General features: G+C 54.9%; 385 protein-coding genes, 15 tRNA genes, 10 rRNA genes, 1 pseudogene and 3 riboswitches (2 of these 414 cut by a window edge). Of the genes and pseudogenes, 268 read left to right on the top strand and 143 right to left on the bottom strand.

What is annotated here, in order from left to right; translation table 11 throughout:
* Positions 1-159: the 5' portion of a YihD family protein gene (locus tag RCF31_RS13140; protein WP_021186428.1), read on the bottom strand. The gene continues 117 nt to the left of window position 1, outside the view; only the first 159 of its 276 coding nucleotides appear in the window; the start codon lies at positions 157-159; its stop codon lies off the left edge, out of view.
* Between the two features lie 71 nt (positions 160-230).
* Here RCF31_RS13140 and mobA point away from each other — a divergent pair, with 71 nt between their 5' ends.
* Entirely contained in the window at positions 231-806 is a 576-nt protein-coding gene (mobA, locus tag RCF31_RS13135; protein ID WP_416410910.1) for a molybdenum cofactor guanylyltransferase MobA, read from the top strand.
* A complete protein-coding gene (gene mobB, locus RCF31_RS13130) occupies positions 803-1,315 on the top strand; it encodes a molybdopterin-guanine dinucleotide biosynthesis protein MobB (RefSeq protein WP_416410908.1) in 513 nt (170 codons plus the stop codon). Before mobA ends, mobB begins: the two co-directional genes overlap by 4 nt.
* A 67-nt stretch (positions 1,316-1,382) precedes the next feature.
* On the opposite strand, the gene rrf (RCF31_RS13125) is transcribed toward mobB, so the two are convergent.
* From rrf (RCF31_RS13125) to RCF31_RS13110, 4 genes are all read right to left on the bottom strand, one after another.
* Positions 1,383-1,498: ribosomal RNA gene (gene rrf / locus RCF31_RS13125) — 5S ribosomal RNA — on the bottom strand.
* Between the two features lie 106 nt (positions 1,499-1,604).
* Positions 1,605-4,509, bottom strand: a 23S ribosomal RNA gene (locus RCF31_RS13120).
* Between the two features lie 216 nt (positions 4,510-4,725).
* Positions 4,726-4,800, bottom strand: a tRNA-Glu gene (locus RCF31_RS13115).
* 89 nt (positions 4,801-4,889) lie between these two features.
* Positions 4,890-6,431: ribosomal RNA gene (locus RCF31_RS13110) — 16S ribosomal RNA — on the bottom strand.
* A gap of 530 nt (positions 6,432-6,961) precedes the next feature.
* On the opposite strand from RCF31_RS13110, the gene mdtD reads away from it, so the two are divergent.
* A complete protein-coding gene (gene mdtD, locus RCF31_RS13105; protein ID WP_299455789.1) occupies positions 6,962-8,365 on the top strand; it encodes a multidrug transporter subunit MdtD in 1,404 nt (467 codons plus the stop codon).
* Here the strand turns inward: mdtD and rbsR are convergent.
* The 6 genes from rbsR to rbsD form a co-directional block, all read right to left on the bottom strand.
* Positions 8,362-9,354: a ribose operon transcriptional repressor RbsR gene (gene rbsR, locus RCF31_RS13100; protein WP_416410906.1), complete on the bottom strand. Its 993-nt coding sequence runs from the start codon at positions 9,352-9,354 to the stop codon at positions 8,362-8,364. The genes mdtD and rbsR overlap by 4 nt on opposite strands.
* 4 nt (positions 9,355-9,358) lie before the next feature.
* A complete protein-coding gene (gene rbsK / locus RCF31_RS13095) occupies positions 9,359-10,288 on the bottom strand; it encodes a ribokinase (RefSeq protein WP_416410904.1) in 930 nt (309 codons plus the stop codon).
* Between the two features lie 64 nt (positions 10,289-10,352).
* Positions 10,353-11,228, bottom strand: coding sequence for a ribose ABC transporter substrate-binding protein RbsB (gene rbsB / locus RCF31_RS13090; RefSeq protein WP_416410902.1), 876 nt, complete (start codon positions 11,226-11,228; stop codon positions 10,353-10,355).
* A gap of 26 nt (positions 11,229-11,254) precedes the next feature.
* Positions 11,255-12,226: a ribose ABC transporter permease gene (rbsC, locus tag RCF31_RS13085; RefSeq protein WP_299455783.1), complete on the bottom strand. Its 972-nt coding sequence runs from the start codon at positions 12,224-12,226 to the stop codon at positions 11,255-11,257.
* On the bottom strand, positions 12,223-13,731 hold the full coding sequence (gene rbsA / locus RCF31_RS13080) for a ribose ABC transporter ATP-binding protein RbsA (RefSeq protein WP_416410899.1): 1,509 nt from the start codon (positions 13,729-13,731) through the stop codon (positions 12,223-12,225). The genes rbsC and rbsA overlap by 4 nt, the downstream gene beginning before the upstream one ends.
* A gap of 7 nt (positions 13,732-13,738) precedes the next feature.
* Positions 13,739-14,158, bottom strand: a complete 420-nt coding sequence (gene rbsD, locus RCF31_RS13075) for a D-ribose pyranase (RefSeq protein WP_416410898.1) — start codon at positions 14,156-14,158, stop codon at positions 13,739-13,741.
* A gap of 314 nt (positions 14,159-14,472) precedes the next feature.
* On the opposite strand from rbsD, the gene RCF31_RS13070 reads away from it, so the two are divergent.
* Positions 14,473-15,909, top strand: coding sequence for a carbohydrate-binding protein (locus RCF31_RS13070; protein WP_416410896.1), 1,437 nt, complete (start codon positions 14,473-14,475; stop codon positions 15,907-15,909).
* 34 nt (positions 15,910-15,943) lie between these two features.
* Here RCF31_RS13070 and RCF31_RS13065 read toward each other — a convergent pair whose 3' ends face one another.
* Positions 15,944-16,339 carry a YgiW/YdeI family stress tolerance OB fold protein gene (locus tag RCF31_RS13065; RefSeq protein WP_299455775.1) on the bottom strand — a complete coding sequence of 132 codons (396 nt, stop codon included), beginning with the start codon at positions 16,337-16,339 and terminating at the stop codon, positions 15,944-15,946.
* Between the two features lie 183 nt (positions 16,340-16,522).
* Between RCF31_RS13065 and qseB the strand changes: the two genes are divergently transcribed.
* The gene (gene qseB, locus RCF31_RS13060) at positions 16,523-17,185 is read left to right on the top strand and encodes a quorum sensing response regulator transcription factor QseB (protein ID WP_416410893.1); all 663 of its coding nucleotides are present in this window, start codon (positions 16,523-16,525) and stop codon (positions 17,183-17,185) included.
* A complete protein-coding gene (qseC, locus tag RCF31_RS13055; protein WP_416410891.1) occupies positions 17,182-18,513 on the top strand; it encodes a quorum sensing histidine kinase QseC in 1,332 nt (443 codons plus the stop codon). Before qseB ends, qseC begins: the two co-directional genes overlap by 4 nt.
* Positions 18,514-18,531: 18 nt before the next feature.
* Here the strand turns inward: qseC and kup are convergent, their stop codons facing one another.
* Positions 18,532-20,400, bottom strand: a complete 1,869-nt coding sequence (gene kup, locus RCF31_RS13050) for a low affinity potassium transporter Kup (protein ID WP_084878093.1) — start codon at positions 20,398-20,400, stop codon at positions 18,532-18,534.
* A 299-nt stretch (positions 20,401-20,699) separates the two neighbouring features.
* Between kup and ravA the strand changes: the two genes are divergently transcribed.
* From ravA to RCF31_RS12930, 24 genes are all read left to right on the top strand, one after another.
* The gene (gene ravA, locus RCF31_RS13045) at positions 20,700-22,196 is read left to right on the top strand and encodes an ATPase RavA (protein ID WP_416410889.1); all 1,497 of its coding nucleotides are present in this window, start codon (positions 20,700-20,702) and stop codon (positions 22,194-22,196) included.
* Positions 22,193-23,653: an ATPase RavA stimulator ViaA gene (gene viaA, locus RCF31_RS13040; RefSeq protein WP_416410887.1), complete on the top strand. Its 1,461-nt coding sequence runs from the start codon at positions 22,193-22,195 to the stop codon at positions 23,651-23,653. Before ravA ends, viaA begins: the two co-directional genes overlap by 4 nt.
* Positions 23,654-23,720: 67 nt before the next feature.
* Positions 23,721-25,844, top strand: coding sequence for a 5-histidylcysteine sulfoxide synthase (gene ovoA / locus RCF31_RS13035; protein WP_416410885.1), 2,124 nt, complete (start codon positions 23,721-23,723; stop codon positions 25,842-25,844).
* 104 nt (positions 25,845-25,948) lie between these two features.
* Entirely contained in the window at positions 25,949-26,410 is a 462-nt protein-coding gene (asnC, locus tag RCF31_RS13030) for a transcriptional regulator AsnC (protein WP_013511092.1), read from the top strand.
* 156 nt (positions 26,411-26,566) lie between these two features.
* A complete protein-coding gene (gene mioC / locus RCF31_RS13025; protein ID WP_416410882.1) occupies positions 26,567-27,007 on the top strand; it encodes an FMN-binding protein MioC in 441 nt (146 codons plus the stop codon).
* A gap of 440 nt (positions 27,008-27,447) precedes the next feature.
* On the top strand, positions 27,448-29,337 hold the full coding sequence (gene mnmG, locus RCF31_RS13020; RefSeq protein WP_299455765.1) for a tRNA uridine-5-carboxymethylaminomethyl(34) synthesis enzyme MnmG: 1,890 nt from the start codon (positions 27,448-27,450) through the stop codon (positions 29,335-29,337).
* A gap of 47 nt (positions 29,338-29,384) precedes the next feature.
* Positions 29,385-30,002: a 16S rRNA (guanine(527)-N(7))-methyltransferase RsmG gene (gene rsmG, locus RCF31_RS13015; protein ID WP_313684289.1), complete on the top strand. Its 618-nt coding sequence runs from the start codon at positions 29,385-29,387 to the stop codon at positions 30,000-30,002.
* Positions 30,003-30,715: 713 nt separating this feature from the next.
* Positions 30,716-31,096: a F0F1 ATP synthase subunit I gene (gene atpI, locus RCF31_RS13010; RefSeq protein ID WP_313684287.1), complete on the top strand. Its 381-nt coding sequence runs from the start codon at positions 30,716-30,718 to the stop codon at positions 31,094-31,096.
* An 8-nt stretch (positions 31,097-31,104) separates the two neighbouring features.
* Entirely contained in the window at positions 31,105-31,923 is an 819-nt protein-coding gene (atpB, locus tag RCF31_RS13005; RefSeq protein WP_013511097.1) for a F0F1 ATP synthase subunit A, read from the top strand.
* A gap of 49 nt (positions 31,924-31,972) precedes the next feature.
* On the top strand, positions 31,973-32,212 hold the full coding sequence (gene atpE / locus RCF31_RS13000) for a F0F1 ATP synthase subunit C (RefSeq protein ID WP_003849523.1): 240 nt from the start codon (positions 31,973-31,975) through the stop codon (positions 32,210-32,212).
* 107 nt (positions 32,213-32,319) lie between these two features.
* Positions 32,320-32,790 carry a F0F1 ATP synthase subunit B gene (atpF, locus tag RCF31_RS12995; RefSeq protein ID WP_084878108.1) on the top strand — a complete coding sequence of 157 codons (471 nt, stop codon included), beginning with the start codon at positions 32,320-32,322 and terminating at the stop codon, positions 32,788-32,790.
* A 14-nt stretch (positions 32,791-32,804) separates the two neighbouring features.
* On the top strand, positions 32,805-33,338 hold the full coding sequence (gene atpH, locus RCF31_RS12990) for a F0F1 ATP synthase subunit delta (RefSeq protein ID WP_299455745.1): 534 nt from the start codon (positions 32,805-32,807) through the stop codon (positions 33,336-33,338).
* A 14-nt stretch (positions 33,339-33,352) separates the two neighbouring features.
* Positions 33,353-34,894: a F0F1 ATP synthase subunit alpha gene (gene atpA / locus RCF31_RS12985; RefSeq protein WP_084878112.1), complete on the top strand. Its 1,542-nt coding sequence runs from the start codon at positions 33,353-33,355 to the stop codon at positions 34,892-34,894.
* Between the two features lie 52 nt (positions 34,895-34,946).
* Positions 34,947-35,813 (top strand): F0F1 ATP synthase subunit gamma, encoded by an 867-nt coding sequence (atpG, locus tag RCF31_RS12980; protein WP_084878114.1) that lies wholly within the window; start codon positions 34,947-34,949, stop codon positions 35,811-35,813.
* 30 nt (positions 35,814-35,843) lie between these two features.
* On the top strand, positions 35,844-37,241 hold the full coding sequence (gene atpD / locus RCF31_RS12975) for a F0F1 ATP synthase subunit beta (protein ID WP_084878116.1): 1,398 nt from the start codon (positions 35,844-35,846) through the stop codon (positions 37,239-37,241).
* A 24-nt stretch (positions 37,242-37,265) separates the two neighbouring features.
* Positions 37,266-37,685 (top strand): F0F1 ATP synthase subunit epsilon, encoded by a 420-nt coding sequence (locus RCF31_RS12970; protein WP_416410870.1) that lies wholly within the window; start codon positions 37,266-37,268, stop codon positions 37,683-37,685.
* 245 nt (positions 37,686-37,930) lie between these two features.
* Positions 37,931-39,301 (top strand): bifunctional UDP-N-acetylglucosamine diphosphorylase/glucosamine-1-phosphate N-acetyltransferase GlmU, encoded by a 1,371-nt coding sequence (gene glmU, locus RCF31_RS12965; RefSeq protein ID WP_416410868.1) that lies wholly within the window; start codon positions 37,931-37,933, stop codon positions 39,299-39,301.
* Positions 39,302-39,445: 144 nt separating this feature from the next.
* The gene (gene glmS / locus RCF31_RS12960; RefSeq protein ID WP_299455738.1) at positions 39,446-41,275 is read left to right on the top strand and encodes a glutamine--fructose-6-phosphate transaminase (isomerizing); all 1,830 of its coding nucleotides are present in this window, start codon (positions 39,446-39,448) and stop codon (positions 41,273-41,275) included.
* Between the two features lie 176 nt (positions 41,276-41,451).
* Positions 41,452-42,495: a phosphate ABC transporter substrate-binding protein PstS gene (pstS, locus tag RCF31_RS12955; protein ID WP_416410865.1), complete on the top strand. Its 1,044-nt coding sequence runs from the start codon at positions 41,452-41,454 to the stop codon at positions 42,493-42,495.
* Between the two features lie 91 nt (positions 42,496-42,586).
* The gene (gene pstC / locus RCF31_RS12950; RefSeq protein WP_299455734.1) at positions 42,587-43,549 is read left to right on the top strand and encodes a phosphate ABC transporter permease PstC; all 963 of its coding nucleotides are present in this window, start codon (positions 42,587-42,589) and stop codon (positions 43,547-43,549) included.
* On the top strand, positions 43,546-44,433 hold the full coding sequence (gene pstA, locus RCF31_RS12945) for a phosphate ABC transporter permease PstA (RefSeq protein WP_299455732.1): 888 nt from the start codon (positions 43,546-43,548) through the stop codon (positions 44,431-44,433). Before pstC ends, pstA begins: the two co-directional genes overlap by 4 nt.
* Before the next feature lie 44 nt (positions 44,434-44,477).
* Entirely contained in the window at positions 44,478-45,251 is a 774-nt protein-coding gene (gene pstB / locus RCF31_RS12940) for a phosphate ABC transporter ATP-binding protein PstB (protein ID WP_084878133.1), read from the top strand.
* Between the two features lie 17 nt (positions 45,252-45,268).
* Positions 45,269-46,003 carry a phosphate signaling complex protein PhoU gene (phoU, locus tag RCF31_RS12935; protein ID WP_208716984.1) on the top strand — a complete coding sequence of 245 codons (735 nt, stop codon included), beginning with the start codon at positions 45,269-45,271 and terminating at the stop codon, positions 46,001-46,003.
* A 106-nt stretch (positions 46,004-46,109) separates the two neighbouring features.
* Positions 46,110-47,351: an MFS transporter gene (locus RCF31_RS12930; protein ID WP_313685516.1), complete on the top strand. Its 1,242-nt coding sequence runs from the start codon at positions 46,110-46,112 to the stop codon at positions 47,349-47,351.
* A 42-nt stretch (positions 47,352-47,393) separates the two neighbouring features.
* Here the strand turns inward: RCF31_RS12930 and yieH are convergent, their stop codons facing one another.
* On the bottom strand, positions 47,394-48,053 hold the full coding sequence (gene yieH, locus RCF31_RS12925) for a 6-phosphogluconate phosphatase (RefSeq protein ID WP_416410862.1): 660 nt from the start codon (positions 48,051-48,053) through the stop codon (positions 47,394-47,396).
* A 140-nt stretch (positions 48,054-48,193) separates the two neighbouring features.
* On the opposite strand from yieH, the gene RCF31_RS12920 reads away from it, so the two are divergent.
* Positions 48,194-49,507, top strand: a complete 1,314-nt coding sequence (locus RCF31_RS12920; RefSeq protein ID WP_299455724.1) for an NCS2 family permease — start codon at positions 48,194-48,196, stop codon at positions 49,505-49,507.
* 32 nt (positions 49,508-49,539) lie between these two features.
* Here RCF31_RS12920 and RCF31_RS12915 read toward each other — a convergent pair whose 3' ends face one another.
* Positions 49,540-50,298, bottom strand: a complete 759-nt coding sequence (locus tag RCF31_RS12915; protein WP_416410859.1) for a 4'-phosphopantetheinyl transferase family protein — start codon at positions 50,296-50,298, stop codon at positions 49,540-49,542.
* Positions 50,299-50,599: 301 nt separating this feature from the next.
* Here RCF31_RS12915 and RCF31_RS12910 point away from each other — a divergent pair, with 301 nt between their 5' ends.
* On the top strand, positions 50,600-51,109 hold the full coding sequence (locus RCF31_RS12910; protein WP_416410857.1) for a flavin reductase family protein: 510 nt from the start codon (positions 50,600-50,602) through the stop codon (positions 51,107-51,109).
* 92 nt (positions 51,110-51,201) lie between these two features.
* Here the strand turns inward: RCF31_RS12910 and RCF31_RS12905 are convergent, their stop codons facing one another.
* From RCF31_RS12905 to rpmH, 6 genes are all read right to left on the bottom strand, one after another.
* The gene (locus RCF31_RS12905) at positions 51,202-51,792 is read right to left on the bottom strand and encodes a malonic semialdehyde reductase (protein WP_299455718.1); all 591 of its coding nucleotides are present in this window, start codon (positions 51,790-51,792) and stop codon (positions 51,202-51,204) included.
* 229 nt (positions 51,793-52,021) lie between these two features.
* Entirely contained in the window at positions 52,022-53,386 is a 1,365-nt protein-coding gene (mnmE, locus tag RCF31_RS12900; protein WP_416410855.1) for a tRNA uridine-5-carboxymethylaminomethyl(34) synthesis GTPase MnmE, read from the bottom strand.
* Positions 53,387-53,467: 81 nt separating this feature from the next.
* The gene (yidC, locus tag RCF31_RS12895) at positions 53,468-55,114 is read right to left on the bottom strand and encodes a membrane protein insertase YidC (RefSeq protein ID WP_299455715.1); all 1,647 of its coding nucleotides are present in this window, start codon (positions 55,112-55,114) and stop codon (positions 53,468-53,470) included.
* Positions 55,115-55,116: 2 nt separating this feature from the next.
* Positions 55,117-55,374: a membrane protein insertion efficiency factor YidD gene (gene yidD, locus RCF31_RS12890; protein WP_084878154.1), complete on the bottom strand. Its 258-nt coding sequence runs from the start codon at positions 55,372-55,374 to the stop codon at positions 55,117-55,119.
* Positions 55,338-55,697, bottom strand: a complete 360-nt coding sequence (gene rnpA, locus RCF31_RS12885; protein WP_036625704.1) for a ribonuclease P protein component — start codon at positions 55,695-55,697, stop codon at positions 55,338-55,340. Before rnpA ends, yidD begins: the two co-directional genes overlap by 37 nt.
* A 15-nt stretch (positions 55,698-55,712) precedes the next feature.
* Positions 55,713-55,853 (bottom strand): 50S ribosomal protein L34, encoded by a 141-nt coding sequence (rpmH, locus tag RCF31_RS12880; RefSeq protein WP_003849659.1) that lies wholly within the window; start codon positions 55,851-55,853, stop codon positions 55,713-55,715.
* Between the two features lie 603 nt (positions 55,854-56,456).
* Here rpmH and dnaA point away from each other — a divergent pair.
* The 15 genes from dnaA (at position 56,457) to RCF31_RS12805 (ending at position 74,086) form a co-directional block, all read left to right on the top strand.
* On the top strand, positions 56,457-57,857 hold the full coding sequence (dnaA, locus tag RCF31_RS12875) for a chromosomal replication initiator protein DnaA (protein ID WP_084878156.1): 1,401 nt from the start codon (positions 56,457-56,459) through the stop codon (positions 57,855-57,857).
* 4 nt (positions 57,858-57,861) lie between these two features.
* On the top strand, positions 57,862-58,962 hold the full coding sequence (gene dnaN, locus RCF31_RS12870) for a DNA polymerase III subunit beta (protein WP_299455660.1): 1,101 nt from the start codon (positions 57,862-57,864) through the stop codon (positions 58,960-58,962).
* Positions 58,963-59,049: 87 nt separating this feature from the next.
* The gene (recF, locus tag RCF31_RS12865) at positions 59,050-60,135 is read left to right on the top strand and encodes a DNA replication/repair protein RecF (protein ID WP_299455658.1); all 1,086 of its coding nucleotides are present in this window, start codon (positions 59,050-59,052) and stop codon (positions 60,133-60,135) included.
* Positions 60,136-60,152: 17 nt separating this feature from the next.
* Positions 60,153-62,561, top strand: a complete 2,409-nt coding sequence (gyrB, locus tag RCF31_RS12860; RefSeq protein WP_299455656.1) for a DNA topoisomerase (ATP-hydrolyzing) subunit B — start codon at positions 60,153-60,155, stop codon at positions 62,559-62,561.
* Between the two features lie 198 nt (positions 62,562-62,759).
* A complete protein-coding gene (locus RCF31_RS12855; RefSeq protein WP_416410840.1) occupies positions 62,760-63,959 on the top strand; it encodes a PfkB family carbohydrate kinase in 1,200 nt (399 codons plus the stop codon).
* Positions 63,960-63,995: 36 nt separating this feature from the next.
* Complete coding sequence (locus tag RCF31_RS12850; RefSeq protein ID WP_416410839.1) at positions 63,996-64,922, top strand: dihydrodipicolinate synthase family protein; 927 nt, start codon at positions 63,996-63,998, stop codon at positions 64,920-64,922.
* 115 nt (positions 64,923-65,037) lie between these two features.
* A complete protein-coding gene (locus RCF31_RS12845; protein ID WP_416410837.1) occupies positions 65,038-65,532 on the top strand; it encodes a YhcH/YjgK/YiaL family protein in 495 nt (164 codons plus the stop codon).
* Positions 65,529-66,815, top strand: coding sequence for an MFS transporter (locus RCF31_RS12840; RefSeq protein ID WP_299455650.1), 1,287 nt, complete (start codon positions 65,529-65,531; stop codon positions 66,813-66,815). Before RCF31_RS12845 ends, RCF31_RS12840 begins: the two co-directional genes overlap by 4 nt.
* Positions 66,816-66,904: 89 nt before the next feature.
* Positions 66,905-67,714 carry a sugar-phosphatase gene (gene yidA, locus RCF31_RS12835; protein ID WP_416410834.1) on the top strand — a complete coding sequence of 270 codons (810 nt, stop codon included), beginning with the start codon at positions 66,905-66,907 and terminating at the stop codon, positions 67,712-67,714.
* A gap of 222 nt (positions 67,715-67,936) precedes the next feature.
* Entirely contained in the window at positions 67,937-68,635 is a 699-nt protein-coding gene (locus RCF31_RS12830; protein ID WP_084878172.1) for a FadR/GntR family transcriptional regulator, read from the top strand.
* Positions 68,632-69,504 (top strand): 2-dehydro-3-deoxygalactonokinase, encoded by an 873-nt coding sequence (locus tag RCF31_RS12825; RefSeq protein ID WP_416410832.1) that lies wholly within the window; start codon positions 68,632-68,634, stop codon positions 69,502-69,504. Before RCF31_RS12830 ends, RCF31_RS12825 begins: the two co-directional genes overlap by 4 nt.
* Positions 69,488-70,105 (top strand): 2-dehydro-3-deoxy-6-phosphogalactonate aldolase, encoded by a 618-nt coding sequence (locus RCF31_RS12820; protein WP_208717003.1) that lies wholly within the window; start codon positions 69,488-69,490, stop codon positions 70,103-70,105. The genes RCF31_RS12825 and RCF31_RS12820 overlap by 17 nt, the downstream gene beginning before the upstream one ends.
* Positions 70,102-71,250, top strand: a complete 1,149-nt coding sequence (dgoD, locus tag RCF31_RS12815) for a galactonate dehydratase (protein WP_299455644.1) — start codon at positions 70,102-70,104, stop codon at positions 71,248-71,250. The genes RCF31_RS12820 and dgoD overlap by 4 nt, the downstream gene beginning before the upstream one ends.
* 196 nt (positions 71,251-71,446) lie before the next feature.
* On the top strand, positions 71,447-72,739 hold the full coding sequence (locus RCF31_RS12810) for an MFS transporter (RefSeq protein WP_416410829.1): 1,293 nt from the start codon (positions 71,447-71,449) through the stop codon (positions 72,737-72,739).
* An 84-nt stretch (positions 72,740-72,823) separates the two neighbouring features.
* Positions 72,824-74,086: a DUF3748 domain-containing protein gene (locus RCF31_RS12805; protein WP_416410827.1), complete on the top strand. Its 1,263-nt coding sequence runs from the start codon at positions 72,824-72,826 to the stop codon at positions 74,084-74,086.
* On the opposite strand, the gene RCF31_RS12800 is transcribed toward RCF31_RS12805, so the two are convergent.
* Positions 74,064-74,423 carry a YceK/YidQ family lipoprotein gene (locus tag RCF31_RS12800; RefSeq protein WP_299455640.1) on the bottom strand — a complete coding sequence of 120 codons (360 nt, stop codon included), beginning with the start codon at positions 74,421-74,423 and terminating at the stop codon, positions 74,064-74,066. The two genes, RCF31_RS12805 and RCF31_RS12800, sit on opposite strands and share 23 nt — an antisense overlap.
* A gap of 283 nt (positions 74,424-74,706) precedes the next feature.
* On the opposite strand from RCF31_RS12800, the gene ibpA reads away from it, so the two are divergent.
* Positions 74,707-75,123 carry a small heat shock chaperone IbpA gene (gene ibpA, locus RCF31_RS12795; protein ID WP_299455638.1) on the top strand — a complete coding sequence of 139 codons (417 nt, stop codon included), beginning with the start codon at positions 74,707-74,709 and terminating at the stop codon, positions 75,121-75,123.
* A 64-nt stretch (positions 75,124-75,187) separates the two neighbouring features.
* Here ibpA and RCF31_RS12790 read toward each other — a convergent pair whose 3' ends face one another.
* From RCF31_RS12790 to RCF31_RS12745, 10 genes are all read right to left on the bottom strand, one after another.
* Positions 75,188-76,060: a hypothetical protein gene (locus RCF31_RS12790; RefSeq protein WP_416410825.1), complete on the bottom strand. Its 873-nt coding sequence runs from the start codon at positions 76,058-76,060 to the stop codon at positions 75,188-75,190.
* A gap of 19 nt (positions 76,061-76,079) precedes the next feature.
* On the bottom strand, positions 76,080-76,397 hold the full coding sequence (locus tag RCF31_RS12785; protein WP_416410823.1) for a hypothetical protein: 318 nt from the start codon (positions 76,395-76,397) through the stop codon (positions 76,080-76,082).
* Positions 76,390-76,884 carry a hypothetical protein gene (locus tag RCF31_RS12780; protein WP_416410821.1) on the bottom strand — a complete coding sequence of 165 codons (495 nt, stop codon included), beginning with the start codon at positions 76,882-76,884 and terminating at the stop codon, positions 76,390-76,392. Before RCF31_RS12780 ends, RCF31_RS12785 begins: the two co-directional genes overlap by 8 nt.
* Positions 76,841-77,143: a hypothetical protein gene (locus RCF31_RS12775; protein WP_416410819.1), complete on the bottom strand. Its 303-nt coding sequence runs from the start codon at positions 77,141-77,143 to the stop codon at positions 76,841-76,843. The genes RCF31_RS12780 and RCF31_RS12775 overlap by 44 nt, the downstream gene beginning before the upstream one ends.
* A gap of 215 nt (positions 77,144-77,358) precedes the next feature.
* The gene (locus RCF31_RS12770; protein WP_416410817.1) at positions 77,359-78,264 is read right to left on the bottom strand and encodes an EamA family transporter; all 906 of its coding nucleotides are present in this window, start codon (positions 78,262-78,264) and stop codon (positions 77,359-77,361) included.
* Between the two features lie 20 nt (positions 78,265-78,284).
* Complete coding sequence (locus tag RCF31_RS12765; RefSeq protein ID WP_299455625.1) at positions 78,285-78,785, bottom strand: YbaK/EbsC family protein; 501 nt, start codon at positions 78,783-78,785, stop codon at positions 78,285-78,287.
* A gap of 28 nt (positions 78,786-78,813) precedes the next feature.
* The gene (locus tag RCF31_RS12760; protein ID WP_313684026.1) at positions 78,814-79,614 is read right to left on the bottom strand and encodes a 2OG-Fe(II) oxygenase; all 801 of its coding nucleotides are present in this window, start codon (positions 79,612-79,614) and stop codon (positions 78,814-78,816) included.
* Between the two features lie 6 nt (positions 79,615-79,620).
* Complete coding sequence (locus RCF31_RS12755) at positions 79,621-80,328, bottom strand: class II glutamine amidotransferase (protein WP_313684024.1); 708 nt, start codon at positions 80,326-80,328, stop codon at positions 79,621-79,623.
* Entirely contained in the window at positions 80,316-81,593 is a 1,278-nt protein-coding gene (locus RCF31_RS12750; RefSeq protein ID WP_416410814.1) for an ATP-grasp domain-containing protein, read from the bottom strand. Before RCF31_RS12750 ends, RCF31_RS12755 begins: the two co-directional genes overlap by 13 nt.
* A 17-nt stretch (positions 81,594-81,610) precedes the next feature.
* Positions 81,611-83,077, bottom strand: a complete 1,467-nt coding sequence (locus RCF31_RS12745; RefSeq protein WP_416410812.1) for a hypothetical protein — start codon at positions 83,075-83,077, stop codon at positions 81,611-81,613.
* 219 nt (positions 83,078-83,296) lie between these two features.
* Here RCF31_RS12745 and RCF31_RS12740 point away from each other — a divergent pair, with 219 nt between their 5' ends.
* Positions 83,297-84,751: a PLP-dependent aminotransferase family protein gene (locus RCF31_RS12740; protein WP_416413255.1), complete on the top strand. Its 1,455-nt coding sequence runs from the start codon at positions 83,297-83,299 to the stop codon at positions 84,749-84,751.
* On the opposite strand, the gene RCF31_RS12735 is transcribed toward RCF31_RS12740, so the two are convergent.
* The 9 genes from RCF31_RS12735 to RCF31_RS12695 all read right to left on the bottom strand — a co-directional run bounded on the left by RCF31_RS12735 (position 84,748) and on the right by RCF31_RS12695 (position 93,923).
* Entirely contained in the window at positions 84,748-85,995 is a 1,248-nt protein-coding gene (locus RCF31_RS12735) for a valine--pyruvate transaminase (RefSeq protein WP_084878203.1), read from the bottom strand. The two genes, RCF31_RS12740 and RCF31_RS12735, sit on opposite strands and share 4 nt — an antisense overlap.
* A gap of 93 nt (positions 85,996-86,088) precedes the next feature.
* Positions 86,089-87,072, bottom strand: coding sequence for a glyoxylate/hydroxypyruvate reductase GhrB (ghrB, locus tag RCF31_RS12730; protein WP_416410810.1), 984 nt, complete (start codon positions 87,070-87,072; stop codon positions 86,089-86,091).
* Between the two features lie 69 nt (positions 87,073-87,141).
* Positions 87,142-88,422: an MFS transporter gene (locus tag RCF31_RS12725; protein ID WP_299455613.1), complete on the bottom strand. Its 1,281-nt coding sequence runs from the start codon at positions 88,420-88,422 to the stop codon at positions 87,142-87,144.
* Between the two features lie 62 nt (positions 88,423-88,484).
* Positions 88,485-89,429 (bottom strand): sugar kinase, encoded by a 945-nt coding sequence (locus RCF31_RS12720; RefSeq protein WP_416413254.1) that lies wholly within the window; start codon positions 89,427-89,429, stop codon positions 88,485-88,487.
* 13 nt (positions 89,430-89,442) lie between these two features.
* Positions 89,443-90,189: a sugar phosphate isomerase/epimerase family protein gene (locus RCF31_RS12715; protein WP_299455609.1), complete on the bottom strand. Its 747-nt coding sequence runs from the start codon at positions 90,187-90,189 to the stop codon at positions 89,443-89,445.
* A 162-nt stretch (positions 90,190-90,351) separates the two neighbouring features.
* Positions 90,352-91,377 (bottom strand): LacI family DNA-binding transcriptional regulator, encoded by a 1,026-nt coding sequence (locus RCF31_RS12710; RefSeq protein WP_084878209.1) that lies wholly within the window; start codon positions 91,375-91,377, stop codon positions 90,352-90,354.
* A gap of 66 nt (positions 91,378-91,443) precedes the next feature.
* A complete protein-coding gene (locus RCF31_RS12705) occupies positions 91,444-92,439 on the bottom strand; it encodes a LacI family DNA-binding transcriptional regulator (protein ID WP_313684010.1) in 996 nt (331 codons plus the stop codon).
* A gap of 152 nt (positions 92,440-92,591) precedes the next feature.
* On the bottom strand, positions 92,592-93,254 hold the full coding sequence (locus RCF31_RS12700; RefSeq protein ID WP_208717024.1) for an OmpA family lipoprotein: 663 nt from the start codon (positions 93,252-93,254) through the stop codon (positions 92,592-92,594).
* A 108-nt stretch (positions 93,255-93,362) separates the two neighbouring features.
* The gene (locus RCF31_RS12695) at positions 93,363-93,923 is read right to left on the bottom strand and encodes a DNA-3-methyladenine glycosylase I (RefSeq protein ID WP_416410806.1); all 561 of its coding nucleotides are present in this window, start codon (positions 93,921-93,923) and stop codon (positions 93,363-93,365) included.
* A 144-nt stretch (positions 93,924-94,067) separates the two neighbouring features.
* Between RCF31_RS12695 and RCF31_RS12690 the strand changes: the two genes are divergently transcribed.
* From RCF31_RS12690 to RCF31_RS12675, 4 genes are all read left to right on the top strand, one after another.
* Positions 94,068-94,769 carry an autotransporter gene (locus tag RCF31_RS12690; RefSeq protein WP_416410804.1) on the top strand — a complete coding sequence of 234 codons (702 nt, stop codon included), beginning with the start codon at positions 94,068-94,070 and terminating at the stop codon, positions 94,767-94,769.
* A 113-nt stretch (positions 94,770-94,882) separates the two neighbouring features.
* Complete coding sequence (gene dnaT, locus RCF31_RS12685; RefSeq protein WP_299455598.1) at positions 94,883-95,419, top strand: primosomal protein DnaT; 537 nt, start codon at positions 94,883-94,885, stop codon at positions 95,417-95,419.
* Positions 95,419-96,159, top strand: coding sequence for a DNA replication protein DnaC (gene dnaC / locus RCF31_RS12680; RefSeq protein WP_084878225.1), 741 nt, complete (start codon positions 95,419-95,421; stop codon positions 96,157-96,159). The genes dnaT and dnaC overlap by 1 nt, the downstream gene beginning before the upstream one ends.
* Positions 96,160-96,276: 117 nt before the next feature.
* Positions 96,277-97,410 carry an ROK family protein gene (locus tag RCF31_RS12675; protein WP_416410801.1) on the top strand — a complete coding sequence of 378 codons (1,134 nt, stop codon included), beginning with the start codon at positions 96,277-96,279 and terminating at the stop codon, positions 97,408-97,410.
* A 93-nt stretch (positions 97,411-97,503) separates the two neighbouring features.
* Here the strand turns inward: RCF31_RS12675 and RCF31_RS12670 are convergent, their stop codons facing one another.
* Complete coding sequence (locus RCF31_RS12670; RefSeq protein ID WP_299455594.1) at positions 97,504-98,967, bottom strand: sugar porter family MFS transporter; 1,464 nt, start codon at positions 98,965-98,967, stop codon at positions 97,504-97,506.
* A 403-nt stretch (positions 98,968-99,370) separates the two neighbouring features.
* On the opposite strand from RCF31_RS12670, the gene RCF31_RS12665 reads away from it, so the two are divergent.
* Positions 99,371-100,363 (top strand): LacI family DNA-binding transcriptional regulator, encoded by a 993-nt coding sequence (locus RCF31_RS12665; protein WP_208717030.1) that lies wholly within the window; start codon positions 99,371-99,373, stop codon positions 100,361-100,363.
* 48 nt (positions 100,364-100,411) lie between these two features.
* On the opposite strand, the gene RCF31_RS12660 is transcribed toward RCF31_RS12665, so the two are convergent.
* Positions 100,412-101,446 carry an acyltransferase family protein gene (locus RCF31_RS12660; RefSeq protein ID WP_416410798.1) on the bottom strand — a complete coding sequence of 345 codons (1,035 nt, stop codon included), beginning with the start codon at positions 101,444-101,446 and terminating at the stop codon, positions 100,412-100,414.
* 237 nt (positions 101,447-101,683) lie between these two features.
* Positions 101,684-102,817, bottom strand: a complete 1,134-nt coding sequence (locus RCF31_RS12655; protein WP_299455589.1) for an EpsG family protein — start codon at positions 102,815-102,817, stop codon at positions 101,684-101,686.
* A 442-nt stretch (positions 102,818-103,259) separates the two neighbouring features.
* Between RCF31_RS12655 and RCF31_RS12650 the strand changes: the two genes are divergently transcribed.
* From RCF31_RS12650 to RCF31_RS12600, 11 genes and pseudogenes are all read left to right on the top strand, one after another.
* Complete coding sequence (locus RCF31_RS12650) at positions 103,260-104,000, top strand: alpha/beta hydrolase (RefSeq protein ID WP_310616225.1); 741 nt, start codon at positions 103,260-103,262, stop codon at positions 103,998-104,000.
* 130 nt (positions 104,001-104,130) lie between these two features.
* Complete coding sequence (locus RCF31_RS12645) at positions 104,131-104,568, top strand: DcrB-related protein (protein WP_416410794.1); 438 nt, start codon at positions 104,131-104,133, stop codon at positions 104,566-104,568.
* 17 nt (positions 104,569-104,585) lie between these two features.
* Positions 104,586-108,674, top strand: coding sequence for an RHS repeat-associated core domain-containing protein (locus tag RCF31_RS12640; RefSeq protein ID WP_416410792.1), 4,089 nt, complete (start codon positions 104,586-104,588; stop codon positions 108,672-108,674).
* Positions 108,675-108,998, top strand: a complete 324-nt coding sequence (locus RCF31_RS12635) for a hypothetical protein (RefSeq protein WP_299455581.1) — start codon at positions 108,675-108,677, stop codon at positions 108,996-108,998.
* A 289-nt stretch (positions 108,999-109,287) separates the two neighbouring features.
* Entirely contained in the window at positions 109,288-109,626 is a 339-nt protein-coding gene (locus RCF31_RS12630) for a hypothetical protein (RefSeq protein ID WP_416410789.1), read from the top strand.
* A complete protein-coding gene (locus RCF31_RS12625; protein WP_416410787.1) occupies positions 109,584-110,123 on the top strand; it encodes an Imm15 family immunity protein in 540 nt (179 codons plus the stop codon). Before RCF31_RS12630 ends, RCF31_RS12625 begins: the two co-directional genes overlap by 43 nt.
* A 184-nt stretch (positions 110,124-110,307) precedes the next feature.
* Entirely contained in the window at positions 110,308-110,961 is a 654-nt protein-coding gene (locus RCF31_RS12620; RefSeq protein WP_416410785.1) for an RHS repeat-associated core domain-containing protein, read from the top strand.
* A gap of 10 nt (positions 110,962-110,971) precedes the next feature.
* The gene (locus tag RCF31_RS12615; RefSeq protein WP_299455575.1) at positions 110,972-111,361 is read left to right on the top strand and encodes a hypothetical protein; all 390 of its coding nucleotides are present in this window, start codon (positions 110,972-110,974) and stop codon (positions 111,359-111,361) included.
* Between the two features lie 55 nt (positions 111,362-111,416).
* Positions 111,417-112,007: pseudogene (locus tag RCF31_RS12610) on the top strand (RHS repeat-associated core domain-containing protein); the annotation flags it as partial.
* Between the two features lie 12 nt (positions 112,008-112,019).
* Positions 112,020-112,232, top strand: coding sequence for a hypothetical protein (locus tag RCF31_RS12605; protein ID WP_208713479.1), 213 nt, complete (start codon positions 112,020-112,022; stop codon positions 112,230-112,232).
* Between the two features lie 262 nt (positions 112,233-112,494).
* On the top strand, positions 112,495-112,890 hold the full coding sequence (locus RCF31_RS12600; RefSeq protein WP_299455569.1) for a helix-turn-helix domain-containing protein: 396 nt from the start codon (positions 112,495-112,497) through the stop codon (positions 112,888-112,890).
* On the opposite strand, the gene RCF31_RS12595 is transcribed toward RCF31_RS12600, so the two are convergent.
* The 6 genes from RCF31_RS12595 to xylF form a co-directional block, all read right to left on the bottom strand.
* Positions 112,850-113,698, bottom strand: a complete 849-nt coding sequence (locus RCF31_RS12595; protein WP_416410782.1) for an AraC family transcriptional regulator — start codon at positions 113,696-113,698, stop codon at positions 112,850-112,852. The two genes, RCF31_RS12600 and RCF31_RS12595, sit on opposite strands and share 41 nt — an antisense overlap.
* A gap of 27 nt (positions 113,699-113,725) precedes the next feature.
* Positions 113,726-113,820: transfer RNA gene (locus tag RCF31_RS12590), tRNA-Sec, on the bottom strand.
* A 61-nt stretch (positions 113,821-113,881) separates the two neighbouring features.
* A complete protein-coding gene (gene xylR / locus RCF31_RS12585; protein ID WP_299455565.1) occupies positions 113,882-115,060 on the bottom strand; it encodes a D-xylose utilization transcriptional activator XylR in 1,179 nt (392 codons plus the stop codon).
* A 93-nt stretch (positions 115,061-115,153) separates the two neighbouring features.
* Entirely contained in the window at positions 115,154-116,335 is a 1,182-nt protein-coding gene (xylH, locus tag RCF31_RS12580) for a xylose ABC transporter permease XylH (RefSeq protein WP_299455563.1), read from the bottom strand.
* Positions 116,328-117,854, bottom strand: a complete 1,527-nt coding sequence (locus RCF31_RS12575) for a xylose ABC transporter ATP-binding protein (RefSeq protein ID WP_299455561.1) — start codon at positions 117,852-117,854, stop codon at positions 116,328-116,330. Before RCF31_RS12575 ends, xylH begins: the two co-directional genes overlap by 8 nt.
* Before the next feature lie 20 nt (positions 117,855-117,874).
* A complete protein-coding gene (gene xylF / locus RCF31_RS12570) occupies positions 117,875-118,867 on the bottom strand; it encodes a D-xylose ABC transporter substrate-binding protein (protein ID WP_416410778.1) in 993 nt (330 codons plus the stop codon).
* A gap of 369 nt (positions 118,868-119,236) precedes the next feature.
* On the opposite strand from xylF, the gene xylA reads away from it, so the two are divergent.
* The 3 genes from xylA (at position 119,237) to RCF31_RS12555 (ending at position 123,131) form a co-directional block, all read left to right on the top strand.
* On the top strand, positions 119,237-120,559 hold the full coding sequence (gene xylA, locus RCF31_RS12565) for a xylose isomerase (protein WP_084871626.1): 1,323 nt from the start codon (positions 119,237-119,239) through the stop codon (positions 120,557-120,559).
* Positions 120,560-120,576: 17 nt separating this feature from the next.
* On the top strand, positions 120,577-122,019 hold the full coding sequence (xylB, locus tag RCF31_RS12560) for a xylulokinase (RefSeq protein ID WP_416410776.1): 1,443 nt from the start codon (positions 120,577-120,579) through the stop codon (positions 122,017-122,019).
* Positions 122,020-122,198: 179 nt separating this feature from the next.
* Positions 122,199-123,131, top strand: coding sequence for a GlxA family transcriptional regulator (locus RCF31_RS12555; RefSeq protein WP_299455555.1), 933 nt, complete (start codon positions 122,199-122,201; stop codon positions 123,129-123,131).
* Here RCF31_RS12555 and RCF31_RS12550 read toward each other — a convergent pair.
* Positions 123,116-124,111 carry an acyltransferase gene (locus RCF31_RS12550; RefSeq protein WP_416410773.1) on the bottom strand — a complete coding sequence of 332 codons (996 nt, stop codon included), beginning with the start codon at positions 124,109-124,111 and terminating at the stop codon, positions 123,116-123,118. The two genes, RCF31_RS12555 and RCF31_RS12550, sit on opposite strands and share 16 nt — an antisense overlap.
* A 193-nt stretch (positions 124,112-124,304) precedes the next feature.
* On the opposite strand from RCF31_RS12550, the gene glyQ reads away from it, so the two are divergent.
* Positions 124,305-125,216 carry a glycine--tRNA ligase subunit alpha gene (gene glyQ / locus RCF31_RS12545; RefSeq protein WP_084871630.1) on the top strand — a complete coding sequence of 304 codons (912 nt, stop codon included), beginning with the start codon at positions 124,305-124,307 and terminating at the stop codon, positions 125,214-125,216.
* 9 nt (positions 125,217-125,225) lie between these two features.
* On the top strand, positions 125,226-127,295 hold the full coding sequence (gene glyS, locus RCF31_RS12540) for a glycine--tRNA ligase subunit beta (RefSeq protein WP_416410771.1): 2,070 nt from the start codon (positions 125,226-125,228) through the stop codon (positions 127,293-127,295).
* Between the two features lie 85 nt (positions 127,296-127,380).
* Here the strand turns inward: glyS and selB are convergent, their stop codons facing one another.
* Genes selB through fdnG form a run of 7 tightly spaced genes read right to left on the bottom strand, consistent with a single transcriptional unit; the run spans position 127,381 to position 136,802 of the window.
* On the bottom strand, positions 127,381-129,225 hold the full coding sequence (gene selB, locus RCF31_RS12535; RefSeq protein WP_416410769.1) for a selenocysteine-specific translation elongation factor: 1,845 nt from the start codon (positions 129,223-129,225) through the stop codon (positions 127,381-127,383).
* Complete coding sequence (gene selA / locus RCF31_RS12530; RefSeq protein ID WP_416410767.1) at positions 129,222-130,601, bottom strand: L-seryl-tRNA(Sec) selenium transferase; 1,380 nt, start codon at positions 130,599-130,601, stop codon at positions 129,222-129,224. The genes selB and selA overlap by 4 nt, the downstream gene beginning before the upstream one ends.
* A 10-nt stretch (positions 130,602-130,611) precedes the next feature.
* A complete protein-coding gene (locus tag RCF31_RS12525) occupies positions 130,612-131,223 on the bottom strand; it encodes a glutathione S-transferase (RefSeq protein ID WP_416410765.1) in 612 nt (203 codons plus the stop codon).
* 50 nt (positions 131,224-131,273) lie between these two features.
* The gene (fdhE, locus tag RCF31_RS12520) at positions 131,274-132,203 is read right to left on the bottom strand and encodes a formate dehydrogenase accessory protein FdhE (RefSeq protein WP_084871637.1); all 930 of its coding nucleotides are present in this window, start codon (positions 132,201-132,203) and stop codon (positions 131,274-131,276) included.
* Positions 132,203-132,844 (bottom strand): formate dehydrogenase cytochrome b556 subunit, encoded by a 642-nt coding sequence (gene fdoI, locus RCF31_RS12515; RefSeq protein ID WP_332667358.1) that lies wholly within the window; start codon positions 132,842-132,844, stop codon positions 132,203-132,205. The genes fdhE and fdoI overlap by 1 nt, the downstream gene beginning before the upstream one ends.
* Positions 132,844-133,743: a formate dehydrogenase subunit beta gene (fdxH, locus tag RCF31_RS12510; protein WP_416410762.1), complete on the bottom strand. Its 900-nt coding sequence runs from the start codon at positions 133,741-133,743 to the stop codon at positions 132,844-132,846. The genes fdoI and fdxH overlap by 1 nt, the downstream gene beginning before the upstream one ends.
* A gap of 11 nt (positions 133,744-133,754) precedes the next feature.
* The gene (gene fdnG / locus RCF31_RS12505) at positions 133,755-136,802 is read right to left on the bottom strand and encodes a formate dehydrogenase-N subunit alpha (RefSeq protein ID WP_416410760.1); all 3,048 of its coding nucleotides are present in this window, start codon (positions 136,800-136,802) and stop codon (positions 133,755-133,757) included.
* Between the two features lie 141 nt (positions 136,803-136,943).
* On the opposite strand from fdnG, the gene fdhD reads away from it, so the two are divergent.
* Positions 136,944-137,768 (top strand): formate dehydrogenase accessory sulfurtransferase FdhD, encoded by an 825-nt coding sequence (gene fdhD, locus RCF31_RS12500; protein ID WP_299455539.1) that lies wholly within the window; start codon positions 136,944-136,946, stop codon positions 137,766-137,768.
* On the opposite strand, the gene RCF31_RS12495 is transcribed toward fdhD, so the two are convergent.
* Complete coding sequence (locus RCF31_RS12495; protein ID WP_416410758.1) at positions 137,765-138,541, bottom strand: DeoR/GlpR family DNA-binding transcription regulator; 777 nt, start codon at positions 138,539-138,541, stop codon at positions 137,765-137,767. The genes fdhD and RCF31_RS12495 overlap by 4 nt on opposite strands.
* Positions 138,542-138,715: 174 nt before the next feature.
* On the opposite strand from RCF31_RS12495, the gene RCF31_RS12490 reads away from it, so the two are divergent.
* Entirely contained in the window at positions 138,716-140,056 is a 1,341-nt protein-coding gene (locus RCF31_RS12490; protein WP_416410756.1) for an aspartate aminotransferase family protein, read from the top strand.
* 50 nt (positions 140,057-140,106) lie between these two features.
* Here RCF31_RS12490 and RCF31_RS12485 read toward each other — a convergent pair whose 3' ends face one another.
* Complete coding sequence (locus tag RCF31_RS12485) at positions 140,107-140,937, bottom strand: hypothetical protein (RefSeq protein WP_416410754.1); 831 nt, start codon at positions 140,935-140,937, stop codon at positions 140,107-140,109.
* A gap of 500 nt (positions 140,938-141,437) precedes the next feature.
* Between RCF31_RS12485 and sodA the strand changes: the two genes are divergently transcribed.
* A complete protein-coding gene (gene sodA, locus RCF31_RS12480) occupies positions 141,438-142,055 on the top strand; it encodes a superoxide dismutase [Mn] (protein ID WP_313683448.1) in 618 nt (205 codons plus the stop codon).
* A gap of 184 nt (positions 142,056-142,239) precedes the next feature.
* Complete coding sequence (locus RCF31_RS12475) at positions 142,240-143,208, top strand: VirK/YbjX family protein (RefSeq protein ID WP_416410751.1); 969 nt, start codon at positions 142,240-142,242, stop codon at positions 143,206-143,208.
* Between the two features lie 6 nt (positions 143,209-143,214).
* On the opposite strand, the gene RCF31_RS12470 is transcribed toward RCF31_RS12475, so the two are convergent.
* The 12 genes from RCF31_RS12470 to RCF31_RS12415 form a co-directional block, all read right to left on the bottom strand.
* The gene (locus RCF31_RS12470; protein ID WP_313683450.1) at positions 143,215-143,577 is read right to left on the bottom strand and encodes a YibL family ribosome-associated protein; all 363 of its coding nucleotides are present in this window, start codon (positions 143,575-143,577) and stop codon (positions 143,215-143,217) included.
* Between the two features lie 82 nt (positions 143,578-143,659).
* Positions 143,660-144,205, bottom strand: coding sequence for a mannitol operon repressor MtlR (gene mtlR / locus RCF31_RS12465; protein WP_299455527.1), 546 nt, complete (start codon positions 144,203-144,205; stop codon positions 143,660-143,662).
* 32 nt (positions 144,206-144,237) lie between these two features.
* Complete coding sequence (gene mtlD, locus RCF31_RS12460) at positions 144,238-145,386, bottom strand: mannitol-1-phosphate 5-dehydrogenase (protein WP_299455525.1); 1,149 nt, start codon at positions 145,384-145,386, stop codon at positions 144,238-144,240.
* 92 nt (positions 145,387-145,478) lie between these two features.
* Complete coding sequence (locus RCF31_RS12455) at positions 145,479-147,413, bottom strand: PTS mannitol transporter subunit IICBA (RefSeq protein ID WP_416410748.1); 1,935 nt, start codon at positions 147,411-147,413, stop codon at positions 145,479-145,481.
* 443 nt (positions 147,414-147,856) lie between these two features.
* Positions 147,857-148,573, bottom strand: a complete 717-nt coding sequence (locus RCF31_RS12450) for a DUF3053 domain-containing protein (protein ID WP_299455521.1) — start codon at positions 148,571-148,573, stop codon at positions 147,857-147,859.
* 219 nt (positions 148,574-148,792) lie between these two features.
* Entirely contained in the window at positions 148,793-150,391 is a 1,599-nt protein-coding gene (locus RCF31_RS12445; protein ID WP_416410746.1) for a gamma-glutamyltransferase family protein, read from the bottom strand.
* Positions 150,392-150,400: 9 nt separating this feature from the next.
* On the bottom strand, positions 150,401-151,282 hold the full coding sequence (locus tag RCF31_RS12440; protein WP_416410743.1) for an ABC transporter permease: 882 nt from the start codon (positions 151,280-151,282) through the stop codon (positions 150,401-150,403).
* Between the two features lie 2 nt (positions 151,283-151,284).
* Entirely contained in the window at positions 151,285-152,226 is a 942-nt protein-coding gene (locus tag RCF31_RS12435) for an ABC transporter permease (RefSeq protein ID WP_310617530.1), read from the bottom strand.
* A 17-nt stretch (positions 152,227-152,243) separates the two neighbouring features.
* Positions 152,244-153,716, bottom strand: coding sequence for an ABC transporter substrate-binding protein (locus tag RCF31_RS12430; RefSeq protein ID WP_416413253.1), 1,473 nt, complete (start codon positions 153,714-153,716; stop codon positions 152,244-152,246).
* A 53-nt stretch (positions 153,717-153,769) separates the two neighbouring features.
* Complete coding sequence (locus RCF31_RS12425) at positions 153,770-154,831, bottom strand: oligopeptide/dipeptide ABC transporter ATP-binding protein (RefSeq protein ID WP_313683455.1); 1,062 nt, start codon at positions 154,829-154,831, stop codon at positions 153,770-153,772.
* Positions 154,828-155,823, bottom strand: a complete 996-nt coding sequence (locus RCF31_RS12420; protein ID WP_416410741.1) for an ABC transporter ATP-binding protein — start codon at positions 155,821-155,823, stop codon at positions 154,828-154,830. Before RCF31_RS12420 ends, RCF31_RS12425 begins: the two co-directional genes overlap by 4 nt.
* Positions 155,820-156,542, bottom strand: coding sequence for a FadR/GntR family transcriptional regulator (locus tag RCF31_RS12415; RefSeq protein WP_416410739.1), 723 nt, complete (start codon positions 156,540-156,542; stop codon positions 155,820-155,822). The genes RCF31_RS12420 and RCF31_RS12415 overlap by 4 nt, the downstream gene beginning before the upstream one ends.
* Positions 156,543-157,026: 484 nt before the next feature.
* A riboswitch (guanidine-I (ykkC/yxkD leader) is annotated at positions 157,027-157,121 on the top strand.
* 62 nt (positions 157,122-157,183) lie between these two features.
* Between RCF31_RS12415 and RCF31_RS12410 the strand changes: the two genes are divergently transcribed.
* The 7 genes from RCF31_RS12410 to RCF31_RS12380 all read left to right on the top strand — a co-directional run bounded on the left by RCF31_RS12410 (position 157,184) and on the right by RCF31_RS12380 (position 165,425).
* Positions 157,184-158,242, top strand: a complete 1,059-nt coding sequence (locus tag RCF31_RS12410) for a putative urea ABC transporter substrate-binding protein (protein WP_416410737.1) — start codon at positions 157,184-157,186, stop codon at positions 158,240-158,242.
* Between the two features lie 15 nt (positions 158,243-158,257).
* Positions 158,258-159,070, top strand: a complete 813-nt coding sequence (locus RCF31_RS12405) for an ABC transporter permease (protein ID WP_084871657.1) — start codon at positions 158,258-158,260, stop codon at positions 159,068-159,070.
* 10 nt (positions 159,071-159,080) lie between these two features.
* Positions 159,081-159,842 carry an ABC transporter ATP-binding protein gene (locus tag RCF31_RS12400; protein WP_299455508.1) on the top strand — a complete coding sequence of 254 codons (762 nt, stop codon included), beginning with the start codon at positions 159,081-159,083 and terminating at the stop codon, positions 159,840-159,842.
* 11 nt (positions 159,843-159,853) lie between these two features.
* Entirely contained in the window at positions 159,854-160,564 is a 711-nt protein-coding gene (locus RCF31_RS12395; RefSeq protein ID WP_416410734.1) for an urea amidolyase associated protein UAAP1, read from the top strand.
* Positions 160,564-161,199, top strand: a complete 636-nt coding sequence (locus RCF31_RS12390; protein WP_299455504.1) for an urea amidolyase associated protein UAAP2 — start codon at positions 160,564-160,566, stop codon at positions 161,197-161,199. Before RCF31_RS12395 ends, RCF31_RS12390 begins: the two co-directional genes overlap by 1 nt.
* Before the next feature lie 79 nt (positions 161,200-161,278).
* The gene (uca, locus tag RCF31_RS12385) at positions 161,279-164,878 is read left to right on the top strand and encodes an urea carboxylase (RefSeq protein WP_416410732.1); all 3,600 of its coding nucleotides are present in this window, start codon (positions 161,279-161,281) and stop codon (positions 164,876-164,878) included.
* A 250-nt stretch (positions 164,879-165,128) separates the two neighbouring features.
* On the top strand, positions 165,129-165,425 hold the full coding sequence (locus RCF31_RS12380; RefSeq protein ID WP_084871662.1) for an HTH-type transcriptional regulator: 297 nt from the start codon (positions 165,129-165,131) through the stop codon (positions 165,423-165,425).
* 43 nt (positions 165,426-165,468) lie between these two features.
* Here RCF31_RS12380 and RCF31_RS12375 read toward each other — a convergent pair whose 3' ends face one another.
* Positions 165,469-166,062 carry an HD domain-containing protein gene (locus RCF31_RS12375; protein ID WP_299455498.1) on the bottom strand — a complete coding sequence of 198 codons (594 nt, stop codon included), beginning with the start codon at positions 166,060-166,062 and terminating at the stop codon, positions 165,469-165,471.
* A 61-nt stretch (positions 166,063-166,123) separates the two neighbouring features.
* On the opposite strand from RCF31_RS12375, the gene RCF31_RS12370 reads away from it, so the two are divergent.
* The 22 genes from RCF31_RS12370 to RCF31_RS12265 all read left to right on the top strand — a co-directional run bounded on the left by RCF31_RS12370 (position 166,124) and on the right by RCF31_RS12265 (position 192,089).
* Positions 166,124-166,588 (top strand): MarR family winged helix-turn-helix transcriptional regulator, encoded by a 465-nt coding sequence (locus RCF31_RS12370; RefSeq protein ID WP_084871664.1) that lies wholly within the window; start codon positions 166,124-166,126, stop codon positions 166,586-166,588.
* 91 nt (positions 166,589-166,679) lie between these two features.
* On the top strand, positions 166,680-167,108 hold the full coding sequence (locus RCF31_RS12365; RefSeq protein ID WP_299455496.1) for an organic hydroperoxide resistance protein: 429 nt from the start codon (positions 166,680-166,682) through the stop codon (positions 167,106-167,108).
* A gap of 158 nt (positions 167,109-167,266) precedes the next feature.
* On the top strand, positions 167,267-168,109 hold the full coding sequence (locus RCF31_RS12360; RefSeq protein ID WP_416410728.1) for a DUF3289 family protein: 843 nt from the start codon (positions 167,267-167,269) through the stop codon (positions 168,107-168,109).
* Positions 168,109-168,555: a DUF943 family protein gene (locus RCF31_RS12355; protein WP_416410726.1), complete on the top strand. Its 447-nt coding sequence runs from the start codon at positions 168,109-168,111 to the stop codon at positions 168,553-168,555. Before RCF31_RS12360 ends, RCF31_RS12355 begins: the two co-directional genes overlap by 1 nt.
* A gap of 185 nt (positions 168,556-168,740) precedes the next feature.
* Positions 168,741-169,625, top strand: a complete 885-nt coding sequence (locus RCF31_RS12350; protein ID WP_416410724.1) for a DUF3289 family protein — start codon at positions 168,741-168,743, stop codon at positions 169,623-169,625.
* Positions 169,625-170,050: a DUF943 family protein gene (locus RCF31_RS12345; RefSeq protein ID WP_416410722.1), complete on the top strand. Its 426-nt coding sequence runs from the start codon at positions 169,625-169,627 to the stop codon at positions 170,048-170,050. The genes RCF31_RS12350 and RCF31_RS12345 overlap by 1 nt, the downstream gene beginning before the upstream one ends.
* A 228-nt stretch (positions 170,051-170,278) precedes the next feature.
* The gene (locus tag RCF31_RS12340; RefSeq protein ID WP_299455494.1) at positions 170,279-171,121 is read left to right on the top strand and encodes a DUF3289 family protein; all 843 of its coding nucleotides are present in this window, start codon (positions 170,279-170,281) and stop codon (positions 171,119-171,121) included.
* Positions 171,121-171,567 (top strand): DUF943 family protein, encoded by a 447-nt coding sequence (locus RCF31_RS12335; RefSeq protein ID WP_416410720.1) that lies wholly within the window; start codon positions 171,121-171,123, stop codon positions 171,565-171,567. Before RCF31_RS12340 ends, RCF31_RS12335 begins: the two co-directional genes overlap by 1 nt.
* A 232-nt stretch (positions 171,568-171,799) precedes the next feature.
* On the top strand, positions 171,800-173,494 hold the full coding sequence (eptB, locus tag RCF31_RS12330; RefSeq protein WP_416410718.1) for a kdo(2)-lipid A phosphoethanolamine 7''-transferase: 1,695 nt from the start codon (positions 171,800-171,802) through the stop codon (positions 173,492-173,494).
* Positions 173,495-173,619: 125 nt separating this feature from the next.
* Positions 173,620-173,696: transfer RNA gene (locus RCF31_RS12325), tRNA-Pro, on the top strand.
* Between the two features lie 752 nt (positions 173,697-174,448).
* Positions 174,449-176,059 carry a dipeptide ABC transporter periplasmic-binding protein DppA gene (dppA, locus tag RCF31_RS12320; RefSeq protein WP_299455488.1) on the top strand — a complete coding sequence of 537 codons (1,611 nt, stop codon included), beginning with the start codon at positions 174,449-174,451 and terminating at the stop codon, positions 176,057-176,059.
* Positions 176,060-176,259: 200 nt separating this feature from the next.
* Positions 176,260-177,279 (top strand): dipeptide ABC transporter permease DppB, encoded by a 1,020-nt coding sequence (gene dppB, locus RCF31_RS12315; RefSeq protein WP_084871670.1) that lies wholly within the window; start codon positions 176,260-176,262, stop codon positions 177,277-177,279.
* A 9-nt stretch (positions 177,280-177,288) separates the two neighbouring features.
* The gene (gene dppC / locus RCF31_RS12310) at positions 177,289-178,191 is read left to right on the top strand and encodes a dipeptide ABC transporter permease DppC (RefSeq protein WP_416410715.1); all 903 of its coding nucleotides are present in this window, start codon (positions 177,289-177,291) and stop codon (positions 178,189-178,191) included.
* A gap of 12 nt (positions 178,192-178,203) precedes the next feature.
* Positions 178,204-179,190, top strand: a complete 987-nt coding sequence (dppD, locus tag RCF31_RS12305; protein ID WP_416410713.1) for a dipeptide ABC transporter ATP-binding protein — start codon at positions 178,204-178,206, stop codon at positions 179,188-179,190.
* Positions 179,180-180,190, top strand: coding sequence for a dipeptide ABC transporter ATP-binding subunit DppF (gene dppF, locus RCF31_RS12300; protein WP_299455481.1), 1,011 nt, complete (start codon positions 179,180-179,182; stop codon positions 180,188-180,190). Before dppD ends, dppF begins: the two co-directional genes overlap by 11 nt.
* A gap of 473 nt (positions 180,191-180,663) precedes the next feature.
* Complete coding sequence (gene bcsO / locus RCF31_RS12295) at positions 180,664-181,374, top strand: cellulose biosynthesis protein BcsO (protein WP_416410711.1); 711 nt, start codon at positions 180,664-180,666, stop codon at positions 181,372-181,374.
* Positions 181,365-182,165, top strand: coding sequence for a cellulose biosynthesis protein BcsQ (gene bcsQ / locus RCF31_RS12290; RefSeq protein WP_299455477.1), 801 nt, complete (start codon positions 181,365-181,367; stop codon positions 182,163-182,165). Before bcsO ends, bcsQ (RCF31_RS12290) begins: the two co-directional genes overlap by 10 nt.
* A 54-nt stretch (positions 182,166-182,219) precedes the next feature.
* Entirely contained in the window at positions 182,220-184,325 is a 2,106-nt protein-coding gene (gene bcsA / locus RCF31_RS12285) for a UDP-forming cellulose synthase catalytic subunit (protein ID WP_299455475.1), read from the top strand.
* Positions 184,322-186,814, top strand: a complete 2,493-nt coding sequence (gene bcsB / locus RCF31_RS12280) for a cellulose biosynthesis cyclic di-GMP-binding regulatory protein BcsB (protein ID WP_416410708.1) — start codon at positions 184,322-184,324, stop codon at positions 186,812-186,814. The genes bcsA (RCF31_RS12285) and bcsB (RCF31_RS12280) overlap by 4 nt, the downstream gene beginning before the upstream one ends.
* 11 nt (positions 186,815-186,825) lie before the next feature.
* A complete protein-coding gene (locus tag RCF31_RS12275; RefSeq protein WP_416410706.1) occupies positions 186,826-190,629 on the top strand; it encodes a cellulose synthase subunit BcsC-related outer membrane protein in 3,804 nt (1,267 codons plus the stop codon).
* Complete coding sequence (gene bcsD, locus RCF31_RS12270) at positions 190,629-191,075, top strand: cellulose biosynthesis protein BcsD (RefSeq protein WP_299455468.1); 447 nt, start codon at positions 190,629-190,631, stop codon at positions 191,073-191,075. Before RCF31_RS12275 ends, bcsD begins: the two co-directional genes overlap by 1 nt.
* Positions 191,076-191,084: 9 nt before the next feature.
* Positions 191,085-192,089, top strand: a complete 1,005-nt coding sequence (locus tag RCF31_RS12265; protein WP_416410703.1) for a glycosyl hydrolase family 8 — start codon at positions 191,085-191,087, stop codon at positions 192,087-192,089.
* A gap of 670 nt (positions 192,090-192,759) precedes the next feature.
* On the opposite strand, the gene bcsC is transcribed toward RCF31_RS12265, so the two are convergent.
* Genes bcsC through bcsR form a run of 5 tightly spaced genes read right to left on the bottom strand, consistent with a single transcriptional unit; the run spans position 192,760 to position 201,898 of the window.
* Complete coding sequence (gene bcsC / locus RCF31_RS12260; protein WP_416410701.1) at positions 192,760-196,068, bottom strand: cellulose synthase complex outer membrane protein BcsC; 3,309 nt, start codon at positions 196,066-196,068, stop codon at positions 192,760-192,762.
* Positions 196,061-198,358, bottom strand: a complete 2,298-nt coding sequence (gene bcsB, locus RCF31_RS12255) for a cellulose biosynthesis cyclic di-GMP-binding regulatory protein BcsB (protein ID WP_416410699.1) — start codon at positions 198,356-198,358, stop codon at positions 196,061-196,063. The genes bcsC and bcsB (RCF31_RS12255) overlap by 8 nt, the downstream gene beginning before the upstream one ends.
* Before the next feature lie 11 nt (positions 198,359-198,369).
* Positions 198,370-200,976, bottom strand: a complete 2,607-nt coding sequence (bcsA, locus tag RCF31_RS12250; RefSeq protein WP_416410697.1) for a UDP-forming cellulose synthase catalytic subunit — start codon at positions 200,974-200,976, stop codon at positions 198,370-198,372.
* Entirely contained in the window at positions 200,973-201,704 is a 732-nt protein-coding gene (gene bcsQ / locus RCF31_RS12245; protein WP_416410695.1) for a cellulose biosynthesis protein BcsQ, read from the bottom strand. Before bcsQ (RCF31_RS12245) ends, bcsA (RCF31_RS12250) begins: the two co-directional genes overlap by 4 nt.
* Positions 201,704-201,898 (bottom strand): cellulose biosynthesis protein BcsR, encoded by a 195-nt coding sequence (bcsR, locus tag RCF31_RS12240; protein ID WP_416410693.1) that lies wholly within the window; start codon positions 201,896-201,898, stop codon positions 201,704-201,706. The genes bcsQ (RCF31_RS12245) and bcsR overlap by 1 nt, the downstream gene beginning before the upstream one ends.
* A 199-nt stretch (positions 201,899-202,097) precedes the next feature.
* Between bcsR and bcsE the strand changes: the two genes are divergently transcribed.
* The 6 genes from bcsE (at position 202,098) to RCF31_RS12210 (ending at position 210,947) form a co-directional block, all read left to right on the top strand.
* Complete coding sequence (bcsE, locus tag RCF31_RS12235; RefSeq protein ID WP_416410691.1) at positions 202,098-203,645, top strand: cellulose biosynthesis protein BcsE; 1,548 nt, start codon at positions 202,098-202,100, stop codon at positions 203,643-203,645.
* Positions 203,645-203,833 (top strand): cellulose biosynthesis protein BcsF, encoded by a 189-nt coding sequence (gene bcsF / locus RCF31_RS12230; RefSeq protein ID WP_084871687.1) that lies wholly within the window; start codon positions 203,645-203,647, stop codon positions 203,831-203,833. The genes bcsE and bcsF overlap by 1 nt, the downstream gene beginning before the upstream one ends.
* Entirely contained in the window at positions 203,833-205,470 is a 1,638-nt protein-coding gene (gene bcsG / locus RCF31_RS12225; RefSeq protein WP_299455452.1) for a cellulose biosynthesis protein BcsG, read from the top strand. The genes bcsF and bcsG overlap by 1 nt, the downstream gene beginning before the upstream one ends.
* 194 nt (positions 205,471-205,664) lie before the next feature.
* Entirely contained in the window at positions 205,665-207,677 is a 2,013-nt protein-coding gene (gene hmsP / locus RCF31_RS12220) for a biofilm formation regulator HmsP (protein WP_416413252.1), read from the top strand.
* 229 nt (positions 207,678-207,906) lie between these two features.
* Positions 207,907-209,193: a dicarboxylate/amino acid:cation symporter gene (locus RCF31_RS12215; RefSeq protein WP_299455451.1), complete on the top strand. Its 1,287-nt coding sequence runs from the start codon at positions 207,907-207,909 to the stop codon at positions 209,191-209,193.
* 245 nt (positions 209,194-209,438) lie between these two features.
* A complete protein-coding gene (locus RCF31_RS12210; protein ID WP_416410688.1) occupies positions 209,439-210,947 on the top strand; it encodes a M16 family metallopeptidase in 1,509 nt (502 codons plus the stop codon).
* 3 nt (positions 210,948-210,950) lie between these two features.
* Here the strand turns inward: RCF31_RS12210 and RCF31_RS12205 are convergent, their stop codons facing one another.
* Together RCF31_RS12205 and RCF31_RS12200 are read right to left on the bottom strand one after the other, a co-directional pair.
* Entirely contained in the window at positions 210,951-211,823 is an 873-nt protein-coding gene (locus RCF31_RS12205) for an alpha/beta hydrolase (RefSeq protein ID WP_416410686.1), read from the bottom strand.
* A gap of 366 nt (positions 211,824-212,189) precedes the next feature.
* Positions 212,190-213,122: a sugar kinase gene (locus RCF31_RS12200; protein ID WP_416410684.1), complete on the bottom strand. Its 933-nt coding sequence runs from the start codon at positions 213,120-213,122 to the stop codon at positions 212,190-212,192.
* Positions 213,123-213,404: 282 nt separating this feature from the next.
* On the opposite strand from RCF31_RS12200, the gene pdeH reads away from it, so the two are divergent.
* Complete coding sequence (pdeH, locus tag RCF31_RS12195; protein ID WP_299455443.1) at positions 213,405-214,178, top strand: cyclic-guanylate-specific phosphodiesterase; 774 nt, start codon at positions 213,405-213,407, stop codon at positions 214,176-214,178.
* A 62-nt stretch (positions 214,179-214,240) separates the two neighbouring features.
* Positions 214,241-216,301 carry an AsmA family protein gene (locus tag RCF31_RS12190; RefSeq protein ID WP_416410681.1) on the top strand — a complete coding sequence of 687 codons (2,061 nt, stop codon included), beginning with the start codon at positions 214,241-214,243 and terminating at the stop codon, positions 216,299-216,301.
* Here RCF31_RS12190 and ppiC read toward each other — a convergent pair whose 3' ends face one another.
* Entirely contained in the window at positions 216,302-216,583 is a 282-nt protein-coding gene (gene ppiC, locus RCF31_RS12185) for a peptidylprolyl isomerase PpiC (RefSeq protein WP_084871696.1), read from the bottom strand.
* 75 nt (positions 216,584-216,658) lie between these two features.
* Here ppiC and rep point away from each other — a divergent pair, with 75 nt between their 5' ends.
* Complete coding sequence (gene rep / locus RCF31_RS12180) at positions 216,659-218,683, top strand: DNA helicase Rep (RefSeq protein ID WP_416410679.1); 2,025 nt, start codon at positions 216,659-216,661, stop codon at positions 218,681-218,683.
* 36 nt (positions 218,684-218,719) lie between these two features.
* Here rep and ppx read toward each other — a convergent pair whose 3' ends face one another.
* Together ppx and rhlB are read right to left on the bottom strand one after the other, a co-directional pair.
* Positions 218,720-220,204, bottom strand: coding sequence for an exopolyphosphatase (ppx, locus tag RCF31_RS12175; protein WP_299455795.1), 1,485 nt, complete (start codon positions 220,202-220,204; stop codon positions 218,720-218,722).
* Positions 220,205-220,211: 7 nt separating this feature from the next.
* Positions 220,212-221,507 (bottom strand): ATP-dependent RNA helicase RhlB, encoded by a 1,296-nt coding sequence (gene rhlB, locus RCF31_RS12170; RefSeq protein WP_084871699.1) that lies wholly within the window; start codon positions 221,505-221,507, stop codon positions 220,212-220,214.
* A gap of 117 nt (positions 221,508-221,624) precedes the next feature.
* Here rhlB and trxA point away from each other — a divergent pair, with 117 nt between their 5' ends.
* From trxA to RCF31_RS12090, 16 genes are all read left to right on the top strand, one after another.
* Positions 221,625-221,957 (top strand): thioredoxin TrxA, encoded by a 333-nt coding sequence (gene trxA / locus RCF31_RS12165; protein WP_021183775.1) that lies wholly within the window; start codon positions 221,625-221,627, stop codon positions 221,955-221,957.
* A 347-nt stretch (positions 221,958-222,304) separates the two neighbouring features.
* The gene (rho, locus tag RCF31_RS12160) at positions 222,305-223,564 is read left to right on the top strand and encodes a transcription termination factor Rho (RefSeq protein WP_013507337.1); all 1,260 of its coding nucleotides are present in this window, start codon (positions 222,305-222,307) and stop codon (positions 223,562-223,564) included.
* 275 nt (positions 223,565-223,839) lie between these two features.
* Positions 223,840-224,916 (top strand): UDP-N-acetylglucosamine--undecaprenyl-phosphate N-acetylglucosaminephosphotransferase, encoded by a 1,077-nt coding sequence (gene wecA, locus RCF31_RS12155; protein WP_299455429.1) that lies wholly within the window; start codon positions 223,840-223,842, stop codon positions 224,914-224,916.
* A 31-nt stretch (positions 224,917-224,947) separates the two neighbouring features.
* Positions 224,948-225,997 carry an ECA polysaccharide chain length modulation protein gene (wzzE, locus tag RCF31_RS12150; protein ID WP_416410675.1) on the top strand — a complete coding sequence of 350 codons (1,050 nt, stop codon included), beginning with the start codon at positions 224,948-224,950 and terminating at the stop codon, positions 225,995-225,997.
* Positions 225,998-226,007: 10 nt separating this feature from the next.
* The gene (wecB, locus tag RCF31_RS12145; protein ID WP_299455425.1) at positions 226,008-227,132 is read left to right on the top strand and encodes a non-hydrolyzing UDP-N-acetylglucosamine 2-epimerase; all 1,125 of its coding nucleotides are present in this window, start codon (positions 226,008-226,010) and stop codon (positions 227,130-227,132) included.
* A 2-nt stretch (positions 227,133-227,134) separates the two neighbouring features.
* Entirely contained in the window at positions 227,135-228,394 is a 1,260-nt protein-coding gene (gene wecC / locus RCF31_RS12140) for a UDP-N-acetyl-D-mannosamine dehydrogenase (protein ID WP_416410673.1), read from the top strand.
* 21 nt (positions 228,395-228,415) lie between these two features.
* Positions 228,416-229,123, top strand: a complete 708-nt coding sequence (gene rffC, locus RCF31_RS12135; protein ID WP_416410671.1) for a dTDP-4-amino-4,6-dideoxy-D-galactose acyltransferase — start codon at positions 228,416-228,418, stop codon at positions 229,121-229,123.
* Positions 229,110-230,240, top strand: a complete 1,131-nt coding sequence (gene rffA / locus RCF31_RS12130) for a dTDP-4-amino-4,6-dideoxygalactose transaminase (RefSeq protein ID WP_416410669.1) — start codon at positions 229,110-229,112, stop codon at positions 230,238-230,240. Before rffC ends, rffA begins: the two co-directional genes overlap by 14 nt.
* Positions 230,240-231,493 carry a lipid III flippase WzxE gene (wzxE, locus tag RCF31_RS12125; protein WP_416410667.1) on the top strand — a complete coding sequence of 418 codons (1,254 nt, stop codon included), beginning with the start codon at positions 230,240-230,242 and terminating at the stop codon, positions 231,491-231,493. Before rffA ends, wzxE begins: the two co-directional genes overlap by 1 nt.
* On the top strand, positions 231,490-232,560 hold the full coding sequence (locus tag RCF31_RS12120) for a TDP-N-acetylfucosamine:lipid II N-acetylfucosaminyltransferase (RefSeq protein ID WP_416410665.1): 1,071 nt from the start codon (positions 231,490-231,492) through the stop codon (positions 232,558-232,560). The genes wzxE and RCF31_RS12120 overlap by 4 nt, the downstream gene beginning before the upstream one ends.
* Complete coding sequence (wzyE, locus tag RCF31_RS12115; protein ID WP_313684695.1) at positions 232,557-233,900, top strand: ECA oligosaccharide polymerase; 1,344 nt, start codon at positions 232,557-232,559, stop codon at positions 233,898-233,900. The genes RCF31_RS12120 and wzyE overlap by 4 nt, the downstream gene beginning before the upstream one ends.
* 39 nt (positions 233,901-233,939) lie before the next feature.
* Positions 233,940-234,674, top strand: coding sequence for a lipopolysaccharide N-acetylmannosaminouronosyltransferase (wecG, locus tag RCF31_RS12110; protein WP_416413251.1), 735 nt, complete (start codon positions 233,940-233,942; stop codon positions 234,672-234,674).
* Positions 234,675-234,832: 158 nt separating this feature from the next.
* A tRNA-Arg gene (locus tag RCF31_RS12105) sits at positions 234,833-234,909 on the top strand.
* Between the two features lie 64 nt (positions 234,910-234,973).
* Positions 234,974-235,049, top strand: a tRNA-His gene (locus tag RCF31_RS12100).
* A gap of 16 nt (positions 235,050-235,065) precedes the next feature.
* Positions 235,066-235,152, top strand: a tRNA-Leu gene (locus tag RCF31_RS12095).
* 26 nt (positions 235,153-235,178) lie between these two features.
* Positions 235,179-235,255, top strand: a tRNA-Pro gene (locus RCF31_RS12090).
* Between the two features lie 575 nt (positions 235,256-235,830).
* Here RCF31_RS12090 and hemY read toward each other — a convergent pair.
* Genes hemY through hemC form a run of 4 tightly spaced genes read right to left on the bottom strand, consistent with a single transcriptional unit; the run spans position 235,831 to position 239,868 of the window.
* Positions 235,831-237,027, bottom strand: a complete 1,197-nt coding sequence (gene hemY / locus RCF31_RS12085; protein WP_416410662.1) for a protoheme IX biogenesis protein HemY — start codon at positions 237,025-237,027, stop codon at positions 235,831-235,833.
* Between the two features lie 2 nt (positions 237,028-237,029).
* Positions 237,030-238,163 (bottom strand): uroporphyrinogen-III C-methyltransferase, encoded by a 1,134-nt coding sequence (hemX, locus tag RCF31_RS12080; protein WP_299455413.1) that lies wholly within the window; start codon positions 238,161-238,163, stop codon positions 237,030-237,032.
* 23 nt (positions 238,164-238,186) lie between these two features.
* Entirely contained in the window at positions 238,187-238,927 is a 741-nt protein-coding gene (gene hemD / locus RCF31_RS12075) for a uroporphyrinogen-III synthase (protein ID WP_416410660.1), read from the bottom strand.
* Positions 238,924-239,868 (bottom strand): hydroxymethylbilane synthase, encoded by a 945-nt coding sequence (hemC, locus tag RCF31_RS12070; RefSeq protein WP_299455410.1) that lies wholly within the window; start codon positions 239,866-239,868, stop codon positions 238,924-238,926. Before hemC ends, hemD begins: the two co-directional genes overlap by 4 nt.
* 283 nt (positions 239,869-240,151) lie before the next feature.
* On the opposite strand from hemC, the gene RCF31_RS12065 reads away from it, so the two are divergent.
* The 10 genes from RCF31_RS12065 (at position 240,152) to RCF31_RS12020 (ending at position 250,854) form a co-directional block, all read left to right on the top strand.
* Positions 240,152-242,710, top strand: coding sequence for a class I adenylate cyclase (locus RCF31_RS12065; protein ID WP_299455408.1), 2,559 nt, complete (start codon positions 240,152-240,154; stop codon positions 242,708-242,710).
* A gap of 121 nt (positions 242,711-242,831) precedes the next feature.
* A complete protein-coding gene (gene lptM, locus RCF31_RS12060) occupies positions 242,832-243,035 on the top strand; it encodes an LPS translocon maturation chaperone LptM (RefSeq protein ID WP_299455406.1) in 204 nt (67 codons plus the stop codon).
* A 30-nt stretch (positions 243,036-243,065) separates the two neighbouring features.
* Positions 243,066-243,890 carry a diaminopimelate epimerase gene (gene dapF, locus RCF31_RS12055; RefSeq protein ID WP_416410657.1) on the top strand — a complete coding sequence of 275 codons (825 nt, stop codon included), beginning with the start codon at positions 243,066-243,068 and terminating at the stop codon, positions 243,888-243,890.
* Positions 243,887-244,591, top strand: a complete 705-nt coding sequence (locus RCF31_RS12050; protein ID WP_313689032.1) for a DUF484 domain-containing protein — start codon at positions 243,887-243,889, stop codon at positions 244,589-244,591. Before dapF ends, RCF31_RS12050 begins: the two co-directional genes overlap by 4 nt.
* Positions 244,588-245,496: a tyrosine recombinase XerC gene (gene xerC / locus RCF31_RS12045; protein ID WP_084871717.1), complete on the top strand. Its 909-nt coding sequence runs from the start codon at positions 244,588-244,590 to the stop codon at positions 245,494-245,496. The genes RCF31_RS12050 and xerC overlap by 4 nt, the downstream gene beginning before the upstream one ends.
* A complete protein-coding gene (yigB, locus tag RCF31_RS12040; RefSeq protein ID WP_416410654.1) occupies positions 245,496-246,212 on the top strand; it encodes a 5-amino-6-(5-phospho-D-ribitylamino)uracil phosphatase YigB in 717 nt (238 codons plus the stop codon). Before xerC ends, yigB begins: the two co-directional genes overlap by 1 nt.
* 55 nt (positions 246,213-246,267) lie before the next feature.
* Positions 246,268-248,430: a DNA helicase II gene (gene uvrD / locus RCF31_RS12035; RefSeq protein WP_416410652.1), complete on the top strand. Its 2,163-nt coding sequence runs from the start codon at positions 246,268-246,270 to the stop codon at positions 248,428-248,430.
* Between the two features lie 75 nt (positions 248,431-248,505).
* Positions 248,506-248,562 (top strand): YsgD/CorL family protein, encoded by a 57-nt coding sequence (gene ysgD / locus RCF31_RS12030; protein WP_367187768.1) that lies wholly within the window; start codon positions 248,506-248,508, stop codon positions 248,560-248,562.
* Between the two features lie 186 nt (positions 248,563-248,748).
* Entirely contained in the window at positions 248,749-249,702 is a 954-nt protein-coding gene (gene corA / locus RCF31_RS12025) for a magnesium/cobalt transporter CorA (RefSeq protein WP_299455395.1), read from the top strand.
* 99 nt (positions 249,703-249,801) lie between these two features.
* Positions 249,802-250,854, top strand: coding sequence for an AbrB family transcriptional regulator (locus tag RCF31_RS12020; protein WP_416410650.1), 1,053 nt, complete (start codon positions 249,802-249,804; stop codon positions 250,852-250,854).
* On the opposite strand, the gene rarD is transcribed toward RCF31_RS12020, so the two are convergent.
* Complete coding sequence (gene rarD, locus RCF31_RS12015) at positions 250,825-251,724, bottom strand: EamA family transporter RarD (RefSeq protein WP_416413249.1); 900 nt, start codon at positions 251,722-251,724, stop codon at positions 250,825-250,827. The genes RCF31_RS12020 and rarD overlap by 30 nt on opposite strands.
* Positions 251,725-251,768: 44 nt before the next feature.
* Complete coding sequence (locus RCF31_RS12010) at positions 251,769-252,239, bottom strand: thioesterase family protein (RefSeq protein ID WP_299455391.1); 471 nt, start codon at positions 252,237-252,239, stop codon at positions 251,769-251,771.
* Between the two features lie 190 nt (positions 252,240-252,429).
* Between RCF31_RS12010 and pldA the strand changes: the two genes are divergently transcribed.
* The 3 genes from pldA to rhtC are packed head-to-tail and all read left to right on the top strand — an operon-like array spanning position 252,430 to position 255,789.
* Positions 252,430-253,308 (top strand): phospholipase A, encoded by an 879-nt coding sequence (gene pldA, locus RCF31_RS12005; RefSeq protein ID WP_299455389.1) that lies wholly within the window; start codon positions 252,430-252,432, stop codon positions 253,306-253,308.
* Between the two features lie 21 nt (positions 253,309-253,329).
* Entirely contained in the window at positions 253,330-255,153 is a 1,824-nt protein-coding gene (gene recQ / locus RCF31_RS12000) for an ATP-dependent DNA helicase RecQ (RefSeq protein WP_299455386.1), read from the top strand.
* Positions 255,154-255,165: 12 nt separating this feature from the next.
* Complete coding sequence (gene rhtC, locus RCF31_RS11995) at positions 255,166-255,789, top strand: threonine export protein RhtC (protein WP_416410647.1); 624 nt, start codon at positions 255,166-255,168, stop codon at positions 255,787-255,789.
* A 71-nt stretch (positions 255,790-255,860) separates the two neighbouring features.
* Here the strand turns inward: rhtC and rhtB are convergent, their stop codons facing one another.
* Positions 255,861-256,484 (bottom strand): homoserine/homoserine lactone efflux protein, encoded by a 624-nt coding sequence (gene rhtB, locus RCF31_RS11990; RefSeq protein WP_313683528.1) that lies wholly within the window; start codon positions 256,482-256,484, stop codon positions 255,861-255,863.
* A 104-nt stretch (positions 256,485-256,588) separates the two neighbouring features.
* On the opposite strand from rhtB, the gene pldB reads away from it, so the two are divergent.
* The 3 genes from pldB (at position 256,589) to RCF31_RS11975 (ending at position 259,457) form a co-directional block, all read left to right on the top strand.
* On the top strand, positions 256,589-257,581 hold the full coding sequence (gene pldB / locus RCF31_RS11985) for a lysophospholipase L2 (protein ID WP_416410645.1): 993 nt from the start codon (positions 256,589-256,591) through the stop codon (positions 257,579-257,581).
* A gap of 31 nt (positions 257,582-257,612) precedes the next feature.
* Complete coding sequence (yigL, locus tag RCF31_RS11980; protein WP_084871728.1) at positions 257,613-258,413, top strand: sugar/pyridoxal phosphate phosphatase YigL; 801 nt, start codon at positions 257,613-257,615, stop codon at positions 258,411-258,413.
* A 177-nt stretch (positions 258,414-258,590) separates the two neighbouring features.
* Entirely contained in the window at positions 258,591-259,457 is an 867-nt protein-coding gene (locus tag RCF31_RS11975) for a carboxylate/amino acid/amine transporter (RefSeq protein WP_299455377.1), read from the top strand.
* Here the strand turns inward: RCF31_RS11975 and RCF31_RS11970 are convergent.
* Both RCF31_RS11970 and metR read right to left on the bottom strand, forming a co-directional pair.
* Entirely contained in the window at positions 259,454-259,933 is a 480-nt protein-coding gene (locus RCF31_RS11970; RefSeq protein WP_416410642.1) for a DUF1456 family protein, read from the bottom strand. The two genes, RCF31_RS11975 and RCF31_RS11970, sit on opposite strands and share 4 nt — an antisense overlap.
* A gap of 53 nt (positions 259,934-259,986) precedes the next feature.
* Positions 259,987-260,919: an HTH-type transcriptional regulator MetR gene (gene metR, locus RCF31_RS11965; protein ID WP_299455373.1), complete on the bottom strand. Its 933-nt coding sequence runs from the start codon at positions 260,917-260,919 to the stop codon at positions 259,987-259,989.
* A 142-nt stretch (positions 260,920-261,061) separates the two neighbouring features.
* Here metR and metE point away from each other — a divergent pair, with 142 nt between their 5' ends.
* Complete coding sequence (metE, locus tag RCF31_RS11960; RefSeq protein WP_416410639.1) at positions 261,062-263,332, top strand: 5-methyltetrahydropteroyltriglutamate--homocysteine S-methyltransferase; 2,271 nt, start codon at positions 261,062-261,064, stop codon at positions 263,330-263,332.
* Positions 263,333-263,388: 56 nt separating this feature from the next.
* On the opposite strand, the gene RCF31_RS11955 is transcribed toward metE, so the two are convergent.
* Entirely contained in the window at positions 263,389-264,225 is an 837-nt protein-coding gene (locus tag RCF31_RS11955; RefSeq protein ID WP_299455369.1) for a dienelactone hydrolase family protein, read from the bottom strand.
* 301 nt (positions 264,226-264,526) lie between these two features.
* Here RCF31_RS11955 and udp point away from each other — a divergent pair, with 301 nt between their 5' ends.
* The 10 genes from udp to tatD all read left to right on the top strand — a co-directional run bounded on the left by udp (position 264,527) and on the right by tatD (position 273,861).
* The gene (udp, locus tag RCF31_RS11950) at positions 264,527-265,288 is read left to right on the top strand and encodes a uridine phosphorylase (RefSeq protein ID WP_084871734.1); all 762 of its coding nucleotides are present in this window, start codon (positions 264,527-264,529) and stop codon (positions 265,286-265,288) included.
* Positions 265,289-265,373: 85 nt separating this feature from the next.
* The gene (locus RCF31_RS11945; protein WP_416410637.1) at positions 265,374-266,633 is read left to right on the top strand and encodes a tetratricopeptide repeat protein; all 1,260 of its coding nucleotides are present in this window, start codon (positions 265,374-265,376) and stop codon (positions 266,631-266,633) included.
* Positions 266,634-266,716: 83 nt separating this feature from the next.
* The gene (gene rmuC / locus RCF31_RS11940; RefSeq protein WP_416410635.1) at positions 266,717-268,231 is read left to right on the top strand and encodes a DNA recombination protein RmuC; all 1,515 of its coding nucleotides are present in this window, start codon (positions 266,717-266,719) and stop codon (positions 268,229-268,231) included.
* 75 nt (positions 268,232-268,306) lie between these two features.
* Positions 268,307-269,065, top strand: a complete 759-nt coding sequence (ubiE, locus tag RCF31_RS11935; protein ID WP_084871737.1) for a bifunctional demethylmenaquinone methyltransferase/2-methoxy-6-polyprenyl-1,4-benzoquinol methylase UbiE — start codon at positions 268,307-268,309, stop codon at positions 269,063-269,065.
* Positions 269,066-269,077: 12 nt separating this feature from the next.
* Positions 269,078-269,683, top strand: coding sequence for a ubiquinone biosynthesis protein UbiJ (gene ubiJ / locus RCF31_RS11930; protein WP_416410633.1), 606 nt, complete (start codon positions 269,078-269,080; stop codon positions 269,681-269,683).
* Positions 269,680-271,317, top strand: a complete 1,638-nt coding sequence (gene ubiB / locus RCF31_RS11925; RefSeq protein WP_299455358.1) for a ubiquinone biosynthesis regulatory protein kinase UbiB — start codon at positions 269,680-269,682, stop codon at positions 271,315-271,317. Before ubiJ ends, ubiB begins: the two co-directional genes overlap by 4 nt.
* Positions 271,318-271,427: 110 nt before the next feature.
* The gene (tatA, locus tag RCF31_RS11920) at positions 271,428-271,682 is read left to right on the top strand and encodes a Sec-independent protein translocase subunit TatA (protein WP_084871739.1); all 255 of its coding nucleotides are present in this window, start codon (positions 271,428-271,430) and stop codon (positions 271,680-271,682) included.
* A gap of 2 nt (positions 271,683-271,684) precedes the next feature.
* Positions 271,685-272,212 (top strand): Sec-independent protein translocase protein TatB, encoded by a 528-nt coding sequence (tatB, locus tag RCF31_RS11915; RefSeq protein WP_313683539.1) that lies wholly within the window; start codon positions 271,685-271,687, stop codon positions 272,210-272,212.
* 2 nt (positions 272,213-272,214) lie between these two features.
* Positions 272,215-272,991 (top strand): Sec-independent protein translocase subunit TatC, encoded by a 777-nt coding sequence (tatC, locus tag RCF31_RS11910; protein ID WP_310617298.1) that lies wholly within the window; start codon positions 272,215-272,217, stop codon positions 272,989-272,991.
* An 87-nt stretch (positions 272,992-273,078) separates the two neighbouring features.
* A complete protein-coding gene (tatD, locus tag RCF31_RS11905; protein ID WP_416410629.1) occupies positions 273,079-273,861 on the top strand; it encodes a 3'-5' ssDNA/RNA exonuclease TatD in 783 nt (260 codons plus the stop codon).
* Here tatD and rfaH read toward each other — a convergent pair.
* Positions 273,858-274,346 carry a transcription/translation regulatory transformer protein RfaH gene (rfaH, locus tag RCF31_RS11900; RefSeq protein WP_208713605.1) on the bottom strand — a complete coding sequence of 163 codons (489 nt, stop codon included), beginning with the start codon at positions 274,344-274,346 and terminating at the stop codon, positions 273,858-273,860. The two genes, tatD and rfaH, sit on opposite strands and share 4 nt — an antisense overlap.
* Before the next feature lie 208 nt (positions 274,347-274,554).
* Here rfaH and pepE point away from each other — a divergent pair, with 208 nt between their 5' ends.
* The 3 genes from pepE to fre all read left to right on the top strand — a co-directional run bounded on the left by pepE (position 274,555) and on the right by fre (position 277,589).
* Complete coding sequence (gene pepE / locus RCF31_RS11895) at positions 274,555-275,286, top strand: dipeptidase PepE (protein WP_416410627.1); 732 nt, start codon at positions 274,555-274,557, stop codon at positions 275,284-275,286.
* A gap of 74 nt (positions 275,287-275,360) precedes the next feature.
* Positions 275,361-276,845 carry a 4-hydroxy-3-polyprenylbenzoate decarboxylase gene (gene ubiD, locus RCF31_RS11890; protein ID WP_208713607.1) on the top strand — a complete coding sequence of 495 codons (1,485 nt, stop codon included), beginning with the start codon at positions 275,361-275,363 and terminating at the stop codon, positions 276,843-276,845.
* 42 nt (positions 276,846-276,887) lie between these two features.
* Entirely contained in the window at positions 276,888-277,589 is a 702-nt protein-coding gene (gene fre, locus RCF31_RS11885) for an NAD(P)H-flavin reductase (RefSeq protein ID WP_416410624.1), read from the top strand.
* Positions 277,590-277,641: 52 nt separating this feature from the next.
* Here the strand turns inward: fre and fadA are convergent, their stop codons facing one another.
* Together fadA and fadB are read right to left on the bottom strand one after the other, a co-directional pair.
* The gene (gene fadA, locus RCF31_RS11880) at positions 277,642-278,805 is read right to left on the bottom strand and encodes an acetyl-CoA C-acyltransferase FadA (RefSeq protein ID WP_416410622.1); all 1,164 of its coding nucleotides are present in this window, start codon (positions 278,803-278,805) and stop codon (positions 277,642-277,644) included.
* A gap of 10 nt (positions 278,806-278,815) precedes the next feature.
* Positions 278,816-280,999: a fatty acid oxidation complex subunit alpha FadB gene (gene fadB / locus RCF31_RS11875; protein WP_416410620.1), complete on the bottom strand. Its 2,184-nt coding sequence runs from the start codon at positions 280,997-280,999 to the stop codon at positions 278,816-278,818.
* A gap of 187 nt (positions 281,000-281,186) precedes the next feature.
* Here fadB and pepQ point away from each other — a divergent pair, with 187 nt between their 5' ends.
* From pepQ to birA, 10 genes are all read left to right on the top strand, one after another.
* On the top strand, positions 281,187-282,518 hold the full coding sequence (gene pepQ, locus RCF31_RS11870) for a Xaa-Pro dipeptidase (RefSeq protein WP_313683543.1): 1,332 nt from the start codon (positions 281,187-281,189) through the stop codon (positions 282,516-282,518).
* Complete coding sequence (locus tag RCF31_RS11865; protein ID WP_416410617.1) at positions 282,518-283,135, top strand: IMPACT family protein; 618 nt, start codon at positions 282,518-282,520, stop codon at positions 283,133-283,135. The genes pepQ and RCF31_RS11865 overlap by 1 nt, the downstream gene beginning before the upstream one ends.
* 28 nt (positions 283,136-283,163) lie before the next feature.
* Positions 283,164-284,615: a Trk system potassium transporter TrkH gene (gene trkH, locus RCF31_RS11860; RefSeq protein ID WP_084871748.1), complete on the top strand. Its 1,452-nt coding sequence runs from the start codon at positions 283,164-283,166 to the stop codon at positions 284,613-284,615.
* Positions 284,616-284,632: 17 nt separating this feature from the next.
* Positions 284,633-285,169 (top strand): menaquinone-dependent protoporphyrinogen IX dehydrogenase, encoded by a 537-nt coding sequence (hemG, locus tag RCF31_RS11855; RefSeq protein WP_416410615.1) that lies wholly within the window; start codon positions 284,633-284,635, stop codon positions 285,167-285,169.
* A gap of 383 nt (positions 285,170-285,552) precedes the next feature.
* A 16S ribosomal RNA gene (locus RCF31_RS11850) occupies positions 285,553-287,094 on the top strand.
* Between the two features lie 89 nt (positions 287,095-287,183).
* A tRNA-Glu gene (locus RCF31_RS11845) sits at positions 287,184-287,258 on the top strand.
* 216 nt (positions 287,259-287,474) lie between these two features.
* Positions 287,475-290,379: ribosomal RNA gene (locus RCF31_RS11840) — 23S ribosomal RNA — on the top strand.
* Positions 290,380-290,485: 106 nt separating this feature from the next.
* Positions 290,486-290,601 (top strand): 5S ribosomal RNA (gene rrf / locus RCF31_RS11835).
* A gap of 149 nt (positions 290,602-290,750) precedes the next feature.
* Positions 290,751-291,788 (top strand): UDP-N-acetylmuramate dehydrogenase, encoded by a 1,038-nt coding sequence (gene murB / locus RCF31_RS11830; protein WP_416410613.1) that lies wholly within the window; start codon positions 290,751-290,753, stop codon positions 291,786-291,788.
* On the top strand, positions 291,785-292,747 hold the full coding sequence (gene birA, locus RCF31_RS11825) for a bifunctional biotin--[acetyl-CoA-carboxylase] ligase/biotin operon repressor BirA (RefSeq protein ID WP_416410611.1): 963 nt from the start codon (positions 291,785-291,787) through the stop codon (positions 292,745-292,747). The genes murB and birA overlap by 4 nt, the downstream gene beginning before the upstream one ends.
* A gap of 81 nt (positions 292,748-292,828) precedes the next feature.
* On the opposite strand, the gene coaA is transcribed toward birA, so the two are convergent.
* Positions 292,829-293,779: a type I pantothenate kinase gene (gene coaA, locus RCF31_RS11820; RefSeq protein WP_416410609.1), complete on the bottom strand. Its 951-nt coding sequence runs from the start codon at positions 293,777-293,779 to the stop codon at positions 292,829-292,831.
* Between the two features lie 529 nt (positions 293,780-294,308).
* Between coaA and RCF31_RS11815 the strand changes: the two genes are divergently transcribed.
* The 13 genes from RCF31_RS11815 to rpoC all read left to right on the top strand — a co-directional run bounded on the left by RCF31_RS11815 (position 294,309) and on the right by rpoC (position 308,495).
* A tRNA-Thr gene (locus RCF31_RS11815) sits at positions 294,309-294,384 on the top strand.
* Between the two features lie 7 nt (positions 294,385-294,391).
* Positions 294,392-294,476, top strand: a tRNA-Tyr gene (locus RCF31_RS11810).
* A 192-nt stretch (positions 294,477-294,668) separates the two neighbouring features.
* Positions 294,669-294,743 (top strand) — tRNA-Gly (locus RCF31_RS11805).
* A 5-nt stretch (positions 294,744-294,748) separates the two neighbouring features.
* Positions 294,749-294,824: transfer RNA gene (locus RCF31_RS11800), tRNA-Thr, on the top strand.
* Between the two features lie 107 nt (positions 294,825-294,931).
* Positions 294,932-296,116: an elongation factor Tu gene (gene tuf, locus RCF31_RS11795; protein WP_084877335.1), complete on the top strand. Its 1,185-nt coding sequence runs from the start codon at positions 294,932-294,934 to the stop codon at positions 296,114-296,116.
* A 228-nt stretch (positions 296,117-296,344) separates the two neighbouring features.
* A complete protein-coding gene (secE, locus tag RCF31_RS11790; protein ID WP_208713618.1) occupies positions 296,345-296,728 on the top strand; it encodes a preprotein translocase subunit SecE in 384 nt (127 codons plus the stop codon).
* 1 nt (position 296,729) lies between these two features.
* Positions 296,730-297,275, top strand: a complete 546-nt coding sequence (gene nusG, locus RCF31_RS11785) for a transcription termination/antitermination protein NusG (RefSeq protein ID WP_013507400.1) — start codon at positions 296,730-296,732, stop codon at positions 297,273-297,275.
* 145 nt (positions 297,276-297,420) lie between these two features.
* Positions 297,421-297,849 carry a 50S ribosomal protein L11 gene (rplK, locus tag RCF31_RS11780; protein ID WP_013507401.1) on the top strand — a complete coding sequence of 143 codons (429 nt, stop codon included), beginning with the start codon at positions 297,421-297,423 and terminating at the stop codon, positions 297,847-297,849.
* Positions 297,850-297,852: 3 nt separating this feature from the next.
* Entirely contained in the window at positions 297,853-298,557 is a 705-nt protein-coding gene (rplA, locus tag RCF31_RS11775; RefSeq protein WP_416410605.1) for a 50S ribosomal protein L1, read from the top strand.
* Positions 298,558-298,910: 353 nt separating this feature from the next.
* Positions 298,911-299,408 (top strand): 50S ribosomal protein L10, encoded by a 498-nt coding sequence (gene rplJ, locus RCF31_RS11770; RefSeq protein WP_084871753.1) that lies wholly within the window; start codon positions 298,911-298,913, stop codon positions 299,406-299,408.
* Positions 299,409-299,471: 63 nt separating this feature from the next.
* Positions 299,472-299,834 (top strand): 50S ribosomal protein L7/L12, encoded by a 363-nt coding sequence (gene rplL / locus RCF31_RS11765; RefSeq protein ID WP_299455316.1) that lies wholly within the window; start codon positions 299,472-299,474, stop codon positions 299,832-299,834.
* A 327-nt stretch (positions 299,835-300,161) separates the two neighbouring features.
* Positions 300,162-304,190 (top strand): DNA-directed RNA polymerase subunit beta, encoded by a 4,029-nt coding sequence (rpoB, locus tag RCF31_RS11760; RefSeq protein ID WP_416410602.1) that lies wholly within the window; start codon positions 300,162-300,164, stop codon positions 304,188-304,190.
* An 81-nt stretch (positions 304,191-304,271) separates the two neighbouring features.
* Complete coding sequence (gene rpoC, locus RCF31_RS11755; RefSeq protein ID WP_208713622.1) at positions 304,272-308,495, top strand: DNA-directed RNA polymerase subunit beta'; 4,224 nt, start codon at positions 304,272-304,274, stop codon at positions 308,493-308,495.
* 58 nt (positions 308,496-308,553) lie between these two features.
* On the opposite strand, the gene RCF31_RS11750 is transcribed toward rpoC, so the two are convergent.
* Positions 308,554-308,742, bottom strand: coding sequence for a DUF1127 domain-containing protein (locus RCF31_RS11750; protein ID WP_084871757.1), 189 nt, complete (start codon positions 308,740-308,742; stop codon positions 308,554-308,556).
* Between the two features lie 174 nt (positions 308,743-308,916).
* Between RCF31_RS11750 and RCF31_RS11745 the strand changes: the two genes are divergently transcribed.
* Positions 308,917-310,356 carry a PLP-dependent aminotransferase family protein gene (locus tag RCF31_RS11745; protein ID WP_299455310.1) on the top strand — a complete coding sequence of 480 codons (1,440 nt, stop codon included), beginning with the start codon at positions 308,917-308,919 and terminating at the stop codon, positions 310,354-310,356.
* 51 nt (positions 310,357-310,407) lie between these two features.
* On the opposite strand, the gene thiE is transcribed toward RCF31_RS11745, so the two are convergent.
* From thiE to rsd, 3 genes are all read right to left on the bottom strand, one after another.
* Complete coding sequence (gene thiE / locus RCF31_RS11740; protein ID WP_416410599.1) at positions 310,408-311,043, bottom strand: thiamine phosphate synthase; 636 nt, start codon at positions 311,041-311,043, stop codon at positions 310,408-310,410.
* Entirely contained in the window at positions 311,040-312,965 is a 1,926-nt protein-coding gene (gene thiC, locus RCF31_RS11735; RefSeq protein WP_416410597.1) for a phosphomethylpyrimidine synthase ThiC, read from the bottom strand. Before thiC ends, thiE begins: the two co-directional genes overlap by 4 nt.
* Before the next feature lie 79 nt (positions 312,966-313,044).
* A riboswitch (TPP riboswitch) is annotated at positions 313,045-313,145 on the bottom strand.
* A gap of 92 nt (positions 313,146-313,237) precedes the next feature.
* Complete coding sequence (gene rsd / locus RCF31_RS11730) at positions 313,238-313,744, bottom strand: sigma D regulator (protein WP_416410595.1); 507 nt, start codon at positions 313,742-313,744, stop codon at positions 313,238-313,240.
* 63 nt (positions 313,745-313,807) lie between these two features.
* On the opposite strand from rsd, the gene nudC reads away from it, so the two are divergent.
* The 6 genes from nudC (at position 313,808) to RCF31_RS11700 (ending at position 318,209) form a co-directional block, all read left to right on the top strand.
* Positions 313,808-314,581 (top strand): NAD(+) diphosphatase, encoded by a 774-nt coding sequence (nudC, locus tag RCF31_RS11725; RefSeq protein WP_416410593.1) that lies wholly within the window; start codon positions 313,808-313,810, stop codon positions 314,579-314,581.
* 39 nt (positions 314,582-314,620) lie between these two features.
* A complete protein-coding gene (gene hemE / locus RCF31_RS11720) occupies positions 314,621-315,688 on the top strand; it encodes a uroporphyrinogen decarboxylase (protein WP_084871763.1) in 1,068 nt (355 codons plus the stop codon).
* Between the two features lie 2 nt (positions 315,689-315,690).
* Complete coding sequence (gene nfi, locus RCF31_RS11715) at positions 315,691-316,359, top strand: deoxyribonuclease V (protein ID WP_416410591.1); 669 nt, start codon at positions 315,691-315,693, stop codon at positions 316,357-316,359.
* 62 nt (positions 316,360-316,421) lie between these two features.
* Positions 316,422-317,012 (top strand): YjaG family protein, encoded by a 591-nt coding sequence (locus RCF31_RS11710; RefSeq protein ID WP_299455291.1) that lies wholly within the window; start codon positions 316,422-316,424, stop codon positions 317,010-317,012.
* A 188-nt stretch (positions 317,013-317,200) separates the two neighbouring features.
* Positions 317,201-317,473 (top strand): nucleoid-associated protein HU-alpha, encoded by a 273-nt coding sequence (gene hupA, locus RCF31_RS11705; protein WP_013507416.1) that lies wholly within the window; start codon positions 317,201-317,203, stop codon positions 317,471-317,473.
* A gap of 67 nt (positions 317,474-317,540) precedes the next feature.
* Entirely contained in the window at positions 317,541-318,209 is a 669-nt protein-coding gene (locus RCF31_RS11700; RefSeq protein ID WP_416410588.1) for a DUF1481 domain-containing protein, read from the top strand.
* Positions 318,210-318,245: 36 nt separating this feature from the next.
* Here RCF31_RS11700 and purD read toward each other — a convergent pair whose 3' ends face one another.
* Positions 318,246-319,526 carry a phosphoribosylamine--glycine ligase gene (purD, locus tag RCF31_RS11695; RefSeq protein ID WP_313689960.1) on the bottom strand — a complete coding sequence of 427 codons (1,281 nt, stop codon included), beginning with the start codon at positions 319,524-319,526 and terminating at the stop codon, positions 318,246-318,248.
* An 18-nt stretch (positions 319,527-319,544) separates the two neighbouring features.
* The gene (gene purH, locus RCF31_RS11690) at positions 319,545-321,134 is read right to left on the bottom strand and encodes a bifunctional phosphoribosylaminoimidazolecarboxamide formyltransferase/IMP cyclohydrolase (RefSeq protein WP_313689958.1); all 1,590 of its coding nucleotides are present in this window, start codon (positions 321,132-321,134) and stop codon (positions 319,545-319,547) included.
* 603 nt (positions 321,135-321,737) lie between these two features.
* Here purH and RCF31_RS11685 point away from each other — a divergent pair.
* The 7 genes from RCF31_RS11685 (at position 321,738) to rrf (RCF31_RS11655) (ending at position 327,217) form a co-directional block, all read left to right on the top strand.
* Positions 321,738-323,279: ribosomal RNA gene (locus RCF31_RS11685) — 16S ribosomal RNA — on the top strand.
* A 73-nt stretch (positions 323,280-323,352) separates the two neighbouring features.
* A tRNA-Ile gene (locus RCF31_RS11680) sits at positions 323,353-323,429 on the top strand.
* Positions 323,430-323,580: 151 nt separating this feature from the next.
* A tRNA-Ala gene (locus RCF31_RS11675) sits at positions 323,581-323,656 on the top strand.
* 196 nt (positions 323,657-323,852) lie between these two features.
* Positions 323,853-326,756, top strand: a 23S ribosomal RNA gene (locus tag RCF31_RS11670).
* Positions 326,757-326,862: 106 nt separating this feature from the next.
* Positions 326,863-326,978, top strand: a 5S ribosomal RNA gene (gene rrf, locus RCF31_RS11665).
* Positions 326,979-326,992: 14 nt separating this feature from the next.
* Positions 326,993-327,068 (top strand) — tRNA-Thr (locus RCF31_RS11660).
* Between the two features lie 33 nt (positions 327,069-327,101).
* Positions 327,102-327,217, top strand: a 5S ribosomal RNA gene (gene rrf / locus RCF31_RS11655).
* Between the two features lie 116 nt (positions 327,218-327,333).
* Here the strand turns inward: rrf (RCF31_RS11655) and RCF31_RS11650 are convergent.
* A complete protein-coding gene (locus RCF31_RS11650; RefSeq protein WP_416410586.1) occupies positions 327,334-328,659 on the bottom strand; it encodes a carbohydrate porin in 1,326 nt (441 codons plus the stop codon).
* A 480-nt stretch (positions 328,660-329,139) separates the two neighbouring features.
* On the opposite strand from RCF31_RS11650, the gene metA reads away from it, so the two are divergent.
* From metA to aceK, 4 genes are all read left to right on the top strand, one after another.
* Positions 329,140-330,069, top strand: coding sequence for a homoserine O-acetyltransferase MetA (gene metA, locus RCF31_RS11645; protein WP_310618074.1), 930 nt, complete (start codon positions 329,140-329,142; stop codon positions 330,067-330,069).
* 263 nt (positions 330,070-330,332) lie between these two features.
* On the top strand, positions 330,333-331,931 hold the full coding sequence (aceB, locus tag RCF31_RS11640; RefSeq protein ID WP_416410583.1) for a malate synthase A: 1,599 nt from the start codon (positions 330,333-330,335) through the stop codon (positions 331,929-331,931).
* Positions 331,932-331,948: 17 nt separating this feature from the next.
* Positions 331,949-333,253: an isocitrate lyase gene (aceA, locus tag RCF31_RS11635; protein ID WP_084871772.1), complete on the top strand. Its 1,305-nt coding sequence runs from the start codon at positions 331,949-331,951 to the stop codon at positions 333,251-333,253.
* 48 nt (positions 333,254-333,301) lie between these two features.
* Positions 333,302-335,035: a bifunctional isocitrate dehydrogenase kinase/phosphatase gene (gene aceK / locus RCF31_RS11630; RefSeq protein WP_416410581.1), complete on the top strand. Its 1,734-nt coding sequence runs from the start codon at positions 333,302-333,304 to the stop codon at positions 335,033-335,035.
* Here aceK and iclR read toward each other — a convergent pair.
* Positions 335,032-335,862 (bottom strand): glyoxylate bypass operon transcriptional repressor IclR, encoded by an 831-nt coding sequence (gene iclR / locus RCF31_RS11625; RefSeq protein ID WP_416410579.1) that lies wholly within the window; start codon positions 335,860-335,862, stop codon positions 335,032-335,034. The two genes, aceK and iclR, sit on opposite strands and share 4 nt — an antisense overlap.
* 246 nt (positions 335,863-336,108) lie before the next feature.
* Between iclR and metH the strand changes: the two genes are divergently transcribed.
* Entirely contained in the window at positions 336,109-339,744 is a 3,636-nt protein-coding gene (gene metH, locus RCF31_RS11620) for a methionine synthase (RefSeq protein ID WP_416413248.1), read from the top strand.
* 104 nt (positions 339,745-339,848) lie between these two features.
* On the opposite strand, the gene RCF31_RS11615 is transcribed toward metH, so the two are convergent.
* The 5 genes from RCF31_RS11615 to pgi all read right to left on the bottom strand — a co-directional run bounded on the left by RCF31_RS11615 (position 339,849) and on the right by pgi (position 345,879).
* Entirely contained in the window at positions 339,849-341,942 is a 2,094-nt protein-coding gene (locus RCF31_RS11615; protein ID WP_416410577.1) for a YjbH domain-containing protein, read from the bottom strand.
* On the bottom strand, positions 341,942-342,679 hold the full coding sequence (locus RCF31_RS11610; protein ID WP_416410575.1) for a capsule biosynthesis GfcC family protein: 738 nt from the start codon (positions 342,677-342,679) through the stop codon (positions 341,942-341,944). The genes RCF31_RS11615 and RCF31_RS11610 overlap by 1 nt, the downstream gene beginning before the upstream one ends.
* Entirely contained in the window at positions 342,676-343,323 is a 648-nt protein-coding gene (locus RCF31_RS11605) for a YjbF family lipoprotein (protein WP_416410573.1), read from the bottom strand. The genes RCF31_RS11610 and RCF31_RS11605 overlap by 4 nt, the downstream gene beginning before the upstream one ends.
* A 75-nt stretch (positions 343,324-343,398) precedes the next feature.
* A complete protein-coding gene (gene yjbE, locus RCF31_RS11600; protein ID WP_084871778.1) occupies positions 343,399-343,647 on the bottom strand; it encodes an exopolysaccharide production protein YjbE in 249 nt (82 codons plus the stop codon).
* Between the two features lie 585 nt (positions 343,648-344,232).
* Complete coding sequence (pgi, locus tag RCF31_RS11595; protein ID WP_416410570.1) at positions 344,233-345,879, bottom strand: glucose-6-phosphate isomerase; 1,647 nt, start codon at positions 345,877-345,879, stop codon at positions 344,233-344,235.
* A gap of 419 nt (positions 345,880-346,298) precedes the next feature.
* A riboswitch (Lysine riboswitch) is annotated at positions 346,299-346,493 on the top strand.
* A 113-nt stretch (positions 346,494-346,606) separates the two neighbouring features.
* On the opposite strand from pgi, the gene lysC reads away from it, so the two are divergent.
* Positions 346,607-347,962, top strand: a complete 1,356-nt coding sequence (gene lysC, locus RCF31_RS11590) for a lysine-sensitive aspartokinase 3 (protein ID WP_416410568.1) — start codon at positions 346,607-346,609, stop codon at positions 347,960-347,962.
* Between the two features lie 129 nt (positions 347,963-348,091).
* Positions 348,092-349,009 carry a ketopantoate/pantoate/pantothenate transporter PanS gene (gene panS / locus RCF31_RS11585; RefSeq protein ID WP_313685818.1) on the top strand — a complete coding sequence of 306 codons (918 nt, stop codon included), beginning with the start codon at positions 348,092-348,094 and terminating at the stop codon, positions 349,007-349,009.
* A gap of 51 nt (positions 349,010-349,060) precedes the next feature.
* Here panS and RCF31_RS11580 read toward each other — a convergent pair whose 3' ends face one another.
* Positions 349,061-349,654 (bottom strand): YhgN family NAAT transporter, encoded by a 594-nt coding sequence (locus RCF31_RS11580; RefSeq protein WP_416410566.1) that lies wholly within the window; start codon positions 349,652-349,654, stop codon positions 349,061-349,063.
* 212 nt (positions 349,655-349,866) lie between these two features.
* Between RCF31_RS11580 and asd the strand changes: the two genes are divergently transcribed.
* Complete coding sequence (gene asd, locus RCF31_RS11575; protein WP_313685814.1) at positions 349,867-350,976, top strand: aspartate-semialdehyde dehydrogenase; 1,110 nt, start codon at positions 349,867-349,869, stop codon at positions 350,974-350,976.
* A gap of 67 nt (positions 350,977-351,043) precedes the next feature.
* Here asd and RCF31_RS11570 read toward each other — a convergent pair whose 3' ends face one another.
* The gene (locus RCF31_RS11570) at positions 351,044-351,220 is read right to left on the bottom strand and encodes a hypothetical protein (RefSeq protein ID WP_416410564.1); all 177 of its coding nucleotides are present in this window, start codon (positions 351,218-351,220) and stop codon (positions 351,044-351,046) included.
* A 109-nt stretch (positions 351,221-351,329) separates the two neighbouring features.
* Here RCF31_RS11570 and glgB point away from each other — a divergent pair, with 109 nt between their 5' ends.
* From glgB to glgP, 5 genes are all read left to right on the top strand, one after another.
* Positions 351,330-353,513, top strand: coding sequence for a 1,4-alpha-glucan branching enzyme (glgB, locus tag RCF31_RS11565; protein WP_416410562.1), 2,184 nt, complete (start codon positions 351,330-351,332; stop codon positions 353,511-353,513).
* Positions 353,513-355,492, top strand: a complete 1,980-nt coding sequence (gene glgX / locus RCF31_RS11560) for a glycogen debranching protein GlgX (RefSeq protein WP_416410559.1) — start codon at positions 353,513-353,515, stop codon at positions 355,490-355,492. Before glgB ends, glgX begins: the two co-directional genes overlap by 1 nt.
* 10 nt (positions 355,493-355,502) lie before the next feature.
* Positions 355,503-356,798, top strand: a complete 1,296-nt coding sequence (glgC, locus tag RCF31_RS11555; protein ID WP_416410557.1) for a glucose-1-phosphate adenylyltransferase — start codon at positions 355,503-355,505, stop codon at positions 356,796-356,798.
* Between the two features lie 61 nt (positions 356,799-356,859).
* Positions 356,860-358,293, top strand: coding sequence for a glycogen synthase GlgA (gene glgA / locus RCF31_RS11550; protein ID WP_416410555.1), 1,434 nt, complete (start codon positions 356,860-356,862; stop codon positions 358,291-358,293).
* Positions 358,294-358,314: 21 nt separating this feature from the next.
* On the top strand, positions 358,315-360,762 hold the full coding sequence (gene glgP, locus RCF31_RS11545) for a glycogen phosphorylase (protein ID WP_416410554.1): 2,448 nt from the start codon (positions 358,315-358,317) through the stop codon (positions 360,760-360,762).
* A 37-nt stretch (positions 360,763-360,799) separates the two neighbouring features.
* Here the strand turns inward: glgP and RCF31_RS11540 are convergent, their stop codons facing one another.
* Both RCF31_RS11540 and RCF31_RS11535 read right to left on the bottom strand, forming a co-directional pair.
* Positions 360,800-361,357: a DcrB family lipoprotein gene (locus RCF31_RS11540; RefSeq protein ID WP_416410552.1), complete on the bottom strand. Its 558-nt coding sequence runs from the start codon at positions 361,355-361,357 to the stop codon at positions 360,800-360,802.
* A 117-nt stretch (positions 361,358-361,474) separates the two neighbouring features.
* Positions 361,475-362,140: a 7-cyano-7-deazaguanine/7-aminomethyl-7-deazaguanine transporter gene (locus RCF31_RS11535; RefSeq protein ID WP_084871790.1), complete on the bottom strand. Its 666-nt coding sequence runs from the start codon at positions 362,138-362,140 to the stop codon at positions 361,475-361,477.
* A gap of 193 nt (positions 362,141-362,333) precedes the next feature.
* On the opposite strand from RCF31_RS11535, the gene tusA reads away from it, so the two are divergent.
* Positions 362,334-362,585, top strand: a complete 252-nt coding sequence (gene tusA, locus RCF31_RS11530; RefSeq protein ID WP_416410550.1) for a sulfurtransferase TusA — start codon at positions 362,334-362,336, stop codon at positions 362,583-362,585.
* Positions 362,586-362,604: 19 nt separating this feature from the next.
* Here the strand turns inward: tusA and RCF31_RS11525 are convergent, their stop codons facing one another.
* On the bottom strand, positions 362,605-364,866 hold the full coding sequence (locus RCF31_RS11525) for a zinc/cadmium/mercury/lead-transporting ATPase (protein WP_416410548.1): 2,262 nt from the start codon (positions 364,864-364,866) through the stop codon (positions 362,605-362,607).
* A gap of 93 nt (positions 364,867-364,959) precedes the next feature.
* On the bottom strand, positions 364,960-365,589 hold the full coding sequence (locus RCF31_RS11520) for a lysoplasmalogenase (RefSeq protein WP_313687070.1): 630 nt from the start codon (positions 365,587-365,589) through the stop codon (positions 364,960-364,962).
* Between the two features lie 165 nt (positions 365,590-365,754).
* Between RCF31_RS11520 and RCF31_RS11515 the strand changes: the two genes are divergently transcribed.
* Positions 365,755-366,111: a DUF2500 domain-containing protein gene (locus tag RCF31_RS11515; RefSeq protein ID WP_313687072.1), complete on the top strand. Its 357-nt coding sequence runs from the start codon at positions 365,755-365,757 to the stop codon at positions 366,109-366,111.
* Between the two features lie 18 nt (positions 366,112-366,129).
* Here RCF31_RS11515 and RCF31_RS11510 read toward each other — a convergent pair whose 3' ends face one another.
* Together RCF31_RS11510 and rsmD are read right to left on the bottom strand one after the other, a co-directional pair.
* On the bottom strand, positions 366,130-366,399 hold the full coding sequence (locus RCF31_RS11510; RefSeq protein WP_416410545.1) for a DUF1145 family protein: 270 nt from the start codon (positions 366,397-366,399) through the stop codon (positions 366,130-366,132).
* On the bottom strand, positions 366,399-366,989 hold the full coding sequence (gene rsmD, locus RCF31_RS11505) for a 16S rRNA (guanine(966)-N(2))-methyltransferase (RefSeq protein ID WP_416410542.1): 591 nt from the start codon (positions 366,987-366,989) through the stop codon (positions 366,399-366,401). The genes RCF31_RS11510 and rsmD overlap by 1 nt, the downstream gene beginning before the upstream one ends.
* A gap of 230 nt (positions 366,990-367,219) precedes the next feature.
* Between rsmD and ftsY the strand changes: the two genes are divergently transcribed.
* The 4 genes from ftsY to rpoH all read left to right on the top strand — a co-directional run bounded on the left by ftsY (position 367,220) and on the right by rpoH (position 371,347).
* On the top strand, positions 367,220-368,593 hold the full coding sequence (gene ftsY, locus RCF31_RS11500; protein WP_416410540.1) for a signal recognition particle-docking protein FtsY: 1,374 nt from the start codon (positions 367,220-367,222) through the stop codon (positions 368,591-368,593).
* Between the two features lie 5 nt (positions 368,594-368,598).
* The gene (ftsE, locus tag RCF31_RS11495) at positions 368,599-369,267 is read left to right on the top strand and encodes a cell division ATP-binding protein FtsE (RefSeq protein WP_084871797.1); all 669 of its coding nucleotides are present in this window, start codon (positions 368,599-368,601) and stop codon (positions 369,265-369,267) included.
* Positions 369,257-370,240 (top strand): permease-like cell division protein FtsX, encoded by a 984-nt coding sequence (gene ftsX / locus RCF31_RS11490; RefSeq protein WP_416413247.1) that lies wholly within the window; start codon positions 369,257-369,259, stop codon positions 370,238-370,240. The genes ftsE and ftsX overlap by 11 nt, the downstream gene beginning before the upstream one ends.
* Positions 370,241-370,489: 249 nt before the next feature.
* Positions 370,490-371,347, top strand: a complete 858-nt coding sequence (rpoH, locus tag RCF31_RS11485; protein ID WP_416410537.1) for an RNA polymerase sigma factor RpoH — start codon at positions 370,490-370,492, stop codon at positions 371,345-371,347.
* A 53-nt stretch (positions 371,348-371,400) separates the two neighbouring features.
* On the opposite strand, the gene panM is transcribed toward rpoH, so the two are convergent.
* The gene (gene panM, locus RCF31_RS11480; protein ID WP_416410535.1) at positions 371,401-371,787 is read right to left on the bottom strand and encodes an aspartate 1-decarboxylase autocleavage activator PanM; all 387 of its coding nucleotides are present in this window, start codon (positions 371,785-371,787) and stop codon (positions 371,401-371,403) included.
* A 404-nt stretch (positions 371,788-372,191) separates the two neighbouring features.
* Between panM and RCF31_RS11475 the strand changes: the two genes are divergently transcribed.
* The 10 genes from RCF31_RS11475 to ugpQ all read left to right on the top strand — a co-directional run bounded on the left by RCF31_RS11475 (position 372,192) and on the right by ugpQ (position 382,193).
* Complete coding sequence (locus tag RCF31_RS11475) at positions 372,192-373,319, top strand: branched-chain amino acid ABC transporter substrate-binding protein (protein WP_313688800.1); 1,128 nt, start codon at positions 372,192-372,194, stop codon at positions 373,317-373,319.
* A gap of 119 nt (positions 373,320-373,438) precedes the next feature.
* Positions 373,439-374,365 (top strand): high-affinity branched-chain amino acid ABC transporter permease LivH, encoded by a 927-nt coding sequence (gene livH, locus RCF31_RS11470; RefSeq protein ID WP_084871802.1) that lies wholly within the window; start codon positions 373,439-373,441, stop codon positions 374,363-374,365.
* Complete coding sequence (locus tag RCF31_RS11465; protein ID WP_416410532.1) at positions 374,362-375,633, top strand: high-affinity branched-chain amino acid ABC transporter permease LivM; 1,272 nt, start codon at positions 374,362-374,364, stop codon at positions 375,631-375,633. Before livH ends, RCF31_RS11465 begins: the two co-directional genes overlap by 4 nt.
* Positions 375,630-376,397, top strand: coding sequence for a high-affinity branched-chain amino acid ABC transporter ATP-binding protein LivG (livG, locus tag RCF31_RS11460; protein WP_299447195.1), 768 nt, complete (start codon positions 375,630-375,632; stop codon positions 376,395-376,397). Before RCF31_RS11465 ends, livG begins: the two co-directional genes overlap by 4 nt.
* Position 376,398: 1 nt before the next feature.
* Entirely contained in the window at positions 376,399-377,112 is a 714-nt protein-coding gene (gene livF / locus RCF31_RS11455; protein WP_084871805.1) for a high-affinity branched-chain amino acid ABC transporter ATP-binding protein LivF, read from the top strand.
* 158 nt (positions 377,113-377,270) lie between these two features.
* Positions 377,271-378,587, top strand: a complete 1,317-nt coding sequence (gene ugpB, locus RCF31_RS11450; RefSeq protein WP_416410529.1) for a sn-glycerol-3-phosphate ABC transporter substrate-binding protein UgpB — start codon at positions 377,271-377,273, stop codon at positions 378,585-378,587.
* 61 nt (positions 378,588-378,648) lie between these two features.
* The gene (gene ugpA, locus RCF31_RS11445; RefSeq protein WP_416410527.1) at positions 378,649-379,536 is read left to right on the top strand and encodes a sn-glycerol-3-phosphate ABC transporter permease UgpA; all 888 of its coding nucleotides are present in this window, start codon (positions 378,649-378,651) and stop codon (positions 379,534-379,536) included.
* Entirely contained in the window at positions 379,533-380,378 is an 846-nt protein-coding gene (ugpE, locus tag RCF31_RS11440; protein WP_208713669.1) for a sn-glycerol-3-phosphate ABC transporter permease UgpE, read from the top strand. Before ugpA ends, ugpE begins: the two co-directional genes overlap by 4 nt.
* Position 380,379: 1 nt before the next feature.
* Positions 380,380-381,453 (top strand): sn-glycerol-3-phosphate import ATP-binding protein UgpC, encoded by a 1,074-nt coding sequence (locus RCF31_RS11435; protein ID WP_299447208.1) that lies wholly within the window; start codon positions 380,380-380,382, stop codon positions 381,451-381,453.
* Positions 381,450-382,193 (top strand): glycerophosphodiester phosphodiesterase, encoded by a 744-nt coding sequence (gene ugpQ, locus RCF31_RS11430; protein ID WP_416410525.1) that lies wholly within the window; start codon positions 381,450-381,452, stop codon positions 382,191-382,193. The genes RCF31_RS11435 and ugpQ overlap by 4 nt, the downstream gene beginning before the upstream one ends.
* Here ugpQ and RCF31_RS11425 read toward each other — a convergent pair.
* Positions 382,190-382,465, bottom strand: a complete 276-nt coding sequence (locus tag RCF31_RS11425; RefSeq protein WP_416410523.1) for a DUF2756 domain-containing protein — start codon at positions 382,463-382,465, stop codon at positions 382,190-382,192. The genes ugpQ and RCF31_RS11425 overlap by 4 nt on opposite strands.
* A gap of 204 nt (positions 382,466-382,669) precedes the next feature.
* Between RCF31_RS11425 and ggt the strand changes: the two genes are divergently transcribed.
* Positions 382,670-384,421 (top strand): gamma-glutamyltransferase, encoded by a 1,752-nt coding sequence (gene ggt, locus RCF31_RS11420; protein WP_416410521.1) that lies wholly within the window; start codon positions 382,670-382,672, stop codon positions 384,419-384,421.
* Positions 384,422-384,512: 91 nt separating this feature from the next.
* Here the strand turns inward: ggt and RCF31_RS11415 are convergent, their stop codons facing one another.
* The gene (locus RCF31_RS11415) at positions 384,513-385,007 is read right to left on the bottom strand and encodes a GNAT family N-acetyltransferase (protein WP_416410519.1); all 495 of its coding nucleotides are present in this window, start codon (positions 385,005-385,007) and stop codon (positions 384,513-384,515) included.
* A gap of 328 nt (positions 385,008-385,335) precedes the next feature.
* Here RCF31_RS11415 and gntR point away from each other — a divergent pair, with 328 nt between their 5' ends.
* The 3 genes from gntR to gntU all read left to right on the top strand — a co-directional run bounded on the left by gntR (position 385,336) and on the right by gntU (position 388,351).
* On the top strand, positions 385,336-386,331 hold the full coding sequence (gntR, locus tag RCF31_RS11410) for a gluconate operon transcriptional repressor GntR (RefSeq protein WP_299447223.1): 996 nt from the start codon (positions 385,336-385,338) through the stop codon (positions 386,329-386,331).
* 140 nt (positions 386,332-386,471) lie between these two features.
* Positions 386,472-387,008, top strand: a complete 537-nt coding sequence (gene gntK / locus RCF31_RS11405) for a gluconokinase (protein WP_084871815.1) — start codon at positions 386,472-386,474, stop codon at positions 387,006-387,008.
* 2 nt (positions 387,009-387,010) lie between these two features.
* Complete coding sequence (gene gntU, locus RCF31_RS11400; protein ID WP_299447227.1) at positions 387,011-388,351, top strand: gluconate transporter; 1,341 nt, start codon at positions 387,011-387,013, stop codon at positions 388,349-388,351.
* A 70-nt stretch (positions 388,352-388,421) separates the two neighbouring features.
* Here the strand turns inward: gntU and RCF31_RS11395 are convergent, their stop codons facing one another.
* From RCF31_RS11395 to RCF31_RS11370, 6 genes are all read right to left on the bottom strand, one after another.
* Positions 388,422-390,047, bottom strand: coding sequence for a Na/Pi cotransporter family protein (locus tag RCF31_RS11395; RefSeq protein WP_416410515.1), 1,626 nt, complete (start codon positions 390,045-390,047; stop codon positions 388,422-388,424).
* A gap of 108 nt (positions 390,048-390,155) precedes the next feature.
* Positions 390,156-391,148, bottom strand: a complete 993-nt coding sequence (locus tag RCF31_RS11390) for an ABC transporter ATP-binding protein (protein ID WP_416410513.1) — start codon at positions 391,146-391,148, stop codon at positions 390,156-390,158.
* 2 nt (positions 391,149-391,150) lie between these two features.
* Positions 391,151-391,936 (bottom strand): ABC transporter permease, encoded by a 786-nt coding sequence (locus RCF31_RS11385; protein WP_299447235.1) that lies wholly within the window; start codon positions 391,934-391,936, stop codon positions 391,151-391,153.
* A gap of 10 nt (positions 391,937-391,946) precedes the next feature.
* Entirely contained in the window at positions 391,947-392,792 is an 846-nt protein-coding gene (locus tag RCF31_RS11380; RefSeq protein ID WP_084871820.1) for an ABC transporter permease, read from the bottom strand.
* Positions 392,782-393,600 (bottom strand): alkaline phosphatase family protein, encoded by an 819-nt coding sequence (locus RCF31_RS11375; RefSeq protein ID WP_416410510.1) that lies wholly within the window; start codon positions 393,598-393,600, stop codon positions 392,782-392,784. The genes RCF31_RS11380 and RCF31_RS11375 overlap by 11 nt, the downstream gene beginning before the upstream one ends.
* Positions 393,601-393,610: 10 nt before the next feature.
* On the bottom strand, positions 393,611-394,672 hold the full coding sequence (locus tag RCF31_RS11370; RefSeq protein ID WP_084871822.1) for an ABC transporter substrate-binding protein: 1,062 nt from the start codon (positions 394,670-394,672) through the stop codon (positions 393,611-393,613).
* 225 nt (positions 394,673-394,897) lie between these two features.
* Between RCF31_RS11370 and RCF31_RS11365 the strand changes: the two genes are divergently transcribed.
* The 4 genes from RCF31_RS11365 (at position 394,898) to ubiA (ending at position 397,617) form a co-directional block, all read left to right on the top strand.
* The gene (locus RCF31_RS11365; RefSeq protein WP_299458270.1) at positions 394,898-395,596 is read left to right on the top strand and encodes a UTRA domain-containing protein; all 699 of its coding nucleotides are present in this window, start codon (positions 394,898-394,900) and stop codon (positions 395,594-395,596) included.
* 70 nt (positions 395,597-395,666) lie between these two features.
* Positions 395,667-396,077, top strand: coding sequence for a phosphate-starvation-inducible protein PsiE (gene psiE / locus RCF31_RS11360; RefSeq protein ID WP_084871824.1), 411 nt, complete (start codon positions 395,667-395,669; stop codon positions 396,075-396,077).
* 131 nt (positions 396,078-396,208) lie between these two features.
* Positions 396,209-396,727, top strand: a complete 519-nt coding sequence (gene ubiC / locus RCF31_RS11355; RefSeq protein WP_416410507.1) for a chorismate lyase — start codon at positions 396,209-396,211, stop codon at positions 396,725-396,727.
* A gap of 5 nt (positions 396,728-396,732) precedes the next feature.
* The gene (ubiA, locus tag RCF31_RS11350; protein ID WP_313683596.1) at positions 396,733-397,617 is read left to right on the top strand and encodes a 4-hydroxybenzoate octaprenyltransferase; all 885 of its coding nucleotides are present in this window, start codon (positions 396,733-396,735) and stop codon (positions 397,615-397,617) included.
* A 70-nt stretch (positions 397,618-397,687) separates the two neighbouring features.
* Here the strand turns inward: ubiA and plsB are convergent, their stop codons facing one another.
* Positions 397,688-400,111: a glycerol-3-phosphate 1-O-acyltransferase PlsB gene (gene plsB / locus RCF31_RS11345; RefSeq protein ID WP_416413246.1), complete on the bottom strand. Its 2,424-nt coding sequence runs from the start codon at positions 400,109-400,111 to the stop codon at positions 397,688-397,690.
* A gap of 126 nt (positions 400,112-400,237) precedes the next feature.
* On the opposite strand from plsB, the gene RCF31_RS11340 reads away from it, so the two are divergent.
* The 4 genes from RCF31_RS11340 (at position 400,238) to RCF31_RS11325 (ending at position 403,120) form a co-directional block, all read left to right on the top strand.
* A complete protein-coding gene (locus tag RCF31_RS11340; protein WP_299458262.1) occupies positions 400,238-400,606 on the top strand; it encodes a diacylglycerol kinase in 369 nt (122 codons plus the stop codon).
* A 105-nt stretch (positions 400,607-400,711) separates the two neighbouring features.
* Positions 400,712-401,326, top strand: coding sequence for a transcriptional repressor LexA (gene lexA / locus RCF31_RS11335; protein ID WP_013507486.1), 615 nt, complete (start codon positions 400,712-400,714; stop codon positions 401,324-401,326).
* A 92-nt stretch (positions 401,327-401,418) separates the two neighbouring features.
* Complete coding sequence (dinF, locus tag RCF31_RS11330; RefSeq protein ID WP_416410504.1) at positions 401,419-402,750, top strand: MATE family efflux transporter DinF; 1,332 nt, start codon at positions 401,419-401,421, stop codon at positions 402,748-402,750.
* A 157-nt stretch (positions 402,751-402,907) separates the two neighbouring features.
* Positions 402,908-403,120 (top strand): CsbD family protein, encoded by a 213-nt coding sequence (locus RCF31_RS11325; RefSeq protein ID WP_299458256.1) that lies wholly within the window; start codon positions 402,908-402,910, stop codon positions 403,118-403,120.
* A 69-nt stretch (positions 403,121-403,189) separates the two neighbouring features.
* Here RCF31_RS11325 and zur read toward each other — a convergent pair whose 3' ends face one another.
* Positions 403,190-403,711 (bottom strand): zinc uptake transcriptional repressor Zur, encoded by a 522-nt coding sequence (gene zur / locus RCF31_RS11320; RefSeq protein WP_416410502.1) that lies wholly within the window; start codon positions 403,709-403,711, stop codon positions 403,190-403,192.
* A gap of 449 nt (positions 403,712-404,160) precedes the next feature.
* Here zur and RCF31_RS11315 point away from each other — a divergent pair, with 449 nt between their 5' ends.
* The 3 genes from RCF31_RS11315 (at position 404,161) to pspG (ending at position 406,988) form a co-directional block, all read left to right on the top strand.
* Complete coding sequence (locus RCF31_RS11315) at positions 404,161-405,411, top strand: conjugal transfer protein TraF (protein WP_416410500.1); 1,251 nt, start codon at positions 404,161-404,163, stop codon at positions 405,409-405,411.
* 98 nt (positions 405,412-405,509) lie between these two features.
* A complete protein-coding gene (gene dusA, locus RCF31_RS11310; RefSeq protein ID WP_299458250.1) occupies positions 405,510-406,505 on the top strand; it encodes a tRNA dihydrouridine(20/20a) synthase DusA in 996 nt (331 codons plus the stop codon).
* 216 nt (positions 406,506-406,721) lie between these two features.
* Positions 406,722-406,988 (top strand): envelope stress response protein PspG, encoded by a 267-nt coding sequence (gene pspG / locus RCF31_RS11305; protein WP_299458248.1) that lies wholly within the window; start codon positions 406,722-406,724, stop codon positions 406,986-406,988.
* A gap of 192 nt (positions 406,989-407,180) precedes the next feature.
* Here pspG and RCF31_RS11300 read toward each other — a convergent pair whose 3' ends face one another.
* Complete coding sequence (locus tag RCF31_RS11300) at positions 407,181-408,164, bottom strand: quinone oxidoreductase (protein ID WP_416410497.1); 984 nt, start codon at positions 408,162-408,164, stop codon at positions 407,181-407,183.
* A 74-nt stretch (positions 408,165-408,238) separates the two neighbouring features.
* On the opposite strand from RCF31_RS11300, the gene dnaB reads away from it, so the two are divergent.
* From dnaB to RCF31_RS11265, 7 genes are all read left to right on the top strand, one after another.
* On the top strand, positions 408,239-409,645 hold the full coding sequence (dnaB, locus tag RCF31_RS11295; RefSeq protein ID WP_084871836.1) for a replicative DNA helicase: 1,407 nt from the start codon (positions 408,239-408,241) through the stop codon (positions 409,643-409,645).
* A gap of 128 nt (positions 409,646-409,773) precedes the next feature.
* Complete coding sequence (locus RCF31_RS11290) at positions 409,774-410,265, top strand: Lrp/AsnC family transcriptional regulator (RefSeq protein WP_084871837.1); 492 nt, start codon at positions 409,774-409,776, stop codon at positions 410,263-410,265.
* A 228-nt stretch (positions 410,266-410,493) separates the two neighbouring features.
* Positions 410,494-411,108 (top strand): YitT family protein, encoded by a 615-nt coding sequence (locus RCF31_RS11285; RefSeq protein ID WP_299458239.1) that lies wholly within the window; start codon positions 410,494-410,496, stop codon positions 411,106-411,108.
* Positions 411,109-411,156: 48 nt separating this feature from the next.
* Positions 411,157-412,350, top strand: coding sequence for an amino acid aminotransferase (locus tag RCF31_RS11280; protein ID WP_299458237.1), 1,194 nt, complete (start codon positions 411,157-411,159; stop codon positions 412,348-412,350).
* Between the two features lie 261 nt (positions 412,351-412,611).
* Positions 412,612-414,822, top strand: a complete 2,211-nt coding sequence (locus RCF31_RS11275; RefSeq protein WP_416410494.1) for a hypothetical protein — start codon at positions 412,612-412,614, stop codon at positions 414,820-414,822.
* 136 nt (positions 414,823-414,958) lie between these two features.
* Complete coding sequence (locus tag RCF31_RS11270) at positions 414,959-415,381, top strand: secondary thiamine-phosphate synthase enzyme YjbQ (protein ID WP_084871840.1); 423 nt, start codon at positions 414,959-414,961, stop codon at positions 415,379-415,381.
* Positions 415,378-415,728 (top strand): MmcQ/YjbR family DNA-binding protein, encoded by a 351-nt coding sequence (locus RCF31_RS11265; RefSeq protein ID WP_299458235.1) that lies wholly within the window; start codon positions 415,378-415,380, stop codon positions 415,726-415,728. The genes RCF31_RS11270 and RCF31_RS11265 overlap by 4 nt, the downstream gene beginning before the upstream one ends.
* On the opposite strand, the gene RCF31_RS11260 is transcribed toward RCF31_RS11265, so the two are convergent.
* Positions 415,725-416,789: an NAD(P)-dependent alcohol dehydrogenase gene (locus RCF31_RS11260; RefSeq protein ID WP_084871842.1), complete on the bottom strand. Its 1,065-nt coding sequence runs from the start codon at positions 416,787-416,789 to the stop codon at positions 415,725-415,727. The genes RCF31_RS11265 and RCF31_RS11260 overlap by 4 nt on opposite strands.
* 223 nt (positions 416,790-417,012) lie before the next feature.
* On the bottom strand, positions 417,013-419,841 hold the full coding sequence (gene uvrA / locus RCF31_RS11255) for an excinuclease ABC subunit UvrA (RefSeq protein WP_299458230.1): 2,829 nt from the start codon (positions 419,839-419,841) through the stop codon (positions 417,013-417,015).
* 214 nt (positions 419,842-420,055) lie between these two features.
* Here uvrA and ssb1 point away from each other — a divergent pair, with 214 nt between their 5' ends.
* A complete protein-coding gene (ssb1, locus tag RCF31_RS11250; RefSeq protein ID WP_416410490.1) occupies positions 420,056-420,610 on the top strand; it encodes a single-stranded DNA-binding protein SSB1 in 555 nt (184 codons plus the stop codon).
* Between the two features lie 123 nt (positions 420,611-420,733).
* Here ssb1 and RCF31_RS11245 read toward each other — a convergent pair whose 3' ends face one another.
* Entirely contained in the window at positions 420,734-420,943 is a 210-nt protein-coding gene (locus RCF31_RS11245; RefSeq protein ID WP_013512484.1) for a YdgH/BhsA/McbA-like domain containing protein, read from the bottom strand.
* 293 nt (positions 420,944-421,236) lie between these two features.
* Here RCF31_RS11245 and RCF31_RS11240 point away from each other — a divergent pair, with 293 nt between their 5' ends.
* Positions 421,237-422,370 carry an L-dopachrome tautomerase-related protein gene (locus RCF31_RS11240; protein ID WP_416410487.1) on the top strand — a complete coding sequence of 378 codons (1,134 nt, stop codon included), beginning with the start codon at positions 421,237-421,239 and terminating at the stop codon, positions 422,368-422,370.
* Here the strand turns inward: RCF31_RS11240 and RCF31_RS11235 are convergent.
* Complete coding sequence (locus tag RCF31_RS11235; protein WP_299458339.1) at positions 422,360-422,899, bottom strand: isochorismatase family protein; 540 nt, start codon at positions 422,897-422,899, stop codon at positions 422,360-422,362. The genes RCF31_RS11240 and RCF31_RS11235 overlap by 11 nt on opposite strands.
* Positions 422,900-423,027: 128 nt before the next feature.
* Here RCF31_RS11235 and RCF31_RS11230 point away from each other — a divergent pair, with 128 nt between their 5' ends.
* Positions 423,028-423,858, top strand: a complete 831-nt coding sequence (locus tag RCF31_RS11230) for an AraC family ligand binding domain-containing protein (protein ID WP_416410485.1) — start codon at positions 423,028-423,030, stop codon at positions 423,856-423,858.
* 72 nt (positions 423,859-423,930) lie between these two features.
* Positions 423,931-424,890 carry a DMT family transporter gene (locus RCF31_RS11225; protein ID WP_416410483.1) on the top strand — a complete coding sequence of 320 codons (960 nt, stop codon included), beginning with the start codon at positions 423,931-423,933 and terminating at the stop codon, positions 424,888-424,890.
* 896 nt (positions 424,891-425,786) lie between these two features.
* Here RCF31_RS11225 and RCF31_RS11220 read toward each other — a convergent pair.
* Complete coding sequence (locus RCF31_RS11220) at positions 425,787-426,182, bottom strand: transposase (protein WP_084871852.1); 396 nt, start codon at positions 426,180-426,182, stop codon at positions 425,787-425,789.
* Between the two features lie 526 nt (positions 426,183-426,708).
* Here RCF31_RS11220 and RCF31_RS11215 point away from each other — a divergent pair.
* Both RCF31_RS11215 and RCF31_RS11210 read left to right on the top strand, forming a co-directional pair.
* Entirely contained in the window at positions 426,709-427,965 is a 1,257-nt protein-coding gene (locus RCF31_RS11215; protein WP_416410480.1) for an oligosaccharide flippase family protein, read from the top strand.
* An 8-nt stretch (positions 427,966-427,973) separates the two neighbouring features.
* Positions 427,974-428,924 carry an ATP-grasp fold amidoligase family protein gene (locus RCF31_RS11210; RefSeq protein ID WP_416410478.1) on the top strand — a complete coding sequence of 317 codons (951 nt, stop codon included), beginning with the start codon at positions 427,974-427,976 and terminating at the stop codon, positions 428,922-428,924.
* A 54-nt stretch (positions 428,925-428,978) separates the two neighbouring features.
* Here RCF31_RS11210 and RCF31_RS11205 read toward each other — a convergent pair whose 3' ends face one another.
* The gene (locus RCF31_RS11205) at positions 428,979-429,260 is read right to left on the bottom strand and encodes a YjcB family protein (protein ID WP_084871855.1); all 282 of its coding nucleotides are present in this window, start codon (positions 429,258-429,260) and stop codon (positions 428,979-428,981) included.
* Between the two features lie 307 nt (positions 429,261-429,567).
* Positions 429,568-429,996, bottom strand: a complete 429-nt coding sequence (gene soxS, locus RCF31_RS11200) for a superoxide response transcriptional regulator SoxS (protein ID WP_084871856.1) — start codon at positions 429,994-429,996, stop codon at positions 429,568-429,570.
* A gap of 83 nt (positions 429,997-430,079) precedes the next feature.
* Here soxS and soxR point away from each other — a divergent pair, with 83 nt between their 5' ends.
* The 4 genes from soxR (at position 430,080) to RCF31_RS11180 (ending at position 434,619) form a co-directional block, all read left to right on the top strand.
* Complete coding sequence (soxR, locus tag RCF31_RS11195; protein WP_084871857.1) at positions 430,080-430,556, top strand: redox-sensitive transcriptional activator SoxR; 477 nt, start codon at positions 430,080-430,082, stop codon at positions 430,554-430,556.
* A gap of 50 nt (positions 430,557-430,606) precedes the next feature.
* Complete coding sequence (locus RCF31_RS11190) at positions 430,607-431,272, top strand: glutathione S-transferase family protein (protein WP_416413244.1); 666 nt, start codon at positions 430,607-430,609, stop codon at positions 431,270-431,272.
* Positions 431,273-431,480: 208 nt separating this feature from the next.
* Entirely contained in the window at positions 431,481-432,830 is a 1,350-nt protein-coding gene (locus tag RCF31_RS11185; RefSeq protein ID WP_416410475.1) for an NCS2 family permease, read from the top strand.
* A 139-nt stretch (positions 432,831-432,969) separates the two neighbouring features.
* Complete coding sequence (locus RCF31_RS11180; protein WP_416410473.1) at positions 432,970-434,619, top strand: Na+/H+ antiporter; 1,650 nt, start codon at positions 432,970-432,972, stop codon at positions 434,617-434,619.
* A gap of 15 nt (positions 434,620-434,634) precedes the next feature.
* Here the strand turns inward: RCF31_RS11180 and RCF31_RS11175 are convergent, their stop codons facing one another.
* Complete coding sequence (locus RCF31_RS11175; protein ID WP_299458199.1) at positions 434,635-435,537, bottom strand: LysR family transcriptional regulator; 903 nt, start codon at positions 435,535-435,537, stop codon at positions 434,635-434,637.
* A 106-nt stretch (positions 435,538-435,643) separates the two neighbouring features.
* Here RCF31_RS11175 and RCF31_RS11170 point away from each other — a divergent pair, with 106 nt between their 5' ends.
* From RCF31_RS11170 to RCF31_RS11160, 3 genes are all read left to right on the top strand, one after another.
* Positions 435,644-436,069, top strand: a complete 426-nt coding sequence (locus tag RCF31_RS11170) for a CidA/LrgA family protein (RefSeq protein WP_416410470.1) — start codon at positions 435,644-435,646, stop codon at positions 436,067-436,069.
* On the top strand, positions 436,062-436,757 hold the full coding sequence (locus RCF31_RS11165; protein WP_416410468.1) for an LrgB family protein: 696 nt from the start codon (positions 436,062-436,064) through the stop codon (positions 436,755-436,757). Before RCF31_RS11170 ends, RCF31_RS11165 begins: the two co-directional genes overlap by 8 nt.
* Positions 436,758-436,889: 132 nt before the next feature.
* A complete protein-coding gene (locus tag RCF31_RS11160; RefSeq protein ID WP_084871864.1) occupies positions 436,890-437,435 on the top strand; it encodes a YfaZ family outer membrane protein in 546 nt (181 codons plus the stop codon).
* A gap of 41 nt (positions 437,436-437,476) precedes the next feature.
* Here the strand turns inward: RCF31_RS11160 and RCF31_RS11155 are convergent, their stop codons facing one another.
* The 3 genes from RCF31_RS11155 to acs all read right to left on the bottom strand — a co-directional run bounded on the left by RCF31_RS11155 (position 437,477) and on the right by acs (position 441,654).
* Positions 437,477-439,126: a cation acetate symporter gene (locus tag RCF31_RS11155; protein WP_416410466.1), complete on the bottom strand. Its 1,650-nt coding sequence runs from the start codon at positions 439,124-439,126 to the stop codon at positions 437,477-437,479.
* On the bottom strand, positions 439,123-439,452 hold the full coding sequence (locus tag RCF31_RS11150; protein ID WP_084871866.1) for a DUF485 domain-containing protein: 330 nt from the start codon (positions 439,450-439,452) through the stop codon (positions 439,123-439,125). Before RCF31_RS11150 ends, RCF31_RS11155 begins: the two co-directional genes overlap by 4 nt.
* A gap of 246 nt (positions 439,453-439,698) precedes the next feature.
* Complete coding sequence (acs, locus tag RCF31_RS11145) at positions 439,699-441,654, bottom strand: acetate--CoA ligase (protein ID WP_416410464.1); 1,956 nt, start codon at positions 441,652-441,654, stop codon at positions 439,699-439,701.
* A gap of 571 nt (positions 441,655-442,225) precedes the next feature.
* Here acs and gltP point away from each other — a divergent pair.
* The 5 genes from gltP to RCF31_RS11120 all read left to right on the top strand — a co-directional run bounded on the left by gltP (position 442,226) and on the right by RCF31_RS11120 (position 454,370).
* Positions 442,226-443,521, top strand: coding sequence for a glutamate/aspartate:proton symporter GltP (gene gltP, locus RCF31_RS11140; protein ID WP_310618010.1), 1,296 nt, complete (start codon positions 442,226-442,228; stop codon positions 443,519-443,521).
* A gap of 145 nt (positions 443,522-443,666) precedes the next feature.
* The gene (gene murQ / locus RCF31_RS11135) at positions 443,667-444,578 is read left to right on the top strand and encodes an N-acetylmuramic acid 6-phosphate etherase (protein ID WP_416410461.1); all 912 of its coding nucleotides are present in this window, start codon (positions 443,667-443,669) and stop codon (positions 444,576-444,578) included.
* The gene (gene murP / locus RCF31_RS11130; RefSeq protein WP_416410459.1) at positions 444,578-446,002 is read left to right on the top strand and encodes a PTS N-acetylmuramic acid transporter subunit IIBC; all 1,425 of its coding nucleotides are present in this window, start codon (positions 444,578-444,580) and stop codon (positions 446,000-446,002) included. Before murQ ends, murP begins: the two co-directional genes overlap by 1 nt.
* Positions 446,003-446,461: 459 nt before the next feature.
* Positions 446,462-452,647, top strand: a complete 6,186-nt coding sequence (locus RCF31_RS11125) for an autotransporter outer membrane beta-barrel domain-containing protein (protein WP_416410457.1) — start codon at positions 446,462-446,464, stop codon at positions 452,645-452,647.
* Between the two features lie 190 nt (positions 452,648-452,837).
* Positions 452,838-454,370 carry a methyl-accepting chemotaxis protein gene (locus RCF31_RS11120; RefSeq protein ID WP_416410454.1) on the top strand — a complete coding sequence of 511 codons (1,533 nt, stop codon included), beginning with the start codon at positions 452,838-452,840 and terminating at the stop codon, positions 454,368-454,370.
* On the opposite strand, the gene RCF31_RS11115 is transcribed toward RCF31_RS11120, so the two are convergent.
* Positions 454,367-455,326, bottom strand: coding sequence for an AraC family transcriptional regulator (locus RCF31_RS11115; RefSeq protein ID WP_299458181.1), 960 nt, complete (start codon positions 455,324-455,326; stop codon positions 454,367-454,369). The two genes, RCF31_RS11120 and RCF31_RS11115, sit on opposite strands and share 4 nt — an antisense overlap.
* A 103-nt stretch (positions 455,327-455,429) precedes the next feature.
* Here RCF31_RS11115 and RCF31_RS11110 point away from each other — a divergent pair, with 103 nt between their 5' ends.
* The 4 genes from RCF31_RS11110 (at position 455,430) to RCF31_RS11095 (ending at position 460,154) form a co-directional block, all read left to right on the top strand.
* A complete protein-coding gene (locus tag RCF31_RS11110; RefSeq protein ID WP_299458179.1) occupies positions 455,430-456,617 on the top strand; it encodes an MFS transporter in 1,188 nt (395 codons plus the stop codon).
* 297 nt (positions 456,618-456,914) lie between these two features.
* Positions 456,915-457,124, top strand: a complete 210-nt coding sequence (locus RCF31_RS11105) for a DUF1471 domain-containing protein (RefSeq protein WP_084871874.1) — start codon at positions 456,915-456,917, stop codon at positions 457,122-457,124.
* A gap of 208 nt (positions 457,125-457,332) precedes the next feature.
* Positions 457,333-458,388: a YncE family protein gene (locus RCF31_RS11100; RefSeq protein WP_416410451.1), complete on the top strand. Its 1,056-nt coding sequence runs from the start codon at positions 457,333-457,335 to the stop codon at positions 458,386-458,388.
* 122 nt (positions 458,389-458,510) lie between these two features.
* Positions 458,511-460,154, top strand: a complete 1,644-nt coding sequence (locus RCF31_RS11095) for a dihydroxyacetone kinase subunit DhaK (protein WP_416410449.1) — start codon at positions 458,511-458,513, stop codon at positions 460,152-460,154.
* Between the two features lie 46 nt (positions 460,155-460,200).
* Here the strand turns inward: RCF31_RS11095 and sbmA are convergent, their stop codons facing one another.
* Positions 460,201-461,373 carry the 3' portion of a peptide antibiotic transporter SbmA gene (gene sbmA / locus RCF31_RS11090; protein ID WP_084871877.1) on the bottom strand. The gene runs 63 nt beyond the window's last position, so only the last 1,173 of its 1,236 coding nucleotides appear in the window; its start codon lies beyond the right edge, outside the window — the gene reads right to left on this strand; it ends in the stop codon at positions 460,201-460,203.

Below are 461,373 nucleotides of genomic sequence, written 5' to 3'. Positions count from 1 at the left end.
ATGGTAAATCAATATGTCGTCAGTTAATTCACTTAATGGGCCACTGAAACCTGATTCCTGTGCCAGTTTTTGTAAAAATGCCAACAGGTTAAGATCAGACTCTTTCTGCCAGGCTGGTTGCAGGAGTTCGAGTAGTTCGTTGAGACGGTGGTATTTCATCATTCATTCCTTTATGCAGGTGTTGGGCTGCCGACCTGTAAGTATCGTCCACTATGAGTAAGGAGACGAAAATGACAGCATTAACCGGCGTGATTCTGGCTGGCGGCCAGGGACGCCGTATGGGGGGTGAGGATAAAGGATTGATGCTTTTGCGGGGTGAGCCCCTTTATCAACACGTTCTGCGCCGTTTTCGGCCGCAGGTCAATATTGTGTTGATAAGTGCCAATCGTAACATTGATCGTTATCAGGCAAGCGGTTGTCAGATTGTTACCGATTCACTGGCGGATTATCCCGGCCCACTGGCAGGTATTCTAAGCGGCTTACGCCACAGCAAAACCGAGTGGGTTGCATTCTGTGCCTGTGACACCCCATGGATTCCTGACGATTTCGTCGCACGTCTATGGCAACAAAAAGCCGATGCATCAGCGGTGTGGGTTAAATCCTCTCTGCGCGATCATCCAGCACTGGCTTTGGTGAATCGTTGTTTAGCGGATAATCTCGAAGCCAGCCTGTTAAGCGGAGAACGCCGGCTGATGCGGTTCCTGCAGGAAAATGGCGGACATGCCGTGACCTTTGCAGATCCTGAATCAGCGTTTCGTAATATCAATACACCTGACGATCTGCGGGATGAGGAGATGTCATCATGACGATACCTTTGCTGGCGATCGCCGCCTGGAGCGGAACAGGTAAAACCACGTTGTTAGAGAAGGTCATTCCCTTACTGAAAGCTCAGGGGATTCGTCCAGGCCTGATTAAGCACACACATCATCATATGGATATCGATACGCCGGGAAAAGATAGTTATTTGCTGCGAAAAGCGGGTGCCGCTCAGGTGATCGTTGCCAGCAATCAACGCTGGGCTTTGATGTGCGAGACACCTGATGAGCCGTTAAACCTGGAACAACTGGCATCGTGTATGGATAAATCGATGCTGGATTTGGTACTGGTTGAGGGTTTTAAAGATGAGCCTATTGCAAAGATCGTACTTTGGCGAGCAGGTGTTAAAGGCGAGATGGAGGATTTACTTGATGAACATGTCATCGCGGTGGCAAGTGATGCTGATCTGGAACTTCCGATAACATCTCTGGATATTAATCAGCCAGAACAAATTGCTGAATTCATTGGCCAATGGCTTACTTCGCTGCGTAATTCATGATCTTTTTCTGATTCAAAGACGTAAAAAAGCCCTGAACTTTCGTTCAGGGCTTCTTCACTTGATTAATGCCTGGCAGTTCCCTACTCTCGCATGGGGAGACCCCACACTACCATCGGCGCTACGGCGTTTCACTTCTGAGTTCGGCATGGGGTCAGGTGGGACCACCGCGCTACAGCCGCCAGGCAAATTCTGTTTATCCGTACCGCCCTCTCAGGCCGCACGAATCTATCCGGATGAATCAAGCTGAAAATCTTCTCTGGTCTCTCAACCAAAACGCCTCTGGCGTTGTAAGGTTAAGCCTCACGGGTCATTAGTACCGGTTAGCTCAATGCATCGCTGCACTTACACATCCGGCCTATCAACGTCGTCGTCTTCAACGTCCCTTCAGGACTCTCAAGGAGTCAGGGAGAACTCATCTCGGGGCAAGTTTCGTGCTTAGATGCTTTCAGCACTTATCTTTTCCGCACTTAGCTACCGGGCAATGCCATTGGCATGACAACCCGAACACCAGTGGTGCGTTCACTCCGGTCCTCTCGTACTAGGAGCAACCCCCCTCAATTCTCCAGCGCCCACGGCAGATAGGGACCGAACTGTCTCACGACGTTCTAAACCCAGCTCGCGTACCACTTTAAACGGCGAACAGCCGTACCCTTGGGACCTACTTCAGCCCCAGGATGTGATGAGCCGACATCGAGGTGCCAAACACCGCCGTCGATATGAACTCTTGGGCGGTATCAGCCTGTTATCCCCGGAGTACCTTTTATCCGTTGAGCGATGGCCCTTCCATTCAGAACCACCGGATCACTATGACCTGCTTTCGCACCTGCTCGAGCCGTCACTCTCGCAGTCAAGCTGGCTTATGCCATTGCACTAACCTCCTGATGTCCGACCAGGATTAGCCAACCTTCGTGCTCCTCCGTTACGCTTTGGGAGGAGACCGCCCCAGTCAAACTACCCACCAGACACTGTCCGCAGCCCGGATCACGGGCCTACGTTAGAACATCAAACATTAAAGGGTGGTATTTCAAGGTCGGCTCCACGCAGACTGGCGTCCACGCTTCAAAGCCTCCCACCTATCCTACACATCAAGGCTCAATGTTCAGTGTCAAGCTATAGTAAAGGTTCACGGGGTCTTTCCGTCTTGCCGCGGGTACACTGCATCTTCACAGCGATTTCAATTTCACTGAGTCTCGGGTGGAGACAGCCTGGCCATCATTACGCCATTCGTGCAGGTCGGAACTTACCCGACAAGGAATTTCGCTACCTTAGGACCGTTATAGTTACGGCCGCCGTTTACCGGGGCTTCGATCAAGAGCTTCTCCTTACGGATAACCCCATCAATTAACCTTCCGGCACCGGGCAGGCGTCACACCGTATACGTCCACTTTCGTGTTTGCACAGTGCTGTGTTTTTAATAAACAGTTGCAGCCAGCTGGTATCTTCGACTGGCTTCAGCTCCGGGAGCTAGTCCCTTCACCTAATGCCAGCGTGCCTTCTCCCGAAGTTACGGCACCATTTTGCCTAGTTCCTTCACCCGAGTTCTCTCAAGCGCCTTGGTATTCTCTACCTGACCACCTGTGTCGGTTTGGGGTACGATTTCGTGTTACCTGGAGCTTAGAGGCTTTTCCTGGAAGCAGGGCATCAGTTACTTCACCACCGTAGTGGCTCGTCATCACGCCTCAGTGTTAAAGAAGACCGGATTTGCCTGGTCTTCACACCTACACGCTTAAACCGGGACAACCGTCGCCCGGATAACCTAGCCTTCTCCGTCCCCCCTTCGCAGTAACACCAAGTACAGGAATATTAACCTGTTTCCCATCGACTACGCTTTTCAGCCTCGCCTTAGGGGTCGACTCACCCTGCCCCGATTAACGTTGGACAGGAACCCTTGGTCTTCCGGCGAGCGGGCTTTTCACCCGCTTTATCGTTACTTATGTCAGCATTCGCACTTCTGATACCTCCAGCAGACCTCACAGTCCACCTTCAGCGGCTTACAGAACGCTCCCCTACCCAACAACACATAAGTGTCGCTGCCGCAGCTTCGGTGCATGGTTTAGCCCCGTTACATCTTCCGCGCAGGCCGACTCGACCAGTGAGCTATTACGCTTTCTTTAAATGATGGCTGCTTCTAAGCCAACATCCTGGCTGTCTGTGCCTTCCCACATCGTTTCCCACTTAACCATGACTTTGGGACCTTAGCTGGCGGTCTGGGTTGTTTCCCTCTTCACGACGGACGTTAGCACCCGCCGTGTGTCTCCCGTGATAACATTCTCCGGTATTCGCAGTTTGCATCGGGTTGGTAAGCCGGGATGGCCCCCTAGCCGAAACAGTGCTCTACCCCCGGAGATGAGTTCACGAGGCGCTACCTAAATAGCTTTCGGGGAGAACCAGCTATCTCCCGGTTTGATTGGCCTTTCACCCCCAGCCACAGGTCATCCGCTAATTTTTCAACATTAGTCGGTTCGGTCCTCCAGTTAGTGTTACCCAACCTTCAACCTGCCCATGGCTAGATCACCGGGTTTCGGGTCTATACCCTGCAACTTAACGCCCAATTAAGACTCGGTTTCCCTTCGGCTCCCCTATGCGGTTAACCTTGCTACAGAATATAAGTCGCTGACCCATTATACAAAAGGTACGCAGTCACACCCCAAAGGGTGCTCCCACTGCTTGTACGTACACGGTTTCAGGTTCTGTTTCACTCCCCTCGCCGGGGTTCTTTTCGCCTTTCCCTCACGGTACTGGTTCACTATCGGTCAGTCAGGAGTATTTAGCCTTGGAGGATGGTCCCCCCATATTCAGACAGGATACCACGTGTCCCGCCCTACTCGTCGGACTCACAGTCCGTGCATTTTCGTGTACGGGGCTGTCACCCTGTATCGCGCGACTTTCCAGACGCTTCCACTAACACACAAACTGATTCAGGTCCTGGGCTGTTCCCCGTTCGCTCGCCGCTACTGGGGGAATCTCGGTTGATTTCTTTTCCTCGGGGTACTTAGATGTTTCAGTTCCCCCGGTTCGCCTCGTTAACCTATGTATTCAGTTAACGATAGTGCACAAGTGCACTGGGTTTCCCCATTCGGACATCGCCGGCTGTTGCGGTTCATATCACCTTGCCGGCGCTTTTCGCAGATTAGCACGTCCTTCATCGCCTCTGACTGCCAGGGCATCCACCGTGTACGCTTAGTCGCTTAACCTCACAACCCACAGGCGTTTTGCAACGCTTATGAATCGTAAGCTTTTGAGAGACTCGAACGCGCCGCTTTCATTTCTTATTACGGAGAAATGAAACAACGCGTCGTTTCAAATTTTCAGCTTGTTCCGGATTGTTAAAGAGCAAATATCTCAAACGTGACTCGTAAGCCAGTTTTGAGATACTGAGCAGCGACACCTTTCACCTGTCACCAAGCAAGTGGCGTCCCCTAGGGGATTCGAACCCCTGTTGCCGCCGTGAAAGGGCGGAGTCCTAACCGCTAGACGAAGGGGACACGAATGTGTCACGACTTCGCAGCCGTCTTGCTCATTACGTTTTCATCAGACAATCTGTGTGAGCACTTCGAAGGAAGGTATCTTCAGGTAAGGAGGTGATCCAACCGCAGGTTCCCCTACGGTTACCTTGTTACGACTTCACCCCAGTCATGAATCACAAAGTGGTAAGCGCCCTCCCGAAGGTTAAGCTACCTACTTCTTTTGCAACCCACTCCCATGGTGTGACGGGCGGTGTGTACAAGGCCCGGGAACGTATTCACCGTAGCATTCTGATCTACGATTACTAGCGATTCCGACTTCATGGAGTCGAGTTGCAGACTCCAATCCGGACTACGACGCACTTTATGAGGTCCGCTTGCTCTCGCGAGGTCGCTTCTCTTTGTATGCGCCATTGTAGCACGTGTGTAGCCCTGGCCGTAAGGGCCATGATGACTTGACGTCATCCCCACCTTCCTCCGGTTTATCACCGGCAGTCTCCTTTGAGTTCCCGACCGAATCGCTGGCAACAAAGGATAAGGGTTGCGCTCGTTGCGGGACTTAACCCAACATTTCACAACACGAGCTGACGACAGCCATGCAGCACCTGTCTCACGGTTCCCGAAGGCACTAAGGCATCTCTGCCAAATTCCGTGGATGTCAAGGCCAGGTAAGGTTCTTCGCGTTGCATCGAATTAAACCACATGCTCCACCGCTTGTGCGGGCCCCCGTCAATTCATTTGAGTTTTAACCTTGCGGCCGTACTCCCCAGGCGGTCGACTTAACGCGTTAGCTCCGGAAGCCACGCCTCAAGGGCACAACCTCCAAGTCGACATCGTTTACGGCGTGGACTACCAGGGTATCTAATCCTGTTTGCTCCCCACGCTTTCGCACCTGAGCGTCAGTCTTCGTCCAGGGGGCCGCCTTCGCCACCGGTATTCCTCCAGATCTCTACGCATTTCACCGCTACACCTGGAATTCTACCCCCCTCTACGAGACTCAAGCCTGCCAGTTTCGAATGCAGTTCCCAGGTTAAGCCCGGGGATTTCACATCCGACTTGACAGACCGCCTGCGTGCGCTTTACGCCCAGTAATTCCGATTAACGCTTGCACCCTCCGTATTACCGCGGCTGCTGGCACGGAGTTAGCCGGTGCTTCTTCTGCGGGTAACGTCAATGCATGAAGCTATTCACTTCACACCCTTCCTCCCCGCTGAAAGTACTTTACAACCCGAAGGCCTTCTTCATACACGCGGCATGGCTGCATCAGGCTTGCGCCCATTGTGCAATATTCCCCACTGCTGCCTCCCGTAGGAGTCTGGACCGTGTCTCAGTTCCAGTGTGGCTGGTCATCCTCTCAGACCAGCTAGGGATCGTCGCCTAGGTGAGCCGTTACCCCACCTACTAGCTAATCCCATCTGGGTTCATCCGATGGTGTGAGGCCCGAAGGTCCCCCACTTTGGTCTTGCGACGTTATGCGGTATTAGCTACCGTTTCCAGTAGTTATCCCCCTCCATCGGGCAGATCCCCAGACATTACTCACCCGTCCGCCACTCGTCACCCGGGGAGCAAGCTCCCCTGTGCTACCGTTCGACTTGCATGTGTTAGGCCTGCCGCCAGCGTTCAATCTGAGCCATGATCAAACTCTTCAATTTAAAGTTTGATGCTCAAAGAATTAAACTTCGTAATGAATTACGTGTTCACTCTTGAGACTTGATATTTTTTAAGTCCGTGGACTTTTGATATCAATCCTGCGAGTGCCCACACAGATTGTCTGATAAATTGTTAAAGAGCAGTGCGGGCAGCGGGTTAACCGTCTGTCGCGAGGTGGCGTATATTACGCTTTCCTCCTTCAGAGTCAATCACTTTTTTCAGCGATTTTCTCCGGCGGGATGAATCACTTCGTCCCTTGCTGACCCGTCTGCGTTGCCGCTTTGCCGTGTCAGTGGAGGCGCATTATAGGGAGATAATTCTGAGTGACAAGCGTTTATTGCAAAAAATTGACTGAGCGCTACTTTTTTAGCCGAACGAGTAAAAAGAAGACATTTTGCGATGAAGAAACACCCTAAACAGCCTCCTGCGCGGCACAAATCATCGTAATGCTGTTTAATGGCGGTGCTATCCTGTTTGTCCAATCGCAGTTTTCCCCTGCTGCAAACAGAATTTTATTAAAGAAGGACTTTAAATGATTCGCTCCGCGCGCAGTATGGCCGGGTTGCCCTGGATCGCCGCTATGGCATTTTTCATGCAATCGCTTGATGCCACCATCCTCAACACCGCGCTTCCTGCCATCGCAACCAGTCTTGAACGTTCCCCACTTGCCATGCAATCCGCCGTCATTAGCTACACATTAACTGTCGCAATGCTGATTCCCGTCAGTGGCTGGCTGGCCGATCGCTTCGGCACGCGCAAAATATTTATCCTGGCGGTTTCATTATTCACGTTGGGTTCACTGGCCTGCGCCTTATCAGGCAGCCTGGGCATGCTGGTATTCTCGCGGGTGGTTCAGGGGATTGGCGGGGCGATGATGATGCCGGTCGCACGACTGGCGCTGTTACGTGCCTATCCACGCAGTGAACTGTTGCCAGTCCTCAACTTTGTTACCATGCCCGGCCTGGTTGGACCGATTCTCGGGCCAATGCTGGGCGGCTTACTGGTTACCTATGCCAGCTGGCATTGGATCTTCCTGATTAACATTCCCATCGGTCTGCTCGGCATCTTTTATGCCCGAAAATACATGCCGGATTTCACCACACCGAAACGCCGCTTCGACTTTGGTGGTTTTGTGTTGTTCGGCGTAGGCCTGGTACTGATCTCTATCGGTATCGAACTGTTTGGTGAACGTATTGTGTCGCCGTGGCAGGCAACCGGGGTGTTGTTTGCCGGTGTGTTATTGCTTCTTCTATATATTGTTCATGCGCGTCACCATCCGGCACCGCTGATCAGCCTGCCGATGTTTAAAACCCGCACGTTTTCCATCGGCATCATTGGCAATATCGCTTCACGTCTGGGTACCGGTTGTATTCCGTTCCTGATGCCACTGATGCTACAGGTTGGATTTGGTTATCCAGCGATTATTGCCGGTTGTATGATGGGGCCAACCGCTATCGGCTCATTACTGGCGAAATCCACCGTCACCCAGGTGTTGCGTCGCTTTGGTTACCGCCACACGCTGGTCGGCATTTCGGTGATTATCGGTATTTTGATCGCCAGCTTCTCACTGCAATCACCAGGTGGAAGTGTGGCAATGCTGCTGCTGGCGTTATTCGTGCTGGGGATGGCAATGTCGACACAATTCACCGCCATGAACACCATCACTCTGGCCGATTTGAATGATGAGAATGCCAGCGGCGGTAATAGCGTGCTGGCAGTAACGCAGCAGTTGTCGATCAGTTTTGGTGTCGCGGTAAGTGCAGCGGTGTTGCGCTTTTATCAGGAATTTGGCGGCACCACAGTGCAGCATTTCCACGCCACCTTTCTTACCATGGGAGTGATCACCGTATTGGCCGCCTTTACCTTTATGTGGCTACGCAATGGCGATGGCCGTCATTTAATCACCAACCGTGATAAAAAGAAGAAAGGCGTTTAAACCGAACCTCGCTCCACCAGCTCCGGCGTCAGGACCAGCGTTTGCTGACTGGCGTCGGGATCGCTCATACGATGAATCAGCGTATCAATCGCCAGTTCACCCAACTCATCTTTCGGTTGATGGATGGTACTCAGCGGCGGCGTCAGATAACGCGACAGTTCAATGTTATCGTATCCCATCACGGCGATATCCTGCGGCACACGCAATCCGGCCTGGAACAGCGCGTGATAAACGCCGACCGCCATCGCATCGTTGCTGGTAAATACCGCCTCCGGCAGTGGGTCCAGGGTCAGCAGCTGGTTCATGGCATTAAAACCACCCTGAAACTCAAAATCACTGTCAACCACATACCCCGGCAATACCGGCAATCCGCTGCCAGACATGGCTTTATGGAAGCCATCCAGACGCAGCCGCGCCGGTGTTTTATCCTGCGGACCGGCAATGCAGGCGATACGGCGATAGCCACGATCGATCAGATGCTGCGTCGCCAGCTCGCCGCCTAACAGCGCGTTATCCTGAATAATGTCGCCACGTCCTTCAAAGGGTGCCCAGTCCATCATCACCATCGGAATCGACGGATAACGATTCAGGATATCTGCCGACGGCAGATGAGTTTCGGTACACATAATCAGCAGGCCATCAACGCGCTTCTGCAACAGCGTTTCCAGGCTGCGATTCATGCGCTCCTCATCCCCTTCGGTATTGCACAGAATCAAACTATAGCCTCGCTCATAGCAGCTATTCTCCACACCGCGCACCACTTCTGAATAGAAGGGGTTGCTGCTGGCCGTCAATAACATACCAATGGTGCGTGTCTGATTGATTTTGAGGCTGCGCGCCAGCGCGGAGGGAGCGTAATTAAGCGTGCGAATGGCCTGATCCACCTTTTCGCGCACCTGCTCGCTGACAAAGCGATTGTTATTAATGACATGCGAAACTGTGGAGGTTGAGACGCCCGCCAGACGGGCGACATCTTTCATGGTAGCCAAGCGCTTATCCCTGTTGTTGCAGGAAGGCATCAATCTCAGTACGCCAGGGTACCGAGGGCTGCGCACCAGGACGGGTAACGGCTATCGCCGCTGCCGCATGGGCAAAACGTACCGCATCATGTATCGCAACACCTTCGAGACGGGCAGTAATAAAAGCACCGTTAAAAGTATCGCCAGCAGCGATGGTATCCACAGCCTGCACGCTGAAGCCCGGAATGCGCACACCATCGCCCTGCTCACTCAGCCAGACACCGCGGCGTCCCAGCGTAATCAACACGGTTTGAATACCTTTGGCATGCAACGCTGCGGCGGCACGTGCGGCATCTTCATCACTTTTTACCGCGATGCCGGTCAGAATCTCTGCTTCAGTTTCATTCGGGGTGATGATATCGATAAGCCGAAGCAGTTCATCGGAAAGCTGCGTCGCCGGAGCCGGATTGAGTATCACCTGCGTCTGCTGCGCTTTGGCAATTTTCGCCGCTGCCAGCACGCTTTCCAGTGGGGATTCCAGTTGCATCAACAACGCGTCCGCGTCTGCGATAACCTTTTGATGACGCGCCACGCAAGCCGGCGTTAATGCCGCATTGGCACCTGAATAAATGCCGATATTGTTTTCACCTTCGCCATTCACGAAGATCATTGCCACGCCGGTGGCTTCTTCCGCCACGGTTTCTACCGGAGCGGTATCGATACGGTCCTGCTGCAGCTGCTGACGAATGCGTTCGCCAATGTCATCTGCACCAACGCAGGCAATAAAGGCGATATCGGCACCGGCTCGTCCGGCCGCTACCGCCTGATTAGCCCCTTTACCGCCAAAGGCAACCTGATACTGTTTCCCGATCACCGTTTCGCCCGGACGTGGGAAGTGGGCGAGATTGAGGATGTGATCGGCATTGATGCTGCCGAGTACGGCCAGTTTTGCGCTTTTGCTCATAGGGAGTGATCCATCAAGAGTGCGCCACCCAACGGTGGCGCGTTGCCCTGCTTTTCTTCGCGTGTTATTTGGTAACCAGTTTCAGATCGACCGGATTGATCGACTGTACTTTTTCACCTTTCAATACTTTATCCGCAGTCTCTACGCCGATGATACCAATCTTATCAGGCATCTGTGCGACAGTGGCGGTCAGTTTACCCGCTTCAACGGCTTTCACACCGTCTGCGGTGCCGTCAAAGCCCACCACCACCACGTCGGTTTTACCGGCGGTCTGCAATGCACGCAGTGCGCCCAATGCCATTTCATCGTTCTGCGCGAACACCGCCTGCACATCCGGATGCGCCTGCAGCAGGTTCTGCATCACGTTCAGGCCTTTAGTACGGTCAAAATCAGCCGGCTGGCTGGCAAGAATATTGAATTTGTGTGCATCGGCAGCCTGTTTAAAACCATCACCACGCTCACGCGCTGCTGAGGTACCGGCAATGCCCTGCAATTCGATGATTTTCGCGCCATCACCGACTTTCTTCGCAATAAAGTCACCTGCCATCTTGCCGCCAAAGCGGTTATCAGATGCCACATGGCTCACCACCGTACCCTGTGACGCCACGCGGTCGAGGGTAATCACCGGGATGTTTGCCTGGTTGGCCATCTTCACGGCATTGCCCACGGCGTCAGAATCGGTTGGGTTGATCAGCAGCAGCTTAGTACCACGAACGGTGAGGTCCTGCACGTTCGCCAGTTCTTTCGCCGGGTTGTTCTGCGAATCCAGCACCACCAGGTTATAACCCAGTTTGTCAGCTTCTTTCTGTGCGCCATCTTTCAGCGCAACAAAGAATGGGTTGTTCAGCGTCGAAACCACCAGAGCGATAGTATCCTTCGCCATCGCGCTGGCACTCAGAGTGGCGCCAAGAATGACGGCCAATGCGGTTAACTTTTTCATTAATGAATCCTGTGTGAAGGTCAGAGTTATTTACTGCTTTTGTTATCCACCAGCACTGCCAGCAGAATGACGACTGCTTTAACAATCATTTGGTAGTAAGAGGAGACGCCCAACAGATTGAGTCCATTGTTGAGGAAGCCGAGAATCAGTGCCCCGATCAGCGTCCCCATAATGCGACCTTTCCCGCCCGCCAGGCTGGTTCCGCCCAGAACAACAGCGGCGATCGCATCCAGTTCATAACCGGTACCCGCAGTTGGCTGTGCGGATGACAGGCGCGCCACCTCGATGGTGCCCGCCAGCGCAGCCAGCATGCCGCACAGTGAATAAACGATGATTTTGACGCGGTTAACGTTAATCCCGGACAAACGCGTTGCCGCTTCGTTGCCGCCCAGCGCATAGATATAACGACCCAGGCGTGTGTGGTGCAGCATGTACCAGGCAAGCCCGAATACGACTGCCATCAGCCATACTGGCGTCGGAATACCCAGCGGGCGACCAATACCGAACCAGCCAAACAAATCGGCGTTGTCACTAAAGCCGGTATTGATTGGGCTGCCATCGGTGTAAACCATGGTGACGCCGCGCAACAGCAACATCATCACCAGCGTGGCGATAAATGCCTGCACTTTGCCGCGTGCCACAATGGTGCCGGTAACCCCGCCGATCACCGCGCCAAGCGCCAGCGCAGCAACGACTGCCACCAGCGCATTCACTTCGTGGCCGACGATCGAGGCAGCAACCGCACCGGTCAGCGCCAGCAGCGAGCCAACCGAAAGATCAATGCCGGACGTCAGGATCACCAACGTCATCCCCACCGCCATGATGGCGTTCACCGAAGTCTGCTGCAGAATGTTGAACAGGTTGGCGACGGTAAAGAAATTCGGACTGAGGCTGGCAACCACGGCAATCAGCACAATCAGCGCGATCAGCGATTTCTGCTCCAGCAACCAAGCTTTGCTGAACCAGCGACGGCTGGCGGGTAAGGTTTGGGTACTCATACAACTAACTCCTCGCTGTGTTGCTTACCGACTGCTGCCGCCATCAGGGATTCCTGGGTAGCCTGCTCACGGGTAAATTCGCCACTCAGATGGCCTTCATGCATCACCAGAATGCGGTCACTCATGCCCAGCACTTCCGGCATTTCGGACGATACCAGGATGATGCTCAGCCCATCGGCTTTAAACTGATTGATTAACTGATAGATTTCTTTTTTGGCACCAACATCAACGCCACGCGTCGGCTCATCAAGGATCAGCACATTCGGTCGCGTCATCAGCCCACGGGCAATCGCCACTTTTTGCTGATTCCCCCCGGAAAGCAGGCCAATCGGCTGCTCCATTGAAGGGGTTTTGACGTTGAACAGGCGGATGAAATCGCCGACTGCCAGCTGTTCTTCAGCGTGCTTCAGGCTACCGTTGCCACGGCTGAAATAGCGCAATGCGGTCAGCGACATGTTTTCTTTCACCGACATGCCCAACACCAGGCCATCGCGTTTACGATCTTCAGAGATATAAACGATGCCATTTGCCAGGCCATCCTGCGGTGCGCGCGTCACGACTTCACGGCCATCAAGCATCACCTTGCCGCCGCTACGTGGCAGTGCGCCGTATAGCAGCTTCATCAATTCGGTACGGCCCGCACCCATCAGACCAGAAACGCCGAGGATTTCCCCTTTGCGCAGGGTGAAGCTGACTTCATGCACCCCTGGGCCACTCAGGTTTTCCACCTGCAAACGTACCGCGCCTGGCGCCTGGTCAAGATGCGGGTATTGCTCTTCCAGCTTGCGCCCGACCATCATCTCAATCAGGCTATCTTCGCTGAGTTCGCTGACCGTACGTTCGGCAATAAACTGACCATCACGGAATACCGTGACGTCATCGCAAATCTCGAAAATTTCTTTCATACGGTGGGAGATATAGACAATGCCGCAGCCCTGCGCCTTCAGTTCATTAATGACGCGGAATAGCGACAGCGTTTCGGTATCGGTCAGCGCATCAGTCGGTTCATCCATAATGATCACCCGCGACTGAAAACTGAGTACCTTGGCGATTTCCACCATTTGCTGGTCACCAATCGACAAATCACCCACCAGCTTATGGCTGTTGAAACGCAGGTTGAGGCGTTGCAGCAGCGTATCCGCTTCGGCATACATCTTTTTCCACTCGATGCGCCCAAAACGGTTAACAAATTCACGCCCAAGGAAGATGTTCTCCGCGACCGTCAGTTGCGGGATCAGGTTCAGTTCCTGGTGAATAATACCGATGCCGGCTTCCTGTGATGCTTTCGGCCCGGAGAAGGTGGTTTCCTGGCCCAGCCACTGTAGCGATCCCGCATCCATGCTGTAGATACCCGTCAACACCTTCATCATGGTGGATTTACCGGCACCGTTTTCCCCGACCAGCGCCATGACACGCCCAGGCATGACCGACAGCGATGCGCCTTTCAGGGCTTTCACACCGGGAAATGACTTTTCAATCCCTTTGAGTTGCAATAACGGTTGCATAGCGACCTCAGAAGGTAACGCCCGCGCTCAGGATGACATTCGCATACGGAGAACACTCTCCGCTGCGAATGACCGCCTGACTACGCTGAGTCTGTTGTTTGAACTGTTCATGACTGATGTAACTAACGGCAATGGTATTTCCCTGGTGCTGTTGCAAGGCTTCGAGCACGGCGAGCAGTGCACTGTGGAGCTGCGGATTGTGTTGCTTAATCTCTTCCGCCATCAGAGCGCTTTCGACCTGCATCTCTTCTGTTACCACCTCAACAACCTGTAAAAACTCGGGCGTACCCGGCGTCAGCGCCAGATCGATACGTTGCGGCCCCAGCGGAATGGGTAACCCCGCATCAGCAATCGTCAGCGTATCCGTGTGTCCCAGACGGGCAATCACATGAGAGATTTCAGCGTTTAACAAGCGACCTTTCTTCATTTCTTCCACTCCACAGCGAAACGTTTCGCTGACCGGAGTGTATAAAATGTACATCGCAACTCAATGGCGACATCACGGAAATGTGATCGCCATCGAAACGTTTCGCTTGTACCGGGGAAAATTTGAGTTAAGCAGGGAAAAGCTGAGTTCTTTTACCTTCGACTAAAGAACTTCCCTGGTTTTCAGAAGAAATTTCTTACTTAGCCTTATGTCACTATGTTTTCTGATGTATCCGGATATGTCATTTCGCACAAAACCCCATACTTAACAACCATCCGTTGGCTGTAAATACAGATGAATCTATCTAAAGGACGATGATGAATTTCAAGGTGAAAACACTCGGAAGTTTGATTGCCCTCTCGCTCTTAACCGTCAATGTGCCTGTGGCAAAAGCGCATAACGATCAGGGAGATAAAGCACGCACACCGAACGTACATTTCAGCACCCATCCCAACATGCAGAGCAGCAAAATGCTCAGCGCTTTGACGGCAAGCATGGAAGTGCAGGAGATGACAAATGAAGCTCCCCCCTGGTACTGGGCTTACCAGGGCTGGTATATGAGTGAAGGCGGTTTTTATTTTGGTCTCCAGCCAAATGGTGAGTATGGCAAAACCGCACTGTTCAGCATTTTCGGCAAAGGCACCCAAAGCAACGTTGAATCCTGTAAACGTGGTGCAGATTCAACCGACCCCGATACCGGTATGAGTTGCCATATTCCTTATGACTGGGAAGTTGGCCATAAATATACCTTCAATGTGAAACGCACCGGACAGGATGCTGCGCAAAGTCTGACAACCTGGCAAGGTTCCGTCACCGATCAGACTACCGGTCAAGAGACCATCATCGGTATTGTATCCGTACCTGCTCGTTGGTCAGATCTGCAACCAAGCCTGTTGGGCTGGGCTGAGTGGTTTTTGAATGGAGAACTCACCTGCGCGCAACGTACCAATTTTGTTGTTAAGTACAATGACGTCTCGGGTGTGTATTCCGATACCTCAACCCCATGGCAGAGCTATATCTCCGATTCGAACCCCAATACTTGTGCAACCTATGACATGACCGGTACGTATCCGACAGAAGTCATTATGAGCGCCGGAGGAACATTTGACGGAGACAACAATTCCGGTGGCAACACCGATAACGCGCCTGTCGCGGTGGTTCCGGCCGACTTTAGCGTCATCAGCTCATCTGATGGCTCGATTGTCCGCGAGCTGGATGCTTCCGGCAGTAAAAATGCCGATTCATACAGTTGGAAAGTCGTAGGAGGCAAGGGCAGCTTCTGGCTGCAGGAAGAAGAAAAGGGTAGCTGGGTAAGCGCATTAGGACAGGCTAAGGTTCGCGCCCTCTTCCCAGCAAATTCCAGCGGTACCGCCATCTATGAATTAACCGTGACCAAAAATGGCAAACAAGACACGAAGCGCGTGACTATAACGGTCACTGCACCGGAAAATCCGACCACACCGGAGCAGCCGGGCACCGAGTTTCCGGAATGGCAAGCGGGTACCCCGTATGTAGCAGGGGACAAAGTAACCTATGAAGGGATCAAATACGTCGCGAAATACTGGACGCTATCCAAACCCGGTTATAGCGACGCCTGGAAACTGGCCTATCCAGGCCAGATAACAGAATGGAAACCATCGATGGCCTATTCCGGCGGCGATATCGTCACTTATCAGGGCAAAACTTACAAGGCGGCCTACTGGACGCAGGGCAACATACCGGGACAGCATTCCGTCTGGCTGGTGCAATAACGGAAAGGGGCTGCCACGCAGCCCCTGCTGGAGGTTACGGCAGTTTTCTCACCTGTTTCACATCCAGTTCAATGGCGTTGAAATCTTTATCCAGCTCACCCGTCAGTTCCACCCGATCTTTGGGTGAAAGGGTTTGCCCATTCCAGTGCTTGTGATCAATTTCGACCTTCATGCTGCCGGTCTCATCGCGGAACAGGTAATCCTCCTTGCCAATTTGCTTCTCCAGAGAGCCGCGTACGGTGATCCAGCTATCGTCCTTCATCTCTTCAGCCTGCTTCACCGTCACTACGCTGGTGTTACCAGCCTGAAAGCCACCAGCCTGGCTTGGTACGGCTGGCGCATTCGGATCAACAAATCCACCCTGTTGTGCCGCCAGAACCGGCGTGGCAACCAGCGCCACGATCGCGAAAAGTGCTGCATGCTTTTTCATTTGATTCACCTCTTTTCCATGAAATGTACGGGATACGCAGGCTATTTCACCATAAGGTTCTTAACAGGATCTTAAGGCTGATCAATTGATTAAAATTGGTGAAAAACAGGAAAAATGTCGCTATTTCTCCTGTACATGCGCAACTCTGCTTCGTATAACACCAGCAGAAAAGGAGGATTTTATATGCGGATTTTATTGATTGAGGACGACGGGATCATTGGCGATGGACTGAAAGTCGGCCTGACCAAACTCGGTTTTAGTGTGGACTGGTTTGTTTCCGGTGATGCGGGATTTCAGGCGCTGGCATCTGCCCCCTGGGATGCGGTGATCCTTGATTTGTCTCTGCCCGAACGGGATGGACTCGATATTCTGCGCCAGTGGCGTCAGCAGGGGCAGGATGTGCCGGTGTTGATCCTGACTGCACGGGATGCACTCGATCAGCGGGTTCAGGGTTTGCAGCTGGGTGCTGATGATTACCTCTGCAAACCCTTTGCCCTGACGGAAGTGGCGGCACGTTTACAGGCGTTGATTCGCCGCCGGCATGGCCAGTTTCAACCTGAATTGCGCCACGGCAAGCTAGTGATGTCCCCCGCCAGCCATAGCGTGCTGTATGACGGAGAGCCGGTAACGCTTAAAAGCCGCGAGCTGGCGCTGCTGGAGTTATTCCTGCGTAATCCTGGCCGGGTGTTGACGCGTAACCAGCTGGAGGAAAAGCTCTATAGCTGGGAAGACGATGTCTCCAGTAATGCGGTCGAAGTCCACATCCACCATCTGCGCAAAAAACTTGGCAGCCAGTTTATCCGCACCGTGCATGGTGTCGGCTACACGCTGGGAGCAGCAGAATGAGCCTGTTCCTGCGCCTCGCCATCGGCTTTGTCTTGATGATTATCCTGTGCTGGGGCAGCGCCAGCCTGAGTGCCTGGCACCAGACACGCGACACCGTTAATGAACTGTTCGATACCCAGCAGATGCTGTTTGCCAAACGCCTGTTAGCGCTCGATCCGGCCACGCTGCATGAAGCCACTCTGCCAAAAAACAAAGCGCTCCTGAGTAAGCATCGGGGTAAACAGGATGACGATGCGCTGGCCTTCGCCATTTTTAGTCACGACGGCAAACTCCTGCTGAATGATGGCGAAAACGGCCGCGATTTACAGTTTGATGACCGGCGCGATGGTTTTCGCGATGGAAATCTGCGGGATGATGATGACAGCTGGCGTCTGCTGTGGCTGACTTCTCCGGATCAACGCTATCGTGTGGTGGTGGGTCAGGAGAAGGATTATCGCGATGATATGACACGCAATTTGGCACAAAGCAGCATCATGCCATGGTTATTCGCACTGCCGTTTATGTTGGTGTTGCTGCTGGGGCTGGTGTGGTTCGAATTACGTCCGTTGCAACGCCTCACCCGCTCACTCCACCAGCGTGCCGCTGATGATGCCACGCCGTTGCCGCTTGCGCGGTTGCCGAAAGAAGTGCAACCGCTGGTTCAGGCGTTAAACGGTCTGTTCAGCCGCATGGCTGAGATGGTCCAGCGTGAACGACGTTTTACTTCAGATGCCGCCCACGAGCTGCGCACGCCACTGGCGGCACTGCGGGTGCAAAGTGAAGTGATCCAGCTGGCGGATGACGATGACGCGATGCGCAACCGTGCGCTACAGCAACTGGATGCCGGGATCTTACGTGCGACCCGGCTGGTGGATCAGCTGCTTACACTGTCCCGCGTGGAGGCGGACGATCTGCGTAGCGAGTTTCAGCCCGTCGCCCTGACTCCATTACTGCAAACCTTGCTGGCCGAGCATTATGCGCAGGCAGAACAGCACAATATCGGACTTCAGCTGCACGTGATCGCCGAGCCGGTGATGAACGGTCATCAGCTGTTGTTGTCATTGATGGTCCGTAATTTGCTGGATAACGCGCTGCGTTATACCCCCGGCGGCAGCCTGGTAGAGGTCAGACTGGCTGCTCGTACCCTCACCATTGACGATAATGGTCCGGGTGTGAGCGATGCGCAGTTAGCGCGGTTGGGGGAACGCTTCTGGCGACCTCCCGGACAAACGCAAACTGGCAGCGGGCTGGGCTTATCCATTGTGAAGAATATCGCGCAGCTGCATGGTATTCGTGTGGTATTTAGTCAGCGAGAAGCAGGGGGATTGCGCGTCACGCTCAGCTGGTAAGCGGACGCGCAAAGGGTGTCAGATCTCGACCTGAGTTCCCAGTTCAATCACCCGGTTCGGCGGAATTTCAAACTGATCCGGCGCGCGCAGCGCATTGCGTTGTAGCGCGAGGAACAGCTTACCGCGCAGACGCAGATACCATGGCCGGTCGCCAATGATCAGTGATTCATGCGACATAAAGAACGAGGTTTCCATCATGCGGCAGTTCAGGCCTTCCAGCCCGCAGCGGTGGAAAATCTCTTCCACATTCGGCGTTTCACGCCAGCCATAACTGGCGACCACTCGCCAGAAAGTCGGTGACAGCTGCTCAATCGTCACCCGTCGAACGTTATGCACGTAAGGCGCATCTTCGGTACGCAGCGTCAGCAGGACAACACGTTCATGCAACACTTTGTTGTGCTTGAGGTTATGCAGCATCGCAAACGGGATGACGTTTAACGCACGCGACATATACACCGCGGTGCCCGGCACACGCACCGGCGGTGATTTCTCCAGTGAAGCAATCATCGCTTCGAGAGAATTGCCGTGTTCATGCATACGGCGCAGCAGGCGGAAACGCTCGCTTTTCCAGGTGGTCATTACGATAAACATCACCAGCGCCAGGGAGAGCGGCAGCCAGCCGCCGGAGAAGATTTTCACCAGGTTGGCGGAGAACAGCGACACATCGATACAGAGCAACGAAACCAGAATGAAACTGACCAGAATTTTATTCCAGTGCCAGTTTTTGATCGCCACGGTGCAGGACAGAATGGTGGTCAGCACCATGGTGCCGGTTACCGCGATACCGTACGCTGCCGCCAGATTGCTGGAGTGTTCAAAGCTGACGATGACAATCAGCACAGCGAAATAGAGCAGCCAGTTGATCACCGGAACGTAGATCTGGCCGGACTCCATCTCAGAGGTGTGAATAATACGCATCGGTGGCAGATAGCCGAGGCGCACCGCCTGACGCGTCAGCGAGAACACGCCGGAAATAACCGCCTGCGAGGCAATCACCGTCGCCAGCGTGGCGAGAATCAGCAGCGGAATCAGCGCCCAGTCCGGGGCCAGCAGGAAGAAGGGGTTTTTGATGGCTTCAGGATGAGACAGCAGCAATGCGCCCTGACCAAAGTAATTCAGCACCAACGACGGCAGCACCACCGCGAACCATGCCACGCGAATCGGCAATTTACCGAAGTGCCCCATATCGGCGTATAACGCCTCCACACCGGTGATCGACAGCACCACAGCGCCCAGCGCAAAGAAGGAGACGGTTTTATAATGCACAAAGAAGTACACCGCATGTGATGGGTTAAGCGCCTGCAGCACTTCCGGGTTTTTGATGATGCTATCCGCACCAAGTACCGCCAGTACGATAAACCACAGCAGCATCACCGGAGCAAACAGTTTGCCGACAATACCGGTACCGTGTTTCTGGATGATAAACAGCAGGGTTAAGACAGTAATCGACAGTGGAACAATCCAGGGATCGAGCGAAGGAGCGGCAATTTCCAGGCCTTCTATCGCCGACATCACCGAGATCGCCGGGGTGATCACCACTTCACCATAGAAGAAGCTGCCACCAATTAACCCCATGATCACCAGAATTGCCGTGGCTCTGGCACCGGTATTACGTCCCGCCAGCGACATGAGCGTCAGAATCCCACCTTCACCGGCGTTATCCGCACGCATCACGTAGCTGATGTATTTCAGCGACACCACCAAAATCAGCAGCCAGAAAATCAGGGAAAGAAAGCCAAATACCGCTTCGCGTTCCACACCAAAGCCAAACTGGCCGGAGAGACATTCACGTAAGGTATAAAGCGGGCTGGTACCAATATCGCCGTACACCACGCCGATGGCGGCCAGAGTGACTGCGCCTAGGGACTGCTTGTTTTCCGAGCTCATAGAGTTATCTTTTGTTGGAGTCGATCAGGCGGTTCGCCGACCGCTCTGGCCATCAAAAAGCGCACAGTATGCACATATTCCCAAAAAAACCTACCCTTACTAACATACAACATGGCGTCAGCAACGCGTTTTTTCGCTGCAAAAAACCGCAAAAAGGGGCCGAAACAGGCGAGAGGCCTCGCCTCAACCTTCTGAAACAAAAAAGCTGACGGCTATCAACGCTTTCACGCATGATAAACAGTAGAGTAATGCGCTCGCCAGCATGCGTGGCACAGGATCAGAAGGACAATGATGTGATTATGGCTCAACCCCATCTTTTGGCAGAAAGAATTTCTCGCCTGAGCAACGCCTTAGAAAAAGGGTTGTATGAACGGCATCATGCGATCCGCCTCTGCCTGCTGGCTGCGCTGAGCGGTGAAAGCGTCTTTTTGCTTGGGCCGCCTGGCATTGCCAAAAGCCTGATTGCCCGCCGCCTGAAGTACGCTTTCCAGCATGCCCGCGCGTTTGAATACCTGATGACGCGTTTCTCCACTCCAGAAGAAGTTTTTGGTCCCCTTTCCATTCAGGCGTTAAAAGATGAAGGGCGTTATCAGCGCCTGACCAAAGGTTATCTGCCGGATGCCGAAATCGTCTTTCTGGATGAGATCTGGAAAGCTGGCCCGGCGATTCTTAATACCCTGCTCACCGCCATTAACGAACGTCGCTTCCGCAATGGTGATAGCGAAGAAAAAATCCCGATGCGCCTGCTGGTCACCGCCTCCAACGAACTGCCTGAAGCTGACAGCGGGCTGGAAGCCTTGTATGACCGCATGCTGATTCGCCTGTGGCTCGATAACGTGCACGAGAAGCAGAATTTCCGCAGCATGCTGACCCACCAGCAGGATGAAAACAGCAATCCGGTGGCCGATTCACTGTGCATCAGTGATGAAGAGTACCATCAGTGGCAGAAAGGCATCAGCCAGGTGAGCCTGCCGGATCATGTGTTTGAACTGATTTATCAGTTGCGTCAGCAGCTGGAAAATCTGCCCGATGCACCTTATATCTCCGATCGTCGCTGGAAAAAAGCCATCCATCTGTTGCAGGCCAGTGCCTTCTACAGTGGCCGCGTGTCGATTGCTCCGCTGGATCTGATCCTGCTGAAAGATTGTCTGTGGCACGACGTGACCTCAATGAAACTGCTGGATCGTGAAATCGATGCGCTGATGACGCAGCATGCCTGGCAACAGCAACCGATGCTGATGAAACTTCAGCAGATCAAAGCGCGTCGGCTGGCGCTGCAACAGCAGCAAAGCGTGGCGCAGGCACTGACGCTGGAAAAGCACAGCGGCATGTTTAGCCGTAAACCTCATTACGAGTTGCCCGCCTCCCTCAGCGACGAACAGCTGACACTGATGTTGCAACAGCCGCTGATGCTGCATGACATGCAGGTCAGCCATGTGTTGATCAGCCATGAAGCACTGAACCAATGGCTACTGAAAGGCGGTGAAATCCGTGGCAAGCTCAACGGCATCGGTTTTGCTCAGACCCTCGATCTGCTGGTGGATGCGCAACATTGCCTGACGTTACGTGACGTGAGCCTGCAGGCAACGCGTCTGACGTTGCCCGGTGCCAGTACCAGCAATGAAATGCCGCAGGAAATCATTGATGAGTTTGATGCGCTGGATAACCAGCTGCGCGCTCAGCGCACGTTGTTCAGCCAGCATCAGCGCTGTCTGTTTATCAGCGACGACTGGCTGGCACGTATTGAAACCAGCCTGCAGGATGTGGCGGAACAGCTGAAACAGGCGCGGAAATGATCTCGCTGGAGGCGCTGAGCACGCTGCTGTCGATTGGCGAAACCGAGCTAATCGAAGAGTTAATTCTGGCTCTGCTCGCGTCGCCGCAGCTGGCGATGTTTTTTGAGAAATTCCCCCGCCTGAAACAGGCAATGATGCGTGACCTGCCGCGCTGGCGCTCTGAAATCGTTGAACAGATGAAAACCACCGCGGTGCCAGAGGCTTTGGGCCAGGAATTTCAGCTGTTCCAGCAGGCGCAACTGCTGAACCCGCATGAATTCAGCCAGCAGCTACCCGCGATCATGACGCAGCTAAAAAGCCTGCCGTCACCCTTTATTGAAGAAGCCAGCAAACTGCTGCTGCATACCGACAGCAACCAGCTAAGCAACGCGCAGCACACCCTATTCCTGCAACGCTGGCGGCTTAGCCTGACGCTACAAACCCTGACGCTGAACCAACAATTGCTCGAGCAACAGCGCGAACGCCTGATGGCGGAACTGCAACAACGCATGGCGTTGAGCGGCCAGCTGGCACCCATTCTTACTGATGATGATGAAGCCGCTGCCGGACGCTTATGGGATATGAGCAAAGCGCCGTTGCAGCATGGTGATTACGAGTTGATCGTGCAGTACGGCGATTTTCTTGCTCAGCAGCCGGAGCTGATGAAGCTGGCGCAACAGCTGGGACGCAGCCGTGAAGCAAAGGCGGTGCCGTCGCAGGATGCACCACTGGAAGAGCAACACCTGCTGGTACGCGAACCCGATAACGTGCCGGAAGAAGTCAGCGGCATTCATCAGAGCGATGATGTACTGCGCCTGTTGCCGCCCGAACTGGCCACGCTGAGCATTAGCGAGCTGGAGCTGGAGTTTTATCGCCGCCTGGTCGAGAAGCGTCTGCTGACCTACCGCTTGCAGGGTGAGGCCTGGCATGAAAAAGTCAGCCTGCGACCGGTCAGCCACCAGCAACATGAAGAACAACCGCGTGGCCCCTTTATCGTCTGTGTCGATACCTCCGGTTCCATGGGCGGTTTTAATGAACGCTGTGCCAAAGCCTTTTGTCTGGCGCTACTGAAAGTCGCGCTGGCAGACAAGCGTCGTTGCTACATCATGCTGTTCGCCCATGAAGTGATTGGCTATGAACTGACCGCCGATAACGGCATCGAACAGGCAATACGTTTTCTCAGCCAGCGTTTTCGTGGCGGCACCGATCTGGCCGCCTGTCTGGCGGCAGTGGTGGCGCGTATGGAAGGCAGCCTGTGGCAGGAAGCCGATGCGGTGATCGTTTCCGATTTTATCGCGCAGCGTTTACCGGAAGAAATTGTTAACGCCGTCAAACAACGCCAGCGCCATAATCAGCAACGTTTTCATGCTGTGGCGATGTCTGCGCATGGCAAACCCGGTATTCTGCGTATTTTCAATCATATCTGGCGCTTTGATACCGGCCTGAAAAGCCGCCTGCTGCGGCGCTGGAAGCGTTAAGTCATCTGGCGGAAATGCTTATTTGCTATAGTGATAAGTTCTCACATTGAGCAAACTGGAGCACACCGTGACCACCGCCCTGCCAACACCAACCCGCACGCTGCGGCTCTCCGGCCAGAATTCAGAACAAAAACGCGCCGAACTGCTGGACTACTTCCTGCAAACCTGGAACCTGTATGAAAGCCTGTTCGATTGTCTTGCCGACGAACGTGCTTTTTTCAATAAAGCCATTTCACTGCGCCATCCGCTGATCTTCTATTTTGGCCACACGGCGACTTTCTACATCAATAAGCTGATGGCAGGTCGTTATCTTGATCAGCGTGTAGACGATCGTATTGAAGCGATGATGGCGATCGGCGTGGATGAAATGAGCTGGGACGATCTCGACGACAGCCATTACGCCTGGCCGACCGTGGCGGAAGTGCGCGATTATCGCGGCAAGGTCAAAAACCTGGTCAGCGAATTTATCCAGACCATGCCGCTGGAACTCCCTGTCGACTGGGATAGCCCGGCATGGGTGATTCTGATGGGTATCGAACACGAGCGCATTCATCTGGAAACCTCCAGCGTGCTGATGCGCCAGCTGCCAATCGAGTGGGTAAAACCGCAGCCGCACTGGCCTGTCTGCCCGCAGGCACGGCACGATCGCAGCCAGGTCCCTGCTAACACCTTGATTGCGATGCCCGGTGGCCGCGTGCAACAGGGCAAAACCGACGATACCTACGGCTGGGATAACGAATATGGCAGCAAGGTAACAGAGCTAAAACCGTTTAAAGCCAGCAGGATGCTGGTCAGCAACGCGGAATTTTTTACTTTCGTCGCCGCTGGCGGTTACCAGCAACGGCGCTGGTGGGATGACGAAGGTTGGGGCTGGCGCGAATTTTCCGCCGCGCAGATGCCAACTTTCTGGGTTGGCGATATTCAGCAACCCGATCAGCTAAAACTGCGTCTGATGACGGAAGAAGTAGCAATGCCCTGGGACTGGCCCGCTGAGGTTAATCAGCTGGAAGCCGCGGCGTTTTGTCGCTGGCTGGCAGAAGAAACCGGCAAAGCCATCCAGCTTCCCTGTGAAGCCGAGTGGATGCAGCTACGTGAATTAGTCAGTGGCGATCAGCCTGACTGGATCGACGCACCTGGTAATATCAATCTGGCGTACTGGGCTTCTTCCTGCCCGGTCGATCGCTGCAACCAGGGCGAGTTTTTCGATATCGTCGGTAACGTCTGGCAATGGACCACCACGCCCATCAATGGTTTTGAAGGCTTTAAGGTGCATCCTCTGTACGATGACTTCTCCACTCCAACCTTTGATGGCAAACATGCGTTAATCAAAGGTGGCAGCTGGATTTCTACCGGTAACGAAGCGCTGAAATCTTCACGCTATGCCTTCCGACGTCACTTCTTCCAGCACGCCGGTTTCCGTTATGTGGTTTCTTCCCACCAGGAAACCATGGCGCTGAACCCGTACGAAACCGACAGCATGGTGTCACAGTATCTCGATTTCCAGTACGGCCCCTGCTACTACGGCGTACCTAATTATGCGGAAAATCTGGTCTCACTGCTGTTGCCGCATTGTACACAGCGTGGACAGGCGCTGGATATCGGCTGTGCCACCGGCCGTGCCAGCTTTGAACTGGCACGCCACTTCGAGCAGGTGGTCGGCATGGATTATTCGGCACGCTTTATTGATGTGGCGCTGCAACTGACTTCCGGTGAGGATTTCCGCTATGTGGTGCCGGAGGAGGGTGAGCTGGTGGAGTATCGCCAGGTGCGCCTGAAAGAGTTTGGTCTGTCTGATGAACAGGCACAGCGCATTCAGTTCGTGCAGGGTGATGCCTGTAACCTGAAGCCGCAGCCGAATCGCTACGATTTGGTACTGGCATCAAATCTGCTTGATCGCCTGCGCCAGCCGAAACGTTTCCTGCAGGATATCGCGCCAATGATTCGCTCAGGCGGCCTGCTGGTGTTGTCATCGCCTTATACCTGGCTGGAAGATTTCACACCGAAGGAAAACTGGCTGGGTGGCGTGCGGGAAAACGGCGAAGCACTGACAACCTATCAGGCGCTGCAACGTTTACTGCGTGACGAATTTGAAGAGATCGCAGCACCGCAGGATGTCCCTTTCGTCATTCGTGAGACGGCACGTAAGTTCCAGCACACGCTGGCACAGGTCACGCTGTGGCGTAAGCGTTAAAAGCGTGCAGACAGCGGCAGCTCCGTTGTCTGCGCCTTGCCTGCTCCGCCATTTTGCTGCACATTCTCCTCTGTTCACTGAAGACGAGTTTAAGAGGGAAGGAAATGGCGGAACATGTGCAGCTGGATAACCTGGATCGCGGCATTTTAAATGCGTTGCTGGAGAATGCCCGCACCGCTTATGCCGAGCTGGCCAAACAGTTCAATGTCAGTCCTGGCACGATCCACGTACGCGTTGAGAAGATGCGTCAGGCTGGCATCATTCTCGGTACCAGAGTCGAGATCGATCCGCGCCAGCTGGGTTTTGACGTCTGTTGCTTCATTGGCATTATCCTGAAAAGCGCCCGTGACTACCCCGCCGCTCTCAGCAAGCTGGAAGCGCTGGATGAAGTAGTCGAAGCCTGGTACACCACCGGTCACTACAGCATCTTTATTAAGGTCATGTGCCGTTCCATTGATGCCCTGCAACAGGTGCTGATCAACAAGATCCAGACCATAGACGAAATTCAGTCCACTGAAACCCTGATCTCCCTGCAAAATCCGATCATGCGCACCATCAAACCCTGATCCCCTTCCTTTCCTGTGCACAAACTTATCCCAGGCAGATCTCACCTGGGATGCAGCCTGGCAGCCAGTGCTTTTCGTTATTAACCCTGTTTTCCACAGGTGGATCACGGCTTGATCACAGCGTACAATGCTCGCCTTTGAGTTCCGGAGAGCATCATGGCCGATATCACGTTAATCACTGGCAGTACCCTGGGCAGCGCCGAATATGTCGCCGAACATCTGGAAGAAAAGCTCCAGGATGCAGGCTTTTCTTCCGAGGTGCTGCATGGACCGGAACTGGATGAAGTGCCACAGCAAGGTATCTGGCTGATAGTGACGTCAACACACGGTGCCGGTGAGCTGCCTGATAACCTGCTGCCCTTTTATGAAGCATTAAAAGAAACGCAGCCGGATCTCTCCGCCGTTCGTTTTGGTGCAGTGGGTATTGGCAACCATGAATACGATCTGTTTTGTGGCGCGATCAGGCTGCTGGAAGATCAACTGAACCAGCTGGGTGCCAAACGTGTTGGCGATCGCCTTGAGATCGACGTGCTGGAACATGAGATTCCGGAAGATCCGGCCGAAGTGTGGCTGTCAAGCTGGCAAACACAGTTATAAGACGATCCGGGCTGGTTGGGGATCGTGAAATCAGGGCGATCTCCAGAGGATTCCGCTGTTTTATGCTTTTTATTTCCCGATCCCCTGTGGATAACATAGCCTGAATCATGCGTATAACCGGTAGTTATCCCGATAATAACCGATGATGCTTTTCTGAGCTGTGGATAACCAGTCATTTTGATCTCAGCTTATACGGATCAGGATCACCGATCATTCACAGCAAACGATCCTGACCAACATGCTGTTGCTTAAGTGCTTTTTCAGGTTATCAACAGAGAACCGCGATCCTAATAAGAGATCTAACAGGAAGATCATCCAAAGAATAAAGATCCTTTCTTTTAAACCTCAGGATCCCGCGACTTTCACCGCAGACAGAATTTCAGTAGAATCCACCGCCCAGGGCAATGATCCCTGTCCGAACATTAACGAGGTACCACTTCATGTTTTATCCAGATCCTTTTGACGTCATCGTAATTGGTGGTGGTCATGCGGGCACAGAGGCCGCGATGGCAGCTGCCCGAATGGGTCAGCAAACCCTGTTACTCACCCATGACATTGATAAGCTGGGACAAATGTCCTGCAACCCGGCAATCGGTGGTATCGGCAAAGGACACCTGGTGAAGGAAGTGGATGCCCTCGGCGGTTTGATGGCAACGGCAATCGACAAAGCGGGTATCCAGTTTAGGATACTAAACGCGAGCAAAGGCCCGGCCGTGCGTGCGACCCGTGCACAGGCTGACCGTGTACTGTATCGTCAGGCAGTGCGTTCTGCGCTGGAGAATCAGCCTAACCTGATGATCTTCCAGCAGGCAGTTGATGATCTGATTGTGGAAAACGATCGTGTCGTCGGCGCTGTAACGCAGATGGGCCTGAAATTCCGTGCTAAAACCGTAGTGCTGACTGTCGGGACATTCCTCGACGGCAAAATTCATATTGGTATGGATAATTACAGCGGTGGTCGCGCAGGTGATCCGCCGTCGATCCCGTTGTCCAAACGCCTGCGCGCACTGCCGCTGCGTGTTGGTCGTCTGAAGACCGGTACTCCGCCACGTATTGACGCGCGCACCATTGACTTCACCCAGCTGTCACCGCAGCACGGCGATGACCCAATGCCGGTGTTTTCATTCATGGGCAATGTCAGCCAGCACCCACAACAGGTGCCATGCTGGATCACCCATACCAATGAACAAACCCATGATGTGATCCGCAACAACCTCGATCGCAGCCCAATGTATGCCGGGGTTATCGAAGGGATCGGTCCACGTTATTGCCCGTCGATCGAAGACAAAGTGATGCGCTTTGCCGATCGTAACTCGCATCAGATCTTCCTTGAGCCGGAAGGCCTGACCAGCAACGAAATCTATCCGAACGGTATTTCTACCAGCCTGCCATTCGATGTGCAGATGCAGATCGTCCGTTCGATGAAAGGCCTGGAAAACGCGAAGATTGTGCGTCCGGGCTATGCCATCGAGTATGACTTTTTCGACCCGCGTGATCTGAAACTGACGCTGGAAAGCAAATATATCCAGGGCTTGTTCTTCGCGGGCCAGATCAACGGCACCACCGGCTACGAAGAAGCGGCGGCACAGGGTCTGCTGGCGGGTCTGAACGCGGCTCGTCAATCCGCCGATAAAGAAGGCTGGGCGCCGCGCCGCGATCAGGCTTATATGGGTGTGCTGGTTGATGACCTGTGCACGCTGGGAACCAAAGAACCGTACCGCATGTTTACCTCACGCGCGGAATATCGTCTGATGCTGCGTGAAGACAACGCGGATTTGCGTCTGACTGAAACCGGTCGCGAGCTGGGTCTGGTGGATGATGCGCGTTGGGCGCGTTACAACCAGAAACTGGAAGCAATTGAGCTGGAACGTCAACGTCTGCGCGATTTGTGGGTGCATCCAAAATCCGACAACGTAGCGGAAGTGAACAGCATCACCAGCTCGCCGCTGACCAAAGAAGCCAGTGGTGAAGATTTGCTGCGTCGTCCGGAAATGACCTATGCGTTGCTGACCTCGCTGAACAGCTATGGCCCGGCGCTGGCCGATGAACAGGCAGCAGAGCAGGTCGAAATCCAGGTGAAATACGAAGGTTACATTGCGCGTCAGCAGGAAGAAATTGATCGCCAGCAGCGCAATGAAAACACCTTGTTGCCTGCCACGCTTGATTACCGTCAGGTGTCGGGTCTGTCGAATGAAGTGATTGCGAAACTCAACGATCATAAACCCAGCTCGATTGGCCAGGCGTCACGCATTTCTGGCATTACGCCAGCTGCCATCTCCATTTTGCTGATTTACCTGAAAAAACAGGGTCTGCTGCGTAAAAGCGCCTGATTGATCACGGGGCGGGCCAGCTCGCCCCCGTTAATGGAATTCTCGTCGTGATTAACAAACTCTCCGCGCTGCTGAAAGCGGCAAACATTTCTCTCTCCGATCAACAAAAACAACAGCTGGTTGGTTATGTTGAGTTGCTGCATAAATGGAATAAAGCCTACAACCTGACATCCGTACGCGATCCGCAGCAAATGCTGGTACGCCATATTCTCGATAGCATCGTGGTGGAGCCGCATTTACAGGGCGATCGCTTTATTGATGTGGGCACCGGGCCGGGATTACCGGGTATTCCGCTGGCGATTGTGCGTCCACAGGCACAGTTCACGCTACTGGATAGTCTTGGCAAGCGTGTTCGTTTTCTGCGTCAGGTGCAACATGAGTTAGGGCTTACTAACGTGACGCCAGTGCAGAGCCGCGTTGAGGAGTTTCCGGCGGAGCCGCCATTTGATGGGGTGATCAGCCGTGCTTTCGCTTCGCTTGAGGATATGGTGAACTGGTGCCATCATCTTCCTTCGGCACAGGGACATTTCTATGCCCTGAAAGGGGTACGACCGGATGATGAAATAAACACCTTACCGGCGGGTTTTGTGGTAGAGCAGGTTTATCCGTTACAGGTGCCTGAGCTGGAAGGGGAACGTCATCTGGTGGTGATCGCCCGTCAATAGCCCCGAAAATGGTATGGATTAAGACCAATCTATACCATTTGAGTTATCCCAGGCGCTGTATAAAAAATCAGCAATCAAACAACAGGCGATGAAGAGATTTATTCAGCAGGGCAGGGGAAGCGAGTTAACATTCCTGGCGGAAATTATCCGAAAAGCTCTGTTACATTTAACGTTTAATTCACATTTCATTATCAGTTAGATCACTTATCTGGGTGTATTTACGTTAAACAATAGTCACGCCAGAAAATATAACTCAGCAATAAATCGGCGTGCGTAATATCAGTTTTGCGATTTTATTACGCTGTCAGATGTCAATAGAGTGTTTTTATCGTTAATCCAGTCGATGTGGTCTAAATATAATTTTATCTTTCTGATAACTGGACTTTTTTGCCCAATCTGAAATGGGTATTTTTTTGTTCAAAACAAAATCACATTATGTCCATATGCTTATAATGTGATCTGAAGCACGCTTTAAAAGCAAGTGGCAGGCGCAATTTCACCTCATGAAACCATCATTCTTCGATGTGAATCTTTTGAGAAATAGCCCTCCGGAAAGAAATTTAAATAATTGTTCACCTTTTCGCTACTTAGCGATTGAAATCGCAGGTGCGGCCCGTATAATTTGCACGGCTTTTGCTGCTTGACTCAAATGAGTAAAGGCAGTCTTATACGACACGCGACATACCCCATTCGGGGCAGGAGAGTTCAGCACCATGTCAGTGTCTCTTTACAGTGTAAAATTAGCCCGAACCGTGCTGCTTTTTCAGCTGGTGACTTTTGTCGTAATCGGTGCGTTGTTTGCCCTGAAAGATGCCATCTGGGGTGCCTCCGCCATCGCGGGTGGGCTGGCAGCCTGGCTGCCGAATGTGTTGTTTATGTTTTTAGCCTGGCGCCTGCAGGGGCAAACACCGGCCAAAGGGCGTGTAGCCTGGAGCTTCGCCTTCGGTGAAGTATTAAAGGTGTTCGCCACCATTATTTTTCTCATTGTGGCGTTGGGTGTGTTTGGGGCGGTCTTCTGGCCAGTCGCAATCACCTGGTTATCGGTGCTGGTGGTGCAGATCGTCGCACCGGCTGTAATTAACAACAAAGGGTAAGAGGCATCATGGCTGCAGGAGAAATCTCTACTCCGCAAGAATACATAGGTCACCACCTGAATAACCTTCAGCTGGACCTGCGTACTTTCGAGTTAGTGAATCCGCACGACGCTCCCGCGACGTTCTGGGTATTAAATATCGATTCCATGTTTTTCTCTCTGGTGCTGGGACTTATCTTCCTGGTGTTGTTCCGTAAAGTGGCCAAAAGCGCCACCAGCGGTGTGCCAGGGAAATTACAAGCGGCTATCGAACTGGTTGTCGGTTTCGTTGATAACAACGTACGCGACATGTACCACGGTAAAAGCAAACTTATCGCCCCGCTGGCTCTGACGATTTTTGTCTGGGTCTTCCTGATGAACTTCATGGATCTGCTGCCTATCGACCTGCTGCCGTTTATCGGTGAGCACTATTTAGGCCTGCCGGCGCTGCGCGTCGTGCCGTCTGCGGACGTGAACATCACGCTGTCTATGGCGCTGGGCGTATTTATTTTGATTCTGTTCTACAGCATCAAAATGAAAGGTGTAGGTGGCTTCGCCAAAGAGCTGACGCTGCAGCCTTTTAATCACCCGATCTTCATCCCCATCAACCTGATTCTTGAAGGTGTTAGCCTGCTGTCCAAACCGGTTTCACTCGGTCTGCGACTGTTCGGCAACATGTATGCGGGTGAGCTGATCTTTATCCTGATTGCCGGTCTGCTGCCGTGGTGGTCGCAATGGGTGTTGAATGTGCCGTGGGCCATTTTCCACATCCTGATCATTTCGCTGCAGGCTTTCATTTTCATGGTCCTCACGATCGTCTATCTGTCGATGGCATCTGAAGAACATTGATTTTTATCTCAACTACTTAGCTTTTAACTGAAACAAACTGGAGACTGTCATGGAAAACCTGAATATGGATCTGCTGTACATGGCTGCCGCTGTGATGATGGGCCTGGCGGCAATCGGTGCTGCGATCGGTATCGGCATCCTCGGTGGAAAATTCCTGGAAGGCGCAGCGCGTCAGCCGGACCTGATTCCTCTGCTGCGCACGCAGTTCTTTGTTGTAATGGGTCTGGTGGATGCAATCCCGATGATCGCTGTTGGTCTGGGTCTCTACGTGATGTTTGCTGTCGCCTAAGCCTGATAGCCTTTGTTTCTCATGACACCCGATGTGGTGAGAAACGGATTCTGCCGCTTATCATTGATAACGGCAGAGCAAGTTAACTTAATAAGAGGCATTGTGCTGTGAACATTAATGCAACAATCCTCGGCCAGGCCATCGCGTTCATCCTGTTTGTCGCGTTCTGCATGAAGTACGTATGGCCGCCGATTATGGCTGCCATCGAAAAGCGCCAGAAAGAAATTGCTGATGGCCTTGCTTCTGCTGAACGCGCGAAGAAAGATTTGGATCTCGCGCAGGCCAATGCGACCGACCAGCTGAAAAAAGCCAAAGAAGAAGCCCAGGTCATTATCGAGCAGGCGAACAAACGCCGTGCACAGATTCTGGACGAAGTGAAAACTGAAGCTGAGACTGAACGTAACCGCATCGTGGCGCAGGCGCAGGCAGAAATCGAAGCCGAGCGTTCACGTGTCCGCGAAGAGCTGCGTAAGCAAGTCGCGTTGCTGGCATTAGCTGGCGCCGAGAAGATCATCGAACGTTCCGTAGATGAAGCTGCTAACAGCGACATCGTTGATAAACTGGTCGCTGAACTGTAAGGAGGGAGGGGCTGATGTCTGATCTGATTACTGTAGCTCGCCCCTACGCCAAAGCAGCTTTTGACTTTGCTGTTGAGCATCAAAGTATCGAGCGCTGGCAAAACATGCTGGCGTTTGCCGCAGAAGTGGCTGGCAACGAACAGATGGCAGATCTCCTTTCCGGTGCCTTAGCACCGGAAGCCTTATCTGCTTCTTTCATCGCAGTCTGTGGTGATCAACTGGATGAATACGCTCAGAACCTGATTAAGGTGATGGCGGAAAACGGACGTTTGACAGCGCTTCCAGATGTACTGGAACAGTTCATTCAACTGCGTGACGCTCACGAAGCGACGGCCGAAGTTGATGTGATTTCTGCCAGTACGCTGAGCGACGGCCAGCTGACGAAAATCAGCGCCGCGATGGAAAAACGTCTGTCACGCAAAGTTAAGCTGAATTGCAAAATTGATAAGTCTGTAATGGCAGGCGTGGTCATCCGTGCGGGTGATCTGGTGATTGATGGCAGCGTTCGCGGCCGTCTTGAGCGTCTGGCAGACGCCTTGCAGTCTTAAGGGGACTGGAGCATATGCAACTGAATTCCACCGAAATCAGCGAACTGATCAAGCAGCGCATTGCTCAGTTCAATGTCGTGAGCGAAGCTCACAATGAAGGTACTATTGTTTCTGTAAGTGACGGTATCATCCGCGTACACGGCCTGGCCGATGTGATGCAGGGTGAGATGATTGCCCTGCCGGGTAACCGTTACGCTATCGCCCTGAACCTCGAGCGTGACTCTGTAGGTGCGGTGGTGATGGGTCCGTATGCTGACCTCGCCGAAGGCATGAAGGTTAAGTGTACTGGCCGTATTCTGGAAGTGCCGGTTGGTCGTGGCCTGCTGGGTCGCGTTGTGAACACCCTGGGTGCTCCAATCGACGGTAAAGGCGCAATCGAAAACGACGGCTTCTCGCCGGTTGAAGTGATTGCTCCGGGCGTTATCGATCGTCAGTCTGTTGATGAGCCAGTTCAGACTGGTTACAAATCTGTCGATGCGATGATTCCAATCGGCCGTGGCCAGCGTGAGCTGATCATCGGTGACCGTCAGACCGGTAAAACGGCAATGGCTATCGACGCCATCATCAACCAGCGCGATTCAGGCATCAAATGCGTGTACGTCGCGATCGGTCAGAAAGCTTCTACCATCTCTAACGTGGTACGTAAGCTGGAAGAACACGGTGCACTGGCTAACACCATCGTGGTTGTGGCTTCTGCTTCTGAATCTGCTGCACTGCAATACCTGGCGCCGTATGCCGGTTGCGCAATGGGCGAATACTTCCGTGACCGTGGTGAAGATGCGCTGATCGTATACGATGACCTGTCTAAGCAGGCTGTTGCTTACCGTCAGATTTCTCTGCTGCTCCGTCGTCCGCCGGGTCGTGAAGCGTTCCCTGGCGACGTGTTCTACCTCCACTCTCGTCTGCTGGAGCGTGCATCACGCGTTACCGCTGATTACGTTGAGCGTTTCACCAATGGTGAAGTGAAAGGTAAGACCGGTTCTCTGACTGCACTGCCGATCATCGAAACCCAGGCGGGTGACGTTTCTGCGTTCGTTCCGACCAACGTGATTTCAATCACCGATGGTCAGATCTTCCTGGAATCTAACCTGTTCAACTCCGGTATTCGTCCGGCAGTTAACCCGGGGATCTCAGTATCTCGTGTGGGTGGTGCAGCGCAGACCAAGATCATCAAGAAACTGTCCGGTGGTATCCGTACCGCTCTGGCACAGTATCGTGAACTGGCAGCATTCTCTCAGTTTGCTTCTGATCTGGACGATGCAACCCGTAAACAGCTGAGCCACGGTCAGAAAGTGACCGAGCTGCTGAAACAGAAACAGTATGCGCCGATGTCAATCGCGCAGCAGGGTCTGGTGCTGTTTGCCGCAGAGCGTGGCTTCCTGAACGACGTTGAGCTGGCAAAAATTGGTAGCTTTGAAGCAGCGCTGCTGGCGTTTGCAGACCGTGACCACGCCGAGCTGATGGCTGAAATCAACCAGTCTGGTAACTTCAACAACGAAATCGAAGAGAAGCTGAAAGGCCTCCTCGAAACGTTTAAAGCAACCCAGTCCTGGTAATGTCTGGCGGCTTGTCTGAAAAGGCAGGCCGCAAGGCTTTGAGGAGAAGCTAATGGCCGGCGCAAAAGAAATACGATCCAAAATCGGAAGCGTGAAAAACACGCAGAAGATTACCAAAGCAATGGAAATGGTCGCCGCCTCCAAGATGCGTAAAACGCAGGAACGCATGGCGGCCAGTCGTCCGTATGCAGATACCATGCGCAAAGTGATTGGTCACCTTGCGTTAGGTAATCTGGAATACAAGCACCCTTACCTGGATGAGCGTGACGTTAAGCGCGTCGGCTACCTGGTCGTTTCGACTGACCGCGGGCTTTGTGGTGGTTTGAACATTAACCTGTTCAAAAAAGTGCTGGCAGAAATGAAAGCCTGGACTGATAAAGGCGTACAGAGCGATCTGGCGATTATCGGTTCCAAGGGGCTGGGTTTCTTCGGCTCTGTGGGTGGCAACATCGTGGCGCAGGTTACAGGCATGGGCGATAAGCCTTCACTGTCTGAATTGATCGGCCCGGTAAAAGTGATGTTGCAGGCTTATGATGAAGGCCGCATCGACAAGCTGTATGTCGTCAGCAACAAGTTTAATAACACCATGTCTCAGACTCCGACCATTACCCAACTGCTGCCGTTACCGCCAGCGGAAGGTGAAGAAGAGATGAAGGCGAAGACCTGGGATTACCTGTACGAACCCGATCCGAAAGCGCTGCTGGATACCCTGCTGCGTCGTTATGTCGAATCGCAGGTTTATCAGGGTGTGGTGGAAAACCTGGCCAGTGAGCAGGCCGCACGTATGGTTGCGATGAAAGCTGCAACCGATAACGGCGGAAATCTGATCAAAGAGCTGCAGTTGGTTTACAACAAAGCTCGTCAGGCCAGCATCACCCAGGAACTTACCGAGATCGTCTCGGGGGCCTCCGCGGTTTAACCAGGTTTGGAATTAGGTAGAGGATTCAAGATGGCAGCTGGAAAGATTGTCCAGATTATCGGCGCCGTAGTTGACGTCGAATTCCCTCAGGACGCAGTACCGCAAGTGTACAGCGCCCTTGAGGTTAAGAATGGTGATGCTCGTCTGGTGCTGGAAGTTCAGCAGCAGCTGGGTGGTGGCGTGGTTCGTACCATCGCCATGGGTACTTCTGACGGCCTGAAGCGCGGTCTGGAAGTCACCGACCTGAAAAAACCGATCCAGGTACCGGTTGGTAAAGCAACCCTCGGCCGTATCATGAACGTGCTGGGCGAGCCGATCGACATGAAAGGCGACCTGAAAGAAGAAGACGGCAGCGCAGTAGAGGTTTCCTCTATTCACCGTGCAGCACCTTCTTATGAAGAACAGTCTAACTCGCAGGAACTGCTGGAAACCGGCATCAAGGTTATCGACCTGATGTGTCCGTTCGCTAAGGGCGGTAAAGTCGGTCTGTTCGGTGGTGCGGGTGTAGGTAAAACCGTAAACATGATGGAGCTGATCCGTAACATCGCGGCTGAGCACTCAGGTTACTCGGTATTTGCCGGTGTGGGTGAGCGTACTCGTGAGGGTAACGACTTCTACCACGAAATGACTGACTCCAACGTTATCGATAAAGTAGCGCTGGTGTATGGCCAGATGAACGAGCCGCCGGGTAACCGTCTGCGCGTAGCACTGACCGGTCTGACCATGGCGGAAAAATTCCGTGATGAAGGCCGTGACGTACTGCTGTTCATCGACAACATCTATCGTTACACCCTGGCCGGTACAGAAGTCTCTGCACTGCTGGGTCGTATGCCTTCAGCGGTAGGTTATCAGCCGACTCTGGCTGAAGAGATGGGTGTGTTGCAGGAGCGTATTACCTCCACCAAGACCGGTTCAATCACTTCCGTACAGGCCGTTTACGTTCCTGCGGATGACTTGACTGACCCGTCTCCGGCGACCACCTTCGCCCACCTGGACTCAACTGTAACCCTGAGCCGTCAGATCGCTTCTCTGGGTATCTACCCGGCCGTTGACCCGCTGGATTCCACCAGCCGTCAGCTGGATCCGCTGGTTGTTGGTCAGGAGCACTACGATGTAGCGCGTGGCGTACAGTCACTGCTGCAACGTTACCAGGAACTGAAAGACATCATCGCCATCCTCGGTATGGACGAGCTGTCTGAAGACGACAAACTGCTGGTGGCACGTGCGCGTAAGATTCAGCGCTTCCTGTCTCAGCCGTTCTTCGTTGCTGAAGTGTTCACCGGTTCTCCAGGTAAGTACGTATCGCTGAAAGACACCATCCGTGGCTTCAAAGGCATCATGGAAGGTGAATTCGACCATCTGCCAGAGCAGGCTTTCTACATGGTTGGCGCGATCGACGAAGCCGTGGAAAAAGCGAAGAAACTGTAATTTCGGTTTCCCGGGAGGAATGATATGGCTATGACTTATCACCTGGATGTGGTCAGCGCGGAGCAACAAATGTTCTCCGGTCTGGTGCAGAAGATCCAGGTGTCAGGTAGCGAAGGTGAACTGGGGATTTTCCCGGGTCATGCCCCGCTCCTGACTGCCATCAAGCCTGGTATGATTCGCATCGTTAAACAGCACGGCGAAGAGGAGTATATCTACCTCTCTGGCGGCGTGCTGGAAGTACAGCCGAACAGCACCACCGTTCTGGCCGACACCGCGATTCGTGGTGAAGACCTGGATGAGGCACGTGCGCTGGAAGCGAAACGTAAAGCAGAAGAGCATATGAGCAGCAGCCACGGTGATGTGGACTACGCTACGGCCTCTGCCGAACTGGCGAAAGCTATCGCAAAACTGCGTGTTATCGAGCTGACCAAAAAAGCGATGTAATCAGGCTTTATGCGTCACGAAATGCCAGCCCTTAGGGCTGGCATTTTTTTTATCTGCAATTCTGATAGAACAAAACAACGCGATGAATCGCGGCGCTACGGTATCGTGCACTTTTACACATACCGTAGCGGCGCAATTTATTGCACACTGACTTTCGTCATCCTCTAATTTCGATCCGAGAAAAATGTAGTAATCTCAGGGGTAAACCTTAAACTTTCGAAAGCTAAAACAGAGTCAGGATGGTTATGTCTACAACTGCGATGAGTGTGGTGATTCTTGCTGCTGGCAAGGGCACCCGTATGTATTCCGATCTCCCCAAAGTTCTGCATACCCTGGCAGGAAAACCGATGGTTCAGCATGTGATTGACGCCGCCACCGGGCTGGGCGCACAGCAAATTCATCTGGTGTATGGTCATGGCGGTGATCAACTCAAAGCGCAACTTGCCGGGAACACCCTGAACTGGGTACTTCAGGCACAGCAGCTGGGAACCGGACACGCGATGCAGCAGGCGGCTCCTTATTTCGCCGATGACGAAGATATTCTGATGTTGTACGGCGATGTGCCGCTGATCTCGCAGGAAACTTTGCAGCGTCTGCGCGCCGCCAAACCAGCTGGCGGCATTGGGCTACTGACGGTAGTTCTCGACAATCCCACCGGTTATGGTCGCATCGTACGTGAACACGACACCATCACCGGCATCGTGGAACAAAAAGATGCTTCGGCAGAACAGCTGAAAATTCAGGAAATCAACACCGGTATCCTGGTTGCCAACGGCGGCGATCTCAAACGCTGGCTTTCTCAGCTGAACAGCAATAATGCTCAGGGCGAGTTTTATATCACCGACATTATTGCCATGGCGCATCAGGAAGGTCGTGTCGTGCAGGCGGTCCATCCGGCGCGGATCAGCGAAACCGACGGTGTGAACAATCGTGTGCAACTGGCCGCGCTGGAGCGTGCATATCAGACTGAGCAGGCCGAGAGATTGTTGCTGGCTGGCGTCATGTTGCGCGATCCGGCACGTTTTGATCTACGCGGTACGTTGCAGCACGGGCGCGATGTCGAAATCGATACCAATGTGATCATCGAAGGTAACGTGACGCTGGGCGATCGCGTGAAAATTGCGGCGGGTTGCATCATCAAAAACAGCGTGATTGCCGATGACTGTGAAATCAGCGCGTATTCGGTGATCGAAGATGCCAGCCTGGCGGCGGCTTGTACCGTCGGCCCGTTTGCCCGCCTGCGTCCTGGCAGCGAGCTGGGTGAGAAGGCGCACGTGGGTAACTTCGTTGAAATGAAAAAAGCCAGCCTCGGTAAAGGCTCGAAGGCCGGGCATCTCTCTTATCTGGGTGATGCGGAGATCGGCGAGGATGTGAATATCGGTGCGGGTACCATCACCTGCAATTACGATGGCGCGAACAAATCGAAAACCATCATTGGCGATAACGTCTTTGTTGGCTCCGACACGCAGCTGGTTGCCCCGGTGACCATTGCCAGTGGCGCGACTATCGCCGCAGGCACCACGGTGATGAAAGACGTTACCGCTGCGGTTCTGGTTTATAACCGTAAAGAACAGAACCAGAAAGCAGGCTGGCAGCGTCCGGTGAAGAAAAAGTAATTTTTAATGGCCGGCAAAGACCGGCCTGTTAGCAGTAAATATAACTCTATCCCCACTCTCTACAAGGCTCGGGGAACCGGCAATGCCGGATATCAGGTCAGATGACAACGCAATGGCCGAAAGCCATGAAGTCAGGAAACTATTATGTGTGGAATTGTTGGTGCAGTAGCACAGCGCGACATTGCAGAGATTCTGCTGGAAGGTCTGCGTCGTCTCGAATATCGCGGTTACGATTCGGCTGGTCTGGCCGTCGTTGACGCCCAAGGCCATGTGACGCGTCTGCGTCGTCTCGGCAAAGTGCAGAAGCTGGCAGAGGCGGCGGAAGAACAGCCGTTGATTGGTGGCACCGGTATCGCTCACACCCGCTGGGCAACGCATGGTGAACCCTCAGAAGCGAATGCGCATCCGCATATTTCTGAGCACATCATCATTGTGCATAACGGCATCATTGAGAACCATGAGCCGCTGCGTGCACAACTGATTGAACGCGGCTACCAGTTTGCCTCAGAAACCGACACCGAAGTGGTGGCGCATTTGGTGCACTGGGAGCAGAAGCAGGGCGGTTCGCTGCGTGAAGTGGTATTGCGGGTCATTCCGCAGCTGCGTGGTGCTTATGGCATGGTGATCATGGACAGCCGCGATCCGTCGCTGCTGGTGGCTGCCCGTTCCGGTAGCCCGCTGGTGGTCGGTCGTGGCATGGGCGAAAACTTTATCGCCTCTGATCAATTGGCATTGCTGCCGGTGACGCGTCGCTTCATCTATCTGGAAGAGGGCGATATCGCTGAGATCACTCGCCGCGAAGTGACGATTGTCGATCGCAGTGGCAAACCGGTTAATCGCGCCGAGATCGAATCCAATGTGCAGTACGATGCCGGTGACAAAGGCGTGTATCGTCATTACATGCAGAAAGAGATTTATGAACAGCCGATGGCGATCAAAAACACCTTAACCGGTCGTTTCAGCCACGGTGAGGTCGATCTTAGTGAACTTGGCCCGCAGGCTGAAACCCTGCTGAGCAAAGTTGAGCATATCCAGATTATCGCCTGCGGTACGTCATACAACTCCGGTATGGTGTCGCGTTACTGGTTCGAGTCGCTGGCCAACATTCCCTGTGATGTCGAAATCGCTTCTGAATTCCGCTATCGCAAATCTGCCGTACGTAAAAACAGCCTGCTGATCACGCTGTCGCAGTCAGGTGAGACGGCAGATACGCTGGCCGCGCTGCGTCTGTCGAAAGAGCTGGGCTACCTCGGTTCGCTGGCGATCTGTAACGTCGCGGGTTCGTCGCTGGTGCGGGAATCCGATCTGGCGCTGATGACCAAAGCGGGCACCGAAATCGGTGTGGCTTCTACCAAAGCCTTTACCACGCAGCTTACGGTATTGCTGATGCTGGTAGCGAAACTGGGTCGTCTGCACGGTATGTCTGCCGACACCGAGCACGACATTGTGCACGCGTTGCAGGCGCTGCCGAGCCGTATTGAGCAGATGCTGGCGCAGGACAAGGTGATCGAAAGTCTGGCAGAAGGTTTCTCTGACAAACACCACGCCCTGTTCCTCGGCCGTGGCGATCAGTACCCGATTGCTATGGAAGGGGCACTGAAGCTCAAAGAGATCTCCTACATCCACGCGGAAGCCTATGCTGCCGGTGAGCTGAAGCACGGGCCGCTGGCGCTAATTGATGCCGATATGCCAGTGATTGTGGTGGCACCGAACAATGAGTTACTGGAAAAGCTGAAGTCTAATATTGAAGAGGTGCGCGCGCGCGGTGGTTTGCTGTACGTGTTCGCCGATCAGGATGCGGGTTTCAGCGACAGCGAAGGCATGAAGATTATCTCACTGCCGCACGTAGAAGAGGTGATTGCGCCGATCTTCTATACCGTGCCGCTGCAACTTCTTTCGTACCATGTGGCGTTGATTAAAGGTACTGATGTTGATCAGCCACGTAACCTGGCGAAATCAGTTACTGTCGAATAATCAGCAGGAAAAGCGGGGCCTGTCAGGTCCCGCTTCATTTTTAAACGATGTCATAAAACTGTCATATTTCGTACATTTGACTGTAATCAAACTGTCCTATTTTCCCTCCAGCAGCAATCAATGACTCCTACTAAAATGGCATAGAGCCTGATTTTTTTAACTCCCCTGGAGGGAACATGACACTGATGCGTAGCACCGTAGCCCGAATCCTCGCCGCCACCTTCGCAGTAAGCGCGGTCTCTGCTTTTGCAGCAACCGATCTGACTGGCGCAGGCGGGACGTTCCCGGCACCGGTTTATGCCAAGTGGGCAGCAGAATACCAGCAAGCCACCGGTAGCAAAATCAACTATCAGGGTATTGGTTCTTCAGGCGGCGTGAAGCAAATCATCGCCAAAACCGTCGATTTCGGTGCGTCAGATGCGCCGATGAAAGATGAAGATCTGCAAAAAAATGGCCTGTTCCAGTTCCCGACCGTAATCGGTGGCGTGGTACTGACAGTTAACATCCCTGGTATTAAATCTGGTCAGCTGACCCTCGACGGCAAAACCGTTGGTGACATCTACCTGGGTAACATCAAAAAGTGGAACGATCCGGCAATCACCAAGCTGAACCCGGGCGTGAAACTGCCTGACACCAACATCAACGTGGTACGCCGCGCTGATGGTTCCGGTACTTCTTTCGTTTTCACCAGCTACCTGTCTAAAGTGAACGAAGAGTGGAACAGCAAAATCGGTAAAGGTAACACCGTAAACTGGCCGACCGGTCTGGGCGGTAAAGGTAACGACGGCGTGGCTGCATTCGTTCAGCGTCTGCCGGGTTCAATTGGCTACGTAGAATATGCGTATGCTAAGCAGAACAACCTGACCTATACCAAACTGATGGATGCTGACGGTAAAGCGGTATCGCCGAGCGAAACCAGCTTCTCTAACGCGGCGAAAGGCGCGAACTGGAGCGAAACCTTTGCTCAGGACCTGACTTTCCAGAAAGGCGCAGATGCATGGCCGATCTCCTCAACCACGTTCATCCTGGTTTACAAAGATCAGGCGAATGCTGAGAAAGGTAGCGAAGTGCTGAAGTTCTTCGACTGGGCTTACAAACACGGTTCTAAAACGGCGACCAGCCTGGATTACGCCGCTCTGCCAGACAGCGTAACCGCGCAGATCCGTTCTGCCTGGAAAGCCAACATCAAAGACAGTTCAGGCAAAGCGCTGTTCGAATAACTGATAGACCTGGCCAGCCGCAATGCTGGCCTACCCAATGGGCGGCATGATGATCATGTCGCCCTGTCATTCCCTGAGAACAGAGACTTCTATGGCTGCCACTAAGCCGACGTTTAAAGCCCCTGGCAAACAAGGTGACATGATTTTCGGCGCGCTGGTTAAACTCTCCGCGCTGATTGTGTTGTTGCTGCTGGGTGGCATCATCGTCTCCCTGATTTTCTCCTCCTGGCCCAGCATCCAGAAATTTGGCTTCTCCTTCCTGTGGACCAAAACCTGGGATGCGCCCAATGAAGAATTTGGTGCGCTGGTGCCGATTTACGGCACTGTCGTGACCTCACTGATTGCGTTGATCATCGCCGTTCCGGTGAGCTTTGGTATCGCCCTGTTCCTGACGGAACTGGCACCAGGCTGGCTGCGTCGTCCACTTGGTACGGCGATTGAACTGCTGGCGGCCATCCCCAGTATCGTTTACGGCATGTGGGGCCTGTTTATTTTCGCACCGCTGTTTGCGCAATATTTCCAGACGCCGGTGGGTGACATCATGTCGAATATCCCGATTGTCGGCGCGCTGTTTTCCGGTCCGGCATTTGGCATCGGCATCCTCGCCGCAGGTGTGATTCTGGCTATTATGATCATCCCTTATATCGCTTCGGTGATGCGTGATGTGTTTGAGCAGACGCCGGTGATGATGAAAGAGTCAGCCTATGGTATCGGCTGCACCACCTGGGAAGTGATCTGGCGCATCGTGCTGCCGTTCACCAAAAACGGGGTTATCGGTGGCGTGATGCTCGGCCTGGGTCGTGCCTTGGGTGAAACCATGGCGGTCACCTTTATTATCGGTAACACCTACCAGCTCGACAGCGCTTCGCTGTTTATGCCAGGCAACAGCATCACCTCGGCGCTGGCGAACGAATTCGCTGAAGCGGAATCCGGCGTGCATGTGGCGGCACTGATGGAACTGGGGCTGATCCTGTTTGTTATCACCTTTATCGTGCTGGCGATCTCCAAACTGATGATCCTGCGTCTGGCGAAGAGTGAAGGAGCCCGTTCATGACAACGATTGAATTGCAGGCGCGCGCCGAGCTGGAAGCCTCACGTCGTAAAATGCAGGCATGGCGCAGTACCAAAAATAAAATTGCGCTGACGTTGTCGTTACTGACGATGGCGTTTGGCCTGTTCTGGCTGGTGTGGATTCTGTTCACTACCGTTTCGCGCGGTATCGATGGCTTATCCTGGTCGCTGTTTACTGAATCGACCCCACCGCCCAATACCGCAGGTGGTGGTTTGGCGAACGCCTTGGCCGGTAGCGGTTTATTGATTTTCTGGTCAACCTTCGTCGGGACGCCGCTGGGCATCATGGCGGGGATTTACCTTGCGGAATATGGCCGCAAGCACTGGCTGGCGGAAGTGATTCGTTTTATTAACGACATCCTGTTATCCGCACCGTCGATTGTGGTGGGTCTGTTCGTTTACACCATTGTGGTGGCGCAGATGCAGCACTTCTCCGGTTGGGCTGGTGTGGTGGCGCTGGCGCTGTTGCAGATCCCGATTGTGATCCGCACCACCGAGAACATGCTGCGTCTGGTGCCTGACAGCATGCGTGAGGCAGCTTATGCCCTGGGTACGCCGAAGTGGAGGATGATTTCAGCTATCACCCTGAAGGCGTCAGTCTCGGGCATTATGACCGGTGTGCTGCTGGCGATTGCGCGTATTGCGGGTGAAACCGCGCCGCTACTGTTTACTGCGCTGTCGAACCAGTTCTGGAGCACCGACATGATGCAGCCGATCGCCAACCTGCCGGTGACCATCTTCAAATTCGCCATGAGCCCGTTTGCGGAATGGCAGAGTCTGGCGTGGGCGGGTGTGCTGATCATTACCCTGTGCGTGTTGCTGCTGAACATCCTGGCGCGTGTGATTTTCTCCAAGAGCAAACACTAATTTCCCGGCGCGGCTTCGGCGGCGCGGTACATGAGAGACGAGCAATGAGTATGGCAACTTCTTCTGCCGGCAAAATTCAGGTGCGCAATCTGAACTTCCATTACGGGAAATTCCATGCGCTGAAAAATATCAATCTGGACATCGCAAAAAACCAGGTCACCGCATTTATCGGGCCGTCGGGCTGCGGTAAATCGACCCTGCTGCGTACCTTCAACAAAATGTACTCGCTCTACCCGGAGCAGCGTGCAGAAGGTGAAATTCTGCTGGATGGCGACAACATTCTGGCATCGAGCCAGGATATCGCCCTGCTGCGCGCCCGCGTTGGCATGGTGTTCCAGAAGCCGACGCCGTTCCCGATGTCGATTTATGACAACATCGCCTTTGGCGTGCGTCTGTTTGAAAAGCTGTCGCGTGCTGATATGGATGAGCGCGTGCAGTGGGCGTTGAGCAAAGCAGCGCTGTGGAATGAAACCAAAGACAAGCTGCATCAGAGTGGTTACAGTCTCTCCGGCGGTCAGCAGCAACGTCTGTGCATTGCACGCGGCATTGCGATTCGCCCGGAAGTGCTGCTGCTGGATGAGCCTTGTTCGGCGCTGGACCCGATTTCAACCGGTCGTATCGAAGAACTGATCACCGAGCTGAAGCAAGACTACACCGTGGTGATCGTAACCCATAACATGCAGCAGGCGGCGCGTTGTTCTGATCACACCGCGTTTATGTATCTGGGTGAGCTGATTGAATTCAGCGATACCGATACGCTGTTTACCAAGCCCGCGCAAAAACAGACAGAAGACTACATTACCGGTCGTTACGGCTGATTTGACAGGAGACGCACATGGATAATTTAAATCTGAACAAACATATCTCCGGTCAGTTCAACGCGGAGCTGGAGCACATTCGCACTCAGGTGATGATCATGGGTGGCATGGTTGAGCAGCAGCTCACCGACGCCATTACCGCGATGCATAACCAGGATGGCGAACTGGCACAGCGCGTTATCGACGGTGATCAGAAGGTCAATATGATGGAAGTGGAGATTGATGAAGCCTGCGTGCGCATCATCGCCAAACGCCAGCCTACCGCCAGCGACCTGCGCCTGGTGATGGCAATCATCAAGACCATTTCTGAGCTGGAACGCATCGGTGACGTGGCGGAAAAAATCAGCCGCACTGCACTGGAGAAATTTGGTCAGCAACATCTGCCGCTGCTGGTGAGCCTGGAATCACTTGGCCATCATACCGTGCAGATGCTGCATGACGTGCTGGATGCGTTTGCCCGCATGGATCTTAATGCGGCGATCCAGATCTACCGTGAAGATAAGAAGGTGGATAAAGAGTACGAGGGCATTGTACGTCAGCTGATGACCTACATGATGGAAGATCCGCGTACCATTCCAAGTGTACTGACCGCCCTGTTCTGCGCACGTGCCATCGAGCGTATCGGTGACCGTTGCCAGAATATCTGCGAAATCATCTTCTACTTCGTGAAGGGACAGGATTTCCGTCACGTTGGTGGCGACAAGCTGGATGAGCTGCTGTCCGGCGATGATGGCACCAACAAACCGTCCTGATAGCCTGATGGCTGCCTGCATTAGCGGCAGCCATCTTCATTTCTGATTGGTCTCACGGCGTTCCGCTCTTTATACTTGGTGCACTTTTTATTACAAGGTGTTGCTGATGTCACCCCTCTCCCCCAAAAAGAAACAGAGCGTCACCCCGGCCAAAGCGATGCTGGCGGCGGTCAGTGGCTATGCGATGGACGGATTCGATCTGCTGATTCTTGGCTTCATGTTACCGGCGATTAGCGTGTCGCTGGCACTCGATCCTTCACAGGCAGGATCGCTGGTCACCTGGACGCTGATTGGAGCCGTGGTGGGTGGCATTGTCTTTGGTCATCTCAGCGACCGTTTTGGCCGCATCCGCATTCTGACCGTCACTATTCTGATGTTTTCCATTTTCACCGGGTTATGCGCAGTGGCGCAGGGCTACTGGGATTTGCTGGCGTACCGTACTCTGGCAGGGATGGGGCTGGGTGGCGAGTTTGGTATCGGCATGGCGCTTATCGCTGAAGCCTGGCCGCAGGAGAAGCGTAATCGCGCCTCCGCATGGGTAGGCATCGGCTGGCAGCTGGGTGTGCTGCTGGCAGCCTTTATTACCCCGCCACTGCTGAGTGTGATTGGCTGGCGCGGTATGTTCCTGGTGGGGCTGTTGCCCGCGCTGGTGTCGTTTGTGATTCGCCGCAGCATGGGGGAACCGGAAGGATTTACCCGTCATGTGGCGAAAACGCCGCAATTGTCGTTTGCCGCACGTATCCGTTTGCTGTTTAGCGACCGGGCCACCAGCAAGGCAAGCCTGGGTATCTTTATCCTCTGCTCGGTACAGAACTTTGGTTATTACGGTCTGATGATTTGGATGCCGAGTTATCTCTCCTCCAGCTTCGGCTTCAGTCTGACCAAATCCGGTCTGTGGACCGCTGTCACCGTGGTGGGGATGACGTTCGGTATCTGGCTGTTTGGCGTACTGGCGGACCGCTTCGCGCGCTGGAAAATCTTCCTGTTGTATCAATTTGGCGCGGTAGTGATGGTAGTGATTTACGCTCAGCTGCGTGATCCCACCGTGATGCTGTTTACCGGTGCGCTGATGGGGATGTTCGTGAATGGCATGATTGGCGGCTACGGCGCGTTAATTTCCGATACTTTCCCGCCACAGGCTCGCGCCACGGCGCAGAACGTGTTGTTTAACCTCGGGCGTGGTGTGGGGGGTTTTGGGCCGCTGGTTATTGGTTTACTGGCTGCGAAAATATCATTCGCTGCGGCGATTACGCTGCTGGCGCTGATTTATCTGCTGGATATTGTGGCAACGCTGTTTTTGCTGCCGAAGAAGCAGGGTAATGAGGATTCACTGGGCGCGATTGGCTGATGCCACGGCGCGATTTTTCGCGCCGTGATGGGTTACTGGGCGTTACACCAGCGCCCAACCCCGCGCCTGCCACAATGCTGGCAACTGCGCCATATCATCAAAACGGGTCACCAGCGGGTGATCAAGTTCCGGGTTATGCGCATCCGCGCAGTAATAAAACACCGGAATACCGGCGGCGATGCCAGCGCGGGCACCTGCTTCCGAATCATCCACCAGAATGCATTTCTCTATCGGCACCTGCATTTGCTCCGCCGCGTGATACATCAGTTCCGGGTCTGGTTTCCAGTGATTGATGTCATAACCGCTGTAAAGATTCTCAGCGAAGTACGGCAGCATGCCGGTCAGACCGAGGGAATGCTGCATTTTCTTCACTGTGCCATTCGATACCACACACATCGGCACTTTAACCTGCTCCACCAGCGCTTTCGCCCCGGCGATAGGCTCCAGCTGCAAGTCAAACAGCCGGGCCACTTCGGCGCGGTAGGTGGTTTCCACTTCATCGATGGGGAGTTCGGCCTGATGTTCCGCTGCCACATCACGGATGATGTCGTACAGTTTTACCCCTTTGTATTTTTCGAACATCTGCTGGAGCGATAGCTCGATACCGTAGCGGGCAAAGGTGTTGACGTAAGATTGCGTACAGATCACCTCGCTGTCGACCAGCGTGCCGTCACAATCAAAAAAAATACATTCAACTGACATCGCACATCATCCTTTTGGTAAACAATTAGCTGTCACTCTAACCCACTGCGCGCGTCGAGCAAACGCTTGCGAAAAATCAGTGTGCTGGGCCGGTAAAATCTATAGGATACGCGCGTTAAATTTTTCAGCAGGATAATGCTATGAACAAGCAGGGTCTGTTGCAGCGCATTTTTAAGTTGCAGGAACACGGTACTACCGTGCGCACGGAAGTGATCGCCGGTTTCACCACCTTTCTGACGATGGTGTACATCGTCTTCGTTAACCCGCAAATCCTTGGTGCCGCGGGTATGAATACCCAGGCGGTGTTTGTCACCACCTGTCTGATTGCCGCATTTGGCAGCATCCTGATGGGGCTGGTGGCTAATCTGCCGGTCGCACTGGCACCGGCGATGGGGCTGAATGCCTTCTTTGCCTTTGTCGTGGTCGGCGCGATGGGGTATTCGTGGCAGATCGGTATGGGGGCAATCTTCTGGGGCGCGCTGGGGTTATTAATCCTCACGTTGTTGCGCGTGCGTTACTGGATGATTGCCAATATCCCGCTGAGCCTGCGCGTGGGCATCACGGCCGGTATCGGGCTGTTCATCGCCATGATGGGGCTGAAAAATGCGGGTATCATCGTGCCAAATGCCGATACGCTGGTCACCGTGGGTAACCTGACCTCGCATAGCGTGTTGCTGGGCGCGCTTGGCTTTTTCATCATCGCCATTCTGGCTTCACGTAATATCCATGCGGCGGTGCTGGTGTCGATTGTGGTGACCACTGTGATTGGCCTGCTGCTGGGCGATGTGAAGTTTACCGGCGTGTTCGCGACACCACCCTCTGTGGGCTCCGTGGTGGGTCAGGTCGATATCAAAGGTGCACTGAATATCGGGATGGCCGGGGTGATTTTCTCGTTCATGCTGGTCAACCTGTTTGACTCCTCCGGCACGCTGATTGGCGTAACCGACAAAGCCGGGCTGACCGATGAAAAAGGCACCTTCCCGCGGATGAAGCAGGCGTTGTTTGTTGACAGCGTCAGCTCAGTGGCCGGGTCGCTGATTGGTACTTCATCGGTTACCGCTTATATCGAAAGTTCTTCGGGCGTGGCGATTGGTGGCCGTACCGGGCTGATGGCGGTGATCACCGGTATCCTGTTCCTGCTGGTGATGTTTCTGTCACCGCTGGCGGCGATGGTGCCCGCCTACGCGGCTGCGGGCGCTTTGATCTACGTCGGCGTACTGATGACGGCGTCATTGTCACGTGTGCGCTGGGACGATCTTACTGAAGCGGTTCCGGCGTTTGTCACCGCAGTGATGATGCCGTTCAGTTTCTCGATTACGGAAGGCATTGCGCTGGGCTTTATCGCTTACTGCGTGATGAAGCTGGGAACGGGGCGCTGGCGGGAAATCAGCCCGTGCGTGGTGGTGGTGGCGCTGTTGTTTGTACTGAAAATCGTGTTTGTTGACGCCCACTAAAACTAAACAGGCCGCATAAGCGGCCTGTCTTATTATGGATGACCGATTTCCTGCGGTGTAGTGCGTTCGCTCGGTAAACTGGTCAGACGCAAGGTGCGTGGACCGATATTTGGTTTACTCATCTCCACATCGCGTAGCGGCTGCCATTGATAGTCGCCATCAATTTCCCACAACCGAAGTCGTTCCGTACCGGGTGACAAAGCGCATGACCAAACCAGCGTCGGTTCGGCATCGCACACGGCCTGAATATCCGGGAACACGCTGGAGCGCAGGCGTCCTGCGGCGGGATGGAGCCGCAATGAATCGATACCGCTTTCCGCTTCGCCGGTGAGTTTGAGAATGCTCTGGCGTAGCGTCCAGATCTGCGTCACCGCTTCCATAAAATCCTGCTGCGCATTAATCCAGGCTTTCTCCCCGGAAGAGAGATCCTGGGTGAGGGCATCCTGCGTCTGACGACTGTGGGCGCGCACGATTTCCATATCCAGCCCGGCCCGGCCACCTTCTTCAGCCAGCAGAACACCCACCATATTTCCGGCATAGGCGATGCTGAAATCAGGCAGGGCGGAATCGGCAAAACAGGGCCGACCGCTGCTGGTGGTCACAAGCAGCGGCAGTTCATTGATACCGTAAATACGCAACATCAGCTGTGCCAGCAGCTCACGAGCGGCAAGAAAGCGGCCACGGCGCTTATCGGGCAGACGTTGCGCGCTATTAATTACATCCTGTGGAACCCGCATTGTCTCAGAGGAGAGGGGCGGGTTACCCATCCAACGAACAAAATGACTAGCCATCTGTCGCTCCGTGAAAATGGTCGGATAATCATCACAGCTATTGTAAGAATTTTCTCATGTCTTTGCATCCGGCATTACGTGGAATCCCTGAATTTCAGATAACGCCGAACATCATGACCATGCGCTGAGGCCGCGCCAGTAGCCATATCATCCAGCTTATTTGCTGATAAATGCCTGATTAGATGCTGAATGGGGCGATGTAGTGTAGGATTTGGGCATTAAAAAAGCAGGCTGATGAGAAAATTATAATTGCCGAATTTCAGCTGTGCTTCATCGCAGAATCATGCACGTCGGAGTTTTTATGTCAGTTACTTCATCTTCCCAGGAATCGATCTCACTCGATGACTTTCGTTTTGGTATGCGCCGCCTGAGTGCAGGCGTCTCACTGGTCACCACACAATCAGGCGATGAGAAATTTGGTCTGATTGCGTCGTCGGTCAGCTCACTGGCGGCAGAACCGCCCAGCCTGTTGGTTTGCATCAACCAAAGCTCCTCCAGCCATGCGGGTTTTCTGCAGGCAGGATATTTTGCGGTTAACGTGCTGCGTGAGCACCATGCCGAGCTTTGCGCGCAGTTCAGTCAGCCATCACGTCGCGCTGAGCGCTTTCAGCACGGCGACTGGCAAACCCTGACTACCGGCGCGCCGGTGCTGGCGGATGCGCTGGTGAGTTTTGATTGTCATCTGGAAAAAGTGGTGGACTGGCATACACATAGCGTGTTGCTGGCGCGGATTGTGGGCATTAATTTGCCGGGCGAAGCGGCAGAACCGATGGTCTACTTCAACAGCGGCTTTCATTCGCTGAGTCTGTAGCGGCGCGATTTATCGCGCAAATTCAGGCCGTCCCTGCAATTCTGAAAAACAGCGCGATAAATCGCGCTGCTACGAATTCGTGCACGCTTTACTCAGGCAAATTTGCAGACATCGTCAAAACCGAGGCGTGGCAGACGCGGATGCAGTTTGCTCGCTTCGCCATAACCGAGGTTGATCAGCAAATTAACCTGCCATTTGCTGTTGCTGAAGAAAGCTTCATTGATTTTGGCCGGATCAAAACCCGACATCGGGCCAGCATCCAGCCCCAATGAGCGTGCCGCCAGAATCAGATAACCCGCCTGCAAACTGCTGTTGCGAAATGCAGTCTCTTTAACCAGCTCCGGATTGCTGGTGAACCAGCTACGCGCATCACCGTGTGGAAACAGCTTAGGCAGATTTTCATAGAACTCCGCATCGGAGGCGACGATAACCGTCACTGGAGCTGCCATGGTTTTTTCCAGGTTGCCGGAAGAGAGCGCGGGTTTCAGCTTTTCTTTCCCTTCCTGGGAGGTGACAAACACAAAGCGGCCCGGTGAGCAGTTGGCAGAAGTCGGACCGAGCGCCGTCAGCGCGTAGAGTTGCTTTAACAGGTCCTGTGAAATCGGTTTGTTTTGCCAGTAGCTGTGGGTGCGGGCTTCATTGAACAGCGCATTCAGGGCGAGGCTGTCGAGCGGTGTACTCATGTTTCTCTCCTTTTCAGGCATCAAATTGAGCCTAATGTTTAGCATGAATAGAGGAATGACCGGGATCCGTTGGTGCACTTTGCGCACCCAGTGGGATCGTTATACTGCAAAGGCAGGGGGGAGCCAAATAACAAAACGGCATCGTCTGCTGTTTTGTTTACTGAGCAGGAGGAGAGGAAAAGGGCATTGTCAGGTGAGAGAAACCCGCTGATGCGGGTATCCCGTCAGATCATTTCCCAATACAAAAACTGGAGAAAATCCGCCCCAGCAGGTCATCCGAGGTGAACTCGCCGGTTATTTCGCTCAGGGCCTGTTGCGCCAAACGCAGTTCCTCGGCCAGCAGTTCACCCGCCCAGGCTCCCAGCAGCTGATCTTTGCCCTGTTGCAGGTGAGTCGCTGCTAACTCCAGCGCCTGCAAATGACGACGGCGGGCGAGGAAGCCGCCTTCCATATTGCCGCTGAAGCCCATGGTCTGTTTCAGATGGTCGCGCAAGGTATCGATGCCTTCACCCGTGCGAGCGGACAGGCGAATAAGCGAGTGACCATTCACTTCGGACAGGCCTAGGGTTTCGCCTGTCATGTCGGCTTTGTTGCGTACCACGGTGATCGGCAGTTCCGCGGGCAGACGCGACACGAAATCGGGCCAGATGGTGGCGGCTTCGGTGGCCTCGGTGGTGGTGCCATCCACCATAAACAGTACGCGATCGGCCTGTTCAATCTCCTGCCACGCCCGTTCAATACCGATGCGTTCAACTTCGTCGCTGGCATCGCGTAAGCCAGCGGTATCGATGATATGCAGTGGCATGCCGTCGATATGAATATGTTCGCGCAGCACGTCACGCGTGGTACCGGCGATATCGGTGACGATAGCGGCTTCGCGTCCGGCTAATGCATTCAGAAGACTGGATTTTCCGGCGTTGGGACGGCCAGCAATCACCACTTTCATCCCTTCACGCAACAGGCTGCCCTGGCGGGCTTCGGCTCGCACGCCATTCAGGTCGCCGATCACCGCATTGAGCTGTGCTTCAATTTTTCCGTCAGAGAGGAAATCGATCTCTTCATCCGGAAAATCGATGGCCGCTTCCACATAGATACGCAGGTAAGTGAGTGCTTCCACAAGGGCGTTAATACGCACGGAAAATGCGCCCTGTAACGAATTCACCGCCGAACGTGCTGCCTGCTCGGAACTGGCATCGATCAGGTCAGCAATGGCTTCTGCCTGGGCCAGATCGAGTTTGTCATTCAGAAAAGCGCGTTCGGAGAATTCACCCGGCTGAGCAATGCGCACGCCGGGCAGCGCCACAATGCGCTTTAGCAGCAGGTCGAGAATCACCGGACCGCCGTGGCCCTGCAACTCCAGCACGTCTTCACCGGTAAAAGAATTGGGGCCGGGGAACCACAGCGCAATACCCTGATCCAGCACGCTGCCATCGGCATCGGTAAACGGCAGATAGTCGGCATAGCGCGGTTTCGGCAGTTTACCCAGCACGGCTTGCGCGATGTCGGCCGCTTTTGCTCCGGAGATACGCAGAATGCCGACGCCGCCACGGCCGGGTGGCGTTGCCTGGGCGACGATGGTATCGCTATGGCTCATAATTGACTCTCGTTTCAAAAAAAAACAGGGCGACATAAATGCCGCCCCGATGTTTACGTCCTTGCTCGCAGGAGCTGGGCGTTACGCTTTCTTCTTGTCGCGGCTATGCAGACCACGTTTTTCCAGGCCGCGATAAATCAACTGCTGCTGGAGAATGGTTACCAGGTTGCTGACGATGTAGTACAGCACCAGACCTGACGGGAACCACAGGAAGAACACGGTAAAGATAACCGGCATGTAAGTCATGATCTTCTGCTGCATCGGATCGGTCACGGTGGTCGGTGACATCTTCTGAATGAAGAACATGGTGATACCCATGATAACCGGCAGGATGTAGTACGGATCCTGCGCGGACAGGTCATGAATCCACAGAATAAACGGCGCGTGACGCAGTTCAACCGAGCCAGACAGCATGTAGTACAGGGCAAGGAAGATTGGCATCTGAATCACCAGCGGCAGACAGCCGCCGAGCGGGTTCACTTTCTCCGCTTTGTACAGCGCCATCATCTCCTGGCTCATCTTCTGCTTATCATCGCCCAGACGCTCACGCATCGCCTGAATCTTCGGCTGCAGCATGCGCATCTTCGCCATCGAAGTGTACTGCGCTTTGGTCAGCGGGTACATGATGCCACGAACGATGAAGGTGATAACGATGATGGAGAAGCCCCAGTTACCGATAAAGCTGTGGATGAACTTCAACAGCTTGAACAGCGGCTGAGAGATGAACCACAACCAACCGTAATCCACCGTCAGATCCAAGTGAGGCGCGATAGCTGCCATCTGGTCCTGAATTTCCGGGCCAACCCACAGGGTCGCGCCGAGATTCTGCTGCGCGCCAGGTGCGACGGTGACCGGTGCTGATTTATAACCGATGGCGGCAACGCCGTTACCCAGATTGCTGGTGTACAGGGTGTTGGTGCCTTCGGTACGCGGTACCCATGCAGTAGCAAAGTACTGTTGCAGCATCGCTACCCAGCCATTGCTGGTGGTGGTGTTCAGGTTCTCGTTATCATTGATGGTGTCGAATTTATATTTTTCGTATTTCGCATCGCTGGTTGAGTACGCTGCACCGCGGAAGGTATGCAGAGCAAAGTTGTTGCTACCGGTATCACGGTGCTTCGGCACTTCGATGGTCTGTTTCAGCTGACCAAACATCGCCACTTCCAGCGGTTGCTCGCTGGTGTTGTTGATGTTGTAGTCAACATTCACGGCGAATTCACCGCGTTTGAACACGAAGGTTTTGGTGTAAACCACACCATTTTCGCCAGTCCAGGTGAGCGGTACGCGCAGCTCAGTCTGGCCTTCCGCCATCTCAAAGTGATCCTGAGTGGTGGTGAAAAGTGGACGTGCGCCATTGTTCGGGTTATCCGGACCGTTACGGCCGGTTAAGCCGCTCTGTGCCTGATAGATGAACGCTGGGGTGGTTTCAAGCAGCTGGAATGGTGCATCCGAACCCAGTTTGTCCGGGTAAGTCAGCAGTGAAGCCTGCTCGATGTCGCCACCGCGGGTGTTGATGTTCAATGACAGGACATCAGTCTTAACGGTGATCGTTTTGCCCTGGCCGCTGCCGGGAACGCCGGAAGAGGCGGCATCACCCGCTGTGCTGTTGGTCGTCTGCGTGGTCTGGGTTTGCTGCGGCTGCGGAGCATGGTCCGTTTGCCAGGCTTGCCAGATCATAAAAGACACGAACAGAAAAGCGATGAGAAAGAGATTGCGTTGCGAATCCATCGTTAATGTTCTCTGGTATCAAAGGTTTTTGGCGGCACAGGATCGTCGCCACCCGGGTTCAAAGGGTGGCATTTTAATACGCGTTTAATCGTCAACCAACTGCCTTTTATTACCCCAAAGCGACGCAATGCCTCAATCCCATACTGCGAACAGGAGGGATTGAACCGGCAATGAGGTCCCAGCAGTGGGCTGATGGCGCGTTGATACACGCGTATCAGGGCGATCAGGAGCCGCGAGCCAGGCGACAGTGACGACGCCATAATTTCTCCAACGCTTCCGCCAGCGCACGATTATCCAGGTCAGCAACCCCTTTTTTAGCCACGACCACAAAATCCATCGCGGGTAGTTCATGCTGGCGCAGACGAAAGCTTTCGCGGGTCAATCGCTTGATCCGGTTACGTTCATGGGCGCGTTTTACATGTTTTTTGGCGACGGTGAGACCGATGCGGGGATGCCCCAGCGAATTAAGGCGGCCGAGGATGGTGATTTGCGGCGTGCCAGCCCTTTGTGGCTGCTGGAAGACGAAAGTGAAATGAGTGGGAGTTAACAAACGTAACTCCCTGGGAAATGCGAGCTTAACCACGAGGGTTAGCTTTTATTACTTAGAAACGGTCAGACGAGAACGGCCTTTAGCACGACGACGTGCCAGAACCTGACGACCATTTTTTGTAGCCATACGTGCACGGAAGCCGTGAGAACGGTTGCGCTTCAGTACGGACGGTTGAAAAGTGCGTTTCATGGCGGTTTCTACCTAAACTTGAAAATTTTCACTGGGTGACGCGTATTCGGGCCAGTAAAACGACCGACGCCTCAATGTGTCTTTAATAAAGAGGCGGGATTGTAATAATTGTACAGTCCAGAGTCAATTTACTTCGCTGGTCGCGGTACCAGGAAAACCCGGATACAGCCCGCTGTTTCCGGGCATTGGGCTAAACGCGACAACGCCGGGGTGGAGAATTATACGGGCTATACGGCAAAGCGCAAGGATCGCGCAGGATCTTCTTGCGATCAAGGCGCGGATTTTTTGCACAGAAAACGAGACTCCGCCAGAAAATTTGCAGCTTTCATCCTGATCCCCGCTCGCTTTTCCGCCAGAAGGCGTAAACTCTTTAGCGCGCCACTGCCCTGTGGATAAATTGGATCAAAACTGTGTAGAAAGGGAAGATCTCTGTGCCGCTTTGCGCTATGATCCGCCCTTCCGCTGACGATCCGCACTGCGATCGACGGGGAGACTACCGCGGATAGCGGTCGCGGGCGCTTTCTGATCGCCTGTGTCAAAAAACGAACGTTTCTTTTATTAGCGCCTAAAATTCTTATCGATTTTGTACGAGTGGAGTCCGCCGTGTCACTTACGCTTTGGCAACAGTGTCTTGCCCGTTTGCAGGATGAGCTTCCTGCCACCGAATTCAGCATGTGGATTCGTCCGCTGCAGGCTGAATTGAACGACAATACGCTCGCCTTGTATGCACCAAATCGGTTTGTACTCGACTGGGTTCGGGATAAATATCTCAACAGTATCAATGGGCTGCTGAATGAATTCTGCGGTGCGGATGTGCCGTTACTGCGTTTTGAGGTCGGCACGCGTCCGGTGGCGCAGGTCGCTACCAGCCAGCCTGCGATGGCCAGCGTCAGCGCGCCCGCGCCGGCACAAAACCGCCCGGCTCCGGCGCAAACGCTGCGTCCCAGCTGGGATTCTGTGCCTGCTCCGGCCGATGTGACTTACCGTTCCAACGTCAATAACCGCCACAACTTTGACAACTTTGTCGAAGGTAAATCTAACCAGCTGGCGCGCGCGGCGGCACGTCAGGTGGCTGACAATCCGGGCGGTGCTTACAACCCGCTGTTCCTGTATGGTGGCACCGGTCTGGGCAAAACCCACCTGTTACATGCGGTGGGGAATGGCATCATGGCGCGTAAGCCCAATGCCAAAGTGGTCTATATGCATTCCGAGCGCTTTGTGCAGGATATGGTGAAAGCCCTGCAAAACAACGCCATTGAAGAGTTCAAACGTTACTATCGTTCTGTCGATGCCCTGCTGATCGATGATATCCAGTTCTTTGCCAATAAAGAGCGTTCGCAGGAGGAGTTTTTCCACACCTTCAATGCGCTGCTGGAAGGCAATCAACAGATCATCCTGACGTCGGATCGTTACCCGAAAGAGATCAACGGGGTGGAAGATCGTCTCAAGTCGCGTTTTGGCTGGGGACTGACGGTGGCGATCGAGCCGCCGGAGCTGGAAACGCGCGTCGCTATCCTGATGAAGAAAGCCGATGAAAACGACATCCGCCTGCCGGGTGAAGTGGCGTTCTTTATTGCTAAGCGTCTGCGTTCCAACGTCCGTGAGCTGGAAGGCGCGCTGAACCGCGTGATTGCCAACGCCAACTTTACCGGTCGCGCCATTACTATCGACTTCGTACGTGAAGCGCTGCGCGATCTGCTGGCGTTGCAGGAAAAGCTGGTCACCATCGACAATATTCAGAAGACGGTGGCGGAGTATTACAAAATTAAAGTGGCCGATTTGCTGTCCAAGCGCCGTTCGCGCTCGGTAGCGCGTCCGCGCCAGATGGCGATGGCGATGGCGAAAGAGCTAACCAACCATAGCCTGCCGGAAATTGGTGATGCGTTTGGTGGCCGTGACCATACCACCGTGCTACACGCCTGCCGTAAAATCGAGCAGCTGCGTGAAGAAAGCCACGACATCAAAGAAGATTTCTCTAACCTCATTCGAACCTTATCTTCCTGACGCTATGAAATTTATTGTTGAACGTGAGCAGTTGCTGAAACCGCTGCAACAGGTCAGCGGTCCGCTCGGTGGGCGTCCGACGCTGCCGATCCTCGGAAATTTACTGCTGCAGGTAAATGACGGCACTTTGTTGCTGACCGGCACCGATCTGGAAATGGAGATGGTGGCCCGCGTTGCGTTAACGCAGCCGCATGAACCTGGTGCAACCACCGTCCCGGCGCGTAAATTCCTCGATATTTGTCGTGGTTTGCCGGATGGTGCTGAGATCTCCCTGACACTGGAAGGCGACAGAATGCTGGTGCGTTCTGGGCGTAGCCGTTTCTCGCTTTCCACGCTGCCTGCCAGTGACTTCCCGAATCTGGATGACTGGCAGAGTGAAGTAGAATTTACCCTGCCGCAGGCCACGCTGAAGCGTCTGATCGAAGCGACACAGTTTTCGATGGCGCATCAGGACGTACGTTACTACCTCAACGGCATGTTGTTTGAAACCGAAGGGGAAGAACTGCGCACCGTGGCGACCGACGGCCACCGTCTGGCGGTTTGCTCGATGCCGATAGGCCAGGCGCTGCCTGACCATTCGGTGATCGTACCGCGTAAAGGGGTGATTGAGCTGGTTCGTCTGCTCGACGGCGGCGAAACGCCGTTACAGGTCCAGATTGGCAGCAGCAACATCCGTGCGCATGTCGGCGATTTTATCTTTACATCGAAGCTGGTTGATGGCCGTTTCCCGGATTATCGCCGCGTATTGCCGAAGAATCCCGACAAAGCGCTGGAAGCCGGTTGCGATCTGCTCAAGCAGGCGTTTGCCCGTGCGGCGATCCTGTCGAACGAGAAATTCCGCGGTGTTCGTATCTATATCACCGAAAATCAGCTGAAAATCACCGCCAACAACCCGGAACAGGAAGAAGCGGAAGAGATGCTGGATGTCAGCTACAACGGCAGCGAACTGGAGATCGGTTTCAACGTCAGTTACGTGCTGGATGTGCTGAATGCGCTAAAGTGTGAAAACGTCCGCCTGCTGCTGACTGATTCCGTCTCCAGCGTGCAGATCGAAGACGTCGCCAGTCCCGCAGCGGCCTATGTTGTGATGCCTATGCGTTTGTAGGGTCGGCATTTATGCCGATCTGGCTGAGGTTTGCACCATCCCGGGAGCCATTAGTGGCTCCCTCTACGCTGATCCCCGGACCACTTCATGGCTTTAACCCGCCTCCTGATTAAAGATTTTCGCAACATCGAGCAGGCCGATCTGACCTTAGCGCCAGGATTTAACTTCCTCGTAGGTGCCAACGGCAGCGGCAAAACCAGCGTGCTTGAGGCTATTTATACCCTGGGGCATGGTCGTGCTTTTCGCAGCCTGCAAGCCGGGCGCGTGATACGCCACGATCAACAGGCTTTTGTGTTACATGGCCGTATCGAGGGCAGTGAGCGCGAGCTGGCGGTTGGACTCACCAAAAATCGCGCCGGGGAAAGCAAGGTGCGTATTGATGGCAGCGACGGCCATAAAGTGGCTGAACTGGCGCAATTGCTGCCGATGCAGTTAATCACCCCTGAGGGGTTTACTTTGCTCAACGGCGGCCCCAAATACCGTAGAGCCTATATCGACTGGGGCTGTTTTCATGCTGCCCCCGGTTTTTTCCATGCCTGGAGCAATCTGCGTCGTTTGCTAAAGCAACGCAATGCCGCACTGCGTCAGGTCACGCGTTACAGCCAGATTCGCCCGTGGGATCAGGAGCTGGTGCCGCTGGCGGAGCAAATCAGCGCCTGGCGAGCTGAATACAGCGAAGCGATTTCCAGCGAAATCACCGCCACCTGCGCCCAGTTTTTGCCGGAATTTGAACTGGCGTTCTCCTTCCAGCGTGGCTGGGACAAGGAAAGCGACTACGGCGAACTGCTGGAGCGCAATTTCGAGCGCGATCGCGCGCTGACATACACCGCCAGCGGCCCGCACAAAGCGGATTTCCGTATTCGTGCCGAAGGGACGCCGGTAGAAGATTTACTCTCACGCGGCCAGTTAAAACTGCTGATGTGCGCACTGCGCCTGGCGCAAGGGGAATACCTGACGCGCAGCAGTGGACGTCGCTGCCTGTACCTGATTGATGACTTTGCTTCGGAGCTGGATGACGTGCGTCGTCGCCTGTTAGCGGAGCGTTTAAAAGCCACTCAGGCTCAGGTATTCGTCAGTGCCATCGGTGTCGAGCATGTAATCGACATGAGCGACGAAAAGGGCAAGATGTTCCGCGTGGAACAGGGTAAAATAGCAGTTCAACCTGAAGATTAAATGAGCGAGAAACGTTGATGTCGAATTCTTATGACTCCTCAAGTATCAAAGTTCTGAAAGGGCTTGATGCGGTACGCAAACGCCCTGGCATGTATATCGGCGATACGGATGACGGCACCGGTCTGCATCACATGGTATTCGAGGTCGTGGATAACGCCATTGACGAAGCGCTCGCCGGTTACTGTAGTGACATTATGGTGACCATCCATGCCGATAACTCGGTATCGGTGCAGGATGATGGCCGTGGTATCCCAACGGGTATTCACCCGGAAGAGGGCGTATCGGCGGCTGAAGTCATCATGACAGTACTGCATGCGGGCGGTAAGTTCGACGACAACTCCTATAAAGTTTCCGGTGGTCTGCACGGCGTGGGTGTTTCCGTGGTTAACGCCCTGTCGCAGAAACTGGAACTGACCATTCGTCGCGATGGCAAAGTGCATCAGCAAACCTACGTACACGGCGTGCCACAGGCACCGCTGGCCGTGGTGGGTGACACCGATGCCACCGGTACACGCGTGCGTTTCTGGCCGAGCCATGAAACCTTCACCAATGTGACGGAATTTGAGTACGACATCCTGGCAAAACGCCTGCGTGAACTGTCGTTCCTCAATTCTGGCGTGTCGATTCGCCTTGAAGACAAGCGCGATGATAAAAACGACCATTACCACTATGAAGGGGGTATCAAGGCGTTTGTTGAATACCTCAACCGCAACAAAAACCCGATTCACCCCAATGTGTTCTATTTCTCTACCGAGAAGGACGGGATTGGTGTGGAAGTGGCGTTGCAGTGGAATGATGGTTTCCAGGAAAACATCTACTGCTTCACCAACAACATTCCGCAGCGTGATGGCGGTACTCACCTTGCGGGCTTCCGTGCGGCGATGACGCGTACCCTGAATGCCTATATGGACAAAGAAGGTTACAGCAAAAAAGCCAAAGTCAGCGCCACCGGCGATGACGCGCGTGAAGGTCTGATTGCCGTGGTATCGGTAAAAGTACCGGACCCGAAATTCTCCTCGCAGACCAAAGACAAGCTGGTTTCCTCAGAAGTGAAATCGGCGGTTGAACAGCAGATGAACGAACTGCTGGCTGAGTACCTGCTGGAAAACCCGTCTGACGCGAAAATCGTCGTCGGTAAAATTATTGATGCAGCGCGTGCACGTGAAGCGGCACGCCGTGCCCGTGAAATGACCCGCCGTAAAGGCGCGCTGGATCTGGCTGGTCTGCCGGGCAAACTGGCGGATTGTCAGGAACGCGACCCGGCGCTGTCCGAAATCTACCTGGTGGAGGGTGACTCCGCAGGCGGTTCAGCCAAACAGGGCCGTAACCGTAAGAACCAGGCGATTCTGCCGCTGAAAGGTAAAATCCTTAACGTTGAGAAAGCGCGTTTCGACAAGATGCTTTCCTCGCAGGAAGTGGCCACGCTTATCACCGCGCTGGGCTGCGGCATTGGCCGTGACGAATACAACCCGGACAAACTGCGTTACCACAGCATCATCATCATGACCGATGCGGACGTCGACGGCTCGCACATTCGTACCCTGCTGTTGACCTTCTTCTATCGTCAGATGCCGGAAATCGTGGAACGCGGTCATGTCTACATTGCTCAGCCGCCGCTGTATAAAGTGAAGAAGGGCAAGCAGGAGCAGTACATCAAAGACGACGAAGCGATGGATCAGTATCAAATCGCGATCGCTCTGGATGGTGCGACCCTGCACACCAACGCCAGTGCCCCGGCACTGGGTGGCGAGCCGCTGGAAAATCTGGTGGCGAGCTTCAACAGCACGCAGCGCATGATCAAACGTATGGAGCGCCGCTATCCGCTCGCGCTGCTGCGTAGCCTGATTTACCACCCAACCCTGAGCGATCTCAGCGATGAAGCCGCTGTTAAAGGCTGGCTGGATGGGCTGGTGGCGTACCTGACCGAGCGCGAAGCGCACGGCAGCACCTACGTCGCGCAGGTGCGTGCTAACCGTGAGCAGAACCTGTTCGAGCCGGTGCTGCGCGTGCGTACCCATGGCGTGGATACCGATTATCCGCTGGACAGCGAATTCATCGGTGGTCCGGAATACCGCAAAATCTGCGAGCTCGGCGAGAAGCTGCGTGGTCTGATCGAGGAAGACGCCTTTATCGAACGTGGCGAGCGTCGTCAACCGGTGACCAGTTTCGAACAGGCGATTGAATGGCTGGTGAAAGAGTCGCGTCGTGGTCTGTCAGTACAGCGTTACAAAGGTCTGGGCGAGATGAACCCGGAGCAGCTGTGGGAAACTACCATGGACCCGGACAGCCGCCGCATGCTGCGCGTCACCATCAAAGACGCCATCGCTGCCGACCAGCTGTTCACCACGCTGATGGGCGATGCGGTTGAACCGCGCCGCGCCTTCATCGAAGAGAACGCGCTGAAAGCGGCCAATATCGATATCTGATATGCCCAAACCCTTCCCAGCCGGGAAGGGTTTTTTGTTTCTGCCTCCGTTGTTACCCGCCTGACATTTCCTTTTTTGCTTAAAAAACATCTGCGTTAGCTTTTGTTTGCTTCCGTTTTTTCCCGTGCGCTGCGATCCGTGTCACTTACATCTGCGGGCTGCTCCCTTACGCTTTTGGCGAAGCGGAGGGGATGACGCATGTTTCTGGAAGAACGACGCAACCAAATACTGAAATGGCTGGATGAACACGATCGTGTCACGGTGAACGGGCTGGCAAGTCAGCTTGGCGTGACGCGCGAAACCATTCGTACCGATCTCGGCGCACTGGCGCGTGAAGGGTTGGTACAGCGCTGCTATGGCGGGGCCATCGCGCTGCGCCGCAACCTGCAGGAAAAGCTGATCAGCGGAAGCGGCGGTAATTTTGAAGTGCTGCTGGAGCGGTTGCAGGCGCGACAAACGGTCGCCAAAGTCTCAGAAAAGAACGGAAAAGTGTGCATTCTGGGCGCGTTCAACGTGGATATCGTAGCGAAAGTGGCGCGCTTCCCCCGGGGCGGCGAGTCGCTGCTGGCGCTGGGCAGTACCCTCGGACCGGGGGGCAAAGGTGCTAACCAGGCGATGGCCGCCAGCTGTGCCGGTACGCGGGTGCATTTTGTCGCCAAGGTCGGCATTGATCAGTTCAGCAAATTTGCCTTCGACCACCTTTCTGCCTCCGGTATTCACTCGTTCCGTTTGTATCAGACCGATCGCGAGCCAACCGGTAGCGCCATCATTTACGTCTCGCAGGAGAATGGCGAGAACATGATCGCCATCTATTCCGGCGCGAACAAAACCTTCACCGACGACGAAATTGCTGAACTGACCCATGAGTTGTCGGATGCCAGCGTGTTGTTGCTGCAACTGGAAAACAACTTCGAGGCGACGCGTAGCGCCATCCGCCTCGCCCATACGCTGGGTGTGCGGGTGATTATGAACCCGGCACCGTTTTCCGCCGAGGTGCTGAGTTGTCTGGCAATGATCGATGTGCTGACCCCCAACGAGACTGAAGCCTCGCTGCTGTCAGGCATTGAAATCGTCGATCTTGCCAGTGCGCGCGCAGCGGCCCAGGCCATCGTTCAGCTCGGTGCTCGCCGCGTCATCATCACCATGGGTTCACGTGGTGCGTTACTGCTTGATAATCAACAATTTAATCATATTCCCGCTTTCCCGGCGCTGAGCGTTGACACCACCGGTGCAGGCGATGCCTTTAACGGTGCGCTGGCTGCCGCGCTGGCGCAGGGGCAAAGCCTGTTGCAGGCCGCCACCTGGGCATCCGCCTTTGCGGCGCTGGCTGTGGAACGTGAAGGTGCCAGCAATATGCCGGATCGACAACAGGTTATGGCCCGACTTCATCAACGATAACAAATCACAGCGGTGGAACCGCTGGCAGGAGAGATCATGAAAAAAATCGAAGGCATTGTGCCGGTTATGCTTACCCCGTTTACCGCCGACAACCAGGTTGATTACCCAGGACTGGAGCGACTGATTAACTGGTATCTGGCGGAAGGCGTCGATGCGCTGTTTGCCGTGTGTCAGTCAAGCGAGATGCAGTTCCTCAGCCTTGAGGAACGTGTGGAGCTGGCGAAGTTTGTGGTGGAAAAAGTGCAGGGCCGTGTACCGGTGATTGCCTCTGGCCATATCAGCGATGATCTGGCTGAACAAACCACGGAGTTGCAGTCGATGGCGAACACCGGCATTGATGCGCTGGTGCTGGTCACCAACCACCTCGACCCGAAAAACGAAGGCAGCGCCACTTTCTACGCGCACCTCAATCATCTGCTCAACGCGCTGCCAGTTTCCATGCCACTCGGCCTGTACGAGTGCCCGGCCCCGTACCGTCGTCTGCTGAGCGATGAAGAGTTCAGCTTCTGCGCCAACAGCGGCCGTTTCGTGGTGCTGAAAGACGTGAGCTGCGATCTGCCGACCGTGACCCGCCGCGTACAGCTGGCCGAAGGCACACCGCTGGCGGTGATCAACGCCAACGCCGCCATCGCCTGGCCAGCCATGCAGGCCGGTTCCAAAGGCTTCAGCGGCGTCTTCACCAACTTCCATCCGGGCCTGTATCACTGGCTTTACCACCACGGTGCGCAGCAGGCGGAGAAAGCCCATGAGCTGTCGCTGTTCCTGTCGCTCAGTGCGGTAACGGAAACTCTCGGTTATCCGAAAAACGCCAAAATCTACCATCAGCGCCTCGGCACTTTTGCCAGTGAACATTGCCGCGTCAACAAAGACAACGTGCTGGAGAAATTCTGGGGACTGGGCGTACTGCTCGAACAGATCCGCGATGGCAGCCAGATTTGGCAGCAGCGTATCGAAAACCTCTGAGGAGAATGTGTAGCGGCGCGATTTATCGCGCCTGTTATTCGACAAAACCCGCGCGATAAATCGCGCCGCTACGGCTGTACCTGAACCCACTAACGATAACGACAGGGAAAACACCATGATTGTATGTGATAGCCAGGACTGGGCGCGCGAGCGCCATGCTTTCCACCCCATCGTCGATCAGGCACTGCGCTGGATTGCCGATACCGATTTCAGCCAGCTGGCGACCGGCAAGTACGACCTGCTGCCGGATAACCAGATGTTCTGCCTGGTGCAGGAGATGGAGACCGAACCGGCCAGCGATCGTCGCGCCGAGTCGCATTTTAACTACGTTGATATCCAGTACCTGCTGGCCGGGCGCGAGAATATTGGCGTGGCACGTGTGCATCCCCGGCATGTCATCATCGAAGATCTGCGTGCGGAACGCGACGTGGTGTTTTATCAGGAGACGATTGATGAATCGATGATCACCCTGACGCCGGGCATGTTCGCGCTGTTTTTCCCGCATGATGTTCATCGTCCTTGCTGCGCCGCGCCTGAAGCGCAGCCGATCCGTAAGGCAGTGATCAAAATTCATCTCAACCTGTTCACTTCACCGGGGGCGATGCAATGAAAACCTCTGTGAATACGCTGTCCGGCGCAGCGGTGGCACAACCCACGCTAGTGGGGAAATTGCGCTGGGGCATTATCACCATCCTGCTGCTGGCGGCGGTGGTGAACTACCTTGATCGCGCTAACCTGAGTATCGCCAACACCACCATCGCGGCCGAATTTGGTTTCTCGCAAACCGAGATGGGCTTGTTGTTATCCGCGTTTCTCTGGCCTTACGCGCTGGCTAACCTGCCGGCAGGCTGGCTGGTGGATAAGTTTGGTCCGAAGAAAATGTTCTCCTGGGCGCTGGGGTTATGGTCAGGGTTTACCGTGCTGGCTGCCTTTGTGAACAGCTATAGCTTCTTCTATGGCCTGCGCATGATGCTGGGTATCTCTGAATCCCCGTTCTTTACCTCTGGTATCAAAATCACCCATCGCTGGTTTGGTGAAAACGAACGTGGTTTGCCCACCGCGATCATCAATACCGGTTCGCAGATCGCCAACGCCATTGCGCCGCCGATCCTCACCGTGCTGCTGCTGACCTTTGGCTGGCGTGGCATGTTTGTTGCCATCGGTCTGATGGGAATTCCTTTGCTGCTGGCGTGGTGGAAATTCTATCGCGATCCTGAAGCACGCGAAGATGCGTTGCTGCATGCCGGTCAGCGCAGCGAGGCCGCGCCGGAAGAGAAAGCCCAGGCGAGCTGGGGCGCGTTGTTCCGCCACAGCACCACCTGGTTTATGGTGATCGGTAACTTCTCCATCATGTTCACCATCTGGGTTTATCTCACCTGGCTGCCGGGCTATCTGGAAAAATCCCTTGGCTTCAGCCTGAAAGCCACCGGCTGGATCGCCTCGATTCCTTTCCTGTGCGGCATTCTGGGTGTGCTGGTCGGCGGTATGTTGTCGGATCGCCTGGTGCGCAGCGGCGTTCGCGCCATCACCGCGCGTAAAATCCCGGTGGTGACCGGTGCGGCGCTGGCAGCCTGCTTTGTGGCACCGATTCCTTTTGTCGACAGTACGCCGCTGGCGATTACCCTGCTGGCACTCGGTTATTTCTGTTCGCAGATGCCGCAGGGCGCGCTCTGGACGCTGGCGACGGACATCGCGCCAAAATCACAGGTGGCGTCTCTGGGGGCGATCCAGAACTTCGGTGGTTTCCTCGGTGCGGCGATGGCGCCGATTGTCACCGGCATCATCCTCGATACCACCGGCAAGTTCACCAATGTATTCCTGCTGGGCGCGGCATTGCTGATGATTGGCGCGCTGAGTTACGGCCTGTTTGTGCGTAAACCACTGGGGAACTGATACGCAAGGTGCCGTTTGTGTCGATAAACTGGTCAATGTGAGCTGAATCGCGCTAGCATGGATGCAAACCCTGAATTAACGAGGACGTTATGGCGATAAAACTGATTGCGATTGATATGGACGGCACCCTGCTTAATCCGTACCACCTCATCACCCCGGCAGTAAAATCGGCGATTGGGCGTGCACGCGACAAAGGCGTTGCGATCGTACTGGCAACAGGCCGCCCTTTTGTCGGTGTCGAGCGCTATCTGCAGGAGCTGGATTTGCGTCAACCGGGTCAGTACTGCATCAGCAATAACGGTGCGCTGGTGCAACGCGCCGATAGCGGTGAGAGCGTGGCAGAAGTGACGCTGAGTTTTGATGATTTTCGCTATGTCGAACAGCTGGCGCGTGAACTTGGCGTGCATTTCCATGCTTTCGACCACTCCTCGCTGTATACGCCGAACAAAGACCTCAGTGAATACACCATCCATGAAGCCAGCCTGACTGGCATTCCGGTGCGCTATCGTGCCGTGGAAGAGATGGACCCGGCGACGCGCTTCCCGAAACTGATGATGATCGACAAGCCCGAACTGCTGGATAAAGCGATTACCGCACTGCCAGCACGCGCCCGCGACAGCTACACCATTTTGAAAAGCGCGCCTTATTACCTCGAAATCCTCGATCCGCGCGTTAACAAAGGCTATGGCGTCAAAATGCTGGCGGAAAAACTCGGCCTGCAACAGTCAGAAGTGATGGCGATTGGCGATCAGGAAAATGACCTGGCGATGATTGAGTACGCCGGAACCGGCGTGGCGATGGGTAACGCGATTGATTCAGTGAAAAGCATCGCGCAGTTCGTCACCAAAACCAATATGGAAGATGGCGTTGCCTACGCTATCGAAGAGTTAGTGCTGTAACCTGTCTCACATACTGTAGCGGCGCGATTTATCGCGCCGCTACCGCTTTGCTCTCTGACTTTTCCCACTTATCCCCGTTATGCATCTGCGTATGTGTTGTCTATTTTGTGATCCATATTGTAGTACGAGATTGGTTGATGGTACTACAATCTGCACCAGAGGTTGAGACGGTGCAGATTGTAGTACTCTGAGGGTACACCGCCTTTCATTGAATGGAACATCATGACGCAAGAACAATTGAGCAAAACCGAGCGCATCATCCTGACGCTGGGGGAAGAGATTGTGGCAGGGAAGTTTGCACCGGGCGGCGCGTTGCCCGCCGAAGCTGAACTCTGTGAACGCTTTGCTACCTCGCGCAACATCATCCGTGAAGTATTTCGTTCGCTGATGGCCAAACGCCTGGTGGAGATGAAGCGCTATCGCGGCGCGTTTGTCACCGCGCGTAACCAGTGGAATTACCTCGATAGCGATGTCCTGCAATGGGCGCTGGCGCACGATCAGGACCCGCGTCTGATTGCCGCAATGAACGAAGTCCGTGTGCTGGTGGAGCCGCAGATTGCGCGCTGGTCTGCCGAGCGCGCCACCTCCAACGATTTAGCGGCGATTGAACAGGCATTTAACGACATGGTGGCGAATCACCTCGATCGGGATGCCTTTAACGAGGCGGACATTCGCTACCACGAAGCGGTGCTGGCCTCGGTGCATAACCCGGTTTTGCAGCAGCTCAACGTGGCGATCAGCCAGCTGCAAAAGGCGGTGTTCGCCAAAACCTACATGCCGGACGAAGGCAATATGCCGCGCACCCTGGCCGAGCACAAAGCGCTGTTTGACGCGATTCGCCATCAGGATGCGAACGCTGCCGAACAGGCCGCTAAAGCGATGATCGCCAGCTCAACGGCACGACTAAAGGAGTTTATGTGACCAGCTATATCGCGATTGACTGGGGATCCACCAATCTACGCGCCTGGCGTTATCAGCAGGGGGAATGCATCGATGAACGTCGTTCCGAAGCGGGTGTGACCCGCCTGAACGGGCGCACCCCGGCTGAGGTCTTTGCCAGCGTCACCGCAGGCTGGCCGGTGGATGAGGTGCCGGTGGTGATGGCCGGTATGGTCGGCAGCAATGCCGGCTGGCTTTCGGTGCCATATCTGAGCTGTCCGGTGGCGCTGAGCGCACTGGCAGGCCGCCTGACCCGCGTGGAGGATAAAGCGTGGATCGTGCCGGGATTGTGCGTCGAACGTGTGGACAACTACAACGTAATGCGCGGTGAGGAAACGCAGCTGTTGGGCGCACTGGCCCTGCATCCGGCGTCGTTGTATGTGATGCCCGGCACGCATGCCAAGTGGGTGCAGATGGAACAGGACCGCGTCATCGACTTCCGTACCGTGATGACCGGGGAGCTTCATCATCTGCTGCTGACGCAATCCCTGATTGGCGCGGGCCTGCCACAGCAGGAAGACAATGCGACTGCTTTCCGCGCGGGCCTCGATATCGGCAGCCATGACCGCTCGATTCTGGCGCGTTTGTTTGAAGTGCGTGCGGCGCATGTGCTGGGCGCGCGCGACCGTCGCCATATCAGCGATTTCCTGTCTGGCCTGCTGATCGGCCATGAAGTGGCGCAGATGACGGCAACCACAGCGGCACAACCGATCACCATTATTGCTGGCAGCGCGCTGGCGCAGCGTTACCAGCAGGCGCTGCATTTTATCGGACATGATTCAGTCACGCTGGAAGGTGACCGTGCCTTCCAGCACGGAATAAGGAGCATTGCCCATGAACTGGCAAACTAAGTTACCGCTGATCGCCATCCTGCGTGGCATCAGGCCGGAAGAGGCCGAGGCACACGTTGGCGCACTCATTGAGGCGGGTTTTGATGCCATCGAAATCCCACTTAACTCACCGGACTGGGCCAGCAGCATTGGCGCGATGGTGAACACCTTTGGCGATAAAGCGCTGATCGGTGCCGGTACGGTGCTGACGCCCGCCCAGGTGGATCAACTGGCAACGCTTAACAGTAAGCTGGTGGTGACGCCGAATACCGACGCGGCGGTGATTCGCCAGGCGGTGGCCTGCGGCATGACGGTGGCTGCCGGATGCGCGACGGCCACCGAAGCCTTTACCGCCCTGCAGGCTGGCGCACAGGCGCTGAAAATCTTCCCATCATCGGCGTTCGGTCCCGGTTACATCAAAGCATTGAAAGCGGTGCTACCGCCGGAAGTGCCGGTGTTTGCCGTCGGCGGTGTGACGCCAGAAAACCTGCATGAATTCCTTGCCGCGGGCTGTATCGGTGCGGGCTTAGGCAGCGATCTCTATCGCGCCGGTCAGCCGTTGACGCGTACCGTGGAGAAGGCCCGCGCATTTATTGCTGCTTATAAGGACGCTGTACGATGAAAATTACCAAACTGACGACTTACCGCCTGCCCCCGCGCTGGATGTTCCTGAAAATCGAGACCGATGAAGGCATCGTCGGCTGGGGTGAGCCGGTGATTGAAGGCCGCGCGCGCAGTGTCGAGGCGGCGGTGCATGAGCTGTCGGAGTATCTGGTGGGTCAGGACCCGGCACGCATCAACGATTTATGGCAGGTGATGTACCGTGGTGGTTTTTATCGCGGCGGCCCGATTCTGATGAGCGCCATCGCCGGTATCGATCAGGCGTTGTGGGACATCAAAGGCAAGGCGCTTGGCGTGCCGGTGTATCAGTTGCTGGGTGGTCTGGTGCGTGACAGCATCAAAGCCTACAGCTGGGTCGGTGGTGATCGCCCGGCGGAAGTGATCGATGGCATCAAAAAACTGCGCACCATTGGCTTCGACACCTTCAAGCTGAACGGCTGTGAAGAGATGGGGATCATTGATAATTCACGTAAAATTGATGCAGCGGTCAATACCGTGGCGCAGATTCGTGAAGCCTTTGGCAAGGATATTGAGTTTGGCCTCGATTTCCACGGTCGCGTCAGTGCGCCGATGGCGAAAGTGTTGATTAAAGAGCTGGAACCTTACCGTCCGCTGTTTATTGAGGAACCGGTACTGGCGGAGCAGGCGGAATATTATCCGCGTCTGGCCGCGCAAACCCATCTGCCGATTGCGGCCGGTGAGCGCATGTTCTCACGCTTCGAATTCAAACGTGTGCTGGATGCCGGTGGCCTGGCAATTCTGCAACCGGACCTGTCCCATGCGGGCGGCATCACCGAATGCTTTAAGATCGCGGCCATGGCGGAATCTTACGATGTGGCGCTGGCTCCGCACTGTCCACTCGGACCGATTGCACTGGCGGCCTGCCTGCATGTCGATTTCGTCTCACGTAATGCGGTGTTCCAGGAGCAGAGCATGGGCATTCACTATAATCAGGGCGCAGAACTGCTCGATTACGTGATCAATAAAGACGATTTTAAAATGGATGACGGCCATTTCTATCCATTAAATAAACCGGGTCTTGGCGTAGAAATTAATGAAGAGCTGGTCATTGAGCGCAGTAAAAATGCGCCGGACTGGCGTAATCCATTGTGGCGCTTCCCGGATGGTTCTGTCGCTGAATGGTAATTTGATTACGCTCTGAATTTATTAAATCTCTGATAACGATGTGCCGGTAAATAAGGCGCAGGGCCTCGTTCACGCTTTATTTATTGTCACCACCGGCGCGCAGCCTTATCCGGCTGTGCAGGATAGCTGCGTGCCTTATTTGCCGCCATGGGCGGTTATTACCGATATTGATACCCTACGTATCCGGAGAAACACCATGGATCTCTCTGCCGTTCAGGCCCGACCGACGCGCCGCCGTTATATCACGTTATTGATGATATTTATTACGGTGGTAATTTGTTATGTCGATCGCGCTAATTTAGCCGTCGCTTCAGCTCATATTCAGCAGGAATTTGGTATCACCAAAGCGGAAATGGGTTATGTCTTTTCCGCCTTCGCCTGGTTATATACGCTGTGCCAGATTCCCGGTGGCTGGTTTCTCGATCGCGTTGGCTCACGCTTAACCTATTTTATTGCTATCTGCGGCTGGTCGATCGCCACCTTATGCCAGGGCTTTGCCGGTGGTTTATTGTCGCTGATCGGCCTGCGCGCCATTACCGGCGTCTTCGAAGCCCCGGCGTTTCCGACCAATAACCGTCTGGTGACCAGCTGGTTCCCGGAGCACGAACGCGCCTCGGCGGTGGGTTTCTACACTTCCGGCCAGTTTGTTGGTCTGGCATTCCTGACGCCGCTGCTGATCTGGATTCAGGAGCTGTTGAGCTGGCATTGGGTGTTTATCCTCACCGGAGCAATTGGCCTGGTCTGGTCACTGGTGTGGATTAAGGTTTATCAGGCACCGAGCCAGAGCAAAGGCATCAACCAGGCCGAGCTGGACTATATTCGTGAAGGCGGCGCTATGGTGGAAGGGGATGCGCCCACTGAGAAGAAAACCCGCAGCCGGGTGACCGCTGCCGACTGGAAACTGGTGTTCCACCGTAAACTGTGCGGCGTTTATCTCGGCCAGTTTGCCGTGACCTCAACCCTGTGGTTCTTCCTGACCTGGTTCCCGAACTACCTGACGCAGGAAAAACACATCGGCGCGCTGACGGCGGGCTTTATGACCACCGTCCCTTTCCTCGCCGCTTTTGTCGGGGTGATTCTTTCCGGCATCGTGGCGGACCGACTGGTGCGCAGTGGCCGTTCACTGGGTTTTGCACGTAAAACGCCGATTATCTGTGGCCTGCTGATCTCCACCTGCATTATGGGAGCCAACTATACCAACGACCCGATGTGGATTATGGCGCTAATGGCGCTGGCGTTCTTCGGTAACGGCTTCGCGTCAATTACCTGGTCATTGGTTTCGTCGCTGGCCCCGGTACGGCTGATTGGCCTGACTGGCGGTATGTTTAACTTTATCGGTGGCCTGGGTGGCATCAGCGTACCGCTGGTGGTGGGGTATCTGGCGCAGGATTACGGTTTCGCCCCGGCGCTGGTCTATATCTCGGTGGTGGCGCTGATCGGTGCACTTTCTTATATCCTACTGGTTGGTGATGTGAAGCGCGTCGGTTGATGGCGTTGCGCCCTGCCGGAGCACTGGCCCGGCAGGGCAGAATCGCGTAGTTTGTCTGGCAACTGTTGGATGTAAGGTTGCCCCATGTCAGAAAAACAACTCACCTTTGCAGAACGTCATCACCAGCTCACCAATATCAACGTCTGGACTGCCGACAGCCAATGGCTGGCGTTTGATGTCCGGCCTTCCGGTGCTTCCTTTACCAGCCTGACCATTGAGCGCGTTAATGTGCAGAGCGGCGCTGTGGAAGTGCTGTATCAGGCACGCGACGGTGCTTATGTTGGCGTGGTCACGGTCAGCCCGGATCTGCCGCCACGCTACGTTTGCATTCACGGCCCGGAACGTCCCGATGCGCACTGGCATTACGATTTCCACCATCGTCGTGGCGTGATTGTGCAGCGAGGTATCGCGGAAAATCTCGATGCCTGTGATATCACCGCGCCCTACACACCAGGCGCGCTGCGCGGCGGTTCCCATGTCCATGTCTTCAGCCCGGATGGTTCACGTCTCAGCTTCACTTATAACGATCATGTGATGCATGAAAAGGATGTGCGCGATGACCTGCGCAACGTCGGTGTTGCTGTGCCACTGCATCCGGTGTGTCCGCCAAAGCAGCATCCACGCGAATACGAAGGCAGCCATTATTGTGTGCTGGTCAGCCAGACACAGCGCTGCCCGCAGCCGGGTAGCGACCAAATCGATCGGGCGTATGAGGAGTGCTGGATTGGCGATCGTGGCTATCAAAAGCCAGACGGCAGCTGGCAGCGCTGGGCCATTGCGTTTATTGGTGATACGCGGGCAGCCAGTGGCGACAAAGTGCCGGAGGTGTTTGTGGCGGATTTGCCGGATGCGCTGGCAGATTACGCGAAGCCGGGAACGGTGCCGCTACAGGGAACCGTGGATAAATTGCCTGCGCCACCGGCCGGGGTTCAGCAGCGTCGCGTGACCCAGAGCAAAGGGCTGGCTTTACAGCCGCGTCATTGGTTGCGCGCTGCGCCGGACGGTAGTGCCATTGCTTTTCTGCTGGCGGATGACAACGGCGTGGTGCAGCTGTGGACAGTCTCCCCCAACGGTGGGATGCCGCGGCAGATAACGCAGCTGGAAAGCAGCATTCAGTCAGCCTTTAGCTGGCATCCTGGCGGGGAGGCGCTCGCCTTTATCTGCGATAACAGCGTGATGCGCTGCGCGTGGACATCAGGTAAATGCACCCGACTGACGCCGCGCAGTGAACTGCCGCCATCCGGTGACGCGGTGGTCTGGTCGCCAGATGGGCAGAAGATTGCGTATATGCGAGAAGTTAACGGCTGGCGACAGCTGTTCTGCGTCACTGCGCTTCCGCGGGCATAGCGGCAGCGGTAGACAGGCTGGCCTGGGTACCGGCCAGCTTCTCGCTTTGCCGCACGCGCTCACGCGGTGAGTCGATCGATTTGTCATCATCGTGGCGGAAGTAATCCCACGGCAGCAGGATGGTATCCATTACCGCTGAGAACGGCAGATCAATCGCGACCAGCGGTTTCATTGCCCAGCTGGTGTGATCATCGGTCAGCATTTCCGCGCTGGCGCGGGTGCCGGGGTAATAACCCTGGCTGGCGCCAGTATGGGACATGACGCTGGAACAACCGGAGGTGGTACATGCACAGCAGACCAACAGGCCTGGCAGCGAAAAGCGTTTCATTATATTCATCGTCTTCATCCCTTCAGTCATGGCATGGCCCTGGCTGGAGTGTGTCACCTGCGTCGCATCACTCTGGGGTGATGTCCTGATTCTCAGGCGAATAATTTCCTGAGTGTATGCTATTTCATCAGAATTGCTGCAAGAAAATCCTGATGAAAACTTGAAAGCGACAAAACCGCACCCACTTTTAGGATAAGGTCACGCTGCTTTTGCCGACAGGGAGAGCAACGGGCCGCACAACCTGTCCATGGTGGAAGGTTGCCAAAACTTGCTGAATATCAGGAGTCCTAATATGCGTAATTTTGATCTCTCTCCGCTTTATCGTTCTGCTATTGGTTTCGATCGTCTGTTTAACCTGCTGGAATCCAATCAGAACCAGGCCAATGGTGGCTACCCTCCGTATAACGTCGAGCTGGTAGACGAAAACCACTACCGTATCACCATTGCCGTAGCGGGCTTTGCTCAAACTGAGCTGGATATCACCTCACACGACAATATGCTGGTTGTGCGCGGCGCGCATCCTGAGGAACAACAGGAACGCAAATACCTGTACCAGGGCATCGCCGAGCGTAACTTTGAGCGAAAATTCCAGCTGGCAGACCATATCATCGTGCGCGATGCGCGCCTCGAAAATGGCCTGTTAAGCATCGATCTGGAACGCATCGTCCCCGAAGAGGCGAAACCGCGTCGGATTGAAATTTTGAAATAAGAGTCAGCGTTAACTGTCACCTTCAGAACCGCAATCCTGTCAAAGGACTGCGGTTCTTTTCCCACTAAATAAGCGCTTTATTTATTGATTTTTCATTAAGCGTCTTGCACGTCGCACAACCATGAAACCCTAATGCTATCATCACTTCCTCAGAAAATAATTGTTCGCTGTGTTGATTTATTTTGATTATTTTGCTGATGATTTCGCTTTTGGTATTCGTCTTGAGAATATGCCATGCGGTGATGATTTTATAATCCTCAATAGACATTTTATTTTCCTGGAGCAGTTTTTCTTTGAGGTGAGAAGCATAACCATATTTATTTATTGTCTTTCTGTAAGTTTGAAAAAAAGACAACGCTTCTTCAATATATTTTCCATCCTCTTCATCTGTTGAAGATTGCAGCAGATTATTGCTTGAAACTGATTCCTTACCACTGTTTGCGTGGTGGCTTTTTTTAATCGGACTCATATGAACCCGAAAGAAAGCATTTGCCTGGGCATAGTAAGCTTCTTCATTCCGGTTAAAAGTATCGATGTTGTTAATGAAATATTGTCGATATTCTTCTATTCTGTGCTCAGGGATTTCAACAGGGATGGTGAAGTTGTTATAGTCTGACAGCAGATTTGGACAATCTTTATAATAATGATAAGTTAGCCTGTCCTGATAGAAAATCACCCTTTGCTTACGTGAATGAAACTCGGATTTTCTCTGATTCATTATTTTTATGTTGTCAGCAGTTTCTGTATTAAGGATGTCGTTCACCGCAAGCGTCATCGTCATTACCTTAAGTTCAGGTGAACTGAATATTTTTTCTTTTGTATGTGATGCTATTATTGTATGAATCGCTTTACTGGCAGAGAGAGATCTTTCATAGGGTATATCAAGGATGCCACCAATCTTAATTAAAGAATATTTTGTGATATATACAAGAGGCATTTTAATTCCCTGTCGATAATTACTTCTCTGGAGTGGAGTGAATAATATTATTATTAATTAACTGGTCAACGAAGGATTCCTGGTAGTATTGAGGATCGATTTTATTGATAATCTCCTCAATTAAATCAGTTTCCTCACTCTCCGTAGCGACAATCCGGTATAAGGTTTCAGAGATATCTTTGGTAAGTAATGAGGTTTTAGGTTCGGAACTCAAACGACTTAATAACTCGAGCATGGCATAACTTTTAGCGGGTATCTTAATTGATACGGTCTCGTAAAGATCGCGAGAATCTTTAATTGCGTTGCTCTTCATTTTTTCGATTTGATTTTTAATCATTTTTATTCACCAGTTTCTGCTCAATAAGTTGTTTGCAAAAATTATGTTCATCAGAGTGCTTTTCTAACGCGATCTCTTCTTTGCTGAGAATGTCAGTATATTGATCCTGCTCTGACAATTTGAAGTTATTATACTTATAGAGAATTTCATGCTTGATTTCCGCCCTGGCAACTTCAAATATCCAGCTTTCCTCCAGGTCATTACAGCCATCAATGATATTTTGCGAGGATAACTTATCAGCTTCAATCGCTAATAACACTTGGCTATCAAATTCGGTTACTTCAGACTTCAGTTTTTCAATTAAAATCTTTCTGATGATATTGTTGAGAATGGCCGACCTTGTTGTATCAATTTTAAGTGCCAATTCATCGATGAATTTAAGGTCTGCCCGATGTATTTTTAAATTCATTTTTTGTGGAGGTGCCGGCAATACAATTGTACTGTCAGCTGAATTGCTTAATATTTTGTCTTTGTTTATTTTTAGCATTTTTTTTACCATAATGAAAAAATGAAGTCATAAGCAGATCGTCGGTTAATGCGACGCTTGCCCCTTTTTTTTTCTGTAAAGACACTAACTGTTTTTTCAGTGAATCGGTGCATTGAATGGCTAACGCCAGTGCCTTCTCATCTAATATCAATCTCTCGCTGTTATCGCTAAAGGAGCCAAGTGACATTACTAAATTAATCACTTCCAGAGATATATTTCTTTCCGACATTCTCTTTTGCAGATGACATGATATTTTCACGGCTTCACCTCGTCAGTTTTCAGCATAATGGCACCAAAAGTGATATTGTAAAAGTACAATTTGTACCTCAATATTTAATTGTATGTTTTTAAAGGTTATTTAATTTTTTCGACGAGGCGCAGTGATCTGCTGAGAGCGACAGGAAAGACAACTGTGGGGACGGGGAATGTGATTCGGGGTGGCAGGGTTACATACCCCGACACCCCTGCGATGCGTCAGGTCCTCACCAGAAATCGCTGGCTCACCATCCCACCGAACACATTGATCAGCAGACCAAAAATAATCACCGATGCTCCGAGCATCTGCTGTGCCGACAGGGTTTCCCCCAAAATCAACGCGGCACTGAGAATCCCCACCACCGGTACCAGCAGCGACAGCGGTGCCACGCGCCAGGTTTCGTAGCGACTCAGCAGATTGCCCCAGATCGCGTATCCGATAATGGTGGCGATAAAGGCGAGGTAAATCAGCGCCAGCACGGTTTGCAGCGAGATATTCATCAGGCTGCTGACAATTGTCTCTTGCCCTTCAAACCACCATGAACAGGCAAAGAACGGCACCATCGGCACCAGCGCACTCCATACCACCAGCGACATCACCGGTACTTTGCGGTTACGCAGAATAATCTTGTTGGTGATATTGCCCAATCCCCACGACAGCGCCGCCGCCAGCGTCAGCATCATGGTGGTGAGCGTAATGCCTGCGGTGGTTTGCCCCTCCATCCCGGCGGTTGCCAGGGTAAACATGCCGAGGGTCGCCACCAGAATGCCGACGATATGGTTCCAGCGCAGTTTCTCCGCCAGCAGCAATGCGCCGAGTATCAGGGTGAAAAAGGCCTGCGCCTGCACCACCAGCGATGCCAGCCCGGCTGGCATACCCAGCTTGATGGCGAGGAACAGAAAGGCGAACTGACCAAAACTGATGGTCATGCCATACACCACCAGCCAGCGCAGCGGAATGGCCGGGCGTTTAACGAAAAAGATCGCCGGGAATGCCACCAGAGTAAAACGCAGTCCTGCCAGCAAAAAGGGGGGCATGCCATGCAGCCCCAGCTTAATCACCACAAAATTGACGCCCCAGGCGAGTACCACACACAGGGCTAATAAGAGATCTTTGACTGACATAAAAATTCCTTCTGCCGCGATCAGGCGGTGGCCGTCACGGGGGTGGCGATCTCTGCGCAGCAGTCATCGCCGATAACACGAAAATAATCATTCACATCCAGCGCCACTGAACGTTCCAGCAACCCGGCGTTAAACCACAGCGTACCGACATCACGCAGGCGTGAATCCACACGCAGCGCCAGCCGGTCATCAAAACTAAAGGGAGGCACCGCGCCCATCACGCACTGTGTCAGCTCCTGGGCTTTTTCCGCGGCGGCAAAGCTCGATTTTTTGCCGCCGATGGCACGGGCGGCGCTTTTGAAGTTAATTTTGCAATCACCCGGCACAATCGCCAGCAGGTAACGGGCCTCCGCGCCCTCCGGCATCGTCACTTCCAGTACCATCGCCTTTGCGGCCTGATTCAGCTCGTTACCACGGATGGCGCTGATGACATCGGTCTGACCGATGGCCTCGTGCTCAATCACACGATAATCCGCCTGATGCTGCTCCAGTTGGGTGATCACTTTCTCAAAGGTTGTCATCTTTTCTCCTCGTATGACGGGCCTCGGGTTAACTCCAGGCAATCGCGTGCTTCATCTTTTTGTCGGTGAGACCAAAGAAGAAGCCCATGGTGATGCGCGTATCGCCTTCCACCCGATCAATTTCATGATAAAAAGCAGGATTAAACAGATAGATATCGCCACTGCGCGGCGAAAATTCGCAGGTTTCGCAATGCTCAACCACGCCACTCTGGTAACCGAGTTCGCCGGGCGTTTTAAAGCGCTCGTCCACCGGCTGCCATTTCTTATTAAAGATGCGTAATTCACCCCCGGCGTTGCATTCCTGGAGGCACACTACGCAACTCAGTTGATGCAAAATATCGGTCACGGCCAGGCCGCTGCCCGCCGCATCGCGTACGATGTTGTCGTTATGCAGCGGATTTGCGACGCCATTGGCATGGAAGCGCACAATCGAACCTGCGTAATCGCCGTGTTGTGGATCGGTGGCGGTTTGCAGGCTTTCCAGCCGCAATGCGTGTTTCACCCAGTTGTAAACCTGGTCACGCAGGCAGTGCAGCGACGGCGGTAATGCGGGCTGGATATCACGCAGTTCGGTGAAATAGTTTTCCGGCGCAGCGGTATGCTTCGCCAGATAGGGGCCAAGAGTGGTCAGTGCACCGTTGGGGTAGTGGGATACCCGCACCTTTTCGCGGCAAAGTTGCAGGTCATCCACCGCCGCTTCACGCACTTCCGGGGTCAGGAAATTACGCAGCACCAGCAGCGGTACGCGCGCAGTAACAATGTCATCCAGCCAGGTACTTTCTACAAACATTTTGGGGCTAATAACGCGTATCTGATTGAAAATGGCCATGCTTGTTCACTCCGACAAAGGAATTTCATGAAGTTCATGGTTGCTCATACGACGCCAGGTGGACGCCGCGCCCAGTGCTGCAATGGGTTCAGAAGAGATAAACGTGCTGTTGTTATGCTGACAGTGGTGCAGGGTGAAGTAATCCGGGTAGGGGGTGTCATCGGGATGCCATTGCCACGCCCAGGCTTTCTCGCGGGTGACAAAAATGGCATTGGCCGCGCTGCCGCCCGGGGCCACCTGCGCCATCTTGTTGCGCAGATAATCGCGGGTGAAATCGGCAGGTGTGGCGCGATCAACCATATATTCCAGGTATTCCGCCGAGTCAAAGCGTGACTCCGTCATGCCGAGCTGCTGATACACTGTCGGCAGAAAGCCGTTGTGCATCATGTGCCACTGCGTCTGGCCGCTGGTACGCCATAGCGGATGGGAAAATTCGATGCCCTGATTTTTGCTCAGCGTGGCATGACGCACATGTACCGCGAGAAAGCGGCCACGCAGACGATCCACATCAATACCCGGCAGCGCATCGGCAAAAGTGCCGGTGCCGTGCAGCGTGCGAATATGACCCTGTTCCCGCCACAACAAGCCCCAGCCGTTCGGATGTTGTTTGATCGGGCCATCATGGGTGGCGGTTTCTCCACAGCTCATCGCGCGCGCCGCCTCCAGTACCGCTGCGGCATCAAACTGTCCGTGCGCCAGAATCATTCTGCACATAGTAAATCCCCCCGGGTGGCAAAGGACGTGACATCGAGAATTTGATGGAAGGTCGCCAGCACGTCGTCGCGGCTGTTGCCCGGCAGACGAAAGGTGGCGAGGATGCCCGCATGGCGGGTTAAATCAGCGTACAGTGAAGAGCGCGGCGAGACTTCAAGCGCAGGCAGATTGAGCGGTGGCAATAGCTGGCCGCGCTGCTGTTGGGCGATCCAGTGTTCCGCCTGACGATATTGCAGCGGCTGGCGTAAACGTAAGCGTCCTACCACCTGAGCGGCCTGGCAGAAACGCAGCTCAGGCATGCCGCGTCCCGCTTCGATGTGAAAGGCAATCTCGGCCCAGTTAATGCCGGTTACTTCCTCGACCAGATTCACCACACCCATCCCCGACAGACGGAAACCCATTTCGAGAAAATGCGGCTCGCCATTGACCACAATGAAATCGATATGAAAGGCCCCCTGACGGTAGCCAAAGGTTTCGCAGCAGAAACTCATCAGGCTGGTGAAGGAAGCTGGCAACTGTTGTGCCGCCATCGCCACATGCCCGGATTCGTAAAAGCTGATGCTACCGTCCTGATCGTTGTGAAGTTCGATCACCTTCTGGCAGCAGGTCAGCGCCACCGCGTGACCGTTATCCACCACCCCCTGGAGCGAATATTCATCGCCGCACAGCCAGCTTTCGACGATAAAGCCGGAGAAACCGCGCCCGCCGTAATTCATGGTATCGACCAGTTTATTGATCACGGTGTCGAGCTGGCTGGCCTGTTCCACCAGCCAGATACCGAGGCCGCCACCGCCATCAACCGGCTTGATCACGCACGGATAAAGCAGCGCCTCACGCGCATCGCGGATACTGAGCGGGGAAGCGAAGAAACGGAATTCCGGCTGCGGGAAACGCGGCCAGGCTTTGCGCAGCGCCATGCGTTGCGCATATTTATCCGGGGGAATAAAACCGGGACCGGCATCCGGGCCAGCCAGCATCTCGCGTACCCGTCCGGCGGAGACGTTGTAGGCTTCAAATCCCGCCAGCACCACCTGGGGATGCTCCAGCAGCCCGGCACGCAGGCAGGCCTGCAACACATCCCAGGGGTTTTCTGGTCGGTCAAGCCGCACGATCAGATCGAACGGCAGCGTAAAGCTGAGCGACTGGTAATCGATAAAATCGCCCATCTCCGCCAGCACGGTAAAATAGCCTTCGCGTTTCGCCACGGCGCAGTACGGGTTTTGCCCGTCACGGGTCGCGCCAATCTGCAGGAATATCTTTCTCATCGCTTAGCCTTACCGGGTCAGCGCCCGGAAATCACTTCTGTGACGATGTCCTGCAGGACACCATTGTTCACCTGAATCACCGCTTTGTGTGGATCGAAGCGCAACACGCGCGACAGGGCATCGTGCTGCTGGTTATCCAGCAGCGAACTCACCTGCGTGCTGCGCCAGCAATGGCGCATCTGGGTGATGGTCAGGCCGGACAGTTGCTCCAGCTGTTGTGCCAGCTGGATATCGTTGCTGTCACCCGCCAGCAGCGCCCGCACGGCCTGCTCCTGGGGGGGATGCGGCAGCTGGTGTAACCAGGCCGGCAGCTGCCTGCCGCCGGCGATAAATGGGGAATAAATCATGCACACCAGCTGGGTTTCATTGAGGCCAAAGGCCTGTTCCGCGAACTGCGCAGCGCGCTGACGCGCCCGGGCGATGGCCTCATCATCCTGATAACGCGCTGCCATCTCCTCAATCAGCTGGGGTGGGAAATCCTTTTGCTGCATCAACCCCAGCGCAAAGCGCACATATTCGCGAATGCCTTCGGCGTAGCTACGCTGCAACAGCGTTTCCGCGCGCAGACCGCGAATATGTGCCATTAAGGTGGGATTGCCGCAGTCCGATTCGGAAAAACTGAACATCAGTTCATCGAAGCGGAAATGCATAAACTCCGTCAGCAGCGCCCAGTGCGCGCCCACTTCATAGGCGGTGTCCTGATAGATATTGAAGAACAGCGGGTCGCGGGCCAGCTGCCAGGTGATGCGGTGCGCCGGTGTGACCTGATCGTCGCCGTAGATATCAGCAAAATAACGTTCAGCGACGCCATCAAGGGTTTGCAGAAAGCCGCTAAAGCCGCGTGATTTATCCGCCACTGGCGCATTAAACAGTCGTGACAGATGGCGCGCCCACGCGAGGTAAGCGGTTTGTTCCTGCGGGGAATCGCCGGTGATGATCATATCCACCCCGCCATCGTAGTGCGCAGCAAGGCCAAAGGAGTTCACCATGCTGAGGTTGCAGGCGTTACAGAAGGTGGAACGCGCATCGGCGCGGAAGCGGTGGCCATTCATCAGCACATCGTTGCGATTTTGCTGGCGCACCGCTTCCGGCATCGGCAAATGACGGGCAAAAGGACGAATCTGTAATCCGTCGGTCACCAGACATTCGGTAAAGTCATCGTTGTGGATATGCAGCGCGCGATAGACGCGATCGATGTTCTCCATCACGCTGTCGTTCATCGCCGCATGGCGGTTGGTACTGATGCGCAGCTGGAAGGTGCTACCGTGCTGTTGCCAGATCAGCCCCTGGATGTAGCGCACATACGCCACCATGTAGCTGCTGTCTTTGCCACCGCCATAGGCGAGTAGCACACGGTTGTTTTCGGGATGATGCGTATCGGGTAAAGCGGCGAGCAAACGGCGGGAACAGGCCTGGGCTGATTCGAGAATGGCGTTGGACAGGTATCCTTCAATTTCTCTCATCATGGTGGACAGATTATTCATTTTTCACTTTTTCCTTTGGCTAATAAAATCGCAGTCGCCTTGAAGTCGACAACCTTGCTCACGGGCCACGAAGGTGTTACGGAATGAATGTCTCGGTCTTATGCTGTGTGGCTGTTGGCTTGCCACCGCTGCGCATCGTTATTTAAGAGATGCAGCCTAAACTACTTTGAATGTAATCTGATGGATACGCACAGATCAGCACGATATGGGGTGGAACAGATGGCGGGTGAGACGGAAGAACAGGAGAGTCAGAGCAGTCGTTACCGTCAGATAGCAGAACAGATCAAACAGGCGATTCACAGCGGTTCTCTGCCGCCAGACAGCCGTCTGCCTTCGGTACGCACCCTGGCGACGCAGTACCATGTCAGCATGACCACCGCGCTAAAAACATTACGCACCCTTGAGGATGAGCATTATGCGGTGGCGCGTCCTAAGTCCGGCTTTTTTGTTGCGCCGCGTAAAGCGGACAAAAAATTGCCGCTGGTTCCGCACGAGCAGCCGCGCGAAATCGCACCGCTGGATGAGCAGACTGAGCTGCATCTGGCGATGGTCGGCTCGGATTGTCGGGTACGACTGGACCTGGCAAACGGCGATATCTCGCTGTATCCGGTAAAGAAAATTGGCCTGCTGATGCGCCAGATGGGCTACAGCAAACCTGCGCTGCTGGGCAACACCGTCAAGGGCACTGGCTATGCGCCGCTCAAAGCGGAGATCGCCCGCCGCGCGGTGGATTATGGCTGCAACATCAACGCCGATGACATCCTAATCACCAATGGCTGCATCGAGGCAATCTCGCTGTCGCTGCGCGCCACCACACGGCCAGGCGATATCGTGGCGGTGGAATCGCCGTGCTACTTCGTGCTACTGCAAATGTTGCACAACCTTAATCTGCGGGTGATTGAAGTGGAAGCTGGCGCGGAAGGTTACGTCAACGTGGAAAAACTGACGTCGCTGTTCCAGCGCAAAGCGGTGCAGGCGTATCTGAGTATTAACAACATCAACAACCCGCTGGGCAAAAGTATTCCCAACGAACAGAAGGCTTATATTGCGCGTCAGGCGGATGAAAACGATGTGGTGATTATTGAGGATGATATCTTCGGTGACACCGCGTTTGGTGAACGCCGTCCGTTCCCGATGCGCGCCTTCAGCCCGAACGTTATTTTGTGCAGCGGCTTCTCAAAAACCGTGGCACCCGGCATCCGCATTGGCTGGGTGCACAGCGCCAACTACATGCGCAAAATCGCCTCGTTAAAATACACTTCAACCATGGGCACCTCGGTGCTGTCGCAGGCGGCAATTGCCGAACTGCTGCGCAACGGCGGTTACGATGCCCATCTACGTAAGCTGCGCCGCGAGCTGGCGAACCAAATCCGCCAGATGCGCCAGGCGGTGCTGCGCTATTTTCCTGCGGGCACGCGGGTGTCTGATCCGGAAGGCGGTTATGTGTTGTGGGTTGAGATGCCGGTGCAGGCGCTGAATGTGCGTGCGCTGTTTCTCAAGGCGCGCAATGCCGGGATTGGCATCGCACCGGGGCATATATTCGCCACCGATCACCGCTACGACCACTGTTTTCGGCTCAACGCCGGGTTTGGCTGGAATGCGGAAGTGGAGCAGGCAATTCGCCAGCTGGCACAGTGGTGCCAGCTGTCATTGTTAGAAGCAAAGCAGGATTAAGCGCGCCAGGCGTCTTCGAGTTCTTCCGCCAGAATCTGCACCGCGCGTTCAATATTCTCCGCGTCCGGTACATAATTCATGCGCATACATTGGTGGGTATGCGGCCATTCCTGCTCCAGGCCGGGGAAGAAGAAGTGGCCAGGCACCATCAGCACGCCGCGTGCTTTCAGGCGCTGATACAGGGCTTCGGTGGAGATCGGCAAATCGCGGAACCACAACCAGAGGAAAATCGCCCCTTCCGGTTTATGAATCAGGCAGCGATCTTCCGGTAAATAGCGGCGAATGATAGCGATCGTTTCGCTCACTTTGTGCTGATAAAACGGTTTGATCACCTCTTCCGACAGACGCAATAAATCCCCACGCACAATCATCTCGTTGGCGATCGCCGGGCCGATGCTGCCTGGTGCCAGGCTGATAATACCGTTCATGTTGCCAATGGCGCTGATGGTCTTTTCATCGGCAACGATAATGCCGCAACGCGCACCGGGCAGGCCAAGTTTTGACAGACTCATGCACAGGATGATGTTGGGATTCCACAGCGGGCGTGCTTCGCTAAAGATAATGCCGGGGAAGGGCACACCGTAGGCGTTATCAATCAGCAGCGGCACCTGGTGCTGTTGTGCCAGGGCATCCAGCTGTAACAGTTCATCATCGGTGATCACGTTGCCGGTGGGATTGGTCGGGCGTGATACGCAGATCAGACCAACCTCGTCATTCAGCGGCAAATGGTCAAAATCGACGTGGTATTTAAACTGGCCTTCCGGCAGCAGTTCGATGTTCGGTTTCGCGGAAACAAACAAGCCTTCTTCCAGCCCGGCATCGGCGTAACCGAGGTATTCCGGGGCCAGCGGGAACAGTACGCGTTTTTTGCTGCCGTCGGCGCGGTGTCCGGCGAACAGGTTAAACAGATAGAAAAACGCGCTCTGGCTGCCGTTGGTGAGCGCGATATTCTGCGCCGTTAATGGCCAGCCGAACTCCTCGCGCAGCATGGCTGCCAGCGCATCGAGCAGCAAAGCCTTGCCGCGCGGGCCGTCGTAATTGCACAGCGCCTCGCTCAGCTTGCCTTCCTGATGCATCTGCTGCAAAAGCTGGTGGAAATAGTCGTTAATGGCCGGGATTTGCGCCGGATTCCCGCCGCCAAGCATGATGGTGCCGGGGGTTCGCAACCCTTCACCCATATCTTCCATCAGACGTGAGATACCGGAATGTTGCGTAAATTTGTCGCCGAACTGTGAAAAAGACATAGCAGGTTAAAACTTTGTGATGACTGATTGAGGACAACCATAGCGCCCGCAACATGCAGGCGCAATGGTCAGGCGGGGAAAAGGTGCAAAGCCTTATTTCACAACCTCAGGATTGACACAATTCTTCTCGATTTTGCCGGTCAGCGCGGCGATCAGGTTATCCACTGCATCACTCAGCATGCCGTAGCGGGTTTCATGGGTGGCGGAACCGATGTGCGGCAGCGTCACCACATTCGGCAGCTTCAGCAGTGCGGAATCGGCAGGGACAGGCTCCTGCTCGAACACGTCCAGACCCGCGGCGTGAATGGTGCCGTCCTGTAACGCCGTGATCAGCGCTTGCTCATCGACCACCGGACCGCGTCCAGCGTTGATCAGAATGGCGCTCGGCTTCATCATTTTCAGCTGTGCGGTGCTGATCATATGATGTGTCTGTTCAGTCAGCGGCAGGCTGATGCAGACAAAATCGCTTTCCTTCAGCAGCGTCTCCAGGTTGCAGGCGCGGGCGCCAAAACGGGTTTCCGCTTCGCTATGCTGACGGCGTGCGTTGTACAGAATCTTCATACCGAAGCCGAAATGCGCGCGCTGCGCCAGCGCCAGTCCGATGCGGCCCATGCCGAGGATACCGAGGGTTTTGTGATGCACATCGACGCCGTATTTCTCCGGGCCAATGCTTTTCTGCCACTGACCGGCTTTCACCCAGGCATCCAGTTCCGTTACGCGGCGGGCGCTGCTCAGCACCAGTGCCATCATGGTGTCGGCCACAGTTTCGGTCAGCACCGTGGGTGTGTGCATCAATACCACACCACGCTGGTTTAACGCCGCGACATCAAAGTTGTCATAGCCGACAGAGATGGTTGAACAGGCGCGCAAGGCAGGCATTTTTGCCAGAAGGTCCGCATTCACTTTACCGCCTGAACCCAGTAAGCCCTGAGCCTGTTGAAACTGGGCTGCGTATTGATTGACGGTTTCCGGGGAAATGTCGTTGACTTCGGTGACAGTGAAGTGCGCGTCGAGTTTCGCGTACAGTTCTTCCGGCAGGCTTTTCTGACCCTTATAAACAATCACAGCAGGTTTCATCTTTTGCTCCCTGTAGAACGAGTGACGGGCGACCAGCGTCGCCCGGAAAAGTCATTTCAGCTTACGCTTTCAGGCGTGTTTTGCCCCGTGCAACGGCGGCGTTTTGTTTTCAGCGGGTTTGACGACCAGCGTCAGCCAGACTGACGCCAGCAGGGCTGCCCCCATAAAAATGTAAGAGGCCGATGGGTTGCCGGTTGCGCCATTAAGATAACCCACAATCCATGAGCCGACGAATGAACCGAGTGCGCCCATGCTATTAATCAGAGCCATCGCGCCGCCTGCCACATTACGCGGCAGCATTTCCGGGATGATGGCGAAGAACGGACCGTAAGGGGCATACATCGCACCACCGGCAATCACCAGCAACGCATACGACAGCCAGAAATGGCTGGAACCCACCAGATACGAACCGAGGAAGGCCAGCGCGCCAATCAGCAGCAGCGGCCAGACAAACAGTTTACGGTTCTGCATTTTATCCGAGGCCCACGACACCACGATCATCGCGATGGTGGCGACCAGATAAGGTACCGCCGACAACCAGCCCGCTTCCACCATCCCCATCTGCGTACCGTTACGCAGGATGGAGGGCAGCCACAGCACGAAGCCATATACGCCGATGCTCCAGGCAAAATATTGCAGGCATAACAGCACAACATTACGGTTACGGAAGGCTTCGCCGTAATTACGCACCGCTTTGATGCCTTCCTGCTCTTTCTGCAACTGTGCCTGCAACGCGGCTTTTTCGCTGTCGCTCATCCATTTCGCCTGAGCCGGTTTGTCCTGCACCAGGAACCACCAGGCGACGGCCCAGATCACCGCCGGAATCCCTTCGAAGATAAACATCTCACGCCAGCCAAAGGAATCGATCAGATAGCCCGACACCACCGACATCCACAGCACCGTCACCGGGTTACCAAGGATCAGAAAGGTGTTGGCGCGTGAACGTTCGGATTTGGTGAACCAGTTGCTGATGTAAATCAGCATCGCGGGCATCACCGCCGCTTCCACCACGCCGAGCACAAAACGGATGGCCGCCAGCATCGGAATATTGCTCACTACCCCGGTCAGCGAGGCGCACAGCCCCCACAGCACCAGGCAGCAGAAAATCAGTTTTTTCACGCTGCGGCGTTCGGCATACACCGCCCCAGGGATCTGGAAAAAGAAGTAGCCAAGGAAGAACAACGCGCCGAGCAGCGATGACATGCCTTTGGTGATGCCGAGGTCGTCGTTAATGCCTGCGGCCGAGGCGAAGCTAAAGTTCGCGCGATCGAGATACGCCAGACTGTAGGTGATAAACACGATGGGCATGATAAACCACCAGCGTTTTGGCGCGATTGTCTGCGTTTTCATACGTTTATCCTCTGTTCGTAACGGCGCGATTTATCGCGCCACTGCATGTGTTTGTGCAGGTATCAGTAATCGCCAAGGGTGGCGCGTGTCGGCAGCCCTTCGCTGTCGCCCGCGACCTGAATAGCCAGCGAGCCGATTCTGTTGCCGCGCAGGATCGCCTGCGGCAGCGTTTTGCCCTCCAGCAGGGCGCTGATCAGGCCGACGGCAAAGCCATCACCGGCACCGACGGTATCGACCACCTTGTCAACGCGAATCGGGGCCACCAGGCCTTTGTCACCGTCGGCAGTTTTGAACCATGCACCATCGCTGCCGGTTTTGATCACCACCGCTCTGACGCCTTTATCCAGGTAGAAATCAGCGATGGCTTCCGGCTGGCGATAGCCGGTGAGAATCAATCCCTCGCGCTCACCCGGCAGCACCCAGTCGGCGTACTCCGCCAGCAGGTTCAGCTGTTTACGCATCTCATCTTCACTGCGCCACAACACCGGCCGCAGGTTGGGATCGAAGGAGATGGTTTTGCCCTGCGCGCGCATCTCTTTGGCGGCATGTTTGCAGAGCGCCAGCGAGGACTCGGAAATCGCTGCCGACACGCCACTCAGATGCAGATGGCGCGCATGGCCGAAATAGCTGGCATTGAAATCATCCGGCGACAGATGGCTGGCGGCGGAACCGGCACGGAAGTACTCCACTTCAGGGTCGGAGCCATCATCGACGCGGGATTTGAGCTGAAAACCGGTGCGATAACGCGTATCAACGGTGACGCAGCGATGATCAACCGCCTCTTTTGCCAGCTGTTGCAGGGTAAAGCGACCAAAGCTGTCGTCACCCACCCGGCTCACCCAACCCACCTGCAATCCCAGGCGCGCCAGACCAATTGCCACGTTAAGTTCGGCACCGGCGATGCGTTTGGTAAAACGTTCGGCAGCGGCCAGATCGCCAGTTTGCTCCGCGATAAACATCGCCATCGCTTCACCAATGGTCACCACATCCAGTTGCGTCGGGGTCATCATTGTCAGCTCCTTAGCAGGCGCGCAGCAGGTCAACGTAGTGACGCGTTACCGCCACTAAATCGTCGCCTTCCAACGGGAATTCGATACCGCGAGGTACATCACCGGGCAGCGCCTGTAACAGGGCGCGCCAGTCTTCGGGGCTGTCATCCAGCGCGATGGCGCGGAAACTGGGGTGATGAGGCACGGCAGTTTTGACATGCACGTAGCCGACATAGCGGCTCAGCTGCTGTGCCGCCTGCATGGCGTCTTCGCCGGTCCAGTGCCAGTTCGCCATATCAAAGGTCATGTGCAGCGGCAGCGCGGCGTCAAAGGCGTGATGGAAAAAGCGCTGCATCGGGGCCAGTTTGCAATCGGCGGTTTGATCGTTTTCTACCACCAGTTTGACCGGGGATGCGTTCAGTACCGCAAGTAAGGCGTCGAAGTGTGGCTCGACATAATGGCCGAGCGACAGTTTCAGGCGCTGTGCCCCGAGCTGCCCGGCTTCGCGCAGCAGTTGTGCCAGATGGGGGTTCAGCGCGCCATCAGCCAGATACAGCGTTTCCGGTGCGGAATAGCACACACTCAGACCCTGCTGAGCAATCGCCTCACCCAGCGCGGGTAGCTGGCTAATCTCATCAGCACCGAATAATTCGCGGCGGATTTCCACACCATCCGCCCCTGCCTGCTTAATCAGCGGCAGCAGCGCAGCCTGACCGCCCAGTTCCGCTACTTTGGTGGTGCCGTAAGCGGCGGTAACAACGATAATTTCTGGTTTCATCTCATCTCTCCGGGCGTAAACAGCATGCCAAACGTTATAAAAACGTTAGATGGAACCGGTTCCAAAGAAAAGCGACAGATCACGGAAGTATGATCCTGCTCACGAAGTGGGCCGTGGGGGATTGTAGCGGTGCGATTTATCGCGCGGGTTTTAACGAATAAATTAACGCAGCCGCTGGCTGGAGCCGCGCACAATCAGTTCGCCGGAAAATACCTGCTCGGAAATCGGTTGATCGTCGCCTTCAATACGCGCGATAACCTTTTCCAGCGCGGCATAGCCGATCTGCCAGGTAGGTTGTTTCAGGGTGGTGATGCCAGGTCCGGCCAGCGCAGCCCATTCCAGCTCATCGAAGCCAAGCAGGCCGATGGATTCGCCCCAGTTGAGGTTAAGACGTTGCATTGCGCGCGCCACCTGCAACGTCAGCGCGCCGTTGGCGGCGACGATGGCACAGCGTTTTCCGGCATGACGCTGGCGGAAATCGCGTAGCGCCGCATCCATCAGGGCGGGCTGATGCAGGGCAACTTCGGTGTTTTCTGCCTGCACCGCAGGTTGCGATTGCGCGGTGCTAAAGAACGCCGCCAGGCGCTCGCGACGGGTGTTGACGCTACCCAGCGGCTCGCTGAGGAACAGCAGCGCTTCATAACCGTTATCCAGCAGGTGCTGCGTGGCCTGATGCGCCGCTTCCGGGTTATTCAGCCCGACTACGTCACAGGCGAAATCAGGGATTTTGCGGTCAATCAGTACCATCGGCAGCATGGATTGTTGTAGCTGGCGCAGCACGTCTTCACGCATGCCGACCGCATTCACCACAATGCCTTCCACCTGATAGCTGCTCAGCAGTTGCAGGTAATGCTGCTCCAGATCCACTTCATTGTTGGTATTACACATCAGCAGGGTAAAACCGTGGCTGCGGCAGGCGGCTTCAATACCGCTCAGCACATCAACGGAATAGGGATTGGTGATGTCCGCAATGATCAGGCCAATCAGGCGGGTACGTCCTCGTTTCAACCCGCGCGCCATTTGGCTGGGGCGATAATCGAGTTCAGCAATGGCCTGTTCAATACGCGCTTTCAGGTCGGGCGACAGCAGATTCTGCTCGCCATTCAGATAGCGGGAAACGCTGGTTTTCCCGGTCTTTGCCGTACGGGCAACATCACTGATAGTCGCGCGTGGCGGCCTGGTCTTCATTGCATATACCTGAATCAAAAGAAACAAGCGAAGACTACCACAGGAACACCGCTGCGCAACAACCGGCTAGTCAGAAGTGAGGAGCAGACGCGGTTGCCACAGGGCCTGCACTTGTTCAGGGGGGGTGCCGTCCAGCAATTGCAGCACCATCTCGGCAATCTTTTCGCCAACATGTTGCTGTGAGCATTGCAGGATGGCATTGACCGGGTGATCGATAATCGAATCATGCGGCAGCCCGTCATAAACAAACAACGGAATGGCCTGCGGCCCGCTGAGCCGCCCGGCCTGTTGCAATGCTATGGCGGCACCTTCTCCCAGCGGGCTGCAATCGGTAATGATCGCCTGCGGTTGAGGGGCGCTCGCCAGCCAGGCCGAGGTTTGCTGATAACCCGCACGACGTGAGGGAGCTACGGTAGCAAGCTTCGGCACAGGAACCGGCGGCTGGTGCGATGCGATGGCATCGAGGAACCCCTGGCGGCGGTCGCGCACAAAAGAGCTGGGTTCGTTGCTGCCAATCCACCCCAGCCGGGTCAGCCCCTTTGCCAGAAAGTGTTCTGTCGCCAGCTTTACCCCGGCGTGATTATCGTAGTCAAACCAGGCATAGGGCTGCGCCAGCTGGCTACGTCCCAGCGACAGGAAGCGGAAACCTTTCTGTTGCAGACGTTGCAGGCGGATGTCGTCGGGGGTGGTATGGGTGACGATCAGCGCATCCATGGCGCGGCTGCGCAGCATACGCAGCGTGCGCTGCTGGTCCTGGGGTTTATCGGCCAGCATCAGCAGATCAATGTCTTCACGGGCCAGGCGTTGATCAATGGTTTGCAGCATGCCGGTGAAATGGCTATCGCTTAGCGGCAATACGCTATCGGGTATCACCAGCCCGACGGTGTTGGTACGGCCGGTCTTCAGTTGGCGAGCCGCGGCATTGGGACGATAGCCGCGTCGGCTGGCTTCTTCTTCAATACGTTTGCGCGTGTCTTCAGCCACATCATCATAGCCATTCAGTGCACGACTCACGGTAGTAACGGAAAGTCCGAGGACGGAGGCGATGGCTTTCAGCGACATGATGGGCTTCCATTGATCAATTTTTGATCAAGCTAACATAAAGAAATCGGCGGCTCTACGGGGGGATAATATTTGAGGGCAGGGGCAGCAGCAAGCGTCAAAAGTGGAGTAAAAACGTGCGAAATGGGCCTGACAGCGCAGGCCCAAAAGACTTATCCCAGCGGGGTGAGGGTGATCTCGACGCGGCGGTTCTGCGCCTTGCCGGCTTCGGTGCTGTTGCTGGCAATCGGGTTATCCGGCCCCATGCCCTGGGTACGCAGGCGGCTGGCTTCGACGCCCTGCACAATCAGCGCGCTGGCAACGCTTTCCGCACGCTGCTGCGACAGACGCATATTCAGGGCGCGGGTACCGGTGCTGTCAGTAAAGCCAACCACATTGACGGCGGTTTTTGGATACTCTTTCAGTACCATTGCCACGCCGGTCAGAGTATTGGCACCCGCCGGTTTCAGGTTGCTGCTGCTGGAATCGAAGGTGACATTGTTTGGCATATTCAGCACGATGTTGTCACCCTGGCGCGTGACGCTGACGCCGGTGCCACGCATTTTGTCGCGCAGTTTGGCTTCCTGCACATCCATGTAATAACCGATACCGCCTCCCAGCGCTGCGCCGGAAGCCGCGCCAATCAGCGCCCCTTTACCGCGATCTTTTTTCGAGGATGACAGCATGCCGACGCCCGCGCCCAGCACGGCTCCGAGGCCCGCGCCAATGCCGGATTTACCTGCCTGTGATTCGCCGGTGTAAGGGTTGGTGGTACAGCCAGATAATGCCAGGCTGCCGCTCAGTAACAAGGCCAGTGCAACAGTGTGCTTATTCATAAAAGTCCCTTCGATTTAAATGGGGGGAAAAACCCAAAACGGTGCTGATTATGCCGTTAAATCATGAGGGAAAGCGTGAGAATAAGTCTTAAATTGTAAAGAATCGCCTCATATGTTGGCAGGATGGCAGAAACAATCAGTTTGATGATCATTAATCAGGCCGCAGGCTTGCATATAGGAATAGCAAATCGTAGGGCCGATGAATTTAAAACCACGCTTCTTCAACGCTTTAGACATTGCTATGGCAGCATCGGAGGTGGTGGGAGCCTGCTTGTAATCGGGGAAATGGTGCAAAACTGGCGTGTCATCGACAAATCCCCAGATAAAGCGAGAAAAGTCTTCACCGCTCGCCTCCATGGTGAGGAACGCACGCGCATTCACAATAATGGCTGACAGTTTGGCGCGTTGACGAATCAGGCCGCTGTCCTGCATCAGACGATCGAGATCGGCTTCATCCATCGCAGCCACTGCCTGTGGGTCAAACTGATGAAAAGCACGCTGATAATTTGCGCGTTTTTTTAACACGGTAATCCATGAAAGCCCGGCCTGTTGTCCTTCCAGACACAGCATTTCAAATAAGGCACGCTTATCAGTTTGCGGCACGCCCCATTCGGTGTCGTGGTACGCCAGATAGAGCGGATCCTGTGTTACCCAGCCACATCGTTGCATCGCAGTGCTCCTAAAGCATGAGGAAAATACTTCTCTTTCCTTGACGTATTCAATAATCGGTTAATAGTTAATCAAAGGGCGCCGATAACTGTTTTATCCAATACCTAAACGCCCGGTTCCTATCTGGCTCGTCAGGAGTCCTTCATGTTGCAGAAAAGTCAGCGGTCAGGCCAGCACATTCTTGCGCTGGCTCTTGTTGGTGTGTGGCTATCTGCCTGCGCCCTGCCTGCCCGGGCATGGGATGAGGGCAGCCAGCAGAACACGACCAGCGCGAGCTCGCCTGATTATGACGCCATCCTGGCGGAAAAAATTTCCCAGAATCACCTGACATTGACCGGCAACAACGATCGAGGCCTGATGGATGCGGCGCTTAACCCACCTGATGGGGCGATCATTAACCTCCATACCGAAGCCGCCAGCGTTGGCGCGAATCCGTTTGCTAACCGCCTCTCGGCTGGCTGGCAAATGCCGATGAGTGAGACAATATCCACCGGGCCGATTGCGCAATACGCGGTCGATCCCTCGTCTCTCAACTGCCCGCAATGTGAATTTATCGATCGTAACAACCCTGACCAGGTCGCCTCGCTGGGCTGGCGTGTTGATTCCAGCCTTGGCTGGATAGCGCCCTACGCACAGATTAGCTACAGTCATCAATTGGGTGAGATGAATTTTACGCCACGCAGTGATGAGGGGATCGGCAGGGAAAACAACTGGATGGATGTCAGTGTGGGTGCCAATATGCCGCTGGGGCAGCATCTGTCAGCGTTTGCCTCATTCTCACAAACCGGGGCGATGAGCAGCGGTGAGCAGTTCATTTATAGCCTTGGTGTCAGCGCCAGCTTTTAATCTGCGATGACCTTTTTTGGCGATTCCACGCGCTAAAACAGGTACACTGCAACCTTAGCGCCGGGCGGCATATCCGCTCCGTTGCACTGGGCTAGTCAACGTCAGGTTTCTTCATGTCAGTCAAAATCTTAACTTCAACGCTGGTCGGGCTGGATGGCTTTTGTCAGGATCCGCTCGCGGTACTGCAACAGGCGGAAAACGGCACGCTGGCAGTGCTGCATCACAACGCACCGGCATTTTATGCGCTGACGCCACAGCGGCTGGCGCAATTGCTGGCGCTGGAAGCCGCGGCACAGCAACCCAATGATGTCATGCTGGATGACAGCATGTTTGACACCCCCAGCGCGCCCATTGCGGCCCCGGTGGGGAAATTTGCCATGTATGCGGGCTGGCTGCCGGACAACGATTTTCAGCGCCAGGCGGCCATCTGGGGCATCGCGCTGAGCGAACCGGTGACGGCGGCTGAGCTGGCCACTTTTATTGCTTACTGGCAGGCTGAGGGACGTTTGTTCCATCATGTGCAGTGGCAGCAAAAGCTGGCGCGTAGCGTACAGATGAACCGGGCGGCCAACGGCGGACAGCCGAAGCGCGATATCACCCGGATCAGCAATACTGATTATGATATTCCCGATGGTTTTCGAGGTGAATGATGAAAACGCCGAACGATCTTTTCAGCCGCCTGAAAAAACTGATGCCGCATGAGGTGAAACCAAAATTCACCAGCGGTGAAGAATTGCTGGCCTGGAATCAAGAGCAGGGCCGTTTACGCTCCGAAGCCATTGTGCGTGAGAATCGTGCGATGAAGATGCAGCGTATTATGGGCCGCTCCGGCATCCGCGAACTGCATATGAATTGCTCGTTCGACAATTATCGGGTGGAAAATGAAGGGCAACGCAAAGCCTTGAGCCTGGCGCGTGAGTACGCGGCGGGTTTCGATAACAGCATTTCCAGCTTTGTGTTTTCCGGCCGCCCTGGTACCGGCAAAAACCATCTGGCTGCGGCTATCGGGAATGACCTGATTTTGCGCGGCAAAAGCGTGCTGATTGTGACCGTAGCGGATTTGATGTCGAGCATGAAAGGCACCTTCAGTGGCGGCAGCGATATCACCGAAGAACGCCTGTTGCAGGATCTCAGTAATGTCGATCTGCTGGTGATCGACGAGATCGGCATGCAAAGCGAATCACGCTATGAAAAAGTGATCATTAACCAGATTGTCGATCGCCGATCCTCGTCCAAACGCCCGACGGGTATGTTGTCGAACCTCGACCCCGCTGGTATGAACACGCTGCTGGGCGAGCGCGTGATGGACCGTATGCGCCTCGGCAACAGCCTGTGGGTGCGCTTCGACTGGGAAAGCTACCGCAGCCGCGTGCGCGGCGATGAATACTGATTCGCCTGCCTCACTTCATCAGGGTGCGCCACGTCAAAAATGCCAGCAAAGTCCGAGATAAAGCGCACCCGGACACTGCTACACTGAACCTCTTCCATTTTGCCGGGTGAGAAAGGCATGAAAGCGATGGGTAAAGGGCCGGCATTATTACGACTGAATAACCTGAAGCGGGTCATGACGCAGCTGCGTCAGACGCGGATAACCTCCCGCCAGGATCTGGCTCTGGCATTAAACCTCAGCAAAAATACCGTTTCGCTGATTGTGGATGATCTGCTGGAACTGGGGGTGATTACCGAACTGGGTCCGGTCAGTGTTGCCTCTGCCGGGCGTCCGAAGATTGAAATATCACTCAGGCCGGAAAAGCTGAAAAGCGCCGGTATCATGGTGGAACGCCAGACGATTCATTGGCAGGTATGTGATTATTTCTCGCAGGTGATTGCCGAACAGACCTGGCGCACCAAAACGGATGACCCCGCCGTGCTGTTGCAGGAGCTGACGGAGTGCTGCCAGACGCTGGTCGCCGCCCATCCTGAGTTAATTGGTATCGCGCTCGGATTCCCAGGCATCGTTGATCCACAACGTGGCTGGATGCATTTCTCTTCCCATCTTGGCTGGCAGGATATTGATCTGCTGACGCCACTCAAAGCTGAAATCAGCCTGCCTTTACGCATCATGAATAATGTTAAAGCGGCGGCGCTGTTGCCGGTGCAGCAACTGGCGCTGGATAAAAATCAGAGTCATTTTTATCTGCGCATTGCGGAAGGTATTGGCGGGGCGCTGGTACAGCAGGGCGAAGTGTTTACCGGCAGCAGCTGGACCGCAGGAGAAGTGGGCCATTTGACGGTGCAGCCGAATGGGGCGCGTTGCAGCTGCGGGCGTCTTGGCTGCCTGGAAGCGCTGGTAAGCCAGCCTGCGATTCAGCATCAGCTGGCCCAGCGAAAACCGGGTCTGCGCTGGCAAAATCGCGAGAGCGAACCGGCAATGGTCAGTGCGGTGATGAGTGAGGCTGGCGCGCAACTTGGCAGCGCGTTGAGCCAGGTGATGCTGCTGCTCAATCCCGCCAGCATTATGGTGGATGCGCCGTGGAATGCGTCCCCCGCCTTTGTTCAGGCGGTGCAGCAGACGGCGCAGGCGCGCACGCTGGCCTTTACCTTTGCCCATACCGCGCTGCATTTTCTGCCGCAGCGTATCGATCCAGCCAATGGTCTGGCGCTGGCGGTGATTGAGCAGTATGAGCAGCGGATGGGGTGACGCTTTAAACAATGCGCGATAAATCGCGCCGCTACCGGATTGTGCAATCATTTGTAGCGGCGCGATTTATCGCGCTATTTTCTGGCGGTAAATTTAATGCCGTGGAATATTCAGTGACTCAGCGGATTTGCTGCTGCTGGTGGCGGCTGGCAATTCTGCATCCACATTGAATTTTTCCAGCACCAGACCGTGGATTTTCTCCAGCGATACTCCCGCCGTTTCCGGCAGATAGCGGAAGGTGAAGAAGTACATACCCAGCGAGAAAATCGCGAACAGCAGCAGCGGGAAACCACCATGGAACATATCGATCAACATCGGGCTGCTGTTCATGATCGGGAAGGTGGAACTGATGATAAAGTTCGCCATCGACATCGCGCAGATGGAGATCCCGACACAGATGGAGCGGATTTCGGTCGGGAAAATCTCGCCCAGCACCGTCCAGACAATCTGGCCCCAGGTCATGCCGAAGAAAATCATATAGGCGAACAGACCAATCACCGGCAGCAGGCCTGGCAGATGATAATAGAAGGCGATAAACGAGTAGGCCAGGAAGATGCAGGAGGTGATAGCCCCGAGCAGCAGCAGCTTACGACGCCCCACTTTATCGATCAGCGTCATCCCCACCAGTACGCCTATAAACTGACAAACGGACAGCCAGAAGGTTTGCAGCAGCGCCGAATCCACACTGCCAGAGACATTTTTCAGCAGCGTTGGCCCAAAATACTGAATCACGTTAATGCCGCTGATTTGGTTACCCACTGCCAGACCAATACCGATCACCAGCAATGGCACCGTGGTTTTATCGAGGCGAAAACGTGCCTTGTGCTGACGTGCTGCCTCGTCGGAGAACGAGTGTTTGATTTCGCTGAACACGCTTTCCGCATGTTCGCGGTTGGAGATTTTGGTCAGTGTGTCCAGGGCGGCATCGTATTTGCCTTTTAGCACGTTCCAGCGCGGTGATTCCGGGATAAAGGCGATAAAGAAGATAAACAACGCGCAGGGCACCAGTGCGGTCGCCAGAATATAGCGCCAGCCCATAGCGATCATCGCTTCCGGCAGCATCGATTTGGTGATGAAGTAGTTAGTCAGCAGTACCACCGATTGCCCGCCGACGCAGCACACCGCATACAGCGCGGTGGTGCGACCACGAAACTTTGATGGTGACAGCTCCGCCAGATAGATAGGCGAGATCACCGAAGCGAGTCCGATTGCCAGGCCACCGATGATGCGGAAAAGCACAAATATCGTGAAATTGTGGGCGATGGCGGTGCCGATCACCGAAACGGTAAACAGCAAGGCGGTAATGGCGAGAGATTTTTTGCGTCCCAGCACATCGCTCAGGCGCGGGGCGATAAAACAACCCACCAGACTCCCGAGCAGAATGTTAGAGACTGCCCAGCCCGTTTCAGCGGGTGTCAGCTGGAAGTATTCACTTAAAGGTTCGATTGCACCTGAGATAATGGAAGAGTCATACCCCATCAGCAACCCGCCAAATGCGGCGACGGTGCAGCAGAGAATGACATACCTCATGTTGTAGCGTTTTTGTCTGGAATCCATGGTTATAGCCCCTTGTCTCTACCGCCTGAACGTTGCATGTCCAGAAAGAGGAATGTTGTAGGTTGTCGATGTTCCGTGTATTCACGCAGGGTACTCACAGTGAAATATATTTTCTAAATGGATATTTTTGGATCATTTTTTCCGAAATATGTGAGCGGGGTTGCGAAAATTGTTGTCGTGGATAAGTGGGGGTAAGATTTATGCAGATGAAATGATAGGTTTTTTGTCATTACCTTCTGGCCGGGATGTTGCGCTTGTTACTTTTTACTGGAATTTCTCTGAAATTTTTATTCTGAAATGAGCGACTTTACCCTGTCGCTCATTGCGCCAGGGTGCGGTTTCATTTTTTGCCGGGCAGCAGGCATAATACGTTGATTGAAAGGCCGTCTTTGCGGACATCGCGATGAAAACGCAGCGCATCACCCTGGATGATATTGCCACCCTGGCGGGGGTCACCAAGATGACGGTGAGCCGATATTTACGCACGCCGGAAAAAGTGAAAACGGAAACGGCCGACAAAATTGCCAGCGTTATTGCTGAAATCGGCTACACGCCTGATCCGGACAACCTTGCCCTGAGCAGCGCCAGTCCGCCACGCATTGGTGTGCTGATCCCTTCCTTTAATAATCAAATCTTTGCCGATTTGCTGGCCGGGATTGAATCCGTGACCAGTGCGCAAGGCTACCAAACGCTGGTGGTCAATTATGATTACAACCCGCAGCGGGAAGAGGAGCAGATTGCCACGGTGCTGGCATTGAATATCAAAGGTCTTATTCTCACCGAGTCTGTGCACACCATCCGTGCGGAAAAATACCTGAAAGCGGCCACCATTCCGGTGGCGGAAGTGATGGGACTGACCGAAACGCGCGATCGCATCAATGTCGGGTTCGATAACTATCGTGCGGGCTATGACATGACGGCGATGCTGCTGGCGAGTGGCAAAAAGCGTGTGATCTATTTTGGTTCCATGTCAGACCGGCGTGATGAGCAACGTTATGCTGGTTATTGTGATGCGGTGGCCGCGGCGGGGCTGCCCGCCGGGCGCATTGTGCCAAACAAGGTGTCATCGGTATCGATTGGTACCGGCATGATGACGCTGGCGCGCCAGCTCTATCCGGAGATGGATGCGATTCTCTGTACTAACGATGACCTCGCGGTTGGCGTATTGCAGGAGTGCCATGCAGCGGGGATTGCGGTGCCACAGTCGATGGCAATTGCCGGTTTTCATGGGCTGGAGATTGGTCAGGTCACTACGCCACGTCTGGCCAGCGTGATTACGCCACGCTTTGAAATGGGCAAAGTGGCTACCGAAATCGTGATTAAAAAGATCAACCACCTGCCGACCATCGAGCAGGTCAATCTGCACTATCGGCTCTCGATGGGTGCCACCATCTGAAAAAGTAAAAACCCCGTTCAGTAGTGAACGGGGTTATTGTTTACAACATCAGTCGCGAGCGGTGCTGCCCGCAATGGGAGGTGGCGTATGATGTGCCCGTTTCAGGAAGCGGCTTTCCAGCAGGTTCCACGAGGTATAAGCCAGCGCCACGGTAATCACAATCGTCATCAGCAGGCCGAGGAAGGCGTTAGCGTTGAAGACGCCAAAGTGCTGCAACACCTGAATAATCGGCCAGTGATAAAGGTACATCCCGTAAGACATGTCACCGTACTGGCTGATTTTGATCTCGCTACACAGGTTGGTGCAGAACAGAATCACCACCGACGAGAAGGCGATCGGCTCCACCAGGAAGGAGTAATCGGTGCCTTTGAACAGCAGAAACACCACCAGTGAAATAATGGTGATTTCTTTCAGACGATCAAACGTGGGCTGATGGGTCGCCAGCAGGCTGCCAAAGAAGAAGTAGGAAGAGAGCGAAATGAACTGTTTCGCCAGCGTATCGGCTTTGGCTCCGGTATACACTGCCGTGAAGTAAAAGAACCAGGCACAGGAAATGATGAAAATTGCTCCCCAGACTTTCAACGGGTTTTTCTTCATCAGCGGCAGAACGAAGGGCAACAGCACGTAGAGACTCAGCTCAGCCTTAATCGTCCACAGGGAGCCATCCAGCGGCTGGTTCGGGTTGCTGGTGAACACGCCCGGCAGGGATGGCTGGATGAAGTTGAGGAACGAGAAGTTCGCTATCAGATACTTGATAGTTTCTTTGTTTTTCAGAAAATCGACAATGGGCAGCGTCGTCAGGCACAGACCGATCACGAAGCACATAATCACCACGAATATATACGCGGGTAAAATTCGTTGCGCACGCTTAATAAAATAAGAGGTGAGTGATTTACTTCTTAAGTAACTTTTTGCAATAAGAAAACCACTTATTGCGAAAAATCCTTTTACGGCAAAATCACTATTCAGAAAGTGAGCAAGGAAACGAATGTCAGGATTTCTGGTGACTTCTGCCGAATGCACCAGTAACACGATAAAGGCGAGCGATAGTCGGACGATGTCGAAGTTATTTTTTTCGTTCATATCTGCATTCTTTCATTGAGTGACGTTGCGCCAGTGAAATCATTAATAAACTTCACGTGAGTTGTTAGGAATAATCCGATCACTGCTGACGCAGATGTTCAGCTATTAGAGTTTTAAAAGATTCAAAATGCAAGCAATGCCCCGAACAGCAAAGATATTCGGACTTTCCTTATGTGTCTATCGGGGTATTCTTAAATAGAAGCGCAGCGCTGACGCAGTTAACGTCAGCGCATTTTTTTAGCGGAACAGCTGGAAGGTACGAGAAACCTGGTAGCCGGTGATCGACTGCTTACTTGAAATAGTATTGTAATAAAGATAGTAAAGAACCATTAATACCGTCACGCCCACCGCCAAAACCTTCATGAATTTCTTCGTTTCCCAGATGCACAGGGAAATAAGGACCGGTTCTACCTGCAATAAATAGTTGGCCAGGCGTCCGCCAGACGCATAATCCTGCAGAGCCATCCTCAAACCACTACCAATCGCAAAGGTAATGACCAGGATGTAGTAAAGACGGAATTTCTCATCTTCAAAATTCTTTATTTTGTCGCTCAGCAGCAGGAAGCTAAAGATGAAGACGAAGCCAATATTTTTCAGGTTGGAAAGGGTGATGATGCCCTGTTCCTGTGCGGAGTCCTGGTTGGCGTAGCCCATTGCCCTGTCGCCTAACGAACCCAGATGGCTGGAGAGGGCAGAGATTAACGCCGAGCTGCCCATGAAGGCCAGTGGCAGGCTGGCTAACACGATAAGTATCGGGATGTACTTATGTTTCTTCACAATCAGCGCTATCGGCACCAGTAACGCAACAATACCGGTGGCGTGGCTGATAAACGACAGAATAAAGGTGGTTACCATTCCGGATTTACTTCTGCGCGCGAAATGATAAACAAAACCCATTAAAAATGCCGAACACAAACCAAAGCGAATCTGGTTCATGTCTTTATTGATAAACAGGTGTGCAGAGTACACAGCCAGGGCGACTAAGGGGATCGGCGTCAGCTTGCGGAAATAATGCGCATTGACGCAGACGGCAATCACGGTAAAGACAAAGATAAAGATGTCTGGATTGGCGGTAAATATTCGGGTAATGCCCGCAATGGCATAAATAGCCGGTTCATAGCGGAAGTTGATAACCGCATTCCAGAAGCCATCGATAATAATCTGATCGATAAACTGTGAGAAGAACTGGCGATACTGTAAATCATCCAGACCGGTGCCAAGACCACGAATTCCACCAAAGGTAAAAAGCACGACCACGGCAACAAAATAAAGATATAATCTGAGTCGTGCTGTGTTTTCATCTTTACTAAGCATGACTTCAACAATTGCCACAAAGGTCAATGTCAGGCTTATGATCCAGTAAATTCCCATGGTCACAGATTCTTATAGTTTAAAATTTACTTATAACATAGGGTGTTGTTAACGTAAACATGAGAAAAGTCTAATTTTTTCTGGTCCATAATTATATTGGGTGAAAATGCACACCAATATTTGCTACCTTTCTCTGTAGATTCATTTGGACTTATTATAAAGTCAGGTTTTTTCTTCTGGGATTGGATTCTGCTGCAGAGGGCGTGCCGTTGTGGTGAGCTGTCGGAGCGCTTGTTGTTGTTTTCATTCAGGATTTGGAGCCAGAAAGATGAAGTCGATTTTTTTATCCGCATTGATTTCCCTGATTTATCTTCCCAGCGCATTTGCCAATAAGGAAATTCCGATCTGGCCAAATGAAGTGTCAGGAAATAATACATTTATTAACTTTAGTAAGAACCTGGCAGATAATAATCGTGCTGTCACAAAGGTGGAATCACCGGAAATGATTTATGTTCCACCGGCCGGGGAAAATAATCATTCGGCGGTGCTTATCATTCCGGGTGGGGGATTTTCTTATATTATGGAAGATCTCGAAGGGCTGGATGTGGCAAAGGTCCTGAGTAAAAAAGGCTATTCCTCGTTCGTGCTGCTTTACCGCATGCCACACGGTGGATCAGAGGTTAACCGCAATGATGCTTTTGCCGATGTTCAGCGCGCCATGCGCCTGATTCGCGCCAATGCTGACCAATACCAGGTCGCGCCGAATCAGATTGGCGTGATGGGCTTTTCGGCCGGTGCCTTCCTGGCGGCCAATGTCAGCAACGATCCTGATGCCAGCAATTACCCGGCAAAGGATGAGCAGGACAAGGTTTCTGCGCGTCCTGATTTTGCTGCGTTGATCTATCCGGTGCTGTCGCTGAAAGATGGCGTCACTCATAACGGCACGCGTGCGGCGATGTATGGCAAAGATATCAGTGATGACGTCAAACAACGTTATTCACAGGAAAACCGGGTATCCGCCCATACGCCTCCCACTTTCCTTGCCCAGGCGCTGAATGATGGCACAGCCTCGCCACAGAACACCTTGCGGATGTTTGACGCGTTGCGCAAAAACAAGGTGCCGGTTGAGCTGCATCTGTTTCAGCTGGGAGGTCATGGTTTTGGCATCGTGAAGAAACAGGACATTCCGGCAAAAAACTGGCCGACGCTGTTTAGTGACTGGCAGGCAAACCTGGTGAAGTAAGGGAATTTACAACAGCGCGATTTATCGCGCTGTACCAGGCAGCAGAAAATTCAGTACCAGCTTAAAATGTGGTCAATAGCGACTTCATATGAGAGACTCCCTTACGTTTTAAGCATAGGGAATGCGCTCAATGAACGACTCAACTCAATTTTGCCTCTTCACAGAAGGCCTGATTGCGCTGCCTGACGGCTATCAGGATCGTACAGTCAATGTCTTTACGGTAACAGGTGCGGGCTTACCCGCGTTCAATATCTCCCGCGATACGCTCCACGCTGATGAAGCGCTGGATACGTATATTGATCGTCAACTGGCACTGATGGCGCAGCATCTGCAGGGCTGGAAACAGTTACAACGTGCCTCCGCTGCGCTTGGCGAGAATCTCCTGTCGGGCGAAATCATCCACGCCAGTTACCTGCGTGATGGCAGATGCGTCTGGCAGCAGCAGGCGGTTTTCACCCCGGACAACAGCAGAGTGCTGGTGTTCACCATGACTTCGATGGATGTACTGAGCGATACGGATACATCGCGTTTTGCCTCCCTGCTCAGGAGCTTCCGTTTTCACGCTTAACGATAAGGAATGTTGTTATGTTTGAAGCTGCACGCGTCGGGGACGACATCGGGCATTCTCATGCCCTTGCAGGCATGATTGGTGGCACGCTGATTGGCGGATTGATTGCGGCGGTCGGGGGGATTGCCTCGGGCGCACTAATGATTGCCGGGCTGGGCGCAGCCTGTCTCGGCGTGGGTGTTCTGCTGATCGGTGCCAGCGTGGCGGTTGGCTGGATCACGGGGGAACTGGCGACGGCAGCCCGCGATGGTATTGCCGAAGCCGGTGCCGCCAGCATGTCAAAAGAAGGCACCATCACCACCGGCTCGGCCGATGTTTTTATCAATGGTCAGCCTGCGGCGGTCGCCACTTACAGCGAAGTGGACTGTTCTGACGACGGTTCCGAGCAGATGGCGGAAGGATCGTCCAGCGTCTTTATCAACGGCATGCCCGCCGCGCGTCTCGGGGACCATACCACCTGCGATGCAAAGGTGATGACCGGTTCCGCCAATGTGTTTATCGGTGGTGCTGCACAGCAGACCCTGCCGATCGAACCTGAAGTCCCTGAATGGTTGTATAAATTCTCGGATCTGACGCTGCTGTTTGCCGGATTCGCCGGTGGCTGGGGCGGCCTGGCCGGCAAGACCGGTGCGCTGAGCAAATTACTGAGCAGGTTGCCGGGCATCAACAAACTTGCGCGTATTGCCTGCCGGGCCGGGATGCTGATGACCGGCGCCGCAGCGGCAGGGATTATTGCCCGCCCGGTGGATATCGTCAGCGGCCAGAAGTTTCTCAGCGGTGATGACGAGCTGGATTTTGTGCTGCCTTCCCGCCTGCCGGTGCGCTGGCAGCGCTACTGGCGCAGCGGTAATCCCGGCGACAGCGTGCTGGGCCGGGGCTGGAATCTGTTCTGGGAAACCCGGCTGCAGCATTATCAGGATGGCCTGGTATGGCGCGCGCCCTCCGGCGACTTCATTTCTTTTCCCCGGGTCCCTCGGGGCCATCGCACCTGGTGTGCCGATGAAAAACAGTGGCTGGAACATCACCAGGATGACAGCTGGTCACTCTATGACATCAGCGGCGAGCGCTGGCACTTCCCGGCGTTATCCGATGATGAATCTTCCCTGCCGCTGCGTCTGAGTGATCGCGGTGGCAATGACATTCTGTTCACCTGGAACGCCGATCGCACCCTGCATGCCTTAACGGACAGCGCGGGGCAAACCGTGGTTTGTCGTTATAACGCGGGCCGCCTGACGGGTGCCTGGCTGGATGACGAGGTGTGCCTGGTCAGTTACGCTTACGATGATCAGCACCAGCTTGTTTGCGTAACCGGCCGGGGCGGTAGCGTGCGCCGTCGTTTTCAATGGCGTGACGGGCTGATGATCGCCCATGAGGATGCCAACGGCCTGCTGAGTGAATATCGCTGGCAGGAGATTGACGGCCTGCCGCGTGTGGTCGCCTTTCGCCACAACGGCGGCGAACAGCTCGAATTCAGCTACGATTTTGCCGCAGGCACGCGGCGGGCGCTGCGTGACGATGGCGCGCAGGCGCACTGGCTGATTGATGACGACGACAATGTTGCCCGCTTCACCGATTTTGATGGTCGCCAGACCACCCTGATCTACGCAGACGGCGAGCTGAGTGATGTTATCCTGCCGGGTGGCGCAATGCGTCGCAGCAGCTGGGATAAATACGGCCGCATGACTTCAGAGACCGATCCGGCCGGACGCCGGACGGAATATCACTGGCATCGCCAGACCGATCTGATCACCCGTATCCAGCATCCCGACCAGACCAGCACACAAAGCCTTTACGATGCGGCCGGACGCCTGCTGTCGGAAACCGACGTCTCCGGCCATGCCACGGTTTATCACTACCCGGACGATGAAGAAACGCTGCCGGAAAGTGTGACCGATGCGACAGGCGGCGTGGTGCAACTGGCGTGGAATCGTCAGGGCTTGCTGACGCAGCGCACCGACTGCTCCGGCAGCGTCACCCGTTTCAGCTATGACCGTTTCGGCCAGCTTCTCCGCAGCGAAGACGCGGAAGGCAACGTGACGCAGCGCGAGTGGAACAACGCCGGGCAGCTGTGCACCCTGATTCATCCCGACGACACCCGTGAAACGCTGATATGGAACCCGCGCGGTCAGCTGAGCGGCTGGCGCGACACGCTGGACAGTGAAATCCGCTGGGCTTACAACCCTGCGGGTCTGCCCGTCAGCCAGACCGATCGGCTCGGACGTACCCGGCGCTGGCATTATGATCCGCGCGGCAACCTGCTGCGGCTGGAGAACGGCAACGGGGGTGAATACCGTTTTGACTATGACGCCGTCGGTCGTCCGCTGCGTGAAGTGCGCCCGGATGAAACCGAACGGCTGTGGCAGTGGGACGAGCGCGGCCTGCTCAGCGCCATGCGGGAAGACGGTATGCCCGGCCCGGATGGCGGACTGCCGCGTCGTATTCAGCAGTTTCGCTATGACGACAGCGGCCTGCTGACCGGACGCAGCCATTGCCATGCCGGATATCGTTACCGGCATGACCGTGCCGGTCAGCTGGTTAGCGTGACGCGTACGCCCACAGAGGAAGGGGCGGCGCTGGGTATTGAAGCGGATGAAATCCTTTTCCGGCGCGATGCGTCAGGCCGTCTGCTGAGTGAATCAGGCCGCAGCGGCACGCTGGATTATCAGTGGGATGAACTGAACAACCTCAGCGGGCTGACGCTGCCGGACGGGCAGCAGCTTAGCTGGCTGCATTACGGCTCCGGCCACGTCAGCGCCATCCGTTTTAACCGGCAGCTGGTGAGTGAATTTACCCGTGACCGGCTGCACCGGGAAACCCGGCGCAGCCAGGGGGCGCGCTGGCAGAGCCGGGAGTACGACAGCCTCGGTCGCCGCACCCGGCAGCAGAGCGCGGTGACAGACGGGGTGGCGCTGCCGGAAAAAGATATCCTGTCGCGCGCCTTCCGCTACTGCGCGCGGGGTGAGCTGGCGGGTATCCACGACACGCTGCGCGGCCAGGTGGACTACGGTTATGACGCCGAAGGCCGCCTGCTGAAACATTACGAAGCCCGGCAGGGCCACGCCAGCCGGCGGTTCCGCTACGATGCTGCCGACAACCTGGTGGATGAGGAGCAGGCTTCCGTCGCGGTGAGGGATAACCGTCTGCGGCAGTGGCAGCAGCTGTTTATGAAGTACGACGCGTGGGGCAACCTCATCCGTCGCCGCAGCGGCCAGTATGAGCAGCATTTTACTTACGACGCGGAAAACCGGCTGATAACCGCCGGTGGCAGCGGCCCGCAGGGCCGGTTTACCGCGCACTATCATTACGACGCGCTGGGCAGACGTACGCGCAAGGTGGTGAACAGCGGACAGGGTGAGCAGGAAACGTGCTTCCTGTGGCAGGGGTATCGCCTGTTACAGGAGCAGCAGGCGAACGGCAGCCGCCAGACCTATGTTTATGACCCGGCGGAGACCTGGAGCCCGCTGGCGCGCATTGACCATCGGCAGGATGCAGAACAGGGAGAGACAGTCTGGTTCAGCACGGACCTGAACGGCGCGCCGCTGGAAGTGACGGATGCAGAGGGTACGGTGCGCTGGAGCGGGCAGTATGGCAGCTTTGGCGAGGTGAGCAGACAGACGGAAGGGTTTTACCGTCTGCCGGGGAGCGCGTCGCTGCACCATCAGCCGCTGCGCTACGCCGGGCAGTACGCGGACCGGGAAACGGGACTGCATTATAATCTGTTCCGGTATTATGACCCGCAGGTGGGACGGTTTACGGTGCAGGACCCGGTGGGTCTGGCGGGGGGCTGGAATCTTTATCAGTATGCGCCGAATCCGCTGGGGTGGATGGATCCGCTCGGATTGAGCTTTATAGATATTATTGGAGATGCAGCTCAAAAGACTGGAAAGAAATATCAAGGGGCTGAAATTTTTAAAATTTCTTCCAAAGTAAAAATCGGGAATGTTACGTTTAAAAATGGAGACTATTTCTACATGGATAATATGCATAAGGATCATTATGAGACATTCTCTGCATTGGATAAGTCTAAGGGTGTCTTTAATTTGGATGGTTCTTATAATGAACGAAAATCTGCTAAAGCAACGAAAAGAAAGGGGCCGGGGTGTTAGATGAATATTCTTCTTAAAGAAGAGATACTTAAAAATAGAGACGATCTGATTGAAGGCACTTTTTGTTATTCATTGTTTGAAGATGCATTATTCGAACAGGCTTTATTGGATGATTTAATCTATGGCTGTGAATTATTTATAAAAGAAAATGGGCGTGAGGCAGAGATAAATGAATTTTTATCCTGGATGGTTAATTGTGTTGATCAATGCTTTTTATCACACAAAGATGAAAGCGATCTTTACAAAATTAAGAACTACTCATCAGAAATAGAAAGAAAATGGATAAATGTATGGAAACCAAAAATTAAAGAGATGAATAATTAGTTATTCTTCAAACTGTGTTTCGCCTGTCCTCCACCATGAAAGTTAACTAAAACATGAAAGTTAACTAAAAGTTCAGAGCCAGGTATTGGCAGGCTATGCGGTTATAATGGTGGAAGTGCAGGCAGGGAAGGTCACAGCGTGTCGAGCGTGCATAGGGCAAAACGTGCGTCGGGGACTACGAGTTAATGTGCAGCAGTATGCAGGCAAAAATGGCCATGAAAAAATAATTAAATTAGCAGGTTAACCACGCTAAAAAGTATGATGGCACCGGAATCGTCCCTATGACCCGGTGGGTCTGGCGGGGGGAGAAAATCTCTACGCTTATGCGCCGAATCCGTTCAGCTGGATCGATCCGCTGGGGTTAGCAAAATTTGTATGTTCAGGAACACCAAAGGATGCGCAAAAGAAAGTTAACAGAGGTCAGGGACCTAAAGATATCAAACGGATTGATGAGCCAGAACAAAGTGTGCCTGGGAATCAATGGCATGCCCATCAGATAAAGCCCGAAAAAGGTAAACACCCGGCATTAAATCAGGACGGCTCAACTCATGATGGCCCTCCGTCATTTACTAAGAAGACTTTAAAATGGCTTCAGGACCATGGCTGGAACGTGGAGGAATGGTTATGAGTATATTTGAAAAAGAAATGGAAAAACTCAAAAAAAAAGAAGGGCTTGATAACCTTTCTGTTTTTTTTGCTGATTATGAAACCTTTGAGGAAATACCATTATTTTCGAGATGGAAGAATATTTCGTTCTTATCAAAGTTAACGTTTAACGAAAAGAATAAGGTCTTGCTTGAGAGTTCTCTCAAGATGGTGGATTTTTGTCAGAAAGAAGCTGTTAAATATTTACGGGAAGACGAGTTAGATGATTACTTTATTTGTACAACATTAACGGGCTGGGATGACTATGATGAAATAAACTGTCTGAATGCTAATTTTTTTATTTCAAGAAAAAAAGACTGGCTGTTAACTCACTTGAATTTATCTAAAAATAATTCAATCGAGGAAAATCTTATTAGTGAGTATTTATTGTCCTTTTCCAGGCTGGATTTCGATGTCGTTTGCTCAAACGAATTCGAGCATAATAAAAGGGTTTTCGTAGTTAATAGACTACCAGTCTAAGTGGTCTGGCTATCTCACTTTCTGTGGCAGAGATGGTGTCTGCTACAGGAACGGCAGCCGCCAGACCTATGTTTATGACCCGGCGGAGACCTGGAGCCCGCTGGCGCGCATTGACCATCAGCAGGATGCAGAACAGGGAGAGACAGTCTGGTTCAGCACGGACCTGAACGGCGCGCCGCTGGAAGTGACGGATGCAGAGGGTACGGTGCGCTGGAGCGGGCAGTATGGCAGCTTTGGCGAGGTGAGCAGACAGACGGAAGGGTTTTACCGTCTGCCGGGGAGCGCGTCGCTGCACCATCAGCCGCTGCGCTACGCGGGCCAGTACGCGGACCGGGAAACGGGACTGCATTATAATTTGTTCCGGTATTATGACCCGCAGGTGGGACGGTTTACGGTGCAGGACCCGATAGGGCTGGCGGGAGGCTGGAATCTTTATCAGTATGCGCCGAATCCGTACAGTTGGATCGATCCGTTAGGTCTGAATGCATGTGGTCCAAATAAGAAGACTACATTTGAAGGGGTAAGCCGCCGTGATGCATTCAGGCAGGCTAAACGTGATGCAGGAATACCGAATAGCCAACATCCTGTAGATATATCTAAACCTGAATTGTTGGATGGGAATGGAAAAGTCATCATGGGAGAAAATGGCCAGGTTGTTAAAACAAGACAGTATGAATTTAACAATAATAATGGTGAACGCGTATTTATACAGGAGCATAGCTTGGGCCATTTCAAAGCAACTAAGGGGCATGGTTTAGAGCCACACTTCAACATTAGGCCATCTGATAACTTGAAAACCGGGGACTTCCCGGGTACACATGGCCATTATAATTTCTGAGTGAGGACTTATGAATATTTTAGATTTAGTTGAAAGCAATCCCTTTTTAAAATCCCTATACCCTAATGGAATTCTAGGTGACCTATTAATTGGTGATGTTACTTTTGGTTCTGGTGGTCATATAGGGTTGACAATACACACTAAGGAAAAACCATGTGTTGAAACAAAAAAATGGGGGGTGTGGGGAAAGGATTTCAACGTTGTCAGCATAAAGCTTAATGCATGTAACCCAGGTGATGTGGTTGTTTCTAATTGGTATTGTGCTGATTTTATGCCTGCGGTTATAGAAAAGGGTGAGGAATCCTTGTTTGTCTTTTCTCAGGAATCAGGAAGTTTTTCGTTTAAGTTACATGTTGAATTCTTTATTTTTCAGGGGTGTTCCGCTTATCTTATTAGTTAGTATAAATACCACCTATTGAGATTACATTTCATACTGCTATTGATTCATCCTTTGAAGACTTTTAAACGCCAGGCAGCAGGCGAACGGCAACCGGCAGACCTATGTTTATGACCCGGCAGAAACCTGGAGCCCGCTGGCGCGAATCGACCATCAGCAGGATGCAGAACAGGGAGAGACAGTCTGGTTCAGCACTGACCTGAACGGCGCGTCGCTGCGCCATCAGCCGCTGCGCTACGCCGGCCAGTACGCGGACCGGGAGACCGGACTGCATTATAATCTGTTCCGGTATTATGACCCGCAGGTGGGACGGTTTACGGTCCAGGACCCGGTGGGTCTGGCGGGAGGAGAAAATCTCTACGCGTATGCACCGAACCCGTTCAGCTGGATAGATCCGTCAGGTCTCAGCAGGTGCAAACCTTCATCGCCTGGTTCAATGCAAAAGGAAGTTGAGCGAGGGCAGGCTCCGAGGGAAATACAGCGTGTTGACAGGGGGCATATACTCGGCCAGGAAGCTCACGTTCATTATTCAGATGGAACATCCTCTAATATGAGCGGTGGTATTCACGATGCTCATCGTGGTATACCGAATCCAACTAAAAAAGCTCGTATATGGCTTAGTAGTCATGGATGGACGCCACCAGATTAAACACGAGGCACTATGAAAATTTATGGATATGAAAATGAAGACAGTGACTTAGTCAGTCTTCAGGAAATGTCATTGCAGGTAAGTGTTGATGAATTAAAGGAATTATCAAGATTTATCACACACACAATTAACCTGATGGAGGAGCATGGTGATAAATTTGGAGATGAACATTTTTCAGACTTTATAAAATCTACAAAACATCCAGATATTATTATTACCAGATGAAAAATAAGCCGGAAGTGATCTGAATGATCCTTCCGGCTTTTTATTCTAGCCGTCCGCCGTCCGCCGTCCGCCGTCAGGAGCAGGCCAGTCTCCATGAAGAGATACTCAGATCTATCACACAAACCCCCCACCACATCCCAAACTGGCGAGTTAGCGTTATTTATTGGCCTTACGCATAAACATAGCCATTTGCGGTTTTTTTATAATCCTCCTGACTGACCGGATTCAGGCCCGGTTTTGCCTGACAGCATCGGGAGGAAGTATGGATATTAACGTGACCTTCATGCATCAGTTGCTGATCTGGATTGAAGCGAATATCGAGCAAAAACTGATTCTGGAGACCGTTGCCCAGCGGGCGGGGTATTCGCAGTGGCACCTGCAACGTCTGTTTCGCCGTTATACCGGTCTGGCGCTGGGCGCTTATATTCGTGAGAGGAAGTTAACCGCCTCGGTGATTGAACTGCTCAGTGGCAACACACCGTTGATGCACATCGCTTTGCAGTTCGGTTTTGATTCGCAGCAAACCTATTGCCGCACGTTCCGCCGCATGTTCAATCTACCCCCCGGCGCGTTTCGCCGTAAATATCAGCACAGTCTGCCGCCTATGGACGGCCCGGCTAGTCTGCTGATGCTGCATTCGCACGGACAGCAGGCGTAGCAAAGTATTTGCCCGGTGTTGATCCAAAAGCGTTGCGGAACGCACTGATATAACTGCTGACATTTTCAAATCCGACCTGCCATGCCACCTGCTGCACACTCTTTCCGGCGGCGAGTTCCTGCAATGATTTCAGTAAACGCGCAACCTGACGATATTTTGCCAGGCTCATGCCTGTGGCGCTGGCCCAGTGACGGCTCAGGCTGCGCGGGCTGAGTCCGGCCCAGCGCGCCAGCTCCGGTCCGGTACGCGCGTCGGATGGGTCATCCATCAGCTGGCGGGCAATCTGCAACAAGCGAGGGTCCTCAGGAAGCGGTAAGGTGAGCGGCTGAACCGATGCCTGGTAGAGTTCATCAAGAAAGACCTCGCTTAGCCGGTTGTAACGATCGCTGCCCCACAGGTCCGGGGATAAGGTCGCCAGCCTTTCGGCCAGTGGCTCCAGCAGTGCCGGGCAGGCTAATAGCACCGGACTATCCGGTAAGGGTGAGGCCAGCGCCTCATCAATCAGCACCGTCCAGCCTGTCACGCGGCCCGGCCCGACGATGGCGTGTTCAAAGTGCGGCGGAATCCAGCCTACCAGCCGCGGCGGATTGGCGAAGATGCCAGAGGGCGTGTTGACCGTCATTAACCCCTGTTTCAGGCAGTAAAGCTGCCCGGCGGCATGCTGATGCGTGCGGCTTTCGCGATCCAGCTCTTTGGATAGTGACACGGCAATGACTTTGGGCGCATCCGGCTGCATCAACCGTTGGCGTAAATCGTCTTTGCGTGGGTCGCCAGCGAAGGGGATGTTATCGGCAGGGTTGAATAGCATGAGGTGTCCTGGGTGGAGAAGGTAAAGTGGCGGAAGATCACAGGAGTCGAACCTGCCCGGGACCGCTGGCGGCCCCAACCGGATTTGAAATCCGGCCGCCTCACCGGAGACGACGATCTTCCTTTACCGTAGCCGCAGAATTATAGCGGCAAACGGGGCAACGTTGTTGATCTTAGCCGTGCGTCACAGCACGTTTTCACCGTTATGTTGCCGGTACTCCTTCGGCGTCGTGGCATAACTTTTCTTAAATACCGAGTAGAAATATTGCAGCGAAGGGTAGCCGCACATCTGTGAGATTTCATTGATGCTGAGGGAGGAACTGGCTAGCAGCTCGCGCGCCTTCTCCAGTTTTTCGCGGTGAATCATGGCATGAATGGTATCGCCCGTTTCATCGCGGAAGCGTTTTTCCAGATTGGAACGTGAAATGCCGATGGCATCCAGCACCTGTTCCACCTTGATACCTTTACAGGCGTTAAAGCGGATGTAATGCATCGCCTGAATCACTGCCGGGTCACGTAACGAACGAAAATCGGTAGAACGGCGGGCAATCACTTTTACCGGCGGCACCAGGATACGTTGTAGCGGTAGCGACTGTTTATCCAGCAAGCGATGCAGCAGCTTGGCGGCCTGATAACCCATCTGACGTGTGCCCTGTGCGACGGAAGAAAGCGCCACGCGCGACAGGTAACGGGTGAGTTCTTCATTGTCGATGCCGATAACCGTGAGTTTCTCTGGCACTGGAATCTTCAGATGCTCACATGCCTGCAACAGATGGCGCGCGCGTGCATCGGTGACGGCGATAATGCCGGTCTGCTGCGGCAGCGTTTGCAGCCAGTCCGCCAGGCGGTTCTGCGCGTGTTGCCAGTTTTCTGGGGCCGTTTCCATCCCCTGATATACCACCCCTTGATAACGCTCCCGTGCCACCAACTGGCGGAAGGCATGTTCACGCTCCTGCGCCCAGCGTTTACCGCTGGCGGCGGGCAGGCCGTAAAAAGCGAAGCGGTTAATACCTTTTTCTTTCAGATGCAAAAAGGCACTCTCCACCAGCGCGGCGTTATCGGTGGCGATGTAATGCACCGGTGGGTAGTCCTGTTGCTGATGATAGGAGCCACCCACGCCGACAATCGGCACAGACACATTCGCCAGCAGCTTTTCAATTGAGCTGTCGTCGTAATCGGCGATCACCCCGTCGCCCAGCCACTCACGAATGTTATCGATGCGGCAGCGAAAATCCTCTTCAATGAAGATGTCCCAGTCGGTTTGCGACGCCTGTAAATATTCACCTACGCCTTCAACAACCTGGCGGTCATAGACCTTATTGGCGTTGAACAGCAACGTAATGCGATAGCGTTTTTCATGCATAGTGGCGTGTTCCCTTAAACCCTCAGCGCATTGCATAACACGGCTGGCCGGGGAGCAGAAAGAATTTGCGCCACATTGTGATCGCTCACGCGATTACACCCGACGCCGGGTAGCGGTATCCATCCACACTGCCAGCAGCAGAATCGCGCCTTTGACGATGTACTGCCAGAAGGTCGGTACGTCCATCATGCTCATGCCGTTATCCAGCGATGCCATGATAAATGCCCCCATCACCGCACCCGCGACAGACCCGACACCTCCCGCCAGGCTGGTACCGCCGATGACACAGGCGGCGATGGCATCCAGCTCCGCAATGTTACCCGCAGAGGGAGAACCCGCGCCCAGTCGCGAACTCAGGATCAAACCGGCAATCGCCACCATCACACCATTGATAGCAAACACCGCCAGCTTGGTACGTGCCACGTTGATCCCGGAAAGCCGGGCGGCATCCAGGTTGCCGCCAATGGCGTAAATACGGCGGCCAAAGGCGGTGCGCGTTGCCATAAACATGCCACCCAGCAACAGTAACGCCAGCAGCAGCACCGGGGTCGGTACGCCACGATAATCATTCAGCAGCCATATTGCCCCCAGCACCAGAACGGCGGTGATTGCCTGACGTGCAACGGCACCACTCGCGGCGGGTTGTGACAAGCCCAGACGCTGACGGCGCAGGCGCAAACGCCACTGCCAGAGGATAAACAGTGCCAGACCGGCAAAGCCGAAACCAAATCCGACCCCGCCAGGCAGGTAGCTTTGCCCAATCTGCGACATCGCCGGGCTGGTGGGCGCAACGGTGGTGCCGTCGGTGATCCCCACCAGGATGCCACGAAACGCCAGCATGCCCGCCAGGGTAACGATAAAAGAGGGAACTTTACGATAGGCGACCCACCAGCCATTCCAGGTGCCGAGCAACAGCCCCATCACCAGGGTAACCACGATGGTGAGCGGCAGCGGCCAGCCGAGCCAGACATCAAAAATCGCCGCCGCACCGCCGAGCAGGCCCATCATCGAACCGACCGAGAGATCGATCTCTGCCGAAATAATGACAAACACCATTCCCACCGCAAGGATGCCGGTGATGGCAGTCTGGCGCAGCAGGTTGGAGACGTTACGCGGACTGAGCCAGGCACCGTCGGTGGTCCAGGTGAAGAACAGCGCAATCAACACGATGGCACCCAGCATCACCAGCACCTGCAAATTCGGCAGCGGGAATTTGCCCGGAGCGCTTTTACCCGGCGTGGTAAGGCCGCGTTCTGTACTTTCGGTCTTAAGCATAGTGTTCACTCCGCAGGGCGGCTTCCATCACCTGCTCCTGAGTCAGGTTGTCGTTAATCAGATCGGCTTTGATTTGTCCTTCGTGCATCACCAAAACCCGATCGCTCAGGCCCAGCACTTCGGGCAGCTCGGACGAAATGACAATGACGGCAATCCCTTGCTGCACCAGCGCATTGATCAGCAGATAGATCTCCTGACGTGCGCCGACATCGATGCCGCGTGTTGGCTCATCGAGAATCAGAATCTGTGGATTCAGCAGCAGGCATTTGGCGAGAATCGCTTTCTGCTGGTTACCGCCACTCAGGCGGCCAATCGGCAATTCGGGAGAGGAGGTTTTCACACGCAGACGGACAATGGCATCGTTGATCGCCTGTTGTTCCAGCGCCTCATCCAGTGTGGAAAGCCGCTGGCTGAACTGGTCCAATGCCGCCAGGGTGATGTTTTTGCCCACCCCCATCAGCGGCACAATGCCGTCCTTTTTACGATCTTCCGGCACCATGGCGATGCCATGCGCAATGGCGTCCCGGCAGTCACGGATGTGTACTTTTTTGCCGTTGAGGGTGATGTCGCCCTGCCAGCGACCGGGCCAGACGCCAAACAGGCACTGGACGGTTTCGGTGCGCCCAGCCCCCACCAGCCCGGCGATACCCAGAATTTCACCGCGCTTCAGGCTGAAAGAGACGTTATTCACCCGGCGGATATGGCGATTGACGGGATGCCAGGCGGTCAGATTCTCCACCTGCAAAAGGGTCTCGCCGATATCATGCGGCGTGTGGGGATAGAGCGCGGTCAGCTCGCGTCCCACCATCATGGTGATGATGTCATCCTCACTCAGGCCAGCCGCCGCACGCGTGGCGATATGCTGTCCATCGCGGATCACACAGATGGTGTCCGAAATTGCTTTGACCTCGTTGAGTTTGTGCGAGATATAGATGCAGGCGATACCATGCTCGCGCAGGTTTTTGATGATGCTGAGCAGCACCTCGGTTTCCTGCTCGGTCAGGGAGGAGGTGGGTTCATCGAGGATCAGCAGGCGCACCTGTTTATTCAGGGCGCGGGCAATCTCCACCAGCTGTTGCTGGCCCAAACCCAGCTCACCCACGCGCGTGTCGGGCGAAACATTCAGTTTGACCCGCTCCAGCAGCTGCTGGCAGCGCAGGGTCATGGTTTCGTCATCCACCATGCCGTAGCGCCCCAGTTCAGCACCAAGGAAAATGTTTTCCATCACCGTCAACTGACGCACCAGCGCCAGCTCCTGATGGATAATCACAATCCCTTTGCGTTCGGTATCGCGGATAGTCTGTGCCTGGATTTCATCGCCAGCAAAATGGATACTGCCGTCAAAGTCCCCGTGCGGGTAAAGCCCGCACAGGATCTTCATCAGTGTCGATTTTCCCGAGCCGTTTTCGCCGCACAGCGACATCACTTCACCCGCTTCCAGCCGCAGGCTAACGTCATCCACCGCTTTCACCGCGCCGAAGCGCTTAGTGATATGGTTCATTTCCAGCAACATCGACATCTCTCCTTCGCGGGCTGCGCTTAGAGTTCGCTCTGCTTATGGAAGCCGTCTTTGATTACGGTGCTTTCGATATTGCTTTTGTTGACCGGAATTGGCGTCAGCAAGCGTGACGGCACATCTTTCAGGCCATTATTGAGTTTGCCGTTGCTGGCCGGGGTCTGACCGTTGCCGAGTTCAACCGCGATTTTGGCGGCTTCGGTGGCAAGCTGGGTGATGGGTTTATATACCGTCATGGTTTGTGTGCCATTCATGATGCGTTTGATGGCGGCCAGGTCGGCATCCTGTCCGGAGATCGCCACTTTACCTGCCAGGCCCTGCGCGCTCAGCGCCTGAATGGCACCGCCTGCGGTAGCATCGTTTGAGGCCACGACCGCATCAATATGGTTGCTGTTGGCGGTAAGGGCGTTTTCCATAATTTTCAACGCATTTTCTGGCAGCCAGGCATCAACCCACTGATCGCCCACCACTTTGATACTGCCGTTATCAATATAGGGTTTTAACACCTTCATTTGTCCGGCGCGGAACAGGCGCGCGTTATTATCAACCGGTGAGCCACCCATCAGAAAATAATTCCCTTTTGGCACCTGCTGCACAATACTTTCGGCCTGAAGTTCGCCCACTTTTTCATTATCAAAAGAGATATAAAAATCAATGTCGGCGTTATTTATCATGCGGTCATAGGCCAGAACCTTAATGCCTTCACGCTTCGCTTCCGCTACCACGTTACTTAATACCTGGCCGTTATAAGGGATGATCACCAATACATCGACGCCGCGGTTGATCATATTTTCAATTTGCGACATCTGGGTTTCTTCGTTGCCGTTGGCGGACTGGACAAATACGGTCGCTCCCAACGTTTCCGCCTGTTTCACGAATATATCACGGTCTTTCTGCCAGCGTTCCAGACGTAAGTCATCAATCGCCATACCGATTTTCACTTCTTTCGCTACGCCAGCGTGGCTTATCAGGGCCAGCGCCGCGCAGACGGCTAACAACGTTTTTTTCATGTTCATGGTGTTCATCCTGTAGGGGTGGAGGCTGTTTTCGTTGTTTAAGGTTTGAGGCTATGAACAGGGCGGTTGAATTGTTGACCTGAGATTCCGGCAACATCAATTACTGATTTTTATCCAGCTATTACGTTTTTTGGTTTATTTGCGATTTTTTGAGCGCGATCGATATTTGGCGGTTTTCAGAGGAATGGATTGCAAGGCAGCTGCGAGAAGGCGTGCAATGAAAATAACGACATTATTTTGCGAGCTGACGCACAAATAATAATTATCTTAAGTTAAGAGTGAAATATCGTAATTGAGAAGCGGCATAACGCATTACCACAATAATGACTCAAAGCTGACCACTCGGGTCCTCATGCTAAGGAGCAAAAAATGCACGCCTATTTCGACCAGCTTGATCGCGTTCGTTATGAGGGAGCCGCTACCCGCAATCCTCTGGCGTTTCGTCATTACAATCCTGATGAAGTGATTCTTGGTAAAACCATGGCGGAGCATCTGCGTTTTGCCGCCTGCTACTGGCATACCTTCTGCTGGAACGGCGCAGATATGTTTGGTGTCGGTGCCTTTGATCGCCCCTGGCAGAAGAATGGTGATGCACTCGAACTGGCGAAACAGAAGGCCGACGTGGCTTTTGAGTTCTTCCATAAGCTCAACGTACCTTATTACTGCTTCCACGATGTCGATGTCTCGCCGGAAGGCGACTCGCTGAAAAGCTATCGCGAAAACTTTGCGGTGATGACCGATAAACTGCTGGAAAAACAGCAGGAAACCGGCGTGAAACTGTTGTGGGGCACCGCCAACTGCTTCACCCATCCACGCTACGGCGCAGGCGCAGCCACCAGTCCGGATCCGGAAATTTTTGCCTGGGCCGCCAGCCAGGTGTGCAGCGCCATGCAGGCGACGCAAACCCTCGGCGGTGAAAACTATGTGCTGTGGGGCGGCCGCGAAGGTTATGAAACCCTGCTGAATACCGACCTGCGCCAGGAACGTGAGCAGATTGGCCGCTTTATGCAGATGGTGGTGGACCATAAACATAAAATCGGTTTCCAGGGCATGTTGCTGATCGAGCCGAAACCGCAGGAACCGACCAAACACCAATATGACTACGATGTGGCGACGGTATATGGCTTCCTGAAGCAGTTCGGGCTGGAGAAAGAGATTAAAGTTAACGTGGAAGCTAACCACGCCACGCTGGCGGGCCACTCCTTCCACCATGAAATTGCCACTGCCATTGCGCTGGGGATTTTCGGTTCGGTGGATGCCAACCGTGGCGATATCCAGTGCGGCTGGGACACCGACCAGTTCCCGATCAGCGTGGAAGAGAATGCGCTGGTGATGTACGAAATCATCAAAGCGGGCGGATTCACCACTGGCGGCTTAAACTTTGATGCCAAAGTTCGGCGTCAGAGCACCGATAAATATGACCTGTTCTACGGCCATATTGGCGCAATGGATACCATGGCGCTGGCGCTGAAAGTGGCGGCGCGGATGGTAGCGGATGGCGAGCTGGATAAGCGTGTCGCACAGCGCTACAGCGGCTGGAACGGGGAGTTTGGTCAGCAGATCCTCAAAGGGGAATTTTCCCTCGCCTCGCTGGCGGAACATGCCGGGCAGCAGCAATTTAATCCGCAGCATCGCAGCGGACGCCAGGAGCAGCTGGAAAACCTGGTGAATCACTACCTTTTTGATTTTTAACCCTTCGGGAGAGCAGCATGGTTATCGGGATCGATTTAGGCACCTCCGGCGTTAAAGTGGCATTGCTGGATGCGCTGGGGCAGGTGGTTGCTGTGACAAGCGCACCATTGCAGGTGTCGCGCCCGCATCCGCTATGGAGCGAGCAGGATCCCGAAAGCTGGTGGCTCGCCACGGACCAGGCAATGCAGGCACTGGCGCAACAGCACGATTTAAGCGGCGTGCAGGCGATTGGGCTGAGTGGCCAGATGCACGGTGCCACCTTGCTGGATGCCCGGTTTCGGGTACTGCGTCCGGCGATTCTCTGGAACGACGGGCGCAGCGCTGAGCAGTGCCGCCAGCTGGAGCAGCAGGTGCCGGATGCACGTACCATCACCGGCAACCTCATGATGCCTGGCTTTACTGCACCCAAGCTGCTGTGGGTGCAGCAACATGAACCTGAGATTTTTGCGCAGATCGCTAAGGTCTTACTTCCCAAGGATTATCTGCGCTGGCGATTAAGCGGTGATTTTGCCACGGATATGTCGGATGCGGCCGGGACCCTGTGGCTCGATGTAGCGAAACGCGACTGGAGCGATAAGTTACTCACCGCCTGCGGGCTGGATCGTCGCCAGATGCCACAGCTGTTTGAAGGCAACCAGGTGACCGGTACATTGCAGCCAGAGATTGCCCAACGCTGGGGAATGCAGCCGGTGCCGCTGGTAGCAGGTGGCGGTGATAACGCAGCGGGAGCGGTGGGCGTCGGTATGGTAGAGCCGGGGCAGGGTATGTTGTCGCTCGGCACTTCGGGCGTCTATTTCCTGGTGAGCGATGGCTATCTCAGCAATCCACAGCGGGCGGTACACAGCTTTTGTCATGCGCTACCGCAGCGCTGGCATTTGATGTCCGTGATCCTCAGTGCAGCCTCCTGTCTGGACTGGGCGGCAAAACTCACTGGCTGTGAGGATGTGCCGCAACTACTGTCTGAAGCCGAACAGGCGCGCAGCGATGTTTCACCAGTATGGTTCCTGCCTTATCTTTCCGGCGAGCGGACACCGCATAACAACCCGCAGGCGCAGGGGGCATTTTTTGGCCTGACGCATCAGCACGGCAGGCCGGAACTGGCGCGTGCGGTGCTGGAAGGAGTGGGATTTGCCCTGGCGGAAGGAATGGATGCGGTACATGAATGTGGCGTGCAACCACAAACGGTGATGCTGATTGGTGGCGGCGCGCGTAGCGCTTACTGGCGGCAGATGCTGGCAGATATCAGCGGCCTGACGCTGGATTATTGCCACGGCGGCGAAGTGGGACCTGCGCTGGGTGCGGCACGGCTGGCGCAGCTGGCGGTTGCTCCCGATAGCGCGTTGCCAATGCCGGAGCTGGCGCAACGTCATCAACCGGATGCGGCCAGACATCGGGCCTATCAATCGCAGCGTGAAGTCTTTGCCCGCCTGTATCAGCAACTGCAACCGCTGATGTCCTGATAAGTCAGATTAATGGCCGGAATTGGCATGGGTCAGGCGATAAAGTCAGGTAAGATAGACCCTGGCGTAGCGGTGCGATTTATCGCGCATGTCTTTGGCAGCAAGTGCCCAGCCCGAAAAGACGCGCGATAAATCGCGCCGTTACGGTTTGATGCGAGATCTACCACCGGAGTCTGGCCATGCCGCAACCTGTGTTCTTCCTGACTCTGCCTGGGGTGATGGTGCTCGATCTCACCGGTCCGGCAGAAACTTTCCAGCTGGCTGGCGGCCACTTCGTGCTGCACTATATCGGGCCGCAGACCCGCGTCACCTGTTCCACCCAAATGACCATCAGCGACATCGCGCCGCTGCCCGATCGCTTGCCTGCCGACAGCCTGCTGGTGGTGCCTGGCGTGCACGATTCACGTACCTGCTACGACACCCCCGCCGCCGCCATTGCGCGTGACTGGTTGCGTCAGCAACAGGCCGATATTCAGGCTCAGCGTATCACCCTGGTGTGCGTCTGTTCCGGTTCGCTGCTGGCAGCACAAGCTGGATTGCTGGATGGCGTGCAGTGCACCACGCATCATGACGTGTTGCCCCGTTTACAGGCGGCGGCCCCGGCTGCGCTGGTAAAAGAAAACCGGGTGTTTATTGAAGATGGCGGCATCTGGAGCAGCGCCGGGATTACCGCCGGTATCGACCTCTCACTCCACTTGATTAACCGGCTATGTGGCGCGCGTCAGGCGCTGGCGGTGGCGCGTGAGATGGTGGTGTGGTTCCGGCGTTCTGGTGATGACCCGCAACTCTCGCCGTGGCTGCGCTATCGTAACCATCTGCACCCGGCGATTCACCGCGCGCAGGATGTGATGATTGCCCACCCGGAGTATGACTGGTCGCTGCCTGCGCTGGCGGAGCGGGCCCATGTCAGCGAGCGGCATCTGACGCGTCTGTTCCGCCAGCATCTGGGTATTAGCGTGCGCGAATACCACGAACAGCTGCGGCTGGTGATTGCCCGTCAGCGTCAGCAGCAGGGCGAAGCCGCAGAAAAAGCCGCGCTGGCCGCGGGTTTCTCCTCTGCACGTCAGCTGCGTCGGGCGCTGCAACGCTGGGACGATCAGCTCACCAGATGATGTTTATCGATCCGCTTCAACAATATCGCCAGCAGCAAACTGCCGATTAGCGTCACGCCAAACACCCACGGCAGGTCAAGCCATGGATTTGCCATATCATCGTAATGGTGGGTTCGCAGAAAATGGATGAACAACGCATGAAAGCCATAAATGGGCAGAGAGTAGCGTGCAATGGTCCCCATTAGCGGTAACGTGCGGCGATTCAGGGTGTTTTTGCAAAATACCAGCAGGCTGATCGCTGCAATAAATACCAGCGGTCCGCAGTAGAGATACCAGGTATCGTTGAACGCGCCGTTTATCAGCAGCATCTGTTTGGTGCCGAGAGTGATGCCAATGACGCAGGCGATAAAACCCAGTGCCGCCAGTGGAGTGGCGCCCGGTTTTTCCGTATCCATACAACCAATGGCCCGCCCCAGCAGTGCATACAGCAGGTAATAAATGCTGTCACCGCTGACATACAAATTCACCGGCAGCCAGTGAAACGGCCCTACCGACTGGCTGATTGTGTTGGGATTCGCCAGCACCGCCAACACCGCGACTAACAACGCCACGTAGCGCGGCTGCACGGTTTTCACCTGTATCAGCGGAGAAAGCAGGTAGATACCGATAATCGCAAAGAAAAACCACAGGTGATAGAACACCGGTTTTTGTAGCAGCTTCAGTAGCGAGCGACCTTCGCTAATCGGCGTCAGCCAGGTGATATAGGCCAGCGCCACCGCGCTGTAGAACAGCAGGCACAGCACGATGCGTAGCATATGCCGCCCCTGGGCACTGCGTTCACCAAAGAACAGATAACCTGAAATCATAAAGAACAGTGGCACGCAGACGCGTGATGCTGAATTGAGCACGTTAGCCACATCCCAACTGATGCCTGTTACCGCCAGCGGCCCGGTGATGTACCAGGTGGTGGTATGAATGACGATCACCATCAGGCAGGCGATGGCACGTAAGTTGTCGATCCAATTGATTTTTTGCGGCATGGCTTCCCCGAGCACAGAACGTCCATGCCCGGAAGGGTAGTCAGCGACAGGCGCGCCAACAACCTTTGGGCCTGAAATTCAGAGCCATCTGGCCACTGGTACCGCCGTCAGGATTTCCGGCTGCACAATGCGCGGTCAAAGGGTATACTGTCGCACTCTTTTTTAATCCACCCGTATCGCGTGCGAATTCAACATGCAAAAGTTTGATACCAAGACCTTTCAGGGCCTGATCCTGACCTTGCAGGATTACTGGGCGCGTCAGGGCTGCACCATTGTCCAACCGCTGGACATGGAAGTGGGCGCTGGCACCTCTCACCCGATGACTTGCCTGCGTGCATTGGGCCCGGAGCCGATTGCCGCCGCTTATGTGCAGCCATCCCGCCGTCCTACCGATGGACGCTACGGTGAAAACCCGAACCGTTTACAGCACTACTATCAGTTCCAGGTGATCATCAAGCCTTCGCCGGACAACATTCAGGAGCTGTACCTTGGGTCGCTGAAAGAGCTGGGTATTGATCCGACGGTGCACGACATTCGCTTCGTTGAAGATAACTGGGAAAACCCGACGCTGGGTGCCTGGGGTCTCGGCTGGGAAGTGTGGCTCAACGGCATGGAAGTGACGCAGTTTACTTACTTTCAGCAGGTGGGCGGCCTCGAGTGTAAGCCGGTGACCGGTGAGATCACTTACGGTCTGGAGCGTCTGGCGATGTATATCCAGAGCGTGGACAGCGTCTACGATCTGACCTGGAGCGACGGCCCGCTGGGCAAAACCACTTACGGTGATGTATTCCATCAGAACGAAGTGGAACAGTCGACCTACAACTTCGAATACGCCGATGTGGATTTTCTCTTCACCTGCTTCGAGCAGTACGAGAAAGAAGCGCAGCACCTGCTGGCGCTGGAAAAACCGCTGCCGCTGCCTGCGTATGAGCGCATCCTGAAAGCCGCGCACAGCTTTAACCTGCTGGACGCGCGTAAGGCGATCTCGGTGACCGAACGTCAGCGTTACATTCTGCGCATCCGTACCCTGACCAAAGCCGTGGCTGAAGCCTACTACGCCTCGCGCGAGGCGATGGGCTTCCCGATGTGCAATAACAACAAGTAAGAGGCAGCCATGACCGATAAAACTTTCCTGGTGGAAATTGGCACCGAAGAGTTGCCTCCGAAAGCGCTGCGCAGCCTGGCGGAATCCTTTGCTGCGCATGTGACTGCTGAACTGGATGCTGCTGGCCTGGCGCACGGTGAAGTCAGCTGGTTTGCGGCTCCGCGTCGTCTGGCACTGAAAGTAGCCCAGCTGGCGGCGGCACAACCGGATCGCGAAGTTGAAAAACGTGGCCCAGCGATTGCGGCGGCTTTTGATGCTGACGGCAATGCCACCAAAGCGGCAGAAGGCTGGGCACGCGGCAACGGTATCACCGTCGATCAGGCGGAACGTCTTAACACCGATAAAGGCGAATGGCTGGTGTATCGCGCCCAGGTGAAAGGCGAAAGCGCTCAGGCGCTGCTGCCTGCCATGGTAGCGACCGCACTGAGCAAGCTGCCGATCCCGAAACTGATGCGCTGGGGTGCCAGCGACGTGCAATTTGTGCGTCCGGTACACACCGTGACACTGCTGCTGGGTGCGGAGCTGATTCCGGCTACCATCCTTGGCATTCAGTCTGACCGCGTGATCCGTGGGCATCGTTTTATGGGCGAGCCGGAAATCACCCTCGACAATGCCGATCAATACCCGCAGCTGCTGCTGGAACGTGGCAAGGTGATGGCGGACTACGAAGCGCGTAAAGCACAGATCAAAGCGGATGCCGAAAAAGCGGCGCTGTTGCTGGGTGGCAATGCTGACCTGAGCGATAGCCTGCTGGAAGAAGTCACCTCGCTGGTGGAATGGCCGGTAGTGCTGACCGCCACCTTCGAAGAGAAATTCCTCGCGGTTCCGGCTGAAGCGCTGGTGTATACCATGAAAGGTGACCAGAAATACTTCCCGGTTTACGCTGACGACGGCAAACTGCTGCCGAACTTTATCTTTGTTGCCAACATTGAATCCAGCGATCCGCAGCAGATCATCTCCGGTAACGAGAAGGTGGTCCGTCCGCGTCTGGCTGATGCTGAATTCTTCTTTAACACCGACCGTAAAAAGCGTCTGGAAGATCATCTGCCGCGTCTGGAAACGGTGCTGTTCCAGAAAGAGTTGGGTACGTTGCGTGATAAAACCGACCGCATTCAGGCGCTGGCTGGCTGGATCGCCGCGCAGATCGGTGCCGATGTGAACCATGCAACCCGTGCTGGCCTGCTGTCCAAATGCGACCTGATGACCAACATGGTGTTTGAATTTACCGACACCCAGGGTGTGATGGGCATGCACTACGCGCGACATGATGGCGAAGCGGAAGATGTGGCCGTGGCGCTGAACGAGCAGTATCAGCCGCGTTTTGCCGGTGATGATCTGCCGTCTAACCCGGTTGCCTGCGCCGTGGCGATTGCCGACAAAATGGATACCCTCGCGGGCATCTTCGGGATTGGTCAGCATCCGAAAGGCGATAAAGACCCGTTCGCGCTGCGCCGTGCTGCGCTGGGCGTGCTGCGTATTATCGTCGAGAAGAACCTGCCGCTCGATCTGCAAACCCTGACGGAAGAAGCGGTGCGCCTCTACGGCAGCAAACTGAGCAATGCTAAGGTCGTGGATGATGTGATCGACTTTATGCTGGGCCGTTTCCGTACCTGGTATCAGGAAGAAGGCCATAGCGTAGACACCATTCAGGCGGTACTGGCTCGTCGCCCGACCCGTCCGGCAGATTTCGATGCGCGTATGAAAGCGGTTTCGCACTTCCGTACTCTGGAAGCGGCGGCAACGCTGGCGGCTGCCAACAAGCGTGTTTCTAACATCCTGGCGAAATCAACCGAAACGCTGAACGACAGCGTGCAGGCTTCGTTGCTGAAAGAGAACGAAGAGATCAAGCTGGCGACCTTCGTCACGGCGCTCAGCAGTAAACTGCAACCGTACTTCGCAGAAGGCCGCTATCAGGATGCGTTGATCGAGCTGGCGCAGCTGCGCGAAGCGGTCGATAACTTCTTCGATAAAGTGATGGTGAACGCGGATGATCAGGCAGTGCGGATTAACCGTCTGACACTGCTGGCCCAGCTGCGCGAGCTGTTCCTGCAAGTAGCGGATATTTCGCTGTTGCAGTAAGGCGCACCAGTCGGTAATTGAAAGGGACGAGAAATCGTCCCTTTTTTATGCGATCTTCGCGCCACTACAAAGTTGTGCATGTCAGTTACGTATTAAACAACCGCGCATCACGCAGCAGATGTTCATTACCACGGCGGCGGGTAAAACCGCTGCGGTCAAAAAACTCCAGAATTTGCACCGCCACTTTACGCCCGGTGCCAAGCTGGTTGCGGAAATCAGCCGCCGAAGTGCTGCCGCCGTGAGCGGCACGTTGGCGAATGAGATCGGCGAAGATCTGCACCTGCGAAGTCAGGTAGTAGCGATCGCGCACGATCGCGGTGACGTGGCCGAGGCGTGCCGCCGTCAGCAACAGGGTGCGAATCTCCTGTTCATCCTGCTGGAGGCTGGTGGCAATATCGCGTACCCAGAGCGGCTGGTCAGTGAACAGCGGGCCAACCTGTTGCCACAACGCTTCTTCCTGCGGGTTAAAACGGGGTTCGAAATGGGGTTGGTGCAGCCAGCCATTGCGTTGCTGAATCCGCCCCTGTGCCAGCGTCTGATCAATCAGCGCCAGCACCAGTTCTGCCGGGGCATGCGGGAGGGCGATACGACGCAGACGGTCGTGGCCGATACCCGGTTGCTCGGGATGCTGCTGATGAAAATGGGCCAGCGCGTCGAGTAGCGCTTGCTGCCAGCGGCTGGCCTGATCCGGGTCCATGAATGCCTGATTTAAGCGCACCGGCGCGATGGCGGTCAGCAGGGTCTCCATTGCCGCTGGCGTGAGCTGGCGCGCCCAGGAAAATTCACTGTAGTCAGCAGGCTGATGTGCAAGGTGGGCACGCAGACTGGCTTCATCATCCTCCGCCAGCGCCAGCTGTTGCAGCCAGGCCAGATAGTCAGGATGCCGCTTGCCGCGCTTTTTGCTGTTCAGCAGAACCACCCGACCACCCCCCAGCGTTTGCTGTGTATTACTGTCGCGGATGATCAGGCGGTCATTGTCTGCCAACCATAGTGGGCTAGTCAGTACCAGCTCGGCGAGTTGGTCGCTGAGTGGTGTTATGCGTCCGGTAACATGGCTGGCGGCATGATGAAGATGTACCGGCTGTGAAGCGCTATGCAGCGGCTGTAACAGCGATAACGCCACGGTGAGTCGCGTACTGCCGTGATCCTGTTGCTGGCTCAGCAGCCAGTCACCACGGCTGATCTGCGCTTTTTCCACCTCACCAGCAATATTCAGTGCAATGCGTTGCCCGGCCTGCGCCTGGGGGACGGACTGATTCTGCGCATGCAAGGCGCGCACGCGTACCGGCTGATTGACTCCGGTCAGCCACAGGGTATCACCGATGCTGACTTCTCCCGCCAGCGCGGTACCGGTGACCACCAGGCCAGTCCCTTTCAGGGTAAAGGCGCGGTCAATGGCAAGGCGAAAACGCTGCCGGGGTATAAAGGGCGGTTCTGGCAGCGCGATTAGATGCTGGCGCAATGCGTCAATGCCCTGCCGGGTCGTGCTGCTGGTGACAAACTGCGCCGCATCTGGCCAGCCTAGTTGCTGCGTTAACTGCGCCACCTGTTGCTGCACTTCTTCAATACGGGCCGCGTCTGCGCGATCCGCTTTGGTCAGCGCGACGCTGAGTGGTGGCTGCCCGGCCAGGCTGAGCAGCTGCAAATGTTCACGGGTTTGCGGCATCACGCCATCGTCGCAGGCCACCACCAGTAGCGCGTGATGAATACCGCCAATCCCCGCCAGCATGTTGGCGAGAAACTTTTCATGGCCCGGAACATCAATAAAACCGATCACCCGGCCATCAGGCTGTGGCCAGTAGGCGTAACCCAGGTCGATGGTCATGCCACGCCGTTGTTCTTCTGGCAGACGATCGGCATTGATGCCGGTCAGAGCCTGGAGCAGTGCGGTTTTGCCGTGATCGACATGTCCGGCGGTGGCGATAATCATGGTACTAAGGCTCTGATAAAGGCCGATTCGTCGCTGAGGCAGCGCAGGTCAAGCCACAGTTTGCCATCCTGCAGGCGACCAATCACCGGTTGTGGCAGGGTGCGCCAGCGCTGTGCCAGCGCATTCAGGGTGCCACCCTGACCATCGCGCGGGCTAAAGGTGATGGCAACGCTGGGCAAACGCTCCACTGGTAGCGATCCACTACCGATTTGTGACGAACAAGGGGCGATTGCCAGCGAAAAATCATGACCAAAGGCATCTTCCAGCGCGGGTATCAGCCGTTCGGCCTGTTGCAGGATGTCATCTGCGGGTCGGGTCAACAGCTGCAATGTCGGCAGCGTTTCACGCAGCTTTTCCGGGTGACGGTAAAGTTGTAGCGTGGCCTCCAGTGCCGCCAGCGTCATTTTATCCACGCGCAACGCGCGTTTGAGAGGATGCTGTTGCAACCGGGCAATCAATGCTTTTTTACCGACAATTATCCCGGCCTGTGGCCCACCCAGCAGTTTATCGCCGGAAAAACTTACCAGGCTGACACCAGCGGCAATCAGCTGCTGTGGCATCGGTTCGGCTGGCAGGCCGTAAGCGGTCATGTCGATCAGCGATCCGCTGCCGAGATCGGTGATCACCGGCAATTGATGTTCTGCGCCGAGCGCCACCAGATCCGCCTCGGTCACCGCATGGGTGAAACCCTGGATCTGATAGTTACTGGTGTGAACTTTCATTAACAAGCCACTATCGTCGGTGATTGCGGCGCGATAATCTTTCAGATGGGTACGGTTAGTGGTACCGACTTCCACCAGACGGCATCCGGCCTGGCGCATCACGTCAGGAATGCGGAATGCGCCCCCAATTTCCACCAGTTCACCACGCGAGACCACCACTTCACGCCCGGCAGCAAGAGCGGAGAGCATCAGAAGTACCGCCGCCGCGTTGTTGTTGACGATGCAGGCATCTTCCGCGCCGGTCAGTTCGCACAGCAGGGCCGCAACGGCACGATCGCGATGGCCGCGAGCGGCATCATCCAGCGCGTATTCCAGCGTCACCGGCTGGCGCAGGCAGTGCGTGACGGCATTGATGGCGGCCTCGCTCAATTGGGCGCGGCCCAGATTGGTGTGTAATACGGTTCCGGTCAGATTGAACACCGGACGCAACGCGCTCTGGCGCTGCTGCCGGGATCGGCGCAATGCTTCATCCGGCCAGTTAGCATGCCAGTCGGGCAAAGCCTGATACTGCTGGATGTGTTCGCGGGCTTCCTGTTGCATGGCGCGTAGCTGACGTGTGGCAAAAGCCGTACCTGCATCATCAATCAGCGCCTGCAACGCGGGCTCGCGCAGCAGGCTATCAATAGCAGGCAGCTGGCTAAACAATGTTTTCATCGGGCAACTTTTAGCTGGTAGGCGGGACGGTGCGGGCAAAACTTTCCCGCTGGAACAGGTTCTCCGCCAATTTGATTAATGCCGGGCGATTCACACACCAGTTTGGCACCACGCGGCGGAAGTTGAGGTAACCAATCATGCAACCGGTAGCGATATCTGCCAGATTGAGGGTGTCGCTATGCAGCAGATCGCGCTGGGCGGCAGCGGTTTCCAGCGCATCAAGGCCGCGCAGGATTTTTTCCCGATTGCGCAGCAGTACCTCTTCGGATTGCTGGTCTCCCGGGCGCATTTTTTCACGCACAATCACCAGCGCGGCATCGCTGATGCCATCGGCCAGTTTTTCCAGCTGGCGGATTTGCAATGCACGCAGGGGATCTTTGGGCAGCAATGCCGGAGCTTCACCTCGCAGTTCGATAGCTTCGGCGATCAGCGAAGAATCAAACCAGGTCAGATGGTTGTCATCCACCAGCGCCGGGACTTTGCCCAGCGGATTGTAATGCGGTACATGGCTATCGGCATTCCACGGTGATTCATTGACGAATTCAAAGACGATGCCTTTTTCCAGCAGGATCACCGAAATTTTCCGGACAAAAGGACTGGTGTAGCTGCCTATCAGTTTCATCGAACGCCTCCGTGGTTGTCGCGGCACGCAGAAAGAGTAATGGCGAAGGCTTACCCTTCGCCTGGAAACAGAAACGGATTCAGGCTACTGCGCGCAAAACCTTCCTGCTCCATACGCGCATCCAGCACCAGAGAAGCGAGGTCATCGGCCACCGGTTCTACGGCGGGGTCCTTCTCCTGATACAGCATCTTCAGGTAAGTCCCACAATCGCCACAACTTTCGGCTTTGACCGCTGCCATCTCGCTATCCAGCGACCAGTAATGCAAATCCCTTGTCTGTTCGCAATTAGAACATTTACTGCGTACCACATACCATTCGCTTTCGCACAGATTGCAATGCAGATAACGCAATCCCTGCTGTCCGACATCCATATGCACCACGCTGGCCACCGGTACGCTGGCGCATACCGGGCAGAACTGACGATGCTCGCCATATTCGGCACGGGCTTTGCCCGGGATTAGCGCCGCCATCTGCGCCCAGTAAATGGACAATGCCGCCCAGATAAACGGCGACTTGTCGTTACTGACCTGCGCAAAGTTGCCTTCCAGCAACGCGGTAGCGAGGGTTTCCAGCTCGGTCGCGGAGGCTTTCTCCAGATTTTCCAGCACTGCCAGCGCCTGGCCACTCATCTCCGGTTTCAGCTCAGCGATTAACGAATGTAGCAGCCGCTGCCAGTGGGCATCGCGTGGGTAGGTGTGAATATCCAGCGGCGGGATACCCTGCTCGGCGCATTGCTCCAGCCGCGCGCGTAAATCGATCTGCAACGGATGGTCGTACAGCACGATTTCCTGCGCCTGGGCGATTACGGCGGCAAAGCGCAGATAATCGCCGAGCGGATTTTTCGCGGCCAGATCGCGCAAACGGGCTGCCCGACGGCTATATAAATTTTTCAGCCGGGGGAAAAGTAACGGCGGAATTTTATCCGCCGTGTTCTTATCGCTTTTCTCCAGCTGGTCCTGCGGGATAATGCGAATACTCATCAGGGGCGTTTTTCCTGTTGTGTTTGGCGTTGGCGCTGCTCGCGATACCAGCGTGGGTGATGTTTCTTCGCCCACGCGGCAGGGACCCAGCCTTCAACCATCGCGGTGATGGTGCCTTTGACCCACAGGGCGGCGTAAATATGCACCATAATCACGATAATCAGCGCCACGGCTGAGACCGAATGCACCACCAGCGCGGCGCGAATCAGCGGAATGGAGAAGGCTCCGGCGAAGTACGGTCGCCAAATCACAATTCCACTCGCCAGCAGCATGACTAAGCTGATGATAGCAGCCCAGAACACACACTTCTGCCCGAAGTTGTATTTGCCGGTATCGCCGACCTCCTCATTACGCGCGATTTTATGAATATTTTTCGCCCATATCAGGTCGTCACGGTTGATCAGGTTATGCCGCCAGTAACGCAAGAACATGATGAGAAAGGCAGCAAACATAATCACGCCAACAAAAGGATGCAGAATCCGCGCCAGTTGTGGTGTGCCCAACACGTGCATCAGCCAGTTGAACGACGGGAAAAAGAAACCCAGTCCACTCAGGGCAGCAAAGACAAAGCAAAACGCCACAATCCAGTGATTGATGCGTTCGGGTGCGCTGTAGCGCACCAGGCGATCGCGCTTTTTCATCATTTGCGCTCCTCTTTATCGTCATGCAGGTTGTCGTCTTCGTCGTCCACCCGGTTCGGTCCGATGCCGACGTAGTGGAACACCGCCGCCGCGAAGGTGGCGGCAAAACCGACCGCCGCCAGCGGTTTCCAGATGCCTTTCCAGAAGGTGACAGCGGGGCTGATGCTCGGGTTTTCCGGCAGGCCGTGATACAGCTGCGGCTTGTTGGCGTGGTGCAGCACATACATCACGTGTGTACCGCCCACCCCGGCGGGATCGTACAAACCGGCATGGTCGTAACCGCGTGTTTTCAGTTCCTCCACACGTTCCCCGGCGAGGGTTTGCATATCGGCTTTGGCTCCGAAATGAATCGCCCCGGTCGGGCAGGTTTTCACGCAGGCCGGTTCCTGGCCGACGGTGACACGATCGACGCATAGCGTGCATTTATACACGCGGTTGTCGTCTTTATTGAGACGCGGCACGTCGAACGGACAACCGGCGATGCAGTAACCACAGCCGATGCACTGCTCGGACTGAAAATCGACAATGCCGTTGGCGTACTGAATGATCGCCCCTTCCGAAGGACAGGCTTTCAGGCAGCCAGGATCGGCGCAATGCATGCAGCCATCTTTGCGGATCAGCCACTCCAGTTTGCCGTTTTCCTCGACTTCGGAAAAACGCATCACCGTCCAGGATTTGGCGGTCAAATCCGCCGGGTTGTCGTACACCCCGACGTTATGACCGATCTCATCACGGATGTCGTTCCACTCCGAACAGGCCACCTGGCAGGCTTTGCAGCCGATGCAGGTGGTGACATCAATCAGCTTCGCCACCTCCTGCTGATGGTTGCGCGCCTGCGGCGGTGGCGTGACGCCGTTGGTGGCGGAGCGGCGGATAATGTCTTGCGATTGATAAGCCATATTCGTTCTCCTTACACCTTCTCGACGTTAACGAGGAATGCCTTAAATTCTGGCGTTTGCGTATTGGCGTCGCCGACAAACGGCGTCAGGGTATTGGCGATAAAACCTTTCTTCGCTACGCCCTGATAACCCCAGTGAATCGGAATGCCGATGGTATCCACAGTTTTGCCATCCACCTGCAACGGACGCAGACGTTTGGTGACCACCGCTTTGGCTTTGATATAGCCGCGATTCGAGCTGACCTTCACCGTGTCACCCTGAGCAATGCCCAGCTTGTTCGCCAGCACCTCGCCAATCTCCACAAACTGTTCCGGCTGTGCGATGGCGTTGAGCCGTGCGTGTTTGGTCCAGAAGTGGAAATGTTCGGTGAGACGATAGGTGGTGCCGACATACGGGAACTGTTCGGCTTTGCCCATCGCCGCCAGATCGTCCTTAAACACGCGCGCCGCCGGGTTCGATACCACGTTGGGGTGCAGCGGGTTGGTGCCGATCGGCGTTTCAAACGGTTCGTAATGTTCCGGGAACGGACCTTCCGCCATTTTGTCGAGTGCGAACAGATGGCCCATACCATCGGGTTGCATGATGAACGGACCGACATTGCTGCCAGGTGCGGCGGCGCTGTAGTCCGGGATATCCATACCGGCCCACTTGCTGCCATCCCACTTCAGCAACTGACGTTTGGCATCCCACGGATTGCCCTGCGGATCGGCGGAAGCGCGGTTATACAGGATGCGGCGATTGAGCGGCCATGCCCAGCTCCAGTTCAGTGTGTTGCCGAGGCCGGACGGATCGGCGTTGTCGCGCCGCGCCATCTGGTTGCCCTCCGGCGTCCAGCTACCGGCGAAAATCCAGCAGCCGCTGCTGGTGCTGCCGTCATCTTTCAGATGGGCAAAGGTACTGAGCTGCTGACCTTTTTTCACCAGCAGGGTGCCTTTGTCATCGACGATATCCGCCAGCGCTTTGCCGTTGCTCTCCATCGCCACCTCTTCCGACGCCGGGTTATCTGGCGTCAGGTAGTTCCAGGTCATGTTCAGCACCGGCTCCGGCGCAACACCGCCCTGGTGCGCATACATCTCACGCAGTCGCAGGTAGATACCCGCCAGAATTTCGCCATCGTTGCGTGATTCACCCGGACCGTCCTGACCTTTCCAGTGCCACTGCAACCAGCGGCCGGAGTTCACGATCGAGCCGTTCTCCTCGGCAAAGCAGGTGGAGGGCAGGCGGAACACCTCGGTCTGAATCTGCGCTGGATCGACGTCGTTAAATTCGCCGTGATTCTGCCAGAAGGTCGAGGTTTCGGTGTTGAGCGGGTCGATGGTGACGAGGAACTTCAGCTTCGACAGCGAAGCAATCACTTTGCGCTTGTTCGGGAACGAGGCCACCGGGTTGAAGCCCTGGCACAGATAACCGTTCACTTTCCCCTGTGCCATCATTTCGAAGTATTGCAGCACGTCGTAGCCTTTGTCCCACTTCGGCAACCAGTCAAAGCCCCAGCTGTTCTCTGCCTGCGCTTTGTCGCCAAAGAAGGCTTTCATCATGCTTACGAAGAATTTCGGGTAGTTGCTCCAGTAGTTCACCTGGCCCGGCAGCGCAGTTTTCGGCGTGTTGGCGGTGAGATAGGTTTGCAGATCGGTCTGCTTCTCAGAAGGCAGCGTCATATAACCCGGCAGGCTTTGCGACAGCAGGCCGAGGTCGGTCAGCCCCTGGATATTGGAGTGACCACGCAGCGCATTGACGCCACCGCCTGCCATCCCCATATTGCCGAGCAGCAGCTGAATCATCGCCATGGTGCGGATGTTCTGCGCGCCGATGGAGTGCTGGGTCCAGCCGAGGGCATACAGGAAGGAAGTGGTGCGATCTTTTGCGCTGGTCTCGCCAATCAGCTCGCAGACATGCAGGAAATCGGCCTTCGGCGTGCCGCAGATGCGCTCGACAATCTCTGGCGTGTAGCGGCTGACATGCTGTTTCAGCAGGTTCCAGACGCAGCGCGGATGGCTCAGGCTGTCGTCGCGTTTGGCGAAGCCATCATCGCCCAGCTCGTAGTTCCAGCTGGTTTTGTCGTATTTACGGTTTTCAGCGTCGTAACCGCTGAATAACCCTTCTTCGAAGGTAAAATCTTCGCGCACGATCAGGCTGGCATTGGTGTACGCCTGCACATATTCATGCTGGATTTTGTCGTTTTCCATCAGCCAGCGCAGCACACCCGACAGGAAAGCAATGTCGGAGCCGGAGCGAATGGGCGTATAGAAATCCGCCACCGATGCGGTGCGCGTAAAGCGCGGATCGATGACAATCAGTTTGGCTTTGTTAAAGATTTTGGCTTCCATTGCCCAGCGGAAACCGACGGGATGCGCTTCAGCCGCATTACCGCCCATCACCACGATCAGGTTGGCATTACGGATGTCGACCCAGTGGTTGGTCATCGCACCGCGACCAAATGTTGGAGCAAGACTTGCTACCGTTGGTCCGTGTCAGACGCGTGCCTGGTTGTCGACCGCCAGCATACCGAGCGATCGGGTCATTTTCTGGGTGAGATAGCCGGTTTCATTGCTGGACGCCGAGGCGCACAACATGCCGGTGGTGAGCCAGCGGTTAACAGTCACGCCAGCAGCGTTTTGCGCCTCAAAATGGGCGTCGCGGTCCGCTTTCATCAGCTTCGCAATGCGATCAAACGCATCGTCCCAGCTGATGCGCTGCCATTTATCCGAGCCTGGCGCGCGATATTCCGGGTAGTGCAGGCGGCTGTCGCTATGGACGAAATCCAGCAGGCCAGCGCCTTTCGGGCACAAGGCTCCGCGGCTGACCGGATGATCCGGGTCCCCTTCAATATGGAAGAGGGTTTCTTTGGCGTTTCTCGCGCCATCGCCGAGGCTGTACATTAACAGGCCACAGCCGACTGAGCAGTAAGTGCAGGTGTTACGGGTTTCGCGGGCGCGCAACAACTTGTATTGCCGCGTTTCCGCCAGCGCTACCTCTGGCGTAAAGCCGAGGAGTGCTGCCGTTGTCCCTGCCATACCGCCCGCGCAGATTTTGAAGAATTTTCTTCTGCTGACGTTCATGGATAATCCTTGATTCGACATTACTACATTTTATTTTTGCGGAGCGCTGGTTAGCGGTTCAAAATGACCCAACTAAGACTGCGAGTATAGCGGCTAAATATTACCACTGCTTTTGTAAGGTTGTTGTGCGAGGCGAAGAAAGTGACACAGAAAGATCAGAAAAGTCCCAGCAATGTGAGTGAGATCGCAGGTGCGAGCCAGGCGCAGGTGTGGCAGCGGCGCGACATCACCCATGCGGAGCCGGACTGGCTGGCGCAGGAAGTTCCGGTGGCGCTGGTCTACAACGGTATTTCCCATGTGGTGATGATGGCGACCCCCAGCGATCTTGAAGCCTTTGCGCTCGGTTTTTCGCTGTCGGAAGGGATTATCGATACGCCGCAGGAAATTTTCGGTCTTGATGTGGTGCCGGGCTGCAATGGCATTGAAGTACAAATCGAGCTATCCAGCCGTCGCTTTATGGCGCTGAAAGAACAGCGTCGCGCGATGGCAGGGCGCACCGGTTGCGGCGTCTGTGGTGTCGAGCAGCTGGATCAGATCGGCAAACCGATCACCCCCTTACCCTTTACCCAGACCTTTTCCCTCGACCATCTGGATGCCGGGTTAGCGCGGCTGCGTGATTTCCAGCCGGTGGGCGAACTGACCGGCTGCACCCACGCGGCGGCATGGATGTCACCCACGGGTGAACTGCGCGGTGGCTGTGAAGATGTGGGTCGGCATGTGGCGCTGGATAAACTGCTGGGCTATCGCAGCAAAGCCGACTGGCAGCAGGGCGCGGTGCTGGTGTCCAGCCGCGCCAGCTATGAGATGGTGCAGAAGTCAGCGATGTGTGGTGTCGAGATTCTGTTTGCGGTGTCGGCAGCGACTCAGCTGGCAGTGGATGTGGCACAGCGCAGCAACTTAACGCTGGTTGGCTTCAGCAAGCCAGGCCGCGCCACCATCTATACCCATCCGCAGCGGCTGCGTTAAACCACCTGTACCTGCGGCAGCACCTGTTGCAGGGCATTGAGCGCGCCAGGTTTGCCCTGGCCCGCATCGCAAATCAGCAAATCTACCTCGGCAATCGAGGCGTATTGGGTGCGGCTCACGACGCCGAGTTTACTGTGATCCGCCAGCAGGATGGTGTGACTGGCCTGCTGAACCATCGCGCGTGCAATCGCCGCTTCGTGCGGATGGAAGCTGGTGGCTCCCTGTCTGGACTCAATTCCCACCGGAGACAGCAGCGCTACGTCGGCACGATAACGATAAATCTCGCCCACCGTCATTTCGCCGCGCGTCTGCTGTGCACCGGCAGACATCATGCCACCCAGCAAAATCACCTGATTATTCAGTGTTTCATGTTCTTCGGCGGCACTCAGCGCCAGCGCCGCTTGCAGGCTGTTGGTGATGATGGTCAGCCCGGACATGGTGCGTAACTCTTCGGCCAGCAGGGTGGTGGTGGTGCCGGAATCGAGGAACAGCGTCTGGCCGGGTTGCAGATGCTGCACCGCCGCGATGGCAATGGCACGTTTCTCTTTGGCCTGGGCGCTGCGCCGTTCGCGCAGCGGTGCTTCTGGCTGGCTATCCATCGCCACCAGGCCGCCATGGACGCGGCGCGCCACCCCCTGCGCTTCCAGCTCGATAATGTCGCGCCGCGCGGTTTCCCGCGAAATACCCAGCTCTTTGATCACGCGCTCGGTACTGACCTGATGATGCGTGGTCAGCAGTGCGCGGATGCGATGTAAACGGGTTTCCTGCAACATGACATTTCCCTGTGGCGAGTTCAGCGTGGGCCTAAGATTACCTGAGCTTCATCGTTCCGTCATGTGTATTTGGTTGTATTTGTGTATTTGGTTGCATTTCTCGCCAAAACCGGCATGATATCTGTAAACGGTTATTACGCATGCACCCCTTTCACCTTCGCAACGGGAGTTACCATGGCTACACGTTCCACCATCATGGATACCAACAGTTTTCGTGCTGAACATGCCGACGGCCTGGATGCCGATACGCGCAAACTGACCGATAAACGCAGCAAAGTGCTGGGCGAGTCGTATCGCCTGTTCTACCGTAAGCCGGTACATCTGGTGCGCGGTGAAGGGCAGTATCTGTGGGATGCCGCAGGTAACAAATATCTCGATGTGTACAACAACGTGGCGAGCATCGGCCATTGCCATCCGGCAGTGATTGAGGCGGTGAATCAGCAAATGAAGATGCTGAACACCCATACCCGTTATCTGCACGAACGTATCCTGGATTACAGCGAAGAACTGCTGGCGACCACCCCGGATGCCATCGACCGTGCGATGTATATGTGTACCGGTTCGGAAGCCAATGACCTGGCGATTCGCATTGCGCGTTCGTTCAGCGGTGGCACCGGCATTATCGTTTCGCAGGAGGCTTACCACGGCACCAGCGACCTCACTTCTGGCGCGTCACCGGCGCTGGGCACCGGCCAGCCGCTGGCGGCGACCACCCGTCTGGTGCCACCGCCAGATCACTATCGTGTCAATGCGCCTGATCTCGGCGAGTGGTTTGCCAACGAAATTCAGAAGCAAATCGACGGCATGAAAGCGCACGGCATCAAGTTCGCCGGTTTCCTCGCTGACTCCATTTTCTCCTCTGACGGCGTGCTGCCAAACCCGCCGGGTTTCCTGCAGAAAGCAGTGGATGTGGTACACGCTAACGGCGGTATTTTTATCGCGGATGAAGTGCAGCCTGGCTTTGCCCGTACCGGTGATGCGTTCTGGGGCTTCGCCCGTCACGGTGTGGTGCCGGATGTGGTCACCACCGGTAAACCGATGGGCAACGGCATTCCGGTGTCTGGCCTGCTGGCAAAAAGTGATGTGCTGGCGGCATTCAGCGATGAAATTCCTTACTTCAACACCTTTGGTGGCAACCCGGTGGCGATGGCAGCCGCGCAGGCGGTGCTGAAAGTGATCAAGGAAGAGGGTTTGCAGGAGCATAGCCGTATTGTCGGCGCGAAGTTGCAGGCCGAGCTGGCGAAGCTGATGGACCGTCATGAATCGATTGGCGACGTGCGCGGCGCGGGCCTGTTTATCGGTTTCGAATTGGTCAGCGATCGCAGCAGCAAAACGCCAGACAAGGCACTGGCACTGGATTTGATTGAGAAGCTGCGTGATCACCATGTGCTGACTTCGGTCGCTGGCCCGTACGGTAACGTGCTGAAACTGCGTCCGCCGTTGGCGTTCCAGGAAAGCGATATCGACTGGCTGGTTGGTGCGCTGGATAAATCGCTGACTGAGCTGGGTCGGTAAAGTTAAAGGTGCGCAATGTATGACATTGCGCACCTTTGGTATGATGAATGTCAGTGCTTAAATTCTAATAAGGCATTAATCATTTCATCAATTTTTTTAAAAGAAGACTGAAAATAGGCATGCCATTTTCTTGCTGTGTGTGGGCCAAAATCGGATCGTTTCTTCATTCTGTTGGCAATGTCATCTTTATATCTTTTTAAGTGCTGGATTTCATCCGTTAACCGATGAACTATTTTCCTCATTGCATCTATATTTTGTGGTGAAAAAACGTTGGAGCGAGCGTTTTCCATCATCAGATTGTTAAATGATGTTGTTATTTTCTCTCCCTTCGATATCGCCATTTTTAGCGAGTGAAAAAAATAACTTTTTATGCCGCCAGGACCAGCGGTCACTTTCAATTTCATATAATTATTAAATAATATTTCTCTTACGGAATCTCTGAAGCTGGTGGCAACGGCGAAAATGCTATGAGGCTCAATTTTTAAATTATCGGAGAACATTTCACCCTTACTTGTTACGACATTTATCTCCATCGTTGTCATGTTATCTAATTGATCCCATGCCGGGTTTCTGAATGACGCGTTGGAAGATATCGCATTGTTTATTAATTCACTTTCAGGATGTCGCATTGTACCGGCAGCCGCGGTCAACCCTGTGGTGCTGGATGCAAACCAAGACGAAAAGGCAGCCACTGCCGTTCCCAGCAAAGAGATCCCGGTTAATGCCACGACGGCTCGGCATACTTTGCTGGAAGATATACCTTCTGAAATATTACTCACTTTATTTATATTATTTTTTAATAGTAGTTTGTCGCTATAACTCGTTGTATCAATAGTGGTTGTCTGATATGGATGGGTGAACCCATGGATAAAATTAATCATAAAATACAACCTCGTATTTTTATTGTTTGGCGGTGACAATCAAAAACGAATATCGTTGTCGATTCATTGATGCAGATTAATCTTTTCTTCAAAAGAGATCGTGATCATCTTGTCAGGATAAATCATATTTTTACTTTCATGAGGGATGATATGATTAGCCAAAAATGACAAAAGAGATTTCTGCAGGATGGTTAACTATGATTCTCCTTTAACCTTAAATGAATCCTGAAATATTATGATTTTTTGATGTAAAAACCTTTCCGCTGAAGGTTATGCCGCAATCTTCCTGGCCCTCCATGCCTGATCCGCTCAACACTGTGTCAGTCGCCGTCAGCTACCTCGCCTTCTGTGCGCACCTTTTGCCAGATTCATCAAATCCTTATCATTACTAAGGCATTGATAACCCTTTTCCGGATCTTGAATTTAACTATAATGATCCAACTGCTTACGCGGCACGCCAGCGAGGTTGTGCTGCTCAAACACTAATGGAGAGGAAGAACATGAGTTATTCACTGCCATCCCTGCCTTACGCATACGACGCACTGGAACCGCATTTCGACAAGCAGACGATGGAAATCCATCACACCAAACACCACCAGGCCTATATCAACAACGCTAACGCCGCGCTGGAAGGGACTGAATTCGCCGATCTGCCGGTTGATGAGCTGATCACCAAACTGGATCAGCTGCCGGCTGACAAAAAAGGCCCACTGCGTAACAACGCGGGCGGCCACGCTAACCACAGCCTGTTCTGGAAAGGCCTGAAAACCGGCACTACCCTGCAGGGCGAACTGAAAGCCGCCATCGAAAAAGATTTCGGCAGCGTAGAAAAATTCCAGGAAGAGTTCGAGAAAGCGGCTGCGACCCGTTTCGGCTCTGGCTGGGCGTGGTTAGTGAAAAAAGGCGACAAACTGGCGGTAGTTTCTACTGCTAACCAGGACAACCCGCTGATGGGCGAAGCGATCGCTGGCGTTTCTGGCTTCCCGATCATTGGTCTGGATGTGTGGGAACACGCTTACTACCTGAAGTATCAGAACAAACGTCCTGACTACATCAAGGCGTTCTGGAACGTGGTTAACTGGGACGAAGCAGCAGCACGCTTCGCTTCTGCTAAGTAATTAGCACCTGAATACCGCAACCGGTGGCCATGGCCGCCGGTTTTTTTTAAACGAAACTTAAACCAATCTTCAACAAAACTGATATTCCCGCCAGTGATTGCAACGTGTCGAAACTTATTAACTCGTCGTTGATAATTTGGGGCATATACTTGCGCCAATTAGTCCTGCAAAAGCTCAAATAATCATGTCTACGATAATTACTTCTGAGACGAATAATGATTCGTCAGCATCACTTTTTCTGCAATTAATAAGCGGAAAGTTTGTGCCAAATAAATTATGGCGTAGCAAAAATTTCCGTTTTAAATTTGCCTTAAGATCTCTTGTTTATCCTGTTACTACCCATCGTTATCTGCATGAACTGGCGGCACTGCCTCAGTTGCCGCAAATGTTAACGGTGCAGGGGTTGCTACCCGCTAAGCTCCATCGTCCTTATCTGCGCGCGGGTTTTAGCGTGGCGCAGCGGGCGCAAGCCATTCTCGATCACTATCATCTGATGGCTGGCCTGGAAAACACCGCCCTGCGCCAGATGCTGCAAAGCCCCGGTGACAATTTACTGGCGGGTTTTAAAGGCAAGAATGGCGAATCTTTCACGATTCACTGCTGCCCGGGGCGCTTCGACCGTGAAGGCGAAATTACGCTGGAATTGCATTTTGAAGAGAAGTTAATCGCGTCTCTGTCTTTCTCTATTTTTAATGAGAATCAACAACGCAGTTTATTAATTGGCGGTTTGCAGGGACCACGTAAACATATTTCTAATGATGTGATTCGTGATGCGACCAAGGCGGCACACGGTTTATTCCCTAAACGTCTGCTGATGGAAGCGGTATTTATTCTCGCAGAACAATGCGGCGTGCAGGCCATCAGCGCAGTGGGGGATACCACCCACGTCTTCCGCAGCCTGCGTTATCGTCACAGCAAGGGCGATCACTTCTTTGCCAGCTACAGTGAATTCTGGCAGTCGTTAGGTGGTGAAGCACGGGCGGATGGGATATTTACGCTGCCGCTGCATATGCCGCGTAAGGCGCTGGAAGAGATTGCCAGCAAGAAACGTGCGGAGTATCGCCGTCGCTATGAACTGCTGGATAACCTGACGCAACAGGCATTGCTGGCATCAGGTGTGGAAGGGGTACGCGACGTGACTCACGCCGCGTAACCGCAATCAGAACGGCTGCTTCGCGTAGCCGGTCATGACTTTCAGCCCCATCTCACGTCCGAGTGCGGTCATCGGGTGCACCACCACCAGGCCGCGCACGCTTTTCTTCAGCGCACCCATATTGGCCTGTTCTTTTTTGGTGATCTCACGGCTGAATGGCAGTTTTTGCAGCTGCTGCGCTTCTTTGCTCAGCTTCTCAACACGGACACCGCGCAGGCGTTCAATCTCCACCACCAGTGCTTCTTTTTCTTTCAGCAGCGCACCGAGTTTCTCAGCATCACCTGCTTCCAGCAGCTGTGGTTCTTTGCGGTTCAGGGCATCCAGCTGATCGCTAAGACGTTTGATCTCAGCTTTTTCTTGTTCTTTCATCGGGAAAACTCGTTAAGGAAAACAGGGAAAGGATACACCATAACGACACGGCTGTTGCGCGATTTATCGCGCGGTTAATACCTCAAACCGCTGGCTTCTTGAACGCTTGCTTATGGGAAATACGGGAAATCAGCTCGGTGAGAGACAACACCATGGTGGAGCGCACCATCTGCAAATAACGCTGCTGCTGCATGGCGCGCAGTTCTTCATCATCGCGCGTGAAATCGGGTTGGGGCGGCCAGGCGACGACGCAGTGCAGTTCGCGAAAAGGGCCGAGAATCTCGTCATCGGTAAAACGATACTCAAAGGTGTCGTGGTTTAACTCTTCGCGCAGTGCCAGCAGTAATTCACAATCTTCATATTCATGACGATTGATCACGCCAAGACCGTAAATCAGTTTCAGGCGGACTGACATCTCGCCGAGCGGACCATTGCCGAGCAGCAAGGGTTCGACGGCGTATTTCACGGCGTAATCATCCTTGCGGAAAACCTGCAAAACCAGCAGGTTAACCGCTTCAGTCAACAGCTCAACGGCGGCGATCAGAAAGCTTCTCACCGAACGACCGGCGTTCAGGCGCTCAAGCACCCGGTTTTCAAAAGCTTGCTTCTCTTCCATTATTGCCTGCATCGTTCAAATACCGCCGTGTTGCGTGGCGCGCATTATGCCATAGCGTTATAAGCACTCACCACTGAGGTGACGACTTCACTGTTGCTATCCAGCCCGGAAATTTGTGCCAGGGTTGCCTGCGGGCCTTTTTCCGCCAGCAGCGCTTCCAGCTCCTGGGCCTGCGGGTCCTGCGCGCTGCGGTAATGCATCGCGGCGGCAATGCCCTGCACCAGGTTGGCATGCGGCAGCTGATATTCCAGCGTGCCCAGCGTCGGTTTGATCAGACGATCGCCCGCGCTGAGTTTACGCAGCGGCTGACGGCCCACGCGCTCAACGTCATCTTTCAGGTACGGGTTTTCAAAACGGCTGAGGATTTTCTGGATGTAGGCGGCGTGTTTATCCGCATCAAAGCCATAGCGCTTGATCAGCACCGCACCGCTTTCTTCCATCGCACCCTGCACCACGGCACGGATTTTCTGGTCAAGGATGGCATCGCGGATGGTGGCGTGACCGGCCAGCTGGCCGAGGTAGGCGGTAATCGCGTGGCCGGTGTTCAGGGTGAACAGCTTACGCTCGACAAACGCCATCAGGTTATCGGTCAGTTCCATACCCGGAATATTCGGCAGTTCGCCTTTGAACTGGGTTTTATCGACGATCCACTCGCTGAAGGTTTCTACCGTGACTTCCAGCGGGTCATTGCTGCCGGCTTCTGACGGCGGCACGATGCGGTCTACAGCGGAATCCACAAAGCCAACATGCTGTTCAACCCAGGCATGATACTGCTCCGGCAGCGCTTTCAGCACATGTTGTTTCAGTTGGCTGGTGCCGCGCACCATGTTTTCACAGGCAATAATATTCAGCGGACGGACATTACCGTTGTCGCGGCGGTAGGCCAGCCCTTTGGCGACACCACTGGCGATGCGCTCCAGAATTTGCGGACCAACCGCCGTGGTAACGATATCAACCTCAGCAATCAGCGTCACGATATCCTCGCTGGCGCTGCTCACCGCGCTCACACCTTTCACAATCTCGACTTTCGCCTGCTCGCCAACCACATGAACCGGATACTCATGACGGGCGTTAAGGGCATCGAGCACTACCTGATTGACATCCGCGAATACCAGCTCGATACCGGCATCAGCCAGCAGCTTACCGATAAAACCACGGCCAATGTTACCTGCTCCGAAATGTAACGCTTTCATAATTTGACCCATATCAAATGACGATGGGGCGGGCATGTCCGCCCCGGAACGTGGGGACGGGCATGCCCGCCCCAGGGAAAAGTAGTTATCTATCAGGCGGTGGTTTTGCTGCCAGACAGCAGATCCAGCACATCCTGTACGCTGGTGGTATTCGCCAGCTTCTCAATCACGCTTTCGTCGTCCAGCGCGTTGGTCAGGCTGGTGATCACCTGGATGTGTTCGTTATTGCGTGCTGCAATGCCGATCACCAGGCGCGCCACTTCATCCACTTCTTCGCCAAACTTCACGCCCGCCGGATACTGGCAGAATACCACGCCCGTTTTCAACACGCGGTCTTTGGCTTCCACCGTGCCGTGCGGTACTGCAATCGACTCACCGAGGTAGGTCGGGGTCAGTTTTTCACGCTCCAGCATGGCATCAACGTATTCCGGCTGCACGTAGCCGCCTTTCACCAATTGCTCACCGGCAAAGCGAATCGCCTGCTCTTTGTTGCTGGCGCTCAGGCCGAGGAACACGTTGTTGGCACCCAGTTTGAACAGATGGGCGTTACCGGCGTCGAAGCTGTCAGCCAGGGTGGTCTGTACGGTTTCGCGATGTGCTTCGCTGCGATTCGCCGCCACCAGACGCTCAGTCAGGTTGGTGTACAGCGCGCTGTCGAGGAAGTTGTTCAGCGAAATATGCTGAGCCTGCGGTGCCTGGCGCATAGCACGCTCAGTCAGATCGCGGTGGGTAATCACCAGGTCCACATCACCCGGCAGGGCGTTGATGGCGCTGTTGGTCACCGAAATATTGCTCAGACCGGCATCCTGCACTTTCTTACGCAGCACGCCTGCACCCATCGCGCTGGAACCCATACCGGCATCGCAGGCCACAATGATTTTGCGTACGTGGTTCAGGTCAACGCTCATCGCATCACCGGCAACCGGTGCACCCGCCACGCTCTGGCCTTTGGACTGCGCTTTCATGTCCTGCATACGTTTGGTTGCCGCTTCGATGTCGTCGTCTTCTTTCACTTTGCTGGTTTTCAGCAGGATAGAAGAGATAACGAAGGAGACAGCAAACGCCGCGATGATAGCGGTGATGTTAGCGAAGTAAGTGCCTTTCGGCGTCATTGCCAGCACGGCGAGGATTGAACCCGGAGAAGCCGGGGACACCAGGCCGCCGTGCAGCACGGTCAGCGTGAACACGCCAGTCATACCACCGAGGATCACCGCCAGCAGCAGACGCGGTGCCATCAGCACGTACGGGAAGTAAATTTCGTGGATACCGCCGAGGAAGTGGATGATTGCTGCACCACCGGCTGATTGTTTGGCGCTACCGCGACCAAAAATCATATACGCCACCAGCACACCCATACCCGGGCCTGGGTTGGCTTCGATCAGGAAGAAAATGGATTTGCCCACTTCGCTCGCCTGCTGGATGCCCAGCGGAGAGAAGATACCGTGGTTAATGGCGTTGTTGAGGAACAGGATTTTCGCCGGTTCAACAAAGATGGAGGTCAGCGGCAGCAGGTTGTTCTGCACCATCAGATTCACGCCTGCGGCGAGAATGTGGGACAGGCCTTCAACCAAAGGACCGATACCGATAAACGCCAGCAGCGCCAGCAGCATACCGATGATACCGGCGGAGAAGTTGTTAACCAGCATCTCGAAGCCGCTTTTGATCTTGCCATCAACGGCACGGTCAAAATGTTTGATCGCCCAGCCGCCCAGCGGACCGGCAATCATCGAGCCGAGGAACATCGGCATGTCGGCACCGACAATCACACCCATAGTGGTGATTGCGCCAACCACACCGCCACGGTCGCCACCCACCAGACGACCACCGGTGAAACCAATCAGCAATGGCAGCAGATAGGTGATCATCGGGCCGACGAGTTTCGCCAGCGTCGCGTTGGGGATCCAACCGGTTGGAATGAACAGTGCAGTGATGATACCCCAGGCGATAAACGCACCGATGTTAGGCATCACCATATTACTCAGAAAGCGACCAAAGCTTTGAACTTTGACCTTCACTGATGAGGACATAAACCCACCCCTTATTGAGACGCGCCGCAATAAGAGAGCGCGTTTGTTTTTGTTAAGACGTTACGGCGGGGGCCGTGGCATTACTGTATGCAGGCGGACTCTAGCACTAGTTTATGACGCTGCGTAGGGTACGGAATAAGTGTGATTTAGATCACGCTAATTTGGGGGGTGCAGGGTGCTATTTGGTGATGTTGATCACAAAAAGACAGTGTAAGAAAAGTACGATGCCGAATATTTAACCAAATCAGGGTGATAAATGTGACGATAGTCACTTTTTGGTGGGTGTGGTTTGTTTCATAAATGTGATGGTGATCACAAACAATTTATGGTCGAAAATGCGCCAGATCACACAATGCCGGGGGTGGGGTAGAGCAGAAAAGGGGAATGTAAGGAAGTGACAAAAGTCTGAAAAGCGGGTAATCCATGATTACCCGCCTGACGTTTTACTGAAAACCGCTCTGCACGGCATTCTGTGCCTGGGTCAGCGCCTGGGCATTGCTGGAAAGGGTGGTCATCAGCGCGTTGTACTGTGTCGCCTGATCCTGGGTGGGGAATTGCACGCCGCCATTATTAAAGGTGACACGCGTACCCTGCGATTGCAGATAGTCACCGGTCTGGACTGCGGCCTGGCTCAGCGCCTGCAATTGCGGCAGCAGTGGCATCAGGGTGCTGGCGGGTTGCGTCACCACTTTGGTGAAGACGCTGTCATACACTTTTTTCAGGTCGTCCGGCTGTTTCAGGGCGGCGTGGCTGCTGTCAGCCTGCATTTTGGCGGCCTGAATCTGCTGGGTCAGCACACCCAGATTGCCGCTGGCCTGGCGCAGTGTGTCACGGCGCGTCAGGTAATCCTGGGGTACGCGAATCGCGGCCAGCTCATCAACGACCGGGCGCATGCCCTGTTCGACCGCCTGATTGACCTGCTGAGAGAAGCCATAAAGGATGGCGTAATCGCTGGCATAGTTACCGAAGGTTTGTTTCTGGTTTTCGCTCAGGCTGGGCAGATGCTCGCCGCTGCGCATCACGGTGTTCTGGAGAAAATCAGTAAAGGCTTTGCGTTGATCGCCTTCTTTGTCGCCGCAGGCGGTAAGTTGCAGCACGGCAAGCAACGTAATCATCAACATGCCGCTACGCATCCAGATGCGGGAAATTCCTGACGCCATATTTCAACTCCTGTCAGTGATCATGGCTTATCCCCGCCACGCTTCTGTTGCGGGGAATAGATTTAATTCGGTGGGAAAGGTTCTCAAGGATAGAACAATGGCATGGAGCGCACAACGGGCGGGATAATCTAAAAACTGCGCGATAAATCGCGCCGCTACAAATACGTGCAGTGAGTCGTAGCGGCGCAATTTATTGCGTGGGGTGTTGCGTGGTCGGCGTCAGTACACCAGCGCCTGCCCATCCTTGCGACTTTCAGTCGCCGCGATATAAAACCCCTGCGGGTCGCGCACAACCACCTGCGCACCGCCGAAGTTATAACCTTGCAACGGATCCTCCACCGCAATCTTGTGGCCCATCGCGCGCAGCGCGGCGAGGACATTGCGATCCATGCCTGCTTCAACAATCACCTCGCGGCCCTGTACCACACGCCAGCGTGGTGCATCAATCGCAGCCTGCGGGTTCTGTTTGTGCAGCATAATACGTAGCGCCATCTGCAAATGCCCCTGCGCCTGCATCGGGCCGCCCATCACCCCGAATGACATCAGCGGCTGGCCGTCACCATCCAGCGCAAACGCCGGGATGATGGTGTGGAACGGACGTTTGCCTCCGGCAACCACATTCGGATGAGCAGGGTCGAGTGAGAAACCTGCGCCACGGTTTTGCAGGCTGATGCCGGTATCAGGCACCACCACGCCGGAACCGAAGCCCATAAAGTTGGACTGAATAAATGACACCATCATGCCGCTGGCATCGGCGGTCGAGAGATACACGGTGCCGCTCTGCTGCGGTGAACCGAAAGTAAAATCTCCCGCTTTATCCGGGTCGATCAGTGCAGCGCGCTGTTTCAGGTAGCTGTCGCTCAGCAGCAAATCCGCCGGGAATTCCAGGTGATCTTCATCGGTGATGTAACGGTCCAGATCCACCAGCGCCAGCTTCATCGCTTCAATCGACAGATGCAGCCACGGCACGCTGTCCGGTGCATAGCGACCGATATCCCAATGCTCCAGAATGCCGAGGGCAATCAGGGTGGCGATGCCCTGGCCGTTTGGCGGCAGCTCCTGCACCGAACCACCGGCAAACGGATGCGACAGCAGTTGCACCCAATCGGCGCGATGATGGTTGAGATCTTCCAGCGTCAGCGCCGCGCCGTGTTCGGCGGCGAAGGCGGTCATCTGTTGCGCCAGCTCGCCGCGATAGAAGGCTTCACCGTTGGTTTCGGCGATTTTCTGCAAGGTGGCGGCCTGCGCCGGATTGCGGAACAGCTCACCGGCGCGCGGCGGGCGGCCATCCGGCGCAAAGCAGGCGCAGAAGCCGGGCTGATCCTTCAGTTTGTTGTAGCCACGCTGCCACAACTGACCAATCAGTGGCGATACCGGAAAGCCGTCGCGGGCGTACTCAATCGCCGGTTGCGCCAGCGTGGTGAGCGGCAGGGTGCCGAAGCGTTCCGCCAGCGCCACCCAGGCCGACACTGCGCCAGGCACGGTGACCGCCTCCCAGCCGATTTCTGGCATGGTTTGCTGCCCGGCAAAGCGTTCCGGGTTCCACGCCGCCGGGGCGCGCCCGGAAGCATTCAGGCCGTGCAACTCCTTGCCATCCCAGATAATGGCGAACGCATCGCTGCCGAGACCGTTGCCGGTCGGCTCCAGCACCGTCAGCGCCATGGCGCTGGCAATCGCCGCATCGACGGCATTGCCGCCCAGCTGCAACATGCGGATACCGGCCTGCGCTGCCAGCGGCTGCGAGGTGGCGACGGCGTTGCGTCCCATCATTGGTACACGGTGGGAGGCGTAACTGACGTTGTAATCCAAATCACTCATAACCTTTCCTTAATGTGAGTCATTGCGCGGATCGAGCGCGTCGCGCAGTCCGTCGCCCAGCAGGTTGAAGCCCTGCACGGTGAGAAAAATGGCCAGGCCGGGGAAAATCGACATCCACGGTGCCTGTTCCAGGTAACCTTTTGCGGTATTCAGCATCGCGCCCCACGAGGGTGAAGGGGGTTGCTGGCCGAGACCGAGAAACGACAGACTGGCTTCGGTGATAATCGCCGACGCAATCGCCAGCGTGGCCTGCACCAGAATTGGCGACAGCACATTCGGCAGCACGTAACGCAGGATGATCCAGCGGTCCGGCAGGCCAATTGCGCGAGCGCCATCGATATACTCCTCGTGACGAATGGCGATCACCTGGCCGCGCGTCAGGCGGGCGAAAATCGGCATCGCTGACAGGCCAATCGCAATCATCGCATTCGACAGGCTCGGGCCGAGAAACGCACCGAGCGCTATCGCCAGAATCAAAAACGGACAGGCGAGCAGTGCCTCGATAAAGCGCGAAATAATGCCGTCGCACCAGCCCTGCCAGTAACCGGCAATCAGCCCGAGCGGCACGCCAATCAGGATGGCGATCATCACCGAAATGCAGCCCGCCAGCAGCGAGGTACGCGCGCCCCAGATCAGACGCGACAGAATATCGCGTCCCAGTTCGTCAGTGCCGAACCAGAACAGCGCCGATGGCGCTTTGCGTACCGCCAGAAAGTTGGCTTTGATGGGATCAGCGGGTGCCAGCCACGGAGCCAGCAGCGCCACTGCAACAAACAGCACCACAATCACCGCACCAATCAGCGCGCTTTTATTACGCAAAAACTTCTTCAGCACCCGGCGATTCGGCTTTGCTACGGCAGGCACTGCGCCTGCGGTTAACACCTCGCTCATGGTTAGCCTCGCATTTTCGGGTTGATTAACAGATAGAGCACGTCGGCCAGCAGGTTGAGCAGCAGAAACCCGATGGCAACCACCAGCACCACGCCCTGCACCACGGCGTAATCACGGTTAAACACCGCATCGACAATCATCTTGCCAAAGCCGGGCAGGGTAAAAACCTGCTCGGTCAGCACCGCGCCGCCCAGCAGTTCGCCAAACAGCAGGGTAGTCAGGGTGACGATCGGCATCAGCGCATTACGGAAGGCGTGCTTTAGCACCACTTTCGGGGCCAGCAGGCCTTTGGCGCGTGCGGTGCGGATGTAATCCGCTTTCAGCACCGCAATCATCGAGGCGCGGGTATGGCGCATCAGGGTGGCAGCGAGGCCGGTGCCCAGCACCAGCGCCGGTAGCAACAGGGTTTTCAGGTTCTGCGCCATATCTTCGCTTACCGGCACAAAACCTGACGCCGGTAGCCATTGCAGATGCACCGAAAACAGCAGGATCAGCAGAATCCCCAGCCAGAAATGGGGCACCGAGATGCCTGATAGCGCGACAAAGTTGGTGGTGTGATCGACCCAGCTATCTTTGCGTACCGCCGCGATAATCCCCATGCTGATGCCGATCAGCAGCGCAATCAGCATCGCCAGCAGCGACAGCTCCAGCGTGACCGGTAGTTTGCTGGCAATCAACGCCGTCACCGGCTCTTTGGTACGCAACGACATGCCGAGGTCGCCCTTCAGCGCGCTGCCAATCCACGCGAAATATTGCGTTGGGATTGGATCGTCGAGATGGTACTCGGCACGCAACTGAGCGATGACCGCCGGATCGCGCTCCTCACCGGCCATCGCCAGCACCGGGTCGCCTGGCAGCAGCTTTTGCAGCGCAAACACCATAATGCTCACCAGCAACAGGGTGGGAATGGCCAGCAGCAGCCGTTTAACAATCAATTCCAGCATCATCGCTCCTTAGCGGTTTACTGCGCCATGCTCACGCCAGCCAGGCGAACCAGCCCGTCCGGCCAGGCTTTAAAGCCCTGCAATTTTTTCGTCATGCCAAAGATGCGTGGCTCAAAGTAGAGGTAAGCAATCGGCATATCAGTTTGCAGCTGGTTCACCACCTTGTTGTACAACGCCTGACGCTGCGCCTGATCGTTGGTCAGACGTGCGGCGTTCAGCCACTCATCCACCTGCGGATTGCTGTAACGGCCATCGTTCAGCGTGCCTTTGCTGTTGATAAACGAGTAAATGCTGCCATCTGGATCGGGACGACCGGACCAGCCTGACAGGCTGAGCTGGTAATCGCCGCGCTGCTGGCGATCCAGCAGGGTGGCAAATTCGCTCATTTGCAGATTGAGGTTGAAACCGGCCTCGCTCACCATCGCCTGAATCACCTGACCAACCTGCTGCGCAGTGGGGTTGTTGGTGACCAGCAGCGTCACGTTGAGCGGCGTGGTGACGCCAGCCGCCTTCAGCAACGCTTTGGCTTTCTCCACATCGCGTGCCGGGGTGGGGATATTGACGTGATACGGGCTGACCGGGGAAAACGCCTGATTAGCCGGGGTATACAGGCCTTCAAACGCCACCTGGTTCAGCGCATCGCGGTCAATAGCCAGCGAGAAGGCTTCACGCACACGCGGATCTTTCAGCGGGCTATTGGCATCGACTTTGCCGTTGTTGATGTTAAAGGTGATGCCCTGATAACCGAGGCCGGTGACTTTTGCCAGCGCCAGCTTGCTGTCGCCTTCCACGGTTTTCACATCGCTGGCGGCCACGCCTTCGGTGAGATCGAGGTCACCGGCGCGCAGGTTGGCGAGGCGTACCGAGGCATCCGGGATCGGCAGGAAAATCACTTTGTCGAAGTGGTAGGCGCCTTTGTTCCAGTAATTATCAAAGCGTTTCAGGACGATGCGGTCCTGCTGCACGCGGCTTTCAAACTGATACGGGCCGGAACACACCGGGTGGGTGGCGAAATCAGGCTTCTTCGCCGCCTCGGGGGCCAGCATCGCGCCCGCGCGGTCGGTCAGCTGGCTGAGCAGCGCCGCATCCGGGGTTTTCAGGTGGAATTTGACCTGCATCGGCCCGCTGACTTCCACGCTCTGAATCGAGGAGATTTCGCTTTTACGCAACGAACCCGGCAACGTCAGTGCGCGTTCGATATTGAATTTCACCGCGTTAGCATCGAATTTTTCACCGTCGTGGAAGGTGACGCCACTGCGCAGATTCATGGTCAGCGTTTTGCCGTCATCACTCCATGCCCAGTCGGTGGCGAGGCCCGGCACCACTTTCAGGTTCTCATCGACATCGACCAGCCGGTCACACATGGCAGCAAACACAAAGCGGCCATAGTAGGTACGCGCCAGATGGGGATCGAGCATGTCCGGGTCGGCACCCAGTCCGATGCGAATCACGCTTTCGGCGTGGCTATGCGCGCTGGCACCCAGCAACATCAGACCACTAAGGGCAGTTAATAACGCTTTCTTCACGGCTAATCTCCAGAGGGTTAAGCTTGCTGATTGACCGCCTGCTCAAACAGCGCGCGGCGACGTAAAAAGGCGGCAGACGGCGGCGCAATCACAATTGCGCTACGGTCGCGGTTAATCTCCTGCCAGCGGTGACAGGCAATTTGTCGTCCACCGCTCAGCACCTGGTTGATGGGTTCAAACTGGCGGCATTCGGCGGTCGCCCACGGGCAGCGGGTGTGAAAACGGCAGCCGGTGGGAGGATTGGCTGGATTGGGCAGGTCGCCCTGCAACATTGGAATGGTGCGGCTGGCCCCGGGCTGCATCTGCGGCGCGGAGGCGATCAGCGCCTGGGTATAGGGATGCAGCGGGGCATCGAAAATCTCGTCCACCGTCGCCAACTCGACAATCTGCCCGAGGTACATCACCGCTACGCGGTCGCTCATATGGCGAATCACCGCCAGGCCGTGTGCCACGATAATCATCGTCAGGCCAAATTGTTGCTTCAGGCTTTCCAGCAGGTTCACCACCTGTGCCTGTACCGAAACATCCAGCGCGGACACCGGCTCGTCCCCCAGCAGCAGCTTCGGTTGCGAGGCGAGGGCGCGGGCAATGCCGATGCGCTGGCGCTGGCCGCCGGAAAACTCGTGCGGATAGCGTTCTGCCCAAGCGGCGGGCAAGCCGACGGTGCGCAGCAGCTCCGCCACCCGTGCGTGGCGTGCTTCTCGGTTCATTTTGTCGTGCAGCCATAGCGGTTCACCGACAATCTGCTGCACCGTCATACGGGGGTTGAGGGAGGCGAAGGGGTCCTGAAAGATAATCTGCAATTCGCGGCGCAGCTGATTGAGGCGCGTACCGCTGGCGTGGGTGATGCTTTCACCTTCGTACATCACTTCACCGGCACTGGCCGCCAGCAAACGCAGCAACAGACGCCCGAGCGTCGATTTACCGGAGCCGGACTCGCCGACAATCGCCAGCGTTTCCCCCGGCATCACCTGCAGTGACACGCGGTCCACCGCCGTGACGCCACGGTTGCGTTTAAACAGGCGGTTTGGGCCATTGAAGGTTTTGCTTAAATCGCGACATTCTAAAATCGGTTTCATGCGATCTCTCCCAGCGTAACGTGCTGTTCCAGTGGGGCGCGAAAACAGGCCACCTGATGTTCCGGCGTCAGCGCGCGCAGCGCCGGGCGGTTCTGATGACAGCGCGTTTCTGCAAACGGACAGCGGGTGGCAAAACGGCAACCGGCGGGCATACTCTCCGGCAACGGCACCGAGCCGGGAATGGTTGCCAGTGCGCCGCTGCGCGCGCTCAGGCTGGGAATCGATCCCATCAGCCCGATGGTGTAGGGGTGCTGCGGATCGTTGAAAATCGCGGCCACTGTCCCGCTCTCCACCACCTGACCGGCGTACATCACCGCCACGCGCTGCGCGACTTCCGCTACCACGCCAAGATCGTGGGTGATCATCAGTACCGCGGTGCCGGTTTCCTGCTTCAGCGTATTCAGCAGATCGAGGATTTGCGCCTGAATGGTGACGTCGAGCGCGGTGGTGGGTTCATCGGCGATCAGCAGTTTGGGCTGGTTAATCAGCGCCATGGCGATCATCACGCGCTGGCGCATTCCGCCCGACAGCTGATGGGGATACGCCTTCAGGCGCATTTCCGCTGCCGGAATCTGCACTTTTTGCAGAATGGCCAGTGCAGTGTCCATGGCGGTGCGGCGGTTGACCTTACGATGGCGCATCACCGCCTCGCTCAGCTGATCGCCAAGGGTGAAGGCCGGATTGAGCGAGGTCATCGGCTCCTGAAAAATCATCGCCAGCTGATTGCCGCGCAGGCTGGCGTAGTCACCGGCGCTCAGCGTGCGCAAATCGCGGCCATCAAACTGCATCTCGCCCTGTAAAATCCGTGCGCTATCGGGTTGCAGGCCCATCAGCGTCAGTGAGGTGATGCTTTTGCCGCAGCCGGATTCGCCGACCAGCGCCAGAGTCTCTCCGGCGTGCAATGTCAGGGAGATATCGTCGATCACCGTGACAGGTGAACCGCGAAACTGCACGCGCAAATTGCTGACCGACAAAACAGGTTGGGCCGTCATGGCGTCTCCTCGTGGCTGGCATACAGGGTTTCCATCAGCGCCTGTTGCAGCGCCAGCAGGTGCTCACGCATCGCTGCCGCCGCCTCATGAGGCTGGCGATTGGCGATATGGTCCAGCAGGCGCTGATGATGGTTGTCGTAGGTATCGAGGCGTGCCGGGGTGCGTGCCTGTTCGCGGAGATGCTGCCAGCCGGGGTCGCGGCGCACCGCATCGACGGCTTCAAACAGGCCGAGCATCAGGCGATTTCCGGCGGCTTCCGCGATAGCGCGGTGAAAGGCGCTGTCCCACAGCTCGTGCTGGTCGCCATCTTCTGGCGCGACAATGCCCTGCATGCGTTCAATCAGGCGTTTCATCAGCGCGATTTGTTCTTTACTGGCGCGCAGTGCGGCGAGGCGCGCCAGTCCTGGCTCCAGTTGCAGACGCGCTTCCATCACCTCCAGCAGGTTCGACTGCTGCGGCAAATCCTGTAATACCAGCGGCTGTACCGGGGCGGCCGGGCCGACAAAGGTGCCTTTGCCCTGCTTACGCCAGATGCGACCTTCTTCTTCCAGCACATCCAGCGCGCGGCGGATTTCACGACGCCCCACGCCAAAGCGTTCGGCCAGCTCGCGCTCGGTCGGCAGTGCGCGATCGGGCGTGTGCTCCTGCTGCTGAATCAGCTGGCGCAATTGCTCCAGCGCCGAGCTGGAGTTGATGGCAGATTTTGGCGTGTCACTCATGATTGGTTCGCCTGTTTATTCATCAATTGGAATCGCGTAAAACCTAATGTCTGTCATCAAACGACAGCCTGCACAAACTGGTAGCGGCGCGATTCATCGCGCTGTTTATGCATGTTCTGTTAAAAGGCGCGCGATAAATCGCGCCGCTACGGGGGTGGTCAGTTGTTATCAGCTTAGGCAAGAAGCGAACCAATATTTAATTGGTTCGATGAGGGGGAAGAGGATTTAGGAATAACCCTATGATCGTTAAGTAAAACTTTTTTTCGTGCCAGGTGAAAACTGAGAACTACATCAACCTGGGCCTGGTTGGCCTGCGTCATGTTGGTGCGCGGATGCTGCACCGCTGTGCAGAACCTGACGGGAATGGAGACGGTTTTTTATAAAACTCCATATTTTTCATTGAAATACAATATTGGCACTTTTTTTGCCTGACTTTAGCCAGATGCAGGAGCGATAGCGGGTAACCGATGTCGCCAGACAATTTGCAATGGGTCACTAGGGTTCCGATCGCGAGATGCTGGTCCGAGAGTGACCGACCGTCCTCTGACGGTTACACGGCGGGATAAAAGCCCGGGAGGAAAGCGAGATCGTTACTCGCCGCCTCCTGCTTTTATTCGTCCGCTAACGTCAGAGGAACCACCATGATCAAAGCCTGCCTTCGCTTGCTGTTGCTTTGCACCATCGCGCTGTTCAGCGTTAACGCGCTTGCCGCCGCGAAACCTTCCTTCAAGATTTGCTGGTCCATTTATGCAGGCTGGATGCCGTGGGATTACGCCCAGCAGAATGGCATCGTCAAAAAATGGGCCGATAAATACGGCATCGACATTCAGTTTGTGCAGGTCAACGACTATATCGAGTCGGTCAACCAATACACCGCAGGCGGCTTTGACGGCTGCACCATGACCAACATGGATGCGCTGACCATTCCGGCCACCGGCGGCGTGGATAGCACCGCGCTGATCGTTGGTGACTACTCCAACGGCAACGACGGCATTCTGCTGAAAGGCGCTGACAGTGTGGCGGCGCTGAAAGGCAAACCGATCAATCTGGTGCAGCTGTCGGTTTCGCATTACCTGCTGGCGCGCGCGCTGGAGAAATCCGGCATGAGCGAAAAAGATGTCAAAGTGGTCAACACCGCTGATGCCGATCTGGTGGCCGCCTTTGGTACGCCAGACGTCAACTCTATCGTCACCTGGAACCCTCTGCTGGCAGAAGCGAAGAAGGTGCCGAACAGCCATCTGATCTTCTCCTCGGCGCAGATTCCGGGCGAAATCCTCGACCTGCTGGTGGTCAACACCAACACCCTGAAGAAATACCCGCAGCTGGGCAAAGCGCTGACCGGTGCCTGGTATGAAACCCTGAAAACCATGTCCGGTCCGGGCGCGACCGCCGTCGCCGCACGCACGCAAATGGCGCAGGTATCCGGCACTGACCTCGCCGGTTTTGACCAGCAACTGGCCGCCACCCATCTGTTCAGCGATGGCAAAACCACCCTCGATTTCGTCGATAGCCCGCAGCTGAAAGCCACGATGCAGCTGGTGGCGGAGTTCTCCTTCAAGCATGGCTTGCTGGGCGAGGCCGCGCCGAGTGCCGATGTGGTGGGGGTGGAAACACCGGCGGGTAACTGGGGTAACGCGGGCAACATCAAACTGCGCTTTATCGATACCTACACCAAACTGGCGGCCGCAGGCCAGCTGTAAGCGGGAGCAAAGCCGATGCGTAAACTGATTAACTATCAACCGCTGCCGATGGGCCGCCTGTTGCTCGGTGTGCTGCCGCTGCTGGCGTTGCTGCTGGTGTATCTGTTCGCGTCGGATGCGCGTCTGAGCCTCAACGCGGCGGATAAGCTGCTGCCGGGGTTCAACGCCATGGGCGACGCCATCAACCGGATGGCGTTTCAGCCCAGCCCGCGTACCGGGGAGTATCTGCTGTGGACCGACACCGCCGCCAGCCTGATGCGTCTGCTGAGCGGCGTGTTAATCAGCGCCATGCTGGCGCTGGCGATTGGCCTGTTCACTGGCGCGTTGCCGGTGGTGCGTGCGGTGCTGGCTCCGCTGGTCACCCTGTTCGCGTTGGTGCCGCCGCTGGCGATTCTGCCGATTCTGTTTATCTGCTTTGGCCTCGGTGAAGTGTCGAAAGTGGTGCTGATTGTCATCGGCATCACCCCGCTGATTGCCCGCGATTTGCAACTCCAGGTGGAGAAAATCCCGCGCGAGCAGCTGGTGAAGGCGCAGACGCTGGGCGGCAATAGCGCGCAGATTTTGTGGCGGGTGATATTGCCACAGCTGATGCCGCGCCTGTTCGATGCCGTGCGCCTGTCACTCAGCTCGGCGTGGCTGTTCCTGATCGCCGCAGAAGCCATCGTCGCCACCGAAGGCCTCGGCTACCGCATCTTCCTGATGCGTCGTTATCTGGCGATGGATGTGATTTTGCCTTACGTCGCCTGGATTACCCTGCTGGCCTTTGCCCTCGACCTGCTGCTGCGGCTGATTAGCCGTCGCTGCTGGCCGTGGTATTACGCCAAATAAGGAACGCAGCATGCCCTTACTGCAACTGAAAAACCTTGAGAAGCACTACGGCCAGCAGGTGGTGCTGGAGCGACTGAACATCAGCGTGGAAGAGGGAGAATTTGTGGCGATTGTCGGCGCTTCCGGCTGCGGCAAAACCACCTTCCTCAATATGCTGCTCGGCACCGAAGCCCCCACCAAAGGCGCGTTACTGCTGGATGGTGAACCGATCCCCGATGAACCCGATGCCCATCGCGGCGTGGTGTTTCAGCGCTACTCGGTGTTCCCGCATCTGACGGTGCTGGGCAACGTGATGCTGGCGGAAGAGTTCAGCACCGCCCGCTGGCTGGGACGCGTCTGGGGGCGCAAACGGCAGGCCATCCGCCAGCGTGCGCAGGAAATGCTGGCGCAGGTAGGTCTGGAACATGCGCAAAGCAAATATCCGCATCAGCTGTCCGGCGGGATGCAACAGCGTCTGGCGCTGGCGCAGGCACTGATGAAGCGCCCGCGCATTCTGCTGCTGGATGAGCCCTTTGGCGCGCTCGATCCCGGTATCCGCAGCGAGATGCATCAGCTGATCACCCAGCTTTGGCAACAGCATGGCCTGACCATCTTTATGATCACCCACGATCTGAAAGAAGGCTTCAGCCTCGCCTCACGCCTGCTGGTTTTCGACAAGCTGCGCCACGACCCCCACGCGCCGGAAGCCTGGGGCGCAACCATTACCTACGACCTGCCGCTCGATCGGCAGCGGCCCGCTGATGCGCCGCTGGCCGAATCGCAGGTCGCCTGAAGGAGAAAATCATGACTACCTCGTATCAAACGCAGTTACCGGCTGGCTCGCACTGGTCGTTTGTGATGCGCAGCGGCAGCGCGCTGACCCTCACCGATGTGGAGGGCGGCGCGAATGTTGGCATGCTGTTTTACAACCCGGAAAACCTGCTGGAGCGCTACAACGCGCCGGACACCCTCAAGTGCCAGCACACCTTTCGCCTCACCGCCGGGCACTGCCTCTACTCAGACATGGGGCGCATCTTCTGCGGCATTGAAGCGGACAGCTTCGGCTGGCACGAGAGCGTGTGCGGCACGCTGAACGCTGCGCAAACCGCCGCGCTTTTTGGTACCAGCGATTATCAGCAGGCACGTAATCAGCGCCATCAGAACGGCTACGACAGCTTCCTGGTGGAACTGGCGAAATATGGTCTCGGCAAGCGTGATATGGCTGCCTGCATCAACTTCTTCGCCCAGGTACGCGCCGACGATAATGGCACGCTGCAACGGGAACGGCAGGGCGCTGCCGGTGCTCAGGTCCGGCTGCGTTTCGCCATGGACACCCTGGTGATGCTGCACACCTGCCCGCATCCGCTCACCCCGGCGGGTGATTATCCGCGCCAGCCGCTGGGATTGCAGATCGATGCACAGCGCGCGCCGCTGCCGGAGATTTGTCTGCAACGTGCCGAGAACCAGCGCGGCCTGCGTAATAACGCGCTCTATCAATTGCAGGGAGAGTTGTGATGATCAAAGAAAGTTTACTGAATCCTGCCGAGGCCCATTTTCAGCAGCATATTGGTGCCGGTGATTACTGGCTGTATCGCATCGAAAAAGGCGCGACGCTGCGCATCACCGATCTGGAAGGCAATCAGGCGGCGGATACGTTGTTCTTCAACGCTGACGACACCGCTGAACGCTACAGCATGACTGACACGCTGCGCGGCCAGCAAAATGTGTTTCTGACGGCGGGCAGCGTGCTGCGTTCCAATGACGATCGTCCGATGCTGACCATCGTCGCCGATACCTGTGGTCGCCACGACACCCTCGGCGGTGCCTGCGCCACCGAAAGTAACACCGTGCGTTATGACCTGGAGAAACGGCATATGCACGCCTGCCGCGACAGCTGGATGCTGGCGGTGGCGGAACATCCTGAATATGGCCTGACGCGCCGCGACATCACCCACAACATCAACTTTTTTATGAACGTACCGGTGACGCACGAAGGCGGGCTGACCTTTGCCGATGGGATTTCTGCGCCGGGTAAATATGTCGAGATGGTGGCGGAGATGAACATTCTGGTGCTGATCTCCAACTGCCCGCAGCTTAACAACCCCTGTAACGGTTACAACCCGACGCCGATTTTAGTCAGCGTGTGGTGATCTTCTGACGCAACGGGACGACCCGTTATTCGCCGTCAATGCCAGCGCAGGACGACCTGCCGGAAAGAGAGATGAAGTCATGATTGAGCGTGTATTGATTGCCAACCGTGGCGCGATTGCGGTACGTATTATCCGCACCTTACAAGCGATGAATATCCGGGCGATTGCGGTGTATGCCGAAGCCGATCGCCACGCGCGCCATGTGCGACTGGCGGATGAAGCCTGGTCGCTGGGCGAGGGCCAGGTGCGCGATACTTATCTGAACCAGGACAAGCTGCTGGCGATTGCCGCGCAGAGCGGCGCACAGGCGCTGCATCCCGGGTACGGTTTCCTCAGTGAAAACCCCGAATTTGTTAATCGCTGCGAAGCGGCGGGCCTGCATTTTCTCGGGCCGAACGCACAGCAAATGGCAGCGTTTGGTCTGAAGCACCGCGCCCGTGCGCTGGCGCAGAACAATAATGTCCCGCTGCTGCCCGGCAGCGGCCTGCTGACGTCGCTGGCGCAGGCACAGGCTGCCGCACTCGACATCGGCTATCCGGTGATGCTGAAGAGCACCGCAGGCGGTGGCGGCATAGGCATGCAACGTTGCGATGATGCGCAGCAGCTGGCCGATGCCTTTACCCGCGTAAAACGCCTCGCAGGTAATAATTTCGCCGACGATGGCGTGTTTTTAGAGAAATTTATCGCCAGAGCGCGTCATATCGAAGTGCAGATCTTTGGTGATGGGGCGGGTGAGGTGATTGCGCTGGGTGAGCGCGACTGCTCGGCGCAGCGCCGTAATCAGAAAGTGATGGAAGAAACCCCGGCACCGGGTCTGAGTGATGCGGTACGCGCGGAATTGCAGGCGACAGCGGTGCGTCTCGGACGTGCGGTGCAATACCGCAGCGCCGGGACGGTGGAATATGTTTATGACGAAGGCAGCCAGCAGTTCTGGTTCCTCGAAGTGAACACCCGTTTGCAGGTGGAGCACGGCGTGACCGAAATGGTGTACGGCGTGGATTTGGTGCGCTGGATGGTGGAGCTGGCGCAGCAGACGTTGCCGCCGCTCGCCAGTTTGCCGCGGGTGGCAACCGGCCATGCGATTCAGGTGCGTTTGTATGCGGAAGATCCGGCGAAGCAGTTCCAGCCGAGCGCTGGCCTGCTCAGTCATGTCGCCTTCCCGGGGGAACTGGCAGCCGCCACTTTGCGGGTCGATAGCAGCGTTGAGAGCGGCATGGAAGTTTCTCCATTCTACGATCCGATGCTGGCGAAAGTGATTGTGCATGGGGCGGACCGCGACCAGGCGCTGGCCGGGCTGGCGCAGGCGCTGGACGCCACAGAATTGTACGGCATCGAAACCAATCTGCTGTGGCTGCGCCATTTGCTGACCCAGGCGGAGGTGCAGCAGGGATGTATCATTACCGCAACCCTCGGCGGCGTGCAGTGGCAACCGCCGACGCTGGATATCCTCAGCGGCGGCACCCTGACCACGGTGCAGGATGCGCCGGGCCGTACCGGCTACTGGCATGTCGGTGTGCCGCCCTCCGGTCCGTTCGACAGTCGCGCCTTCCAGCTCGGCAACCGTCTGCTGGGGAATGATCCCCAGGCTGCGGGTCTGGAAATTACGTTGCGTGGCCCGACCTTACGTTTTAATCAGGCCTGTAGCTTTGTGCTGACTGGCGCACCGCTGGTTGCGCAGCTCGATCAGCAATCGCTGGCGATAAACCAGATTATCAGCGCCCAGGCAGGGCAAACCCTGACATTAGGGGAAGTGCACGACGGCAGCCGCAGCTACCTGTTGCTGGCGGGTGGGCTGGATACGCCGCGCTATCTCGGCAGCCGCAGCACCTTTACGCTGGGTAAATTTGGTGGCCATGCCGGACGGGCGCTGCGCGCCGGGGATGTGCTGCACCTCGCCGCCCCCGCGCAGTTACCGCAGGCCGCGTTGCCAGCGGCGTTGCTGCCGGAACTCAACGGAACCTGGCAGCTGCGGGTGATTTATGGGCCGCATGGCGCGCCCACCTTCTTTACCGATAACGACATCAGCGAATTCTTCGCCGCCGAGTGGCAGGTGCATTACAACTCCAGCCGCACCGGCATTCGCTTAATTGGGCCGAAACCCACCTGGGCGCGCAGCGATGGCGGTGAAGCGGGGATGCATCCTTCCAATATCCATGACAACGCCTACGCATTTGGTACCGTCGATTTTACCGGCGATATGCCGGTGATCCTCGGACCGGATGGGCCGTCGCTCGGGGGTTTTGTTTGTCCGGCCACGGTGATCGAGGCCGATCTGTGGAAGCTCGGCCAGCTGAAAGCGGGCGATCGAGTGCAGTTTGTGCCGATCGATCTGACCAGCGCCGATCAACTGGCGCAGGCGCAGCGTGAGGAGATCGCCACACTCCAGGCACAGCCGCTGAACGTAAGCGTAGCGCTGCCCCTGATTGATCCGGTGTTGCACCAACATGCAGCAACTGAGGGGTTGCCATCGTTGTGTGTACGCGCCGCCGGTGACCGTTTTCTGTTGGTGGAATATGGCGATCTTCTGTTAGATATCGCGCTGCGTTTCCGCGTCCATGCGCTGATGCAGTGGCTGGAGGCGCATCCGCTGCCGGGGCGGCTGGAACTGACCCCCGGGATCCGCTCGTTGCAGATTCATTATGACGCGCAAGCCTGTACAAGAAGTGAGCTTCTGGCGCAGATTTTGCACGCTGATAAGTTACTGGGAACCTTAGCGGATGCGGCTGTTCCTTCACGCACCTTGTGGCTGCCGCTCAGCTGGGATGATGAAGCCTGCCGTGTGGCGATTCAACGCTATAGCCAGTCTGTCCGACCCAATGCACCCTGGTGTCCGAGCAATATTGAATTTATCCGTCGTATCAACGGGCTGGAAAGCGTTGAGGCGGTGAAAGACATTCTGTTCAGCGCCGCGTATCTGGTGATGGGGCTGGGCGATGTCTATCTCGGTGCACCGGTTGCCACTCCGCTCGATCCGCGTCATCGCTTAGTGACCACTAAATACAATCCGGCGCGTACCTGGACGGCGGAAAACTCGGTGGGGATCGGTGGAGCCTATCTGTGCGTGTATGGCATGGAAGGGCCGGGCGGTTATCAGTTTGTCGGACGTACCCTACAGATGTGGAACCGTGACCGTCAGACGTCAGTGTTCACCCAACCCTGGCTGCTGCGTTTCTTCGACCAGATCCGTTTTTATCCGGTCAGCGCCGACGAGCTGCTACAGATTCGGGAACGTTTTCCGTGGGGGGATTATCCGCTGAGGATTGAGGAGGGTGAATTCCGCCTCGCCGATTATCAGGCGCTACTGACACAGCAGGCCGACGAGATTTCCCACTTCCAGCAGCAGCGTCAGCAGGCGTTCGACAGCGAACTGGCACGCTGGCGTGCCGAGGGGCAGTTTACCTTTGACAGCCAGTTGCCGGAGCAGAGCAGTGAAGAGGCCAGCATCCCCGCCGATTGTTATGGTGTGGAGAGCCAGGTGGCAGGTAGCGTCTGGCAGTGGCTGGTGGCACCAGGCAGTGACATTGAAGCGGGAGCCACCGTTGGCATTCTCGAATCAATGAAGATGGAAATCCCGATCGTCGCGCCAGTCAGCGGAAAAATCCATAGCCTGCAACGGCAGGTCGGGCAGCAAGTGCAGGCGGGTCAGCTACTTATGGTGATCGCTCCTGTTGAGCTATAATTAAGATCAAAAAATAATCAGTAAAAACGCGGCAAAGCCGGGGTTCTGACCCATACTTAGAAACCCGGCCAATTGTTGCATTGTTCTGGCATCTTTTCGCAGTGTGCAACAGGCTGTGTCCCGTAGCGGTTTCATCATAAAACCTCTTAAACCGTTGTGGGACGCAGCCTGAACTGGTCGGTTTCAGCGTCTGCGGACGCTTTACCTCTCTACTTTCACGTGATTCATAGTGAGTTTTAAGGAGTTCTCTATGGAAATAAAAGATCCAATGGTCGAGTTACTTAGTAGTCTTGAACAGATTGTTTTGACACGTGATGCACAGCCTTCCGTATCAGAAATCGCCCTTCACAAGGCGTCAGTTCCCGAGCCGCAGCGTTTACGAGAGATGACCGGCATGCAGGTTGATGAATTCGCCCGCGTGATGGGGGTGAGCGTCTCTTCAGTGAAAAGCTGGGAGGCGCAACGCACGCGCCCTTCCGCTACGGCACGTAAATTGATGAAGCTGTTGCAGGCCAATCCCTATCTGGGTCGACAATTACTTGAGTAACACCGACTATTCGGTTCTGACCCGCCATCACGGCGGGTTTTTTTTAACTTAAACCCCCGTATTTGGCCGCCTGTTTGACAAACCAACTCTCCGGTACGCTGTGCGGCGGCTGCGCCAGCTGGGCAATACCCTGACGAATAATATTCTCCGCCTGCTGCCACAAACGCTTGTCTCCTTCATTTAACAGCTGAATCTGCACCTGCTTCTCCACCAGATAAACGCGGGCGAAGTCGGCGTCAAATTGCACGATGGCGCGGGTGTTATCGATGATGTCGGCCAGTTTGATGGTTTGTGCCTCGGGGGAGGCCTGTGCGGTATGGCGGAAGTGCGCCAGCTTACGGGCAGCGCGGTTTTTCGCCTGCGGCTGGGCGCTGTCAGTCAACATATCCACCAGTTCAGCCACGCGCGGGCCAAAGTGGCTTTCAATATCCTGTAATGTGCTGGGTGTATCTTCTACCGTGTCATGCAGCCAGGCGGCAGCCAGCATCGCCTCGTCATCAGTGACGCTGCGCACCAGCTCAGCGACTGCTGCCGGATGGACGATATAAGGCTCATCGGTATATTTACGACGCTGTCCAGCAGCAGCATGGGCCTGGGTGGCATAGCGGCGCGCCTGATCTTCCAGTGAATCCCGCATATTGTGTTCTCCGGGAAAAAGTAGCTTGCAATTGTCTAGCGCGCTATCTATATTAAATCGCATGAACAGTAATCAAGATGACAAAAAAGTGTCGCAGACGCCACTCCAGCTCGATCAGCATCTCTGTTTCGCTTTGTATTCGGCGAACCTGGCGATGCATAAAGTGTATCGGCAACTGCTGGCGCAACTGGAAATCACCTACCCGCAATATCTGGTGATGCTGGTGCTGTGGACGCAGGACGACCTGACGGTGTCAGAGATTGGCGAGCAGCTTTTCCTCGATTCCGCCACCCTGACGCCGTTGCTGAAACGGCTGGAAAGCGCCGGGCTGCTGCGTCGTGCCCGTTCGCGTCAGGATGAACGCCAGGTGGTGGTCACGCTGACGGATGAGGGACGCGCCTTGCGCCAGAAAGCGGAATCTATCCCGGAAGCGATCAAATGCGCCTCAGCCTGCGATGATGACACGCTGCTGGCGTTGAAAAATCAGCTGGATGATTTGCGCGATAATCTGAATCGCGCTAAGTAAAAAAGAGCGGGTGCGACGCACCCGTGTCATGTGTATCAGGACAGTGCTAAATAAGTAGCACGCGATCATATAGCGAATTAGTGAGGTTATCATGTCTTTAGAGAAAGTTGTTTATACTGCAAAAGCCAAAGCCACCGGTGGCCGTGATGGTCGTGCGACTTCTTCTGATGGTGTGCTGGATGTGAAACTCGGCGTACCAAAAGAAATGGGCGGCGCGGGCGGTGAAGTGACCAACCCGGAGCAGCTGTTCGCAGCAGGTTATTCCGCTTGTTTCCTCGGCGCGATGAAATTTGTCGCCGCGCGCGACAAATTCGCCATTGCTAAAGATGCATGGATCGAAGGTGAAGTGGGTATCGGTCCGATCCCGAATGGTTTCGGCATTCAGGTGACCCTGAATATTAATCTGCCAGGTATGGACGCTGCTGAAGCACAGAAACTGGTGGATGCTGCGCATATCGTTTGCCCGTATTCTAATGCTACACGCGGCAATATTGACGTTACACTGAATATCATTAATTAATGACTCTTTTTAGTTATTCGGGTAATAAAAAAGACTCCTTGCGGAGTCTTTTTTATTTTTGGGGATTTCATTTTCTGGGGTTTGATCAATTTTTTCTGCCGGGGAACACGATTTAATAGCCAGCATCATGGACAGCTGGTTACAGGGAGTAACTCCGCATGGCAATGGCAACCTTTCCGCAAACGATTTATATCACCCAACGTTTTTTTAATGACTATGGCGCGGATGATATGCGCTATGGCGATATTTCTGAAGTGCGTCTAAAGAACGAGTTTCATCTCAATCACGTATCTAATCAGGTTGATCCCTACAGCATGACACGGCTGACGGCATTCCATAATCCTCAGTCACGTTTTCATGGGGCTTACGGCGGCAAACGTGGAGCAGCGGTGAGTGTGGAAGAATGTGCCCGTATATTGTTTGAAGAGATGCAGGTGACTTCGCTACCCTACGCCTGCGTGGGGCCATATAAACACCTGATCAATAAAATGCTCCGGCATTTCCAGCAATCGACCGGAGCACCCTTCCGGGATATGCAGCTGGATATGGCATACAGGGAGAAGATTTTGAGGGATAATAATAGCGAAAGTGCAAAAATCAGGATACCTAAGGTCATCAATAAATATATTGATTATGAAAAAGGAGGTTACCCTGTTGAAAGAGTTAATGAAATTCATGAAGATCTAAGCAGGAGTAGACTGCCGAAATTTGATTCTTTGGTACTGGATAAAATCAATGGAATGGGGATCACCATTCATGATGTTCATGCGACGCGTATTGATCTTTTAAACCTGGAAGTAAGTAACACAAAATGGCGTGCCCAGATAAGGTTTACCGGGCAGGATCATTTTGGACTTGATGTTGATGATATACGAAAAAAGAAATTTCATCAGTTCCAATTTTTCCGTATATGGTTCATTCTACAGCGCTATAATCAATTCGGATTTCGGCCTTTCCTGACTAACCTGGAAGCTACTATTGATATTGAAGGTGGAAATTGATGAAACGGTATTTTCAACTCATGGTAGTAGTTGCCTTCATAGCCTGTGGTGCCTATGTTTACCTTAATAATCGTGAAGTTAAGGTTGTTGATGTGCATCATGGAAAATATGCAACGGATATTATCGTCAACCATCTACCATTGTCACAATCGAATCGTATCAACTGGTGGTTGAATAACGAGGGAAAGATTTTTTCAAATTACAATATATCACCTGGCAATGAAGGTGAGCCGCAACTTGTTACTATTTTTGCATTTGGCGATGGCTATAAAGAATTAGGCAAAGAGGACCGGTTATGCTTCGACGATATCAAACCGCCTAAAAATTGTATTGATAAAGATATTTTAATGTATGTGGATCGCACACGTAATGGTGATTTGGAATTTAGCTTTGCATCTTCTGTTTATTTGCGCACCAAAGATGGCAGTATCACCAAAGTGAAATAAGGTATAAGAATTTCATCTCATTAATAGTATTCAGTGAGTGCATATTCCGTAGCGGCGCGATTTATCGCGCGGGTTTTTACACGCCAAAAATAGTGAGGAATAAATTTCTCCGCTACGGATTTTTATTTCTGGTGATTTCATTTCCTGGAGATTGATCAATTTTTTCATTCGACGAATACGATTTAATGTCCAGCATTATGGACAGCCGGTTACAGGGAGTAACTCCGCATGGCAATGGCAACCTTTCCGCAAACGATTTATATCACCCAACGTTTTTTAATGACTATGGCGCGGATGATATGCGCTATGGCGATATTTCTGAAGTGCGTCTAAAGAACGAGTTTCATCTCAATCACGTATCTAATCAGGTTGATCCCTACAGCATGACACGGCTGACGGCATTCCATAATCCTCAGTCACGTTTTCATGGGGCTTACGGCGGCAAACGTGGAGCAGCGGTGAGTGTGGAGGAATGTGCCCGTATATTGTTTGAAGAGATGCAGGTGACTTCGCTACCCTACGCCTGCGTGGGGCCATATAAACACCTGATCAATAAAATGCTCCGGCATTTCCAGCAATCGACCGGAGCACCCTTCCGGGATATGCAGCTGGATATGGCATACAGGGAGAAGATTTTGAGGAATAATTCTGAGAAAAGCACGACGCTAGCGATTCAGCAGGTTATTAATAATAATATTGATTTTGACAGAAAGGGGTTTCCTCTAAGTAAAATTGCTAGCATCACTAACGAGATTGGGTATAGAGTTTTACCAAAATTTGATTCTTTGATTATGGACAAGATTAACGGTATGGGAATTACTGTCCATGATGTACATGCCACCAAAATCGAACTCTTGAGGCTGGATATCATCGGAAAAGAATGGCGTGCTCAGGTGAGATATCAGGGGCAGGATCATTTTGGGTTGGATATCGATGATATTCGGAAGAAAAAATTCCATCAGTTTCAGTTCTTCAGGATTTGGTTTATTCTGCAACGTTTTAACCGGTTCGGATTTCGGCCTTTTCTGACTAATCTGGAAGCCATTATTGAGCTTGAAGGGCATTGCTGATGAAAAAACGATATATTCTATTTTCTTTTATTATCATCGTAGTCGGTTTGTTTTTCTATCTTGAGTACAAGGAAGTCAATGTCATTGACACTCACCGGTCAGGAGATTCTTTAGCCATTATCGTAGATCATCTCCCGTTATCAGAGTCAGGAAAGATTGATTGGTGGTTAAAAAATAAGAGCAGAATATTATCTCAGTATGCTGATAATCCAGTATATATAACGTTTTTTGCTTTTGGCGATGGTTACCAGGAATTAGGGAAAAAAGACCGTTTATGTTTTAATGACATAAACCCACCTAAGAATTGTATTGATAAAAATATCCTAATGTCTGTTAGTCGAATGCGTAATGGTGATTTAAGGTTTGGCATTGACTATTCTGCCTATGTTCGCACCAAAAATGGTGAAATCACCAAAGTGAAATAAGGTATAAGAATTTCATATCATTAATAGTATTCAGCGAGTGCATATTCCGTAGCGGCGCGATTTATCGCGCGGGTTTTTACACGCCAAAAATAGTGAGGAATAAATTTCTCCGCTACGGATTTTTATTTCTGGTGATTTCATTTCCTGGAGATTGATCAATTTTTTCATTCGACGAATACGATTTAATGTCCAGCATTATGGACAGCCGGTTACAGGGAGTAACTCCGCATGGCAATGGCAACCTTTCCGCAAACGATTTATATCACCCAACGTTTTTTTAATGACTATGGCGCGGATGATATGCGCTATGGCGATATTTCTGAAGTGCGTCTAAAGAACGAGTTTCATCTCAATCACGTATCTAATCAGGTTGATCCCTACAGCATGACACGGCTGACGGCATTCCATAATCCTCAGTCACGTTTCCATGGTGCTTACGGTGGCAAACGTGGAGCAGCGGTGAGCGTGGAGGAATGTGCCCGTATATTGTTTGAAGAGATGCAGGTGACTTCGCTACCTTACGCCTGCGTGGGGCCATATAAACACCTGATCAATAAAATGCTCCGGCATTTCCAGCAATCGACCGGAGCACCCTTCCGGGATATGCAGCTGGATATGGCATACAGGGAGAAGATTTTGAGGGATAATTCTGACAGTAGTTCGAGGCTTGCTATCATCACAGGATTAAATACCTGTATTGATTTTACTAATAAAATACTTACTAAACAGAGTATTGATGGTTTGAATTTCTTTATTCGAGACAGTATTCTGCCCAAGTTCGATTCCTTAATACTCGATAAAATTAATGGAATGGGTATTACTATACACGATGTTCATTCGACACGAATTGAGCTTTTGAACCTGGAAATTGATGGAAATCACTGGCATGCAAAAGTGAAATATATGGGGCAGGATCATTTTGGTCTGGATGTAGATGATATTCGAAAGAAAAAATTTAATCAGTTCCAATTTTTTCGCATTTGGTTCATTCTTCAACGTTTTGATAGGTTCGGTTTTCGTCCATTTTTAACAAATATGGAAGCAGTCGTAGATATTCAAGGAGGGCGTTGATGAGAAGAGGTTTTTTTTTATTAGCTGGTATCGCCGCAGCTATCGCCGGGTCGTTGATATACCTGAACAATCGGGATGTCATGGTCATGGGGGGACATCATAATCAATACACTGCGGAAATTCTCGTAGACCACTTGTCCTTGTCGCAAGTGGCAAGTGTTCAATGGTGGCTGAAGAATCAGAATGAAATTCGGTTAAAATATAATATCGTTTCTGAAGAGGAAGGGGGGCCAACATTGATTTCAATTTTTGCATTTGGTGATGACTATAAAGAACTGGGTAAGGAAGATCGTTTATGTTTTGATGATATGCAGCCGCCCAAAAATTGTATTGATAAGAAAAGACTTATGGCTGTTTATTTCACACGAGATGGCATAACGCAGTTTAGATTTGATTATTCAACCTATCAGCTCACAGATGATGGCAGAATCATCAAAGTGAAGTAGGTACTCCTCTCATGAATTAAAACTTTCCAGGCGACGCTCAAAAAATTCTCTGGTCATACCTCTGGTTAAATGTTCTACTGCCTGGCTTCGCATCATCGTGTTCTCTCCGTTCAGATTCGTCCCGATCCTGCACGTTTCATCACGTTTTTAGCAAACTGTGCGAACTCTGTTGTCTTTACACAGTCACATTTAGGGTCATAGCTCCGACACCAGGCCGGGAATAAGTAAATTCATGAATTATATTAAAACCTTAACGCAGCAGAAGCTGTCATTGCTGCTCGCGCTGTATATCGGCATCCTGTTGAATTTGCCGATTTTTTATCGACGTTTTGACAGTTATCTAACGAAATTCACACTGACCGAATGGGCCTCTGCTGTGGCAGAAGTGGTGGCGGCAGTACTGCTGACCTTCTTCCTGATGCGGTTGTTGTCGCTGGGCGGTAAATGGATTTATCGCGTGCTCGCCAGCCTGCTGGTAGTCATTTCCGTCGCCTCTGCCTATTACATGGCGTTTTTTAACGTGGTGATCGGCTACGGCATCGTCGCTTCGGTGATGACCACCGATGTTGATTTGTCGAAAGAAGTGATTGGCCTGCATTTTGTGCTGTGGATGGTGCTGGTGAGCGCCTTACCGCTGCTGATGATCTGGCGTAACAACCTGAGTCAGACGCTGATTAATCAGTTGAAAACGCCGGGCCAGCGTCTCAAACCCACGGTGATTTTACTGCTGAGCGTGGCGCTGGTGTGGCTGCCGATTCGCTATTTCGACAGGCTGCAAAAAGCCAATGAAGAGATCACCAATATCGACTTGCCCAGTTATGGTGGCGTGGTAGCGCATTCTTATCTGCCTTCCAACTGGATTGCCGCGCTTGGATTGTTTACCTGGACCAAAGTGGATGAGCAGTTGGATAGCCAGGAACTGCTCGACCCGGCAAAGCAGTTTACCTACGTGGCACCGCCCGGTATTGATGACACCTACGTGGTGTTTGTGATTGGTGAGACGACGCGCTGGGATCATATGGGCATGCTGGGTTATTCACGCGATACCACGCCGAAGTTATCGAAAGAGAAGAACCTGGTGGCGTTCCGTGGCGAGTCCTGCGATACCGCGACCAAGCTGTCACTGCGTTGCATGTTCGTTCGTGAAGGCGGCACCATGGATAACCCCGGGCGCACCCTGAAAGAACAGAATATCTTCGCAGTAATGAAAGAGCTGGGTTTCACATCGGAGCTGTTCGCCATGCAGAGCGAAGTGTGGTTCTACGATAACGCCGATGTGAATAACTTCTCGTTCCGTGAGCAAATTGGCTCTGAGAAACGTAATCAGGGTAAGCCGGTGGACGATATGCTGCTGGTGCCAGAGTTACAGGCGTCGCTGGAGCGTTTCCCGAAAGGTAAGCATCTGGTGGTGCTGCATACCAAAGGTTCGCACTACCTTTATTCGCAGCGCTATCCGCGCAGTTTCGCCCGTTATCAGCCGGAGTGTATGGGTGTCGATGAAACCTGTAGCAAAGCACAACTGATCAATGCTTATGACAACTCGATTCTTTATGTCGATACCATGCTGGATAGCGTGTTAGACCAGCTGCGCGACAAGAAGGCGATTGTGTTCTATGCCGCCGATCACGGTGAGTCGATTAGCGAGAATATGCATTTGCACGGTACACCGCGCGAAATGGCACCGCCGGAACAGTTCCGCGTCCCGATGATGGTCTGGGCCTCGGATAAGTATCTGGCTGACCCAACCAACCGCAGCAATTTCGAACGTTTGCAGGCGCAACAGCGCGTCGGCAAAACGCATCGTCATGTTGAGTTGTTCGACACCATTCTCGGCTGCCTGGGTTACAGCTCGCCGAACGGTGGGATTAAAGCGGCGAATAACTGGTGCCAGGCACCAGCGGCAGCGACAGAAGCCAAAACGCTATAATTTTTGCCTGGAACTTATTGAGCAGCAGAGGCTTTTTCCCTGCTGCCTGCTTTCCAGGCGATCGCGTGGATTTGCACAAAAAGGGATTGACGCTCCAGAAGTGGCGCAGTAAGATGCGCCCCCATCGGTGAGTGGCGCAGCCTGGTAGCGCACTTCGTTCGGGACGAAGGGGTCGGAGGTTCGAATCCTCTCTCACCGACCAGATTTAAGAAACCTGCTTGTAAAAGCAGGTTTTTTTTCGTCTGCATTATCCGTAGCGGCGCGATTTATCGCGCGGGTTTTTCTGCATCGCACGCGGAATTGCGCGATAAATCGCGCCGCTACGGCCTGGTGCTGTGGATGATCGAAATACCAAAAGTTAACAATTCACCCCTTACCCTCGGCGATCGTCCATTAGTCGTCATTATTCCTGCTCACGGCTATCAATCCCTTGCTGCTGCTTAGCTGCCCGCTTAATTCGCGACACATTCTTCTTATGACCGCTTTTTACTTTTTGCTGATTTCTTATGCCAATAGTCCAGCATATTTCGCTGCCTGAACGTCATAACGCACGGGGAATCGTTCATATATTCAACATTTACTGGCAATATTTGTATGTTTTTTAGCGGTGATAATCACTGTCATTTGGCTATATATCCAGATAATCACTCGGTGTAGATGGCTTTATCACCTTTTTAAATATTGGCTTACCGGTTGAAGGGTATTTTTTATCGTTGCTTGCGGTTACTCACACTCTCTGTAAATAACCCCACCTTGTATTGACGTTCTTTGCAACTGTTGACAAATTGATGCGTCAATAGATGCAGAGTCCGACGCATCTGGCAGATTCCACGGTGCCAGTGCAACAACAACAACGGCTCGCATTTTGGTCACAAACGTGACTTGCCTGAACCGCATAAAAAAATCAGAGGTCAGGCGCAACGCACACAACATCACATCACAATGGAGCAAAACATGATCAACTCCCTGGCTAAATCCAGGATGCTGAAGGTCGGTCTGAGCCTGATTGCTATGACCGTTGCCGCAGGTGTTCAGGCGAAAACCCTCGTTTACTGTTCAGAAGGTTCGCCGGAAGGCTTTAACCCTCAGCTGTTCACCTCTGGTACGACCTACGATGCCAGCTCCGTACCGATCTACAACCGTCTGGTTGAATTCAAAATCGGCACCACAGAAGTGGAACCGGGCCTGGCCGAAAAGTGGGATGTGAGCGCTGACGGCAAAACCTATACCTTCCATCTGCGCAAAGGCGTGAAGTGGCAAACCACCAAAGACTTCAAACCGACGCGTAACTTCAACGCTGATGACGTGATTTTCTCCTTCGAGCGTCAGCTCGATAAAAACAACAAGTACCACGGCGTCTCTGGCGGCAGCTACGAGTACTTCGAAGGCATGGACATGCCGAACTTGATCAGCAAAATCGAGAAAGTGGACGACAACACCGTTCGCTTCGTGCTGACACGTCCGGAATCACCGTTCCTCGCTGACCTCGGTATGGACTTCGCTTCTATCCTGTCCAAAGAGTACGCTGACAACATGCTGAAAGCCGGTACGCCGGAAAAACTGGACCTGAACCCAGTAGGTACCGGTCCGTTCCAGCTGCTGCAATACCAGAAAGACTCACGCATCCTCTACAAAGCTAACCCGGACTACTGGGGCACCAAGCCGAAGATCGATCGCTTAGTCTTCTCCATCACGCCAGATGCTTCCGTGCGTTATGCCAAGTTGCAGAAAGGCGAGTGCCAGGTGATGCCGTACCCGAACCCGGCTGATATCGCCAGCATGAAGAAAGACAAAAACATCAATCTGATGGAGCAACCGGGTCTGAACGTCGGTTACCTGTCGTTCAACACCGAGAAAAAACCGCTGGATAACGTGAAAGTGCGTCAGGCACTGACCATGGCGGTGAATAAGCAAGCCATCATTGATGCGGTGTATCAGGGTGCAGGCCAGGCGGCGAAGAACCTGATTCCGCCGACCATGTGGGGCTACAACGATGCGGTTAAAGATTATCCGTATGACCCGACTAAAGCGAAAGAACTGCTGAAAGAAGCAGGCCTGCCGAATGGCTTCACCATCGACCTGTGGGCAATGCCGGTTCAGCGTCCATACAACCCGAACGCCCGTCGTATGGCGGAAATGGTTCAGGCCGACTGGGCGAAAATTGGCGTGAAAGCCAACATCGTAACCTACGAGTGGGGCGAGTACCTGAAACGCGCCAAAGCGGGTGAACACCAGACGGTGATGATGGGCTGGACCGGTGACAACGGAGATCCGGACAACTTCTTCGCCACCCTGTTCAGCTGTGCAGCGGCGAAAGACGGTTCTAACTACTCGCGCTGGTGCTACAAGCCGTTTGAAGATCAGATTCAGCCTGCACGTGCTGAAGCCGATCACAACAAACGTATTGAATACTACAAACAGGCACAGGTGATCATGCATGACCAGGCTCCGGCGCTGATCATTGCTCACTCGACTGTGTATGAGCCCGTCAGCAAGAAAGTGACCGGCTATGTGGTTGACCCGTTAGGTAAACATCACTTCGAAAACGTCGATATCCAGGAATAACCTTTCGGATTATGGCGGTCAGGGCCGACGCCGTCGGCCCTCGGGCGGTATCTTTACCGCCCGCACTCCGCACTTTTTTTCCGGCTAAATTCTTATATTGAAGCGCTTCTGGCGTCGCGTTCGGCTATGTGCCGGATGCTTGTTTTGAGCAATGTAGTCCCCGGTGGCAACGCTGTGGGAAATGACTGAGAGTCCGGCTTATGCTGCAGTTCATACTCCGACGTCTGGGACTTGTCATCCCGACATTTATCGGTATTACCCTGTTGACCTTCGCATTTGTCCATCTGATCCCCGGTGACCCGGTGCTGATCATGGCGGGCGAACGCGGTATCTCGCCAGAACGCCATGCGCAGTTGATGGCGATGTTTGGTCTTGATCAACCCCTGTGGAAACAATATCTCACCTACATCAACGGCGTGTTGCACGGCGATTTAGGTATCTCATTAAAAAGCCGCATTCCGGTGTGGGACGAATTCGTGCCGCGCTTTAAAGCCACGCTGGAGCTGGGCATCTGCGCGATGATTTTCGCCATTGCCGTCGGTATCCCGGTGGGCGTGCTGGCTGCGGTGAAACGCGGTTCGGTGTTCGATCACACCGCCGTTGGCATCTCACTCACCGGTTATTCGATGCCGATTTTCTGGTGGGGCATCATGTTGATCATGCTGGTGTCGGTGCAACTCAACCTGACGCCGGTTTCCGGGCGTGTCAGTGACACCATCTTCCTCGACGATAGCCATCCGCTTACCGGCTTTATGCTGATCGACACCCTGCTGTGGGGTGAACCGGGTGACTTCAAAGATGCGGTGATGCACATGATTCTGCCCGCCATCGTGCTGGGCACCATCCCGCTGGCGGTGATTGTGCGTATGACGCGCTCCTCGATGCTGGAAGTGCTGGGCGAAGACTACATCCGCACCGCGCGCGCCAAAGGGCTGACGCGGATGCGCGTGATTGTGGTGCACGCGCTGCGCAACGCCATGCTGCCGGTGGTGACCGTCATCGGTTTGCAGGTGGGTACCTTGCTGGCGGGCGCGATTCTGACAGAAACCATCTTCTCCTGGCCGGGCCTTGGGCGCTGGCTGATTGAAGCGCTGCAACGCCGCGATTATCCGGTAGTGCAGGGCGGCGTGCTGCTGGTGGCGATTCTGATCATCCTGGTCAACCTGCTGGTTGATCTGTTGTACGGCGTGGTGAATCCACGTATCCGTCATAAGAAATAAGGGGGCATCATGTCTGCTGTTGATCCCGCAAGCGTAAGCGCTGCACCCAAGCCGATGACCCCGATTCAGGAATTCTGGCACTACTTCAAACGTAATAAAGGCGCGGTGATTGGCCTGGTCTACATCGTCCTGATGTTGCTTGTCGCCATCTTCGCCGAGTTTCTGGCCCCGCATGCGCCAGCTGAACAGTTCCGCGATGCGTTGCTGCACCCGCCGGTCTGGCAGGACGGTGGCAGCTGGAAATTTATCCTCGGCACCGATGACGTCGGCCGCGATATCCTGTCGCGCCTGATGTTTGGTGCGCGTCTGTCGCTGCTGGTGGGCTGCCTGGTGGTGGTGCTGTCGCTGATCCTCGGCGTGGTGTTCGGTCTGATGGCCGGTTACCTCGGTGGGGTGGTTGACGCCATCATCATGCGCCTGGTCGATATCATGCTGGCGCTGCCCAGCCTGCTGTTGGCGCTGGTGCTGGTGGCGATTTTTGGTCCGTCGATTGTTAACGCCGGGTTGGCGCTGACGTTCGTGGCATTGCCGCACTATATCCGTCTGACGCGCGCGGCAGTGCTGGTGGAAGTGAATCGCGATTACGTCACCGCGTCCAGCGTGGCGGGTGCCGGTACGCTGCGCCAGATGTTCGTCAATATTCTGCCTAACTGCCTGGCACCGCTGATCGTGCAGGCATCATTAGGTTTCTCCAACGCCATCCTCGATATGGCAGCGTTGGGCTTTCTCGGTATGGGGGCGCAACCTCCGACGCCGGAGTGGGGCACCATGCTCTCCGACGTGTTGCAGTACGCGCAAAGTGCCTGGTGGGTGGTGACCTTCCCTGGGGTGGTCATCCTGCTGACGGTTCTGGCATTCAACCTCATGGGCGATGGTTTGCGTGATGCGCTCGACCCGAAACTCAAGCAGTAAAGAGGCACCGAGATGGCGTTATTAAATGTAGAAAAACTGTCGGTGCATTTTGGCGACGAAAAAACACCGTTCCGTGCGGTTGACCGCATCAGTTATCAGGTTGAGCAGGGCCAGGTGGTCGGAATTGTGGGTGAGTCCGGTTCCGGCAAATCCGTCAGTTCACTGGCGATTATGGGCCTGATCGATTATCCCGGCCGGGTGATGGCAGAGAAGCTGGAGTTTAATCAGCGCGATCTGCAACGCATCTCTGAAAAAGAGCGTCGTCAGCTGGTGGGGGCGGAAGTGGCGATGATCTTCCAGGACCCGATGACCAGCCTCAATCCGTGTTACACCGTGGGCTTCCAGATTATGGAAGCGCTGAAAGTGCATCAGGGCGGCAGCCGTAGCACTCGCCGTCAGCGGGCGATTGACCTGCTGGAGCAGGTGGGGATTCCCGATCCGGCCTCGCGTCTGGATGTGTATCCGCACCAATTGTCCGGCGGCATGAGCCAGCGCGTGATGATCGCCATGGCGATTGCCTGCAAACCGAAACTGCTGATCGCCGATGAGCCGACCACCGCACTCGACGTGACCATCCAGGCGCAGATCATTGAACTGCTGCTGGAGTTGCAGAAGCAGGAGAACATGGCGCTGATCCTCATCACCCATGATTTGGCATTGGTGGCCGAAGCGGCTCAGCACATCATCGTGATGTATGCCGGCCAGGTGGTGGAAAGCGGCAAAGCGGCGGATATCTTCAAAGCACCGCGTCATCCTTATACTCAGGCGTTACTGCGCGCGCTGCCGGAATTCGCGGCGGATAAAGCGCGTCTGGCGTCGCTACCGGGTGTGGTGCCGGGCAAATATGACCGCCCGACCGGCTGCCTGCTGAATCCGCGCTGCCCCTATGTGACTGACCGTTGCCGTCGCGAAGAACCTGAGCTGCGCGATATTCCGGGCCGCCAGTCCAAATGCCACTTCCCACTGGATGATGCCGGGAGACCGACTTATGAGTCATGAAAATACACAGCAGGATTACCTGCTGCAGGCGATTGACCTGAAAAAACACTACCCGGTGAAGAAAGGTTTGTTCGGCCAGGAACGTCTGGTGAAAGCGCTCGATGGCGTGTCGTTCAACCTGGAACGCGGTAAAACGCTGGCAGTGGTCGGGGAGTCGGGCTGTGGTAAGTCCACCCTTGGCCGCCTGCTGACCATGATTGAAACCCCGACGGAAGGGCAGCTGTACTGGCACGGTCAGGATCTGCTGAAGCACGATCCTCAGGCGCAGAAACTGCGTCGCCAGAAAATTCAGATCGTGTTCCAGAATCCGTATGGCTCACTCAATCCACGCAAGAAAATCAGCCAGATTCTGGAAGAGCCGCTGGTGATCAACACCACGCTGACCAAAGCGGAACGTCGCGAGAAAACGCTTGAGATGATGGCGAAGGTCGGCCTGAAAACCGAACATTACGATCGTTACCCGCATATGTTTTCTGGCGGACAGCGTCAGCGTATCGCCATTGCGCGTGGTCTGATGCTCGACCCGGATGTGCTGATCGCCGATGAACCGGTGTCGGCGCTTGATGTGTCGGTGCGTGCGCAGGTGCTGAATCTGATGATGGACCTGCAGCAGGACCTTGGCCTGTCCTATGTGTTTATTTCCCACGATTTGTCGGTGGTGGAACATATCGCCGATGAAGTGATGGTGATGTACCTGGGACGCTGTGTTGAAAAAGGCAGCAAAGAGGCGATCTTCAGTAACCCGCGTCATCCGTATACCCAGGCACTGCTGTCGGCGACGCCGCGCCTCAATCCGGATGAGCGTCGTGAACGTATTAAACTGACTGGCGAGCTGCCCAGCCCGCTAAACCCACCGCCGGGCTGTGCTTTCAATGCGCGCTGCCGCCGCCGTTTTGGTACCTGCGTACAATTGCAGCCGAAACTGAAAACCTATGGCGAACAGCAGATTGCCTGCTTCGCTGTCGATCAGGATGAGAACCAGCCAATTACGGGCGCATAAAAGTATTATGGTGATTGTTTAAGGCCCCGAATGGGGCCTTTTTCATTTGCTCGTCTATACTTCAATAAAATTAACGCTCGAAGCATTGATTATGCAAAAACCGAAAAATTCATCACATCATTTCATCCGTCTTTGGCTGGTCTTAAAAATTCTTCTCAATGCCAGGATAAATTCTGAATTTTGTCAGGATTGTGTGAAGCTCATCACGCGTATGAAAAATCCGCAGATTGCAGAGGGTTGGTGATTTTTCAGTGGGTTATAGAAATGTTATCACCGTGATTATTTCAGTTAATCGATATTAATTAATTCCGGATAATAAGCAGATGGATCGTTATATTGCTACCTTTTTTTCAATCAGAAAGATAAAACTCTTTTATTGAATGCGACGCTTTAATAATCAGAATTCTCTCACTGTGTTTAAAGGTATGTGATATATTCGCGAAAAATTCCCCCCTCCTTAACAGGCCCCGGTCATGAAGAATTACGACGATTTGCAGCGTTTTAAGGAAAAAACGCAGACGCTGGATATCGCTTTTAAGGATATGTCTGGGCAAACGCAGGAAGCGGACCAAAGTCAGTGGGCGATTATTCGTCAGCTGGCGGCGGACGAAGATCAGGAAACCTTAGGTGGTGGCCAGCGTATTGATTTGCCGCAGCCGCAGCCGATTCGGGGTAACGAATTTACTGCCCCAGCGCCACAAGCGCAGGCGACACCTGTTGCCAGCAGCGTGCGGGGTTCAATTCTCGATAGCCTGGCAGCTGCCCCTGTAGTGACAGCTGCGCCTGCGGTGGCTGAGCCTCAGCCAGCAGCATCGCTGTTTCCACCTGAAACATCCCTGCCTGCGCCGTCGATCATGCCAGTGGCACCCAAAGCGACCCATGTTGAGCGCCAGGCGACCACATCGCTGTTTCCGCCTCCGCCGCCAAAACCAGCTGAAGCCCCGGCGGCTCAGGTTCAGGCGGTTGTACCTGAACCTGCACCCTGGGTGGTGCCTGCTCCAGTGGCCCCGGCTGCCGTTGCGCCTGTGCCAGCCTTTGTATCACCGGTCGCGCCTGCGCCTCAGCCTGCTGCGGCACCGTCACGCTTTGGCGCACTATTCCGTTCACGGCCAGCTGCGCCCGCGAACCTGTCGAAAGATACACCACTGAAACCGTTACTGGAGAAGATTGCGCTATGCCGTTAGTTTGTGTGTGCTCGCCTAAAGGGGGAGTAGGGAAAACCACAATGGCAGCCAACCTGGCCTGGAGTCTGGCCCGCGCAGGCAGCAAAGTTTTGGCAATCGATTTTGACGTACAAAATGCACTGCGTCTGCATTTTGGTGTGCCGCTGCATGATGGTCGCGGTTTTGTGGCGCGCTCGGATGAGCAGGCAGACTGGAGTCAGTCGATTCTCACCACCGGCGGCAATATTTTTGTCATGCCTTACGGTGACGTCACCGAAGAACAGCGTGAGCGTTTTGAAGAGCGACTGGCAAAAGATCCGCATTTCCTGCGGCGTGGTCTGGATACGGTGCTGAATTATCCGGGACTGGTGATCATTGCGGATTTTCCACCTGGCCCGGGTCCGGCATTAAAGGCGATGACGGCACTGGCCGATATGCATTTAGTGGTAATGCTGGCAGATACCGCGTCCGTCTCTTTGCTGCCGCAAATTGAAAATGACCGCATGATTGGTCAGCCACTGAATAATAAACGTGGACACTATTTTGTTCTCAACCAGAGCGATAACCGCCGCAATATAAGCCGTGAAGTCACTGCTTTTATGCAGCAGCGTCTGGGGGACAATTTACTGGGTGTGGTGCACCGTGATGAAAGTGTCGCGGAGGCCAATGCGTCGCAGCAATCTGTTTTTGATTTCAGCCCTGCATCTGCGGCAGCGTTTGATATTGAGCTGGTTGCCAGACGTGTCTCCAATATCCTGAATATCACCGTGGGTAACGGCGAAGTTCAGGCACCCATTCGCAGTCATTATTAATAGCCTGGCCTTGCCAGACCGCGAATAAAAACAACACAGCTCCGCAGGTGAATCATGAGAAAACTCGGGTTTTACCTGCTGCTGCTGGTGCTTGCACCGGTCGCAGCGGTAATCATCATTACGCCGATGGATAGCCAGAAACAATATATCTTTGGCTTAATCAGCATCGGTATGATGTTTTTAATGGGCTTCAGCAAAAGCCGCAAAATAACCGTGGTGATGGTCATTCTCTCCGCGCTCATGTCAACCCGATATATCTGGTGGCGCACCACGGAGACTCTGCAATTTAATTCAGAGGTTGAAGCCATTCTTGGCATCGGCTTATATCTTGCCGAGCTTTATGTCTGGCTGATCTTAATTCTCGGCTTCCTGCAAACCACCTGGCCATTAAAACGCACCATCGAACCGTTGCCTGATGACACCAGTCTGTGGCCGACGGTGGACGTTTATGTGCCATCGTACAACGAAAGCCTTGATGTGGTTCGCGATACGGTGCTGGCGGCACAATGTATTGATTACCCGCGCGACAAACTCAAAATCTATTTACTGGATGATGGTAAGCGCAGTGAGTTTGCCATGTTTGCTGCGGATGTGGGTGTCGGTTATATCACCCGTGACGATAACCGCCACGCCAAAGCCGGTAACCTCAACCACGCGATGAAAATCACCAAAGGTGAGCTGATTTGCGTATTTGACTGTGACCACGTCGCCACCCGCACCTTCCTGCAAGCGACGGTCGGACCGTTCCTGAAAGATCCGAAACTGGCGCTGTTGCAGACGCCGCACTACTTCTACTCGCCGGACCCGTTCGAGCGTAACCTGCGCGCAGCGCGCAGCATCCCGAACGAAGGTTCGCTGTTCTACGGCCCGGTACAGCAGGGTAACGATAACTGGAACGCCACCTTCTTCTGTGGCTCCTGTGCGGTGATTCGCCGTAGCGCGCTGGAGCAGATTGGGGGTTTTGCGGTTGAAACCGTCACCGAAGATGCGCACACCGCGCTGAAAATGCAGCGTCTGGGCTGGGGTTCGGCGTTCCTGTCGATTCCGCTGGCCGCCGGTCTGGCTACCGAGCGTCTTGGTCTGCACGTTATTCAGCGTACCCGCTGGGCGCGTGGCATGACGCAGATTTTTCGCGTCGATAATCCGCTGCTGGGCCGTGGTCTGAAATGGCAGCAGCGTCTGTGCTACCTCAACGCCATGCTGCATTTCCAGTTTGGTTTACCGCGCGTGGCGTTCCTGACTGCGCCACTGGCGTACCTGCTGTTTAACCTGAACATCATTCATTCGTCGGCATCGCTGATCTTTGCCTACGTATTGCCGCATCTGGTGATGTCGTTGTACGTCAACTCCCGCATGAATGGCCGTTTCCGCTATACCTTCTGGGGTGAGATTTACGAAACGGTGATGTGTTTCCACCTGGTTATCCCGACTATCCTGACCATGTTTTCGCCGAAACACGGCAAATTCAACGTCACGGATAAAGGCGGGGTACTGGATCAGGGCTTCTTCGATTTCCATATCGTGCGTCCCCATGTGATTGTGGCGGCGCTGCTGACGGTGGGCATCGTGGCAGGTGTGGTACGTGCCACCATGCATAACTATTTTGGCGTGGACCCTTACGTTATCGCCCTGAACGTCGGCTGGGCGGTGTTCAGCCTGATTATCCTGATGGCGGCGATTGCGGTGGCGCGCGAAACCAAACAGGTGCGTAAAACCATCCGTATTGAGGTAGAAATCCCGGCGATTATTCACTACGCCAGCGGTATCTCATCGCGCACCATGACCAGCAACCTGTCGATGGGTGGCGCGCAGCTCGATGCACCGGATGGTCGTCATGAGTTTGATGAAATCGAAGAGATTGATCTGCTGCTGAAATCGGGTGCTATCACCATTCCGGTGAGCAAAATTTCCGGTGACGAAGAAACCATTCGTCTGCGTTTCGAAGCCATGCCGCTGTCGCGCCGTCGTGAACTGGTGCGTGTGGTGCTGGCGCGCGCCGATGCGTGGATTCAGCCGCAGTACAAGCAGGACAATCCGTTGCTGTCGATTGGCACCATTGTGCGTACCGTTTTTGAGCTGTTCTGGCTGACATGGAAAGATCGTCGCAACAAAGGCAAGCAGGACGCTCAGCCTGCCGTGAAAGAGGACAGCGCAGCATGAAGAATCTGACGCAAACGTTGCTGGCAAGTTCGCTGGCAACCGCGCTGCTGCTGGTGCCTGCCTGGGCGGATACCCCGGCAACGGTGACGCAGGATAGCTCTGCCCTGGGACAGGTGCCCCCGCCACAGGGGCTGGATAGCAACGCGGATGCCCAGCTTAAAGCGGCGGCAGGCAGTGCCCCTTACGCCCCGGCAGAAAATGCCCCGGCGACGGAAAACGATGCGCCTGCGGCAGCCAGCGAGGCACCGGCACCGGATATTGTGTTACCGACCCCCGCACCGCTTCCCGCTCCTGTCGCGGCACCGGTGGTGACTGCGGCACCGCTGAATCAGCCGGTCAGCACCGTGATTTCCGTGGCGCAGATGGGCCAGCAGCAGGGGATCGTGTTGACCGGCGGCCAGTTGCAATCCGGTATCGTCTTCACCCTGCCGGGTGATGAGGTGATCACCAATGCGCGCCTCAACCTGTCGCTGCGTGTCTCTGCGGCGCTGGCGTCACGTAATACCTCGCTGCAACTGATGCTTAACGGCCAACCATTGGGTACGCTGCCACTCGGCTCCAGCGACAGCGATGTCAGTGATTACCAGCTTGATATCCCGGCGGCGATGGTGGTGTCCAGCAACAACCTCAGCTTCAAGATTAACGATGCCGACAAATTGCTGTGCGAGAAAGATAGCGCCCGCCAGTATCAGGTGACGATTCTGCCGAAAACCACGCTGAGCATGGAAGGGCAGCAGCTGAACATCGGCACCGCCCTGCGTAACTTCCCGCGTCCATTTCTTGATCCGCTGCGTATGACGCCCGCCACCGTCACCATTGGTTTTGCCAATGATGTGGCACCAGATACTGTCAGTGCGGCGGCGCTGGTGGCTTCGTGGCTGGGTATTCAGTCGGATTACCGTGGCATTCGTTTCCCGGTGGTGCGCGGCGATCTGCCGGAACACAACGGCATTCTGTTTGGTCATCCGGGCGATAAAATCGGCCCGCTGACGTTCCCGGCCGCCAACGGCCCGACCCTGCAAATGGTCGATAACCCGATCAACCCGGTGTACAAGCTGCTGCTGGTGAGTGGCGCGGATGACGCGCAGCTGCGTCAGGCGGCGAACCGTCTCACCACGCATCCACTGACCACCGATGCCAGCAGCATGAATGTGCAGACGCAGCCGATTGGTTTGCGTAAGCCGTATGATGCGCCGCGCTGGATTAACACCAGCCGTCCGGTGCGTCTGAGCGAGCTGCTGCGTAAAGATCAGAGCCTGACCACCACCGGTATCTGGCACGATGCGCTAAGCGTGAACTTCCGCGCCGCGCCGGACCTGTTTATGTGGGACGGCGACACCATTCCGGTGAACCTGCACTATCGTTTCCCGTCGGAAAGTTGGATCGACGAGAACAACTCGTTCCTCAACGTGATGCTGAACGGCACCTTCCTGCGTAACCTGACGGTGAACAAAGTCGGCCTGCTGGAGAGCGCATGGCACCGTCTGGGTGGCGATGCACGCCAGGAAAACTACACGCTGAAGCTCGATCCCTATCTGATTTACGGGGATAACCAGCTGGCGCTGTACTTCAACATCAAGCCGAAAGCGGATGCCCCTTGCGGCGTGTTGCTGAACAACAACATCAAGAGCCGCATTGAAGATGACTCGTCGATCGACCTGAGCCATACGCGTCACTTCACCATGCTGCCGAACCTGTCGTACTTCGTTGGTGCATCCTTCCCGTTCTCGCGTCTGGCCGATTTCGCCCAGACCACGCTGATGCTGCCGGAGAAACCGAGCGACGCGGAGATCTCCACCCTGCTGGATATGGCGGCCCGTGCCGGTAACGCCACCGGCGTACCGCTGGCGCAAAACCAGGTGCTGTTCGGCATGCCGAATGGTGGCACCAATCTGACGCGTCTGGAGCACAGCGATCTGCTGGCGGTGAGCACTACGCAAAACAGCGCCTTTAACCAGGCGATGCTGGCGGGGACACCTTATGAGACCAGCGGCAATACGCTGGGGGTGAAGGACCCGACCACCTGGGACAAGCTGCGTGGCTGGCTGACCGGCGACTGGTATCGCCAGCAGCTGGATGCCGATCGTTACTTCTCTTCGAATGAAGCCTGGCGCGGCTTTCTCAGCTATCGCTCGCCGTGGAACCCGGATCGCCTGGTGGTGATGACGGTTGCCACCAGCGATGACCAGCTGACACGTCTGCATAACGACCTGAACTCGGCACGGATTAACGCGGGTATTCGCGGCGACACCGCCATCATCACCGATGAAAACGGTATCCGCAGTTTCCGCGTCGGACCCCAGTTCCCGAGTGGTGAAATGCCCTGGTACATGATGGTGGTGTGGTATGCCAACCAACACTCGGTGCTGATGGCACTGGCCGCGTTGCTGGTATCGGCACTGGTGGGGGGAAGCGCCTGGGCGATGCTGAAACGTCACGCCTGGCGACGTCTCAATCCGCAGGGTGATAGCAAGTCCGGCAAGAAGTAAGGATAAAAACAATGAAAAAACATCTGATTAGCGCCGGTATTCGCCACGCCCTGATTCTGGGCGGGGCACTGACACTCTCTCAGCCGCTGCTGGCGGCCGAGAGTACTAACCCTGCGCTACAGGCGCTGTTTGATCAGGCGGCTTACTGGCATCAGAAAGCGCATGACGACCTGGCGCAGGCTTCGCTGCAGAAAGTGCTGATGGTGGAACCGAATAACACCCAGGCACTGTATCTGCTGGCGCTTTACGCACAACAAAGCGGTGATAACGTGGCGGCTTCACAATGGCGCGCGCGCCTGAGCCAGGTGTCACCGAACGATAGCCATCTCACCGAGCTGGACAACGCGCGTCAGCTGCAAAGTATTCCGCAGTCGCAGCTGTCCCTGGCGCGTCAGCAGGCGCGCAGCGGCAATATCGCCGCCGCGTTACAGACCTGGCGCAACACCTTCAGCGGCAACGAGCCGCCGCCGAGCGTAGCAGCCGAATATTATCTGACCATGGCCGGTGACCGTACGCTGCTGCCGCAGGCGGTTGAAGCGCTGCGTCAGTTCGCTGCCGCGCATCCGCAGGATACCGGGGCCAGACTGGCGCTGGGCAAGGCGATGACGTATCAGGAATCCACCCGTCGCGAAGGGATCGATGTGCTGGCAAGTATGGCGGATGGCAACAAAGACGCCGACCGTTCGCTGCGCCAGGCGTTGCTATGGCTGGGGCCGCAGGCATCCGATGCCTCGCTGTATCAGACCTGGCAGCAACGTCACCCGCAGGACAACGCGGTGATGGATTACTACCGTAAAAATGTCGGCGGTGCCGAGAAAGGCGCAGGCTTTACCGCCCTCAACAGCGGTGATGTTAGCAGCGCCCAGAACAACTTCGAAAAAGTGTTGCAGGCGAACCCGCAGGATGCCGATGCGCTGGCCGGTATGGGCTACGTGGCGCAGCGTGCCGGACGTTATTCCGAGGCCGCCGATTACCTGACGCGCGCAGCGCAGCTGGGTGGCGATCAGAGTGCAACGCGCCAGAAACAGGCCTCCGATGCGCGCTTCTACGCGCAACTGGCGACCGCACAGCAGGCGCTGAAAAATGGCGACAGCGCTCAGGCGTTGGCACTCAGCGAACCGCTGACTCAGGCCGCTGGCGAGCAGGGCACCTCGGCCAAATTGTTCCGTGCGGATGTGCTGCGTCGTACCAATCAACTGCCACAGGCAGAGCAGACTTACCGTTCGATCCTGCAAGGTGACCCGGATAACCGTAACGCCAAAGAAGGGTTGTTCTACGTGCTGCGCCAGCAGAACCGCAGCGCAGAGGCCAACACCCTGCTGGGATCGTTGCCGGAAAGCGTGCGTCAGAGCGTGGCACCGCGCGGCAGCAGCACCGACCCGATCCGTCAGCAGGCGAAGCGGGAACTGGCAGCAGGCAACAACGCGGCGGCGATTGCCACCCTGCAACAGGGTATTGCGCGTTTCCCTGACGATGGCTGGCTGCGTCTCGACTTAGCGCGCATCTATCGTGGGCAGGGCGACAGCATGATGGCGGCAAATATTATGCAGCCAGCGATGCGCACCGGTGCCAGCACCAATGAGCTTTACGCCGGTGCTTTGAATGCCAGCGAAAGCGGTGCCTGGCAGCAGGCCAGCCTGTTGCTGTCGCGTATTCCCAACAGCAGCAAAAGCAGCGATATGCGTGAGCTGGCGCAACGCGTCAACTTCAACCTGCAAATGAACACCGCCGATCAGTATCTGGCGCAGGGTTCCAATGCCGCCGCCGCCAATACTCTGCGCGCGCTGGCGTCCAGTCCGCCTGCTAACCCGGTGGATGCGGGGAACCTGGCGCAGAAACTGGCGAAAGCCGGAGACCTCACCACCGCAGTTTCAGTGGTGCGCAGTAATATGCAGCGTGGCGTGCAGGGCAACGCCGGTGATTATGCCGCTCAGGTGGCGGTACTCAATCAGGCCGGCCTGACTACCGAAGCGCAGAGCTTCCTCAGCAGCCCGGAATTGCAGGCGCGCAGTACGCCAACCCAGCTGGCCGGTATTCGTAACGGCTACGTTATCAACGAAGTGGATCGCCTGCGCGAGCAGAAACAGTACGCTGCCGCCTATGACAAGCTGGTGGGTGCGCTGCAACATGATCCGCAGAACCGCGACCTGATGTTTGCGATGGCGCGTCTTTATCAGTCCGGCAAGATGAATAAAGAAGCGGGCGTGGTGTATGACTACCTGATGACTCAGGACACCCCGACTCAGGATGCGCGCGAAGGGGCCATCAACGTGGCGCTGGCGCAGAACGACGTGCAGCGCGCCAATACCCTGGCGCGTGGCCTGCGTAATGAGCAGACACCGGATCGCCTGCTGCTGCTGGCGCGGGTGGCGGAAGCCAACGGCGAGCATAGTCAGGCGATGAGCTATCTGCGTAGCGCACGCGGCCAGCTGATTGGCTTGCAGGGTGCGCAATCCGGCAGCGTGCCGACCGTGGGGGGTCTGGCGCTGGCCGACAACCCGTTTATCAACCGCAGCACTTCACCGGTGGGACGCACCCCGTCCAGCTATGGCGCGGTGATGCCGTGGCAATCCGCCCCGGATGCGACCAGCAGCGCCAGTGGCGTGACGCTGGCCAGCAATACTCCGGCGGTGCAGCAGAGCCGCACGCTGCGCCAGATCGACGACATGATGGACGATTTGCAGGAGAAAACCGGTACCTGGACGCAGGGTGCCGTGCAGGTTCGTGGGCGTGATGGCGAATCGGGTCTGAGTAAGCTGACCGAAGCCAAAGCACCGCTGACCTTCTCCACCGTGCCGTTCGGCGATTCACGTTTCGACTTCACCATGACGCCAATTTCTCTGTCGGCGGGCAGTGCGGCAGGCGATGCATGGCGTCGCTTCGGTACTAACTCGCTGATTCAGGGCGCGGTGGTAGCGGCGGGTGATGCCGAAGTTACCGATGTACCGTCCTCCTCGACCAATTCGCAGAAAGGCAACGGGGTTGAGCTGAGTCTGGCACTGAAAGGCGACAGCTATAAAATTGACCTTGGCAGTACGCCGCTCGGCCAGGATCTGAGCACGATGGTCGGTGGCGTGCAATGGTCGCCGAAACTGACAGATTTCCTGACGCTGATCCTGACCGGTGAACGTCGTGCGGTGACCGATAGCCTGCTGTCGTACGTGGGGGCAGAAGATACCGCCACCGGTAAGAAATGGGGTCAGGTGACGAAGAACGGCGGCAACGCTCTGCTGAGCTACGACAACGGCGACGCTGGTTTTTATGTTGGCGGCGGTGCTTACAGCTATCTGGGTGAGAACGTCGCCAGCAACAACAGCGTGCAGGCCACAGCGGGTGCTTATGTGCGTCCGTTCCACTACGATGACCGCGAACTGAAAGTGGGGATGAGTCTGTCGTGGATGGATTTCTCGAAAAACCTCAGCTACTTCAGCTATGGTCAGGGCGGTTACTTCAGCCCGCAGAACTACGCGTCGATCTCATTCCCTATCGACTTCTCGCGTAAGTTTGACGACCTGAAGGTGAATATTGGTGGCTCGATTGGTTACCAGTCCTACAGCCAGGACCGGAGCGCCTACTTCCCGAACGATCCGACATTGCAGGCAGAGCTGCAGGCACTGGCGGATGCGGGCGACGTCAAGAGCGCTTACTACGATGGCGACAGCAAGAATGGTATTGGTTATAACCTGCACGCCGGTGCGGATTATAAGATCAATAGAGATCTCACCGTGGGTGGTCAGTTAGGTTATGACACCTTCGGCGATTACAACGAGACCACCGCGAATCTGTACTTCCGTTACATGTTCGGAGACAACTAATGAGTGAGCAATTGGCAGCGCGTGTCAGCCATCCGCATCAGCCGGGCTGGTTTGATCTGGTTAGCGTGATGGTTGAAGGCATGCTGGATAATGCCGGTGAGGAAGCCGAAGGTTTCCTGAACCAGGTGGGCGAATCACTGGCTGCGCGCTATCCTTTGCCGGAGGCGCGCACCGTGCAGGATCTGGAGCGTGAAATCAATTTGCAGCTGGCGCGTTTTAGCTGGGGTTTTGCCCAGTTACAACCGATAGAAAACGCCATTCTGATTCAGCACCATGCGTTACCGGTGGGTGACAGCCTGGTGGACGCGGAACGCTGGCAGCTGGCCTTTAGCGCGGTACTGGCGGGTGTCTATGCCCAATGGTTGCAGGCGCAGGGTGGCAGCGCAGCCGTTCCGGTTACCCTGGAAAAACTTGATGGCGGCACGCTGCACTACCGATATCAATAGGATGCTGAGATGAGAGTTAAGCCGTTCTGGCGTCAATGGATGCTGTGTTTGATGGTGATGTTTTTTAGCGCCCAGGCGGCCGCAAATGGCTGGAGTACCTTCAAGAGTCGCTTTATGAGCAGTGATGGCCGCATCATCGATACGGCCAACAACAATGTCAGCCATACCGAAGGCCAGGGCTACGGCATGTTGCTGGCGGTGGCGAATGACGATCGCGCCACCTTTGATAAGCTGTGGCAGTGGACGCAGCGCCATCTGCACAATCCGCAAAACGATCTGTTTTACTGGCGTTACACGCCGGGTGCTGCCGATCCGGTTGCCGATAAAAATAATGCCTCCGATGGCGATGTGTTGATTGCCTGGGCATTGCAGCGTGCGGCGCAGAAATGGGGCGGCAATTATCAGCAGGCCTCGGACCGCATTCAGCGCGCGATCGTGAAGGATAACGTGATGACCTATGCCGGGCATACCGTGATGTTGCCGGGCGCGCAGGGTTTCAATAAAACCAGCTTTATCGTGCTCAATCCCTCCTATTTCCTGTTCCCCGCCTGGCGTGAGTTTGCCGAGCACAGTCATCTGCGCGTGTGGAATCAGTTGATTGACGATGGCATGGATTTGCTGGGAGATATGCACTTTGGCAAAAGCGGTTTGCCGCTCGACTGGGTGGCGCTGAATGCTGATGGTTCGGTGGCGCCGGCGGTGGGGTATTCCAATCGCTTTAGCTATGACGCGATTCGTATCCCGCTCAATATCTGGTGGTACGATCCGCAGAGCCTGCATCTGGTGCCGTTTCAGCGCGTCTGGCAGGGCTATGGTCGCTTAACCACGCCAGCGTGGTTTGATGTGCTGGCGAACACGCCTGCGCCTTATAACCTTGATGGCGGTTTGCTGGCGATTCGTGATTTAACCCTGAGTGAAACCGGGTATCTTAGCGACCGGCTGGCTGCGGATCAGAATTACTTTTCGGCAAGTTTGCAACTGCTGGTCTGGATGGCCTATCAGGAAAGGCGCTGACGGGTAGGGGTTGTTTTCGGATCGAGATAGTTTCGTTCGCTATAGGCTGAAGTAGTTTCAGTTCGCTGGTGCGGCGACCGAGCAAAGGGGGAATGGCCTCCCCCTTTGCATTCCCCGGCCCTGCGCCGCCTGCCTCGCCGCTTCGCGGTCCCTTCGCTTACTCACGCTTCCGACGGACCGGCGTCGATTCGCTCCTGCTCAACGCCGCCTTTCGCCGCATCCATGCGGCTCACCCTGGAATCGTTCCCGCGCTCAGCGAGTTCGGATGGCGCTCACACCCCCGCTGCCCCAGCCATGCCGGTCTTTGGTTTTTCTTTTGCTGTTTGTTTTTATTCGATGGTCTTGCAGGCGGGGGTGTTGGCGGCATTCGCAGCGCCGAGTGCAGAGGGAAGGCCAGGACGAGCCGCATGGATGCGGCGAGAGGGCGGCATGAGCCATGGATGGCGAATCCGCGCGGTCCGTCAGGCCTGAGTGATAAGCGAGGGAACAGCGCATAGCGCTGCGCGAGGACGCCGCAGGGCGCGGATTGCAAAGGTCCGCGCCCTCGGACCTTTGCCCGTCCGCCTGCACAGGCGGCCCTGAAACTGCCTAAAGCCTGGCGGGCGGAACCCCTGCGGAGCTAAACCGCTGCTGGCGGACGAAGCCCCTGCGGAGCCAGACTACTGCATCGCTACTTAAAATCCGCGTAGGGGATCAACGGCTGTGGCGGCATATCCATATCCCCGTTCCAGCCCGCCATCGAATACCGCACATACAGCAACCCATGACTCGGGGTGTAATCCTTCGCCTGCTGAATATCCATCGCCACGCCAACAAACCAATGCGGCGTTAATCGGCGTTCCACAATCGCCTGCAAGGTATAACCCACACCGCTGCCGGAGCTGCTGTCCGACATCGGGTTCGATGCCAATACAAAGCCTGGATTGACCGGGTAACGTTGCTGCGCGTCGGTCTGCGAATGCGACCACGACAGCGATCCGCCCAAATCAAATGACCAGTTTTCGGTGCGCTGACGCCAGGTGACCGGCACCGAGAACGACAAATATTGCTGTGGGCTGTAGTAACCACCCTGACCAAAGGTGTAATCACTTAAATCCTTCTGGTAGTGCCACAGCATCGTGTTCAGGCCAACCGTGGCGCGGCGATTGTCCTCGTTAATCAGCTTGTAGTAATAACCGGCCATCAAACGTTCACGGGTGTTATCCGCGACGTTTTCACCGGTGAGCTGATGCGCACTGAGATCGGCCCATACCCCGTGTGCGCCGCCCTGATCGTAACTCAGACCGAGCGAACCGCCGGTGGCGACCACGCCGCCCCAGGTTTTGCCGCCGTTGGTGGCCGGATCGCGCGCACCGGCATATGCCAGCAGCGAACTGGCAATCGGACGACGTGAAGCCGTCAGTGTCACGCCGATATCATCGACATCGGTTTTCCAGCTCAGGCCGCCAACCCAGTTGGTCACCTCAAAGCCGAGCGGGGTGGTGCCCACGTCGGCTGACCAGCGATCGTTATGCCAGCCAATACCCAGCGCGGTGCCTTCGGCACGCTGAGTAAAATCACGGCGACAGCCGCCAGAGTTGTCATCGTTACAGCTGCCGAAACGGTCGTTGTGGCTGCCGTTCTCCGTCGCAAAGGTGCCGGCCGAAACCAGCACATGATCGACGCGTACAAAGCTACGACCATCAGCAAGCGGCGTTTCCGCCTGCATCATGGTGGTGTGGGCGGTGAAGTCTGAGCGTCCGCCGCTGCCTTTATCGCGTGAGTAATCCTGCTCCAGCGTGAAGGTGGTGTCCTGCTGACGATAAAGATCGGCGGCATCGCTGCGGATACCGCGCTTCAGCCAGTCATCATCCGGCTGGTTACGGGTTAACCGGGTGTAGCTGTCATTATCTGTGGGGACGACGTCGCTGATACCGCTGGCGGCCATCGCCTGGCGATAGTCCTGCTGCGCCTGGGCGGGCTGTTGCCGCTGCGTTTCCAGCCGTGCGGCATCGCGATACACCAGTGCTTTCCCCTGCGACGGTGCTTCGTTGGCCGCACGGTTTTTCAGCTCGCTAAACAGCTGCTGCGCTCGCTCGCTGTCGCCGCTGTTCTGCCAGGCAAGCGCCACGCGACGGCCGCTGTTGAGGCTTTCCTGCGCCACGCTGGCCGGTAATTGCTGCAACGCCTGGCGTGCTTCCTGTGGGCGATGCAGTGCCAGCAAGGCTTCGATACGTCCCAGCGCGGCGTCATTGTTGTGTGCATCCTGTTGCAGCACCTGCTGATAAGCCGCCAGCGCACTGCGCGCATCGCCGCGCTCCAGCGCCCGGTCGGCGCGGGCGAGGACTTTCTGCTGATGAAGGCGCTCAGCCAGCCCACGCATATTGTCATCCCAGCGCGCCTGCGGCAGACGGTTGAGCGCCGCCAGCGCGGCGTCATCCTCATCACCGGAGGACAGCCACAGTGCCTGCGCGTAGGCAGCGCCGGGGTCCTGCGGATGCTGGTGCACCATATTGTCGATGACTGCGCGGCCCTGGGCGGCTTCCCCGCTGTTGCGCAGTGCCCCCGCCAGCCGGTACGACAACCAGATGTCGTCAGGAATCACCAGCGCTGCCTGGCGATACTTCACCACCGCCTGATGCCACTGGCCCTGTTGTGCCAGCGCATCCGCTTCGGCGAGCAGGCGGTCACGGCGCAGCGCCGTCAGACGGCGTTGCGCCGTGCTGTTGCTGCGATCCATTCGCTGCGCCTGCTGCCAGTATTGTTCCGCCTGCGCGCTGTTGTGGCGTGCCTGCGCCACATCGCCCAGGCCAATCAACGCCCAGCTGTCGCGACTGTCGATGGCCTGGGCGTAGCGATATTGACGTTCCGCCCCGGCGATATCGCCTTTCTTCAGGGCGTTATCCCCGTTGTTGATCGCCAGCCAGTAACGGTTGGTTTGCAGCAACGATTGCCATTTGCCCACCTGAGTACTGGACTGGCCGTTTTTGATCGCTTTTTCCAGCCAGCTAATGGCGGCGGCACGGTTATTGGCGCGCGCCTGGGCCTGGCCCATCGCGCCCATCAGTTCGGCATCGTCAGGTGTGGCTTTCAGCGCTGCGCTCAATGAGGCAATCGCCCCTGCGCCACCGCCAGCATCGACCAGCGCCAGCCCACGCATGCGCTGGCGGTACGCCGGATCGGCCAGCAGTTTTTGCTGCCGTGCCAGCTCCTGCTGTCCGCGCTGTTGCGCATCGCCGGAGGTAAAAATGCTGAGATATTGTTGCAGACTGGCGACGCTGCGATCGCTGACCGGCTGATTCTGAATCTGTTGCAGCCAAAGCTCGGAGGCGGCATCACGGCCACCATCGCGTTTGGCGAGGCTGCGCAGTTGCGTCAGCGCGTCACCCGGCTGATTGTTATCAAACGCCATGCGCGCCAGTTGCAGTTCCACGCCAATATTGCCGGGGTAACGCTGCTCCAGCGCCTGCAACTGACGGTACGCCGTCATCTGCTGGCCGGGCAGACGCGCCACCAGTTGCCAGTACTCCAGCTCGGTGGTGACATCCGGGAAGACGCCGTGAAATAGCGTGTCCCAGGCAGCTTTGGCTTCAGGGAGGCGGCCCGCAGCCGCCAGCAGTCGTGCCTGTTGCAGCTGCTGGCGGCCAACGCTTGTGGTCAACGCCAGACCGGCTGCGGATTCCCGGGCGGCAGCGGATTGTGGTGCCACACGTTTCAGTTCATCCAGCAACTGCCTGGCTTTGGTTTGATCTCCCTGACGCAGCGCCATACGGATCTGCGCCGCCAGCACCTGGGGATTATCAGGGTCGATTTTTTCCAGCCGGTACAGCGACTGCTGTACCAGATCGTACTTGTTGGTCGATTCACCGGTGCGAATCTGCATCAGCAGCCATTCGACCGGCGACACCTGCGGGCCAGCCGGGGCGGCGACCGCACCTGCCAGCATGCCTAGCGTGCTGCCCAGCAGCAAGCTGACCCGCAACGCGCGTGCTTTATTCATCGTCTTCGTCTTCAGCCAGACGACGGCGACTCACCATACGCATCAGACGCCATGTCATCAGCGCAAACAGCAGCACAACCAGGGTCGCGCACACTGCCAGCCACACCGGATGGGTCGCCAGCATGTTCCACAGACGCTCCCACCATGGCAGGTGGCCGACGTAGTAGGTATCGCCGACGCGCAGGCTGTAAACGCCTGATTCACGGATGATCGAGGCGGCACCAAAAATGGCGGCGCGTTTGCCGCTGTCCTGCATCGCGTTGTTGAGCAGATCCCAGCCGCGCGGGCTGTCGGCCAGCAGCGCCACTACGCTGCGCTGATCAAAGAACGGAGACTGGAAGCCGACAATCACCCCCATTGGCCCGCGTGAGCTGATGGTGGTCTGGCTTTCGACAGCGCGGTCAGCGGCGGAGGCGCGAATATTCGGTGCGCTGACCTGGCGGGTTGGCATATTGATCCAACTGCGGGCGGCAGCGACCAGAGCGTTGATCTTGCGGTCGTCCTGGAGATCGTCCGGGATGCTGCCGATCATCAGCAGATCGGCATCGGTGTTTTTCGCTTTGCTCCAGTCATCGCTGACCTGCACGCGCAGCGCCGGATAACCGGTTTGCGCACCGATGCTGCCAATCGCATTCAGCAGGGTGGTGACTTCGCTGTTGTTCGGTTTCGGCTGCACCAGTACCAGCGTCTGCGCCAAATCGGCGTAGCGGCTGTACGGGAAGCCCGCGTTGGCCCAGGCGCGCAGCGACGGCATTTCGATGTAATGACGATAGCCGGAGAAATCGATGCTGGAGTGATCGTCAATCACTACATGATGGTCAACGGCGGTGACGGTTTCGCAGCGTCCATCGGCGGTGCCGCCAATAAAGGTGTTGGCGTAGTCGAAGTTGAAACGCAGCTGGTTAACCACGCCAAGGCGCAACGCCGGGATGGTCAGCTGGCGGCTGCTATCCTGCAACCCCTGAATCAGCGGAATGTGCAGCATCTGCTTCGCCGCGGTGTCTTTCGGCGTCAGCGGGTAATCCTGCATAAACTGGTTGTTCAGATGAACCGCCAGACGCGAGCCATCCTGCTGAATCGGCGAGGTGTAGCGGTAAATCAGGTCCATATCGATACCGCGCGCGCGTACCAGGAACAGATCGGGTGGCAGGTTGAGCGTCAGGGCGATCGGGTTGGGTTGCAGGCCGTCTGCCTGGAGCTGGTTCTGGTACTGCGTCAGTTCGCCAAAGGTGGTGCGACGGTCGGTGCGTACCCAGTTTGGCGCATCGTAGGCCTGGCGCGGTGCCAGCAGTTTGACGTTATCCACCGTCGAGCTATCGCCGCGCAGTAGCAGTTCACCCTGAGCAATCCCTTCCACCGCCGTCAGCAAATCTTTGTCATCGCGGCCAAGGATCAGCAGCATTTTCTCATACGGATTATCCGGCTGGCTGACCATCGTCACCGTGGGTTTATCCACCGGTGGCATATCCTTCAGGAAATCGGGGCGTTGGTCGTTGGTGGCGAACACCACTGCGTGCTGTTCCTTCGGCAGCTGGTTATACAGCACCGGGAAGGTCTGGCCGCGCCATTGCGCTTTGCTGCCAAAGTAAGAGGCGAGGATGGCAGCGGCGCGCTGTTGTTGCAGGTCTGGTGCGCTGCGGAACACCATCGGCAGCTGCAACGGTCGGCTGTCGCGGCTATCAAAGAAAGGTTCCGGGAAATGCGACAGATCGTTTTTCAACGGCAGCTTTTGCAGCGTCAGGTCGAGCTTGCTCTCTTTACCGATATCCAGCCAGATGGTGCTGTTGGCCGGGTTTTCGCACACGTTGGCGTAGTGGCCGACCAGTTCCAGTCGTATGCGGTTAAAGTCGCCGATAAAGCGCGGATCAATCACCAGCTGAGCCTGGTTCTCTTTGCCGAGCTGATCGGCGGTGAGGGTGATCAGGCTGACCAGTTCATCGTTGAGATAGACCTTAAGCTGCGACAGCGTCGGGATTAACGCTGGTGACGGACGATAGTTGAGGGTCAGCAGTGCGCGTGTCACCACTTCATCACTGCGCACGCCAAATTCAATCTGACTGGTTGGCACCGTGCCGCGTAACGTCATGCTGCCCGGCGGTGGCGCAACCTGATTGAACAGCAACTGGCTGGCACGCAGCGGCGCATTCGGCATCAGCAGGTCATTTGCCACCGGCAGCGCGGTCTGAACTGCGGCCTGGGGCGCAACCGGGGCGGCGGGCTGCGGTACGGCCTGCGCCACAGTGGCGGTGCCCAGCAGCAGGGCGGTGAACCAACTCAGTTTTCTCGTCATGGTCATATCACTTAATGAGTGTTTTCTGTTTTCACGCGGCCAATACCCTGCGGCAGCAGTGATGCCAGCCAGCCCAGAAGTCGGGTGAGCAGGCTGAATAAACGACGCAGCTGCGGCGGCCCGTACTCCGCCAGACGCAGATAGCCTTTAAAGCCCAGCACCATAATGTCGGCGAGGCTTTGCACCGGTTTGTCTTCCGGGAATCCGTCCTGCCACAGCGCCCAGGTATCGGCGCGGGCAAAGGTACATTGAATAAATTCAATGTGTTGTTCGGTGGTGAGTTGATGCAGGCGGATACCGGCGCGGCGACCGAATACGCGTTGCACCTGGCAGGGGAAGCTGAACTCCTGCTGACCGCGACGCAGCAGCAGCCATACCGGCTCCTCTTCCTGCAACGCATCCGCTTCGCGTAGCTCTACGCCGACGCCACCGTCCGAGTAGTCACGCAGCGTGCACGGCACCATATGACCATCTTCACGCGCAATGGCGGCGGGCATGGCAATCTCGACGCGATGGGCTTCGCGAATCTGCCGGGCTTCAACCGACACCGCCACCGCACCGCCAAGGATGACCATGTTGTAGATCACCCAAACCAGGCTGACCCAGATGGTGAGGATTTCGTTGGACGGACCGTAAGCCATGCGCCAGAAGGCCATCCCGATGCCCGCCAGATTCAGCAGCACCAGAATCATGTAGGGTTTGGTGATCACCCAGTCGAGATGGCGTTTTTCCACCAGACCACCCTTGGCGGTGACATTGAATTTACCTTTGTGTGGATTAAACAGCGCCACCGTGGTGGGGCGGGCGATATACCAGGCCAGCACCGTTTCATACACTTCACTCCAGAATGAGTGCCGCCAGCGTCCCTGAATACGCGAGTTGGTCAGACTGGTGTGCAGCATATGCGGCAGCACGTAGATGGCAATCGCCAGCGCCGGAGCGTAGATGATGTAGGCGTGGCACAGCAGGAATGCCAGTGGGGCCAGCAGAAAGATCAGCCGCGGAATACCGGCAAGAAAATGTAGCATGGCGTTGGCGTAACACAGGCGCTGCACCAGTTTTAACCCTTTGCCGAACAGCGGGTTATCCAGACGGAAAATCTGCACCATGCCGCGCGCCCAGCGAATGCGCTGGCCGATATGCGCCGACAGGCTTTCGGTCGCCAGCCCGGCAGCCTGCGGGATGCGGATATACGCCGAGGTATAGCCGCGGCGGTGCAGGCGCAGCGAGGTGTGCGCATCTTCGGTGACGGTTTCCACTGCGATGCCGCCAATCTCATCCAGCGCGCTACGACGCAGCACTGCACAGGAGCCGCAGAAAAACGCTGCGTCCCAGGTATCGTTGCCATCCTGCACCAGACCATAAAACAGCGAACCTTCATTCGGCGTCTGACGGAAGCGTCCAAGGTTGCGCTCAAAAGGGTCGGGGGAGAAGAAGTGGTGCGGCGTCTGCAACATCGCCAGCTGGTGATCTTGCAGGAACCAGCCCATAGAGAGTTGCAGAAACGAACGGGTCGGCACATGGTCGCAGTCAAATATCGCCACGTAGTCGCCCCGACAGCGGGTTTTCAGCGCATGGTTGATGTTGCCCGCTTTGGCATGTTCATGGGTCGGGCGTACCACGTATTGCACGCCGACCGCGGCGGCAAACTCGCGGAACTCGTCACGCGTACCGTCATCGAGAATATAGATAGTCAGCTTATCCCGCGGCCAGTCGATGCCCATGGCGGCATAGATGGTCGGTTTCACCACGCTAAGCGGCTCGTTATAGGTCGGCACAAGGATATCGACGCTCGGCCAGCTGGAAATATCCGCAGGCATGGAAAGCGGCTGGCGATTGAGCGGCCATAATGTCTGAAAATAGCCCAGCACCAGTACCGTCCAGGAGTAGGTCTCTGCGCCAATCAGCAGCAGGCCGAACGCCAGGCTGAGGGGATCATCCCAGTTAAGGGTTTCGGTATAGCGCCACCACAGATAGCGACAGGAGACGGTGAGCGACAGCACAATCAGCATGATGGTCGATAGTCGTCCTGGTACGCGGCGTACCAGCATCGCCAGGCTCCACAGCAACAGCACGAAAACAAACTGCGTCATGATGCCGAATGGCTGTGAAATACACAGCAACGCCAGCAGGCTGGCGGCAATCGCGGCGACGATAAACAGCAACTGACGCAGCCTTGGCGGTAAGCGTTGCAGACGCTGTTCGCTTTTCCGGGTGAGGCCGTGCTGTTCCAGCTGTGTCGGCAGCGTGCCGAGCCAGTGGTACAACCGCTGACGCCAGCGGAACAGCGGCTGAAACGCGTTGAAGCGCTGACGTTCGCTGCGCGGGTTGTCATCCAGCGGCAGCACCAGCAGCAGCCACAGGCTTTGCAACAGATAGCGCAGGAAATCGAGTGGACGCGGACGCTGTGGAGAAATCTGCGGATAGTAACGCTGACGCTGTTGCAGAATACGCTGCCAGCCCGGCGTTTCCAGGCGCAGCAGCGACCAGGCCAGCACACACCACATCAGATGCAGAATGATGGTCGGCCAGCTAGCACCGTGCTGGCGAGCTGATTGGGCGCGCTGTTGCAGCGCCTGCCACGCCTGTGGCACCAGCAACCAACGCAACGGATTCATTTATCCGATCCCGGTACGTTGAGCAGCAGCCAGTTGGCCAGGGTGTTTATCTCTTCGCTGGCGAGGGCGTGCGGGCGATATTCACCCACCGGCTGCTTCATCATCAGCGCTTCCGCCAGCGCCTCATCCCGATGGATCACCTGGGGAATCAGGTTGTTCAGCGAACTGATCCACAGCTGATGCAGATCCTGTTGAAGTCTGCTGTTGGCGTTGAACTGGTTGATTAAAAACAGGGTGTGCGGCAAAAAATGTGGATGATGCAGACGCAGCTGGCAGTTGGCATCCGGGGTCAATACCTGCACCAGCCGGTCAGCGGCGTGCAGAAAAGGCAGATGCCAGAGCGACACGTCCGCCGCGATATCCATAATCAACCAGCGGTATTGTGATTGCAGTGGCGGTAAAGCATTAAGCAACGGTTCAGCAAATTTCTCTCCGGCAGTGCGAATGCTTAACCCCTGCTGATGGGTTAATGCGCCGAATGGCAGGAAATCCAGCCCTGGCAGGTAACGCTGTGCCTGATGTTGCCACGGTTGATTAGCGAGCAGTGCGGGTGCCCAGCCAGCCGGTTCCGTGACGGGAAGATTAAAGTGAGTAGCCAGTTGATTTGCAGGGGAAAGATCGATGACCAGCACCGATTCCTGCAATGCGTTCAGCGCCCAGCCGAGCGCGGCGCAGAGCGCAGTGGCACCACAGCCGCCGCGCAGCCCCTGGAGAGCAATGACCGGCATTAGCGTTCAGGCTCCTGTGCGGCCGTTAATTCCTGAAGTAGCGGCCAGCATGATACCAGGGTATTCAGACGCTCTGCGCGGGCAATATCAATGTAGCGAAATGCCTTTAAAGAAAAGGCCTCACTCAGGGCATTTATGTCATCCTGCTCGCCACTGGTAAGTGATACCAGCGAAAAGGCATTTTCTGTTTTCATTACTTTTTTGCCACCGGAAAAACGACAACGGATGAAAAATGGTTATATTTATTTGAGATAAGTTTAGCGTTGACAAAAACGTTAAACACCTACACAGATCAATGTGATTTGAGTTAGTGCGCTTATTTTTTATTTCAACAGTTCCAATCGCTGCCGTCTATAATAAACTAGCCTGGATTGTACAGATCGCGAATCAAATATGAAAAATCTCTATGCGCTCGGCCTGCAACAGGTTCAGCAGGAATTAATTACGCTGCAAACGCCAGGGCTTTACTGGATAACCTGTCAAAGGCCAGAAGATGCGCGATCGTTGCTGCGTCAGGTGGTTAGTCACCAGCAGACGGTAACCCTGATAAGCTCGGGTGAGAAACCCCGCGCCTTACTGACCCCGGAGCCGCAAAGCGGACCGGCACGTATTCCGTTATTTTCGCTGCCGTCGAATAAATCCAGCCTGTTACAATTGGTCAATGATTTTGCGCGTGTGTTGAATAGAAAAAACGGGCTGCTGCTGTTTTTTAGTAATACCGCGCAGTGGGAAAAATTATCGTCAGAGGAGTTGACGATCTGGCTGAAACGTATGCGTCGTCTGTTAATGGAAAAACAAATGACGTTGCTGGTAATAACTTCCGGCACATCAATAATTAACCTGCGCAATCATTTGCAGCGTTATTTTCGTCAGATTGATGGTGTTGCGCATTTAGAGTATGAACAGGATAGCTGGCAATATCGAATTAACTGGTGGTATTCCGCCGATCGTTTGTTAGCTGACCGCGCTATCCGGCTCAGTTTTATCGACCAGCAGTTTATTGCTGCCAGCGAGGCAGAACAAAATATTCCGCTGAGCCTCAATGATGAGAATCAATTTCTCGCCGAGGAAAGCGTGCTGGAAGGTGCGCCACCGCTGTCCGCGCAGTGGCGATTGTTTAGCAATAATGATGGGGTGTATACCCGTGCGCAGCAGGCCAATGCGGCCACGGTGATCTTCAGCCTCGCCAATAACCACGACATCAATGCGCTGGCGAAGATGGTCCATAGTTTGCGTCGTTCACGCGGTAACGCACTGAAAATTGTGGTGCGCGAGATGAATACCAGCCTGCGCTACAGCGATGAGCGCCTGCTGCTGGCGTGCGGCATCAATGCCATTGTGCCGACAGCGGCAACCCTGTCGCGTTTTCTCACCACACTGGAAGGGATTCAGGGCCAGCAATTTACACGCCATGTCCCGGCAGATCTCCCGGCGCTGATGCAGGCGTTGCAGCCGTTGCAGCAACGCGGTTATCTGCCGCTGGAGGGTTTTTGCAGCGCGGTGCAGAAACTGATGAAAAATACGCTACTGCCGGAAAACGATAAAGGTTTGATGGTGGCGTTACGTCCGGTGCCACAGCTGAAGCCGGAACAGGTCCTGACCCTGTGCAAACCACGTCGCTTTGGCGACCTGGTGACACAGCGTGAGGATCGTATTTACCTGTTTCTTTCTTCCTGTCGCTTTAACGATTTGGATATTGCGCTGAAATCTATTTTTTCGCTGCCCCATGACGAGTTGTTCAGCAACCGTATGGTGTGGTTTGAGGACAACCAGATTGTGTCGGAAGTCCACAAAATGCAGCAGCTGACGCCGGTGACGCAGCATGATCTGCCTGCCGTGCCGGTGGCCGTAAACCCGGATCCGTCCCCCTCTGCGCCCCATGCACGCGCGGCGCAGGTTCCCCAGCCGATTAGCCTGAATATTGAGGGAGCGCCGCGCTGATGACACTAATGGACTGGGTGCAGGTCATCATCCTGCTGTTATTAATTCTGCTCTTTCTTAAATCCCTGTTGGCCCGCTGGCTGCCGCGCAGCAGCAATAGCCTGCTGATGCGCCTGCTGCCTGCTCGTGCGCTCAAGTCGGAAGGGGTCTGGCAACGGAATACGACGAAAACGGATACCAAACCGTAATGAGTGATAAAAAATCTTTGGCAAGCGGCTGGTGGCGTGGACTTGGCGGCTGGAATTTCTATTTTCTGCTTAAGTTTGGTCTGCTGTGGTATGGCTACCTGAACTTTCATGCGCTGAGCAACCTGGTGTTTCTCGCCTGGCTGCTGTTTCCGCTATCGTCGCTGCGCTGGCACCGGCTGCGCAACTGGGTGTCGATACCGATTGGTTTTGGCCTGTTCTGGCACGATACCTGGCTGCCGGGTCTGAGTTCGATTCTTAGCCAGGGCGATCAGGTTGCGGGGTTTTCCACCGCTTACCTGCTTGATCTGCTCGATCGCTTTATCAATTGGGAGATGATTGGCGCGGCTTTTGTGCTGCTGGTGTTGTATCTGTTTGTAGCCCAATGGATTCGCATCACGGTGCTGGTGGCGGTGGCGCTGATTTGGCTGAACGTGATCAACATTGCCGGCCCCTCTTTCAATCTGCTGCCCGGTAAAGCGGCCACGCCAGAAGTGGTGCTGAATAACCCACCCGCTGCTGGCGGTAAAACCCCGGATGCGCTCGATCAATCTGCGCCGCCGACCAGTGCTAATCTTACCGCCTGGCTCAATCGTTTCTACGACAGCGAACGTCAGCGCGTCACCCATTTCCCGGACAGCCTGCCTGCTGACTCACAGCCGTTCGATATTCTGGTGATCAACATTTGTTCGCTGTCGTGGTCCGATCTGGATGTGGCTCAGCTGCGCAATCATCCGCTGTGGCACCATTTCGACATTATGCTGGATAACTACAACTCGGCTACCGGCTATAGCGGCCCGGCGGGAATTCGTTTGCTGCGCGCCAGTTGCGGACAGACCTCACACAGCAATCTGTATAAAGCCACCGATCAGCGCTGCTACCTGTTTGATAACCTGGCAAAACTCGGTTTCAAACAGGAACTGATGATGGATCATACCGGCGTGTTCGGTAACTATCTGCAAGAACTGCGTGATTATGGCGATATGCAGGCTCCGCTGATGTCGCAAAATGGTATCGCGCCGGAACTGACCTCGTTTGACGGCTCAACGGTGTTTAATGATGGTCAGCTGATGCAGCGCTGGCTGGATCAACGCAGCAAGAGCAACGATGCGCGCAGCGCCACCTTCTATAACCTGATCCCGCTGCATGATGGCACGCGTGAATTAGGCAGCCCCCGTACCGCACCCTGGCAACCGCGCGCCAAAGTGTTGTTTGACCAGCTCGACACCTTCCTGACCAATCTGGAGAAATCCGGGCGTCGCGTGATGGTGCTGGTAGTACCGGAGCACGGTGCCGCCTTGCAGGGCGATAAGATGCAGATGTCCGGTTTGCGCGATATCCCCAGCCCAGCCATTACCCATGTGCCGGTGGGGATCAGCTTTGTGGGGATGAAAGCACCGCATCAGGGCCAGCCCCTGACCATCAATACGCCTACCAGCATGCTGGCGCTTTCGGAGCTTATTTCTCGCGTAGTGGATGGCCAGGTATTTAATGCGCCGAATGTGAATATGTCAGCGCTGACTGATAATCTGCCGCAAACGCCGGTGGTATCGGAAAACGATAATGCGGTGGTGATGATGTATCAGGGCAAACCCTGGATTCGTCTCAATGGCGGCGATTGGGTGGCATACCCGCAATAAATATATAACGACAACAAGCGCGATTTATCGCGCTTGTTGTGCCGGTACGTTAATTAATCCGAATAATGTCTTTTATCCCCTCGCCAGCCGATTTTGCGACTTTCTCCCGGCGAAAAAAAACCGTGATCTGGGATATACTTGCTGCGCATTTTCCTGTCTGATAACACGGCTAAGAGTTGCCAGGAGAGATTTTGTTGCGCGTCAGTCGTTCTTTAACGATTAAGCAGATGGCCACAGTCTCCACCGTGGCGTTGGTTACTATCTGTATCTTTATCGTCATCCAGTTATTTCATTTTGTGCAGCAGCGCAGGATTGACTACGCCCAGCAGATGGAGAACGTGGCGCATACCGTGCGTCAGCCGCTGTCCGAAGCGGTGTTAAAAGCCGATATTCCGCAGGCCGAACGCATTCTTAATACCCTGAAACCCGCCGGCATTCTGTCACGTGCCGATGTGGTGCTGCCCAATGCGTTTCAGACGCTGCACGCGGATTTTGAGGTGGAGAAGCCGATACCACGACTGGTGGCGCGTTTGTTTGAGTTGCCAGTACAAATTACGCTGCCACTGTATTCGGTAGAACGGACTGGGCTGCCGAAGCCGATTGCCTACCTGGTATTACAGGCTGATTCATCCCGGGTGTATCAGTTCATCCTCAGCACCCTGGCAACGATGATCACCACCTATCTGCTGCTGGCACTGATTTTGTCGGTATCCATCAGCTGGTGTATCAACCGGCTGGTGGTGCACCCGCTACGTAATATTTCGCGTGATTTGCAGGAGCTGCCGCCGCAGTCAATCCTGACGCATAAGTTGCCGCTGCCCAACAACCATCGCGACGACGAAATTGGTATGTTGATTCGTAGTTATAATCGCAACCAGCAAGTACTGGAGTCGATTCACGATGAAATGAGCCGACTGACGACGCACTTTGCCGTCACTGATTTGCCGAATCGCGCGCTGTTTCTGGCCCTGCTCGATCAGCACCTCAGCCATCCTCATCGTCATAACCCCTGGGGGGTGATGGTGATCCGCATCGAAACCTTGCAGGACGCGAACGGAGTGTTGAGCGATGAGCAGCGCGACATCCTGATGCTGACGCTGGTGGAGAAAATCCGCAGCACTATTGATGACCATACGCTGCTGGCACAAACCGGACCCAGCGACTTCGCGCTGCTGATGAAGCGCGCGCACAATCCCTTCCGATCGATGCGACTGGCGCGCAATCTGATGTTGCGCATCAACCAGCCGGTCAATCTGCAACAATTGCTGCTGCGGCCTAATGCCAGCATCGGTCTCGCGTTGCATGACGACACACCCATTTCCGCCAGTGAACAACTTGATCGTGCCACTTCCGCGATGATGTCGGCGCGCCATCAGGGTAAAAACCAGATCCTGTTCTTCGACCCGGCGCTGACTGAGCGGGCGCAGAAACGCTTAACCCAGGAACATGACATTTTGCAGGGGTTACAGGATGAAGAATTTGCGCTGTATCTGCAGCCGCAAATCAATATGGCGACCGGGGAACTGGCCGGAGCGGAAGCGCTGTTGCGCATGCGTCAGCCAGATGGCAGTTGGGGGTTGTCGGAAGAGTTTATCGCCAGCGCCGAGGAGATTGGCGTGATTGCGTCCATTGGTCGCTGGGTGTTTGAAGAATCCTGTCGCATTATCGCCGCGTGGCAGAAGCAGGGCATTAATATCCCGCTCAGCGTCAATATCTCGGCGGTGCAACTGCGCGACCCCAGCGTGGTCAGTCATTTGCAGGGGTTGCTGGCGCGTCATCGTATTACGCCGGGCAATTTTGTGCTGGAAATTACCGAAACCGCGCAGATTGGTGATGCTGAACAGGCGATGGCGTTGCTGCGCATGCTGCAGCAGACCGGGGTGGCTGTGGCACTGGATGATTTCGGTATGGGCTACTCCAACCTCAACTATCTGCACCAGTTTAAGGCGTTGCCGGTCAATAAGTTAAAGATGGATCGCAGCTTTGTCGCCGTCCTGCCGGATGATGACACCATGGTACGTATCGTGGCCGCCATCGCGGACATTATCCATCTGGATGTTATTGCCGAAGGGGTGGAAACTGCCGAACAACGTGACTGGCTGCTGGCACGTGGTATCACCATTGGTCAGGGCTATCTCTATGCCGAAGCACTGCCGCTCAATGTCTTCAATCAACGCTGGCTTGACAAGCTATCACCCACCGAATAATCACCTGATTTATTGATTTTCCTTGCGAAATTGCACAATGCTCGCTTGCTGAAGCGTTTCAGTTCATAGTTAGAGTTTTGTAACTTTTGTAAGGAATGTAACCCTATATTAATCCTGTTAACCGGATGTTATTTTCCCTGAGGTCGGCAGGGTCTTCCCGGATCCCGCAACGACCTCATCAAATTATTAAATAAATGACGGTGAAATCCGTCTTCACTGGACACCTGTTATGAAAACCTCGCTGTTTAAAAGCCTCTATTTTCAGGTGCTGGTTGCCATTGGCATCGGCGTTCTGTTAGGCCATTTTTATCCTGAGTTAGGCGCGCAGATGAAGCCGCTCGGAGATGGCTTTGTTAAGTTGATCAAGATGATCATCGCCCCCGTGATTTTCTGTACGGTGGTGACCGGTATTGCCGGCATGGAGAGCATGAAAGCAGTTGGGCGGACTGGCGCGGTTGCGCTGCTCTATTTTGAAATTGTCAGTACCATCGCACTGATTATCGGCCTGATTGTGGTCAACGTGATTCAGCCGGGCGCGGGAATGAACATTGACCCTGCCACGCTGGACGCTAAAGCGGTTGCCGTTTATGCCCAGCAGGCGGAACAGCAGGGTGTGGTTGCCTTCCTGCTGGATGTGATCCCGAACAGCGTGATCGGTGCCTTTGCCAGCGGCAACATCCTGCAGGTGCTGTTGTTCGCGATTTTGTTCGGTTTTGCCCTGCATCGCCTCGGTGATAAAGGCACGCTGATTTTTAACGTGATCGAAAGCTTCTCTAAAACCATCTTCGGCATCATCAATATGATTATGCGTCTGGCTCCGATTGGTGCTTTCGGTGCCATGGCGTTCACCATCGGTAAATACGGTGTCGGCTCACTGGTGCAGCTCGGCCAGCTGATTATTTGCTTCTATATCACCTGTATTTTGTTCGTGGTGGTGGTGCTGGGGCTGATTGCCCGCGTTGCCGGTTTCAACATCTTTAAATTCGTGGCTTACATCAAAGAAGAGTTGCTGATCGTGCTGGGTACCTCCTCTTCAGAATCCGCGCTGCCGCGTATGCTGGATAAGATGGAGCGCCTCGGTTGTAAGAAGTCGGTGGTGGGGCTGGTGATCCCAACGGGTTACTCGTTTAACCTCGATGGCACCTCGATTTATCTGACGATGGCCGCAGTGTTTATCGCCCAGGCGACCAACGCGCATATGGACGTCTTTCATCAGATCACCCTGCTGGTGGTGCTGCTACTGTCATCGAAAGGTGCAGCGGGTGTGACCGGTAGTGGCTTTATCGTGCTGGCTGCCACCTTGTCGGCGGTGGGACATCTGCCGGTGGCGGGTCTGGCGTTGATTCTCGGCATTGACCGGTTTATGTCCGAAGCGCGTGCATTAACTAACCTCGTCGGTAATGGTGTGGCGACGGTGGTGGTGGCGAAGTGGGTCGGTCAGCTGGATGAGCAGCAATTGCAGGAGACGCTTTCTTCAGCGAAAAAGGTAAAAAACGCACCAGAATCTTCACTGTAAAGCAGCAATTGCGTTAATTTGCCGGGAAATGCCCGCTGTGACTTGCCCTCACAGCGGGCATTTGCATAATAAACCCCATTGATTTTTTTCCCGGTTTTTCACCTCGTTGCGCGACTTCCTGGCCATCTTGTGGTCAAAGAGTCAGTTGAAGAATAAACGTGGCGGCAAATTGCCGCACCGGTCGCTGTTAAGTGCGACCGAACGTGCCGTGATAACGAGTGTTGATCTGTTTGATAGGGGTTCACATGCAGGGCACCAGAATTCGGCTTTTGGTTGGCGGATGGCTGCTGGCGGCATCCGGTTTCAGCGTACACGCCGAAACGCTCCAGCCTGATCCCGCCTGGCAGGAAGGCAAACTGGACAATGGTTTTAGCTGGCAGCTGCTGACTACGCCGCAGCGTCCCAGTGACCGTATTGAGCTACGTCTGATCGTTAATACCGGTTCGCTGGTGGAGAGTGCACAGCAAACCGGTTTCAGCCATTTGTTGCCACGTCTGGCGTTGGTGCATAACACCGCGCTCGACACCAATCAGCAACGCGCGCTGTGGCAGCAGGCGATGGATCCCCATCGTCCATTGCCACCGGCGATTTCGTCGTATGATTTCACCCAATATAATCTGAGCCTGCCCAATAACCGGCCGGAACTGCTGAAAGAAGCGCTGAGCTGGCTGTCGGCAACCGCAGGCAAAATGACGCTGAATGAACAGGTGGTGGCAAGCGCTCTGAGCGCGTCCGATCCCATCGCCACCTGGCCACCCAATACCCAGGATGTCTGGTGGCGCTATCGTCTGAAAGGCTCCGCGCTGTTGGCGCACGACCCCGGCCAGCAGCCGCGTGCGCCGGTGGATATTGCGCAGCTGAAAACGTTTTATCAACAGTGGTACACGCCCGATGCTATGACGCTGTACGTGGTCGGTAATGTCGATAGCCGCGGGCTGGCGGAGCAGATTAATAAAGCGTTCTCGTCCCTGCAGGGCAAACGGCTGTCACCGGCGGCGATGCCGACGCTGTCGCCGTTGCCGCATCAGCCGGTGAACCTGGTGAACGGTGGGATGAGTCAGGATCGCTTATCGCTGGTGTGGGACACCGCGTGGCAGCCAATTCGTGATTCGCAAAACCTGGAACATTATTGGCAGAGCGACCTGGCGCGTGAGGCGTTGTTCTGGCATGTGCAGCGTGCGCTGGGCGATAGCAAAGCGCAAAGCGTGCAGGTCGGCTTTGATTGCCGTGTGCTGTATCAGCGTGCACAGTGCGCCATCAATATGGATAGCCCTAACGCCTCGCTGCAACAGAATATGAATCTGGTGGCGAAAGAGCTGGCGGCGATTCGTGATAAAGGCTTACCGCAGGATGAGTTTGATGCGCTGATGGCGCAGAAACTGCTGGAGCTGAACAAGCTGTTCGCTACCTATGCACGCACCGACACGGATATTCTGATGGGACAACGTCTGCGCTCGCAGCAAAATGCGGTGGTAGATATCGCGCCAGAGCAGTATCAGAAGCTGCGCCAGGCATTTCTCGGCAGTTTAACCCGTGACCAGCTCAATCAGGAATTGCGTCAGCAACTGTCGCAGGAGCTGACCATGGTGCTGATTCAGCCGGAAGGTGAAGCGGAGACCAATGTGAAGATGTTGCAGGAAGGCTGGGATAAAGTGATGGCCCCGCCAGCGACCCCTGTGACGCCAGCCACGCCGGATGATGGCAAAAACGACGGCAATGCCAGCGGTAGCGAGCTGGCTCCGCCGTCGTCTTGAGTGTCAGGTTTTGGCCCGCAGCCACTCGGTCACCAGCATCGGCCAGCTGGCTAACGGCAAATCGGCGACGCCACGGATGCCAAATCCGTGGCCGCCTTTCTGATAGAAATGAATTTCTGCCGGAACCTGGTTTTCGCGCAGCGCGCTAAAGAACACCATGCTGTTATTGACTGATACCGTCTCATCGTCCGCCGCGTGGATCAGCAACGTCGGTGGCGTTTGGTTATGCACCCGGGTTTCCAGCGAATAAGCCTCAATGGTTTTCTGATCCGGCCAGGCGCCCAGCAGGCGGGTGCGCGCACTTTCGTGTGCCAGACCATCACGCATGCTGATCACCGGGTAAATCAGCACCATCGCGTCGGGCCGAGGGGAAAAGCTGTCCGCCTGATCTTGCACCGGATAGATTTTCTCGGCGAACCGCGTGCCGAGGCTGGCGGCGACATGTCCGCCTGCGGAGAAGCCCATCATCACAATATATTTGCCGTTCATCCCACGCTGCGCGCGTTCGCGCAATACCCGTACCGCCCGTTGCGCATCTGCCAGTGGGGCATCCGGGCCTTCATGATGGCCGTCATAGGGTAAACGGTAGGTCATCACCGCCAGTGTATATCCCATCGAGGTGAAGAAGGTTGCCAGTGCGCTGCCTTCCCGATCGATGAGTACCCGCTGATAACCACCACCCGGGGCGACCAGCAGCGTGATGCCGTTGGAGTCCTGTGGATGCCAGATCGCCATTTCCGGGCAGCGTACGCCCGTGGCGGCGCGATCGTAGGGTTCATATTCTTTGGCGAGATCGACAATTTGCGGCTGTGCGCGTGAGTCGCTGGCACCCGGGGCATCACCGTGCGGCCAGATATTAATAATTTCTGTGTGCATAAATCAGTCCTGAGCGAGTTATGTTGTCTTTCTTGTTGTCGCGGCCGGATCAACAGCCTCCTGCTGTTGTTGATTAAAACATGGTCTTTTTTGCGGCGATCGTCCAGCCGAAAACCGGCGATTAGCAGAGATTCGGACAATACCTGGCGCACATTTTTGTTGCCATAACTCATTGAATTTAAAATTAGATCTTAAGTGTGGCTAAAGTGCTGTTACCCGTTCTGGAGGGGTTTTGGATTGCATCAGGTAATAAGCAAAATTTACCGTGATAAATGTGGATTTAAGGGAAATTTTCAGGTTGGTGTTGTTAGCCGGAATGATGATTGGCTGGCGAAAAAACGCCCTGACTGGCAGGGCGTGGTCCTGTTACTGCGGCATGGCACTCAGTGGGATAATTGCGCCACGATGCTGAATCACCGTGCTGGCGGTAAGGTGACCGCGTGCAGCAGCGGCATCCGGTTCGGCACCCTGCAGGCGCAGCGCCAGATACCCTGCGCTGAATGAATCCCCGGCGGCAGTGGTATCGATCACTTTTTCTTTCGCCAGTTTAATGGCGGGCACATCGACCAGCGGCGCATCACCCACCGCCACCAGGCAGGATTCCGCTCCGCGTTTGATGACAATTTCCGCGACACCTGCCGTACGTGTGCGGGCAATCACTGTTTCCAGCGGCTGCTCGCCCCACAGCAGATGCTCATCATCCAGTGTCAGGAAGGCGATATCGGTGTTTTGCAGCATGGCGGCATAGGCCTGCTGCGCGCTGGCCTTATCTGCCCACAGGCGCGGACGATAGTTATTATCGAAAATGACTTTGCCGCCGTTGCGGCGACAGGCACTGAGCAGCGCCATTAACTTCTCGCGGCTGGCAGCGGGTAAAATCGCCAGACTAATGCCGCTCAGATAGAGATAATCGTAATGTGCCAGCTGCTGGCAAATCGCGTCAGATTGCGGGCTATCGAGCCAGTAGCGTGCGGCGGCATCGCTGCGCCAGTACCAGAAGGTACGCTCGCCGTGTTCATCGGTTTCGATGAAGTACAGGCCGGGCATTTTATTGTCGAGCCGCTGGATTAAATCGGTCTGCACCTGTTCCTGTTGCCAGGCGGCAATCATCTGGTCACTGAAGCTGTCGGTGCCGAGTGCGGTAACGTAATCCACGCGCAGCTGCTCTGAGGCAGACTGGCGCGCCAGATATACCGCGGTGTTCAGCGTATCGCCGCCAAAACCGCGTTTGATGTTCTCACCTTTTTCGGACAGCTCAATCATGCATTCGCCAATGATGGCGATTTTCTTCTGCGTCATGGTCTTCGGCCTGTAGTGAATTCTGCCTCTAGTCTCGCGTCTGGTATGGCAGCCGTCAATGTTTTTCAAAACGGTGTTTTAATTCCACTTAAGGCAGAAAAGTGGTGCTTCAGCGGTGATTTAGCGGCCAAACCGTGGTTTGTTTTACCGATTAAGCGCGACATGCGCTGTTACACTCAAGAGCTCGTGTGGCTGCTCGGTTGATAAAGTTATCCAGGTGATAGCCGATAATTGCCGCTGAGATGCTATTTGCAGGCACTCACCACCTACCAGGAAAAAACCATGGTGATGAAGAAATTAAGTCATCGGCTGCCTTCTTCAATTGAACTGGAGCAACAACAGGAAACGCGTCTCTTCTGGCAGCAGTGCCAACGATTCTATACTTTCCAGCCGATCTACCAGGTCTCAGGCCGCTTGCTGGCTATTGAATTACTGACTGCGGTGACGCACCCATCCGCACCAGAAAAAAGGCTTTCGCCGGAAATTTATTTTGACGCGCTGGATATTGCGCAGCGTCTCGATGTGGTACAGGAACAGCTTGAGCTGCTGATGCAGTGGTCGGTGCTGTTTTGTCAGCGTCAGCTGGTGGCATCGGTCAATATTGATGGCCCGACGCTGCTGGCGATTCAGCAACATCCACAGATCCGCAGCCTGATTGCCCAACTGCCATGGGTACGTTTTGAACTCACCGAACACCATGTGTTGCCACAGGAAGAGATGATCGCGCAGATGCCAGAACTTGGCCCGCTGTGGCTGGATGATTTCGGCTCCGGCATGGCGAACTTTTCAGCACTGACTGAACTGCGTTACGACTATATCAAGCTATCGCGTGAGCTGTTTATTCTGCTGCGTTCCACCGAAGAAGGGCGCACGCTGTTTTCCATGTTGCTGGCGCTGATCAATCGTTATTGCAACGGCGTCATCGTCGAGGGTGTGGAAACCGAGGAAGAGTGGCAGCAGGTGCGCAGCTCTCCGGCGCTGGCCGCGCAAGGTTATTTCTTCTCCCGCCCGGTTCCGTTTAGCGAACTGGAAAACATGGCCTTAGCGCTTCCCTGATGCCGTTCTTTAACGTCTCGACTATCTTTAAATGAGACGTGAAAGGGCAAGGAGGAAGCAGCATGTCTCGAACAGGAAAAGTCCTGAGCTGGGTTATCGGGATTTTTTTGTTGCTGGTTGTGGTGGTCGTGGTTGTGATTGCAACCTTTGACTGGAACCGCCTGAAACCAACCATCAACCAGAAAGTCTCGGCAGAACTGAATCGACCTTTCGCCATTCGCGGCGATTTAGGTGTCAGCTGGGTGCGCAATCGCGCAGAACCAGGCTGGCGCAGCTGGGTGCCATGGCCGCAGGTCCATGCCGATGACATTATGCTGGGCAATCCCCCGGCGATTGCGGATGTCACCATGGTGCATTTACAGCGGGCCGAAGCGACCTTAGCGCCGCTGGCGTTGCTGCATAAGCAGGTTTATCTGCCGTGGATCAAGCTGCAACAACCCGATGCCCGCCTGGTACAAACCGCCGACAAACAAAACAACTGGACTTTCAACCTCGCCAGCAGCCAAACCAGCGATGCCAGTGCTGCGCCTTCGGCGTGGTCGTTCCGCCTCGATAATATTCTGTTTGATCAGGGGCAGATCCGCTATCTCGATGCCATTAACAAAGCCGATGTCAGCGTCACCATCAATCCGCTGGGCAAACCGGTGCCTTACGCGCAGGTGGCGGGCGGCAATGATAAGCAGCAGGGCGCGGGTGACTTTGTGTTTGGCTGGAAAGCCAGCGGCACTTACAACAATCAACGCCTCGATGGTGAAGGCAAAATCGGTGGCATGTTGTCGCTGCGCAGCCAGACCACGCCGTTCCCGTTGCAGGTTGATGTGCGTAATGGCACCACGCGGGTGCGCGTTGATGGCACTTTGCAGGACCCACTCAATCTCGGCGGACTGGATGTGCGCCTGCGCTTCGCGGGCGACACGCTGGCGAATTTGTATGGTTTAACCGGCGTGTTGTTGCCGGATACGCCGCCGTATGAAACCGATGGGCACCTGATCGCGCGCTTCAACGAGGACAAAGGGCCATCGTTCCGCTATGAAAACTTTAACGGCCATATCGGTGACAGCGATATTCATGGATCGCTGGTTTATCGCCAGCAAAAACCGCGTCCGATGCTGACCGGCGAACTGTCCTCAAATCAGCTGCGCATGGCTGACCTGGGGCCGCTGATTGGCGTCAACTCCGGTAAGGGCAGCGAGAAAACGCAACAGGCGAAAGCGCAGCGTGGCGAAGCCTCAACGCAACCCGCCGATCGCGTACTGCCGCACGATAAGTTTGCGACCAAAAGCTGGAACGCGATGGATGCCGATGTGAAATTCAGCGGCAAACGTATCGAACACAGCAATTCGCTGCCGTTAAGCGATCTTTATACCCATTTACAGCTGAATAACGGCGATTTACGTCTCGATCCGCTGCGTTTTGGTATGGCGGGAGGGACGCTCAACGCCACCATCCATCTGGAGGGTGATCGCACGCCGATGCGCGGTCGTGCGGATTTGCATGTACGCAAACTGATGCTGCGTCGGCTATTTCCTGGCGTGCAGGCGATGCAGAAAAGCCTGGGTCAGCTAAATGGTGACGCGACGCTGAGCGGCACCGGTAATTCGGTGGCGGATTTGCTGGCAACCAGCAACGGTGAGCTGAAGCTGCTGATGAACGACGGGCTGATCAGCCGTAGCCTGATGGAGATCGCCGGGCTGAATGTCGGCAACTATGTGGTTGGTAAGATTTTTGGCGATGATGAGGTGCGTATCAACTGCGCCGCCACTAATCTCAACATCCGCAATGGGCTGGCGACGCCACAGCTGTTTGTGTTTGATACTGAGAACGCGGTGATTAATGTGTCGGGCAGCGCCAACTTCGCCAATGAACGTCTTGATTTAACCATCGACCCCGAAAGTAAAGGCGTGCGCATCATTACGCTGCGTTCACCGCTTTACGTGCGCGGCACCTTTAAAAGCCCCGACGCCGGGGTGAAAGCCGGGCCGTTGATTGCCCGTGGTGCCGCTGCCGTGGCGCTGGGTACCGTGCTGGCACCGGCTGCGGCACTGCTGGCACTGGTTTCGCCGAGCGACACGGATAGTAATCAATGCAGCAAGGTGTTGCAGCAGATGAAGCAGAAGAAATGATCAGTTACGCCACAGCACCTTGATGATGTGGTAACCAAAGGCGGTTTTCACCGGTCCGTAAGGTTGCAGTAACGGGCAGCTGAACACCGCCTTATCAAAGGCTGGCACCATCTGGCCTTTGCGGAACTCGCCCAAATCGCCGCCGTTACGCCCGGAGGGGCAGGTGGAGTGTTTTTTTGCCAGCTGCTGGAAGTTCGCGCCTTTTTCCAGCTGGGCCAGCAGCGCTTTTGCCTGTGCTTCATCCTTCACCAGGATGTGTAAAGCCGCCGCAGTTTTCGCCATGATTCGGTCTCAGTTGTGTATAATCGTCGCGCATTATACCCGCCTCCTTCTGATTTAACTGAGTGAAATTCCGCTATGCGTTTAAACCCCGGCCAACAACGTGCTGTCGAATTTGTCACCGGTCCCTGCCTGGTGCTGGCCGGTGCTGGCTCGGGTAAAACCCGTGTAATCACCAATAAAATTGCCCATCTGATCCGCGAGTGCGGATACCAGGCGCGTCACATCGCCGCCGTGACCTTTACCAACAAGGCCTCGCGCGAGATGAAGGAACGTGTGGCGCAGACGCTGGGGCGCAAAGAGGCGCGCGGCCTGATGATCTCCACCTTCCATACCCTTGGGCTGGAAATCATTAAGCGCGAATATGCCGCGCTGGGCATGAAATCCACCTTTTCGTTGTTTGACGATCAGGATCAGCTGGCGCTGCTGAAAGACCTGACCAAACAATGGCTGGAAGAAGACAAGACGCTGTTGCAGCAACTGATTTCCACCATTTCCCACTGGAAAAATGACCTGGTGGATCCACAGGGCGCGGTGGGGCTGGCGAAGTCACAGCGTGACCAGATTTTTGCCCACTGCTACCAGCTGTACGATCAACACCTGAAAGCCTGTAACGTGCTGGATTTTGACGATTTGATCCTGCTGCCGACGCTGTTGCTGAAACGTAATCAGGAAGTCCGCGAGCGCTGGCAGCAGCGCATTCGTTACCTGCTGGTGGATGAATATCAGGACACCAACACCAGCCAGTACGAATTGGTCAAACTGCTGGTGGGCGCACGGGCGCGTTTTACCGTGGTGGGCGATGATGATCAGTCGATCTATTCCTGGCGTGGTGCGCGTCCGCAAAACCTGGTGCTGCTGAAAGAAGATTTTCCGGCACTGGAGGTGGTGAAGCTGGAGCAGAATTACCGTTCCTCACAGCGCATCCTCAAAGCCGCCAATATCCTGATTGCCAACAATCCACATGTGTTTGAGAAGCGCCTGTTCTCCGAGCTGGGTGTCGGTAGCGAGCTGAAAGTGTTGATGGCCAATCATGAAGATCATGAGGCGGAGCGCGTCGCGGGAGAGTTGATTGCGCATCACTTTATCAATAAGACGCAATATAAAGATTACGCCATTCTCTACCGCGGCAACCATCAGTCGCGGGTTTTCGAGAAGCAGCTGATGCAGAACCGTATTCCCTATCGAATTTCGGGCGGCACCTCGTTCTTCTCGCGACCGGAGATTAAAGATCTGCTGGCCTACCTGCGTGTACTGACCAATCCTGAAGATGACAGTGCCTTTCAGCGTATTGTGAATACGCCGCGCCGCGAGATCGGACCGGCTACCCTGCAAAAACTCGGCGAGTGGGCCACGCTGCGTAATAAGAGTATGTTCAATGCCAGCTTCGATATGGGGTTGGGGCAAACCCTGAGCGGGCGCGGGCTGGAGCATCTGCAACGCTTCACCGGCTGGCTGAATGAGGTGATTCAACTAACGGAGCGCGAGCCGGTGAATGCGGTTCGTGACCTGATTCGCGGCATCGACTACGAAAGCTGGCTGTTTGAAACCTCACCCAGCCCGAAGGCGGCTGAAATGCGCATGAAAAACGTCAATATGCTGTTCCAGTGGATGACGGAAATGCTGGAAGGAAACGAGCTGGATGAGCCAATGACGCTGGCGCAGGTGGTCACACGCTTTACCTTGCGCGACATGATGGAACGTGGGGAGAGCGACGAGGATGTCGATCAGGTACAGCTGATGACGCTGCATGCCTCGAAAGGGCTGGAGTTCCCTTATGTCTATCTGGTGGGGATGGAGGAAGGTTTGTTGCCGCACCAGAGCAGCATCGATGAAAACAATATCGAGGAGGAGCGTCGTCTGGCGTACGTGGGGATTACCCGTGCGCAGAAGGAGCTGACCTTCACGTTGTGCCGCGAGCGACGTCAGTATGGCGAGCTGGTACGCCCGGAGCCGAGCCGTTTTCTGCTGGAATTGCCGCAGGATGATGTGGTGTGGGAACGCGAGAAAAAAGTGGTCAGCGCCGAGGAACGGATGAAAACCGGGCAGACGCGTGTCGCCGGGTTACGGGCGATGCTGGAGAACGCGAAGAAGGGGTCATAATGCCGCGACGCGATAAATCGCGTCGCTACGGGTAGATCAGGACAGGGTTAATAACCAATGTACATACGACTGATAATGACTCTCCTGCTCCAGCAACTCCGCCCTTAACGGATGCGCCTGCAACCAGCCTGCTGGCAGCGTCAGGTGCAACGCATCATCATCCGCCTGCAAGCGTACCGCCGGTAAGGTGTCATCGCGGCGACGGCTGGAGAAGATAATCGCCAGACGCAACAAACGGCACAGACGCTCAGCCAGGCGCGGTGGCACAGCATTTTGCTGCGTCAGTAGCGCGAGATCGATGCTGCCGCTCTGGTTCTGTAACAGGCAGGCCAGTAGTTTTTTCTGGGCGGGGGTAAAACCGGGAAGATCGAGGTGGCGAATCAGGTAAGCGGCGTGCTGTGAAGCCTGGCGGAAATCGACGCTCAGGCCAATTTCATGGATAGAACAGGCACTGAGAAGGAGATCGCGACATCGATGATCCAGTTTCCAGCTGGTACTTACCTGGCGAATAAAACTTTCCGCTAATTGCCGGACACGTTCGGCCTGATCAACATCGATGGCAAAACGACGCTGCACGTTTTGCAGGGTACGGCTGCGGATATCACGATCAATCGGCAGATGAAGCATGCCATAGACCAGGCCCTCGCGCAGTGCGCCACCGGCCAGCGTCATGCTCTCGATACCGAGTTCCTGAAAGATAGCGATCAGGATCGACAGGCCGCTGGGGAAAACCAACGCGCGTTCCAGCGTCAGTCCCTCAATTTCCAGCTCTTCCAGCTTGCCGCACTGAATGGCGCGCTGTTTCAGCTGTTGCAGTTTGCTCAGGGTGATACGTTCATCCATCCCCTGCGCCACCATAATTTCCTGTAACGCCTGCACGGTGCCCGAGGCACCCACACAAATCTGCCAGCCTTTTTCCCGCAGAGACGCCACCACCGGACGAATCATTTCGCGTGCAGCCTGCTCGGCCTGGGCGAAATTCTCCTTTGCCAGATGACGATCGCTGAAGTAGCGCTCCAGCCAGGTTACGCAACCCATCGACAGGCTAAACAGCGTGGTGGCATGGGAGCCCTCACCGGTGACCAGTTCGGTACTGCCGCCGCCAATGTCCACCACCAGACGTTGATCGGAACCGCCGGTGGTATGCGCCACGCCCTGATAAATCAGTCGGGCTTCTTCTTCGCCGCTGATCACATTGACCGGGCAACCAAGAATCTGCTCTGCGGTGGCAAGAAAATCCTGCGCGTTCGCGGCAAGACGCAGCGTGGCAGTCGCGACCACGCGGATCTGCTCAGCAGGAATATCCTGCAGCTGTTCGGAGAAAAGTTTCAGGCACTGCCAGCCGCGCTGCATCGCTTCTGCTGAGAGCTGGCTCTCTTTGTCCAGACCGGCAGCCAGACGCACTTTGCGTTTAATACGCGCGACCGTCTGAATGCTGCCTGAGACTTCGCGCACCACCAACATATGAAAGCTGTTGGAACCCAGATCAATCGCAGCATAAAGTGACGATGCGCTTAGCATGGTGTGCTTAACCCGAACGTTTACGGTTGTTATTACGCGGTGCGCCACTGCGACGGTTGGCATTGTTGCCACCACGACGCGGGCCATTGCCAGAGCGGTTACGGGTCAAACGTTTCGGCGGCGGCAGGTCACTCAGCAGTGCTTCGCTGTTGTATTTGCTCACCGGAATACCGTGACCGATATACTCCTCAATGGCTGGCAGGTTCAGTGCATACTCTTCACACGCCAGGCTGATGGAGTGACCGCTGGCACCCGCGCGGCCAGTACGGCCAATGCGGTGCACGTAATCTTCACGATCGTCGGGCAAATCGTAGTTAAACACGTGGGTAACCGCAGGAATATGCAGACCACGCGCGGCGACATCGGTTGCCACCAGGATATCAACGTCACCTTTGGTGAAATCGTCGAGAATGCGCAGACGTTTTTTCTGTGCCACATCACCGGTCAGCAAACCGACGCGATGTCCATCGGCAGCCAGGTGGCCCCAGATGTCTTCACAACGATGCTTGGTGTTGGCGAAGACGATGGCGCGATCTGGCCACTCTTCTTCCAGCAGGGTCTGCAGCAGACGCATTTTCTCTTCGTTAGAAGGATAGAAAAGCTCTTCTTTGATGCGATGGCCGGTTTTCTGCTCCGGTTCCACTTCCACGTATTCAGCGTTGTTCATATGTTCGAACGCCAGTTCGCGCACACGGTACGACAACGTGGCGGAGAACAGCATGCTCAGACGCTGTGTCGCAGGAGGAATACGGCGGAACACCCAGCGGATGTCTTTGATAAAACCGAGATCGAACATACGGTCGGCTTCATCCAGTACCACCACCTGAATCGCGCCCAGATTGATGTGGTTCTGTTTGGCGTAATCAATCAGGCGTCCGGTGGTTCCCACCAGAATATCCACGCCCTGTTCCAGCACTTTCAGCTGTTTATCGTAACCGTCGCCACCATAGGCAAGACCCAGCTTCAGGCCGGTGGCTGCTGCCAGCGGTTCTGCATCAGCATGGATCTGCACTGCGAGTTCACGCGTCGGCGCCATGATCAACGCGCGCGGCTGATTAACCTGGCGGCCTTCAGCTGCAGGATGAGTAAGAAGATGATGAAACGTTGACGTCAGAAACGCCATCGTTTTGCCGGTACCGGTTTGCGCCTGACCCGCGACGTCACGCCCTGAAAGCGTAAGAGGCAACGCGAGCGCCTGAATGGGCGTGCAGTTATGAAAGCCTTTTTTATCAAGGGCTTCCACTACCTTTGGGTGCAGGGCGAAGTCGGAAAACTTCTGTTCTGTTAAGTGTGTTTTGCTCATAGTGTGGTAGAATATCAGCTTACTATCGCTTTACGAAAGCGTATCCGATGAAATAAAGTCAACCTACGTTGGTAAATTTTACGCCAATTCGCCAGGCATAATCTTGTGGAGTAAAACATGAGCAGCGATAAAATCGTTCACTTGACCGATGACAGTTTCGACACTGACGTGCTGAAAGCAGACGGTGTGACACTGGTAGATTTCTGGGCTGAATGGTGTGGTCCTTGCAAAATGATCGCGCCGATCCTTGATGAAGTCGCAGAAGAGTACGACGGTAAGCTCACCATCGCCAAGTTGAACATTGACGACAACCCGGGCACCGCGCCGAAGTATGGCATTCGCGGCATTCCGACCCTGCTGCTGTTTAAGAACGGCGAGGTGGCGGCTACCAAAGTTGGCGCACTGTCAAAAGGCCAGCTGAAAGAGTTCCTGAACGCTAACCTGGGCTAAGCCCAGCGCGGTGTTTCGTCCGCAGTGGTTAATTTTTTCTCCACTGCTGGACGTCTCCGTTTTAGCGTGATAAGTTGTCAATACTGCATTACGCACTTACCTTGTAGTTTGCATCTAAAGATTTCCTTTGTCAGACCCTATTCGCATTGAACGTTTTCGTGGTTTGGCAATCTGACGGCTAGTACCCCTGGCAACATTATCGACCGTCTCCTCGCTCCCTTATCGCCATCCCTGACGATATCCGTCGAGCAGAGTCGAATAAAGAGCCATTAAACAGGCATGGAATATTCGCCATACCATTCACGACAAACATTTCGAGAATTACCCCGAGTTTAAGAACCCATCATATGAATCTTACCGAATTAAAGAATACGCCGGTTTCTGAGCTGATTACTCTCGGCGAAAATATGGGGCTGGAAAACCTGGCGCGTATGCGCAAGCAGGATATTATTTTCGCCATTCTGAAGCAGCACGCCAAGAGTGGTGAAGACATCTTCGGTGATGGTGTGCTGGAGATACTGCAGGATGGATTTGGTTTCCTCCGCTCTGCAGACAGCTCCTACCTCGCCGGTCCCGACGATATCTACGTTTCTCCCAGCCAAATCCGCCGCTTCAACCTCCGCACAGGTGACACCATCTCCGGTAAAATCCGTCCGCCGAAAGAAGGTGAGCGTTATTTTGCCCTGCTGAAGGTTAATGAAGTTAACTACGATAAGCCGGAAAACGCCCGTAGTAAGATTCTGTTCGAAAACCTCACGCCGCTGCACGCAAACAGCCGTCTGCGTATGGAGCGGGGTAATGGCTCAACTGAAGACCTGACCGCACGTGTGCTGGATCTGGCTTCACCGATTGGCCGTGGCCAGCGTGGTCTGATCGTTGCACCGCCGAAAGCCGGTAAAACCATGCTGCTGCAGAACATCGCACAGAGCATCGCTTACAATCACCCGGATTGCGTGCTGATGGTGCTGCTGATTGACGAACGTCCGGAAGAAGTGACCGAGATGCAGCGCCTGGTGAAAGGCGAAGTTATCGCATCGACCTTCGACGAACCGGCTTCCCGTCACGTGCAGGTTGCGGAAATGGTGATCGAGAAGGCCAAGCGCCTGGTTGAGCACAAAAAAGACGTGATCATCCTGCTCGACTCCATCACCCGTCTGGCGCGTGCCTACAACACCGTTGTTCCGGCCTCCGGTAAAGTGTTGACCGGTGGTGTGGATGCCAACGCCCTGCATCGTCCGAAGCGTTTCTTCGGTGCGGCACGTAACGTGGAAGAGGGCGGCAGCCTGACCATCATCGCGACTGCGCTGGTGGATACCGGTTCGAAGATGGACGAAGTCATCTACGAAGAATTTAAAGGTACGGGCAACATGGAACTGCACCTTTCCCGTAAGATTGCGGAAAAACGTGTGTTCCCGGCGATTGACTACAACCGCTCCGGTACGCGTAAAGAAGAGCTGCTGACTTCTTCTGAAGAACTGCAGAAGATGTGGATCCTGCGCAAAATCATCCATCCGATGGGTGAAATCGATGCGATGGAGTTCCTCATCAACAAACTGGCGATGACCAAAACCAACGACGAATTCTTCGATATGATGAAGCGTTCCTGACTCGTTGGGTGCGGAGAGCGCCTCAGCCGTTCTTTCCGCACAATTTGCCAGGATTTATCACTAACGCCACGTCTTAACGTGGCGTTTTTCATTTTCGGGCATTAGGATTAGGCCTGTCGGGAGTATTTATAATGACTGTGGCAGAAGTGATTATTTTTTAATCAAGCGCACACTTCTGAGGCGGAATTAGGACTCGGGATGAACGGCAAAGGCGAAAAAATTGCTTATTGTTGTCCACGATTTTAGCTGAGAGCGTTAATGTGAATTTACTCACTATGAGTACTGAACTTGGTATAGTTTTTCTGTTTTCCTTAGCGTTCCTGTTTTTTGCTCGTAAAGCGGCTAAAAAGATTGGGCTGGTTGACACACCCAACTCCAGAAAACGTCACCATGGTGCCATTCCGCTTGTCGGGGGTATCTCCGTCTACGCGGGGATCTGCTTCGCTTTTATCATTTCCAACTACTATCTTCCCCATGCTTTGCTGTATCTCAGCTGCGCCGGTGTGCTGGTGTTTGTCGGTGCACTGGATGATCGCTTCGACATCAGCGTGAAGATTCGTGCCGGGGTGCAGGCTGCCATTGCCGTCGTGATGATGGTGGGGGCCAAACTCTATTTACTCAGTCTCGGTTTTATCATTGGACCGTTCGAGTTGATTGTTGGCCCGTTTGGCTACGTGCTGACGCTGTTTGCCGTTTGGGCGGCGATCAACGCCTTCAATATGGTTGATGGTATCGATGGTTTGCTGGGGGGCTTATCCTGCGTCACCTTTGGTGCGATGGGCATCATTCTGTACTTTGACGGTCAGAGCAGCCTGGCGATGTGGTGCTTCGCCATGATTGCCGCCACCATCCCCTATATTCTGCTTAACCTCGGTTTCCTCGGACGGCGCTACAAAGTGTTTATGGGTGATGCCGGTAGCACCATGATCGGTTTCACCATCATCTGGATCTTACTGGAAACCACGCAGGGTCTGAGCCACCCGATTACGCCCGTGACGGCACTATGGCTGATTGCCATCCCGCTGATGGATATGGTTGCCATCATGTATCGCCGTCTGCGTAAGGGGATGAGTCCGTTTTCTGCCGACCGCCAGCACATTCATCATCTGATTATGCGCGCGGGCTTTACTTCGCGGCAGGCATTCCTGTTGATTACCACTGCGGCGGCGATCCTTGCGGGTATTGGGGTATTGGGTGAGTATCTGGCCTTCATCCCGGAGTGGGTGATGTTGTTGCTATTTCTGGTGGCGTTTTGTTTCTACGGCTATTGCCTGAAACACGCCTGGCGCGTCGCGCGTAAAGTTCGCCGTATCAAACGCCGCTGGCAGAGCGCGAGCGAAGTTAAAAAATAATTACTAAGAACCCGAATAAGGATTCCTTGTTATGACCTCTGTCGTTGTGGAGAACGAACTGGATATTCGCGGCCTGTGCTGTGCACTGTGGCGCGGCAAACGCTGGATTATGGGTCTGGCGCTGCTGTTTGCATTGCTGGCATGGCTGGCTTCCATGCTGATGAAACAGGTATGGAGCACCACGGCGATTACCGATCGACCCACGGTCAACATGCTGGGCGATTATTTCGTCCAGCAGCAATTTATCAATAACTTTGATGCGCGTAACACGACGCTGAACCTGAACACCCCCGTACCCACGGTGATGGACGAAGTGTATCAGGAGTTCACCATGCAACTGGCTTCATGGGATACGCGTCGCGAGTTCTGGTTACAGACTGACTACTATAAAAGCCGCAAAAGTGGCAATACCCGCAACGATGCGGCGTTGCTTGACGAGATGATCACCAATATCCAGTTCACGCCAGCTGACCCGGCGCATAACACCCTGGATAACATTAAACTGAATGCCGAAAGCGCCAGCGATGCCAATAATCTGCTGCGCCAGTACATTGCTTACGCCAGCGAACGGGCAGCACGCCATCTTGATGAGGAGTTGCAGGGAGCCTGGCAGGCGCGTAGCGAGCAGTTAAAGGCGCAGGTGAAACGTCAGGAAGATGTGGCGCAGGCGGTATTCGAACGTCAGCGTCAGCGTATCGGGCAGGCGTTGAAAATCGCCAGCGAGCAGGGCATCAAAGAAAACCGCGCGGTTGCGAATAGCGGGAACCTGCCGGACAGTGACCGCTTCCTGCTGGGGCAGCAAATGCTGCAGGCCCAGCTTGATACTCTGCAGGCAAGCGGACCTGCCTACGATTTAAGCTATGATCAAAACAGGGTGATGCTGGCGACGTTGCAGGCCGGACCCCAGCTGGATAAACAGTTCCAGACTTATCGTTACCTGCGTACACCGGAGGAACCGGTGACACGTAATAGTCCACGTCGGGCGTTTATGATGATCATGTGGGGCGTCATCGGCGCGCTGGTGGGTGCGGGGGTTGCATTGGTGCGCCGTCCGCGCCTGATGTTACCAACGAGTCATTAAGAGAAGCCGCGTGAAAGTTCTGACCGTATTTGGCACTCGTCCTGAGGCGATCAAAATGGCACCTCTGGTGCAGGCGCTGGCGCAGGATGCTGCGTTTGAGTCACGCCTGTGCGTCACGGCGCAGCATCGCGAAATGCTCGATCAGGTGCTGCGTCTGTTCAACCTGCAACCCGATTACGATCTCAATATCATGCGCCCGGAGCAGGGCCTGACAGAGATCACCTGCCGTATTTTGCAGGGCATGAAAACTGTGCTGGCTGACTTCAGGCCCGATGTAGTCCTGGTGCATGGCGACACCACCACCACGCTGGCCGCCAGCCTGGCGGCGTTCTATCACCAAATTCCGGTGGGGCATGTGGAAGCGGGTCTGCGTACCGGTAACCTGATGTCACCGTGGCCGGAGGAAGCGAACCGCACCCTGACCGGCCATCTGGCAAGTTATCACTTCACGCCCACCGAAAACTCGCGTCAAAACCTGCTGCATGAAAATCTGCCGGATCAGCGCATTTTCGTCACGGGGAACACCGTCATTGATGCGTTGCTGTGGGTGCGCGATCGCGTGCTGGATGATGCCGACCTCAATGCCAGGCTGGCGGCGCGTTATCCGTTCCTCAACCCGGATAAAAAGCTGGTGCTGGTCACCGGTCACCGGCGTGAGAGTTTTGGCGGCGGTTTCGAACGTATTTGCAGTGCGCTGGCGCACATTGCCCGCCAGCATCCGCAGGTGCAAATCGTTTATCCGGTGCACCTCAACCCCAATGTCAGCGAACCGGTGAACCGCATTCTGAGCGGCATCGAAAATATCGTGCTGATTGAGCCGCAGGAGTACCTGCCTTTTGTCTGGCTGATGAACCGGGCCTGGCTGATCCTCACCGATTCGGGTGGTATTCAGGAAGAAGCCCCCTCACTTGGCAAGCCGGTGCTGGTGATGCGTGACACCACCGAGCGTCCGGAAGCGGTGGCTGCCGGTACGGTCCGACTGGTTGGCACCGATGTTGACAAAATTGTCGCTGAAGTCAGCCAGCTGCTGGACAACGAAGACGCCTGGCTGGCGATGAGCCATGCGCACAACCCTTATGGCGACGGCCAGGCCTGCGCACGCATTTTGCAGGCCCTCAAAAATCACAGAGCATAACCATGAGTTTTCAAACCATTTCCGTTATTGGACTGGGCTATATTGGGCTGCCGACGGCAACCGTTTTTGCTTCCCGGGGAATAAACGTGGTGGGCGTCGATATCAACGCCCGCGCGGTCGACACCATTAATCGTGGTGAAATCCACATCGTGGAACCGGAACTGGGTGACGTGGTACGTGATGCCGTCCACAGCGGCCATCTGCGTGCGACCATGCAGGCCGAAGCGGCCGATGCATTTCTGATTGCGGTACCGACGCCTTTTATCGGCGATCATCAACCGGATCTCAGTTTTGTCCAGGCAGCGGCTGACGCCATTGCATCGGTGTTAAAAGCCGGGGACCTGGTTATCCTCGAGTCCACGTCACCGGTCGGTACCACCGAGCAACTGGCTGAATGGCTGGCGGCTGCGCGTCCGGACCTGCGCTTCCCGCAACACGGTGAGGCGGTGGATGTCGCCATCGCCTATTGTCCGGAGCGCGTGCTGCCAGGCAAAGTGATGGTGGAGTTAATTGAGAACGATCGGGTTATTGGTGGCATGACGCCCGCCTGTTCCGCGCGAGCCAGTGAGCTATACCGGATTTTCCTGCGCGGTGAGTGCGTGGAAACCAACGCGCGTACTGCTGAGATGTGCAAATTGACGGAAAATAGCTTCCGTGACGTCAATATCGCCTTTGCCAATGAATTATCGCTGATTTGCGCCGAACAGGGGATTAACGTCTGGGAATTGATTGCGTTGGCGAATCGCCATCCGCGCGTCAATATCCTGCAACCTGGCCCGGGCGTTGGCGGCCACTGCATTGCGGTCGATCCCTGGTTTATCGTGGCGCAAAACCCGCAGCAGGCGCGACTGATCCGCACCGCGCGGGAAGTTAACGATGCCAAACCGCGCTGGGTGCTGGATCAGGTAAAACAGCAGCTGGCGGAATGTCTGACGGCCAGCGGCAAGCGCGCCAGTGATATCACCATCGCCTGCTTCGGTCTGGCGTTTAAACCCAATATTGACGATCTGCGCGAAAGTCCGGCGATGACGGTAGCGCACCTGATTGCCGAATGGCACAGCGGTACCACTTGGGTGGTGGAACCGCATATCAGCGAGATCCCTGCACGCCTCAGCCGTGAAGCCACGCTGATGACCACCACGGCGGCACTGCAACACGCCGATATCCTGGTGATGCTGGTCGATCACGCCGCATTTCGCGCCATCGACGCAGCACAGGTGACGCAGTCGTGGATTGTCGATACCAAAGGAGTCTGGCGATGAAACAATTTCGGGTTACCCGCTATGTCCGTCAGCGTCAGTATTAATCCCCTGCCGTGGGAAAGCGGTTTCTTCGCCGTGCAGACGGCGCGGCTGGATCCTGATGGCGATACGCCGCTGACGCAGGCGCTGCAACAGCCCTGTGCGCTTTGGCAAATGAAGGTGGCCGCTGAACGTAACGATGTGATTGATGCCATCAGTCGGCACGGTTTCCAGCTGGTGGAAGGAGAAGCTGACCTTGCCATCAACATTAAGCGTACCGAACGACAAACCGGTGTGCGTATCGCGCGTGAAGCGCAGATCCCGCAGCTGCGCGCTGCCGCCGCGACGGCGTTCCGCCTGAGCCGCTTTCGTGCGCCCTGGTTTCACGCCGATGACAGCAGCCGCTTCTATGCGCAATGGATTGAAAACGCCGTGCGCGGCACCTTTGATAACCAATGCCTGATCGCCTGCGATGAACAGGGCGCGTTACAGGGATTTGTCTCGATACGCGAACAGAACGATGATGCGCGCATCGGCCTGCTGGCGGTGTTGCCTGAAGCGCAGGGCAAGGGGATGGGTCAGCGGCTACTGCTGGCGGCAGCGGACTGGGGGCGGGTGCGCCAGCTCAATCGCCTGCGTGTTGCCACCCAGCTCAGTAACCTGGCGGCGATGCGCCTCTATTTACGCAGCGGTGCGCGGCTCGAAAGCACCGCCTACTGGTTTTACAGGAACGCACATGATCCCATTTAATGCCCCGCCGGTGGTGGGCAGCGAAATTGAATATATGCAGTCGGCGATGGCCAGCGGCAAATTGTGCGGCGATGGCGGCTTTACCCGGCGCTGTCAGCAGTGGATGGAACAACACTTCGGCAGCAAAAAAGTTCTGCTGACTCCCTCCTGCACCGCCTCGCTGGAGATGGCGGCGCTGCTGATCGATATCCAGCCCGGTGATGAAGTGATTATGCCGAGCTACACCTTTGTTTCTACGGCCAATGCCTTTGTATTGCGCGGTGCGACCATCGTCTTCGTTGACGTGCGCCCCGATACCCTCAACATCGATGAAACCCTGATTGAAGCGGCGATCACCAGCAAAACCCGCGCCATCGTGCCGGTGCACTACGCCGGGGTGGCCTGTGAAATGGACGCCATCATGGCGCTGGCGGCGAAGCATAAATTGTATGTGATTGAAGACGCTGCGCAGGGCGTGATGTCGCAATACAAAGGCCGTGCGCTGGGCACCATCGGCCATATTGGTTGCTTCAGCTTCCATGAAACCAAAAACTACACTGCGGGTGGTGAAGGCGGTGCGACGCTGATTAATGAGGCAAAGCTGGTAGAACGTGCGGAGATCATCCGCGAAAAAGGCACCAACCGTAGCCAGTTCTTCCGGGGTCAGGTGGATAAATATACCTGGCGCGATATCGGTTCCAGTTATCTGATGGCGGATTTGCAGGCGGCCTATCTGTGGGCGCAGCTGGAAGCAGCCGAACGCATCAACCAGCAGCGTTTACGCCTGTGGAACAACTACTTTGCGGCACTCCAGCCGCTGGCAGCAACCGGGCGCATTGCGTTGCCGGTGGTACCGGACAGCTGTCGCCACAACGCACATATGTTTTACATCAAGCTGCGCGACAGCCAGGATCGGCAGGCACTGATCAACTGGATGAAAGAAGCGGAAATTCTCACCGTGTTTCACTATATCCCGCTGCATTCATCACCGGCAGGGGAGCGCTTTGGTCGCTTCCATGGTGATGACGTGTTTACTACGGCTGAGAGTGAGCGCGTGCTGCGTCTGCCGCTGTTCTACAATCTGTCGGACAACAATCAGCGCACGGTCATTAACTCTCTGCTGAGCTTTTTTGCCTGATGTCGCTGGCTAAAGCCTCGGTGTGGACCGCCTCGTCCACGCTGGTCAAAATTGTTGCGGGTTTGCTGGTGGTTAAACTGCTGGCTGTCAGTTTCGGGCCGGAAGGTGTTGGCCAGGCCGGTAACTTTCGTCAGATGATAACCGTGCTTGGCGTACTGGCGGGGGCGGGTATCTTCAACGGCGTCACCACCTATGTGGCGCAATTTCAGCAGCAGCCTGAGTCGTTGCGTGCCGTCACCGGTACCGCGTCAGCGCTGGTGCTGGGTTTCTCCACGCTGCTGGCGCTGGTGTTCCTGCTGGCGGCGGCTCCCATCAGTCGTGCCTTGTTCGGCCATGACCATTATCAGGGCGTGGTCAGGATCGTCGCATTTTTGCAGCTCGGCATCGCCTGGGCCAACCTGACGCTGGCGCTGCTGAAAGGCTTTCGCGATGCGCGTGGTAATGCGCTGGCGTTGATGGCGGGCAGCCTGATTGGTGTACTGGCCTATGTGCTGTGCTGGTGGGTTGGCGGTTATGCCGGTGCGCTGGTTGGCCTGGCGCTGGTGCCCGCGCTGATCGTGATTCCGGCGCTGGTGATGCTGCGCCGTCATCATCAGGTCTTGCCGCTGCGCTGGTTACAGCCGGTGTGGCAGCCGGAACTGGCACGCAATCTGGCGAAGTATACCCTGATGGCGCTGATCACTTCGGTAACGTTACCGGTGGCCTGGGTGATGATGCGTAACCTGCTGGCGCAGCAGCAAGGCTGGGCGCAGGTGGGGTTGTGGCAGGGGGTGACCAGCATCTCTGATGCTTACCTGCAATTTATCACTGCCACGTTTAGCGTCTGGCTGCTGCCAACTCTGGCACGGCTGGAGCATAAGCCACAGATCACCCGCGAAATTCTGCGTGCGCTGCGCTTTGTCCTGCCTGCTGTGGCGGCCGCCAGCTTTTGCGTCTGGCTGCTGCGCGATGTGGCTATCTGGTTGCTGTTTTCCACAAAGTTTGCCGCGATGCGCGATCTGTTCGTCTGGCAGCTGTGTGGCGACGTGTTTAAAGTCGGCGCGTATGTTTTCGGCTACCTGGTGATCGCCAAAGGCTCGCTGCGCTTCTATATTTTGACTGAAGTCAGCCAGTTCATCTTGCTGCTGGCCTTTTCCCACTGGCTGATTCCGTTACATGGCACAACAGGTGCCGCGCAAGCCTATATGGCGACCTATATCTGCTACTTCGCCCTGTGTTGTGGCGCTTTCACGATTTATTGCCGGAAAAAATGACGTTAACTCATGTGCTGGGATCGGACATCCCCCATCATAATCACACGGTGCTGCGCTTCTTTGATGAAGTGATCACCCGCCTGCTGCCGGTGAACACGCCGCGTCGGTTTATGGTGGTGACGCAAACCCCGCAAGCATTGCAGGCGTATCAGTCACTGCAGATTGAAACCTTCCCGAACAAACGCGCGCTGGCGCAGGCGGTGATGCAACGTGCTGCCGATCGCCAGCAACGCTTCTTTTTCCACGGGCAGTTTAACCCGACTATCTGGCTGGCATTGCTGAGCGGTAAGCTACGGCGGCGGCAGGCGTTCTGGCACGTGTGGGGTGCCGATTTGTACGAAGAGGGCAGTGGCCTGAAGTATCGGCTGTTCTATCTGCTGCGCCGCCTCGCACAGGGACGTATGGCGCGCGTATTCGCGACGCGCGGCGATTTGCACCATTATCAGCAGCGTCATCCGCATGTGCCGGGGTCGCTGCTGTATTTCCCGACGCGGATGCCGGAATGTGCGGTGCCGGTCGCGGCTGAACATAATGAACTGACCATCCTGTTGGGCAATTCGGGCGATCGCAGCAATCGCCATATTGCCGGTTTACAGGCGATCAGAGCACAGTTTGGCGAACGGGTGAAGGTGGTGGTGCCGCTGGGCTATCCTGCTGATAACGATGTGTATATTGCGGAAATTGCCGCAGCTGCCGCGCAGCTGTTCCCACAGGGGCAGGTGACTTTACTACGCGATAAGATCGATTTTGATGCTTATCTGGCACTGCTGAGCCGCTGCCAGCTGGGTTATTTTATGTTTGAACGCCAGCAGGGGATTGGTACCATCTGTCTGTTGATTCAGGCTGGCATTCCGTTTGTGCTCAACCGCAAAAACCCCTTCTGGCGCGATCTCAGCGAGCAGGGGGTGCCGGTATTGTTCAGCGACGATGCGCTTGATGAGGCGCGGGTCGCGGAGGCACAGCGCCAGTTAGCGCAATGCGATCCCTCCGCCATCGCCTTCTTTGCCCCTGGCTATCTGACAGGGTGGCGCGAGGCGCTCACTCTGAGTGAAACGGAGACATTATGACCCTCATGCAGTTTAGCGGTCTGCTGGTGGTGTATCTGTTCTCGCTGGGGTTCATTCTGACCCTAACCTGGCGGGAATTTAAGCGGGTGCGTTTTAATTTCCACCTGTTTTTCACCTTATTGTTTTTACTGACCTTTTATTTCGGCTTTCCGCTCACCAGCATTCTGGTGTTTCGCTTTAATATGGCGGTGGTGCCGCCGGAGTATCTGTTGCAGGCGCTGCTGGCCGCTACCAGTTTCTATGCGATTTATTACGTCAGCTACAAAGTACGCTTACGTCCGGCCACTGCCGCGCCGCCGAAACCCTGGCTACAGATGAATCGGGTGGAAACGAACCTGACTTGCCTGCTGCTGGCGTTGGTGGCGATGGGTACGGTCACGGTGTTCTTTATGCACAACGGCCTGCTGCTGTTCCGGCTGACGGCGTACAACCAGATTTTCTCCAGTGAAGTGTCCGGTGTTGCGCTCAAGCGCTTCTTCTATTTTTTCATTCCGGCAATGCTGATCCGTTACTTCCTCAATCCCACACAACGCCAATGGTTACTGTTTTTGCTGGTGTCGGTAGCCTTTGGTTTGCTGACTTATGCGCTGGTCGGCGGTACGCGTGCCAACATCATCATCGCCTTTGCGCTGTTCCTGTTTATTGGTATTACCCGCGGCTGGATTACCTTATGGATGCTGGCGGGGGCGGGTGTGATGGCGGTTGGCGGTATGTTCTGGCTGGCGCTGCGTCGTTACAACCTCGATGTGATGGGTGAAGAGGCGTTTTACACCTTCCTCTATCTGACGCGTGATACCTTCTCGCCGTGGGAGAATCTGGCACTGTTATTGCAGCATTATCACAAGATCGAGTTCCAGGGCCTGGCACCGATGTGGCGTGACTTTTATGTGTTTATTCCCAGCTGGCTGTGGCCCGGTCGTCCTTCGATGGTGTTGAACAGTGCTAACTACTTTACCTGGGAAGTGCTGAATAACCATTCCGGCCTGGCGATATCGCCGACGCTGCTGGGGTCGCTGCTGGTGATGGGCGGCGTAGGGTTTATACCACTGGGTGCCATCGCCGTGGGGATGCTGATGAAAGGCTTCGATAACCTGTATGCGCGTGGCCGTAATGAAACCAACCGCTATAGCGGAGCCATTCTGCAAAGCTTCTGTTTTGGCGCGGTGTTCAACATGATTGTACTGGCACGTGAAGGACTGGATGCGTTCGGCTCACGCGTGGTGTTTTTCTGCATTATTTTTGCTGCCTGTTTGCTGGTGGCGAAGCTGCTTTACTGGCTGCTGGATCGTGCCGGACTGATTCGTCAGCGTGGTGAGCCGGTTTTACCCAGCCCCTCTTAACTCGGGGGCATAATAGGAAGATGTCTGACGTTGAATAAGATGAATAAAGAGGCGTTGCGTTACCCCGTGCGTGGTGTCGATCTCTGCGCTTTTGGGGATATGGCCTCCTTTCTGCACTTTCTGCTGCCAGACGATAAACCGCGCAGCGGTACGCTGGTGGCGATCAACGCAGAGAAAATGCTGACGCTGGAAAGCGACACTGAAGTCCGCCAGTTGATTGAACAGGCCGAATTCAAGTATGCCGATGGCATCAGCATCGTTCGCTCGCTACGGAAGAAATACCCGCAACTCAAGGTGAACCGTATTGCCGGTGCCGACTTATGGGAAGCCCTGATGGAACGTGCCGGACGCAGCGGCATTCCGGTATTTTTGATTGGTGGTCATCAGCAGGTGTTGCAGGAAACCTGCGATAAGCTGCGTCAGCAATGGAATGTGAACATCGTTGGCAGCCAGGATGGCTATTTCTCCCCGGATCAACGCGAGACGCTGTTTGCGCGTGTGGCGGCAAGCAAAGCACAGATTGTGACGGTGGCGCTGGGATCGCCGCGCCAGGAGCTGCTGATGCGCGATTGTCGCGCCCATTACCCCAATGCGCTGTATATGGGGGTGGGAGGCACCTACGATGTTTTCACCGGCCGGGTGGCGCGTGCACCTCGCTACTGGCAAAAAATGGGGCTGGAGTGGCTGTATCGTTTGATTCGTCAGCCATCGCGCTGGCGTCGCCAGATAAAATTACTTAAATATTTAGGTTATCACTGGCGCGGCGATCTCTGATATTGCTGATAAATGCAGCAATTCATGGTTGCAGGAAGGGGAAAGTGCCGCATTTATCGACGGAATGCACAAAGCGTAATCAAACGCGTTTTTTTATTAAAAAAGCACTGGACAGTCTGGTACCAAGTCCGTAGTATGCCCATCCGCAACGGCGCTACGCGCCCGTAGCTCAGCTGGATAGAGCGCTGCCCTCCGGAGGCAGAGGTCTCAGGTTCGAATCCTGTCGGGCGCGCCATTAAGTTTGTGCGCAAGAGCTTCGGTGGTTTTAAATACCGCGTTAAGTAGTAAAAAGATTTATGGTGGCTATAGCTCAGTTGGTAGAGCCCTGGATTGTGATTCCAGTTGTCGTGGGTTCGAGTCCCATTAGCCACCCCAGATTTTGCTGGGACATGCGAAGGTGGCGGAATTGGTAGACGCGCTAGCTTCAGGTGTTAGTGTTCTTACGGACGTGAGGGTTCAAGTCCCTCTCTTCGCACCAGGCAAAATATTAAGATAGATAAAAATCGGCGAGTAGCGCAGCTTGGTAGCGCAACTGGTTTGGGACCAGTGGGTCGGAGGTTCGAATCCTCTCTCGCCGACCATCTTAATATGAAAAACAACCTGCTAAGAGCAGGTTTTTTTTCGTCTATAGATCAGTGATTTTGCCGGTTGTCTCCTGATGACGACATGTAATTTTATGATTTATAATGCTTTTACAGATCCTTGCATTGCCTGTCGCCCGACAGAGACAGCTTTATCCCGGCATGTCGCGGTTTCCCGACATGATGCGATAACCCCAAAACCCTTCTATTTTTAATTCATTGATATAAAAAGAATAAATTCATTATCTGCCAACCTGGCACGACTTATGCAATAATGACATTGTAGATGCTCATTCCACCTCTTATGTCTGCTGATGCTGCATAAACCTGGGAATGATGCAGAGCCCCTTACGGTATCCGTTGTCCAGCCTGGCAGTATCGCGTAAGCCTTACTGAAGTTAGAAGGACATTACGTTGAGTCGGGTACCATCAGTTGTCTTACCGACCTGATCTTACACCTGCTTCTGGCAGGTGTTTTTTTATCTGCAAAATGCCAAATCCTGCGGTGGTCTCAATTTCGGCGCAAAAAAAAGCCGGGCGAACCCGGCGTGCACAAAAATACAACCATAAAAAAATCAGGCGCTGGGATTGTTCTTCAGCGTCAGGAGCAGGCCTTCGCGGCGCATCTTAGCCGCTTCTTCCGGGCGATGCAGGCGATCGTAAACATCGGCCAGCCATGCATAATCAAAGGCATCCGGGCGCTGTGCCAGCGCCGCCTGGAAGGCTTCTGCTGCCTGCTGCCATTCACCGTGGCGCATCAGCATCTGGCCCAGTGTGCTATGCAGCAGCGGTGTGGCGCCGTGTTGTTTGATCTGATTGCGCAGGGCTTTTTCCAGCGATTGTGGATCGCCGCTTTTGATACGCGGCATCAGCAGCACCAGACGGTCGTCATACTGACGTTTCAGGCCATCCAGCACGATGGATTGTGCGGTATCCGGATCATCACACTCAATCAGATGCTCCGCCATGGCAACCTGCAACGCGGTTTCCTGGCGGGTTTTACGGCTCTGATTTTGCCACCAGCGCTTCAGACCATCACTGCCCTGGTCGGCCATCGCCTGATTCATCAGCCCCAGCCATGCCTGCTGCTGCAACGCTACGCGCTGCGTGTCATTATTAATCTGCACTTTCTGCATCGATGGCAGGATATCCAGCAACGCACCCCAGGCACCGGTACGGATGTAGGCCTGTTCAGCCAGGCGCAACACTTCCGGGTGGCGCGGGGCCACTTCCAGCAAGCGATCGATGCCATGACGGGCTGCGTGGTCCTCATTGCGCGCCAGTTGCAGACGAACGCGGGTGATTTCCACCGGAATGGTATCGTTTTGCGCCAGTTCCGCTGCACGTTCCAGATGTTGGTTGGCGCGAATTTCGTCACCGCGTTGCTGAGCGGCTTCAGCAGCCAGCAGATAGTTAGCAACCGGTTGATCGGCGTGGTCGGCATCTTTCGACAGCAGCTTCTCAGCCTGCTTGTAATCACCTTCCGCCAGCTTCATCAGCGCGGTTTGCGTCTGACGCTGGGCACGGCGGCGCTTGCGACCGGTAAACCAGCCGCGGGTGCGGACGCCCGTACGGAACAGACGGCGCAATACCCACTCCACAAACAAAATCACTAGCAGGCTGAGGATCAGGATGATGCACAGACCAGTGACGCTGGTTTCAATATTCCAGTTGTCCGTCTGAATCAGCACATAACCCTGGTGACCGGCAATCATCGGGCCAAGTACCACTCCGGCAATCAGCAGCAGAAAAAGAATCAATACTTTCAGCATACTTAGCCTCCCTGCTGGTCAGCCGCAACCGCTGGCTGTGCCAGCAAATTACGCACGCGGGTCTGCATCAGTTTCTCCAGCAGTGGCTGGCTCTCCAGCGTGTCGGGCACATCCATCGATATGCTCTGCTGGCTCAGCTCATCCAGTTGCTCAAGGAAGGCTTTGGTGGCGGCATCGTTAGTGTCGTACCAGGCGCGTACCCAGGTGGACACCGCATCAATTGACTGTTTATAGATTTCGTCCTGATGACGTGGCACCGCCTGCGCGGCAATCAGCAGACGTGAACGAATGTTTTCACGCAGATACACATCCTGATTGGGTGCCAGTAATGGCTGGGCGGTGTTGTCGCGACGGCGGATGGTGATGAAGTCATCCATAAAGTTGTGCCAGCTTTTCGCCAGGTTTTGTCGCCACTCATGCAGGGAGCCGGAAAGCTCGCCGCCATCGGCATCCATCGGCGAATCATCGCTGTCGTTATCGGCCAGACGCAGATTATCGACACCGTTCGACAATTGATTCAGTTTGAGAATGATACCGTCGTAATCGACCTGACTGACCGCCGACAGGGAACTGATATCCTGGGTCAGGGCGCGACGCACATTCATCACGCTGGGGTCGTTCATCTCGGCAAGGCTGGTGTCAGCGCTTTTCAGCAGGGCAGCGGCGGTAGTGACATCCTGATCGCTCCACAGCTTACGACCCGCCAGTTTGACCAGATAGTCAGCCTGTGCCAGCAGCCAGGTGCGGGTATCGTTACCCGAAATAGTGGCGACTTTTTGCCGCAGCGCTTCAAGCTCCTTCGCGCTGGCGTCTTGTTGATTACGCGCCTCCTGTAAAGCGCTGTTGGCGCTCTCCAGTTGCTGCGTCAGCTGTTGTTTATCGCTGCCCAGTTGCTGTTGCAGCGCACTCAGCTGCTCGTTCAGGTCCTGGTTAGTCTGAGCCTGTAAGTCGGCCTGGTGTTTCCCATTCAGGTAAAGTCCCGCGCCAATCGCCAGCGCAATCACAATCGCTACTGCACCCAGTACCTTGCCATCGTTTTTTTTATTGCGAGGCGGTTTACCGGCCGGAGGTGTAGCGTTGTTACCCGCTGGGGTAGTTTCATCAACCATGGCGGAGGAGGCTTTTTGTTCCGTCATTGCGGCTCATCCCAATGTTAAGTTCAGCGTAACGCACGCAGCAGCGCATCGTTATCGGCACCATCGGCTACCTCAATATCCTGCCAGCCCATGCTGGCTGCCAGGGTAGCCAAACGTTCACTGACGACCAGCAGCCGACAGTGTAATAACCATTCCCGCCGATCGATTGGCGGAAACAGCCCAAACAGTTGTTGTAACATTTCGCCGCTGGTCACTACCAGCGTCGTAATCCCGCGATCGCGCCAGCGACGACCTTCAACCGCGCCGTCATAATACTTTTCACAGCGCTGATAACATTCACAATAACGGACATCGACACCGCGTTCCGTCAGGGTATCCGCCAGCAATTCGCGGCCTGGACTGCCGCGCAGAATTAAGGCGCGCTTGCCGCTGACTTTTTGCAGACGGTTCAGGCGCACCAGTTCTTCACTGGTTTCCCGCGCATGAGGATAGTCTACTTTCAGGTTACTGACGGTATGCAGTGCCAGCGCCGTGCTGCGACCGATGGCGTAATAATCGAGCTGTGTGGGCCAGGCAAACCCCTGGCGCTGCAATGCGGGGTGGGCAAAGGTCACCACCTGCTGTGACAGCAAAAACACCAGGTCGTCAGGTTGCAGGTTAGAAAGTTGTTGTGGCAAATCATCGACATCGCGACCCGGCGTGAACTCAATCAGCGGCAGGCTCCACGCCAGTTTCCCCTGGGTTCGCAATCGCGCGACCAGTTCGCTGGCAGCAGGCTCGGGACGGGTCACGAGGATGGTCATGCGGGCGGCTGTCCCTGATAGACCTCACGCAGAATGTCGCGCGCGCCATTTTCCAGCAGTTCTTCCGCCAGTGAAATGCCCATCTTTTCGGCCTGATCGCGTGGACCACGGCGTTCACCGGTGATCATCTGGCTGCCATCGGGTGAACCGACCAGACCACGCAGCCACAACTGATCGCCTTCTTCCAGTACGGCAAAGCTGCCAATCGGTACCTGGCAACCGCCTTCGAGACGGGTATTCATCGCACGTTCGGCGCGTACGCAAACGGCGGTATCGCCATCATTCAGCGCCTGCAGCAGGGTAATCAGTTCGGCATCGTCGAGACGGCATTCAATGCCGACTGCGCCCTGGCCCACGGCGGGTAACGACAGTTCCGCCGGTAAAGCCAGGCGGATACGATCTTCCAGTCCGAGGCGTTTTAGCCCGGCAGCGGCGAGGATAATCGCATCATATTCACCGGCATCCAGTTTGCCGAGGCGGGTACCCACGTTGCCGCGCAGTGAGCGAATCACCAGGTCGGGACGGCGAGCGCTGAGCTGGCATTGACGACGCAAGCTGGAAGTACCCACCACCGCGCCCTGCGGCAGGGCATCGATGGAGTCGTAATGATTAGAGACGAAGGCATCGCGCGGATCTTCGCGCTCGCAGATGGTGACCAGGCCGAGTCCTTCAGGGAAATCCACCGGCACATCCTTCATAGAATGCACGGCGAGGTCGGCGCGGTTTTCCAGCATCGCCAGTTCCAGTTCCTTGACGAACAGCCCTTTCCCGCCCACTTTAGCCAGCGGCGTATCAAGGATGACATCACCTTTGGTGACCATCGGAACCAGTTCCACGCGCAGGCCTGGGTGGGCTGCCATCAGGCGCTGCTGGACATATTGTGCCTGCCAAAGCGCCAGGGGGCTTTGTCTTGTAGCAATTCTGAAAATTTTGTCTAACATGCTGTTAACCGTTTTGATCGTTCACCGAATATCCTATCATCGATGGGGGAATGCTGTCAGATTTCACCGTGATGTCCGGGAAACATTCTGTGGTCTTAGTCCGAAAACACAGGGTAGAGTTCGGAACGTGCTAAACTGTTAAGTAGCGCAACTTTCTTTACGGTCAATCTGCCAGGTGTTAGATTGATCACGTTTCCAGCAATAATTTGCCCGACATCTTTATTATTAAGTGGCAGATTTCGGAAACAGGGTGCTTAACACTGGGACAATCAGGCGAAACGTCTTGTACCTCTACATTGAGACACTGAAACAGAGACTGGATGCTATCAACCAGCTGCGCGTTGACCGCGCGCTGGCTGCGATGGGACCTGCTTTCCAGCACGTCTACAGTCTGCTGCCAACATTATTGCATTATCATCATCCGCTGATGCCGGGTTACCTTGAGGGTAACGTTCCACATGGCATCAGCTTTTACACGCCTGATGAAAACCAGCAGCAGCTGTTGCAGGAGCTGGCGGGTCGTCAGCCGCTGAATCTCAGCACCGATGCCAAAGGCGAAATGCCGATCACTGGCATCTATTCCATGGGCAGCACCTCATCGGTCGGTCAGAACAGCGTGTCCGATCTCGATATCTGGGTGTGCCACCAATCCTGGCTGGATAATGAAGAACGCCTCAACTTGCAACGTAAATGTACGCTGTTGCAGAAGTGGTGTGTCTCGATGGGCGTGGAAGTCAGCTTCTTCCTGATTGATGAGAACCGTTTCCGTCATAACGAAAGCGGCAGTCTCGGTGCGGAAGATTGCGGCTCGACCCAACATATTTTGCTGCTGGATGAGTTTTACCGTACCGCCGTGCGTATGGCGGGTAAACGCATTCTGTGGAACATGGTGCCCGGTGAAGAAGAGCATCATTATGATGATTACGTCATGTCGCTTTACGCGCAGGGCGTTTTGACGCCGAACGAATGGCTCGATCTCGGTGGTCTCGGCACCTTGTCGGCGGAAGAATACTTCGGCGCCAGCCTGTGGCAGTTGTATAAAAGCATCGACTCCCCCTACAAAGCAGTGCTGAAAACCCTGCTGCTGGAAGCCTATAGCTGGGAATATCCCAACACTCAACTGCTGGCGATGGATATCAAGCAACGCCTGCACGATGGCGAAATCGTCTGCTTCGGTCTTGATCCTTACTGCATGATGCTGGAGCGCGTGACGCGTTACCTTACCAGCATTGACGATTTGGCGCGTCTCGACCTGGTACGTCGCTGCTTCTATCTCAAAGTCTGTGAAAAACTCTCCAGCGAAGAAAACCATCATCGCTCGGGCTGGCGGCGTGAAATTTTATCGCAGCTGGTGCGCGAGTGGGGCTGGGATGATGAGAAGCTGGCGGTGCTGGATAACCGCGCGCAGTGGAAAATCGAACGCGTGCGTGAAGCACACAATGAATTGCTGGATGCGATGATGCAAAGCTATCGCAACCTGATCCGCTTTGCCCGTCGTAACAATTTAAGTGTCAGCGCCAGCCCGCAGGATATTGGTGTGCTGACGCGTAAACTGTATGCCGCGTTTGAAGCGCTGCCGGGTAAAGTGACGCTGGTTAACCCGCAGATCTCCCCGGACCTGTCAGAACCCAATCTGACCTTTATTCATGTCCCGGCGGGCCGGGCCAATCGTGCGGGTTGGTATCTGTATAACCAGTCGCCGGATATGAGTTCCATCATCAGCCATCAGCCGCTGGAATATAACCGCTACCTGAACAAACTGGTGGCGTGGGCGTGGTTCAATGGGCTGCTGACCAGCAAAACCCGTCTGCATATCAAAGGCAACGAGTTCTGTGACTTGCCGCGTTTGCAGGAGCTGGTAAATGATGTTTCGCATCATTTCCCGTTGCGCGTACCGGCACCGACGCCGAAAGCGCTCTACAGCCCGTGTGAAATTCGTCATCTGGCAATTATCGTCAACCTTGAGCACGATCCCACCTCGGCATTCCGCAATCAGGTGGTGCATTTTGATTTCCGTAAGCTGGATGTGTTCAGTTTCGGTCAGCAGCAGCAATGCCTGATTGGCAGTATCGATCTGCTGTACCGTAACTCATGGAATGAAGTGCGTACCCTGCATTTCAGCGGTGAGCAGGCGATGATCGAAGCCCTGAAAACCATTCTCGGTAAAATGCATCAGGATGCGGCTCCGCCGGACACGGTCGAAGTGTTCTGCTACAGCCAGCATCTGCGTGGCCTGATTCGTACCCGTGTCCAGCAGCTGGTGTCGGAATGCATCGAACTGCGTCTCTCCAGTACGCGTCAGGAGCCGGGCCGTTTCAAAGCGTTGCGTATGGCGGGACAAACCTGGGGACTGTTTTTTGAACGCATGAGCGTGTCGGTGCAGAAACTGGAAAACGCGGTCGAATTCTATGGCGCGATTTCTAACAACAAGTTGCACGGCCTGTCGATTAAGGTGGAGTCGAATCAGACGCCGCTGCCGCCAGTGGTGAATGGCTATGCCAGCGAGGGCATTATTCAGTTCTTCTTCGAAGACACCAATGATGACCGTGGCTTCAACATTTATATTCTTGATGAAAGCAATCGCGTTGAGGTGTATCACCATTGCGAAGGCAGCAAAGAGGAACTGGTGCGTGACGTCAGCCGTTTTTATTCGTCGTCACATGACCGCTTCACTTACGGCTCCAGTTTTATCAATTTCAACCTGCCGCAGTTTTATCAAATTGTGAATACCGGCGATCGCTTTCAGGTGATCCCGTTCCGCAGCCAGACCCTGACGCAGCTTTGCGCCACACAGCCTGACAACGACAACGGCGATTTCCAGCCCCGCTACCAAATGCACTGATCCTGCCCGCCCGCGCGTGGCAGGTGTCAGACCTGTAACGCGATTGCGGGTATTTCCTGTTGCTTTTACAACGTCAACTGCGATGATAAGCATCCAGGTAAGGACAGAAAGAGCAGACAGAATGAGACAATTGATAAGTCAGCTGGGTATGGTGCTGGCACTGGTCAGCCTGTCAGGCTGTGGCCTGAAAGGACCGCTGTATTTCCCGCCCAAAGATCAGCCGCAAAAGACCAACACACAGGTGACTGAGCAGCAGCAGAAAGCGGCTTCAGCTGCGGATGTGAATGGTTTGGTCACCCAAAAATCAGGTATGCAGGCGAACTAATCTCCTATGAGTAATCCGGCGGAGCAGAAAATGCAGTTCTCGAAAATGCACGGTCTCGGCAACGATTTCATGGTTGTGGACGCCGTGACGCAAAACGTCTTTTTTTCGCCGGAGCTGATTCGCCGTCTGGCGGATCGCCACCTGGGGATCGGTTTCGATCAGCTGCTGATCGTCGAGCCACCCTACGATCCGGACCTCGATTTCCACTATCGTATTTTCAACGCCGACGGCAGTGAAGTGGCGCAGTGCGGCAACGGCGCGCGCTGCTTTGCTCGTTTTGTCCGGCTGAAAGGTTTGACCAACAAAAGCGACATTCGCGTCAGTACGCAAACGGGGCGCATGGTGTTAAGCGTCACCAATGATGAACTGGTGCGCGTTAACATGGGTGAACCCAACTTCGACCCGCAGCAGGTGCCCTTCCGGGCCAACAAAGCCGAGAACCTGTATCTGCTGCGCGTTGCGGATCAGACGGTGATGTTCGGTGCTGTCTCGATGGGTAACCCACACTGCGTGATCCAGGTCGAGAGCGTGAAAAACGCGCCGGTGGAAACGCTGGGTCCGATTCTGGAAAGCCATGAGCGTTTCCCGGAACGCGTGAACGTCGGCTTTATGGAAGTGGTCAATCGGGAACACATTCGTCTGCGCGTTTATGAACGCGGCGCGGGTGAAACTCAGGCATGCGGCAGTGGCGCTTGTGCTGCTGTCGCCTGCGGTATTCAGCAGGGCATTCTGGCGGAAAAAGTCCGTGTCGATCTGCCCGGTGGAACGCTGCATATTGCCTGGAAAGGGGCCGGTCAGCCGCTGTTTATGACCGGGCCAGCCACACACGTCTACGATGGGTTTATTCATCTATGAAAAATGTCGAAGAGCAGACCGACAGCGCGGTGCTGCTGGACGATCAGGCGGTCAGCACGTATCTGCGTCAGAACCCCGATTTCTTTATTCGCAATGCGCGCCAGGTCGAACAGATGATGGTGCCGCATCCGGTACGCGGCAGCGTGTCGCTGGTTGAGTGGCATATGGCGCGGCAACGCAACCATATCCAGCAGCTGGAAGAGGAGATCACCCTGTTGATGGAACAGGCGACCGCCAACCATCAGCTGTTTGATCGCCTGCTGTCGTTGCAGGGCCATCTGGCCACTGCCGATAGTTTGCAGGATATGCTGACTCGTCTGCATCGCTGGGCGCGCGAGCTGGGTCTGGCGGGTGCGAATGTGCGGCTGTTCAGCGATAAATGGCACATTGGCGCGCCGTCCGATTTCACCCAACTGGGCTTGTCACGCCAGGCGTTTGAACCGTTACGGATTCAGCGCTTCGGTAATGAACAGCATTATCTCGGCCACCTGAATGGTCCGGAACTGTTGCTGCTGTTGCCGCAGGCGAAAGCCATCGGCTCGGTAGCGATGTCGCTGATGGGCGATCATGGTGAGCTGGGCGTATTAATCTTCAGCAGCCGTGACAACCAGCATTATCAGGCCGGGATGGGAACGCTGCTGCTGCAGCATCTGGCGCTGATGCTGCCGGAATTGTTGTCACGCTGGGTAGAGCGTGCATGAGTAGCGACAGTCCGCTGCTACCTGCCGTTGAGGGCTTTCTGCGTTACCTGAAAGTGGAGCGCCAGCTCAGCCCGTTGACGCAGGAAAATTATGCGCGCCAGCTTAAGGTGATTATCAGCCAGGCCGATGAGATGAAAATCACCGCCTGGAGTCAGCTGGAACCGGCGCAGGTGCGGAATATTGCCGCCCGCAGCCGTCGCGCGGGTTTAGGCCCGAGCAGCCTGGCGTTACGCATGTCGGCGCTGCGCAGTTTTCTTGACTGGCAGGTCAGACAAGGCCAGTTGAGCGGCAATCCGGCAAAAGGGATCTCTACTCCGCGCAATGCGCGCCATCTGCCGAAAAATATGGATGTCGATGAGGTTAACCAGCTGCTGGAAATTGATCTCAACGATCCGCTGGCGGTGCGCGATCGCGCTATGCTGGAAACCATGTACGGCGGCGGATTACGTCTGTCGGAGCTGGTGAATATGGATCTGCGCCATCTCGATCTCGACAGCGGTGAGGTCCGGGTGGTGGGTAAAGGCAGTAAAGAGCGCCAGGTACCGATTGGTGGCACTGCCGTGACCTGGCTGCAGCACTGGCTGCCGTTGCGCGACAGCTTTGCGCCGCAGGATGATGCGGTGTTTGTCTCCAATCGCGGCAGCCGTATTTCCGCGCGTAACGTGCAGAAACGCTTCGCCGAATGGGGCATTAAACAGGGCGTTGCCAGCCATATCCACCCGCATAAACTGCGTCACTCCTTTGCCACCCATTTGCTGGAATCGAGCGGCGATTTACGCGCGGTGCAGGAGCTGCTCGGCCATGCCAATCTCTCGACCACGCAAATCTATACCCATCTTGATTTCCAGCATCTGGCAACGGTGTACGATTCAGCCCATCCGCGTGCCAAACGAGGAAAGTCGTAATGAAGTTTTATCGTCCGCTGCGTCAGATCAAAGCGATCACTTTTGATCTCGACGACACCTTATATGACAACCATCCGGTGATCCGCAAAACCACCGCAGAATCCCATGCCGCGTTGCAGGCTTATCACCCGGCATTGGGTGATTTCACCCCGGCGGATTACCAGGCGCTGCGTGATGAATTGCTGGTACGCGAGCCGGAGATTTATCACGATGTGTCCGAATGGCGCCGTCGCTCGGTAGAGCTGGCGCTGATCAATGTCGGCCTTTCCGCTGCTGAAGCCACCGTCGGTGCCAGTGAAGTGATGAGCGTGTTTCACCGCTGGCGGAGCGAGGTGGAGATGCCGGAAGAGACGCATGCGACGCTGACCGCGCTGGGCAACAAAGTCCCGCTGGTGGCGATCACCAACGGCAATGCCAATCCGGAAAAACTCGGCCTCTCCTGCTATTTTGAGTTCGCGCTGCGCGCCGGGCCGCATGGTCGTGCTAAGCCGTGGCAGGATATGTATCATCTCGCCTCAGAGCGTTTAGGCATTGCGCCGGAACATATTCTGCATGTCGGTGACGATCTCACCACCGATGTGGCCGGTTCACTGCGCGCCGGGATGCAGGCATGCTGGATTAACCTGCGTGACGGCAACCTGATGCAGATTGACGATGCGCGACTGCTGCCGCACGTTGAAATTTCGCAGTTGGCATCACTGACCTCGCTGCTATAATAAACATCTGTAAATCCATCCAGTATCTGGATGTTCTCTTTTTAAAACGGTGCTTATGGACGTTTCTGATCTGCTTAACGGCTTAAATGACAAACAGCGCGAGGCGGTCGCCGCGCCGCGCAGCAACCTGCTGGTGCTGGCCGGAGCAGGCAGTGGCAAAACCCGTGTACTGGTGCATCGTATTGCCTGGCTGTTGTCGGTGGAGAATTGCTCGCCTTACTCAATTATGGCGGTCACCTTTACCAACAAAGCGGCTGCGGAGATGCGTCATCGTATCGATCAACTGATCGGCACCAGCCAGGGCGGCATGTGGATCGGTACTTTCCACGGCCTGGCGCACCGTTTACTGCGCGCCCACCATCTTGATGCGGGGCTGCCGCAGGATTTCCAGATCCTCGATAGCGAAGATCAGCTGCGTTTGCTGAAGCGCCTGATCAAAGCGATGAACCTTGATGAGAAACAATGGCCTGCGCGTCAGGGCATGTGGTACATCAACGGCAAAAAAGATGAAGGTCTGCGTCCAAAACATATCGAAAGCTACGGTAATCCGGTCGAGCAAACCTGGCTGCGGATTTATCAGGCCTATCAGGAAGCCTGCGATCGTGCTGGGTTGGTGGATTTTGCCGAGCTGCTGCTCCGCGCGCATGAGCTATGGCTTAACAAGCCGCATATCCTCAACCATTATCGCGAGCGTTTCAGCAACGTGCTGGTGGACGAATTCCAGGATACCAACAACATCCAGTACGCGTGGATTCGTATGCTGGCGGGTGACACTGGCCGGGTGATTATCGTGGGTGATGATGACCAGTCGATCTACGGCTGGCGCGGTGCCCAGGTGGAAAACATCCAGCGCTTTTTGCAGGATTTCCCTGGTGCGGAAACCATCCGTCTGGAGCAGAACTATCGCTCCACCAATAATATCCTGAAAGCGGCTAACGCCCTGATTGCCAATAACAACGGACGACTCGGCAAAGAATTGTGGACCGACGGCAGTGATGGCGAACCGATTTCACTTTATTGCGCCTTTAACGAGCTGGACGAAGCCCGTTTCGTCGTCAATCGCATCAAGGCCTGGCATGAGAACGGCAATGCCCTGAACGACTGCGCCATTCTCTATCGCAGCAACGCCCAGTCGCGTGTGCTGGAAGAGGCGTTGTTGCAGGGCAGCATGCCGTACCGTATCTACGGCGGTATGCGCTTCTTCGAACGTCAGGAAATTAAAGACGCGCTGGCTTATCTGCGGCTGATGGCTAACCGCAACGACGATGCGGCGTTTGAGCGCGTGGTGAATACGCCGGTGCGTGGCGTCGGTGATCGTACCCTCGATGTGGTGCGTCAGACGGCGCGCGAGCAGCAACTGACCCTATGGCAGGCGACGCGTGAACTGCTGCAAAACAAGGTGCTGGCTGGCCGTGCCGCGGCGGCGCTGCAACGTTTCTGCGAACTGGTGGACTCACTGGCGAGTGAAACCGCCGAACTGCCGCTGCATGTGCAGACTGACCGGGTGATCAAAGATTCCGGTTTGTGGCTGATGTACGAGCAGGAGAAGGGCGAAAAAGGTCAGGCACGCATCGAAAACCTTGAGGAACTGGTGACGGCAACGCGCCAGTTCAGCTATCAGGATGAAGGCGAAGATTTGATGCCGCTGCAGGCGTTTCTCTCCCATGCCGCGCTGGAGGCGGGGGAAGGCCAGGCAGACAAATGGCAGGACGCGGTGCAACTGATGACGCTGCACTCCGCAAAAGGGCTGGAGTTCAGCCAGGTCTTTATCGTCGGCATGGAAGAGGGCATGTTCCCCAGCCAGATGTCGCTGGACGAGGGTGGCCGCCTCGAAGAGGAGCGTCGTCTGGCCTACGTTGGCGTCACGCGTGCGATGGAAAAACTGACGCTGACCTACGCCGAAACCCGTCGTCTTTATGGTAAGGAAGTGTATCACCGCCCCTCGCGTTTCATTGGCGAGCTGCCGGAGGATTGCGTGGAAGAGGTGCGTTTGCGCGCCAGCGTCAGTCGTCCGGTCAGCCATCAGCGGATGGGAACGCCGGTGGCGAAAAACGACAGTGGCTTCGCGCTCGGCCAGCGTGTACGCCATGCCAAATTTGGTGAAGGCACCATTATTAACCTCGAAGGCAGCGGTGAACACAGCCGTCTGCAGGTCGCTTTTCAGGGGCAGGGCATCAAGTGGCTGGTGGCCGCCTATGCCCGCCTGGAAACGGTGTAGCGCGGTTGCGCTGCCTTGACGACTTTTTCGTCTCAGCGTAACATGCGCGCACTATTATCATGAGAGGACAACGCCTTGGACACGCCCAGTCGATGCTGGCTCAATTACCTGGTTCACAGGAATAACATCTAAGGCTACCTCTTATTAGCTGGTAGCCTTAGCGGTTATCAGCGACCTCCCGCTTTTTCCGTCGCATGAGTCAGCACTGATGTACCCCTGAAGCGAAAGTTTCGGTGTTCAGGCTTTGCCGTGCCCGTTTTGCGTAAGCGAATCGGTTCACCGCCTTGTCCCATAAAGTCTGCAATGGGGAGTATTGCTATGCTGAGCGCATTTAAACTGGATCGCAGCCGCCTGACGCGCCTCGAACTGGATGACCAAAACGAAAAGCTCAACACGTCAGTGTGGGTCGATCTGATCGAACCGGATGAAGGTGAACGAGATCTGGTGCAAAGCGAGCTGGGCCAGAGCCTGGCGACACGGCCAGAACTGGAAGACATCGAAGCCTCGGCGCGTTTTTTTGAAGATGAAGATGGCCTGCACATTCACTCATTTTTCTTCTATGAAGACGCGGAAGACCATGCCGGTAACTCGACGGTGGCGTTTACCATCCGTGAAGATCGCCTGTACACCCTGCGTGAGCGTGAATTGCCAGCGTTTCGCCTGTATCGCATGCGCGCACGTAACCAGACGCTGATCGACGGTAACGCCTTCGAGCTGTTGCTCGACCTGTTTGAGACCAAAATCGAACAGCTGGCGGATGAGATTGAGAACATTTATAGCGCGCTGGAAAAACTCAGTCGCGTGATTATGGAAGGGCAGCAGGGCGAAGAGTATGACCTGGCGCTGTCACGTCTCGCGGAACTGGAAGATATCGGCTGGAAAGTGCGTTTGTGTCTGATGGATACCCAGCGTGCACTTAACTTCCTGGTACGTAAAGCCCGCCTGCCTGCGAACCAGCTGGAGCAGGCACGCGAAATCCTGCGCGATATCGAATCTCTGCTGCCGCACAATGAATCGCTGTTCCAGAAGGTTAACTTCCTGATGCAGGCAGCGATGGGTTTTATCAACATCGAACAGAACCGTATCATTAAGATCTTCTCGGTGGTGTCGGTGGTCTTCCTGCCGCCAACGCTGGTCGCTTCCAGCTACGGGATGAACTTCGAGTTTATGCCGGAACTGAAATGGAGCTTCGGCTACCCGGCAGCAATTGGACTGATGATCCTCGCGGGTCTGGCACCCTATCTCTACTTCAAACGTAAAAACTGGTTGTAACAATTGGCGGGCCGTCGCTGCGGCCCGTAAAACTGGCGCGATATCACATTTCTGCGTAATCTGTACCCTCATTTTTATTAACATTTACCCTTCCACCCTATGGCGCGTCTCTCTTTGCGACAGCAATGGACCATTCTGCTGATTGCTTCTCTGATTCTGGGCATTATCTTCCAGCTGTTTCACCTGCCTGCGGCATTGTTGCTCGGTCCAATGATTGTTGGAACCGTGATGGGATTATCGGGTGCTGCGGTACGCATCGATAAACGCTTCTTTGTGCTGGCTCAGGCGGTACTGGGCTGCATGATAGGGCAAACCTTATCGCCCGCCATTTTGCCGCCACTGCTGCAAGACTGGCCGGTGGTGATGGCGGTGCTGGCGCTGACGCTGGCCGCCAGTGGGCTGTCAGGCTTTCTACTGGTCCGCTTCAGCAATCTGCCTGGCCCTACCGGGGCCTGGGGATCGTCGCCCGGCGGTGCGTCGGCAATGGTGGCGATGGCCGGAGATTTTGGCGCAGACGTGCGGCTGGTGGCTTTTATGCAGTACCTGCGCGTGCTGTTTGTGGCGACGGCAGCGGCAGTCGTGGCGCGTATCGGTCTGGGTAACGGCGGTGGCAGCGCCGACCTGGTGTGGTTCCCGGCACTGCACAGCAGCTTTGCCCTGACGCTGGTGGTGATGGTGGTCGGCGCCTGGCTGGGACAAAAGCTGCGGATTCCGTCCGGTGCATTGTTATTACCGGCGTTGATCGGCGCGACCTTGCAGGGAACGGGGGTGGCGACCTTACAGGTGCCGGAATGGTTACTGGCGCTGGCTTATGCGCTGATTGGCTGGAGCGTGGGGCTGCGCTTTACCCGTCCGATTTTCCTGCTGGCGCTGCGCACCTTGCCGCAAATGGTGGTATCGATAATCGGCCTGATGCTGTTGTGTGGCGGGCTGGCCTGGATGCTGACACGCGTGCTGCATGTGGATCTGATGACCGCTTATCTGGCAACCAGCCCTGGCGGGCTGGATACCGTAGCGATTATTGCGGCGGGGAGCCAGGTCGATATTGCCTTTGTCATGGCGTTGCAGACCTTACGCCTGTTCACCATTCTGCTCACTGGCCCGGCCCTGGCGCGTTTTATTTCACGCTATGCGCACGCGCGTGCGAGTTGAAACAACAACCGCATCAAGTATAAATATGGCGAGTGCCAGCCAGATAAAACCAAAGGTCACCATTTTATCGGGCGTGACGGTCTCGCCATAAAACACCACAGCCAGCAGGAACATCAGCGTCGGACCGAGGTACTGGAAAAAGCCGATGGTCGATAAACGCAGGCGCGTACAGGCAGCGGCAAACAGCATCAGCGGGACGGTAGTGACGACACCGGCGGCCACCAGTTTGAGATTGAGGCTCAGGGGGTTAGCGCTCAGATGGCTGGTGGCGCTGTCGGCAAAGCCAAACAGGTAGATTGCCGCCAGCGGGAAAAGCCACAGCGTCTCAATCAACATGCCGCTCTGGGCATCAACCTGAATCTTCTTGCGCATCAGGCCGTAGAACGCAAAGCTCAACGCCAGCCCCAGCGCGATAACCGGCACCGAGCCAAATTGCCACAGCTGCACCAGCACACCGGTGGTAGCGAGAAACACCGCCAGCCATTGCAGACGGCGGAAACGCTCGCGCATAAATAACATCCCCAGCACCACGTTAATCAGCGGGCTAATAAAGTAACCCAGGCTGGCTTCAAGGATATGCTGATTATTCACTGCCCAGATATACAGCAGCCAGTTGCCACCGATGGTCACGGCGGTCAATGCCAGCAACAGCACCTTCTTCGGCTGGCGTAACACGCTGCACACCTGATTCCAGTTGCGGCTCAGGGTAATCAGCAGCAGCATAAACAACGCTGACCAGATAACGCGGTGCGTCATGATTTCCAGCGGGGGGACCACTTTGACCAGCTTAAAGTAGGCGGGAGCGATACCCCAGAGAAAGTAGGCACCGAGCGCATAGCCAATGCCCTGGCGCGTTTGTTGCGTATCCATCATTTATTCCAGAAAAACGGCGATTCTCGCACGTCGTGGGGTGATTAACCAATCAGGTAAGTTGCGGTAGCCGTGGCGATATAATCGCCCTGCTGGTTGTGCAGTTCTACACGCGCCACTGCCACCTTGTTACCTGCGCGTAGCAGGCTGCTGGTGGCGATGAAGCGCTCACCGCGCCCCGGGCGCAGATAATCCACGCGCATATCGATAGTTCCCATACGCGACAGCCGCTGACGCAGCTCCTCTTCGCTGATACTTTCCTGACGCGTCAGCGAATGGCTGACACACACCAGCCCGGCAGCAACATCCAGCACTGAGGCGATCACGCCACCGTGCAAAATACGTTGTGCCGCATTGCCGACCAGCATGGTTTTATTGGCAAAACCCAGTTCAGCGTATTCAGGCTCCAGCCGATCCAGCTCCAGCCCGAGGGCCTGATTAAACGGCATATGATAAACAAAAATTTCGCCAATCAGACGGCGTGCTTCCTGCGGTGTCAGCATGGGTGATGACATGGTGATAGCCTTCAAATGTCCCCGCGTGGGGCGATAGATGTTAATGAATTGTGTATATTATGCCGCGTTTGGGCTGCTTTCCAGTTTCAGAAATCGTCACTCATCAGAGCGTAAGTTTGTGTGTAGAATGACCTGCTTTTTTAAACCGTTATTCAACGATTTTGTTAGGCAGTGCCCACTGGAGAATTTTATGCGTAAGCATCGCGCCTTGCTGGCAGCGGCCCTGTTACTTCCTGCCCTGGCGCAGGCTGATGAAGCCACGATCAAAGAAGTTCATGATGCCCCGGCGGTTAAGGGCAGTATTATTGCCAACCTGCTGGAGAAACACGATAACCCATTCGTGCTTTATCCTTACGAAAACAACTATCTGCTTTACACCTACACCAGTAGCATGAATAAAGAGGCGATATCCTCGTACGACTGGGCAGACAAAGCGAAAAAAGATGAAGTAAAATTCCAGCTCAGTCTGGCCTTTCCGCTGTGGCGCGGTATTCTGGGCGACAATTCGGTACTGGCGGCCTCCTATACGCAACGTTCCTGGTGGCAGCTGTCAAACCGTGGTGCATCATCACCGTTCCGTGAAACCAACTATGAGCCGCAGATTTTCCTCGGCTGGGCCACGGACTACACTCTGGGTGGCTGGACATTACGTGATGTGGAAATGGGTCTGAACCATGAGTCGAATGGTCGCAGCGATCCGACTTCACGCAGCTGGAACCGTGTGTATGCGCGCCTGATGGCGGAGAATGGCAATTTCCTCGCGGAGATCAAACCCTGGTATCGTATCCCGGAAAGCGCCAGCAATGACGACAATCCGGACATCACCAAATATATGGGCTACTACCGCGCGAAGCTGGGCTACATGCTTGGCGACAGCATCTTTAGCGTGGAAGGCAATTACAACTGGAACAGTGGCTACGGCGGTGCAACCTTCGCCTGGAGTTACCCGATCAGCGAGCATGTGCGTTTTTACACCCAGCTGTTTAGCGGCTACGGTGAATCGCTCATCGACTACAACCACCGCCAGACGCGCGTGGGTGTGGGCGTGACGCTCAACGATCTGTTCTGATAAGCAAAAAACAGGATTACCGTGGCAACATCGGCAGTGCTCAATCAGGAAACGCTGGCGCAGCAGGTATTACAGGATACCTTCGGCTACCAGCAATTTCGTCCCGGTCAGCAAACCATTATTGAAACGGCGCTGGCAGGGCGCGATTGCCTGGTGGTTATGCCCACCGGCGGTGGCAAATCGCTGTGTTATCAAATCCCGGCATTGGTGCGCGAAGGGTTAACCCTGGTGGTATCGCCACTGATCTCGTTGATGAAAGATCAGGTGGATCAACTGCTGGCGAACGGCGTGGCGGCTGCCTGTCTTAACTCGACGCAGACGCGTGAGCAGCAGCAGCAGGTGTTTGCCGACTGCCGCACCGGCCGTTTGAAACTGCTCTACATCGCGCCTGAACGCCTGATGATGGATAACTTCCTCGACAGCCTGCACCACTGGAATCCGGTGATGCTGGCGGTGGATGAAGCGCACTGCATCTCGCAATGGGGTCACGATTTCCGTCCGGAATATGGTGCGCTGGGACAGCTGCGCCAGCGTTTCCCGGATCTGCCGGTGATGGCACTGACGGCCACCGCCGACGAAACCACGCGTAATGACATCGCGCATCTGCTGCAGATGGACGATCCGCTGATTCAAATTAGCAGCTTCGACCGCCCCAACATCCGCTACACGCTGGTGGAGAAGTTTAAGCCTACCGAGCAGCTGCTGCGTTACGTACAGGATCAGCGTGGTAAAAGCGGCATCATTTACTGCAACAGCCGCGCCAAAGTGGAAGACACGGCGGCACGTTTGCAAAGTCGCGGCCTGAGCGTAGGGGCCTATCATGCCGGTATCGACAGCGCCCAGCGTGCGCGGGTACAGGAAGCGTTTCAGCGCGATGATCTGCAAATCGTGGTGGCCACCGTTGCGTTTGGGATGGGGATCAACAAACCCAACGTGCGTTTTGTGGTGCACTTTGATATCCCGCGCAATATCGAATCCTACTATCAGGAAACCGGTCGTGCCGGGCGTGATGGTTTGCCGGCAGAAGCGATGATGCTGTATGACCCGGCGGATATGGCATGGCTGCGTAAATGTCTGGAAGAGAAAGCACCGGGTCCGTTGCAGGATATTGAGCGGCATAAACTCAATGCGATGGGGGCGTTTGCCGAAGCACAAACCTGCCGTCGTCTGGTGTTGCTTAACTACTTTGGTGAAGGGCGTCAGCAGCAATGCGACAACTGCGATATCTGCCTCGATCCGCCACGCCGCTACGATGGCCTGGTGGAAGCGCAGAAAGCGCTTTCCGGCATTTATCGCACAGGGCAGCGTTTTGGTATGGGCTATATTGTCGAAGTTTTGCGCGGTGCCAGTAACCAGCGTATTCGCGACAATGGTCACGATAAACTGCCGGTGTACGGTATTGGTCGCGATCAAAGCACCGAACATTGGGTCAGTGTGCTGCGTCAGCTGATTCACCTCGGCATGGTGACGCAGAATATCGCCATGCACTCCGCCTTACAACTCACCGAAGCGGCGCGTCCGGTATTACGTGCCGAAGTGCCGCTGATGCTGGCGGTGCCGCGAATTGTGACGGTGAAAACCCGCAGCAGCTCACCGAAGGTGTACGGTGGCAATTACGATCGCAAACTGTTTGCCAAGCTGCGCAAGTTGCGCAAAGCGATAGCCGACGAAGAGAATATCCCGCCTTACGTGGTGTTTAACGATGCCACGCTGATTGAAATGGCAGAACAAATGCCGGTGAGCGCGTCAGAAATGCTGAGCGTGAACGGTGTCGGTCATCGCAAGCTGGAGCGCTTTGGTAAGCCGTTCCTGGTGATGATCAAAGAACATCTTGATGAAGAGTAAAGGAAAAAAAGCATGTTGATGTTATTCGCTACCGTCGCGCTGGTGCACCTGGTGGCGTTGATGAGCCCCGGCCCGGACTTTTTCTTTGTTTCGCAAACGGCCGCCAGCCGTTCGCGTAAAGAAGCGATGATGGGTGTGCTGGGTATTACGCTGGGTGTGATGGTGTGGGCCGGTGTGGCGTTGATGGGCCTGCATCTGATCATGGAAAAAATGGCGTGGCTGCATCAGATCATTATGGTCGGCGGTGGTCTCTACCTGCTGTGGATGGGCTGGCAGCTGATGCGCTCGGCGCGCCAGCGTCATAAGCAACCCCAGATTGATGCACCGGTGGTTGAGTTGCCAAAAAGGGGCATGAGCTTCCTGAAAGGTTTGTTGACCAACCTCTCCAACCCCAAAGCGATTATCTATTTTGGCAGCGTGTTCTCGCTGTTTGTTGGCAATGATGTGGGGGCACTGGAGCGTTGGGGATTATTCCTGCTGATTCTGGTGGAAACCTTTGCCTGGTTTACCGTGGTGGCGGCGATTTTTGCCCTGCCGTGGATGCGCGATAAGTATCAGCGCATGGCGAAGTGGGTGGATGGCATGGCGGGCGTGCTGTTTGCTGGGTTCGGCATTCACCTGATCATTTCGCGTTAATTTTATCCGTAGCGGCGCGATTTATCGCGCGCCTTTAAAACCCGCGCGATAAATCGCGCCGCTACGCATTATCAGGCGATTCTGCGCGCACTGGCTAACAACGCGCCTACCGCCATAAATAATCCGCCGAAGGTGCGGTTCATCGCCTTCATCTGTTTCGGGCCTTTAATCCAGCCAGCAATGCGGGTTGCCAGCGTGGCGTAACCAATCATCACGATAATATCGACGACGACGGTGGTGACGCCTAGCACCAGATATTGCATCAACTGCGGCTGGTGTGGCTGAATAAATTGCGGGAACAACGCAGCAAGAAACACGATGCTTTTGGGGTTGGTGAGGTTAACCAGCACCGCGCGCTTAAACAAACGGCGACGTGGCATCGCTTTGGCGACCGCATTGAGATCCAGCGCGCCACCCGAGCGCCACTGCTGAATGCCCAGCCAGACCAGATAGGCCGCACCCGCCCATTTCAGGATTTCGAACGCCAGCACCGACTGGGAAAACAGCGCGCCAAGACCAGCGCCCACTAGCACGATATGCACGGAAAGGCCAAGTTGCAGGCCGGAGATCGACGCGACTGCGCCGCGATAGCCGTGGCTGATACCGGTACTCATGGTATTAATTGCGCCAGAGCCGGGTGACAGGCTCAGGATGGTTGTGGTTAACAGGTAGGTTAACCACCATTCAATGGTCATGTGTGACATTCCCTGAAGTTAGCGAAGTGTGACACAATACGCCAGAAAATCGCGGCACGCTATGGAGTGGATGTGCGGCGTTGACGTTTTTTTCCGGGGGGCGGATGCAGCAGATAAAACAGAGTTGGCTCAGGCGTGAAAAGGCGTTTGCTTCCTTTGCCACCGGTCCGCTGCTTGACTTCTGGCACCGTCGCGAAGAGCGTGAATTTACCGGCGTGGGCAATCTCATCATTCGCTATGTGCGCTTCACTTCTCCGCAACATCGCCGTGTCATTCTGATCGTTCCCGGACGCATCGAAAGCTATATCAAATACCCGGAGCTGGCCTACGATCTGTTCCATTGTGGCTTTGATGTGGTGATCATCGACCATCGCGGCCAGGGACGTTCCGACCGTCTGCTGGAGGACTCCCACCGTGGCCATGTGGTGGAGTTCACCGATTATGTCGATGATTTGGAAACGTTGTACCTGAAAGAGATCGTCAGTGGTCATTACCGGCAACGCTATGCGCTGGCGCACTCGATGGGTGGGGCGATCCTCGCGCTGTTTCTGGCGCGTCAGCCACGGGCGTTTCATGCGGTGGCGTTGTCAGCACCGATGTTCGGCATCACCCTGCCGCTGCCACCGTTTCTGGCACACCGTATCCTCGACTGGGCAGAGAAAATGCCTGCCCTGCGTGACGGTTACGCCCTGGGGACCGGGCGCTGGCGTGCCCATCCGTTCGGTATCAACCAACTGACACACAGCCGGGAACGCTATCGCCGCAATTTACGTTTTTATGCCGATGATCCGGCGATTCGCGTCGGCGGCCCAACCTACCATTGGGTGAGGGAAGGGGTGCAGGCCGGACGTAACATCATCAGCCAGGTGAATAACATCACCACGCCAATGCTGCTGATGCAGGCCAGCGAAGATCGGGTGGTGGATAACCGCTCGCAGGATTTGTTTTGTGAGGCGATGGCGGCGGCAGGGCATCCCTGCGAAGGCGTCACGCCCTATGTGATTGAGGGTGCGCGACATGAGATCCTGTTTGAAACAGACGCGATGCGCGCCCAGGCGCTAAACGCCGTGGTCGATTTTTTTGCACGCCACGTTTAATTGATTATTGATACCTACAACCGAGGTTTACATGTACCACATCGTCGCATCCGACCTGGATGGCACGCTGCTTTCTCCGGACCATCGCCTGACACCTTTTGCTCGCAGCACCTTGCAGGAGCTGGTGGCACGCGATGTTCATTTCGTCTTTGCCACCGGTCGTCACTATATCGATGTGGGGCAAATGCGCGACAGTCTCGGCATCCCGGCTTATATGATCACCTCCAACGGTGCGCGTGTGCATAACGCCGACGGCGAACTGATTTTCAGCCACAATCTGGATGCCGATATCGCGCAGGATTTGTATGGCCTGAAATACCATGATGAGCAGGTGCTGACCCACGTTTACCGTGATGACGAATGGTTTATTAGCCGCCATCGCCCGGCCGAGCAGGATTACTTTCGCGAGTCGGTGTTTAACTACCAGGTGTATCAGCCCGGCATGTTGCCGACGGATGGCATCAGCAAAGTGTTCTTTACCTGCGACGAACCGGAGCATCTGATCCCGATGGAACAGGCGATTGAAGCGCGCTGGGGCGATCGGGTTAACGTCAGTTTCTCGCTGCCGACTTGTCTGGAAGTGATGGCGGGTGGCGTTTCCAAGGGGCACGCGCTGGAAGCCGTGGCGAAGCAGCTCGGCTATTCACTGAAAGAGTGTATCGCCTTTGGTGACGGTATGAACGATGTGGAGATGCTCAGCATGGCGGGCAAGGGCTGCATCATGCGCAATGCGCATCAGCGCCTGAAAGACACCTTGCCAGCGCTGGAAGTGATTGGCAGCAACGCCGAAGACGCGGTGCCACATACGCTGCGTAAACTGTTTCTGGCATAAAAAATTTCTGCGTTTCGTAGCGGCGCGATTTATCGCGCTAATGTGTGCCATTCGGATTGCGCGATAAATCGCGCCGCTACAGATGTTTGTATTTTATTCAGTTGTAAACCAGATAATTCAACCAGACAGCGACAGTTTGTTTACACTAGCGGCACTGTTCATTTTGGGGTCGTTACTGTGCCGTTATTGATCGTTACCACCATTCTGTGGGCTTTTTCCTTTAGTTTTATCGGGGAATATCTGGCGGGCCAGGTGGATTCCTGGTTCTCGGTGCTGATGCGTCTGGCACTGGCAGCCATTGTCTTTCTGCCCTTCCTGCGCTGGCGTGGTTATCGTGCCTCGACCATCCTGCTGTATATGCTGGTGGGGATGCTGCAATTGGGCATCATGTACCTGCTCAGCTTTGAAGCCTACCTCTATCTCAGCGTGACGGAATTCCTGTTATTTACCGTCATGACGCCGCTGTATGTCACCCTGATCTACGATCTGCTCAGCCGACGCCCGTTGCGTATTGGCTACGCCTTCAGTGCCTTGCTGGCGGTGGTCGGCGCAGCGATTATTCGTTATGACAAAGTCAGCGACCACTTCTGGTTTGGTCTGTTGCTGGTGCAGGCGGCGAATATCTGTTTTGCCATCGGCATGGTGGGTTACAAGCGTTTGCAGGAGACGCGCCCGATGCCGCAGCACACCGCGTTTTCCTGGTTCTACCTTGGCGCAGTGATCATTGCGGTGATTGCCTGGTGCCTGTGGGGCAATCCCAACAAGCTACCGACCACCTCGCTGCAATGGGGCATTCTGGTGTGGCTGGGCGTGGCCGCGTCCGGGTTGGGCTACTTTATGTGGAACTATGGCGCTACCCAGGTGGATGCAGGCACACTGGGTATCATGAACAATATGCATGTGCCGGCAGGATTGCTGGTAAATCTGGCGATCTGGCAGGAAAAACCACACTGGCCGAGCTTTATCGCCGGGGCCATTGTGATCTTCGCTTCACTTTATGTGCATAAACGCTGGGTACTGGGAAAAACCGCGACCAGCCATTAAGCCTTTTTGACAGGGGCCGGGCGCTGCACCAGCGTCAGCCCTTTCAAAAAGTTACGCAGAATCTGGTCACCGCATTCGCGGTAATTCTTATGATCCGGATTACGGAAAATTGCGCCGATCTCCGCCTGAGAAACCTTAAAGTTTGCCTTCAGCAAGATCTCGGGAATGTCCGTGGTTTTCAGGGCAAACGCGATACGTAACTTCTTCAGGAAGATATTGTTGTTCATGCGGCGCTCAATCGATGGCGCAGGCGCATCTTCGCTCTTACCACGACGATGGAAAATCAAACCGTTGAGGAAATAACCCATCAGCACATCCGGGCAGGGACGAAAAGCGGCATCATCATCTTTCTTCAGCCACGCCTGCACATCTTCCAGCGGCACATCGCAACTCGCCAGGGCGAAAATCTCCACCACTTTGCTGTCGCTTAAATCCAGCATATAGCGCACGCTGCGCAGCACATCGTTATTGGTCATGGTGAAAATCTCCTGGTCACGGGTTGAGGCGGCGCATTATAGAGTAGGCCGTTTCAGGAAGACAGCGGTTGTAACGAACCGGGGCGCGATGCATCGCGCACAAAAGGCAGATGATCACAGGCATGCTGGCGGGCAAAACGCGCGAACGCCTCCAGCACCGGCTGACGCTGCTCACCGTCACGCATTGCCGCGTACAAACGGCTCCACAACCCTTCACCCAGCGTTTTGGTCACCACCAATCCCTGATGTTCAAAACTCTCCACGACCCAGTGGGGCAGCGCCGCAATCCCCATGCGCGCTGACACCATCTGGATCATCAGCAACGTATTATCGACACTCTTCAGCGCCGGGCTGACTCCCGCCGGCTGCAAAAAATGCCGCCAGATATCCAGCCGCTGACGCTGTACCGGATAAATCAGCAGGACTTCATCCGCTAAATCTTCCGGCGAAATATGTTCGCGCTGCGCCAGCGGATGATCCGGTGCCAGCACCAGCCGCACTTCGTAATCAAACATCGGGGAATAGAACAACCCGCTGCGCGGCAAAATATCGGAGGTCAGCACCACATCCAGCTCGCCCTGCTGCAACGCGGGTTGCGGGTCGAATGTCACGCCGGATTTAAAATCCATCACCACCTGCGGCCAGCTCTGACGGAAATTATTCAGCGCTGGCGTCAGCCACTGAATACAGCTGTGGCACTCAATGGCGATGCGCAACGTCGTCTGATGCGGCTCATGGCAAGCCTGCAACGCCTGCTGAATCTGCGGCAGGATCTGCTCAGCCAGCTGCAACAGGATCTCCCCCTGTGGCGTAAAACGTAGCGGCTGGCTCTTACGCACAAACAGGCGAAAGCCCAGCCGCTGCTCCAGGTCGCTGAACTGATGAGATAACGCCGATTGCGTTTGATGAAGCTGAGCGGCGGCGGCGGCCAGAGAGCCGGTATGCCGTAACGCTTGCAGCGTCCGCAGGTGTTTGAGTTCGATCATGAGAATCCTTCACATCGAGATTGAACAATTTGCGCTTGAGGAACATACAGTACCCGCAGAATATAGCGGTGTAAACATCTGGACGGCTAAACATCTGATTGTAACCTAAGCTGCTCAATAAAGAATACCTGGAGGACATCAAATGACCATTCTGAACCATACACTCGGTTTTCCTCGCGTCGGTCTGCGTCGTGAATTGAAAAAAGCCCAGGAAAGTTATTGGGCAGGTAACAGCTCACAGGAAGATTTGCTGGCCGTGGGGCGTGAGCTGCGTGCACGTCACTGGCAACAACAGAAAGAAGCGGGCGTGAACCTGCTGCCGGTGGGTGACTTCGCCTGGTACGATCACGTACTCACTACCAGCCTGCTGTTAGGCAACGTACCGGCCCGCCACCAGAATAAAGACGGCTCCGTTGACCTCGATACCCTGTTCCGCCTCGGCCGTGGTCGTGCACCGACCGGCGCACCAGCCGCCGCCGCCGAAATGACCAAATGGTTCAACACCAACTATCACTACATGGTGCCAGAATTCACCCAGGGTCAGCAGTTCAGACTGACCTGGACCCAGCTGCTGGACGAAGTGGACGAAGCGCTGGCGCTCGGGCATAAAGTTAAACCCGTGCTACTCGGCCCGGTCACTTACCTGTGGCTGGGTAAAGTCAAAGGCGAACAGTTTGATCGCCTTTCGCTGCTGAAAGATATCCTGCCGGTTTATCAACAGGTGCTGGCTGAACTGAAACAACGCGATATTGAATGGGTGCAGATTGATGAGCCAGCGCTGGCGCTGGAACTGCCGCAGGAATGGCGTGCCGCGTTCAAACCGGCTTACGACGCGTTGCAGGGCAAAACCAAACTGCTGCTGACCACCTACTTCGACAGCATCGGCCAGAACCTTGATGTGATCAAAGCGCTGCCAGTGCAGGGGCTGCATGTTGACCTGGTACACGGCAAAGATGATATCCAGCACATCAATCAGCAACTGCCAGCAGAATGGCTGCTGTCTGTTGGGGTGATCAACGGTCGTAACGTCTGGCGTGCCGACCTCAGCAGTTGGTTCGAACGCCTGCAACCGCTGGTGGGACAACGCAAACAACTGTGGATCGGCTCTTCCTGCTCCCTGCTGCACAGCCCGATCGACCTGAGCGTGGAAACCCGTCTCGATGAAGAAGTGAAAAGCTGGTTTGCTTTTGCCCTGCAAAAATGTGCCGAGCTGTCCCTGCTGAGTAACGCGCTGAACAACAACGATGCAAAATCCCTCGAAGCCTGGAGTGCGCCAATCCGTGCCCGTGCCCACTCCAGCCGTGTGCATAACGCCGCTGTGGCGGCGCGTCTGGCAAAAATCCAGGCCAAAGATACCGAGCGTAACAGCGCCTACACCGAGCGTGCTCAGGCGCAGCGCAACCGCTTCCATCTGCCAGCATGGCCGACCACCACCATTGGTTCATTCCCGCAGACCACTGAAATCCGTGGCCTGCGTCTCGACTTCAAAAAAGGCAACATTGATGGCGGTCACTATCGCACCGGTATCGCTGAGCACATCAAACAGGCGATTGTGGAACAGGAACGTCTGGGGCTTGACGTGCTGGTACACGGTGAAGCCGAGCGTAACGACATGGTTGAATATTTCGGCGAAAACCTCGACGGTTTCGTGTTCACTCAGAACGGCTGGGTACAGAGCTACGGTTCACGCTGCGTAAAACCGCCGGTGATTATCGGAGACGTCAGCCGCCCGGCAGCCATCACCGTAGAGTGGGCGAAATATGCCCAGTCGCTGACCGACAAACCGGTTAAAGGCATGCTCACCGGTCCGGTCACTATCCTGTGCTGGTCGTTTCCGCGTGAAGACGTTAGCCGAGAAACCATCGCCAAACAAATTGCACTGGCGCTGCGCGATGAAGTGGCTGACCTGGAAAAAGCCGGTATCGGCATCATCCAGATTGACGAACCGGCGCTGCGTGAAGGTCTGCCGCTGCATCAGTCCGACTGGGCTGCCTACCTCACCTGGGCGGTCGATGCGTTCCGCCTCAACGCGGCGGTGGCGCAGGATGACACCCAGATCCACACCCATATGTGTTATTGCGAGTTCAACGACATCATGGACTCCATCGCCGCACTGGATGCGGACGTGATCACCATCGAAACCTCACGTTCCGATATGGACCTGCTGGATGCGTTTAAAGAATTCTCATACCCGAACGAAATCGGCCCAGGAGTGTATGACATCCACTCACCGAATGTACCCAGTGTGGCGTGGATGGAAGACCTGCTGCGTAAAGCGGCGCTGAGTATTCCGGAAGAACGTTTGTGGGTGAATCCGGACTGCGGCCTGAAAACCCGTGGCTGGACGGAAACCCGTCAGGCTCTGGCCAATATGGTGGAAGCGGCGAAAAAACTGCGCGGTGAAACCGCGTAATCGTTGGATAAAATGTTGTGTTGATACGTTGGGGCGCGCAAGCGCCCCCTTTTTTATTACGCGTCTGGTGCAACGCCATACTGCTTAAACCAGGCAAGCATTCGCACCCAGCCATCCTGCGCCGATTCCGCGTGATAGCTCGGACGATAATCAGCGTGGAAGGCATGGCCCGCATCCGGATAGACCACGATCTCCGCTTTGGCATTGGCGGCACGCAGCGCCTGGCGCATCAGCTCAACGCTCTCCAGCGGAATCCCTTCATCCTGACCGCCGTACAGGCCCAGCACCGGCGCATTTAAATCGACGGCGATATCAATCGGATGCTTTTGCTGCTTCAGCGTCTTGTCGCCAATCAGGCGACCATACCAGGCAACTGCTGCACGCACCTGCGGGTTGTGCGCCGCGAACAGCCAGCTAATGCGTCCACCCCAGCAGAAGCCGGTAATGCCCATACGACGGATATCACCGCCGTTGCGTGCGGCCCAGTTGGCGACGTGGTCGAGGTCCGACAGCACCTGTGAATCCGGCACTTTACTCACCAGCTCTTTAAACAGGGTCGGGATATCGTGGTATTCACTGGGATCGCCTTCACGGAAATACAGTTCTGGTGCCACCGCCAGATAACCCTCCAGCGCCAGCCGACGGCAGACATCACGAATATGCTCATGTACGCCAAAAATCTCCTGCACCACCAACACCACTGGCAGTGTGCCTTCATACTCTTTTGGCCGGGCATAATACGCTGGCAGGTTTTCCCCCTGGCTGGGGACCGAGGTTTCTCCGCTATGGATTGCCTCGCTGTGGGTAAGAATGGTGGTGCTCGCAGTCGGTTGTACGGCGGGGGCAAAGCCGCCAGTTGCAGATTTTTGTGCCATATTGTCTTCGGTTTTCATTGTTCTCTCCGTGCTAACAATCGCGCAATCACGTAACTATAGCCTGGCCGCTGTGGCCGGGCGGGTGTAGGGAGCAGAGGGGTTACGCATGAGTTCTTCCTCTTCTATTAACATTGCCGTTTAAACTTACACAGCACAGCTTGTAGCAATTCAGAATGGCAGACGACCAATGTGTGATTCATGTCACGTTATGTTTTTCTGATAATGTAACTTTCATTATCGATAGTGAAATTAGTCACATATTTATCCCGCCTGCTGACGTAAAGTGGCGCGCATATCCCTTATCTACCAGGAGTCTGTTATGGCCCAGTCTGACGTTTTCCACCTTGGCATCACCAAAGCCGACCTGAAAGGAGCCACGCTGGCCATCGTTCCCGGCGATCCTGAGCGCGTAAAGAAAATCGCTGCGCTGATGGACAACCCGCAGCACCTGGCGTCGCATCGTGAATTCACCACTTATCTGGCCGAGGTGGACGGCAAACCGGTAGTGGTTTGCTCCACCGGCATTGGTGGCCCGTCAACCTCCATCGCGGTGGAAGAACTGGCCCAGCTCGGTGTGCGTACCTTCCTGCGCGTCGGCACCACCGGTGCCATCCAGCCGAATATCAATGTGGGTGATGTGCTGGTCACCACGGCTTCGGTTCGTCTGGACGGTGCCAGCCTGCACTTCGCGCCGATGGAATTCCCGGCGGTCGCTGACTTCACCTGTACCACGGCGCTGGTCGCCGCGGCAGAAGCCTGTGGTGCGAAGACCCACATTGGCATCACCGCCTCCTCTGACACCTTCTATCCCGGCCAGGAGCGTTACGACACCTTCTCAGGCCGTGTGGTCAGCCGCTTCCAGGGCTCGATGAAAGAGTGGCAGCAAATGGGCGTCCTCAACTATGAGATGGAATCCGCTACACTGTTAACCATGTGCGCCAGCCAGGGGCTGCGAGCCGGTATGGTGGCGGGCGTCATCGTGAATCGTACGCAGAAGGAGATCCCGGACGCGGCGACCATGAAACAGACTGAAAGCGACGCGGTGAAAATTGTAGTCGAAGCGGCGCGTCGGTTGATCTAGCGCGCCCGGTAACCGGCGATTTTCAGATTTCGTCGGTTACCTGAAACGGATGCGCGTCAATTCAGCGGATAACTGAGAAATTTCTATGCGCAAAACGGTTCCTGTTCAACGTCCTGCCTTTATGGTCAGCCCTCAGGCGCGTGTCGAAGATGCGGCAGCGCGTTTCCGCCAGGCGATGGCGGCGGCTGATTTCCCTGTCGCGCGTCAGTGCTGTGAAGAAGTGTTGCGTGTTATGCCGCACAACATGCAGGTGCTAAGTGATTATGCGCTGGCGTTGATGCGTGTTGGCGAATACCAGAAATCCTGGAAAACCTACCAGAAAATCTATCAGGCTACGGCGGATAAGCGGGCGCAGGCGGCGGAAACCTGGCTCGACGGTCTCACCGAAGTCTGTGGCTGGCTTAACAAGCCGGATGAGGTGGCGCGTTACGGGCTGGAATCGTTGCAGCAATCCGACCGGAAATTCAGCGCCGGGCAAAAGCACCCTCTGCCAGCAGAAGCACCACCGGCCTTTGCGGCGTCTCGCCCACAGGAAAATATCATTGCCTTCAGCCTGTATGGCGACCAGCCACGCTATTGCGAAACCCTGATAAAAAATGTCGAGGTGGCACGCGAGCTTTACCCGGCGTGGACCTGCCGTATCTGGCTGGATGACAGCGTACCGCAACATGTCTGGCAGCGTCTGGCGCAGCCCAATGTACAGCTGGTGGATATGTCGCACGAGAAAACGCTGTTTCCCACCCTGTGGCGCTTCCTGGTGATGGATGATGCCAGCGTCAAACGTTTTATCGTGCGGGATGCGGATTCGCTGCTTTCCGAGCGCGAACTGTCCGCGGTGGAGGCCTGGCTGCAATCACCCTATTGGTTCCACCATATGCGTGACTACTTTACCCACACCGAATTGCTGCTGGCGGGAATGTGGGGCGGGTGTAACGGCGTATTCAGCAACATCGAACAGCAGATGCGTGATTTTATTACCCGCTACCAGGGCAGCGAACGTTTTACCGACCAGTATTTCCTCAAACTGGCGTTGTGGCCAACGGTACGCGACAGCCTGCTCAGTCACGACGATATTTTCCATTTTCACCAGGCTGAAGCCTGGCCCGCTCATGATCCCATTCGCTGGCAGACTGACCGTTTTCATGTCGGCAGCAATGCGGGATTCTCCAGCATGGCAGGTAAAGCCAGCCATGCCGATGCGGCGATGCAGCAGGTTGAACTGACCTATGGCGACCAGCGCTGGTGTTATCCGGCAAAAGTGCGTGGCGGTGAATGGGCGTTACCGATGCCTTTTTTCCTGATTGATGCATGGAAAGCGGGTGAACTTACGGTGCAGGCGCTATAAGCCTGCCATCTGGCAAAATTGTCTGGACATTTATACAGTGCGCCTCTACCTTTTCCCTCAGCGAGAGGATCCACGGGGGAATTATGGATCAGCAACTTATCATTATCAGCGGCGTACTGGCGCTGGCCGGGTTCGGCCTGGGCTGGATAGTGGCGCAGCTGCGCGCGGGCCATCAGCACGCCAGCTTTTTAACCGAACGCCGCTTGCTGGAAGATGCACAGCAGCGCCAGCAGCAGCAACTGGAGCTGACGCAACAGCAGGTACAGCAGCGTGAACAGGAGCTGCGTCAGCTGCATGGTGCGCTGAGCGGTGCGCAGGAGCGCCTGCAACAGCTTGACTACTGGCGTGGCGAAAGCGAACAGCTGAGCCGTGAACTGCGCAACCAGCTGGAAGTGAACAGCGCGCAGGAAGCCGAGCTACGTGAAGTCACCATCCGCCTGGAAGAGACGCGTTTCGCCGCTGAGGAGAAACAGCGTCTGCTCACCAACAGCGAACAGCGCCTGAGCGCGCAGTTCGAAAATCTTGCCAATCGCATTTTCGAAAACAGCGGCCGTCGTGTTGATGAACAAAACCGCCAGAGTCTGAATAACCTGATCAGCCCGCTGCGCGAGCAGCTGGACGGTTTTCGTCGTCAGGTAAATGACAGCTTTGGTCAGGAAGCGCGTGAGCGCCATACGCTGGCCCATGAAATCCGTCAGCTGCAACAGTTGAATGCGCAGATGGCGCAGGAAGCGATTAACCTCACCAAAGCGCTGAAAGGCGACAACAAAATCCAGGGTAACTGGGGCGAAGTGGTGCTCAGCCGCGTGCTGGAGGCATCGGGCCTGCGCGAAGGTCATGAGTATGAAACCCAGGTCAACATTCAGCTGGAATCGCAGGGCAGGATGCAACCGGATGTGATTGTACGTCTGCCGCAGGGCAAGGATGTGGTGATTGACGCCAAAATGACGCTGATCGCCTATGAACGCTATTTCAATGCCGAAGATGAGGGCACGCGCGAGCAGGCGATTCAGGATCACGTAAACGCGGTGCGCGGCCATATTCGCCTGCTGGGACGAAAAGATTATCAACAATTGCCCGGTTTACGCTCCCTGGATTATGTGTTGATGTTTATCCCGGTTGAACCGGCTTTCCTGCTGGCGATCGATCGGCAGCCAGAGCTGATCAGCGAGGCGTTGCAGCAGAATATCATGCTGGTCAGCCCCACCACGCTGCTGGTGGCGCTACGCACCATCAACAATCTGTGGCGTTATGAGCATCAGAGCCGCAACGCACAGCGCATTGCCGATCGTGCTGCACGGCTGTATGACAAAATGCGGCTGTTTGTCGATGACATGAGCGGCATTGGTCACAACCTGGATAAAGCGCAGCAAAGTTACCAGCTGGCGATGAAAAAACTGGCGGAAGGGCGCGGTAATCTTATTGCGCAAAGTGAAGCGTTCCGTTCGCTGGGCGTCGAGATCAAACGCCCCATCAATCCGCAGCTGGTGGCGCAGGCGCAACCGTCAGAGACGGAGGAAGATTGGGCCGATGACGACGAGCCTGATGAAAAAGCAGAAGATTCTGCCGCCGCTTCCCTGCGCCGCATCAACGAATAGCACGCCGGTCGCGTGCCCGGCCAGCGCAACTCTGATACACTTCGGGAAGAATTGTTTGTGGAACAGGTAAAACCCATGGCAGATGAATCACAGCAGGAAACTACCCACTTTGGCTTTCAGACCGTCGCGAAAAGCGAAAAGGCAGATAAAGTCGCCGACGTGTTTCACTCCGTAGCGGCAAAATATGACCTGATGAACGATCTGATGTCCTTCGGCATCCATCGTGTCTGGAAGCGTTTCACCATCGACAGCAGCGGCGTGCGCCGTGGTCAGCGTGTGCTGGATTTGGCCGGTGGTACCGGCGACCTGACGGCGAAATTCTCGCGTCTGGTAGGCGAAACCGGCCAGGTGGTGCTGGCGGACATCAATAGCTCAATGCTGAAGATGGGCCGTGAAAAACTGCGTAATCTCGGCATTTCTGGCAACGTCAGCTATGTGCAGGCCAACGCCGAAGCATTGCCTTTCCCGGATAACTATTTCGATTGCATCACCATCTCTTTTGGTCTGCGTAACGTGACGGAAAAAGAGAAAGCGCTGGCTTCTATGTTCCGCGTATTGAAGCCAGGCGGACGCCTGCTGGTGCTGGAATTCTCCAAACCGCTGATCGAACCGCTGAGCAAAGCCTATGATGCTTACTCGTTCCACATTCTGCCGCGTATTGGTCAACTGGTGGCGCAGGATGCCGAAAGCTATCGCTATCTGGCGGAATCGATCCGTATGCATCCCGATCAGGAAACCCTGAAGGCGATGATGAATGACGCGGGTTTTGAGAATACCACCTACTTCAACATGACTGGCGGCATCGTCGCGTTGCATCGCGGCTTTAAGTTCTGACAAATCATGGCCATGACTTTCACTCCTTTGATTACCGGCGGTCTTGAGACCGCCCTCAATCGTGTTTTGTATCGCGATCGCAGCCTGAAAGCGGCACGCCAACGTCTGGCGGGCAAAGTGCTGATGTTACGGTTGCAGGAACTCTCATTCCCGCTGGTGCTGGTGTTCAGCGAAAATCAGCTGGATGTGCTTGGCGACTGGCAGGACAGCAGCGATTGCACCGTCAGCCTGCGCCTTAGCACCCTGCCGAAATTGCGTGACCGCCAGCAACTCACCGGCCTGATTCGCAGCGGCGAGCTGGAAGTGGAGGGGGATTTGCAGGTGGTGCAGCAATTCTCGGCGTTGATGGATCTGGCAGAGCTGGATCCGGCGGAATATCTCGCACCGTGGATTGGTGATATCGCCGCGCAGGGCATCAGCCAGGCCGCACAGCGCGCGCTGAAGTTTGTGCAACACGAGGTGACGCGTCGCCAGGATTACCTGGGTCAGACCTTCACTGAAGAGTGGCGACTGGCGCCGGGTGCGCTGGAACTCGCCTGGTTTTGCGAGGAAGTGGAAGCGATGGAACGTTCGCTCAATGCGTTAGAGGCGCGTTTAGCACAGCTGGAGGCGAAATGACGCTGGGAGAAATTCGGCGCTTATATTTTATCGTAAAGGTCTTTCTCAGCTATGGCCTTGATGAACTGATTCCCCACATGCGTATCACGCTGCCCCTGCGTTTATGGCGGCGCTGCATTTTCTGGATCCCCAACAAACACAAAAACGAATCGATGGGCGTGCGGATACGTCTGGCGATGGAGCAGCTGGGGCCGGTGTGGATCAAGTTCGGTCAGATGCTCTCGACACGCCGCGATCTGTTTCCCCCGGCGATCGCTGATGAGCTGGCGATCCTGCAGGACCGCGTTGCACCGTTTGATGGCGTTAAAGCCAAAGCGCAAATCGAGAAAGCGATCGGCGGGCCGGTGGAAACCTGGTTTGACGATTTCGAGATCACGCCACTGGCCTCGGCGTCTATTGCTCAGGTCCATACCGCGACGCTGAAAGAGAATGGTCGTGAAGTGGTGATCAAAGTGATCCGCCCGGATATCCTGCCGGTGATCAAAGCGGATATGAAGCTGATCTACCGCCTGGCGCGTTGGGTGCCGCGTTTGCTGCCGGATGGGCGTCGTCTGCGTCCGCAGGAAGTGGTGCGCGACTACGAAAAAACCTTGATTGATGAACTCAATCTGCTGCGTGAAGCTGCCAACGCGATTCAACTGCGTCGTAACTTTGACCAGAGCCGCATGCTGTATGTGCCGGAAATCTTCTCCGATTATTGCAGTGAATCAATGCTGGTGATGGAACGTATTTACGGCATTCCGATCTCTGACGTCGCCACGCTGGAACAGCATGGCGTCAATATGAAGCTGCTGGCCGAGCGTGGTGTGCAGGTGTTCTTCACCCAGGTGTTCCGTGACAGTTTCTTCCATGCCGATATGCATCCCGGCAACATCTTCGTCAGCTACGACCATCCGGAAGATCCGCAATATATCGGCATCGACTGCGGTATCGTCGGTTCGCTGAACAAAGAGGATAAACGTTACCTGGCGGAAAACTTTATCGCGTTCTTTAACCGCGATTACCGCAAGGTGGCGGAGCTGCATGTTGATTCCGGCTGGGTGCCGCCGGATACCAACGTCGAAGATTTTGAGTTTGCGATTCGTACCGTGTGTGAACCGATTTTTGAGAAGCCGCTGGCAGAGATCTCCTTTGGCCATGTGTTGCTCAACCTGTTCAACACCGCACGTCGCTTCAACATGGAAGTGCAGCCACAGCTGGTGCTGTTGCAGAAAACCCTGCTGTATATCGAGGGGATTGGCCGTCAGCTCTATCCGCAGCTCGATTTGTGGAAAACCGCTAAACCGTTCCTCGAAGACTGGATTAAAGATCAGATTGGTATTCCGGCCATCTGGCGCGCGGTGAAAGACAAGGCTCCCTTCTGGGCAGAAAAACTGCCGGAGCTGCCGGAACTGTTTTATGACAGCATGCGCCAGCACAAATTGTTACAGCACAGCGTCGATAAACTTGTCACCGATATGAATGCGCAACGCACCCGTCATAACAAGGCGCGTTATCTGTTCGGAGTAGGGGCTACACTGTTATTAAGTGGCACCGCAGTGCTACTGAGTCGGCCTGAGTGGGATTTGTTTCCCGCGATTTTAATGGCCGCAGGCATCGTTACCTGGCTGATAGGCTGGCGCAAGACAAACTGATTGTCAGCCAGATCTAAAACGCGTAATGTCGCATGCTAAGGCCCGAAATCATATGGGCTTTCTGTGTGTTACATTCAACAGTTTTTCACAGAATATTAGAGGCATATCTCATGGGCGGTATCAGTATTTGGCAATTGTTAATCATTGCCGTCATTGTTGTACTTCTGTTCGGTACCAATAAGCTACGCAATCTGGGTTCGGATTTAGGGTCTTCCATCCGTGGCTTCAAAAAAGCGATGGGTGACGAAGACGAGAAAAAGGATCAACCGAAAGAGCAGGACGCTGACTTCAACGCCAAAACCCTGGCAGATAAACAGCAAACCTCGGCTAGTAAAGACGACGCCAGGAACGACAAGCAGGTATAACTGTGTTCGACATTGGTTTTAGTGAACTGGTATTGGTGTTCGTTATCGGGCTGATTGTTCTCGGTCCGCAACGATTACCGGTTGCGGTAAAAACCGTAGTGGGCTGGATTCGCGCAATCCGCTCGCTGGCGGCTAACGTGCAGAATGAACTGGCGCAGGAACTGAAACTGCAGGAGCTGCAGGATAGCCTGAAGAAGGTGGAAGAAGCGGGCCGTGGCACGCTGTCACCGGAACTGAAAGAATCGATGGAAGAGTTGCGTAAAACCGCCGATTCCATGAAACGTTCTTATCAGCAGAGCATCGATATAGAGAAAGCGGAAGATGAAGCGAATACCATTCATACGCCGCCACCTGCTGCTCCTGTGCCACCGGTAACGCCTGCGACAGCAGTAACGCCCGCAACAGCAGAACATCAGGCCAGCGCGCCAGCGCAGGCACCGCACGCTGCTCCGTCTGCCGTGGACAAACCCGACACCGCCAGTGCGCCTCGCAGCACAGCGCCAACTCCTTCTGCAAATGATGAACGATAAACATGGCCGTTGAAGATACACAACCGCTCATCAGCCATCTGATTGAGCTGCGCAAGCGTCTGTTAAACTGCATCATCGCGGTATTTGTCATCTTTCTGGCGCTGATCTACTTCGCCAATGATATCTACCATATTGTGGCAGAGCCGTTGATCAGGCAGATGCCAGCCGGTGCCACCATGATTGCGACCGAAGTCGCATCGCCGTTCTTTACCCCGATAAAGCTCACCATCATTGTTTCGGTGTTTCTGGCCGTACCGGTGATTCTGTATCAGGTATGGGCGTTCATTGCGCCTGCGCTGTATCGCCATGAGCGCAAGCTGGTGATGCCGCTGCTGTTCTCCAGCACGCTGTTATTTTACGTCGGTGTGGCTTTTGCTTACTTCGTCGTGTTCCCGCTGGCGTTTGGCTTCTTTGCTAAAACCGCGCCGCAGGGCGTGCAGATCGCCACGGATATCACCCACTATCTCGACTTCGTCATGACTCTGTTCCTGGCATTTGGGGTAGCGTTTGAGGTGCCGGTGGTGATTGTGCTGCTGTGCTGGACCGGGATCACCACGCCGGAAGATCTGAAAAAGAAACGTCCCTACATTCTGGTTGGCGCGTTCGTTGTTGGGATGTTGCTCACACCACCGGATGTTTTCTCACAAACTTTGCTCGCTATTCCGATGTACTGCCTGTTTGAAGTCGGCGTATTCTTCTCCCGCTACTATGTGGGGAAAGGACGAAAGTCGGAGTCGGATTCAGAATCGGTTGACGAGGAACATCACACCGAATCCTGATATCCAGGCTGAGTATCCCGCGTGCGAGCGGGATGATGATGAATCTGAACCGCCCGCTTGTTGGGCGGTTTTTATTTGGGAAAAAACATGTTTGATATCGGTGTAAACCTGACCAGCACGCAATTCGCCAAAGATCGCGAACAGGTGGTGACGCGTGCGCGCGACGCAGGCGTCACCGGCCTGTTAATCACTGGCACCAACGCGCTGGAAAGCCAACAGGCACAGCGGCTGGCTGCATTGCATTCTGGCTACTGCTGGTCAACCGCAGGCGTGCATCCGCACCATGCCAGCGAATGGTCGGCAGAAACCGCCAACACCCTGCGCCGCCTGGCAGAAAGTGAGCAGGTGGTGGCGATTGGTGAATGCGGACTGGACTTTAACCGCAACTTCTCCGCGCATGACCAGCAGGAATACGCCTTCGATGCGCAACTGCAGCTGGCGGCTGAATTACAGCTGCCGGTATTTCTGCATTGCCGCGAAGCGCACGCGCGTTTTGCTGCGATTCTGCAACCCTGGCTGCCAAAACTGGTGGGTGCGGTGGCGCATTGTTTTACCGGCACGCGCGAAGAAATGGAGTCCTGCCTGGCGCTGGGGCTGTCAGTGGGAATTACCGGCTGGGTATGCGACGAACGCCGTGGCATGGGGCTGCGTGAACTGTTGCCATTGATTCCGGCTGACCGCCTGCTGCTGGAAACCGATGCGCCTTATTTGCTGCCGCGTGATATGCATCCGCGTCCGACGTCGCGTCGTAATGAACCGTGTTTTCTGCCGCACATCGTGCAGCAAGTGGCGTTATGGCGTAATGAGGATGCAGCAACGCTGAGCGCACAGGTGGATTACAACGCGCGCCAGCTGTTCAGATTGGTTTAGGCTTTGCGGAACTGTTTGTTATCGACGCTGCGCATAACCTGCTTATTCAGCAGGTTCAGCAGCAGGATGGAACGGGTTTCGCCATCCGGCTCGGCAAAAATGGCACGCAGACCTTCGAAGGTGCCATCGGTGATGATCACTTCATCACCGACCTGTGGCGTTTCCGGATCCAGCAGGATCTGTGGCGCGTCACTTTGCAGTGCTTCGATCACTTCATACGGCACCGTCGCCGGCATCGCCCCGAAGCGCACGAAGTGGCTGACACCACGCGTGCTGCTGATGGTGGTGGTATGAATCGCTTCCGGATCGAATTCAATAAACAGATAGTTGGGGAACAGCGGTTCACTTACGGTGGTGCGTTTGCCACGAACGATTTTTTCCAGAGCAATCATCGGGCTGAGGCAATTTACCTCCTGCCGCTCAAGATGCTCTTTCGCGCGCAATAGCTGTCCACGTTTGCAATAAAGTAAGTACCAGGATTCCATAACTGCTCCCAAAGAATGGACGCTAAGAATAGCAAACCTGCTTTCAGAGTTATAGCGCATCGGCCGGGGTAAACGCAGCTGTAAAACAAATTTCACTACGATTTTTCTGAGTCTGAGCCCTTTTTGATCGTTTTCTGTAAGAAAATTGACGTCTGGCAATCTTCTGTATCAGACTCCTTCACCATCTTATGAATGAAAGGACCGTCTGATGGAACTGTTCCTGTTAAGCAACGGCAAGCTGGCCGACGATGCTCCGTTGCTGAGTTATGCCCACCCACAGCTTCATGCGATGATTTCACAACGCGGTATTACTTCTGCGGTGCTGGTACCCTACGCCATTATTCGTGGTGATCATGCCCAGCGCGCGCAGGACCTGAGCGATTCACTCGGTATTCAGGTGCGCACCGTGCATGAGTTCGCTACTCCGGTCGAAGCGATTGAACAGGCAGAACTGATTCTGGTGAGCGGCGGCAACACCTGGCTGCTGAACCAGATGCTGCATGAACAGGGTTTGATTGTGGCGATCCAGCGGGCGGTGCGTGAACGTCACGTACCTTACGTTGGCTGGAGCGCCGGTTGCAACGTGGCGACACCTTCCATCCGTACCACCAATGATATGCCGGTGCGCAGCAGCGTGGTGTTGCCTGCGCTGGGGCTGTTCCCGGTACAGATCAATCCGCATTACCTCGATGCACACGTCAGCGGCCATATGGGGGAAACCCGGGATGAGCGTCTGGCAGAGTTCTGTGCGGTCAACCCGAGCGAATCGGTGATTGCGCTGCGCGAAGGCAGTTTCCTGCATGTCAGCGAAGATCGTCTGCGTTACTACAGCGCGCGTGGTGAAGATTTTAAAGTTTTCCGCCACGGTGAACCCATTGCTGCGCACCACGATGTGCTGGCGTTGCAATCGCTGGTGCCATTCTCCTGTCAGCCCGCCTGACGCAGAAACCTCAACAAGCCTGCGGAATCGGCCCTATAATGGCCGATTATCTCAGGCCGGAAAGCTAACCCTACATGAAATATCAGGATTTACGTGATTTCCTTGCGCTGCTGGAGCAGCGGGGCGAGTTAAAACGCATCACTCAGGCGATCGATCCCGAACTGGAGATGACCGAAATTGCTGACCGTACCCTGCGTGCGGGCGGTCCGGCGCTGCTGTTCGAAAACCCGAAAGGCTACAACATGCCGGTGCTGTGCAACCTGTTTGGTACGCCGAAACGCGTGGCGATGGGCATGGGGCAGGAAGAGGTTAGTGCGCTGCGCGAAGTGGGCAAACTGCTGGCATTCCTGAAAGAACCTGAGCCGCCAAAGGGCTTTCGCGACCTGTTTGACAAGATGCCGCAGTTTAAGCAGGTGCTGAACATGCCGACCAAACGGCTGCGTAATGCGCCTTGTCAGGAAGAAGTATTCAGCGGTGATGAGGTCGATTTATCGCGCATTCCAGTGATGAAATGCTGGCCGGATGATGCCGCACCGCTGATCACCTGGGGCCTGACGGTGACGCGCGGACCGCATAAAGAGCGCCAGAATCTCGGGATTTATCGCCAGCAGGTGATTGGCAAAAATCGTCTGATTATGCGCTGGCTATCGCATCGCGGCGGCGCGCTCGATTTCCAGGAGTGGTGTAAAGCTCACCCCGGCGAGCGTTTTCCGGTTTCTGTCGCCCTCGGTGCTGACCCGGCAACCATTCTGGGTGCGGTGACTCCGGTACCGGATACCTTATCGGAATACGCCTTCGCGGGCCTGCTGCGTGGCAATAAAACCGAAGTGGTGAAGTGTCTGTCTAACGACCTCGAAGTCCCCGCCAGCGCTGAAATCGTGCTGGAAGGTTACATCGAGCCGGGCGATATGGCGCCAGAAGGCCCGTACGGCGATCACACCGGCTACTACAATGAAGTAGATAACTTCCCGGTGTTTACCGTGACGCACATAACGCAACGTCGTAACCCGATTTATCACTCAACCTATACCGGCCGTCCACCGGATGAACCGGCGGTGCTGGGCGTGGCGTTAAATGAAGTGCTGGTGCCGATTCTGATCAAACAGTTCCCGGAAATTGTGGATTTCTATCTGCCACCGGAAGGCTGTTCGTATCGCCTGGCAGTAGTGACGATGAAAAAACAGTATGCCGGTCATGCGAAGCGCGTGATGTTTGGTGTCTGGTCGTTCCTGCGGCAGTTCATGTACACCAAATTTGTTATTGTGTGTGACGATGACGTCAACGCGCGCGACTGGAATGATGTGATTTGGGCGATTACTACGCGTATGGACCCGGCGCGCGACACGGTGCTGGTTGAGAACACGCCAATCGACTACCTCGATTTCGCCTCGCCGGTCTCCGGGCTGGGGTCGAAGATGGGACTCGATGCCACCAATAAATGGCCAGGCGAAACGACGCGTGAGTGGGGAACCCCGATTGTCAAAGATCCGGCGGTGACGGCGCGCATTGACGCCATCTGGGATGAGCTAGGTATCTTTGCCGAGCCGCCGCAGCGCTGACGGCGGTGAATAACCATAAAAACGACCCGACAGAGGGAACGCATGACAACGTTAAGCTGTAAAGTGACTTCGGTTGAAGCGATTACTGATACCGTCTACCGCGTCCGTTTAATTCCGGAAGCGAATTTTAGCTTTCGTGCCGGACAGTACCTGATGGTGGTGATGGACGAACGGGATAAACGCCCGTTTTCCCTGGCGTCCACGCCGATGGAAAAAGACATCATCGAGCTGCATATCGGCGCATCGGAGCTTAATCTCTATGCCATGGCGGTGATGGAACGTATCCAGAAGCAGCGTGAAATCACCGTAGACATGCCGCATGGTGATGCCTGGCTGCGTGAAGATAGCGATCGTCCCATCATCCTGATTGCGGGAGGAACCGGATTCTCCTACGCCCGTTCCATTCTGCTGACCGCACTGGCACAGCAGCCCGATCGTGATATCGCGATTTACTGGGGCGGCCGTGAACTGACTCATCTCTACGATCTCGATGAACTGAATGCGCTGGCGGTTAAGCATCCCAATTTGCAGGTGATCCCGGTGGTTGAACAGCCGGAAGCGAGCTGGCAGGGACGTACCGGTACGGTACTGACGGCTGTGATGCAGGACTACGCTTCATTGAGCGGGCACGATATTTATATCGCTGGCCGGTTCGAAATGGCGAAGATTGCGCGTGAACGCTTTTGTGCGGAACGTGGTGCGCTGGAAGCACAGATGTTCGGCGATGCTTTTGCGTTTATCTGATCGGGTAAAAAGCCCGCCCGAGAGGGCGGGAAATCATGCAGTGGTCAACGTATTACAGACGTTCGAATACGGTTGCGATGCCCTGACCTAACCCAATACACATGGTCGCCAGGCCAAACTGCACATCGCGTTTTTCCATCAGATGCAGCAATGTGGTGCTGATGCGTGCACCGGAACATCCCAGCGGATGACCGAGTGCAATTGCGCCGCCATTCAGATTCACCTTCTCATCTATCTGTTCCAGCAGGCCTAAATCCTTCAGGCAGGGTAGTGTCTGGGCGGCGAAGGCCTCGTTGAGCTCGAACAGGCCAATATCCTGCACTGTCAGACCGGCGCGCTTCAGCGCCAGCTTACTGGCTGGCACCGGGCCATAGCCCATAATGGAAGGATCGCAGCCGACCACCGCCATGCTGCGAATGCGTGCGCGGGGTGTCAGGCCCAGTTCGCGCGCCCGGCTTTCGCCCATAATCAACATTGCGGCCGCACCGTCGGAAAGGGCCGAGGAAGTACCGGCAGTGACGGTACCGTTGATCGGGTCAAATGCCGGTTTTAGCGCGGCTAATCCTTCCAGGCTGGCATCTTCGCGGATCACTTCATCGGCGTCATAGCGTTTCAGTACGCCATCAACATCGTGACCATAGGTCGGGATAATTTCGCGCTTAAAATCGCCGCGCTGGGTGGCCTGCCAGGCACGCTGATGTGAGCGCAACGCAAAGGCATCCTGTTGTTCGCGGCTGATATGATGCATACGCGCCAGCATTTCGGCAGTCAGCCCCATCATCCCTGCGGCTTTCGCCACCGTACGGCTCAGGCCAGGGTGGAAATCTACACCGTGGCTCATCGGCACGTGGCCCATATGTTCGACACCGCCAATCAGGCAACTTTGCGCATCGCCTACCATAATGGCGCGCGCCGCATCGTGCAGTGCCTGCATCGACGACCCACATAAGCGGTTCACGGTGCTGGCGGGTACGCGATGCGGGATCTCTGCCAGCAGCGCCGCATTACGGGCAATGTTAAAACCCTGCTCCAGCGTTTGCTGTACGCAGCCCCAGATGATGTCATCCAGCGTGGCGGGATCGAGCGCTGGGTTGCGGCTGAGTAATTCACGCATCAGATGTGCTGAGAGATCCTCTGCGCGTACCTGACGAAACGCACCGCCTTTGGAACGGCCCATCGGTGTGCGGGCGGCATCGATAATAACGACATTTTCCATTGTAAAATCCTCAGGCAGTTTGCAGCGCGGCTTCATCAATCGGAAGAGCTGCGGGATACCAGCTTTGATGCTGATGGGCCATATGTACCAGTAACTCCGGCAGCGCATACAGCGGGCCGAGTGCGGTATAACGTTTCGCCTGATCCACCACTGTGCTGTTCCCCAGCGTATCCATATAACGGAAGGCACCACCGCGGAACGGCGGGAAGCCGAGACCATAGACCAGCGCCATGTCTGCTTCGGCGGGAGAGGCGATAATCTTCTCTTCCAGGCAGCGCACTACTTCATGCAGCATCGGCAACATCATGCGGTTGGTAATCTCTTCATCACTGAAGACGCGTTTCGGCTGGCACACGTGCTGCAACAGGGTATCGACCTCGGCATCGGCTTGTTTCTGTGCCTTGCCCTTTTTGTCCTCTGTCCAGCGCCAGAAACCCAGACCGTTTTTCTGACCGTAGCGCCCGGCCTCGTAAAGTACGTCGATGGCGTCGCGATAATCTTTCTGCATCCGTGACGGGAAGCCCTGCGCCATCACCTGCTGGGCGTGATGGGCAGTATCAATGCCAACCACATCCAGCAGCCACGCCGGGCCCATCGGCCAGCCAAACTGTTTTTCCATCACTTTGTCGATCTGATGGAAATCGGCACCGTCGCGCAGCAGCAGACTGAAGGCGGCAAAGTACGGGAATAGGACGCGGTTAACAAAGAAGCCGGGACAGTCATTGACCACGATGGGCGTCTTGCCCATTTTGCTGGCCCAGGCGACGACTTTACCAAGTGTCTCCTCAGAGGTTTTTTCCCCACGAATCACTTCAACCAGCGGCATGCGCGGCACCGGATTGAAGAAATGCATGCCGCAGAAGTTTTCAGGTCGTTGCAGCGCCTGCGCCAGCTGGCTAATCGGAATCGTCGAGGTGTTCGACGCCAGAATGGCGTCATCACGCAGATGTTGCTCGGTCTCGGCCAGCACTTTGGCTTTGATTTGCGGGTTTTCCACCACCGCTTCAACTACCACATCGGCGCGTTCAAATCCGGCGTAGTCCAGTGTGGGCTGGATAGTGGTCAGCACGCTGGCGAGTTTCGCACCATCAATCTTGCCGCGCTCCAGCTGCTTATTCAGCAGTTTGCTGGCCTCTTTCATACCGAGCGCCAGTGCCTGTGGATTGATATCTTTCATCTGCACCGGCACGCCTTTCCATGCTGACTGCCAGGCAATGCCGCCGCCCATAATGCCCGCACCGAGCACCGCCGCCTGCGCCGGGGTGCTGGTGGCATTCCCCCGTTTTTTGGCTAATCCTTTGACGTATTGATCGTTAAGGAAGATGCCGACCAGCGCGCGTGCTACGTCACTTTGCGCCAGTGGCACAAAGGCAGCGGTTTCCAGTTTTAATGCGTCATCACGGCCGAGGCCAGCGGCGGCTTCAATGGTTTTTACCGCCGTGATGGGGGCCGGATAATGTTTGCCTGCGGTTTGCAGCACCATGCTTTTGGCGATGGTGAAGCTCATGGCGGCTTCGATCGGGCTGAGTTTCAGCGGTGCCAGCTTCGGTGCGCGACGTGCCTGCCAGCTGCCCTGGGTGATGGCGTCCTGGAGTATGGTTAATGCGGCGCTGCGCAGTTTATCGCTACTCACGACCGCATCGACCAGGCCCAGTTTCAGGGCGCTGATGCCATCGACATCTTTGCCAGCGGCGATAATCTCCAGTGCGCTGTCGGCACCGAGCAAACGCGGCAGGCGGACGCTGCCGCCAAAACCGGGCATGATGCCCAGTTTAGTTTCCGGCAGACCAATGCGGGTTTGTGCGGTGGCGATACGGAAGTCGGTGGCGAGTACGCACTCGCAGCCACCGCCCAGTGCATAGCCGTCGATCGCGGCAACGGTGGGGACCGGCAGATCTTCCAGGCGATTAAAGATGCTGTTGGCAAAGGCCAGCCACTGGCTCAGCTTTTCAACCGGGGCATCGAACAGGGAAAGAAATTCGGTGATGTCGGCACCAACGATAAACGCTGGTTTCGCCGAAGAGAGCAGCAGGCCGCGCAGTGCAGGCTGTTGTTCCAGTACACCCAGCGCCTCACCCAGGGAGGCAACGGTTTTGGTATCGAGTTTATTCACCGAACCGGGTGCGTCAAAAACCAGCTCGGCGATGCCATCGTCAAGCCAGCGAACAGAAAGGGTATCGCCTTGGTAGAGCATATCCGTCTCCTGAAACCGCGAAAGTTGATCTGGTCATACCAGATGATCGTGAGTGTGAGTGTCATGTTAATTTTTTGCAAACGAGAGTTTGCTTATTTGATACAGCGATCACAGCGTGCGGGGGCACGGCAACAAGGACACGGCTATGCTACACTGCGGCCATTTTCGCGATATCGGAGACAAGTCCATGGATTCACTGAAGACCCTGTATCACGCGCATATCAACACGCTGCAACAGCGTGCGCAGCAGGTGCTGGCGCGTTTTAAACTTGATGCCATGCTGATTCATTCTGGCGAGTTGCTGACCGTGTTTCTCGACGATCATGACTATCCGTTCAAAGTGAATCCGCAATTCAAAGCCTGGGTGCCGGTCACGCAGGTGCCGAACTGCTGGTTATGGATCGACGGCGTGAATAAACCGAAGCTGTGGTTTTATTCGCCGGTGGATTACTGGCACAACGTGGAGCCGCTGCCCAATAGCTTCTGGACCGGGGACGTTGACGTTATCGGCCTGAAAAATGCCGATGAGATTGGGCAACTGCTGCCAGCTCAGCGTGATAATGTGGCTTACATCGGGCCGGTGCCAGCGCGTGCCACGCAGCTGGGTATCAAAGCCGACAGCATCAACCCCAAAGGGGTGATCGATTTCCTGCATTACCACCGCAGCATCAAAACCGATTATGAACTGGCCTGCATGCGTGAAGCGCAAAAGCTGGCAGTGGCCGGGCATCGCGCCGCCAAAGAAGCCTTTTTCTCTGGCATGAGCGAGTTTGATATCAACATTGCCTACCTGAGCGCCACCGGACATCGCGATATCGACGTGCCTTACGGCAACATCATCGCGCTGAATGAACATGCCGCCGTGTTGCATTACACCAAACTGGATCATCAACCACCGGCGAAACGTCATAGCTTTTTGATCGATGCCGGGGCGGAATATCTGGGCTATGCGGCCGATTTGACCCGCAGCTATGCCGCACAGGCGAAATCGCGCTATGCCGAAATGGTTGAGGCGATGAATAAGGAGGAACTGGCGCTGATCGCGACCCTCAAGGCTGGCGTGCGCTATACCGATTACCATCTGCAGATGCATCAGCGCATTGCGCGCATGCTGCTGAAGTTTGACCTGGTGAAAGGGCTGAGCGAAGAAACGCTGGTGGCGGAAGATTTAACCGGTCCGTTCATGCCGCATGGTCTGGGCCACCCGCTCGGTCTGCAGGTCCACGACGTTGCTGGCTTTATGCAGGATGATAACGGCACGCATCTGGCTGCTCCGGCGCAATATCCGTATCTGCGTTGCACCAGAGTACTGGAGCCAGGCATGGTGATGACCATCGAACCGGGTTTCTACATTATCGATTCCCTGCTGTCGTCGCTGCGCAGCGGCAAATATAGCCAGCACTTTGACTGGCAGGCGATTGATGCGTTGAAACCTTATGGCGGGATTCGCATTGAGGATAATGTGGTGATCCATGCCAATCGGATTGAAAACATGACGCGCGATCTGCATCTGGCCTGATGAATGCTTATGACATTCCCGCTGAGGCTGTGAGTCTCAGCGAGGAAACCATCAAGAAAAGCCGCTTTATTACGCTGCTGGCGCATACCGACGGCGTAGAAGCGGCGCGTGCTTTTGTGCAGCAGATTAAAGCTGAACATCCCACGGCCCGCCATCACTGCTGGGCATGGGTAGCCGGTGCACCGGATGATTCACAGCAGCTTGGCTTTTCTGATGATGGTGAACCCTCGGGTACGGCGGGAAAACCGATGCTGGCGCAGCTGATGGGGAGCGGTGTCGGTGAAATTACCGCTGTTGTGGTGCGTTACTATGGCGGCATTATGCTTGGTACGGGTGGGCTGGTGAAAGCCTATGGCGGCGGTGTCCAGCAGGGTTTAAAGCAGCTGACACGTTGCCGTAAAGTGCCGATGCAATCTTTTACTCTGCAATGCGAATATGCACAGTTCAGTGATATTGAACGTCTGCTGCAGCGCTTTGACGGCAGAGTGGAAGCGAGCCATTATCTGGATCGCATTACGCTGCAACTGGCATTACCGCATAGCCAGATCGAAGGCTTTCGGCAAAACCTCTCTGACTACAGTCGGGGCGTGCTGACGCTCATCCCGCTGGAAAACTAAGAATATCTCTTTGAAAGGAAACGGCTGAATGCATTTTCGCGCCATTACCCGCATTGTGGGCCTGCTGGTGATTCTGTTCTCAGTGACCATGATCGTGCCCGGTCTGGTGGCCCTGATTTATCGTGACGGTGCCGGACGGGCGTTCAGTCAGACCTTTATGATGGCGCTGGTGATTGGCTCATTATTGTGGTGGCCCAATCGCAAGCAGAAAACGGAACTGAAGCCACGCGAAGGGTTTCTGATCGTGGTGCTGTTCTGGACCGTGCTGGGCAGCGTGGGGGCGATGCCGTTTATGTTTGCCGAGCAGCCGCATTTGTCGGTGACCGATGCCTTCTTCGAATCCTTTTCAGGATTGACCACCACCGGAGCGACAACGCTGGTGGGATTGGATTCACTGCCGAAAGCGATTCTTTTCTATCGTCAGATGCTGCAATGGCTCGGGGGGATGGGGATTATCGTGCTGGCGGTGGCGATCCTGCCAATTCTTGGGGTAGGGGGGATGCAGCTGTACCGCGCTGAAATGCCGGGACCGCTGAAAGATAACAAAATGCGCCCACGGATCGCGGAAACGGCCAAAACATTGTGGCTGATCTATGTGTTACTCACCGTAGCCTGTGCCGTAGCGTTGTGGCTGGCGGGAATGCCGGTGTTTGATGCCATCGGCCATAGTTTTTCCACCATCGCTATCGGTGGCTTCTCCACCCATGATGCCAGCATCGGTTACTTCAATAGCCCGACCATTAATACCATCATCGCAGTATTCCTGCTGATCTCCGGCTGTAACTATGGTTTGCACTTCTCTTTACTGAGCGGGCGTAGCCTGAAAGTGTACTGGCGTGATCCGGAGTTCCGGATGTTTATCGGCGTGCAACTGACGCTGGTGGTGATCTGCACGGTGGTATTGTGGTTCCACGATGTCTATTCCAGTGGCCTGCAAACGCTGAATCAGGCCTTTTTCCAGGTGGTCTCCATGGCGACCACTGCCGGGTTTACTACCGATAGCATTGCCCGCTGGCCGTTATTCCTACCGGTACTGCTGCTGTGTTCCGCCTTTATTGGTGGTTGCGCGGGTTCTACCGGCGGCGGTCTGAAGGTCATCCGTATTCTTCTGTTATGTAAACAAGGTTCGCGTGAGCTGAAGCGCCTCGTCCATCCGAATGCGGTTTACACTATTAAGTTAGGTAACCGTGCTCTGCCGGAACGTATTCTGGAAGCCGTATGGGGATTCTTCTCCGCTTATGCGCTGGTGTTCCTTGTCAGCATGCTGGCGATTATCGCTACCGGCGTGGATGACTTTTCCGCCTTTGCTGCTGTCGCCGCAACCCTCAACAACCTCGGACCGGGCCTTGGCGTGGTGGCCGATAACTTTGCTTCTATGAATGATGTGGCGAAGTGGATTTTGATTTCGACCATGTTATTTGGTCGTCTTGAGGTGTTTACCTTATTGGTTCTCTTTACCCCCACCTTCTGGCGCGAATGATAAAGCAGGATTGTGTGATGAAAGCGTTGATTGTTTACTCCAGCCGTGACGGGCAAACCCAAAAAATTGCCGGACGCATTGCGCAAACCCTGGCACCCCAGCAGCTGTGTGATGTGATTGATGTGCAGCAGAGCACTTCCCTCGACTGGGCGCAGTATGATCGCGTGCTGATCGGTGCATCAATCCGCTATGGTCATTTCCATCCTGCTTTAATGAAATTTGTCACGACGCATCTGACGCAGCTGCAACAGCGTGCCAGTGGTTTCTTCAGTGTGAACCTGACGGCGCGTAAAGCGGATAAATGCACGCCGGAAACCAATGTCTATACCCACAAGTTTCTGGCACAGTCACCCTGGCAACCCGATTGCTGTGCGGTGTTTGCCGGGGCACTACGTTATCCGCACTATCGCTGGTTCGATCGCGTGATGATTCAGTTGATTATGCGTATGACGGGTGGCGAAACCGATACATCGAAAGAAGTGGAGTATACCGACTGGCAGAAAGTCGCTCTTTTTGCCCGGGATTTTGCGCAATTGCCAGGCAAAACGTTGTGAAATAAAGCGTTTTGGTGAAATTTAGGCCGAACGATAATTTTTTTGCAATAAACGCTTGTCACTCAGAATTATCTCCCTATAATGCGCCTCCACTGACACGGCAAAGCGGCAACGCAGACGGGTCAGCAAGGGACGAAGTGATTCATCCCGCCGGAGAAAATCGCTGAAAAAAGTGATTGACTCTGAAGGAGGAAAGCGTAATATACGCCACCTCGCGACAGGCGGTTAACCCGCTGCCCGCACTGCTCTTTAACAATTTATCAGACAATCTGTGTGGGCACTCGCAGGATTGATATCAAAAGTCCACGGACTTAAAAAATATCAAGTCTCAAGAGTGAACACGTAATTCATTACGAAGTTTAATTCTTTGAGCATCAAACTTTAAATTGAAGAGTTTGATCATGGCTCAGATTGAACGCTGGCGGCAGGCCTAACACATGCAAGTCGAACGGTAGCACAGGGGAGCTTGCTCCCCGGGTGACGAGTGGCGGACGGGTGAGTAATGTCTGGGGATCTGCCCGATGGAGGGGGATAACTACTGGAAACGGTAGCTAATACCGCATAACGTCGCAAGACCAAAGTGGGGGACCTTCGGGCCTCACACCATCGGATGAACCCAGATGGGATTAGCTAGTAGGTGGGGTAACGGCTCACCTAGGCGACGATCCCTAGCTGGTCTGAGAGGATGACCAGCCACACTGGAACTGAGACACGGTCCAGACTCCTACGGGAGGCAGCAGTGGGGAATATTGCACAATGGGCGCAAGCCTGATGCAGCCATGCCGCGTGTATGAAGAAGGCCTTCGGGTTGTAAAGTACTTTCAGCGGGGAGGAAGGGTGTGAAGTGAATAGCTTCATGCATTGACGTTACCCGCAGAAGAAGCACCGGCTAACTCCGTGCCAGCAGCCGCGGTAATACGGAGGGTGCAAGCGTTAATCGGAATTACTGGGCGTAAAGCGCACGCAGGCGGTCTGTCAAGTCGGATGTGAAATCCCCGGGCTTAACCTGGGAACTGCATTCGAAACTGGCAGGCTTGAGTCTCGTAGAGGGGGGTAGAATTCCAGGTGTAGCGGTGAAATGCGTAGAGATCTGGAGGAATACCGGTGGCGAAGGCGGCCCCCTGGACGAAGACTGACGCTCAGGTGCGAAAGCGTGGGGAGCAAACAGGATTAGATACCCTGGTAGTCCACGCCGTAAACGATGTCGACTTGGAGGTTGTGCCCTTGAGGCGTGGCTTCCGGAGCTAACGCGTTAAGTCGACCGCCTGGGGAGTACGGCCGCAAGGTTAAAACTCAAATGAATTGACGGGGGCCCGCACAAGCGGTGGAGCATGTGGTTTAATTCGATGCAACGCGAAGAACCTTACCTGGCCTTGACATCCACGGAATTTGGCAGAGATGCCTTAGTGCCTTCGGGAACCGTGAGACAGGTGCTGCATGGCTGTCGTCAGCTCGTGTTGTGAAATGTTGGGTTAAGTCCCGCAACGAGCGCAACCCTTATCCTTTGTTGCCAGCGATTCGGTCGGGAACTCAAAGGAGACTGCCGGTGATAAACCGGAGGAAGGTGGGGATGACGTCAAGTCATCATGGCCCTTACGGCCAGGGCTACACACGTGCTACAATGGCGCATACAAAGAGAAGCGACCTCGCGAGAGCAAGCGGACCTCATAAAGTGCGTCGTAGTCCGGATTGGAGTCTGCAACTCGACTCCATGAAGTCGGAATCGCTAGTAATCGTAGATCAGAATGCTACGGTGAATACGTTCCCGGGCCTTGTACACACCGCCCGTCACACCATGGGAGTGGGTTGCAAAAGAAGTAGGTAGCTTAACCTTCGGGAGGGCGCTTACCACTTTGTGATTCATGACTGGGGTGAAGTCGTAACAAGGTAACCGTAGGGGAACCTGCGGTTGGATCACCTCCTTACCTGAAGATACTTTCCCGCGAAGTGCTCACACAGATTGTCTGATGAAAACGTAATGAGCAAGACGGCTGCGAAGTCGTGACACATTCGTGTCCCCTTCGTCTAGCGGTTAGGACTCCGCCCTTTCACGGCGGCAACAGGGGTTCGAATCCCCTAGGGGACGCCACTTGCTTGGTGACAGGTGAAAGGTGTCGCTGCTCAGTATCTCAAAACTGGCTTACGAGTCACGTTTGAGATATTTGCTCTTTAACAATCCGGAACAAGCTGAAAATTTGAAACGACGCGTTGTTTCATTTCTCCGTAATAAGAAATGAAAGCGGCGCGTTCGAGTCTCTCAAAAGCTTGCGATTCATAAGCGTTGCAAAACGCCTGTGGGTTGTGAGGTTAAGCGACTAAGCGTACACGGTGGATGCCCTGGCAGTCAGAGGCGATGAAGGACGTGCTAATCTGCGAAAAGCGCCGGCAAGGTGATATGAACCGCAACAGCCGGCGATGTCCGAATGGGGAAACCCAGTGCACTTGTGCACTATCGTTAACTGAATACATAGGTTAACGAGGCGAACCGGGGGAACTGAAACATCTAAGTACCCCGAGGAAAAGAAATCAACCGAGATTCCCCCAGTAGCGGCGAGCGAACGGGGAACAGCCCAGGACCTGAATCAGTTTGTGTGTTAGTGGAAGCGTCTGGAAAGTCGCGCGATACAGGGTGACAGCCCCGTACACGAAAATGCACAGACTGTGAGTCCGACGAGTAGGGCGGGACACGTGGTATCCTGTCTGAATATGGGGGGACCATCCTCCAAGGCTAAATACTCCTGACTGACCGATAGTGAACCAGTACCGTGAGGGAAAGGCGAAAAGAACCCCGGCGAGGGGAGTGAAACAGAACCTGAAACCGTGTACGTACAAGCAGTGGGAGCATCCTTTTGGGTGTGACTGCGTACCTTTTGTATAATGGGTCAGCGACTTATATTCTGTAGCAAGGTTAACCGTATAGGGGAGCCGAAGGGAAACCGAGTCTTAACCGGGCGTTAAGTTGCAGGGTATAGACCCGAAACCCGGTGATCTAGCCATGGGCAGGTTGAAGGTTGGGTAACACTAACTGGAGGACCGAACCGACTAATGTTGAAAAATTAGCGGATGACCTGTGGCTGGGGGTGAAAGGCCAATCAAACCGGGAGATAGCTGGTTCTCCCCGAAAGCTATTTAGGTAGCGCCTCGTGAACTCATCTCCGGGGGTAGAGCACTGTTTCGGCTAGGGGGCCATCCCGGCTTACCAACCCGATGCAAACTGCGAATACCGGAGAATGTTATCACGGGAGACACACGGCGGGTGCTAACGTCCGTCGTGAAGAGGGAAACAACCCAGACCGCCAGCTAAGGTCCCAAAGTCATGGTTAAGTGGGAAACGATGTGGGAAGGCACAGACAGCCAGGATGTTGGCTTAGAAGCAGCCATCATTTAAAGAAAGCGTAATAGCTCACTGGTCGAGTCGGCCTGCGCGGAAGATGTAACGGGGCTAAACCATGCACCGAAGCTGCGGCAGCGACACTTATGTGTTGTTGGGTAGGGGAGCGTTCTGTAAGCCGCTGAAGGTGGACTGTGAGGTCTGCTGGAGGTATCAGAAGTGCGAATGCTGACATAAGTAACGATAAAGCGGGTGAAAAGCCCGCTCGCCGGAAGACCAAGGGTTCCTGTCCAACGTTAATCGGGGCAGGGTGAGTCGACCCCTAAGGCGAGGCTGAAAAGCGTAGTCGATGGGAAACAGGTTAATATTCCTGTACTTGGTGTTACTGCGAAGGGGGGACGGAGAAGGCTAGGTTATCCGGGCGACGGTTGTCCCGGTTTAAGCGTGTAGGTGTGAAGACCAGGCAAATCCGGTCTTCTTTAACACTGAGGCGTGATGACGAGCCACTACGGTGGTGAAGTAACTGATGCCCTGCTTCCAGGAAAAGCCTCTAAGCTCCAGGTAACACGAAATCGTACCCCAAACCGACACAGGTGGTCAGGTAGAGAATACCAAGGCGCTTGAGAGAACTCGGGTGAAGGAACTAGGCAAAATGGTGCCGTAACTTCGGGAGAAGGCACGCTGGCATTAGGTGAAGGGACTAGCTCCCGGAGCTGAAGCCAGTCGAAGATACCAGCTGGCTGCAACTGTTTATTAAAAACACAGCACTGTGCAAACACGAAAGTGGACGTATACGGTGTGACGCCTGCCCGGTGCCGGAAGGTTAATTGATGGGGTTATCCGTAAGGAGAAGCTCTTGATCGAAGCCCCGGTAAACGGCGGCCGTAACTATAACGGTCCTAAGGTAGCGAAATTCCTTGTCGGGTAAGTTCCGACCTGCACGAATGGCGTAATGATGGCCAGGCTGTCTCCACCCGAGACTCAGTGAAATTGAAATCGCTGTGAAGATGCAGTGTACCCGCGGCAAGACGGAAAGACCCCGTGAACCTTTACTATAGCTTGACACTGAACATTGAGCCTTGATGTGTAGGATAGGTGGGAGGCTTTGAAGCGTGGACGCCAGTCTGCGTGGAGCCGACCTTGAAATACCACCCTTTAATGTTTGATGTTCTAACGTAGGCCCGTAATCCGGGCTGCGGACAGTGTCTGGTGGGTAGTTTGACTGGGGCGGTCTCCTCCCAAAGCGTAACGGAGGAGCACGAAGGTTGGCTAATCCTGGTCGGACATCAGGAGGTTAGTGCAATGGCATAAGCCAGCTTGACTGCGAGAGTGACGGCTCGAGCAGGTGCGAAAGCAGGTCATAGTGATCCGGTGGTTCTGAATGGAAGGGCCATCGCTCAACGGATAAAAGGTACTCCGGGGATAACAGGCTGATACCGCCCAAGAGTTCATATCGACGGCGGTGTTTGGCACCTCGATGTCGGCTCATCACATCCTGGGGCTGAAGTAGGTCCCAAGGGTACGGCTGTTCGCCGTTTAAAGTGGTACGCGAGCTGGGTTTAGAACGTCGTGAGACAGTTCGGTCCCTATCTGCCGTGGGCGCTGGAGAATTGAGGGGGGTTGCTCCTAGTACGAGAGGACCGGAGTGAACGCACCACTGGTGTTCGGGTTGTCATGCCAATGGCATTGCCCGGTAGCTAAGTGCGGAAAAGATAAGTGCTGAAAGCATCTAAGCACGAAACTTGCCCCGAGATGAGTTCTCCCTGACCCCTTGAGGGTCCTGAAGGGACGTTGAAGACGACGACGTTGATAGGCCGGATGTGTAAGTGCAGCGATGCATTGAGCTAACCGGTACTAATGACCCGTGAGGCTTAACCTTACAACGCCAGAGGCGTTTTGGTTGAGAGACCAGAGAAGATTTTCAGCTTGGTTCATCCGGATAGATTCGTGCGGCCTGAGAGGGCGGTGCGGATAAACAGAATTTGCCTGGCGGCTGTAGCGCGGTGGTCCCACCTGACCCCATGCCGAACTCAGAAGTGAAACGCCGTAGCGCCGATGGTAGTGTGGGGTCTCCCCATGCGAGAGTAGGGAACTGCCAGGCATCAATCAAGTGAAGAAGCCCTGAACGAAAGTTCAGGGTTTCTTTACGTCCGCAAATCAGCCTCTGAGCAGTGAAAAACACGAAAACATCCCACTCGTAACAATCTGATCAGGTAAACTACGGCCAGATTAATCAGTTAAGGCCGTGAAATGTCCAGCCCCAACACTTCTCTTAAAGCTTTCAATACACTTGGCCTTGAGGTCAGTGCGAGAAATATCGTTATTGCCAATACTGCAGAAGCCATCATTGAAGCCTGGCAAGGCAGTACCGCTCAGAAACAACCTTTTATGATACTTGGTGGCGGCAGCAATGTACTGTTTCTCGAAGACTTCAACGGTACTGTGGTGATCAATACAATCAAAGGCATAGCCATAGAAGAACATCCCGAAGCATGGCAACTGCATGTTGGAGCGGGAGAAAACTGGCATGAACTGGTTGAGCAAACTTTAAAGAAAGGCATTCCTGGTCTGGAGAATCTCGCCTTGATACCGGGTATGGCTGGCTCGGCACCAATTCAAAATATTGGTGCGTACGGTATCGAATTTAAAGATATCTGCCACTATGTTGAAGCCATACATCTACCCACCTGCCAGACGGTTCGGCTGTATCGCGAAGAGTGCGAGTTTGGCTATCGTGACAGTATTTTCAAACATGCGATGAAGAATGACTATGTCATCGTCGCAGTAGGATTACGTCTGCCTAAGCAATGGCAGCCAGTACTGAGTTATGGTGATTTGGCACGGCTTAATCCGGCAACAGCCAGCGCGTGGGATGTATTTAATGCTGTCTGTCAGATGCGTCAGAGCAAGCTTCCTGATCCGCGGATAACAGGAAATGTGGGCAGTTTCTTTAAAAATCCACTGATCACCGCCACTCAGGCCGCAGCATTGTGTACTCAATGGCCAACGATCCCGCTCTATCCCCAACCTGAAGGTGAAGTGAAACTTGCTGCCGGTTGGCTGATCGATCAATGTCAGCTGAAGGGGCATCAGGTGGGCGGTGCTGCAGTACATCGCCAGCAGGCACTGGTGCTGATTAATGAAAATCAGGCAACACCTCAGGATATTGTTCAGTTGGCACGCGAGGTGAGAAACCACGTCGGTGAGAAATTCAATGTCTGGCTGGAGCCGGAAGTTCGCTTTATCGATGCGCATGGCGAACGTAACGCCGTAGAGGTGATTTCATGAAAGACCATAGTGTACCGCTAAAATTGGTCGCTTTACTCGCAGATGGAGAATTTCATTCGGGGGAGCAACTGGGCGAAGTTCTGGGTATGAGCCGAGCCGCAATCAACAAACATGTTCAAACGTTGAAGAGCTGGGGACTGGATGTTTATACCGTTACGGGTAAAGGATACAGCCTGCCAGCCCCCATTCAGTTGCTGAATGAAGAAGAAATTGTATCGCAGCTGAATCAACCTAATTTGTCTGTGATCCCTGTAATTGATTCGACGAACCAATATCTGCTGGAGCGGATGGATCAGTTGGTATCGGGTGATGCTTGTATTGCGGAGTATCAACAGGCAGGACGTGGGCGTCGTGGCAGACAATGGTTTTCACCCTTTGGTGCCAACCTGTATATGTCGATGTACTGGCGTCTGGAGCAGGGACCAGCCGCTGCAATGGGGTTGAGCCTGGTCATCGGTATCGTGATGGCGGAAGTTATTCAGTCCCTTGGCGCGAACGATGTACGGGTTAAATGGCCCAACGATCTCTATCTGCACGATCGAAAACTGGCTGGTATCCTGGTTGAACTTACCGGTAAAACCGGCGATGCAGCCCAGATTGTAATTGGCGCAGGAATTAACCTCGCGATGCGTTCCGAAGGCGCGTCACAAATTAACCAGGGTTGGATTAATTTGCAGGAAGCGGGGATCGACATCGATCGTAATCAGCTGGCCGCAACATTGATTAATCGTTTACGCGAAGCTTTACCATTGTTTGAGCGTGACGGCCTGGATCCCTTTATTGAACGTTGGGATATGCTCGATAACTTCATTAATCGTCCGGTCAAATTGTTAATTGGTGACCGTGAAGTTTATGGCATTGCGCGTGGCGTGGATAAGCAAGGTGGCTTGCTGCTGGAGCAGGATGGTGAAACTAAGGCATGGGTTGGTGGGGAAATTTCATTACGACCAGATAATTAACCACCAGACTAATATATGGCTGTGATTTTTTCATTTACAGTATTACTGCCCTAAAAAATTCAGGGCAGTAATGTTTATTATTTATTTCCTTAAACGTACATGTTGCACGGCATGATCGGCTGACTTGGTCATGATCAGGCTGGCACGCTCACGTGTAGGTAATATATTTTCCTTTAAATTCATCCAGTTGATTTCTTTCCACAGCCCGCGCGCAATATTCACAGCTTCTTCTTCTGGAAGTTGCGAATAATGATGGAAATAAGAATCAGGATCGCTGAATGCCCCTTCTCTGAATTTCAGGAAACGGTTGATATACCAGCTTTCAAGCAGGTCTTCGGGGGCATCGACATATATAGAAAAGTCGACAAAATCTGAAACAAAGACGTGATGAGGGTCGTGTGGATAATCCATACCACTTTGCAGCACGTTTAAACCTTCGAGAATCAGGATATCAGGTTGCTGCACAACTTTATCACCATCCGGAATAACATCATAAATCAGATGCGAGTAAACCGGTGCTGTAACCTGGCTGGCTCCGGATTTTAGGTCGGAAACAAAATTGACCAGACGGTGCATGTCATAGGACTGCGGGAAGCCTTTCTTCTTCATCAACCCACGTTCTTTTAACACCGCATTGGGATGCAGAAAGCCATCGGTGGTGATCAACTCTACTTTGCGATGCTCAGGCCAGCGGCTGAGTAACGCCTGCAGTACACGCGCAGTGGTACTTTTTCCTACTGCCACACTACCCGCGATACTGATGATGTAAGGAATTTTTTGGGCATTAGTCCCAAGAAATTGCTCGAGTACGGCCTGACGTCGCAGATTAGAACTGATGTAGAAATTTAACAGGCGTGACAGCGGCAAATAAATCTCGGCGACCTCTTCCAGCGAAAGGTCTTCGTTAATGCCGCGCAATCGGTCAATTTCACCCTCAGCCAGCGTCATTGGCACAGAGTCACGCAAGGCTGCCCATTGCTGACGGTTGAACTGTAAATAGGGTGTTGTGAGTGGCGTCGTTTTTTTACTCATAAGCATGCATCTGACCGCAAATTCTGGCTCATCTACACCTTGCAGCATCAGGCATACAGCGATGTGTCGAACTCAGTTGCACGTCACAGGGGTAATTTAACGAGAACAATGGGCAGGAGGGTAACACCAGTGTGACTTTAAAAAGAAGTAAAATGATAAACGCAAGCACGCTTTCGTAATCGCGCCCGCATTTTTCTTGTCGCTCAGTAGGTTGTCACAAGAGTTTATGGGGAGCTGACTGGCAGGCATATGAATTTGTTTAAACACCAGGTGTTAACGGAGTAAGGTGGTGGCACTGAGTAAAATAATATGATGGAAGGGCACTCGTCTCAGAATTGTCGAGCCATTATGAGAAAGGCATGCAAAAGTTGAGGCGCGGCGCGGGTAAAAAAGCAGCACCACTGGACAAAATTGCTGCATTTTATGATTGATTTGCGAGGATTTGCACAAATAGTAAGCGATAGTGCAATTTTGGCAATTTTTTTGTTGCATCCTGCATCGGCTCTTCCTAGAATGCGCGTCACTTGATGCCGGCTTAGCTCAGTTGGTAGAGCAACTGACTTGTAATCAGTAGGTCACCAGTTCGATTCCGGTAGCCGGCACCATCAAGTAGGTGGGATTCCCGAGCGGCCAAAGGGAGCAGACTGTAAATCTGCCGTCACAGACTTCGAAGGTTCGAATCCTTCTCCCACCACCATCTCAACCTCTTGGTTGAGCGTCAGATGAAGTCACCGTCTGATGGGTGAGTTAAACTCTCTCACCTTCGAATTCAGACTGAGCATTGGCGCAGTCAAAGTGTTAGTCGGAAACACTGACTGACTCGAATAATAGAAGGTCTTCTTTTATTATTCATAAGCTACAGAAAGAACAGGTAGCCGAGTTCCAGGATGCGGGCATCGTATAATGGCTATTACCTCAGCCTTCCAAGCTGATGATGCGGGTTCGATTCCCGCTGCCCGCTCCAGATGTGCTGATATGGCTCAGTTGGTAGAGCGCACCCTTGGTAAGGGTGAGGTCCCCAGTTCGACTCTGGGTATCAGCACCACTTCCTTTATCTCTCTCCTGATTCTCTCTCTGTAAAACTAACAGTCAGGCATAGCCTGGTTGATGTGACGATATCTTTGATATATCCGTGTCTTAGAGGGACAAGCGATGGCTAAAGAGCAATTTCAACGTAACAAACTGCACGTAAACGTGGGCACCATCGGTCACGTTGACCACGGTAAAACCACTCTGACTGCTGCGATCACCACCGTTCTGGCTAAAACCTACGGCGGCCAGGCGCGTGCATTTGACCAGATCGACAACGCGCCGGAAGAGAAGGCTCGTGGTATCACCATCAACACTTCACACGTTGAGTACGAAACCCCGACTCGCCACTACGCGCACGTTGACTGCCCGGGCCACGCCGACTACGTGAAAAACATGATCACCGGTGCTGCTCAGATGGATGGCGCAATCCTGGTTGTTGCTGCGACTGACGGCCCGATGCCGCAGACCCGTGAGCACATCCTGCTGGGTCGTCAGGTTGGCGTTCCTTACATCATCGTGTTCCTGAACAAGTGTGACATGGTTGATGACGAAGAGCTGCTGGAACTGGTTGAGATGGAAGTTCGTGACCTGCTGTCACAGTACGACTTCCCGGGCGACGACACCCCGATCGTTCGTGGTTCAGCGCTGAAAGCGCTGGAAGGCGAAGCAGAGTGGGAAGCGAAAATCGTTGAGCTGGCTGGTCACCTGGATACTTACATCCCGGATCCGGTTCGTGCCATCGACCTGCCGTTCCTGCTGCCGATCGAAGACGTATTCTCAATCTCTGGCCGTGGTACCGTTGTTACCGGTCGTGTTGAGCGCGGTATCGTGAAAGTAGGCGACGAAGTTGAAATCGTTGGTATCAAAGCGACTGCAAAATCAACCTGTACTGGCGTTGAAATGTTCCGCAAACTGCTGGATCAGGGCCAGGCTGGTGAAAACTGTGGTGTTCTGCTGCGCGGTATCAAGCGTGAAGACATCCAGCGTGGTCAGGTACTGGCTAAGCCGGGTACCATCAAGCCGCACACTCAGTTCGAATCAGAAGTGTACGTACTGTCTAAAGACGAAGGCGGCCGTCATACTCCGTTCTTCAAAGGCTACCGTCCTCAGTTCTACTTCCGTACAACTGACGTAACCGGTTCAGTAGAACTGCCGGAAGGCGTAGAGATGGTAATGCCGGGCGACAACATCAAAATGGTTGTCACCCTGATTCACCCGATCGCGATGGACGAAGGTCTGCGCTTCGCAATCCGCGAAGGCGGCCGTACCGTTGGTGCGGGCGTTGTTGCTAAAGTTATCGCTTAATCTCGATAATATTTGACGCAATGCACACGGAAAGGGCATCATTTGATGCCCTTTTTGCACGCTGTTGTATAGAACCTGGCTCATCAGTGATTTTCGATCATAATCATTGCTGAGACAGGCTCTGTTAAGCGGTGCAGGATACCGAGTTACGCTCTAAAAGCTCATTCGGTTTGGATGCCTCGCCATGCGGGGCACAACAGTTTCTGAATTATAGTGGCAGGTTGGTTTATGAGTGCGAATACCGAAGCTCAAGGGAGCGGACGCGGCCTGGAAACAGTAAAATGGCTGGCTGTTGCCGTATTACTGGTTGTCGCTATTGTTGGTAATTACTACTACCGCGATGTGACACTTCCGTTGCGTGCGCTGGCTGTAGTGGTTCTGATTGCAGTGGCAGGCGGCGTAGCGTTGCTGACCACGAAAGGCAAAGCGACAGTTGCGTTTGCGCGTGAAGCAAGAACCGAGATGCGTAAGGTCATTTGGCCGACTCGCCAGGAAACGCTGCACACCACGTTAATCGTTGCCGCGGTAACTGCCGTGATGTCACTGATTTTGTGGGGACTGGATGGTATCCTTGTCCGCCTTGTATCGTTTATCACTGGCCTGAGGTTCTGAGATGTCTGAAGCTCCAAAAAAACGCTGGTACGTCGTGCAGGCGTTTTCCGGTTTCGAAGGCCGCGTAGCCCAGTCGCTGCGTGAGCACATCAAATTGCACAATATGGAAGAGTTGTTTGGCGAAGTCATGGTGCCGACTGAAGAAGTCGTGGAAATCCGTGGTGGCCAGCGTCGCAAAAGCGAGCGTAAATTCTTCCCGGGTTACGTACTGGTTCAGATGGTTATGAACGATGCCAGCTGGCATCTGGTGCGTAGCGTACCGCGTGTTATGGGCTTCATTGGTGGTACATCAGACCGTCCGGCGCCGATCAGCGATAAAGAAGTGGATGCGATCATGAACCGCCTTCAACAGGTGGGTGATAAGCCGCGTCCAAAAACACTGTTCGAGCCAGGCGAGATGGTACGCGTCAACGACGGCCCATTTGCCGACTTCAACGGCGTGGTGGAAGAGGTGGATTACGAGAAAAGCCGCCTGAAAGTGTCTGTTTCCATCTTCGGTCGTGCTACACCTGTTGAGCTGGACTTCAGCCAGGTGGAAAAAGGCTAACACCTTATACATTTTTATAGTTGCAGCAGGCGCGGAATTTATCTACAATTTCGCGCCTTTTGTTTTTATGCGCTGGCGACAGCGTGTGAATTGTCATCACGGGGAGCCTGTTTTTCAGGCGCTATAACCCAATTGAGGAAATATCATGGCTAAGAAAGTACAAGCCTATGTCAAGCTGCAGGTTGCAGCTGGTATGGCTAACCCGAGCCCACCGGTTGGTCCAGCTCTGGGTCAGCAGGGCGTTAACATCATGGAATTCTGTAAAGCGTTTAACGCGAAGACCGAATCTCTGGAAAAAGGTCTGCCGACTCCTGTTGTTATCACCGTATACAGCGACCGTTCTTTCACCTTCGTTACCAAAACACCTCCGGCTGCCGTACTGCTGAAAAAAGCAGCGGGCATCAAGTCTGGTTCTGGTAAGCCGAACAAAGACAAAGTCGGTAAAGTAACCCGTGCTCAGGTACGTGAAATCGCAGAAACCAAAGCTGCGGACATGACTGGTGCTGACGTAGAAGCGATGACTCGCTCTATCGAAGGTACTGCTCGTTCCATGGGCCTGGTAGTGGAGGACTAAGAAATGGCTAAGCTGACCAAGCGCATGCGCGTGATCCGTGACAAAGTTGATGTGACCAAACAGTATGACATCAACGAAGCTGTTGCTCTGCTGAAAGAACTGGCTACTGCTAAGTTTGTAGAGAGTGTAGACGTTGCTGTTAACCTCGGCATCGATGCTCGTAAATCTGATCAGAACGTACGTGGTGCAACTGTACTGCCGCACGGTACTGGTCGTTCAGTACGCGTTGCCGTATTTACCCAGGGCGCAAACGCTGAAGCTGCTAAAGCAGCTGGCGCAGAGCTGGTAGGTATGGAAGATCTGGCTGACCAGATCAAAAAAGGCGAAATGAACTTTGACGTTGTTATTGCTTCTCCGGATGCAATGCGCGTTGTTGGCCAACTCGGCCAGGTTCTGGGCCCGCGTGGTCTGATGCCAAACCCGAAAGTGGGTACTGTAACCCCGAACGTTGCTGAAGCGGTTAAAAATGCTAAAGCGGGCCAGGTTCGTTATCGTAACGACAAAAACGGCATCATTCACACCACCATCGGTAAAGTGGACTTCGACGCTGACAAACTGAAAGAAAACCTGGAATCTCTGCTGGTTGCGCTGAAAAAAGCAAAACCTGCTCAGGCGAAAGGCGTGTACATCAAGAAAGTTAGCCTGTCCACCACCATGGGCGCTGGCGTTGCCATCGACCAGGCTGGTCTGAACGCAGTAGCAAACTAATTGCTGCTTGTAACGGGCGAAAAATTCATCTAGAATCTTACGCCCGTTGTTCTGGTTGATCATTCAATTCAGAACCCAGATTCATAGTGAATGGAGAGTAAAGGTTAACCCCTTTGTAATTCAGTCACTAAGGTTGGAGCCAGGCCTTATCCTGGCCTCCGTCCAAGACCGCAGGAGCGCAACATCTTCGGATGAAACGCTTAATCCCCTGCGTAGACGGTGACAGAACCAAAAAGAATTTTTTTCTTCACTGGATTCTGCTCACCGTGTAATAGCGCTTATTGCCTTCGGGTAAATAGGTGAAGTGAGTTCCAGGGAAATCCTTCCCTGGTCAAATCCAGGAGCAAAAGCTAATGGCATTAAATCTTCAAGACAAACAAGCGATTGTTGCTGAAGTCAGCGAAGTAGCCAAAGGCGCGCTGTCAGCGGTTGTTGCGGATTCCCGCGGCGTGACCGTTGATAAAATGACCGAACTGCGTAAAGCAGGTCGTGAAGCTGGCGTTTACATGCGTGTTGTTCGTAACACCCTGCTGCGCCGCGTCGTTGAAGGTACTCCTTTCGAGTGCCTGAAAGACACGTTTGTTGGTCCGACCCTGATTGCATACTCTATGGAACACCCGGGCGCTGCTGCTCGTCTGTTCAAAGAGTTCGCGAAAGCGAATGCAAAATTCGAGGTCAAAGCTGCAGCCTTTGAAGGTGAGCTGATCACGGCGGCCAATATTGACCGTCTGGCAACTCTGCCGACTTACGAAGAAGCACTGGCACGTCTGATGTCGACCATGAAAGAAGCCGCTGCTGGCAAACTGGTCCGCACTCTGGCTGCTGTTCGCGATGCAAAAGAAGCGGCTTAAGGCCAGCTCTTTTCCTTCGTACTTTAACGCATAAACTTATACTGATTCTTAGGAACAATTGTTATGTCTATCACTAAAGACCAAATTCTGGAAGCTGTTGCAGCTATGTCCGTAATGGAAGTAGTTGAGCTGGTTTCTGCTATGGAAGAAAAATTCGGCGTTTCTGCTGCTGCTGCTGTAGCTGTTGCTGCTGGCCCGGCTGAAGCTGTTGAAGAGAAAACTGAATTCGACGTTCACCTGAAAGCTGCTGGTGCGAACAAAGTTGCAGTAATCAAAGCTGTACGTACCGCAACTGGTCTGGGCCTGAAAGAAGCCAAAGATCTGGTTGAAGCTACTGGCGTGATCAAAGAAGGCATCAGCAAAGATGACGCTGCTGCTCTCGAAGCACTGCTGAAAGAAGCTGGCGCTGAAGTTGAAGTTAAGTAAGACAACCTTCGGGTTGCAGTCTGAGTAGTTTCAGGCTGATGGCTGGTGACTTTTTGGTCACCAGCCTTTTTGCGCTACAGAGCCGCAATGGGGTTTCGCATTGTTTGTCCATTGGTGCTCTTCAATATCTTTTTCTATCGACGACTTAATATACTGTTTTCCTGCGCGGGTTCCCTGCCCATGCTGAAGCAATGAAATGATTTAAGAGTGATAGAAAGATGTATTGCATGTGATGCTCCGCATCGCATGAGAAACAAAATAGTGTTGCATGAACTGTCCTTCAGGACGGACAGCGTGGGTCGACTTGTCAGCTAGCTGAGGAACCCTATGGTTTACTCCTATACCGAGAAAAAACGTATTCGTAAGGATTTTGGTAAACGTCCGCAAGTGCTGGACATACCTTATCTCCTTTCTATCCAGCTTGACTCGTTCCAGAAGTTTATCGAGCAAGATCCAGAAGGTCAGTACGGGCTGGAAGCAGCATTCCGTTCCGTATTCCCGATCGCGAGCTACAGCGGCAACTCCGAGTTGCAGTATGTCAGCTATCGTCTGGGTGAACCTGTCTTTGACGTAAAAGAATGTCAGATCCGTGGCGTGACGTTTTCTGCACCGCTGCGCGTCAAACTGCGTCTGGTGATCTACGAGCGCGAAGCGCCGGAAGGCACAGTCAAAGACATTAAAGAACAAGAAGTTTACATGGGCGAAATTCCGCTCATGACCGAAAACGGTACCTTTGTTATCAACGGTACTGAGCGTGTTATCGTTTCTCAGCTGCATCGTAGTCCTGGCGTTTTCTTTGACAGCGATAAGGGTAAAACGCACTCTTCCGGTAAAGTGCTGTATAACGCACGTATCATCCCTTACCGCGGTTCATGGCTCGACTTCGAGTTTGACCCGAAAGACAACCTGTTCGTCCGTATTGACCGTCGCCGTAAGCTGCCGGCCAGTATCATTCTGCGCGCGCTGCATTACACCACGGAGCAGATTCTTGATCTGTTCTTTGAGAAAGTGGTGTTCGAAATCCGCGACAACAAACTGCAGATGGAACTGGTGCCTGAGCGCCTGCGTGGTGAAACCGCCTCCTTCGATATCGAAGCCAACGGTACGGTCTACGTTGAGAAAGCTCGTCGTATCACTGCCCGCCACATCCGCCAGCTGGAAAAAGACAATATCCAGCACATCGAAGTACCGGTTGAATACATTGCCGGTAAAGTGGTGGCAAAAGACTACATCGACGAAAACACCGGTGAGCTGATTGTTGCAGCGAACATGGAACTGTCTCTGGATCTGCTGGCGAAACTGAGCCAGTCCGGTCATAAGCGCATTGAGACCCTGTTCACCAACGATCTGGATCACGGTCCGTATATTTCCGAAACGCTGCGTGTTGACCCAACCAACGATCGCCTGAGCGCGCTGGTTGAGATCTACCGCATGATGCGTCCTGGCGAGCCGCCGACGCGTGAAGCTGCGGAAAACCTGTTCGAGAACCTGTTCTTCTCTGAAGATCGTTACGATCTGTCTGCGGTTGGCCGCATGAAGTTCAACCGTTCTCTGCTGCGTGACGAGATCGAAGGTTCCGGTATCCTGAGCAAGTCCGACATCATTGAAGTGATGAAGAAGCTCATCGATATCCGTAACGGTAAAGGCGAAGTGGACGATATCGACCACCTCGGCAACCGTCGTATCCGTTCCGTCGGCGAAATGGCAGAAAACCAGTTCCGTGTTGGCCTGGTGCGTGTAGAGCGTGCGGTGAAAGAGCGTCTTTCCTTGGGCGATCTCGACACTCTGATGCCTCAGGATATGATCAACGCCAAGCCGATTTCTGCGGCAGTGAAAGAGTTCTTTGGTTCCAGCCAGCTGTCTCAGTTTATGGACCAGAACAACCCGCTGTCTGAAATCACGCATAAGCGTCGTATTTCTGCCCTCGGCCCAGGCGGTCTGACCCGTGAACGTGCTGGCTTCGAAGTACGTGACGTACACCCGACTCACTACGGTCGCGTATGTCCAATCGAAACGCCGGAAGGTCCGAACATCGGTCTGATCAACTCGCTGTCTGTGTACGCACAGACCAACGAGTATGGCTTCCTGGAAACGCCTTATCGTCGCGTGGTTGACGGTAAAGTGAGCGACGAAATCCATTACCTCTCTGCAATTGAAGAAGGTAACTTCGTTATCGCTCAGGCGAACACCAACCTGAACGACGACGGTTCATTCGTTGACGATCTGGTTACCTGTCGTAGCAAAGGCGAATCGAGCCTGTTCAGCCGCGACCAGGTTGACTATATGGACGTTTCGACCCAGCAGGTGGTTTCTGTTGGTGCGTCACTGATCCCGTTCCTGGAACACGATGACGCCAACCGTGCATTGATGGGTGCAAACATGCAACGTCAGGCGGTTCCGACTCTGCGTGCTGATAAGCCGCTGGTTGGTACCGGTATGGAACGTGCTGTTGCTGTTGACTCCGGTGTTACCGCCGTAGCCAAACGTGGCGGTACTATCCAGTACGTTGATGCATCACGTATCGTGATCAAGGTTAACGAAGATGAGATGTACCCGGGCGAAGCCGGCATCGACATCTACAACCTGACCAAATATACCCGTTCGAACCAGAACACCTGTATCAACCAGATGCCGTGTGTTTCTCTGGGCGAACCGATTGAGCGCGGCGACGTGCTGGCAGATGGCCCGTCTACCGACCTCGGTGAACTGGCGCTGGGCCAGAACATGCGCGTAGCGTTCATGCCGTGGAACGGTTACAACTTCGAAGACTCCATCCTTGTTTCTGAGCGTGTAGTACAGGAAGACCGTTTCACTACCATCCATATTCAGGAACTGGCTTGTGTGTCGCGTGACACCAAACTGGGGCCAGAAGAGATCACTGCTGACATCCCGAACGTGGGTGAAGCTGCGCTCTCTAAACTGGATGAATCCGGCATTGTTTACATCGGTGCTGAAGTGACCGGTGGTGACATTCTGGTTGGTAAAGTTACACCGAAAGGTGAAACCCAGCTGACGCCAGAAGAGAAACTGCTGCGTGCGATCTTCGGTGAAAAAGCCTCTGACGTGAAAGATTCGTCACTGCGCGTGCCGAACGGCGTTTCCGGTACTGTTATTGACGTGCAGGTCTTCACCCGCGATGGCGTGGAAAAAGACAAGCGCGCGCTGGAAATCGAAGAAATGCAGCTGAAGCAGGCGAAGAAAGACCTGTCTGAAGAACTGCAGATCCTCGAAGCTGGCCTGTTTGGTCGTATCCAGGCGGTACTGATCTCTGGTGGTGTTGAGGCTGAGAAGCTGGACAAGCTGCCGCGCGAGCGCTGGCTGGAGCTGGGCCTGACCGACGAAGAGAAACAGAACGCACTGGAGCAGCTGGCTGAGCAGTATGACGAGCTGAAGCACGAGTTTGAGAAGAAACTCGAAGCGAAGCGTCGCAAGATCACCCAGGGCGATGATCTGGCACCGGGCGTGCTGAAAATCGTTAAGGTGTATCTGGCGGTTAAACGTCAAATCCAGCCTGGTGACAAGATGGCAGGTCGTCACGGGAACAAAGGTGTTATCTCCAAGATCAACCCGATCGAAGATATGCCTTACGATGAGAACGGCACGCCGGTCGATATCGTTCTGAACCCGCTGGGCGTACCGTCACGTATGAACATCGGTCAGATCCTGGAAACCCACCTGGGTATGGCAGCGAAAGGTATTGGTGAGAAAATCAATGCCATGCTGAAGAAGCAGGAAGAAGTTGCCAAACTGCGTGAGTTTATCCAGCGTGCTTACGATCTGGGCACTGACGTGCGTCAGAAAGTTGACCTGAACACTTTCAGCGATGATGAAGTGCTGCGTCTGGCAGAGAACCTGAAAAAAGGTATGCCGATCGCAACACCAGTGTTTGATGGCGCGAAAGAAAGCGAAATCAAAGAGCTGCTGCAGCTCGGCGGTCTGCCTTCTTCCGGCCAGATTACCCTGTTTGACGGCCGTACCGGCGAGCAGTTCGAGCGTCAGGTTACCGTTGGCTACATGTACATGCTGAAACTGAACCACCTGGTTGATGACAAGATGCACGCCCGTTCCACCGGTTCTTACAGCCTGGTGACTCAACAGCCGCTGGGTGGTAAAGCACAGTTCGGTGGCCAGCGCTTCGGTGAGATGGAAGTGTGGGCACTGGAAGCATACGGTGCCGCTTATACCCTGCAGGAAATGCTGACCGTTAAGTCTGATGACGTGAACGGCCGTACGAAGATGTATAAAAACATCGTCGATGGCAACCATCAGATGGAACCGGGCATGCCGGAATCCTTCAACGTCCTGTTGAAAGAGATTCGCTCGCTGGGTATCAACATCGAGCTGGAAGACGAGTAAGCACTCGCATTTGTACTGGTTATGGGATGTTCGGCTGATGTCGAACATCCCTGAGAGTCTCACTCCGACGGGAGCTAATCCGTGAAAGACTTACTTAAGTTTCTGAAAGCGCAAACTAAAACCGAAGAGTTTGATGCGATCAAAATTGCTCTGGCTTCGCCAGACATGATCCGTTCCTGGTCTTTTGGTGAAGTGAAAAAGCCGGAAACCATTAACTACCGTACCTTCAAGCCGGAGCGTGACGGTCTTTTCTGTGCCCGTATTTTCGGACCAGTAAAAGATTACGAGTGCCTGTGCGGTAAGTACAAGCGCCTGAAACACCGTGGCGTGATTTGTGAGAAGTGTGGCGTTGAAGTCACACAGACCAAAGTGCGTCGTGAGCGTATGGGCCATATCGAACTGGCTTCTCCGACTGCCCACATTTGGTTCCTGAAATCACTGCCGTCCCGCATCGGTTTGCTGCTGGATATGCCGTTGCGTGACATCGAGCGCGTGCTGTACTTCGAATCCTATGTGGTTGTCGAAGGTGGCATGACCAACCTCGAAAAACGTCAGATCCTGACTGAAGAGCAGTACCTGGACGCGCTGGAAGAGTTCGGTGACGAATTCGACGCGAAGATGGGTGCGGAAGCAATTCAGGCTCTGTTGAAAAACATGGATCTGGAGCAGGAGTGCGAACAGCTGCGCGAAGAGCTGAACGAAACCAACTCCGAAACCAAGCGTAAGAAGCTGACCAAGCGTATCAAGCTGCTGGAAGCGTTCGTGCAGTCTGGCAACAAGCCGGAGTGGATGATCCTGACCGTGCTGCCGGTACTGCCGCCGGATCTGCGTCCGCTGGTTCCGCTGGATGGTGGTCGTTTCGCTACCTCGGATCTGAACGATCTGTATCGTCGCGTGATCAACCGTAACAACCGTCTGAAACGTCTGCTGGATCTGGCTGCGCCAGATATCATCGTACGTAACGAAAAACGTATGTTGCAGGAAGCGGTTGATGCATTGCTGGATAACGGCCGTCGTGGTCGCGCCATCACTGGCTCCAACAAGCGTCCGCTGAAATCACTGGCCGACATGATCAAAGGTAAGCAGGGTCGTTTCCGTCAGAACCTGCTGGGTAAACGTGTCGACTACTCTGGTCGTTCGGTTATCACCGTGGGTCCATACCTGCGTCTGCACCAGTGTGGTCTGCCGAAGAAAATGGCACTGGAACTGTTCAAACCGTTCATTTACGGCAAGCTGGAACTGCGTGGCCTCGCCACCACCATCAAAGCCGCGAAGAAAATGGTTGAGCGCGAAGAAGCCGTCGTTTGGGATATCCTGGACGAAGTTATTCGTGAACACCCGGTACTGCTGAACCGTGCGCCAACCCTGCACCGTCTGGGTATTCAGGCGTTTGAACCGGTTCTGATCGAAGGTAAAGCGATCCAGCTGCACCCGCTGGTTTGTGCGGCATATAACGCCGACTTCGATGGTGACCAGATGGCCGTTCACGTACCGCTGACGCTGGAAGCCCAGCTGGAAGCGCGTGCGCTGATGATGTCTACCAACAACATCCTGTCACCGGCGAACGGCGAGCCAATCATCGTTCCGTCTCAGGACGTTGTTCTGGGTCTGTACTACATGACCCGTGACAAAGTGAACGCCAAAGGCGAAGGCATGGTGCTGACTGGCCCGAAAGAAGCTGAGCGTGTTTACCGCGCTGGCCTGGCCGAGCTGCATGCCCGCGTAAAAGTGCGTATCACCGAGTTCAGCAAAAACGAACAGGATGAATTCGTTGCGAAAACCAGCCTGATCGACACCACCATTGGTCGTGCGATCCTGTGGATGATCGTGCCGAAAGGTCTGCCTTACTCCATCGTCAACCAGGCGCTGGGTAAAAAAGCTATCTCCAAAATGCTGAACACCTGTTACCGCATTCTGGGCCTGAAGCCGACCGTTATCTTTGCTGACCAGACCATGTACACCGGTTTTGCCTATGCAGCCCGTTCAGGTGCTTCTGTAGGTATCGACGACATGGTTATCCCGGCGAAGAAAGCTGAGATCATCGCAGAAGCGGAAGCTGAAGTTGCTGAGATTCAGGAACAGTTCCAGTCTGGTCTGGTAACCGCTGGCGAACGTTACAACAAAGTCATCGATATCTGGGCCGCAGCGAACGAACGCGTCTCCAAAGCGATGATGGACAACCTGCAGACCGAAACCGTGATCAACCGTCACGGCGAAGAAGAGAAGCAGGTTTCCTTTAACAGCATCTACATGATGGCCGACTCCGGTGCGCGTGGTTCTGCGGCACAGATTCGTCAGCTGGCAGGTATGCGTGGTCTGATGGCGAAGCCGGATGGCTCCATCATCGAAACGCCGATCACCGCGAACTTCCGTGAAGGTCTGAACGTACTCCAGTACTTCATTTCAACGCACGGTGCGCGTAAAGGTCTGGCGGATACCGCACTGAAAACCGCGAACTCCGGTTATCTGACCCGTCGTCTGGTTGACGTGGCGCAGGACCTGGTCGTGACCGAAGACGATTGTGGTACCTTCGAAGGTATCATGATGACGCCGGTTATCGAGGGTGGTGACGTTAAAGAGCCGCTGCGTGAGCGTGTACTGGGTCGTGTGACCGCAGAAGACGTGCTCAAGCCGGGCACCGCAGACATTCTGATCCCGCGTAACACCCTGCTTGATGAGCACTGGTGTGATGTGGTTGAACAGAACTCTGTTGACTCCATCAAAGTGCGTTCAGTCGTAAGCTGTGAAACCGACTTCGGTGTGTGTGCACACTGCTACGGTCGCGATCTGGCACGTGGTCACATCATCAACAAAGGTGAGGCCATCGGCGTTATCGCAGCACAGTCCATCGGTGAGCCGGGTACTCAGCTGACGATGCGTACGTTCCACATCGGTGGTGCGGCATCTCGTGCGGCTGCTGAATCCAGCATTCAGGTGAAGAACAAAGGTACTATCAAGCTGACCAACGCGAAAACCGTTACCAACTCCACTGGTAAGCTGGTCATCGTTTCGCGTAACGTTGAGCTGAAAATGATCGACGAGTTCGGTCGTACCAAAGAAAGCTATAAAGTACCTTACGGTGCTGTGATGGCGAAAGGTGATGGTGAGCAGGTCAACGCGGGCGAAACCGTGGCGAACTGGGATCCGCATACCATGCCGGTTATCACCGAAGTGAACGGTTTCATCCGCTTCACCGACATGATCGACGGCCAGACCATTACCCGTCAGACTGACGAGTTAACCGGTCTGTCTTCGCTGGTGATCCTGGACTCTGCTGAGCGTACTGCGGGTGGTAAAGATCTGCGTCCGGCACTGAAAATCGTTGATGCCAATGGCGACGACGTTCTGATCCCGGGCACCGACATGCCGGCTCAGTACTTCCTGCCGGGTAAAGCGATTGTTCAGCTGGAAGATGGCGTGAAGATCAGCGCGGGTGACACCCTGTCGCGTGTACCGCAGGAATCTGGCGGTACCAAGGACATCACCGGTGGTCTGCCACGCGTTGCGGATCTGTTCGAAGCGCGTCGTCCGAAAGAGCCAGCAATCCTGGCGGAGATCAGCGGTATCATCTCCTTCGGTAAAGAGACCAAAGGTAAGCGTCGTCTGGTAATTACCCCGGTTGATGGCAGCGATCCGTACGAAGAGATGATTCCGAAATGGCGTCAGCTCAACGTGTTTGAAGGTGAGCGCGTAGAACGTGGTGACGTGGTTTCGGACGGTCCGGAGTCTCCGCACGACATTCTGCGTCTGCGTGGCGTTCATGCTGTGACCCGTTACATCACTAACGAAGTGCAGGAAGTTTACCGTCTGCAAGGCGTTAAGATTAACGATAAGCACATTGAAGTCATCGTGCGTCAGATGCTGCGTAAAGCGACCATCGTCAGCGCAGGAAGCACCGACTTCCTGGAAGGTGAGCAGGCCGAAGTGTCTCGCATCAAGATCTCTAACCGTGATCTGGAAGCGAATGGCAAACTGGGCGCCACCTACATGCGTGACCTGCTGGGTATCACCAAAGCGTCTCTGGCAACCGAGTCGTTCATCTCTGCTGCATCGTTCCAGGAGACCACACGTGTCCTGACCGAAGCTGCGGTAGCGGGCAAACGCGACGAACTGCGTGGCCTGAAAGAGAACGTTATCGTGGGTCGTCTGATCCCGGCCGGTACCGGTTACGCATACCATCAGGATCGTATGCGTCGCCGTCAGGTAGGCGAAGTGCAGGTTGCACCGCAGGTTACTGCGGATGAAGCCTCTGCAAGCCTGGCTGAACTGCTGAACGCCGGTCTCGGCGGTAGCGACGACGAGTAATCACTCGATTCGCTAATAAAAAACCCTGCCTCGGCAGGGTTTTTTTTCGTCTGTATTCTCAGTTCCGGCGGTCTATGTCACCGCGCGTTAAGCCGATATCGCGCAGCTGCGTATCGCTCAGGTGCGACAGTATGCGTCGGGTTTCCCGGCGTAAACGCCAGGACTTCACCAGTTGCCGCAGTGCACGCAACATATCCAGCAACGTTATATTGAAGGGTCTTGCCGCACGGTTTTGATCGAATTCCATTATCCTGCCCTCGGTATGATGTCTGAGAAGCATTGTCCGGTTTTCGATCGTTTCAATACAGATTCAAAAAACACATTTATTCAACATACAGATTGCAATGTGATGGATCTGAATGGTAAAAATTAACCTCATCTGTACTGGTTTCTTCCAGCTGAAAATCATGTGAGGCATACGATGACGCGTTACCAACATTTGGCTTGCCTGCTTTCTGACCGCATTGAGCAGGGGCTGTATCGTAGCGGTGAGCGACTGCCGTCGGTGCGTACGCTAAGCATTGAACACGGCGTCAGCATCAGTACCGTTCAGCAGGCCTATCATGTGCTGGAGGAGAAGCAGCTGATTGTGCCGCAGCCGCGTTCCGGTTATTTCGTTGCTACCCGCAAAGCTACGCCGCCTGTTCCTGCAATCACGCGCCCCGCCCAGCGGCCGGTAGAAATCACCCAGTGGGAATCGGTACTGGAACTGCTCAGTAGCCGCATTGAGGGCGACGTCATTCAGTTAGGCAGCGGTATCCCGGATCTGACACAGCCCACCCTTAAACCGTTATGGAAGATTCATGCTCGCATGGCGCAGAAGCAGGATATTAACCTGCTGAATTATGACTCCCTGTTGGGCATCGCAGCGCTGCGCGAGCAGGTCGCCCGTCTGACGATCGATAGCGGCTGCCAGCTTACCGCTGATGATATCGTGATCACCACCGGCTGCCATGAAGCGCTGTCGGTATCTATCCGTGCCGTTTGCCAGCCTGGTGACATCATTGCGGTGGAATCACCGACTTTCCACGGCACCATGCAGACATTGCGTGGTTTTGGCATCCGCGTGATTGAGATCCCTACCGACTCGGTGACCGGCATCAGCCTCGAAGCGCTGGAACTGGCGTTTGAACAGTGGCCGATCAAAGCCGTAGTGGTGGTGCCCAATTGTAATAACCCACTGGGTTTTATCATGCCGGAAGCGCGTAAACGTGCGCTGCTGACGCTGGCGCAACGCTTTGATGCCGCAATTATTGAAGACGATGTGTATGGTGAGCTGGCGTGGGAATATCCCCGTCCCATCAGCATTAAATCGCTGGATATGGATGGGCGCGTGCTGTTATGTAGTTCATTTTCCAAAACATTGTCACCAGGCCTGCGTGTCGGCTGGGTTGCGCCAGGGCGCTACCGTGAACGCGTGCTGCATATGAAATATATCAGCACCGGTTCATCGGCCACCGTGACGCAGCATGTGGTGGCGGAGTTTATTCGCCAGGGGCATTACTTGCCGCACCTGCGCCGCATGCGTCAGGTGTATCAACGCAATTACGAGACGTTGAGCTGCTGGGTCCGCCACTATTTTCCCTGTGGCATTTGCGTCTCGCGCCCCCAGGGGAGTTTCCTGATGTGGATCGAACTACCTGAAGCCTTTGATGCCGTACGCCTGAATGCTGAACTTCGAGAGTCGAAAATTCAGGTGGCGGTGGGTTCATTGTTTTCGGCCTCAGGTAAGTATCGCAACTGCCTGCGTCTGAATTATGCATTGCCAATCAATGAGGCGACTGAGCAGGCGATCGCGCTGGTGGGGGCCGCGGTGGAACATGCGATACTGGCCTGTAGTGCCGAAATGCTGGCGGATTGACGACATCACCTTTTCGTAGCGGCGCGATAAATCGCGCCGCTACAGCCTCAATCATTCTGTGGGCTGGACCTCCGCCAGAGCAAGCAACTCATGCGTGGCGGCTCGCCAGTCTTGTGCCTGAGTGATGGCACTGACGACCGCGATGCTCCCCACGCCCGTTGCCAGCACTTCAGGCGCGCGTGCCAGCGAGATGCCGCCAATCGCCACGGTTGAAATGCCTTCCAGCCGCGCCAGATGACGTTTCAGCTCGGTAATGCCCTGCGGCTCAGACGGCATCTCTTTGGTCTGCGTTGGGAAGATATGCCCCAGCGCGATATAAGAGGGACGTACAGCCAGTGCACGATCCAGCTCGGCATCGTCATGGGTGGATAAGCCAAGGCGTAAACCCGCCTGGCGAATAGCATCCAGATCGGCCACATCCAGGTCCTCCTGACCCAGATGCACGCCATAGGCGTTATAGCGAATCGCCAATCTCCAGTAATCATTGATAAATAACCGGGCGCGATATTGCTTACCGAGCGCGATGGCATCGCGCACCGCGTCCTCAACTTCGTGATCCTCGCAATCCTTAATTCGTAGCTGAATGGTGCGTACACCCGCTTCCAGTAAACGGGCAATCCACTCAACACTGTCCACAACCGGATAAAGCCCTAAACGCGGGGCGGTACTGGGAAATGGGGTGGTCATACTTTTTCCTCTTTCAAAGCATCGGCAGCATGATACAGCTCGCCACCACGGCTACGGAAGGCGTCTGACATCTGTGCCATACCCACTTCAATCGGCTGGGCTTCAGCCTGCTGACGGGCGGCAAAGTCGCGCACTTCCTGGGTGATTTTCATCGAACAGAATTTTGGACCACACATGGAACAGAAATGCGCCACTTTGCCCGATTCCTGCGGGAGCGTTTCATCGTGATAAGCGCGGGCAGTGTGCGGGTCCAGCGCCAGGTTGAACTGATCTTCCCAACGGAACTCGAAACGTGCTTTGGACATGGCGTTATCACGGATCTGGGCACCCGGATGGCCTTTGGCCAGATCGGCCGCATGGGCGGCGATCTTATAAGTAATCAGCCCTTGTTTTACATCTTCCTTATTCGGTAATCCCAGATGCTCTTTCGGGGTCACGTAGCACAGCATCGCGCAGCCAAACCAGCCAATCATCGCGGCACCAATACCAGAGGTGAAATGGTCATAACCGGGGGCGATATCAGTGGTCAGTGGGCCGAGCGTGTAGAACGGGGCTTCGTGGCAATGTTCCAGCTGCTCGGTCATATTGCGACGAATCATCTGCATCGGTACGTGGCCCGGGCCTTCGATCATCACCTGCACGTCATATTCCCAGGCGATTTTCGTCAGCTCGCCCAGGGTGTGCAGCTCAGCGAATTGCGCTTCATCGTTGGCATCCTGAATCGAACCCGGACGCAAGCCATCGCCCAGCGACAGCGCAACATCGTAAGCGGCACAGATTTCACAAATCTCGCGGAAGTGTAAATACAGGAAGCTTTCCTGATGATGCGACAGGCACCACTTCGCCATGATCGAACCGCCACGCGAAACGATGCCAGTCAAACGTTTCGCCGTCATCGGGACATAACGCAGCAGCACGCCAGCGTGGATGGTGAAGTAGTCTACGCCCTGTTCAGCCTGTTCCAGCAACGTATCGCGGAAAATTTCCCAGTTCAGATCCTCCGCCACGCCGTTCACTTTCTCCAGCGCCTGATAAATCGGTACAGTGCCAATCGGCACCGGGCTGTTGCGCAGAATCCATTCACGCGTTTCATGAATATAACGGCCAGTGGAGAGATCCATCACGGTGTCGGCACCCCAGCGGGTTGACCACACCAGCTTCTCCACCTCTTCTTCAATCGAGGAACTGACGGCCGAGTTGCCGATGTTCGCATTCACCTTCACCAGAAAGTTACGGCCAATGATCATCGGTTCGGATTCGGGATGGTTGATATTGGAGGGAATGATGGCTCGCCCTTCAGCGACTTCCTGACGCACAAATTCGGCGGTGATATTGGCAGGCAGATGCGCCCCAAAGCTGTACCCCGGATGCTGTTGCAACAATACCTCACCCCGGATACGCTCCCGTCCCATGTTTTCGCGTAACGCAATAAACTCCATTTCCGGTGTAATGATGCCCTGGCGTGCGTAGTGTAACTGGGTCACGCAATGGCCGGCTTTGGCACGACGTGGTTGTGGCAGATGTTCAAACCGCAGATGATCCAGCCCTTCATCCGCCAGCCGTTGCTGGGTATAGCTGGAGCTCAGTTGATCGATGGTTTCACTGTCACCACGCTCGGCAATCCAGCCTGCACGCAGTTTTGCCAGCCCCTGGTGCACATCAATGGTTGCCGATGGATCGCCATAGGCACCGGCGGTGTCATACACCGGCACCGGTTCGTTCGGTTCATACTGCGGGTTATCTTTGCTGCCGCCGATCAGGGTAGGGCTGAGCTGGATTTCGCGCATCGGTACGCGAATGTCATCACGGTTGCCGGTGATCCAGATACGTTGAGAGTTGGGAAAAGCGGTGCCTTGCAGTGAATCGATAAATTCCTGCGCCTGGGCGCGTTGTTCACGGCGAGAAGTTTTTGCAACAGACATAGCAATTTTCCTGTAAATGATGGAAGTTGCTTGTCCGGAGTCCGGAAGGAGTAACAGAAACGATGCACGCATCGTACTGATGATGTTTACTCTTGTTCCCTTCGCAGGTACTAACCTGATCAGGTTCCGCGGATCCCGAATTAACGGTCTCAGCCCCAATGGGCACTCCGACAAGAAAATATTTGCGGCTGGTGTGGTAAACCGCAAAACAAAAAAGCCCACTCAGCATAGAAGGGCTTTTTGCGAATAACAAGTTTTTTACAAGTGGCGATTTAAGCCTGGCGAGCGACAGGGCTGTCATTCGCTACCCGTGGGCGTGCCAGCTGATTATCCCACGCCAGACGCACCAGCTTGTCTTCCAGCGTGAAACGCGACTCCAGCACTTCTCCTACTTCAGACAGCGCCTGCTGGAAAGTGACACAGTTGTCGTCAGTGATGGCCTGTTGCAGATGACCATCATACAGCTGCATCATTCGTTCGGTATTCGCCTCCAGTAACGGGTAAATCTGTGCGGCGGCAATCAGGGGGCTGTCGCCCTGCATCTCATTGATAATCCGCTCATAAATACTGAAGTGACCAACCGAAAGATAATCCACCAGGTTGTGGCAAAATGCATCCAGCGCCTGCTCATCGAGGGCGCTTAACGCGTCTTTTTTTGGCTTCATGCCAATCAACTGATAATAGTTAACCAACAGCTGACGACGTGCGCGTAACCATGAATCGACAAGTTCGTTACCGCTGCCTACACGCTCGGTCAGGTCATCTAACTGAGTAAGCATACGAGGCTCCATGTGGGTTATAGTTGTTCATTCTGCGAATAGACGCTAAGGATGACGATTTAAATGCAACGTGAGATCTCAAGCGTAGACGCTGGCTGGTGGATTGTCAGCCATGAACAAAAACTTTGGCTACCGCAGGGGGAGTTGCCGCATGGCACGGCGCAACAATTTGGCCTGGCGGGCAGCAGCGGTATGGTGATTGGCGAATGGCAGGGCGAAAATGTCTGGCTGGTGCGTGAATCACGACCCGATAACATGGGGTCAGTACGCCAGCTGATTGATGAGGACGTTGGCCTGTTCCAGCTTGCCGGGCGCGGCGTACAACTGGCGGAGTTCTATCGTTCCCATCGCTGGTGCGGCTATTGCGGCCACGAGATGCATTTAAGCAAACGTGAATTCGCCTGCCTGTGCGGCCATTGTCGCGAGCGCTATTACCCGCAAATCGCCCCCTGCATCATTGTCGCCATCCGCCGTGGTGATGAGATTTTGCTGGCAAACCATGCGAAGCATCGCAACAACGTTTATACCGTGCTGGCCGGATTTGTCGAAGTGGGCGAAACCCTCGAACAGGCGGTGGCTCGTGAAGTGATGGAAGAAAGTAATGTACGGGTGAAAAACGTGCGTTACGTGACCTCACAACCGTGGCCGTTCCCCCATTCGCTGATGATGGCGTATATGGCGGAATATGACGGCGGTGATTTGCAACATGACGGCAAAGAGCTGCTGGATGCGGGCTGGTTCCGCTACGATGCCCTGCCATTATTACCCCCGCCCGGCACCGTTGCGCGACGTTTGATTGAAGATACCGTTGCCCAGTGTCGCGCCAGCGCGATATGAAAATGCTACACTGGCGCCCTGCAAGTGAGAGAGCCAATTATGAGTGAACTGAAGAACGATCGTTATCTGCGTGCCCTGTTACGTCAGCCGGTGGATATCACCCCGGTATGGATGATGCGACAAGCCGGGCGTTATCTGCCGGAGTATAAAGCCACTCGTGCCGAGGCCGGTGATTTTATGTCGCTGTGTAAAAATGCTGAGCTGGCGTGCGAAGTCACGTTGCAACCGCTGCGTCGTTACGCGCTGGATGCGGCCATCCTCTTCAGCGATATCCTCACCATCCCCGATGCGATGGGGCTGGGCCTGTATTTTGAAACCGGTGAAGGCCCGCGTTTCTCTCACCCCATTACCTGCCGGGCGGATGTCGATAAACTGCCGGTGCCCGATCCGGAGCAGGAGCTGGGTTACGTGATGAACGCTGTGCGTACCATCCGCCACAACCTGAAAGGCGAAGTCCCGTTGATCGGCTTTTCCGGTAGCCCGTGGACGCTGGCGACCTATATGGTCGAAGGCGGCAGCAGCAAGGCGTTCACCAAAATCAAAAAGATGATGTACGCCGAGCCGCAGACGCTGCATATGTTGCTGGATAAACTGGCAGACAGCGTGATCCTCTATTTGAACGCGCAGATCAAAGCGGGTGCCCAGTCGATCATGGTATTCGACACCTGGGGTGGCGTGCTGACCGGCCGTGACTACCGTGAATTCTCGCTTTACTACATGCACAAGATTGTCGATAGCGTGCTTCATGAAAACGAAGGCCGCCGCGTGCCAATCACCCTGTTCACCAAAGGTGGCGGGCAGTGGCTGGAAGCGATGGCAGAAACCGGTTGCGATGCGCTGGGGCTGGACTGGACCACGGATATTGCTGATGCGCGTCGTCGCGTTGGTCATAAAGTGGCGTTGCAAGGCAATATGGATCCGTCCATGTTGTATGCGCCTCCGGCCCGTATTGAGCAGGAAGTGGCGGGCATTCTTGAAGGATTTGGTGCCGGGGAAGGCCACGTCTTCAACCTGGGTCACGGTATCCATCAGGATGTGCCGCCGGAGCACGCCGGTGCCTTTGTTGAGGCGGTGCATCGTCTGTCCCGTCCTTACCATCAGGGTTAACCATGGATTTAGCGGCGCTACGCAGGGAACAGCAACAGCGTGCGGCTGATGTGGTGCGGCAGGATGATTTTGAGGTGCTGCCGCCCCGCTGGATTGCCGGTGCCGATGTGGGCTTTGAACAGGGCGGTGAGGTCACACGCGCCGCCCTGGTGATTCTGGAGTACCCCTCGCTACAGCTGGTGGAGCATCAGATTGCCCGCATCAGTACCACCATGCCGTATATCCCCGGTTTTCTCTCCTTTCGCGAAGTGCCCGCCCTGCTGGCGGCCTGGCAGCAACTCACTCATCAGCCCGATCTGTTATTTGTCGATGGTCACGGTATCTCGCATCCGCGTCGGCTCGGCGTTGCCGCGCATTTCGGCTTGCTGGTGGATGTGCCCACCATCGGCGTAGCGAAGCGGCGTTTATGCGGGCATGTTGAGGCGCTGGAAGAGGCTCCAGGCAGCCGTCAGCCATTGATGGATCAGGATGAGCAGATTGGCTGGGTGTGGCGTAGCAAGGCGCGCTGCAATCCGCTGTTTATCTCCACCGGCCATCGTGTCAGCACCGATAGCGCCCTGCAATGGGTGGAAAACTGTACCGCAGGCTATCGTTTACCTGAGCCGACGCGCTGGGCGGATGCGGTTGCTTCCGGCCGTCCGGCCTTTCTGCGCAGGCAAAATGCGCGTTGACGCTGTTTGCGCGCGGCTTTTGCGGTACACTGCCGCCAGCTAAATTATTGAGAGCAAGTTTGATGTTACAGAACCCCGTCCATTTACGTCTGGCGAAGCTGGAAAGCTGGCAGCACGTCACCTTTATGGCCTGTCTGTGTGAACGCATGTTCCCCAACTACTGGGCCTTCTGTCAGCAGACCGAATTCGCAGATCCGCAGCTTTATCGCCGCATGCTCGATCTCGTCTGGGAAAGCCTGACGGTCAAAGACGCCAAAATCAATTTCGACAGCCAGCTGGAGAAACTGGAAGCGGCAATCCCTAATGGTGATGATTTTGACATCTACGGTGTGCATCCGGCGATTGATGCCTGTGTGGCATTGAGCGAAGTACTGCATGCGCAGCTGAGTGGGGAAACCCTTGAGCATGCCATTGAGGTCAGCCGGACGTCGATCACTACCGTGGCGATTCTCGAAATGACCCAGGCTGGACGCGAAATGAGCGATGAAGAGCTGCGCGAAAACCAGGCAATTATTGACGAATGGGATCTGCAGTGGGAGATTTTTCGCCTGCTGGCAGAGTGCGAAGAGCGCGACCTTGAACTAATTAAAGGGTTACGTTCTGACCTGCGCGAAGCGGGAATCAGTAACATCGGTATAATTTTTCAGCAATAAGGCGAGAAAACGTGACTTCAGGCCCGAATTAGCGCGCCTGGAGGCTTCACATCAGCCCCCTGTCTGGTCTACATTTGGGGGGCTGAAAATTGTGGCTATCGGTGCGTGCAGGCTGAAGAGTGCCAGAATATGGCTTTTCCCTCGCACTCGTTGCTTAGCAAGCGATAAATACACTTTAAGGATAACTTATGAACAAGACTCAACTGATTGATGTGATCGCGGAAAAAGCAGACCTGTCAAAAACCCAGGCTAAAACTGCACTGGAATCTACTCTGGCTGCGATCACTGAGTCTCTGAAAGATGGTGATGCTGTACAACTGGTTGGTTTTGGTACTTTTAAAGTGAACCACCGCGCTGAGCGTACCGGTCGCAACCCGCAGACTGGCAAAGAGATCAAAATCGCTGCGGCAAACGTACCGGCGTTCGTCTCTGGTAAAGCGCTGAAAGACGCTGTTAAATAAGTTTCCGCGACGCGGTATAGCTTTAAAAGAGGGGCGGCATCGCCCCTTTTTGTTGCCGGAGCCTGCCATGCTGAACCTTTTACATCAGCGCGTCTGCGCTCTGTTATGTGGTGCCCTCCTGGTAGGGTGCAGCTCCACTCCTGATCTTCCTGCCTTTACTGCCAGCGGCTACCTTGCCGACCGTGGCGTAGTGCGTATCTGGCGCAAAAACAGCGACCATCAGTCAATTCATATGCGTACCGTCTTCATCCCCTTTGATGGTGATGCGATGGAGACCACCGATTACAGCTGGCTGAACAACAATCTCACCAACGTGGAACGACAGGTCACGGGCAAACAACCGGATACCGTCACGCTGCGTTTCGATCAGCAAGGCAATCTCAATTTTATGCAGCGGCAACTGGCCGGGCGACGTGAAGCCGTCAGCAGCGACAGCGTGGAACTGTACCGCTTCGATGCACAGCGCATGCTACAGCAGAGTAATGCGTTGCTGGATGGACGTGTGTTGCTGAGCCAGGGGCACTGGCTGGGCGGGATTCAGGTACGAACCTGCGAAGATAAAGTCATTAATGCGCCTTTCGATAGCAGCATGGTGGCAGCCCTGACCCAGCAACAGCAGCGCGATCCCTCGGTGTCATTGATGGTGGCATGGCTGGAAGCGCCAGAAGGAGTACAGTTGCTCCATATCACCCCAACGGATGAATGCAGCTGGCAACCAAAAGAGAGCGATTTCTGACGGGAATGAAGAAGGGGCACTGAGTGCCCCTTGTGATTATTTGCGGTTGATGGCGCGATAGCCGATATCGTAGCGACAGAAACTGCCATCCCACGAGATAGGCTTAGCCAGCGCATAAGCACGCTGCTGCGCGGCAGCGACATCTTCACCCAGCGCGGTGACGCACAGTACGCGTCCGCCATTGGTGACCACCAGATCATCTTTGAGGGTGGTACCTGCGTGGAACACCTTACCATCTGCAACTTCTTCCAGCGGCAGACCATGAATCTGGTCGCCGGTGTTGTAGTCACCCGGGTAACCGCCAGCCGCCAGCACCACACCCAGCGATGGACGTGGATCCCATTGTGAGGTCTGCTGATCCAGTTTACCGTCACAGGCCGCCAGGCACAGCGCCACCAGATCGGACTGCAAACGCAGCATGATCGGCTGGGTTTCCGGATCGCCAAAGCGGCAGTTGAATTCGATCACTTTCGGCTGGCCGGCTTTGTCGATCATCAGCCCGGCATACAGGAAGCCGGTGTAAGTGTTGCCTTCGGCTTTCATGCCGTTCACGGTTGGCCAGATGATCTGATCCATCACGCGCTGGTGGATCTCATCAGTCACTACCGGAGCCGGTGAGTAAGCGCCCATACCGCCGGTATTCGGGCCAGTATCGCCATCACCTACACGTTTATGGTCCTGGCTGGTGGCCATGGGCAGTACGTTGTCGCCATCCACCATCACGATAAAGCTGGCTTCTTCACCATCCAGGAACTCTTCGATCACGATGCGATGGCCCGCGTCGCCGAAAGCGTTACCCGCCAGCATATCCTGCACGGCATCTTCGGCTTCTTTCAGCGTCATCGCCACGATGACACCTTTACCGGCAGCGAGACCGTCTGCTTTGATCACGATCGGTGCGCCTTTCTCGCGCAGGTACGCCAGCGCGGGCTCAACCTCGGTAAAGTTCTGATACTCAGCGGTTGGAATCTGCTGGCGGGCAAGGAAATCTTTGGTGAAGGCTTTGGAACCTTCCAGCTGCGCTGCCGCCTGCGTTGGGCCAAAAATTTTCAGACCGGCCGCGCGGAACGCATCCACCACCCCAATCACCAGCGGCGCTTCCGGGCCGACGATGGTCAGGTCGATGTTTTCCTGCTGGGCAAACGCCAGCAGCGCAGGGACATCAGTGGCACTGATCGCCACATTCTGCAATGCTGGTTCCAGCGCGGTGCCAGCATTGCCCGGTGCCACAAATACGGTCTCTGCCAGCGGAGACTGCGCAGCCTTCCACGCCAGGGCGTGTTCACGTCCGCCGTTACCAATCACTAAAATTTTCATCTGTAACGCTCCAAACGATTAATGGCGGAAATGACGCATGTCGGTAAAGATCATGGCGATGCCGTGCTCATCGGCGGCAGCAATCACTTCATCATCGCGAATCGAACCGCCCGGCTGGATTACGCAGGTGACGCCGACGGCAGCAGCAGCATCAATACCATCGCGGAACGGGAAGAAGGCGTCAGAGGCCATCGCCGACCCTTTCACTTCCAGACCTTCATCACCGGCTTTGATCCCGGCGATTTTTGCCGAGTAGACGCGGCTCATCTGACCCGCGCCTATCCCGATGGTCATGTTGTCACGCGCATAGACGATGGCGTTGGATTTAACGAACTTCGCCACTTTCCAGCAGAACAGCGCATCACGCAGTTCCTGTTCGGTTGGCTGACGTTTGCTTACGACGCGCAGCTGGCTGGCGTCGACCATGCCGAGATCGCGATCCTGCACCAGTAAACCGCCGTTAACGCGTTTGAAATCCAGCCCGGCAACGCGGCTCTGCCACTGACCACACACCAGCACGCGAACGTTCTGTTTGCTGGCGGTCACTTTCAGCGCGGCTTCGGTGGCTGAGGGGGCAATAATCACTTCGACAAACTGGCGGCTGATGATGGCCTGAGCCGTCGCTTCGTCCAGCTCACGGTTGAAGGCAATGATGCCGCCAAACGCAGAAGTCGGATCGGTTTTATAAGCACGCTCGTAGGCATCCAAAATGGAATCGCCTACAGCCACACCACAGGGGTTGGCATGTTTCACAATCACGCAGGCAGCTTCGCTAAACTCTTTCACACATTCCAGCGCGGCATCAGTATCGGCGATGTTGTTATAGGAGAGCGCTTTACCCTGTACCTGCTGTGCCGTCGCCACTGAGGCTTCCGCGACGTTTTCTTCTATATAGAAAGCTGCGTCCTGATGGCTGTTCTCGCCATAACGCATATCCTGTTTCTTAATGAAGTTAAGGTTTAGGGTACGTGGGAAGCGGCCTGCTGGTTCTTTGCTCTCGCCATGATAAGCCGGTACCAGGCTACCGAAGTAGTTGGCAATCATGCTGTCGTAGGCGGCGGTGTGTTCGAAGGCTTTGATCGCCAGATCGAAACGGGTTGCCAGCGTCAGGGAGTTCTCATTGGCATCCAGCTCCGCAATGATGGCGCTGTAGTCGCTGCTCTTCACCACAATGGCGACGTCTTTGTGGTTCTTCGCGGCAGAGCGCACCATGGTCGGGCCGCCGATATCGATGTTTTCCACCGCATCTTCCAGCGTACAACCCGGTTTTGCGACCGTCTGGGCAAAGGGGTAGAGGTTAACGACCACCATGTCGATGGGGTTGATGGCGTGCTGCGCCATGATGGCATCATCCTGGCCGCGACGACCGAGAATGCCGCCATGCACTTTCGGGTGCAGCGTTTTGACGCGTCCATCCATCATTTCCGGAAAACCGGTGTAGTCAGACACTTCAGTGACCGGCAGGCCTGCATCTGCCAGCAGGCGAGCAGTACCACCTGTGGAGAGCAGCTCAACACCACGGCTGGAGAGTGCCTGAGCAAATTCGAGGATACCGGCTTTGTCTGAGACACTCAGCAGAGCGCGGCGTACAGGACGACGTTGTTGCATGGTGGTTTTATCCCTTGGCTTTGTTTCGCGTAAATAAGAGCGTTACATCAAGCTTAGCGTTTCTCTTCTATATAGAAGAAGCGGCTTGCTTCAGGTAACGCCCCAAAAGGGGCATCCTTGACGTCGCGGGGCATTGTAGCGAAAACGTTTGCGCGATGCTCGACTAAATTCATTTACCCGTCAGGATGTGGATAACTTTGTGTGTAAGTGGGTATAAGGCGGGGTTTTGCTGTGGAATGCAGCGAACGGTTGTTTTTATTGAAATTAGCGGTTGCGCATGCCGAACAACTCCCTATAATGCGCCTCCATCGACACGGCACAACGGCTTACGAAATGCGGTGTTGAGAGAGAAGTTCTGAAGGAACTCTCGCCGGAGAAAATCGCTGAAAAAAGTGATTGACTCTGAAGGAGGAAAGCGTAATATACGCCACCTCGCGACAGACGGTTAACCCGCTGCCCGCACTGCTCTTTAACAATTTATCAGACAATCTGTGTGGGCACTCGCAGGATTGATATCAAAAGTCTACGGACTTAAAAAATATCAAGTCTCAAGAGTGAACACGTAATTCATTACGAAGTTTAATTCTTTGAGCATCAAACTTTAAATTGAAGAGTTTGATCATGGCTCAGATTGAACGCTGGCGGCAGGCCTAACACATGCAAGTCGAACGGTAGCACAGGGGAGCTTGCTCCCCGGGTGACGAGTGGCGGACGGGTGAGTAATGTCTGGGGATCTGCCCGATGGAGGGGGATAACTACTGGAAACGGTAGCTAATACCGCATAACGTCGCAAGACCAAAGTGGGGGACCTTCGGGCCTCACACCATCGGATGAACCCAGATGGGATTAGCTAGTAGGTGGGGTAACGGCTCACCTAGGCGACGATCCCTAGCTGGTCTGAGAGGATGACCAGCCACACTGGAACTGAGACACGGTCCAGACTCCTACGGGAGGCAGCAGTGGGGAATATTGCACAATGGGCGCAAGCCTGATGCAGCCATGCCGCGTGTATGAAGAAGGCCTTCGGGTTGTAAAGTACTTTCAGCGGGGAGGAAGGGTGTGAAGTGAATAGCTTCATGCATTGACGTTACCCGCAGAAGAAGCACCGGCTAACTCCGTGCCAGCAGCCGCGGTAATACGGAGGGTGCAAGCGTTAATCGGAATTACTGGGCGTAAAGCGCACGCAGGCGGTCTGTCAAGTCGGATGTGAAATCCCCGGGCTTAACCTGGGAACTGCATTCGAAACTGGCAGGCTTGAGTCTCGTAGAGGGGGGTAGAATTCCAGGTGTAGCGGTGAAATGCGTAGAGATCTGGAGGAATACCGGTGGCGAAGGCGGCCCCCTGGACGAAGACTGACGCTCAGGTGCGAAAGCGTGGGGAGCAAACAGGATTAGATACCCTGGTAGTCCACGCCGTAAACGATGTCGACTTGGAGGTTGTGCCCTTGAGGCGTGGCTTCCGGAGCTAACGCGTTAAGTCGACCGCCTGGGGAGTACGGCCGCAAGGTTAAAACTCAAATGAATTGACGGGGGCCCGCACAAGCGGTGGAGCATGTGGTTTAATTCGATGCAACGCGAAGAACCTTACCTGGCCTTGACATCCACGGAATTTGGCAGAGATGCCTTAGTGCCTTCGGGAACCGTGAGACAGGTGCTGCATGGCTGTCGTCAGCTCGTGTTGTGAAATGTTGGGTTAAGTCCCGCAACGAGCGCAACCCTTATCCTTTGTTGCCAGCGATTCGGTCGGGAACTCAAAGGAGACTGCCGGTGATAAACCGGAGGAAGGTGGGGATGACGTCAAGTCATCATGGCCCTTACGGCCAGGGCTACACACGTGCTACAATGGCGCATACAAAGAGAAGCGACCTCGCGAGAGCAAGCGGACCTCATAAAGTGCGTCGTAGTCCGGATTGGAGTCTGCAACTCGACTCCATGAAGTCGGAATCGCTAGTAATCGTAGATCAGAATGCTACGGTGAATACGTTCCCGGGCCTTGTACACACCGCCCGTCACACCATGGGAGTGGGTTGCAAAAGAAGTAGGTAGCTTAACCTTCGGGAGGGCGCTTACCACTTTGTGATTCATGACTGGGGTGAAGTCGTAACAAGGTAACCGTAGGGGAACCTGCGGTTGGATCACCTCCTTACCTGAAGATACCTTCCTTCGAAGTGCTCACACAGATTGTCTGATAGAAAAGTAACGAGCAGAAAAACCTCTACAGGCTTGTAGCTCAGGTGGTTAGAGCGCACCCCTGATAAGGGTGAGGTCGGTGGTTCAAGTCCACTCAGGCCTACCAAATTTCTTCTCATGCTGCGTTATGCGCGCGGTCGTTTACCGACGTAAACTTCCCTTCCGCATGCCTTGCCTGAGCAGAAATTGCATTCTTCTTTTGTCTGAAGAATGTGAACTCGGTTGAGTGGTAGTAGTGGTCTCTGCAGTAACTGTATGGGGCTATAGCTCAGCTGGGAGAGCGCCTGCCTTGCACGCAGGAGGTCAGCGGTTCGATCCCGCTTAGCTCCACCATTACAGTACTTCAATACTTCAGAGCGTACCGGAAACGGTGTGCTGCGAAGTATTTGCTCTTTAACAATCCGGAACAAGCTGAAAATTTGAAACGACGCGTTGTTTCATTTCTCCGTAATAAGAAATGAAAGCGGCGCGTTCGAGTCTCTCAAAAGCTTGCGATTCATAAGCGTTGCAAAACGCCTGTGGGTTGTGAGGTTAAGCGACTAAGCGTACACGGTGGATGCCCTGGCAGTCAGAGGCGATGAAGGACGTGCTAATCTGCGAAAAGCGCCGGCAAGGTGATATGAACCGCAACAGCCGGCGATGTCCGAATGGGGAAACCCAGTGCACTTGTGCACTATCGTTAACTGAATACATAGGTTAACGAGGCGAACCGGGGGAACTGAAACATCTAAGTACCCCGAGGAAAAGAAATCAACCGAGATTCCCCCAGTAGCGGCGAGCGAACGGGGAACAGCCCAGGACCTGAATCAGTTTGTGTGTTAGTGGAAGCGTCTGGAAAGTCGCGCGATACAGGGTGACAGCCCCGTACACGAAAATGCACAGACTGTGAGTCCGACGAGTAGGGCGGGACACGTGGTATCCTGTCTGAATATGGGGGGACCATCCTCCAAGGCTAAATACTCCTGACTGACCGATAGTGAACCAGTACCGTGAGGGAAAGGCGAAAAGAACCCCGGCGAGGGGAGTGAAACAGAACCTGAAACCGTGTACGTACAAGCAGTGGGAGCACCCTTTTGGGTGTGACTGCGTACCTTTTGTATAATGGGTCAGCGACTTATATTCTGTAGCAAGGTTAACCGTATAGGGGAGCCGAAGGGAAACCGAGTCTTAACCGGGCGTTAAGTTGCAGGGTATAGACCCGAAACCCGGTGATCTAGCCATGGGCAGGTTGAAGGTTGGGTAACACTAACTGGAGGACCGAACCGACTAATGTTGAAAAATTAGCGGATGACCTGTGGCTGGGGGTGAAAGGCCAATCAAACCGGGAGATAGCTGGTTCTCCCCGAAAGCTATTTAGGTAGCGCCTCGTGAACTCATCTCCGGGGGTAGAGCACTGTTTCGGCTAGGGGGCCATCCCGGCTTACCAACCCGATGCAAACTGCGAATACCGGAGAATGTTATCACGGGAGACACACGGCGGGTGCTAACGTCCGTCGTGAAGAGGGAAACAACCCAGACCGCCAGCTAAGGTCCCAAAGTCATGGTTAAGTGGGAAACGATGTGGGAAGGCACAGACAGCCAGGATGTTGGCTTAGAAGCAGCCATCATTTAAAGAAAGCGTAATAGCTCACTGGTCGAGTCGGCCTGCGCGGAAGATGTAACGGGGCTAAACCATGCACCGAAGCTGCGGCAGCGACACTATGTGTTGTTGGGTAGGGGAGCGTTCTGTAAGCCGCTGAAGGTGGACTGTGAGGTCTGCTGGAGGTATCAGAAGTGCGAATGCTGACATAAGTAACGATAAAGCGGGTGAAAAGCCCGCTCGCCGGAAGACCAAGGGTTCCTGTCCAACGTTAATCGGGGCAGGGTGAGTCGACCCCTAAGGCGAGGCTGAAAAGCGTAGTCGATGGGAAACAGGTTAATATTCCTGTACTTGGTGTTACTGCGAAGGGGGGACGGAGAAGGCTAGGTTATCCGGGCGACGGTTGTCCCGGTTTAAGCGTGTAGGTGTGAAGACCAGGCAAATCCGGTCTTCTTTAACACTGAGGCGTGATGACGAGCCACTACGGTGGTGAAGTAACTGATGCCCTGCTTCCAGGAAAAGCCTCTAAGCTCCAGGTAACACGAAATCGTACCCCAAACCGACACAGGTGGTCAGGTAGAGAATACCAAGGCGCTTGAGAGAACTCGGGTGAAGGAACTAGGCAAAATGGTGCCGTAACTTCGGGAGAAGGCACGCTGGCATTAGGTGAAGGGACTTGCTCCCGGAGCTGAAGCCAGTCGAAGATACCAGCTGGCTGCAACTGTTTATTAAAAACACAGCACTGTGCAAACACGAAAGTGGACGTATACGGTGTGACGCCTGCCCGGTGCCGGAAGGTTAATTGATGGGGTTATCCGTAAGGAGAAGCTCTTGATCGAAGCCCCGGTAAACGGCGGCCGTAACTATAACGGTCCTAAGGTAGCGAAATTCCTTGTCGGGTAAGTTCCGACCTGCACGAATGGCGTAATGATGGCCAGGCTGTCTCCACCCGAGACTCAGTGAAATTGAAATCGCTGTGAAGATGCAGTGTACCCGCGGCAAGACGGAAAGACCCCGTGAACCTTTACTATAGCTTGACACTGAACATTGAGCCTTGATGTGTAGGATAGGTGGGAGGCTTTGAAGCGTGGACGCCAGTCTGCGTGGAGCCGACCTTGAAATACCACCCTTTAATGTTTGATGTTCTAACGTAGGCCCGTAATCCGGGCTGCGGACAGTGTCTGGTGGGTAGTTTGACTGGGGCGGTCTCCTCCCAAAGCGTAACGGAGGAGCACGAAGGTTGGCTAATCCTGGTCGGACATCAGGAGGTTAGTGCAATGGCATAAGCCAGCTTGACTGCGAGAGTGACGGCTCGAGCAGGTGCGAAAGCAGGTCATAGTGATCCGGTGGTTCTGAATGGAAGGGCCATCGCTCAACGGATAAAAGGTACTCCGGGGATAACAGGCTGATACCGCCCAAGAGTTCATATCGACGGCGGTGTTTGGCACCTCGATGTCGGCTCATCACATCCTGGGGCTGAAGTAGGTCCCAAGGGTACGGCTGTTCGCCGTTTAAAGTGGTACGCGAGCTGGGTTTAGAACGTCGTGAGACAGTTCGGTCCCTATCTGCCGTGGGCGCTGGAGAATTGAGGGGGGTTGCTCCTAGTACGAGAGGACCGGAGTGAACGCACCACTGGTGTTCGGGTTGTCATGCCAATGGCATTGCCCGGTAGCTAAGTGCGGAAAAGATAAGTGCTGAAAGCATCTAAGCACGAAACTTGCCCCGAGATGAGTTCTCCCTGACCCCTTGAGGGTCCTGAAGGGACGTTGAAGACGACGACGTTGATAGGCCGGATGTGTAAGTGCAGCGATGCATTGAGCTAACCGGTACTAATGACCCGTGAGGCTTAACCTTACAACGCCAGAGGCGTTTTGGTTGAGAGACCAGAGAAGATTTTCAGCTTGGTTCATCCGGATAGATTCGTGCGGCCTGAGAGGGCGGTACGGATAAACAGAATTTGCCTGGCGGCTGTAGCGCGGTGGTCCCACCTGACCCCATGCCGAACTCAGAAGTGAAACGCCGTAGCGCCGATGGTAGTGTGGGGCCTCCCCATGCGAGAGTAGGGAACTGCCAGGCATCAATTTTAGTGTGCTGATATGGCTCAGTTGGTAGAGCGCACCCTTGGTAAGGGTGAGGTCCCCAGTTCGACTCTGGGTATCAGCACCAGTTATGGCATGAGTTCGGATTCAAAAGAATTTGCCTGGCGGCTGTAGCGCGGTGGTCCCACCTGACCCCATGCCGAACTCAGAAGTGAAACGCCGTAGCGCCGATGGTAGTGTGGGGCCTCCCCATGCGAGAGTAGGGAACTGCCAGGCATCAATCAAGTAAAGAAGCCCTGAACGAAAGTTCAGGGCTTTTTTACGTCTGAAAATCAGGACAACTCACGGATGCATAACAGCACGACGAATCGCGCTGTTATGCATTGCCGGTTTTAGAACGTTAAACTCGCAGTAATTCCCCCGACAAAAGCATCTTTTACGCTGCTATCCGCCCCTGGCGCGGCGACGTATTGAAGATTGGGGCGCAGTGACAACCACTGACGGACGTTCCAGGCATAGTAGAGTTCATAATCGTATTCTGCACCTCTGATTACCGGTAGATAAGTGGCGTCATTGACGCTCTGTACACCATTTTCTTCATTTTCCCGCTCCAGCATGCGGCTATAGGCTGCATTCACATGTAGTCGGGCCATTCCTAAGCCAATTTCATCCTGTGGCCGCGCAGCAAAAAGCCCTTTCCAGGTTAATGCGACGGTCTGAGTATCATCAAGCTTTGAGGTCCGTTTATCGTGCATCACCTGGCTAAGCGTTAACGATAAGCCACGATGATTGTCATGCTGCCAGGCGAATAACTGTTGTTGAACAATGGCATAAGCGCCATAACCATGGGCGGTATCGCCATATTCACCGTGCTGCCAGCTATGATAAACCCCGCCACGGGCTGAAGAGTAATAAGCACCCAGGCGATAATTGCCAGGTAATGCATCTGCACCCAGTTTGGGCTGCCAACCGATTTCTAGCGGGATAAGATTGCCGTCGGAGTGCTTAACCGAGAAATGAAAACCGCTACCACGATTGTCGTTGTCATCATTTTGGTTATAAAATCCAACCTTAACATAGACATCCGGTGTGATATTGAGCTGTAAACGTCCCATCCATTGTGACACTGGCCAGTTCATCCAGCGATCGCTACGTGACTTACCGGGCACGCCTGGTCCGAGTGCGAGGTTCTGGAAATGGGTTTCGATCGTACCGAAGTCCTCCCCCACCGTTGCCCGACCAAGTTTGAGATTGAAACGATCGTCACTAAAGCCGGTACGCAACCAGAACTGTGTCAGTCGCCATGTTTGTCCGCGACCATAGACTTCCTGCACTGAGGAGAGCATGGGTGCTTTAGGATTAGCGATCTGCTCAGAAAGGTTTTGTCCGTTGCGATCGGTCACCGTCGCCTGGAAATCCGTATCCTGCCAGCCCAGCAATTTTTGCAGGTCGAGATGGGTGCCAAACGCCCATTGGTCAGTGTAACGTGCTGTCGTTGCTGATTGATAACCCCCTGCCAGGTTTGCGGCACTCTCCATGACATAATTAACATTAAAATCAATGCCCTGTTGCTGAAGTGCAGTGCGCTGGCCATTCCAGTCACCCAACATCCAGGGGGAGTCGCTGGAAAAGGGGCTGGCCGCCGCAAACCCATTGGGTGCGGTAACAACCAGCATAATGCCTGGCCAAATCAGGCTGGCGATTTTAACTTTATGCATAATAAACAACCTTACAGATATAATTTCCGAGCCAATAAAATGAGGCGTTAATATTGATGTCTTTTTTAATAGCAGGAATGACTTATACATCAGGCTGGATTTTTATTTTACAAATATATATATATGACTTTTGATTCAAAGCAATGTGATTCACAATGCATTGAATTTACTTTGTTTTATATTTAAAAATAATTGAAATTTAATTTGCGCATTTATTTTAATTGGTGGTATTTAATCAACCAAAACGATATGGGTAATAAACCAAATAAATATAGATTTATATTTTTACTGATTAAAATAAGCCGGGCGTTGCCTTAATTTAAGGTATCTGCAGTTTATTGCGGCTTATGCCTGCTTATGATGCATTAAGCTGAAACATTTTCATAAACCGCATGAAGACTCGACATTCTCACTGCACCAGGCTAATGTCAGGCATCTGGATGTCTAAACGTTTATACGGTTGTAAGAGGTGAGCAGGTTATGCCAATCAGGATCCCCGACGAGTTACCGGCAGTGAATTTTCTGCGTAATGAGAATGTCTTTGTCATGACGTCATCGCGCGCCCGTGTCCAGGAGATCCGTCCGCTGAAGGTGCTGGTACTCAATCTGATGCCGAAAAAGATTGAAACCGAAAACCAGTTTCTGCGTCTGCTATCCAACTCGCCGTTGCAGATCGATATTCAGCTGCTGCGTATCGACAGCCGTGAGTCACGCAATACACCGACTGAGCACCTGAACAACTTTTACTGTAATTTCGATGATATTCAGCATGATAACTTTGACGGCTTGATTGTCACCGGCGCACCGCTCGGCCTGGTGGACTTCAACGATGTCGCTTACTGGCCGCAGATTCAGCGTGTGCTGCACTGGGCAAAAGAACACGTTACCTCGACGTTGTTTGTCTGTTGGGCGGTGCAGGCGGCGTTGAATATTCTGTATGGTATTCCAAAGCAGACGCGCCAGAATAAGTTGTCCGGTGTCTATGAACATCAGATTCTGCATCCACATGCGTTACTGACGCGCGGTTTTGATGACAACTTCCTTGCCCCGCACTCACGCTATGCTGATTTCCCCAGTCAGCTGATTCGTGATTACACCGATCTGGAGTTATTTGCCGAATCAGAAACCACCGGAGCGTATCTGATGGCGAGTAAGGATAAACGCCTCGCGTTTGTCACCGGCCATCCGGAATACGATGCACTGACGTTATCCGGTGAATACCATCGTGATTACGATGCCGGGTTGAACCCAGAGGTTCCGTGGAACTATTTCCCACAGGACAATCCCGAGCTGCCGCCACGCGCAACCTGGCGCAGCCATGGCAACCTGTTGTTCTCCAACTGGCTGAACTACTACGTGTATCAGATCACACCGTTTGATCTGCGGCATATGAACCCAACACTCGAATAACCGATACATCCCACTGACCATGCCGTGGCCACCTCGTGTAGCCACGGCATTTTTTTGCCTGAATCATAAGGTGGAAGTTATTGCCTTTATTTCGAGTCTTTAAATTACATAATAATCAGTATGATAAGTGCATTTAACCATAAAAATGGAAATAGTTTTTGAAAATAAAATAAAAATCATTATGCTCTGATCTTGCAGGTTAAAAAACACCCTACAGCCGGATCCCGCAACCCAGAACGGGATCAACACAGGAGGCAGCCCGCATGACAGACTCGGTTATCAGCAGCACATTAACCTTTAGCCAGCCCTTTACCCACGCGGAAAAGCAGCTGCTCACCCCGGAAGCCATCGACTTTCTGCACTCTCTGGTGGCGCGTTTTGCCCCGGAACGCGAGCGCCTGCTAAAAGCCCGTCAGCAACGCCAGCAGCGTTATGATCAGGGTGCATTGCCAGGCTTTGATTCGGAAACGGCTTCCATTCGTGAAAACGAGTGGCAGGTACGTCCGATACCCCAACTGCTGCGCGATCGCCGCGTAGAGATCACCGGTCCGCCGGATCGCAAAATGGTGATCAATGCCTTGAATGCTAACGTGAAAGTATTTATGGCGGATTTTGAGGATTCGCTGGCACCGACCTGGGAAAAACTGGTCGATGGTCAACTGGCGTTACGTGATGCAGTGAAGGGGACGCTGAGTTTCACCAGTGAAACCGGCAAGATCTACCAGTTACGATCCGATCCCGCGCTGCTGATGTGCCGTGTCCGTGGTCTGCATCTGGATGAAAAGCATGTGGAATGGCGCGATCGCGCTATCCCCGCAGGGCTGTTTGATTTTGCGCTGTACCTGTTTCACAACGTAGACGCGCTGCTGGAGAAGGGCCACGGACCCTGGTTCTATCTGCCAAAAACCGAACATGCCAGCGAAGTGGCGTGGTGGCGTGAGATCTTCCGTTTCAGTGAAGATCGCTTTGATCTGCCGCGTGGCACCATCAAAGCCACGGTATTGATTGAAACGCTGCCAGCGGTATTCCAGATGGATGAGATCCTGTGGGAATTGCGTGATCACGTCGTTGGGCTGAACTGTGGCCGCTGGGATTACATCTTCAGCTATATCAAAACCCTCGGTCAGCATGGTGAGCGTATCCTGCCGGATCGCCAGCAAATCACGATGGATCAGCCGTTCCTCGATGCCTATTCGCGGCTGCTGATCAGAACCTGCCACCGCCGTGGCGCACTGGCGATGGGGGGAATGTCGGCGCTGATCCCGAGCAAAGACCCGCAACGCAACGCCTGGGTCACGCAGAAAGTGCAGGAAGACAAAGCGCGCGAAGCAGCGAACGGTCACGATGGCACCTGGGTGGCGCATCCCGGCCTGGCCGATATCGCGATGGCGGAATTTAATCGCCAGCTGGGTGATCAACCTAATCAAATGCATGTCAGCCGTGAGCAGGATAGCCCGGTCACCGCGGAACGGCTGCTGCTGCCTTGCCGTGGCAAACGCACCGAAGCAGGGATGCGTGCCAACATTCGCGTGGCGCTGCAATATCTTGAAGCCTGGATCAGTGGGAATGGTTGTGTGCCGATTGATGGCCTGATGGAAGATGCGGCCACTGCCGAAATTGCCCGCACCTCGATCTGGCAATGGATTCGCCACAAGCAAATTCTCAGCGATGGCCAGCTGGTAACGGCGGCGCTTTTTGAACAGCTGCTGGATGAAGAACTGACGGCGTTGCAGCACAGCCTCGGTGAAGAACGTTGCCGAAACGGACGTTTTGCCGATGCCGCCGCGCTGATGGCACAAATCACCACCGATGATGAGCTGGTTCCTTTCCTCACCCTGCCAGGCTACCGCCTGCTGCCCTGACCCCGGGAGATATTGCTATGACGACTCGTACGCAACAAATCAAACAGCTGGAAACCACCTGGCAGGATGCACGCTGGCAGGGAATTACCCGACCTTACAGCGCCCAGGATGTGGTGAATTTACGCGGTTCCGTCAATCCGGCCTGTACCCTGGCGGAGCGGGGGGCGCAAAAGCTGTGGTCGCTGCTGAATGGGGAATCGCAGAAAGGGTATATCAACAGCCTGGGGGCATTGACGGGCGGCCAGGCGGTGCAACAGGCGAAAGCAGGCATTGAGGCCATCTATCTCTCTGGCTGGCAGGTCGCGGCGGATGCCAACCTTGCCGGGCAGATGTACCCGGATCAGTCGCTTTATCCGGTGAATTCGGTGCCGGCGGTGGTGGAGCGTATTAACCAGAGTTTCCAGCGTGCCGATCAGATTCAGTGGGCCAGCGGGATGTCGCCGGAGGTTGAAGGCTTTATTGATTACTACCTGCCGATTGTGGCGGATGCGGAAGCCGGGTTTGGCGGGGTGCTCAACGCCTTTGAGTTGATGAAATCGATGATTCAGGCCGGTGCGGCGGCGGTGCATTTTGAAGACCAGCTGGCGGCGGTGAAGAAATGCGGCCATATGGGCGGTAAAGTGCTGGTGCCAACCCAGGAGGCGATTCAGAAACTGGTGGCGGCACGTCTGGCAGCTGATGTGATGGACGTCCCGACGGTGCTGATTGCCCGTACCGACGCTGATGCGGCCGATCTCATCACCTCCGACTGCGATGAATACGATCGGGCGTTTATCACCGGCGAACGCACCTCGGAAGGTTTCTTCCGCACCCGTGCCGGGATTGAGCAGGCCATCAGCCGTGGTCTGGCCTATGCGCCCTACGCCGATGTGCTGTGGTGTGAAACTTCAACGCCGGACCTGGCACTGGCGCAGCGTTTTGCCGAGGCGATTCACGCGCAGTACCCGGGCAAGTTGCTGGCCTACAACTGCTCGCCGTCGTTCAACTGGAAGAAAAACCTCGACGATCGCACCATCGCCCGCTTCCAGCAGGCGCTGAGCGAGATGGGTTACCGCTTCCAGTTCATCACCCTGGCGGGTATCCATAGCATGTGGTTCAACATGTTCGACCTGGCGCATGCCTATGCGCAGGGCGAGGGCATGCGCCACTACGTTGAGAAGGTACAGCAGCCGGAATTTGCTGCGCGTGATAAGGGTTACACCTTCTCATCACATCAGCAGGAAGTGGGTACTGGCTATTTTGACCGCATCACCACGGTGATCCAGGGGGGTAAATCGTCGGTCACCGCGTTAACCGGTTCTACCGAAGCCGCGCAGTTCTGAGTTGTGATGCTGGCCCATGGAGGGGCCATTTTGCCGGGAGACGTGCCGATGCCGCCGAGAGAATCCCTCATTGCTCACACCATCCTGCAAGGATTTGACGCGCAGTATGGTCGCTTTCTCGATATTACCGCCGGTGCTCAACAGCGTTTTGAGCAGGCTGACTGGCATGCCGTGCAGCAGGCGATGAAAGCACGTATCCACCTTTATGATCATCATGTTGGGCTGGTGGCAAATCAGCTGCGCATCCTCAATGGGGCGTCCGACTGGGATGAAGGTTTCTGGCTGCGGGTGAAAAGCCACTACGAAACTCTGCTGCCGGGCTATCCACGCCATGAGATCGCTGAAAGTTTCTTTAATTCGGTATATTGCCGGTTGCAGGGCCATAGCCACCTGACACCGCAGCGATTATTTATCTTTCCTTCGCAGCCGTTCGCTCCGGCTCCGGCATCACCACGCCCGTTGTCGCGCCTGTATCGGCCACAGCACAGCTGGCAGGAAACGCTGCGCCAGATCTTCAACGACATTCCGTTACGTTTGCCTTGGCAGGATCAGGCGCGCGATATCAGCTGGATCGTGCGTCATCTGCATGAGCAATTCAGCGCAGCTCAGCTGGCGACGGCGACGCTGGATGTTGCCAGCGAGCTGTTTTACCGCAATAAAACCGCGTGGATTGTGGCGCGCCTGCAGCTGGAAGATGACACGCTGCCGTGCCTGTTACCGATTCAGCGCGATGAGGCCGGACGGCTGTGGATCGACACCTGTCTTACCGACAGCAACGATGCCAGCATCGTCTTCGGTTTCGCCCGCGCCTACTTTATGGTTTACGCCCCGGTGCCCGCCGCGCTGGTGGACTGGCTGCAACCGATTCTGCCCGGCAAAACCACCGCCGAACGCTATATGGCGATTGGTTGCCAGAAGCACGGTAAAACCGAGTGCTACCGCGAATATCTGCATTACCTGACGCACAGTCAGGAAGATTTCACCATCGCGCCCGGCGTGCGCGGCATGGTGATGTTGGTGTTTACCCTGCCGGGTTTTGACCGGGTGTTTAAGGTGATTAAGGACCGCTTTGCCCCGCAGAAAGAGGTGACGGATGCGCAGGTACGTGATTGTTATCGGCTGGTCAAAGAGCATGACCGTGTAGGCCGCATGGCCGACACCCAGGAGTTTGAACACTTTGCGTTGCCGCGTGCGCGTATTCCGGCGGCGCTGATGGCTGAGTTCGAGCGCGATATCCCGGAGAAAATTTGTATCGAAGATGACGTGGTGATCATTCGCCATCTGTGGCTGGAGCGACGAATGCAGCCGCTGAACCTGTGGCTGATGCAGGCCAACCCGGCGCAGCGTCAGCACGCGATTGAAGAGTATGGCGATGCCATCCGGCAACTGGCGGCAGCCAATATTTTCCCCGGCGACATGCTGTTTAAAAATTTCGGCATGACGCGCCACGGACGGGTGGTGTTTTACGATTACGATGAAATCCGCCCGATGACAGAGCTTCAGTTCCGCGATGTGCCGCCAGCCCGTTACGAAGAGGACGAGTTGCAGGCCGAGCCGTGGTACAGCGTCGGACCAGACGATGTCTTCCCGGAAACCTTCCGCTATGCGCTGTGCAGCGAACCGGCAACCGGTAAGTTACTGCTGGCGCTGCACCCGGAGCTGTTCGATCCCGGCTGGTGGCGTGCGCAGCAAGCGCGGATTCGTCAGGGGCATATTGAAGAGGTGATGGCGTGGCGCGCGGCACAGCGCTTCAGCGTGCGCTATGCCACGATCGCGGCTTAACGACCGGCGTACGCCAGCGTTACCTGTTTCGCCGCACGGATCACCAGTGCGCCGAGTTCGGTGATGCGGTCATCGGTCATACGCGCGATCGGCCCGGAAATCGAGATGGCGGCGAAAGGTTCACCGTGTTCATCGTAAATCGGTGCCGCGACGCAGCGCAGGCCCAGCGCGTGTTCTTCATCATCATGGGAAAAACCCACTTTGCGAATGAGCGCCAGATTCTCTTTCAGGCTGTGCGGTGACATCAGCGTTTTCGGCGTGTAGTAATGCAGGCCTTTCTGATGCAGCAGCGTAGTGACCTGGTCATCACTCAGATGGGCCAGGAAGGCTTTTCCAGCCCCGGAGGCGTGCATTGGCAGCTTGCCGCCAATCGGCGCGGACATACGCATCAGCTGGGTGCACTGCACCTGGTCGATAATCACCGCCTGATAATCGCTGAGATCCAGCACCGCCAGATTCACCGTTTCTCCGGCGTCTTCCATCAACTTGCGCAGAATCGGATGCACAATCGCCAGCAGATTGCGGCTTTGCAGGAAGCTGCTGCCGACCACAAAGGCATGCGGGCCGATAGCCCAGAAACCTAAGTCCCCAACCTGATGGACAAAGCCCTGCTGCTGCATGGTGGTCAGCAGGCGATGGGTGGTGGAGTTGGGCAGACCAGCCTGTTGGGCCAGTTCGGTCAGCGCCACGCTGCCGTTCGATTCTGCAATCAGTTCCAGCAGACGCAGACCGCGCGTCAGGGACTGGACCTGGCCGCCAGCCGGGGCCGCAGTAGCCGCCGCAGTACGGGGTTTTTTGCCGCGTTTCGCGGGCGCAGGGGTAGCCATGACTTCTCCATAGTCGCATCAGATATGGAAACCATTTTCGTTTTTCACCCTGCGAATGCAAATGCTGACTTACTGGTCGGATCTGTCAGGGTTTCACCCTGAAAATGTCTCATCCGTCATAACTTTTACCCACCTGAAAGTTGTGCCAGTATGTCTGGCTGGCATTTCAGCCAACGTAATGACGTGGACGGGGCAACAGTGAGTAACAGAATAGAAGCGCTGCATCAGCAGCTCGCGCGACGCATCATGATTCTGGACGGTGGCATGGGCACCATGATCCAGAGCTATAAACTGGATGAGCAGGATTTTCGTGGCAGCCGCTTTGCTGACTGGCCGTGCGATCTCAAAGGCAATAACGATTTGCTGGTGCTGTCCAAACCCGAGGTGATTCGCGAGATCCATAACGCTTACCTCGCGGCAGGTGCCGATATTCTGGAAACCAACACTTTCAATTCAACCACCATTGCGATGGCGGATTACGAAATGGAAGCGCTGTCGGCGGAGATCAACCTCGAAGCTGCCCGGCTGGCGCGCGCCTGTGCCGATGAGTGGAGCGCTAAAACGCCTGAGCGCCCGCGTTACGTCGCCGGAGTGCTTGGCCCGACCAACCGTACCTGTTCCATCTCACCGGATGTGAACGATCCGGCATTTCGTAACGTGACCTTTAATCAGCTGGTGGACGCCTATCGTGAATCCACCCATGCGCTGATCGCCGGCGGTTCCGACCTCATTATGATTGAAACGGTGTTCGATACCCTGAACGCCAAAGCGGCTATTTATGCGGTCCAGGCGGAGATGGAGGCGATGGGCGTGAAGCTGCCGCTGATGATCTCCGGCACCATTACCGATGCCTCTGGCCGTACCCTGTCCGGGCAAACCACCGAAGCCTTTTATAACTCGCTGCGCCACGCCGAACCGTTATCTTTTGGTCTTAACTGCGCACTGGGGCCGGATGAACTGCGTCAATACGTGGCGGAGCTGTCGCGCATTGCCGAAGGTTATGTCACCGCGCACCCTAACGCCGGTCTGCCGAATGCTTTCGGCGAATATGACCTGGATGCCGCCACCATGGCGGAACAAATTGGTGAATGGGCGCGTTCGGGTTTCCTCAACATCATTGGTGGCTGCTGCGGCACCACGCCAGAGCATATTGCGGCGATGGTGGCAGCAGTGGACGGCGTTGCGCCGCGTAAGCTGCCGGAGATACCGGTTGCCTGCCGCTTATCCGGGCTGGAGCCCCTGAATATCAGCGCGGATTCGCTGTTTGTGAACGTCGGAGAACGTACCAACGTTACCGGCTCGGCCAAATTTAAGCGTCTGATCAAAGAAGAAAAATACAACGAAGCGCTGGATGTGGCGCGCCAGCAGGTCGAAAGCGGCGCGCAAATCATCGATATCAACATGGATGAAGGCATGCTGGATGCGGAAGCGGCGATGGTTCGCTTCCTGAATCTGATTGCCGGTGAGCCGGATATCGCCCGCGTGCCGATTATGATCGACTCCTCCAAATGGGAGGTGATCGAGAAAGGGCTGCAATGCATCCAGGGCAAAGGCATCGTCAACTCGATCTCGATGAAAGAAGGCATCGAGATGTTTATCGATCACGCACGCAAAGTGCGTCGCTACGGTGCCGCCATGGTGGTGATGGCGTTTGACGAAGTGGGCCAGGCGGATACCCGCGCGCGTAAAATCGAGATTTGCCGCCGTGCTTACCAGATCCTCACCGAAGAGGTGGGTTTCCCGCCGGAAGACATCATTTTTGACCCGAACATCTTTGCGGTCGCCACCGGTATCGAAGAACACAACAACTACGCCATGGACTTCATCGGTGCCTGTGAAGACATCAAACGTCAGCTGCCGCATGCGATGATCTCCGGTGGCGTCTCGAACGTGTCGTTCTCGTTCCGTGGCAATGACCCGGTGCGTGAAGCGATTCATGCGGTGTTCCTCTACTACGCAATTCGCAACGGCATGGATATGGGGATCGTTAACGCCGGTCAGCTGGCGATTTATGACGATTTGCCTGCCGAGTTGCGTGATGCGGTGGAAGACGTGATCCTCAATCGCCGTGATGATGGTACCGAACGGTTGCTGGAGCTGGCGGAGAAATACCGTGGAGCCAAAGGCGACGGCGAGCAGGAAAAGCAACTGGCGGAATGGCGCAGCTGGGATGTGGTCAAACGTCTCGAATATTCGCTGGTTAAAGGCATCACCGAATTTATTGAGCAGGACACCGAAGAGGCGCGCCAGGCTTCCGCCCGCCCGATTGAGGTGATTGAAGGGCCGCTGATGTCCGGCATGAATGTGGTGGGCGATCTGTTCGGCGAAGGGAAGATGTTCCTGCCGCAGGTGGTGAAATCTGCACGCGTGATGAAACAGGCGGTGGCTTACCTTGAACCCTATATCCAGGCCAGTAAAGAAGCGGGCCGCAGCAACGGTAAAATCGTGCTGGCGACGGTGAAAGGTGACGTGCACGACATCGGTAAAAATATCGTCGGTGTGGTGCTGCAATGTAACAACTACGAAATTATCGATCTCGGCGTGATGGTGCCGAGTGACAAAATCCTGAAAACCGCCGTCGAGCAGAAGGCCGATATTATTGGTTTGTCCGGGCTGATTACCCCGTCGCTGGATGAGATGGTTAACGTGGCGAAGGAGATGGAGCGTCAGGGCTTTTCCATGCCGTTACTGATTGGCGGTGCCACCACCTCGAAAGCGCATACCGCGGTGAAAATCGAGCAGAACTACAGCGGCCCGACGGTTTACGTACAGAACGCCTCACGTACCGTAGGCGTGGTGTCATCGCTGCTGTCGCCCAGCCTGAAAGAAGATTTTGTCGCGCGTACGCGCAAAGAGTACGACACCGTGCGCATTCAGCACGCGCGTAAAAAGCCGCGCACGCCGCCGGTCAGCCTGCAAACCGCGCGTGACAACGATTTCTCCTTTGACTGGGAAAGCTACACGCCGCCAGTGGCCCATCGCCTCGGCGTCAGCCCGGTGGAAGCCAGCATCGAAACGCTGCGTAACTATATCGACTGGACGCCGTTCTTTATGACCTGGTCGCTGGCCGGGAAATATCCACGCATCCTGGAAGATGAGGTGGTGGGGGAAGAGGCGCAGCGCCTGTTCCACGATGCGAACGCGATGCTCGATATGTTGAGCCAGAACGGTACGCTGCAACCGCGGGGTGTGGTGGGGATTTTCCCGGCCAACCGCGTGGGGGATGATATCCAGATTTACAGCGACGAAAGCCGTAGCCAGGTGTTGTGTGTGAGCCATCACTTACGTCAGCAAACCGAGAAAACCGACTTTGCCAACTATTGCCTGGCGGATTTTGTCGCACCGAAATCGAGTGGCAAAGCAGACTATCTCGGCGCGTTCGCCGTGACCGGCGGGCTGGAGGAAGATGCGCTGGCTGAGGCGTACGACCAGCAGCATGATGACTACAACAAAATCATGATTAAGGCCGTCGCGGATCGTCTGGCAGAAGCCTTTGCAGAATATCTGCACGAACGGGTGCGTAAGGTGATCTGGGGCTTTGGTGCGCATGAGAATCTCAGCAATGAAGAGTTGATTCGTGAGAACTATCAGGGAATCCGTCCGGCTCCGGGTTATCCGGCCTGCCCGGAACACACGGAGAAAGCCCAGATTTGGCAACTGCTGGATGTGGAGACCCACACCGGTATGAAGCTGACGGAATCCTTCGCCATGTGGCCGGGGGCGTCGGTTTCCGGCTGGTACTTCAGCCATCCCGACAGCCGTTATTTTGCCGTGGCGCAGATTCAGCGCGATCAGGTGGAGGATTATGCGGCACGTAAGGGGATGAGCGTCAGTGAAGTCGAGCGTTGGTTAGCACCTAACCTGGGATACGATGCGGACTAATCTTTGCGCGATGAATCGCGCCGCTACAATCACCCACTGGACCGTAGCGGCGCGATTTATCGCGCAGACTGGCGACCCAGCGGGCCGCCCATTTTTACGGCAGGTTAATTAAAGCGCGCGTCGCGATCTGACGTCATATCATACAGCTGATATTTACGACCCAGCATCTGGCCGCCGTCACGCGTCAGCGGTACCCAGTTCACCTGCGCACGACCACGTGTTGGCGTGACGGTAAACAGGTCCATCGGGATCGAGATATAGAAGCCTTTGGTGAAGCTGCCTTCGCCATACTCTGCCGCCGAGACGTTGGTTTTGGTGGCATAGAAACCGACGATCACGCCGCTGTCGAATTGCTTCGACATATCCAGCGTCACACCTTTATCCTTCGCCAGATACTGGCCCACGCTCGCTTTCACCAGCACGTTCTGCATAAACCACGGACGCCAGTAAGCAGTCAGATTACCGACAGGTGCTTTGTAGTCGGTGAACTGCATCATGTTGTCCCAGTCACGCTGCTTGACGTAGTTGGCATCGACGCCAATCGCCCAGTTACTGTCCACCGGACGATACAACACTTCGCCACCTACGCCGCCGTACATGGTTTCCAGATAACCACCGTACACCTGGCCATAGAAGTCATTGCCGAGGTAGCGCATGTAGTTGGCTTGCAGATCATTCACATACACGTTGTTCTCAACGTACTGGCGAATATGGGTACGCACGCGCGGCAGGGCGGAATTGGCTGTCAGGCCGTTGTAGTTAAACTTGTCGTAGTTATTGGCGAGGTTACCGAACAGGCTGCCACTGACCAGCAGGTGATCCGTCAGCTGGTAATCGACGTTACCCATCACGCCCAATTGGTACATGTAGAAGCTTTCCGGCCCACCTACTGACTGGTTCAGCACCGGCGACAGGCTGTAATTCAGGCGATCTCTGCGGATGAAATATCCCTGCTCGGTTGAGCCGGGATCGACTGGATTGATACGTGTCTGCTGCAGCGGCTGTTCGTGACCGAGCGGGTAGCCGGAGAGATCGTTTTTCAGGCTGGCGACATCGGTCCGCGTGGTCACCTGCGGCATATTGAAGCGCGACTCAGTCACATCAATGGTATTGATGCCTTCAGGCAGGTTATTGACGATGATGCGGTTAGCCCGATCGACCCCTTCGCGCGTATCACGGTATTTGGTCTGCTCGCCAGAGACATACAGGGTATCGCCTTTGGTCTGAATCTTCGGACCATCAAGACCGGCGTTGTATTTCAGATCGGTCAGCTGGTTGGCTACCACCGTGGACTGCAACAGGTCGCCCTGCGGCTGCGGATTGTAAGCCGGTTTGGCGCTGTCGATATGCGGTTGACGTAAATCGTCAAAGTTAGTGCGCAGCGTAAAGCCAAACATAAAGGTATTGCCGCGTTCGTAACTGGCGTTGATGTCTGCCCAGTCAGTGATGCGATAAATCGCGCCGACGTTAACCTTGCTGTTTTGCTCCAGACGGCCCGCGAAATCGTCCTGATAATTGTTGCCTTCGTATTCGACTTTCAGACGCAGCGGCTGCCACGGCGTTTGATACTCGATACCACCGAACAGCGCTGCCGGACCGTGGAACATCTGGGAACCGTTAATCGACCCCGCCGTACCGCCGCCGTTAGTTCGGGTACAGAAGCTATCGCTGTAGGAACAGAACGGGTTTTTGATGGTGCCGCTGTTGCCGAGATAACCCCAGCCGATGCCGAAGGTGAAATCGAACGGCCCCCAGGCTTTGGTGCCCACCAGATATTCGCTGTCGAACAGGCCGGTACCGCCCAAATCGCGCGCACCGAATGACACTTCCGGCAGCCAGTAGCTTTCCTGCCACAGGCGCAGTTTCAGATCGAAGGCTTTGTCTTTATAACTCTGGTCACCGCTGAAGCTTTCCGAGGAACTGTAGCGACGGGTACGTACGTCGGTATAACGCACGGTGGTCTCCAGCCACGGGAACAGTTGCAGTGACGCGGAATAGTAGCGGTATTGATCGTTATTACGATAGTTAAGGCTGAACTCGCCATCACGGGACATACGCGCGGTAGGAACCTGCATCAGGCCAGCGCCGCCGAAGTCAGATTGTGACGGGCCAATCGGATCGTCATAGGTTGCCGCATTAGCATCACAGGCAGCGGAAACAGCCACAGCCAGCAGGCTGAGAAGTAATTGTTTTTTCATCAGTCTGGGATCCGGTGAGTCAGAACAGAAATCATGCGGTCATTCAGGTCGCTCTGGCCCCATGGCAGGCTCCAGGACGAGAAACCGAGCCAGATAATGCTGCCCGGCTCTACCTCCACATGGCGCTGATTCCAGTAAGCAATGGGCACCTGCCGGGTCTGACCGGATGGCGCAATTACCGTGGCAAAACTGCGGTCACCACCGGAAAGACGATCGTGGTCGTCAAGATAGTCACGCACCGTTCGGCCCGGCTGCCAGAGCACTTTGCCAGGATTTTCCAGTGCGCCGAGTACCAGCACCTGAGTGGGCGGTGCCAGCGTGTAAAGGTCATAATTGCCCAGCAGGCTACGATTGGCTCCCGGGCGCAAGCGTACCCAGTCGGGGTCGAGCGGGGTAAACTGACGGCCTGTCACCGGCATCGCTGATAATTGCTGGATCACGGCACCAATCGCCGCTGCGCGGTCACCGCTGTTATCTGCCTGCCAGACGCGCAAATCCGCCAGCAGTTGTTGCTGCTGCTGTTTAGCCACCGCCGTTGCGCCGCGTTCGGCAATGACCGTACCGGGCCACCAGGTGTGGATCGCCGGGTTAGTTACCAGCTGGCTGAGGTTTTGTGCATGATCGATCTGTAAAGTCGCGCGATTTTGCCCATCGTGGACGATAACCTGGCTATCGGCCAGCGCGTTGCCCGCAGTGAACAGCGCCAGTCCTGCCAGCAAAGACGTTATTTTTTTCATGATTTCGCCGGTTTCAGAATGGTGGTTTCAATCGGGAAGTCGCCAGCAGCCAGCATCTGGTTCGCCTGGACTACCGTGCCATCGCGGTTATCAATCCAGAAGGTGTTCTGCCATTCGCGCCCAATGCTGTCGATGCGTACGGTTTCGTGCCATACCCGGCAGGCTACGCTCTGTCCGGCAATAGTCAGCACCGTGTCGTCGCCGCGCTGGAATTGCGAGATGGCGGTGGCGGCACGCTGATTATCCTGCTCAGACCACTGCACGACACGTGTCCAGCTGGCACCGTTTTGCAGATGTAACGCGTCCGCCAGCGGGTCCTGCGCCAGATTGCTGACGTTCAACAGGTTGTCGGTCAGACCCAGGGTTTTCACCAGACGACCATGCTGGAGTGCCAGCATCGCTTTATCCTGGGTGACCCATTTCTGCTGGCCGTTTTCGTTGTAACCCAGCACCACAAAGATGCGCGGGCCTTCATTAATGCGGGCGTAGAGGCTGGCGTAGGGCAGGCTTGCCACTTGCTCATTAGTCACCGTGACATCATCCGGCCCTTTAATGGCGAGCATGACGGTCTGTTCCAGACCTTTCTGGGTTTGTGTGCAGGCCTGTAGCAGCAGGCAGAGAAGCAGCAAAGGAAGTCGGCGCACTGTGTGTCCCTGATTAAATCGAATCAAAGCAAAAAATAACCACACGGCTGTGTGGTTATGTTTAAAGGTGCTACATCAACGAGTGGTACTCGTTGTGGTCGTGGTTGTTGTACCGGTATTTGCACCGTCACCACCGCCAGAAGCGGCAATGCCGAGACCTACCAACGCACCGAGAGCCCCGATACCCACAGCAGTGGACGCACCAGCGGACATTGCTCCCGCCTGCGCGCCTGCTGCAGCACCGGTTTCTTCCGGTGCGGCAATCGCAGCGGAAGAAACGGCAACGTAAAGTAAGGCTGCACCGGCAACCATAAGTTTTTTCATAACAACGTGTCCTGCATTTAAATGAATGAAGGATGTATACCCGTCATAGTTCAGGTTTCAGGTGCGTTAACCGCCCGCATGGCTGCAATCTGAATTATTTGGGGTATGCCCTTAACGGGCGCGTTCAGTATAGGGCAACAAATTACCAGAGTTCAGCGCGAGGGGAAGAGGACGAAAATTACGCATGTTGCTGGTGATAAATAATGCAAATCAGCGATAGCTGCTTTTTTTAATTGCGCTTTTTATCAGGGCTGGAATAACTACATAGTTGTGACTGGTTCGGCAGGATTTTTCACTTTTGCATTAAATATTGGTACGGAATCGGAATATTCAGAATTCCCTTAACATGAGTAAATAAAAAAAATCTATTTATCATGGTGATAGCTAATAATTTTGTGAGAAATAGATCCATTCAATTTAGAAAATGTGGGTAAATGCACGATAAATCTTCAGATTAAGCCTAGACCATTTTAAGAATTATCTAACCATTTGCTGTCGATTAAATAACGAAATCTCCCGATTTATTGCATATTTGTCATAAAAAAAGGCAGCCATAAGGCCGCCTTATTACAAAATGGGTAAAAATTAACGCCAGGATTTATAGCGATTAATTAAACCATTGGTGGAACTGTCGTGGCTGGCAATTTTCGCGTCATTTTCCAGTTCTGGCAAAATACGGTTTGCCAGCTGTTTGCCCAGCTCAACACCCCACTGATCAAAGGTGAAGATATTCAGGATGGCACCCTGGGTGAAGATTTTGTGTTCATATAACGCAATCAACGCACCGAGGCTGAACGGGGTGATTTCACGCAGCAGGATGGAGTTGGTCGGACGGTTACCTTCAAACACTTTGAACGGCACGATGTGGGCCACAGAGGCGGCGGATTTGCCAGCATCGGTAAATTCTTTCTCAACCACATCACGTGATTTACCAAAGGCGAGGGCTTCAGTCTGTGCGAAGAAGTTCGACAGCAGTTTCTGATGGTGATCCGCCAGCGCGTTATGGGTTTGTGCCGGGGCGATAAAATCACACGGGATCAGTTTGGTGCCCTGATGAATCAGCTGATAGAACGCATGCTGACCATTGGTGCCTGGCTCACCCCAGATGATTGGACCGGTCTGGTAATCCACGGCGTTGCCGTCGCGATCGACATATTTACCGTTGGATTCCATGTTGCCCTGCTGGAAGTAGGCAGCAAAACGATGCATGTACTGATCGTAAGGCAGAATCGCTTCGGTTTCGGCTCCGAAGAAGTTGTTGTACCAGATACCGATCAGTGCCAGCAGCACCGGCAGGTTCTGCTCGGCAGGCGTGGTGGAGAAGTGTTGGTCCATGGCATGCGCGCCGCTCAGCAGCTGCTCAAAATTGTCAAAGCCGATGGAAAGAATGATGGACAGGCCGATGGCTGACCACAGGGAGTAACGGCCACCGACCCAGTCCCAGAATTCGAACATGTTGGCGGTATCAATCCCGAACTCGCCTACGGCTTTGCCGTTAGTGGAGAGCGCAGCAAAGTGTTTCGCCACATGCTGCTGATCGCCTGCGGTTTTCAGGAACCAGTCACGCGCACTATGGGCGTTGGTCATGGTTTCCTGGGTGGTGAAGGTTTTGGAGGCCACGAGGAACAGCGTGGTTTCCGGGCTCAGGTCTTTCAGCGTTTCCGCAATATGCGTGCCATCCACGTTGGAGACAAAATGCATATTCAGGTGGTTTTTATACGGACGCAGCGCTTCGGTCACCATGAACGGACCCAGGTCAGAACCCCCGATCCCGATGTTAACCACATCGGTGATGGCTTTGCCGGTATAACCTTTCCACTCACCGCTGATAATACGCTCGGAAAAGCCTTTCATCTTCGCCAGCACCGCATTCACTTCCGGCATCACATCTTTGCCATCGACCACAATCGGCGTGTTGCTGCGGTTACGCAGGGCAACATGCAGCACGGCACGATCTTCGGTGCGGTTGATTTTCTCACCGGAGAACATCGATTTGATGGCACCCGCCAGATCGGTCTCTTTTGCCAGCGCCTGCAGTTTGTCGAGGGTTTCCTGGGTAATACGGTTTTTTGAGAAATCCACCAACATCTGATCGTCGAAGGTGGCAGAGAATTTCGCAAAACGATCGGCATCCTGGGCGAACAGGTCGGCGATCTGCACCGATTTCATTTGGTCAAAATGCTGCTGCAGCGCTTTCCAGGCAGCGGTTTGTGTCGGATTGATATTTTTCATGGCAACACTCTTGTTGAAATAAAAAGAACTGTCATTCCATCCGGGCGCATCCAGCTGGCCCGGCTTGCTTAGCATTCTGGCGGCGGTTGAAGCGGCCGCAACGGGTTTCAGTATGACCACAGTTGCTACTGAAAGGAAAAAAATTGTGCCCTCCGCGAGCCGCTTACTGATGGCATCGACGGCGGTTGCTGCGATTGTTCTTAGGCATTTTCAGGAAAATCCGCCACGGATACCCTGTGCCGCATCAGCAAAAGGGCGGGTTGTTGGCAACCAGCCACTACTTTAGGCGTGAGTTTAGCCTGCTGTTTGTTCTGCGATGCTCACTGCGTGCAGCGAAAGTGAAAAATCCTCAAACATCAGGCGTTGACAGCGGAACAATTAACCGATATTTATGTGCGCGCTACTTACGCCCCAGGGCGTAAGCCAGAAGAGGCGCGTCGCCCAGGCAGTGTGTTGGAGGAACCGTATCCGGGGATAACACATCAGGGGGTGCGACGCCGAGGTGGGGCAACACGCGGCGTGTTGTGCTGTCGGCTGCAGGGGCTGAATCCTCTGGGTTGTCACCAGAAACGTCCACAGTCGGACGTTTCGCAAGGTGAAGCGCTTCTGGGTGACTCGTCTCATGATCTTGTCTGCCCATTTCTGCTCTTCTCTTGTGCCAAGGCTGATAGAATGTCTTCCGTCCCAATAAAGCGGGAGAAAGATAACCTGACACGAGGTTCGTTACATGTCTCAAACTCTGATCGTGGCGAAATTTGGCGGCACCAGCGTTGCCGATTTTGCTGCCATGAACCGCAGCGCCGATGTGGTGCTGTCCAATGCCAACACCCGCCTGGTGGTTCTTTCTGCCTCAGCAGGTGTCACCAATCTGTTGGTATCCCTTTCTGAAGGCCAGGAACAGGCGCAACGTGCGTACCTGCTGGATGAAATTCGCCGTATTCAATATGCCATCATCGATTGTCTGCAAGCGCCGGATGTGATCCGCGATGAGATTGATCGCATGCTGGAAAACATCACCATGCTGTCCGAAGCGGCGGCACTGGCAACGTCGAATGCGCTCACCGATGAACTGGTCAGCCACGGCGAGTTGATGTCTACGCTGCTGTTCGTGGAAATTCTGCGCGAGCGTAAGGTCAATGCCGAGTGGTTTGATGTGCGTAAAGTGATGCGTACCAGTGACCGTTTTGGCCGTGCTGAGCCAGACGTTGCTGTACTGAAAGAACAATCTGCTGCGCTGCTACAACCGCGCACCGAGCAGGCGCTGGTGATCACGCAAGGCTTTATTGGCAGTGAAAGCAAAGGCCGCACCACCACGCTGGGCCGTGGTGGCAGCGACTATACGGCGGCGCTGCTGGGCGAAGCCTTGCAGGCGGCACGTATTGATATCTGGACTGACGTGCCGGGCATCTACACCACCGACCCGCGTGTGGTGCCTGCGGCGAAACGCATCGATGAAATCACTTTCGAAGAAGCGGCAGAAATGGCCACCTTTGGTGCCAAAGTGCTGCATCCGGCGACGCTGCTACCCGCAGTGCGCAGTGATATCCCGGTGTTTGTCGGCTCCAGTAAAGATCCGGCCGCTGGCGGCACACGTGTCTGCAATGAAACGCAGGACCCGCCGCTGTTCCGGGCGCTGGCACTACGCCGCAAGCAAACCCTGCTGACGCTGCACAGCCTGAATATGCTGCATGCGCGTGGCTTCCTCGCGGAAGTGTTCGCCATTCTGGCGCGCCACAGTATCTCTGTTGATCTGATCACCACCTCTGAAGTGAGCGTGGCGCTGACGATGGATACCACGGGTTCCACCTCAACCGGTGACAGCCTGCTGACGCAGGCGCTGCTGACCGAACTCTCCTCCCTGTGCCGTGTGGAAGTGGAAGAAAACCTCGCGCTGGTGGCGATTATCGGTAACAGCTTGTCGAAAGCCTGTGGCGTCGGTAAAGAGGTGTTTGGTGTCCTGGAGCCGTTTAACCTGCGCATGATTTGCTACGGTGCCAGCAGCTATAACCTGTGCTTCCTGGTACCGGGCGGCGATGCGGAAGAAGTGGTGCGCACCCTGCATATGAATCTGTTTGGTTGCTAAGACCCACTTCGTAGCGGCGCGATTTATCGCGCGTTTTTTAAAAGACGCGCGATAAATCGCGCCGCTACAAACCGCACTGTGGCAACACTCCGTAATGACATAATAAAACCTGCATAAGGAAGTTCGTCCATGCTCGGCAAAATTACCCGCCTGTTCCCGCTTTGGGCTGTGCTGCTCTCCGTCGCGGCCTATTATTCACCGTCTACCTTCCTTGGCATTGGCCCGTGGGTGACGTATCTGTTGATGCTGATTATGTTTGGCATGGGCGTGACGCTAAATATCAATGATTTCAAACGTGTGCTGGTGCGTCCGGCTCCGGTAATCGCCGGGACTTTCCTGCATTATCTGGTGATGCCGCTGGCTGCCTGGGGTCTGGCGAAGTTATTCCAGATGCCGCCGGACCTGGCGGCGGGCATGATCCTGGTGGGCAGCGTTGCCAGTGGTACCGCGTCTAACGTGATGATTTATCTGGCGAAGGGTGATGTGGCTTTGTCCGTGACCATCTCCTCGGTCTCGGCGCTGGTCGGCGTATTTGCCACGCCGCTGCTGACGCGTTTCTATGTCGATACCCATATTCAGGTGGATGTGGTCGGCATGCTGCTCAGTATCGTTAAAATCGTGGTGGTCCCGATTGGGCTGGGCCTGATTATCCATCACTCGATGAACAGCGTGGTACGTCGTGTCGAACCTTATCTGCCAGCGTTCTCCATGGTGTGTATTCTGCTGATCATCAGCGCGGTCGTTGCGGGCAGCCAGGGCTTTATCGGCTCGGTCGGCCTGGTGGTGATCGCCGCGGTGATTATGCACAACGCCATTGGTTTGCTGGGTGGCTACTGGGGCGGCAAGCTGTTTGGCTTTGACGAATCCACCTGCCGTACCCTGGCGCTGGAGGTGGGGATGCAAAACTCCGGTCTGGCGGCAACGCTGGGCAAACTTTACTTCTCACCTCTGGCCGCGCTGCCTGGCGCGCTGTTCTCGGTATGGCACAACCTGTCGGGTTCGCTGCTGGCCGGTTACTGGTCAGGCAAACCGATTAACAAAAAATAACGATCTGCACCTGTCACGGCGCAATTTATCGCGCTGTGACAGGCCCGAGCCTTACAGCTTCAGGTAAGCACGAATCCCATCCAGAAACATCTGCGTTGCCAGCATAATCAAAATCAACCCCATCAGACGTTCCAGCGCATTCACGCCTTTATCGCCCAGCAGACGCAGAAACAACCCGGACAGCAGCAAAATCACTACCGTGACGCCCCAGGCAATCATCAGCGCCCCTACCAGATGCAGCATTTGGTTGGGATATTGATGCGACAGCAGCATCAGCGTCGCCAGCAGTGACGGCCCGGCGACCAGCGGAATCGCCAGCGGCACCAGAAACGGTTCCTCACCGGCAGGCAAACCGGTACTGTTGCTCTCGGCTGAAGGGAAAATCATGCGGATGGCGATCAGGAACAAAATGATGCCGCCGGAAATGGATACCGTCTCGGTGCGCAGATTAAGAAACGTCAGAATGCGTTCACCGGCGAATAAAAACAGCAACATCAAAACCAGCGCAATCAACATCTCGCGAATCAGCACTCGCCGCCGCCGGTTCGGCTCCAGATGCTTCAAAACAGACATAAAAATCGGCAGGTTACCCAGCGGGTCCATAATCAGCAGCAATAATATGGTGGCGGAAATCATTTCAGTCATTTTGTGTTAAACCATCCCTTTGAGGCATTATTAGTTGCGCTGCTGAAAAACTTAGCGCAATCGAATTAATTCACTTGCCAGAAGTGCAGCATTTTGTAGAGTTGAGGGTCATAGGTAAACCTGATTATTACGCAGACCGGCAGGTTAATCCGGCTGGTTTTTTCCCTCGCACCAGACAGGGCCTCTCAAGAAGCGCCCGAGACGGACAGAAAATGAAGAATGTAGGTTTTATTGGTTGGCGTGGTATGGTCGGCTCCGTGCTGATGTCCCGCATGAGCGAAGAACGTGATTTTGATGTGATCAATCCGGTCTTCTTCTCCACTTCGCAACTGGGCCAGGCGGCACCGACCTTCGGTGGTAAGTCGACCGGTGCGCTTCAGGATGCTTTTGATATTGATGCGCTGAAGGCGCTCGACATCATTATCACCTGCCAGGGCGGCGATTACACCAGTGAAGTCTATCCGAAGCTGCGCGCCAGCGGCTGGCAGGGTTACTGGATTGACGCCGCTTCCACGCTGCGCATGAAAGATGATGCCATCATTATTCTGGACCCGGTTAACCATCAGGTGATTCGTCAGGGCCTCGACAGCGGCATCAAAACCTTTGTTGGTGGTAACTGCACCGTAAGCCTGATGCTGATGTCACTCGGCGGCCTGTTCGCTAACGACCTGGTGGAGTGGACCTCGGTGGCTACTTATCAGGCGGCTTCCGGTGGCGGTGCGCGTCATATGCGTGAGCTGCTGACCCAGATGGGCATGCTGCACGATCACGTGGCGAAATCATTGCAGAACCCGGCCTCGGCTATCCTCGAAATCGAGCGCAGCGTGACCGATTTCACCCGTTCCGGTACCCTGCCGACCGATAACTTCGGCGTACCGCTGGCGGGCAGCCTGATTCCGTGGATCGACAAACAGCTGGAAAACGGCCAGAGCCGCGAAGAGTGGAAAGGCCAGGCCGAGACCAACAAAATCCTCGGCAGCCAGAAAGTGATCCCGGTCGATGGCCTGTGTGTGCGCGTGGGTGCACTGCGTTGCCACAGCCAGGCGTTTACGCTGAAGCTGAAAAAAGATGTGCCGCTGGCTGAAATTGAACAACTGCTGGCTGCCCACAATGAGTGGGTGAAAGTGGTGCCGAACGATCGTGAGATCACCATGCGTGAACTGACCCCGGCGGCAGTCACCGGCACCCTGGCGACACCAGTGGGTCGTCTGCGTAAACTGAACATGGGGCCGGAATACCTTTCGGCTTTCACCGTCGGTGACCAGCTGTTGTGGGGCGCGGCTGAACCGCTGCGCCGTATGCTGCGTCTGCTGGTGGACTAAGCGTAACGCGATAAATATCGGCCGGGGTTTCCCGGCCTTTTTTGCATTTCAGGCTGCAACACTTAACCTAAATTACGCCTGACAAGTGATCGGCTTCCCCTTTTTGCTCACCCGAAAATAATTTTTTGCGATCCCCCCTGGCTTCTGCCAGCCCCAAGCTATGATTTAACAATGATGTGCCGGTAGTTGGTTTTTTTGCTTTCCGTACTGAATGGTTGTTGTACATAGCAAAGATTTTTTCCACGGACGGTCTCCTTCCTTGCTCTGTACTCATGGCTCAATGAAGAGCAGCGCATCTGATAAGGCTTTAATGTCTGACGCAGTTCGCCTGCCAAATGTCACAGGAAGAAATCATGTCAGAGCTTCCCGATCGCCAGGCGATCAATGCCCTGTTTGCGGGTAATTATTCCGATCCCTTTTCTCTGCTGGGAATGCACCAGACTGCAGAAGGTCTGGAGGTACGGGCCTTGCTGCCCGATGCGTCAGAGGTGTGGGTGATTGAAACCAACACCGGACGTAAATGCGCCCAGCTTGAATGTCTCGACTCACGTGGTTTCTTTTGTGGTGTGATCCCGCGCCGTAAAAATCTGTTTCGCTATCAATTAGCGGTCAACTGGCATGGTCAGCAGAATCTGATCGATGATGCTTATCGTTTTGGTCCGCTGCTGGAAGAAATGGATGCCTGGCTACTGGCGGAAGGCACTCATTTACGTCCCTACGAAACCCTCGGTGCACACGGCACCACTATCGATGGCGTCAGCGGTACGCGTTTTTCCGTCTGGGCACCTAACGCCCGGCGCGTCTCGGTGGTAGGTGAATTTAACTACTGGGATGGCCGCCGCCATCCGATGCGTTTCCGGCGTGAACTGGGCATCTGGGAGCTGTTTGTACCGGGAGCGTTTAATGGCCAGCTGTATAAATTCGAAATCATCGATGCTTATGGCCAGATGCGGATTAAAGCCGATCCATTTGCTTTCGAGGCGCAGATGCGCCCGCAGACGGCATCGATGATCTGCGGCCTGCCGCCGAAAACCGAGATGACGCCGGAACGTAAAGCGGCGAATGGTTTTGACGCGCCGATATCGATTTACGAAGTGCACCTCGGTTCATGGCGGCGACACACCGAGAATAACTTCTGGCTAAGTTACAAAGAGTTGTCGGAACAGCTGATTCCTTATGTCAAAGAGATGGGTTTTACCCATATTGAATTGCTACCGATTAACGAACATCCGTTTGATGGCAGCTGGGGGTATCAGCCGCTCGGCATGTATGCGCCCACCCGCCGTTTCGGCACGCGTGACGAGTTCCGTCAGTTTATTGCCAGCGCCCATGCGGCAGGCATCAACGTGCTACTGGATTGGGTGCCAGGCCACTTCCCCAGCGATGACTTCGGTCTGGCGAAGTTTGATGGCACCGAATTGTATGAACACAGCGACCCACGTGAAGGCTACCATCAGGACTGGAACACGCTGATCTACAACTTTGGCCGCCGTGAAGTGAGCAATTTCCTGTCCGGCAATGCGCTGTACTGGCTGGAGCGCTTTGGCATTGACGGGTTACGGGTCGATGCGGTGGCATCGATGATCTATCGCGATTACAGCCGCGCTGAAGGTGAGTGGATCCCCAATCAATACGGTGGCCGCGATAACCTTGAGGCCATCTCCTTCCTGCGTTACACCAACCGTATCCTCGGGCGCGCGGCACCCGGCAGTATCACGGTAGCGGAAGAGTCTACCGACTATCCTGGCGTGTCCAGGCCACCGGAAGCCGGGGGGCTTGGCTTCTGGTTCAAGTGGAACCTGGGCTGGATGCACGACACGCTGGATTACATGAAGCATGACCCGGTGCACCGACGCTACCATCACCACCTGATGACCTTCGGTATGCTGTACAACTACACCGAAAACTTCGTGCTGCCGCTGTCCCATGATGAAGTGGTGCATGGCAAACGCTCCATTCTGGATCGTATGCCGGGCGATCCCTGGCAGAAGTTTGCCAACCTGCGTGCCTATTACGGTTGGATGTGGGCATTCCCCGGTAAGAAGCTGTTGTTTATGGGCGGTGAGTTTGCCCAGGGCAAAGAGTGGAACCATGACACCAGCCTGGACTGGCATTTGCTGGAAGGGGCGGATAACTGGCACCACGGCGTGCAGCGGCTGGTGCGCGATCTCAACTACACCTATCGTCACTACACGCCGCTGTATCAGCTCGATTTCGATGCGCAGGGCTTTGAATGGCTGGTGGTGGACGATCACGAGAACTCGGTGTTTGCCTTTGCACGACGTGATCGTGAGGGCAACGAGGTCATTGTGGTCAGTAACTTCACCCCGGTCCCCCGTCTTCACTATCGCTTTGGGGTGAATCAGGCCGGTAGCTGGCGCGAAGTGCTGAATACCGACCAGCATGACTATCATGGCAGCGACCTGCGTAATCCCCTGGTTCATACCGACGACATTGAGAGCCACGGGCGTCCGCAATCCCTCAGTTTATCCCTGCCGCCGCTGGCGACGGTCTGGCTGGTGCGGGAGGGCGAATAATGCTGGAAAGCGGGCAGCCCGCACCGCTGGGCGCGAACTATGATGGTCACGGCGTCAACTTCACGCTGTTTTCCCGCCATGCGGAAAAGGTGGAGCTGTGCCTGTTTGACCATCATGGTGTGGAACGTCGCTTCCCGCTGCCGCAACGCAGCGGCGATATCTGGCATGGTTATTTTCCCGGGCTGAAACCGGGCCAGCGTTATGGCTATCGGGTGCATGGCCCGTGGGCGCCCGCGCAGGGGCATCGTTTTAACCCGGCGAAGCTGCTGGTGGATCCCTGTGCCAGAGCGGTGGTCGGTGATGTGCCGGACGATCCCCGTTTTTTCAACGGCAGTACCACGCCGGACAAACAGGATAATGCGGCGATCGCGCCCAAATCACTGGTGATCGCCGAAGATTTTGCCTGGGATGAAGACCAGCCGCTGCGTACCCCGTGGGGCAAAACGGTGATTTATGAAGCGCATGTCCGTGGGTTAACCAGGCAACATCCGGAAATTCCGGAAAGGATACGCGGGACTTATGCTGCACTGGGGCATCCTGTTATGGTTAAGCACCTGCGCCATCTCGGTATCACGGCGCTGGAGCTGTTGCCGATTGCTCACTTTGCCAGTGAGCCGCGTCTGCTGCGGCTGGGGCTGAGTAATTACTGGGGCTATAACCCGGTGGCGCTCTGGGCGGTCGATCCGCGTTATGCCTCGGGTGAAGATGGCCTGACGCCGTTGCAGGAGTTTCAGCAGGCGGTAAAACGGCTGCATGCGGCGGGTATCGAGGTGATTCTCGACGTGGTGTTTAACCACACCGCCGAGCTGGATGAAATCGGCCCGGTGATTTCCATGCGGGGCATCGACAACGCCAGTTATTACTGGCTTAACGGGCAGGGCGAGTACCAGAACTGGACCGGCTGTGGCAACACGCTCAATCTCAGCGATGTTCAGGTGATGGAATGGGTGCTGGAAGGGCTGCGCCATTGGGTGCGTGACTGCCACATTGACGGCTTCCGTTTTGATCTGGCCTCGGTACTGGGGCGTACGCCGGAATTCCGTCAGGATGCGCCGCTGTTTGCGGCCATTAAAGCCTGCCCGATTTTGTCCAACGTGAAACTGATCGCTGAACCCTGGGATGTCGGTCCCGGCGGTTATCAGGTCGGCAATTATCCGCCAGCGTTTGCCGAGTGGAACGATCACTTTCGTGATTCGGCACGGCGCTACTGGCTGCTTGGTGAGCTAAACAACGGTGATTTTGCCCGGCGTTTTGCCGCCTCCAGCGACGTTTTTCAGCGTGCGACACGTCTGCCGCACGCCAGTATCAATCTGATCACTGCCCATGACGGCTTTACGCTGCGTGATGCGGTGAGTTTCAACCATAAACACAATCAGGCTAACGGCGAGGACAATCGCGACGGCAACAGCAGCAACTTCAGCAATAACCACGGGCATGAAGGGCTGCATGTCAGTTTCGATATTGTCGAGCGGCGGCGGCTCAGCGTGCATGCGTTGCTGACGACGCTGTTGCTGGCGCAGGGCACGCCGATGCTGCTGGCCGGTGACGAACGCGGTCACAGCCAGCATGGCAACAACAATGCGTATTGTCAGGACAACCCGCTGGCCTGGCTGGACTGGCAACAGGATGATTCAGGACTGATCGACTTCACTGCCGCGTTAATCCATCTGCGTCTGCGCATTCCCGCGCTGACCGCAGATCGCTGGTGGCAGGAAGGCGATGGCAACGTGCAGTGGTTCAATGCCAGCGGCAAACCACTGGAGGAGGAGGAGTGGGGACAGGGGGCGCACAGAATGCAGATCCTGCTCTCCAGCCGCTGGTTAATAACAATTAACGCCACGGATGCGGTGAGTGACCTCGCCTTACCAGACGGAGAGTGGCGCGCCATTCCTCCATTCGCCGGGGAAGATAACCCCATTTTGACAACTGTCTGGCACGGGCCCGCACACGGTGTGTGTGTGTTCCAAAAGCAATCATAAGGAGTCAGACATGGTGAATTTAGAGAGAACAGATCATCTGATGCTGGCACGCCAGCTCCCTACACAGACGGTGGCCCTGATCCTTGCCGGGGGCCGTGGTACTCGCCTGAAGGACCTGACAGCCAAACGCGCCAAACCTGCGGTGCACTTTGGCGGGAAGTTCCGCATCATCGACTTTGCGCTGTCCAATTGCCTCAATTCCGGCATCCGGCGCATTGGCGTGATTACGCAATATCAGTCACATACGCTGGTGCAGCATATCCAGCGTGGCTGGTCGATTTTCAACGAAGAGATGAACGAATTTGTCGATCTGCTGCCCGCACAACAGCGCTTATCCACCGATCACTGGTATCGCGGCACGGCGGATGCGGTAACGCAAAACCTCGACATTATTCGGCGTTATAACGCGCAGTACATCGTGATCCTCGCCGGGGATCATATCTACAAAATGGATTACTCACGCATGCTGCTGGATCATGTGGATCGGGGGGCTAAATGCACCATCGCCTGCATGCCAGTGCCGCTGGAGGAAGCCACGGCTTTTGGTGTGATGGCAGTCGATGCCGAGAACAACGTCGTCGATTTTGTGGAAAAACCCCCCGTTCCCCCGTCAATGCCCGGTGATGACAGCAAGGCACTGGCCAGCATGGGGATTTATGTGTTTGACGCGGATTATCTCTACCAGCTGCTGGAAGAAGACGCGCAGATACCCGAGTCCAATCACGATTTTGGTAAAGATTTGCTGCCGAAAATCGTGGCCAGGGGAGAGGGTTACGCGCACTCCTTCACCTTGTCCTGCGTGCAGAGTGACGAATCTGCCGAACCCTACTGGCGTGATGTCGGAACGCTCGAAGCCTACTGGCGTGCCAATCTGGATTTAGCTTCCGTCACACCGGAACTGGACATGTATGACCATACCTGGCCGATCCGCACCCACATGGAACCGTTACCGCCGGCGAAGTTTGTGCAGGATCGCTCTGGCAGCCACGGTATGACGATGAATTCGCTGGTTTCCGGCGGCTGCATCATCTCCGGTTCCGTGGTGGTGAATTCGGTGCTGTTCCCGCGCGTACGCGTCAATTCGTTTTGCAATATCGATTCTTCGGTGCTGCTGCCTGATGTGGTGGTGGGTCGATCCTGTCGTCTGCGCCGCTGCGTGATTGATCGCGCCTGCGTGTTGCCAGAAGGCATTGTGATTGGCGAAAACCCGGATGAAGACAGCCGCCGATTTTACCGTTCAGAAGAGGGCATCGTTCTGGTGACGCGCACCATGTTAGCCAGGCTGGCGGGTGCCGTAGGCAGATAACGAAAAAGCACACAGACAATCGACGCGTGGAGCGCGGGCGATAACACAAAAGGGGTCCAGGATGCAGGTTTTACATGTCTGTTCAGAACTTTTCCCGCTTTTGAAAACTGGCGGGTTGGCTGATGTTGTCGGCGCATTACCGCAGGCACAGATTGCCGGTGGTACGGATACGCGGGTACTGCTTCCCGCGTATCCTGATCTGCGTAAAGGGATTCCGGATACGGAAATTGTGGCGGAACTGCCCACCTTTGCCGGGTTTGTTCGTTTACTTTATGGACATTTCAACGGTGTTGGCATTTATTTAATTGATGCGCCGGGATTGTATGAACGCCCCGGCAGTCCGTACCACGACGAATCACAGTTCGCCTATGTCGATAACTATCTGCGTTTTGCGCTGCTCGGCTGGATGGGCTGTGAACTGGCCTGTGGACTGGATACTTTCTGGCGACCCGATATCGTGCATGCGCATGACTGGCATGCCGGATTAACCTGCGCGTATCTGGAAGCGCGTGGCCGTCCGGCGAAGTCGGTGTTTACCGTGCACAACCTGGCTTATCAGGGATTGTTCTCGGCCAATCATCTGGAACAGATTCAGCTGCCGCGTGCATTTTTCAATATGCACGGGCTGGAGTTTTACGGCCAGATTTCTTACCTCAAGGCTGGCCTGTTTTATGCCGATCATATCACTGCTGTCAGCCCGACTTACGCGCTGGAGATCACCCGCCCGGAGTTTGGCTACGGCATGGAAGCGCTGCTGGCACAGCGCCTGCGCGAAGGGCGATTGAGCGGCGTGCTTAACGGCGTCGATCCGGCAATCTGGGACCCGGCGCATGATCTGTTGCTGACCGCGCGTTACAACCGCGACACATTAGAGAGCAAGGCCGAAAACAAACGTCAGCTGCAAATTGCCATGGGGCTGAAGGTGGATGACAAAGTGCCGGTATTTTGCGTCATCAGCCGCCTGACCCGGCAAAAAGGCCTGGATCTGGTGCTGGAAGCGTTACCCGGTTTGCTGGCGCAGGGCGGCCAGCTGGTGTTGCTCGGCCAGGGGGATGCAGAGTTGCAGCAGGGATTTCTGGCGGCAGCGGCAGAGCATCCCGGCAGTGTCGGCGTGCAGATTGGTTATCACGAAGCGTTCTCGCACCGTATCGTCGGTGGGGCGGATGTGATTCTGGTGCCAAGTCGTTTCGAACCGTGCGGTCTGACACAACTTTATGGTTTGAAATACGGCACGCTGCCCCTGGTACGTCGTACCGGCGGGCTGGCCGATACGGTGCATGACAGTTCGCTGGAAAACCTGGCCGATGGCATCGCCAGTGGCTTCAGTTTCGAAGACAGTAATGCCTGGTCGCTGTTGCGGGCGATCCGGCGCGCATTTGTACTGTGGTCCCGTCCTTCCCTGTGGCGCTTTGTTCAGCGTCAGGCGATGGGGATGGATTTTAGTTGGCAGGTGGCAGCACAAGCCTACCGCGATCTTTATCAACGTTTGCTGTAATGAGAGATTGGGATACTTGATATGAACGCACCTTTCACCTATGCCTCACCCACCCTGACGGTTGATGCGCTGAAGCACTCGATAGCCTATAAGCTGATGTTCACTATCGGCAAAGACCCTTCCATCGCCAATAAGCATGAATGGCTTAACGCCTCGCTGCTGGCAGTCCGTGATCGTATGGTAGAGCGCTGGCTGCGTTCCAGCCGTGCGCAGCTGTCACAGGATGTTCGCCAGGTGTATTACCTGTCGATGGAGTTTCTGATGGGACGTACGCTGGGCAACGCATTGCTGGCGATGGGGATTTATGACGATCTCAACCAGGCGCTGGATGAGATGGGGCTGGATCTCAGCGAACTGATGGAAGAAGAGAACGATCCTGGCCTGGGCAACGGTGGCCTCGGACGTCTGGCGGCCTGCTTCCTCGATTCGCTCGCCACGCTGGGTCTGCCGGGACGGGGTTACGGCATCCGCTACGATTACGGCATGTTTAAGCAGAATATCGTTGACGGGCAGCAACGTGAATCGCCGGATTACTGGCTGGAATACGGTAACCCGTGGGAATTTCAGCGGTTTAATACCCGCTACAAAGTGCGTTTCGGTGGCCGTCTGCAACACGAAGGCAGTCGGGTGCGCTGGATCGAAACCGAAGAGATCCTCGCGATTGCCTATGATCAGATCGTTCCCGGTTTTGACACCGATGCCACCAACACACTGCGACTCTGGGGCGCGCAGGCGAGTAACGAGATCAACCTTGGTAAATTCAACCAGGGGGATTACTTCGCGGCGGTAGAGGATAAAAACCACTCGGAAAACGTATCGCGGGTGCTGTATCCCGATGACTCAACCTACTCTGGCCGCGAACTGCGTTTGCGTCAGGAGTATTTCCTCGTCTCCTCAACGGTTCAGGATATCCTCCATCGTCACTGGCAAATGCACCAGACCTGGGACAACCTGGCGGACAAAATCGCTATTCACCTCAACGACACCCATCCGGTACTGGCGATTCCCGAACTGATGCGCTTGTTGATCGACGAACAGAAATTCAGCTGGGATGATGCGTTTGAAGTGACCTGCCAGGTGTTCTCCTACACCAACCATACGTTGATGACGGAAGCGCTGGAAACCTGGCCGGTGGATATGATCGGCAAGATCCTGCCGCGTCATCTCAGCATCATCTTTGAAATCAATGACTATTTCCTGAAAACCATTCAGGAATATTACCCGGATGACTGGGATCTGATGTCGCGTATCTCGATCATTGATGAGAACAATGGCCGCCAGGTACGTATGGCATGGCTGGCGGTGGTGGTCAGCCACAAGGTCAATGGTGTTTCTGAGTTGCACTCCACGTTGATGGTGCAGTCGCTGTTTGCCGATTTTGCCAAACTGTTCCCGGGCCGGTTCTGTAATAAAACCAATGGCGTCACCCCGCGTCGCTGGCTGGCGCTGGCCAACCCGGCGCTTTCTGAGGTGCTGGATGAGGCGATTGGCCGTACCTGGCGCACCGATCTCAGCCAGCTCAGCGATCTCACGCCACAGATTGATTTCCCGGCGTTTATCGAACAAATTGCCGATGCCAAATTTGCCAACAAAAAACGGCTTGCCGATTGGGTGGCGAAAAACCTTGATATTGTGCTCGATCCGCACGCGCTGTTTGATGTGCAAATCAAACGTATCCATGAATACAAACGTCAGTTGCTGAATGTACTGCACGTCATCACGCGCTATAACCGTATCAAGGCCGATCCCACTGCGGAATGGGTGCCGCGCGTCAATATCTTCGCCGGTAAAGCCGCTTCGGCGTATTACATGGCGAAGCACATCATCCATCTAATCAACGATGTGGCGAAGGTGATCAACAACGATCCTGACGTGAAGAATAAGTTGAAAGTGGTGTTTATTCCGAACTACGGCGTCAGCCTGGCGCAGATCATTATCCCGGCGGCGGATCTCTCCGAACAGATCTCCACGGCGGGTACGGAAGCCTCTGGCACCAGCAACATGAAATTTGCACTGAACGGGGCGTTAACCATCGGCACGCTGGATGGCGCGAACGTTGAGATGCGGGAACATGTGGGTGAGGAGAATATCTTTATCTTCGGCAACACCACGCCACAGGTGGAGAAGCTGCGCCGCGACGGCTATAACCCGCGTAAATATTACGAAGAGGATGCCGAGCTGCATCAGGCGCTGACGCAAATCGCCAGCGGTGTGTTCAGCCCACAGGAGCCAGGCCGCTACCGCAATTTGTTTGATGCGCTGGTTAACTTCGGCGATCACTACCAACTACTGGCGGATTATCGCAGCTATGTTGATACGCAGGATAAGGTGGATAAGTTGTATCGCCAGCCAGACGAATGGCAGCGGCGTGCGGCGCTGAATATCGCCAATATGGGCTATTTCTCGGCGGACCGGACCATCCAGGAGTATGCCGATGAGATTTGGCATATTTCGGCGGTAAGGTTGTAACAAGGTAACGGCGCGATTTATCGCGCCGTTACGGGGCTTATTTCAGGGTGATGCTTTTCACAATGCTGTCTGCATCGCTTTGCGCCTGCTGCTGGTTATCCGCAGGCAGGGTGATTTGGATGGTCAGCAATTTGTCATCCACTTTCGCCATAATCACTGACGACCAGGAGGTCTGGTGATTGGCGGAAATCACCGTATCCAGCTGCTGAGCAGGCTGTCCGCTCAGCGTCACCGCTTTATCCGACACCACCTGCAACTGCGGGTCGCGGCTGCGCTGCTGCTGTTCCAGACGCTGTGACAGCGTATCCAGGGCGTCAGTGGTCGGGTCACCGGCAATCACGATAATGGCACGAGCGCCGGTTTGATCGGCATACACATGCATATTGGCCGATTCTGAACCGAGTTTACCGCTCTTATCAGACATGCCCGCTGGCAGGGTAAAGCTCAGTTTGCCATCCAGCAGATTAACCGTTTGGCTTGACTGGCTGGCGCTGGCGCCATTGTCAGCCGCAGCTTGGTCATCTTTCTTCTGGTCACAGGCCGCGAGGCCAAGCACCAGCAGGCCAATGCCCGCATATTTCACTAAGTTACGCATTCCTATCCCTTTCACAAGATTCCAGTCGGATGTTATCAAATCGAAATCGGCGGCTAAAAGCAACCGCCGGTTTGTCAGGAAATCTTAGCGGGCAGCAGAGGATCGTACTACGTGCAATTAGCCGAAATTGAGCTGACGCTGGGCCGAACGTTCCGCCAGACGCTTTAACGCTGCATTGAGCAGCACGCCATAGGCCGGCAGGAAGAAAATCATGCAGATCATTACTTTGAAGCTGTAATCCACCAGCGCGATTTCCACCCAGTGCTGAGCCATAAACGGATCCGGGCTTTTATAGAAAGCGATAAAGAAAAAGGCCAGCGTATCGCTGATATTGCCCAGAAACATTGCTGCTGCTGGCGCAATCCACCATTGTGGCAGGCGGCGCAGACGGTTAAAGACGTGTACATCCAGAATCTGCCCCAGCGCGTAAGCCATAAAGCTGGCGCTGGCGATACGCGCCACGAACAGGTTCACCTGTTCCAGCGCTGCCCAGCCTTGCCATTCGCCCTGATAAAACACGCAGGAGACGACATAAGAGATCACCAGCGCCGGGACCATCACCGCCAGGATAATACGACGGGCCAGCGGCGCGCCGAATATGCGCACGGTCAGATCGGTGGCGAGGAAAATAAACGGGAAGCTGAAGGCACCCCAGGTGGTCTGGAAGCCAAAAATGGCTACCGGCAATTGCACCAGGTAGTTACTGGAGGTTATCACCAGCAAGTGGAATAGCGACAGCCAGAACAGCGCAAACATGCGCTGACGCGGAGAAAAAGCGATCATAGCTAACCTTTTTAGTGTTGGGGTGAGGGAACCCAGTACCGCAGTTTTCTGCGGTGGTTAATAAAAAATCGGCGGCATCTTATCGCGTTGTGCGATTTATGCAATGGTTAATATTAACGCAACCGTTATCGTCTTGCGCTGGTCTCCGGGCGCGTTAGAATGAGCGGCCTTACTTGTTAACAGACAGAGAATCATGAGCGATCTTTTTTCCGCGCCGGACCACACCCTCGATGCCCTTGGCCTGCGTTGCCCGGAGCCGGTGATGATGGTGCGCAAAACGGTGCGTCAGATGCAGGCAGGTGAAACCCTGCTGATTATTGCCGACGATCCGGCCACCACGCGTGATATTCCCGGCTTTTGCCGTTTTATGGAACATACCTTGCTGGCGCAGCAGACGGAAACCCTGCCGTATCAGTACCTGATCCAAAAGGGAGCGGATGCCTGATATCAGGCATCTATTGCGGCTAGCGCGATCGCAGTAACCGCAGCGCATTGGCGGTGACCAGCGCGGTAGCTCCGGAATCTGCCAGCACCGCCAGCCACAAGCCGGTAAAACCGAGCAACGTCGTCACCAGGAATAATGCCTTCAGCCCGAGCGCCAGCGCGATATTCTGACGGATAATACGACGTGTACGGCGGGCCAGCGCCACGGTGCGCGGCAGAATCGCCAGGCGGTTATGTGTCAGTGCCGCATCGGCGGCTTCCAGTGCCACATCGGTCCCGCTTCCCATCGCAATGCCCAAAGTGGCGGCTTTCATCGCCGGGGCATCGTTGATGCCATCGCCAATCATCGCCAGCGGATGTTGCGTATCCAGCTCACGTACAGCAGTGACTTTGTCCGCAGGCAGCAGACCGGCGCGATAATCAATCTGCAACGTTGCCGCGATCGCCGCAGCGGCGCGCGGGTTATCACCCGTCAGCATCAGGCTGCTGATGCCCAGTTTTTGCAGTGCGGCCAGGGCGGTAACCGCCTCTGCGCGCAATCGATCCTGCAACGCCAGCAGACCCAGCGGGCGTGCATCCTGCAACAATATCACCACGGTTTTGCCCTGCGCTTCATACTGCGCGATGCTCTGCTGCTGTTCATCAGACAGGTTTGTTACCTCACGCGGTGCCAGCAACTGATAGCTGATACCGTGAATATTCGCCTGAATCCCGCTGCCTGCCAGTGTCTGCTGGTTACTGGCGGCGGGCAGGGTAAGCCGCCGACGTACCGCTTCCGCCACGATGGCCAGCGCCAGTGGATGGCTGGAACCCTGTTCAACCGCCGCGCTCAGCGCCAGCAATTGCTCTGGCTGCTCGTTGCTGAAAGCGACGATATCGGTGACCTGTGGCTTACCTTCGGTCAGCGTGCCGGTTTTATCGAACGCCATCATCCTGACGCGGCTGAGTCGTTCCAGTGCAGCACCACCTTTGATCAATGCGCCCTGACGTGCAGCGGCAGCCAGGCCGGAGGTGATGGCTGCCGGAGTGGAGATCACCAGCGCACAGGGACAACCGATCAGCAGCAATGTCAGTCCTTTATAGATCCATGGCAACCACTCAGTGCCAGCCAGCACCGGCGGCAGAACCATCACCAGCAACGCCAGCAGCATAATCGCCGGGGTGTAGAGACGGCTGAAACGGTCAATAAAACGTTCCACCGGCGCGCGATGGCTTTCCGCTTCTTCAATCAGTTGCAGGATGCGGTCAATGGCGCTGTGGCCCGGTTCCGAGAGCACTTTCAGCGTCACCAGACGATCAACGCTGGTGGCCCCGGCCATCACCGTTTCGCCAGGCTGGCGTGCCACGGGTATTGATTCACCGGTGAGGGCACTTTCGTCAAAGCTGGCGCTGTGGCTAAGCAGCTCGCCATCGGCGGGTAAGCGACCCCCGGCGGCGACTTCAATCACATCGCCGGGCTGCAAATCCGCCAGTGCGACCTGCTGGCGCTGCGTGCCGCGCACACGGGTGGCGGTGTCGGGACGCAGCGCCATCAGCGCAGTCACCCCACGGCGGGCGCGAGTGGCCGCATAGGCTTCCAGTCTTTCGCCCAGCTGGAACAGCAGCAGCACCATCGCCGCTTCAGCGTGTGCGCCAATCACCAGCGCACCGGCGGCGGCCAGCGTCATCAGGGTTTCGATACTGAAGGGGGAGCCGCTGCGCAGCAAACGCCAGGCACTGCGCGCGACCGGTAGCAGGCCAACTAAGGTGGTGGCAATAAACAGACGATCGCCCCAGACGGGCGAGGCCAGACTCAGTAGCCAGCTGGCGAGCATCAGCACGCCCAGCAGCAGCAAACCGGCATTTTCCTGTAAACGGCTGGGCTGAATCTGCGGATCGGAGGAGATCAGGCTGAAACCAGCGTTTTTCACCGCCTGCTCAATGGCTGGACGAATATCATTTTCTGCGTCGACAACCAGTTTTTCACTGGCAAAGATGACGCGGGCGGTGTGCACCTGCGGCAGTTTTTGTACCGCGTTTTCGATTTTGCGTGCGCAGCTCGGGCAATCCATGCCAGCAATTTGCCAGCGGAATTGTTGGGTGCCAGGGCCGGGCCTGTCGCTCTCTTCGTCGGCGTCGCCGCCGGGGCTGCCGCTATCGCAGCAGTCACAGCTGTTTGCAGGCGTTACCGGTTGGGCGGCGGAAATTTGGAGCATCACCGGGCGGGCGCTGCTGATGCCGCACAGTGGCTGCGGTTTGCTGTGGCTTTTACCACAGCCGCAGGGGTGAGAATGTTGATGCATGTAACCTCCGGATTCAGGGACGGGCATTAACCCGTACCCTGATGCTACACTCTGGAGTGCACTCCAGAGTCAAGCGTTAAGGTTACTTTTTCTTCAGTTGATCCACAAAGAACGCACAATCATAAAGTGACCGGCGAAGTAGCAGGCCGCAACGATAGCACTGTCGGCACTGACCCGGCGGCGGTAATGCGTGATAAACCAGACGATATTCGCCAGCAGCAACAGCCCGGCACCGACCAGCAGCGAGAAGCTGTAATCAGTCGGACGGAAGAAGTAGTTCTCGGCGGCCACCCAGTTCATCACCAGCGTCATACCGATAAAGGTGCAAACCGGCCAGCGTAGTTCCTCCAGTTTCGTCCAGATGATACCAATCAGCACCACGCCAATGATCAAGAGCGTGAGCGGAATCGGCCAGAAGAAACTCACCGTCATATGCGCGGCGAAGCTGATGGTGTACAGCAGATGCGAAAGAAAGAACGCCCCGAGGGCATACAGCATCTGCTGGCGTGGCAAAAGCGTCAGAGCATCGCCAAGTAGCGTGGCGACCAGGCCAGCCACAATCAGATAGTCGGTGGTGTTGAAGGTGGGCGCTTGCCAGGCCCAGGCTAATAGTAGCAGCAGGGTGACGGGTTTAAATAACCAGCGCTGCCATTGGGGGCCACGGTAGGTTGCATCGACATAGAGCCAACCGGAAAAAAGTACGGCAAGGAAAGACCAAAGCATGTTTTCTCCCTTTTTCTGGACGTGTTGTCCGCCAGTCTGATGAATTTTCCCAAAATCGCCAACCCAGTGTATGTTACCGGCGATGAATGTGACAATCGGGCAACTCTGGTTGTATGCTTTGTCGTCTTTACCTTTCCGACATTAACGCAAAGCACGAGCGAAAACATGAGCAAACCACCGCTACTCTTTTTTATCGTTCTGGCGATTATTGCCGTTTTGGCGACCCGTCAGTTTATCAAACAGCGCCGCGAAACCGCGGTGAACGATGCTTCTCCGATCCGCTCTCTGAGTGTGGAAATCAAAACCAAACGTGAATATCCGTCACCGAACCGCCGATCGCGTCAGCGCGAAGTGATTGCCGGGGAAGATATGCGCTATGAAGCCTGGTTTCATCCTCTGAATGGCGCCGGGGATTTCAAATTGATCATCAATGCTGGCGATTATCATCAGATGGATAAAGGCGTGAAGGGCGAGCTGAAAATGCAGGGCAGCCGGTTTGTGAGTTTTACGCCGGTGCCCTGATCGGTACGGGAAGAAACATTACTCTTTCGGGTAATGTTTCTTCTGCCATGCCAGCAGTTCAAATACGCCGAAAAAGAATATCTTCCATTGCGTGGCTCGTCCCAGCTTTGGTGCTTCTTTCGGCTGCGTGGCGCGCAGCAACACCAGCTGCAATCCGTGCATGATGACCATAAAGAACAGCGCGACATGCACAAAATAGCGCAGCGGCACAGGAAATGGATGCACCAGATTTAGCAGTAAAAATGCCCAGACGCAGATCATCAATAAACGTCCCAGATTAAGCCACATCACGCATCTCCTTGTTGGCGTTGGTATAAGCGATAGGCGACCTGCCCGGCAATTTTTTCGCGATAAAGATCCCAGTTAGCAGGCACCGGTAGCGCGCCATGTTCCACTTCGCTTTCGACATAGATTAGCGCATCTTCCGCCAGCCAGCCGTTTTGCTCCAGCAGGGCCAGCGTCTCCTGCAATAACCCCTTACGAAATGGCGGATCGACGAACACCACATCAAAAGGCTCACCCGGCTGGCTCAGCCATTGCAGCGTATTGGTTTGGACGACTTTACCGTTACTGGCACGCAGCGTTTGCAGGTTCTGCGTCAGTTGCTGCGCCACCGGGCGTTCCAGCTCCAGCAGCGTGGCGGAGGCGGCAAAACGCGATAGCGCTTCCAGTCCGAGCGCGCCGCTGCCAGCAAAACAATCCAGGCAACGTGCCTGCTGAATATCCGGGGCCAGCCAGTTAAACAGGGTTTCTCGTACCCGATCGGTGGTCGGACGCAGGCCCACGCTATCGGGGACCGGCAATTTGCGGCCGCGCCACTGGCCACCAATGATGCGGATCTGACCAGCAGCGCCGCTGCTACGGGGGGATTTACTCATTTTGCTCACAACTCGTCATAATTTGTTGCGTAGTTTAACGGGCGTGGCAGGCAGAAGAAACGTAAAAAAGGGTGCTGTGGTGCGCTGGCTGGAAAGTGTTAGACTAGTGAGTTGGTATGGCGCGCGTAATTCACTGATTTTTACGCGGCTCACAACCTGTAAATTGAATTTTTTATCCCCTGGGAACAGCGTGCTACCGGGAATAAGCCATCGAGGAGTGTGGTCACACAATGGCAAAAGAGAAAAAACGCGGCTTTTTTTCCTGGCTAGGTTTTGGCAAAGAAGAAGAGACGCAACAGCCAGCGGAAGAGAAGCAGCAACCTGCTGAAGTCGCCCATGAGCCGGCCGTTGAGGAGAGCGCGTTAGATCGCGCCGAAGCGCAGGCTGAAGCAACTGTCGCCGTCACTGAACAGGTGGCCGAACAGCAGGCCGAGCCGGTTATTACCGTCGTTGAAGAAGAGGTTGTGCCGGTAGCGATCGCTCAACCTGAGGTTGCGCCGATTGAAGCAGAGCCAGAGGCTGAAGCGCTGGCGCAGGACGACGACATCGCGCTGAGCGATGAAGAACTGGAAGCGCTGGCACTGGCTGAAACGGCGCCTGAGGAAGCGGAAGCTGAGGATACCGTTAGCGATCTGCCGCTGGCCGCCGCGCCGATTGTTCAACAGGAGCAGGAGCGTCCAACCAAAGAGGGCTTCTTTGCCCGTCTGAAACGCAGTCTGGTAAAAACCCGTGAAAACCTCGGTTCCGGATTTATCGGGCTGTTCCGCGGCAAGAAAATCGATGACGATCTGTTTGAGGAGCTGGAAGAACAGTTGCTGATTGCGGACGTTGGCGTCGAAACCACGCGCCGTATTATCACCAATCTGACCCAGCAGGCGAACCGTAAACAGCTGCGCGATGCAGAAGCCTTATACGGTTTACTGAAGGCAGAGATGGCCGGCATTCTCGATAAAGTCGATGCACCGCTGGATGTCGCGGGCAAAACGCCATTTGTCATTCTGATGGTGGGTGTCAACGGCGTGGGTAAAACCACCACCATCGGTAAGCTGGCGCGTCAGTACCAGGCCGAAGGTAAATCTGTGATGCTGGCGGCAGGCGATACGTTCCGTGCCGCTGCGGTTGAGCAGCTTCAGGTTTGGGGCCAGCGCAATAACATCCCGGTTATCGCGCAGCATACCGGTGCCGATTCCGCGTCAGTGATTTTTGATGCCATCCAGGCGGCGAAAGCGCGTAACGTTGATGTCCTGATTGCCGATACGGCGGGTCGTCTGCAGAACAAATCGCACCTGATGGAAGAACTGAAGAAAATCACCCGTGTGATGAAAAAGCTGGATGAAGATGCGCCGCACGAAGTGATGCTGACGATTGATGCCAGCACCGGGCAAAACGCGATTAGCCAGGCCAAACTGTTCCATGAGGCGGTGGGTCTGACGGGCATCACGCTAACAAAACTGGATGGCACCGCGAAAGGTGGTGTGATCTTCTCGGTTGCCGATCAGTTCGGCATTCCGATTCGTTATATCGGTGTCGGGGAAGGCATCGAGGATTTACGGCCGTTTAAGGCCGCAGACTTTATTGAGGCACTGTTTGCCCGAGAGGACTAATTGGGATGATTCGCTTTGAAGAGGTCAGTAAGGCATATCTGGGCGGACGCCAGGCGCTCCAGGGTGTGGATTTCCATCTGCGCCCCGGCGAAATGGCGTTTCTGACCGGCCACTCTGGCGCGGGGAAAAGCACCTTACTGAAGCTGATTTGTGGTATTGAGCGCCCGAGCGCCGGGCAGATCTGGTTCAGCGGGCACGATATTACCCGGCTGCGGAATAGCGAAGTGCCCTTTTTGCGTCGCCAGATTGGCATGATCTTCCAGGATCACCATCTGCTGATGGACCGTTCAGTGTATGACAACGTGGCAATCCCGCTGATTATCTCGGGTGCCAGCGGTGAGGACATCCGTCGTCGCGTGTCAGCGGCGCTGGATAAAGTTGGCCTGCTCGACAAAGCGAAAAGTTTCCCGATTCAGCTCTCTGGCGGTGAACAACAGCGTGTCGGGATTGCCCGTGCCGTAGTGAATAAGCCCGCAGTTTTGCTGGCGGATGAACCTACCGGTAACCTCGATGAAGCGTTGTCAGAAGATATTTTGCGCCTGTTTGAAGAGTTCAACCGCGTGGGTGTCACGGTATTGATGGCGACCCATGATATGGGGCTGATTGCCCGGCGTAACTACCGCATGATGACGCTTAATCAGGGACGTCTGCACGGAGGCCATGATGGTCAATAAACGCAATAAGCGCACACCCGCGCCGAAAGCGAAGCAACAGCCGAAAAGCAAAGCGCTGAAGGGCGGCTGGCAGGAGCAGTGGCGCTATGCGCTGCGTGGCACGCTGTCTGATATGTGGCGTCAGCCGCTGGCAACGCTGCTGACGGTGATGGTTATTGCTATCTCGCTGACGCTGCCGAGTGTCTGCTATATGGTGTGGAAAAACGTCAGTCAGGCGGCGACCCAGTGGTATCCAGCGCCGCAGCTGACGGTGTATCTCTCCAAAACGCTGGATGACACTGCGGCAGAAAACGTCACCGCGCAGCTTAAACAATTGGATGGTGTGGATAACGTCAATTATCTGACGCGTGAAGAGGCGCTCAACGAGTTCCGCAACTGGTCTGGTTTTGGTGGGGCGATGGACATGCTGGAGCAGAATCCGCTGCCTGCCGTGGCGATCATCACGCCAAAACTGAATTTCCAGAACTCCGATACCATGGCGAATCTGCGTGACCGCGTGGCAAAAGTGCAGGGCGTGGATGAAGTGCGGATGGACGACAGCTGGTTTGCCCGTCTGGCGGCGCTGACCGGTCTGGTCGGACAAATCGCCTCGATGATCGGCCTGTTGATGGTGATTGCGGTGTTCCTGGTGATTGGCAACAGCGTGCGTCTCAGCATCTTTGCCCGTCGCGATACCATTAATGTGCAGAAGCTGATCGGTGCCACCGACGGCTTTATTCTGCGTCCGTTCCTGTACGGCGGTGCTTTGCTTGGTTTCAGCGGAGCGGTGTTGTCGCTGATCCTGTCGGAAGTGCTGGTGCTGCGCCTGCAATCTGTGGTGGCACAGGTGGCGACGGTGTTCGGCACCACCTTTGTTCTGGAAGGTTTTTCCTGGGATGAAGGACTGCTGCTGCTGCTGATTGCCGCGATTATTGGCTGGATTGCCGCCTGGCTGGCGACAGTACAACATTTACGCCGATTTACGCCGCAGTAAACGTCTGACACATTTTTTTGGTATAATAGTCCTCTGCTGCCGACACTCGGGCGCAGAGGATTTTTTCTCCGCTTCCCTTCCTGTCATCTGTGTGTAAAATATTCACTGCTACTATGGAACTTGTGGATAACTTTGATCTCTAAGTTCGGGTAGCACAGATTGCTTTCGGATTTCGGGTGACGTTGACATACTGTATCGTCTGCCCAAAGAAATGTGCGGCAATATTCAACTGAATTTGTGAGGGTTTGAATGACCAAAGAAATGCAAACTTTAGCTATTGCTCCTCTTGGTAACCTGGAATCGTATATCCGGGCCGCCAACGTCTGGCCGATGCTATCGGCAGAAGAGGAAAAAGCGCTGGCTGAACGGCTGCATTACCAGGGCGATCTGGATGCAGCTAAGACGCTGATCCTGTCTCATCTGCGCTTTGTTGTTCATATCGCTCGTAACTATTCCGGTTACGGCTTGCCACAGGCGGACCTGATTCAGGAAGGCAACATCGGCCTGATGAAGGCGGTGCGCCGCTTCAATCCTGAAGTGGGTGTGCGTCTGGTGTCGTTTGCCGTGCACTGGATTAAAGCTGAGATTCACGAGTACGTACTGCGTAACTGGCGTATCGTGAAGGTCGCTACCACCAAAGCACAGCGTAAGCTGTTCTTTAACCTGCGTAAAACCAAGCAGCGTCTGGGCTGGTTTAACCAGGACGAAGTTGAAATGGTAGCGCGTGAGCTGGGCGTGAGCAGCAAAGACGTGCGCGAAATGGAATCCCGTATGGCAGCGCAGGACATGACTTTCGACATGTCGTCTGATGACGAAGGTGGCGAAAGCAAAAGCATGGCTCCGGTGCTGTATCTGCAGGATAAAACCTCTGACTTTGCCGATGGCATCGAAGAGGATAACTGGGATGCGCACGCCGCCGATAAACTTACCGATGCGATGCAGGGGCTGGACGAGCGTAGTCAGCACATCATCCGTGCGCGCTGGCTGGATGAAGAAAACAAAACCACGCTGCAGGAACTGGCCGACCAATACGGTGTTTCCGCAGAGCGTGTGCGCCAGCTGGAAAAGAACGCCATGAAGAAACTGCGTATGGCGATTGAAGCCTGATAAGGCTCAGAAAAACAGGCGACTCCCGGAGTCGCCTTTTTTATGTCCGCAATTCATCGAATCCAGCCATCAACCTGCGCACGAAAACCACAAGCCTGCATAAACGCGGCGCGTATGCCCTGGTTGGCCTCGCCGTCATCAGCAATCCACCAATCCGCCAGTGAACTGTTCTGCGCCAGCGTCTCTTCCAGTAAATATTTCCCCACCCCGCGGCGACGCGTGACTTCGCGCACGCTGAGATGCGTAATCTTCCCCTGAGTGCCCTGAATCGTCAGTTGCAGTGCCGCCAGCAGGCGGTCATTAAAACGTGCGGCATAGACACGCTGCGTTTCGCTGAGCTGAGCTTCCAGTTGCGAAATATCGAACTGCGGCCAGACTTTGGTCAGGTCGATACGATCCTGCGTCGTCAACGATGTTAAGCGCTGAATAGTGAGCTTCATTACCCGTACCTGTACTAGTGCAAAGGGCATAGTGTAGCGAATTTAGACAGTCAGAGCGCTGTCACTTTTTTTTGATAAAAACAGGTCAAACAACAGCCAGTTTGCCAGGATTGTGGTTGAACAGTCCAAGTGTTGTTTATTAAGCCAGCATAATACGCTGGTGAAATGGTGAAAATTCGGCCATAACAACCAGAGGATTCTGCTGTTTCACCCGTTCATTACTGAATATGTCAGTTGATTTACAGAAGAAAGTTCCTGTTTAATAACCTGAAAAATAACGCCTTATTACCTATAAATGCCAGAAAAGTGCGCTAACTCATTATTACAGAATCAGTTTTCCTCTTTCACTGGCAGAAAATAAACCAACACACAACAGACACGACACAACAGATGGGGAAGTTCGCATGAAAATGAGTAAAGGACGCGCATTATTGGCGGGCTGCGTGGCGCTGGCGATGAGCCACGCGGCGCTGGCAAAAGACATCAAAATTGCCATCGTCGGTGCGGCAACCGGTCCGGTAGCCCAGTACGGTGACATGCAATTTACCGGTGCAGCGCAGGCCATCAAGGACATCAACGCCAAAGGCGGTGTCAACGGCGATAAGCTGGTGGGCGTGGAATATGATGATGCCTGTGACCCGAAACAAGCGGTAGCGGTGGCTAACAAAGTGGTTAACGATGGTATCAAATACGTTATCGGCCACCTCTGCTCCTCTTCAACTCAGCCTGCGTCTGACATCTATAATGACGAAGGCGTGCTGATGATCACCCCGGCGGCCACCGCACCGGAACTGACGGCGCGCGGTTATGCTGACGTGCTGCGCACCACCGGCCTCGACTCCGATCAGGGTCCGACAGCGGCCAACTACATCCTGGACACCATCAAACCGAAACGTATCGCGGTGGTGCATGATAAGCAGCAGTATGGCCAGGGCCTGGCGGAATCGGTGCAGAAAACCCTGAAAGCCAAAGGCGGCAACGTGGTGCTGTTCGAGGGTATCACCGCCGGTGATAAAGATTTCTCCACCCTGATTGCGCGTCTGAAGAAAGATAACGTCGATTTCGTTTACTACGGTGGTTACTACCCGGAGCTGGGCCAGATTCTGCGCCAGGCAAAAGCAGCAGGCCTGAACGCGGGCTTTATGGGACCAGAGGGTGTGGGCAACGCTTCGCTGTCTAACATCGCGGGTGATGCGTCTGAAGGCCTGTACGTGACGCTGCCGAAGCGTTATGACCAGCTGCCGGGCAACAAAGCCATCGTTGATGCTATCAAAGCCAACAGCGCACCGAACCGCAAAGATCCGACCGGTCCGTTCGTCTGGACCACCTATGCCGCGATTCAGTCACTGGTGGCCGGTATCGAACGCAGCAAAAGCGACGAGCCGGATGCTATCGCGAAGAACCTGAAAGAAGGCGCGCCAGTGCCGACAGTGATGGGCGACCTGAGCTGGGATCAGAAAGGTGACCTGAAAGGCTTCGAATTCGGCATCTTCAAGTGGCACAAAGACGGCTCATCTACAGCGATTAAGTAATCGTTGCATCCAGCACGAAATCAGGGCGGCCTTCAGGCCGCCCTTCATCAAATCCGGTCAATTTACCGCCAGTCGCGGTAACGATTTACCATCACGGACGTGTTTCTAAGGTACTTGTTATGTCCGAGCAGTTCCTCTACTTCCTCCAGCAGATGTTCAACGGAGTGACCCTGGGCAGCACCTATGCGCTGATTGCCATCGGGTACACCATGGTTTACGGCATTATCGGCATGATTAACTTCGCCCACGGCGAGGTGTATATGATCGGTAGCTATGTTTCCTTTATCGTGATTGCCGCGCTGATGATGATGGGCATCGACACCACCTGGCTGATGATTGCCGCCGGGTTTGTCATGGCGATCATCATCTCCAGCGCCTACGGCTGGAGCATCGAGCGGGTGGCTTATAAGCCGGTACGTTCCTCGAAGCGCCTGATCGCGCTGATCTCCGCCATCGGTATGTCGATCTTCCTGCAAAACTACGTCAGCCTGACGCAAGGCTCGCGCGATCTCGCGCTGCCGAGCCTGATCACCGGCCAGTGGACGCTGGGCGAAAGCAACGGCTTTGCCGCCACGCTCTCCACCATGCAGCTGATGATCTGGGTGGTGACCTTTATCGCCATGCTGGCACTGACGATTTTTATCCGTTATTCGCGCATGGGCCGCGCCTGCCGTGCCTGCGCTGAAGACCTGAAAATGGCCAGCCTGCTGGGCATCAATACCGACCGCGTGATTTCGCTGACCTTTGTGATTGGCGCGGCGATGGCGGCCGTCGCCGGGGTGCTTCTGGGGCAGTTCTACGGCTCCATCAACCCGTTTATCGGTTTTATGGCGGGGATGAAAGCCTTTACCGCCGCGGTGCTGGGTGGCATTGGCAGCATTCCGGGGGCGATGATTGGCGGCCTGGTGCTGGGCATTGCCGAAGCGCTGACGTCGGCCTATCTCTCCACCGAATATAAAGATGTGGTTTCCTTTGCGCTGCTGATTGTGGTGCTGCTGGTAATGCCGACCGGCATCCTTGGCCGTCCGGAGGTGGAAAAAGTATGAAGCGCCTCGGTCTGGTTAATGCCGTTATCTCTACGGTGATGTTGCTGGTGCTTGCCACCTTTTTTATGGGCATGCGCCTTGATCTTGATGGCACCAAACTGGTGGTGTCGAATGCCGGAACGGTGCGCTGGAACTGGATTTTTGTCGGTTGCGGCGTGGTGTTCTTGTTCCAGCTGTTGCGTCCGTTATTCCAGGGCGTGTTGAAACGTGGCGGAAACGGGCTGGTACTGCCGGGCTTTGATGGTTCAACGCCGAAGCAGAAGCTGGTGATGGCGCTGTTTATCGTCGTGGCGGTGATCTGGCCGTTCCTGGTGTCGCGCGGCAGTGTGGATATCGCCACCCTGACATTGATCTACGTGATGTTGGGGCTGGGCCTTAACGTGGTGGTGGGGCTGTCTGGCTTGCTGGTGCTGGGCTACGGCGGCTTCTATGCCATCGGTGCTTACACCTTCGCTTTGCTGAACCACTACTACGGTTTTGGTTTCTGGCAGAGCCTGCCGCTGGCGGGGCTGGTGGCCGGTGCGTTTGGTTTGCTGCTCGGCTTCCCGGTGCTGCGTCTGCGCGGTGACTATCTGGCGATCGTCACCCTCGGCTTTGGCGAGATTGTGCGTATCCTGCTGCTGAACAACACCGCCATTACCGGTGGTCCGAATGGCATCGCGCAGATCCCGAAACCGACCTTCTTTGGCCTGGAGTTTGGCCGCAAGGTCAGCGAAGGCGGCTGGGGCACCTTCCATGAGGTGTTTGGTCTGAAATACGACCCGAATGACCGCGTTATTTTCCTCTATCTGGTCGCGCTGCTGCTGGTGGTGCTGACGCTGGTTATTATCAACCGTCTGCTGCGCATGCCGCTCGGACGTGCCTGGGAGGCGTTGCGCGAGGATGAAATCGCCTGTCGTTCCCTCGGCCTCAGCCCGACGCGTATCAAGCTGACGGCGTTCACCATCAGTGCTGCCTTCGCCGGGTTTGCCGGTACGTTGTTCGCCGCGCGCCAGGGCTTTGTCAGCCCGGAATCCTTCACCTTTGTCGAGTCGGCGTTTGTGCTGGCGATTGTGGTGCTGGGTGGGATGGGATCGCAGTTTGCCGTGATCCTCGCGGCGGTGCTGCTGGTGGTGTCGCGCGAGCTGATGCGCGATCTGAATGAATACAGCATGTTGGTGCTGGGTGGCTTAATGGTGCTGATGATGATTTGGCGTCCGCAGGGTCTGCTGCCGATGAAACGTCCGCATCTGAAATTGAAACAGGGTAAAGCGGGAGAGCAGGCATGAGTCAGCCTTTATTAGCGGTAGAAGGCCTGATGATGCGCTTTGGTGGCCTGCTGGCGGTGAACAACGTGGCGCTGGAACTGCGCGAGCAGGAAATCGTGTCGCTGATTGGCCCGAATGGTGCCGGTAAAACCACGGTGTTCAACTGTCTGACCGGTTTCTACAAACCTACCGGCGGCAGCATCAAATTGCGCGATCAGAATCTGGCCGGGTTACCGGGGCAGAAAATTGCGCGCATGGGCATTGTGCGTACCTTCCAGCACGTGCGCCTGTTCCGCGAGATGACGGTGATTGAAAACCTGCTGGTGGCGCAACATCAGCATCTGAAGAGTGGCGTGTTCTCCGGGTTATTTAAGACGCCAGCGTTCCGCAAAGGCGAAAGCGAAGCCCTGGATCGAGCCGCCACCTGGCTGGAGCGTATCGGCCTGTTGGAGCTGGCGAACCGTCAGGCGGGTAACCTTGCTTATGGTCAGCAGCGTCGGCTGGAGATTGCGCGCTGTATGGTGACGCGTCCGGAAATCCTGATGCTGGATGAGCCTGCCGCCGGTCTTAACCCGAAAGAGACACACGAACTGGACGAGCTGATCGCGGAACTGCGTGGTGAGCATAAGGTGTCGGTGTTGTTGATCGAACATGATATGAAGCTGGTGATGGGGATTTCTGATCGCATCTACGTGGTCAATCAGGGAACGCCGCTGGCCAATGGCACACCGGAAGAGATTCGTAACAACCCGGATGTGATCCGTGCCTATTTAGGAGAGGCGTGATATGGCCAACCCAATGTTAACCATTGAAAACGTCAGCGCCCATTATGGCAAAATCCAGGCGCTGCATAACGTCAGCCTGTATATCAATCAGGGAGAGATTGTCACCCTGATCGGTGCCAACGGCGCGGGTAAAACCACGCTGCTCGGCACGTTGTGCGGCGAGCCGCGCGCCACCTCGGGTGCCATCACTTTTGATGGCAAAACCATTACCGACTGGCAAACCGCGCGCATTATGCGCGAGGCGATCGCCATCGTGCCGGAAGGGCGGCGGGTGTTTTCGCGCATGACGGTGGAAGAGAACCTGGCAATGGGCGGCTTCTTTGCCAGCCGTAGCCAGTATCAGGAGCGCATTGAACGCGTTTATGATCTGTTCCCACGTCTGGCTGAGCGTAAGGTGCAGCGTGCAGGCACCATGTCGGGCGGTGAGCAGCAGATGCTGGCGATTGGCCGTGCACTGATGAGCCAGCCGCGTCTGCTGTTGCTGGATGAGCCTTCACTGGGCCTCGCGCCGATCATCATTCAGCAGATTTTCGACACCATCGAACAGCTGCGTAAAGAAGGGATGACCATCTTCCTTGTGGAGCAGAACGCCAACCAGGCGCTGAAACTGGCCGACCGTGGCTACGTGCTGGAGAACGGGCATGTGGTGCTGGAGGATACCGGCGAAGCGTTGTTGTCCAATGAAGCAGTACGGAGTGCCTATTTAGGCGCCTGACCCGTAGCGGCGCGATTTATCGCGCCGCTACACGATAATCCCCCTGTCACACTTCCGTCATTAAGTTGTTATTTTTCCGTCATTTTCCCGTGTCATGTTACTTCGCGAACAAAAAATGCGTGATTTCGCGCGTATCTAAAACAGCACAGGAAAACTTTATGTCCGCTTTTACGCTTCGTCCCCGCCTGATGAGTGCCCTGCTCGGTCTGGCGCTCAGCGGTAATGCGCTGGCTGCGACCGAAATTCCTTTCTGGCACTCAATGGAAGGCGAGTTAGGCAAAGAAGTTGATTCTCTGGCACAACGTTTTAACCAGGCTCACCCAGACTACAAAATCGTCCCGGTCTACAAAGGCAACTATGAACAGAGCCTGGCGGCGGGGATTGCAGCAGTACGTACCGGCAAAGCACCGGACATTTTGCAGGTGTATGAAGTGGGTACCGCGACCATGATGGCATCGAAAGCCATTGTACCGGTACATCAGGTCTTCCAGGATGCCGGTATCGCGTTCGATGAAAAACAGTTCGTCCCAACTGTGGCGGGCTACTACAGCGATTCCAGCGGCCATCTGATCTCCCAGCCGTTTAACAGCTCGACTCCAGTGCTGTACTACAACAAAGATGCCTTCAAAAAAGCCGGTCTGAACCCGGATCAGCCGCCGAAAACCTGGCAGGAACTGGCGAAAGACGCCGATGCGCTGCGTAAAGCAGGCATGACCTGTGGTTACGCCAGCGGCTGGCAGGGCTGGATTCAGATTGAAAACTTCAGCGCCTGGCATGCTCTGCCAGTGGCGACCAAAAACAACGGCTTTGACGGCACAGACGCGGTGCTGGAATTCAACAAGCCGGTGCAGGTTCGCCATATCCAGATGCTGGAAGATATGAACAAGAAGGGTGATTTCACCTACTTTGGTCGTAAAGATGAATCAACCGCCAAGTTCTATAACGGCGATTGCGGCATCACTACTGCCTCTTCCGGTTCACTGGCGGATATCAAGCATTACGCCAAATTCAACTTTGGTGTCGGCATGATGCCGTATGACTCCACCGTACCGAACGCACCGCAGAACGCCATCATCGGTGGTGCCAGCCTGTGGGTGATGAAAGGCAAAGATGCCAACACCTACAAAGGTGTCGCGGAATTTATGCAGTTCCTGGCCCAGCCGGAAATCGCAGCGGAATGGCACCAGAAAACCGGTTATCTGCCGATTACCACCGCAGCTTATGAGCTGACCAAACAGCAGGGCTTCTATGACAAGAACCCGGGCGCAGACATTGCGACGCGTCAGATGCTGAACAAAGATCCGTTGCCGTTTACCAAAGGGATGCGTCTGGGCAACATGCCGCAGATTCGTACCATCGTGGACGAGGAGCTGGAAGGCGTGTGGACTGGCAAACAGTCACCGCAGGCAGCGCTGGATAACTCAGTGAAACGCGGAAACGAACTGCTGCGCCGTTTTGAGCAGCAGGTGAAGTAACCGCCGTAACGGGGCAGATCTGCGCGATCTGCCCCGATCTTTTTGCCTGACCGAGTCTGCTATGTCCTCATCACGCCCCGTATTCCGCTCCCGTTTGTTACCTTATTTGCTGGTGCTGCCACAGCTGGTGATTACCGCCATCTTCTTTTTGTGGCCGGCAGGTGAAGCGCTGTGGTATTCGCTGCAAAACCTTGATCCCTTTGGCATCACCAGCACCTTTGTCGGGCTGGATAACTTCCGTCGCCTGTTTAACGATGAATACTACCTGGCGTCTTTCTGGACCACCATTGAGTTCAGCGCGCTGGTGACGGTATTTGGCATGCTGTTTTCGTTACTACTGGCGGCGTTGGTGGATTATGTGGTGCGGCTGAAGAAGCTGTATCAAACCCTGCTGTTGCTGCCGTATGCGGTGGCTCCGGTAGTGGCGGCGGTGCTGTGGATGTTCCTGTTTAACCCTGGGCTCGGTCTGTTCAGCCATCTCCTGAACCAAATCGGTTACGACTGGAACTACGCACAGAACAGTGGTCAGGCGATGTTCCTGATTGTACTGGCGTCGATCTGGCAGCAGATGAGCTACAACTTCCTGTTTTTCTTTGCCGCGCTGCAATCGATCCCCAAATCGCTGGTGGAAGCGGCGGCGATTGACGGAGCCGGACCGGTGCGCCGTTTCTTTAACCTGTCTCTGCCGCTGATCACCCCGGTGAGTTTTTTCCTGCTGGTGGTCAACCTGGTGTACGCCTTCTTCGATACCTTCCCGGTGATCGATGCGGCGACCGGCGGTGGCCCGGTGCAGGCCACCACCACGCTGATTTATAAAATTTATCGCGAAGGTTTTACCGGGCTGGATCTCTCCTCGTCGGCGGCGCAATCGGTAGTACTGATGTTGCTGGTGATTGGCCTGACTATCCTGCAATTCCGCTTTGTCGAGCGTAAGGTGCAATACCAATGATTGAGAACCGACGCGGGCTGGATATCTTCAGCCACACGCTATTGGTGCTGGGCGTGCTGACCATTCTGTTTCCGCTGTATGTCGCCTTTGTCGCGGCCACGCTGGATAACAACGCGGTGTATCAGGTGCCGATGACGCTGATCCCGGGCACGCATTTATGGGACAACATTGCCCGCATCTGGACCCAGGGCGTTAACGGTAGCGGCCCGGCCTTTGGCCTGATGCTGTTCAACAGCCTGGTGATGGCGCTCGGCATTACCGTGGGAAAAATTGCCGTCTCGATGCTGTCGGCGTTTGCGCTGGTGTGGTTCCGCTTTCCGCTGCGTTCGCTGTTTTTCTGGCTGATTTTCATCACCCTGATGCTGCCGGTAGAAGTACGTATCTTCCCGACGGTGGAAGTGATTTCGACGCTGCACATGCTCGACAGCTACAGCGGTCTGACATTGCCGCTGATGGCGTCTGCCACTGCCACCTTCCTGTTTCGCCAGTTCTTTATGTCACTGCCGGATGAATTGATTGAAGCGGCGCGCATCGACGGTGCCAGCCCGATGCGTTTCTTCTGGGATATCGTGCTGCCGCTGTCGAAAACCAATCTGGCGGCGCTGTTCGTGATCACCTTTATCTACGGCTGGAACCAGTACCTGTGGCCGCTGCTGATTATCAATGACGCCAGCCTGGGTACCGCGGTGGCGGGGGTGAAAAGTATGATCAACACCAGCGGCGGACCGACGCAGTGGAACGAAGTGATGGCGGCAATGTTATTAACCCTGATCCCACCAGTGGTGGTGGTTTTAGTCATGCAGCGTGCCTTTGTGCGTGGCCTGGTGGAGAGTGAGAAATAAAATGGCAGGCGTAACCCTTCAGACCGTCACCAAATCGTATGACGGCAAAAATCAGATCATTCAGCCGCTGAATATCACCATCAACGACGGTGAATTTATGGTGATGGTGGGCCCTTCCGGCTGCGGTAAATCGACGCTGCTGCGGATGGTTGCCGGGCTGGAGCGCGTCACCTCCGGCGATATTTATATTGACGACAAACGCGTGACTGACCTCGAACCGAAAGATCGTGGCATTGCCATGGTGTTCCAGAACTACGCGCTCTATCCGCATATGACGGTGGAAGAGAATATGGCTTATGGCCTGAAAATCCGTGGTATGGGCAAAGAGCAGATTCGGCAGCGCGTGCTGGAAGCGGCGCGCAGCCTGGAGCTGGATCACCTGCTGACGCGTCGTCCGCGCGAGCTGTCCGGCGGCCAGCGCCAGCGTGTGGCGATGGGACGCGCTATCGTGCGTGAACCGGCGGTATTCCTGTTCGATGAACCTTTGTCGAACCTCGATGCCCGCCTGCGTGTGCAGATGCGTCTGGAGTTGCAGCAGCTGCATCGCCGTCTGCAAACCACCAGTCTGTACGTTACCCACGATCAGGTCGAAGCGATGACGCTGGCACAACGGGTGATGGTGATGAACAAAGGGGTCGTTGAGCAGCTGGGCACGCCAGTTGAAGTGTACGAGCGTCCCGCCAGCCAGTTTGTTGCCGCCTTTATTGGTGCACCGGCGATGAACCTGCTGCCGGGGCAAATCAACAGTGACGGCACGCGTTTCAATCTCGATGCACTGCATGCGCTGCCGCTGGGAGAAAGCAAAGCGAAATGGGCCAACCGCCCCCTGACGCTGGGCATTCGCCCGGAACATATCCAGCTCAGCAGCCGCGAAGAGGGAGGCATTCCGCTGGTGGTGGAGACGCTGGAAATGCTCGGTGCCGATAATCTGGCGCATGGTCGTATCGGTGACGCGCGATTGGTGGTACGTTTGCCGCACAGCGAACGTCCGCAGGCGGGCAGCACCCTGTGGCTGCAACTCCCGGCGAATGCGTTACATTTCTTCGATTCAACCCATGGAAAGCGTCTGGAATGAGTAAGCACAACTGGCCTTATCCGCACATCGTTGCCCATCGTGGCGGCGGGAAACTGGCTCCGGAAAATACCCTCGCCGCCATTGATATGGGCGCGCATTATCGCCATCAGATGATTGAGTTTGACGCCAAACTCTCCAACGATCGGCAGATTTTCCTGTTACATGACGACACGCTGGATCGTACCAGTAATGGCTGGGGCGTGGCGGGCGATCTGCCCTGGGACAAACTGGCACAGCTGGATGCTGGCAGCTGGTTTAGCAACAAGTTTGCCGGTGAACCCCTGGCGTTGCTGAGTGATGTGGCAGCACGCTGTCGTCAGCATCAAATGATGGCGAATATTGAAATCAAACCGACCACTGGCAAAGAGGTGGAAACCGGGCGTGATGTGGCGTTAGCCGCACGCGATCTGTGGCAGGGGCAAACTGCGCCACTGTTGTCATCCTTCTCGTATGATGCGCTGGAAGCCGCCATGCAGGCGGTACCGGAACTGCCGCGTGGTTTACTGCTGGATAGCTGGCATGACGACTGGCAGGCGCTGACGGCGAGCCTCGATTGCGTGTCGATACATCTCAACCATAAGTTGCTGGACGCCAAACGCACCGCACAGTTGAAGGCGGCGGGTCTGCACATTCTGGTGTATACCGTGAATCAGCCCGAGCGGGCGCGCGAGCTGCTGAGCTGGGGTGTCGATGCGATCTGTACCGACCGCATCGACATTATCGGCCCTGACTTCCGTTAATTGGTGTTCTGCTGGCCCGGCTGCGTTTTGATGACACGCTGCTGGGCGCTATCACGATGTTCCTGCATTTTGCGCTGCAAATCCTGTTTCTGCTGTTGCTGATCCTGTTGCAGTTTCAGCTTCTCCTGTTGCTGCTGAATTTGCATCTGCGTCTGCATCCGTTGCTGGCTCGGGTTATAGCCGGGTTTGAACGGTTCATTGGTATTATTCAGCATATTCGCCATGCTGCTTAACGGCAGCAGGGCCGCGAAAACGATTAGCCATTTTTTCATGGTCATTCCTCCATTAATACCGCCGTGCTGTGTGCCACTGGTGCCTTTCAGGCACCAACGCGGCAATCATAAGTTTATGCGATATTAAAAAGTCGCTATCCAGGAGTGCGCCGAATTTAGCGAAGCTGCTAATCTTTTTTCAGTGTTTGTAAACACTTGCATCAATGATAACAAATGTAAACAACTGAAAAGGATGGTAGCGGCATGGGGATACAAGGCAGTGTGCGCCGGTTTAGCTGGGCGTTGTTGATGAGTTTTACCCTGGTTCAGGGCGCGCAGGCGGCAGCGGGAAGCGCGCCGCCAGTTTCTTACGGTGTGGATAGCGACACTTTTCATCCAGTGAAGGCGAAACACGGCATGGTGGCATCGGTGGATGCGACAGCCACGGAAGTGGGGGTGCAGATTCTCAGGCAGGGCGGTAATGCAGTCGATGCCGCCGTGGCGGTCGGTTTTGCACTGGCGGTGACCCATCCGCAGGCCGGTAACCTCGGCGGTGGCGGATTTATGCTGCTGCGTACCGCTTCCGGCCACACCACCGCCATCGACTTTCGTGAAATGGCCCCGGCACGCGCCTCACGCAATATGTTCCTCGACAAGCAGGGCAATGCCGACAGTAAGTTATCACTCACTTCCCATCTGGCCTCCGGCACGCCGGGCACCGTCGCCGGTTTTGCACTGGCCGCGCAGAAATATGGCACGCTGCCGTTAAGCACCTTGCTGGCTCCAGCGATCAAACTGGCGCGTAACGGTATCATCGTCAATGATGCGCTGGCAGACGATCTGGCCACCTATGGCAAAGAGAATCTGATCAATCATGACAATAGCCGTGCCATTTTCTATAAAGCAGACGGCCAGCCTTACCAGCAAGGCGATCGTCTGGTGCAGAAAAACCTCGCGCACAGCCTGCAACTGATTGCCCAGCAGGGACCAGACGCTTTTTATAAAGGTAAAATCGCCGACGAAATCGCTGGAGAAATGGCGCAACACGGCGGCCTGATTGGCAAGGCCGATCTCGCGGCTTATCGGGCTGTCGAGCGTAAACCGGTGAGCGGCAGCTACCGTGGCTATGAAGTGTTTTCAATGCCGCCACCGTCCTCCGGCGGCATCCATATTATTGAGATTCTCAATATCCTGGAAAATTTCGACCTGGCAAAAATGGGTTTCGGTAGCGCGGATGCGATGCAGGTGATGGCTGAGGCGGAAAAATATGCCTATGCCGACCGTTCGGAATATCTCGGCGACCCGGATTTCGTCAAAGTACCGCAGCAGGCACTGACCAGCAAAGCCTATGCGAAATCGCTGGCGCAGCAGATCGACATCAACAAAGCGCGTCCATCAAGCGAGATCAAACCGGGCAAGCTGGAGCCGTATGAAAGCAACCAAACCACTCACTTCTCGGTGGTGGATAAAGACGGTAACGCGGTGGCGGTGACCTACACCCTGAATACCTATTTTGGCAGCGGTATCGTCGCGGGCCAGAGTGGCATCCTGATGAACAACGAAATGGATGATTTCTCCGCTAAACCGGGCACGCCGAATATATATGGCTTAGTGGGTGGTGACGCTAACGCAGTGCAGCCAGCCAAACGCCCACTTTCCTCGATGTCGCCGACCATCGTGGTGAAAGACGGGAAAACCTGGCTGGTGACCGGTAGTCCGGGGGGCAGCCGTATTATCACCACTGTGCTGCAAATGGTGGTTAACAGCATCGATTTTGGTATGAATGTCGCAGAAGCGACCAATGCGCCGCGTTTCCATCATCAGTGGTTGCCGGATCAGCTGCGCGTGGAGAAGGGCTTCAGCCCGGATACCCTGCGTTTGCTGGAGAACAAAGGGCAACATGTAAAGGTGCTACCCGCGATGGGCAGCACGCAAAGCATTATGATCGGGCCGGATGGCACGCGTTATGGCGCGTCAGATCCGCGTTCGGTGGATGATTTGAGTGCAGGGTATTAAGTTTTAACATCCGTAGCGGCGCGATTTATCGCGCTTTTTTATAAAACCCGCGCGATAAATCGCGCCGCTACGGAAGGTATATGGGGCGGTTTTACCCTTTTAACCGCGCCATATAATGGGTATCTACCAGCTCGCCGTTACGCATCGCGTGGCGGCGAGCGGTGCCCTCAATTTCAAAACCAAACTTCTGATATAACCCAATCGCGGCTCTATTGTCGGCAAACACCGTCAGTTCAATGCGTGTCACCTGCAACCAGTTGTCGCAAAGATCCACCATCGCCGCCATCAGCGCAGACCCCACACCACGACGATGAAACGCCGGATCAACACCCATCCCCAGAGTGGCGGTATGGCGACGGCGCGTCTGCTCCAGCACGCTGAGCGTCAGTTGCCCCACGATCTGCCCATCAATGCAGGCCACCAGCCGTTGCTCACCCGGACGCGTCGTTTGCAGTCGTTCCTGCCACAGTGCTGGTGATTGCAGCGGCAGATGCAAGGTATTCGCCTGGGTTTCTGCGTGGCTATACAGCTGGAACAACGCGGCGGCATCAGCGGGTGTGGTGTGACGGACAGTGACGAGACTCATGGTGCGGCTCCTTATGCAAAATGGAAAATCCCCTTTAACATCAAGGATTTTATGTGTGGCGTCAATGGAAAATAATTCGCGAAAGAGCTTTACAGACGAGAATGATAATGATTATTATTGCGATGCGGTCCCGGGAAGTCCTCCTGACAAACCGGGAAAGCACGACATTGCTCACATTGCTTCCAGTATTACTTAGCCAGCTCGGGTGCTGGCTTTTTTTTTGCCTTTTTTCCGACATCCGGCACCGATCCCGCTTCCTGCGCCCCGTTTACAAACGTATGACAATTTAATGATAGACTCAGCGTATCTCTGACCTCAGGCGCTTACGATGAAGAAGAAAAGACCGGTACTACAGGACGTTGCCGATCGCATCGGCATCACAAAAATGACTGTCAGCCGCTACCTGCGCAATCCTGAACAGGTCTCCGCTGCGCTGCGCGACAAAATCGCCATCGCGCTGGATGAACTGGGTTATATCCCGAACCGCGCGCCCGACATGCTCTCCAACGCCACCAGCCGCGCTATCGGCGTATTGCTACCGTCACTCACCAACCAGGTCTTTGCTGACGTGCTGCGCGGCATCGAAACCGTCACTGATGAGGCGGGTTATCAGACGCTGGTGGCGCACTTCGGCTACAACGCGCAAAAAGAAGAGCTGCAACTGCGTTCGCTGCTGGGATGGAACATCGATGGGGTGATTCTGACGGAGCGCAGCCATACGCCGGGGACGCTGCGGATGCTGGAAGTGGCGGGTATTCCGGTGATCGAAATGATGGACTCGGTCTCGCCGTGCCTCGATATGGCTGTCGGCTTTAATAACGTCGAAGCTGCGCGCCAGATGACTCACGCTATTCTGAAAAAAGGCCATCGCCACACCGTTTATCTCGGTGCACGCCTTGATGAACGTACTCTGCAGAAACAGCAGGGCTATGAGCAGGCCATGCGTGAAGCAGGGTTAACGCCACACAGCGTGATGATGGAAGATGCTTCATCGTTCAGCGCCGGATCCTTGCTGCTGCGTGAGGCACAAAAGCGCTATCCGCAGACGGACAGCCTGTTCTGTACCAACGATGACCTTGCCGTCGGCGCGATGTTTGAGTGTCAGCGTCAGGGATTGCGTGTGCCTGACCAGATGGCGATCGCCGGTTTCCACGGTCACGATATCACCCAGGTGGTAAATCCGCGTCTGGCGACGGTGCTGACTCCGCGTGAGCGTATGGGACGGGAGTCTGCGGCAATGCTGCTGGCGCGCATTGGCGGCGATCGTTCCGTCACCGCACCGCTGGATGTCGGCTTTGAAATTGCCGAAGGCGGCAGCATCTGATTCTGGCGATTTTTTGAGTCAGTTCACACTTTCGTGCTTTTCCCGGTAAAAGGGTTGCCAGCCTGTGACCGGGTGCCGACAATGATGATCGAATTTGTTATCGGTAACATTGGCAGAAATCACTGCCGGAGCGCAAAAAAATGACAACGCCATCCCCGTCGCACCATGTTTTTATCCTGATGGGTGTGTCCGGCAGCGGAAAGTCTGCCGTCGCCAATCAGGTTTCACACCAACTTAACACCGCCTTTCTCGACGGTGACTTTCTGCATCCACGCAGCAACATCATGAAAATGGCCGAAGGCCATCCACTGGATGACAACGATCGTCGCCCGTGGTTACAGGCGCTGAACGATGCCGCCTTTGCCATGCAGCGCACTCAGGCAGTCTCCATCATTGTTTGCTCAGCGTTGAAAAAGTCCTATCGCGACATTCTGCGTCAGGGCAACCACAACCTGAAATTTGTCTATCTAAAGGGTGATTTTGAAACCATCGAATCACGCCTGAAAGCCCGCAAAGGCCACTTCTTCAAACCACAGATGCTGGTAACGCAGTTTGCCACGCTGGAAGAACCCGGCGCGAACGAACCCGATGTACTGGTGGTTGATATTAATCATTCACTGGATGAGGTAGTTGCGGCCACGGTTGCGACCATCAAGGGAGCAATCAACAAGGGTTAGTCATGAGTACCGCAACGCTGGTGTTAACTGCAGCAGGCTCTGTCCTGCTGCTGCTGTTTTTGGTGATGAAAGCGCGTATGCACGCCTTTGTCGCCCTGATGTTAGTGTCTATTGGTGCCGGTTTGTTCTCCGGTATGCCGCTCGACAAAATTGCCGATACCATGCAGAAAGGCATGGGCGGTACGCTTGGTTTCCTCGCGATTGTGGTGGCGCTGGGCGCGATGTTCGGCAAAATCCTGCATGAAACCGGCGCGGTCGATCAGATTGCCATCCGCATGCTGAAAACCTTTGGTGAAAGCCGCGCGCATTACGCGATGGGCATTGCCGGGTTGATCTGTGCGCTGCCGCTGTTCTTCGAAGTGGCGGTGGTGCTGTTGATCAGCATTGCCTTTGCTGTGGCGCGTCGTACTGGCGACAACCTGGTGAAGCTGGTGATCCCGCTGTTTGCCGGGGTGGCGGCGTCTGCCGCGTTCCTGCTGCCGGGGCCAGCTCCAATGCTGCTTGCATCACAGATGCACGCTGATTTTGGCTGGATGATTTTGCTGGGCCTGTGTGCCGCTATCCCTGGCATGCTGATCGCCGGTCCGCTGTTTGGCAATTTGATCGCTAAGCGTGTGACCTTTAGCTCGCCGCCGGAGGATCATCAGCCGGATGTGGAAGAGGGCAAACTGCCATCGTTTGGCTTCAGTCTGTCGCTGATCCTGTTCCCGCTGCTGCTGGTGGGACTGAAAACCATTGGCGCACGTTTCACCACGCCGGGCACAAGTCTGTACCAGTGGCTGGAGTTTATCGGCCACCCGTTTACCGCGATTCTGCTGGCCTGTCTGGTGGCGATCTATGGTCTGGCATATCGCCAGGGCATGGATAAAGAGAAGGTGATGCAGGTGTGCGGCAGCGCACTGCAACCTGCGGGGATCATTCTGCTGGTGATCGGTGCCGGTGGCGTGTTCAAGCAGGTGCTGGTGGATTCCGGGGTTGGCCCGGTGCTGGGTCATGCGCTGATTGGTGCGGGCCTGCCGATTGCGCTGGCCTGCTTTATCCTTTCGGGTGCGGTACGTGTGATTCAGGGATCGGCAACGGTCGCCTGTCTGACCACCGTCGGCCTGGTGATGCCGGTGATCGAACCGCTGCATTACAGCGGCGCGCAGCTGGCGGCGCTGTCAATTTGTATCGGCGGTGGCTCCATCATTATCAGCCACGTCAATGATGCTGGTTTCTGGTTGTTTGGCCGCTTCACCGGCGCTTCCGAAGGCGAGACGCTGAAGACCTGGACAATGATGGAAACCATCCTCGGCACCACTGGCGCGATTGTCGGGATGATTGCGTTTACCCTGTTGTCATAACAACCATGCGCAATAAATTGCGCCGCTACTAATCGCAGAGATCGGTAGCGGCGCGATTTATCGCGCGGTTTTATTCATCGTCCCGATCGTCATCCGGTTGTTCCAGCACCGTGTAAGCCACGGCACAGAACAGCGAGTTCAGACGCTTCATATCCCCCAGCAGACCAAGGTGTAGCGAACTGGTTTCGATGCTTTGCACATTTTGCTGGTGCAGACGTTCGACGTGGGCATGGGAAAAACGACGAATCAGAATCCGGAAGCGATGCTTGGAGCGGCGCAGACGTTTGGCGCTGGCGACATCGTGTGACAAAAATACCGACAGGCTAAGCCGCAGGTTATTCAGAACCTGTTCCTGCAGAGTCTCCAGCTCCTCCAGCCCTTCGGGTGAGAAGGCCCGACGCGCGGCCAGCGCTTTATCCGCCACGTCAGCGCTCATGCGTTCGATGATATCTCCCGCCTGTTCCAGGTTCAGTGCCATCTCAATGATCTCAGCCCAGCGGCGCGAATCCTCTTCTGGCAAATCCTCTTTCGGCATGCGCGCCAGGTAGAGTTTGATGGCGGTGTACAGCACGTCGACGTCATCGTCCAGCCTGCGCACCGCGCGCTCTTCGCGCAGGTCGCCATGCACCACTTTGCTGAAGGTCTCCACCATCTGCTCAACCACATCACCGATACGCAGCGTTTCACGCGCCGCATTAACCAGCGCCAGCGCCGGGGTGTCGAGGGCGCTGCTGTCGAGGTGTTTCGGTTTCAGGCGGGCATCGATTTCCGTGTCATCGCTGATCATCCGATGGCACAGGCGCGCCATCGGTTCAGCGAACGGCACCATCACCAGACAACGAATCAGGTTGTAGAAAACATGGAAGAAGATCACCAGTTCTTCATCATGCACCGGCAGCTTGTCCAGTACATCGGCGATCGGATTGACGAACGGCAGGATGGCAACGCAGCCGATCAGTTTGAACAGCAGGCTGCCGAGCGCCACGCGTTTACCCGCCGCATTGGAGCCGCTGGCATTAATCATCGCCAGCAGGCCGCTGCCGAGGTTGGCACCAATCACCAGACACAGCGCCACTTTAAAGGAGATCACTCCGGTGGCAGTGAGGGTCGCGGTAATCAGTACGGCGGCAAGGCTGGAGTAACTAATGATGGCGAATACCGCACCAATCAGGGCATCCAGCATCACGTCGCCCGTCAGAGTGGCGAACAGCACATGTACGCCCGCCGCCTGGGTGATCGGGCGGGCTGCCGCCACAATCAGCTGCAATGCCAGCAGAATCAGCCCGAGACCAATGCTGGCACGTCCCAGCTGGCCGATGCGCATCTGCTTGCGGCTGAGGAACGCGATCACACCAAACAGAATAAACAGCGGCGAGAGCCAGGAGAGATCGAAGGTCAGGATACGCGCCATGATCGCCGTACCGACGTCCGCGCCGAGTACCACCACCAGGGCGGGTGTCAGGCTGACGAGGTTCTGGGCGACAAACGAGGTGACCAGCAGGGTGGTGGCATTGCTGCTCTGAACCAGCGCAGTGACGCCGATACCGGCGAGAAATGCCATCGGTTTTTTTTCCACGCTGCGACTGAGTACGCGGCGTAAGTCGGCACCGTAGACCCGCATAATCCCGGTACGGACGATGTGGGTGCCCCATACCAGCAGGGCCACGGCAGACAAAAGGTTTAACAGGGTTAACACGTAAGCAGGCTCCTTAACCGTCAGGCTTTAACAGCAGGCTGCGAGCCTGACGGAGAGCGCAACCTGTACAAGGTAATGCCGCGCTGCGTTGCCAATTTTTCCTGTAATTTAAGCGACCTGGCGCAACGTCGACATCTCTAACTGTAGCCCAATCTGCATCCCGGTGGGGTGTAAATCAGCGACGCTACGGTTCAAAACATCAACTGAAAGCTCGACATTGTGCGCCAGCACACGATAACGGATGACGTTGCCCAGCAGGCTATGGCTGAGAATGGTGGCGTGAATCCCGGCTTCAGGGGCGCAGATCTGGATCGATTCCGGACGAATCGCCACCTGGCCGCTGAAGGTTTGTCCGGTCAGCTGAGTTGCCTGCTCGGCACTCAGCAGGTTGTAGTTGCCGATAAAACCGGCAGCAAACAGATCGGCGGGCTGGGTATATAAGGCTTCGGCGTTGCCGTTCTGCACAATTTTACCGCGATTCATCAGCACGATACGGTCGGAGAGCGTCAGCGCTTCTTCCTGATCGTGGGTGACGAAAATGGTGGTGAGCTTCAATTCCTGCTGAATATTACGGATCTGCTCGCGCAAATGACGGCGGATACGCGCATCCAGCGCCGACAGCGGTTCATCCAGCAACAGCAAGCGTGGACGTGTCACCAGCGAACGTGCCAGCGCCACGCGCTGACACTGGCCGCCGGAAAGCTGATGCGGGTAGCGGCGAGCGAAATCGGTCAGTTCGACCAGCGCCAGTGCTTCCATCACCCGTTGCTGGATCTCACTCGCGGCCAGTTTCTGCATCTTCAGACCAAACGAGACGTTCTTTTCTACCGTCATATTCGGGAACAGCGCATAGCTCTGAAACACCATGCCGATGGTGCGCTTCTGCGGTGGCAGCGGCACGATATCCTGACCCTGCAACAAAATCTTGCCGCTATCGACCGAGGTCAATCCGGCGATACAGCGCAGCAGCGTGGATTTGCCGCAGCCGCTCGGGCCGAGCAGGGTGACAAATTCGCCCTCATCAGCGCTGAAATCGATATTTTCGAAAATGGTGGTTGGGCCGTAGCTTTTATTCAGCTCTGTGACGTTCAGATAACTCATGGTCAGCCTCGTTCAGGATTGAGGGCGTTCGCCAGCCAGGTGACCAGCAGGACGACAACAAAATAGGAGATCACCAGTGCGCTGGTGAAATGGCCGCTGCCATTGCGCATGTTGTAGAGATAAACCTGTAAGGTTTCATAGCGGGTGCCGACCAGCAGGTTAGCGAAGACAAACTCACCTATCAGGAAAGAGAAGGAGAGCAGCACGGCAATGAACACCCCTTTGCGCAGGTTGGGCAGCACCACAAACAGCGCGGCCTGCCAGGTGCTGGCGCCGAGCAGGTGTGCGGCATCAATCAACTCCCGCAGGTTGATGGCCTGCATATTGTTGGAGATGGCGCGATAGATAAACGGCAGCGCGATGGTGAAGTAACACCCCACCAGAATCCACGGCGTACCGGTCAGCATCAGCGGCGATGATGAGTACAGCTGCAATAAACCCACTGACGAGACCACCGGCGGTACGGCAAACGGCATCAGGATCAGCACGTTCATCACCGCGTCCAGCTTCGGAAAATAGTAAGCGATCACAAACATCGCAGGCAGCACCAGCACTAACGAGAATAGCAACGCGCCAAAGCAAATCAGCAGCGAGTGGCCGAGCGCGGTCAGGAACCGGCTGTCACTCCACAATTCAAAGAACCACTTTAGCGTGTAGCCCTGCGGCAGAATGGTATCACTCCATTCTGAGGAGAGCGCATACAGCAAGGTCGCGATCAGCGGCGTGGCCAGGATAATCAGCAGCAGCCAGACAATCAGGCGGTGATAGACTTTTTCTACGCGAGACATGGGCCGCTCCTCAGGATGGTTTAGCGTTGAGATAACTGCGGCGCACCAGATATTGCTGCACCACTGTAATCAGCGCCATCAGCAGCACCAGCAGCATCGCCAGCGCGCCGCCGGTGTTGGGATCAAGCGAGATATCGCCCGATACCAGCGCGGCAATACGCACCGGCACAACGTTAAAGTTACCGGTGGTGAGTGCATAAATGGTGGCATACGCGCCAAGGGCGTTTGCCAGCAGAATCACAAAAGTGCCGAGCAGGGCCGGGAACAGAATCGGCAGACCAATATGCCACCAGTAGCGCCAGCGGCTGGCCCCCAGCAGTGCAGCGGATTCCTGCCAGTCCTGACGCAGGCCATCAAAGGCCGGATACAGCAACAGAATGCCGAGCGGGATCTGGAACCAGGTGTAAACAATCACCATGCCGTCGCGCGAGAACAGTTTGAAGCTTTCCAGCAAATTGTAGTGGCGCAGCAGCAGCGTCAGGCAGCCGTTCAGGCCCAGCAAAATGACAAAGGCAAACGCCAGCGGGACGCCGGCGAAGTTGCTGGTCATGTTGGTAAACGACATCAAAAAGCGCTGGAAACGTCCGCTGCCTAGCTGATGCAGCGAATAACCGGCAACCAGCGCAATCAGCAAACCATAAATGCTCGACCAGATGGAGATATCCAGCGACAGGCGAAACGCCTGTAAATAGAAGGGTGAGGTCAGGATATCGGTGTAATTATCCAGCCCCCAGGCTTCATTCATGTCGCTCCAGAAGCTGTTGATGGCGATCCACAGCAAGGGCGCGAGCTGGAATGCTACCCAGAACAGGGCAAAGGGCAGCAACAGCAGTAGCGCGAGGCCTTTACCCTTCATGACGCGGCTCCGCCAGCAGGCCGCGGCAGACCGGCTTATCATGCTCAACGCCCAGCAGGGTGCAGACGATACCGCACAGCTCCGTTTGTTGTGGTTCCAGATCAGGCTGCTTTGAGAAGCCCTCACCAAACACAAACAGCGGGACATGGGTCTCTTCCGGCAAAATGCCGCCGTGCGAACGGTCGTCGTTCATGCCGTGATCGGCAGTGACAACCACCTGATAACCGGCGGCCAGCCAGCCCGGCATCCAGTGCGACAGATAACCATCAGCCATGCGTGCGCGGTTGCGGTACTGTGGCGATGACAGGCTATGTTTGTGCCCGGCATCATCGATGTTCATCGGGTGGATCAACAAAAAGTCAGGGTCATGACGCAGACGCAGGCTTTCCGCGTCTTCAAACAGATGGGAATCCGGATAGCCGTCGTCCCAGTAAAAGTGCCCATATTGAATGGGCAGATCAGGCGCGACCGTATGCCGGTCGCGCGCTGCATTGAAGGGGGTTTGGTTATAGAGTTCACTCACCCAGTGGTAGGCAGCGGCAGCGGTGGTTAAACCGGCGGCGCGTGCGTAATGGAAGATGCTGCGCTCTTTACTCAACCGGCTGACACCGTTATGAATAATACCGCTGCGCACCGGCGTGATGCCGGTGAGAATGCATTCATACAGCGGGCGCGACAGTGACGGCAGTTCGCAGGTCAGCGTGTAATATTGACCGTTGCCCTGCGCGCATTCGGCAAACAGGTAGCCCATCGCATGTTGTGCGACCTGATTGCTCAACCCATCCAGTACCACCAGGATCGTTTTCATCCCCTTCTCCTTACTGCTGCATATTGATGATTACGTTCTCCTGCCACAGACGCGGCAGCGCTTTTGACGTTTTGTCCCAGGCAGCCTGGTCTTTGATCGGACGGGCATTTTTATATTCAGACTGCGGCAGCAGTTTGGCCTGCACGTCTGCTGGCAGCGTCAGGTATTGCGCGCGAATCGGGCGTGCATAACCTTTCGCCAGGTTGGTTTGGCCAGCATCAGAGAAGATATATTCACGCGCCAGTTTGGCGGCGTTCGGGTGTTTGGCGTATTTGTTGATGATGGTGGTGTAACCAGAGGTCACGGAGCCGTCAGACGGGATCACCACTTCATAGCGGTTTTTGTCGATCTGATCGCGATAGTTCAGGCCATTAAAGTCCCACACCACAGCAACCTGGATTTCGCCTTTTTCGATGTTGGCAATCACCGGATCGGTCACGCCCAGGCGGCCCTGTTTAGCGAGATCAGCAAAGAAGCCCAGTGCCGGTTTCAGGTTCTTTTCATCACCACCCAGCGCATAGTTGGCCGCCAGCACGCCGTTGGCAGCCTGAGCAGCCACGCCTACGTCACCGATAGTGACCACATACTTACCTTTCTTCAGATCGGCCCAGCTGTGCGGCACATCTTTAACCTGCTGTTTGTCGACCAGGAAAGCGATGGTGCCGGTATAAGCCAGCATCCAGTTACCTTCTTTGTCTTTCGCCCAATCCGGGACCTGATCCCAGTGTGTTGGCTTATAAGGCTGAGCCAGACCTTTCGCGACCGCAACAGGACCGAAAGCGGCACCCACGTCACCGATATCGGCGCTGGCGTTCTCTTTCTCTGCGGCAAATTTCGCCAGTTCCTGCGCCGAAGACATATCGGTATCGCTGTGCTTCAGGCCATATTTGCTGCTGATGTCATTCCATGTGTCTTTCCAGTTGGCCCAGCTATCTGGCATGCCGACACTGTTGATTTGACCTTCGCTGCGCGCGGCTTTTTCCAGCGCGGCAAGATCGTTGTCGGCAGCTTGCGCGGCGGGCAGCGCAAGCAGTACGGCACTGGCTACTACAGAGGCGATTAACGCTTTCATCTCAGTTGCTCCCGGTGTAAGTTGAGGGACATCTTGGTCTAGTCCAGCAAGAACCGAGCCAATGTAGCCTTTGCATATGAAGGTTTTATGACTACAGCGGTGAAATGTGGTGTGGCGAGCAAATCCACATGCCATGCTGGAGCGCAATGATGTCGGGCATAGCTTGTCACTGAATTGTCATCGAACTGTCATAGTGCAGCTTCGCCCCAAAATGAGGCTTTATAGATGTCGTCGAAAACGGCGGACGTAATTGCAGCCGCGCTGCACAGTCGTATTGATGCAGGGGAGTTCGCCAGCGGGCGCTTACCGGCTGAACGCAGCCTGAGCGAACAATATTCCACCACGCGTATTACCCTGCGTGAAGCACTGGGATTGCTGGAAGCGCAGGGCATTATCTACCGCGAGCTGCGGCGTGGCTGGTTTCTGGCGCCGCCAAGGCTGGTATATAACCCGCTGCATCACAGCCATTTCCACGCGATGGCGGCACAGCAGGGACGTATTGCCAGCACCGAAGTGATTGAGGCGCGCCAGGTACCGGTGCTGCAATCGGTGGCGCAACAGTTGCAGCTGGCGGAGGGGGATGATGTTTATCTGATTCGTCGTCTGCGGCGCATCGATGGCCGTGCGGTGTTGTATGTGGAGCACTACCTCAATCCACATTATTTTCCCGGCCTGCTTGAAGAGGATCTCACCCGTTCCCTGACTGACCTCTATAACCAGCGCTATGGCATCCGTTACGGCGGTGCGCGTTTTACTATTTTGCCGGGGCCATTACCCGCTCGCGCAGCGCCTGCGCTGAATGTTGCCAGTGGCACACCGGGGTTACTGATCACCCGTATCAACCGTGACCAGCATAAACGGGTGATTGACTGTGACTGTGAATACTGGCGCTACGATGCGCTCTGTGTGGATGTTGATGTCTGAGTATATTGTGAATTTGATCACACTATCGCATGATAGCGCCAGAGATAAGGCGTTCTATTAAGGCGAAGAAATGACTGAAAAATCAATGGCGGGGCAACTGATTGCCCGGGGGCTGCAATGGGTGCTGAACCTCGGGTTGGTGATCCTGGCAATCATTCTGGTGGTGTTTCTCGGTAAAGAAACCATCCATCTGGCGAATGTGCTGTTCAGCACTGGCGAACAGGCATCGTCATTCCTGCTAATCGAAGGGATTGTTATCTATTTTCTCTATTTCGAGTTTATCGCGCTGATTGTGAAGTATTTTCAGTCGGGTTATCACTTCCCGCTGCGCTACTTCGTCTATATCGGTATTACCGCGATTATTCGTTTAATTATTGTCGACCATAAAAATCCTTTCGATACGCTGTGCTATTCGGCGGCGATTCTGATTCTGGTGATTACCTTGTGGCTGGCGAACAGCAACCGCCTGAAACGCGAGTAATTCACCTGCTATAGCGGCGCGATGTTTTATTTTGCCTTCGGGTGCCGAAAACCGCGCCGTTACCAATTCGTGCAAGCACGCAGCGGCAGTGGTGCGTTACACTGAGACACTTTTTTCTGTGGAGTGTTTTTATGTCTCAGGATGCGCTGGCGCAACTGCGCGCGCTGCACTGGCTGCCCGCTTCTTCTCCTTTGCTTTCCGCTCCTTTGCTGGACTGGCTTATGGAAGAGGACTCAATGACCCGGCGCTTTGAGCAGCATTGCCAGCAGGTCACCGTCAAGGTTGTGCGTGAAGGTTTTATCCCTGCCAGTGAGCTGGAGGATGAAGGCCAGCAACTGCCAGAGGATGAACGCTTCTGGCTGCGGGAAATTATCCTGTGTGGTGACGGTATTCCCTGGCTGGCTGGGCGAACGCTGGTGCCTGAAAGCACGCTAAATGGACCTGAGCAAATGCTACAGCAACTCGGCACGCGACCTCTTGGCCGCTATCTTTTTGCTTCTTCAACGCTGACACGCGATTTTATCGAACCGGGCCAGGTTGATGAATTGTGGGGACGTCGTTCACGCCTGCGTTTATCGGGCAAGCCGCTGTTGTTAACTGAACTGTTTTTACCTGCGTCACCGCTGTACCGCGCGCAGGTTCAAGGATAAAGATTGTGCAAAAGACTCTGGGAATAAATAAATTGCAGGCGTACAGCCGCCTGATGCGTATAGATAAACCCATTGGCACCTTGCTGTTGTTGTGGCCCACACTATGGGCGCTGTGGTTATCGGGGATGGCGATCCCGCCGTTATCGGTACTGCTGGTGTTTGTGTTGGGTGTGATCGTGATGCGTGCAGCCGGTTGTGTGATCAATGACTACGCTGACCGTAAAGTCGATGGGCATGTGAAACGCACTGCCGCTCGCCCGCTAGCCAGTGGCCTGGTGTCTGAGAAAGAGGCAAAGCTACTGTTTGTTGGCTTGGCGTTGCTGGCATTTGTGCTGGTACTGACCATGAATCTTATGACGATTCTGCTGTCGGTTGTCGGGCTGGCACTGGCCTGGGTTTATCCCTTTATGAAGCGCTATACCCATCTGCCACAGGTGGTACTGGGCGCGGCATTTGGCTGGGCGATTCCGATGGGGTGGGCCGCAGTTAGTGAGTCCTTACCTCTGGTTTGCTGGCTGGTGTTTATTGCTAACCTGTGCTGGACCGTTGCATACGATACGCAATACGCCATGGTGGACAGGGATGATGATCTGAAGATTGGGGTGAAATCGACGGCGATTCTGTTTGGCCGGTATGACAAGCTGATCATCGGCCTGCTGCAACTGGCGACGCTGGGTCTGATGGCTGTGGTGGGATTACTGCTAAATCTGAACGGTGCATTTTACTGGTCGCTGCTGCTGGCGGCAGGCTTGTTTGTCCATCAACAGAAACTGATTGCCCGGCGCGAGCGTGATCCCTGCTTCCAGGCGTTCCTCAACAATAACTACGTTGGCCTGGTGCTGTTTATTGGCATTCTGTTGAATACCCTGCCGTTTATTGGTTTGATGTAGTCGCGGTAGATCAGATGAAAAAAAAGCCGTCATCGGTAAAGGATGACGGCTTTTTTATTTCTGGCTGGCGTTAATCGTGAACGGTGGCGCTCTCAATCGTCAGGCGCACATCGCTGGTGACCAGCTCTGCCAGCATCAGCCACATAATCTGCGTACGTTGCACATCGGCATCGCCGCTGTCGTTGAGATAGCCCTCATCTCGCAGGGTCATCACCAGTGTCGTGAATACCGCTTTATCGAAGAACTCTGGAGCATTAATGCCATGGAGCACTGACAGGCGCTGTGCCAGCGTGCGGCTCTCTTTCTCCAGCGTGCCCCGGTTGATGCTGGGTTTCGCGCTGAGGATGGAGAAGGTAATGGCAAAACGCTGTAAGGTTTCACGAATACCGGCTGCCAATAGCTGAAGGGTACGAGAGCGTGCAGCACTCAGCTTCAGCAGGCCATCCTGTTGGCTCACCAGACCCTGGCGCGCCATTTCAGCACAAAGATTCTGCAGCAAGCCAGGTAATTCATCGCTGCTCCAGCGCAGGAACAGTTCACTCTTCAGCATGGGATACACCAGACTCACCTGGCGCAGTAACTCCGCTTCACTGATTTCCCGGTGCTGCTGCACAATCGCGGCAATCAATGATGGCATAACCAGCATATGCTGGATATTGTTGCGGTAATAGGTCATCAGAACCGCCTGCTCGCGCGGCAGAATGATGATGTCACCAATGTTGTCCTGCTCGGTCTCAAACTTGTTCATGCCCATGGCGTGATCAAGCAGCGCTTCAGCACTGAGGTTCGGCACTGTGGCTTCTGACGAGTAAGGGACATTGCGCAGCAACTGGGTGTAGCATTCCAGTTGCTCAATCAGTTGCTCGCGGGTAAGCGAACGCTGACGAGATGCCAGCAGTGCGGTAACGCACAGGTTCATCGCATTGGCGGCCCCGGCTTCGTTAATTCGCACCATCAGACGGTTCGCGATGTCATTCACGGCGGGGGTCATCCACGCCTGACGCGGTGGTTCAATCGGATCGATGGACTCACGCCATTCCGGTACATGTTTGTTCAGGTAATTCACCAGCGGCAGCGGTTCGCCGAAGTTGACATAACCCTGGCCCAGATTGCGCAACTTACGCAGGCCGCGCACCATCTGCATAAAGCCTTCTTTTTCTTTCACCGCCCCGCGCAGTTCTTTGGCGTAGGTCCCCACTTCCATCACATGCTCGTACCCAATGTAAATCGGCACGAAAGTAATCGGACGGCTGCTGCCACGCAACAGGGCTTGTAACGTCATTGACAGGGTGCCGGTTTTCGGGTCCAGCAGGCGACCGGTACGTGAACGTCCACCCTCGACAAAGTATTCAACCGAATAGCCGCGATTAAACAACTCGCCAAGATATTCACGAAAAACAGTAGAATAGAGCTTGTTGCCTTTAAAGGTACGGCGAATAAAGAACGCACCCAGACGACGGAAAATCGGACCGGCAGGCCAGAAGTTAAGATTGATACCGGCAGCGATGTGCGGTGGTACCAGACCCTGGTGGTAAAGCACATAGGAGAGCAGCAGGTAATCCATATGGCTGCGATGGCAGGGAACATAGACAATCTCGTGACCATCCTGTGCCAGCTGACGTACGCGCTCGCCGCCATTGACGTTGATACCCTGATAGAGTCGGCTCCACATCCATCCCATGACGCGGTCAGTGACGCGGATGGCCTCATAGGAGAAGTCAGCCGCAATCTCTTCCATCATTTCAATGGCGTTCTGCTGTGCCTTCTCATGGGAAATCTTTTTGCTGCGCGCTTCATCTTCCACAGCCTTTTCAATGGCTTTCGATTGCAACAGCTTGTTAAACAGATCCTGGCGGGCGGGTAAACGCGGGCCGATGGCAGCCAGACGCTGGCGGGCGAAGTGAATACGCGCCACGCGGGCCAGTTTTTGCGCAATTGACTTGTCAGTTCCATGCTCGGTTGCCATCTGACGTAGCGACACTGTCGGCGAGAAGCGGACAAAGCTGTCGCGGCCATGCCAGAGAATGGCAAAGAACTTCTGTACACCGTTAAGAATGCGCAGATGTGGCGTCTGTTCACCCTGTACTTCACGGCCTGGTGCGCGTCCAAACATCACCGACACTGGCAGCATTTGCACATCCAGTTCGGGGTTGCTGCGATGCAGATCGAGATAGTCATGAAATAGCTTCACTGACTCCAGATTCGGCACGAAATAAGGGAAAACGCGTGGACCGTCGTGGATAAAGACATAGCGTGGCAACAACGTGCCATCAATTTCCAGTGGTGTAAGCGGATCCGGCAGATCGTGTTTCAGACACTGCGAACGCAGTGTGAGTAGATCGGCCTTGGAATCATAAGGCAGCACATATAGGATTGGCCGCGTTGAATCTAACCCATGTTCAGACACAGGATCCGACGGAATAGCCTTACTCTTTACCAAAATGGAGAGTGGTAAATTCAATAATTTATAATAAAGTTTACGCCAACCTGACATAGACAACTTTAAGCCTCTTGTTAGCAAAGCGCGGCAAGCATACCAGAAAGTGCCGCGAAGATCTGTGGCCGTGCCATTCCCGGCTGCCCAGACATTGACGTCAAAACGAGTAAAGGGTTCAACGACATGGCAAATAACGTCACCGGTATTCTCAGGATAGTGAAAGCTGCCGGTTATTCCTGGCAGGGATTGCGCGCCGCCTGGCAACATGAAGCGGCATTTCGCCAGGAGGCTATCGCCGCACTGGTGGCGATTGTGGTGGCATGCTGGCTGGATGTTGACGCGATCTCCCGCGTACTCATGATCGGTTCTGTGGTGCTGGTGGTCATCGTTGAGATTATGAATAGTGCCATTGAAGCCGTCGTCGACCGCATTGGTCAGGAGCGTCATCCGCTGGCCGGACGCGCGAAAGACATGGGGTCGGCTGCCGTATTGTTAGCTATCTTACTGGCTATTTTCGTCTGGATCGCGCTGCTTTGGTCGCATTTGCGATAAGGATTCCGGATTCATCAACTCGCTGATTTTTCCCTCAGTTTTGGTTTCCATTTCGCCAATACCTGTATATACTCACAGCGACTGTATAAACAACCAGGGGGCGGGATGAAAGCGTTAACCAGCAGGCAGCAACAGGTCTATGATCTGATTCGCGACCATATCAACCAGACGGGCATGCCGCCAACGCGTGCGGAAATTGCTGCGCAACTGGGCTTCCGCTCACCGAATGCGGCAGAAGAACATCTGAAGGCTCTGGCACGCAAAGGCGTGATTGAAATCGTCTCCGGAGCGTCGCGCGGTATTCGTTTATTAATGGAAGAAGAAGCCAGTGAGGGGCTGCCGCTGATTGGCCGTGTCGCCGCGGGTGAACCGTTACTGGCCCAGGAGCACATCGAGGCTCACTACCAGGTTGATGCCAACCTCTTCAAACCCACCGCTGATTTCCTGTTGCGCGTTAGCGGCATGTCGATGAAAGATATCGGCATTATGGATGGTGACTTACTGGCGGTACACAAGACTCAGGAAGTGCGCAATGGCCAGGTCGTGGTGGCGCGCATTGATGATGAAGTCACAGTGAAACGCTGGAAAAAGCAGGGCGCGATTGTGCAGCTGCTGCCAGAAAACAGTGACTTCCAGCCGATTGTGGTCGATACCCGTGAACAGTCACTCACCGTTGAAGGGCTGGCGGTGGGTATCGTGCGCAACGGCGAATGGCTTTAATCCTTTAAATCCCCCACTACGGTAGCGCCTCTGCGCTGCCGTGGTTTGATTTGCCAAAATAACTGTAGCGCAGCACAAACCGGGACGGGCTGATGCAGCTGTTTTCCTCCTCTGATAAGACACTCTGGCGGCTGGCGCTGCCGATGATCCTTTCGAATATCACGGTGCCGTTGCTCGGCGTGGTGGATACCGCGGTGATTGGCCATCTTGACAGTCCGATCTATCTCGGTGGCGTGGCAGTGGGTAGCACTGCAACCAGCTTCATTTTTATGCTGCTGTTGTTTTTACGCATGAGCACGACCGGACTGACTGCCCAGGCATTTGGTGCCAGCGATAAAACGGCGCTGGCGCGTGCGCTTACCCAACCGTTGCTTATCGCATTGATCGCAGGTGTGTTGTTTATGTTGCTGCGCACACCTGTCAGCAATCTGGCGGCTGCGCTAATGGGAGGCAGCGTTGCGGTACAGCAACAGGCGCAACTGTTTATTCAGATTCGCTGGCTCAGTGCTCCCGCTACGCTGGCTAATCTGGTACTCCTGGGCTGGCTGTTGGGTGTGCAGTATGCACGCGCACCCGTTGTTTTGCTGGTGGTGGGCAACCTGGTCAATATTCTGCTGGATCTGCTGTTTGTGCTCGGCCTGCACTGCGGAGTGGCAGGCGCTGCTGCGGCTACGGCACTGGCCGAATACGTCACCCTGGGTGTCGGGCTGTTGATGGTAGCTCGGGTATTAAAGCTACGTGGTATTGATTTCACCCTGCTGAAAGAGAGCTGGCGCGGTGGTGCCGCCCGCCTGTTTCGTCTCAATCGCGACATTATGTTGCGCTCATTTCTGCTGCAAATCTGTTTTGCTTCTCTGACGATCTTTGGCGCGCGCATTGGGCCAGATGTGGTTGCAGTCAACGCGGTTCTGCTGATGTTTCTCACTTTCACAGCCTACGCACTGGATGGTTTCGCTTATGCGGTTGAAGCCTGCTCTGGTGAAGCGGTTGGTGCGAAAGATCGCAGCCAGTTGTTGCTGGTCTGGCACGCGGCATGCCGTCAGGCAGGCCTGGTGGCGTTGCTGTTCGCCATGATGTATGCCCTGTGCGGGGTACAAATTGTCGGGTTGCTGACCTCGCTGGACGAACTCCGCGCAGCCGCCGACCGTTACCTGGTGTGGCAGGTGGTGATGCCCCTGGTGGGGGTATGGTGTTATCTGCTGGATGGCATGTTTATCGGCGCGACGCGTGGCAGGGAAATGCGTAACAGCATGGCGCTGGCGGCGCTGGGTTATGGCCTGTCGTTGCTCACCTTACCCTGGTTGGGAAATCATGGTTTGTGGCTGGCGGTGACGGTATTTCTGGCATTACGCGGACTCACGTTGTGGCTGGTCTGGCGCCGCCACTGGCGTCATGACAGTTGGTTTTCGTATAGTGGAATATAACTTATTAATTACAGATTAATCCGTAAGTGTGCTACCTGATATTCATTGTCTACTATAATTATCCTTAACAACGCAATTAAGTAGCGTGTTATATCGGCTTTTACCTTCAGGGAATGGGTATGCCGTCAACTCACTGGAAATGACATGGAGAACGGTTATGAACAAAGACGAAGCGAGTGGAAACTGGAAGCAATTCAAAGGGAAAGTGAAAGAAAAATGGGGCAAGCTGACTGATGATGATATGACCGTCATCGAAGGGAAACGTGATCAGCTTGTCGGTAAAATTCAGGAACGCTATGGCTACGCTAAAGACCAGGCCGAGCGTGAAGTGAAAGACTGGGAAAGTCACAACAAGGATCACCGTTGGTAATGGACCCGTTTAAGGACGATGCTCCCAGGCTCCGATCCTGATGATCGGGTTGGCACAAGGAGGTGCCATTTATCCCTTCCTCAACCGCTTTTTGCCTTCAATCTGATGATCATGATCGCAACTTTCATGATGGGTACAGGCTTCCACTTCGGCACAATTTTCACAGAGTCCATGGGCTTCAATCACGCTATGGCGCAACGCAAAACCCGCTTGTTCAGCCAATCCGGAGATGATCTTTTCAACGCCATGCGCATGTTTTTCACTGACGGCTGCACAGCGGTCACAAACCAGCATCACTGAAGTGTGTGCAGGCTCATCAAAATGATGGCAGACCACGTAGCTGTTGTTGGATTCAACGCGATGGATAAATCCCTGCTCCAGCAGAAAATCCAGTGCACGATAGATGGTTGGCGGTTTTGCCTGGGGTTCACTGACGCGCAATTGATCCAGTAAATCATAAGCACTGATCGATCCATTTTGCTCGGCCATCAGGCGTAGCACTTCGGCACGTTGTGTGGTCAGACGCACGCCGCGTTGCAGGCAAAGCGTTTCAGCCTGGTTCAGAAGTTGGTCTGGCGACAAATTTGACATAAGTGTTCTCCGGGTGCCGAGTGATGTTATTTTATCACACAAATTTTTACGCTGCTGTGATTGCTTTTCTCGCTGAAGATTGCCAGGAAAAATCTTGTTTTTCATAAGATTAATATCAGTGTTATTCCTCTTTTTTCCTCATATTGTCATCTGCGTTCCTTATTACGGATTTATTATCAAACCGGCTAATCGGTTTTTGCTTTGCAACTCACCGACTTAGCGTCTAAGGTTCAAAAGGGCTTAAGTAATAGCTGGCCTCAATTTAGATATCGTTTAATTTTTTGCATAAATACACGACAGATTGCTGCGCCAGCAGTCAATTCTGCGAATAGCAGTGCTATTTCCTTTTATTTCACAGCAATAAATCGTTAGCCCAGGTTCACAATAAGGGCTGGTAAATTGTTTCGTCGATGACTTGGTCACGACATTTGAAAGGTGATGGCAGGCTCATGGTGAAGACATTATTCAGGCGCAATAAAGTTGCTTATCTTGTTGTTTTTAATTCAGTATTTCTTTCCTCTTCAGCTCTGGCAGCAGGTACCTGGTACGACGCACGTAATGACGCAATGGGCGGCACAGGTGTTGCGTCTTCCACCTGGAGCTCCGCGGTACTGGCGAACCCGGCATTGATGACCAAAGCAAAACCTGATGATGACGTAAGTATCATTTTCCCTTCAGCGGGTGTGCAGGTTACCGATAAAGACAAACTGATTAATAAAGTCGATGACATTACGGATACTGTCGATCGTTATCAGGATGTCATCAATAACTTAACCTTCCAGGATTATCTCAACGGCTACCCGCAGCTTAAAGCCGCAGCAGGGGATATGGCGAATCAGTTGAGTGACCTGCGGGGTAACAAAGCAGATGGCTCGGCGGGTGTGGCGCTGGCTGTCACCGTGCCTAATGAGACGCTGCCCTTTGCGTTTATCACCAAGGCTTACGGCACTGCGCATGTTCGTGCGAATGTGGCGCAAAGCGATATAGATTATCTGAACGGCGTGGCCGACGGGACCATCATTCCGGTGCCGGGTGATGAAGATAATTTGCGCTCCAGTGCCAATGGGCTTGCGGCGTTAGTGACTGATTACGGTATTTCCGTGGCGCACCAGTTTACCATTGCAGGCCATCCGGTCTCTGTAGGCATCACGCCAAAGCTGCAGAAAACCTGGTTGTATAATTACACCGCCAGCATTTACAACTACGACAAAAGCGACATCAACAACAGCCGTTATCGCAGTTCCGATACCGGTTTCAACGTGGATGCCGGTATCGCCACTGATTTTGCCGACAACTGGACTTTCGGTTTGACCGGTCAGAACCTGATTTCGCGCAACATCGATACCAAAGAAGTGGATGGCTATCGCGATACTTACCAAATCCGTCCGCTGGTCACTACCGGTCTGGCCTGGAACTACGGTCCTGTGACCCTGACTGGCGATGTCGATCTGACGCAAACTAAGCGTTTTAAATCAGAAGACAGTAGCCAGTATATCGGCGTCGGTGGCGAGTACCGTGTGCTGGACTGGTTGCAGCTGCGTGCCGGCTATCGCGCCGATATGAAGTCGAATGACACCAACGTTTTCACTGCCGGTTTTGGCCTGTCGCCGTTTAACAATACGGTACATCTGGATCTGGCCGGTTCGGTTGGCGCAGACAATACCTGGGGTGCGATGGTGCAGCTCGGATTTAACTTCTGATTGATGTTCTTCACACCGACGGGCGGCTGTGTCGCCCGTCAATCCTGTGGTATGATTGCGCAGATTGTCATCACTTAACCCCGGATTTACTGCGTTTCATGACCGATACTTTCTCTTCGCAACGTTTTTCCATTGCTCCCATGCTCGACTGGACTGACCGTCACTGTCGTTATTTTCACCGCAAGTTAAGCGGCGATACGCTGCTTTACACCGAAATGGTGACCACCGGCGCAATCATTCATGGTAAGGGCGATTATCTGGCCTTTAGCGAGGATGAGCATCCGGTCGCACTGCAACTGGGTGGCAGCGATCCGGCGGCGTTAGCGCAGTGTGCACAGCTGGCAGAAGCGCGTGGCTATGACGAGATCAACCTTAATGTAGGGTGTCCGTCCGATCGTGTGCAGAATGGTCGCTTCGGTGCCTGTCTGATGGGAGAAGCTGCGCTGGTTGCGGATGGTATTAAAGCGATGCGCGATGTGGTGAGCATTCCGGTGACGGTGAAAACCCGCATCGGCATTGATGATCAGGATAGCTACGCATTCCTGTGCGATTTCGTTGGCACTGTGGCGCAGCAGGGGGGTTGTGACACCTTCATTATACACGCGCGTAAAGCCTGGCTTTCGGGTCTGAGTCCGAAAGAAAACCGTGAGATCCCGCCACTCGACTATCCACGCGTCTACCAACTGAAGCGCGATTTCCCGCAGTTAACTATGGCTATCAATGGCGGTATTAAAACGCTGGAAGAGGCGAAAATCCACCTGCAACATATGGATGGTGTGATGATGGGACGCGAAGCCTATCAGAACCCCGGCATTCTGGCGCAGGTTGACCGTGAACTGTTTGGGCGTGATACCCCGGTGGTGGATCCTGTGGCGGTGGTGCGCAGTATGTACCCTTATATCGAAGCGGAACTGGCGAAGGGGACTTACCTCGGCCACGTCACACGCCATATGCTGGGGCTATTCCAGGGAATCCCGGGCGCACGCCAATGGCGTCGTTATCTGAGCGAAAATGCGCACAAACCGGGAGCGGATGTGCGTGTGCTGGAAGCCGCACTGGCACTGGTGGCGGATAAGATCCCACAGGAAGCCTGATTGGATTCGTAACGGCGCGATTTATCGCGCTGTTATGGCAGATCTATGATCTGGCATCACAGAACACGGTTTTATTTACACCACAAGTTAGTCAATTTCACCATTTCATCTGCACGCAATTCGCACGACATCCAACAATATCAGCGAGTTAGCGCAATTCTCATTCTGGCACGCATCTTGTAATGCCTCTCCTGTTACCAACATAGGAGAGCCTTCGTGGAAATATTATTTATTATCGGCTTTTTTCTCATGCTGCTGCTGACCGGCGTGTCATTGCTGGGCGTGATTGCGGCGCTGATTGTTGCAACGGTGCTGATGTTCCTCGGTGGGTTGTTTGCGCTTGTTATTAAATTGTTGCCGTGGCTGGTGCTGGCCGTGGTCGCCGTCTGGTTATATCGAGCCTTCACCACGCCTGATGGTGAAATAAAGATGCAGCGACTGAAAAGAAAAATCAGTAAGTTAGAGAAGAATGGCTGGCGCTAAATGCGGGTGTGATCACAGAGTTAATCATTGCTTAGTACAAATACGCAATTAAACATATTTTTTACTTATGTTTTCTGCCAGGATAGCTGCCGTTGAGTCAACAATGAATTCATCGCCGCTGTCCCTACACCAGCGCGAACTATAAAAAAGAAAAAGGGGCTTCCTACGGGAAGCCCCGTTTGCTTTCTGGCGTCAGGGAATCAGCAGGCTGGATCCCAGCGTGGCGCGGCTTTCCAGCACCCGATGAGCCTCGGCCGCATCGCTCAGCGCAAATTTTTGCTGTTCCGGCACGGTGATTTTAATCGCATGGCTGGCGATCAGAGAAAACAGTTCAGCACTGGCGCTGTCGAGTTCTTCACGGTTAGTTATGTAGCCGAACAGCGAAGGGCGAGTGACAAACAGCGACCCTTTCTTATTCAGAATCCCCAAATCGACACCGGTTACGGCACCGGAAGCATTACCAAAACTCACCATAAGGCCATGACGGCGCAGGCTATCGAGTGAAGGCTCCCAGGTATCTTTACCGACGGAGTCGTACACCACCGCCACTTTTTTACCGTTCGTCAGCTCGCTAACACGCTGCGCAATATTCTCGTCGCGATAGTTAATGGTGGCCCAGGCACCGGCATCTTTGGCCATCTGCGCTTTTTCGGCTGAGCCGACGGTGCCAATCAGGTGCGCACCTAACGCTTTCGCCCACTGGCAGGCAATCAGGCCAACTCCGCCAGCCGCCGCGTGAAACAGGAACGTCTCATCCGGTTTGACTTTATAGGTCTGGCGCAGCAGATATTGCACCGTCAGACCTTTCAGGAACGAGGCGGCTCCCTGCTCAAAACTGATTCGCTCCGGCAAAATCACCAGACGATCTTCGTGCACATTGTGCGCCTCGCTGTACGCGCCGAGGGATGACTGGCAGTAGACCACGCGGTCGCCCGCCTTAAAACGCGTCACCGCAGAACCGACTTTTTTCACCACGCCCGCCGCTTCGGTGCCCAGCCCGGATGGCTTCGCCGCGACCGGATATAATCCGCTGCGCACGTAAGTGTCGATGTAATTGATGCCAATCGCCCGGTTTTCTACCTGCACTTCATGTTCAGCGGGATCGGCAAGATCAAAATCCACCCATTGCAACACTTCAGGGCCGCCGTGTTCGTTGAACTGAATACGCTTTGCCATTCTGACTCCTGTGATTGTTCAGCCTGTGACGTTATACTTGCGCGTCACTACTTAAGATCGGTAATGCATTCACTATGGCAGGAAATAAACCCACCAACAAATCGAACGAACCCCGCGACCGTCAGCTGGAAGGTGTGAAAATGCCGCCGCATTCCATTGAGGCGGAGCAGTCGGTACTCGGTGGGTTGATGCTGGATAACGAGCGCTGGGACAATGTGTCCGAGCGTGTGGTCGCGGATGATTTTTTCAATCGCTCACACCGGCTGATCTTCTCCGAAATGCAACGGCTGCTGGAAGCCGGTCAACCTATCGATCTAATTACGCTGTCGGAATCGCTGGAAACACGTGGTGAGCTGGATATGGCGGGGGGCTTTGCCTACCTGGCCGAACTGGCGAAAAACACCCCAAGTGCCGCGAACATTGGCGCTTATGCGGATATCGTACGTGAACGTGCGGTGGTGCGAGAAATGATCTCGGTGGCGAACCAGATCGCCGATGCCGGTTATGATCCGCAAGGGCGCAGCAGTGAAGATCTGCTCGATTTCGCCGAATCTAACGTCTTTAAAATCGCGGAACAGCGCGCAAATAAAGATGATGGCCCGAAAAACATTGAGCAAATCCTCGAAGCCACGGTATCGCGCATTGAATCGCTGGTTGCCACGCCGCACGATGGTGTTACCGGGGTGGATACCGGTTATCAGGATCTGAACAAAAAAACCGCCGGTTTACAGGGCTCGGATCTGATTATCGTTGCAGCTCGTCCGTCGATGGGTAAAACCACGTTCGCCATGAACCTGTGCGAAAACGCCGCCATGTTGCAGGAAAAACCGGTACTGATCTTCAGTCTGGAAATGCCCAGCGAACAGATCATGATGCGTATGCTGGCTTCATTATCACGCGTTGATCAGACCCGCATCCGTACCGGCCAGCTGGAAGATGAAGACTGGGCGCGTATTTCGGCCACCATGGGTATCCTGCTGGAAAAGAAGAATATGTATATCGATGATTCTTCTGGTCTGACGCCGACGGAAGTGCGCTCCCGTGCACGCCGTATCTATCGTGAAAACGACGGTCTGAGCATGATCATGATCGACTACCTGCAATTGATGCGTGTGCCATCGCTGTCCGACAACCGTACGCTGGAAATTGCGGAGATCTCGCGCTCGCTGAAGGCGCTGGCAAAAGAGTTGAATGTGCCGGTCGTGGCGTTATCGCAGCTGAACCGATCGCTGGAGCAGCGTGCTGATAAGCGCCCGGTCAACTCGGATCTGCGTGAATCCGGCTCGATCGAGCAGGATGCTGACCTGATCATGTTTATTTATCGTGATGAGGTTTATCACGAAAACAGCGATCTGAAAGGTATCGCTGAGATCATCATCGGTAAACAACGTAATGGACCGATCGGTACAGTACGTCTGACCTTCAATGGTCACTGGTCGCGTTTTGATAACTACGCAGGCCCGCAATACGACGACGAATAATCCTCTTTCCCCCTATGCATGCACGATTTGTGCATGCATTTCACGTCATCACAAAATAGTGTTGGACAACCCCGTCTTTAATCAGGTTATCTGTAGCAAAGCGCACCCTATTACGCTGTGGAAGCAGAATGACTCAGGTAGACGATTACGACCTTAAGATACTGACATTATTACAATCTAATGGCCGCCTCACGAACCAGGAACTCAGTGATTTGGTGGGCCTTTCGGCGTCCCAATGTTCACGCCGCCGCATCAATCTGGAACAGGCAAACCTGATTCTCGGCTATCACGCCCGGTTGTCGCCCGATGCTATCGGCCTCGGCATGGTGGGTTTGATTGAAGTGCGGCTGATTAATCACACCCCCGATTACGAAGAAAGTTTTCACCGGATGGTTGAGCAGGAAACCGCCATCGTCGATGCGTTTAAAACCACTGGCGACGCCGATTATCTGCTGAAAGTTGCCGTGTCTGACCTGGCTTCATTGAGTGCGTTAATCAGCCAGCTGGTGTCGGGTCATCAAAGCGTGGCCCATGTGAAAACGTCGGTGGTATTAAGCCGTTTAAAAGAGAACGGTTTGATGATAATTCCCGAGCACAAAACGCGCCAAAAAAGTGCGTGATGTGCTAGTCTGGTGCAGTTAATGCCATTCAAATGCAAAAAACGCGCACCGGATAACAGATTTGTGCATGGATTTATGGATTAGTCATTCGTCAATGCACAAAAACCTGCAATAAAGCGCCTTAGTTATCAATTGGATAATCACTGGCACCCATCGGCGACGAGCAGACGTCGCCGATGTGGTGCGTTTTTTGCATTTGAACCGCATCAATTGCAATGAGAAAAATCCATGGATAACGTTGTTCAACCTACCAAAATCCCCCATTCCCGCATTGAAGATGCTCTGGCGATTGTGCTGGGTACGCTGATGGTCTCCTTTGGCGTCATTATGCTGAAGCAGGCCGGTGCGCTCACCGGCAGCTCTGCCGGGATAGCTTTTTTAATTAGCTATCTGACGCCGCTTTCGTTTGGCAGCGCGTTTTTCCTGATTAACCTGCCGTTTTACTGGCTGGCAGTGCGTCGTATGGGCTGGGAATTTACCCTGAAAACCTTCTGTGCCGTGGCGCTGGTGTCACTCTTTACCCATCTGCATCCGCTGTTCATCCATTTTTCTGCGCTAAATCCGTTTTATGCGACATTGTTCGGTAACGTGGTGATGGGAATTGGGTTTATAGTGTTGTTTCGTCACAAGGCCAGCCTTGGTGGCGTCAATATTCTGGCGCTCTGGCTGCAGGACCGCATCGGTCTGCGCGCCGGAAAACTGCAAATGGCCGTCGATACCTGCGTGGTGCTGGCGTCGTTATTTGTGGTCTCTGTACCTATGTTGCTTGCCTCGATAGCGGGCGCGGTGGTCCTCAATCTGATCATCGCCATGAATCACCGCCCCGGCCGCTATATGGTTTGATGATGCATCGTTACCTGACTTTTATGACCAATCATGGAGATCTGCACCGTGTTTCAAAATGTTGATGCCTATGCCGGCGATCCGATTCTGTCGTTGATGGAAACCTTCAAACAGGACCCGCGTGACAACAAAGTGAATCTGAGCATCGGCCTCTATTACAACGAGCAGGGCATCATTCCTCAGTTGCAGGCCGTCGCCGCAGCGGAAGAACGCCTGCAGGCGGCACCGCATCAGGCTTCGCTCTACCTGCCAATGGAAGGTTTCGGTCCTTATCGTAACGCGATTGCCCCGCTGCTGTTTGGCAATGAGCACCCGATGCTGAAAGCCGGTCGCATTGCGTCCATTCAGACGCTGGGCGGTTCAGGTGCGCTGAAAGTGGGTGCGGACTTCCTCAAGCGTTACTTCCCGAATTCAAATGTCTGGGTCAGCGATCCAACGTGGGAAAACCATATCGCTATCTTTAACGGCGCGGGTTTCGAGGTGAATACCTATCCCTGGTATGACGCAGAAACCAACGGCGTGAAATTTGATGCCTTTATCGCAGCGCTGAAAACCCTGCCGAAGCAAAGCATTGTGCTGCTGCATCCGTGCTGCCACAACCCGACCGGTGCCGACCTCACTGATGCACAGTGGGATCAAACCGTTGAGGTGCTGAAGGCGCAGGAACTGATTCCTTTCCTCGATATCGCTTATCAGGGCTTTGGCGCAGGCATGAACGAAGATGCCTATGCGATTCGCGCGGTTGCCGCAGCAGGTCTGCCGGCGCTGGTCAGCAACTCCTTCTCGAAAATCTTCTCACTGTATGGTGAACGCGTCGGCGGACTCTCTATTGTCTGTGATAGCGCAGAAGAAGCGGGTCGTGTGCTGGGTCAGCTGAAAGCGACTGTGCGTCGCAACTACTCCAGCCCGCCTAACTTTGGTGCGCAGGTGGTTTCCTGTGTGCTGAATGATGAAGCGCTGCTGAAAAACTGGCTGGCGGAAGTTGAAGCGATGCGTGTGCGTATTATCGAAATGCGTCAGGCGTTAGTCGCGGTACTGCGTGAGAAACTGCCGGGCCAAAACTTCGACTATCTGCTGAAGCAGCGCGGTATGTTCAGCTACACCGGCCTCAGTGCACAGCAGGTTGATCGCCTGCGCGACGAATTCGGCGTGTACCTGATCGCCAGCGGTCGTATGTGTGTGGCGGGTCTGAACAGCCGCAACGTCCATCAGGTTGCAGAAGCCTTTGCTGCCGTGATGTAACGCCTGTCTCTGGCCGTATCTGAACCGCCATGCCCTCGGGCTGGCGGTTTTTTTATGGATAAATCATCAAGCTTGCCGAAAAACAATAGTTTTTGTCAGAAAACAGAAGATCTCAGTAAGTAGCCTAAAGAATAATTAGTCCTGAATCAGAAAGAATTAAAGGGTTTTATAAATCCATTCCACTAAATTTTAGTATTCTTCTGGAAGATTTTAATAAACCTTTTGTTCTTGTTGAATGACTTTGCAATCAGGAGGTTTATTATGTTGGGAGATGTTATTCAAGCTCGAGTTTATAATGAGGTGCCCGCTACCTCAATTCCTGCCGCGACAACAGAATCTGGACAAAGTGATGGCGGTTTCGATTATGAAGAGCACGCCATATCTGACACTGATGGGGATTTAAGTGTTGGAATCTATCGGCCTAAATCAGTTAATGGGCAAGGTGATGCATTTATTATTGATGATAAAACCTTTTCTGATCTGCAGCAACATAAAGGCGCTTTCAATGAGTTAAGTCAGTTATGTGAGCGAACCAACAGTTCAATCATCGTAATCAAACACTTAGCACAGGATGCTGACAGCAGTGATAGTGATAAAATAGTAAGCTCATTATCAAGTGATGGTCTTTTTGATCAAAATCATATTCACAATCTGAAAAATCCATCTGGAGAGATTAGCTCAGTTTTCAGAAGTATTGATATTGCGATGAATTTGAAAAAACTCACTGATAATGAACTGATTGAAAAGTATCGCAGTTGTTTCCGAGGTTTCGAAAATGTTTTTGTCACGATGATTGTTTTAGATGGGCAACTTAACACCATTACGAAGGGCGAGCTACCTAAATTGATTGCAAAAGAGCTGGCTCAGGAGTCGGCTAAAACGGTCGTTGGAGGCGTAGCCTGGGCGGCCAGTACCGCAATTGCGGGTGCGGTACTTCCGGCTGCTGTCGCCGGTCCCGGTTCCCTTCTTCTGGGAAAAGCCTTGTTTAAATGCAGTAATCAGCTGCTCTCTTCGGCGATAGACAGAATATTACTTGCTTACCGATGCCCATTTCCCAACTGGGCCAATCCTTATAGATCTGATATTAAAGCCTCACTTGACAATGCGAACACACCGCGTTTTTTACCGTTCCTGGCCAATATCAATATGAATCATGACATTGCTGGTCGTCTACGTAAAGATGAACCACAATTAAATATAAATACCCTCTGGGTCGGGCGAAAATCCGCTCCTGACCCTCTGCCAGAGGGCACTTTAATCATCAGCGAAGCGCCCCCGGAGTTGACCAAAGTAAAACCACGAAATAAAGAAAGCTCGCGGTCAAAAATGAATGCTTTCACATCAACAATGGGTTTGCATAGAAGTCAGAAAGATGCCGTGCAGGGTTCTCAGGGAGGGTTGGCCAGTCAAACTCTAAAAGTCGCGATTGATTATATTAAGACGCCTGTAATGGCTGCTGAGATATTTTTGAACCGTGCATATGATTGGGTGAAAGCGAGCAAGGGTATTAGTCTGGAGAAAGCTGAAAAACTGAAAAATGTGATTGAATTTGCAGTTGAAAATCATCAGGGAAATGTACAGGAATTTGATCTTATCTGTGATGAAATGGCCACCAGAAATATTAATACTGACAATATTCGGCAAGATATTCCAGACAGCATTACAACGTATCTTTCATTCTATACCGATACTAAAATCACGAAGGATACTGTTGAGTGGAAAGCAGGAAAGGTCAGTGCGACGCTTGGTGATTTGACGCGATTAGTCGATTCCATAGCAAGAGGTGATAATCCGGCTAAAACAATCGCAAAACAAAAGAAATATAGTGCGGAACAATTTGTGGAGAAATTATCAAAGGCGGATACGCAAGCCAAAGAGGATCGCGTGAAACTTTATTCAGCAATCGTAACGGGTTCGCTGAAGGATGATTTATCTGCTCAGGTCAAAACGATGGTTAATTCTTTGAAGTATGCCCATAAACTGCATGCTGAGTTTGACAGTGGCAAAGTGGACAAAGATTACAGCAGATTTATTAACAAAGAAGGGCTGCAAAGGCAGGTTGAAATGTTGCCGAAACTGGCGGGGATGCTTGAGGAGCTGGACCTGGAAATCGAGGCATTTTTGCCTGCGCTCAGTCTGTCTGCGGCACGGGAGTCATTCCGCAAATCTGAAGATTTATCAAAGATAAATCAAAAAACGCCTAAAGCCATCACGCTCAATGAGGCGAACCTCGAAAGAATCCATAACATGCTGGAAAAGTGTATGGCGGCATGCCTGTATGCCAATGAGATACATCTGGAGCCAACCCTCAATCGGGGAGAGGATGTTTTACCGTCCGGCAAGGATGAGGTCTCTGCAACACATGCGTTATCCGAAGAGGCGTTCGCAGGGCTGCTATTGCCGCTGGAAAAAGCGGTAAAAAGTATCAGCGCCAGTGCTTCTTCACTGGCAGCATTGGGTTTTGTCGCGTAGGCGGCAGTGCTTCATCAATCAGCCGCCATGCCCTCGGGCTGGCGGTTTTTTTTCGCACATTTCCAGTCCGCTTTTTCCTTTACCTTTTGCCGACATGCTGCACACTTAAACGGTGTGTTTAATTCAGGATTCCAGTATGTGGCACCAGCAAACCTTAACGCTTAGCGCTAAACCCCGTGGTTTTCACCTGATCACTGACGAGGTAGTCGGGCAAATTCGTGCGCTATCAGATGTGCGTATCGGCCAGCTGCATTTGTTGCTACAACACACTTCAGCCTCGCTGACACTCAATGAAAATTGCGACCCCACGGTACGTAGCGATATGGAACAACATTTCCTGCGCCATGTGCCGGAAAATGCCCCGTATCAGCATGATTATGAAGGTGCAGATGATATGCCTGCGCACATTAAGTCATCGTTACTCGGCGTATCCTTGTTACTTCCGGTCAGCCGGGGACGGCTGGTATTGGGTACCTGGCAGGGGATTTATCTCGGTGAACATCGGGTACACGGCGGATCGAGGCGCATAGTCGCCACCTTACAAGGGGAGTCATCATGAACACTTCGGATTTACTGACGTATTGCATGAGCAAGCCGGGCGCGGAACAGAGCGTACACAGTGACTGGAAAGCCACGCAGATTAAAAGTGAGGGTATTTTGTTTGCCATGGTGCATGACGTTAAGGGGCGTCCAGCGGTATCGCTGAAAGCCACGCCTGCGCTGGCAGAGTTACTACGCGAGGAGCATAGCGATGTGTTCCCAAGTGAGCATCTCAATAAAACCCACTGGAGTACCCTGTGGCTGGATGGTTCACTGAAGGATTCGCAGATTTACTATCTGGTGGATGCCTCCTGGCAACAGGCTGACGCCACGCGCGCGGCGGGCGTCAGCCATAACGAGGATTAAGCCGCAGCTTCCTCACGCAGGGTGTTGATATCAATTACAAATCGGTACTTCACGTCGCTTTTCAGCATACGCTCGTAGGCTTCGTTGATTTGGTTCATGGCGATCAGTTCGATATCGGAAGTGATACCGTGCTTGCCACAGAAATCCAGCATTTCCTGGGTTTCCGCAATGCCACCAATCAGCGAGCCAGCGATGCTGCGACGCTTGAAGATCAGGTTAAACACCTGTGGTGCCGGGTGATCATGTTCAGGTGCACCCACCAGTGTCATATTGCCATCGCGTTTCAGCAGGGCAATAAACGGGTTGAGATCGTGCTGTGCTGCCACGGTGTTGAGGATGAAGTCAAAGCTGTTGAGGTGCTGCGCCATCTGATCGGCATCTTTCGAAATCACCACTTCGTCAGCGCCCAGACGTTTACCATCTTCGATTTTTGACGGTGAAGTGGTAAACAGCACCACATGCGCACCCATCGCATGTGCCAGTTTCACACCCATATGGCCCAGGCCACCCAGGCCGACAATCCCCACTTTTTTACCCGGACCGACGTTCCAGTGGCGCAGCGGCGAGTAAGTGGTGATACCGGCACACAGCAGCGGTGCGACACCGGCCAGATCGAGGTTTTCCGGTACGCGCAGCACAAAGTTTTCATCCACGACCATGCTGGTGGAGTAGCCGCCGTAGGTGATGGCTTTGGTTTCGCGATCTTCACCGTTATAGGTGCCGACAAATCCATTTTCGCAATATTGCTCCAGCCCTTCCTGGCAGCTCGGACAGCTGCGGCAGGAGTCAACCAGACAACCTACACCTACCAAATCACCCACTTTGTATTTGTGGGTGTGTGCGCCAACCGCAGTGACGCGACCAACGATTTCATGGCCCGGCACCACCGGGAAAATGGTGTTTTTCCATTCATTACGCGCGGTATGAAGGTCAGAGTGGCAGACGCCGCAGTACAACACTTCAATCTGCACATCATGAGCGCGCAGTTCGCGCGGCTTATAGTCGAACGGGGCGAGTTTGGATTTCGCGTCCTGTGCGGCATAGGCATGCGTAATATTCATGGTGTCTCCAGTTACGATGTGTCGAGAGTTTTTGCGGGATCCCGTCAACCGAAGCGGGCGGGATAAAGGCACGTTAAGCGTGCCAAAAAGGAACTGTGTAAGGATAGTCAGCCAGGTGGAAAGCGTATATGCCTGAAGTTGTCTGATTCTTGCCTGTTTCTGCATTTCGCTGCGGAATCCGGCAGAAAAAATCAGGCCCGCAATCGCAGGCCTGGGAAGGGAATTATTTAGTTAACATCGGTTTAAGGAAGCGTGCCGTGTGGGATTTTTCACACTGTGCCACGGTTTCCGGTGTCCCTGCTACCAGGATTTCACCGCCGCCGCTGCCACCTTCCGGGCCGAGATCGACAATCCAGTCCGCGGTTTTAATCACGTCAAGGTTGTGCTCAATCACCACGATGGTGTTGCCCTGGTCGCGCAGCTGATGCAGCACTTCCAGCAGTTGCTGGATATCGGCGAAGTGCAGACCGGTGGTCGGCTCATCGAGGATATATAGCGTCTGGCCCGTACCGCGTTTCGACAGCTCGCGCGCCAGTTTAACGCGCTGTGCCTCACCACCGGACAGCGTAGTGGCAGACTGACCGAGGCGGATATAGGACAGACCCACATCCATCAGCGTTTGCAGCTTACGCGCCAGCGCAGGCACGGCATCAAAGAAGTCACGCGCTTCTTCAATGGTCATCTCCAGCACTTCGTGGATGCTTTTGCCTTTGTACTTAATTTCCAGCGTTTCGCGGTTATAGCGTTTGCCTTTGCACTGATCGCAGGGGACATAAATATCCGGCAGGAAGTGCATTTCCACTTTGATCACGCCATCGCCCTGGCAGGCTTCACAGCGTCCGCCGCGTACGTTAAAGCTGAAACGGCCCGGGTTATAACCACGGGAACGCGCTTCCGGCACGCCGGCAAACAACTCACGAACCGGGGTGAAGATGCCGGTATAGGTGGCCGGGTTAGATCGCGGAGTTCGGCCGATCGGGCTTTGATCGATATCGATCACTTTGTCGAAATGCTCAAGGCCGGCGATCTCGCGATACGGAGCCGGTTCGCCGCTGGTGGCACCATTTAACTGACGCTGAGCAATCGGGAACAAGGTATCGTTGATAAGCGTAGATTTACCGGAACCGGAGACGCCGGTGATACAGGTAAACAAGCCAACCGGCACCGTCAGCGTCACATCTTTCAGGTTATTGCCGCGTGCGCCAGTCAGCTTCAGCACTTTGGCCGGATCACCTTTGACGCGCTCCTTCGGTATGGCGATTTCGCGTTTGCCGCTCAGGTACTGGCCGGTGAGGGAGTCTTCATGCGCCATGATGGCATTGACATCACCTTCCGCCACCACCTGGCCGCCGTGCACTCCGGCACCTGGGCCGATATCAATAATATGGTCGGCGGCACGGATCGCATCTTCATCGTGTTCGACCACAATCACCGTATTGCCAAGATCGCGCAGGTGAATCAGGGTGCTCAGCAGACGTTCGTTATCACGCTGATGCAGACCAATGGAGGGTTCATCCAGCACATACATCACGCCAACCAGCCCTGCACCGATCTGGCTTGCCAGACGGATACGCTGTGCTTCACCACCGGAAAGTGTCTCGGCGGAACGCGACATGGAAAGATAATTCAAGCCCACGTTGACCAGGAAGCTCAGGCGATCGCCAATTTCTTTCAGCACTTTTTCCGCGATTTTGGCGCGCTGGCCGCTCAGTTTGAGTTCGCGGAAGAAATCCATCGCGTGACCGATGCTCATATCCGAGATGGTCGGCAGATTGGTATTTTCCACGAAGACGTGACGTGCTTCGCGGCGCAGGCGGGTACCTTCGCAGCTGGCGCAGGCACGGTTGCTGATAAATTTCGCCAGTTCCTCGCGGACTGCGTTGGATTCCGTTTCTTTATAACGGCGTTCCATATTGTGCAGCACGCCTTCAAACGGATGGCGACGTACCGAGGTATCACCACGGTCGTTGATATATTTGAACTCGATGCTTTCTTTACCGGAACCGTACAAAATCACCTGCTGCGCTTTGTCGCTCAGGCTGTTGAACGGGGCTTCGACATCGAAATCCAGATGCTCTGCGAGCGAGCGCAGCATCTGGAAATAGTAGAAATTACGGCGATCCCAGCCGCGAATCGCGCCGCCAGCCAATGACAGTTCCGGGTTTTGTACCACGCGGTCAGGATCGAAATATTGTTGTACGCCGAGACCGTCGCAGGTCGGGCAGGCTCCCGCCGGGTTGTTAAACGAGAACAGACGGGGCTCCAGCTCGCGCATACTGTAGCCACAGATCGGGCAGGCAAAGTTGGCGGAGAACAGCAGTTCTTCGACGCTGCTGTCGTCCATATCCGCGACAATCGCCGTGCCACCGCTCAGCTCCAGCGCGGTTTCGAAGGATTCGGCCAGACGGGTGGCAAGATCATCACGCACGCGGAAGCGGTCAATCACCACTTCGATAGTGTGCTTCTTCTGTAGTTCCAACTTCGGCGGATCGGAGAGATCGCAAACCTCGCCATCAATACGGGCGCGGATGTAACCCTGGGTCGCCAGGTTTTCCAGCGTTTTGGTGTGTTCGCCTTTGCGATCTTTCACCACCGGAGCCAGCAGCATCAGGCGGCGGCCCTCTTCCTGTGACAGCACTTGATCCACCATCTGGCTGACAGTCTGTGCCGCCAGCGTGACATCATGATCCGGGCAACGTGGTTCACCGACGCGGGCAAACAGCAGACGCAGGTAATCATGGATTTCCGTGATGGTACCAACCGTCGAACGCGGGTTATGGGAAGTGGATTTTTGCTCAATGGAGATGGCGGGCGAGAGACCTTCAATATGGTCAACGTCCGGTTTCTCCATTAAAGAAAGAAACTGGCGCGCATAGGCAGAGAGTGACTCCACATAGCGACGCTGACCTTCCGCGTACAGCGTATCAAACGCCAAAGAGGATTTACCGGAACCTGACAGGCCGGTAACCACAATGAGTTTGTCGCGAGGGATGATCAGGTTGATGTTTTTCAAATTATGGGTGCGGGCACCACGAACTTCGATCTTATCCATTCACCTTTCCCGGATTAGAAGCACTCGCCGCGCCTTGCCGACGGCGGCCAGAAGAAACGCGTATTATGGCACAAAAAATAGACTGAATAAATATCCAGTATTTTGTGTTTTTTTTGTCTATTATGGAAGCGCGCTCGAAAGTGGGAACAGCCGCCATGACGTGTTAGAATTGATCGTTTAGAATTGACGCATTAACTCATCGGGAGACAGCAACATGGCCAGTCGTGGCGTTAACAAAGTGATTCTTGTCGGGAATCTGGGTCAGGATCCGGAAGTGCGTTATATGCCGAATGGTGGTGCAGTTGCCAACATTACACTGGCTACGTCAGAAAGCTGGCGCGATAAGCAAACCGGTGAAAACAAAGAGATCACTGAATGGCACCGCGTTGTGCTGTTTGGCAAGCTGGCGGAAGTGGCCGGTGAATATCTGCGTAAAGGTTCGCAGGTCTATATCGAAGGTCAGCTGCGCACCCGTAAATGGCAGGACCAGGGTGGTCAGGATCGTTACACCACCGAAATCGTGGTCAACGTTGGCGGCACCATGCAGATGCTGGGTGGACGTCAGCAGGGCGCTAATGCCGGTGGTGCGCCGATGGGCGGCCAGGGCGGCGGCAACAATAACGGCTGGGGCCAGCCGCAGCAGCCGCAGCAGCCGCAGCAGAGCGGCGGTAACCAGTTCAGTGGCGGCGCACAGCAGCGTCCGCAGCAGCAGAGCGCACCGGCGAACAATGAACCGCCGATGGATTTTGATGACGACATTCCGTTCTGATTCGATTTGCTTTGCAGACGTTATAAAACCCCGCTGGTCGGGGTTTTTTATCGCCCAAATCCCGCATACGAAAAAGGCCGCCTTGCGGCGACCTTTCCCAGTACTTCCCTGTACGACCATCCGTTATTTATACAGTTCTGCGGTCATATGAACACGATTATTGGTGTTCGCTTCGGTGATTTTGTACTGAGCACCCTGTTGCGCTGCCTGAGCGGCGATTTTGGCTTCTGCACCGTCCAGAGTTGAAGCGGAAGCGGTGATGCTCTGTGCGAAGCTGCCGAAAGAAACCAGTGACAGGGCTGCAACTGCAACGAAAGTTTTGATGGATTTCATGGTCATTTCCTCAGAGATAATTTTTAGTTGGTGGGGCGTTGTGCCCCGATGTGAGAAAGAATAGACCTGTAGCCCGGTAAGTAAAAGCTGAGGGTTTTGCTGATAATATTCAAAAAAATTGATTAAATTTCCGTGTGCATCGCGACACGACAACGGAGTGCGGTATATCACGAGATAGTCTTTCATTTAACCTTTTGCCACATGCCCTCTGAAGTGGCACAAAAAGCCGTTCATGCGCCATGCCGCTCCGCCATCCTGTCTGACCAATTATCCCGGCTGAAGAAGGAGCGTGAGTGAACCTCAACCGCCGTACATTTTTATTAGCCCTCAGTGCGTTGGGCGTGGTGCGCAATGTTCAGGCGTTCACTGCGGAAGATCCTTTGCCACTGGATGTCGCGTTAGTTTCACCGTGGATGGCGAATCAGGTGGCACTGACGCGTAATAACCTGTTGTTTCTTGGCTTGCCGCGCTATGCCAAAGATAAGCCGACGCCGTCACTGGCGCGACGTGAATCCGATGGCACCCTGCGACCCTTTCCGGGCAATAGCTGGAATGAATGGCAACCCGGCAAAGATGGACGCAATGCGTTTGTTTACCTGAATTCCGTGCATATTTTTGCCGATGATACGGTGTGGTGTGTCGATCAGGGTTCACTCAGTGCGGGGGTATTCTCGCCAGAAGATGCGATACCGCAACCAGGGGCGCAGAAACTGGTACAGCTGGATGCCCACAGTGGCGCAATCCTGCAAATCCTGCGTTTTGACGATGAGATCCTGCCGCCAGGCGCGCAAATGAATGATCTGCGATTCCACGGCAACGCGCTGTATATCAGCGATTCCGGCCTGGGCGGCATCATCGTGCATGACATGGTCAGTGGCAAAACGCAGCGCCGCCTGTCAGGTATGCGCGTGGTGAAAGCGTCAGATAAAGCCCCGCCCGCGATGTTAGCCGGGGTCAAAGGGGATAAAACCTTCCATCCGCCCAATAGCGATATGATCGAAATTACCGCCGATGGTCAATGGCTGTATTGGGCTGCACCGACCGGCCCGCTATATCGGGTCGAGACCCGCTGGCTGCAACAAACTGAGCTGAGTGATGAGCAACTCATCAGCCATGTTGAGCAGGTATACGACAATAATTTCTCCGGAGGTTGTTGCATGGACTCGGCGGGAAATGTCTATTTTTCCGAAACCGTGACCCACAATATTCGGGTCCTGGCTCCCTCCGGTGAGACACGGGTACTGACCAGTGATAAGCGGCTACTGCGGCCGGACGGTACCTTCATCAGTCATGACCGGCAGTTCTACATCCCGGTAAAACAACCGCTGGCAGCGCAACCCGGCGCAGCTGCGTGCTTCGCCATTTATAAGCTGTCACTGCCAGATGAGTTTCAGGGGATCAGCCTCGGCGGCGCGGTTACGGGTTAACGGCTTCCACCTGCCAGCTGGCAAGCAGTTCGGCTGTCGGGCGAACCTGTACGGGATTGCCCGGCAGAATCAGATCTGCCCAGACTTCGTTATGCTGGTTGATGAGCTGTTCGGCAGAAACAAAGGTACGATCGGCAGTGGTGTGCGCGTCGGCTGCAACGGTGATGCGATAGCCGAGGCTGGCACCCACTTTGAGCGTGGTATCGACACAATAATCGGTCGCACAGCCACAGATCACAAAAGAAGTAATGCCATGCTGTTCCAGCTTTGCCGCCAGGTCGGTCTGCCAGAAGCCGTCACAGGCGGTTTTATTGACGTAGAGAGCGTTAGCCGGTTGATGAAGCTCCGGTACGATGCCCCAGCTTGCGCTATTGGCTTCCAGCCCGGGGCCGACGTGCTGAATGAAAATCACCTGGTCGGCGGCGGCGATTAGCTGATTAATACGTGCGCAGCGTCCGGCACGATCAAAACGCGGTGTCGCCAGCACACCGTCCTGCATGTCCACCACCATCACTACATTGTTGCCCATCATTGCCTCCTTTATATGCCTGCGTGCCAGTGTGGCGCTGAAACTCATCACAGGCAAAGCAAATCTGTTTTGCATTTCACCCGCCAGGCGGGGCATGCTGGTTATCTTATTAACGATGGAGGTGTGCTGTGTCTGTGGTCCCTGCAATTTTCCCCTGTGAGCGCGATCGGGCGCAGTTCCAGCAATTTGCTGAACTGCCGGGCATTGAGCTGTATCAGGCGCACATCTCCCGCTATGCCTTTGAACCGCATACCCACGAAGCCTTTGGCATCGGTACTATTGAGTCTGGAGCGCAGCGCTTCCGTTATCGCGGTACCCACTACACCGCGCCGCAGCATTCTCTGGTGATGATGAATCCTGATGAGTTGCATACCGGCGAGTCAGCCTGTGAGGAGGGCTGGCGCTACCGGATGATCTACATTCAGCCGGATGAGATGGAGAGACTCACCGGTGACCGTAGCTGGTGGTTTAGCGACGCGCTGCGCACCGATATGCGCCTGGCGCAGCCCTTTTCTTTGCGGCTGGCGGCCTTATGCCAGGCTGGAACGGCTTTGGAGCGTGAAGGTTTGCTGATCGAGTTGCTGGAGTTGTTGCGTCCGCTGGCACGGCGCGGGCAATCCCGCCAGGCTGAGGGGGGACACCGTTTCGATCAGGTGAAAACCTATCTGCGGGATAACCTTGCTGAGCCGGTCAGGCTGGATGAACTGGCGGCGTTGGCGGGGCTATCACCGTGGCATTTTCTGCGCAGTTTCCGCCAGCAGTTTCATGTGACGCCACATCAGATGCTGATGGCATTTCGTCTTTATGACGCCAAATTGCGTCTGGCTCAGGGGGAGAGTGCGGCGGCGGTGGCCGCTGCCGTTGGCTTAACCGATCAGGCCCACCTGACGCGAGCCTTCGCCCATCGTTATGGCATTACCCCAGGCCGCTACCAGAAACAGGTCTTTCCCGCGCGCTAACAGCAATCTGCTACAAGCCTTTGCTGCGCTGTTCCGTCACACTGTGGCGGAATTGCGATAAAGGAAGAGATTATGTTAGCTGGAATATTGTTCGCGCTGGCGGCGGGACTGATGTGGGGGCTGATCTTTGTCGGCCCGCTGCTGGTGCCGGATTACCCCGGAACGTTGCAGTCCGCAGGGCGCTATGTCGCGTTTGGACTGATTGCGTTACCCCTCGCCTGGCTGGATCGGCGGCGTCTGCGTCAGCTGGCGCGCAAAGACTGGGTGGAAGCGCTGAAACTGTCGCTGGTGGGGAATCTGATGTATTACGCCTTTCTTGCCAGTGCCATTCAGCGTACCGGCGCACCGGTCTCCACCATGATTATTGGCACCTTACCGGTGGTGATGTCGGTAACCGCTAACCTCTGCTATGGGCATCTGGAAGGGCGCTTGCCATGGCGGCGTTTAACGCCCGCCTTGCTGATTATTTCTTTGGGGCTGGTATGCGTCAACGCCGCCGAGTTACAGGCGCAGGGGGCGGCGCTGGACTGGCCACGTTATCTTACCGGCCTGTTACTGGCAGTGCTGGCGGTGGGCTGCTGGACCTGGTATCCATTACGTAATGCTCGCTGGTTGCGCAGCCATCCTCAGCACAAACCCGGCAGTTGGGCGACAGCGCAGGGGCTGGTCACGTTACCCCTGGCGCTGGTGTTTTATCTGCTGGTGTGTGGGCAGATCCACTGGCAACAGCTGGGATTCGGGCTGCCGTTTGGCCCGCAACCCGAGGTGTTCCTGCTACTGATGCTGGCGATTGGCCTGTTCTGTTCATGGCTTGGGACACTGTGCTGGAACGCGGCCAGTCAGCGTCTGCCTACGGTCATCATGGGGCCATTGATTGTGTTTGAAACCTTGTCCGGGCTGTTCTGGACTTTCCTGTGGCGACAAAGCTGGCCTCCCATGTTAACTGCGGTGGGGATCTGCTGTCTGATCATGGGGGTTATCGCGGCAATGCGTATCAAACCGCAGCCTGTGGTGACATCGTTGGAAATTTAAGCGTATGAGGATGCCGGCTTCGATGCTGGCATCCTGAAATACCAGCATTTTTAAGAATAAGACCAGCCCGAAATCCTCTCTGTTTGCCATTTCTGCGCTAAAAAAACCGCGTCTTATAACAATCTCCCGTCTCTGTGTGGCCATTTCTACATTTAAATGGCATATCCGTACCCTGATATCAGGTTGAAATTTGTCCTGATGCTGGCTGTATTTACCCGGTAAAAGGGTTGGTGAGCGTACCCGCGCGTGCGAACCAGGGATAAAACCTGCTGTCATCAGGGGCTTTTTAGCGCCTTTTGGCACTGATATTGCGCTGCCGGAACCATCATTTCCTTAAGGTGTTGCAGATTCGTTGAGATTCTTTCGCCATCGCTGCGCGGGAAACTGTTTAAGTTTAACGATGAATAGTGAGGGGATATTAATGCTACAGGCAGAGAGGATCACTTTATTGTTTAGTATTGATAACGTTTCTCTTCAGGATAATTCCTGGCATTGAAAGCACGAATAGTTCTTTGGCAGTGGAAGGGGGTGATCGCCAGATTTTGGCGCAGATCCAGTTTAAAAAAGAGTATGGTGAGAAGGATTTCACAGGGGTTGTTCATCAATGCTAAACAGAATAGTCTGCATTCAGTGCAGAGCATTAATGTTGATTAAGTAATAATGAAAGCCCCAATCTCACCGTAATGAGATTGGGTCGGGCGTAAATAGCTTGAATAGCGAGACTTTTGCTGATGTGAATCAATTTTACCGCAAAAAAAGAAGCAATTCCCTGATGAAACTCATCAGGAAAGCATGGTGCGAATTGTTATGTTACGAACACTGAATTAAATGACCTTCATCTCTTCTGGTAAGAACAAATCCCAGCATTAAATCAAATTACAACGGCCGCGATAGTGTTAGCGATTATCTGTACCTGAGGGATAGTGATAAACGCTACGGCTAATATCCAGCAAACGGCAGCTGCGACGGGTTCCAATGTCGAAGGTGGTTTGCAGAAAGTTAACCGCCTGGCGCTTTTCATTGGTGGTAAAGAAGTTTTTCAGTACGCTTTGCAGCATCTCCTTATCAGAACTGAGTGCCTGTAGTTCGCGGGTGAGTATCTGGAGCTTGTCCTCCAGTTCTTTGATTTTTCTACCTTCTTCGGAAGAGAGTCCGGAGAACTTTTTCTTCCAGCTATAGAAAGTGGCCTCGGAAATGCCAAGCTCCTCACAAATCTCCCTGACTTTCACTCCCGTTTCAGAAGCTTTAATGGCATTTGTGATTTGCTCTTCGCTATATCGTGACTTTCTCATAAATGCTATTACCTTTCTTATCAATTAGTGGATGAGAATTACTGTATTAATATCTGGTACTGCAAAAACACTATTAATGCAGTATTAAAGTGCGCGATTAGAATTGCGAGGATTAAATTAAGTTATTTGTAATAAATATCATCATGGGATAAGTCTTATTTTATTCTGATTGCCGTTGAACACCTTCCTGGTATTGGGTTTTTGATATAGATTTATTTCATCCCAACTGCGGAAAAATTCTACATTCATTGGAAAATCAGCATGACCTGCTTGCAAAAGTGACAGGATGTGCCAGTAAGCTTTTAGTCGAAATTGAGACTGAAATCGTTTACATCCGCAGGGTTTCGCGCCGGATTTAATCGGAATTTTCCTGAATTCATTCTCTGAATCCTGATGCGAGTCTCATTTTTCGGACCAGCATGGTCTGAAGTTATTAATTTAAGTCAGGCCCACTAAGACTTGTTTAATTCTTTTCAAGGACGTTGTACCGCTTGCAGTAGCAGTAAGTAATACTAAGGACGAGTTGATGAAATTAAGCGTAATGTCAAATGCCGCCTGGATGATGTCTGAGAAGATCGTCTCTGTTTTTGGCGTCATATTTGTTACCTCCTACGTGGCAAAATCCTTTGGCCCAACAGTGTTTGGTCAAATGGCGTTTTCGACCTCACTTTTCTCTATGGTGCAGACCGTAGCGATGTTTGGCACCGAAACGATACTGTTCAAAACCATCAGTAAGAGTGCGCCAAAAGGCGTACGTCTGATGAACGTGGCACGTACGTTGCGGTTAGCGTTATTGGTGCTGACCTCGCTGCCGGTGTTGATTTGGGTCTGGTACAACATGCAGGAAAACTTCCTTGCGTTTGCGCTGGCCTCGTTCATCGCCTCGGTATTTGTCACCCAGGACACCTTCAGCGTGTATAACAATGCGCGCCTGGCTTCACGTCTCAATACCATTGCGAACTCTGTCGGTCTGCTCCTCGGCTTCGCGCTAAGTTTCGGCATTGCCTGGTTCCGGCTGAGCCCGTTATGGCTGACTCTGTCGATTGTGGCCGTGACGCTAGTCCCCTACGCTATCAAGCGTTACAACTTTTACCGCGAGAACCAGGAGCAATCACCGTCGCGCGTGAAACGTGGCCCTTATCTGCGTTATCTGCTGTATGCCGGCCTGCCATTGGCGATCTCCAGCATCTTTATTTCGGTACAGGTGAAAACCGCGCAGATGTTTCTGGTCGGTATCGCTTCAGCAGGCGATCTGGGGTTGTTCGCTGCGGCCAATACCATTTCGGCTTCGTGGACCTTTATTCCACTGGCCATCATCACTTCCAGCTTTTCGGAAATATTCAGAGAGCGCGGCGAAGCGGCAATTAAGCTCACGGCGCGTCTGAATGGGTATGTGTTGGGTGTCTCACTGATTCTGTTATTCGTCATCGCCTTATATGGTGAAAAAATAATCATTGCTTTATATGGTCACGATTACACGCAGTCAGGAAGTCTCATTACGTTGCTGTCGATAGCCTCCAGTTTTTCGGCGATGGGGACCGTCGCGTACCGCTATATCGTTAAAGAGGGTGGATTTAATTATCTGCTCAGGAAAATTCTCTGCCTGGTCGCCATCGGCCTTCCGCTGTCGTGGTGGCTGATTCAGGGGTACGGCATTATGGGCGCTGCCTGGAGCGTTTTCCTGACGGAACTTCTGTCCCTCACCGTAATGAATTACTTCTTCAGAAACGGCGTCATTTACAAAATTCAGGTTTCCTCACTCAACTACAAAACCTACAAATGAGGTCAGATATGCTTAAGTTGAAAGATGAACTGAGAAAAAGTGTGCGGTATTTCATCAGGAAAATGCCCTGGGCTTATCAGGATCGGATTTTTTACTTTCGTAAATTCCGGCGCTTACCCAATCTGCGTGAGCCGAAAGTGTTTAACGAGAAGATCCTGTACCGTAAGTTTGTTTATGGCGATTACCAGAATTATGGTCGTCTGTCGGATAAATATTCGGTGCGTGATTACGTCGCTGAAAAGATAGGCGGTGAATATTTGATTCCATTGCTGTATGAAACCAGCGATCCGCATTCACTGCATACGCTGCCAAGCTGGAAAAACACGGTGATCAAGCCGAATCACGGCTCCAATATGGTGGAAATCCTGCTGGAAGAACCGGATGCGCTGAAAAAGCAGCAGATCATCAGCAACTGCCAGCGCTGGCTGAAAAAAGACTATGCCGATGAGGCGCGTGAGATTCATTACCGTTACATCAAGCCGCGCATTCTGGTGGAGAAATACATTGGTGATGGCAAAACCGCACCGGTTGATTACAAGTTCCATATGTTTAATAAACGCGATGGCAACTTCGAGTTTGTGTTGCAGGTGATTTATAATCGATGCAATCCACTGATATCAATGAATTTTTATGTGAATAACTTGAATGAGGCCTATCATAAAATCCGTGATACCGGATTGGATATCTCGTCGCAGTTGGCAGCGCTGCAACATGCCTTAGCGTTGAGTAAGAAACTGGCGAGTGACTTCGATTATGTTCGTGTTGACTGGTATATCCACGAACAGCAGGTTTACTTTGGCGAGCTGACTTTTACGCCTGGCGCTGGGATGGTTACCGGACTGGATCGTGGGCTTAATCAGATGATGGGTGATATGTGGATTCAGGACCGTCTCGGTGCGAAGACGCCGGGCGGTACGGTGGGGGATGTCAAGATCCCGGCCGTGTTGAAGAAAATTTGAAATCACACAGCAAAATAAAAAACCCCGCGATGCGGGGTTTTTTATTGGTGGAAATCAGGGCATTGGCCAATCGGCAGGGGTCTGGCTCATCACCTCGACGAAGGCGTTTTTGGTGATTTCCATAAAGTTATGCAGATTTTCCATGCTCAGGGTGATTCCCAGCAGGCCGGTGACAAACCAGCAGGACATGCCCAGGCCGATTCCGCCGCACATCAGCGCCATCACATGGTGGCTGTTCTGACGAAAACGAATTTTCAGGGTGCTGGCGAAAAACATCATTATTGCGCTCAGCAATTCCCAGCGCATAACGATAAGACTGGTGGTTAAAGTAGCCATCTGCAACGAACCTCTATGAATCAGTAACATCCCTGACATTCATCGGACATCACTGGCGGCAAAGAAGGAAGGTCAGGGAGGCCCTTCAGGCCGTCGTATTACGCATTATTTTGTGACTTGGGTCACATTATATCATTCGATTTGAAATTTTGAACAAAATTTATACCTTGTATGGTAGAAAAAATTTTATCGAAGTCAGATGCGGCATTTATGTGGATTGTGCAAATAATTGCACGGGTGGGTAGCGGCGCGATTTATCGCGCGCCTGACAGGCAGGGTGCGCCCGCAGGGGGGCGCGCAGAGAGGATTAGCGGATCGGGCAGCACTCGCCGGTGGTTCGCTGGGTAAAGCTGGCCAGATTTTCGTTGCAATCAAAGCTCACCAGGCGTGGACGCTGGATCATCGCCTGACGACGCATGGTGTGGCGATAGGCAGTCGGTGTTTGCGAGAACTGACGACGAAACACGCGGGAAAACGTCTGTTGCGAGTCATAACCGTACTGCATCGCGATATCAAATACCGGGCGTTGCGTCTGGCGCAGTGCTTCTGCTGCCAGCGTTAAACGCCGTTCGCGGATATAGCCGCCCAATGTTTGTTTCGTCACGGTACGGAACATACGTTGCAGGTGCCATTTGGAATAACCTGATTTGGCCGCTACTTCATCAATTGACAGGGTTTTATCCAGATTCTGATCGATCCAGTGCGTCAGTGAATGAATGATTTCCTCTTGCATCATAACCACATCCTTCTGAGTAGAGATTCGAAGTTTCAATGGGGAGCGAGTATAATTCCTCAAGTTAACTTGAGGTAAAGAGCCAAATGAAAAAAGAACGCAACTACCCGAAGCCGGTGCTGACGCCGGGCGAAGTAGCGAAACGCAGCGGCGTGGCCGTCTCGGCGCTGCACTTTTATGAGACCAAAGGATTGATCTCCAGCACGCGCAATAACGGCAATCAGCGGCGTTACAGCCGCGATGTGCTGCGTCGCGTGGCGATCATTAAAATCGCGCAACGTATCGGCATTCCTCTCGCCACGGTAAGCGATAGCCTGATGCATGTACCCGCCAACAAACGTATGTCGACCCAGGAATGGGATGCGCTGACCCAGCACTGGCGCGAGGAGCTGGATAAACGCATCGAAACACTTACGCGGCTGCGTAACGATCTCGACGGGTGTATTGGTTGCGGTTGTCTGTCGATGCGCGATTGTCCGCTGCGTAACCCCGGTGACCGTCTGGCAGAGCAGGGGTCGGGCGCTGTGTTACTCGATCCGCAACAGGACGAGCAGAAACGCTGAGACGCCATCATCTATACTTGCCGGGTCAATCCATTGGTCAGGAAGCCATGATGATCACCGTTCACCATCTTGAAAATTCCCGTTCACATCGGGTGCTGTGGCTGCTGGAAGAGTTATCGGTGCCTTATCAAATCAAGCGCTACCAACGTGAAGGCACCTTGCTGGCACCGGAGTCGCTGAAAAAAGTCCATCCTCTGGGCAAATCCCCGGTGATCACCGATGGCAATCGGGTGGTGGCGGAGTCCGGGGCCATCCTCGAATATCTGGCAGAAAAATATGACGTCGAGTATCGGCTGAAACCTGCCGATGAGGATGCGCAGATTCAGGCCCGCTACTGGCTGCATTACGCCGAGGGATCGCTGATGCCGTTGCTGGTGATGAAACTGGTGTTCGGCCAGTTGGGCAAAAAGCCGGTGCCCTGGCTGCTGCGTCCGGCGGGCAGGGCGCTCAGCGCGGGTATCCAGAAAGCCTGGCTGAACAAGCAGCTGGCGCTGCATGGCGGCGTGATTGAGCAACATCTCAGCCAGCATCCTTACTTTGCCGGTCATCGTTTCACCATCGCCGATATCCAGATGAGTTTCCCGTTGCTGGCGATGCGCGCGCGTACCGGTCTGCGCGATATGCCCGCCAGTCTGCGCTGGCTGGAAGGGATGGAACAGCGGGCAGCCTGGCAGCGGGCGCTGGAGCAGGGCGGCCCGATAAATTTCAGCGGTTAAATCCGTTATGCCAGATTATCAGTTGAAAACCGCCGGTCATTCACCGGATAATCGTTTGCCTTTTTTCTGAGTTTCCCCTTTTACGACCAGAAATACGCGGCTACGTAAACGTTTGCTTTGTTTCTTCACCGGAGAGACGTGCACCAGGACGGCAGGCAAACGGTAGCCGTGCGGCCACTCACAACACAAAAAATGCAGAGGATTAATTATGTCTGGCGATTCTCGCCCGGCCAGTGGAAAACTGGACGCCTGGTTTACTATTTCAGCACGCGGTAGCAGCGTGCGTCAGGAAGTGCTGGCAGGGTTAACCACCTTCCTGGCAATGGTTTATTCCGTCATTGTGGTGCCGGGTATGCTCGGTAAAGCAGGCTTTTCTCCGACGGCGGTCTTCGTCGCGACCTGCCTGGTGGCAAGCTTCGGTTCCATCCTGATGGGGTTGTGGGCCAACCTGCCCATGGCTATCGGTTGCGCTATCTCGCTGACCGCCTTCACCGCCTTCAGCCTGGTGCTGGGGCAGCATATCAGTGTGCCGGTTGCCCTTGGGGCGGTGTTCCTGATGGGGCTGCTGTTTACCGTGATCTCTGCCACCGGCATTCGTGCGTGGATTCTGCGTAACCTGCCGATGGGTGTCGCGCATGGCACGGGCATCGGTATCGGCCTGTTTCTGCTGCTGATCGCTGCCGATAGCATTGGCCTGGTGGTGAAAAATCCGGCGGCGGGCTTACCGGTAGAGCTGGGGCACTTCGCCTCCTTCCCGGTGATCATGGCGCTGGTCGGGCTGGCAGCCATCTTCGGTCTGGAAAAACGTCGTGTACCGGGCGGCATCCTGCTGACCATTGTCGGGATCTCGATTGTCGGATTGATTTTCGACCCGGCGGTGAAGTTCCAGGGGCTGTTTGCCATGCCGAGCCTGAAAGATGCCAGCGGCCAGTCGCTGGTGTTTAGCCTCGACATCATGGGCGCGCTGAAACCGGCAGTGTTGCCAACGGTGCTGGCGCTGGTCATGACCGCTGTGTTTGATGCTACTGGCACCATTCGCGCGGTGGCCGGGCAGGCCAATTTGCTGGATAAAGACGGGCAGATCATTAACGGCGGTCGTGCTCTGACTACCGACTCGGTCAGCAGCCTGTTTGCCGGCCTGGTGGGCGCATCTCCGGCAGCGGTGTACATCGAATCTGCGGCAGGTACGGCGGCGGGTGGCAAAACCGGTCTGACGGCGATTGTGGTTGGCCTGCTGTTCCTGGTGATTCTGTTTATGTCGCCGCTGGCGTATCTGGTCCCTGCTTACGCCACCGCGCCTGCGCTGATGTACGTGGGTCTGCTGATGCTGAGCAACGTGGCGAAGATCGATTTCAACGATTTTGTTGATGCCATGTCCGGCCTGCTGACGGCGGTGTTTATCGTGCTGACCTGCAACATCGTCACCGGCATCATGCTTGGCTTTGCTGCGCTGGTGATTGGTCGCCTGTTTGCCGGTGAGTGGCGTAAGCTGAATTTTGGCACCGTGGTGATTGCTGTGGCGCTGGTGGCTTTCTACGCCGGTGGCTGGGCCATCTGATCTGAAAATCTCCTGAAGTCCGAATTATTATCTTTCCTTGCTGTGCCGCACGTCGGGTTTTCCTGTCGTGCGGCATTTTGTTTTACACTTTCCGTTGCTACAACATCGCTTTAACGATTACGATTCGCCTAAGGAAAGCATGGAAATCTTCTTTACTATTCTCATCATGACGCTGGTGGTGTCGCTCTCCGGCGTCGCGGCACGAATTTTACCTTTTCAAATCCCACTGCCGCTGGTGCAGATTGCTGCCGGTGCGATGCTCGCCTGGCCCACCTTTGGTCTGCATGTCGATTTTGATCCCGAACTGTTTCTGGTGCTGTTCATTCCGCCCTTGCTGTTCGCCGACGGCTGGAAAACGCCGATCAACGAATTCCTGCACCACGGGCGCGAGATCATCGGACTGGCACTGGTGCTGGTGCTGATCACCGTCGTCGGGATCGGTTACCTGATTTACTGGCTGGTGCCGGGCATCCCGCTGATTCCGGCCTTCGCCCTGGCGGCGGTACTGTCACCCACCGATGCGGTGGCGCTCTCCGGTATCGTCGGTGAAGGGCGTATCCCGAAGAAAATTATGTCGATTGTGCAGGGCGAAGCCCTGATGAACGATGCATCCGGCCTGGTGTCACTGAAATTTGCCGTCGCTGTGGCGATGGGCACCATGGTGTTCACCTGGGGCGGAGCCAGCGTTGAGTTCCTCAAAGTGGCGGTGGGCGGCCTGGTGGCGGGTGTCGCAGTCTGCTGGCTGTATGGCCGTTCGCTGCGTCTGCTGAGCCGCTGGAGTGGTGATGACCCGGCGACCCAGACCGTGTTGCTGCTGTTGCTGCCGTTTGCCTCATATCTGATTGCTGAACATCTCGGCGTGTCGGGCATCCTCGCGGCGGTGGCGGCGGGTATGACCATCACCCGTTCCGGCATTATCCGCCAGGCTCCGCTGGCGATGCGTCTGCGTGCCAACAGCGTCTGGCAGATGCTGGAGTTCGTGTTTAACGGCATGGTGTTCCTGATGCTGGGTCTGCAATTGCCGGACATCCTCGAAACCTCCGTGGCACAGGCCAACGCCGATCCCAATGTTCAGCTGTGGATGCTGTTCACCGACATCGTGCTGGTGTATGGCGCGCTGATGGTGGTGCGTTTTGGCTGGCTGTGGCTGATGAAACGCGGCAGTCAGCGTTTCCTGAAGAAAAAGCCGCTGGAGTTTGCCAGCTACTCGCTGCGTGAGCTGCTGATTGCGTCTTTCGCCGGGGTACGCGGTGCGATCACCCTCGCCGGTGTGCTGTCAATTCCACTGTTTCTCACTAACGGCGATGCTTTTCCGGCGCGTTACGAGCTGGTGTTTCTCGCCACGGGTGTGATTCTGTTCTCGCTGCTGGTGGGTGTGGTAGTGCTGCCGCTCTTGCTGCGTGGTATTGAAGGTACCGACAAAGCGGGGCATCGTCGCGAGGTGCAAAGCGCGCGTGCCGCGATGGCGACAGTGGCGATTGATAGCCTGCATAAGATGGGAGAACGGCTGGAAAAAGACACCGAAGAGAATATCGACCCGGAGCTGTTGAAAGAGGTGAGCCTGCGGGTGATTGGTAACCTGCGCCGTCGCGTCGTCGGTAAAGACGAGCTGGAGCAGGCGCTGTTTGCCGAAAATCTGGAACGCCGCTTCCGTCTCACGGCCATCAGGGCAGAACGCGCCGAGGTGTACCATCTGCGCGCGACCCAGCAAATTTCCAATGAAACCATGCAGAAACTGCTGCGCGATCTCGACCTGCTGGAAGCCCTGCTGATCGAGAAAGAGGAGTAACGGAGGGGCCGCGCATCACACTGAGATGCGCGGTGCATTATCCGGCCAGTGCTCACGGCAGCAGGCAATCCACGCCTGGGCACTGCGCGACAAATAGCTGCCTTCCCGCCAGATCAATCCCAGGCTCCACTTCAGCTCCGATTCCAGCGGTAGCCACAGTAACGATTGCTTATCCAGACGCTGACAAATCGGCTCCGGCAGAATCGCCAGCCCCATTTCTGCCTGAACCATCGCCGCCAGAAAATCCCACTGGCCACTGCGCACTGCGATATTCGGGGCCAGCCCCAGGCGATGAAACGCCTTCATCAGCTGCCGATTCAGGGAAAACTCTTCGTTGAAAATCAGCAGCGGATGTTCCGCCAGCTCGCCTAAGCCAAGGTGGGTACGATTGAGCCAGGGCGCGGTGCGGGGCAGCAGTACACACAAGGGATGGTGCATCAATTCCAGCGTATTGAGGGGGAGATCGGGGTCAACCGGCAGTGCGGTCAGCGCGATATCGAGGCTGCCATCCAGCACTGCCTGCTGCACAGTCAGACCACCAAATTCGGCGATCTTCAGCTCAACTCCCGGATAGCGACGGCGAAATGCCGAGATGGAACCGGCAATCTGCATCCCGACCATCGGTGGAATGCCAAGCCGCAGCTCACCGGTCTTCAGCTGATTGATGTCACCAATCTCGGCTTCCAGCTGATGAAACTCCTGCAAAATCGCCAGTCCACGCTGATACACCGCCTGGCCGCTATCGGTAAGGTGCAGTTTGCGCCCGTCGCGTAGCAGCAGCGTGCAGCCCAGTTCCTCTTCCAACTGGCGCAGCATTTTGCTGATGGTCGGCTGGGTGACGTAGAGCTTCTGCGCAGCGCGGGTAAAACTTTGCTGGCGCACCACTTCGGTAAAGTAGCGCAGGGCACGGACGTCCATAAAGTATTCCTTATTGGCATAGATTGAATAATATTAATTCATTTTTTTCACACTCTGTCTGCGATTTATACTGAACACCTGATTTATTTACCGGGGAGAGGGGAAAATGGCGTTCGCATTGAGTCCGCGCAGAACGGACATCCTGCAGCGTATTTTCGTCCCGCTACAGCTGGTGCTGTATGTGGGATTGTTTATGGCCAGCGACAAACTGGTGGGCTGGTTGCATTTGCCGCTGCCTGCCAACGTCGTCGGCATGGTGTTGTTGTTGGTATTAATCATGACGCACGTAATACCACTGCGTTGGGTGAAAGCCGGGGCGAACTGGCTGCTGGCCGAGATGCTGCTGTTCTTTGTTCCGGCGGTGGTGGCGGTGGTGAACTACAGCGATCTGCTGCGTAGCGAGGGCTGGCGCATCTGTGTGGTGATCGCGCTCAGTACCCTGATGGTGCTGGCTGCCACCTCGCTGGTGGTCGACCGTGTTTACCGCTTTGAAATGGCGCGCGCCGCGCGTAAGCAGGCACGTCATGAATGACCTGATTATCAGCCTGATCTGTCTGGTGCTGACGCTGCTGGTGTATTACCTCAACAAACGGCTTTACCGTCGCTGGCGAACCCTGGTGCTGATGCCGCTGGTGATGACGCCGCTGGTATTGGTGGTGTTGCTGCTGGTAACCCATGTGAGCTGGAAAGACTACATCGCCGAAAGCCACTGGTTACTGTGGTTACTCGGCCCGGCAACCCTGGCCTTTGCCGTGCCGGTGTATGAAAACCAGGAGATTATTAAACGTCACTGGTTATCGCTCAGCCTGGGTGTGGCGACGGCGACGCTGGTTTCCGTTTGTAGCTCGGTGTGGCTGGCACGGCTGCTGACCTTGCCGGAATCCATCCAGCGCAGCCTGGCAGTACGCTCCATCACCACGCCGTTTGCACTGGCGGCGGCCAAACCCATCGGTGGCCAACCGGACCTGGTGGCGTTATTTGTGGTGATCACCGGGGTGTTTGGCATGGCGGTCGGGGATTTCCTGTTCCTGCGCATCGCGATTAAGCAGGGTGTGGCGAAAGGGGCGGGTTTTGGTGCTGCGTCGCACGGTGCCGGTACCGCGCGTGCTTACCAAATCGGCCAGCAGGAAGGTGTCGTTTCCAGTCTGGTGATGATGCTTTCCGGTGTGGTTACGGTGATCCTCGCGCCACTGCTCGGCCATCTGATGTGGCAGGCTTAACGGCCCGTAAGGGCCGTTTTACTTGCCATCGACATCCCTGTTTACGTAAAGCTTGCCAAATAAAGTTGTTTCCTGCCGCCTGGCTGTTTACCCTTTCCGCCGAATTGATTGTCCTTCATGGAGTGGAATTACATGTTAAAGCAACTTGTTACAGGAAGCGTACTGGGTCTGGCACTGCTGAGCAGCGGCGCGCAGGCGATTGAGGGCAGTGTTGACGTGGGTGAGCACACCACCAACCTCAACCTTGGCCTCGGTACGACCTCACCAGGTCTGTTCCTCAATGGCAACTGGCTGCGCAGCGATCACGACGGCAGCAGCTACGGTCTGGGACTGGGTTATAACGTCGATTTCGGCGGCCTGCGTCTGGCACCGACAGCGAAAGCGCTGTTCACTCACCCGGAAGATGGTAAAGACGGTTTTACTGTGGCAGTGGGTGCGGGGGCGCAATATAACTTCAACCGTATGTGGGGCCTGTATGGCGGCTACTACTACGCGCCAGAAGCGTTTTCCGATCACCTCGACAGCTACAAGGAAATGTCTGGTGGCCTGAGCTTCACCCCGATCTCGCTGCTGAACGTGCGTGTCGGTTATCAGTACATCGAGCTGAACAACAAGGGCAGCCGTAAAGACAACGTACTGGCCGATGGTCCGTATGTGGGCGCGTCACTGCGTTTCTGATGTGCAAACCTGGCCGCGATGCGGCCAGGCTTTCGTTTTGATTAGTGCGATTTTCCCTGCTGAATCCCCACCCCAGTCTGCGAACGAATAAACTGCCCACGGAAACGTCGCCGTTCAGCGGCTCCCTGCTCTGAACTGTCGGTGATGGAAAACAGCCAGGTACCGATAAAGGCCGCCAGCATCGAGAACAATGCCGGATACTCATAGGGATAAATGGGTGTCGCATGTCCCAGCACCTGGACCCAAATGGTCGGGCCAAGGATCATCAGCACCACGGCCGTCAGCAGACCCAGCCAGCCACCGATCATCGCACCGCGCGTGGTCAGTTTTGACCAGTACATCGATAGCAGGATAATCGGGAAGTTACAGCTGGCCGCAATCGAGAACGCCAGGCCGACCATAAAGGCGATGTTCTGCTTCTCGAACAAAATCCCCAGCGCAATCGCGACCACGCCGAGCACCAGCACCGTGATTTTCGATACGCGCAGTTCCTCCCGCTCGGTGGCCTGACCCTTACGGATCACGCTGGCATATAAATCATGAGAAACTGCAGAAGCACCCGCCAGGGTCAGACCGGCCACCACCGCCAGAATGGTGGCGAAGGCCACCGCAGAGATAAAGCCGAGGAACAGGCTGCCGCCTACCGCATCCGCCAGATGTACCGCCGCCATATTGGTGCCGCCAATCAGCGCACCGCTAGCATCTTTAAATGCCGGGTTGGCCCCCACCAGCAGGATCGCGCCAAAGCCGATAATAAAGGTGAGGAAATAGAAATAGCCCATAAAGCCAGTGGCCCAGAACACACTTTTACGCGCTTCGCGTGCATCTGCCACGGTGAAGAAGCGCATCAGGATATGCGGTAAACCGGCGGTACCAAACATCAGCCCCAGCCCCAGCGATAGCGCGGAGATCGGATCTTTCACCAGTCCGCCTGGCTGCATAATCGCCGCGCCTTTCGGGTGCACCACCATTGCCTCGGTAAACAGCGTATTGAAACTGAAACCGGTGGCCTTCATCACCATAATTGCCATAAAGCTGGCCCCAAACAGCAGCAGCACCGCTTTGATGATTTGTACCCATGTCGTCGCCAGCATGCCGCCGAACAACACATACATCACCATCAGGATGCCCACCAGCACCACCGCGATATGGTAGTTAAGGCCGAACAGCAGCTGAATCAGCTTACCGGCACCGACCATCTGCGCGATCAGATACAGCGCAACAACCACCAGCGAGCCGCAGGCGGAGAGGGTACGAATCGGTTTCTGTGCCAGACGATAAGAGGCAACGTCGGCAAAGGTAAAACGGCCCAGGTTACGCAGGCGCTCGGCAATCAGAAACAGGATCATCGGCCAGCCCACCAGGAAGCCGAGTGAATAAATCAGGCCGTCATAGCCTGAGGTATATACCAGCGCCGAAATACCGAGGAAAGACGCGGCGGACATAAAATCCCCCGCCATCGCCAGCCCATTTTGGAAGCCGGTAATGTTGCCGCCTGCGGTGTAGTAGTCACTGCGTGAGCGGGTACGTTTCGAGGCCCAATACGTGATGCCCAGCGTCGCGGCAACAAACACCACGAACATGATGATGGCTTCATAGTTGGTGGCCTGTTTTTGTACTTCACCGGTGATGGCATCGGCAAAGGCGCTGAGTGGCGCAGCGGCGAGGAGCAGCGGGAGCAGGCGCTTCATTGTTTTACCTCGCGCAGAATCTGTTGGGTCAGGCGGTCAAATTCGCCGTTGGCGCGCCACACATAAACGCCGGTCAGCACGAAGGAGATGACAATCAGGCCCACGCCGATGGGGATACCCCGCGTCACATTGGTGCCGGGATGGAGTGGCGTGCCAAGCCAGGCGGGGGCAAAGGCGATCAGCAGGATAAAACCAACGTACAGCACCAGCATGATCAGGCTGAGCAGCAGCGCAAAGGCCTGGCGTTTATGCACCAGTTCCTGAAAGCGCGGATTGCTCTCGATTTGCTGCCACACAGCTTCCTGAGGGTTTACGGCTTCGTTCATCACAGTTTCTCCAGAGGCAAGGCAGGCAGTAACCTCACCAAAATGTGATGTTAACCGCCTGAATGTTCTAATTATTTAATAAATGCGATGTTGAAGAGTACGACGTAAGGTAAGGCTGGCGATGAGGAGACTGAGGGGACAGACTGAACCTCATCACCGGGTAATATTCTGTAGCGGCGCGATTTATCGCGCGGGTTTTATAACCCCAGGGTCAAAAAAGCGCGATAAATCGCGCCGCTACGAATTTTACGGCATTTTGATGGATTGTTTCTCTTCCAGCAGCTTCTCTACCACGCCAGGATCGGCCAGAGTTGAGGTATCGCCCAGATTGCTGGTATCGCCTGCGGCGATCTTGCGCAGAATACGGCGCATGATTTTGCCGGAGCGGGTTTTCGGCAGCGAATCGGTCCAGTGCAGTACATCCGGGGTGGCAATCGGGCCAATTTCTTTACGTACCCAGTTACGCACTTCGGTATAAAGCTCGGGCGACGGTTCTTCACCGTGGTTCAGCGTAATATAAGCATAGATCGCCTGGCCTTTAATGCTATGCGGAATGCCCACCACCGCTGCTTCGGCAATCTTCGGATGCGACACCAGCGCGGATTCAATCTCCGCCGTACCGAGGCGGTGACCGGAAACGTTCAGCACGTCATCCACACGACCGGTAATCCAGTAGTAACCATCTTCATCACGGCGGGCACCGTCACCGCTGAAGTAGCGATTTTTGAAGGTGGAGAAGTAGGTCTGCTCGAAACGCTCGTGATCGCCAAACAGGGTGCGCGCCTGCCCCGGCCATGAATCGACAATCACCAGGTTGCCTTCGGTTGCGCCTTCCTGGGTATTGCCTTCGTTGTCCACCAGCGCGGGCTGCACACCAAAGAAGGGTTTGGTGGCGGAACCGGCTTTCAGCTCAATGGCCCCCGGCAATGGGGTGATCATGAAGCCTCCGGTTTCGGTCTGCCACCAGGTATCAACAATCGGGCAACGTCCGTCGCCAATCTTGTTGTAGTACCACTCCCAGGCTTCCGGGTTAATCGGTTCGCCCACCGAGCCCATAATGCGCAGGCTGGTACGATGGGTGCCTTCGATGGCTTTGTCACCTTCGGCCATCAGTGCACGAATGGCCGTCGGCGCGGTATACAACAGCGTGACCTTATGTTTATCCACCACTTCGGCCATACGGCTCGGTTTCGGCCAGTTCGGTACGCCTTCAAACATCAGCGTGGTGGCACCACAGGCCAGCGGGCCATAAATCAGGTAGCTGTGACCGGTGATCCAGCCCACATCGGCGGTACACCAGTAAACATCATCGGGATGATAATCAAACACATACTTAAAGGTGGTTGCGGCATACACCAGATAACCGCCGGTGGTATGCAGCACGCCTTTCGGCTTGCCGGTGGAACCGGAGGTATAAAGGATAAACAACGGATCTTCCGCGTTCACTGCCACCGGTTGATGCTGATCGGAGGCTTTTGCCATCAGATCATGCCACCACAGGTCACGACCTTCGCGCCAGCCGGTGTCTTTCCCGGTGCGCTGAAACACCACCACGTTCTTCACGCTGGTGACGCTGGGGTTGCTCAGGGCATCGTCGACATTTTTCTTCAGCGGAATGCCACGCCCGGCGCGCACCCCTTCATCGGCGGTAATCACCAGCCTGGCGCTGGAATCGACAATGCGGCCAGCCACCGCTTCAGGCGAGAAACCGCCGAAAATTACCGAATGCACCGCGCCGATACGGGCGCAGGCCAGCATGGCAATCGCGGCTTCCGGCACCATTGGCATATAGATAGCGACTACGTCGCCTTTCTTCACGCCGAGGCCGTTCAGTACGTTGGCAAAACGGCACACTTCCCCGTGCAACTGGCGGAAGGTGAGTGTTTTGCTTTCGCTGGCGTCATCACCTTCCCAGATAATGGCGGGATGGTCACCACGGGTTTGCAAATGGCGATCAAGGCAGTTGGCCGCGAGATTCAGCGTGCCATCTTCATACCAGCGAATGGAAATATTGCCTGGAGCAAAGGAGGTGTTCTTCACTTTGTTGTAGGGCGTCATCCAGTCGAGAATTTTGCCTTGTTCGCCCCAAAAGGTTTCGGGATCGTCAACCGACTGTTGATACATCTCTGCATATTGCCCGGCATTGATCAGGGCATTTTCTGCAATCGCAGCAGGAACGGGATGTTTGTGAATTTGGCTCATGGCTGACCTCCTTGAAGATGTTAATCATATGTCAATCAATAGTTAATTGAAGCCCGACGCGAGAGCTTTGTTTCGGTTTTGCAGTCTGGATCACGGCCTAAGCGTGTGGCTATTCATGCGGTAAATTTCGTTGTGTGATCAGTAAGGATGGCAGGGCGTTGCACGCGAAATCTGAGAAAGTTCTGAACAAAATAGCAGCAAACGCACCCGATGGCTTTTTGTCCGATTCTGCATAGCTATGCGGAAACTTATCGAATTAAAACTTTTCATAACAGCGGGTTATGGTTCTGTCATCGGATCAGCATTTTATGCTATAGCACAGGATAAGATTTAAGCTATCCCCCCAGGGGTTGCATTTACCGTAGTGAAAATGGTACTTATCTCGCCCCTGTGAAACCAGTATCCACTCAGGCTGACTCACAGGATGCGCGCAAAACGCCCGCACAGCAGTACCGGATCTATTCCAGTATAACCCTCTATTTTATCGAGCTTTTGCTCCCTTCCCTGTGTGTATCGTCTTCTGCACCTTCGCAGCAGAGCAAAGGGGTTTTAACTGAGGAAATAACGCGTTATGAAAGGTTTTAAATTCAGCCTCGCCTGGCAAATCGTGATCGCGCTGATTCTCGGCGTGGTGGTCGGCTCGGTGCTGCATAATCAGCCGGACGATCGTGAATGGTTAATCACCAATATTCTCAGCCCGGCCGGTGATATCTTCATTCATCTGATCAAGATGATTGTGGTGCCGATTGTGGTTTCATCATTGATTGTCGGCATCGCCGGTGTCGGTGATGCGAAAAAACTCGGACGCATTGGTGTCAAAACCATCGTCTATTTTGAAGTGATCACCACCATTGCCATTGTGGTCGGCATTACGCTGGCCAACGTATTCCAACCCGGCAGCGGCATTGATATGTCAACGCTGGCAACGGTGGACATCTCTAAATATGAAGCCACCACACAGGCGGTGCAGGGCGCACCTCACAGCCTGGTGACCACCATCCTGTCGCTGATCCCGCAGAACATTTTCGCCTCGCTGGTGAAAGGTGACATGCTGCCGATTATCTTCTTCTCGGTATTGTTTGGTCTGGGGCTGTCCTCACTGCCTGCGGAACATCGCGATCCGCTGGTGGGGCTGTTCCGTTCGGTTTCCGAAACCATGTTCAAAGTGACGCATATGATCATGCGCTACGCGCCGGTTGGGGTGTTTGCTCTGATTGCCGTCACCATTGCCAACTTTGGTTTTGCTTCGCTGTGGCCGCTCGCCAAGCTGGTGCTGCTGGTTTACGTCGCGATTCTGTTCTTCGCCTTTGTGGTGCTGGGCGCGGTGGCACGTTTGTGTAAGCTGCGCATCACCACCCTGATGCGTATTCTGAAAGACGAACTGATTCTGGCCTATTCCACTTCCAGCTCGGAAACTGTGCTGCCACGCATTATGCAGAAGATGGAAGCCTATGGCGCACCGAAGGCCATCACCAGCTTTGTGGTGCCGACCGGTTACTCCTTTAACCTCGACGGCTCTACGCTGTATCAGAGCATCGCGGCAATCTTTATTGCCCAGCTGTACGGTATTGACCTGTCGCTGACCGATGAAATCATCCTGGTGCTGACCCTGATGGTGACCTCGAAAGGGATTGCTGGCGTACCGGGCGTCTCCTTTGTGGTGCTGCTGGCGACGCTGGGCAGCGTAGGGATTCCGCTGGAAGGTCTGGCGTTTATTGCCGGTGTTGACCGCATCATGGATATGGCGCGTACCGCGTTGAATGTGATCGGTAACGCGCTGGCAGTGCTGGTGATCGCGCGCTGGGAAAACCAGTTCGACACCGAACAGGCCGCCGCTTACGAGCTACAATTACGCACCCAGGCGTAACCTCCTGCATAAACCCGCCGCCCGGCGGGTTTTTTCTTTCTATCCCACAAAACTGAAAAAAATCTTTTCCTGCCTGAGTGAATTAAGAATTCAATTTGATATATAGTTTTACGAATAAATTATTCTTTCACCGGAGTGTGTGCGCATGAAAATCGATCTTAGCCAGATGGTCACCGAAGGCCGTAACCCAGCCAGCCAGCATATTGATGAGTTGTCGACGGAAGCGATGCTGCGCGTTATCAACGATGAAGATAAAAAGGTGGCGCTGGCTGTAGAAGCGATCGTGCCGCAGATTGCCCAGGTGGTGGATGCCATCACCGCTGCCTTCCGCCAGGGCGGTCGCCTGATTTACTGCGGGGCTGGCACCTCAGGGCGTCTTGGCATTCTTGATGCCAGCGAGTGCCCGCCGACCTTTGGCACCCCACGTAGCCAGGTGGTGGGGTTAATCGCCGGGGGACACACGGCGATTTTGCAGGCGGTGGAAAATGCGGAAGACAACATTGCGCAGGGCGCGCAGGATCTGCGTGATATTCAGTTCAGCGCCAAAGATGTGCTGGTGGGCATTGCCGCCAGTGGCCGCACCCCGTACGTGCTGGGGGCGCTCGACTACGCGAAACAGCAGGGTGCGTTTAGCGCCGCCTTAACCTGCAACCCGGATAGTGCGATGGCGCAGGTGGCCGATGTGGCGCTAACCCCGGTGGTTGGCCCGGAAGTGGTCACCGGCTCTTCGCGGATGAAAGCCGGTACCGCGCAGAAGCTGGTGCTGAATATGCTGACTACCGGCGCGATGATCCGCAGCGGCAAGGTGTACGGCAACCTGATGGTGGATGTGGAAGCCACCAACCAGAAACTGGTACAGCGGCAGATTAACATCGTCCGCCAGGCGACCGATTGCGATGAAGCCACGGCGCAGCAGGCGCTGGCGGCCTGTCAGGGCCATTGCAAAACCGCCATTGTGATGGTGCTGGCGGGTTTGCAGGCTGATGAAGCGCAGGCGCTGCTGGGCCAGCATCACGGCTTTATTCGTCAGGCGTTACGTGATGCAGGAGCGCAATAATGGCCGCCATCAGCGAATCCTTATTGCGCGATATTCTGCACGCCGTGGGTGGGGCGGCCAATGTGGCGCACTGCGGTAATTGCATGACGCGCCTGCGTCTGACCTTAGTGGATGCGCAGCTCGCCGATCATGCACGGCTGAAAACCCTGCCAGGGGTGCTCGGGGTGATCGACAGCGATGCGCAGTTGCAGATCGTGTTAGGTCCTGGCAAAGCGCAGAGCGCGGCAGAAATGATGCAGACGATGCTGGAGAGCACGCCGGATCTGCAATCCATTGCCTCGGCGCAAAAGCAGCAGCTTAAAGCGAAACAAACCAGCCGCCTGCATCAGTTTCTCGCACGCTTTGCCACCATCTTTACTCCGCTGATCCCCGGCTTTATTGGTGCCGGTTTGCTGCTGGGTTTCGCCACGCTGATCGAGCAGATTTTTCATCTCACCACGCCGGGCGATCATCCCCACTGGCTGCTGGCGACCGTCGCCTATATGAAGGTGTTTGGCAAAGGGCTGTTCACCTTTCTCAGCATTCTGATTGGTTATAACGCGCAAAAAGCCTTTGGCGGCACCGGGGTGAATGGGGCGATTATCGCTTCATTATTTGTGCTGGGTTATGTACCCACCGCCACCGTGGGTTATTACAGCGGCATGGAGAATTTCTTCGGTCTGACTATCGATCCGCGCGGCAATATTATTGGCGTGCTGCTGGCGGCAATATTTGGTGCCTGGCTGGAGCGGCAACTGCGTAAAATCATTCCTGATAATCTGGATATGATTCTCACCTCTTTGCTGACCTTGCTGATAACTGGCGCGGTGACTTTCCTGGTGATCATGCCGATTGGCGGTGAATTATTTAAAGGCATGTCATGGCTGTTTATTCATTTGAACAGCAATCCGTTTGGTTGCGCCATTCTGGCCGGATTGTTTCTGATTGCGGTGATGTTTGGTATTCATCAGGGGTTTATTCCGGTTTATTTTGCTTTGATGGAAAGCCAGGGCTTTAACTCGCTGTTTCCGATTCTGGCGATGGCGGGAGCCGGTCAGGTGGGGGCGGCGCTGGCATTGTGGTGCCGGGCGGATAAACATTCGCAGTTACGCAGCCAGATAAAAGGGGCGATTGTGCCGGGCCTGTTAGGGGTCGGCGAGCCGTTAATTTACGGCGTCACCCTGCCACGCCTGAAACCCTTTATCACCGCCTGCTGTGGCGGGGCGCTGGGTGGTTTCTTTATTGGTCTGGTGGCCTGGCTGGGATTACCCGTCGGCATGAACACGGTGTTCGGTCCGTCTGGGCTGGTGACGCTGCCGCTGATGACGTCACCGCAGGGTATCTTCGCCGGTATGGCGGTGTATCTCGCCGGATTGATGGTGGCCTGGGTAGGCGGGTTCGCTTTTACCTGGTGGGGCGGCATGCGCGGGGTGGACTTGAGTTAAGGTGATTCGCAGCGGCGCGATAAATCGCGCTGCTACGAGATTGTGCAATCATATTCGCTAATAATATGCTGCCTTTAGCATATTAATCTGTGTAATTGTACCGATAACAATTAGGTCCAATTATAAATAAATTATTAAGACTAAATAAATAACTATTAATGAGTTATTTATGTAATCAATATCAATGTGATGGTTTCTATTATTGGAGTTTTTGGGATCAGAAGAGATTAGTTTTTTATTATGATAAATAGTAATCAGATGCGGTGCTTTGCTTTCCGTGATTGAAACGTCTATACCTAAATAAAATATTCTCCAGGCTGTTTATTTCCCGCTCTTTATGTCATTAAAAAATAAATTGCTATTCGGGATTGGTCAGATAGCTGCCGTTTTATCCCCCTTTGCAATGAGTTTAGCGTTGTTGCAATAAAGCACGGATGCTGCCCACTCATTGGGGGATGTATGAGATTTAGATTCGCTCCGGCTGTTTTAGGGATCCTGGCAACACCGAGCCTACTTTTTTCAATATTAAATAGCGAAGCGGCGACACTGGGGAGTTTTACACCACAAATCAATGATAATCAGGTGGGCACGTTACAAATCAACAGCGGCAACGAAATTCTCAGCGGTAATCAGAATTTCGCGGCAGGTGTGGATGGTGCAGTCACCACCACATTGGGCCTGGTCAGGATCACTGCCGGGACACAATACCTTAATCAGGATCGTCTCGATCCTGGCCCACAGAATTATGCCATCACGGTGCCGGACTCGGCTACCGGAGGCAACATTACCTTTCAGGTCTACAACTCCGCCAATCTGGTGACGCTGCCGCCCGTCACTGCCAGTACCAGCGTGTCCGATGTGCAGAATGTCAACAATGGCCAGTACATCAATGCCCGTGTTGCCAATGTATCTACCGGGGGAACGCTCACTGTCAGTATTGGTCGTGCCAGCGCTGCCAGCAGCGCAGCCACCAATAGCTGGACCATGGCCGCCAAACAAACCACCCTTTTTCAGGTTAATGCTAATAGTTCCCTGATCTGGAACGGCAACAACCGTATTACCTTCACCGGGAGTACCGCGACACCGAATGGCGGCAGTGCAACGCTGAGCTACCAGGTGCAAAATCTTGCGGTTTATCGCGGTGCGTTAAGTGTGACGACGCTGGATGGTAAAACCAACAATTTCACCGTGACCAATGCCAGCCAGCTACAGGCTTACAATGACTGGCTGATTAACCAGTTGCAGTCCGGCAAGCTCAGCACCGCCAGTTACCTGACCGAGTTCAACAAAGCGGTTACGGTAAGCAATGGCAATATTGTCTATCAGGTGAGCGCCACGCCACCGGATGAAGTGACATTACCCCTTGGCGAACGCACGGTGATCAATGCTGTGGGTGCTAACGCGCGTGTCACCGTGGCAGCGGGGAAAACGCTGGAGGTGATTGGCGCAACCAACGGTGCAATCCAGGCAACAAACGGCGCACAGGCGCTGATTAACGGCAAATTGGCTAGCCGTGGCACCAGCAACAATGGCACGGCGTTACTCTTGAGCACCGGCAGTAACGGTACCAACAATGGCGTGATTAATGGTGGATTCCTCAATCGTCAGGATGGCACCGGCATTGGCTCCACCAGTTTAGGGGCCAACGGCGTGGTGGTGCAGAGCGGCAGCACTTTCGCTAACAATGGGGTGCTCAACTTTGCCACCATCGGTAGCAACACGCAGTATGGTGTGGCCGGTATCAGACTGGATGACTCAGCGAGCGCCAGTAATCACGGCAATATTAATGTTGGCGTCAATGGTTCCAGCGCGCGTGGTACCTCCTCGGGCGTGTTGCTTACCACAGCCACTTCCGCCTTCAGCAATGCCAGCGATGGCACGCTCTATATCGGGCGTGGTCCGCAAAATAGTCTCAATGAATCCGTTGCCGATACCGCTATGAACCAGAGCGGATTGACCAGCGGGATTGCGTTGGTGGCGAACGGCAGCGCTATCAATGACGGTCATATCGTGATTGGGTCGCGGACACAGAATGCCGCTGCCATGTCGGTTAGCGGGACCAGCAACGCCCTGCTTATCAATAACGGTACTATCGATATCAACGGTGCTGCTGCCAGCGTTCCGCGTGAAAATGTCGGCATTCTGGCGACTAACAGCAGGGGGACTTTGGATAATCGTGGGATCATCAATCTGAACGGTGTCAATGGCACCGGTGTGAAGGTATTGGCGACCAGCGGTAGCACCGCAGCGGCCAGTTCGACAGGCACGATCAATGTGGCAGGCGGTGCCGATCCGATCAGCGGTACACGCAATTTCGGCGTTTGGGTGGAAGGTCAGGGCACTGGGACGGCCAGCGCCATTATTGACGGCCCGATCAACCTCAGCGGCATTGGCGCGATTGGCGTCCATGCGCGGGGTAATGCCACGGTGGATGTGGCGCAGGATGCGGTGCCCACATTCACGGCGGGCAGCAATCAGATCGCCTTCTTCGCATACGGCCCCAATGCACGTATTAATGTTAACGGCAATCATGCTTTTAATGTCACCACTCCCTCTTCGACGCTGTTTCGTGTTGAGCAGGGTGCCGACTTTGATGGCACCGATCTGTCGCTTACTGCCTCGGGGGCAGGCTCCGTCGCGGTAAACGCGAGTGGCACGGGGAATACCATCGTTAACACACGTAATGCCCTGCTTGATGTCAGCGGTACAGGCGCGATCGGGGTAAATATCGAGGGTGGAGCCAGCGGCAACATTGATGCCGCTACCCGTATCAACCTGCGTGGCAATAATGCGCTCGGGGCTATTGTTGATGGGCAGAGACATACCCTCACGGGCGACAACAGCGGGGTGCCTGTCACCAGCACCACGCTGACCTCAGCAGCCGCACTCAGCTCGGCACAGGATGGGCTGACAGGCTATCTGGCGCGTAATCGTGCGCAACTGGTTAATCGGGGAAATATCGTTTTTAGCGGTGCGAATGCGACGGGCATGCGTATAGAAAGTGGCGCAACTGGAACCAACAGCGGCAACATGAGTATTAATGATGGAGGGACTGCCATCAGGGTGGACAGCGGTGACAGCACCTTCACGACTACCGCGAATAATAGCGGAACGATTAATGTCAACGGCGGTGATACCACTCATCGCAGTCTGGGGATCAGTGCCAGCGGCAGCCGCGCGGTCGCTAACCTTAACGGCGGTGCGCTCAACCTCAATGGCTCAGGCGCGATAGGGGCTGAAGCGCTCAACGGCGCATTGGTTAATGTTGCGATGGGATCAGCGCCAGTCTTTAACGACAACAACCAGATTGCCTACCATGCTGCGGGCAGCGGCTCGCGGATCAATTCCGCCGCCAGTGCGCTGAACATCAGCAGTAATGGTTCCGTGGGTTACCGTATCGACGAGGGTGCAGGACTGAGTTTTAGCCGCCCGCTTACCCTCTCCGCTGCTGCTGACGCCAGTACGGGAGTGATTGTCTCCGGTAGCGGCAGCAGCCTGAACACTGAAAACAGTCACTATCTCGCCAGCGGTATCGACAGCACCGCAATTCGTGTTGAAGGGGGAGCCAGCGCCACGCTTGCCAGTGATATCAGCCTGAGTGGTGATGGCAGCATCGGTGTGCTGGTAAATAATCTGCATACCGACCTCAGTAACGCGCTGGATGGGGCATCGGCGGCCACGACCGCCACCAGTAATGGCAACATCAGCGGTACCGGCAGTCATGCCATTGGCGCTGACCTTGCCAATGGGGGCAGCCTGGTCAACAACGGCACGGTGGACCTCGCTGGCAGCGGCAGTATCGGTATCCGGTTGCGCGCAGGTAGCACGCTGACCAACAACGGCGTGGTGAGTGTGGCTAATGGCACGGGTCTCGACATGAGCGGCAGCGGCAGTTCGCTGACCAAAGGTGGTTCGATTAACGTGAGCGACGGTGTGGCTGGGGTGCGCATCAGCGATGGTGCACAGCTGGCCTTATCCGGTAGTGACACGGTGATCACCAGCAGTGGCAGCGCACAGGGTATTTTGCTCGACAGCGGCGCAGTGGGGCTGACAGCCAGTGACGCTACCCTCAATATCACCGGCAGTGGCAACGGCATTGAAAACCGCGCTGAGCTGGACAATATCAGCCTGAGCAACCTGACGATTAATGTTGCCAACGGCAACGGTATTCGCACTGCCGTTTCCTTTGATTCGGGGTCTGCGGTGACGACCAACGTATCCGGCAGTGGCAATGGCCTGAATTTCGCCAATGCGGACGGGTCAACCACCACGGATGATCTGGCTCTCGGCTCCGGCTACAAATTTAACGTTACCGGATCGGGTGGCAACGGCATTCTCGCTAACACCACGGGCAATATCACCACTGCCGCTGATGTCACTGTCGATAATCCAGCAGGTGGCTCGGCGCTTATTTCCAGTGCCGCAGCGAATATCCTCAACACCGGGGTACTTAGCTCCAGCAGTCTGGCCTCACCGGTGGTGGATGTGCAGAGTGGAAACACGGTATTCGAAAACCTCGGCACTATCACCGCCGCCAGCCCGGCTGCGGTGGCGATTGCGGGCAGCGGTGCGAATGATCAGGTATTGCTGACGGAGGGGGCAGTGGTGGGTGATATCCGCCCCGGCAGCGGCGCGGATCTATTCCGCTGGAGCGGGGGCAGCCTCAATGGCAGCCTGACCATGGGGGATGGCAATGACAACCGTGCGGAAGTGAACCATGTTGACCTCAGCACCACTTACCACCTTACCAGCGGTACCGGTACGGATAACTCCCTGACCTTGAATCAGATTGACGCACGGGGTGGGAGTTTCAGCTCTGATGATGTTAGCAAAGGCGTCAATCTCGGCAGCGGCTGGAATACCGTTAACTTTACAGATAGCCAATGGCAATTAACCGATAACCTGCAAGCAAGCAGCACTATCAATATTGATAGTGGTTCAACCCTCTACGCCGGGGACAATGTTCATCCGACGTTAACCGGCGGCAGCGATAATTCACTGGTAGTCAACAACGCCGGGATTATCGATCTGACCAACGGCAGTGGATCGCCAGGCAACCAGTTGGATATAGCGGGTTCACTGTCATCACAGAATGGGCAACTGAAATTGTCCACCACGTTGAATGAGGGGGGGGCGCTGGATAACCAGTTTACTGACCACCTGAATGTCACCGGCAATGCCAGCGGTACGACGCTGATTACTATTAAACTGTCTGATAACAGCAACGGTGCACTGACCGATCTGGATCAGAACGGCGGCATTGAAAACAATGAAGGGATTTCACTGGTGCAGGTGGCAGGCAATGCCGCGAGTGATAGTTTTGCGCTAAGCGGCGGCTATCTGGCTGCCGGGCCGTGGCAATACCGTCTCTATACTTTTGCACCGGGCAGCAGTGATGCCAGCCAGCGACAGGTCAGTGGGAGTGGCAGCACTTTCTGGGATTATCGTCTGGCAAATTATTACGTTTGTGAGGAGGGGGCCAGCTGTTCACCGATCTTTGTCTCCAGCCCTGCGCCTGTTCCCGATGGCGGCGGAGGCTCGGCAGGCGGCGGTTCGACCGGGGGCGACGGCTCGACGGGAGGCGGTTCGACCGGGGGCGACGGCTCGACGGGAGGTGGTGGTTCGACAGCGGGGGGCACGGGTAGTCTGCCAACCTATAAAGCACGCCCGGCGGTGGTGCCACAGGTCCCATCCTATATTTCTGCTCCGGTTGCACTGGCTTATTACACTGCCGCCATCATTGACGATTTGCATAAACGCCTGGGTGAACTGCGTCATGAACAGACCCATCCGGATGGCTATGGTAGCGAAATGTTTTTGCGCTACATCGGCTCCAGCCTGAAATATCACAGCGATCAGGGTTTTCTCGACTACGGCTATAATTTTGACCTCGACTACAACGCGGTGCAACTGGGTGGCAATCTGCTGCGATTCGATGGAGATAAGGACAGTCTGCGCGCTGGTATCGCTTACACCCGAGGTAACACGCATCTCCGTCCAAAGGCTGCTGACGGCTTCAGCAGTACCACGTTCGACAGCGACAGCCTGGCTTTTTATGGCACCTGGCAGCGACAGAATGGTTTTTATCTGGATGGTGTGTTGTCGCTGGACTGGCATCGCGGGGAAACAGATATCGCACGTCAACGCGAAGTCGCCAAACTGAAAGGCCACGGCTGGACGGCCTCGCTGGAAGGGGGGTATCCCGTTGATATGGGGCTGGGGCTGACGCTGGAGCCGCAGGCGCAGCTGATGTACATGCAGTTGCGCATGAATGATGTTATCGACGCTGACGGTAATAAGGTGCGTTACAGCGACTACAACCAGACCATTGGTCGTCTCGGTGCGCGTCTGGCCCGCAGCTGGAGCGATGGCAGCCATAATCAGTACACACCTTATTTGCGCGTCAATTATTACAAAGGCTGGGGTGGCGCTGCGGAAACGTCAGTCTCGTCGGTGGATTATCCGCAGCTGGGCGCGACCTTCGCCAGCGGTCATTTTGGTCAGATGTGGGAAGTGGGGGCCGGTGGAACGGCAACCCTTCAGCATAATATTTCGCTCTATGCTGAAGCGGATTACCGCAAAGAGATCGATGGCAATGGTGCACGCGGCTGGCGTTATAACGTCGGGGTGAGGTGGTTGTTTTAATGACAGGTAAGAATATTTAGTAATTAATCGTTATCTATTTTTCTCCTCTGTAACTCTGTGATTCCGGACAAAATCCTGCTTTATTCGGGATAAAAATGATAAAGCCACATTAAAGTTGTGACCTTTTCCTGCCGAAAAGATAAATAAGGGTTATCAATTTTTTTGACTGCTGGCTTGCAAGGACTCACTCATGCGTAACAATCAACCCATCACTCAGCGTGAATACGTCTTTGACGATCATGCCACCCTGATGTCTACCACCGATCTCAACAGCTATATCACCTACGCCAACGATGCTTTTATTGAGGTCAGTGGATTTACCCCGGAGGAGGTGAATGGCCAGCCACATAACATGGTGCGGCACCCGGATATGCCGCCGGAAGCCTTTGCGGATATGTGGGCGACGTTAAAACAGGGTGAACCCTGGACCGCACTGGTGAAAAACCGGCGTAAAAACGGTGATCATTACTGGGTGCGCGCCAACGCCATTCCGGTGGTACGCGCGGGGCAGGTACAGGGGTATATGTCAGTGCGTACCAAACCGACACCCGAAGAAATTCGCCAGAGCGAGGCGCTGTATCGGGATTTTCGTGAGGGGCGCAGTAAAGGCCGCCGTTTTCATAAAGGGCTAATTGTGGGGCGCTTTAGCGCGTTACTCAAAACGTTGCCGCTGCGCTGGCGGATTCGTTCCCCCCTGGCCGCGCTGCTGCCGCTGTCAGTGCTGGGGGTCTGGTTGCTTGGCCTGCCACCGCTGGCGCTGGGCTACTTTAGCGGCGGTATGGCGCTGTTATTGTTGCTGGCCAGCCTGTGGCTGGAGCAACAGATTTCACGCCCGATGGAACGTATCTGCCACCAGGCATTGAGTGTGGCGACCGGGGCCAGCCATAAAGTGGAGCAGATGGATCGCGTCGATGAAATTGGCGTCACGCTGCGCGCCATTGGTCAGCTCGGGCTGATGTTCCGCTGGCTGGTGGATGATGTCAGTGGTCAGGCAATTAACGTGCTGGGTGCCAGCGATGCCATTGCGCGCAGCAACGATGAACTGAGCCGCCGTACCGAGCAGGCGGCTGCCAATGTACAGCAAACGGCTGCCACCATGAACGAAATGACGGCGACAGTGAAAAGTAATACCGAAACCGCCAGCGAAGTGAATGATCTTTCGGCCAACACCAGCCAGGCGGCGGTGCAGGGCGGTAAAGTGATGCAGGAAATGGTCGGCATGATGGCGGAGATTGCCGACAGTGCTAAGCGTATCGCCAATATTACCAGTGTGATTGACGGCATTGCCTTCCAGACCAATATCCTGGCGCTGAATGCGGCGGTTGAAGCGGCACGCGCCGGGGAGCAGGGCAAAGGTTTTGCTGTGGTGGCCGGTGAAGTGCGCAACCTGGCGCAGCGGAGCGCCACTGCGGCCAGCGAGATCAAAAAGCTGGTGGAAACCAGCGCCAGCCGCGTGCAGTCAGGCAGCAGCCACGCCGACGCTGCCGGGCGCACCATGCAGGACATCGTTGAACAGGTGCAGCATGTCACCGCGTTAATCGCGCAGATCAGTGCGGCGACGGCAGAACAATCCGTGGCGTTGAGCGAGGTAAGCGGCGCGGTGGAAGACCTGGATGACATCACCCATCAAAACGCCGCGCGCGTGCAGGAAGGGGCAGAAGCGTCAGAACGTATGGCACGCCAGGCGAATCGCCTGGTGGAAGCGATCAGCGTGTTCCGTTAAAGCTCGGATATCACCTCCCGTCGGGCGCGCAGTGCGCCTGGCGGTTGTCCGACAATCCGCTTAAACGCCCGACTGAATGCCGCCAGCGAGCCGTAACCCAGATGAAAGGCGACGCTTTCCATCGCCTCTCCTTCGTTAACGATGCGCTGCACAGCCAGACGCATACGCAGTTCGGTGAGATAGCGCAGCGGCGTCATGCCGGTGGCCGACTGAAAACGGGCAGCAAACACCGAACGCGAGCTGCCCGATTCGCGTGCCAGCCGTTCTACCGTCCAGTTTTCGCCTGGCGCGCGGTGCATGGCCGCCATCGCCAGACTGAGGCGCGGATCGCGCAGCGCCTGCACCAGCCCGCTGCCTTTGCCGCAGCCGTTTTCCACCCAGCCACGCACAATCTGTGCCGCCACCACATCCGCCAGACGTGACAAAATCCCGGCAAATCCCGCCTGGCGCAGGCGCGTTTCGCGCTCCATCGCATCGAGGATTGGCTGGATTTCCGGATATTGCGCCAGCAGCGTGCTGACCAGCATCACATCCGGCATGGTGTGCACCAGCGGCTGCATCCCGCCCAGTTCAAACGCCATGCAGGCGCTGAACAGCACCACATCGGCGTTATCCGGGCTGTCGCACGCGGTGCCGTCAATGGCACAGACGCTGTCGCAAATCGGTTTGCTATTGAAGGTGCTGATCGGCTCGCAGTGCGCTTCTTCGCTTGAGATCAGCGCGTGGGGCCGACCATGTGGGATCAGCAGCGCATCACCGGCCTCAAGGGGATAGATCGTCCCGGAGGCGGAGCGGATCAGCAGCGATCCGCGTCCGACAAAATGCAGCTGCGCCCGGCCAGGCGCATCGTCGTAACGCAGGCCAAACGGGGCATTCAGGGCGATACGCTGATACCTGACGCCGTACAGACGCATGCCCATCAGCAGTTCACTGGTCAGATCTTCATAGCGGCTCATACGATTCCAGACGAATTATCAAAAAACAAAGTTTCTGTATCATAGATCGTCTTGCTGTTGCTCACTATGCTCACTCTTTAATATTTTGTGATGGGGATCGCAGATGAGCCTGAATAGTGATGTCGTCGAACAGAGTTTGCCGGTGGAGAAACCCGCGTGGGGTGCGGTATTTGCCATGGCTTTCGGCGTATTCGGCCTGATTACCGCCGAGTTTTTGCCGGTAAGCCTGCTGACGCCGATTGCCGCTTCGTTGCAGGTCAGTGAAGGGCAGGCGGGACAAACCGTCACAGTGACCGCGCTGGTGGCGCTGCTGACCAGTCTGGTGATTGGCAATCTCACCCGCCGTCTTGATCGTCGCATGGTGATGCTGGCATTTACCCTGTTGTTGATCGCCTCGGCGCTGCTGGTGGCGTTTGCTGAGGATCTCACCATGATCCTGCTGGCGCGTGTGTTGCTGGGCATGGCGATTGGTGGTTTCTGGACGTTATCAACCGCCATCACCATGCGTCTGGTGCCGAATGACCAGGTGCCACGTGCGCTATCGATTGTGTTTAGCGGGATTTCACTGGCGACCATCATCGCCGCGCCGCTTGGCAGCTATCTGGGTGGGCTGATTGGCTGGCGCAATATTTTCCTGCTGACCGGTGCGTTAGGTGTGCTGGCGTTGTTCTGGCAGTTCTTTACCCTGCCTGCCATGCCGCCGGAAAACAAGGCACGCAGTGGTGGCGTGCTGGACCTGCTGCGCCGCAGCGTGATGCGCTGGGGGATGCTGGCGGTGATCATGATGTTTACCGGTCACTTCGCCTTCTTTACTTACCTGCGTCCGTTCCTGGAAAGCGCTGCGCAGCTTAACGTCAATCAGCTGTCGCTGGTGCTGCTGGCGTTTGGTGTGGCGAACTTCTTCGGGACTTCGCTGGCGGGTTATCTGGTGACGCGCAGCGTTTCGCTGACCCTAAGCGGTATGGCGCTGCTGATGAGCGTCACTGCGCTGGTGCTGGTGAGCTTCGGCGGTGTCTCGTGGCTGGTGGCGGTGGGTGTCGCGGTATGGGGCCTGGCATTTGGTTCGATGCCGACTGGCTGGTCAACCTGGATTTCCCGTGCTGTGCCGGATGACGCGGAATCCGGTGGCGGCTTGCTGGTGGCGACGATTCAGCTGGCGATCACCGCCGGTGCTGCTGCGGGTGGCTGGATGTTTGATTTGCAGGGCGCAGGCGGGGTATTCCTCTCCAGTGGTGTACTGATGTTGCTGGCGGCGATAACCATTTTCACCCGCGTGCGGCATCACGGGTAGGTAATTAAAAAAAACACGCGATAAATCGCGTCGCTACAAATTGCACCTGCTTGTAGCGGCGCGATTTATCGCGCACGTTAACTTTCAGTAATCACAGCGATAAATCCTGCCTTTTAACTAAAACGCAGATTATTAACACTGCGTGCAAAAGCTAACCATAACGTGCTTTTTATGGTCAGTTTTTTTGAATGATAACCGCAAATCTCTCCGCTTTTTGTTGATCAATTTTCGGCCTAATATTTATCTCAACAAGGCGATGACGCCTTACCTAATCAAATATTGACCGAGGAATTGACCATGAAATCTATCAAAACTTTTGCTGCTGTTGTTGCTCTTTCCGTCCTGCCTTTCGCCAGCTTTGCTCAGAGCGTGACCGCTACCGCGTCTACTCTGGACGGTGCTGAAGCGAAAATTGCTGCTCAGGCACAAGAAGCTGGTGCTTCCTATAAAGTGACAGAAGCCACCTTCAATAACGGCGTGCACATGACCGCTGAACTGACTAAATAAGTCAGTTAACAATCTGTGCTGACAGGGCGCCTCCGGGGCCCTGGCCGCGTTTAAGCAGATAAAATCCTGTCGCTTTCCTTTGTAAATGATTACTATTCGCAAAAATAAAATCCTTCGTCGGCCTGCCTCGGGCTGCTTTTAACGATCTGGTTGCAATGTCGGGCTTTCATTCACTGCCGTGAGGCGGTGGTTTTGCTATGGAGAAGTCATGAAAGCGAATAAAACTGTGCAGTGGGTGCTGCGTCCACTGTTTCTGGCGACAGCCCTGTTTTCTACCTCTGCGGTAATGGCGGCAGATGCTCAGGAATTGAATCAGCCGATCTCGAAAGGTGCCTATGAACTGGCGTTCAGCAACAGCGATAACGCGCTGTTTCTGGCGACGTCACAAAATGCCACCAACGAAAAAGGCGGCACCGTCTATCGTCTCGACCCGCAAAATCTGGCGGTAAAACAAACCATCGATACCGACCTGAAAGCCTTCGGTGCCACCATCAACCCCAAAACCAACGTCCTCTACATCGGTAATACCGTGAATGCGGCGGTGACAGCGGTGGATGCCACCAGCGGCAAGGTACTGAATACATTGGTGCTGGATGGCCGTAAGCGCAGCGAAGATGTGCGTCCGCTGCAACCGCGTGAGCTGGTAGCCGATGCGGTGACTGACCGCGTTTATATCACCGGTCTGGGCCCGCAAAGCGTGGTCTGGGTGGTGGATGGCAAAACGCTGCAACTGATTAGCACCGTGCCGAACACCGGTAAAATGGGCACCGGCCTGGCGCTGGATTCCGCTGCGCAGAAACTCTACGTCACCAACGGCGACGGTGAGCTGGTCACCATCAATACCCGTCTGAATGCGATTGAAAAGCGTCATAAAATCGACGCGGATAAAGATCATTTCTTCCTGAACATCGCGCTGGATACCGAGGGCCATCGCGCCTTCCTCAGCGATTCCAAACAGCCGCAGGTGCTGGTGCTGGATACCCGTAGCCAGCAGGTCATCCAGCGGATTGATGTCCCTGAATCGCTGGCGGTGCTGTTCAATGCTGACCGTGATGAACTGTACGTGACGCACCGCAAAGCGGGCGAAATCAGCATCATTGACGCCAGCAACTACAAAGTAAAACGCACCGTCAAAGCACCGGGCCTGCCGAACAGCCTTGCGCTGTCGGCGGATGGCAAAACGTTGTTTGTCAGCATCAAACAGCCTGGCTCACGTAAAGAACCACCCAAAAATCCGGATAGCGTGCTGCGCATCGCGCTGTGATCACATTTATCTGAATTTGCAGGGCGGCTTGTGCCGCCCTTTGCATTTCCTGCCTTTGCTCAGCGTTTCTCTGCGCTTACTGCGCTACCTTTAAGTACCACAACACCAAAAGGGAGAACGCAATGAGCCAGTTTTTTATGCATAAGAAGGTCGATCTGGTTAACGAAGCTATCGAAGGGATTCTGTTGAGTACCTCGTGGCATAACCTCAGTCGGCTGGATCTCGGAGATGAGATCCGCGTCGTGGTGCGTAGTGACTGGGACAAAAGCAAAGTCGCGCTGATCTCCGGGGGTGGCTCCGGCCATGAACCGGCCCATGCCGGATTTGTCGGTAAAGGGATGCTGACGGCGGCAGTGTGCGGCGATATCTTCGCCTCGCCGAGTGTTGATGCGGTGCTGAGTGCCATTATCAATGTCACCGGCGACGCGGGCTGCTTGTTAATTGTGAAAAATTATACCGGTGACCGCCTCAATTTTGGGCTGGCGGCGGAGAAAGCGAAAAAGCTCGGCTACAAAGTGGAGCTGGTGATGGTGCAGGACGACATCGCCCTGCCAGATAACCCGCAGCCGCGGGGCATTGCCGGGACCGTGCTGGTGCATAAAATTGCCGGTTACGCCGCCGAACAGGGCAAACCGCTCAGTGCCGTCAAAGCGTTAGCGCAGCAGACGATAGAAGCCACCTCGTCGATTGGGCTGGCGTTTGGCACCTGTCATATTCCGGGTGAAAAACGCGATGATCGCGTGCGGGAAGGGCACAGCGAGCTGGGCATGGGCATACATGGCGAACCGGGTGTAGTGACGCTTGATACGCAAAATAGCCGAAAAATCAGCAGCATTATGACGGATAAATTGGCCCAGATGCTGCCAGACGGCAAACAGTCGCTGCTGCTGATCAATAACCTCGGCGGTTTCTCACAGCTTGAGCTGGCGCTGCTGACGCGCGAAGTGTTGCAGTCACCGCTGGCGGCACGCATCACTCATCTGATTGGCCCGGCTACGCTGGTGAGTGCGCTGGATATGAAAGGTTTTTCACTGTCGCTGCTGGCGCTGGAGCCGCACTTCCTCGAAGCGCTGAGCGCCCCGGTGCAGGTGATGGGCTGGGTGCCGATGTATGACTTTGCGCCGGTCAGCCTGCAAACCGCGACCGCTCCCCTCAGTGAACTGGAAGTGACGCCATCGCAGGACAAGGCCGTGGCGGAGGTGGTGAAACGCATTACACAAACGCTGATTGAGCTGGAAAGTGACCTGAATGCGCTGGATGCCAAAGTGGGCGATGGCGATACCGGCTCCACTTTTGCTGCTGGGGCGAAGAAAATTCAGCGCGGCTTGCGCGAACATCAGTTGCCGCTGGCGGAATTGTCAGTGCTGCTGGCGCTGGTGGGTGAGCAGCTCTCCACGGTGATGGGCGGTTCGAGTGGTGTGCTGATGTCGATTCTGTTCACTGCCGCTGGACAGCGGGTGGACGAGGGTTATGAGTTGCCGGAAGCGCTGATGTACGGGCTGGAACGCATGAAACATTATGGTGGTGCGCAACCAGGGCACCGCACGATGATCGATGCGCTGGAACCGGCACTCTGGGCGCTGGTGGCGGGGCAAACCATGCAGGATGCCGCCGATGCGGCGAAGAAAGGCGCGGATGCCACGGCGCAGATGTCGAGTGCCAAAGCCGGACGCTCGGCCTATCTCAACCAGCAAAGTTTGCACGGTGTGAAAGATCCAGGTGCATTTGCGGTTGAGCAGGTATTTGCGGCATTGGCGAAACCCTGATTATGCATGAAACCGTAGCGGCGCGATAAATCGCGCCGCTACGGGATTATTCTGCCGCTTCGCGCATCATCTCTTCGTGCGGGATATCCTGCAAAATCTGCTCAAAACTGCGCAGACGTTTGTAGATCGACATCAACTCCACCAGCGTTGACCACGAGGTAATCAGGTATTGGAACGACGAGCGTACCTGGTCAAACACGTTGGTGATCTGGTTCAGCAGACCGAGCGTAATGGTGCCTGCCACAATCGACGGAAACAGCAAAAACAGCCCGAACACGTTATCTACCTGCAAATAAAGAATGCGGGTGATGTTGAAGTACAGATAGTGAAAATAGAGGCGGAAATAGTTAAAACGCACGCGACCAAACAGCTCAGTGACGGTGGGTGGTGAGGCGCGCGATGCATCATCTTCGCCGTAGACCAGTTCTTTACGATAGGCGGCTTCCACCCGCTGGTTACGAAATTCCAGACCGGGCAACTTGATACCCACCAGCGCCAGCAGGCCGGTGCCGAAAATTGACCACAGCACCGCAGCAATCACCAGCGCGTAAGGGATATTGCCCAGCAGCGGGATATCTTTCACATGATGCGACAGGGTGATCAACACCGGCAGGAAGGCAATCAGCGTCATGATCGCCTGAATAAAGCTGACGCCCCAGTCTTCCAGCGTGCTGGCGAAACGCATGGTATCTTCCTGCACACGCTGCGCCGCACCTTCCACATGACGCAGGCGTTGCCAGTTGTGCATGTAGTAGTTATTCATCGCGGTACGCCAGCGGAACACCCAGTGGCTGATGAAGAAGGAGTTCATCACACCAATCACCACGGCAATCAGCGCGATGCCTAAAAAGGCGACTACCTGCTGATAAAATTCACCGATCTGCACCGAACCGGCTTTAGTGAGCGCTTTCTGAATCAAATCATAGAACGGGCCATACCAGGCATTGACCGCCACCCCGACCTGCACACCAAACCAGGTAACGAAGATAATCAGCGCGGAACCCCATACTGACCAGCGCTGCCACGGATGGTTATCGGCGATGCGCCAGGCGATGGCAAACAGCGCCACTACCAGCCAGTAATAGGCGTAAAACCACAGTTGGCTGGCGGCGATAAAACGCAGTGCGTTATCAGGCAACGGTTTACTCATTGCTGCGGCAATATTGGGCCACATAGAAGGTAAGTCGCTGGCAAAGCCAAACCAGGCAAAAATCGCCAG

Source organism: Pantoea sp. App145 (assembly GCF_047947045.1).
Classification (GTDB): Bacteria; Pseudomonadota; Gammaproteobacteria; order Enterobacterales; family Enterobacteriaceae; genus Pantoea.
Note: the sequence above shows the minus strand (reverse complement) of the source record. Positions and strands in the feature narration are given on the sequence as shown.

Coding starts and splice junctions, on each gene's coding strand:
- mobA (WP_416410910.1), top strand. CDS start 231: ATGACAGCATTAACCGGCGTGATTCTGGCTGGCGGCCAGGGACGCCGT.
- mobB (WP_416410908.1), top strand. CDS start 803: ATGACGATACCTTTGCTGGCGATCGCCGCCTGGAGCGGAACAGGTAAA.
- mdtD (WP_299455789.1), top strand. CDS start 6,962: ATGATTCGCTCCGCGCGCAGTATGGCCGGGTTGCCCTGGATCGCCGCT.
- rbsK (WP_416410904.1), bottom strand. CDS start 10,288: ATGAGCAAAAGCGCAAAACTGGCCGTACTCGGCAGCATCAATGCCGAT.
- rbsB (WP_416410902.1), bottom strand. CDS start 11,228: ATGAAAAAGTTAACCGCATTGGCCGTCATTCTTGGCGCCACTCTGAGT.
- rbsC (WP_299455783.1), bottom strand. CDS start 12,226: ATGAGTACCCAAACCTTACCCGCCAGCCGTCGCTGGTTCAGCAAAGCT.
- rbsA (WP_416410899.1), bottom strand. CDS start 13,731: ATGCAACCGTTATTGCAACTCAAAGGGATTGAAAAGTCATTTCCCGGT.
- rbsD (WP_416410898.1), bottom strand. CDS start 14,158: ATGAAGAAAGGTCGCTTGTTAAACGCTGAAATCTCTCATGTGATTGCC.
- RCF31_RS13070 (WP_416410896.1), top strand. CDS start 14,473: ATGATGAATTTCAAGGTGAAAACACTCGGAAGTTTGATTGCCCTCTCG.
- RCF31_RS13065 (WP_299455775.1), bottom strand. CDS start 16,339: ATGAAAAAGCATGCAGCACTTTTCGCGATCGTGGCGCTGGTTGCCACG.
- qseB (WP_416410893.1), top strand. CDS start 16,523: ATGCGGATTTTATTGATTGAGGACGACGGGATCATTGGCGATGGACTG.
- qseC (WP_416410891.1), top strand. CDS start 17,182: ATGAGCCTGTTCCTGCGCCTCGCCATCGGCTTTGTCTTGATGATTATC.
- kup (WP_084878093.1), bottom strand. CDS start 20,400: ATGAGCTCGGAAAACAAGCAGTCCCTAGGCGCAGTCACTCTGGCCGCC.
- ravA (WP_416410889.1), top strand. CDS start 20,700: ATGGCTCAACCCCATCTTTTGGCAGAAAGAATTTCTCGCCTGAGCAAC.
- viaA (WP_416410887.1), top strand. CDS start 22,193: ATGATCTCGCTGGAGGCGCTGAGCACGCTGCTGTCGATTGGCGAAACC.
- asnC (WP_013511092.1), top strand. CDS start 25,949: ATGGCGGAACATGTGCAGCTGGATAACCTGGATCGCGGCATTTTAAAT.
- mioC (WP_416410882.1), top strand. CDS start 26,567: ATGGCCGATATCACGTTAATCACTGGCAGTACCCTGGGCAGCGCCGAA.
- mnmG (WP_299455765.1), top strand. CDS start 27,448: ATGTTTTATCCAGATCCTTTTGACGTCATCGTAATTGGTGGTGGTCAT.
- atpI (WP_313684287.1), top strand. CDS start 30,716: ATGTCAGTGTCTCTTTACAGTGTAAAATTAGCCCGAACCGTGCTGCTT.
- atpB (WP_013511097.1), top strand. CDS start 31,105: ATGGCTGCAGGAGAAATCTCTACTCCGCAAGAATACATAGGTCACCAC.
- atpE (WP_003849523.1), top strand. CDS start 31,973: ATGGAAAACCTGAATATGGATCTGCTGTACATGGCTGCCGCTGTGATG.
- atpH (WP_299455745.1), top strand. CDS start 32,805: ATGTCTGATCTGATTACTGTAGCTCGCCCCTACGCCAAAGCAGCTTTT.
- atpA (WP_084878112.1), top strand. CDS start 33,353: ATGCAACTGAATTCCACCGAAATCAGCGAACTGATCAAGCAGCGCATT.
- atpG (WP_084878114.1), top strand. CDS start 34,947: ATGGCCGGCGCAAAAGAAATACGATCCAAAATCGGAAGCGTGAAAAAC.
- atpD (WP_084878116.1), top strand. CDS start 35,844: ATGGCAGCTGGAAAGATTGTCCAGATTATCGGCGCCGTAGTTGACGTC.
- RCF31_RS12970 (WP_416410870.1), top strand. CDS start 37,266: ATGGCTATGACTTATCACCTGGATGTGGTCAGCGCGGAGCAACAAATG.
- glmU (WP_416410868.1), top strand. CDS start 37,931: ATGTCTACAACTGCGATGAGTGTGGTGATTCTTGCTGCTGGCAAGGGC.
- glmS (WP_299455738.1), top strand. CDS start 39,446: ATGTGTGGAATTGTTGGTGCAGTAGCACAGCGCGACATTGCAGAGATT.
- pstS (WP_416410865.1), top strand. CDS start 41,452: ATGACACTGATGCGTAGCACCGTAGCCCGAATCCTCGCCGCCACCTTC.
- pstC (WP_299455734.1), top strand. CDS start 42,587: ATGGCTGCCACTAAGCCGACGTTTAAAGCCCCTGGCAAACAAGGTGAC.
- pstA (WP_299455732.1), top strand. CDS start 43,546: ATGACAACGATTGAATTGCAGGCGCGCGCCGAGCTGGAAGCCTCACGT.
- pstB (WP_084878133.1), top strand. CDS start 44,478: ATGAGTATGGCAACTTCTTCTGCCGGCAAAATTCAGGTGCGCAATCTG.
- phoU (WP_208716984.1), top strand. CDS start 45,269: ATGGATAATTTAAATCTGAACAAACATATCTCCGGTCAGTTCAACGCG.
- RCF31_RS12930 (WP_313685516.1), top strand. CDS start 46,110: ATGTCACCCCTCTCCCCCAAAAAGAAACAGAGCGTCACCCCGGCCAAA.
- yieH (WP_416410862.1), bottom strand. CDS start 48,053: ATGTCAGTTGAATGTATTTTTTTTGATTGTGACGGCACGCTGGTCGAC.
- RCF31_RS12920 (WP_299455724.1), top strand. CDS start 48,194: ATGAACAAGCAGGGTCTGTTGCAGCGCATTTTTAAGTTGCAGGAACAC.
- RCF31_RS12915 (WP_416410859.1), bottom strand. CDS start 50,298: ATGGCTAGTCATTTTGTTCGTTGGATGGGTAACCCGCCCCTCTCCTCT.
- RCF31_RS12910 (WP_416410857.1), top strand. CDS start 50,600: ATGTCAGTTACTTCATCTTCCCAGGAATCGATCTCACTCGATGACTTT.
- RCF31_RS12905 (WP_299455718.1), bottom strand. CDS start 51,792: ATGAGTACACCGCTCGACAGCCTCGCCCTGAATGCGCTGTTCAATGAA.
- mnmE (WP_416410855.1), bottom strand. CDS start 53,386: ATGAGCCATAGCGATACCATCGTCGCCCAGGCAACGCCACCCGGCCGT.
- yidC (WP_299455715.1), bottom strand. CDS start 55,114: ATGGATTCGCAACGCAATCTCTTTCTCATCGCTTTTCTGTTCGTGTCT.
- yidD (WP_084878154.1), bottom strand. CDS start 55,374: ATGGCGTCGTCACTGTCGCCTGGCTCGCGGCTCCTGATCGCCCTGATA.
- rpmH (WP_003849659.1), bottom strand. CDS start 55,853: ATGAAACGCACTTTTCAACCGTCCGTACTGAAGCGCAACCGTTCTCAC.
- dnaN (WP_299455660.1), top strand. CDS start 57,862: ATGAAATTTATTGTTGAACGTGAGCAGTTGCTGAAACCGCTGCAACAG.
- recF (WP_299455658.1), top strand. CDS start 59,050: ATGGCTTTAACCCGCCTCCTGATTAAAGATTTTCGCAACATCGAGCAG.
- gyrB (WP_299455656.1), top strand. CDS start 60,153: ATGTCGAATTCTTATGACTCCTCAAGTATCAAAGTTCTGAAAGGGCTT.
- RCF31_RS12855 (WP_416410840.1), top strand. CDS start 62,760: ATGTTTCTGGAAGAACGACGCAACCAAATACTGAAATGGCTGGATGAA.
- RCF31_RS12850 (WP_416410839.1), top strand. CDS start 63,996: ATGAAAAAAATCGAAGGCATTGTGCCGGTTATGCTTACCCCGTTTACC.
- RCF31_RS12845 (WP_416410837.1), top strand. CDS start 65,038: ATGATTGTATGTGATAGCCAGGACTGGGCGCGCGAGCGCCATGCTTTC.
- RCF31_RS12840 (WP_299455650.1), top strand. CDS start 65,529: ATGAAAACCTCTGTGAATACGCTGTCCGGCGCAGCGGTGGCACAACCC.
- yidA (WP_416410834.1), top strand. CDS start 66,905: ATGGCGATAAAACTGATTGCGATTGATATGGACGGCACCCTGCTTAAT.
- RCF31_RS12830 (WP_084878172.1), top strand. CDS start 67,937: ATGACGCAAGAACAATTGAGCAAAACCGAGCGCATCATCCTGACGCTG.
- RCF31_RS12820 (WP_208717003.1), top strand. CDS start 69,488: ATGAACTGGCAAACTAAGTTACCGCTGATCGCCATCCTGCGTGGCATC.
- dgoD (WP_299455644.1), top strand. CDS start 70,102: ATGAAAATTACCAAACTGACGACTTACCGCCTGCCCCCGCGCTGGATG.
- RCF31_RS12810 (WP_416410829.1), top strand. CDS start 71,447: ATGGATCTCTCTGCCGTTCAGGCCCGACCGACGCGCCGCCGTTATATC.
- RCF31_RS12805 (WP_416410827.1), top strand. CDS start 72,824: ATGTCAGAAAAACAACTCACCTTTGCAGAACGTCATCACCAGCTCACC.
- RCF31_RS12800 (WP_299455640.1), bottom strand. CDS start 74,423: ATGAATATAATGAAACGCTTTTCGCTGCCAGGCCTGTTGGTCTGCTGT.
- ibpA (WP_299455638.1), top strand. CDS start 74,707: ATGCGTAATTTTGATCTCTCTCCGCTTTATCGTTCTGCTATTGGTTTC.
- RCF31_RS12790 (WP_416410825.1), bottom strand. CDS start 76,060: ATGCCTCTTGTATATATCACAAAATATTCTTTAATTAAGATTGGTGGC.
- RCF31_RS12785 (WP_416410823.1), bottom strand. CDS start 76,397: ATGATTAAAAATCAAATCGAAAAAATGAAGAGCAACGCAATTAAAGAT.
- RCF31_RS12780 (WP_416410821.1), bottom strand. CDS start 76,884: ATGCTAAAAATAAACAAAGACAAAATATTAAGCAATTCAGCTGACAGT.
- RCF31_RS12770 (WP_416410817.1), bottom strand. CDS start 78,264: ATGTCAGTCAAAGATCTCTTATTAGCCCTGTGTGTGGTACTCGCCTGG.
- RCF31_RS12765 (WP_299455625.1), bottom strand. CDS start 78,785: ATGACAACCTTTGAGAAAGTGATCACCCAACTGGAGCAGCATCAGGCG.
- RCF31_RS12760 (WP_313684026.1), bottom strand. CDS start 79,614: ATGGCCATTTTCAATCAGATACGCGTTATTAGCCCCAAAATGTTTGTA.
- RCF31_RS12755 (WP_313684024.1), bottom strand. CDS start 80,328: ATGTGCAGAATGATTCTGGCGCACGGACAGTTTGATGCCGCAGCGGTA.
- RCF31_RS12750 (WP_416410814.1), bottom strand. CDS start 81,593: ATGAGAAAGATATTCCTGCAGATTGGCGCGACCCGTGACGGGCAAAAC.
- RCF31_RS12745 (WP_416410812.1), bottom strand. CDS start 83,077: ATGAATAATCTGTCCACCATGATGAGAGAAATTGAAGGATACCTGTCC.
- RCF31_RS12740 (WP_416413255.1), top strand. CDS start 83,297: ATGGCGGGTGAGACGGAAGAACAGGAGAGTCAGAGCAGTCGTTACCGT.
- RCF31_RS12735 (WP_084878203.1), bottom strand. CDS start 85,995: ATGTCTTTTTCACAGTTCGGCGACAAATTTACGCAACATTCCGGTATC.
- ghrB (WP_416410810.1), bottom strand. CDS start 87,072: ATGAAACCTGCTGTGATTGTTTATAAGGGTCAGAAAAGCCTGCCGGAA.
- RCF31_RS12725 (WP_299455613.1), bottom strand. CDS start 88,422: ATGAAAACGCAGACAATCGCGCCAAAACGCTGGTGGTTTATCATGCCC.
- RCF31_RS12720 (WP_416413254.1), bottom strand. CDS start 89,429: ATGACCCCGACGCAACTGGATGTGGTGACCATTGGTGAAGCGATGGCG.
- RCF31_RS12715 (WP_299455609.1), bottom strand. CDS start 90,189: ATGAAACCAGAAATTATCGTTGTTACCGCCGCTTACGGCACCACCAAA.
- RCF31_RS12710 (WP_084878209.1), bottom strand. CDS start 91,377: ATGAAGACCAGGCCGCCACGCGCGACTATCAGTGATGTTGCCCGTACG.
- RCF31_RS12705 (WP_313684010.1), bottom strand. CDS start 92,439: ATGTCGCTGAAAGCCATCGCCTCCGTCCTCGGACTTTCCGTTACTACC.
- RCF31_RS12700 (WP_208717024.1), bottom strand. CDS start 93,254: ATGAATAAGCACACTGTTGCACTGGCCTTGTTACTGAGCGGCAGCCTG.
- RCF31_RS12695 (WP_416410806.1), bottom strand. CDS start 93,923: ATGCAACGATGTGGCTGGGTAACACAGGATCCGCTCTATCTGGCGTAC.
- RCF31_RS12690 (WP_416410804.1), top strand. CDS start 94,068: ATGTTGCAGAAAAGTCAGCGGTCAGGCCAGCACATTCTTGCGCTGGCT.
- dnaT (WP_299455598.1), top strand. CDS start 94,883: ATGTCAGTCAAAATCTTAACTTCAACGCTGGTCGGGCTGGATGGCTTT.
- dnaC (WP_084878225.1), top strand. CDS start 95,419: ATGAAAACGCCGAACGATCTTTTCAGCCGCCTGAAAAAACTGATGCCG.
- RCF31_RS12675 (WP_416410801.1), top strand. CDS start 96,277: ATGAAAGCGATGGGTAAAGGGCCGGCATTATTACGACTGAATAACCTG.
- RCF31_RS12670 (WP_299455594.1), bottom strand. CDS start 98,967: ATGGATTCCAGACAAAAACGCTACAACATGAGGTATGTCATTCTCTGC.
- RCF31_RS12665 (WP_208717030.1), top strand. CDS start 99,371: ATGAAAACGCAGCGCATCACCCTGGATGATATTGCCACCCTGGCGGGG.
- RCF31_RS12660 (WP_416410798.1), bottom strand. CDS start 101,446: ATGAACGAAAAAAATAACTTCGACATCGTCCGACTATCGCTCGCCTTT.
- RCF31_RS12655 (WP_299455589.1), bottom strand. CDS start 102,817: ATGGGAATTTACTGGATCATAAGCCTGACATTGACCTTTGTGGCAATT.
- RCF31_RS12650 (WP_310616225.1), top strand. CDS start 103,260: ATGATTTATGTTCCACCGGCCGGGGAAAATAATCATTCGGCGGTGCTT.
- RCF31_RS12645 (WP_416410794.1), top strand. CDS start 104,131: ATGAACGACTCAACTCAATTTTGCCTCTTCACAGAAGGCCTGATTGCG.
- RCF31_RS12640 (WP_416410792.1), top strand. CDS start 104,586: ATGTTTGAAGCTGCACGCGTCGGGGACGACATCGGGCATTCTCATGCC.
- RCF31_RS12635 (WP_299455581.1), top strand. CDS start 108,675: ATGAATATTCTTCTTAAAGAAGAGATACTTAAAAATAGAGACGATCTG.
- RCF31_RS12625 (WP_416410787.1), top strand. CDS start 109,584: ATGGCTTCAGGACCATGGCTGGAACGTGGAGGAATGGTTATGAGTATA.
- RCF31_RS12615 (WP_299455575.1), top strand. CDS start 110,972: ATGAATATTTTAGATTTAGTTGAAAGCAATCCCTTTTTAAAATCCCTA.
- RCF31_RS12605 (WP_208713479.1), top strand. CDS start 112,020: ATGAAAATTTATGGATATGAAAATGAAGACAGTGACTTAGTCAGTCTT.
- RCF31_RS12600 (WP_299455569.1), top strand. CDS start 112,495: ATGGATATTAACGTGACCTTCATGCATCAGTTGCTGATCTGGATTGAA.
- RCF31_RS12595 (WP_416410782.1), bottom strand. CDS start 113,698: ATGCTATTCAACCCTGCCGATAACATCCCCTTCGCTGGCGACCCACGC.
- xylR (WP_299455565.1), bottom strand. CDS start 115,060: ATGCATGAAAAACGCTATCGCATTACGTTGCTGTTCAACGCCAATAAG.
- xylH (WP_299455563.1), bottom strand. CDS start 116,335: ATGCTTAAGACCGAAAGTACAGAACGCGGCCTTACCACGCCGGGTAAA.
- RCF31_RS12575 (WP_299455561.1), bottom strand. CDS start 117,854: ATGTCGATGTTGCTGGAAATGAACCATATCACTAAGCGCTTCGGCGCG.
- xylF (WP_416410778.1), bottom strand. CDS start 118,867: ATGAACATGAAAAAAACGTTGTTAGCCGTCTGCGCGGCGCTGGCCCTG.
- xylA (WP_084871626.1), top strand. CDS start 119,237: ATGCACGCCTATTTCGACCAGCTTGATCGCGTTCGTTATGAGGGAGCC.
- xylB (WP_416410776.1), top strand. CDS start 120,577: ATGGTTATCGGGATCGATTTAGGCACCTCCGGCGTTAAAGTGGCATTG.
- RCF31_RS12555 (WP_299455555.1), top strand. CDS start 122,199: ATGCCGCAACCTGTGTTCTTCCTGACTCTGCCTGGGGTGATGGTGCTC.
- RCF31_RS12550 (WP_416410773.1), bottom strand. CDS start 124,111: ATGCCGCAAAAAATCAATTGGATCGACAACTTACGTGCCATCGCCTGC.
- glyQ (WP_084871630.1), top strand. CDS start 124,305: ATGCAAAAGTTTGATACCAAGACCTTTCAGGGCCTGATCCTGACCTTG.
- glyS (WP_416410771.1), top strand. CDS start 125,226: ATGACCGATAAAACTTTCCTGGTGGAAATTGGCACCGAAGAGTTGCCT.
- selB (WP_416410769.1), bottom strand. CDS start 129,225: ATGATTATCGCCACCGCCGGACATGTCGATCACGGCAAAACCGCACTG.
- selA (WP_416410767.1), bottom strand. CDS start 130,601: ATGAAAACATTGTTTAGCCAGCTGCCTGCTATTGATAGCCTGCTGCGC.
- RCF31_RS12525 (WP_416410765.1), bottom strand. CDS start 131,223: ATGAAACTGATAGGCAGCTACACCAGTCCTTTTGTCCGGAAAATTTCG.
- fdhE (WP_084871637.1), bottom strand. CDS start 132,203: ATGAGTATTCGCATTATCCCGCAGGACCAGCTGGAGAAAAGCGATAAG.
- fdoI (WP_332667358.1), bottom strand. CDS start 132,844: ATGAAAAAGCGCGATCGCCTGGTGCGCTACAGCGCACCCGAACGCATC.
- fdxH (WP_416410762.1), bottom strand. CDS start 133,743: ATGGCTTATCAATCGCAAGACATTATCCGCCGCTCCGCCACCAACGGC.
- RCF31_RS12495 (WP_416410758.1), bottom strand. CDS start 138,541: ATGTTGCAGGAAACCCGTTTACATCGCATCCGCGCACTGCTGACCACG.
- RCF31_RS12490 (WP_416410756.1), top strand. CDS start 138,716: ATGGCTACACGTTCCACCATCATGGATACCAACAGTTTTCGTGCTGAA.
- RCF31_RS12485 (WP_416410754.1), bottom strand. CDS start 140,937: ATGATTAATTTTATCCATGGGTTCACCCATCCATATCAGACAACCACT.
- sodA (WP_313683448.1), top strand. CDS start 141,438: ATGAGTTATTCACTGCCATCCCTGCCTTACGCATACGACGCACTGGAA.
- RCF31_RS12475 (WP_416410751.1), top strand. CDS start 142,240: ATGTCTACGATAATTACTTCTGAGACGAATAATGATTCGTCAGCATCA.
- RCF31_RS12470 (WP_313683450.1), bottom strand. CDS start 143,577: ATGAAAGAACAAGAAAAAGCTGAGATCAAACGTCTTAGCGATCAGCTG.
- mtlR (WP_299455527.1), bottom strand. CDS start 144,205: ATGCAGGCAATAATGGAAGAGAAGCAAGCTTTTGAAAACCGGGTGCTT.
- mtlD (WP_299455525.1), bottom strand. CDS start 145,386: ATGAAAGCGTTACATTTCGGAGCAGGTAACATTGGCCGTGGTTTTATC.
- RCF31_RS12455 (WP_416410748.1), bottom strand. CDS start 147,413: ATGTCCTCATCAGTGAAGGTCAAAGTTCAAAGCTTTGGTCGCTTTCTG.
- RCF31_RS12450 (WP_299455521.1), bottom strand. CDS start 148,573: ATGGCGTCAGGAATTTCCCGCATCTGGATGCGTAGCGGCATGTTGATG.
- RCF31_RS12445 (WP_416410746.1), bottom strand. CDS start 150,391: ATGAGTGATTTGGATTACAACGTCAGTTACGCCTCCCACCGTGTACCA.
- RCF31_RS12440 (WP_416410743.1), bottom strand. CDS start 151,282: ATGAGCGAGGTGTTAACCGCAGGCGCAGTGCCTGCCGTAGCAAAGCCG.
- RCF31_RS12435 (WP_310617530.1), bottom strand. CDS start 152,226: ATGCTGGAATTGATTGTTAAACGGCTGCTGCTGGCCATTCCCACCCTG.
- RCF31_RS12430 (WP_416413253.1), bottom strand. CDS start 153,716: ATGTTGCTGGGTGCCAGCGCGCATAGCCACGCCGAAAGCGTGATTCGC.
- RCF31_RS12425 (WP_313683455.1), bottom strand. CDS start 154,831: ATGAAACCGATTTTAGAATGTCGCGATTTAAGCAAAACCTTCAATGGC.
- RCF31_RS12420 (WP_416410741.1), bottom strand. CDS start 155,823: ATGACGGCCCAACCTGTTTTGTCGGTCAGCAATTTGCGCGTGCAGTTT.
- RCF31_RS12415 (WP_416410739.1), bottom strand. CDS start 156,542: ATGAGTGACACGCCAAAATCTGCCATCAACTCCAGCTCGGCGCTGGAG.
- RCF31_RS12410 (WP_416410737.1), top strand. CDS start 157,184: ATGATCAAAGCCTGCCTTCGCTTGCTGTTGCTTTGCACCATCGCGCTG.
- RCF31_RS12405 (WP_084871657.1), top strand. CDS start 158,258: ATGCGTAAACTGATTAACTATCAACCGCTGCCGATGGGCCGCCTGTTG.
- RCF31_RS12400 (WP_299455508.1), top strand. CDS start 159,081: ATGCCCTTACTGCAACTGAAAAACCTTGAGAAGCACTACGGCCAGCAG.
- RCF31_RS12395 (WP_416410734.1), top strand. CDS start 159,854: ATGACTACCTCGTATCAAACGCAGTTACCGGCTGGCTCGCACTGGTCG.
- RCF31_RS12390 (WP_299455504.1), top strand. CDS start 160,564: ATGATCAAAGAAAGTTTACTGAATCCTGCCGAGGCCCATTTTCAGCAG.
- uca (WP_416410732.1), top strand. CDS start 161,279: ATGATTGAGCGTGTATTGATTGCCAACCGTGGCGCGATTGCGGTACGT.
- RCF31_RS12380 (WP_084871662.1), top strand. CDS start 165,129: ATGGAAATAAAAGATCCAATGGTCGAGTTACTTAGTAGTCTTGAACAG.
- RCF31_RS12375 (WP_299455498.1), bottom strand. CDS start 166,062: ATGCGGGATTCACTGGAAGATCAGGCGCGCCGCTATGCCACCCAGGCC.
- RCF31_RS12370 (WP_084871664.1), top strand. CDS start 166,124: ATGAACAGTAATCAAGATGACAAAAAAGTGTCGCAGACGCCACTCCAG.
- RCF31_RS12365 (WP_299455496.1), top strand. CDS start 166,680: ATGTCTTTAGAGAAAGTTGTTTATACTGCAAAAGCCAAAGCCACCGGT.
- RCF31_RS12360 (WP_416410728.1), top strand. CDS start 167,267: ATGGCAATGGCAACCTTTCCGCAAACGATTTATATCACCCAACGTTTT.
- RCF31_RS12355 (WP_416410726.1), top strand. CDS start 168,109: ATGAAACGGTATTTTCAACTCATGGTAGTAGTTGCCTTCATAGCCTGT.
- RCF31_RS12350 (WP_416410724.1), top strand. CDS start 168,741: ATGTCCAGCATTATGGACAGCCGGTTACAGGGAGTAACTCCGCATGGC.
- RCF31_RS12345 (WP_416410722.1), top strand. CDS start 169,625: ATGAAAAAACGATATATTCTATTTTCTTTTATTATCATCGTAGTCGGT.
- RCF31_RS12340 (WP_299455494.1), top strand. CDS start 170,279: ATGGCAATGGCAACCTTTCCGCAAACGATTTATATCACCCAACGTTTT.
- RCF31_RS12335 (WP_416410720.1), top strand. CDS start 171,121: ATGAGAAGAGGTTTTTTTTTATTAGCTGGTATCGCCGCAGCTATCGCC.
- eptB (WP_416410718.1), top strand. CDS start 171,800: ATGAATTATATTAAAACCTTAACGCAGCAGAAGCTGTCATTGCTGCTC.
- dppA (WP_299455488.1), top strand. CDS start 174,449: ATGATCAACTCCCTGGCTAAATCCAGGATGCTGAAGGTCGGTCTGAGC.
- dppB (WP_084871670.1), top strand. CDS start 176,260: ATGCTGCAGTTCATACTCCGACGTCTGGGACTTGTCATCCCGACATTT.
- dppC (WP_416410715.1), top strand. CDS start 177,289: ATGTCTGCTGTTGATCCCGCAAGCGTAAGCGCTGCACCCAAGCCGATG.
- dppD (WP_416410713.1), top strand. CDS start 178,204: ATGGCGTTATTAAATGTAGAAAAACTGTCGGTGCATTTTGGCGACGAA.
- dppF (WP_299455481.1), top strand. CDS start 179,180: ATGAGTCATGAAAATACACAGCAGGATTACCTGCTGCAGGCGATTGAC.
- bcsO (WP_416410711.1), top strand. CDS start 180,664: ATGAAGAATTACGACGATTTGCAGCGTTTTAAGGAAAAAACGCAGACG.
- bcsQ (WP_299455477.1), top strand. CDS start 181,365: ATGCCGTTAGTTTGTGTGTGCTCGCCTAAAGGGGGAGTAGGGAAAACC.
- bcsA (WP_299455475.1), top strand. CDS start 182,220: ATGAGAAAACTCGGGTTTTACCTGCTGCTGCTGGTGCTTGCACCGGTC.
- bcsB (WP_416410708.1), top strand. CDS start 184,322: ATGAAGAATCTGACGCAAACGTTGCTGGCAAGTTCGCTGGCAACCGCG.
- RCF31_RS12275 (WP_416410706.1), top strand. CDS start 186,826: ATGAAAAAACATCTGATTAGCGCCGGTATTCGCCACGCCCTGATTCTG.
- bcsD (WP_299455468.1), top strand. CDS start 190,629: ATGAGTGAGCAATTGGCAGCGCGTGTCAGCCATCCGCATCAGCCGGGC.
- RCF31_RS12265 (WP_416410703.1), top strand. CDS start 191,085: ATGAGAGTTAAGCCGTTCTGGCGTCAATGGATGCTGTGTTTGATGGTG.
- bcsC (WP_416410701.1), bottom strand. CDS start 196,068: ATGAATAAAGCACGCGCGTTGCGGGTCAGCTTGCTGCTGGGCAGCACG.
- bcsB (WP_416410699.1), bottom strand. CDS start 198,358: ATGACGAGAAAACTGAGTTGGTTCACCGCCCTGCTGCTGGGCACCGCC.
- bcsA (WP_416410697.1), bottom strand. CDS start 200,976: ATGAATCCGTTGCGTTGGTTGCTGGTGCCACAGGCGTGGCAGGCGCTG.
- bcsQ (WP_416410695.1), bottom strand. CDS start 201,704: ATGCCGGTCATTGCTCTCCAGGGGCTGCGCGGCGGCTGTGGTGCCACT.
- bcsR (WP_416410693.1), bottom strand. CDS start 201,898: ATGAAAACAGAAAATGCCTTTTCGCTGGTATCACTTACCAGTGGCGAG.
- bcsE (WP_416410691.1), top strand. CDS start 202,098: ATGAAAAATCTCTATGCGCTCGGCCTGCAACAGGTTCAGCAGGAATTA.
- bcsF (WP_084871687.1), top strand. CDS start 203,645: ATGACACTAATGGACTGGGTGCAGGTCATCATCCTGCTGTTATTAATT.
- bcsG (WP_299455452.1), top strand. CDS start 203,833: ATGAGTGATAAAAAATCTTTGGCAAGCGGCTGGTGGCGTGGACTTGGC.
- RCF31_RS12215 (WP_299455451.1), top strand. CDS start 207,907: ATGAAAACCTCGCTGTTTAAAAGCCTCTATTTTCAGGTGCTGGTTGCC.
- RCF31_RS12210 (WP_416410688.1), top strand. CDS start 209,439: ATGCAGGGCACCAGAATTCGGCTTTTGGTTGGCGGATGGCTGCTGGCG.
- RCF31_RS12205 (WP_416410686.1), bottom strand. CDS start 211,823: ATGCACACAGAAATTATTAATATCTGGCCGCACGGTGATGCCCCGGGT.
- RCF31_RS12200 (WP_416410684.1), bottom strand. CDS start 213,122: ATGACGCAGAAGAAAATCGCCATCATTGGCGAATGCATGATTGAGCTG.
- pdeH (WP_299455443.1), top strand. CDS start 213,405: ATGGTGATGAAGAAATTAAGTCATCGGCTGCCTTCTTCAATTGAACTG.
- RCF31_RS12190 (WP_416410681.1), top strand. CDS start 214,241: ATGTCTCGAACAGGAAAAGTCCTGAGCTGGGTTATCGGGATTTTTTTG.
- ppiC (WP_084871696.1), bottom strand. CDS start 216,583: ATGGCGAAAACTGCGGCGGCTTTACACATCCTGGTGAAGGATGAAGCA.
- rep (WP_416410679.1), top strand. CDS start 216,659: ATGCGTTTAAACCCCGGCCAACAACGTGCTGTCGAATTTGTCACCGGT.
- ppx (WP_299455795.1), bottom strand. CDS start 220,204: ATGCTAAGCGCATCGTCACTTTATGCTGCGATTGATCTGGGTTCCAAC.
- rhlB (WP_084871699.1), bottom strand. CDS start 221,507: ATGAGCAAAACACACTTAACAGAACAGAAGTTTTCCGACTTCGCCCTG.
- trxA (WP_021183775.1), top strand. CDS start 221,625: ATGAGCAGCGATAAAATCGTTCACTTGACCGATGACAGTTTCGACACT.
- rho (WP_013507337.1), top strand. CDS start 222,305: ATGAATCTTACCGAATTAAAGAATACGCCGGTTTCTGAGCTGATTACT.
- wecA (WP_299455429.1), top strand. CDS start 223,840: ATGAGTACTGAACTTGGTATAGTTTTTCTGTTTTCCTTAGCGTTCCTG.
- wzzE (WP_416410675.1), top strand. CDS start 224,948: ATGACCTCTGTCGTTGTGGAGAACGAACTGGATATTCGCGGCCTGTGC.
- wecC (WP_416410673.1), top strand. CDS start 227,135: ATGAGTTTTCAAACCATTTCCGTTATTGGACTGGGCTATATTGGGCTG.
- rffC (WP_416410671.1), top strand. CDS start 228,416: ATGTCCGTCAGCGTCAGTATTAATCCCCTGCCGTGGGAAAGCGGTTTC.
- rffA (WP_416410669.1), top strand. CDS start 229,110: ATGATCCCATTTAATGCCCCGCCGGTGGTGGGCAGCGAAATTGAATAT.
- wzxE (WP_416410667.1), top strand. CDS start 230,240: ATGTCGCTGGCTAAAGCCTCGGTGTGGACCGCCTCGTCCACGCTGGTC.
- RCF31_RS12120 (WP_416410665.1), top strand. CDS start 231,490: ATGACGTTAACTCATGTGCTGGGATCGGACATCCCCCATCATAATCAC.
- wzyE (WP_313684695.1), top strand. CDS start 232,557: ATGACCCTCATGCAGTTTAGCGGTCTGCTGGTGGTGTATCTGTTCTCG.
- wecG (WP_416413251.1), top strand. CDS start 233,940: ATGAATAAAGAGGCGTTGCGTTACCCCGTGCGTGGTGTCGATCTCTGC.
- hemY (WP_416410662.1), bottom strand. CDS start 237,027: ATGCTGAAAGTATTGATTCTTTTTCTGCTGCTGATTGCCGGAGTGGTA.
- hemX (WP_299455413.1), bottom strand. CDS start 238,163: ATGACGGAACAAAAAGCCTCCTCCGCCATGGTTGATGAAACTACCCCA.
- hemD (WP_416410660.1), bottom strand. CDS start 238,927: ATGACCATCCTCGTGACCCGTCCCGAGCCTGCTGCCAGCGAACTGGTC.
- hemC (WP_299455410.1), bottom strand. CDS start 239,868: ATGTTAGACAAAATTTTCAGAATTGCTACAAGACAAAGCCCCCTGGCG.
- lptM (WP_299455406.1), top strand. CDS start 242,832: ATGAGACAATTGATAAGTCAGCTGGGTATGGTGCTGGCACTGGTCAGC.
- dapF (WP_416410657.1), top strand. CDS start 243,066: ATGCAGTTCTCGAAAATGCACGGTCTCGGCAACGATTTCATGGTTGTG.
- RCF31_RS12050 (WP_313689032.1), top strand. CDS start 243,887: ATGAAAAATGTCGAAGAGCAGACCGACAGCGCGGTGCTGCTGGACGAT.
- xerC (WP_084871717.1), top strand. CDS start 244,588: ATGAGTAGCGACAGTCCGCTGCTACCTGCCGTTGAGGGCTTTCTGCGT.
- yigB (WP_416410654.1), top strand. CDS start 245,496: ATGAAGTTTTATCGTCCGCTGCGTCAGATCAAAGCGATCACTTTTGAT.
- uvrD (WP_416410652.1), top strand. CDS start 246,268: ATGGACGTTTCTGATCTGCTTAACGGCTTAAATGACAAACAGCGCGAG.
- corA (WP_299455395.1), top strand. CDS start 248,749: ATGCTGAGCGCATTTAAACTGGATCGCAGCCGCCTGACGCGCCTCGAA.
- RCF31_RS12020 (WP_416410650.1), top strand. CDS start 249,802: ATGGCGCGTCTCTCTTTGCGACAGCAATGGACCATTCTGCTGATTGCT.
- rarD (WP_416413249.1), bottom strand. CDS start 251,724: ATGGATACGCAACAAACGCGCCAGGGCATTGGCTATGCGCTCGGTGCC.
- RCF31_RS12010 (WP_299455391.1), bottom strand. CDS start 252,239: ATGTCATCACCCATGCTGACACCGCAGGAAGCACGCCGTCTGATTGGC.
- pldA (WP_299455389.1), top strand. CDS start 252,430: ATGCGTAAGCATCGCGCCTTGCTGGCAGCGGCCCTGTTACTTCCTGCC.
- rhtC (WP_416410647.1), top strand. CDS start 255,166: ATGTTGATGTTATTCGCTACCGTCGCGCTGGTGCACCTGGTGGCGTTG.
- rhtB (WP_313683528.1), bottom strand. CDS start 256,484: ATGACCATTGAATGGTGGTTAACCTACCTGTTAACCACAACCATCCTG.
- pldB (WP_416410645.1), top strand. CDS start 256,589: ATGCAGCAGATAAAACAGAGTTGGCTCAGGCGTGAAAAGGCGTTTGCT.
- yigL (WP_084871728.1), top strand. CDS start 257,613: ATGTACCACATCGTCGCATCCGACCTGGATGGCACGCTGCTTTCTCCG.
- RCF31_RS11970 (WP_416410642.1), bottom strand. CDS start 259,933: ATGACCAATAACGATGTGCTGCGCAGCGTGCGCTATATGCTGGATTTA.
- metR (WP_299455373.1), bottom strand. CDS start 260,919: ATGATCGAACTCAAACACCTGCGGACGCTGCAAGCGTTACGGCATACC.
- metE (WP_416410639.1), top strand. CDS start 261,062: ATGACCATTCTGAACCATACACTCGGTTTTCCTCGCGTCGGTCTGCGT.
- RCF31_RS11955 (WP_299455369.1), bottom strand. CDS start 264,225: ATGAAAACCGAAGACAATATGGCACAAAAATCTGCAACTGGCGGCTTT.
- udp (WP_084871734.1), top strand. CDS start 264,527: ATGGCCCAGTCTGACGTTTTCCACCTTGGCATCACCAAAGCCGACCTG.
- RCF31_RS11945 (WP_416410637.1), top strand. CDS start 265,374: ATGCGCAAAACGGTTCCTGTTCAACGTCCTGCCTTTATGGTCAGCCCT.
- rmuC (WP_416410635.1), top strand. CDS start 266,717: ATGGATCAGCAACTTATCATTATCAGCGGCGTACTGGCGCTGGCCGGG.
- ubiE (WP_084871737.1), top strand. CDS start 268,307: ATGGCAGATGAATCACAGCAGGAAACTACCCACTTTGGCTTTCAGACC.
- ubiJ (WP_416410633.1), top strand. CDS start 269,078: ATGACTTTCACTCCTTTGATTACCGGCGGTCTTGAGACCGCCCTCAAT.
- ubiB (WP_299455358.1), top strand. CDS start 269,680: ATGACGCTGGGAGAAATTCGGCGCTTATATTTTATCGTAAAGGTCTTT.
- tatA (WP_084871739.1), top strand. CDS start 271,428: ATGGGCGGTATCAGTATTTGGCAATTGTTAATCATTGCCGTCATTGTT.
- tatC (WP_310617298.1), top strand. CDS start 272,215: ATGGCCGTTGAAGATACACAACCGCTCATCAGCCATCTGATTGAGCTG.
- tatD (WP_416410629.1), top strand. CDS start 273,079: ATGTTTGATATCGGTGTAAACCTGACCAGCACGCAATTCGCCAAAGAT.
- rfaH (WP_208713605.1), bottom strand. CDS start 274,346: ATGGAATCCTGGTACTTACTTTATTGCAAACGTGGACAGCTATTGCGC.
- pepE (WP_416410627.1), top strand. CDS start 274,555: ATGGAACTGTTCCTGTTAAGCAACGGCAAGCTGGCCGACGATGCTCCG.
- ubiD (WP_208713607.1), top strand. CDS start 275,361: ATGAAATATCAGGATTTACGTGATTTCCTTGCGCTGCTGGAGCAGCGG.
- fre (WP_416410624.1), top strand. CDS start 276,888: ATGACAACGTTAAGCTGTAAAGTGACTTCGGTTGAAGCGATTACTGAT.
- fadA (WP_416410622.1), bottom strand. CDS start 278,805: ATGGAAAATGTCGTTATTATCGATGCCGCCCGCACACCGATGGGCCGT.
- fadB (WP_416410620.1), bottom strand. CDS start 280,999: ATGCTCTACCAAGGCGATACCCTTTCTGTTCGCTGGCTTGACGATGGC.
- pepQ (WP_313683543.1), top strand. CDS start 281,187: ATGGATTCACTGAAGACCCTGTATCACGCGCATATCAACACGCTGCAA.
- RCF31_RS11865 (WP_416410617.1), top strand. CDS start 282,518: ATGAATGCTTATGACATTCCCGCTGAGGCTGTGAGTCTCAGCGAGGAA.
- trkH (WP_084871748.1), top strand. CDS start 283,164: ATGCATTTTCGCGCCATTACCCGCATTGTGGGCCTGCTGGTGATTCTG.
- hemG (WP_416410615.1), top strand. CDS start 284,633: ATGAAAGCGTTGATTGTTTACTCCAGCCGTGACGGGCAAACCCAAAAA.
- murB (WP_416410613.1), top strand. CDS start 290,751: ATGTCCAGCCCCAACACTTCTCTTAAAGCTTTCAATACACTTGGCCTT.
- birA (WP_416410611.1), top strand. CDS start 291,785: ATGAAAGACCATAGTGTACCGCTAAAATTGGTCGCTTTACTCGCAGAT.
- coaA (WP_416410609.1), bottom strand. CDS start 293,779: ATGAGTAAAAAAACGACGCCACTCACAACACCCTATTTACAGTTCAAC.
- tuf (WP_084877335.1), top strand. CDS start 294,932: ATGGCTAAAGAGCAATTTCAACGTAACAAACTGCACGTAAACGTGGGC.
- secE (WP_208713618.1), top strand. CDS start 296,345: ATGAGTGCGAATACCGAAGCTCAAGGGAGCGGACGCGGCCTGGAAACA.
- nusG (WP_013507400.1), top strand. CDS start 296,730: ATGTCTGAAGCTCCAAAAAAACGCTGGTACGTCGTGCAGGCGTTTTCC.
- rplK (WP_013507401.1), top strand. CDS start 297,421: ATGGCTAAGAAAGTACAAGCCTATGTCAAGCTGCAGGTTGCAGCTGGT.
- rplA (WP_416410605.1), top strand. CDS start 297,853: ATGGCTAAGCTGACCAAGCGCATGCGCGTGATCCGTGACAAAGTTGAT.
- rplJ (WP_084871753.1), top strand. CDS start 298,911: ATGGCATTAAATCTTCAAGACAAACAAGCGATTGTTGCTGAAGTCAGC.
- rplL (WP_299455316.1), top strand. CDS start 299,472: ATGTCTATCACTAAAGACCAAATTCTGGAAGCTGTTGCAGCTATGTCC.
- rpoB (WP_416410602.1), top strand. CDS start 300,162: ATGGTTTACTCCTATACCGAGAAAAAACGTATTCGTAAGGATTTTGGT.
- RCF31_RS11750 (WP_084871757.1), bottom strand. CDS start 308,742: ATGGAATTCGATCAAAACCGTGCGGCAAGACCCTTCAATATAACGTTG.
- RCF31_RS11745 (WP_299455310.1), top strand. CDS start 308,917: ATGACGCGTTACCAACATTTGGCTTGCCTGCTTTCTGACCGCATTGAG.
- thiE (WP_416410599.1), bottom strand. CDS start 311,043: ATGACCACCCCATTTCCCAGTACCGCCCCGCGTTTAGGGCTTTATCCG.
- thiC (WP_416410597.1), bottom strand. CDS start 312,965: ATGTCTGTTGCAAAAACTTCTCGCCGTGAACAACGCGCCCAGGCGCAG.
- rsd (WP_416410595.1), bottom strand. CDS start 313,744: ATGCTTACTCAGTTAGATGACCTGACCGAGCGTGTAGGCAGCGGTAAC.
- nudC (WP_416410593.1), top strand. CDS start 313,808: ATGCAACGTGAGATCTCAAGCGTAGACGCTGGCTGGTGGATTGTCAGC.
- hemE (WP_084871763.1), top strand. CDS start 314,621: ATGAGTGAACTGAAGAACGATCGTTATCTGCGTGCCCTGTTACGTCAG.
- nfi (WP_416410591.1), top strand. CDS start 315,691: ATGGATTTAGCGGCGCTACGCAGGGAACAGCAACAGCGTGCGGCTGAT.
- RCF31_RS11710 (WP_299455291.1), top strand. CDS start 316,422: ATGTTACAGAACCCCGTCCATTTACGTCTGGCGAAGCTGGAAAGCTGG.
- hupA (WP_013507416.1), top strand. CDS start 317,201: ATGAACAAGACTCAACTGATTGATGTGATCGCGGAAAAAGCAGACCTG.
- RCF31_RS11700 (WP_416410588.1), top strand. CDS start 317,541: ATGCTGAACCTTTTACATCAGCGCGTCTGCGCTCTGTTATGTGGTGCC.
- purD (WP_313689960.1), bottom strand. CDS start 319,526: ATGAAAATTTTAGTGATTGGTAACGGCGGACGTGAACACGCCCTGGCG.
- purH (WP_313689958.1), bottom strand. CDS start 321,134: ATGCAACAACGTCGTCCTGTACGCCGCGCTCTGCTGAGTGTCTCAGAC.
- RCF31_RS11650 (WP_416410586.1), bottom strand. CDS start 328,659: ATGCATAAAGTTAAAATCGCCAGCCTGATTTGGCCAGGCATTATGCTG.
- metA (WP_310618074.1), top strand. CDS start 329,140: ATGCCAATCAGGATCCCCGACGAGTTACCGGCAGTGAATTTTCTGCGT.
- aceB (WP_416410583.1), top strand. CDS start 330,333: ATGACAGACTCGGTTATCAGCAGCACATTAACCTTTAGCCAGCCCTTT.
- aceA (WP_084871772.1), top strand. CDS start 331,949: ATGACGACTCGTACGCAACAAATCAAACAGCTGGAAACCACCTGGCAG.
- aceK (WP_416410581.1), top strand. CDS start 333,302: ATGCCGCCGAGAGAATCCCTCATTGCTCACACCATCCTGCAAGGATTT.
- iclR (WP_416410579.1), bottom strand. CDS start 335,862: ATGGCTACCCCTGCGCCCGCGAAACGCGGCAAAAAACCCCGTACTGCG.
- metH (WP_416413248.1), top strand. CDS start 336,109: ATGATTCTGGACGGTGGCATGGGCACCATGATCCAGAGCTATAAACTG.
- RCF31_RS11615 (WP_416410577.1), bottom strand. CDS start 341,942: ATGAAAAAACAATTACTTCTCAGCCTGCTGGCTGTGGCTGTTTCCGCT.
- RCF31_RS11610 (WP_416410575.1), bottom strand. CDS start 342,679: ATGAAAAAAATAACGTCTTTGCTGGCAGGACTGGCGCTGTTCACTGCG.
- yjbE (WP_084871778.1), bottom strand. CDS start 343,647: ATGAAAAAACTTATGGTTGCCGGTGCAGCCTTACTTTACGTTGCCGTT.
- pgi (WP_416410570.1), bottom strand. CDS start 345,879: ATGAAAAATATCAATCCGACACAAACCGCTGCCTGGAAAGCGCTGCAG.
- lysC (WP_416410568.1), top strand. CDS start 346,607: ATGTCTCAAACTCTGATCGTGGCGAAATTTGGCGGCACCAGCGTTGCC.
- panS (WP_313685818.1), top strand. CDS start 348,092: ATGCTCGGCAAAATTACCCGCCTGTTCCCGCTTTGGGCTGTGCTGCTC.
- RCF31_RS11580 (WP_416410566.1), bottom strand. CDS start 349,654: ATGACTGAAATGATTTCCGCCACCATATTATTGCTGCTGATTATGGAC.
- asd (WP_313685814.1), top strand. CDS start 349,867: ATGAAGAATGTAGGTTTTATTGGTTGGCGTGGTATGGTCGGCTCCGTG.
- glgB (WP_416410562.1), top strand. CDS start 351,330: ATGTCAGAGCTTCCCGATCGCCAGGCGATCAATGCCCTGTTTGCGGGT.
- glgX (WP_416410559.1), top strand. CDS start 353,513: ATGCTGGAAAGCGGGCAGCCCGCACCGCTGGGCGCGAACTATGATGGT.
- glgC (WP_416410557.1), top strand. CDS start 355,503: ATGGTGAATTTAGAGAGAACAGATCATCTGATGCTGGCACGCCAGCTC.
- glgA (WP_416410555.1), top strand. CDS start 356,860: ATGCAGGTTTTACATGTCTGTTCAGAACTTTTCCCGCTTTTGAAAACT.
- glgP (WP_416410554.1), top strand. CDS start 358,315: ATGAACGCACCTTTCACCTATGCCTCACCCACCCTGACGGTTGATGCG.
- RCF31_RS11540 (WP_416410552.1), bottom strand. CDS start 361,357: ATGCGTAACTTAGTGAAATATGCGGGCATTGGCCTGCTGGTGCTTGGC.
- RCF31_RS11535 (WP_084871790.1), bottom strand. CDS start 362,140: ATGATCGCTTTTTCTCCGCGTCAGCGCATGTTTGCGCTGTTCTGGCTG.
- tusA (WP_416410550.1), top strand. CDS start 362,334: ATGAGCGATCTTTTTTCCGCGCCGGACCACACCCTCGATGCCCTTGGC.
- RCF31_RS11525 (WP_416410548.1), bottom strand. CDS start 364,866: ATGCATCAACATTCTCACCCCTGCGGCTGTGGTAAAAGCCACAGCAAA.
- RCF31_RS11520 (WP_313687070.1), bottom strand. CDS start 365,589: ATGCTTTGGTCTTTCCTTGCCGTACTTTTTTCCGGTTGGCTCTATGTC.
- RCF31_RS11515 (WP_313687072.1), top strand. CDS start 365,755: ATGAGCAAACCACCGCTACTCTTTTTTATCGTTCTGGCGATTATTGCC.
- RCF31_RS11510 (WP_416410545.1), bottom strand. CDS start 366,399: ATGTGGCTTAATCTGGGACGTTTATTGATGATCTGCGTCTGGGCATTT.
- rsmD (WP_416410542.1), bottom strand. CDS start 366,989: ATGAGTAAATCCCCCCGTAGCAGCGGCGCTGCTGGTCAGATCCGCATC.
- ftsY (WP_416410540.1), top strand. CDS start 367,220: ATGGCAAAAGAGAAAAAACGCGGCTTTTTTTCCTGGCTAGGTTTTGGC.
- ftsE (WP_084871797.1), top strand. CDS start 368,599: ATGATTCGCTTTGAAGAGGTCAGTAAGGCATATCTGGGCGGACGCCAG.
- ftsX (WP_416413247.1), top strand. CDS start 369,257: ATGGTCAATAAACGCAATAAGCGCACACCCGCGCCGAAAGCGAAGCAA.
- rpoH (WP_416410537.1), top strand. CDS start 370,490: ATGACCAAAGAAATGCAAACTTTAGCTATTGCTCCTCTTGGTAACCTG.
- panM (WP_416410535.1), bottom strand. CDS start 371,787: ATGAAGCTCACTATTCAGCGCTTAACATCGTTGACGACGCAGGATCGT.
- RCF31_RS11475 (WP_313688800.1), top strand. CDS start 372,192: ATGAAAATGAGTAAAGGACGCGCATTATTGGCGGGCTGCGTGGCGCTG.
- livH (WP_084871802.1), top strand. CDS start 373,439: ATGTCCGAGCAGTTCCTCTACTTCCTCCAGCAGATGTTCAACGGAGTG.
- RCF31_RS11465 (WP_416410532.1), top strand. CDS start 374,362: ATGAAGCGCCTCGGTCTGGTTAATGCCGTTATCTCTACGGTGATGTTG.
- livG (WP_299447195.1), top strand. CDS start 375,630: ATGAGTCAGCCTTTATTAGCGGTAGAAGGCCTGATGATGCGCTTTGGT.
- livF (WP_084871805.1), top strand. CDS start 376,399: ATGGCCAACCCAATGTTAACCATTGAAAACGTCAGCGCCCATTATGGC.
- ugpB (WP_416410529.1), top strand. CDS start 377,271: ATGTCCGCTTTTACGCTTCGTCCCCGCCTGATGAGTGCCCTGCTCGGT.
- ugpA (WP_416410527.1), top strand. CDS start 378,649: ATGTCCTCATCACGCCCCGTATTCCGCTCCCGTTTGTTACCTTATTTG.
- ugpE (WP_208713669.1), top strand. CDS start 379,533: ATGATTGAGAACCGACGCGGGCTGGATATCTTCAGCCACACGCTATTG.
- RCF31_RS11435 (WP_299447208.1), top strand. CDS start 380,380: ATGGCAGGCGTAACCCTTCAGACCGTCACCAAATCGTATGACGGCAAA.
- ugpQ (WP_416410525.1), top strand. CDS start 381,450: ATGAGTAAGCACAACTGGCCTTATCCGCACATCGTTGCCCATCGTGGC.
- RCF31_RS11425 (WP_416410523.1), bottom strand. CDS start 382,465: ATGAAAAAATGGCTAATCGTTTTCGCGGCCCTGCTGCCGTTAAGCAGC.
- ggt (WP_416410521.1), top strand. CDS start 382,670: ATGGGGATACAAGGCAGTGTGCGCCGGTTTAGCTGGGCGTTGTTGATG.
- RCF31_RS11415 (WP_416410519.1), bottom strand. CDS start 385,007: ATGAGTCTCGTCACTGTCCGTCACACCACACCCGCTGATGCCGCCGCG.
- gntR (WP_299447223.1), top strand. CDS start 385,336: ATGAAGAAGAAAAGACCGGTACTACAGGACGTTGCCGATCGCATCGGC.
- gntK (WP_084871815.1), top strand. CDS start 386,472: ATGACAACGCCATCCCCGTCGCACCATGTTTTTATCCTGATGGGTGTG.
- gntU (WP_299447227.1), top strand. CDS start 387,011: ATGAGTACCGCAACGCTGGTGTTAACTGCAGCAGGCTCTGTCCTGCTG.
- RCF31_RS11390 (WP_416410513.1), bottom strand. CDS start 391,148: ATGAGTTATCTGAACGTCACAGAGCTGAATAAAAGCTACGGCCCAACC.
- RCF31_RS11385 (WP_299447235.1), bottom strand. CDS start 391,936: ATGTCTCGCGTAGAAAAAGTCTATCACCGCCTGATTGTCTGGCTGCTG.
- RCF31_RS11380 (WP_084871820.1), bottom strand. CDS start 392,792: ATGAAGGGTAAAGGCCTCGCGCTACTGCTGTTGCTGCCCTTTGCCCTG.
- RCF31_RS11375 (WP_416410510.1), bottom strand. CDS start 393,600: ATGAAAACGATCCTGGTGGTACTGGATGGGTTGAGCAATCAGGTCGCA.
- RCF31_RS11370 (WP_084871822.1), bottom strand. CDS start 394,672: ATGAAAGCGTTAATCGCCTCTGTAGTAGCCAGTGCCGTACTGCTTGCG.
- RCF31_RS11365 (WP_299458270.1), top strand. CDS start 394,898: ATGTCGTCGAAAACGGCGGACGTAATTGCAGCCGCGCTGCACAGTCGT.
- psiE (WP_084871824.1), top strand. CDS start 395,667: ATGACTGAAAAATCAATGGCGGGGCAACTGATTGCCCGGGGGCTGCAA.
- ubiC (WP_416410507.1), top strand. CDS start 396,209: ATGTCTCAGGATGCGCTGGCGCAACTGCGCGCGCTGCACTGGCTGCCC.
- plsB (WP_416413246.1), bottom strand. CDS start 400,111: ATGTCAGGTTGGCGTAAACTTTATTATAAATTATTGAATTTACCACTC.
- RCF31_RS11340 (WP_299458262.1), top strand. CDS start 400,238: ATGGCAAATAACGTCACCGGTATTCTCAGGATAGTGAAAGCTGCCGGT.
- lexA (WP_013507486.1), top strand. CDS start 400,712: ATGAAAGCGTTAACCAGCAGGCAGCAACAGGTCTATGATCTGATTCGC.
- dinF (WP_416410504.1), top strand. CDS start 401,419: ATGCAGCTGTTTTCCTCCTCTGATAAGACACTCTGGCGGCTGGCGCTG.
- RCF31_RS11325 (WP_299458256.1), top strand. CDS start 402,908: ATGAACAAAGACGAAGCGAGTGGAAACTGGAAGCAATTCAAAGGGAAA.
- zur (WP_416410502.1), bottom strand. CDS start 403,711: ATGTCAAATTTGTCGCCAGACCAACTTCTGAACCAGGCTGAAACGCTT.
- RCF31_RS11315 (WP_416410500.1), top strand. CDS start 404,161: ATGGTGAAGACATTATTCAGGCGCAATAAAGTTGCTTATCTTGTTGTT.
- dusA (WP_299458250.1), top strand. CDS start 405,510: ATGACCGATACTTTCTCTTCGCAACGTTTTTCCATTGCTCCCATGCTC.
- RCF31_RS11300 (WP_416410497.1), bottom strand. CDS start 408,164: ATGGCAAAGCGTATTCAGTTCAACGAACACGGCGGCCCTGAAGTGTTG.
- dnaB (WP_084871836.1), top strand. CDS start 408,239: ATGGCAGGAAATAAACCCACCAACAAATCGAACGAACCCCGCGACCGT.
- RCF31_RS11290 (WP_084871837.1), top strand. CDS start 409,774: ATGACTCAGGTAGACGATTACGACCTTAAGATACTGACATTATTACAA.
- RCF31_RS11285 (WP_299458239.1), top strand. CDS start 410,494: ATGGATAACGTTGTTCAACCTACCAAAATCCCCCATTCCCGCATTGAA.
- RCF31_RS11275 (WP_416410494.1), top strand. CDS start 412,612: ATGTTGGGAGATGTTATTCAAGCTCGAGTTTATAATGAGGTGCCCGCT.
- RCF31_RS11270 (WP_084871840.1), top strand. CDS start 414,959: ATGTGGCACCAGCAAACCTTAACGCTTAGCGCTAAACCCCGTGGTTTT.
- RCF31_RS11265 (WP_299458235.1), top strand. CDS start 415,378: ATGAACACTTCGGATTTACTGACGTATTGCATGAGCAAGCCGGGCGCG.
- RCF31_RS11260 (WP_084871842.1), bottom strand. CDS start 416,789: ATGAATATTACGCATGCCTATGCCGCACAGGACGCGAAATCCAAACTC.
- uvrA (WP_299458230.1), bottom strand. CDS start 419,841: ATGGATAAGATCGAAGTTCGTGGTGCCCGCACCCATAATTTGAAAAAC.
- ssb1 (WP_416410490.1), top strand. CDS start 420,056: ATGGCCAGTCGTGGCGTTAACAAAGTGATTCTTGTCGGGAATCTGGGT.
- RCF31_RS11245 (WP_013512484.1), bottom strand. CDS start 420,943: ATGAAATCCATCAAAACTTTCGTTGCAGTTGCAGCCCTGTCACTGGTT.
- RCF31_RS11235 (WP_299458339.1), bottom strand. CDS start 422,899: ATGGGCAACAATGTAGTGATGGTGGTGGACATGCAGGACGGTGTGCTG.
- RCF31_RS11225 (WP_416410483.1), top strand. CDS start 423,931: ATGTTAGCTGGAATATTGTTCGCGCTGGCGGCGGGACTGATGTGGGGG.
- RCF31_RS11220 (WP_084871852.1), bottom strand. CDS start 426,182: ATGAGAAAGTCACGATATAGCGAAGAGCAAATCACAAATGCCATTAAA.
- RCF31_RS11215 (WP_416410480.1), top strand. CDS start 426,709: ATGAAATTAAGCGTAATGTCAAATGCCGCCTGGATGATGTCTGAGAAG.
- RCF31_RS11210 (WP_416410478.1), top strand. CDS start 427,974: ATGCTTAAGTTGAAAGATGAACTGAGAAAAAGTGTGCGGTATTTCATC.
- RCF31_RS11205 (WP_084871855.1), bottom strand. CDS start 429,260: ATGGCTACTTTAACCACCAGTCTTATCGTTATGCGCTGGGAATTGCTG.
- soxS (WP_084871856.1), bottom strand. CDS start 429,996: ATGATGCAAGAGGAAATCATTCATTCACTGACGCACTGGATCGATCAG.
- soxR (WP_084871857.1), top strand. CDS start 430,080: ATGAAAAAAGAACGCAACTACCCGAAGCCGGTGCTGACGCCGGGCGAA.
- RCF31_RS11190 (WP_416413244.1), top strand. CDS start 430,607: ATGATCACCGTTCACCATCTTGAAAATTCCCGTTCACATCGGGTGCTG.
- RCF31_RS11185 (WP_416410475.1), top strand. CDS start 431,481: ATGTCTGGCGATTCTCGCCCGGCCAGTGGAAAACTGGACGCCTGGTTT.
- RCF31_RS11180 (WP_416410473.1), top strand. CDS start 432,970: ATGGAAATCTTCTTTACTATTCTCATCATGACGCTGGTGGTGTCGCTC.
- RCF31_RS11175 (WP_299458199.1), bottom strand. CDS start 435,537: ATGGACGTCCGTGCCCTGCGCTACTTTACCGAAGTGGTGCGCCAGCAA.
- RCF31_RS11170 (WP_416410470.1), top strand. CDS start 435,644: ATGGCGTTCGCATTGAGTCCGCGCAGAACGGACATCCTGCAGCGTATT.
- RCF31_RS11165 (WP_416410468.1), top strand. CDS start 436,062: ATGAATGACCTGATTATCAGCCTGATCTGTCTGGTGCTGACGCTGCTG.
- RCF31_RS11160 (WP_084871864.1), top strand. CDS start 436,890: ATGTTAAAGCAACTTGTTACAGGAAGCGTACTGGGTCTGGCACTGCTG.
- RCF31_RS11155 (WP_416410466.1), bottom strand. CDS start 439,126: ATGAAGCGCCTGCTCCCGCTGCTCCTCGCCGCTGCGCCACTCAGCGCC.
- RCF31_RS11150 (WP_084871866.1), bottom strand. CDS start 439,452: ATGAACGAAGCCGTAAACCCTCAGGAAGCTGTGTGGCAGCAAATCGAG.
- acs (WP_416410464.1), bottom strand. CDS start 441,654: ATGAGCCAAATTCACAAACATCCCGTTCCTGCTGCGATTGCAGAAAAT.
- gltP (WP_310618010.1), top strand. CDS start 442,226: ATGAAAGGTTTTAAATTCAGCCTCGCCTGGCAAATCGTGATCGCGCTG.
- murQ (WP_416410461.1), top strand. CDS start 443,667: ATGAAAATCGATCTTAGCCAGATGGTCACCGAAGGCCGTAACCCAGCC.
- murP (WP_416410459.1), top strand. CDS start 444,578: ATGGCCGCCATCAGCGAATCCTTATTGCGCGATATTCTGCACGCCGTG.
- RCF31_RS11125 (WP_416410457.1), top strand. CDS start 446,462: ATGAGATTTAGATTCGCTCCGGCTGTTTTAGGGATCCTGGCAACACCG.
- RCF31_RS11120 (WP_416410454.1), top strand. CDS start 452,838: ATGCGTAACAATCAACCCATCACTCAGCGTGAATACGTCTTTGACGAT.
- RCF31_RS11115 (WP_299458181.1), bottom strand. CDS start 455,326: ATGAGCCGCTATGAAGATCTGACCAGTGAACTGCTGATGGGCATGCGT.
- RCF31_RS11110 (WP_299458179.1), top strand. CDS start 455,430: ATGAGCCTGAATAGTGATGTCGTCGAACAGAGTTTGCCGGTGGAGAAA.
- RCF31_RS11105 (WP_084871874.1), top strand. CDS start 456,915: ATGAAATCTATCAAAACTTTTGCTGCTGTTGTTGCTCTTTCCGTCCTG.
- RCF31_RS11100 (WP_416410451.1), top strand. CDS start 457,333: ATGAAAGCGAATAAAACTGTGCAGTGGGTGCTGCGTCCACTGTTTCTG.
- RCF31_RS11095 (WP_416410449.1), top strand. CDS start 458,511: ATGAGCCAGTTTTTTATGCATAAGAAGGTCGATCTGGTTAACGAAGCT.